Genomic DNA, 447,126 nt, shown 5'->3' with positions numbered 1-447,126 from the left:
GCCGGCCGCAGGGCCGGGGCGCCGACGCGGAAGCGCCGGTCGGTGAGGGAGAGGCCGCCGCCGAGCGCCATCACCACGGCGCCGAGCCAGATCAGCAGCACCAGGGGCTTGTAGTACAGGCGGATGCCGATGCGGCCGTCCGTCCCGGTCTCGCCGACGCTGGCATAGACCTGGCTCACCCCGAGGGTGAGCAGGCCCGCCTCGCTCACCGACATGTTGCGCGAGGCGTAGAAACGCTTGCCCGGCTCGATCACCCCGACCGGATCGCCGCCCTCCCGGATGGTCAGGTGGGCGACGGTCTCGGTGTAGTTGGGCCCGGTGCGGGGCAGGACACCTTCCAGCACCGCCACGTAGGGGCCGGCGCGCAGCTCGCCGCCGCGCTGGATGGTGGCGAGGGATTCGACGCTCCAGGCCTGGGCGGCGATGCCGATCACCGTGACGCCGACGCCGGCATGGGCCAGAGCCGTGCCCCAGGCCGAGCGCGGCAGGCCGGCGGCGCGGCGCAGCGACAGACCGAACGTCTTGCCCCGGGCCCGGGTGACGATCTCGAGGGCGGCCCCCAGGATCAGGTAGGCGCCGAGCCCGATGCCGAGCGGCGCCCCCACCGGCCCGCCCCAGGTGACGGCGATGGCCAGAAGCGCGATGGCGAGCGCGAGCGCGAAGCCGACGAACAGCCGCTGGCTCGCCGCCGCGAGGTCGCCGCGCTTCCAGGCCAGCGTCTGGCCGAACGGCACCACGAGGAGCAGCGGCACGGCGAGCGGCAGGAAGGTCAGGTTGAAGAAGGGCGGCCCGACCGAGATCTTCTCCCCCGTCAGCGACTCGAGCACGAGCGGATAGAGCGTGCCGACCAGCACCGTGGCGCAGGCCGCCGACAGGAACAGGTTGTTCATCACCAGCGCGCCCTCGCGGGAGATCGGCGCGAACAGGCCGCCCTGGCGCAAGGTGGGCGCGCGCCAGGCGTAGAGCGCCAGCGAGCCGCCGATGAACAGCACCAGGATGCCGAGGATGAAGGTGCCGCGGGTCGGGTCGGTGGCGAAGGTGTGGACCGAGGTCAGCACGCCCGAGCGCACCAGGAAGGTGCCGAGCAGCGACAGCGAGAAGGTCAGGATGGCGAGCAGCACCGTCCAGACCTTGAGGGCGTCGCGCTTCTCCATCACGACGGTGGAGTGGACGAGCGCCGTGCCGGCGAGCCAGGGCATCAGCGAGGCGTTCTCGACCGGGTCCCAGAACCACCAGCCGCCCCAGCCGAGCTCGTAATACGCCCAGTACGACCCCATGGCGATGCCGACGGTGAGGAAGCACCAGGCCGCCAGCGTCCAGGGCCGCACGGCGCGAGCCCAGGCGGCGTCGATCCGGCCCTCGATCAAGGCCGCGATGGCGAAGGCGAAGGTGATCGAGAAGCCGACATAGCCGAGATAGAGCAGCGGCGGATGGATCGCGAGGCCCGGATCCTGGAGCAGCGGGTTGAGGTCGCGCCCCTCGACCGGGGCCGGGTTGAGCCGGGCGAAGGGGTTCGAGGTGACGAGGATGAAGAGCAGGAACACCGCGGTGATCGCGGCCTGCACGCCCAGCGTGTTGGCGCGGAGGGTGGGCGGCACGGCGTTGCGGGCGAGCGCCACCACGGCGCCGAACAGCGCCAGGATCAGCACCCAGAGCAGCATCGAGCCCTCGTGGTTCCCCCAGACGCCGGAGATCTTGTAGATCAGCGGCTTCATCGAGTGCGAGTTCTCGACGACGTTCTGGACCGAGAAGTCCGAGGTCACGTGGGCGTAGGTCAGCGCCCCGAACGCGAAGGCGATGCACGCGAAGGTGGCGAGCGCCGCCGGCACCGTGACGCTGCGCAGGACCGGGTCGCCGGCGCGGCTCGCCCAGACCGGCATCACCATCTGCGTCAGCGACAGGGCGAGCGCCAGGGCGAGGGCGTAGTGACCAACCTCGATCAGCACCAGGGCGACCTTTCGGTAAGCGTTTTGTCCATCGGGACGGGCGATCGGTCGACGGTTCTCCCGACCCGGCGTCCTGCCGCGGCGGATCGCGGGCGTCATCTTAGTCCGGTTCGTCTTCAGCGCCGCCAAGACCTTCCGCCGCACGGGGCGGGACTATTGGACGGCGGTGCGGGAGACGGGCTCGGCGGAGCCTTGCGCGGACGAGTTTTTTCCGGACGTGTCTTGTCCCGGCTTGCCGGCGCCTTCCTGCCAGCGCCCCTGCGCCTTGAGGGCGTCGGCGACCTCGCGGGGCATGTAGGTCTCGTCGTGCTTGGCCAGCACCGTGTCGGCGCGAAAAATCCCGTCGGGCTCCAGCACGCCCTCGGTCACCACGCCCTGGCCCTCGCGGAAGAGGTCGGGCAGCAGGCCACGGTAGCGCACCTGCACGGTCGAGCCGGTGTCGGTGACGGCGAACGCCACCTTTCCGTCGGCCTCGCGCTTGAGCGAGCCGGCCTCGACCAGCCCGCCGAGGCGGAAGCGGGTGCCGGGCGCGACCTTCTGGCCCGCCACCTCGGTCGGCGAGCGGAAGAACACGATGGTGTCGCGCATCGCCGTGAGGACGAGCCCGAGGGCCGCCGCCAGCACGGCGCCGCAGACGAGGATGAGGACGGAACGGCGGCGCCGGCGCGTCATGGTGCGGGTCTCAAGGCCAGCAGCGGGGGAGGGGGGTGAGCGTCATGAGGGGCGTCTCCCGGAGGCGGCCGGCGCGGGGCCGGCTCTGTTGGTTGTCACTGTATAGCAGAGCTTGTGCGGCGAAGCCGAGACCGGCGCGCCCCTCCCCCCTCCCCCGCAGAGGGGGGAGGGGTTCGGCCGTCGCGATCCTCACGGCACCGCCTTCGCGGTGCCCAATCCCATCTCCCGCGCCGCCTCCTCCACCGGAGCGAGCTTGGCCGTATCGTTCCCGAGCGCGGTCCGCGCCTGCGCCAGGGTCTCCTCCGCCCTCGGTCGCTCGCCGAGCACCCCATAGGAGCGCACCAGCCGGGCCCACTCCTCCGGCGTGCCACCCTTCTCGGCGAGGCGCTGGGCTAGCCCCTCGACCATGCCGCGGACCATGCCGCGCTGCTCCTCGCCCATCGCGGGCTTGGCGGCGGCAGGCGGCGCGGTGCCGTCGAGGCGGGCGAGGCTGTCGCGCACCATCGGCAGCCAGGGCGCGTCGGGCGGCGCGGCGGCGGCGAGGGCGGCGTAGCGGGCGCGGGCCTTGTCGCGGTCGCCGTCCTGCTCGGCGGCGCGGGCGAGGTAGAATTGCGGCTTGACCGCCTTCGCATCCTGGCGGAGCGCCCGCTCGAAGGCGTCGCGGGCCTTCGACGAGACGACCCCGTCGCTCGCCGCCACCAGGGCCTCGCCGTAATCGGCGAGCCGCCCGGCCTCCTCGCCGAGGATCCGCAGGGCGTTCTCGTAGGCCTTGATCGCATCCTCGACGCGGCCGAGGCGCAGATAGACCGGCGCCAGCACCGCCCAGCCGCGGCCGTCCTCCGGCGCCTGGGCGAGATGGGCCTCGATCTGCGCCACCGCCGCCGCGAGGTCGTTGCCGGCCGTCCGCGCGTGGGCCAGGCGCTCGGCCTGGGGCTGGGCCGGCAGGTCCGGCGAGCCGTAGATGCCGTAGACGAGGAGCGCGACGAGCGGCACCGTCGAGAGGGCGAAGGCGGAGGCCGCCCGGCGCCGGCGCAGGGCCGGCTCGCCCATCGCCCCGGCGACCCGGCCGGGATCCCGGCTCGCCCGCAGGAGGCGGCGCGCGGCTTCCGCCCGGGCGGCCTCGGCCTCCGGCGCGGCCAGGAGCCCGCGGGCCGCGTCGCGGTCGATCTCGCGCAGCTGGTCGCGGTAGAACCCGGTCTCGGTGGCGATCCGCGCCTCGCCTTCCGGGACGGCCGCGAAGCCAGGGCGGCGCGACATCGGCCAGAGCAGGGCGAGCACCGCCAAGCCGGTCATGAGCGCGAAGATGAACCAGATCGCCGTCATGCCGCTTCTGTATCCCCCGGGCCCGGGAGACACGATTATCGCCCGTGGCGACACGGTGTCACGTACGGACAATCCCTTAAGAGATCCGCCTCTTTGGGGGGTGACCCCGCCTCAGCGCGGCGCGACCGGCCAGAACAGGCTGATCAGCAGCGTGCCGACCACGATCACCATGAGCGAGAGCGGCAGGCCGAGGCGGGCATAGTCGCCGAAGCGGTAGCCGCCCGGACCCATCACCAGGGTGTTGCACTGGTGGCCGATCGGGGTGAGGAAGTCGCAGGCCGCCCCCACCGACACCGCCATCAGGAACGGGTCCGGGTTGAGCCCGAGCTTCTGGGCCAGGCTGGCGCCGATCGGCCCCATCACCAGCACCGTGGCGGCGTTGTTGAGGAACGGCGTCACCGCCATGGCGGCGACGAGCAGGAGGCCGATCGCCAGCATCGACGGCACCGTCTGCATCAGCCCCGACAGGTGGCTGGCGATGAGGTCGGTGCCGCCGGTGGTGCGCACCGCGTCGCTCACCGGGATCAGGGCGCCGAGGAGCACGATGACCGGCCACTCGATCGTCTCGTAGGCCTCGTGCATCGTCATCACCCGCAGCACCAGGAGCAGCACCGCGGCGCCGAAGAACGCCATCGCGACCGGGACGAGGTGAAGGGCGATGAGCGCCATCGCGACGGCCAGCACCGCGATCGGGATGTAGCTGCGGCGGCTGTGGCCGAGCGCCAGCTTGCGCTCGGCGAGCGGCAGCAGGCCGAACTCGGAGAGCACCTCGGCCAGCCGCTCGGGGGCTGAGCGCAGCACCACCACGTCGCCGGCGCGCAGGCGCACGCTGCCGATGCGCCGGGTGATCGCCGCGCCGCTGCGGCTCACCGCGAGCAGGGCCGTGCCGTGGCGCCCGGCGAGATCGGCCCCCGCGGCGGTGGTGCCGGCCAGCGCCGAGCCGTCCGGGATCACCGCCTCGATCACCGTGACCTCGCCGCCGGCCGCCTGCGTGCCGACGAGGGTGAGCCTGGCGCGGGCGACCAGGCGCTCCAGGTCCTCCGGCTCGCCGTCGAGCAGCAGGATGTCGTCGGCGGCGAGCCGCCAGTCCGGGCCCGGGACGTAGCGGCGGAAGCGCTCGCGGATGACGGTCGCCACCGTGACGTCGCCGTCGCCGAGCGCCTCGAGCTCGCCCACCGTGGCGCCGACGAGGGGCGAGTCCGCCGGCAGGCAGGCCTCGGTGGTGTAGGCCTCGATCCGGAACGACGCGGCGAGCGAGCCGGCCGGGCGCCGGTCCCGCGGCAGCAGCCGGTAGCCGACGCTCAGGAAGGCGAGGCCCGCCACCGCGAGGCCGAGGCCGACCGGCGTGAAGTCGAACATCCCGAACGGCTCGCCGGTGACGTCGGCCCGCACCTTGGCGACGATGATGTTGGTCGAGGTGCCGACCAGCGTGACGAGGCCGCCGATCAGCGAGGCGAAGGACATCGGCATCAGCAGCAGCGAGGCCGACGTGCCGGTCTTACGGCCGAGCTGGAGCGCCACCGGCATGAAGATCGCGAGCGCCCCGATATTCTTGGTGACGACCGAGAGGCCCATCACCGCGCCGGCGAGCGCCGGCACCTGCTGGCGGGGTTTTCGCAGGTAGGGCAGGAACGGGCGCATCGCGCTCTCGACCACGCCGGAGCGCGACACCGCCGCGGAGATCACCAGGGCGCTCGCCACGATGATCACCACGTCGTCGGCGAAGCCGTCGAAGGCCTTCGCGGCCGGCACCAGCCCGAGCGCCACCCCGGCGACGAGGGAGAGGAGCGCCACGAGGTCGTAGGGCAGCCGCCCCCAGACGAAGAGCAGGACGGTGACCCCGATGAGGCCGAAGGCGAGGCCCTGGTCGAGGGTCATGCGCGGGGCTTGCGGGCGAGGGGGCGGGCGAGGGGGCGAGTATGCGTCATGCGGGGGCGGTGATCCTGCTGCCGGGTATCGAGCCTCCCTAGATTGGGTGGTCCGCGGCGGTGCCCAGGGCGGAGTCGCTGAAGAGTTGCGTTGGGGCGGCGCCTTTCCGCCAACCGCCGCGCCGATCAGGCTCTGCACCGACGCGACCGCCCGGGAAAAAAGAAGAGTCGCGGGATCCCCTCTCCCGTGTGGGACAGGAGAGATCCTGTGCATCGTTCATCCCCGAACAGCTCGATGCCGCCCCGGGAGAGTCCCGTCATGGAAGACCGCGTCCACCAGCCCGGCCGGCTCACCGTCGCCGAGTTCGACCGCTTCGTCGACGACCAGCGCGGGACGAGACGGACTGGGAGCTCGTCGACGGCGACGTCGTCATGATGACGAACCCGACGGAGAACCACGAGCAGATCGCCGGCAAGATCGGCGCCCCGCTGACGCTCGCGATGGATGCCCTCGGCTGCCGCGGCGATCAGGGCGGGATGCGCGTGCAGCGCGACGAGAACGGGCACGGCCGGGACAAGCCCGAACCCGACATCGTCGTGCGCTGCGGGCCGCGGCAGAATCGGCACCTTCGTCAGCGACCCGCTGGTGATCGTCGAGGTGCTGTCGCCGAGCACCATGGATCGCGACCACGGGCCCAAGCTCTCCCTCTACAAGCTCTCCTTCTACAAGTCCCTGCCGACGCTCCGGCACATCGTCCTTGTCTACCAGGATCAGATGCGGGTGGAGCTTGACCGGCGTGAGGCGGAGGGGTGGATGCGCGACGTGCTCACCGCACCGGACCACGGCCTGCGGTTCGAGGCCGTGGAGTTCGAGATCGCCCTCGAGCAAATCTATTTTGACGTGCCGGTCCTGCGCCCGATCGCCGGGGGGTGATCCGGCGGCGGAGCCCGCCGGGCGATCGCACGTTGGTGCGGGACCGTCCAACCTGGGACCCTGCATGAGCTTCGCCTTCCTCACCCGCGCCTTCGGGCGCGACGCGCCGGACGAGGCCGGGGAGCCGGAGGCCACCCCGGCCCGGGCCTCGCGGCGCGACCGGCGGGCGGGCCGCGCGGATGCGGTGGTGACCGAGGCGCTGGCCCAGAAGGTGATGCACGCCTTCCTGCAGAACCGCCACCAGACCCTGGTGCCCCTGACCCTGAACCTCCGGGTGCTGGAGCCGGCCCAGCGCGACCTGGTGATCCAGGCGATGGCGGCGGCGTTCCTGGCCCAGGGGCGCCGGCAGGATCCGGCCCCGGTGCGCGACGCGCTCGCCCGGATCAGTGCGGCGGAGGCCGAGCGCCAGCGCCTCGACAAGGCGCTCGCGGCGCCGCTCGCGCTCGGCGACCTCCTCGACGCGATCCTCGACGCCGATCTCGGCGCCTACGCCTATGTCGCCTCCCTGCTCGCCGTCGACCAGCGCCGCAGGGTCAACCAGCTCTATCTCGCCTATCTCGCCGAGCGGCTGGGGCTCGCCGAGGACGTGGTGTCGAGTCTGCACCGGCGCTACCGGGTCTGAGACTGCGTCTTTTGCGGCGCGGCCCGGGGCTTCCCTTCGGCCTGGGGCTTCTCCTGCCGCCGGCCCACCGCTACCCTGGAGGGATCGTCGCGCTACCGGTCACACCTGTACCCTCGAGTTCCATGCCCCGCAGCCGCCCCGGCGCCCAGTCCCGCGACGAGCCGCACCCGTCGGACGGGCTCCCGCCCATCGCGCCGCGCGCCCGCCCGGCGCCGCCCTCCGCCGATGCGCGCCTGCTCGCGATCGCCGCCGACCACCTGCGCCGGCTCGGCCACCGGCAGGTCACCGTCGTCGGGGTCGCCGCCGAGGCAGGCATGACCCATGCCAACGTCTACCGCTACTTCCCGTCGAAGACCGCGCTCGTCGACGCGGTCGCGGGGCGCTGGCTGCGCGAGGTCGAGGCCGAGCTCGGCGCCATCGCGGATGCGCCGGACCCCGCCGACGATAAGCTCGAACGCCTGCTCCTGGCGCTGGCCTCGATGCAGCGCGAGGTGCTGGCGCGGGACCCGCACCTGTTCGCGGTCCACCGCGACGCCACGGTCGAGTCGCGGCCGATCGCCCGGCGCCACCGCGGCCGCCTGCGCCAGCTGGTCGAGCGGGTGATCGAGGAGGGGATGAATGCCGGCACCTTCTCGCTGCGCGACCGCGAGCGCGGCATCGCCTTCATCTTCGACACCAGCCACCGCTTCCTGCACCCGGTCTCGATCCAGCTCGACGCCGAGGTCCCCCGCGACCTGATCGAGGCCCGCCTCGGCGCCGTCATCCGGGCGATGCTGCGGATCCTGCGCATCGGGACCCTGTAGGGCCGCTGACAAACTTTCGAAAATGTAACGTTCGGCCGAGCTCCTCGGCAACACCCTGAAATATCTTGCAAAACCCGATCGCGTGACGCGCCGTGAGCGCGCGACTCAGCGGTGCTGCCGGCCTCCCGCGGAGCCATCGGGTTGTCGGGCCGGGCTTTTTTCGCCAAAGAGGCACCCGCCGGCGCGGGCTCCTCGCGAGCGGACCCCGGCCCCCGACGGTTCCACCACACCGCGAAGGATCGGTTCACACATGGCACGCAAGAAGATCGCGCTCATCGGCGCTGGACAGATCGGCGGCACGCTCGCGCACCTCGCCGGCCTCAAGGAGCTGGGCGACGTCGTGCTGTTCGACATCGCCGACGGCGTGCCGCAGGGCAAGGGCCTCGACATCGCCGAGTCGGCTCCGGTCGACGGCTTCGACGCCAAGTACAGCGGCGCCAGCGACTACGCGGCGATCGCCGGGGCCGACGTGGTGATCGTGACCGCCGGCGTGCCGCGCAAGCCCGGCATGAGCCGCGACGACCTGATCGGCATCAACCTGAAGGTGATGGAAGCGGTCGGCACCGGGATCAAGACCCACGCCCCGAACGCCTTCGTGATCTGCATCACCAACCCGCTCGACGCGATGGTGTGGGCGCTGCAGAAGTTCTCCGGCCTCGACCCGAAGAAGATCGTCGGCATGGCCGGCGTGCTCGACTCGGCCCGCTTCCGCCACTTCCTGGCCGAGGAGTTCCAAGTCTCGGTCGAGGACGTCACCGCCTTCGTGCTCGGCGGCCACGGCGACGACATGGTGCCGCTGGTGCGCTACTCGACGGTGGCCGGCGTGCCGCTGCCCGACCTCGTCAAGATGGGCTGGACCACCCAGGAGAAGCTCGACGCCATGGTCGAGCGGACCCGTAAAGGCGGCGGCGAGATCGTCAACCTGCTCAAGACCGGCTCGGCCTTCTACGCGCCGGCCGCCTCCGCCATCGCGATGGCCGAGAGCTACCTCAAGGACAAGAAGCGGGTCCTGCCCTGCGCGGCCCACCTCACCGGCCAGTACGGCGTCGACGGCCTGTTCATCGGCGTGCCGATCGTGATCGGCGAGAACGGCGTCGAGCGCATCGTCGAGGTCGAGTTCTCCGGTGAGGAGAAGGCGATGTTCGAGAAGTCGGTCAACTCCGTGAAGGGCCTGGTCGAGGCCTGCAAGGGCATCAACGGCGCGCTGGCGTAAGGCCTGACCGGCGGCGCGGGCCCCGCGCCGCCTCTCCGCCTGCCCCGCCCGACTATAAAGAAAGCTTTTCGCCCCATGAACATCCACGAGTATCAAGCCAAGGCCGTCCTCAAGGAGTTCGGCCTGCCGGTCTCGAACGGCCGCGCCATCTTCAAGGCCTCCGAGGCCGAGGCCGCCGCCAAGGAGCTCGGCGGTCCGCTCTGGGTCGTGAAGTCCCAGATCCATGCCGGCGGGCGCGGCAAGGGCAAGTTCAAGGAGGCCGAGGCCGGCGAGAAGGGCGGCGTGCGCCTCGCCAAGTCGGTCGAGGAGGTCAAGGCCTTCTCCGAGCAGATGCTCGGCCGCACCCTCGTGACGGTGCAGACCGGCGAGGCCGGCAAGCAGGTCAACCGCCTCTACATCGAGGACGGCTCGGACATCGAGACCGAGTTCTACCTGTCGATGCTCGTCGACCGCGAGACCGGCCGGGTCGCCTTCGTGGTCTCGACCGAGGGCGGCATGGACATCGAGCAGGTCGCCCACGACACCCCTGAGAAGATCATCACCTTCTCGGTCGACCCGGCCACCGGCGCGATGCCCCATCACGGCCGCGCGGTCGCCAAGGCGCTCGGCCTCACCGGCCCGCTCGCCAAGGAGGCGGAGGATCTGACCACCAAGCTCTACCGGGCGTTCACCGCCAAGGACATGAGCATGCTGGAGATCAACCCGCTCATCGTCACCAAGGACGGGCACCTGAAGTGCCTGGACGCCAAGATCTCGTTCGACTCGAACAGCCTCTACCGCCACCCGGAGATCGTGCAGCTGCGCGACATCACCGAGGAGGACGAGAAGGAGATCGAGGCCTCGAAGTACGACCTGGCCTACATCGCGCTGGACGGCACCATCGGCTGCATGGTGAACGGCGCCGGCCTCGCCATGGCGACGCTCGACATCATCAAGCTCTACGGCGAGGAGCCGGCGAACTTCCTCGACGTCGGCGGCGGCGCCTCGGAGGAGAAGGTCACCGCGGCCTTCAAGATCATCACCGCCGACCCGAACGTGAAGGGCATCCTGGTCAACATCTTCGGCGGCATCATGAAGTGCGACGTGATCGCCAACGGGGTGATCGCGGCCGTGAAGGCGGTGGGCCTCCAGGTCCCGCTGGTGGTGCGCCTCGAGGGCACCAACGTCGAGAAGGGCAAGGAGATCATCCGCTCCTCGGGCCTCAACGTGATCCCGGCCGACGACCTCGACGACGCCGCCCAGAAGATCGTCGCGGCGGTGCGCAAGGGCTGAGGAGGGCGGGGCGTCCCTGAGAGGGCGCCCTTCTCGCGCGTGTGCCCAGTATCGGGCTCCGCCTCGCCGCAGGTTTCTCAGGTGCGGTGCACCCCCAGAGGCTCGGTTCGCCTGAGCCGCACCGCCCATCCCCGAATGCAGATCTCCGGAGATCGCACGTGTCCATCCTCATCGACAAGAACACCAAGGTCATCTGCCAGGGCTTCACCGGCAAGAACGGGACCTTCCACTCCGAGCAGGCGATCGCCTACGGCACCAAGATGGTCGGCGGCACCTCGCCGGGGAAGGGCGGCGCGACCCATCTCGGCCTGCCGGTGTTCGACACCGTGAAGGAGGCGAAGCACGCCACCGGCGCCGACGCCTCGGTGGTCTACGTGCCGCCGCCGGGCGCCGCCGACGCGATCTGCGAGGCGATCGACGCCGAGATCCCGCTGATCGTCTGCATCACGGAAGGCATCCCGGTCCTCGACATGGTGCGGGTGAAGCGCTCGCTCGAAGGCTCGAAGTCGCGCCTCATCGGCCCGAACTGCCCCGGCATCGTCACCGCCGGCGAGTCGAAGATCGGCATCATGCCGGCCAACATCTTCCGTCCGGGCTCGGTCGGCATCGTGTCGCGCTCCGGCACCCTGACCTACGAGGCGGTGTTCCAGACCACCAACGAGGGCCTCGGCCAGACCACCGCGGTCGGCATCGGCGGCGACCCGGTCAAGGGCACCGAGTTCATCGACATGCTGGAGATGTTCCTCGCGGACGACAAGACCGAGTCGATCGTGATGATCGGCGAGATCGGCGGCTCGGCCGAGGAAGAGGCGGCGCAGTTCATCAAGGACGAGGCCAAGCGCGGCCGCAAGAAGCCGATGGTCGGCTTCATCGCCGGCCGCACGGCGCCTCCCGGCCGCCGCATGGGCCATGCCGGCGCGATCATCTCGGGCGGCAAGGGCGGCGCCGAGGACAAGATCGCCGCGATGGAGGAGGCGGGCATCCGCGTCTCGCCGTCGCCGGCGCGCCTCGGCAAGACCCTGGTCGAGGTCCTGAAGGGCTGATCCGTCCGCCAGGACGCACATGCCCTTCGCCTCGCGCATGGCAGGCGTGGCGTGCGGGATTCGCGTCCCGCACCCACATCGCAAGCAAACGTCAACTCTCTTGAGTTCGTAAGACATCCTGGCGCCCGGCCTCCCGGGCGCCCCCACCGTCGACGGACCGCCATCCTCCCGCCCCACGAGAGGGCGAGAAGCCGGCCCCCCGATCGACCAGCGCGGATAGACAGATCGCCATGGCACGCCAGGACGCGAACGACGCCCTCCTCGGAACCTCGTTCCTCTACGGAGGCAACGCCGACTACATCGAGGAGCTCTACGCGACCTACACCCGGGATCCCAACGCGGTGGATCCCGAGTGGCGCAGCTTCTTCTCCAGCCTGAAGGAGGAGAGCGCGATCGTGGTCAAGAACGCCGAGGGCGCGTCCTGGACAAAGCCGAACTGGCCGGTCGCCGCCAACGGCGAGATCGTCTCGGCGCTCGACGGCAACTGGGCGCAGATCGAGAAGGCGGTCGGCGAGAAGATCAAGGCCAAGCAGGAGGCCAAGGGCCAGACGGCCACCCCGGCCGACGTGCTGCAGGCCACCAAGGATTCCGTGCGCGCGATCATGCTGATCCGCGCCTACCGCATGCGCGGCCACCTGCACGCCAAGCTCGATCCCCTCGGCCTGCAGCCGCGCGGCGACCACGAGGAGCTGCACCCGCAGCATTACGGCTTCGCCGAGGCCGACTGGGATCGCCCGATCTTCCTCGACAACGTGCTCGGGCTGGAATTCGGCACCATCCGGGAGATCGTCGCGATCCTGGAGCGGACCTACTGCCAGACCCTCGGCGTGGAGTTCATGCACATCTCCGATCCGGAGGAGAAGGCCTGGATCCAGGAGCGCATCGAGGGCAAGGACAAGGAGATCTCGTTCACCGAGCAGGGAAGGCGGGCGATCCTCAACAAGCTGATCGAGGCGGAGGGCTTCGAGAAGTTCCTTGACCTGAAGTATACCGGCACCAAGCGCTTCGGCCTCGACGGCTCGGAGGCGATGGTCCCGGCGCTCGAGCAGATCATCAAGCGCGGCGGCGCGCTCGGCGTCACCGACATCGTGCTGGGCATGGCCCACCGCGGCCGCCTCAACGTGCTCGCCAACGTGATGTCGAAGCCGTTCCGGGCGATCTTCCACGAGTTCAAGGGCGGCTCGTCGTCGCCGGCCGAGGTCGAGGGCTCGGGTGACGTGAAGTACCATCTCGGCGCCTCGAGCGACCGGGCCTTCGACGGCAACACCGTCCACCTGTCGCTGACCGCCAACCCGTCGCACCTCGAGATCGTTGATCCGGTGGTGCTCGGCAAGGTGCGCGCCAAGCAGGACCAGACCGGCGACGAGCAGCGCACCACCGTGCTGCCGCTCCTGATCCACGGCGACGCCGCCTTCGCGGGACAGGGCGTGGTGGCGGAGTGCTTCGGCCTGTCGGGCCTGAAGGGCCACCGCACCGGCGGCTCGATCCACTTCATCATCAACAACCAGATCGGCTTCACCACCGATCCGCGCTTCTCGCGCTCCTCGCCCTACCCGTCCGACGTGGCGAAGATGGTCGAGGCGCCGATCTTCCACTGCAACGGCGACGACCCCGAGGCCGTCACCTTCGCGGCCAAGATCGCCACCGAGTACCGGCAGAAGTTCCACAAGCCGGTGGTGATCGACATGCTCTGCTACCGCCGCTTCGGCCACAACGAGGGCGACGAGCCCGCGTTCACCCAGCCGAAGATGTACCAGATCATCCGCAAGCACCCCTCGACCCTCGAGAGCTACGGCAAGCGCCTGATCGAGGGCGGCGTGGTGAGCGAGAAGGAACTCGACGAGCGCAAGGCCGAGTTCCGCGCCACCCTCGACAGCGAGTTCGACATCGCCACCGCCTACAAGGCCAACAAGGCCGACTGGCTCGACGGCCGCTGGTCGGGCCTGAAGGCGGTGCGCGAGGACGAGGACGATCCGCGCCGCGGCCGCACCGGCGTGCCGGCCGACACCCTGCGGGAGATCGGGAAGGCCATCACCACGGTGCCGCAGGACTTCCACCTGCACCGCACCATCCGGCGCTTCCTCGACAACCGCGCCAAGGCGATCGAGACCGGCGAGGGCCTCGACTGGGCGACCGCCGAGGCGCTGGCCTTCGGCTCGCTCCTCACGGAGGGCCACCGGGTCCGCCTGTCGGGCCAGGACGTCGAGCGCGGCACCTTCTCGCAGCGCCACTCGGTGGTGATCGACCAGGAGAACGAGGAGCGCTACACGCCCCTCAACCACATCAAGGACGGCCAGAGCCGCTACGAGGTCATCAACTCGATGCTCTCGGAGGAGGCGGTGCTCGGCTTCGAGTACGGCTACTCGCTGGCCGAGCCGAACTCCCTGGTGCTGTGGGAGGCGCAGTTCGGCGACTTCGCCAACGGCGCGCAGGTCGTGGTCGACCAGTTCATCTCGTCCGGTGAGCGCAAGTGGCTGCGCATGTCGGGCCTGGTGATGCTGCTGCCGCACGGCTACGAGGGCCAGGGGCCGGAGCACTCCTCGGCCCGTCTCGAGCGCTACCTGCAGATGTGCGCCGAGGACAACATGCAGGTCGCCAACTGCACGACGCCCTCGAACTACTTCCACATCCTGCGCCGCCAGCTGAAGCGGGACTTCCGCAAGCCGCTGGTGCTGATGACCCCGAAGTCGCTCCTGCGCCACAAGCGGGCGGTCTCGGCGCTGGCCGACATCGCCGAGGGCTCGACCTTCCACCGGGTGCTGTGGGACGACGCCGAGAAGGCGCAGGACGGCGTGAAGCTGCCTAAGGACGACAAGGTCCGGCGCGTCGTGCTCTGCTCGGGCAAGGTCTATTACGACCTCTTCGAGGAGCGCGAGAAGCGCGGCATCTCCGACGTGTACCTGATGCGCGTCGAGCAGCTCTACCCGTTCCCGCTGAAGTCGCTCGCCACCGAGATCTCGCGCTTCCGCAACGCCGAGGTGGTGTGGTGCCAGGAGGAGCCCAAGAACATGGGCTCGTGGGCCTTCGTCGAGCCCTACCTGGAGTGGGTCCTCAACCAGGCCGGCTCCGCCTCCAAGCGTCCGCGCTACATCGGCCGCCCGGCCTCGGCCTCGACCGCCGTCGGCCTGATGTCGAAGCACCTCGACCAGCTCCAGGCCTTCCTCAACGAGGCCCTGGCGGTCTGATCCCGCGTCACCGGCGCCCCGCGAGGGGCGCCGCCTGATCCTTTTTTTCGGGCGATGCGCATCGCCCCAACCCCGACGGAAGACATGGCCACCGAAATCCGCGTCCCGACGCTCGGCGAGTCCGTGAGCGAGGCCACGATCGGCCGCTGGTTCAAGAAGCCCGGCGACACCGTGAAGGCCGACGAGCCGCTGGTCGAGCTCGAGACCGACAAGGTCACCCTGGAGGTCAATGCCCCGGCCTCGGGCCAGCTCGGCGACATCGTCGCCAAGGACGGCGAGACGGTGGAGCCCGGCGCGCTCCTCGGCTCGATCGTCGAGGGCGGCGCCGGCGCCGGCAACGGCGCGGCCGCCCCGAAGGCCGAGGCTCCCAAGGCCGAGGCCCCGAAGGCCGCCGAGGCGCCCGCCAAGTCCTCCTCCGCCTCCTACGGCAGCCATGGCGACGCCGCCCCGAAGGGTCACGCCTCGGGCGACAACGGCCCGGCCGTCGCGCGCCTGGCCCAGGAATCCGGCGTCGACCCGTCGTCCGTGAAGGGCAGCGGCAAGGACGGCCGCGTCACCAAGGGCGACATGCTCTCGGCGATCTCCTCCGGCGCCTCGTCCCCCGCTCCGGCTCCGGCCCCGCAGGTCGCCCGCGCCCCGTCGGCGCCGGACGATGCCTCCCGCGAGGAGCGGGTGCGGATGACCAAGCTGCGCCAGACCATCGCCCGGCGCCTGAAGGACGCGCAGAACACCGCCGCCATGCTGACGACGTTCAACGACGTCGACATGAGCGCGGTGATGAGCCTGCGCCAGCAGTACAAGGACGTGTTCGAGAAGAAGCACGGCGCCAAGCTCGGCTTCATGGGCTTCTTCACCAAGGCGGTGATCGGCGCCCTGAAGGACGTGCCGGCGGTGAACGCCGAGATCGACGGCCAGGACATCGTCTACAAGAACTACTACCACGTCGGCATCGCGGTCGGCACTGACAAGGGCCTGGTCGTGCCGGTGGTGCGCGACGCCGACCAGATGTCGATCGCCGGGATCGAGAAGGCCATCACCGGCTTCGGCCGCAAGGCCCGCGACGGCAAGCTGTCGATCGAGGACATGCAGGGCGGCACGTTCACGATCACCAACGGCGGCATCTACGGCTCGCTGATGTCGACCCCGATCCTCAACGCGCCGCAATCGGGCATCCTCGGCATGCACCGCATCGAGGAGCGGCCGGTCGTGCGCAACGGCAAGATCGAGGCGCGGCCGATGATGTACCTCGCCCTGTCCTACGATCACCGCATCGTCGACGGGAAGGAGGCCGTGACCTTCCTGGTGCGGGTCAAGGAGGCCCTGGAGGACCCGGCGCGCCTCGTGCTCGACCTCTGAGGCCAACAAACCAGCCCCTTCCCCGCCCGGGGGAGGGGCCTCTCACATCGGGGAGCGGCTGAGATGGACAAGGTCCTGGTGGTCACCGGCGGCAGCCGCGGCATCGGCCGGGCGGTCTGCCTTCGTGCGGCGCGGGCCGGCTGGCGGATCTGCTTCTCCTACGTCGCGGCCAAGGACGCCGCCGACGCCCTGGTGCGGGAGATCGAGGATCTCGGCGGCAAGGCGCTCGCGGTCAGGAGCGACGTCGCGGTCGAGGCCGACATCGCGGCCCTCTTCCAGGCAGCCGACGGCCTCGGGCCGCTCGGCGGGCTCGTCAACAATGCGGGCGTCGTCGACTACGCGGCGCGGGTCGACGAGATGACCTTCGACCGCCTCAACCGGATGATGACCACCAACGTCATCGGCTCGTTCCTGTGCGCCGGCGAGGCGGTGCGGCGGATGTCGACCCGGCACGGCGGGCAAGGCGGCGTCATCGTCAACCTCTCGTCGGTCGCGGCCCGCCTCGGCGCGCCGAACCAGTACGTCGACTACGCCGCCTCGAAGGGGGCCATCGACTCCTTCACCACCGGGCTCGCCGGCGAGGTCGCCGCCGAGGGCATCCGGGTCAACGGCGTCGCCCCCGGCCTGATCGAGACCGAGATCCATGCCAGCGGCGGCCAGCCCGACCGGCTGGCGCGGCTCAGCCCCCTGGTGCCGATGAAGCGCGCCGGCACCGCCGACGAGGTCGCGGCCGCGGTGATGTGGCTCCTCTCGGACGAGGCCTCCTACGCCACCGGCGCGACCCTGACGATCTCGGGCGGCCGCTAGCCGCCCCCCATCCACTCACCCATCGCAGCGGCAGCGCCTCGCGGGCCCGCCGCTCCCAACCTCGCGAGTCCTGAATGTCCTCCTACGATCTCGTCGTCATCGGCACCGGCCCCGGCGGTTACGTCTGCGCGCTCCGCGCCGCCCAGCTCGGCCTGAAGACTGCCGTGGTCGAGAAGCGCCCGACCCATGGCGGCACCTGCCTCAATGTCGGCTGCATCCCCTCGAAGGCCCTGCTGCACGCCTCCGAGGCGTTCGAGGAGGCGACCAAGCACTTCCCGGTGCTGGGCATCACCGTCGGCGAGCCGAAGCTCGATCTGGCGAAGATGATGTCGTTCAAGCAGGAGGGCGTCGACGGCAACACCAAGGGCGTCGCCTTCCTGCTGAAGAAGAACGGCATCGATACCTTCCAGGGCACCGGGCGGCTGGCCGGCGCCGGCCGGGTCGAGGTCACGTCTGAGGATGGCGGCAACCAGATCCTGGAGGCCAAGAACGTCGTGATCGCGACGGGCTCGGACGTCGCCAACCTGCCGGGCGTCACCATCGACGAGGAGGTGGTGGTCTCCTCCACCGGCGCCCTCGACCTGACCAAGGTCCCGGGCAAGCTCGTGGTCATCGGCGCCGGCGTCATCGGCCTCGAGCTCGGGTCGGTCTGGCGGCGGCTGGGCGCCGAGGTGATTGTGGTCGAGTATCTCGACCGGATCCTGCCTGGCATGGACGGCGAGGTCGGCAAGCAGTTCCAGCGCATCCTCTCGAAGCAGGGCATCCAGTTCCGCCTGTCGCAGAAGGTCACGGGCGTCGAGCGCACCGGCAGCGGCGCCAAGGTCACGGTCGAGCCGGCCGCCGGCGGCGCGGCGGAGGTGCTGGAGGCCGACGTGGTGCTCGTGGCGATCGGCCGCGTGCCCTACACCGCGGGCCTCGGCCTGGAGACGGTCGGCATCCAGCTCGACAACAAGGGCCGGATCCTCACCGACGACCGCTACGCCACCAACGTCACCGGCATCTACGCCATCGGCGACGTGATCGCCGGCCCGATGCTCGCCCACAAGGCCGAGGACGAGGGCGTCGCGGTGGCGGAGATCCTGGCCGGCAAGGCCGGTCACGTGAATTACGGCGTGATCCCGAACGTGGTCTACACCACGCCGGAGGTCGCCTCGGTCGGCAAGTCCGAGGAGGAGCTGAAGAAGGACGGGATCGCCTACAACACCGGCAAGTTCCCCTTCACCGCGAACGGACGCGCCAAGGTGAACCACACCACCGACGGCTTCGTGAAGGTGCTGGCCGATGCCGCCACCGACCGGGTGCTCGGCGTCCACATCGTCGGGCCCGATGCCGGCAACCTCATCATGGAGGTCGCGGTGGCGATGGAGTTCGGCGCCTCCTCCGAGGACATCGCCCGCACCTGCCACGCCCACCCGACCCTGACCGAGGCGGTGAAGGAAGCCGCGCTCGCGGTGGAGAAGCGCGCGCTGCATATGTGAGAACGACGCCCGAACCCTCCCCCCACGGAACTCGGGCTTGCCCGAGTTCCGCATCCCTGTGCCCAGGTCGGGCAGGCCCGACTTGGGACGGGGGGAGGGTGCCCCATGGAGCGGGGCGGGAGAGGGGACCACGGTTCCGGAGAGGTCGCGCGCTCGATGAGGGGCGTTACCTGGATCGGCGTCGCGCTGCCCCTCTTGCGGGACTTCGTCCCGGCCCGACCCCTGCTGATGCAGGGACCCCCTCCCCGCAGAGGGGGGGAGGGTTGCGCGCTCGGCGCAGTATGCTCTGATCTGAAATGTACGAGGACGGCAGTCCGCCCGAGACAGGAAAAGCCTGCGCGCGATCGGAGCGGGTCAGTCGAAACGCGGGAGGAATCACGGCGATGGACGGTGCGTCAGCGAACGGCAACCCGACTCCCCCCGCGGTCGTCGTGGTGATGGGCGTCTCGGGCTCCGGCAAGACCACGGTGGCGAGCCTGCTCGCCGGCCGGCTCGGCTGGGAGTTCGAGGACGGCGACGATTTTCACCCCGCCGCCAATGTCGAGAAGATGCAGGCCGGCACGCCGCTGACCGACGAGGACCGCTGGCCCTGGCTCGCCGCCATCGCCGCCTGGATCGACACGGTCCGCGCCGAGGGGCGCCACGGGGTCGTGACCTGCTCGGGCCTCAAGCGCGCCTATCGCGACGTGCTGGTCGGGGACCGGCCCGACGTGCGCCTCGTCTACCTGAAGGGCGACCGCGAGCTGATCGGCCGGCGCATGGCCGCCCGCCACGGCCACTTCATGCCGACGAGCCTGCTCGACAGCCAGTTCCGCACCTTGCAGGAGCCCTCGCCCGAGGAGAATCCGCTCGTGGTCTCGGTCGGCGCCACGCCGCAGCAGATCGTCGCCGAGATCGGCGAGGCCCTGACCGGGCGGCCCGCGCAAGGCGCCTGAACCGCGTCGGCGGCCCGCACGGATTTCACATTTCTTAAGCCTGGTTTTTGACAGTCCACGGCGCCCGTGCCATCGCCGGGGCATGCTGGACAATACTCATGGCCGGTAATCTGCCCACCCCGCACGAGGCCCTCTTCCCCGGAGGCGGCGAGATGGGCGTGCGCCTGCGCGCCCATGACTGGGCGGCCACGACCCTCGGGCCGGTCGAGGTCTGGCCGCAATCGCTCACCACGGCGGTGCGGATCATGCTCGGCTCCCGCTTCGCCATGTGGATGGCATGGGGGCCCGAGCTCACCTTCTTCTGCAACGACGCCTACAAGCCGACGCTCGGCGTCAAGGAGGCCTGGGCCCTCGGCTCGCGCTCGGACCGGGTCTGGGCCGAGATCTGGCCCGATATCGGCCCGCGCATCGCCCAGGTGCTGCGCACCGGCCAGGCGACCTGGGACGAGGCGCTGCTGCTGTTCCTGGAGCGGCGCGGCTTCACCGAGGAGAGCTATCACACCTTCTCGTACAGCCCGCTGGCGGATGATGCCGGCGCCGTCACCGGCATGCTCTGCGTGGTCTCGGAGGAGACCGAGCGGGTCATCGGCGAGCGGCGCCTGCGGTTCCTGCGCGACCTCGGCGCCGGGATGGCGGCGGCGCGCACGACGGCGGAGGTCGGCGTGGTCGTCGCCGGCTGCCTCGGGGCGGGCACCCACGACCTGCCGGTGGCGCTCGCCTACCTGACCGGCGACGGGCCGGCGCTGCTGGCCCGGGCCGGCCTCGGGCCGGAGCACCCGGCCGTGGCGCGGGCCGGGGAGGCGGCGTCCCGGGCGCTCGACCTCGTCGAGGCCGGCCAGCCGGTGCCGGTCGAGGCGCTCGGGCCGCTCTTCGACGGCCTGACCCCCGGCCCGTGGAACCGCGCCCCCACCCACGCCCTGGTGCTGCCGATCGCCCGGCAGGGCCAGGACCGTCCGGCCGGGGTGTTCGTCGCCGGGCTCAACCCCTACCGGCCCCTCGACGAGGCGTATCGCGGCTTCGTCGACCTGTTCGTCGGCCAGATCGCCACGGGTCTCGCCACCGCCGGCGCCTACGAGGCCGAGCGGCGCCGGGCCGAGGCCCTGGCGGAGATCGACCGGCAGAAGACCGTGTTCTTCTCCAATGTCAGCCACGAGTTCCGCACGCCGCTGACCCTGATGCTCGGGCCGCTGACCGAGGTGCTGGAATCCGCGCCGGCGACGCTCGATCCGGAGACCCGCCGCCTGGTGGAGCTCGCCCATCGCAACGGCTTGCGGCTGCTCAAGCTCGTCAACGCCCTGCTCGACTTCTCGCGCATCGAGGCCGGCCGGGCCCAGGCCGCCTTCGAGCCCCTGGACCTCGCCTGCTTCACCGCGGAGCTCGCCTCGAGCTTCCGATCGGCCACCGACAAGGCCGGCCTCGTCCTCACCGTCGATTGCCCGCCCCTGCCGGGGCCGCCCGCGGCCGAGCCGGCCCTCGTCGACCCGGAGATGTGGGAGAAGATCGTCCTCAACCTCGTCTCCAACGCCTTCAAGTTCACGCTTCAAGGCGGGATCGCGGTGCGGCTGCGGGCGGAAGGGCCTCGCGCGGTGCTCACGGTCGCGGATACCGGCCTCGGCATTCCGGAGGCCGAGCTGCCGCGGCTGTTCGAGCGCTTCCACCGGGTCGAGGGCGCTCAGGGGCGCAGCTTCGAAGGCTCCGGCATCGGGCTCGCCCTGGTCCAGGAGCTGGTCCGGCTCCACGGCGGCACGGTCGCGGTCGCGAGCCGCCTCGGCGAGGGCAGCACCTTCACGGTGAGCCTGCCGCTCGGCCGGGCCCATCTGCCGCCGGAGCGCATCCGCGCCGCGCGGCCCGCCCACTCCACCGCCACCCGCTCGCACGTCTTCGTCGAGGAGGCGACGCGCTGGCTCGGCGACGAGGTCTCGGGCCCGCCCGACCTCGTCGAGGCGCCGGGCCCCGCCGGCCTCACCGGCCGGGTGCTGCTCGCCGACGACAACGCCGACATGCGCGCCTATGTGCGTCGCCTGCTCGGCGATGCCGGCCATGGCGTCGAGGCGGTCGGCGATGGCGACGCGGCCCTCGCAGCCGCCCGCCGCCGCGCCCCCGACCTCGTCCTCTCCGACGTGATGATGCCGGGCCTCGACGGGTTCGGGCTGCTCGCCGCCCTGCGGGCCGATCCGGCGCTCCGGGGCATCCCGGTGATCCTGCTCTCGGCCCGGGCCGGCGAGGAGGCCCGCATCGAGGGTCTGGCGGCCGGCGCCGACGACTACCTCATCAAGCCGTTCTCGGCCCGCGAGCTGCTCGCCCGGGTCGAGACCAACCTGCGCCTCGCCCGGGTCCGGCGCGAGGCGGCCGATGCCCTGCGGCGGGTCAACGAGACCCTGGAGGCCCAGGTCGCCGAGCGCACCCGCGAGCGCGACCGGATGTGGCGCCTGTCGCGGGACGTGATGCTCGTCGCGCGCTTCGACGGCACGATCGCCGCCCTGAACCCGGCCTGGCGCGCGGTGCTGGGCTGGGAGGCCGAGGACCTGATCGGCCGTCCATTCCTCGACCTCGTCCATCCGGACGACCAGGCGCGCACGCGCACGGAGACGCAGCGCCTCGCCGACGGCCATGCGACGCTGCTGTTCGAGAACCGCTACCGCCACGCCGACGGTTCCTACCGCACCCTGTCCTGGACCGCGGTGCCGGGGGAGGGCCATCTGCACGCGGTCGGGCGCGACGTCACCGAGCAGCGCGATCTGGAGGAAGCCTTCCGCCAGTCGCAGAAGATGGAGGCGGTGGGCCAGCTCACCGGCGGCATCGCCCACGATTTCAACAACCTGCTCACCGGCATCGTCGGCTCCCTCGACCTGCTCTCGACCCGGCTCACGCAAGGGCGCCTCGACGTCGCCCCGCGCTACATCGATGCGGCGCTCACCTCGGCCCACCGGGCCGCGGCGCTCACCCATCGCCTGCTGGCCTTCGCCCGGCGCCAGCCCCTCGACCCGCGGCCCGTCGACGCCAACGCGCTGGTGGCCTCCCTTGAGGATCTGGTGCGCCGGACGCTCGGCGAGACCGTCACCCTGGAGACGCGCTTCGCCGACGGCCTGTGGCCGACGCTCTGCGACGCCAACCAGCTCGAGAGCGCGATCCTCAACCTCGCGATCAACGCCCGCGATGCGATGCCGGACGGCGGGCACCTCGTCATCGAAACCCGCAACGTCGAGCTCGACGCGGTCTTCGCCGCCGCCCACGGCGACGTGGCGCCGGGCGCCTATCTCCGCCTCGCCGTGACCGATACCGGCACCGGCATGGCGCCGGAGGTGGTGCGCCGCGCCTTCGACCCGTTCTTCACCACGAAGCCGCTCGGCCAGGGCACGGGCCTCGGCCTCTCGATGATCTACGGCTTCGCCCGCCAGTCCGAGGGCCACGCGGTCATCACCTCGGAGCTCGGCCGCGGCACCACCGTGGCGCTCTACCTGCCGCGCCATGACCTGTCCCACCATGACGGCCCGCCCGCCGAGGAGGCATCGGCTCCGGCGCCGGCCGCGACGCCGACCGCCGGCAGCGGCGAGACGGTGCTGGTGGTCGAGGACGAGCCGGCGGTGCGCAGCCTCATCGTCGACATCCTGCGCGACCTCGGCTACCGGGCGCTGGAGGCCGAGGACGGCCCCTCCGGCCTCGCCGCCCTGCGCGTGCCCGGCCGCATCGACCTCCTCGTCACCGATGTCGGCCTGCCGGGCCTCAACGGCCGCCAGCTCGCCGACGCCGCCCGCGAGCACCGCCCCGACCTCAAGGTCTTGTTCATCACCGGCTATGCCGAGAACGCCGCCATGGCGGGATTTCTGGCGCCCGGCATGCAGATGATCACCAAGCCGTTCCCGGTGGAGCTGCTGGCGCGGCGTATCCGGGCGATGATCGAGGGGTGAGGCCTCAGGATACGACACTCCCCGTTCCCGGATCTCCTTCCGCTGACGCTGCTGTCGTCCGGGAAAGGCGGGAGATTGCAAGAGGGTTGTTCGACCGCTCAGCATCGGCTCGGGACTATCGGCATGCGCCGTGCCCGGCATGTCCTCCTGCCCATGCACCGGACGCCTCCTCAGCCATGCGCCCGCCCGCGGAACCCGGCCCCGGGGTGGACCTCCGGCGCGAACCCCTGTAACAGCACCCTCCTCCACGAAAAGACCGTAGGGATTCCCCGCGCGCCGCGAGCGCCCGCCGCCGATGCGGCCGGCCCTCTGACGAGGCCCATCGCCTCCGGAGCCGTTTCGATCCCCGCGCGTCGCCTCACCCCGGGATCGAATCCACGTGCCTTTTCCTGCTCTGCCCGCCCCGCTCGCCCAGGCCCTCGCCGGCCGCGGCTACGAAGACCCGACGCCGGTCCAGGCCGCCGTCCTCGAACCCGAGACCGAGGGACGCGACCTCGTCGTGTCGGCCCAGACCGGCTCCGGCAAGACCGTCGCCTACGGCCTCGCGCTCGCCCGCACGCTCCTCGGCGACGCCGAGACGCTCGCAGCCCCCGGCGCCCCGCTGGCGCTGGTGATCGCGCCGACCCGTGAGCTGGCGCTCCAGGTCCACCGCGAGCTGTCCTGGCTCTACGGCCCGGCCGGCGCCCGCGTCGTGTCCTGCGTCGGCGGCATGGACCCGCGGCGCGAGAGCCGCTGGCTCGCCGACGGCGCCCACATCGTGGTCGGCACGCCGGGCCGCCTGCGCGACCACCTCGAGCGGCGCAACCTCGACCCGACGGCCTTGCGCGCCGCGGTGCTCGACGAGGCCGACGAGATGCTCGATCTCGGCTTCCGCGAGGACCTCGAATTCATCCTCGGCACCACCCCGGCCGAGCGGCGCACGCTGCTGTTCTCCGCCACCCTGCCGAAGGGCATCGTGGCGCTGGCGGAAGCCTATCAGCGCGACGCCCTGCGCATCGCGGTCGCCGGCGAGACCAAGGGCCACGCCGACATCGAGTACCGCGCCTTCCGCATCCTGCCGCGGGAGACCGAGCTCGTGGTGGTCAACACCCTGCGCCAGGTCGAGGCCCGCACCTCGATCGTGTTCTGCAACACCCGCAACTCCGTCCGCCACCTCCAGGCGGTGCTGATGGAGCGTGGATTCCAGGCGGTGGCCCTGTCGGGCGAGCTCGGCCAGGGCGAGCGCAACGCGGCCCTCCAGGCCCTGCGCGACGGCCGCGCGCGGGTCTGCGTGGCCACCGACGTCGCCGCCCGCGGTATCGACCTGCCGGGCTTGGGCCTCGTCATCCACGCCGAGCTGCCCCACGATTCCGAGGTGATGCAGCACCGCTCCGGCCGCACCGGCCGGGCCGGGCGCAAGGGCATCAGCGTGCTGCTGGTGCCGCCGTCCCGCCGCCGCCGGGCCGAGGAGCTGATGGTGCGGGCGAACGTGGTGCCGGTCTGGTCCGGCCCGCCGCCGGCCGACGAGATCCGCGCCCTCGACCAGGAGCGCCTGCTCCAGGATCCCCTGGTGACCGACGAGGTGAGCGAGGAGGACCGGGCGATGGCCCAGTCCCTGCTCGCCCAGCGCTCGGCCGAGGACCTCGCGGCTGCCCTGGTGCGGGCCTACCGCTCGCGCCTGCCCTCGCCCGAGGAGGTCACCGATCCGGGCTTCGCCACCGGCCGTGGCGTGACGCCCCGGCGCGAGACCACGGCGCGGGACACCCCGCGCGCCCCGTTCGGGTCGAGCGTGTGGTTCCGCCTCAATGTCGGCCGGCGCGACAACGCTGACCCGCGCCGGCTGCTGCCGATGCTGTGCCGCCGCGGCGACGTGACCCGCGAGGAGATCGGCGCGATCCGCATCTTCGACCGCGAGACCAAGTTCGAGGTCCGCGGCGGCGCCGCCGAGCGCTTCGCCCACACCTTCCCGCGCACCGGCCCGGCCGACCTCCAGGTCGAGGCCCTGGCCGGAGGGGAGAGCGAGGTGCCGCCGCGTCCGCGCCAGCCCCGGCGCAACAACGCCCGGCGGGGATGAGGACCATTCCCGGATCGGCCTTCAGCCGGTAACAGGGGCCTCGTACCAGACGAGGCCCCGATGAGCGACACCGTCGAGATCCGCCACCGCGACACCAAAGCCCGCCTCGCCCTCACCGGGGCCGAGCCGGTCTCCTGGCGCGTCGGCGGCACCGAGTACCTGTGGTCGGGCGATCCGGCGCATTGGAATCGGCACGCGCCCTGGCTGTTTCCGGTCGTCGGCGCCTCGGCGGGCGGCGCCGTCACGGTGGCGGGCCGCGCCTACCCGATGGCGCAGCACGGCTTTGCCCGCGACAGCCGCTTCACGGTGGTGGCGCAGGCCGAGGACAGCGTCACGCTGCGCCTCACCGACACCGCTGACACCCGGACGCATTATCCCTTCGCCTTCCGCCTCGACATCACCGCGACGGTGCGAGACGGGGTGCTGGCCTTCGCCTGCGAGGTCCACAACCCGGGGCCAGAGCCGCTGCCCTACGGCCTCGGCTTCCACCCGGCCTTCCCCTGGCCCTTCGCCGGGGGCGAGCGGGCGGCCGGGGGCGGCTACGCGGTGCGCTTCGAACACCCTGAGCGGCCGGCGGTGCCGGAGGTCGGGCCCGGCGGCCTCCTGGTGCGCAGCGAGCGGCCGCTGCCCTTCGACGGCGATACCCTGCCCCTCGATCCGGAGATGTTCACCGAGGCGCTGGTGTTCCTCGACGCCCGCAGCCGGGCGATGCGCTTCACCGCCCCCTCCGGCGCCGCCATCGCCCTCGAGGCGGAGGATTTTCCCCACCTCGCGGTCTGGACCCGGCCGACGGCGCCGTTCCTGTCGCTCGAATGCTGGACCGGCCACGCCGACTGGGCAGGCTTCATGGGCGAACTGGCCGAGCGCGATTCGCAGCGCCTGCTCGCCCCCGGCGCGAGGGCCCGCCACGGCGTGACCCTACGCTTCACCCCGGCCTGACCGGGGCGCGTCAACCCGCCGTCAACCGGGTCCGGGGCCTACTCGTCTCCCCCCGACCGGAGCCCGGCCCCCCATGCGCGATTCGACCTCGGACGCCGAACCTGCCGACCTGCTGCTGCCCGGCGCGCCCGACGTGCGGGCGGCGGCGATGACCTGGCTCGCGGGGCTGGCCTCGGAGCGGCGGCTGTCGCCCAACACCGTCGAGGCCTACCAGCGCGACCTGCGCCAGTTCCTCGCCCACCTGGCCCGGCAGGGGACGAATCCCGACATTCCGGCCCTGATCCGGCTCAAGCCCCGCGACCTGCGCGGCTTCATGGCGGCGCGGCGCCAGGAGGGCGTCGGCGGGCGCAGCCTGATGCGGGGGCTGGCGGGCCTGCGCTCCTTCGCCCGCCATCTCGACCGGGAGGGGCATGGCAGCGTCGCGGCCCTCGCCGCCGTGCGCTCGCCCAAGGTCGAGCGGCGCCTGCCCCGCCCGCTCCCCGTCGCCGCCGCGATCGCGATGGCGAGCCCCGACATCCGGGCCGGCGAGGAGCGCCCGCCATGGGTGCTGGCCCGGGACGCCGCCGTGCTGGCGCTGCTCTACGGCTCGGGCCTGCGCATCTCGGAGGCGCTCGGCCTCAAGCGGCGCGACGCGCCCGTCGACGGGGTCGATGCCGTGACGGTGGTCGGCAAGGGCCAGAAGACCCGCAGCGTGCCGGTGATCGGCCCGGTCCAGGCCGCAGTGGCCGAGTATCTGAAGCTCTGCCCGTATGGGCTGCCGGCGGACGGTCCGCTCTTCGTCGGCGCCAAGGGCGGGCCGCTCTCGCCGCGCATCGTGCAGCTCGCCGTCGCCTCGATGCGGGGGGCGCTGGGCCTGCCCGACACCGCGACGCCGCACGCCCTGCGCCACTCCTTCGCCAGCCATCTCCTCGGCCGCCAGGGCGACCTGCGGGCGATCCAGGAACTCCTGGGCCACGCCTCCCTGGCGACGACGCAGGTCTACACCAAGGTCGATGCCGCCCGCCTGCTCGACGCGTTCGATTCCGCGCATCCGCGGGCCCGCGCCTCCTGACGTGGTCTTATGCCAGTGCGCTGATGCATCCCCATGTCGATGCATCAGCGTTCGGCGCATCGGCGCCCGCGCCCATTCGGGCTTGCCAGCGCCTTCGGACGCGGACGTCCGAAGGCGCTGGGATTTTATTCTGCCGGCACCTCGCGGGCGCGCCCGAGGGGGATGTGCGGCACCAGGAGCGCGGTGGCGAAGGCCGCCGCGGAGAACAGCAGCACCGCCCAGAAGGTCTGGTGCAGGGCATGCTGCAAGACCTGGCGCACGGTCTCGGCCTCGCCCGGCAGGCCGCCCGCCGCCAGCGCCTGCTGCAGGCTGTCCGCCGTGACGGTGCTGCCCGCCGCCGCGAGCCCGTGATTGAGCACCGCGCCGAACACCGTGGCGCCGAGCGTGCTGCCGAGGTTGCGCGAGAAGATGTTCGAGGCGGTGGCGCTGCCGCGCTGGGTCCAGGGCACGATCTCCTGGATCAGCATCAGGGCGGCGTTGCTGAGGAGCCCCATGCCGAAGCCCATGATCAGCGAGCCGGCCCCGGCCTGGGCCGGCGGGCTGCCGGGCTGGAGCGTCACGAAGGCCAGCGCCCCGAGCGGCAGCAGCAGGCCGCCGGTGACCAGGATGCGGCGCAGGCCGAAGCGGTGCAGGTTGCGCGCCGCCAGCGTCGCGCCCATCGGCCAGCCGAGCACCATGACGGTGAGCGCCATGCCGGCGACGATCGGCGTCTGCCCGAGCACGCCCTGCACGTACATCGGCAGGAAGGTGGTGAGCCCGATGAGCGCCATGCCGGCGAGGAGCGAGGTGGCGTTGGCGGCGGCGATTGGCCGGCGGCGCCACAGCGAGGCGTCGATCACCGGCTCCCGCGCCCGGCGCTCCTGGACGGCGAGCAGCACGGCCGCGACGAGGCCGAGCCCGGCGGCGATGCCGACGACCGACCAGCGCCCCTCGCCGGCCTCGGTCAGCGCCACCATCAGGGAAGCGACCGTGAGGGTGAACAGGGCGGCGCCGGCCGCGTCGACCGGCCGGCGCTCGCGCCGCTCGCCCTCGTGCAGGAAGGCGATGAACAGCGCGCTCGCGACGACGCCGACCGGCAGGTTGATCCAGAAGATCCACGACCACGAGGCATGCGCGATGATGAAACCGCCCGCCACCGGCCCGACCACTGCCGAGACCGCCCAGACGCTGGCAAGGAAGCCCTGGATCCGCCCGCGCTCCTGCGCCGTATAGAGGTCGCCCACGATGGTGAGCGCGACGGGCTGGATGGCGCCCGCGCCGATCCCCTGGATCAGCCGGAAGGCGATCATCACCGGCATCGACCAGGCGAAGCCGCAGAGCACCGAGGCGGTCAGGAACACCGCGATGCCGGTGAGCAGCACGGGCTTGCGCCCATGGATGTCGGCCAGCTTGCCGAACACGATCGTGGCGGCGGTCTGGGTGAGGAGGAAGCCGGAGAAGACCCAGGCGTAGAGCGACAGCCCGCCGAGCTCGCCGACGATGCCCGGCATCGCCGTGGAGATGATCGTCGCCTCGATCGCCACCATCGCCATGGCGGCCATGACGGCGGCGATCACGAGGGGACGGCGCGTCGTCCGGGAGGTCGTCATGGTGGCTCTTCTCGGCGAGATGTCTTGGGGATGTCTTGGCGTGGCGAGGCCTTGCGGCGCAGCTAAACCCATCGGTCCGGAAAGCAACCGGCGCCCGGCGCAGATCAGACCCGCGCAATCGCGTCGAGCGTTTCTCTCGGATCTGCTCAGCCACGACAAGCATCTCTTCCCACCCACGACCTCATCCCGAGGTGTCAGTCGATCGGAGATCGACTGACCTCGAAGGAGGGCTCCAGAAATCTGTGCGACCACTGGAGCCCTCCTTTGAGGCCGCGGCAAGCGGCAGCCCCTCAGGATGAGGCCAGATCTGGATGGATGATGGAAACATCGAGAATTTAAAATGATTTCATCGTAATATTATTCGGCGTAAGTCACGGGCAGTGCCGTCGTGTACTTGATTCGCTCCATCGCGAAGGCGGAACTGACGTCGTAGAGGTCGACCGACTGGATCAGCCGCTTGTAGACCCGGTCGTAGGCGGCGATGTCGGGCACGACGATGCGCAGGAGGTAATCGGTCTCGCCGCTCATGCGGTAGAACTCGACCACTTCGGGGATCGTGACCACGGCGGCGCAGAAGCGCTCGGCCCAATCGGCGGTGTGGCGATTGGTGCGCACCGAGACGAACACCGTGACGCCGACCCGCATCCGGTCGGGATCGAGCAGCGCCACCCGGCGCTGGATCACGCCCTGCGCCTCCAGCTTCTGGATCCGCCGCCAGCACGGCGAGGCCGACAGGCCGACCTGGGCGGCGATCGCCTCGAGCGATTCGGCGGCATTCTCCTGGAGGCACAACAGGATCTTTCGATCGAACTCGTCCACGCGAAATTCTTCCAGTCTCTCGCGACATTGCGCAATGGGCTTGCGCGATCCTAGGAAGAGAGAAGAAAATTCGCAATCCGGCTTCGCGGGGGCCGTGCGATCCTCAGGGTGCCTTTCGAGACACCCCGACTTCCTTCGAGGATCCCATGTCGAAGCTCTCCTTCTCCGAGCACCCGGCCTCCGTCGGCGAGACCTATGTCGAGCATATGGGCGTCGCCACCGGCTTCGGCCTCAGCATGATCGCCGGCGGCCTCGCCTGCCTGGTGCACGGCATCCTGCCCTTCGCCTTCACCAGCACCGGCTCGCGCACGATTATTCGCCTGCACGACCGCATGGTGGCGAACCGCGCCCGGGCCGCCCGGCACCGGACCGAATCCAGCTCCGCCGTCTCGGCCTGAGCACCCCCCTTCCTTCGTCGCGGCTTGACGTTTCCGGGGCATTTCCGGACCCTGGCTCCTGACACGGTTCCGGCGGGCGCTCGACCTGAGCGTCCGGACAGGAGCTGAGAACCAGGGAGCATCCGCCCATGCCGTTCCTCAGGCGCGCCGTCGGCGCGCTGGCCGTCGTGCTCGGCCTCGCCGCCGCCCCCGCGCAAGCCGAGACCAGCGAAGTCCGCTTCACCCGCCAGCCCGGCCTGATCTACATGCCGATGGTGCTGGCCGAGCAGCAGCGCCTGGTCGAGAAGCACGTCGCGGCGGCCGGCCTCGGCGACGTGAAGGTGAGCTGGGTCACTCTGACCAGCGGCGGCGCCTCGGTCGATGCGCTGATCTCCGGCAACGTCGATTTCGTCACCAGCGGCGCCACCAACCTGCTGCTCGCCTGGGACCGCACCCGCGGCGAGGTGAAGGGGCTGGCGGCCTCGGCCGGCGCGCCGATGATGCTCGTCACCCGCAACCCGGCGGTGAAGACGCTCGCCGACTTCTCGGCCACGGACCGGATCGCGGTGCCGACCGTGAAGGTCTCGGCCCAGGCCGTGATGCTCCAGATCGCCGCCGAGCGCCAGTTCGGCGAGGCCGGCCGCAACAAGCTCGACGCGATCACCGTGCAGCTCGGCCATCCCGACGCGGTCGGCGCCCTCCTCGGCGGCACCAGCGAGGTCAACAGCCACTTCTCGCTGCCGCCCTACCAGCAGATCGAGCTGAAGGACCCCAAGATCCATGTCGTGGTCAATTCCTACGACGTGGTCGGGGGGCCGTTGAGCAACGCCATCGTGTTCGGCCGCGGCAAGTTCATGGAGCAGAACCCGAAGACCACCGCCGCGGTGCTCGCCGCCATCGACGAGGCCAACGCGCTGATCCGCGACGACCCGAAGCGGGCGGCCGAGCTTTACCTCGGTGCCACCAAGGAGAAGTTCGAGCCCGACGAACTCGTCGCGATGATGAAGCAGCCCGGCGTCGTGTTCTCAACCACGCCCTACGGCACGATGCTGCAGGCCGACCATCTGGCGAAGGCCGGCGTGCTGAAGACCCGGCCGAAGGAGTGGAAGGACTTCTTCTACAAGGCGGTGCACGGCCAGCCAGGCACCTGAGCCGGGTTTTCAGCCCGGCATCCGGGCCTTTTCGCGCGGCATCCGCGCTTCTAGCGCGGCAGGATGTCGAGCCCGGCGCGGCCGAGGGTCAGCTCGCCGATGTCGCACTCGGCCGCGCTATGGACTGGGAACGCAACGGCACCGGAGGCGGAGGCGCCGCCGGTGCCGTAGCCGTAGGCGGTGCGGCCCCAGCCGCTCGCCGCCCGCACCGGACGGGCTCCCGGGCGCGGGGCGGGACCGACGACGTCGTGATCGAACGGGGTCCACATTCGGCAATCGTAGCCGGGCAGGCCGGATACGACTGGACCGACGGGGGCGGGTTCGCGGATTCGCGGGGCGGCGAGCGCCAGCGTCGGCATCAGGGCCGCGGCGATGATGACGCTTCGGATCATCCTGCTGTCTCCCGCCTGCCCCGGCCGCCGGTCCGTACGATCCGACATAGCGGGATCCGCGCGGCGCGCCAGCGTGTGATGGCGCCTTCGGGTGAAGCGGATGTGTCGGGCAGTGCGGCCTGCGATGTCGTACAAGCCGAGTCCGACCGATCCTAGCGTCTGTCCCACCCACGGCCTCAGGATGAGGTCATGGGTGGGATGAGGCAGACATTGTTTCTGCGATGGTGGAGCTTCGAGCCCTTCCCATCAATCCCGGCAGGTGATCCGGATCGGGCGGTCGGAGGTCTTCACGGCCGGGGCCGCCTCGATCGCGCCGGTATACTCGTCCTGGGCGGCGATGCCGTAGGAGGCCGACTTGGCGTAGCCCTGCGACTCGCACCAGGCATCCGCCACCACCTGGCCGCACTCGCCGCCGGTGGCCAGGCACTCGGCGACGCCGTAGCCGTCGCTGGAGGGGATCAGGAAGGTCTTCTCCACGCCGGGCGTCTGCGATGCGGCCAGCGCCGGGACGGCCACGGAGACCAGGACACCGAGGGCGCTGAGGACGGCGAGGGTGCGACGCATGGGGCAAACCTTCTGATCGGAGCCGCCGGCATCCGGCTCCGGCCCGACACTGGGCGTGGGTGGTAAACAATCTCTCTACGCATCGTGCGAGCGCCCCGATTACGCAGGGTCCGGCCGGGGCTTGCACCCCACGGCCGCTGCCGTCTCGAATTGCTCGCGGAATTGGGCTAACCCGGATCGGCCCTCCGCGGCGTCTCACCCGTGCAACAGGCGGCCGCCCGGTCGCCCGCGCCGGCGGCGCCCGGGGACCGGCACGGCCGGGTCCGATCCTCGACCCGGCAACGACTTAGAACCTCGGCCGGAACGCCAGACGGCACCCCGGCCCGACCCCGTCCCGCAGGTGTTTCATGGCCTCGCTGTTGCGCCTCTACAACACGCTCTCCCGGGCCAAGGAGCCGCTCCGGCCGATCGATTCGGGCCGGGTGCGGATGTATGCCTGCGGCCCGACCGTCTACGACGCGGCCCATATCGGCAACGCCCGGCCGCTGATCGTCTTCGACCTGCTGTTTCGGCTGCTGCGCCACGTCTACGGCGCCGACGCGGTCACCTATGCCCGCAACGTCACGGACGTGGACGACAAGATCAACGCGCGGGCGGCCGAGCGCGGCATCACCATCCGCGAGCTCACCGACGGAACGCTGGCGCAGTTCCACGACGACATCCGCCGCCTCGGCATCCTGATGCCCGAGACCGTGAACGTGCCGGGCAAAGCCCCGGCGATGATCGAGCCGCGGGCGACCGACCACATCGTCGAGATGACGGCGCTGATCGACCGGCTGGTGACGGCCGGCCACGCCTATGTCGCCGAGGATCACGTGCTGTTCGACGTGCCCTCGATGCCCGATTACGGCGCGCTGTCGCGCCGCCCCCTCGACGAGATGGAAGCCGGCGCCCGGGTCGACGTGGCGCCCTACAAACGCTCGCCCCTCGATTTCGTGCTCTGGAAGCCCTCGAAGCTTGCTGAGCCGTCCTGGCCTTCGCCGGCCGGGATCGCGGTCCCGGGGCGGCCGGGCTGGCACATCGAGTGCTCGGCGATGGCCTGGAAGCATCTCGGCGAGACCTTCGACATCCATGCCGGCGGCATCGACCTGGTGTTTCCCCACCACGAGAACGAGGTGGCGCAGTCGCGCTGCTGCTTCGGCACGCCGGTGATGGCCAACATCTGGCTCCACAACGGCTTCCTGCAGGTCGAGGGGGAGAAGATGTCGAAGTCGCTCGGCAACTTCGTCACCTTACGCGAGGTGCTGGCGGACTGGCCCGGCGAGGTCGTGCGCCTCGCCATGCTGCGCACCCATTACCGCCAGCCGATCGACTGGACCCTGCGCGGCCTGGAGGAGGCGAGCCGCACCCTCGACCGCTGGTACGACGCCGCCGGCGATGCTGCGCCCGGCCCGGCGCCCGACAGCGTGCTCGAGCCGCTCCTCGACGACCTCAACACCCCGGCGGCCCTCGGCGAGGTGCACCGCCTCGACGACCCGGCGGCTCTCAAGGCCGGCGCCGGCCTGCTCGGCCTGCTGAGGCAAACCAAGACCGAGCGCGACCGGGCGGCCGTGGCAGCGTCCGGGGTCGACGCCGCGGCGGTGGAACGGCTCATCGCCGAGCGCAAGGAGGCCCGGGCCCGCAAAGACTGGGCCGAGTCCGACCGGATCCGCGGCGCGCTCACGGCGCTCGGGGTGACGGTGAAGGACAACAAGGACGGGACGACGACCTGGACGGTGGGCCAGTAGGCCAGGGCAGCATGAGGAATGCGGCATGAGGACGATCGAGGAGGTGCTGCGGCCGCCGACGAGGCGGAGACCGCCGCCGCCCTGGCGCAGTTTACCTCGGATGCGCGCCGGCATTACGGCGCGCGCCTCCTCGATCTCTATCTGTTCGGCAGCCGCGCGCGGGGCGATGCCCGGCCTGACAGCGATGCCGACGTGGCGGTGATCCTGGCCGATGGCGCGTGGCGGATCATCGACGAGGCGCGCGTCCTCGCCGACCTCTCCTACGACCGGCTGATCGAGGACGGACTCGACATCCAGGCCCACCCCGTCTCGCAGAGCGCCTGGAACGATCCGGCGCTCCACCCCAACCCCGCCCTCGTCCGGGCGATGCGGCGCGATGCCCGGCTGATCGAGGGCGCCCGACGACGGAACTTTGGCTCAGGGCCGAGGAGGCCCTGGCCGAGGCCAGGATCCTGCTCGCGGCAGGCCGCCCGAACGGCGCGATCAGCCGCGCCTACTCCGCCGCCTTCACGGCCGTGCGGGTGATCGTGACGCAACGGACGGGTGCCCGGTCGGAGGAACTGCGCCGGCAGGCCGCGGTCCTCAAGATGTTCTCGGAGCACTTCATCACCCCGGGCCTGATCGATCGGGAATTCGGCCGCGGGTTGCGTCATCTCTTCAGCGATCGGGCGAGCGTGGACTATGATGGGCCTCGCTTGACCGCTGAGGACGCCGGCAAAGCCGTCGACTTTGCCGAGCGCCTTCTCCAGGCGACAAAACCCTTCGTTGCGGGACCGTCAGGTACGACGCAATCGGCCGACGACCCGCCAAGCTGACGGCGTGCCCTGGGCCGCCCTCACTCCTTGACGACGGACGGCCAGACGATCGCCTGCGCCACGATCACGTCCGTGCCGTTGAAGGTGCAGGAGGGCGAGCCGTAGAGCTTGTAGCCCAGCGCCAGCGCTTCCGAGATCCGGCGGCAGAAATGGGCGTCGTCCTTCCCGGTGATCAGGCGGTAGGGCAGCCCGTCGTTCGGGGGCTTCGGGTCCGTCGTCGTGGTCACTATCGGCTCCTCGTGGAGTTGCATGTTCGATCCCACGCGCGACCGCAGGGCCTGATTGATCGGTTGCATCGATCGATCTGTCATACAGGTCGACATCTCCCGACGTCATCCCGGGGCTCGCCGAAAGGCGAGAACCCGGGATCCATAAACGCCGGTCGGAGAACGAGACGAATTGCGTTCCGCCCTGTCCTGAGCCGTTGGCGTTTATGGATCCCCGGTTCCGCTGCGCGGCCCCGGGATGACGGGGAGGGCCGCACTTCAATCCGCCCACTCGGTCGGGCGCGGGACGAGGGCGCGGGGAGGAGCGGTTCGCGAGCTTGCCGCCGCCGCAGGCTCAGAACTTCTCGTCGATCAGCGCCTCGGCCTCCGGCCGCCGGGCCGTCCTGCGGATTGCCTCGCGCAGCATCGGCACCACCTGGTCCGGTTCCTCGGCCACGAGGTAGCTGAGGTCCAGGCCCTCGCGGATGAAGCCGGTGCGGCGCATGTGGTCGAGGAGGGCGAGGAACGGTGCCCAGAAATCGGCCACCGAGAGCAGCAGGATCGGCTTGGCGTGCTGGCCGAGCTGCGACCAGGTCATCTGCTCGACCAGCTCCTCCAGGGTGCCGATGCCGCCCGGCAGGGCCACGAAGGCGTCGGAGCGGTCGAACATCAGCTTCTTGCGGGTGTGCATGTCGGAGACCACGATGGTCTCCTGCACGTCGTCGAGCATGCGCTCGCGCGACTTCAGGAAGTCCGGGATGATGCCTGTGACGTGGCCGCCATGGTCGAGCACCGCCCTCGCCACCGTGCCCATCAGCCCGACATTGCCGCCGCCATAGACCAGGGCGATGCCGGCTTCCGCCAGGTGGCGCCCCAGCGCCCGCGCCGTCGCCTCGAAGATCGGATCGGTGCCGAATCCCGAGCCGCAATACACGCAAACCGTCCGCATCGAGTCTCCGCACCGTTCGCAGCCGAAATCGGCTGTTCCCACGCAAGTTTCCGGCCGAGCCGCGCGATTCGCGCCGCGTGGTCTCGCCCCGCCACTCCTGTTAATATGACGGCGATGGCGTGGGCGTGTCGACCGGAGGCGAAAGGTCGCGCGGTAACCCTTGAGACCATCGGCCGGGAGGACCCGTGAGCGGGAGTGTTGCGCCATGACGACCGTGTTGCGGACGACCGAGTTGCGGAGGGGCATCGGCCTCGCGGCCGTCGGCCTCGTCGCCGGCTTCGTGCTCATCGGCGTCGCGGCGAGCGGCACGCGGCTGTTCTCGCTCGTCTCGCCGGAGACGGAGCCAGGCCCGACGACCTCGCCGCAGGCAGCGCTCTCGCCGCCGGCGCCCACCGCCCCGATGCCGCCTGCCGCCCTGCCGGCCAAGTCCGGGGCGATGGTCCCCGAGGCGATGGCCGCCGCGAAGGACGTGCCGTCCTTCGACATCATCCGGGTCGAGCCCGACGGGGCGAGCGTTCTCGCCGGGCGCAGCCGGCCCGGCGCCGAGGTCGAGGTGCTGCGCGACGGCCAGCCCTTCGCCCGTACCAAGGCCGACGAGGCCGGCAACTTCGCCCTGGTGCCGCCGGTCCTGCCGCCGGGCAGCCACGAGATCACCCTGCGCAGCACCGCGCCGGACGGCGCCACGGCCTCCGGCCGGTCCAGCGCCGTGGTGGTGGTGGCCCAGGACCGCCGCACCAAGCCCCTCGTCGCCGTGACGGCCCCCGGCCAGCCGACCGCGGTGCTGTCGCTGCCGGAACAGGTGGCCAAAGCCGAGGCCAAGGCGGAGACGAAGACCGAGACCAGATCCCCGGCCGGCTCCCAGCCGGTCAAGGTCGTCGGCGTCGATGCCGAGCCGGGCGGACGGCTCTACGTCACGGCGCAAGGAGCGCCCAAGGCGGATCTGCGCCTCTACCTCAACGACACGCTGGTGGCGCCCGGCCAGGCCGGGCCGGATGGCCGCGTCGCCTTCACGATCGGGCGCGGGGTCAGGCCCGGCGACTACCGGGTGCGGGTCGATCAGGTCGATCCCGCCACCGGGGCGGTCAAGACCCGCGCCGAGACCGCCTTCGCGGTGCCGCCGAATCTCGGGACGGCCGTCGCCGGTGCAGCCGAGACCCCGGCGCGTCAGTCCCTGCGGCGCGGCGCTCCGGCGGGTGGCGCCGTGGTTGCGGCGGCTCCCTCCGCGACGGTTCCGCCCGCGGGTGCGACGGCCACGGCCCTTGCCCCCGCCTTGGCCCCCACCTTGGCCCCCTCGCAGGCGCCGCGGGCAGAGATGGCGTCCGGGTTCGCCGATCCCGGCGCGGTGTTCGTGCCCGGCATCAGCACCGCGAAGGTCATCCGCGGCGACAACCTGTGGAGCATCAGCCGCCGGGCCTACGGCAAGGGTCTGCGCTACACCGTGATCTTCGACGCCAACCAGGGCCAGATCCGCGACCCGAACCGGATCTATCCCGGACAGGTCTTCGTGCTGCCGGGCGAGGCGCCGCAGGCGCGGGAGCCGGAGAGCCGCGGCTGACGGCCCCAGGCGGCTGAGGGGTGTCAGGCGGCGCGCCCGGCAGGTCTCGCCCGATTGCCGCCCGGTCCTCCCGGGCCTTGCCGCCGCGGGGACGGGCCCACCGCAGGTCCGGGCCGCGTCGGACGCGCTGTCCCCCTGTTCGGTCCTGGCCTATATGCGGCGCCAATCCCGTCCGGAACCGGCCCCTTGTCAACCGACTCGAATCCTCCGGCCGAGCCCGAGCGGCCCGGCCTCGTCGCCACCTACCGCCGCCTGTGGCCGTATCTCTGGCCCCACGGCCGGCCCGACCTGCAGCGCCGCGTCTTCATCGCCTTCGGCCTGCTGCTCGTCGCCAAGGTGGTCACCCTGGCGATGCCGTTCACCTTCAAATGGGCGACCGACGCCCTGGTGGCGGTGGTGGGCGGCCAGGGCGGCGCAGGCAAGGACGGCGCCGTCCCGACCGGGATCTGGGCCGCGCCGGCCCTGATGATCCTGCTCTACGGCGCCGCCCGGATCACCATGGCGCTCCTGACTCAGGTCCGCGACGGGCTGTTCGCCAAGGTGGCGATGCACGCGGTGCGGCGCCTGGCGCTCCAGACCTTCCGGCACATGCACCAATTGTCCTTGCGCTTCCACCTCGAGCGCAAGACCGGCGGCCTGACCCGGGTGCTGGAGCGCGGCCGCAACGGCATCGAGGAATTGTCGCGCCTGATGGTGCTCACGCTGGTGCCGACCATCGTCGAATTCCTGCTGGTGCTCGGCACGCTCGCCTACGAGTTCAGCCTCTCCTACTCGGCGGTCGTGCTGGTGATGGTGGCGGCCTATCTCGGCTACACCTACAAGGCCACGGAGTGGCGCATCGCCATCCGCCGGCGGATGAACGATTCCGACACCGACGCCAACACCAAAGCGGTCGATTCGCTGCTCAACTACGAGACCGTGAAGTATTTCGGCGCGGAGACGCGCGAGACGGCCCGCTACGATCAGTCGATGGCCCGCTACGAGAAGGCCTCGACGCAGACCTACGTCTCGCTCGCGGTGCTCAACGCCGGCCAGGCGGTGATCTTCACGATCGGCATGAGCGTGGTGATGTGGCTCGCCGCCCGCGACATCATGGCCGGGCGGGCGACGATCGGCGGCTTCGTGCTGGTCAACACCATGCTGGTGCAGCTCTCGATGCCGCTCAACTTCATGGGCATGATCTACCGCGAGATCAAGCAGGCCCTGATCGACATCGACGACATGTTCAAGATCCTGCACCGCAACCCGGAGATCGCCGACCGGCCGGGCGCAGCCCCGCTGGCGATCGGCGAGGCGGTGGTGCGGTTCGAGGACGTGCACTTCGCCTACGTGCCGGAGCGGCCGATCCTGCGCGGCATCAGCTTCACGGTGCCGGCGGGCCGCACGGTGGCGATCGTCGGACCGTCGGGCGCGGGCAAGTCCACCCTGTCGCGCCTGCTGTTCCGGTTCTACGAGCTGCAGGCGGGCCGCATCACCATCGACGGGCAGGACATCGCGGCGGTGCAGCAGGATTCCCTGCGCGCCGCCATCGGCATGGTGCCGCAGGACACGGTGCTGTTCAACGACACGATCGGCTACAACGTCCGCTACGGCCGCTGGGAGGCCTCCGAGGAGGAGGTGCGCGAGGCCGCAACCCTCGCCCAGATCGACCGCTTCATCGCCGCCCTGCCGGAGGGCTACGACACGCCGGTCGGCGAGCGCGGCCTGAAGCTCTCGGGCGGCGAGAAGCAGCGCGTCGCCATCGCCCGCACCATCCTGAAGGGGCCGCCGATCCTCGTCCTCGACGAGGCGACCTCGGCGCTCGATTCCTTCACCGAGCGCGAGATCCAGGACGCCCTCGACCGGGTCAGCCGCGGCCGCACCACCCTCGTCATCGCCCACCGCCTCTCGACGGTGGTCGGCGCCGACGAGATCATCGTCCTCGACCAGGGCCGCATCGCCGAGCGCGGCACCCACCTGGCGCTGTTGGGCCAGGGCGGCGTCTATGCGGCGATGTGGAACCGCCAGCGCGAGGCGGACGCGGCCCGCGAGGCGCTCAAGCGTGCCGAGGCCGAGGAAGGCGTGAGCCTGCGCACGCATCTGGAGCCGGGCGAGATCCCGGCCGCGGTCGCCAAGGCGCCGGAGCCCGCCTCGGTCTCGTGAGGTCCCTCGCGGCCGTCGCATGCGACGGAGACAAAGCGAGCCCGCGCCCTTCTGACGATTGACGCGGGGCCACGCGCCTGCCATCCGCGGGCGCTGGACCGGGCGCGTTCGCGACCGGCGAGACGGCCCGAGGACGCATCCGAGGACTTATGACCGACCTGTTCGAGACGATCCGCCGCGTGCTGGTGCCGATCCACAAGGAGGGTTACCCCTTCATCGCGATCGGCATCGTGCTGACGGTGCTCGCCGGCACCTTCGTGCAGTTCCTCGGCTGGATCTTCCTGCTCCTCACGCTGTGGGTCTGCTACTTCTTCCGCGACCCCGAGCGGATCGTGCCGGTCGGCGACGGCCTGGTGATCTCGCCGGCGGACGGGCGGGTGAACCTGATCAGCACCGTGCTGCCCCCTGCCGAGCTCGACCTGCCCTCCGTGCCGATGCTGCGGATCTCGGTGTTCATGAACGTGTTCGATTGCCACGTGAACCGGGTCCCGGTCACCGGCCGCATCGACCAGATCCACTACACCCCGGGCCTCTTCCTCAATGCCGAGCTCGACAAGGCGAGCGAGGACAACGAGCGCAACGGCCTCGTGATCGAGACCCGCCAGAACGGCGAGCCGGTGCGGATCGGCGTGGTGCAGATCGCCGGCCTCGTGGCGCGCCGCATCGTCGACTGGGTCAAGCCGGGCGACGACCTCACCGTCGGCGACCGGTTCGGCCTGATCCGGTTCGGCTCGCGGGTCGACGTCTACCTGCCGGCGGGCACGCGGGTGCTGGTCGGCCTCGGCCAGAAGGCGGTGGCGGGCGAGACCGTGCTCGCCGACCTGCGCGGGACCGGCCCGGTGCGGCAGTTCCGCCGCACCTGACAGGGAAGGGACTCGCCATGGACGACCTCTTCCCGCCCTTCGCGCCGGAACCGGACGAGCCCAAGTCGGTCGAGCCTAAGTCGCGCCGGTTCAAGCCGGTGCCGGTGCGGCTGATCATCCCCAACATGATCACCCTGATGGCGGTCTGCCTCGGGCTCACCGCCGTGCGGTTCGGCTTCGAGGGCAAGTTCGAGCCGGCGGTGATCGCGATCGTGGCCGCCGCGGTGCTCGACGGCGTCGACGGGCGGGTGGCGCGGCTGCTCAAGGGCACCTCGCGCTTCGGCGCCGAGCTCGATTCGCTCGCCGACTTCGTCAATTTCGGCTGCGCCCCGGCGCTGATCCTCTACAGCTTCGTGCTGCACAACCTGAAGCAGCTCGGCTGGATCGTCGCCCTGATCTTCGCCATCGCGATGGCCCTGCGGCTCGCCCGCTTCAACGTGATGCTGGACGATCCCAACCGGCCGGAATGGAAGAAGGACTTCTTCGTCGGCATGCCGGCCCCGGCCGGCGCGCTGACCGTGATGCTGCCGCTCTACCTGCACTTCCTCGGCTTCGAGATGTCGCCCGGCCTGGCGCCGGTCGCGCTGATCTACATGCTGGTGATCGCGCTCCTCGTGATCTCCACGGTGCCGACCTTCTCGGGCAAGACCGTCGGCAAGCGGGTGCCGCGGGAATACGTGCTGCCGATCTTCGTCGTGACGGTGGCGGCGTTCGGGCTCCTGATCAGCTTCCCGTTCGAGATCCTGGCGCTGATGAGCCTCGGCTACCTCTGCGCGATCCCGATCGGCGCCAACCAGTACCGGCGCAAGCTCAAGGCGGAGGCGGCGCTGAACCCCTCGCTCCCGAGCGACGAGGCGCCGGCGGCGTGAGGCGCGGGGCCGGTGCGGCGGGTCAGACCCGCCGCGCCACCATGAAGAGCCGCGGGAAGGGCAAGAGCACCCGTCCGTCCGCTTGCGCCGGATACGCTTGCGCCAAGGCCGCCTCGTAGCGGGCGAGGTAGTCGGCCTGCTGCTCCGGGCTCAGGGGAGCCAGGAACGGCCGCAGGCCGGTCGCGCGCACCCACTCGACGATGCCGCGATGGCCGGCAAGCGGGTGGACGTAAGTCGTGCGCCACAGATCGACGGTGCAGCCCGCCCGCGACAGCCACGCATCGTAATCCTGGACCGTGCCGAGCGTGGTGCGGGCGCCGGCCGCGCCGGAGAGCGCCGCGCGGAACGGCGCCTCTTGCGCCACCTCGCGCATCAGCCGGTGCGACGGCTCGTCGAGATTGTCCGGCATCTGCACGGCGAGGCAGCCGCCCGGCGCCAGGAAGCCGGCGAGGCGCGGCAGCAGGGCCGCGTGGTCCGGCAGCCATTGCAGCACCGCGTTGGCGAAGATCAGGTCGGGGCTGCCGTCCGGCTCCCAGGCGGCGAGGTCGGCTTCGACGAAGGTGAGGCCCGGCAGCGTCCGGCGCGCCTCCTCCAGCATCGCGGTCGAGGAATCGAGGCCGGTGATCGCCGCCGCCGGGAAGCGCGCCGCGAGCAGCGCCGTGCTGTTGCCGGGCCCGCAGCCGAGATCGACCACCCGGGCGGGCGCGGCGAGCGGCACCCGGGCCAGCAGGTCCGCGGCCGGCCGCGTGCGCTCGTCGGCGAATTTCAGGTACTGGCCCGCATCCCAATCCGCCATCCGACGACTCCCCTTCGCGCGGCTGCGCCCCAGCTTGACGGTGTCACGCGGCGTCACGCAGGCGCGCCGACCCGGCGCCGCGAGGAGATCCGACATGCTCGAAGAATTCAAGAAGTTCGCCCTGCGGGGCAACGTCGTCGACCTCGCGGTCGGCGTGGTGATCGGCGCGGCCTTCGGCGCCATCGTCACCTCGCTGGTGCAGGACGTCATCATGCCGATGGTCGGGGCGGTCACCGGCGGGCTCGATTTCTCGAACTACTACCTGCCGCTCTCCTCGAAGGTGCAGACCGGCCTCGCCTATGCGGAGGCCAAGAAGCAGGGCGCGGTGGTCGGCTACGGCCAGTTCGTCACCGTGGCGCTCAACTTCCTGATCGTGGCCTTCGTGCTGTTCGTGGTGATCCGGGCGATGAACCAGATGCAGCGGCGCGAGGACGTGACGAAGGAGGATCCGGCCGACGTGAAGCTCTTGACGGAGATCCGGGATTTGCTGGCCGCACGGCGGTGAGCGTGTGAAAGGCGGTGATCAGCTTATCCCACCCACGACCTCATCCTGAGGCCGTGGGTGGGATGGATGGGTTGCTGCAGGGCGCACGACAAGGAGGCGCCGGACATCAGCGCTTCGCCGGCAACTCGCTCAGGATGTCCTTGAGCGCGTCCTCCACCGCCTCGCGGCCGGTGTCGTGGGCCTTCAGCCGGCCTTCGAGGCGGCGCAGCTGGGGCGTGAATTCCGGCGGCAGGCTCGGATCGCCGAGATAATCCGGCTTCTCGGCCTCGGCGTTGTAGGCCGAGCGGAGCTGCTGCCCGAGGTGATCGCGCACCGGCGGCGGCAGCGCGGCGTCGTGGTTCTCGTACGGGTCGGAGGGCATGGGGATCCGTATTGTCCAGGTTTCGTGGCGCGGCGATCAATTCATCCGCATCATCACCGAAGCAGAACGGCGACGGAGCCGGTTTCGTTGCAGGGATTCGTTGCAGGAACGGACGCAACGCCGTGCAGGAATTCGTGCGTCCCGACAAACGAAAAGCCCCGGCGCGGGGCCAGGGCTTTCCAGCGTGCGGGTCGCGCCGCCCGAGGGCGGCGCACTCGCCAACCTTAGTCGATGACCTGCACGATGCGGCGGGTGCCCGGATCGACCAGCACGACGCGGTCGTTGACCACGGTGTAGCGACGGCCGCGGATGCCGTAATCGGACGGAACCTCGTAGTAGCTCACGCCCGAGGAGGGCAGCACGGTGCCGACGCGGACGTCGCCGTCCCAGTCGTAGGAGCGGTGCTGGCGCACGGCGTAGGAGCGGAAGCGCGGACGGTCGTCGACGCCGAGCAGGCCGCCGACCGCACCGGTCGCGGCACCCACGGCGCCGCCGACGATCGCGCCGACCGGGCCGGCCGCATCCGCACCGTCCTCGGCGCCGCGCTGGGCGCCGCCGATCAGGCCCTGCGCATGGGCAGCCATCGGCAGGGACAGGGCGAGGGCAGCAGTGGCCAGGAAGGTCTTGGTCTTCATCGGATCGATCTCCGTTTCGTCCAGTCCACCCCGTCGAGCGGGGCAGCTCTTCGGGGGGTGTAACGTCGCCGTAGGCGAAACGGTTCAATCGTTCCGGACGAAAAAAGTCCCTTTGAACCCCGCAGGAGTACCCGTTGCGACTCACGCGTCCTTCGGCATCGCCGACTGGATCAGCCGGTCGGTGCCGAGATCTTCCTCGTCGTAGCCGAGGAGTTCCGCGAGCCGGCCGCGGGCGCGGCTGACGCGGCTCTTCACCGTGCCGACCTTGCAGCCCATGATCGCCGCCGCCTCCTCGTAGGAGACGCCCTCGGCCCCGACGAGCACCAGCGCCTCGCGCTGGTCCGGCGGCAGCTTGGCGAGGGCGCTCTGCAGGTCCTCGACGTCGAGCCGGTCGCCCTGATGCGGCGCGGTGGCGAGCCGGGCGGCGTAGGAACCGTCCTGGTCCTCGACCTCGCGCACCCGCTTGCGGTGGTCCGAGTAGAAGATGTTGCGCAGGATGGTGAACAGCCAGGCATTCAGGTTGGTGCCGGCCTGGAAGCGGGCCCGGTGCTGCCAGCCCTTCAGCAACGTGTCCTGCACCAGGTCGTCGGCTCGGGCCGGGTTGCTGGTGAGCGACAGCGCGAAGGCGCGCAAGGACGGCACCGCCTGCAGCAGCCCGTCGCGGAATTCCGGCAGGACGATCTCGCCCTGCGCCTTGAGCGCCGCCTCCAGGCGCGCGATCAGCTCGGCGAACCGGTTGTCCGGGTCGGCGTCGCCCAGGGCCTCGTAGGTGGCCCGGAGCTGCGTACCGAGATGCGACCGGATGCTGGCCGAGAGGCCGGGGCGGTCCTCCGCCGACGGATTCGGGGCCGACGGATTCGGGGCCGACCGATTCGGGGCAATGTCTCGCGTCATGGCTCTCGCGTCTGCCTGCCTTCAGGAAGATGGGCCCGGGGGCCGCGACCGGAAAGGGCAACCTTAGCGAGAAACAGGCCGGGACCGATAGGGCGCCGTGCCACGGCGCCCCGTCAGCCCCCGGCGCCGGCGCCGGTTTCGTCCCCGTCCGGCACGCCGAGGCGGAAGGCCAGCACCTCGCCGGGGGCGAGGTCGGTCCAGCTCTCGTCCCGGGTGAGCGGGCGCGTCGCCACCACGGTCACGATGTCGTCGGGCGTGGTTTCCTTCGCGAAATCCACCCGCCAATCCTCGTCGATCAGCGTCGCGGTGCCGAACGGCGCCCGGCGGGTCAGGGTGCAGAGGCGCTTGCCGCAATGGGCGTAGAGGGTGCGGCTGTCGGAGAGCAGCATGTTGAACACCCCGAGCCCGTGCAGCTCGGCGCAAAGCTCCCGCACCGCCCCGTCGAGGCGCGTGGGCTTCGGCAGCGTGCCCCAGCGCTCCTCCAGCTTCCCCAGCATCCAGCAGAAGGCATGCTCGCTGTCGGTGGTGCCGACGGGCTTGAAGCGGCCGAGCGTGAGGCGCTTCACTCCCTTGAGCTGGCCGTTATGCGCGAAGGTGAAGGTGCGGCCCCACAACTCGCGGCTGAACGGATGGGTGTTCTCCAGGGTCACCCGGCCGCGATTGGCCCGGCGCACATGGGCGATCACGATCCGGCTCTTGATCGGGTATTGCCGCAACAGGCGGGCGATCTCCGAGCGCGCGCTCGGCTCCGGATCGTGGAAGCTGCGGCAGCCGCGGCCTTCGTAGAACGAGATGCCCCAGCCGTCCTGATGCGGGCCGGTCTCGCCCCCACGGCGGGCAAGCCCCGCGAAGCTGAAGCGGATGTCGGTCGGGACGTTGGCGCTCATGCCGAGCAATTCGCACATGGCGACCGTTATAGCGCCTCGACCGTGAGCGGGGAGTGAACGGCTCAACCCCGCGACAGGTAATCCACCAACGTCATCGCGAACAGGATTCCGACCCAGAAGAAGCCGATGCCGGCGAACAGCTTCACCAGCGGCGGCTCGTGGCGGACCTCCATCGAGAACAGCAGGATGGTCACCACCATGAGGCTGGCGACCAGAAGCTCGACGATCCAGACATGCGGGAAGGGGAGGGTGGCGCCCAACGCCACGTTGATCCCGAGCATCGCCAGCAGCGCGCCGGCCGTCAGGACCGGCTCGCGCATGTGCTGCCAGAGGATGCGGCGCTCGTCGCGGGTGCCGAACAAAGGGGCGCTCCTACCGGTTGAGCACGTAGAGGGTCGGGAAGGCGAGGATCCAGATCAGGTCGATGAAGTGCCAGTAGAGCCCGAAGATCTCGATCCGGTTCTGGTGCCGCTTCAGGAAACCCGGCCGGCTCGCCTGCCGGGACATCACCAGGAGGATGCTGATGCCGGTGAGGAGGTGGAGGCCGTGGAGGCTGGTCGCGACGTAGTAGAGGTTCACGAACAGCCGCGAGGGCGGTGAGTCCTTCAGCTCGTAGGGCCGGTCGGACAGGAACGGCATCATGTGTTCCTGGTAGTCGGCGTAGTACTCGTAGCCCTTGAGCACGAGGAACAGGGTGCCGAGCGCCGCGGTGGCGAGCATGAACCGCACCATCCCGCGCTGCCAGCCGAGGCGCGAGAGCTGGATCGCCCCCGACATGGTCAGGCTGGAGCCGATCAGCACCACCGTGTTGACCGCGCCGATCCAGAACTTGAGGTGGCGCGCCGCCTCCTGGACCGCCTCCGGGTGGAGCAGGCGCAGGATGAGCGCGGTGAGGAAGAGGCCGGCGAAGAGCAGGAGCTCGGTGAGCAGCCAGGCCCACATCCCGAGCACCGCCGCGCGCTTCTGCTGCTCCACCGTGGCGAAGTGCGAGACGAGCTTGACGCCGACGGGGGCGTCGGTGGCTCCCGCGCTCACGAGTGCTGCCTCCCGGTCTCGCGGGCCTGGATCGGGTAGTCGTAGGGAATTTTCGGCGCCTGCGGCTCGGTGAGGAAGTTGTGCGCCGGCGGCGGCGAGGCCACGGTCCATTCGAGGCCCCTTGCGTCCCAGGGGTTCGCCGGCGCCCGCTTCCCGAACCAGATCGAGTAGACGAGGTAGACCATCGGGAAGATGTAGCCGACCGCCAGGATCGTCGAGCCCGCCGAGGACAGGATGTTGAGGAACTGGAACTCCGGCGGATAGACGTGGTAGCGCCGCGGCATCCCGAGATAGCCGAGGATGAATTGCGGGAAGAACGTGACGTTGAAGCCGATGAAGATCAGGAAGGCGGAGATCCGGCCCCAGGCCTCGCTATACATCCGCCCGGTGATCTTGGGCCACCAGAAATGCAGGCCGCCGAGGAAGGCCAGCACCGTGCCGCCGACCATGATGTAGTGGAAATGCGCCACGACGAAGTAGGTGGCGTGGACGTGCTGGTTGATGGCGAGCGTCGCGAGGTAGAGCCCGGTGAGGCCGCCGAGCACGAACAGCCCGATATAGCCCATGGCGTAGAGCATCGGCGTGTCGAGCTTGAGCGAGCCCTTGTGGATCGTCGCGGTCCAGTTGTAGACCTTGACCGCCGACGGCACCGCCACCGCGAAGCTCAGCACCGAGAACGCCACGCTGGCGAGATCGCTCTGCCCGTTGACGAACATGTGGTGGCCCCAGACGAAGAAGGTCACCGAGGCGAGCCCGATCGCCGCGTAGGCGACGAACTTGTAGCCGAACAGCTTCTTCTGCGCGAAGGCCGGGACGATCTCGGAGATCACCCCCATGCCCGGCAGGACCATGATGTAGACGGCCGGGTGCGAGTAGAACCAGAACAGGTGCTGGAACAGCACCGGGTCGCCGCCATAGGCCGGATCGAACACCCCGATATGGAAGGCGCGCTCGGCGATGAGCAGGATCAGCGCCACGGTGATGACGGGGGTGGCGAGCAGGAAGATCAGGCTGGTGGCGTAGTGGGTCCAGACGAAGATCGGCAGGCGGAACCAGGTCATGCCCGGCGCCCGCATGGTATGGATCGTCACCACGAAGTTGAGGCCGGTCAGGATCGACGAGAAGCCCACGATGGTGACGCCGATGAGCGCCGGCACCACCCAGGTGTTGGAGAAGGCGGTGGAGAGCGGCGTGTAGAAGGTCCAGCCGGTATCGACCCCGCCCAGCACCACGCTGACCAGCGTGAAGATCGCGCCGGTCATGAACACGTACCAGGAGGCGAGGTTGAGCTTCGGGAAGGCGAGGTCCCGCGCCCCGATCATCAGCGGGATCAGGAAGTTGCCGAAGGTGGCGGGGATGCTCGGGATCAGGAAGAACCATACCATCACGACCCCGTGGATCGTGAACAGCTTGTTGTAGGTGTCGTTGGTGAAGACCTGACCGTCCGGCACGACGAGGGCCAGGCGCACCAGCCCCGCCGTCACCGCGCCGATGACGAAGAAGGCGGTGATGCTGGCCAGATACAGGAGCGCGATGCGCTTGTGGTCGGTGGTGAAGAACCACGAGCGCAGGGTGTGCTCGGCATGCAGGTAGTCGGCCCCGTGGCCGAGGCGGGAATCCGGGGTGTGGGGGTCGCGCAGGGCCGGCCCGTCGGTGATGGTGCCGCTGGTCATCGAGCCGGAGTTCATGGCGTGGCTTCCTGCTGCGCCGTCGCGCCCGAGCTCTTGAGGTAGGCAACGAGACGGTCGAGGTCGTCGTTCGGGATCACGTTGCGGAAGGCCGGCATCACCTGCTTGTAATCCGCCGCCAGCTTCTGCCGGTTCGGGTTCAGGATCTTGTCCCGCAGGTAGGTCTCGTCGGCCGTCACGATGCGGCCGTCGGCGAGCTTGACCTCGCGGCCGTAGAGGCCGGCGAGCGAGGGCGCCCGCACCTTGGCGCCCGGATCGTGGCACGTGCCGCACGCATAGGACTCGTAGACCGCGCGGCCGGCCCCGGCCTGGCCGCCCTGCCGGGCGCCGGCATTCTGCAGCCAGGCGGCATAGTCGGCCTGAGTCATCAGGGTCAGGGTGCCGTCCATCTTCGAATGGTCGGTGCCGCAATATTCGGAGCAGTACAGCCGGTAGCTGCCGGTGCGGTCGGCCTTGAACCATAGCTCGGTGTAGCGGTCGGGCAGGGTCGCCATCTGCATCCGCAGGGCTGGAAGATAGAGGTTGTGGATCACGTCCTGGCTGATCATCCGGATCTTGATCGGCTGGCCGATCGGCAGGTGCAGGTCGTTGATCTCGGATTGCCCGGTCGGGTGCTGGAACTTCCACATCCATTGCCGGCCGATCGCCTCGACCACCATGGCGTCGCCCGGCACCTGCTTCGAGATGAAGAACAGCCGGGCGCCCCAGACGAAGAAGATGAGGGTGAGCAGGAACGGGATCAGCATCCAGCTGATCTCGATGAGCACGCTGCGGACGTTGCCGTGGCTCCGGTCGGCCTCCTCGCCCTGGCGGTAGCGGATCGCGAACCAGGTGATGGCGACGAAGACCGGCACCGTCAGCAGCAGGGTCAGGACCGTGAAGGCGAGGATCAGCCAGTCGGTCTCGACCGCGGTGGCGGAGGCCGCCGCCGGCCAGAGCTGGAGCGCGAGGTCGGTGGGGTTCATCGAACGGGGGCTCCGCCGGCGGGCGCCATGGAATCCGGGGCAGACGGAGAGGGAATTGGGGGATCGAGAGATCGGCCGGCGATCAGCCGCATCGCGCGCTCGACCGGGATGCGGGCGCGCCCGTCGGGAAGGGGCGCGTAGGTGGTCGTCTGCGCCGCGTCCCGCGCCTCCTGGCGGGCGAGATCCTCGTAGGGCGCCCCCTGGAGGTTGGGCGGCGGCGGCTGCACACGCGCCGTCTGCTGCGGCGTCAGCGGCGGGGTGCCGCCGACATGCCAGGCGCCGAACAGGTGCATCATCAGCCCCACCGCCGCGATCGCGACCGCGACCGAGGCCGCGAGCCCGACCACCACGAAGGCGGTGCGGCGCACGTCGACGTCCTCCACCTCGAACCCTTCCGGGTTGCGCGGGCCGTGATCGGGCTCGGGCGGCGCGGCGGGCTTGAAGCCGGAGAGTCGCAGGAGGCCCGCCGCCGCGACGGCCGAGAGCAGGGCGAGGGGGCCGGGCCTGGTGATCGAGTCGCTCACGAGACGCGCCCTCGCAGGCGGCGATCGACCGGGCCGTAGAGGCCGCCGGCGACCCCCACCACCCCGATCAGCGCGAGGGCGTCCGCCCAGGTGAAGCGGAAGGTGCCGCGGAAGCCCGGCGTGACGAGCCAGAAGATCTCGGCCCCGTGGAGCAGCAGGATCAACAGGGCGATTCCGGCCAGCAAAGCCGGCCGGCCGGCCGTGCGGCGCGGCACAAGGACGAGGACCGCCAGCACCATCACGCCGATCGCGGCCCAGAGGCCGAGGCGGCCGAGCGCCCCGTCGCGGGCGAGGTACCAGCGCGCCTCCTCGGGGAGGTTGGCCGACCACACGGTGAGGTACTGCGCCGCGTGCACGAAGCCCCAGATCGCCAGCAGCACCAGGATCGGGTCGGCGAAGGCGGCGGCGGTGCGCTGGTCGCGCCCCGGCCGGCCGGAGGAGTCGCGCGCCGCGATCAGCGCCGCCGCCGACAGCGCGAGGCCGGCCTGGATCGTCATCACCAGGAGGCCGAAGGCCGTCGAGGCGAGGCCGGGATCGGCCGATTGCACCCAGTCCTCCGCCGCCAGCGTGCTGGTGACCGTGGTCAGGATCAGCCCGAGGACGGCCCGGCTCCGGCGCCGAGCCGCCGCCGGGCTGCCGGGCTCGGCGGCCGGGCGCCGGAAGGTGTCGGCGAGCCAGAGCCAGATGGCGAGATAGGCCAGGCTGCGCAGGATGAAGAAGACCGGGGTGAACCACAGGGCCGCGAACGGCGTGCGCGGGGGAATCCCGCGGTCCCAGGGGTAGAGGCCGCCCAGGCTGAGCAGCACCGGCAGCAGCAGCAGGCCGGCGATCGGCAGGAGGCCGAGCAGGCGGCGCAGCGAGGCCGCCATGGGCCCTGCGGAGAAGCCCGCGAGTTCGAGCCCCATCAGCAGCGGCAGGGCGCCGACCGGCAGAGCCACCAGCACCAGCCAGGCGGCGAGGTAGGACGGCATGACCGGGCTGCCGGAGGCGCCGGCGAGCGCGCAGACCGCGAGCGCCGCCACGCCGAGGACGAGGGAGATCGGGCGGCGGCTCATCGTGTGTCCCCCGGGGTGGTGCGGCGGGCCGCAGCCGCGACCGCGTCCTGATCCTCCGCCGGCAGGCTCGCCAGCGTCGCGCCCTGGCTCAACTGGAGCGCGCGGATATACGCGACGATGGCCCAGCGGTCCGCCGGCGGCACCTGCGCGGCGTAAGGCAGCATGGTGCCCTTGCCGTTGCTGATCACGTCGTAGAGGTGTCGCGCGGGCGCCGCCCGAAGGCGGGCCTCGTCGAAGGCGGGCGGGCGCGGGTAGCCGCGCTGCACGATCAGCCCGTCCCCGCGGCCGGCGCCGCCGTGGCAGGGGGTGCAGAAGACATCGTAGCGCTCCCGGCCCCGCGCCAGCAGCTCCGGGGTCGCGGCGGCGGGCTGCGGCACCGGCTGGTCGGGGCTCTTGCGCGGCACGGTGCCGGGGGGCGGCAGCCGCATCGTCTGACCCTTCGGGAAGAACGGGTTGCTGTCCCAGGTCTTGGATTTGGGCTGGCTCACCATGTTGGCCTGGTCGCAGGCCGCAAGTGCTAGCATCATCGGCAGGCAGAGGATGACGCGCTTCACAGCGGCACCCTCCGGACCATCAGGGGCCGTCCCTCGGGCAGCCGCGCCAGGGCCTGCTCGATCCGGGCCGGGTCGAAGCGGGGGCCCGCCGCCTCCAGGGCGAGGAAGAAGCGGTCCTCGCTCGCTTTCGTGAAGCCGGGAATCGCGAAGGCCGGGTGGTTGAGCCGCGGCAGGCGGTTCTGGAACAGCAGCGCCACCGCCGCCGTCAGCCCGCCGCAGAGCGTGCCGAAGGACACGCTCGGCACCAGGAAGGCCTGCCAGGAGAAGCGGGGCCGCCCGCCGACGTCGAACACGTAGTCGACGCCGGAGGCGTAGAGGCACATCGCCATGAAGGCGGCCCCGCCGGCGAGCGCCGCCCCGAAGGCGAGGAGGGGCAGGATCCCGGCCGGGCGGCCCAGCGCGTCGGCGGCGCCGCGCATCGGCACCGGGCCGTAGGTCTCGATCCGGGCGCCGAGGTCGCGCGCTTTCAAGGCTCTCACTGCCGCCGCGAGCCTGTCGGCATCGTCGAACTCGGCGCTGACGCCCCAGAGCGGCGCCTCCGCGGTCTCGGCGAGCGTCGGCGCCCGCTCGCCGCTCGGCCGCCCGTCCGGGTGGCTCTCGGCGAAGCGCCTTGTCTCGGTGATCGAGACCATCGGCAGGGTGCGCAGGCCCAGGAGCAGCAGGGCGAGGAAGAGCCCGACCGAGCCGGCGAGCGTCGCGAGGCCCCAGGCGCCCATGCTGTAGGGATGGGCCGAGGAGGGCAGGAAATCGTGGCTCAGGGTCACGATCAGCAGCATGAAATGGTCGCCGAAGCTGCCGATGGCCGCCGCCACGCCGACCAATGCCACGACGAGGCCGGAGCGGCGGAAGGAGGAAAACCAGAACAGCTGCACCGGCAACAGCGCGAAGACCACGATGATCCAGAATGCCCAGGCATGCGCGCCGGCGAGGCGGCGCACCAGCACCGCCCGGTCGAAGGCGTCGCCGTGCAGGAGGCTGGAAAAAATCTCGGTGGCGTAGCAATAGGCCGAGGCGAGCCCGAGTCCCAGCATCAGGCGGGCCATCAGGGCGAGGTGCCGCTCGGTGATCAGCGCCTCGAGGCGGAGCGCCCGGCGCACCAGCACGGCGAGCGCCGCGGTGACGCCGACGCCCGAGAGCAGCGAGGCGGCGAGGAAGGTCACCGGCAGGAGCGTGTCGTGCCAGCCCGGCAGGACGGTGCCGGCGAGCATCACCGAGGCCCCGGTCTGGAGCGCGACGACGAGGACGAGGGCGAGGCCTGAGAGGGTGCGGGTGGCGGTGAGCCAGCGCTCCCAATGGGTCGAGGCCCCGCGCCAGCCGAGCGCCAGGATGCCGTAGGCCTGCGCCTTCAGGAGCGTCAGGCGCCGGCTCCGGCCGTGTTCCTCCGCTTGCGCCAAGGCCGCCTCGAAGGCTCGGTCGCGCAAGGAGGCGAGGTCGGGCAGCAGCCCGACATACCAGAGGCCGAGGCAGACGCCGAGGAAGCTGATGATGTCGACCGCGTCCCAGACCAGCGGCGAGCGGAATTGCGGCCACAAAGCCAGGGTGTTGGGATAGGGCAGGGTCCAGTAGAACACCCACGGGCGCCCGAGATGGATGATCGGGTAGAGGGCGGCGGCCGCCGCGGCCAGGATCGCGGTGGTCTCGGCGATGCGGTCGATGCCGGAGCGCCAGGCAGCGCCGGTGAGGCGCAGCGTGGCGGAGGTGAGGAGCGCCCCGCAGGCGATGCCGATCCACCAATCGTAGGCGACGATGTCGAGCGCCCAGACGACCGGGTTGTTGTTGTGCCAGATGCCGACGCCGTTGAGGAGCAGCCAGGCGAGCGTCGCGGCGAAGAGGCCGAGGAGCCCGCAGGCCCCCGCGAAGGCGATCCACCAGGCCCGCGAGCGGGTGCGGGCCGGCGCCTCGGTCACCGCGCGGCCGATCGAGGCGAAGTCCTCCTTCCTGCCGAGCAGGCCGGCGCGGGGAATCAGGGTGCCGCTCACAGGGAGCCTCCGGGTCTTGCGGAGGGGTCCCTGGACGAGTCCTTCACCGAGGCCTGCTCGACCAGCCGGGCGAGGTAGGTGGTGCGCGGCCGGGTGTTGAGCTCGGAGAGCAGCCCGTAATTGCGCGGATCGGCGGCGGCCGCCGCGACCCGGCTGCCGGAATCGCGCAAATCGCCGAAGGTGATGGCCCGGGTCGGGCAGGCGCCCTGGCAGGCGGTCTCGACCGCGCCGTCGGGGATCGGGGCATGGTCGCCCTTCGTCGAGTCGATCCGCCCTGCGGCGATGCGCTGGACGCAGTAGGTGCATTTCTCCATCACGCCGCGGGCCCGGACCGTGACCTCCGGGTTGCGCTGCTGCTGCTGCACCGGTGCCGTGTCGCCGGAATAGTCGAGGTAGTTGAAGCGCCGGACCTTGTAGGGGCAGTAGCTGGAGCAGGCGCGCGTGCCGACGCAGCGGTTGTAGACCATGAGGTTCAGCCCCTCGCGGTCGTGGACGGTCGCCTCCACCGGGCAGCCGACCTCGCAGGGCGCCTGCTCGCAATGCATGCAGGGCACCGGCATGAAGTGGGTCTTGGGGTCGTCGAGGCCGCCCTCGTAGTAACGGTCGATCCGGAGCCAGTGCAGCCAGCGGCCTAAGCGCACCTCCTCCTGGCCGACGACCGGGATGTTGTTCTCGGACTGGCAGGCGGTGACGCAGGCGTTGCAGCCGATGCAGGCATCGAGGTCGATCACCATGCCCCAGGCGCGCTCGTGTCCGTAGCGCCCGCCGGGCGAGGTCGGGGCCGGCGGATAGAGCGAGGGCGGGGCCTCGCGGGAGGCGACCGGCGCGGCGCTGCCGACCGCCTGCACGCGCACGAAGTCGTGCCCCTCCATCGTGCCGTGGTTCTGGGTCGTCACCGGCGGCGCCTTGCGGCCGGTGGCGGCGAGCGTCGCTTCCGTGAGGCGCCAGGGCGTGGCGCTGCGCCGCAAGCGATAGGCGTCGTAGCCGAGGCCGTCGGCGAGCTGCTCGGGGATTTTTCGGCCGTAGCCGAGGGAGACCGTGACGGTGTCCTCAGCCTGGCCCGGCTGGATCCAGACCGGGCCCTCGATCCGGCGCCCCTCGGCCTCCAGCGTGACGACGTCGCCCTGGCGCAGCTCCTCGCGCTCGGCCAGGACCGGGCTCACCGCGATCACGTTGCCCCAGACCACCTTGGTCAGGGGCTTGGGGAGTTCCTGGAGCCAGGCGAGGTTGGCGAGGCTCCCGTCCCAAACGCCCGCATCGGGCCGGAACAGCACCTCGACCCGCCGGGCGGGGCCCGCCGGCGAGGGCGCGGGGCGAGACGGAGCGACGGTGGCCGGGACGGGCACGCCGACGGTCTCGGGGGGCAAGGCGGTGTCCGCGAGGAAGCCCGCCTGAAGGAAGGCCTCGCGCCGGGTCGTCCAGGCGGCCTCCCCCTCGCCCGGCCGGCGCCAATGGGCATCGAGGAGGGCGGCGCCGTCCTTCGCCTCCGCGTCGGTCAGGATCGACAGGATCTCCGGCACCGAGCGGCCGTCATAGAGCGGGCGGATCGTCGGCTGGATCAGCGTGACGGTCCCGTCGAGGGAGCGGGCATCGCCCCAGGCTTCGAGCGGGTGGGCGAGCGGCAGGTTCCAGTCGCAGTGGAAGGCGGTCTCGTCCTGGTAGAGCCCGGCATGGATCTTGAGCGGCACGCGGGCCAGCGCCTCGAGGAAGCCGAGATCGCCCGGGGCGTCGTAGACCGGGTTGACGTCGAGCATCACCAGGACCTGCACCTCGCCCCGGCGCATCGCCTCGGCGAGGGCGGCGAGGGGCTCAGGCTCGAGGACCGGGACCGGAGCGGTGTGGAATACGGTGCGGCCGGTATTGCCGAGCGCCGCATTGAGGCGGTGGACCTGCGCCAGCAGCTCCGGCCCGGCCTGGGCCCCGGCCAGCACGAGGCCGCTGCCGCGCGCCGCGTTCAGCGCCGCAAAGGCCTTTTGGCGCCACGCCGCCGCCGGGCCGCGGCGCTCCTCCGCCGTGCCGCCCCCGGCCTCGGCGAGGAGGTCGCGTACCAGCCGGTCGAGGCCGTCCGAACTGAGCGCGAGGGGGGAATCGGCCTTGGCCGAGGTCAGGTTCGGGCTCGGGCCGGCATGGTGGAGGGCGAGCAGCCGCCCCTCGGCGGCGGCCTTGCGGCGCGCCTCGACCCAGTCTCGCGCCTGCCCGACCTGGCCCGGCCCGGGATCGAGCATGTCGCCGTCGAGCGAGACGAGAACCTGCGCCCGATCGAAGCGCCAGCGGGTCTCGAGCGGGCGGCCATGGGCGAGGCGGGCGCCCTCGTAGAGCGCCTCGCGCCCCGTCGGGGCCGAGACGTGCCAGCGCATTTCCGGGAAATCCCGGCGCATCGCGGCGATTTGCGCGGCCAGCGACGGCGAGGTCACCGGGCCGGTGAGGAGGTGGAGGCCGCGCCCGCCGTCGCCGGCCTTCAGGGCCGCGAAGCGGCCGGTCATCGCGGCGCGGAAGGCCTGCCAGGAACTCGGACGGCCGAGAGCTTGCGGCGTCTGGAGCCGGAACGGGTCGTAGAGCCCGAGCACCGAGGCCTGGCCGAACACGTCGGTGCCGCCGCGGCTCCACGGGTGCTCGGCATTGCCCTCGATCTTGAGCGGGCGCCCGTTGCGGGTGGTGACCGTGATGCCGTTGGCGAAGCCGTCGATCAGGGCCGCCGAGGCGTAGGCGAGCGGCGCCCCCGGCACGATCCGCTCGGGCTGGCGGACATAGGGGATCTCCTGCGTGCGTCCGTCCGGCTGGCCGCAGGCGGCAAGGCCGCTCATCGCGAAGGAGGCAGCCATCAGCTTGAGGAAGCCGCGCCGGTCGGGCGCGGCGGCGAGGCGGGCGGCCGCCGGATACTCGGTGTCGAGGAAGGCCCGGAACTCGGGCGAATCCGCCACCGCGTCGAGGCTGCGCCAGAAGGCCGGGCCGTCGCCGGCGGCGAGGCGGGCGCGGAGCGCGCCGATATGGTCGCTCATTGATGAGGGATCCCGCATGCGCTCATCGGTGGCAGATCCCGCATTCGGTCAGCCGCTCGCCGCCGCGGATATGGTACTGGCGCACCAGCTCCGGCCCGAGCGTGGCCTGGTTCGCCGGCGGGCTCCAGGCCATGTCGAGGATCCGGTCCTTCGGCCGCACGTATTTCTCGGGGTTGCGGTGGCAATCGAGGCAGAAGCTCATCTCGAAGGCGTTGGCCCGGTAGGTGAGCTGCATGTCGGTGACGCTGCCGTGGCAGGTCGAGCAGCCGATGCCGTTGGTCACGTGGACGGCGTGGTTATAGTAGACGTAGCCCGGCAGCTTGTTCAGGCGGGTCCAGACCAGGGGCTGGTCCTTGGCGTAGCTCGCCCGCACCGGCTCCAGCATCTCCGAGCCGGACCAGATCTGGCTGTGGCAGGTCATGCAGGTCTGGGTCGGCGGGATGCCGGCGGTGGCCTGGGTCTCGACCGTGGTGTGGCAGTAGCGGCAGTCGATCTTCAGCTCGCCCGAATGGTGCTTGTGGCTGAACGGCACCGGCTGGGCCGGCGCCACCCCGACGCCGGTGACGTAGGAGGAGCGCATCAGTCCCGCCCCCACCACCGGCAAGGCCGCCAGGCAGGCCGCGCCCGTGAGGAGCGCGAGGCGCAGGAGGGCGTCGGCGCCCGGCGCGAAGAGCTGGCGCACGGGGCTCAGGCCTCGCCCCGGAGGCGCGCCGGGCACCCGGGAATCAAGGCGGGGATCACGCTCTGCACGCCGTCCTCGTCATACCGCGGCCCAGTTCGGAACGATGCCAAGCTAGGTGGCGCAGCGTCCGGCTCCGGCCAGGGGCCGCGCGCGCGGGAACGGCCGAATGTCACAGCCGGAGGGTCGCGGTCTTATGCCGGGGGCGGCCAAGTCCCGCGTCACGCGTCCCGCTTCATCAGGGTCGCGCCGGCGCCGTAGCCGGGAGGCGGCGCCTCGGGAATCGGCCGGAAGCCGTGGCGGCGCCAGAAGCCGGCGGCGTCGCCGACCGCGACCAGCACCATCGCGGGCAGGCCGCGCCGCCGTGCCTCGTCCCGCATCAGCCCGACGAGCGCGGCCGCCGCGCCGCGGCCCCGCGCCTCGGGGAGCAGGGCGACGTCGTGGATGCACCAGGCGCCCGCCGGCCCGGGCAGGGACCCCAGCTCCGGCAGGGATCCTATCAGGGTGTCGAGATCCGGCACCGACCGGGCGTGCCAGGGATGGCCGACGGCGTAGCCGAGCAGATCCCCGTCGGCCGTCAGCGCGAAGCAGCCCTCCGGGCACAGGCGCAGGCGCTCCTCCATCACCGCGTCGTCCTCCGGGTAATCCGGGTGGATGCGGGCGGCGATGGACGAGGCGGCGGCGAGGTCCGACATCCGCAGCGGACGCCAGCGGAGGTTCGACGGGGTCAGGGGGCGGCCTCGTACTTGAAGGCCGGCGCGGCCTGGAGCTGCGCCTTGGTCAGCCGCACCTCGGCCTCCACCACCGTGCCGTCGGGGCCGGTCGCCAGCACCGTGGCGCGGCCCCTCGGCTCGGGGGCCCCGACCGAGCCGGTGGCCTCGTCGACGGTGCCGCTGCGCTTGGCCGGCACGGCGGCGAGCGCCTGGTCGGTCACCTTGGCGCCCGGCATCGTCTCCGGCCCGGCGGTGCTGGCGGCGTCGCCCGGCGCGCGATCGGGCGTCGTGAAGGAGGGCGGAGCCTCGGCGGCGGCGGCGCGGCCGGTGTTGAAGGCCAGCTTGTCGAACGGCACCGCCACGGATTTCTGACCGATGCCGAGGAAGCCGCCGACGCCGATCACCGCCGCCCGCACCCGCCCGTCCTCGGTGAGGAGCACGTCCTCGATCTCGCCGACCCGGACGTGATCCATGCCGATCACCTTCACGCCGACGAGCTTCGAGGCGCGCAGGAAGCCGGGCTCCGGCCGGGTCAGGAAACCCGCTGCCGGATCGGGGGCGGGCGGCTGCTGGGCGAGGGCGGGCGTGGCCATGACCCCGATGGCGAGGGGCAGGGCGCCCAGGAGGGCGCGCGAGAAGGTCGTCATGTCGGGTCTCCGGGCGGAGCGGGAGTTCAGGGCCTCAACGGGGCCGGCGCGCCTCGGTTCACCAGCGCAGACGGTCCATGAGCCCGCCGACGACCGCCCGCGCCGAGCCCGCCGCGCCGAGCGCCCAGTCCCGCGCCCGGGCGACGCCGCCGCTTGTGGCGCGGGCGCGCGCCTCGGCCTCCTGCGCCGCCAGCATCGCGTGGACGTAGGCGTCCTCCTGCGGCTTGCAGGCGGCGAGCGCCGCCCGCTGCGCCGCCCGCCGCTCCATCCCGAGGGGCTGGCCGGTGAAGGCTTGCCGCACGCATGTGTGCCAGCGGGTCTCGAGGGACGCGAGGTCGGTCTCCTCGGCCAGGGCCGGTCCGCAAGCGAGGGCGACGAGGAGCAGCGACGATGGATGTGCGCCGGCGGGCCGCCGGCGCCTGATGCAGCGCGCAGCCGTGCTCACCCCCGCCGCAGGAGGAACACCCCCTGCGTGCCGACGAGGTTCCACACCCACCACGGCAGGGCGAAGCGCATCGGGTGGCCCGAGGCGTCGAGAGCCGAGGCGCGCTCGATCCGGGCGCCGACGAGGCGGCACAGTCCGACGAAGTCCCGGATGGTGCAGTGGTGGATGTTCGGGGTCGCGTACCAGGGATCGGGCAGGGTGTCGGTCACCGGCATCCGGCCGCGCAGCAGCAATTCGCTGCGCACCCGCCAATGGCCGAAATTCGGGAACGACACGATCGCCCGCTGGCCGATCCGCAGGAGGTGCTCCAGCACCTCCTTGGGCTGGCGCGTCGCCTGGATCGTCTGCGACAGGATCACGTAGTCGAAGGCGTCGTCCGGATAGGCCGCCAGATCGGTGTCGGCGTCGCCCTGGATCACCGGCAGGCCGTGCGCCAGGCAGGCATTGACGCCCTCGCGCGAGAGTTCGATGCCGCGGCCGTCGACGCCGCGCCGGTCGCGCAGGAGCGCGAGCAGCGAGCCGTCGCCGCAGCCGACGTCGAGGACCCGCGAGCCGGGCTCGACGAGGTTGAGCATCACCAGGTGGTCGATGCGGGCGGAGCCGGTGGCGTCCTGCGGCAGTCCCGCGGGGGCGAGGGAAGCGGTGACGCTCACAGGCCGCGCTCCCGGGCCGCGGCCGCGATGAAGCCCTTGGCCGCCGAGATCATCGCCGGCTCGTCGAGCAGGAAGGCGTCGTGGCCCTTGTCGCTCTCGACCTCGACGAAGGCGACCGGGGCCGCCGCGGCGTTGAGCGCGTGGACGATCGCCCGCGAATCGGCGGTCGGAAACAGCCAGTCGGAGGTGAAGGACATGATGCAGAACCGCGTCCGCGTGCCCCGGAAGGCGTTGGCGAGCACGCCGCCATGGTCGGCCGCGAGGTCGAAATAATCCATCGCCCGGGTCAGGTAGAGGTAGGCGTTGGCGTCGAAGCGCTCGACGAAGGTGATGCCCTGGTGGCGCAGGTAGCTTTCGATCTGGAAGTCGGCGTCGAACGAGAAGGTCGGGGCGTCCCGGTCCTGGAGCCGGCGGCCGAACTTGCGGTGGAGGGCGGGCTCCGACAGGTAGGTGATGTGCGCGCCCATCCGGGCGACGCCGAGGCCCTTGGCCGGCCGCGTCCCGACGTCGAGGTAGCGCCCGCCATGCCAGTTCGGATCGGCCAGGATCGCCTGCCGGCCGACCTCGTGGAAGGCGATGTTCTGGGCCGAGTGGCGCGCGCCCGTCGCGATCGGCATCGCGGCGAAGACCCGCTCGGGGTAGCTCGCCGCCCATTGCAGCACCTGCATCCCGCCCATCGAGCCGCCGATGCACAGGAAGAGGTCCTTGATGCCGAGCCGGTCGAGCAGCATCGCCTGGCCCCGCACCATGTCGCGGATCGTCACCAGCGGGAAATCGAGGCCGTAGGCCCGGCCGGTCGCCGGGTTGAGGGAGGCCGGGCCGGTCGTGCCCATGCAGGAGCCGACGACGTTGGCGCAGATCACGAAGTAGCGGTCGGTGTCGACGGGCTTGCCGGGCCCGACCAGGCGGTCCCACCAGCCGGGTTTGCCGGTCACCGGGTGGGTGTTGACAACGTGCTGGTCGCCGGTGAGCGCGTGGCAGACCAGCACCGCGTTGCTGCGCGCCTCGTTGAGCGTGCCGGCGGTCTGGTAGGCGATCTGCCAGGGCGCCAGGTCCACCCCCGCATCCATCGCCAGCGCTTCGTCGGCTCCGAAATGGGCGACGGGGCTCGTCGGTTCGACCGCCTGGGAGGCGGAGTCCGGGCCGGGCTTCAGGAGTGGTGTGGCCATGCTTCTCACGGGGCTGTCGCCGGGCGGCGGGCTTGACGAGGCTTTGGCTTGCGAAAACCGGAGGCGGTTCGTTCTCCAAACCGGACCGGTCGTTAAAGCGTCCAAAAATTCCGCTTCAACGGACGAAAAGAGGTAAGCCTTCGCTGTCCCGCCGTCAATCGACGGAAGGACGATCTCCATGGGCGCCGGCCCTGGCCCGCGAGCGGTAGGGGTCGTAAGACGGGTCTTCCCGTCGCTTGTCCCCGTACCTGCCATGACGTCGACCCCGCCCGCCGACCTCGCCGCCCTCCGGGCCGACATCGACCGCATCGATTCGGCGATGCACGACCTCCTGATGGAGCGCGGCCGGATCATCGACCGGCTGATCGCCGTCAAGAAGACCTCGGCCTCCGGATCCGCCTTCCGGCCCGGCCGCGAGGCCTCGATGATGCGGATGATCGCCGAGCGCCACAAAGGCCTCCTGCCGCTCGACACGGTGGAGGGGATCTGGCGGGTCATCATCGCCACCTTCACCTACGTGCAGGCGCCGTTCGCGGTCCATGCCGACGTCTCGGGCGGCGACGCGCCGATGCGCGATTCGGCCCGGTTCCATTTCGGCTTCACGGTGCCGTACCGGCCGCATCCGAGCGCGGCGGCGGTGATCGCCGCGGTGGCGGCCTCGCGGGGCGACCTCGGGGTCTTCCGCCTCGACCAGGGCGTGACGGCGGGCGCGTGGTGGCGTCTGCTCGCGGGCCCCGGCCGCCCGAAGGTCATCGCCCGGCTGCCCTTCATCGAGCGGCCCGGCCACCCGGCCGGCACCCCGGTCTTCTGCATCGCCAAGCCCCTCGACGACCCGAGCGCGGCCCAGCGTGACTGGGTGCTCTACGCCGCCCGGTTCGAGCGATGGCGCGACGAGGCGGCGGAGGCGGTGGTGGACTTGGGCGGCGAGGTGGTGGCGAGCGCCGGTCTCGGCGGGGGCCTGAGCCAGCTCCTGGCGTTTCCCGGCAGCGTCAGCCCGCAGGAGGCGCGGGCGGCCTTGTCAGAGGCTGGGGCGACGCCGGGCGCCCTGGAGGAGATCGGCAGCCACGCGGCCCGGTTCCGGGTGGGGGCCTCTTAGATAAGGATGAGGGTTGAGACTGACGTGTCACGATGAGGCGCGATTCCCCTCTCCCGTGCGGGAGAGGGGTTCCCGCGACTTAATAGTTTGCCGTGCGCTGGAGCAGCGCCCGATCACGTTGCAATCGGGTGCTGCTCTGGGTCTTTGATTTGGCCGCATTTCCTTCGACGAGCCGGCATCCACGTCGCCGGAAAAAGCGCTAGGCCGACACGCCGAGCCGCCGGTTGAGCCCCAGCGCGCCGAGGGTGCAGACCGCGCCCGACAGCAAGTACACGCCGACCCACGGCAGCCCCAGATGGCTCGACGCGTAGAGCGCGACGAGCGGCGCGAAGCCGGCGCCGACGAGCCAGGCGAGGTCGGAGGTCAGCGCCGAGCCGGTATAGCGGTACTTGGTGCCGAAGTTCTCCGCGATGGCGCCCGAGCTCTGGCCGTAGGCGAGGCCGAGCAGCGCGAAGCCGACCACCACGAAGATCGTCTGCCCGGCCATGCTGTCGCCGAAGAGCAGCGGGGCGACGATGCTGCCCAGCGCGAACAGGCCGATCAAGGCGGCGGCGAGCGCGATGGTGGAGCGCCGGCCGATCTGGTCGGCGATCAGGCCCGACATGACGATCGTCATCGTGGCGACGGTGGCGCCGGCGAACTGCACCATCAGGAACTCGCCGACCGAGCGGCCGGTGAACAGGTTGATCCAGCTGACCGGGAACACCGTGACGAGGTGGAACAGCGCGTAGCAGGCCAGCGGCACGAAGGCGCCGACCAGGATGTTGCGGCCGCTCGCCCGCACCGTCTCGACGACCGGCTCCGGCTCGAGCTCGTCGGCCTCGAGCAGGCGGCGGAACTCCTCCGTCGCGACGAGGCGCAGGCGCGCGAACAGGGCCACGACGTTGATGGTGAAGGCGACGAAGAACGGGTAGCGCCAGCCGAAGCCCATGAAGTCGTCGTCCGACAGCTGGAGCTGGAAGAACGCGAACAGGCCGCTCGCCAGCATGAAGCCGACCGGCGCGCCGAGCTGCGGCAGCATCGCGTACCAGCCGCGGCGGTTCTCCGGGGCGTTGAGGGCGAGCAGCGAGGCGAGCCCGTCCCACGCGCCGCCGAGCGCCAGGCCCTGGCCGATCCGGCACAGGCCGAGCAGCACCGCCGACCAGTGGCCGATGGTCTCGTAGCCCGGCAGGAAGGCGATGAGGCAGGTCGAGAGGCCGAGCAGGAACAGCGCGATGGTGAGCTTGGTCGCCCGGCCGTAGCGCCGGTCGATCGCCATGAACAGCACCGAGCCGATCGGCCGCGCCACGAAGGCGAGGGCGAAGAGCCCGAAGGCGTACAGCGTGCCGGTCACCGGCTCGGCCCACGGGAAGACGAGGCGCGGGAAGACCAGAACGCAGGCGAGGCCGAACACGAAGAAGTCGAAGAACTCGGAGGTGCGGCCGATGATGACCCCGAGGGCGATCTCGCCGGGCGCGACGTGGCCGGGCTCCGACGAGACCAGGCGGGCGTCCCGTTCCGGCTTGGAGGAGGAGGCGGAGGCGGGCTCCGCCGTGATCGTGGCCATATCGGAATCCTGCTTCGTCACTCTACGAAGACCCCTTCCTTAGAGGAGAACCCGCCCATTGGGGGCCTGGACAAAACGTCCAATCCCGCGGGGGCCCCGCCGGGCGTACAGGACAGGTGCCGAAAGCTGATCGTCCGGGCTGCCCGTGAAACACTTGCGCCTCCTCCTCGTCCTTCCGTTCATCCTCCTCACCGGAGGATGCAATATGGTGCTCCTGTCGCCCGCGGGCGACGTGGCGCTGCAACAGCGTAACCTGCTGATCGCCTCCACGGTGCTGATGCTCCTCATCATCGTGCCGGTGATGGCGCTGACGGTCGCCTTCGCCTGGCACTATCGCGAGGGCAACAAGAAGGCGGTCTACGACCCCGATTTCCATCACTCGATTGGTCTCGAGGTGGTGATCTGGTCGGCCCCGCTGCTGATCATCGTGGCGCTCGGCGCGCTCACCTGGCTCGGCACCCACCTGCTCGATCCCTACCGGTCGGTCAGCCGCATCAGCGCCTCGAAGCCGATCGTGTCGAGTGTCGGCGACCCGATGGTCTCGGGCAAGCCCCTGGTGGTCCAGGTCGTCGCCCTCGACTGGAAGTGGCTGTTCCTCTACCCCGAGCAGGGCATCGCCTCGCTCAACGAGGTCGCCGCGCCCGTCGACCGGCCGATCGAGTTCCGCATCACCTCCTCCTCGGTGATGAACTCGCTGTTCATCCCGGCGCTCGCCGGCCAGATCTACGCCATGCCGGGCATGCAGACGCGGCTCAACGCCGTGATCAACAAGGCCGGCGACTACGAGGGCTTCTCGGCCAATTACAGCGGCGCCGGGTTCTCGCACATGCGCTTCACCTTCAAGGGCGTCGACGAGGGCGCGTTCAGCGCCTGGGTCGACAAGGTCAAGCAGGATGGCGGCTCGCTCACCCGGGCGGACTACCTGAAGCTCGAGCGCCCGAGCGAGAAGGAGCCGGTGCGCCACTACAAGGCCGTGGACGCCGACCTCTACGACGCGATCCTCAACATGTGCGTCGACCGCGCCAAGATGTGCATGCACGACATGGCGGCGATCGACGCCCGCGGCGGCGGCGGCCGCGAGGGTCTGCACAGCGTCATGAGCCTCACCTACGACAAGGCCGTCCGCCGCGGCACCGGCGCGACCCAGCAGGCGACCTTCGTCACCGCCCTCTGCACCCCCGCCGACGCCTACGGGCTCGGTGGCTCCTCGGCCGCCAAGGCCGCAGCCGCGACCCCGCGCCTGAACTGAACGAGCCCGGACCCCGACAGACATCCGCATTCCAGGCTGAGCCATGAATTCCGAGCACAATCCGATCGAAGCCTATCCGCACTGGTGGCGGCTGCTGTTCGGCCGCTTCACCATCGAGTCCCTGCCGCTCCACGAGCCGATCGTGGTGGTCACCTTCCTCGTCGTCGCGCTGGGCGGCCTCGCCGTCCTCGGCGTGCTGACCCGCTACAAGCTCTGGGGCCCGCTCTGGCGCGACTGGCTGACCAGCGTCGACCACAAGAAGATCGGGATCATGTACATGGTCCTCGGCCTCGTCATGCTGCTGCGCGGCTTCGCCGACGCGGTGCTGATGCGCTCGCAGCAGGCGATCGCCCATGGCGGCGCCGAGGGCTTCCTGCCGCCGCACCACTACGACCAGATCTTCACCGCCCACGGCGTGATCATGATCTTCTTCGTGGCGATGCCGCTGGTCACCGGGCTGATGAACTTCGTGGTGCCGCTGCAGATCGGCGCCCGCGACGTCGCCTTCCCGTTCCTCAACAACTTCAGCTTCTGGATGACCGCCGGCGGCGTCATCCTGACGATGATGTCGCTGTTCGTCGGCGAGTTCGCGGCCACCGGCTGGCTCGCCTATCCGCCCTTGTCGAACATCGCCTACTCGCCGAGCACCGGGGTCGACTACTACATCTGGGCGCTGCAGATCGCGGGCGTCGGCACGACCTTGTCCGGCGTCAACCTGATCGCCACCATCGTCAAGATGCGGGCGCCCGGCATGTCGATGATGAAGATGCCGGTCTTCACCTGGACCTCGCTCTGCACCAACATCCTGATCGTCGCCTCCTTCCCGGTGCTCGGCGCGGTGCTGGCGCTGCTCACCCTCGACCGCTACGTCGGCACCAACTTCTTCACGAACGATCTCGGCGGCAACCCGATGATGTACGTGAACCTGATCTGGATCTGGGGTCACCCCGAGGTCTACATCCTGGTGCTGCCGGCCTTCGGCATCTTCTCCGAGGTGACCTCGACCTTCTCCGGCAAGCGCCTGTTCGGCTACGCCTCGATGGTCTACGCCACGGTGGTCATCACCATCCTGTCCTACCTGGTCTGGCTGCACCACTTCTTCACCATGGGGTCGGGGGCGAGCGTCAACTCGTTCTTCGGCATCACCACGATGATCATCTCGATCCCGACCGGAGCGAAGATCTTCAACTGGCTGTTCACCATGTATCGCGGCCGGATCCGCTTCGACCTGCCGATGATGTGGACGGTCGCCTTCATGCTGACCTTCGTGATCGGCGGCATGACCGGCGTGCTGCTGGCGGTGCCCCCGGCCGACTTCGTGCTGCACAACTCGCTGTTCCTGGTCGCGCACTTCCACAACGTGATCATCGGCGGCGTGCTGTTCGGCCTCTTCGCCGGCATCTACTACTGGTGGCCGAAGGCCTTCGGCTTCCGCCTCGACCCGTTCTGGGGCAAGGTCTCGTTCTGGTGCTGGGTCGTCGGCTTCTGGGTGGCGTTCACGCCGCTCTACATCCTCGGCCTGATGGGCGTGACCCGGCGGATGAGCTCGTTTGCCGGCACCGAGTACCAGCCGCTCTTCGTGATCGCGGCCTTCGGCGCCCTCCTCGTCGCCTGCGGCATCGGCGCGATGATCGTCCAGTTCGCCGTCAGCGTCCTGCGGCGCGAGCAGCTCGCCGACCTGACCGGCGATCCCTGGGGCGGCCGCACCCTCGAATGGGCGACCTCCTCGCCGCCGCCGGCCTACAATTTCGCCTTCACCCCGATGGTGCATGACGGCGATGCCTGGTGGGACATGAAGAGCCGCGGCTACAAGCGTCCGCTGGAGGGCTACAAGGCCATCCACATGCCCAGGAACACCGGCGCGGGCGTGATCATCGCCGCCATCGCCACCGTCTTCGGCGTCGCCATGGTGTGGTACGTCTGGTGGCTGGCGGCGATCTCCTTCGTCGGCGTGATCGCGGCGACCATCATCCACACCTTCAACTACGACCGCGACTTCTACATCCCCGCCGACGAGGTCGCGCGGACCGAGGCCGAGCGCACCCGCACGCTCGCTCTCGTGAAGGCCTGAGGACTCCGCCATGGCACAGTCACACCCGGCCGCGGCAGACGACGCCGAGCTGCACTTCTACGTCTCGGACGACGAGCACGGTCACGCCGAGGGCGGGACCATGCTCGGGTTCTGGCTCTACCTGATGAGCGACTGCCTGATCTTCGCGATCCTGTTCGCGACGTACGGCGTCCTCGGGCGGAACTATGCGGCGGGTCCGTCCGGCGCGGACCTGTTCGATCTCAAGCTCGTGGCGGTGAACAGCGCCATGCTGCTGTTCTCCTCCATCACCTACGGCTTCGCGATGCTGGAGATGGAGAAGGGCGACCAGCGCATGACGCAGCGCTGGCTGGCGATCACCGGGGTCTTCGGCCTCTGCTTCATCGGCCTCGAGCTGTTCGAGTTCGCCCACCTGATCCACGAGGGCGCCACGCCCCAGCGCAGCGCCTTCCTGTCGTCGTTCTTCACCCTGGTCGGGACGCACGGCCTGCACGTCACCTTCGGGTTGATCTGGCTCGTGACCCTGATGGTGCAGGTGCACCAGCGCGGCCTGATCCCGGCCAACCGCCGCCGGCTGATGTGCCTGAGCATGTTCTGGCACTTCCTCGACGTGATCTGGATCGGCGTCTTCACCTTCGTCTACCTGATGGGATCCCTCACATGAGCGCCCGCGCTCCCGCTTCCGACGGCGTCCATTCCGGCTCCGTGCATGTCGAGGTCGTCCACGATCATCACGAGGCCGGCCACGGCTCGCGCCGGGGCTACATCACCGGCTTCGTCCTGGCGGCGATCCTGACGGCGATCCCGTTCTGGCTGGTGATGGCGGAGGTCTTCACCGATCCCCGCGTCACCTCGCTGGTCATCATGGCCTTCGCGGTCGTGCAGATCGTGGTCCACATGGTCTACTTCCTGCACATGAACGCGCGCTCGGAAGGCGGCTGGACCATGATGGCGCTGATCTTCACCATCGTGCTGGTGGTGATCGCGCTCTCGGGCTCGCTCTGGGTGATGTACCACCTCAACACCAACATGATGCCGATGTCGCCGAGCGACATGCGCGCCATGCCGTGACGACGGGCGACGATCGATCGCTCACGGCCGGGGCGGCTCCGCCCCGGCGCAAGCGCCTCCTGCTGGTGGCGCTCTCGCTCCTGGCAACCGCCCTGTTCGTGGGGCTCGGGATCTGGCAGGTCGAGCGCCGGGCCTGGAAGCTCGACCTCATCGCCCGGGTCGAGGCGCGGCTCGCGAGCCCGCCCGTCCCGGCGCCCGGCCGGGCCGAATGGCCGGCCCTCTCCCGCGACGCCGACGAGTACCGCCGCGTCACGGCGCAGGGCCGCTTTCTTCCCGACCGCGCCGTCCGCATCCTGGCGGTGACCGAGAAGGGCGCCGGCTCCTGGCTCCTCGTCCCCCTCGTCACGGAGGCCGGCGACACGATCCTGATCAATCGCGGCTTCGTGCCCCCGGACTGGCAGGCCCCGCCGGGCGGGGAGGAGGTCGTGACGGTGACGGGCCTGCTGCGCCTGCCGGAGCCCGGCGGCGGCTTCCTGCGCAGCAACGATCCGGCCCGGGACCGCTGGTACTCCCGCGATGTCGCGGCGATTGCGCAGGCCAGGGGCCTCGGCCCGGTGGCGCCCTACTTCATCGACGCGGATGCCTCCGGCAACCGGCCGGGTGCTCCGGTCGGCGGGCTGACCGTCGTGGCGTTCCGCAACCACCACCTGATCTACGCGCTGACCTGGTTCGGGCTGGCGGCGTTGTCGGGCTATGCGGCCTATCGGGCCTTGCGCGAGCGGTGAAGCGGATTCGGAGTCGGATGGATTCCAGACAAGGCGCACGGGCGAGAACCTTCCCCCCTCTGCGGGGGAGGGCTCGGGGGCTCACGAGGCGGTCGGCACAGCCATGACCGGCCGGCCTGACCTTCGCCGCACCGCCCGCGCCACCCTCGTCGCCGCCGCGCGGCATCTCGGCATCGGCTCCCTGGCGGGGCTCGGCGAATCCGGCGGCCCCGAGGACCATGACGGCGGCCGCCAGAACCTGCTGCTCCTGGTGCAGCTGCGCTGGATCGCGGTGGCGGGCCAGGTCGTCACCATCGCGGTGGCGCAAGCAGGGCTCGGCATCGCGCTGCCGCTCGGGCCCATGGCGGTGGTGCTCGCCGGGCTCGTCCTCCTCAACCTCGTCAGCCTGGGCTGGATCGCCCGCGGCGGCGGCGTCACCGAGGGCGTGCTGTTCGTCGCCCTCCTCCTCGACGTGGTGGCGCTCACGCTGCAGCTCTCCTTGAGCGGCGGCGCCACCAACCCGTTCACCTCGCTGTTCCTGCTCCAGCTGACCCTGGCGGCGGTGCTGCTGAGCAGCCGGGCGACGATCGGCCTCGTCGCCATCACCACCGCGGCGCTCGGCGTGCTGATGCTGGCCTACCGGCCGCTGGTGCTGCCGCCGGGCGACAGCAACGAATTGTTGCGGCTCTACCTCGTCGGCATGCTGGTGGCCTTCGTGATCGACGCCGCGCTCATCGCGGTGTTCGTCACCCGCATCTCGCGCAACCTGCGCCGGCAGGATGCGCGGCTGGCCGACCTGCGCCAGCGCGCGGCGGAGGAGGACCACATCGTCCGGATGGGGCTTCTCGCCTCCGGCGCCGCGCACGAGCTCGGCACGCCGCTCTCCTCGCTCTCGGTGATCCTCGGCGACTGGCGCCGGATGCCGGAACTGACCGCCTCCCCCGACATCGCCCGCGAGATCGAGGAGATGCAGGAGGCGGTGGGGCGCTGCAAGGCGATCGTCACCGGCATCCTGCTCGCCGCCGGCGCCGCCCGCGGGGAGGCGCCGCACCTTACCACCGTGCGCGGCTTCGTCGACGAGCTCGTCGGCGACTGGCGGCGGATGCGCTCCTGCTTCTGCCTGCAGGTCCGCGACGAGTTCGGCGAGGACGTGGAGATCGTCTCCGACACCGCTCTCAAGCAGGTGCTGTTCAACGTCCTCGACAACGCCCTCGACCTGTCGCCGAACTTCGTCGAGCTGGCGGCCTGGCGCGACGGCGACACCCTGCGGCTCTCCGTCACCGATCGCGGCCCGGGTTTCGCGCCCGAGATGCTGGCGCGGCTCGGCCAGCCCTATACATCGAGCAAGGGCCGCCTCGGCGGCGGGCTCGGGCTGTTCCTCGTCGTCAACGTCGTGCGCAAGCTCGGCGGCACGGTGGAGGCCCGCAACCGCAGCTATGGAGGCGCCGTCGTGACCATCAGCCTGCCGCTCTCGAGCCTGACGGTGTGAGATGCCCGACGAGGACCGCCTGCTCGTCATCGTCGAGGATGACGAGCGCTTCGCCGCCACCCTGACCCGCTCGTTCGAGCGGCGCGGCTACACGGTGGTGAGCCTGGCCGGCTTAGCCGCCCTCGAGGCCCTGCTCGCCGAGCGCGCCCCGACCTACGCCGTGGTCGACCTGAAGCTCAACGGCGAATCGGGCCTGGCCTGCGTCAAGGCGCTGCACGACCACGATCCCGGCATCCTCACCGTGGTGCTGACGGGCTATGCCAGCATCGCCACGGCGGTCGAGGCGATCAAGCTCGGCGCCTGCCACTACCTCGCCAAGCCCGCCAACACCGACGACATCGAGGCGGCGTTCTCCAAGGCGGAAGGCGACGTCGACGTCTCCCTCGACGGCCGGCCGACCTCGATCAAGACGCTCGAGTGGGAACGCATCCACCAGACCCTGGTCGAGACCGACTTCAACATCTCGGAGACCGCGCGCCGGCTCGGGATGCACCGGCGCACGCTGGCCCGCAAGCTCGACAAGCAGCAGGTGAAGTAGTCCGCTCGGTAGCCCCTGTCTGCCCGCATGGCTGACGCGTGCGGAATGCGGTTTCGCATCCTGGCGAAGCCGGCGCACCCGAGGTAACGTCCCGCCCGAAATGCAAGGAGGAGACGAGATGAACGCCCCGTCCGCCGCGGTCGCGACCCAGACCAATCTCAGCCCGGTGAAGCCCCATGAGGGGACCCGCGGCGCGTTCCGGTGGGACGACCCGTTCCTGCTCGACGACCAGCTCACCGACGACGAGCGCCTGATCCGCGACTCCGCCCGCAGCTTCGCGCAGGAGCGCCTGCTGCCCGGGATCGTCGAGGCCTATGCCGAGGAGAAGACCGACCGCTCGCTGTTCAACGCGATGGGCGAGCTGGGCCTGCTCGGCGTCACCCTGCCGGAGGAGTATGGCTGCGCCGGAGCAAGCTACGTCGCCTACGGCCTCGTCGCCCGCGAGGTCGAGCGGGTCGATTCCGGCTACCGCTCGATGATGAGCGTGCAGTCCTCGCTGGTGATGTACCCGATCTACGCCTATGGCGACGAGACCCAGCGCAAGACATACCTGCCCAAGCTCGCCTCGGGCGAATTCGTCGGCTGCTTCGGCCTGACCGAGCCGGATGCCGGCTCGGATCCGGCCGGCATGAAGACCCGGGCCGACAAGATTGACGGCGGCTACCGGCTGTCGGGCGCCAAGACCTGGATCTCGAACGCCCCGATCGCCGACGTGTTCGTGGTCTGGGCCAAGTCGCCGGCCCATGACAACCAGATCCGCGGCTTCATCCTGGAGAAGGGGATGAAGGGGCTGTCGGCGCCGAAGATCAAGGGCAAGCTGTCCTTGCGCGCCTCGGTCACCGGCGAGATCGTGATGGACGGGGTCGAGGTGCCGGAATCGGCGCTGCTGCCCAACGTCTCGGGACTGAAGGGGCCGTTCGGCTGCCTCAACCGGGCGCGCTACGGCATCTCCTGGGGGGCGCTGGGCGCCGCGGAGGATTGCTGGCACCGGGCGCGGCAATATACGCTCGACCGCAAGCAGTTCAACCGGCCGCTCGCCCAGACCCAGCTGGTGCAGAAGAAGCTCGCCGACATGCAGACCGAGATCGCGCTGGGCCTCCAGGGCTCGTTGCGGGTCGGGCGGCTGTTCGACGAGGGCCGGATGGCGCCGGAGATGATCTCGCTGGTCAAGCGCAACAATTGCGGCAAGGCGCTCGCCATCGCCCGCGAGGCGCGCGACATGCACGGCGGCAACGGCATCATGGGCGAGTACCACGTGATGCGCCACGCCCAGAACCTCGAGACGGTGAACACCTACGAGGGCACCCACGACGTCCACGCCCTGATCCTGGGCCGGGCGCAGACCGGGCTGCAGGCGTTCTTCTAGGCAGACTTCGCAAAAGCGGTTGCCGGTCTTGCGATAAAAATCGGCGACAAAACAAGAACCGAAGCAGGCTTGCGTTGGCCTCAAACGCAAGCCTGCTTAGGCCTCGACCGCCTTCCGCCGTATTCGAGGCTTCCCGGGTTCACCGGGGAGCCTGCCCTGTCGTTGAGGCGGAGAACGGCGGCGTGGAAGGCCTTGGCCTCCTCCAGCCCGGCGAGGTCGCGCAGGGCGGTGAGAATGCGGGTGATCCGCAGATGGTTGTGGTCGAGGGCCGTGAGCCAGCCATCGGTCCCGGCATAGAAGCGCAGCATCCGGTCGCGCGCGGCCAGGAATCCGGCCCGCGCCGCCGGATCGGCCCGGATCGCGGCCGCTTCCGCCGCTCCGAGCACCGGCGCTCCCGGTACCGCCCGGCTCGGCTCGGCGAGCGGGAACAGCCACTGGATGACGTCGTGAACGCCCTCGATGCCGGCATCGTCGAAGGCCAGCACCTCGGCGAGGCTGCGCCCGCGTCCGTCGCGGCCGCGGCCGGTGAGGAAGGCGTGGACCGGTCCCGCACTCGCCTCGGTCATGGGTGCCTCCTCGTGTCCCGCCCTCCGGATCTATGGCGACGCGCAGCGGCGGACAGGCGGCGCGGTCGCGCAATCGAGGCTGCATTGCTGATGCGCGCCGCAGAACCACGACAGGCTGCCGCTCTTGAGGCAGGCGCCGCCGCATTGGCGGTAGGCGCCGTAGATCGGACGGACGTAGACCGGCTCGGTCAGCCCCCGCGTCCGGCTCCCCTCCGCCGCGAAGGCCTGCACGGCGACGAGCGGGAGAAGGAGCGCCGTCGTGCAGGAGCAGAGGAGAGTCATGACCGGGCCGCCGTTTCAACGGGCCCGATGATCGGATCAACGGTGGAGCAGGTCGATTAAATTGCGGTTCATCTGGGCGGTGGTCCGCCTCGTCACGCCGCCGCCTTCCGCTCGGCCCGCGCCGCCTCCAGCGCCCTCACCCGCGGGATCACCTGCTCGCCGAAATACGCCACCTCCTCCTGGAAGTGCAGGAAGCCGAGAAGCGCCAGGTCGGCGCCCGCATCCTTGAGCGCCAGGATGCGCTCGGCGATCTGGTCCGGCGTGCCGATCAGGTTCGAGCGGAAGCCGTCATTGTACTGGACCAGGTCCTCGAAGCTCGACTTGGCCCAGTTGCCCTCGCGCTCCGGCGAGGCGGCACCGGCATTCTTCACCTCGTGGCCGAAGGCGCGCACCGCCTCGGGGTCGGCCTGGTCGATGATCTCTCGCAACACCGCCCGGGCCTCCTCCTCGGTGTCGCGGGCAATCACGAAGGCGTTGACGCCGATCTTCACGCTCCGTCCCTCCGCCGCCGCCTTGTGGCGGATGTCGTCGACCTGGGCGCGGATGTTCTCCGGGGTATTGCCGTTGGTGAAGTACCAGTCGGAGACCCGGGCCGCCATGTCGCGCGCCGCCCGCGACGAGCCGCCCTGGAAGATCTCGGGCAGGGGCTCGGCCGGCTTCGGCTTCAGGGTGTAGTCGGTGTAGCGGTAGAAATCGCCCCGGAAGGAGAAAGAATCCTGGGTCCAGATCCCGCGCAGGGACCGGATGAACTCCTCCGAGCGTCGGTAGCGCTCGTCGTGGTCGAGCCAGGGCTCGCCGATCGCCCGGAACTCGCCCGAGAACCAGCCGCTGACGATGTTGACGGCGATGCGCCCGCCGGTGAGCTGCGAGATCGTGGCGACCTGCTTCGCCGCCAGCGTCGGGTTCCAGGGTCCGGGCAGGATCGCGGCGATGACCTTCAGGCGCTCGGTCGCGGCGAGCAGCGCGTGGCTGAAGGCGACCGATTCGTGCTGGTACTCGGCGCCGTAGCCGGCGGTGAAGCGAACTTGGGTCAGGGCGTAGTCGAAGCCCGCCCGCTCGGCGAGGCGCGCCAGCTCCCGGTTGTAGTCGGCGTCCCAGGACGTGCGCTGCGGGACCTTGCTGATGACGAGGCCGCCGGAGACGTTCGGCACCCAATAGGCGAAGCGGATCGGCTCGGGCGTCTGCTGCGTGGTCTGCTGCGTCATGGCGGGTCCTTGCTCGTCTTGTTGCAAGAAGAGCCGGCATCGCCCGGGCGGGCGGCGCGGTTGACCCCGAGTATCCGGGGCCTTTTCCGCGCCGTCAAAAGCATCGTCTTGCTTAAATGTCGTCCGCGCGACAAGCCCGTTCTCCGACCGGGCCGTCCGCGCGGGCGATCGTCCTTCCGTGCCGTCAGGCCTTCGGCCGCTCGCGGTTGCCGTACTGCGCCAGTTCCAGCCGGGCGATCGAGCGGTTATGGACCTCGTCCGGTCCGTCGGCGAGGCGCAGGGTGCGGATGCGCGCGTAGGAATAGGCGAGGCCGGCATCGCTGCTGACGCCGGCGCCGCCATGGGCCTGGATCGCGTCGTCGATGATCTTCAGCGCCATACGCGGGGCCGCGACCTTGATCATCGCGATCTCGAGCTTGGCCCCCTTGTTGCCGACCTTGTCCATCATGTCCGCCGCCTTGAGGCAGAGGAGCCGCGTCATCTCGATGTCGGTGCGGGCCTCGCCGATGCGCTGCTCCCAGACCGAGTGGTCGGCGATGCGCTTGCCGAAGGCGACGCGGCCGAGCAGGCGCTTGGCCATCTTCTCCAGCGCCTCCTCGGCGACCCCGATCGTGCGCATGCAATGGTGGATGCGCCCCGGCCCGAGCCTCCCTTGCGCGATCTCGAAGCCGCGGCCCTCGCCGAGCAGCAGGTTCTCGGCCGGCACCCGCACGTCGTTGAGGATCACCTCGGCGTGGCCGTGCGGCGCGTCGTCGTAACCGAAGACCGGCAGCATCCGCACCACCTCGATCCCCGGCGCGTCGAGGGGAACCAGGATCTGCGATTGCTGCTGGTGCAGGGGCGCGCTGGTGTCGGTCTTGCCCATCACGATGGCGACCGCGCAGCGCGGGTCGCCGACGCCGGACGACCACCACTTGCGGCCGCTGATGACGTAATGGTCGCCGTCGCGGCGGATCCGGGTCTCGATGTTGGTGGCGTCCGAGGAGGCGACGTCCGGCTCGGTCATCAGGAAGGCCGAGCGGATCTCGCCCGCCATCAGGGGCGTGAGCCAGCGCTCCTTCTGCGCCTTGGTGCCGTAGCGGTGCAGCACCTCCATGTTGCCGGTATCCGGCGCCGAGCAGTTGAACACCTCGGAGGCCCACTGGATCCGGCCCATCTCCTCGGCGCAGAGCGCGTAGTCGAGGTTGGTCAGCCCCGCGCCGCGGAACTCGCCGTCATCGTGCTGAGGCGAGGGGGGCAGGAAGAGGTTCCACAGGCCGGCCTCGCGGGCCTTCGGCTTCAGGCGCTCGATCACCGGCACCGGCTGCCAGCGGTCGGTGCCGAAGGCCTCCATCTCGGCCTTGTAGGTCGGCACCGCCGGGCGGACATGCTCGTCCATGAAGGCCCGGACCCGGTCGCGCCAGTGGCGCTGCCGCTCGGAGAGGGTGAAGTCCATGCGCGGTTCCTCCCGTCGCCGGGGTCTCGCGCCCCGGCCTTGTCGGGCCGGAGCCTAGCGCCAACCGCGCGCGAGCAAAACCGTCTTTTCGAAAGGTGCGGGACGCATGGGCCGCGGCGGAGCCGTACCGGATTTTCGAACGATCACCCCCGATACACCCGCTCGTAGCGCCGGCCGAGATTGGTCAGGATCTCGTAGCCGATCGTGCCGGCATGGCGCCCCACCATGTCGAGGTCGAGCCCATCGCCGATCAGGGTCGCGGGCGCGCCGCGGCGCAGGGCGTCGTGCGGCGCCTCGGTGACGTCGAGGATGATGAGGTCCATCGAGACGTTGCCGACGAAGGGGCAGCGCACGCCGCCGACCACGGCCTCGCCGCGGCCAGTGGAGGCGCGGGGAAAGCCGTCGGCGTAGCCGAGCGACAGGGTGGCGAGACGACGGGGGCCCCGCGCGGTCCAGCGGGCGTTGTAGCCGGCGGTCGCGCCGGCCGCGACTTCGCGGACCTGGAGGATGCCGGCCTCGAGCCGCACCACCGGGCGCATCGGGTTGTCACGGCCCGGCTGCGGGTTGCCGCCGTAGAGGGCGTAGCCCGGCCGCGCCAGGTCGGCGCGGCAGGAGGGCAGGAAATCGCCCGAGGAATTGGCGAGCGAGGCCCGGATCCCCGGATAGGCCTCGCGCACCCGCGCGAACTCCGCCGCCTGGTGGTCGGTGAGGGGATCGTGCTCGACCTCGGCGCTGACCAGATGGCTCATCAGCAGGTCGAAGCCGGCCTCGGCCACGACCGGGTCGCCGGCGAGCGCCAGCCCCTCCGGCACCGACAGGCCGAGGCGGTTCATGCCGGTATCGACATGCAAAGCCGCCGGACGCCTCACGCCCTCGGCGCGGTTCGCCGCCGCCCACTCGGCGATCTCGTCGCGTGAGCCGAGCACGGGCCGCAGATCCGCGGCCCGGTAGGCCGGCGCACTGCCCGGCGGGAAGCCGTTGAGCACGTAGATCGCCGCCTCCGGCACCGCCTCCCGGGCGCTCACGCCCTCCGACAGGTGGGCGACGAAGAAGGTGCGGCAGCCTTCCTGCCACAGGGCCGGTGCGGCGCGGGCGATGCCGCAACCATAGGCGTCGGCCTTGATGACGGCCGCGGTCTCCGGGCATTCCGCCGCTTGAGCGAGGCGGCGCCAGTTCGCCCGCAGGGCCGCGAGGTCGATGGTGAGGCGGCCGCCATGGCCGATGGGGCTCGATTCGCTCATGCGCCCGGTCTACCGCCCGCGGAGGCTTCCGCCAAGGGAGCGGCCTGACCGACCGTCAGGCCGTGTTCTGCCTCACATCGTGTCGGGCAGCCGGTCGCCCTGCGCGAGGTTCGAGAACTTGGTGATCTCGGCGTCGAACTGGAGCTCGACCGTGCCGGTCGGGCCGTGGCGCTGCTTGCCCAGGATCACCTCGGCCTTGCCGTAGACGCGGTTCATCTCGGCCTCCCAGGTGAAGAACTCCTCGGTGCCCTCGCGCGGCTTCTTGTTCTTGACGTAGTATTCCTCGCGGAAGACGAACATCACCACGTCGGCGTCCTGCTCGATCGAGCCCGATTCGCGCAGGTCCGAGAGCTGCGGCCGCTTGTCGTCGCGGGCCTCGACCTGGCGCGAGAGCTGCGACAGGGCGATGATCGGCACCGCCAGCTCCTTGGCCAGCGCCTTCATGCCGGTGGTGATCTCGGTCATCTCCTGCACCCGGTTGTCGCCCTTCTTGGAGCTGCCCGAGAGGAGCTGGAGGTAGTCGACCACCAGGAGGTCGAGGCCGCGCTGGCGCTTGAGCCGGCGCGCCCGCGCCGCGAGCTGGGCGATCGAGATGCCGCCGGTCTGGTCGATGTAGAACGGGATCGTCTGCATGTCCCGGGCGGCATCGGTGATCTTGTAGAACTCCTCCGGCCGGATGTCGCCGCGGCGGATCTTGTAGGAGGCGACGCCCGATTGCTCGGCGATGATGCGGGTGGCGAGCTGCTCGGCCGACATCTCGAGCGAGAAGAAGCCGACGATGCCGCCGTTCTTGGTCGCGATGGTGCCGTCGGGCTGCTTCTCGCCGACATAGGCCTTCGCGATGTTGAACGCGATGTTGGTGGCGAGCGAGGTCTTGCCCATGCCGGGGCGGCCGGCCAGGATGATCAGGTCCGAGGCCTGAAGGCCGCCCATCTTGGCGTCGAGGTCGGACAGGCCGGTGGCGATGCCCGACAGCCGCCCCTCGCGCTGATAGGCCTTGGCCGCCATGTCGACCGCCGCCGTCAGGGCGTCGGAGAACTTCTGGAAGCCGCCGTCGTACTTGCCGGTCTCGGCGAGCTCGTAGAGCCGGCGCTCGGTCGCCTCGATCTGGTCGCGCGGCGAGGTCTCGACCGGGGCCTCGTAGGCGCCGTTGACCAGGTCCTCGCCGATGGTGATGAGCCGACGGCGCAGGGCGAGGTCGTAGATCGTGCGGCCGTAATGCTCGGCGTTGATGACCGTCGTCGCCTCGGCGGCGAGCCGCGCGAGGTACTGGCCGACCGTGAGGCCGCCGAGATCCGCGTCGCCCAGATAGGTCTTCAGCGTGATCGGGCTCGCGAGCTTGCCGGCCTTGATCAGGCTGATCGACACCTCGTAGATCCGCCGGTGCACCTCCTCCATGAAGTGCTCGGGGATCAGGAAGTCCGACACCCGGTAGAAGGCGTCGTTGTTGACCAGGATCGCGCCGAGCAGCGCCTGCTCCGCGTCGATGTTGTGCGGCGCGACGCGGTATTCCTGCTGCACGGGCTCGAGATTCGCCGTCAGGGTGCTGGGAATGGCCATCCGGCGGGACTCCGGCTTTCTCAAAGGGGTCGGCACGGGTCGGGACGACCGCGTGTCAGATCATAAACGCTCCGGCGACCATCGCACTGTCGTCCTTGACCAAACCTTGACCGAACGGCCGCGGGCGGTCGCTCAAAACGAAGGCGGGGCCCGCGACTCGCGCCGCGGACCCCGCCATGCTGGAACAAAATGGGAACAAGTCAAGCCCGGTCGGCGGGCTTGTCCCCGCTGTCCCGGCAATCCCATCCCGAAGAACGGGACAGCCGTGGAGCGATCAGCGGTCGTCCGCGTCCGGGCCGGCCTCGGCCAGGGCGGCCCCGACCTCGAGGCCGAGATCGTCGAGGTTGAACTCCTCGCGGGTGGTGGTCGACTCGCCGCGGGCCTGGCGCTCGGCCTCCTCGGGGCTGCGGGCGATGTTGACGGTCACGGTGACCTCGACCTCGGGGTGCAGCACCACCGGGACGGTGTGCAGGCCGAGGGTCTTGATCGGCTGCGCGATGCTGAACTGGTCGCGGTTCACGGTGAAGCCCTCCTGGGTCACCACCTCGGCGAGGTCGCGCGGGGAGACCGAGCCGTAGAGCACGCCGGTCTCGCCGGCCTGGCGGATCAGCACGAAGCTCTTGCCGTTCAGCGTCTCGCCGACCTTCTCGGCCTCCGAGCGGCGCTCGAGGTTGCGGGCCTCGAGCTGGGCGCGCTGGTCCTCGAAGCGCTTCTTGTTCGCCTCGGTGGCGCGCAGGGCCTTGCCGCGGGCGAGCAGGAAGTTGCGGGCGAAGCCCGGCCGCACCTTCACGGTCTCGCCCATCTGGCCGAGCTTGGCCACGCGCTCGAGCAGGATCACGTCCATCGTCGTCGTCCTTTGCTGTGAGGCCTCGTCGGCCCCGGGTGGTGATGGCGGAGCGTTCCGCCGTCGGGGAACCGGATCGCCTCGGGCGGTCCGGGGATTCGCGGGTTCAGGCCACCGGTGGGGTCATGCCACCGGAGGAGCCTGGGCCGGCCGGCGGCGCCCGGTGAGGGCATCGACGAGGCCGAAGAGGGAGAGGGCAGCCAGCGCCAGGCCTTGGGTCAGGAAGACCAGCACGTAGAGGCCGATCAAGAGCGGCGTGCGGCCGGGCTTGCCCCGGCTGCGGTCGTGGAGCGCCGCCAGGCCCTGGAGCGCCAGGGCGGCGGCGAGTGCGCCGAGCAGCGCGACCCCGAAGGCGCCGGCATAGCCCGGCGCCACCGCGAGCACGGCGCCGACGACCAATCCCCACAGGGCCCGGCGCGGCAGCGTGGTGGCGGGGAGATCCGGCCAGGGTCGGGCTAAGCGGCCGGAGATCTGCACCACCCGGGCGCCGGCCCAGAGATAGAAGGTCAAGAGCAGGGTGAAGGTCGTCGCCATGATGGCGGGGGCGAGGCCGGCGACCCGATCGGCGATGCGGGCGAGGTCGTCCTCCTCGAGCCCGGCGCCGCGGGACGGGGTCTCCTGCATCTGCAATTGCAGCATCGCCCGGGCGAGGCGGCGGACCCGCTCCTGATAGGCGGCGTGGTCGCCGGAGGACAGCATCACCACGGCGATGAGGGCGACGGCCGCGGTGACGGCGACCCAGGCCAGCAGCCGGCCGGTCGGGTACCATTCCATCCCGCCCGAGGCTCTCGGACGGCCGAGCAGCGCGAGGTAGCCGAGCCACCAGGCGGGCAGGGCGGTCGAGACCAGGAAGGCCAGGCCGCGTAGAGGTGAGGAGACGACGGCGAGGGCGAGCGTGCCGGAGGCGGCGGCGACGAGGCCGGTCCGGTGGCTCCAGCCCATCGCCACGATCAGGATCGGCAGCGGGGCGAGCAGGTAGAGCGCGAGCGCGAGCGGCGTCGCCTGGACGACGACCCCGATCAGGAGCGCCGAGGCGAGGCCGGCGACGACGCCGATGCCGGTGTGACGAACCATGACAAGCCTGTCCGCTGTCCCGCTGCCGTTTCGGGCAGGGTTAGAGGCGGCGAAAGCCGCCCCAGCGACCCGGCGGCACGGTGCCGCCGGGTTGTTGATCAGAGGATTTAGCGGATCACGTAGGGCAGGAAGCCCAGGAAGCGGGCGCGCTTGATCGCCTGGGCGAGCTCGCGCTGCTTCTTGGCCGACACCGCGGTGATGCGCGAGGGGACGATCTTGCCGCGCTCGGAGACGTAGCGCGAGAGCAGCTTCACGTCCTTGTAGTCGATCTTCGGGGCGTTGGGGCCCGAGAACGGGCAGGTCTTGCGCCGACGGAAGAACGGACGACGGCCACCGCCGCCACCAGCACCGAAAGCCATGGCTTACTGCTCCTCGTTCGTGTTGCGCTCAGCGCGCTCCGGGCGCTCGGCCCGCTCCGGACGGTCGCCGCGCTCGGGGCGGTCACCGCCGCCGAAGCCGCCGCCGAAGCCGTCGTCGTCGCGGCGACGGCCGCGCTCGCGGTCCTTGCGCTCGTCGCGGTCGCGCTTCTGCATCATCGCGGACGGCTCGGACTCGAGCTCCTCGACGCGCACGGTCATGAAGCGCAGCACGTCCTCGGAAATGCGCATCTGGCGCTCCATCTCGGCGAGGGCCGCCGGGGGAGCGTCGATGTTGAGGAGGGTGAAATGCGCCTTGCGGTTCTTGCGGATGCGGTAGGCGAGAGACTTCACGCCCCACATCTCGGTCTTCTCGACCTTGCCGCCATTCTGCTCGATGACGGACTTGTAGGTCTCGACCATCGTTTCGACCTGCTGCGAGGTCACGTCCTGGCGAGCCAGGAACACATGCTCATAGAGAGCCATGATGGGCCTTTCTCAGGGAGACTAAGGCCCGCTGCTCGACAACGCGGGAAGCGGTTTCGGGCGTCGGGCCGGTTCGTCCTCGCGTCGCACGGCGCCAAGCCCTTCGAGCCTGCAAAGGCCCGAGCGGTTGTTCGAAGGCGGAGACACGGGACGACGGGGCGGACCCCTATGCCGGGCAACAAGCTCGGCACCGTCCGTTCAGCCCCCGGCCGGAGCGAACGCGAGGCGCGGCCTATAGCAGGTTCTGGGGAAACGGCAAGAGCGAGGGTGAGGGAAACGGCGTGAGCGAGCGCCCGTCACGGCCTGCGCCTCAGATCCGGACAGGGATCCGGGCCTGGCTGTTGCCGTAAGGTTACAACCGATCGGCGTCTCAAAGATGACGCAAGTATGAAGATGCGCATATCATGACTTTAGGTCAGCCATCCGCTGCGGAAGCGAGGCTTCGTTTCCCCGGGGGATGGATCATGCAGTTACGACACGGTGTTTCGCTCGCCGCGCTCATCGCCGGCACCCTGAGCAGCCCATCGGTCTCGGCGCAGACCGCCAACGTCACGCCCGCGGCCGCCAACGTCATCAGCTTGCTGGGCCCGTATCTGAGCCTGAACGCCACCGCGACCGGCCGGCAGACGCTGCAAGGCAACCTCGACCAGGCCGTGGCGCTCAACACGCAGTCGACGGCAGCCCGCAAGGCGCTGGCGATGAGCGACAAGAACCTCTTGATCGCGGTCGGCGCGGCCTATTCGCCCGCCGGCCTCACCGGATACGGCGCCGGCGCCAACCTGGCGGGCGGCCTGCCGGCGCAAGCCGCCGTCAACGGTCTCGTGCCGCAGCAACCGGTCGGCGGTTTGGGCTCCGTGCTGGGGCCGATCTACGTCAAGGGCGCGGCCGGCGGCGGCACCGGCCCGCTCGGTGCGGTGCAGACCCTGCTGTCCTCGGCCTTCGCGGTGACCGGCACCGATTCCGCGGTGGCGAAGAACTACTTCGCCAACGGCGCCGTCAACAACCCGAGCACCTTGCCGGCGAACTACGTGCCGGTCCCGGCGGTGGCGCCCGCCGGATACTCGCTGCCGACCTTCCACGGCCTGCCCAATCCCCGCGACAGCGTCTACGACCTCGCCTACGGTGTCACCAACACGCAGGCCGGCCAGAATCCGTATGGCAGCTCGCGCCCCTTGCAGGTGGCGCCGGGGCGGATCTCGGCCTTCGATCCGACGGCGCTCGCGGGCATCGACACCAACGCCTCCTTCCCGAGCGGTCATACCACCTACGGTTTCGTCTATGGCACGCTGATCGGGATGGCGGTGCCGCAAGCCTATCAGAGCATGGTCCTGCGCTCGGCCGAGTATGGTGAGAGCCGCATCGTGCTCGGCGTGCATTACCCGCTCGATGTCATCGGCGGCCGCGCGCAATCGTACTACGATCTGGCGCAGACCTTCACCAACCCGCTCTACATCAACAACGCCGCCGTCACCGGCACGGCCATCGACCTGCCGAGCCTCTACGTGCAGGCGTCGAGGCAGTTGCAGGACTACCTCTCGGCGCAGTGCGGCGCTTCCGTCGCGGCTTGCGCCACGAGCGCGGCCAACACCGCCAGCAACCCCTACCTTCCGTCGGCGGCCAACCAGGCCCTGCACCAGCAGCGCCAGACCTTCGGCCTGCCGACGCTCACCTTCGCGCAAGCCCCGCGCGAGGCCGCGCCGGCCGGCGGGCCCGACGCCTCGATCCTGCTCGCTCCGCTCTACGGCGGCAGCTCGAACGCGGCGCAGCGGATCGCCCCGACCGGCGGCCTCTACGGCAGCCTCGCCACCGGCACGATCAACCAGATCGTCGTCAACACGGAGTCGAATGCGCTCGCCGCCTTCTCCGGCACGCCGCTGAGCTACTGGAGCCGCGTCGACCTCTACGCGGCGGCCGGCTATTTCGGCAACGTCACCGGCACCCTGCAGATGGCGGCCAACGACCGGCTGACCACCGACGTCACGGTCGGCCAGACCGGCGCGCTTTACGCCAACGGCACCATCACCGGCCAAGTCACGGTCGGCGCCGGCGGCCTGCTCGGCGGCACCGGCACGGTCGGCGGCGTCGTGGCGCAATCGGGCTCGACGGTCGCCCCCGGCAACTCGATCGGCACTCTCACGGTGGCCGGCAACGCCAGCTTCGCCCAGGGCTCCACCTTCCGGGTCGAGGCCAATGCGAGCGGCCAGGCCGACCGCCTCGCCGCCACCGGATCCGCCACGATCCAGGGCGGCACCGTCCAGGTGCTGGCATCGAGCGGAAACTACAGCCCCCGCACCGGCTACACGATCCTCTCGGCCAATGCCGGCGTCACCGGCACCTTCGCGGGCGTCGCCTCCAACCTCGCCTTCCTCACCCCGACGCTCCGCTACCAGCCCGGCGAGGTCGACCTGACGCTCACCCGCAACGACGTCGCCTTCGCCACCATCGCCCAGACCCGCAACCAGGCGGCGGTCGCCAATGCCGTCCAGGGGGCCGGCGCGGGCGCAGGCATCCATGCCCGCACGGTGGGGCTCACCACGCCGGAGGCCGTCACCGCCTTCCAGGCCCTCACCGGCGACAGCCACGCCAGCGCGGTGTCGGCCTCGTACGAGACCGCGTTCTTCGTGCGCGAAGCGATCCTCGACCGCCTGCGCTGGTCGGGCGACGGCAGCCGCGACTATGGCAGCCTGCCCGCCACCTACACCGCCGACCTGCCGGGACGGGCCGCGCCCGTCGCCCCGGTGCCGGTGCGGGTGCTGGATCCGCGGGTGTTCGGGCTGTGGGGCCAGGGCTTCGGCAGCGTCGGCCAGGCGCGCAGCGACGGCAACGCGGTGACGCTCGACCGCGACACCGCCGGCTTCGTGCTCGGCGCGGATGTGCGGCTGGAGGACGGGATCAAGCTCGGCGTGGCGGGCGGCTACACCGGCGCCAGCCTGGACACGCCCGGCCGGACGGCGAGCGGCACGATCGAGAGCGGGTTCGGCGGCGTCTATGGCGGCTATGAGGCCGGCCCGTTCGCCCTGCGGCTCGGCGCGGTCTACGCCGACACCAGCCTGCGGCTGCGCCGCAGCGTGGTGTTCCCCGGGGTCTCGGAGACGGAAGCCTCGCGCTACGGCGGCTCGGTGGTGCAGGGCTTCGGCGAGATCGGCTACCGGATCGCGCTCGGGGCGGGGGCGCTCGGCAAGGACCTGCTGGGCAAGAATCTGCTGGGCAAGAATGCGCCGGTGTCGGTGTCCTACATCGAGCCGTTCGTGGGCGGGGCCTATGTGGGCATCAACCGCGACCAGTTCGCCGAGACCGGCGGCGTCGCGGCGCTGAGCGGCGCCTCGCGCTCCTCGGAGATCCCGACCCTGACGGCGGGCCTGCGCGGTCGGACCGAGGTGGATCTGGGCTTCGGCGCTCCGGTGTCGCTGCACGGTCTGGTGGGCTACCGGCGGGCGTTCGGGGACGTGATCCCGACGGCGCTGCTGGCCTTCGGGACGGGCCCGCGCTTCGTGACGGCGGGGATCCCGATCACCCGGGACGCGCTGGTCGCCTCGGCGGGGATCGACCTGCGCGTGTCGTCCGCGGCGGCGCTCGGCATATCGTATACGGGCCAGGTCGGGTCGCGGGCGGAGGACCACGCGGTGAAGGGCAGCTTCACCTACCGGTTCTGAGCCGGCTCGACCCGACGAGAGGGGGCGCGGCGCGAGCCGCGCCCGAACCCTCCTCTGCGGGAGAGGGGTCGGGCGGATCACGCCGCCTGGAGAAGCGGAATCGGGCAGCGGGTCGGGGGCCGGTCCCCCCGCAACGATCAGCGCCGGCGCCCGCATGCTCACGGCGCAGTGCGCGGCGGACCTCGATCCGTCCCGGAGCGCGGAGCTGCTCTCGACTCCCTAACGGTTAGAATGCTTCACCCCGGTTTTTATGGGACAGGGATACGATCTTCGTTAACCAGAGCGCGACGAGTCTCCGAGGCCTAACACGCGGCTTCGGATCGTCTATCCCATGAACATCCTCGGTAAGATCGGGATTCTGCTCAAGGCGGCTTTGCCTCTGATGATCCTCGCGGCGGTCGCAGGCGGCCTCGTCGTTTACGCCCGCAGCAATCTCGGCGATCTGGCGAAGCAGACAGGGCGTCTCGCCGACGTGCAGATGGTTCGTCTCGAGAGCATCCTGAGCATTCGGCTCAACGTCAACGAGGCCGCCGTCCAGAGCCGCAACATGGCCATGGAGACGCGCCAGCAGGAGATGGCGGGCTACAAGGACCGGTACGACGCCGCCGAGAAGGCGGCGCTCGCCAGCGCCGACACCCTGATCGCGCTGTCCGACTCGCCGGGGCGGAAGGCCGCGAACGAGGACCTGCGCCGGATCCTGGTCGAGTTCTTCGCGATCTCCGAGCGTGCCAACGTCCTGGGACTGGCCAACCAGAACGATGCCGCCGCCAAGCTTCTCCTCGTCGAGGCGGCGCCGATCCGGGCCAAGGTTCGCGACGCGGTGCAGCCGCGGATCGAGATCCTGAAGGCGGAGCTCAAGCAGGCGAGGACCGAGGCCGATCAGGCCTCCGCCGAAGCCGGCGCGACGCTCGTCGGCGCGGCGACCGCCGGGCTGCTCGCTGCCATGGCCCTGGCCCTTCTCATCGTCGTCGCGGGCATCACCCGTCCCCTCGGCAACCTCGTCGGCGTGCTCCACCGCATGGCCCAGGGCGAGATCGATGCCGAGATCAGGGAGGCGGCGCGCGGCGACGAGATCGGTGCCGTCGGCCGCGCGGTCGAGGGGATCAGGGCGATGGTGGCGCAGAAGGCTGCCGAGCAGGCCGAGATCAAGCGCCTGGCCGATGCGGCGGCGGCGGCCGAGCGCAGGCGGACGATGGCGGAGCTGGCCGACGGGTTCGAGCGCGCCGTCGGCGGGATCGTCGGCAGGGTCTCCGCGTCGGCCACCGAGCTGCAGGCCACCGCCGGCACGATGACCGCCACCGCCACCGAGACGGCGTCGCAATCGACCACCGTCGCGGCCGCGGCCGAGGAGGCCGCCGCCAATGTCGGCACGGTGGCGGCCGCCGCCGAGGAGCTGGGCGCGTCGGTCCAGGAGATCGGCCGGCAGGTGCAGGGCTCGGCCAGCCTCGCCCAGGCGGCGGTCGGCGAGGCCGACAAGACCGGCCAGCTCGTCCAGGCCCTGCGTCAGACCTCCGCCCGGATCGGCGACATGGTGGGCCTGATCTCCTCGATCGCCAGCCAGACCAACCTGCTCGCGCTCAACGCGACGATCGAGGCGGCCCGGGCCGGCGAGGCGGGACGCGGCTTCGCGGTGGTGGCGTCCGAGGTGAAGGTGCTCGCCTCCCAGACCGCCCGGGCGACCGAGGAGATCGCCGGCCAGATCGGCGAGATCCAGGGCGTGACCGATCAGGCGGTGGCGGCGATCGATGCGATCACGGGCCGGATCCGCGAGATCAGCACCGTGACGGTCTCGATCGCCTCGGCGGTCGAGGAGCAGGGCGCGGCCACCCAGGAGATCGTCCGGAACGTCTCCCAGGCCGCGACCGGCACGGGCGAGGTGACCGGCAACATCGCGGGCGTCGCGCGGGCCTCCGAGGAGACGGGGGCTGCGGCGAGCCAGGTGCTCGCGGCGGCCTCCGCGCTGTCGCGCCAGTCCGAGCACCTCTCCGCCGAGGTCGACCGCTTCCTCGCCACCGTCCGGGCGGCCTGACCTGAAGCGAGCGGGATCCGGGACGCGGAGGGACCGCCGGCAGCGGTCCTTCCGCCGTCAGGCCGTCACGGCGTCTTGGCCGCCGTGCCGAGGTGCTTGTCGAGGAACCCGGCGATCTCGGTGAAGACCTCGCGGGTCTCCGGCGCATCCGGATCGAACAGGTACTGGGCGTGGCTCATTCCCTCGAACACCTGGAGCGAGGCCTCGACCCCGGCCTGGCGCAGCTTGCGGTGGGTGCGCACGGTGTTGGAGAGGAACAGGTCGCGGGTGCCGGTGGTCAGGATGGTGGGCGGCAGGCCGCGCAGGTCGCCGTAGATCGGCGAGAGCTGGGGGTCGCGCAGGTCGTGGCCGGCGGCGTAGAGCTTCGCCGCCCGGGTCAGGACGCCGTCATAGGAGACCAGGACGTTGTCCAGCCACTCGTTGGCCTTGTAGCTGTCGCCGGTCTCGGTCAGGTCGGACCAGGGCGTGCCGGGGGCGATGGCGGCCGGGAGCGCGACCCCCTCACGCTTGGCCCGCAGCATCAGCGCCAGCGTCATGCCGCCGCCGGTCGAGGTGCCGAACACCGCCATGTTCCCGGCCGGCTGCAGGGCGAGCGCCGCCTTCCACACCGCCATGGCGTCGTCCATCGCCGCCGGGTAGGGCGCGTCCGGCGGCATGCGGTAATCGAACGAGATCACCGTGAAGCCGCCGAAGGCCGCCATCAGCACCGCCTCGAGGGTGCCGGCCTCGCCCGGGTTGTAGACGTAGCCGCCGCCGTGGATGTGGATCAGCAGCCGGTGCCGGTTGCGCTCGGGCACCACCTTCGGGGCGATGATCCAGGCCTTGACGCCGCCGATCACCTCCGGGGTCGAGACCACGCCGAGGCGCTCGCGCAGGGCCGGGAGCGGCGCCGCGGTCTGGGCCGCGAGCTTGGCGACCAGCGCTTTCCACTCCGCCGCGTTGTCCGGATCGGCGTTCCAGGCCGGCGTCTTGTAGGGCGCCGCGATCACCGCCTGGAATTCGGGGCTCACCGTGCCCGGCACCGGGATGCGCCGGCCCGGCACGGTGCGCGGGCCGGGCGCGGCATTGGCGGCGTTCTGGGCCGCCTCGAGGCGGGCGAAATCCGACGCGTCGGCGCTCGGAGGGCCCGCCGGCTGCTGCGCGCGGACGGCCGTCGGCAGCGCGACGGCCAGCGGCAGAGCGACGGCCAGGAGCAGGGCGGCGGGGCGGCGCGGGCCGGGCAATGGGCGCGATCCTGTCGGCATGGCGCCGCACGATTGGCACGCCCATTTCCATCCGGCAAGATGCGCCCATCCGGCAAGATGGTGCCGCCCCGCTCCGTCACGGCAGCCCGCGCCGCAGGGGCGAGGCGTCGTAGCCGTCGAGCAGGTCCTGCGGGTCGCGGTAGATGGCGGTGCAGCCGGCCTCGCTCAACTGCGCCTCCGGGAAGCCGCCGCACAGGACCCCGATCACCGGCAGCCCGGCCTTCACCGCGGCTTGCGCGTCGTAGGGCGAATCGCCGATCACGATCGCCTGGCCCCGGGACGGCCGGCCGAGCTTGTCGAGCGCCGCCTCGAAGATGTCCGGATGCGGCTTCGAACGCTCGGCCTCGTCGGAATTGGTCGCCACGTCGACGAGGTCGCGGATGCCGGCGATCTCCTGGTAGCGCTCCACCTCCTCGGCCTTGCCGGAGGAGGCGAGCGCCAGGACGTGGCCTTCCGCCTTCAACCGCTCGAACAGGGCCCGCACGCCCGGAAACGGCTTCACCTTCGGCAGGTATTTCTCCGTGAACAGCCCGGAGCGGAATTTTTCGATTTGCTTGCCCTCGCGCTCCAGGCGCTCCTTCGGCACGAAGACCGGCATCAGCTGGTCGCCGCCCTTGCCGATCTGGCTACGGACCTCGTCCGCCGGGACCGTGATCCCGAAGGCCGCGAAGGCCTCCGCCCAGGCCTTGGCGTGCAGGTCGACGCTGTCGAGCAGGGTCCCGTCGATGTCGAAGATCAGGTGGCGGATCATGGCGGGACTCTCCTGTTGCAGCCGAGCACGAAAGCCATGCAAAGCGCCGGGGTTCCGCGCGGCCTGAGCGGCGCGGCTGGCCTTCGGGCGGCGCGACCGTTAGAGGTTCGTCAACGCCGTTCCCCGCCGGCCGGCGGGACGGTCCCTGAGGAACCCGGGAAGTGTCGATGTCCGTCCTGTCCAGAGCCTGCCTCGTCGCGGCCGTGGCCGCGCTCGCGGGCGGCTGCATCAGCAATCCTCTCGGCCAGGTCGGCGGCGTGCTCCCGGCGGGCGATGTCGGGCCGCCGCCTTCCTTGCGCGGCGACGTGAAGCTGCCGGCCCGCAGCAGCGGCGACCTCGCCCAGGCGGCGACCGAGCCGACCCGCCGCCTCAACGTCCCGACGAACTCCCGCGCGAGCGGCGACACCCTGAGCGCCCCGTCCCGGCGCATCCGCCGCGAGGAGATCGAGGGCGAGGGCGGCGCCGGCGGTAGCGGCGGCAGCAGCCTCTCGCCCACCATCGGCTCGGGCGGCTCGGTCGGACTCGGCGGGAAGTTCTAGCAGGGCCCCGGCCTAACGGGCTTCGGGCTCCGCAGCGGCCTGCTTCGCGCGCGCCTTCGCGGCCCGGGTCTCCTGCGCCCGCGCGGCTTCGCGCAGGCGCCGCAGGCGCTCCTCCAGGCCGGCGCGGGTCGCCGGCCACCAGCCGCGGCCGGCTGCGTCGGGCGCCGCCGCCGGCACCGTCTCGGCGAGCTCGCCGAAGGTCGGCATCCGCCACCAGCCCCAGACCAGCGGCCCCGGCGCGGTGATCGTCGGATAATGGGCCAGCGCCTCGGTCTCGGCGAGGGGGGCGTCGTCCAGGGCCTCGAACACCACCACCCCCGCCTCCGCCGCCTCGACGGCGGCGCCGAGCGGCGGGGGATCGCCCCGCGGCACCGGATGGCGCCGGCGCCGGCGCTCCGCTTCCGCCGCGGGGTCGCGGGCGGCCTCGCGCCGGGCGCGCCGCGCCGCCGGCTCGCTCGCGGTCGCCGCCGCCGCGATCACCGGCCAGGCGTCCTTCAGCGCCTCGTAGGAGCGCCAGGGCACCCGCCAGGCCCGGATCTCCGGTGCCCAGGCGGCGAACGGGATGGTGCGCAGCGTGTCGACGACGATGCGCGAATAGGGCGTGCGGACCAGAAGCGCCTCGGCCTCGGCCGCGAGATAGGGGCTCTCGAGCGGCTCGAAGGCATAGGCGTCGCGGCCCTTGTCGTCGCCGTAGGCGTCGAGGCCTGAGATCTCCCGGGCGATCCAGGCATCGGCCCGCTGCTCGGCGGTGGTGCCGGGCACGAACCAGCGCCGGAGCTTGCGCCGCCAGCGGGCAGTCGGAAAATTCTCCTTGAAGCGGGCCAGCAGGGCGCGGTCGAACGGCATCGCCACCAGCACGCCGGGGCGCTTGGCGGTGCCGGGCGCCACCGCGAATCCCGCCCCGCGGGCGACCTCGCCTTCGGGCGCTGCCGGCGCGGTCGGCGCCTGCCGCCTTCCCTCCTGCCTGTCCTGTCCCGCCTCGGTCACGGCCGCCTCAGATCGTCGGGGCGCGGCCGCCGTAATAATCGTCGAGGCGCCCGCCATAGGAGGGGTCCGTGAACGGATCCTCGTCCGGGCCGTGGCGCGGTGCGCCGGCCAGGGTGTCGGCGTCGAGGTCGACGACGTAGCCGCCGAGCCGCACGTCGTAGGTCAGGGCCTTCCAGGGCACCGGATGGTAGCTCTCGCCGAAGCCGAGGAAGCCGCCGAAGGACAGGACCGCGTAGGCGACCTGGCCGGTGACCTTGTCGACCATGAAGTTGTAGACGCTGCCGAGATGCTCGCCCTTGCGGTCGTAGACGGCGGTGCCCTCGACCTTGTTCGAGGCGATCAGCCGGCGGGTCTCGTCGAGGGCGATGCCGTCGCCGGACGGGTCGAGCTCCATCGTGCCGGGCTCGCGCAGGGCCCGTTCCTTCGAAGCGCGATCTTGAGGCGAGGCGCGATCTTGCGGGAGTTCGGTCGGCATGGCGGGCTCCGGGGTTGGAGGTTCCTCGGGGGAACAGGGCTCGTCCGCGACGGTTCCGCGCCTTTCAGCGCGCCGCGCTCCCCGTCGTGCGCTCCTGGGACTCCTCTTGCTGCTGCTCGTCCACCTCGGTGCGCACCGTGCGGCTCGCCAGCATCATCTCGATCGCGAAGGCGGTGAGCGAGGCGAGCGTGCAGACGATCGCGGTGCCGAACAGGAAGAACAGCACGCTCGCCACCGCGGCGTCCCGCAGGGTGCCGAGGAACAGGGTCAGCACCGCGCCGCAGATCGCCACGCCGCCCAGTGCCGCGATCACCACCGCCACGTCGAGGGCGAGGCTGCGCCGGCGCAGGTCCCGGAGCCGGGCCTGGTCGCCGGGCCGCTCGGCGACGCGGTCGGAGAGCGTCTCGACCTGGTCGGCGATGCGGGCATGGCGGGTCGAGAAGACGTTGAGCAGCGTCGCGATGCCGGAGAGCAGGAAGACCGGCGTCAGGGCCACCTGGATGATGTGGGCGGTCGAATCGACCTGGGACGGATCGGCGGAGGGGATCATGCGGGATCGGGAGAAGGGGGGCGGGTCGCCTTAGAAGGCGGAGGCGCGGCCGTCCGCGCGCGGCGGGGCACCGGACCGGGTCCCGCGCCGAGCCCCGATATAGGGCACGATGGCGGGACGGCACCACGCCGCCGGGCGCGGCGGAGGAAGCGATGTCGTATCCGCACCCGCGCACGGACACCTCTGAAAGAACACCACCAGAGTATTTTGAAACCGAGGACGGAAGCAGGATCCCGAGACGCGGTCGCGTCCCGTTCTCGTCGTGCGCAAGCTGACCGGCTGTCCACGACGATCGGTGCCGCGCTCGCCTCCGGCGAGGTTTCATTAACGTGAAGGTGACGACGCGTGGCGCCAATCTTGACGCCCGTCTGGTATAAATTTACCTCCTGCTCGCAGGAGTTGCAGCTTTCCCGCCGGGCAACCCGCCGGGACGCGGTCGGCGGAGGGGCGCGTGCGGGGACGAGGCGGGAGACCGGCGGAACCGCCCCTAGGAGGGCTGGCGGCGGCCTGCGCGGCGCAGGACGCGGTGGCGACCTGGCAATGGGATATCGAGCGCGACCTCCTGCGCGGCGACGACCGTCTGGCGGCCCTCTACGGGCTCGATCCCGCCTGCCTGCGCACCGGCACGCCGGTCCCGCTCCTCCTCGACCGCATCCATCCGGATGACCGTGGCGGCGTTCGGGCCCGCATCCGGCAGGCGGCGGCGGAAGGCGGGTCCTATGTCCTTCCCTATCGCCTGCTGTCGCGGGACGGCACCATCCGCTGGGTCCTGTCCTGCGGCCGCTGCACCCTCGACGCCTCGGGCCGGCCGATCAAGGGACGGGGCGTCGTCATCGATCTGACCGGCGGCCAGGCCCATCCCCTGGAACGCGCCGCCGAGCACGGCATCGCAGTCCGCCGCGCGGTCGACGACTGGCACGACCCCTTCCTGCACCGCCTCGCCGACATGCTGCTCCTGGAGATCGGCCGCAGCCTCGCGGCGGATCAGGCGCCGTCGGCGTGGAAGAATTGAGGTCGTCGCCGGTTCGTCTCTTCGGATCGCCACATTCATGACGAATGCGCGCCTCCCCCTCCCACACGGGAGGGGGAGGCGCGCGGCATCCTGAAGCGTCCTCGACCGTATCATACCCTCGCGCCTTGGCATCGACACGTCGATGCCAAGGCGTCCGGCGCATCAGCGCCGGCGCCCGCTCGGGCCTAGCCCGCGCCTTCGAACGGGTCCGTTCGAAGGCGCGGCGGTATCAGGCACTCCTCGACGGCCGGCTCACCCCGCCACGATCGCGAGCCGCGCCCCGTGGGTGAGCCGCAGGTCGAGGTCGCCCGCGCCCGTGGCGGCCCGGAACACCGCCGCGACCGGCCCCTCGCCCCGCGTCGCCAGCGCCTCGGCCAGCACGCCGTCCGCGCCCGCCGGACTCGCCAGGGTGACGGTGGTGCCCAAGCCGAGCGGCAGGGTCACGGCGCGGGCCGGGCTGCCGAGGATCTCGGCCTCGACGATCGGCGCGTCGGCCCCGGTGCCGAGCAGGGCGGCGTAGCGGGCGCGGGAGGCCGCGACATCGCGCACCGCCACCGTGACGGAGGCGACCCCGGTGACGCCGTTGTCGTGGCGGCGTACGTCGCCCTCCTGCACGCGAAGCCCGCGGGGCGTGACGTCGCCGCACAGGAACGGCACGTCGGAGCCCGGCGCCCGGGCGGTCTTCCAGTCGAGGCGGGCGCCGTCCGGCCGGAAGCGGCCGCCGGGCACCGGATCGGCCATGTCGAGCCCGCGGCTTTGAGCCGCCTTCACGTCGGCCTCGATGGCGGAGGGCAGCAGAGCGTGGTCGAGGAAGCCCTCGCCGGCACGGTGATAGACCTCGGACCAGCGGTTGCCGGGCTCCGGCTTCTTGAAGGCGATCAACTCCAGGTAGGCGCCATCCTCCAGCACCACCAGCACATTGTGGGTGATGCCGTTCTGGTGCTCGCCGCCGCGGATCACCGTGAAGCCGAGGCTGGAATAATCCGCGAAGGCCGCGTCGAGATCGGCGACCGCGATGACGAGGTGGTCGAGGGTCAGGGGCATGGCGTGTCCTCTTCAGGCGGCCGGCATCTGCGGACGGCCGGGGATCCAGGAGCGGCCGGGCACGGCCTCCAGGAGGGCGCGGGTATAGGCGGCCTGCGGGGCACCGAAGACCTCCGCGGTCGGGCCGGCCTCGACGACGGCGCCGTCCTTCATGACCGCGATGCGGTCGCAGATCTGGCCGGCGACCCGCAGGTCATGGGTGATGAACAGCATCGACAGCCCGAGCCGGTCGCGCAGGGAATCGAGCAGCGCCAGCACCTGGGCCTGGACCGAGACGTCGAGGGCCGAGACCGGCTCGTCGGCGACCAGCACCTCGGGTTCCAGCGCCAGGGCCCGGGCGAGCCCGATGCGCTGGCGCTGGCCGCCGGAGAATTCATGGGGCAGGCGGTCCATCGCGGCCGGATCGAGCCCGACGAGGGTAAACAGCTCGCGCGCCTTGGCCAGGGCGTCGGCCCGGGAGACGCCGTGCAGCATCGGCCCCTGCGCCACCAGCTCGCCGGCGCGGCGGCGCGGGTTGAGCGAGGCGAAGGGGTCCTGAAAGACCATCTGCACCCGGCGGGCTTCGGCCCGCATCGCCCGGCGCGACAGGGCCGCCAGATCGGTGTCGCCGAGGCGGATCGTGCCGGCGTCGGGATCGAGCAGGCGCACGATGCAGCGGGCCAGCGTCGACTTGCCGGAGCCCGATTCGCCGACGATGCCCAGCGTCGTGCCCCGCGGCAGCGACAGGCTCACGTCCCTGACCGCGCGGGTGACCCGGGCCCGGCCCGGGATGAGGCCGCCGCTCTTGCGGTAGGTCTTCGAGACGTGATCGAGCGACAGGATCGCGGGCCCGTCCGCCGGGCGGGGCGGGCGCGGCAGCAGCGGCGGCACCGCGCCGATCAGCGCCTTCGTGTAGGGTGCCTGCGGGCGGTTGAGCACGGCATCGGCCGGCCCCTCCTCGACGAGGCGCCCGGCCTGCATCACCGCCACCCGGTCGGCGATCTCCGCCACCACCCCGAAATCGTGGGTGATGAACAGCACCCCCATGCCGCGCCGCCGCTGGATGTCGCGGATCAGCGCCAGGATGCGGCCCTGCGTCGTCACGTCGAGCGCGGTGGTCGGCTCGTCGGCGATGAGGAGGGCGGGCTCCAGCGCCAGCGCCATGGCGATCATCACCCGCTGGCGCTGCCCGCCGGAGAGTTCGTGCGGGTAGGCCCGGAGCGCCGCCGCCGGGTCCGGCATCCGCACCTCCGCCAGCAGCGCCAGGGTCTTCTCGCGGATCGCGCGGGCGCTTAGGCCGGTATGGATGCGGAAGGTCTCGGCGATCTGGTCGCCGGCCCGGCGCAGGGGGTTCAGGGCCGTCATCGGCTCCTGGAAGATCATGCCGATCTCCCGCCCGCGTAGGCGCCGCATCTCAGGCTCCGGGACGGAGACGAGGTCGCGCCCCCGAAAGAGCACCTGTCCGGCATCGGGCCGCACGCCGACGGGCAGCAGCCGCATCACCGTGTTGGCGAGGACCGACTTGCCCGAGCCGGACTCGCCGACGACGCACAGGATCTCGTTGCCCGCGAGCGACAGGGAGACGTCGGAGAGCGCGTGGCTGCGGTCGGCCCCCGGCGGCAGGCGGACCGAGAGGCTCTTGACCGTGAGGAGTTCGCTCATGACGCGGCCTTCACCGGGGCGGGGCCGCGCAGGCGCGGGTTGAGGGCGTCGTTGAGGCCCTGGCCGACCAGCGACACGGCGAGCACCGTCACCAGGATCGCCACGCCGGGAATCGCCGAGACGTACCATTGCGTGCGCAGCACGCCGCGCCCTGCCCCGATCAGGTTGCCCCAGGAGGCGACGTTCGGGTCGGAGAGGTTGAGGAAGGCGAGCGCGCTCTCGAGCAGGATCGCGACCGCCATCACCACGCTGGCATAGACGATCACCGGCGGCAGGGCGTTGGGCAGGATCTCCCGGGCGATGATGCGCGCGTCGCCCATGCCGAGCACCCGGCAGGCCTGGACGAATTCGCGGTTGCGCAAGGTCAGGAACTCGGCCCGCGTCAGCCGGGCCGGGGCCGGCCAGGAGACGAGGCCGATCGCCACCGTGACGGTGGTGATGTCCGAGCCGAACACCGCCACCAGCACGAGGAGCAGCAGGAAGTTCGGCAGGGTCTGGAAGGCCTCCGTCACCCGCATCAGGAGGTCGTCGATGAGGCCGCCGTAGAAGCCCGCCACCGCCCCGACCGCGATGCCGATCGCGATGGCGATCGCCGTCGCGACGAGGCCGATCAGCAGCGAGACCCGGGCACCGTGGAAGATCTGGGCGGCGATGTCGCGCCCGCTCGCGTCGGTGCCGAGCCAGACCTTCGGGTTGACGAAGGGCCATTGCAGCGGCCGGCCGGCGAGGCCGAGCGGGTCCTTGGGGAACAGCACGGGGGCGGCGAGCGCCACCGCGACGACGAGGAGGAGCAGCACGGCGCCGAGCAGGGCCGCCGGGTTGCGCAGGTAGCGCGTCAGGGCCGCCATCGCGTCAGCGCCCCGCCGCGATGCGCGGATCGAGCCGGCCATAGATCAGATCGACCAAAAAGTTCACCGTGATGACGAGGAGCGCCGACACGAACACGATGCCGAGCAGGGTGTTGAGGTCGCGCTGCACCACCGATTCGTAGGCGAGCCGCCCGAGGCCGGGAAGCGCGAACACGCTCTCCACCACCACCGAGCCGCCGAGCATCGTGCCGGCCTGGAGGCCGACCAGGGTCACCATGGGCAGGAGCGCATTGCGAAGCGCGTGGCGCACGATCACGCCGGTCTCCCCCAAGCCCTTCGCCCGGGCGGTGCGGACGTAGTCGAGGCTCATCACCTCCAGCATCGAGGCGCGCATGATCCGCAGGTACGTGGCGAGGAAGACCAGCGCGAGGGTCAGGGTCGGCAGGACCAGGTGGCGGGCGATGTCGAGGACCCGCGTCAGGCCGGTATAGCCGGCGCCGACCTCCTCGAAGCCGCCGGCCGGGAGCCAGCCGAGATGGATCGCGAACAGCACGATCCCCATCAGCCCGAACCAGAACGAGGGCGTGGCGTAGAACATCAGCCCGAGCGTCGAGATCAGGGTGTCGGGCCATTGCCCGATCCGCCGGGCTGCGACCACGCCGAGGACCATCCCGCCCGCGAAGGCGAGGGTGAGCGAGGCGCCCATCAGCAGCAGGGTCACGGGCAGCCGCTCGGCGATCACCGTCGCGACCGGCTTGCCGTAGATCGCCGACTGGCCGAGATCGAGCTGCACCAGCCGCCACAGGTAGCGGGCGAGCTGGGCGGCGGCCGGCAGGTCGAGCCCGTAATAGCGGCGCAGTTCCTCGGCGGTCGCCGGATCGCCGCCGCCCATCTGGGCCATCAGCGCGTCGACGGTGTCGCCGGGGGCGAGCTGGAGCAGCAGGAAGAGCCCCGCCAGGATGACGAGGAGCGTCGGCAGGCTGGCGGCGAGGCGGCGCAGGGCGAGGAGGAGGATGGTCATGGGCGGACCTCGGGCGCGACGCCCCGACTCTTCCCCCAACGGAACTCGGGCTTGCCCGAGTTCCGCATTCCTGTGCCCAAGTCGGGCAAGCCCGACTTGGGATGGGGGAGGGTGGCCTGCGGAGCAGGCCGGGAGAGGGGAACCACGCTTCCGGAAAGGTCGCGACCTCGATGAAGGGCGAACCCTGGATCAGCGTCGGGCTGCCCCTCTCCCGGTTCACTTCGTTCGCCACCCTCCCCCGCAGAGGGGGGAGGGTTGAGCGCGGCGCACGTCATCAACGAGTGTCTCACGCCTCGATCCACGCATCGTGCCAGTCGCCCGAGCCCCAGCGTGGGGTGTTGTGGTCGCCGTGCACGCGCTTGCTCGTCGCCGACAGGAAGGTGCGCTCGGTCATCATCCAGACCGGGATCTCGTCGTTCACCGCCTTCACCCACTGGGCGTAGAGGGCCTTGCGCTTCTCCGGGTCGAGCTCGCTCGCCGCCTCGTCGGTGAGGCGGTCGACGAGGTCGGATTGCCAGCCGTACTGGTTGGTCCAGGGCGCGCCCTTCGGCGAGCCGGAGCGGTACCACACCGTGGTCGAGACGGCGGGATCGCCGCGATACTGGTGCCAACCGGTGGCGAGGTCGAAGTTCCAGTCGCGGTAGACCGTGGAGAGGGCGCCCGCCGTGTCGAGGTTGACGATGTCGACCTTGATCCCGACCGCCTGGAGCGATTGCTGGATGAAGGTCGCGAGCAGGGGCACGTCCTCGCCGTTCATGATCGGCACGAGCTTGAGCGAGAATCGGGTGCCGCCCGCGCCGCGCTTGAACCCGGCCTCGTCGAGGAGGGCCGCCGCCTTCTTCGGGTCGAAGGCGTAGGGCGGCGGGTTGTCCGGGTAGAAGGCGGTCGAGGAGGACGGGATCGGCCCGGTCGCGGGCTTGCCGAGGCCGTAGATGAAGTTCTCGATGAAGAACGGCACGTCGATGGCGTGGGCGATCGCCCGGCGCACCCGCACGTCGGCCAGCTCCTTGCGGCGGGTGTTGAATTCGAGCGTGTTGTTGAAGGCGTTGGCCTCCAGGCCCTTGCTCGACACGGTGAAGCGCGGATCCGACTTCAGCCGGTCGAGATCGGCGAGCGCCAGCGCGTTGTAGGTCGAGAGCTGGACCTGGCCGGTCTCGAGCGCCGCCGAGGCCGCCGCCTTGTCGATGATGAAGCGCCAGACGATCCGGTCGAGATAGGGGAAACCCTCGCGCCAATAGTTCGGGTTGCGCTCCGCGATGACGTGCTGGCCGCGCTCGTAAGACACGAACTTGAACGGCCCGGTGCCGATCGGCGCCGTGTTGGCCGGGTTCTCCAGCACGTTCGTGCCTTCGAAGACGTGCCGGGGCGCGACGTAGCCGAGATCGCAGAGCGCCCGCAGCAGCAGGTTGAGCGGCATCGGCCGGGAGTAGCGGAAGACCGCCGTGTGGGGATCGGGCGTGTCGACGGCGTCGAGATAGAGCTGAAGCTGGGTGCCGTAATTCAGGTACTTCTTCCACAGCTCCATCGCGGTGTACTGCACGTCCGCGGAGGTGAAGGGCTTGCCGTCGTGCCAGGTCACGCCCTGGCGTAAGCGGAAGGTCACGGTCTTGCCGTCGGGCGCCGCCTCCCACGAGGTCGCGAGCACGCCGGCCGGCTTGCCGTCCTGGTCGAGATCGACCAGCGGCTCGACGATCTTCGAGGTGATGACGTAGACGCCGGTCGAGGCGCGGATCGCCGGGTTGAGCACCCGCTGCTCGCCGTTGAGCTGCACCGTCAGCACGCCGCCGCGCCGGGGCGCCTGGGTCGCAGCCCCTTGGGCGAGCGCCCGCGTGAGGGCCGCCGGGCTCCAGGCCGCGGTGCCGAGCGCGAGGAGGCCGGCCCGCTTGAGGGCGTCGCGGCGGTCGATGATCATCGGGCATCCCTGTCGTCGTTCGGGCGCCATCCTTGCTGCAACGCAGCGCTGGCGCAATGGAGGAAGCGCGGCAATTTCCGCCCTATCCGGAGGCACTTCGTCTCCCGTGGGGCGCGTTCGGGGAAGATTTGTCTTCGCCTGGCCGCCGGAGGGGCATCGGGTCGCGGGCGACGGCCGATCGGGGGAGGAAACATCGGGCGCGACCTGGCGTTCTGGCCTCGACCTCGTCACCCTCTCCGAGAGGAATCCCCGATGCCGTTCCCCGCCCGCGCCGCCGCGGCCGCCGCCTTCCTCGCCGTTGCCCTGTCGGGCGGAGCCCGCGCCGCCAACGACCTGCCGCCGCCCAAGACCGACGCGATGCCGCCGGTCGAGGTGACGATCACCGCCGAGAACGGCGTGCCGCGTTGCGCCCCCGCCGAGCTGCGCCTGCCGGCCCAGACCAATGTCGACCTGCACGTGACCAACCAGTCGAACACGCAGGTCTCGATCACGGCGCCGCAGATCTTCCAGAACAAGAACGTGCTGCACCATGACGGCGACGTGGTCCACGTGGCGAGCAACGACGCCTACCTGATCAAGGCCAACGGCAAGGGGGAGATCCGCCTGCGCACCATCGCGCCGGGCGAGTACACCTATGGCTGCACGGCGACCTCGAAGCAGGACCAGCCGTTCACGGGGAAGCTGACGCTGGTCGACCCGGCGAAGTAACCACCACGGGGGCAGAGGTATCGCTTCTCCCTCGTCCCCTCATCCTCGGCGTCGTGCCCGCGTTCCGCTGCGCGGCCCCGGGATGACGCCGTGGGTGGGGGACACCGCCGTGAGTCAGGCCGGCGCGGATGCCATCCTACCGGAACGTCTTCCTCGGATCGAACGCGTCCCGCACCGCCTCCCCGGCGAAGATCAGGAGGCTCAACGTCACCGCGATCACCGCGAAGCCCGTCAGCCCCAGCCACGGCGCCTGCAGGTTGGCCTTGCCCTGCGCCAGCATCTCGCCCAGCGACGGCGAGCCCGGGGGCAGGCCGAAGCCGAGGAAGTCGAGGGAGGTGAGCGTGGTGATCGAGCCGTTCAGCACGAAGGGCAGGAAGGTCAGCGTCGCCACCATGGCGTTGGGCAGCAGGTGGCGGAACATGATGCGGGCGTTGGAGAGCCCGAGCGCGCGGGCCGCCCGCACGTATTCGAAGTTGCGCGCGCGCAGGAACTCCGCCCGCACCACGCCGACCAGCGACACCCACGAGAACAGCAGCAGGATGCCGAGCAGCACGAAGAAGCTCGGCGTGATGATCGACGAGATGATGATCAGCAGATAGAGCGACGGGATCGCGGTCCAGATCTCGATCACCCGCTGGAACACGAGGTCGACCCAGCCGCCGAAATAGCCCTGCACGGCGCCGGCCAGCACCCCGATCACCGAGGAGACAAGCGCCAGGGTGAGACCGAACAGTACCGACAGGCGGAAGCCGTAGAGGAGCCGCGCGACCACGTCGCGGCCCTGGTCGTCGGTGCCGAGCCAGTTCCACTCGATGTCGCGGCAGGTCGTGCCGCCGGCCTTCTCCGCCATGGTCCTGCACTGGGCATCCGAGAGGAGCCAGGTCGGCGGGGCGGGGGCAGGCACCGGAAGGTCGAGGTTGTGGGTGTTGTAGGAGAAGCGGATCGGCGGCCAGACGGCCCAGCCGTTCTGCGCGATCTCCTTGGCGATCACCGGGTCGCGGTAATCGGTGCGGGCGAGGAAGCCGCCGAATTTTTCCTCCGGATAGTCGACGACGATCGGGAACAGGATCTCGCCCTTGTAGGAGACGACGATCGGCCGGTCGTTGGCGATGAACTCGGCGAAGAGGCTCGTGACGAACAACAGGCAGAACAGCACGAACGACCAGTAGCCGCGCCGGTTCGCCTTGAAGTTCGCCAGCCGCCGACGGTTCAACGGCGACAGCCGCCCGGTGCCGGCAGGGCCCGGCAGCGGCAGGCTCACCGGGCCGGCCGCCGGCGAGGTGACCGGGACGGCGTCGGGCTCGGGGGCCGGAGGGCGCTGGTTCATGCGGCGTCCCCCAGCCGTGCGTCAGGGATCAGTCGATGCGGGTCGCCGTGACGTCGATCACGCTGGGCTTCAGCGCGCCGCTGCGCTCCAGGTGCCGGCGCAGCAACTGCACGTTGCGGCGGTTGGCCTTGAAGGCGGCGTCGAACAGGTCGCCGATCAGCGGCACCGCGCCGACCACGCCGTCGATCGCCACGTTCGCCGCCATGCGGGCGATCAGCCAGCGCGGCGCGCCGAGGCGGCGGGCCTCCCAGACGATGTAGGACGAGATCGCCGTGGTGATCGCGTCGCCGATCACCGGGATCAGGCCGACGATCGCATCGAGGCCGATGCGCCGGTTGCCCGGCAGCAGGATCGCGGTGTCGAGGAGGTGGGCGAGAAGGTCGAGCCGCGCCATCACCTGCTCGGGCGTCGAGCCTTCCAGGGCCTTGGGGCCCTTGGCGCGCAAGCCGAAGGGATCGTCCTGCGGGAAGCGGCCGTCCTTGAAGCCGCCGCCCGCGGAGCTGCCGCCCTGGAACTCGGCTCCGTTGCCGAAGGACCCTGTGCCGAAGGAACCTGCCCCGAAGGAACCTGCCCCGAAGGGCGGGATGCGGCCGGCCGTCTGCGAAGAGGTCATCCCGGGGCTCCGGAGCGTGTGCGTGGTGCTCATGCTCCAAGATGTGGCCCCGGCCTCCCGGCTCGACAAGGAGGCCCCGCATCAGGCCGCGCGCCCCGGCGCGAGGCCGCGCAGGCGCTCGAGGGCCCGGTCGAGGGTGTCGTCGCGCTTGGCGAAGCAGAACCGCACGATGGTGCGCACCGGCTGGTGGGCGTAGAAGGCGCTGACGGGGATTGCCGCGACGCCATGGTGCCGCACCAGCCGCTCGCAGAAGGCGACGTCGTCGCTCTCGCCGAGCGGCGCGATGTCGATGTTGAGGAAGTAGGTGCCGGCCGACGGCAGGACGCTGAAGCCGAGACTGCCGAGGCCGCCGGCGAACCGGTCGCGGGCCCGGGCGAAGTCGGCCCGCATGCCCTCGTAATAGGAATCGTCCTTCGCGAGGCCGTAGGCCACCGCCGCCTGGAGGTTCGGCGGCGTGGTGAAGGTGAGGAACTGGTGCGCCTTGGCGAGGCCCCGCATCAGGTGGGGCGGCGCCATCACGAAGCCGACCTTCCAGCCGGTGAGGGAAAAGATCTTGCCGGCCGAGCCGATCTTCACCGTGCGCTCGCGCATGCCCGGAAACGCCATCAGCGGCCGGTGGCGGCGGCCGTCGAACACCACGTGCTCCCAGACCTCGTCGCAGAGCGCCACGGCGTCGTGCTGCCGGCAGAAGCGTGCCAGCAGCTCCAGGTCCTCGTCCGGGAAGAGCGTGGCGGACGGGTTGAGCGGGTTGTTGAGCAGCACGACCTTCGTGCGCGGCGAGAAGGCGGCGGCGAGGGCGCTTTCGGTCATCCGGAAGTGCGGCGGCGTCAGGGTGACGAAGCGCGGCACGCCGCCGGCCCGGCGCACCAGCGGCAGGTAGGCGTCGTACATCGGCTCGAACAGCACCACCTCGTCGCCGGGCTCGATCAGGGCCATGAGGGCGCCGGCGAGCGCCTCGGTGGCGCCGGACGTCACCATCACCTCGGAGTCGGGATCGAGGTCGAGGCCCTGCCAATGGGCGTAGTGCGCGGCGATCGCCCGGCGCAGCTCCGGCAGCCCCATCATCGGCGGGTACTGGTTCCAGCCCTCCACCACCGCCTCGGCGGCCTTGGCGCGCAGGTCGGCCGGGCCCGGATCGTCCGGGAAGCCCTGGCCGAGATTCACGGCGCCGGTCTCCCGGGCGAGCGCCGACATCACCTCGAACACGGTGGTCGGCAGGTCGGCGAAGATGGGGTTCATGCGGGAGCGGGCAGGTTCGAGGACGAGGATCGGCCTCGCTACCACGCCGGCGGAGCGGACGGAACCGAGCCGGCTGACGCGGCTGCGTCGCGCCCCGCCGCGTCGGCCGGCCCGGGTCACGCCGTGCGGCGCTCCTCCGGCCGGCACAGGGCCGCGAACGCCTCCGCGGGCATCGGCCGGCCGAACAGGTAGCCCTGCGCCTCCTCGCAGCCCTTCGCCAGGAGCCGTCCGGCCGCCGCCTCGGTCTCGACGCCCTCGGCGATCACCGAGAGGCCGAAGCTGCGGCCGAGGGTCAGCACCGACCGGACGATCGCCCGGTCCTGGCTCGTCCGGTCCTGGCTCGCCCGGTCCTGGCTCGTCCGGTCCTGAACCGGGCTCTCCATGCCCTGCACGAAGGAGCGGTCGATCTTCAGCCGCGTGAGCGGGAAGCGCTTGAGCAGGCTCAAGGAGGCGTAGCCGGTGCCGTAATCGTCGAAGGCCAGCCCGATGCCGAGGTCGCGCAGGGCCCGCAGCGGGGCGATCAGCGCCTCGTCGTGCTGCAGGATGATGGTCTCGGTGATCTCCAGCTCGAGGGCGGAGGCCGGCAGGCCGGAATCGGCGAGCGCCGCCCGGACCTCGTCGACGAGGCTCACCGAGTGGAACTGCGCCCCGAACAGGTTGACGCTGACGCGCAGGTCCGCGGCCCCGGCCCGGCGCCAGGCTGCGGCCTGCGCGCAGGCCTCGCGCAGCACCCAGCGGCCCACCGGCCCGGCGAGGCGGCTCGCCTCGAGAGGGGCCAGGAACGCGCCCGGGGCGAGCAGGCCGAGCCGGGGATGGCGCCAGCGGATCAGGGCCTCGGCGCCGACGATCCGGCGGTCGCGCAGGCGCACCTGCGGCTGGTAGAACAGCGTGAACTCGCCTTCCGCGAGGGCGCGCGGGAATTCCTGCTGGCGCGCGGTCCAGGACAGGATGGCTTCGCGCAGGGCCGGCGTGAACACGCGGTGGCAATGCCGCCCAGCCCGCTTGGCCTCGTAGAGCGCCATGTCGGCGCTGGCGAGCAGCGCGTCGGCCAGGGGACCGTGAAGGGGGCTGAGCGCGATGCCGATGCTCGCCCCGAGATGGAGGGTCTGGCCGTCGATCGGGAACGGCTCGGAGAGGCCGTGCAGGATCGTCCCGGCGACCGTCACCGCGGCGGCCTCGTCGCAGCCGGGCAGCAGGACCGCGAACTCGTCGCCGCCCATCCGGGCGACGAGGCCGGCCTGCCCGATGCAGGCGCAGAGGCGCGCCCCGGCCTGCCGGATCAGGTCGTCGCCCGCCTCGTGCCCCAGGGTGTCGTTGACCTTCTTGAAGCCGTCGAGATCGATCATCAGGGCGGCGGCCGGCCCCACGGGAGCGGCGCGCGCCATCGCCAGGGCGAGGCCCCGGCGATTGCTCAGGCCGGTCAGGCCGTCGGTCTCGGCCTGCCGGCGCAGGGTCTCCATCAGGCGCGCGCGCTCGCGCATCCGCTCCTCCAGCACCGCGAGCGCGTCGAACAGCCGCCGGATCTCGACGATGCGAAGGGCCGCCGCCGGGCGGGGGGCGGGCGCGCCGCCCTCGGCCAGCGCCATCGCGGTCTCCCGCGCGATCAGCAGCGGGCGCAGCACCGAGGTGCGCAAGGAGTGCAGCAGGGCGACCAGCAGGAGGAGGACCGCGACGGTGCCGCAGGCGACCAGGAGGAGCCGCGTGCGCACCGCGTCGCGCTCGGCGGCGAAGCCCGCGACCATCCCGGCGAGGTAGCGTTCGCGCAGGGCCTCGACCGGCTTCAGGGTCGGCACGTAGCGGCGGGTCAGCTCGTCGGCGGTGAGGCTGTAGCGACCGGAGGCGCGGCCCTCCGCGATCGTCGTCTCGATGAGGCCGAGCCCCTGCCCGGCGAAGGTCGCCTCGACCTCGCGAAAAAGCCCCTCCAGGGGCTGCCCGGGCCCGAACGCCACCTGGCCGCGCAGCACCCGCAGCAGCTCCAGGATGCGGCCCCGGATCTGCGTGGCGTCGGTGAACTGGCGGGTGTCGAGGGGACGGTGCACGGCAACGGCCGGGATGATGGCGGAGCCGATCCGGCCGCCATATTCCCGCAGGTCGCTCACCGCGTGGCCGATCAGGGCCGATCCGGCGAGGGCGGGGTCGGCCCGGCCGATCTCGCGGATCTCCCAGGCGACCACGTCCTGGAACGTGTCCACCGCGGCGACCATCCGGCCGATCGCGCCGGTGATGTCCTCCAGGCGCCTCTCCGCCGCCGGGAGCGCGGCCACCCGGTCCACGTCCCGCCGCGCCTCGTCGAGCCGGGCGGCCGTCGCCGAGAGGAAGCGGTAGGGAAGGGTGTGGCCGGGCTCGTCCGCCGCCGCCGCTCCGCTCAGGGCCGCCAGGGCGCTGTCGCTGCCGGCCCGGAACGCGGCCAGCCGCGCCTGCGCCGCCGGGTCGCTGCCGGGCGCGATCGACATCATGACATTCGCGGGCCCGCGCTCCGCCGAGAGGCGGTTGGCGGCCTCAAGCACCTGCCGCAGCCGGCTGATGCGCCCGAGGTTGCTCTGGCTGTCGCGATAGGCGGTGATCGAGGGCGCGATGACGATCGCCGTGAGGGTGAGCAGACCCGCCGCCAGCAGGAGGGCGGTGCCCCAGAGCCGGCGTCCGAGCCTGACGTCCCGCCACCCGGCTGTCGCGCGGCCGGCCTGCCCGAGGGGCGCGACCGGCGCCGGAGATGGTTGCTGCACGGGTACCCCCGGGGAGGAGCCGGAACGATGCACCGGCCTGCTGCCGCTGCTGACGGGCTAGGCGGGAATCCTTGCCGAATGCTTAGACGTGCCCTCGGTCGCATTGAATTCGAGCGGTGTTCCGGCGTTTCGACGTTGCCCGATGCTCCGCGAAGTATCCAAGACCCGTTCGAGACGAGGCGGCGGGCGGGCATGGCGGTCGGTCAGCTGCTGGCGGATCTGACGGTCGCGAGCGCCGCGGCGAGGCGGCGGATGCCCGCCCGGATCGCCTCGGGCTCGTTGCCGGCAAATCCCAACAGCAGCCCGGCCCGGTCCGGCCGCGCCGCCGCGTCGAAATAGAGCGGGCCGACCGGGTAGACGCCGATCCCCGCCGCCCGTGCCGCCGCCGCCATCCCTGCCTCAGCACCGGCCGGAACGCCGTCGAACCAGGCGACGAGGTGCAGGCCGGCCGCCGCGCCCTCGACGCGCACCTCTGCGCCGAACGTCTCCGCCAGGGCGGCCAGCAGGGCGGCACGCCGATCGGCATTGCGCCGCCGCGCCTGGCGCAGGTGGCGCTCGTAGCCGCCATCGCCGAGGAGCCGGGCGAGGGCGGCCTGCTCCAGCCCCGGCGCCTGCCGGTCGGCGAGGCGCTTGGCCTCGGCAAACGCGTGCTCCAAGGCCGGCGGCACCACGAGGTAGCCGAGGCGCAGTTGCGGCGAGAGGGTCTTGGAGACCGTGCCGGCATAGATGACGCGGCCCGTCCGGTCGAGGCTCCGCAGCGCCTCCACGGGCCGCGCGTCGAAGCGGTACTCGCCGTCGTAATCGTCCTCGACGATCGTCGCGCCGCACGCCTCCGCCCAGGCCAGCAGCGCCTGCCGGCGGGCGGCGGGCAGGACGCCGCCGAGGGGGAACTGGTGCGAGGGCGTGACGTAGGCGAGCCGCGCCGGGCCGATCCCGGCGAGACGCCCGGTCTGCAGGCCCTCGGCATCGACCGGGACCGGCACGATCGCGGCGCCGGCGGCGGCAAAGACCCTTCGCGCCGCGCCGTAGCCCGGATCCTCCATCACCACCCGGTCGCCGGGATCGACGAGGAGCCGGGCGCAGAGGTCGATCCCCTGCTGCGAGCCGTTGACCACGACGATCTGGTCGAGGCCGCAGCGGAGGCCCCGGGCGCGCCAGAGATAGGCCTGGAGCGCCGCGCGCAGGCCCGGCAGCCCGCGCGGATCGCCGTAGCCGAGCCGGGCCGGCCGGCGCAGCAGGACCGCGTTGAGCGCCCGCCGCCAGGCCAGGACCGGGAAGTCGTCGCCCGAGAGGTCGCCGTAGCGGAAATCGATCGCGGGCGCCGGCGCCGCCGGAGGCGCCGGCTCCGCGAGCAGGCGCTGCCCGAAGGCGGAGAGGCGATGCGCCGGCGCGGGAGCGGCCGCGACCGGCGACGCGGCCTCCCGCAGGCCGGCGGCGACCCGCGCCCGGGCCCCCGGCCGCGTCTCGATATAGCCCTCGGCGGTGAGCTGGTCGTAGGCCGCCGTCACGGTGGTGCGCGAGACCCCGAGCTCGACCGCCAGCGCCCGGGTCGAGGGCAGGGCCGCGCCCGGCGGATAGACCCCTTGCGCGATCTGGGCCTTCAGGTCGGCCCCGATCTGCGCGCTGACGAGGAGGGGACGGGGAGCGCTTGCGTCCAAACTGGCCTGGTCCTTTCGGTTCGAACTGGCTGTTCAGCATGGGCCAGTGTCCAGCGTAGGACCAGCACCGGCCATGTCGAGGCCGCCTTCCGGAGCCTCCCGATGTACATTCCGCCCGCCTTCCGCGAGACCGATGAGGCCGCGATGCATGCGGCGATGCACGCCGCCCCGCTGGCGAGCCTCGTCACCGCGACGACGGCCGGGCTGGTGTGCACGCCGCTGCCGCTCCTGCTGGAGCCGGGGGAAGGCGAGCGGGGCGTGCTCTACGGCCACCTCGCCCGGGCCAACCCGCAATGGCGCGAGCCGGCCCTGGCCGAGACCCTGGCGATCTTCTCCGGGCCCGATGCCTATGTGACGCCGTCCTGGTACGCGACGAAGCGCGAGACCGGGACGGTGGTCCCGACCTGGAACTACGTCGCGGTGCACGCCTACGGGCCGGCGGAGTTCTTCGACGACCCGGATCGCCTGCTCGCCGTCGTCACCCGGCTCACCGAGCGGCAGGAAGGCACGCGGCCGGCCCCCTGGGCGGTGGCGGATGCGCCGGCGGAGTTCATCGCCGCGCAGCTGCGCGGCATCGTCGGCCTGCGGCTGCCGATCACCCGCCTCGAAGGCAAGCGCAAGATGAGCCAGAATCGCAGTGCGGCGGACCGCGCCGGCGTCGCCGCGGGGCTGGCGGCGGGCGATTCCACCATGCGCCGCGTCGCCGCGCTGATCCCCCGCGACTGATCCGGCCCGGCCCACCGCCGGCATTGCGCGTGGTCCGAACCTTGCTCCATGGTGTCCCGCAGGCGATCCGGGACGGTGCATGGCGGAACTGAGAAGCCTCGAGATCTTCTACTGGACCGCCTCGCTGTGCAGCTTCCGCAAGGCGGCGGAGCGGATGCACACCTCGCAGCCTGCGGTGTCGCAGCGCATCGCGGCGCTCGAGGAGGAGTTCGGGGTGCGGCTGTTCGAGCGGCGCGCCCGCTCGGTGGTGCTGACGGCGAAGGGCCGCGACCTCCTGACTTACGCCGAGCGCTTCCTGCGCCTGCGCACCGAGATGATGCAGGCGGTGGCCGGGCCCGGCGTGATGCGCGGCGTGCTGCGCCTCGGCGTCGCGGAGACCATCGTCCATACTTGGCTGATGCGCTTCATCGCCCGGATGAACGAGGCCTATCCGGGGGTCACCGTCGACATTGCGGTCGACATCTCGCCCACCATGCGCGACGCGCTCCTGAACCGGGACCTCGACCTCGCCTTCCTGGTCGGGCCGATCACCATGCCGAGCCTGGTCAACCTGCCCCTGTGCAGCGTGTCCCTGGCCTGGATCGCCGCGCCGCAGCTCGATCTCGGCCCCGGCGAGGCGAGCCTGGCGAGCCTGCTGAAGCACCCGCTCATCACCTACCCGAAGAACACCAACCCCTACGTCTCCCTCCGGGAGATGCTGGCGCAATCGAACCTGCCGCCGCCGCGCCTGCACAGCAACGCCTCCCTCTCCACCATCGTCCGGATGGCGCGGGAGGGCATCGGCATCGGGGTGATCCCGCCCGAGGTGGTGCGCCGGGACCTCGACGAGGGCTCGCTCCGGGTCATCGCCCCGGCGCCGGCCCTGCCGGACATCCATTTCACCGCCACCTACGCCAACGCGCCCGATGGCGGGCTCGCCGCGACGGCCGCGCGGCTCGCCTGCGAGGTCGCGGCCTCGCCGGACTGGCGCCGGTGATCCTCGGGCTCGCCCCTATCGATAAGTCCCGCTTATCGAAACCGATGCGAAATAACGATTGGCGCTTACCTGCCTACGATGTGAACATGACGTATCCTTGAGCAGAGGAGCGGTGATGACCTTTCCCTTCGATCGGGCGCGGATGAGCGGCGAGGCGGCCCGGCTCGCCTGCCGCAGTGGCGCCATCACCGGTTGCACCGCGGGCATCGCCGACGGCTACGTGCAGGGCAACCTCGCAATCCTGCCCGCCGACCTCGCCGACGAGTTCCTGCTCTTCGCCCAGCGCAACCCGAAGCCGTGCCCGATCATCGGGGTCTCGGCGAAGGGCGAGCGCCGCATCCCGGAACTCGGCCTCGACCTCGACATCGCCACGGATATCCCCGGCTACCGGGTCTGGCGCGACGGCGTGGTGGTGGAGGAGCGCGCTTCCGTCGCGGATCTGTGGCGCGACGACCTCGTGGCCTTCGTGATCGGCTGCTCCTACTCGTTCGAGGCGGCGATGGCCGAGGACGGCCTGCCGCTGCGCCACGTCGAGATGGGGGTGCGGGTGCCGATGTACCGCACCAGCATCCCTTGCGCCCCGGCCGGCCGCTTCGCCGGGCCGATGGTGGTGTCGATGCGCCCCCTCACACCCGCCCAGGCGATCCGCGCGGTGCAGATCACCACGCGCTTCCCCTCCGTCCACGGCGCGCCGGTGCATCTCGGCCGGCCGGACCTGATCGGCATCCGCGACATCCAGGCGCCCGATTACGGCGACCCGGTCGAGATCCGCGACGACGAGATCCCGGTCTTCTGGGCCTGCGGCGTGACCCCGCAATCGGTGATCGCCGCCGTGCGGCCGGCCTTCGCCATCACCCACGCCCCCGGCTGCATGCTGATCACCGACCGGCGCAACAGCGAGTTCGCCGTTCTCTGAAGATGTGCCCGGTCCATTCGTCTCGATAGTATCTTGAGTCCGTCTTCGGGTCTTGTTCGTGCATCGTGTCCACAGCCGGTTCGATATCTGTGTCGTGCCGGCTGTTCAAGGGACGCGGAATGAGGCTTAGAGGATATCGAAGCCCCCTGGAGACCAGCGCATGATTCGTCGTCGAGAACTCTTGGTGGGCGCCGGCGCCCTCTCGCTCGCGTCCTTGAGGGGCGCCCCGGCCCGCGCGGCGGCGCCGGAAGTGGTGGTTGGCGTGCTCTACGCCATGTCGGGGGCGAGCGCGCAGGTCGGCGTGGACGCCCGCCACGCCATCGAGACGGCGCTCGACCTCATCAACAACGACCACGACCTCGACCTGCCGGGCGCCAAGGGCGTCGGCCTCGCCGGCATGGGCGGCGCGAAGATCCGCCTGGTCTTCGCCGACCATCAGGCCGATCCCCAGAAGGGCCGCGCCGAGGCCGAGCGCCTCATCACCCAGGACAAGGTCGCGGCCCTCGTCGGCTGCTACCAGTCGGCGGTCTCCGCCACGGTGAGCGCCACCGCCGAGCGCTACGGCGTGCCCTTCGTCTGCGCCGATTCCTCCTCGCCGAGCCTGCACCGCAAGGGCCTGAAGTACTTCTTCCGCCCGGCCGCGCACGACGAGATGTTCTCGACCGCGATGTTCGACTTCCTCGACGCCCAGCGCAAGCAGGGCCAGAAAATCGACTCGGTCGCGCTGTTCTTCGAGGACACGATCTACGGCGTCGATTCCTCGACCGTGCAGCGCAAGCTGGCGGCCGAGCGCGGCTACAAGCTCGTCGCCGACGTGAAGTACAAGAGCAACTCGCCCTCGCTGACCGCCGAGGTGCAGCAGCTCAAGACGGCCAACGCCGACGTATTGCTGCCGACGAGCTACACCACCGACGCGATCCTGCTCACCAAGACCATGGCCGAGCTCGGCTACAAGCCGAAGAGCATCATCGCGCAGGCCGCCGGCTTCTCCGAGAAGGTCACCTACGACGCGGTCGGCGACAAGCTCCAGGGGCTGATCTCCCGCGGCAGCTTCTCCCTCGACCTCGCCGCCAAGCGCCCGATGGTCGCGACCGTCAACAGCATGTACAAGGCCCGGGCCGGCCGCGACCTCAACGACAATTCCTCGCGCCAGTTCATGGCGCTGATCGTGCTCGCCGACGCCCTCGACCGCGCCGGCTCGACCGACGGACAGAAGATCCGCGCCGCGCTCGCCGCCACCGACATCCCGGGCACCCGCACGGTGATGCCCTGGACCAAGGTGGCCTTCGGCCCCGACGGCCAGAACACCCACGCCGACCCGGTGCTGCTGCAATGGATCGGCGACAAGTTCGTCACCGTCTTCCCGGAATCCGCCGCGGTGGCGCCCGCCAAGTGGCCGATGAACATGTAGGCTCAACCGCTCTTCGCTGCTGAACGACAAGAGGTGAAGCATACCTCCCCTCTCCCGTGTGGGAGAGGGGATCCCGCGCTGGACTTGGCGACGATCGGACAGTGTCGCGCCCCACCGGAGCCTGGACCACCCATGACGACGCAAGCCCTGGTACAGGTGCTGGCGAGCGGCCTCCTGATGGGCTTGATCTACGCCCTGATCGCGGTCGGCCTCTCGCTGATCTTCGGCCTGATGGACGTGGTGAACTTCGCCCATGGCGAGTTCCTGATGCTCGCCATGTACGCGACCTTCGGGCTGGTGCTGGTCACCCGGCTCGATCCGGTGGTGCTGATGCCGCTCGTCGCGGCCCTGCTCTTCGTGCTCGGGGCCGCCGCCTATCTGGGCGTGGTGCGCTTCGCCATGCGGGCCAAGGCCAACCAGGGCATGGTGCAGATCTTCGCGACCTTCGGGCTCGCGATCCTGCTCCAGGGCGCCGCCCAGTACCTGTTCACGCCGGATTACCGCAACGTCCAGAACACCTGGCTCGGCGGGCGCACCCTTGAGCTCGGCGGCGTGTTCCTGCCCTGGCCGCAGATCTTCGGCGCTTTCGTCTCGCTCGCCGCCTTCGGCGGCCTGCATCTCCTGATGAGCCGCACCGATTTCGGCCGGGCGCTGGAAGCCACCCGCGAGGACCAGGGCGCCGTGGCCCTCGTCGGCATCGACCGCAACCGGGTCTTCGCCCTCGGCTGGGGTCTCGGGGCGGCGCTCGTCGGCCTCGCCGGCGCGGTACTGGCGATCTTCTACTACATCCATCCCCAGGTCGGCGCGAGCTTCGCCCTCATCGCCTACGTCACGGTGGCGCTCGGCGGCTTCGGCAGCGTCGGCGGCGCGCTCGTCGCCGGGATCATCGTCGGCCTCGTCGAGGCCTTCACGGCGGTGATCCTGCCGCCGGCGCTCAAATCCGTCGGCGTCTACGCCCTCTACCTCGCGGTGGTGTTCTGGCGGCCGCAAGGCCTGTTCGGGAGGCTTTAGATGACCACGCTGACCACCGCCCTCGCGCCGGGCTCCGCCCCCGCCCGGGCCGAGGCGAGCTATGCGGCCAAGCGCCGGCGCAAGCTGATCGTCGCCGCCCTGGTCTTCGCCGCCCTCGCCGCGCTCCCCTACGGCATCCGCGACGTCTACCTGCAGAACGTCCTGATCCTCACCCTGATGTACGCCGCGCTCTCGCAGAGCTGGAACATCTTAGGGGGCTATTGCGGCCAGGTCTCGCTCGGTCACGCCCTCTATTTCGGGATCGGCGCCTACGCCACCTCGGTCCTGTTCGTCAATTACGGCGTGCTGCCGTGGTTCGGCATGCTGGCGGGCGGGATGCTGTCGGCGCTCGTGGCGCTCGTCCTCGGCTATCCGTGCTTTCGCCTCGCCGGCCACTACTTCTCGATCGCCACCATCGTGATCGCGGAGATCGGCCTCCTTCTGGTTCACAACTGGGACTTCGTCGGCGGCGCGATGGGCATCCAGTGGCCGTTCAACCCCGACTCGTGGTGGACGCTCCAGTTCGCCCGCGACAAGATCCCCTACGTCCACTTCGCCATCGGCTTCCTGGCGGTCGTCTGGTTCGTCACCTGGCTGATCGAGGGCTCGCGCTGGGGCTATTGGTGGCGCGCGGTCAAGGACGACGCCCAGGCCGCCGAGAGCCTCGGCGTCGAGGTCTTCCGCTCCAAGATGGCGGCGGCGGCGGTCTCGGCCTCCTTCACCGCCATCGGCGGCGGCTTCTACGCGGCTTACGTCTCCTACATCGATCCCGAGAGCGTGATGAGCTTCCGCTTCTCGCTGCTCTTCGCGCTGCCGGCGGTGCTCGGCGGCATCGGCACCCTGTGGGGGCCCCTCGTCGGCGCCGCGATCCTGATCCCGCTCACCGAGATCAGCCGCTCCTATCTCGGCGGCAGCGGCAACGGCCTCGACCTGATGCTCTACGGCGTGCTCGTCATGGTGGTGGCGCTGGCCCGGCCCGAAGGCGTGCTCAGCCTGTTCCGCCGCACCCGCAAGGCCCGCAACGAGGAGGCGACACCGTGAGCACTTCGCCCGTGAGCACCTTGCCCGTGAGCACGCCCGCGGCTTCCCCCCTGCTGCGCATCGACCACGTGACGCTCCGCTTCGGCGGCCTCGTCGCCAATGCGGATGTCAGCCTCGACGTGCCGGAGGGGCAGATCCTCGGCCTGCTCGGGCCGAACGGCGCCGGCAAGTCGACCCTGTTCAACCTGATCTCCGGCACCTACCAGCCGAGCGAGGGAAAAATCGTCTTCCAGGGCGAGGACATCACCCTGCTCTCGGCCCCCGAGCGCTGCCGGCGCGGCATCGCCCGCACCTTCCAGGTGCCGCGCTCCTTCGACTCGATGAACGTGGTCGAGAACGTGATCGTCGGCGGCTTCGCCCGCCACGCCAGCGCCGCCGCGGCCCGCCGCGTCGCCCTCGAAACGCTCGACTTCGCCGGGCTCGCCCACCGGGCCGAGGCGGTGGCGGGGGAACTGACACCACCCGAGAAGCGCCGCCTGGACGTGGCGCGCGCGCTCGCCACCGGGCCGAAGCTCCTCCTCCTCGACGAGGTGCTGACGGGCCTGACCCCGAGCGAGGCCAAGGCCGGCGTCGAGCTGATCCGCAAGGTCGCAGGCCGCGGCGTCACCGTCATCATGGTGGAGCACGTGATGGAGGTGGTGATGCCGCTCGTCGACCGCGCCGTGGTGCTGCATCTCGGCCGCGTGCTGGCCGAGGGCCACCCGACCGAGGTGGTGCGCCACGAGGGCGTCATCACCGCCTATCTGGGGGAGCGCCACCGTGCTGCTTGAGGTCCGCGGGCTCTCCACCGCCTATCAGGGCCTCTTGGCCATCCAGGGCGTCTCGATCGAGGTCGAGAGCGGCGAGATCGTCGTCGTGGCGGGTGCCAACGGCGCCGGCAAGTCGACGCTCCTGAAATCCATCGCCGGGATGGAGCGCCCGAAATCCGGTGAGGTGGTGTTCGACGGCGCCCGCCTCGACGGCCTGCCCGGCCACGCCATCACCGCCAAGGGCATCGCCTACGTGCCGGAGAACAAGCGGCTGTTTCCGCGCCTGTCCGTCTCCGACAACCTGCGGCTCGGCAGCTATCTCCACCGCAAGGCCGCCGACCGCGAGGCACCGCTGGAGCGGGTCTTCGCCCTGTTTCCCCGCCTCAAGGAGCGCCTGCCGCAGCGCGCCGGCACCCTCTCGGGCGGCGAGCAGCAGATGCTCGCCATCGGCCGCGCCCTGATGACGCGGCCGCGCCTGCTGATGCTCGACGAGCCCTCGCAGGGCATCATGCCCAAGCTCGTCGACGAGATCTTCTCCGCCATCGAGGCGATCCGCGCCTCGGGCACCACGATCCTCCTGGTGGAGCAGCGCCTGGCCGAGTCGCTCGGCATCGCCGACCGCGCCTACGTGCTCCAGACCGGCCGCCTGATGCTGAGCGGGCCCGCCGCGACGCTGCGGGACGATCCGGAGGTGCGGCGGGTGTATCTGGGGATTTGACCCTCAGGGATCCGATCCGGGCCCGAGACTCCCGCCGCCCGCATCGATGTTCTACAGAGGGGCCTCACGGAGAGCCCCTTGATGACCAGCCGCACCACCGAGATCACGCTTGAGCGCATCGCCCTGATCCGGCGGCTGGTCGTGGCCTGGGATCCGGCAGGGCAGGGCGCCCCGGTGATCCACCCGGACGCCCCCTATGGCAGCCTCGACCGCGACGGCGACATCGCCAACGTCACCGGCGACGACGAGGGGGCGGCGGAGGAGCACCGGGCGGTGGGCGAGGCGCTGGTCGCCTTCCTGCGCCATGCCGAGTTGAAGCCCGGCCGCTACAGCTACCACAACCCGCTGACCAAGCTCGACCTGTCGCACGTCTCCGACGTCTTTCGCGATGAGAGCACGGGGACGGCGCCCGAGCAGATCGTGTTCGAGGTCGGCCCCGAGCACATCGCCCTGGTCCGTCGCCTCGCGATAGGGTGGGACGAGGGACGCGGGGTGCCGGCGGTGGACGGGGCGGCGCCCTACGGCCCCGGCAGCCTGGAGGAGGCGATGACCCGCGCGCTCGGCGGCCCGCGCGAGGACCTGGCCCACCTGCACCGGTCGATGCAGCCGGCGTTGCAGATCGTCCTGCGCAGCGCCGACATCGCCCCGGGGGATTACGCCGTCACCTGATCGGGGCGTCGCGCGCGAGGTCTGGGGCCTCACCGCACCAGCGGCTCGGCCACCATCTTCACCGGGTGGCCGCGGCTGACCAGCACCGCCGCGCTCGAATGCTCGGGGTCGGTCTCGAACCGGGTGCGGACCCAGGCGACCAGGAACTTCGCGTATTCCGAGGCGAGCAGCCGCGCCGAGGCCGGGTGGCGCCACCACTGGTCCGGGTCGACCCCCTCGGGGACGACCGGGTGCGGCACCACCTGGTGGCCCTCCGCCAGCGCGTGGTCGAGCTCCACCAGCGTGCGCGGCATGTGGTAGTTCGAGGTCACCACCGCGACGCTCCGGAACCCGTTCTCGCGCATCCAGCGCCGGATCTCGATCGCGTTGCCGATGGTGTTGCGGGCCCGGTAGTCGAGATCGACGCAGCAGGCGATCAGGTGCTGCTGGCCGGGGTTGAGCCGGGCGATCTCGTCGCGGCTGGTGCGCTCGTTGACCCCGGTGATGAGCAGGCGTCGGCCGTAGCCGCCGGCGAGCAGGTCCATCGCATCCTCGATGCGCTGGGCCCCGCCCGTGAGGGCCACGATCCCGTCGGAGGGGCCGAGCGGCAGCCGCTCGGAGCGGGCGAGGCCGGCCACGAAGGCGAGGAAGCCGAGGCCGAAGGCGAGGCCGGCGGCAAGGCCGAGACCGGTGAGAGCGAGGGCGAGGCGGCGGCGCAGGCTCCACCGGGACGGGGGCGGTCCCTCGGATCCGCCGCCCGACCAGGACCAGCCCACCACGTCGCCGGTTCGCGTTGTCATTCCACGCTGCATCCGCGAGGTCATCTCACCCGTGCCGAGCATAGTGCCGATTGCGGCGGCCGAGAGGCAACCGTCACCGGGGCCGATTCGTTCACTCGGGCCATCCCCTTGTGAAGAGCGGGCAAGGATCGAGGCTAGCCACTCTATCTGGCGTCGGGCTGATCTCCCGGCGCGCCGCAGCGGCTCCCTCGACGGTACCGCCTCCGCGGTTGCGCCGGTGGCCGCGTTCGGCGAAGGAGGGGCTCCGCACATCGAGGTGGCCTTCGCCTCGGCCTGTCCGGGTCGAGGAGGGAGGAGGCCGGGCCGGCATCGGAAACCGCAGCGGCAGCCGGCAGGGCGAATCGCCTGTGCGTGTCCCGCCGGCCCGGAACGGACGGCCTCGCCTACCGTTCCGGCCCTCGACAGGACGACACGAGTGACGAGCACCCCATGACCATGGACCCTGCGCGCGACGCGACCGAGACCCTGTTCGAGCCCGGCCGCACCTGCTGCTGCGTGGCGCGGGCCGAACGGGTCGCGGTGATGATCGACTCCGCCGAGTACTTCGGCCGGCTGGAGGATGCTTTGCGCCAGGCGCAATCCTCGATCCTGATCGTCGGCTGGGACTTCGACGGGCGCATCCGCCTGCGCCACGACGCGAGCCCGGAGGAGTCGCCGCCCCTCGGGCCGCTCCTGCGCGACCTCGCGGCCCGGCGGCCCGGGCTCGAGGTGCGGGTGCTGGTCTGGAGCGTCGCGACGGTGCACGGGCCGGGCGCGACGCTGCCGCTCCTGTTCGGGGCCGAGTGGGAGGCGCATCCGCGGATCACCGTGCGCCTCGACACGCATCACCCCCTCTACGCGGCGCATCACCAGAAGCTCGTCTGCATCGACGACCGCCTCGCCTTCTGCGGCGGCATCGACCTCACGGTCGGGCGCTGGGACACCACCGCCCACACGGCCGGCGACCGCCTGCGCACCAATCCCGACGGCGAGCTCTACCCGCCGGTGCACGACCTGCAGATGGCGGTGGACGGCGAGGCGGCCGCGCGCCTCGGCGATCTCGCCCGCGAGCGCTGGCGCGCCGCCACCGGCGAGGTGCTGGCCCCGGTGGCGAGTGCCGGCCCGGTCTGGCCGCAGGGCTTGGGCGCGCTCTTCACCGACATCCCGGTCGCCATCGCCCGCACCATGCCGCTCCAGGGGGACGAGCCCTCGGTCGAGGAGGCGGCGGCGCTCACCGCCGCGTCCCTCGCCGCCGCCAGGGAGACGATCTACCTCGAGGCGCAGTACCTCACGGCCAATTTCGTCGCCGACGCCCTCGCCGCCCATCTGGCGGCGGAGGCGGGGCCGGAGATCGTGGTAGTGCTCACGCGCCGCTCGCACAACTTCACCGAGCGCGTCGCCATGGGCACGCCGCGGGACCGGGTGCTGCGCCGCTTGCGCGCCGTCGACCGCTTCGGGCGCCTGTTCGTCGCCTATCCGGTGGTGCCGGGACCCGAGGGAGATTGCGAGATCGAGATCCACGCCAAGCTCGTCATCATCGACGACCGGTTCCTGCGCATCGGCTCCTCGAACCTCAACAACCGCTCGGTCGCTCTCGACACCGAGTGCGACCTCGCGGTCGAGGCCCGCAATCCGGAGGAGTGCGCCGCGATCCGCGGGTTGCGCGACCGCCTGGTGGCTGAGCATCTGGGCGTCGAGCCGGACGTGATGGCCGAGGCGATCGGGCAGGAGGGGCTCCTGGCGGCGATCCGCCGTCACATGGGCGGGCCGCGCAGCTTGCGGGTCTGCGAGGTGCCGGAGGAGGAGGGCCTGCTCGATCCGCTGGTCAGCTCCGAGCTGCTGGACCCGGAGCGGCCGTTCGGGACGGCGTAGCGGCCGCCCCGCCCGCATCGCGCCACCGGAACACCGCCTCGGTGACCGCGAAGGCGAGGAGGCCGAGCGCCAGGGGACCGAGGAAGTACAGGCACCGGAAGGCGATCAGCGGGCCGATGACGTCGGTCTTCGGCAGGAGGTGGACGACCACGCTCTCGATCACCCCGACGCCGCCGGGCACGTGCGTGATGAGCACCGCCGCATTGGCGATGACGAAGACGGAGGCGACGGCGAGGTAGCCGACGTCGGAGACCGCCGCCAGCACCTGGTGCAGGCAGGCCGAGACCAGGGCGAAGTTGACCGCGCCCAGGCCCACCTGCGCCGCCGCGAGCGGCAGCGGCGGCATCTCGATCGACCAGCGCCGCACGGTCAGCGGCTTTCGCCACCAGGCGGCCAGCCCGAGATAGGCCGCGACGCCGCCCGCGCAGGCGAGGCCCGCCGCCAGGACGGCGCCTTCCCGTAACCCCGTCACCTCCCGGGCGAGGCCGGGATGGACCAGCACCGCGACGGCGCCGAGCGCCATCAGGCCGACCGCGACGGTGACGCCGCAGAACAGGACCGCCTTGGCGACGTCCGCGGTCTTGAGGCCCCAGCGGGTGTAGAAGCGGTAGCGGATCGCCCCGCTGCTGAGGCCCGCGAAGCCGATGCTGTGGCCGAGCGACAGGCTGATGAAGGCGGCGAGCGCCACCCGCCGGTAGGGCAGCGGCGTGCCGGCGGCGCGCAGAGCCAGCCAGTCGATCCCGGTGAGGCAGAGATAGCTCGCGGCGGCGAAGCCCCCGGCGGCGGCGAGCCGGCTGGCGGGAAGCGCCCGCACGGATTCGACGAGCTGCGCGAGGCTGTAGCCGGCGAGCGTGCGGTAGAGCAGGTAGCCGCCGAGGGCCACGCTGAGAACGGTGAGGAGGATGGTCCAGACCCGGCGGCGGGCGGACATCCGTTCCTTGCTGTCCTTGGTCGGCTCGCCGTCCTTGGCTTGTCCTGGGGACTGCGTCACGCGGGTTCCTCTCGGGGCACGGAGATGCGGGGGCCGAGGGCCGGCGCGAGGTCGAGATCGGCGACGAGCGGCAGGTGGTCGGAGGCGACCCGGGCGAGCCTGCCGCCGAGCGGGCGCACGTCCCGCACCGCGATGCCGCGGCTGACGAAGACGTGGTCGATGCGCAGGAGCGGCAACCGGGCCGGGAAGGTCGGCCGCAACCAGGCCTGATGCCCTTGCGCGTCCGGCAGCCGGGCGGCGAGGCGGCGATGGACGCTGGATCCCGGCAGGGCGTTGAAGTCGCCGAGCAGCACCACCGGGTCGCGGCAGGCCGGATCGCCGAGGAAGGCGGGCCCGAGCAGCGCCTCGGCCTGCGCCCGCCGCTCGTGCCGGTGGAGACCGAGATGCGTCGTGACGACCTGCACCTCGGCGCCGCCGGCGGCGACGGCGGCCCAGAGCGCGCCGCGGGGCTCGCAGCCGGCCCGGCCCGGCAGGGCTGCCGCCCGCACCAGCCGTGAGGGGAGGGCGGTCAGGATCGCGTCGCCGTAGAGCTCCTCCATTACCCGCATCGCCGGGTGGAAGTGGGAGCGCATGCCGAGATGGGCGGCGATCGCCTCGGCCTGGTCGATCCCGCCGCTGCGGGCACGCCCGACATCGAGTTCCTGGAGCGCCACCACGTCCGCCCGGCAGGCGGCGATCACCGCGGCGATGCGCTCCGGGTCGAGACGGCCGTCGGCGCCGAGGCAGCGGCGCACGTTGTAGGTGAGGACGCGGAGCAACCGGGCGGGGCCTTCCTGAGCGACATATCTCCCTCAACGGCCGAGCCTGGCGGTGGTTCGGGCTCTCCCGCCGCGCTTCGCGCGAAAGCGACACGTGAGATCCTGGACGGACCGGCGGGCATCCGCTCCCGGTGCCGTGGGGTCAGGCGACGGTCGGCACGATCCCGCCCTCGACCCGCAGGCTCGCCCCGTTGGTCGCCGCGGCGAGCGGGCTCGCCAGATAGGCGACGAGGCCGGCGATCTCCTCGGGCTCGATCATGCGGGCGAGGAGCGAGAGCGGGCGGTGGACCCGGAAGAATTCCGCCTCCAGCTCGTCCGCAGGGGCATTCGGGTCCGAGGCGACGCTCTTGAGAAAGTCCACGATGCCCTCCGAGCGGGTCGGGCCGGGCATCACGGAATTGACCGTCACGCCGGTGCCGCGGGTGCGCTGGGCGAGGCCCCGGGCGATGGTGAGCTGGGCGGTCTTCGTCACCGCGTAGTGCAGCATGTCGGGCGGCGGCACGAGGCCGGACTCGCTCGACACGAACACGATCCGCCCGGACGTCCGCGCCAGCATGCCGGGGAAATAGGCCTGGGCCAGCCGGGCGCCCGAGACCACGTTGACCTCGAACAGGCGGTGCCAGTCGGAATCGCTGATCTCCTCGAACGCCTTCGATTCGTAGATGCCGAGGTTGTTGACCAGGATGTCGACCTCGGGCACCGCCGCGACCAGCGCCGCCGCGCCCTCGGCCGTCGCCGGATCGGCCAGCACCGTGCGGGGCGCCCGCGCACCGGGCTCGGCCGCGATCGCCTGCGCCGCCGCGTCGAGCTTGGCCTGGTTGCGCCCGGGCAGCAGCACCTCGGCGCCTTCCGCCGCGAGGCGGCGGGCGATGGCGAGGCCGATGCCGGCGGTGGCGCCGGTGACGAGGGCGGTCTTGCCGCCGAGCTTGAGGTCCATGGCCGGTCTTTCGTCTGTGGAGGCCCCGAGATGACGATGCCGGCGATTGATGACCAGCGCGCCGGCCGGCACGATGATCGTGCATCGGACGCAACAATGGACCGCTCATGGACAATCGCCTCGGCGAGATGGAGGCCTTCGTGCAGGTGGCGCGCCGCGGCAGCTTCGCGTCCGCCGCCAAGGCCCTGCGCTGCACGCCCTCGGCGGTGAGCCGGGCGGTGGCGCGGCTGGAGGCGCGCCTCGGCGTCGGGCTGATCCGGCGCACCACGCGGGCGATGACCCTGACGCCGGAAGGCGAAGTGTATCTCGCCCGGGCGGGCGAGCTGATCGCCGAGTTCGACGCGATCGAGGACAGTTTCGGCCGCGACGCCGACCAGCCGAGCGGCTTGTTGCGGGTCAACGCCTCGGTGCCGTTCGGCACGAAGGTGATCCTGCCGGTGCTGCCGCGCTTTCTCAGCCAGCAGCCGCGGATGCGGGTCGATCTCGCGCTCACCGACGACGTGGTCGACCTCGTCGAGGCGAGGGCCGACGTGGCGATCCGCATCGGCCGCCTGCGCGATACCCGCCTGCGGGCGAAGCGCCTGGGCCGCAGCCGCCTCGCGGTGGTGGCGGCGCCCGCCTATCTCGACGATCGCGGCACGCCGGACCATCCGGACGCGCTCCTCGACCACAATTGCCTCAACTTCAGCTTTCGCCGCTCGCTCGACACCTGGCCGTTCCTGATCGACGGGGCGGTGTCGCAACGGCCGGTGCACGGCAACTTCTTCGGCAACTCCGGCGAGGTGGTGCGGCTGATGGCGCTCGGCGGCGCCGGGCTCGCCCGGCTCGCCCGCTTCCACGTCGACGAGGACATCGCGGCCGGGCGCCTCGTGCCGGTGCTCGAAGACTTCAGCCCCGGCGACGCGGAGGACATCCACGCCCTCTATGCCGGGCACGAGCGGCTGTCCTCGCGCATCCGCTGCTTCGTCGATTTCCTTGCCGCCCATGCGATGGTGCGGGGATGAGCCGCCTCAGCCGTTCCACTCCGCCGCCTGCGCCAGGATCCATTCCCGGAAGCGGGCCACCTTCGGGGCGTCGGTCTCGGTCGGGGTGACGAGGAAGAAGCTGTAGGGGCTCGCCACCTCGTCGGGAAAGGGCCGCACCAGACCGAACCCGGCCTGGCCCGAGTGGAGTCGGCCGATGCCCGCGACGAGGTCGCCCCCCAGCACCCGGGTCGCAAGCCCGACCCCGCCGCCGGCGGTGGCGACCTGCAAGATCATGAAGGTGTGAGTGAAGCGCGGCCCGCGCGAGGCATCGACGTTGGAAACGCCCGCCGCCGCGAGCCATTGCGGCCAGTCCACCGCCTCGATGTCGATCGGATCGTCGTCGTGGAGGAGCGTGTGGCGGGCGAGGTCTTGGGGACTGCGCAGGGGAGGCTCGCCGTCGCGAAGGCCAGGGCTGCAGACTGGGAAGACGACGTCGTGCATCAGGAGGTCCGAGCGCAGGCCCGGATAGCGCCCGCGCCCGTGCCGGATCGCCACGTCCGTGTCGTCGCGGGAAAAGTCCACCAGGCGGTTATTGGCCACCACCCGCACGTCGAGATCGGGATGCTGCGCCCGGAAGCTGCCGATGCGCGGGATCAGCCACAGGCTGGCGAAGGAATGGGTGGTGCTGACCGTCAGCACGTGGTCCTGGCCCTGGCGGCGCAGCCGGGCGGTCGCCTCGGCGAGATGGTCCAGCACCTCGCCGGCGGCGGCGGCGAAGCGCTCGCCCGCCGGGGTCAGGGCGACGCCCCGGCTCGGCAGGCGGCGGAACAGGGCTAAGCCAAACCAGCCCTCCAGGATCTTCACCTGCTGCGCCACCGCGCCGGCGCTGACCCCGAGCTCGTCACCCGCCTCGTGGAAGGTGGCGTGGCGCGAGGCGGCCTCGAAGGCCCGCACCGCATTGAGCGGCGGCAGGCGGCGGCGGGGGTTCCGGTGGAGGGCCATGATGCAGTCCAGATTGGGAGTGACCCAGATTTCCTGCGGTGACGGACGAGTCGATCTGGTTTGATCGGAGAGCGCCCGAAAGGCAATCTCCCTTCATCGATCCACCGATTGTCCCATCCGGAGACAGCCATGACGAGCCTCGTCGCTGGCCGAGGAAACCTGCGCCTCGTTCCTGCCATCCGCATTGCGCCGCCGCGCCGCCGCACCGCCATCTCGCTCATCGAGCGGCTCGAATTGTGGGCCGACCGCCGGCACGAGCGCCGCGCCCTGATGGCCTGCCCCGACGGGCTGCTCAAGGATGTCGGCCTGTCGCGGGCCGATGCCCTGCGCGAGGCGGAAAAGCCGTTCTGGCGGGACTGATCCGCAGGCTATCGACCGCCGAGATTTTCATCGCCGAGATTTTCATCGCCGAGACCTTCATCGCAAGGAACGGGATGCCGCCGGGGCGCCCTTGCGTCAGGGTGCGGCATCCGCCCCGGAGAGCCCGATGCCGATGAAGCCCGTCGCCAACCGCCCCATGACCCCACCGGAATGGGGCCTGCTCCTCGGCCTCTCGGTCCTGTGGGGCGGATCGTTCTTCTTCGTCGGCGTGGCCTTGCGCGCCCTGCCGCCATTCACCCTGGTGGTGCTACGGGTCGGCCTCGCCGCCGCCATCCTCGCCCTGGTGCTGCGGGTACGGGGAATTCCCGTGCCGCGGGGCGCCAAGGTCTGGCTCGCCTTCCTGGGCGCGGCCGTCCTCAACAATGCGGTGCCGTTCTGCCTCATCGCCTGGGGGCAGACCCACATCGCGTCGGGCCTCGCCGCGATCCTCAACGCCACCACGCCGCTCTTCGGCGTGCTGGTGGCCCACCTCCTCACCGACGACGAGCGCCTGACCGGCAATCGCCTCGCCGGGGTGCTGGCCGGCCTCGCGGGCGTCGCCGTGATGGTCGGACCGTCGGTCCTCGCCGGGCTCGGCGGTGAGGCGCTGGCGCAGGGCGCGGTCCTGCTCGCCGCGCTCTCCTACGCCTTCGCCGGCATCTACGGCCGCCGGTTCAAGCGCATGGGCATCCCGCCGCTCTCGGCCGCCGCGGGCCAGGTCACCGCCGCGACCGTGCTGCTGCTGCCCGTCGCCCTCGCGGTCGATCGGCCCTGGACCCTGGCGCCACCGCCCTTGACGGCCGTCGCGGCGGTCATCGGCCTCGCGGCGCTCTCGACGGCGCTCGCCTACGTGATCTTCTTCCGCCTGCTGGCGAGCGCCGGGGCGACCAACCTGATGCTCGTCACCTTCCTGATCCCGGTCTCGGCGCTGCTCCTCGGCGCCCTGGTGCTGGGCGAGCCGGTCGTGCCGCGCCAGCTCCTCGGCATGGCGCTGATCGGGGCCGGGCTGGTGGCGATCGACGGGCGGTTGCTGCGGTGGCGGAGGAAAGCCGCCACGCCGGCAAAGCCGGTCTCGCTCTGAACCGTCGCCCGCGGCTCGACCGCCGGAGAGGCTGTCCGCGGGCGGGACGCGGTTACTCCGACGCCCGCGACGTCGCCCGCACGGTGAACTTGTACGCCCCCACGAGGGCGAGAACCGTCGCGAGGACGTCGATGCGCCGGGGGATCTCCGGCACGAAGACCATCGCCGCATCGGCCAGAACGAGCACCGCGAAGGCCGCCGCCCAGGCGAGGGTGACGGCGCGGTTGACCCGCGTGAAGTGCGGGCTGGCCCAGATCTCCGGCAGCGTGGTCTCCCGCGCATACTGGAGCGTGAAGGGCCGCCCGACTGCCAGCGAAGCCAGCACGATGACGAGCAACCCCGCATCGACGACGAGACGCACCGCCGGGATCGTCCAGGTCTGCCCCATGACGCGCGTGGTGAGCGCGAGACCGGCGAACAGCACCAGCGTGCCGGCCTCCAGGATCTTGATGGACCGACCGAGGACGACGCGATCACGCAGCATCAGCCCGGCGGCCACGGCCGCGCCCACCCACAGGGCCGCCCCCACGAACCCGAGATGGATGAGGATCGCGAAGGCGACGAAGGGTGTGAAGCTCGCGAGCAGGTTCATGCCGGCCGCTCTCCATCGCGGCCTGCCGCCGCCAAGCAGATTTCGCAAAAGCGGGTTCCGGTTTTGCGACGAAAATCTGCGATAAAACAAGACTCGAAGCGGACGAAGCGTTGGTCTGCCAACGCAAGTCTGCCGAGTGCCGCATTGCCGAGCTATACCGGTTCCTGCTTCACCGCGAAGCTGTGCCCTTGGGAGACCGTGGCAGGCCGAAAGGTGCCACTACATCGTCACGATGATGGAGTTCGGCTCCCTGGTCACGCCACGACGGGCACATGCACGTCGATGACGGTGCCCGGCCGGTCGGGGGCGAAGCGGCCGTCATGGAGTTCGAAATCGGGAGTATCGGCGACCGTGAGGCCGGAGGCCGGGACGAGCTCGCCCCAGATGGTCGCCATGGCGCCCTTCACCTGCGGGTGCAGGGCCGTCCCGTCCAGGGTGATCCGGAACACCGCGTAGGTCGCCGCGGGGATCGTCTTGCGCACGAAGCCGGCGGGCAGGCCGCCCTCCGGCCGCACGCCCACGCCGGCCATGTAGTCGAAGCTGCCCTCGTCCCTGTCGGCGCTCCAGACGACGCCGTAGGTGGCCCAGCTCGGCACCTGTCCGTCGAAGGGCAGGGCCCGGATCATCGTGGACCAGAGGTCCGGGATGGTGGATGAGGTCGCCCGGTCGAAGCGCCGCGTCGGGCCGGCGACGGTAAACGCGTCGCGGGTCACGAGGCCGGGCAGCCGGGCGACGGCGCGGGAGGTCTCGGCGGGTGTCGGCATGAACACGTCTCCGTCCGGGGGAAGGATCGCGAGGCCGCGGCGGAAGCGGCCGGGTGTGACGCCGAAGCGGCGCCCGAAGGCGCGGGTGAAGGCTTCCTGGGATTCGAACCCGGCCTCGAAGGCGAGATCGACGAGCCTCGCCTCGGGCTCCGCGGCGAGGCGCCGTGCCGCCCGCACGAGCCGGCGCCCGCGCACATGCGCCATGGGCGACAGGCCCATCCGGGCGGTGAACAGGCGCGAGAAATGGTAGGGCGACAGGCCCGCGCGCTCGGCGATGCGGGCGAGCGTCAGGCGCTCGTCGAGCCGCTTCTCGATCCAGGCGAGCGTGTCGGCGACGAGGTCGGGGCCGGGGGCGCGAGGGGAGGGGGCTCGATCCATGCCGTCATCATGACGGAGGAGAGGGGCGCGCGTCCTGACCGGTCTTGCTGTGGGGGATGGGGGCTGCGGTCAAGCCGGAAGGGAAGGACCGCCAGGGCAATCGGGTGAATGCGGGAGGTGACAAGGACCGGAAGCTCTGAATCGGTCGTCCGCCACGACGTGGTTTAGGAGGCGGGCGATGGACGAGGCGAGCGAGCCGGTAGCGGCGGTGTTCGAGGCGACGGTGTTTCTCGATCATTTCGCGGACCTGCCCGATCCGCGCCAGCCCGGCAAAGTCGCCTATCGCCTGGACGAGGTTCTGCTGCTGGCGTTGCTGGCCATCCTGGCGGGGGCTGAAGGCTTCACCGATATCGCCCGGTTCGGTCACACGAAACTCGACCTTCTGCGCCGATTTCTGCCGTTCCGGAACGGCACGCCGAGCCACGATCATCTCGGTGACATCTTCGCGGCGCTCGATCCCGTCGCATTTCGACGCTGCTTTGCGGCCTGGGCCGCGACGCTGACGCAAACGCCGCTCGACGTGATCGCGATCGACGGCAAGACCTCGCGGCGCTCGGGCCGGGCCGGTGCGCGAGATGCCCTTCACGTCGTCTCCGCCTTCGCCGCACGCCAGCGGTTGGTGCTGGCCCAGACCAAGGTGAGCGGAAAGTCCAACGAGATCGCGGTAATCCCGGCCCTGCTCGACCTCCTGTCGATCGAGGGGGCGATCGTCACCATCGATGCGATGGGCTGCCAGCGTGCCATCGCCCACAAGATCCTCGACAAGAAGGCCGACTATGTCCTGGCGCTCAAGGGCAACCAGGGCACGCTGCACGAGGACGTCACGCTCTTCGTCGAGGAACAGAAAGCTCGGGACTTTGCCGATTGCACCGTCAGCACGCACGAGACCGTCGAGGGCGATCACGGGCGGATCGAGACCCGGCGCGTGACTGTCATCCATCAGGTCGCCTGGCTCCAGGCGCGCCACGCCTGGCCGGGGTTGAAGAGCCTCATCGTCGTCGACAGCACCCGTGACTTGAGCACCCGTGACCCGGTAAACAGGATCGAGCGTGAGACGCGCTGCTATCTGACCTCGTCACCGCTCGGCGCCGACCGCCTCGGGCCTGCCGTCCGGCAGCATTGGGCGATCGAGAACGGCCTGCATTGGATCCTCGACGTCACCTTCCACGACGATCAGTCTCGCATCCGTACTGCTCATGCCCCCGAGAACATGCTGACGGTCCGCCACATCGCGGTGAACGTCGCAGCCCGCAAAAAGGGCAAGGATTCCATGCGCCTCGCCCTCAAAACCGCAGGCTGGGACGACGACTACCTCGTCAGGCTCGTCGCACCATGACCCTTCACCCGATTGCCCTGGAAGGACCGCCTGCCTGCCCGGGTTCGTCTCACCCGCGATCCTCGCCCGAGCGAAAGGCCGGTCGGCGCTCAGGCCGGAGGGATGAACGGGACGAGGGTCGTCGCGGCGCCGGGACGGGCGCGCCTCAGCGCCCCGTCCCCACCGTCACCTCGCCGGCGCGGCAATTCTGGCGGGCCACCTCCGGGCAGGGGGTGAAGCCGCGCAGATCCTTGGAGAGGCAGATCCGCACCTCCTCGAGCCGGCCCGCCTTGCAGGTCACCGACATCATGTCCGGGCGCAGGCCGGGATTGGCGGCGACGAACTGGCGGGCGATGTCGATGGGGGCGGCGCGCAGGTCGTCCGCCGGCTTCGCCAGGGCGGCGGGGATCGTCACCGCCTCGCGGGCACGGCGGGTGGCACGGAAATAGGCCGCCGGGTCGAGCCCCGAGCAGGTGCCGTGCTGGCGCCATTCGTGGCGGGCCAGCCCCTCGCTCGGGAAGACCCCCTCGGCCTCGGCCATGGCCGGGCGGCTCGGGCTGCGAGGATATGCGCCGCACTCGCTCGGGAAGCCGCGCTCGTATTGCGGCCACAGGCCGTGGACGACGAAGCCCGGGTTGCGGCCGGCCTCGCATTGCTGGTCGTTCCGGCGCTCGCCGGTCAGCGCGCAATAGGTCGGCGACCAGGACAGGGCCAGGACGTAGAAGTCGAACACGCCGGGCTCGCCGCCCCCGCGCCCCTGCGCGGCAGCCGGGCCGGCGGCGGCCGTCGCCGCGAGAGCCGTCGCGAGGACGGCGCCGACCAGGGCGCGCATTACGGCCGGGCCTCGCGGCAGGACGAGGCCGAGGCGTAGGCGTAGGCGAGGTTGCGGTCGAGGCCGTGGACGCAGAACTCGACGCCGTAGGTCGCCCCGATGATGCCGAGGCTCTCACGCACCGAGTAGTCGACCCGCCGGCGCACCCCGTCCGAGGTGGTGGCGACCGCGGTGCAGAAGCGGCGGGGATAGAAGTCGAGGCCCCAGGGTCGCCAGGCGGTGCGCTCGATGCTGTCGTAGGAGGCGATCGTCAGCGTCGAGTTCCAGAACTTCGCCTCCTTCTCGGCGAACTGGTAGGTGATCTTCTCCAGCACGCCGGCATCCTGGCAGCCCGGGATCTGGGCGTCGAACGGGAACTCGCGCTCCTCGGCCGGGGCGATCTCCTGGCGAGCCGAGCGGGCCTGCGCGGCGGACAAGCCGGCGGCGGTGGCGAGCCCCGCGATCAGGGCGGCGAGGAGGGGTGTCTTGCGCATGGGCCGGTCCTTGGGCCCGGGGGCGGGCGCAGGCCCGCGACGGGCCCGCGAGGCTCAGCCTTCCGGGTGAATGACGGTTGCTCTCTCGCCTGACACCAAGCCTCCGCCCGCGCCAAGTCAAGCTTCGGGACCGGTCGCATGGCGCTTTCGCGGCCTCTGGTGTGCGGGGGGCACACCCGTTCCCGGGGGAGCGCGCCCGCGCCGCGGTTTGCCTCGTCCCGGCGACGCACTAAGACGGGTCTCACAGGCCCCCGGAACAGATGTCAGCCCGCATGAGCACCGAGACCGCCCCCGAGACGAAGCCCGTCGGCCCCGGCGATCAGGTGCTCCTGGTCGACGGCTCGTCCTTCATCTTCCGGGCCTATTTCCAGTCGATCAATCAGCCCGAGCGCTACAACTTCCGGCCCTCCGACGGGCTGCCGACCGGGGCGGTGCGGCTGTTCTGCGCCAAGCTCGCGCAGTTCGTGCAGGAGGGCGCCGCCGGCGTGGTGCCGACCCACCTCGCCATCGTGTTCGACAAGTCCGAGGGCTCGTTCCGGAAAGAGATCTTTCCGGACTACAAGGGCCACCGGCCCGACGCCCCCGACGACCTCAAGCGGCAGATGCCGCTGATGCGCGACGCGGTGCGGGCCTTCGGCCTGCACCCGATCGAGTTGCAGCGCTACGAGGCCGACGACCTGATCGCCACCTACGCCCGCCAGGCGGAGGCCAGGGGGGCGGGCGTCATCATCGTGTCCTCCGACAAGGACCTGATGCAGCTCGTCGGCGACCTCGTGCGCTTCTACGACTTCGAATCGGGCCAGAAGGGCAAGCCGGGCTACCGGCCCGAGCGCAACCTCGACCGTGCCGCCATCCTGGAGCGCTGGGAGGGCCTGGGGCCGGAGCAGATCGGCGACGCGCTGGCGCTGATCGGCGACACCTCCGACAACGTGCCGGGCGTGCCGGGCATCGGGCTGAAGACCGCCGCGGCGCTGATCAAGGAGTTCGGTAGCCTGGAGGCGCTCTTGGAGAAGGCCGCCACGATCAAGCAGCCCAAGCGCCGCGAGACGCTGCTGGCCAATATCGACCAGGCGCGGCTGTCGCGCCGGCTCGTCGCCCTCGACGAGGCGGTGCCGGTGCCGGTGCCCCTCGACGACCTCGGCCTGCCGAAGCCCGATCCCGAGCGCCTGGTCGGCTTCCTCAAGGCGATGGAGTTCAACACCCTGACGCGCCGCATCGCCCAGATGCTGCACGTCGATCCCGAGGCGGTGCGGCCCGACCCGTCCCTGCTGCCGGAGGGCGCCGATGCGGGCTTCTCGAATCCGGCGGGCGGCAGCGATGGGGCGCCGTTCTTCGGCGACGCGCCGGAAGCAGGCCCGGAGGCGAAGACCGAGGTCGATCCCTTCGCCGACCTCGACCTGCCGGATGCGCCGCCGAAGCCCAAGGCCCCGGCCGAGGCGACGCCCACCACGCTGGTGGCGGCGCGCGCCGCCGAAGCGGTCAAGCCCTTCGACACGGCCTCCTACGAGACCATCACCACGGTCGAGACCCTGGAGACCTGGATCGCCGAGGCGGTCGAGGCCGGGGTCGTCGCGGTCGATACCGAGACGACGGCGCTCGATGCCAACAAGGCCGACCTCGTCGGCGTGTCGCTCGCCACCGCGCCGGGTCGGGCCGCCTACATCCCCCTGAGCCATCGCGGCGGCGAGGACCTGTTCGGCGGCGGCCTGCTGCCGGGGCAGCTCCCCTGGGAGGCCGTGAAGGAGCGCCTGAAGCCGCTGCTCGAGAACCCGGCGGTGCTGAAGGTCGGCCAGAACATCAAGTACGACTGGCTGATGCTCGCCCGCCACGGCATCGAGGTCCGGCCCTTCGACGACACGATGCTGATCTCCTACGTGCTCGATGCCGGCAAGGGCTCGCACGGCATGGACGAATTGGCCCGCCGCCATCTCGGCCACCAGCCGATCACCTTCGCGGACGTCGCCGGGACCGGGCGCCAGAAGGTCACCTTCGACCGCGTCGCCCTCGACAAGGCGACGGCCTACGCGGCCGAGGACGCCGACGTGACCTTGCGGCTGTGGCGGCTGATGAAGCCGCGGCTCGCCGCCGAGCGCCGCGCCACCGTCTACGAGACCCTGGAGCGGCCCCTGGTGCCGGTGCTGGCGCGGATGGAGCGCGAGGGCATCAAGGTCGATCGCGGCATGCTGAGCCGGCTCTCGGGCGATTTCGCCCAGTCCCTGGCGCGGCTCGAGGACGAGATCCAGGAGATGGCGGGGGAAAAATTCTCCGTCTCGTCGCCCAAGCAGATCGGCGACATCCTGTTCGGCAAGATGGGCCTGCCCGGCGCCAAGAAGACCCCGTCCGGCCAATGGGCGACGCCCGCGACCCTCCTGGAGGAGCTGGCCGGCCAGGGCCACGAGCTTCCGCGCAAGATCCTCGACTGGCGCCAGCTCTCGAAGCTGAAATCGACCTATACCGACAGCCTCCAGGAGCATGCCGACCGCGGCACCGACCGGGTCCACACCTCCTTCGCGCTCGCCGCCACCACGACCGGGCGGCTCTCCTCGTCGGACCCGAACCTCCAGAACATCCCGGTCCGCACGGAGGAGGGCCGGCGCATCCGCCAGGCCTTCGTGGCCGATGCCGGGCACAAGCTGATCTCGGCCGATTACAGCCAGATCGAGCTGCGCCTGCTCGCTCACATCGCCGACATCCCGCAACTGCGCCAGGCCTTCGAGGACGGCATCGACATCCATGCCGCCACCGCCTCGGCGATGTTCGGCGTGCCGCTCGACCAGATGAACCCGGACCTGCGGCGCCGGGCCAAGACCATCAATTTCGGCATCATCTACGGCATCTCGGCCTTCGGCCTCGCCGACCGGCTCGGCATCCCGCAATCCGAGGCCGCGGCCTTCATCAAGCAGTATTTCGAGCGCTTCCCCGGCATCCGCGCCTATATCGACGACACCAAGAAGATCTGCCGCGACAAGGGCTACGTCACCACCCTGTTCGGCCGGGTCTGCCACTACCCGCAGATCCGCTCCAACAACCCGCAGGAGCGCGCCTCGGTCGAGCGCCAGGCGATCAACGCGCCGATCCAGGGCACGGCCGCCGACATCATCCGCCGGGCCATGGCCCGGATGGAGGGTGCGCTCGCCGATGCCGGCCTCTCGACCCGGATGCTGCTCCAGGTCCACGACGAACTGGTGTTCGAGTCGCCCGACGACGAGGTCGAGCGGGCGCTGCCGATCATCGCCCGGGTGATGGAGGAGGCGCCCAACCCGGCGGTCTCTCTGCGGGTGCCGCTCGCCGTCGAGGCCAAGGCGGCGGCGAACTGGCAGGAGGCGCACTGAGCCCGACGCCTCGGCACGCGCGCCGAGGCGTCGGTCTTTTCACGCCGCCCGCACGGTGTCGAGGAAGCGGTGCACTTCGGTGCCGAGATGCGTCGCTTGCTGCTGCAACGCCGAGGCCGAGGCGAGGACGCGATCCGCGGCCGCCCCGGTCTGCTCGGCGGCCCCGGCCACGCCGGCGATGTTCGTCGTCACCTCGCCTGTGCCGCTGGCGGCCTGGTTCACGTTGCGGACGATCTCCTGGGTCGCCGCGCCCTGCTCCTCCACGGCGGCGGCCAGGGCGACCGCCACGGCGTCGATCTCCTCGATCCGCCCGGCGATCGCCGCGATGGCCGACACCGCCTGATCGGTGGAGCCCTGGATCCGGCCGATCTGCTGGGTGATCTCCTGCGTGGCCCGGGCGGTCTGGCTGGCCAGCTCCTTGACCTCTGCGGCGACCACCGAGAAGCCGCGGCCGGCCTCGCCGGCCCGGGCCGCCTCGATCGTGGCGTTGAGGGCCAAGAGGTTGGTCTGGTCGGCGATGCCGGCGATCATCGCCACCACGTCGCCGATGCGCGCGGTGGTGGCGTTCAGGTCGTGGACCAGGGCGGTGGTCCGCTCCGCCTCGCCCACCGCCGCACGGGCGAGGCCCGCCGCGCCCTGGACCTGCCGGCCGATCTCAACCACCGAGGCGCCGAGCTCCTCGGCCGCCGCCGCCACGGTCCCGACATTGGCCGCCGCCTGATCGGCCGCGGTCGCGACGGTGAACGACTGGCTCGCCGTCGCGCTGGCCGCGCCGGACATGGTCTGGGCCGTCGCCTGCAGCTCCGTCGCCGCATGTGCCACCAGGCCGACGATGCCGCCCACGGCGGTCTCGAAATCCTCGGCCACCCGGTGCATCGTCGCCCGCCGCTGCGTCTCCGCGTCGGCGCGGGCCTCGGCGGTCTCCGCCTCGAGGGCGCGGCTGCGGATGAGGTTCTGGCGAAACACCTCGACGCCCCGGGCGACGGCGCCGATCTCGTCGTGGCGGTCGAGATCCGGAACCGTCACCGTGGCGTCGCCCCCCGCCAGGCGGTTGATCGCGGCGGTCATCCGGTCGAGGGGCCGGGTGACGCCCCGCAGGATCACGACCGCGCCCAGCCCGGTCAGCAGGATGATCCCCGCCATCAGGGCCGCGTTGAAGGCCAGGGCCTCCTTCGCCTCCGCCTCCGCCGCCTCGGCACGGGCGGCGAGCTGCGTCACTGCCCGCGCGGGGATGGCCAGCAGCGTGTCGAGGGCCGGCACGACCGCACGCGTGAAGTCCTCGTTGGTCAGATTCGTCTCGTAGCGGCCGGTCACCGCCGCCGTCAGAGGGCCGACCATCTCGCCGTACGTGCCGCCGAAATACGTCGCCTTGGCCGCCGTCACGGCGGCGGCGAGGTCCGCGCCGTCGGGCAGCTGGCGCACCGCATGCTCCACCTGCTGGAACACCGTCTCCGTCTGGCCGCGCCGGACGAGGATGGTGGTCGCTTCCTGCTGCGTCAGCGGGCGCTGGTAGGCCAGGGCCCGGGTGAGGGCGCTGGCGGCGTCCCCGGCCATCCCGCGGGCAACCCAGCCCTTGTGCCGGATCTCGATCAGGTCGGCCAGCCGGCGGTCACCGGTGCGGATCGGCCGTTCGACGGCGTCCGCCAGGGTATCCATCGTCGCCAGCATCGCCGGGACATGGGCGGAGAGATCCGTCAGCAGCTTGGGATCGCGCTCGGCCCGGGGGCGGGTCACCTGGCGGTCCACCTCGCCGCGGAGCGCGCGGAGCCTGGCATGGTCCGAAGCCGTCGCCTCGCCGAGGGCGGCCGTCTCGGGGCCGAGCCGGCCGAGGCGGTCGAGCGCCGCGGCGATTCCGCGGTCGACCTCGCCGCGCCGGGTCGCGAGCCGGGCCGCCGCCGCGGCCGCGGCCTCGCCCTCGAGCTTCAGCACCCCGATCTCGTAGCTCAGCTCGTAGCGCAGCGACCCCATGGCATTGAGCAGCAACTCGTCGATCTTCGCCAGACGCGCGACCTGCTCCGACGTCATCCAGGCTTGACGCGATCGCAGCAGATCGCGCCCGAACATGCCGAGCGCGATGCACGACAGCACCACGATGATGGTGATCAACTTGGATTTGAGGGACAAGGATCGGGTCCTCATTCGGGTGGTGGGCGGCTTCGGGGGCGGGGCGACTAGGAATTTATACAGAACAAGGGCAATGGCCGCGGAATGGCTTGAGGGCAATCGAGCTGCCAATGCTCCATTTGACAGGGTGACTTTAGGGTATGGAGGTGTAAGATGTTCGATGGAGATTAATAAAATGAGCAGGGACCGGTGATCCGGCGGCCGTTCCGGCTGTGGGGCGTTCGTCCGCAGCGGGGAAGACCGGCAGCCCCGATCATTCGTCCCCCGGATCGACCCGGAGCAGGTCGCGGCGGCACGCTTGCCTCTTCCTCCGGCGCCACCTCAGGAAGCGGCGGGGCTTCCCTGCGGATGAGGAGCGCGCAGATACTGTCATCTGCTGGTCTGTATCAATAAAAACAGGATATTATACGATAAGATCCGAGCGTGGTTTCGATGCGCCGTCTCGGCGACCGGCTCACCCCGACATTCCAGCCCGCTCCGTCAAGCACCGCCGATAGAGCGTGCTGCGGCTGATGCCCAGGCTGCGGGCCGCGCGGCTGACATTGCCGCCGTGCTCCGCCAGGGCCGCCCGCATCGCCTCATGCGCCAGGGTGTCGAGCCGGCCGGTGGCGGAGGCCGGCCGGGGCGTGGGATCCGGGCGGGGGGCGATCCGGCGCCCGGCCACGCCCTCGGGCAGGTCCTCCGGGCCCAGGCTCTCCCCGGTCTCGGCGAGCGCGGCCAGGGCCTTCAGGCAGGCGGCGAGCTGGCGCAGGTTGCCGGGCCATTCCGCCTCGGCGAGCGCCGCCTCGCAAGGAGGCGACAGGTGCACCCGGCGGGACGGGCCGTCGGTCCGGGCCCACAGCGCCCGCACCAGGGCGAGGCGGTCCGGCCGCTCGCGCAAGGCCGGCAGCCGCACCCGGTAGGGAGCGATGCGGTAATAGAGGTCGGCCCGGAAGGCGCCCTCCTCGACCATGCGGGACAGGTCGCGGTGGGTGGCGCAGACCAGCGCGAAATCGACCGGGACCGGGCGGGTGCCGCCGACGGGCAGCACCTCCCGCTCCTGCAGGGCCCGCAGCAGGCGCGATTGCAGGGACAGCGGCATGTCGCCGATCTCGTCGAGGAAGAGCAGCCCGCCCTCGGCCTGGCGCAGCAGGCCCTTGGCGCCGTGGCGCGCGGCCCCCGTGAAGGCGCCGGGCTCGTAGCCGAACAATTCCGCCTCGATCAGCGTCTCGGGGAGGGCCGCGCAGTTCACCGCCACGAAGGGCTTTTGCGACCGCCCGCAGGCCGCGTGGGCGGCGCGGGCGAACACCTCCTTGCCGGTGCCGGTCTCGCCCTCGACCACCACCGGGATGTCGGCGTCGATCAGGCGCACGGCGCGGGCGAGCAGCGTCTCGGTGGCGCGATCGAGGATCGGTCCCTCGGCGCTCTGGCGCGCCGGCTCGGCCGGGAGCCGGCGCCTGACCGGGGCCGGCGCGCCCTGGAGACGGCCGTAGAGCGGCGTCCCGGCCTCGTCCCGCAGGGCCAGGAGGCCGGGCGCGGCGCCGCCGCCATGGATGCCGGCATGCTCGGTCCCGAGATCGCCCCAACTGAGGCCGAGCAGCGCCAGCCCGTGCCGGTTGGCGCCGACGAGGCGGCGCCCCTCGAACACCAGGACTCCCTCCCGGGGGGTGCCGAGCAGGCCGGGGTCGCGGTGCAGCCGCAGCACCTCGCAGCCCGGCGGCACCGCGTCGAGCAGGCGGTGCTCGATGGCGGCGACGGCGAGCCCGACCAGCCCGAGGGCATGGCCCTGGTGGATCGCCGCCGGGCCGGTGAGGTCGAGGACGCCCAGGACCGTGCCGTCCGGGCCGAGGATCGGCATGGCGGCGCAGCTCAGGATGCGGTGCGGCTCGAAATAATGTTCCGCCCCCCGCACCTCGACCGGGCGGCGCTCGACGAGGGCGGTGCCGATGGCGTTGGTGCCGGTCAGGCTCTCGCTCCACGGCACCCCGGGGCGCAGGGCCACCTGCGCGGCGCGGCCGGCGAAGGAATCGCTGCCGAGGCTGTCGAGGATCAGCCCGTCGGCATCGGTGAGGATCACCAGGCTGCCGGTCGCCTGCGCGTCGGCGTGCAGGGCCTCGATCTCGGGCCGGCAGGTCTGGCGCAGGGCCTCGCTGCGGTCGAAGGCCTCGCGCATCTCGGCGGCACTCAGCGGCTCGACCCGGGGGCGCTGCCCGAAATCGAGCCCGAGGGCGGCGCAGCGCTCCCAGGAGCGCAGGATCGGCGGCGGCGGCTCCGTCACCCCCGGCCCGAAGGCCTGCCGCCGGGCGGCCAGCAGGGTGCGGGGCGTGGTCACGCGGCTGTGCATGCGCGGCTCGCCTCCCGTGTCGCCGCCGCGTCGGCGGACTGTCGCTGTTTGCGACAGGTGTCGCAGGTGTCGCGCGCCCGGTCCAGCGCCACGGCGGCCGGACGGGTCCGGATTTTGGTCGAAGGACGCGCCAGGCGATCGGAAAAGAGAATTCCGATCAAGGGCTTGCCGAACGCTGGAGGCCCTGGGCCCGGCGTCCGGCACCCGGCTGGCACGCGCGCTGCCGGGTGATCTTCCGCCACGCGCCGTCACGGGGCGACTGGGAGGAACAGATGAACAAGCCGGAAGTCTTCGCGGAATCCAGGACCGCCTCGCCGTTCTCGGCCCGCTACGACAACTTCATCGGCGGCGAGTGGGTCGCCCCGGTCGCGGGCCGCTACTTCGAGAACACCTCGCCGATCACCGGCGGCGTGATCTGCGAGGTGGCCCGCTCGGACGCGCAGGACATCGAGCGGGCGCTCGACGCCGCCCACGCCGCCAAGGACGCCTGGGGCCGCACCGCGCCGGCCGAGCGCGCCCGCATCCTCCTCAGAATCGCCGACCGGATGGAGGACAACCTCGACCTGATCGCCCGGGCCGAGACCTGGGACAACGGCAAGCCGATCCGCGAGACCACCCACGCCGACATCCCGCTCGCCATCGACCATTTCCGCTACTTCGCCGGCTGCGTCCGGGCGCAGGAGGGCTCGCTCTCCGAGATCGACCACGACACCGTGGCGTATCACTTCCACGAGCCGCTGGGCGTCGTCGGCCAGATCATCCCGTGGAACTTCCCGATCCTGATGGCGGTCTGGAAGCTCGCGCCCGCCCTCGCCGCCGGCAATTGCGTGGTGCTCAAGCCCGCCGAGCAGACCCCGGCCTCGGTGCTGCTGCTCGCCGAGCTGATCGGCGACCTCCTGCCGCCGGGCGTGCTCAACATCGTCAACGGCTTCGGCCTGGAGGCCGGCAAGCCGCTCGCCTCCTCGCCCCGCATCGCCAAGATCGCCTTCACCGGCGAGACGACGACCGGCCGGCTCATCATGCAATACGCGGCGCAGAACCTGATCCCGGTGACGCTGGAGCTCGGCGGCAAGTCGCCGAACATCTTCTTCGCGGACGTCGCCGCCGAGGACGACGACTTCCTCGACAAGGCGCTCGAGGGATTCACGATGTTCGCCCTCAACCAGGGCGAGGTCTGCACCTGCCCGAGCCGGGCGCTGGTCCACGAATCGATCTACGACCGGTTCATGGAGCGGGCGATCCGGCGCGTCGAGGCGATCACGCAAGGCTCGCCCCTCGACCCCGCGACCATGATCGGCGCCCAGGCCTCCTCCGAGCAGCTCGAGAAGATCCTGAGCTACGTCGATATCGGCCGTCAGGAGGGCGCCGAATGCCTCACGGGCGGCGCGCGCGCCGTGAAGGAGGGCGAGTTCGCCGGCGGCTACTACATGCAGCCGACGGTGTTCCGCGGCCATAACCGGATGCGCATCTTCCAGGAGGAGATCTTTGGGCCCGTCCTGTCGGTCACGACCTTCAAGGACGACGACGAGGCGCTCGGAATCGCCAACGACACCCTCTACGGCCTCGGCGCCGGCGTGTGGACCCGCGACGGCACCCGCGCCTACCGCTTCGGCCGGGCGATCCAGGCCGGCCGTGTCTGGACCAACTGCTACCACGCCTACCCGGCCCACGCCGCCTTCGGCGGCTACAAGCAATCCGGCATCGGGCGCGAGACGCACAAGATGATGCTCGACCACTACCAGCAGACCAAGAACCTTCTGGTCAGCTACTCGCCGAAGAAGCTCGGCTTCTTCTGATCGCATGGCAGGAGGCGGGACGCGCGTCCCGCCTCCTCGGCAAGGACGCCCGCATGACCGCTCCCCCGCCCCGCGTCACCGCCACCCCGGCGGCCCTCGAGCTGATCGCGCGCTTGCGCCGGGAGCACGGCGCGATCCTGTTCCACCAATCCGGCGGCTGCTGCGACGGCTCGGCGCCGATGTGCTTTCCGGTCGGCGATTTCGTGACCGGGGATGCCGACGTGCATCTGGGCGCGATCGGCGGGGCCGACTTCTACATCAGCGGCCCGCAATACGCGGTCTGGAAGCACACCCAGCTCATCATCGACGTGGTGCCCGGCCGCGGCGGCATGTTCTCGCTGGAGAATGGGTCCGGGCGACGCTTCCTCCTGCGCTCCCGGGTGTTCGACGAGGCCGAGATCGCGGCCTTGAACCGCTGACTGCCGGGGCCGCGAGCGGCGAGCGGCGAGGCCAGGTGGTGTGCCGGGCAGGACCCGTGCTAGAGCATCTTCCGACGAAGTAGATACCGATCGCCGCAGAAAATGCGGCAAAATCAAGGACCTAGAGCATCATCCGATTGCAACGCGATCGGATGATGCCCTAGACGCCGGGCGGCCAAGGAGAGCCTGGACCATGTCGACGAGACGATGCGTCGCCGTGACGGCGCTCACGGGCGCGGTGATGTGGGCGGCCTCCGCCGCCTGGGCGCGGGAGCCCGCGGGCGCCGGCGAGGTCGAGGGCGCGCGCCGAGGCGCACCGGGCGAAACCGATCGCGCGGGCTGCACGGCCGTGGACCGCCTCGGCGCCGTTCCGGACGGCGTGACCGACACGCTGCCGATCCTCGACGCCGCGGTCGCGGCGCAGACGGCGCGGGGGGGCGAGGCCGCGAGCCTCTGCCTCCAGTTCGGGACCGGGACCTACTTCTTCTCGCAGCCGTGGTCCTACGTCTACCCGGAGCATCGGCGCCACGGCCTGACCATCCGCGGGGCCGGATCGAGCGCGACCCTGCTGAAGTTCGCTTCCTCGTCCGGCCTGTCGCTGACCCTCAACGGCGCCAAGCAGGCCGTCCATCTGCAGGGACTGACGATGACGACGACCCAGGCCGGCGGTGGCTCGGGGATCAAGGTGGTGCAGACGCAATGCCTCGGGTCGTTCGTGCAGAGCACCTTCGACGACGTGGCGTTCGAGGGTGACAGCGGCAAGGCCTACTGGGGCACGGGCGCCGAGATCGTCGGTCTCTCGGGCACGAGCTGGCGGGCCGTGACCGTCTACGGCGACGACACGTGGCGGCACGGCCGCGGTCTCAGCTTTAGGGGCAATCCGTCCGCCTGCACGGTGAAAGCGGGATACAGCATCTACCACAACATCGCGCACGGCATCTTCAACCAGCTCGATGTCGGCCTGCTGTACGATGATTACGTGCAGGGCGTGACGGTGACGCAGTCGAATTTCCAGAACGGAAACTACGGCATCCTGCAGCCGCCTGGGATGAAGGCGGACGCGAACGTCCAGCTCATGGTGTCGAACTCCCAGTTCCAGGTCGCCCTCGCGGGCATCCGGCTCGACAGCGGGATCAAGCTGACGCAGGTCACCGGGAGCCTGTTCCTCATCGGTCCCGACAAGGATGCGCTCGGCATCCAGATGAAGAACAGCGACCTGTCGACGATCACAGGCAACATCTTCAACACGATCGGCGCCGGCGGCGTCGGCATTCGGTACCAGGCCTCGGCGAGTGCCTTCTTCGGTAACGCGTTCTCGGGGTTGCAGACCGGAATCGACGTCCTGCCCGGCTCGGTCAACAATACGTTTGGCGCCAACAATTTCAATGTCGTACGGCAGCCCACGGCCGGAACTCCGCCGGGGAAGAATTAATATGTATTTATATTCCGCACATGCTGATTAACATTTGCGTAAAGTGATTTGGTTTATTTATGATAATTATAATCAAAATACATCAAATTTTTAAGAAAATTTTGTTATATAAATGATATGTATTCCGTTAAATTTGCAATTTTATTTGTAGAGATAATAAGATACATAACAAATCCATAAAATATGTGATCAATTTGAAGTGCTGCAATCGAAATACATCCCGAGACAATGACCCGTCGCAAGTGGTTATGGGCGGCGTTTCGGTTGTTGTATACATGATCATCTGCGGGCAGGTTGACACACCGGTAGTCTTTCGGGTTCTATCGACGAATATTTTCATGCAGAAAATCTACGATCGAGAAAATTATGTTATTTAGAATGATTTCTGCACAAATTTAATCGAATAAAAGGATTCAATCAGAACTATTGGGTGGATGATCGACCTCGTAATCTCACAAAAATCACCGATTTATAATCCATTTTACTGCAAAAAGAGCCAATCGACAGTAATTATTATTATTTTTAGATGATTTTTTCAGCAATAGAATTGGCGGAGAACCGGCGGAGGTATTCGGCACAAGTAAATTTACATCTGTAAGTGCGGTTTTAAATAAATCCTGATAATTTTTCTTAAATAAATTGAAATTTTAGATTGCCGTACTATCTGAGAAATCTCGACCTGTATAACGGCGCTCCGCAAGTAGTGAGTTTTTTTCCAAACTACCAACGACGACACGCCTATAGTGATATCTGGCGATGACGTTAACAATACTCTGTTCGGCGAACCTTCGAACGACAGCTTGTTCGGCCGGGCCGGTAATGACACCCTGGTCGGTGGCGCTGGTGACGACGGCCTGGCTGGCGAGGACGGCGACGACCGCATGAATGGCGGCGCCGACGCCGATATCCTGATCGGCGGCGCCAGCAACGACGAGCTGGGCGGCGGATCGGGCGCCGACGTGCTGGTCGGCAACGCGGACAACGACACCCTGTTCGGCGAGGACGGCAACGACCGCCTCAGTGACGGCGACGGTGCCGACACCCTGGTCGGCAATCTCGGCAACGACGAACTCGGCGACGACGTGCTGATCGGTAACGAGGGGGCCGACACGCTGTTCGGTGGGGCCGGCAGCGACCGGCTGAACGGCGGCAGCGAGGCCGACATGCTGCTGGGTAACGACGGGGCCGACGAGCTCGGCGGCGGAGCCGGCAACGACATCCTGTCGGGCGGAGACGGCATCGACGTTCTGTTTGGCGAGGAGGGCGCCGACACGCTGGACCGGGGCATCGGTAACGACATCCTGATCGGCGGGTCCGGGGCGGACCAGTACAGTTTCGGGGCGAATTCGGGCTACGCCATCATTAACGGCTTCAACGCCGCGGAAGGCGACCGTGTTGCCCTGTACGGGCAGAGCTACGTGCTGGGTCAGGACCAGTACGGCAACGCGCTGCTGTCCCTGTCGGGCGGCGGCTCGGTGGCCTTGTCGAACATCGTCCCGGGGCAGGTGAACGCCAGCTTCTTGGCGGAGCACCCGGAAGGCACGGTCCGGTGCGCCGGACGTGGCGGGGCCGGCGGCCGGCGTGCTAAGCGCGGGGACGTTCTCCCGGAGCCAGGCCATGCCGACCCTGACCCATCTCGACGCCGCCGGCGCCGCCAACATGGTCGACGTCACCGACAAGGCCGCGACCGACCGCGCCGCCCGCGCCGAGGGCCTGGTGGTGATGAATCCCGAGACCCTGCGGCTGATCCGCGAGGGCGACGCCAAGAAGGGCGACGTGCTCGGTACGGCGCGGCTCGCCGGCATCATGGCGGCCAAGCGCACCCACGAGCTGATCCCGCTCTGCCACCCGCTGCTGCTGACCAAGGTCCGGGTGGAATGCGAGCCCGACGAGAGCCTGCCGGGCATCCGCGTCACCGCGGAGGTCCGGGTGCAGGGCCCGACCGGCGTCGAGATGGAGGCGCTGACCGCCGTCTCGGTGGCGTGCCTGACGGTCTACGACATGGTCAAGGCCGCCGACCGGGGCATGCGGGTCGAGGGCGTCAGGCTCCTGCACAAGAGCGGGGGCCGCTCGGGCATCTGGGAGGCCTCACCCGGCCCGGAGGCCTCGTCTGGCCCGGAGGCTTCCCGCGGCCGGGAGGTGCAGGCGTGAGCCCGCTCCTTCCCGTCGCCGAGGCGCTGGCGCGCATTCTCGCCGATGTCCGTCCGGTCGAGGCCGAATCCGTCGCGATCACGGCCGCGGCCGGCCGCACCCTGGCCGAGGACGTGCGGGCGCTGCGCACCCAGCCACCCTTCTCGACATCGGCCATGGACGGCTACGCCGTGCGCGCCGCCGACGTCGCCGGGGCCTCGCCGGAGGCGCCGGTGCGCCTGCGCCTCACCGCCACCAGCGCCGCCGGCCACGGCGCCCGCGGGCCGGTGGGCTCAGGGGAGGCGATCCGCATCTTCACCGGTGCGCCGCTGCCGGAGGGGGCCGACACGGTGGTGATCCAGGAGGATACCGAGACCGAGGGCGACACGGTGCTCGCCCGCGCCGGCAATCCGGCGGGGCGCCACATCCGCGGCAGCGGGCTCGACTTCCGCGAGGGCGACCGGCTGCTCGCTGCCGGCGAGCGCCTCGACGGCTGGCGCGTGGCGCTCGCCGCCGCGGGCGGGCACCCGGCCTTGAGCGTCCGGCGCCGCCCCCGCGTGGCGGTGCTCGCCACCGGCGACGAGCTGGTGCGCCCGGGCGAGCCGGCGGCATGGGACCAGATCGTCGCCTCGAACGGGCTGGCGCTGGCCGCGATGGCGGAGTCCGCCGGGGCCGAGGCGATCGACCTCGGCATCGCCGGCGATACCTTCGCCGACCTGGAAGGAGCGATCGCCCGCGCCCGCGACGCCGAGGCCGACCTCCTCGTCACGTTGGGCGGCGCCTCGGTCGGCGACCACGACCTCGTCCAGTCGGCGCTCACCCGCCAGGGGCTCGATCTCGGCTTCTGGCGCGTGGCGCTCCGGCCCGGCAAGCCGCTGATGCATGGCCGCCTCGGATCGATGGCTGTGCTGGGGCTGCCCGGCAACCCGGTCTCGTCGGTGGTGTGCGGGCTGCTCTTCGTCCACCCGCTGATCCGGGCGCTCTTGGGCGACCCCGAGGCCGGGGCCGACCGCAGCGAGCCGGCGCTCCTCGGACGCGACCTGCCGGCCAATGACGGGCGCCAGGACTACATGCGGGCCGCCCTCGACACCGCGCCGGACCGGCTGCCGGTGGTCCACCCGGCCGAGCGACAGGATTCCTCGATGCTCTCGGTGCTCGCCCGCTCCGAGGCGCTGCTGATCCGGGCGCCGCACGCGCCCGCCGCCCGGGCCGGCGATCCCTGCCGCATCCTGCGGCTCGACCGGGGGTTGTAGGGGCGGGGGACCTCGCGTCCCCCGTCGCGCTGGCGGCCCGTCGGAGCCTCCTATTGCTCGTCGGCGCTCCTGGCCCCGCCGGTCTTGCGGTCATAGGCGGTGATCGCCGCCCGGCACTGGGCCGAGAGCCGGGCGCGGTTGCGCGCGAAGCAGCGCTCCACCTCCGGGCTGTCCGGATCGGCCCCGGCGCAGAGCTTGAAGTAGTCGCCGGCACAATTCATCTGCAGGCCCTGATCGTCCCGTTGGGCGAGGGCCGGGGTCACCCCCAGGGGAGTCAGGACCAAGAGCGTCAGGAAGGCCGCGGTGGCGGCGGGCGCACGAAGCGACGTCGGGTTCAAGGTGTCATCCCCGCTGAGAATCCGGACCCCCTAGGGTAGGTGCCCCGGGCCGCCGGACAAGCGCGACCAGGTCACACTTGCGCGGGGATGCGCGTCGCGGCCTGCGGCAACCTGTTCGCGCCTGTCCCCGACCGGAGAGAGGTCCGGGAGGCGGGTCGGCCGCGGACGGCCTTCCGCTAAGGCTCGTGCATGCGCCGGGGCAGCCCCTCCGGTTGCAGATCCCGGCCGTATCGCCGCCATCATCCGAGGCCGAATATTTTGTGATCTTACAGACAAGCTAGCGGTTTACCGCCACGCTTGGATTAAGGTTTGCTGAATATCGTTTTCAGATCGCATTAAAATCCACGGCTTTATTGCGGCGCCGAACGAAGCATGAGGCGGCTCTCGATCGGCGCGCCGCGGTTCTCGGCAGGCATCCCGCCTCGCTTGGCACCCGGCCCCGGCAGCCGCGAGGCTTGAGCGGCGATGCGCGACGACGAGACCGATACCGATGCTCCAGCCGGACCGGAGCTGCGATCCCGGGGACGGCCGGGTCAGGGACCAGGACAGGCGCACGGGAAGGGTGAGCTCGACGCCCTCACGCGGCGCCGGCTCGGCCGGGCTTTGCGCGCCCATTACGCCGACCTGCTCAGCGCCCCGGTGCCGGACCGGTTCGCGGCGCTCATTGCCGGGCTCGATGCCGACACTTTGGCCGGCATCCCGGCCGGCACCCCGCCGGCGGCCGTTTCGCCGGCCGAGCCTCCCGCCGACGATCCCGGGCAGGAGGACGCGCGATGAGCTCCGCCACAGCATCCACGATGACGCCCGTCGATCCCGAGATGCGGACGCTGCTGCTCGCGGCGATCCCGGCCTTGCGCGCCTTCGCCTTCTCCTTGACCCGCGACCTCGACCGCAGCGACGACCTCGTGCAGGAGACCCTGGTGCGGGCCTGGACCAAGGCCGACAGCTTCACCCCCGGCACCAACCTCTATGCCTGGCTGTTCACCATCCTGCGCAACCTGTTCTACTCCGAGCAGCGCAAGCGCCGGCGCGAGGTCGAGGATGCCGACGGGGTGATGGCGGGGCGCCTGACGGCCCTGCCGGACCAGGAGGCGCGGGTCGAGCTCTCGGCCTTCCAGGCGGCTCTGAGCACCCTGCCGGCGAACCAGCGCGAGGCGCTGGTGCTGGTGGGCGCCCAGAACTTCACCTACGAGGAGGCGGCCGAGATCTGCGGCGTCGCCGTCGGCACGATCAAGAGCCGGGTCAGCCGGGCGCGCGGCCGGTTGATCGCGCTGCTCGGCATGACGGGCCCCGACGACATCGGCAGCGACGGCACGACCCTGGCGGCCATGAGCCATTCGTGACCTTCGCGGCCCGCGCCTGACGGCGCGGGTCGCCGCACCCCTGGAACGGTTTCCCGGTCAGAGCGGTTTCGATGACCCGACGGCAGACCTGCCGTGTGATCCGCCCCTGCCTGCGGTGCTGCTCGATTCGTGGAGTTGCCGATGCCTCGCCCCTACGAAGCCGTCGCGGACGCGGTCCGCATCGCCCGCGCCATCGTGATGCAGGAGGGCTCGGCGGTCGCCGCGGCCGCCCGGGCCGGAAACGATGCCGCCCTCGACGCGGCGAGCTGCGACCTCGTCAGCCGGATCGCCCAGGCGATCCTCGACGCGGAGCATGACGCCATGGCCCGCGCCCTCGTGGCCGCGGATTCCCATCCGATGAGGCGGCTGAGCGCCTGAAGCAGGGCTTCCGGCGCTCATGATGAGCCTCAGGCGCCCTCCCGCGCGGCCGCCTCGATCGCCGCTTCGTAGCCCGCGAGGCTCGGCGCCGCCGCGGGCAGGCGCGGGATCGCGACCTCGGCCAGCTGGCCGCGGGCGGCCACCAGCGCGTCGAGCAGGAGCGCGGTGTCGCGGCTGAACGGGAGCAGGAGCCCGCCGCCCTCGGCCCGGATCCGCTCCGCCGGGGCGCCGATGTCGAAGGTGACGACCGGGTAGCCTGCCGCCCACACCTCCGACAAAACGTAGGAATAGGTCTCGGGCCAGACGCTCGACAGGAACACGTAGTCCGGATCGGCCTCGGCCAGGAGGCGCGGCAGGTCCTTCGGGTCGTAGGCGCCCGTCACCGTGAGGTTGGGGACGGCCTCCACCCGGCTCCGGTCGGAGACGCTGCCGATCACCGTGAAGGCGATCGGCCGCCGCTCCCGCGCCGCGCGCTCGGCGAGCGCCACCACCAGCTCGAACCCCTTATGCGGGCCAATGCCGCCGACGAGGGCGACCCGCACCGCGCCGGAGCGCGCCCGATGCGGCTGCGCGGGAACCGGAGAGGCCGCCTCGGGATGCGGCACCACCGCGATGCCGGTCAGGCCGAGGCGGCGTGCATAGCGCTCGGCGGTGTCGCGGGAGGGCGCCACCAGGCGCCTCGCCCCGCGCAGGATGCGCTCGTTCGTCGCCAGCCAGCCGTCGAGGCCGCCCCCCATCAGGGCGTTCTGGTCGGCGTAGTCGTAGGCAACGCCCCGCACCGTGCAGTGGCGGCAGATCTCGGCCGGCGGCTCCTCGCAGTAGAAGTTGCGCCCGTCGACGAGATGTACCTTCGGGCAGTACCACTGGAAGTCGTGCAGCGTGACCGCGTAGGGCCAGCGGCCCGAGAACAGCCGGTCGAGGACGCCCGACTCGTAGCCGAACCGGGCGTTGAGGTGGAGGTCGACGGCGACGCCCGCCTGCTCCAGCGCCTCGATCAGGGTGAACAGGTCGTCCGGCCGTAACGTGACCTCCGCGCGGGCGGCGTCGAGGGCGAGGGCGAGGCGCTTGCCGGCCGGCGCCAGGTATCCGATCTCGTGGTCCTCCGCCCGGGCGAGGCCGCGGATCTGGTCGACGTAGCGCGTCGCGCCGCCGCCGAACCCGTGGCCGACATGCAGGGTCAGACGCCGGATGCTGCCGGCGAGCAGGGTCCCGAGCACGCTGAGCCGGAGGGGCCGGAGCGGGTCGGCGGCGAGGAAGGCGTCGACCTCGTCCTGGTACTCCGGATAAAGGGCGACGAGGCGGGCGTGGTTCTGCTCCAAGATCGCCAGCCGCTCGGCCCGACCGAACGACACCGAGCCCTCGTGCTCGACATAGGTGTCGGTGGCGGCGACGTGGATCCAGCCGAGGTCGCGGGCCGTGAGGCACCAATCGACCTCCTCGCAATAGCCCCGGCCCCATTCGGGCGAGAAGCCCCCGACCTCGTCGAGGGCCTGCCGGTTCATGTAGAGGCAGAAGCCGATCCCTGTCGGGATCGTCACCGGCGGCGCTCCGGCCGCCTCCAGCGCGGCGTCGATCGCCGCCGGCCCGAGGCCGAGGAGGGGCCCTTGCGCCTCCGGCATGTCCGGGAAGCCCAGGATCGTGGCGTTGTTCGAGAGCGGGGTGGCGCTGGCGATGCCGGGGCCGCGATGGCAGGCCAAGCCGAGCTTCTCCAGCGCCCGTGGCGCCAGCACCGTGTCGGCATTGACGAGGATGCAATCCTCACCCGGTTCCAGCAGGGCGAGGCCGCCATTCACGGTGCCGATGAAGCCGAGATTCTCCCGGTTGCGCAGGACCGTCAGGCCCGGATGCTGCGCGGCCGCGAGGTCGTCGAGATAGCGGGTGACATCCTGGTCGGGCGAGGCGTCGTCGATCACCAGCGCCCGCATCCGCCCGGGGACGAGCTGCGGCAGCAGCGAGGCGAGGCAGGCCTCGAGGTCGGCGAGCCCCTTGTAGACCGGTACGATCGCGCAGGCCGGGGGCGGCGTGCGGCCGCTCTCCGGCAGGATCTCGGGGGCGGCCGGCTCGGCGAGGACGAGGCGCGCCCCGCCGCCGGGCCGCACCGCCGCCACGAGGCGGTCGCGTAAGCGCCGGCGCTCCGTGAGGGTCGTCGACGGCGCGTTGGGCAGGAGCAGCGCCCGCGCCTCGGCCCGGGCAAGCTCGATCGTGCCGCGCAGGTGACCGATCACCTCGCCCGCGCCGACAGGACCGACCGCGAGGTCGGTGCCCGGCTTGAGCGCGCCGGGCGGGAAGGCGAAGGCGGCCGAGTGCCGCCCGAACCGCTCCAGGAGGTCGGGCCGCGGATGGGTCTCGACCTGCGCCACGTCCTCGCCGAAGCGCACCGCCCGCACGAGGCCCGGCCGGTCCGGCCCGGCGTCGTCGAACACCCAGCCGGTCACGCGGCTCGGTGCCTCGACATGGAGGCTCGCGCGCAGCCGCGGCGCGTAGGACCCCAGGCTCACCTCAGTGTCGCCGGCCCGCACGGCGATCGTGTGGGGCTGACCGTCGAGGGCCCACGGAGGCAGGGTGAACGAAAAGCCGTTCCAGCCGCCCTCGCGGCCGCCGAAGCGCAGCTCGGGCCGGTAGATGTCGGGGCGGACCGGCTCGCCCTCCAGCCCGTCGATCACGAGGCGGACGGCCGGGAGCGGCTCGACGGAGAGCGACGAGACCCAGCCGTCGAGCACGCCGCCGACGATGCCGTCGAGGTGGAGCGTGTGGCGCCCCGGCCCGACCGCGATCCGCTGCTGGTCGGCCCGGCCCGGCTCGGTCACCGTCAGCCGCAGGCTCCCCGGTGCGGCGAGCAGGGCCGGGTCGAGGGCGGCGTGCAGGTAGGTGGTGCCGTTCTCGGTGAGGCGGCGCTCGATCGGCAGGTCGTGCTCGCGCTCGCCGTCCCGCGCCAGGGTGAGCCCGACGCGATCGGCCTCCGCCTCCGGGTTGAGGGCGACGAGGACGCCGCAATTGTAGAGCCGGCCCCAGGCGACGGGGCCCGGGGGCGGCACGAACCACTGGCGTCCCGTTTCGGCGAGGCGCCGCGCGCGTTTCAGGATTGTCACGTCGCAAGAGTCCGCACACAGGAGGAGCATCCGGCCTGTAAGGCCGGCGGGGATTGGTCCCCCTCCTAGCCGAGACCGGAGCCGACCGCGACTTGCCGCCGCGTCACAGGCCGGTCAAGCCCTCCTCAGCCGCCGGTGACGGCGGCGAGCACCCGGTCGGGAGCGATCTGGTGCAGCATGTGGCCGGCGCCCTCCACCGCGACGAGGCGGCTGCCGGGGATCAGCTGATGGAGCGCCACCGCCTGGCCGGCATGGGAGAGCAGGCGGTCGCCGGTGCCGGACAGGATCGTCACCGGCATGCGCAGATCGGTGTAATGCGGCCGGAGCGCGAAGGCGTCCGGCACCATCAGCACCGATTCGGCCGCGGCGCTGCGCAGCTGCGACGGCCGCAGCACCATCTCGACCGGGAAGTCGCGGGAAAAGCGCGCCGGCACGGGGCTCGGCCCGAACAGGCGGCTCACGATGCGCGGCCAGAGCAGGCGGCTCGCCACCGGGGCGATGGTGTGGCTGATGAGGTCGCCGAGGCCCGGCAGGCCCTGCGGGGCGAAGAGCAGACTGTCGATCCGGGGCGAAGGGAAATAGTAGCCGGATTCAAGCATCAGGGCCCGCACCCGGCCCGGATCCTGGAGCGCGAGGGCGATCGCCACCTGGGCTCCCCAGGAATGGCCGAGCACCGTCGCCTCGTCCACGCCGAGGCTGTGCAGGGCGCCGCGGATCAGCCCGGCCTGCATCATCGGGGTCCAGATCCGGCTGCGCGGCCGCTCGCTGTAGCCGAAGCCGGGCCGGTCGATCGCGATCACCCGGCGCGTCTCGGCCGCCGCCTCGAAAAGGCCGCTGACGAGCCAGTCCTGGATCAGGCTGCCATTGCCGTGCAGCAGGACGAGGGCCGGCCCGCGCCCGCGCTCCAGCACGTGCAGCCGTGTTCCGCCGACCTCGACGAAGCGCCCGACCGGCGGCGTCGCCCGCTCCGCCGCGCGGGCACGGCGCCCGTTCTCGACTGCGCAGGCTCCCAGCAGGGCGGCCCCTGCCAGGCCGAGGCCGGCGGCGGAAGAAAGAGGGCGGGTCGGGGTGAAGGCGCGTGCTGTCATCCCGTCTCAACCGCCGGACGGGGATTCGGGTTCGACAGGAACTCGGGCTCGGCGGGGACTGGGGCTCAGCGGGGACTCGGATCCGGTGGGGGATGGGTTCGGACAAACCTGGCTCCGATCCACCCGGCCATGCAGGCGAGCCACCGTCCCATGGGAACGGCGGCTCGCCCTCGCGTCACCGGATGGGCGTCACGGGCACGGCCGGCGGGTGCCGTCGTTGCTCAGGTAGGTGCCGCTCGCCGGGTCGTAGGAGCGGAAGCGGCGGGCGCAGGCGGCCACCGTCTCCGGATCGGGACCACCCTGGACCACCACCGGGGCCGCCTGGGACTGCGAGTTGGCGATGGCGCCGCCGATGATCGCACCGGCCGCAAGGCCCGCGACGCCGGCTCCGACCGCCGCTCCGACGCCGGGGCCGCGGCGGTAGCCGTAGCCGCGACGGACGCCGTAGCCGCGACGATAGCCGTAAGGCCGGCCGAAGCGGCGGTATTGCGAAAACTCCGTCGGCAGGTCGCCGCGGAGAAGGGCCGCGCCGGCCGTGGTCCCGGCCGGCGCGGCCGAGGCGGGGCTGCCGGCGACCATGGCCGCGACGGTCGCGGCGATGACGAGGGAAAGCTTCATGACCCTGTCGTGTCCTCTGGGTGTTCGCCAGCGCGTCCCGTCGATCGGCTGAGGCCCGATCAGTACGTCCGGCCGTGCCGGGGGGCGGTGCTGCGGCGGTTGAAACGCGCGATCAGCTTCGGCAGGACGAACAGCATGAAGATCTTGCGCAGCATCGCGGTATTTCCTTCTGGCAGAGAGATTGATGATCTATCCGAACGTTTTCCGGCGGGAAAAGATCCGGAAATAAATCAGTCCTGTGCTGATCGGATCGCGACGGTTGATCTCATCGCCGCGTGTTCGCCGAAACGGTCACCGCTTCGGCGAACGGGGTTCCGGTCCGGGCGCGGCCGGCGCCGGCTTTCAGCGCTTGCGGCGGATGAGCCAGCCCGCCGCGAAGGCGAGGGCGGCGATGCCCAGAACGGTGTTGGTGCGGTGCCCATCGGCATAGGCCAGGGCCTGCCGGCGATAGGCCTCGCCGCGGCGGCGCGCCTCGCGGGCGACATGGCGCCCGTCCTTGATCGCCCTGTCGGCCCGCTCGCGGGCCGTATTACGCAATTCCTCGGCCCGCTCGCGGGCCGTATGACCCCAATCCTCGGCGCGCTCGCGGGCCGTGTGGGCGACATCCTCGGCGCGCTCGCGGGCCGTGTGGGCGACATCCTCGGCCCGCTCGCGGGCGGTGTCGGCGAAGTCCTCGGCGCGCTCGCGGGCACGGCCATAGGCGTATTGCGCCCCGCCGGCCACTTGGTTGGCGGCGCCGCGGACCTGCTGGGCCGGATCGCCCCGAAGGCCGCCGAGGGCGGTCTGGACGCGGCCCTTCAGGTGACGGGACGCGCCACGCAGCTCATCGCGGTTCATGCTGTCCTCCTGAGTTTCGGGTAAGCCGGCGGCGGGACGGTCCCGCCGCCGTCGAGGGGAACGGTAGAAAAAGCGGGACTTACTTGCGGCCGAGCAGGTTGTCGGCGGCGTTCTTCACGCCGTCCTTGACTTCGCCGACCGTGCGCTGGGCCTCGCCCTTGAGCTCCTGGGCCTTGCCCTCGGCGACGAGCTGGTCGTTGCCGGTGACCTTGCCGACGCCCTGCTTGAGGTTGCCGGCGGCCTCGTTGGCCAGGCCCTTGAGCTTGTCGGTGGTGCTGCTCATCGGAATGTCTCCTTGGGTTGCGACGGGTTGGGTTGCGAAGGGGGAGGGTCCGGCTCCCGCCGCGCGGCGGGAGCCGGACCGGTCTCAGACGCGGCGGGTGGTGTCGTAGGCGCCGACCAGCTTCGGGGCGCCGAGACGGCCGCCGAAGAAGGCGGCGGCGGCGCCGAGCAGCAGCGCGATGGCGGCGTAGAAGGCGCCCTGCGTCGCGGCCGACTTGGCGGCCACGGTCGCGGCCTCGGCCTTCTGCTTGGCGGTGGCGACCGCCTGCTCGTACTGCTTCTGATAGTCGTCGATCTGCGTCTTGGCCTGGTCGGGCGAGATGCCCTGGGCCTTGGCCAGCGCGTCGGCGGCGCGGGTCTTGGCCTGCTCCTTCTGGGCCGCGTCACCGGTCAGCACGGCGCGCACGGCGGCCACGGCGGCGTCGCGGGCGGCCTGCGGGTCCTGCCCGGCGGCCTGCTGGCGAACCTTGTCCTCGATGCCCTCGAGCGGGTTCTGGATCTTCGACAGAGACGGGGCCGCGGCCTGGGCGGCCGTCTGCACCGTGCCGCCGACGAGGTTGCCGGCGCCGCCGAGCGCGCTCGACACCGTGCTCAGCGTGCCGCCGACGAGGCCGCTCGCCGCCGAGGTGATGAGGTAGATTACCACCAGGGTCGTCACCGCCCAGGAGACCAGCCCGTGCAGGGCGGCCGCGCCGGGCAGCGGCTTGCCGGAGAGCCGGCCCGCGATGGCGCCGCCGGCGAGCGAGGCGACGATGCCCGAGATCACGAACCACAGGCCCGCGCCCATCGAGACGGTCGAGGCGGCGGGGTTGTCGCCGGCGTTCACGCCGACCGAGGACAGGCCGACGCCGACGCCGACGAGGTTGAGGATCACCTGCGTCACCAGGGCGGTGACGGCCCCGGCGAAGATGGCGCCCCAGGAGACCTGGTTGAGCAGGACCGCGCGGGTATCGGCCTGCGCCGCGGTCGCGAGAGGGGAAACGGGGGTCTGGATGGTCACGTCGTCACTCCGGGTCGTTCGGGCCGAGTCCTTCGGCATCTTTGGGGGGAGCCCCGGGGGCAGTCTTGCCGCGTCGGGGTCCCGGTCGCGATGCGGTCGGGGGTTGAGGTCAGTCGCGGTTGGCGTTGACGAGGAGGCCGAGGCCGAAGCCGACGAGGCCCGCGATCACCAGCGAGGCGAGCGGATACTCGGCGACCTGGTGGCTGACCTGCCGGGCGCCTTGGCGCAGGGAGCGGCTGCCGCGCTCGTAGGCGTCCTCGGCGTAATCCTGCGCCTCGTCGGCGAAGTCCTGAGCCCGGTCGACGGCACGGCCGGCATAGTCCTGGGCCCGGTCGGCGGTGTGGCGGACGGTGTCCTTGGCCTGGCCGTAGGCGTTCTCCGCCGCGCCCTGGGCCTCGCGGTAGCGGCCTTCCGCCGAGTCGCGGTGCGAGCCGGTCAGGTCGCCGACGGCGCCCTGGATCTTGCCGCCGAGTTCCTTGGCAGCGCCGGCGATGCGATCGGTATCAACCATGGGATTCTCCTCATGTGTCGGTTGGGGAACGGGCGGCGCCCCGCGCGGGGCGCCGGATGACGTGCGTCGTCAGTCCTTGCGGGGTCCGGCCCCCTGCGGGCGCGCGCTGGCGCCCTGCGGGGATCCGGCCCCGTCCTTCTGACGCCGGCCCTCGGCCTCGACCCGGACGTCGCCGGTGAGCTTGCCGATGGCCTCCTTCACCGAGCCCTTGACCTGCTCGGTGGAAGTTGTTGGCGCGCGTTCGGTCATGAGCACCTCGTCGGAGACTTAAGAAAACTCAGACCGACCTGGAGATGTGGATGCCTCGCGCGTCTTCAATAGTAGGAAAATACCAGTATGCTGAAACTCAACTACCAGATGCCTGAAGCGGAAAGCCGTGCTCGCGGCCCCACAGGATCACCTCCGTGCGGCGGTGCACGCCGAGCTTGCGGTAGAGCGCGGCACCGTGGTTGCGCACGGTATTGCGCGACAGGCCGAGCTTGCGGGCGATGCCGTCGTCGTCGAGCCCGGAGCAGATCAGGTTCAGGATCTGCCGCTCGCGGAGCGTCAGGTCGGGCACCGCGCCGCCCGGCGCCTCGCGGCCCGGCCGGCGCAGGTTGGCGAGCTTCTCGATCAGCCCGCGGCTGAACCAGGAGGTGTCCGCCATCACCGTCTCGATCGCGTCGAACAGCTCGCGCTCGGTGTGCTTGCGCTCGGTGATGTCCTGCAGGACCATCAGCACGAACTCGGCATCACCGATGGTCACGCGCTCGGCCGAGACCAGGCAGTCGAGGTCGGCGCCGTTCTCGTGGCGCAGGCAGACCTCGAGCCCCAGCGCGTAGCCGGTGCGCGCCAGCCTCTCCTCGAAGCGCCGGCGCTGCTCGTCCGAGACCCACAGGCCGAACTCCGTCGGCGTGCGGCCGACCACCCGGTCCTCGCCGAAGCCGAAGACCCGGCCGAAGGCCTCGTTGATGCTGGTGACCTGACAATCCTCTGCGCGGGCAAGGAGCGTCGGGACAGGCGTCAGGCGGAACGCCTTGGCGAAGCGCTCCTCGCTCTGGCGGAGCGCCGTCTCGGCCTTCCGGCGCAGCTCCAGGTCGGCGAAGGTGAACAGCATGCAGGGCTCGTCGCCCATCTCCATCGGCTGGCCGGCCACGATGACGAAGCGGCCGGCGCCGTCGGGCAGCTCCAGGCGCGCCTCCATCTGGGGGATCGTGCCGCCCTCGTTGAGCCGCGCCACCGCAAGCTCGCGGTTGCGGGCATTGGCCAGCACGTCGACCTCGTAGACGCTGCGGCCGATCACGGCGTCGCGGGTGTAGCCGGTCATCTCCAGGAAGCCGGCATTGACCTTGACGTGACGCAGGTCGGAGAGCCGCGTGATGACGGCGGGCGCCGGGTTGGCGTTGAAGGTGCGCTCGAAGCGCTCCTCGGCCTCGAACTGGTCCGACACGTCCTTGAGGATCAGCGCCAGGCAGCTCGGCTTGCCCTCCCGGTCGGTGGCGACGAGGCTGCGCAGGGAATGGACGAAGCCGACCTCCGGATTGTCGGTGCGCGTCACCTCGACCACGACGTCGTGGAAGTGCTCGCCGGCGACGACGCGCTCGATCGGGTAGCTCTCCGGGGCGCGGTTGTTGCGGTAGCGCAGGGCGAAGCGGGCCCGGTAGGCGTCGACCGTCGGGCCGATCTCGTCCAGGCTCTCGGCGCCGTGCATCGCGAGGGCGGCCTCGTTGGCGTAGGCGATGGTCTGGTCGGGCTCGACCAGGATCACCCCCTCGCTGAGGCCGGCGATGATCTGCCGTAGTTCATGCCTGTCGACGCCTGCGGTCACGGTCGGGGCGATCCCTTCGTCCTGTGTCGCTGCCTCTCGGGCAGCGGAGCACAAACGGATCGCGCGCTAACGGGTTCCCGCCGGAGAACGAGATTCACCGGTAGATTCGTATCATTGACGTAATTGGCAGCGACCAGAAATAAGTCGGACCACGGCCGGCGCAGCAGGCTGCCCCACGGGATGGTCCCGTACCGGCCGACTGGTCTAGTCCGATAGGTGTAGCGTTTACGGGCCCTTTCCGTGAGAACAGACGACGTGCCGCCAGAATCGGTCGCCGCGACGGGGGCCGCCATCACCCTGATCCCCTCGCATCTCGGCGGGCTCCTGCGGGAGTACTATCCCGAGGCCGACGCGCTCGATGCCGGCTCGGCCCTCGGCCAGGTCCTGGCGCGCCTGACCCAGGCCCTCGATGCGGTGGAGGCAGGGGCCGAGCACGAGGTGCCGGCGGCGTTCAGGACCGGGCTCCTCGGCGCGGTGCCGCGCCTGCGCCGCTACGCCCTGTCCCTGACCCATCACGGGGCCGATGCCGACGATCTGGTGCAGCACACCCTGCTCAAGGCCTGGGAGCACCGGCGCCAGTTCGTCCCCGGCTCCAGCCTGTCGGCCTGGCTGTTCGCGATCCTGCGCAACGGCTTCTTCAACGGCCGCCGCAAGCACCGCCTCGAAGTGGCGGATCCCGACGGGGCCCACGCGGCCACCCTGGCGAGCGCCGCCGAGCAGGAGCACCGGGCCACCTTGCGCGACCTTCAGGGCGCCCTCGACCGGCTCGAGCCGGCGCAGCGCGAGGCGCTCTTGCTGATCGCCGTCGAGGGCCTGTCCTACGAGGCCGCCGCCGACCTCATCGGCTGTCCGGCCGGCACCGTGAAGAGCCGCGTCAGCCGGGCCCGCGACCGGCTCGGTCAGGACCTGGACCGGGACCCGCCGAACCGGGACTCGCCGAACCGGGACTCGCCGAACCGGGACTTGCCGAACCGGGCCGTCCTGAACCCGCTCGGCGCCGCCTGAGGGCGTCGAGGCCGGCGCATCCTGTTCGCCCGTGAGGGCGTCCCCCATCGTCCCGGCGCTTTCCCCCGAGGCGTCCGGGACGGTCGCGAGCCGGGCACGGCAGTTTCCCCCGTCCGTGCCCGGCTCCGTCGCCGAATCACCCCCCCGCCGATGTCCCGCGCGCCGGCCCAGTGGAGGGCTGAGCGTCCGGATCGGAGGAGACTCCATCAGAGGAGACCATGATATCGTCCCGCCGCCCGGTCCTCGCGCCGGTCCTGTTCTTCGCCCTCGCCGCGCCGGCCTTCGCCACCGCCGTCCGGGCGGCTCCCGCGGCGAACCGCTTCGACGGCGCCTGGTCGGTCGTCGCCACCGCCGAGAGCGGGAGCTGCGCCGGCCCGTACCGCTACCCGATCGTGATCCGGGACGGCATCGTGGACGATGCCGGCAGCCACGGCGTCGACGCGTCCGGGCGCGCCACGGCCGATGGTCGCCTCACCGGCACGATCCGCAGCGGGCTCGCCAGTGTCGCGGTCACCGGCACCTTGCGCGGCTCCGCCGGGCGCGGGCGCTGGAGCCTCGCCGGGATCAGCCCCTGCACGGGGCGCTGGACCGCCCGGCGCACGGGCTGATGCGCCCGCCTCCGTCGGCGCGCCTCCGTCGCGCGCCGGCCCCCGTGGGAGCAGCGCCGATGCGCCGCATCCTTTCCGCTCCTGGATATAACAGGTTCCCGCTCGACAAAGTCAGCGGCCCACGCCTTGCTGGCGGGCAATGGAACGGGACGCGATCGAGGAGCGACGGGACGGATGCCGGCATACCGATTGCGCGGGGCGATCCGCGCCACGGACGGAGAGATCGGCCCCCCGCTGATCGACGAGATCATCACGGCCGGCGACCGGCAGGAGGCCGTGCGTCTCGCCAACACCCGGGAGACGACCCCCGCCGACGAGCAGGTGAACGCCCTGTGGCTGGTCGATGAGGGCGGGACCCTGGTCTGGTCGCTGCGCCTGGCCGACCGCGAGGTCTAGCGCCGCCTCGACGTCGTTGGGGACCCCTGAGGGCGATCCATGACGGCCTCTGCCACGGTGCGCGGCCGGTCGAGACGGAGGCTGACCCAAAGGCGCCGTTGCCCGACCAGCATGGCTTCCGCATGCTGCGCTCCGGAGCAGACGACGCGAGACGACATTAATCCCACGTCAACCCCGACGCTGCTCCCGCAGCGTTTCTTTCGCCCGAGCGGCACCGTGACCCGTTCGCCCCTCGACGACATGCGGATCCTCGCCAAAGCCGCGATCCCCGTCTGCTGCTGATCATCCTGGCCGGCCTGTGCGGCTTCGACCTGTCGCGGATGAGCCTCGTCGCGCAGGCCTGCCAGGGTGCTCGGCCGCGAGTCGCCACCGGCAGGGTGGCCTCCGAGGTCCAGCTTGATCGGACCCGACACGGGGCGGTGGTGAACCGCATCGTCTCCGACAGCTCGATGACCGTGATCGACGCCTTCGAGACGGAAACCAAGGCGATCGCCGCAGGCCTGCCGGGCCGGCGAGACCGCCGCGGCTTCCGGCGACCGGGCCCGGGTCACCACCGTCGTCGTCGCCTCGATCGCCGGCGCGGTGGCGCTCGTCCTCGCCTGCCTGATCCTGCAGCGTGGCGTCGCCGGGCCGGACTGCGTGGACAGGGCAGCCTTCGCACCCTCCTTCTTCTTTCGCGCCTCCGACGCTCCCGTGCACCCGTGGGAGGAGGCGTCCCGTTGCACAATGACGAAGCGACAGAGCGCTCGTCCTGAGATGCGCACAAGACGATCGCCGGCGTCGGATCCATGCGCCTGAGCTGGCAATCCGCGTACTGGTCGGCCGTCAAGATCATTCTTGGAATTAATGTAAAGTGTAGCGGCATCTGATCTTGTGTTTATGGCCAAGCTTGCCTGCGACATCGTTTCGTGCAGACTGGCCCCCACGCCAGACACGTTGCACGGACAGACAGCCGGCCGCCGCATGAGCCTGACGACTGCACAGATCCTCGACCTCGCCCCCGATGCCGCGAGCCGCAAGGCCGGGCAGGACCAGGCCAAGCCCCAGAAATGGAGCGGACTCGGCCGGGCCGGAACGGTGATCTGGGGCGAGATCAAGGGCAGCGGTGCCAGCCCCTACCGCACCGTCGCCGACCTCGCCGGTCCGGCCTCGAAATGCACCTGCCCGAGCCGGAAATTCCCGTGCAAGCACGGCCTCGGTCTGATGCTGGTCGATGCCGCCGCAAGCCTGCCCGAGGCGGAGCCGCCGGACTGGGTCGCGGCCTGGTCCAAGGGCCGCGAGAGCCGCGCCGCCGCGGCCGAGACGAAGGCCGCCGCACCGGCCAAGCCCGTCGACGAGAAGGCGCAGGCCAAGCGCCGGCAGGCCCGCGAGGAGAAGGTCGCGGCCGCCCTCGACGAGCTGGATCTCTGGCTGCGGGACCTGATGCGCCGCGGCCTCGCCGCTGCCCGCGCCGAGCCTTACGCCTTCTGGGACCGCATGGCGGGGCGCCTCGTCGACGGCCAGGCCCCGGGCCTCGCCCGCCGGGTGCGCGCCCTGCCGGGGCTGATCGCGGCGGCGCCGCAAGCAGGCAGCGCCCGGCCGGAGGCGGCTTTGGGCCTCGCCCTCGGGCGCATCGCCCTGCTGGCGCGTGCCGCGCGCCGTCTCGACGCCCTGGCGCCCGGGCAGGCGGCGGGCGCGCGCGCGGCGCTGGGCTATCCGGTGACCGCCGAGGAAATGGCGGCGCGGCCGGACCACGCCGACGACTGGGCGGTGCTGGCCCACGCGATCGAGGAGGAGGACAGGCTGACCGCCCGCTCGGTCTGGCTCGTCGGCCGCCGCACCGGTGCCCTGGCGCAGGTGCTCGATTACGGCACCGCCGGCTCGCCCCTGCCGCCGGCTCCCGCCGCCGGCCAGGATTTTTGCGGGGCGCTCGCCTTCCAGCCCGGCGACCCGCCCCTGCGGGCGGTCTTTCGTGACGGGCGCGCCGGCCCGGCGGCGGAGCCCGGCCTGCCCGGCGGCGGCAGCGTCGCGGCGGCGCGGGACGCCTTCGCGGCGGCGCTCGCCCGCTCGCCCTGGACGGAGCGCTGGCCGGTCTGCCTCGCCGGCGTGCGGCTCGGCCGGCTGCCTCCTGTGGGCGCCGGCGCGGTCGCCTTCGCGGCCGGCGACGCGACCGGCTGCCTGCCGCTGCGGAGCGATCCGCGCCTGCCGAGCCTGCTCGCGGTCGCGGGCGGGCGCCCGGTCGGCCTGTTCGGCCTGCATGACGGCCACGGCCTCAGCCCCCTGGCCCTCGCGATCGGGGGCCGCCTCTACGCGATGCCCGCCGAGGCCTCGCAAGCCGTCCTGCTGCAAGTGGCCTGACGGGACATGGCGTGACGGGACATGACGTGACGAGACAAGGCGCGAGGCGGGTGATCTCAACATGATGGACTCGACCGACCTCGCCGCGGATGGCTGGGAGCCGATCCTGGCCGCCGCGCTCCTCGGCGCCGAGCGCGCGCCGCCTGGGGGCCCCGGGCCCCTCGGGGATCTCGTGACGGAGGCCGATCCCGGCAGCGCCCTGCTGGCGCGCCTCGCCCTGCACGGCATCCACCACCTCGCCGGGCTCGATCTCGCGGCCGACGCCATGGAGCCGGTGGCCGTCCGGGAGCCGGCCGGGCCCGAATGCCCGCCCGCCGCCGCCAACCGGCTCTACGCCCTCCTCACCGGCGGCTACGCGACGCGCGAGCGCCTGCGCGAGTGGTTCGACCTCGCGGCCGCCGCGGGGATGCGCCCGCCGGCCTGGCTGCACCAGGCCCTGTTGCGCCACACGCAACACCTGCCGGAGACGGTCGGCGCCGTCGCCGGCGCCGAACTCGACTGGCTGGCGCGCGCCTGCGGCGAGGACCCGGCCGCGGCGCCGGCCGCTTCCGACTGGACCGAGGGCACCCTGGCCGGGCGCCGCGCCGCCTTCGCGGATCTTCGGGCCCGCGACCCGGAGGGCGCGCGGATGGCGCTGGAGGCGGTCTTCCGCAAGGAGAAGGCCGATATCCGTGAGGCCCTGGTCGGCACCCTGTGGACCGGGCTGTCCGAGGCCGACGCGCCCTTCCTCGAAGCCTGCCTCGACGACCGGGCCGGGGGCGTGCGCGAGGCCGCCCAACGCCTGCTGCCGCGCCTCCCCCGCTCGCTCTACGCCTCGCGCATGGCGGTGCGGGCGACCACCGCGCTCGTCATCGAGAGCAAGAGCCGCCTCTTGCGGAGCGCGACGCACGAGCTGGTCGTGACCCTGCCGGAGGAATCCCCCGCGCTCGCCCGCGACGGCGTCGAGCCCCATGCCTGGGAGCAGCGCGGCGGCGGCGTCCGGGCCGGGCTGTTGCGGGACATCCTGGCGCGCGCGCCGCTCCACGCCTTCGCGGGGCATCCGCCGCGGCTCTGGATCGAGCTGGCCTTGCGCAGCGAATGGGCGGAGCCGATCGTCCAGGGCCTGTTCTCGGCCGTCGCGCGCGAGGGCGATCCGGCCTGGGCGAGGGACATCGCCGATCTTCTGGCCGAGGCCTACGAGGGCAAGGTGTCGGGTCTCCGGCGCACCAACGAGCTGCTCGGTCGGTGGGTGCAGGCCCTCGACCTCCTGCCCGAGCCCGAGTGGGAGGCGCGGGTGACGGAGCTGATCCGCGCCCGCAAGATCGAGGCGGTCCTGGCCATACTGGCGAAGGGGCCGGACTCGTTCTCCGAGCGGTTCAGCGCCGCGCTGATCGACTGGCTCGCCTTCGTCATCCGCGGCTCCGACGACCTGCGGCGCGACCTCGCCAAACCGTACGTGATCGGCCGCCTCGGCGAGCGGCTGTGGCCGGGCGAGGACATCGCCGCGACCGCGGCGGCGCTCGCCGCGCGGCTGCCGGAGGAGGAGGGGGGCGACCGCCTGCGCCAGCAGGTCATGAGCCTCGCCGAGACGCTGGAGCTGCGCGTCGCGATCCGGCGCGAGTTCCAACCCTGATCTCGACGGCCTGACGCATCAGCCCGTCGGCCCGACACGCACCGAGGAGACAGCCCGAGGATGACGTCGACCAAAGCCGCACAACTCCGCCAGTCCGCCGAGGACGCCTTCGCCGAGGAGATCGCCGCCCTGCGCCAAGCCGACGACCGGCCGCGCCCGCCGAACTGGCAGATGTCGCCGCAAGCGGTCGTCACCTACCTGATGGGCGGCACGCTGGCCTCGGGCCAGACGATCACCCCGAAATACATCGGCGACCGGCGCCTGATGGAGGTCGCGGTGGCGACGCTCGCCACCGACCGGGCGCTCCTGCTGCTCGGCGTGCCCGGCACCGCCAAGAGCTGGGTCAGCGAGCATCTGGCGGCGGCGATCTGCGGCACGTCGCGGCTGATCGTCCAGGGCACCGCCGGCACCAGCGAGGAGGCGATCCGCTACGGCTGGAACTACGCGCTGCTGCTCGCCAAGGGGCCGAGCCGCGAGGCGGTGGTCGCCTCGCCGGTGATGCGGGCAATGTCGGAAGGCCGCATCGCCCGGGTCGAGGAGCTGACCCGCATCCCGTCCGAGACGCAGGACAGCTTCATCACCGTCCTGTCGGAAAAAACCCTGCCGATCCCCGAGCTGAACGAGGAGGTGCCCGCGCAGAAGGGCTTCAACCTCATCGCGACGGCCAACAACCGGGATCGGGGCGTCAACGAGCTGTCGAGCGCCCTCAAGCGCCGCTTCAACACCGTGGTGCTGCCCCCTCCCGCGACGATCGAGGCGGAGATCGCCATCGTCGAGACCCGGGTCGCGTCGCTCGGCCGCGCCTTCGAGATCCCGGCCGAGCCGCCGGGCGCCGACCAGATCCGCCGCGTCGTCACGATCTTCCGCGAGTTGCGCGAGGGCGTGACGGTGGACGGCAAGAGCAAGGTCAAGCAGCCCTCGGGCACGCTCTCGACCGCCGAGGCCATCAGCGTCGTCGGCAGCGGGCTCGCCCTCGCCGCGCATTTCGGCGACGGCCGCCTCTCGGCCGGCGACCTCGTCTCGGGCATCTCCGGCGCTGTGGTGAAGGACCCGGTGCAGGACGCGATCGTCTGGCGCGAATATCTCGAGACCGTGGTCAAGGAGCGCGACGGCTGGAAGGACTTCTACAAGGCCGCCCGCGCGAGCGCGTGACCTCAAGCGATGCCCACTATCCGCCTCTTCGGCATCCGCCATCACGGCCCCGGCTCGGCCCGCTCGCTCCGTGCGGCGCTCGCCGAGTTCGCGCCCGATTGCCTCCTGATCGAGGGACCGCCGGATGCCGACGCGCTGATCCCCCTCGTCGCCCACGAGGCGATGGCGCCGCCCGTGGCGCTCCTCGTCTACCGGCCCGACCGGCCGCGCGACTGCGCGTTCTTCCCCTTCGCGGCCTTCTCGCCCGAATGGGTGGCGATGCGCCATGGCCTCTCGGCGGGAGCGGCGATCCGCTTCATCGACCTGCCGCATGCCCACCAGCTCGCCGACGGCTTCGGCGCGCGACCTGAGCCGCCGGAGGGCGCACCGGTCGACGGGGAGCCGGTCGCCGAAGCCGCGGCGGAGCCGGGCGACCCATCGACGGTTCCGGCCCCGGCCGCGATCCGCCGCGATCCCCTCGGCGAGCTGGCCGCCGCCGCCGGCTATCCGGACGGCGAGCGCTGGTGGGACGCCCTGGTGGAAAGCCGGGCCGGCGCCGACGGTGACGTGTTCGCGGCGATCGCCGAGGCGATGGGCGCCCTGCGCGACGGCGCCGAGCCCGACCCGGAGGACGGGATCCGCGAGGAGGCCCGCGAGGCCCATATGCGGGCGGCGATCCGCAAGGCCGCCAAGGAGGAGTTTTCGCGGATCGCCGTGATCTGCGGCGCCTGGCACGTGCCGGCGCTGGCGCGCCACGACGCCAAGGGCCAGGCCTCTGCCGACGCTGCGACGCTCAAGGGTCTGCCCAAGACCAAGGTGGCGGCCGCCTGGGCGCCCTGGTCCTACGAGCGGCTGGCTACCGCCTCCGGCTACCGCGCCGGGGTACTGTCGCCGGAATGGTACGACACGCTGTGGCACCACGAGGGGCGCGTCGCCGCCCGCTGGCTCGCCCGGGCCGCCGCGCTCCTGCGGGAGGAAGACCTCGACGCCTCGCCCGCTTCGGTGATCGAGGCGGCGCGCCTCGCCGAGGCCCTGGCGGCGTTCCGCGGCCGGTCGCGCCCCTCCCTCGACGACCTCGACGAGGCGACGCAGGCGACGCTCTGCTTCGCCGACCCGGCGCCGATGGGGCTGATCCGGCGCAAGCTCGTCATCGGCGAGCGCCTCGGCGCCACCCCGCCCGACAGCCCCGGCACGCCGGTCGAGGCCGATTTCGAGGCGCAAGCCAAGCGCCTGCGCCTGAAGCCCGGCGCGGCGGCGGGCGACCTCGTCCTCGACCTGCGCAAGGAGACGGACCTTGCCCGCAGCCACTTCCTCAACCGGCTGGCGCTGATCGGCGTGCCCTGGGGCACGCGGCGCGAGGCGCGCGGGCGCGGCACCTTCAAGGAGGCGTGGTTCCTCGCCTGGCAGCCGGACTGGGTGGTGGAGCTGGTGGCGGCCTCGGCCGAGGGCGGCACGGTGGCGGAGGCCGCCGCCGCGCGGGTGAAGTCCCGTGCCCGGGGCGCGCAGCGCGTCGCCGAATTGTCGGGCCTGATCGGCACCCTGCTCGACGCCGACCTGCCCGAGGCGACCGCCCAGGTGGTCCGGGCCCTCGACGACCGCGCCGCGGTCTCGGCCGACGTGTTCGACCTGATGGACGCCCTGCCGGCGCTGGCGGAGCTTGCCCGCTACGGCTCGGTGCGCTCCTCCGACACCGAACCGGTGCTGGCCCTGGTGCGCGGCCTGGTGCCCCGGGCCGCTGCCGGCCTCGTCGCCGCCTGCCAGAGCCTCGACGACGAGGCCGCCAGGGCGGCGAAGGCCCGCATCGTCGCCGTCTCGGGCGCGGTCGCGCTCCTGGAGGATCCGGCGCTGAAGGCGGCCTGGCAGGAGGCGTTGCGGGCGCTCGCCGACCAGGACCATGTCCATGGCCGCGTCGTCGGTCGCGCCGTGCGCCTGCTGTTCGACGAGCGCGCCATCGACGCCGGGGAGGCCGGCACCCGCTTGCGCCTCGCCCTGTCGCGCGCGGCGGGCGCGGTGCCGGCCGCCGCCTGGATCGAGGGTTTCCTGGAGGAGAGCGGCACCGTCCTGATCCACGGCCAGGGCCTGCTCGGCGTCGTCGACGAGTGGCTGTCCGGCCTCGACGACGCCCTGTTCACCGAATTGCTGCCGCTGGTCCGCCGCACCTTCGCGACCCTCGCCCCGGCCGAGCGCCGGGCGATCGGCGAGGCGCTGGCCCGCCCGGGCGGGCCAGCGCCGGGGGAGGAGGGGCCGGAGGGCTTCGATTCCCGCCGCGCCGCTTGCGTGCTGCCGATCCTGCGCCTGCTGCTCGGCCCTGAGCCCGCCAAGAACGAGCCTGCGAAGAACGAGCCCGCCGAGACCGGAGACGCCGCATGAGCGAGACGGACCGCCTGCGCCGCTGGCGCCTCGTCCTCGGCGGAGGGGCCGCGGAGGGCACCGGCTGTTCTTTAGGCGAACGCGACCAGCGCCTCGACCGGGCGCTCGGCGCCCTCTACGATTCCGACCGCAAGGGGGGCCTGGGCGCCTCTGCCCCCTCCGTGCCGCGCTGGCTCGGCGACATCCGCGACTACTTCCCGGCCTCGGTCGTGCAGGTGATGCAGCGCGACGCCTTCGAGCGGCTCGACCTCAAGCGGATGCTGACCGAGCCGGAGATGCTGGAAGCGCTCCAGCCCGACGTGAACCTCGTCTCGACCCTGATCTCGATGCGCGGCCTGCTGGGCGGGCGCACCAGGGAGACCGCGCGCCTCGTGGTGCGCAAGGTCGTGGACGAGCTGATGAAGCGGCTGGAGGAGCCCCTGCGCCAGGCGGTCAACGGGGCGATCGACCGCGCCAGCCTCAACCGCCGGCCGCGCCACGCCGAGATCGACTGGCACCGCACCATCCGGGCGAACCTGCGCCACTACCAGGCCGAGTACCGCACCATCATCCCGGAGACCCGCCTCGGCCACGGTCGCAAGAGCCGCGGCTCGCTGAAGGACGTGATCCTGTGCATCGACCAGTCCGGCTCGATGGCGAATTCCGTGGTCTATTCGAGCATCTTCGGAGCGGTGATGGCCTCTCTGCCCGCAATTTCGACGCGGCTCGTGGTGTTCGACACCGAGATCGTCGACCTTACCGACGAGATGGACGATCCGGTCGAGGTGCTGTTCTCGGTCCAGCTCGGCGGCGGCACCGACATCAACCGGGCGATTGGCTATTGCGCCTCCCGCATCACGCGGCCCGAGGACACGGTGCTGGTGCTGATCTCCGACCTCTACGAGGGCGGGGTCGAGGCGGGGCTGCTCGCCCAGGCCCAGCGCCTGGTCACGGCTGGGGTGCAGGTGGTGGCCTTGCTGGCCCTCTCCGACGAGGGCGCGCCCTCCTACGACCGGGCGCTCGCCGCCCGCCTCGCCGGCCTCGGCGTCCCCGCCTTCGCCTGCACGCCCGATCTCTTCCCCGACATGATGGCGGCGGCGATCCGCAAGCAGGATCTCGGGGCCTGGGCCGCGGGGGCCGGCATCGCGGCGGTGCCGGCGGCGGGGGGGTAGGCCCGTTCTTCTCGGTTGTCGCAGCGCGCGATCTCGGGTCGGACTTCCACCAGCTTGCGATCGCGCAACGCTGCCGGAGCCATGCGCGACCACGCTGCAATACGGCACACGACAGAGCAGTTTGGTCGCGCTGGTGGCTCAGATGCCGGCCATGACCTCTCGGAAATCCCAGCCGTTGCCGATCGGCTTGGCCTGGATCGGCCAGTTCGCGGACCCGTCACTTGTGCCCGCATGCGTGTAGAACAGCATGTCGCCATTCTGACGGATCACGTAGATCGGTGTTGCAGAGGTCGCGGCCATGGCAGGATTGACCCGGTCTATGAGAGCCGCGGCGCCAGCCGCCGACATCGCCGTCAAAAGGACCTTGCGCCGGCTGAGGCCGGTCGAAGCTTGTCCGGTCTCGCTCTGTCCGAAAGGCGGTTCCGTCCTCATGGCGCTCTTCCTCCACTCCGTGACGGACTGGCGCAGTTTTTCTGCATTCTAACCAGGCATTGGAAGAATTGAACGCCGGCATGATGAGGGCTTCATCAATTCGAAAATTCTGAATAGAGACCCGACGATCGAACAAAATGACATATTTGTCGTGGGTTTTGCATCCTCCAAACGGAGGATTCTGGGCTATCTGTTGGCGTAACCGGCACCCGTTGCGCTGTCGGTCTCGGCATCCCGTCCCCCGTGCAGCGGACGCCCGGCCACGTTTGGGTGACGGCCGCTCCCTGCGCGTCCGCCCGGCCGACCGCCCGGCTCCCAATCGGCAGGCCTGCGACGGCGGAGCTTCGCTCCGCACGCCTGAGAGGGGCGCCGTACGGACTCGTTCGGCGTGGCCGGTTGGATGGCTGCTTCCCACTCTCAGCCGTCCTCCGCACCCTCCGTCGATCTGCTGAGAATCGTGCCCGTGCTCGCGGCCTGGCGAGAACAGACATGCTGGACGACGACGGCAGACAAAAATCGTATCGCGCTCCCGCCCTCGAGGGAAAAACACTCTCAATTGTCGCGGGAATACAAGAATATTAATCTCGTTGACGCTTGCGATATCCAAGATAAGGTTTCAGGCGGCGACGAAATTACTGCAACTTCAAGCCAAAATTTCGGAGCCGCACGCGTGGCCCGCTCAGGAAGGTTCGCGACCATGATCCCATGCCGCTCGCTCCGGCGGAGTCGTTCCCGGGCTCCCCAAGCATGACGGCTCCGTCGCGCCGGCTCAGCCCCGCGAACCGGGATCCGGTCGCGGTCGCGCGGGCGCTCGCCCCCATCCTCGCCCCGCTCGCCGCCGCCGACGACCGCGAGGGGCGCTTCGCGGGCCAGAGCCTCGCGGCGATCCGAGAGGCGGGGCTTGCCGCCCTGACGGTGCCGGAGGCCCGGGGCGGCCTCGGCGCCGGGCTCGCGGTCGCCAGCGCCGTCATCGGGACGCTGGCCGAGGCCGACCCGGCGGCGAGCCTCGTCCTGGCGATGCAGGCCGTCCACCATGCGAGCCTAGCCCGGGCGACCTGGCCGGAGGGCGTCGCGGCACGGTTGCAGCAGTCGGCCGTCCGCGAGGGCGCCTTCGTCAACGCGCTGCGGGTCGAGCCCGCCCTCGGCTCGCCGGCCCGCGGCGGCCTGCCGGAGACCGTGGCGCGGCGGGTGCCGGAGGGCTGGCGGATCACGGGCCGCAAGATCTACTCGACGGGAGCGCCGATCCTCGCCTCCGGGCTGGTCTGGGCCCGCACCGACGAGGCCGAGCCCCGGGTCGGGCTCGTGGTCGTGCCCATGGCGGCGCCGGGGGTGCGGATCGAGGAGACCTGGGATCATCTCGGCCTGCGGGCGAGCGGCAGCCACGACGTCGTGCTCGATCGCGTGCTGGTGCCGGAGGACCACGCCGTCGATTGGCGCCCGCCCGCCGCCTGGGCCACGCCCGACCCGGTCACGCTCGCCTGGAACACCACGCTGCTGGCCAGCCTCTACGACGGCGTCGCCCGGGCGGCGCAGGGCTGGCTCCGCGCCCACCTGACCGAGCGCGCGCCCGCCAATCTCGGCGCGCCGCTGGCGAGCCTGCCAAGGGTCCAGGAGGCCGTCGGCGAGAGCGAGCGCCTGCTCGCGGTCAACCGGCGGCTCCTGCGCGGCGCCGCCGCCGAGACCGATGCGGGCTCGCCGCCGCCGGTCGCGGAGAGCGGGCTCATCAAGCTCACCGTCACCGAGAACGCGATCCAGGTCGTGCAGGGCGCGGTCGCGCTCGTGGGCAATCCCGGCCTGTCGCGAAACAACCCGCTCGAACGCCACCTGCGCGACGTGCTCTGCGCGCGCATCCACACGCCCCAGGGCGACGCGGTCCGGCTGGCGGCCGGGCGCGCGGCGCTCGGCGCCTGACAGGAGGATTTTCCATGCAGGACGTGCACTTCATCGGCTTCGTCGCGGCCCAGTACGGGTCGGAGATCCACGCCCCCGCCGGGCCCGTCGTCGACCGGGCCTATCTCCGGGCCGCGGCGCAGGCGCACGAATACGGCGGGTTCGACCGGGTGCTGATCGCCTTCCACTCGACCGCGCCCGACAGTTTCGCGCTGGCGCAGTACGTCGCCTCGGTGACCGAGCGGATCGGCCTGATGATCGCCCACCGACCGGGCTTCCAGGCGCCGACCGTCGCGGCGCGCCAGCTCGCCACCCTCGACCAGCTCACCGACGGGCGGGCCGGCGTCCACATCATCACCGGCGGCAACGACGCCGAGCTGGCGCAGGACGGCGACGCCCTGACCAAGGACGAGCGCTACGCCCGCACCAGCGAATACCTCGACATCGTCAAGGCGTCCTGGACCAGCGCGGGCCCGTTCGACTACGACGGGCGCTACTACCGCGTCGCCAAGGGGTTCTCGGCGGTCAAGCCGGTGCAGCAGCCGCACCTGCCGGTCTATTTCGGCGGCTCCTCGGACGCCGCGATCGCGGTGGCGGGCCGGCACGCCGATGTCTACGCGCTCTGGGGCGAGACCCAGGCGCAGGTGCGCGAGACGATCGCCCGGGTGCGCGCCGCCGCCCACGCCCACGGGCGTGAGGAGACAATCCGCTTCAGCCTGTCGGTCCGGCCGATCCTGGCCGCGACCGAGGACGACGCCTGGGCCCGGGCGGAGGAGATCCTGCGGCGAACGAAAGCCTTGCGCGCCGCCCGCGGCCTCGGCCCCGCGGCGGTGCCGCCGAACGAGGGCTCGCGCCGCCTGCTCGCGGCGGCCGCGAAAGGAGACCGGCTCGATCGGCGGCTCTACACTGCCATCGCCGCCGAGACCGGGGCGCAGGGCAATTCCACGGCCCTCGTCGGCACGCCCGAGCAGGTCGCCGAGGCGCTGCACGAATACCACGCCCTCGGGGTGACGACCTTCCTGATCCGCGGCTTCGATCCGCTGGAGGACGCGGTGCAGTACGGGCGCGAGCTGATCCCGGCCTTCCGGCACCTCGCCGCCGCGTCGGCCCGCCGCCCGGCCGCCGCGTGAGGGCGAAGCAGACGACGCGCTGCCAGCCTAACGCTTCGTCTGCTTGGATTTATTGTCTTGTCGCGGACTTTTTGCCGCAAAACCGGCTCCCACCTTTGCGAAATCTGCTCAGCATGCGCCCGATCCTCGCTCTCCTCGCCCTCCTCTTCGCCGCCCTGCCGCTCCACGCCGAGACGATCCTGCGGGTCGGCGACCAGAAGGGCGGCTCGCGCGCCCTGATGGAGGCGGCGGGCGTCCTCGACGGCCTGCCCTACCGGCTCGAATGGCGCGAGTTCCCGGCCGCCGCGCCGCTCCTCGAAGCGCTCAATGCCGGGGCGATCGATACCGGCATCGCCGGCGACGCGCCGTTCACCTTCGCGGCCGCCGCCGGTGCGCCGATCAAGGCGATCTTCGCCATCCGCCAGAACCAGGCCGGCCTCGCCGTGCTGGTGCCGCCGGATTCGCCGGTGAGGACCTTCGCCGATCTCAAGGGCAAGCGCGTCGCCACCGGGCGCGGCTCGATCGGCCACCAGCTCGTCCTCGCCCAAGCCGAGGCCGCCGGCTGGAACGCCGGCGACGTCGCGCCGACGTTCCTCCTGCCCGCCGACGCCCAGATGGCGCTGACCTCCGGCTCCGTCGACGCCTGGTCGACCTGGGAGCCCTACACCTCGCAGCTCGAGATCTCGGGCCGGGCCCGCATCGTCGCCGACGGGCGCGGGCTGACCCCGGGCCTGAGCTTCCAGGTCGCCCGCGACGACGCCATCGCGGAGAAGCGCGCGGCCCTGGAGGATTTCGTGCGGCGGCTCGCCCGGGCGCGGGTCTGGGGCACGGCGAAGCCCGAGGCCTTCGCCAAGCGCTGGTCGGCCCTGATCGGCCTGCCCGAGGCGGTGCCGCTGGCCTGGTTCCGCCGGGCCGACATCCGCCCGGTGCCGATCGACGACGCGGTGGTCGCCGACGAGCAGCGCGTCGCCGACCTCTATCACCGGGCCGGGCTGATCCCGCGGCGGCTCGCGGCGGAGAGCGTGTTCGACGCCTCGTTCAACGACGCCGCCCGGGCCGGAGCCGCGGCGGCGACGCAATAGGCCAGGCGACGTAGGCCGTCAGCCGTAGCGCCGCGCCGCCTCCACCGTCAGGCCGAGGCCGACCGAGCCGAAGGTGTCGCCCTCGACCACCCGGGCCTCCGGCGCCGCCGCCAGGATGGCGGCGCGCACCGGCGCGAGGCGGGTCGAGCCGCCGGTGAGGAACAGGGCGTCGATGGCGGACGGCGCCACCGCGGCGTCGCGCAGGCAGCGACCGATGCAGGCGCCGATGCGCCGGGCGAGATCGGCCGAGTGCCGGGCGAGGTCCGGGCGGTCGATCTCGGCCGTCAGGCCGGGCTCGACCCAGCCGAGGGGCAGGGCGATCCGCTCCACCTCCGACAGGGCGATCTTGGCGTCCTCGACCTCCATCGCCAGGGTGTGGCCGCGCTCGGCCTCGATCACCGCGGCGAGGCGGTCGATCAACTCGGGACGGGCCACCTCGCGGCGGAGCGAGCGCAGCTCGCGCAGGGTCTTGCCGTCGTAGAGCCGGTTGATCTGCGACCAGGTGGCGAGGTCGTGGTAATAGGCCGAGGGCACGTCGAGGCCGGGACGGCGCATCGGGCTGCCGAGGCCGAGGAGCGGCATCACCTCGCCGACGCTGAGCGTCCGGTCGAAATCGGTGCCGCCGATCCGCACGCCGTCATTGGCCAGGATGTCGCCGGCGCGCTCCACCGCCCGGTGACGCTCCGGGCTCAGGCGCACCACCGAGAAGTCCGAGGTGCCGCCGCCGATATCGGCGATGAGCGCCACCTCCTCGCGGGCAAGGCCGCGCTCGTAGTCGAGCGCCGCGGCGATCGGCTCGTACTGGAACGACACCTCGGAGAAGCCGATCTCCCGGGCGATGCCGGCGAGCGCGTCCTCGGCCCGGCGGTCGCCCTCGGGGTCGCCGTCGACGAAGTGGACCGGGCGGCCATGCACCACCTGGCTCAGGGACTCGCCGGCCTGGTCCTCCGCCCGCGCCTTCACGGCCGCGAGGTAGCGGGCGATCACCGCCCGGAACGACAGCCGCCGGCGCCCGACCGGGGTGGTCTCGTCGAGGAGCGAGGAGCCGAGCACCGATTTCAGGCTGCGCATCAGCCGTCCGGGCTGGCCCTCGACGTAGGCGTTCATGGCAGCCCGGCCGATCGCCTCGTCGCCGACCGGCGGGAAGAAGATCGCGCTCGGGATCGTGACCGCCTCGCCCTCCAGCCGTGCCAGCGCGAGCCCGCCGGCCCCGATCAGGCCGAGGGTGGTGTTCGAGGTGCCGAAATCGAGGCCGCAGGCCGCCATGCCGAATCTCTGCCGGTGCCGAAGGGGAGGGCGCGCGACCTAGCGGGTTCCTCCGCTGCGGTCCAGCCCGGAACCGGATTCGGCCTCTGTCGCAGCGGAACAATGCGCCGTTTCGGCGGTTCGTCAGACCTGAGCAGTCGCTGAACTGCAGGAGACGAGGAGCTTCCCATGAGCAGCACCACCGACAAGATCAAGGGCCTCGCCAACGAGGCGGTCGGCAACATCAAGCAGGGCGTCGGCAGCGCGACCGGCAACGAGAAGCTGCAGGCCGAGGGCAAGGCCCAGGAGCTGAAGGGCGAGGCCCAGAAGACCGCCGGCGACGTCAAGGACGGCATCAAGAACGCCGCCGACACGGTGAAGAGCAAGATCTGATCGCGACGCGGGCCGGCCTGCGCCGGCCCGGCACCGCAGACGCTCGGGCCGGTTTCTCGCAGGATGTGCGGGAAATCGGCCTTTTGTTTGCGTGGATGCTTGTTGTGTGACTCGAATCAGGAGATCGCGATGAACAGGGACCAGTTCGAGGGCGGGCTGCGCCACCTCAAGGGCCGCGGCCAGACCGCGCTCGGCGCCGTCGCCGGCCGGGCCCGGCCGCAGGCGGAGGGCGCGCTGAACCAGGTCATCGGCGGCGCCCAATACGCCTATGGCCGCGGCCGGCAGGTCGCCGAGACCCTGTCGCATGACGGTGCGGCCCTCGCCGGCGAGATCGAGACCCGGGGCCGCCACGCCTATGCGCGCGGCCGCGAGGTCTACGGCGAGGCGCGCCATCGCGGCCGCAAGGCCCTGCGCCGCGCCGAAACCCACCCGACCGAGACGCTGCTGGCCGTCGCCGGCCTCGCCTTCGTGGCCGGCTGGCTGCTGAAGGGCCGCCGCTGAGACGCGGATCCGGAGCGCCGCGGCCAAGCCGCGGCCGCTTCGTTGCACCGCATCGAAGGAAGGCCGGCTTCGGTCTCGCCTCCGGGTTGCTTATGGTCTAGCTTGGCCCTAACCCCGCGCCAGCCGAACGACCTGATGACCCAGAGCCAGCCCCCCGGCCTTCCGAAGACCGCCCCGGCCCTGCCCCCATCGGTGCAGGAGCACCTGGGAGAGCGGCTTCGCGCCCATTACGCAGCGGTCGCTGACGAGGCGGCGCCCTCCGCCTTCGCGGATCTGCTCGGCCGGCTGGAACTGGCCCTCGCCGCCCTCGGCGCCCCCAAGGCGGACCGGTTCCGGGAGGATCTGCTTGCGGCAGCACCCGCTTTGCGCCGCTTCGCCCTGACCCTGACCGCCAATCCGGCCCGGGCCGACGACCTGGTCCAGGACACGATGCTGAAGGCCTGGCAGAACCGCGACCGGTTCGAGGCCGGCACCAATCTCAGCGCTTGGCTGTTCACGATCATGCGCAACGCCTTCTACTCGGAGCATCGCAAGCGCTCCCGCGAGGTCGAGGATGGCGAGGGCGTGTATTCGGCCCGCCTGACCTCCGCCCCCAACCAGGGCGACCGGCTCGACGTGCAGGATCTCCAGGCGGCGCTCAACAAGCTGGTGGCCGAGCAGCGCGAGGCCCTGATGCTGGTCGCGGTCGGCGACCTGTCCTACGAGGACGCCGCCGCGCTGATGCAGTGCAAGGTCGGCACGGTGAAGAGCCGGGTCTGCCGCGCCCGCGACAAGCTGGCGGAGCTCCTCGGCTATTCCGGCGGCGAGCTGGGGGCCGACCGGCTCACCCGCTCGGTGATGGGGCATGCCGGTGCCGTGGCGCTCGACGGCTGACGCGTCCTTTTCGGACGACGAGGGCCGCAGCGACCATCACGCACGCATGTCGACCGGTTCCAGGGACGCGTCCGGACGAGCAACGCATCGCGCCGTGCTCGCTCGAAGCGCCGGCCGGGCACCCGTTTGATACCATCGCGCTTTCGCATCGACGTGTCGATGCGAAAGCGTCCGGCGCATCAGCGCCGGCGCCCATTCGGGCTTAGCCAGCGCCTTCGAACGGACTCGTTCGAAGGCGCTGCGGTATAAGCGCCCCTGTCCGTGACGTGCGAGGCGCCACATGCCTGAGCGCATCCGGTTGCCGCATCGCGCCATGATCGCCTGACGCGATCGATCGGGCGTCCTATGACGGGCCGGTCATCCGGCGGAACTGCCGCCGCGCGACCAGCCCTGCCAAGACGGGTTTCCGTGCCGACCGGCGTTCCGGATCGGAAATGTCGGATCATGCCGGCTGTCCGTAGAAAAATACCTTGCGTGCCGGCCGTGCCGAGGGCGTGTGGGAAAAAATCCGACCTTTCGCCCTCGATCTCGGAACAACATGCCGGGGCACTTGGTTCGACTCCATTATGGTTCGGCGAACATATCGTATCGACGTTGTCCTGTGCCGTCTGTTTATGTCACCTAAGGTAATATAGGAATAATTTCCTGTATGACGCAAGGATTCCTCCATGAAGACGTTTGCGGAGTTCCGCCAATGACGAATCCATGATCTTGGGGAGCGGCTAACATTGGAGAAGACCAATGCTGAAGAGCGTTTCCTGCGTGTAAATCGCGGCGTCAGGGCAGTTGACCCTGGTGCTGCAGTTTAAACCTCAAGTTGCATAAATATTGTCGAAGACGCATTCTCGGTTGGGGATGAACAGAGTTTAATTGACGGAATGAAGTTGATGAAATATCCTGGCGTTAGACCAAATTTTGGACCATGGCGACATCGTCGAGTCTCGCCAGCTCGACCTCGAATATAGTATGGCACAGTATGTTTCGTGGTGCGAAATCGCGCACTCGGCTGACCGGAATAGGCCGAAATCATTACCGTTATGTCCGAAATAGGACAGACGCGTATCCTGCGCGCCGTTAGACTCAAGGCGGGCCGCTCCGGTAGCAGGGGCGCGCGTCGCGCGGCCACCCGCAGCTTCCCCCATTCGGGCTTCACCGCCCTCGGCCCGGATTGCAAGGCGGGCCCCTGATTTTCCGGAGACGACGACATTGAATGCGCCGGACGAGTCGCGGTATTCCGAAATCGGCCTTTTCGAAGGCAACCTCCTGCTCGAGGCCCTCGATACGGGTGATCGCGCTCTGCTGGCACCGTATCTTGAGCGTGGGCAGCGGACCCGCGGCACGGTGCTGTTTCGCGCCGGCGAGGACGTGTCGCACGTGACCTTTCCGCTGAACCAGACGACCGTGACCCTGGTCTCGCGCATGCGCGACGGGCGGATGGTCGAGACCGCGACGGTGGGGCACGAGGGCGCGGTCGGCGGCATCGTCAGCCACGGCTACCTGCCGGCCTTCAGCGAGGCGGTGGTGCAGGTCACGGGCGACGTGCTGCGCCTCGACGCGGAGCGGCTGACCCGGGCCAGGGCGGCCTCCCCGTCCTTGCGTGACCTGTTCGTGCGCTACGCCGATTGCCTGCTCGCCCAGGTGCTGCAATCCGTGGCCTGCAACGCCGTGCACCCGATCGAGGAGCGCTGCCTGCGCTGGCTCCTGACCTTCCAGGACAGGCTCGGCACGCCGGTCCTGCCGGTGACCCAGGAGATGCTGGCCGAGATGCTCGGCGTGCGCCGCACCTATCTCACCGGCGTGCTCGGGGCGCTGCAGCGCCGCGGCCTGATCGCGGTGCGCCGCGGCCAGATCACCATCCTGGACCGGGACAGGGCCGAGCAGACGGCCTGCGAGTGCTACGGCAAGGTCCGAGGCCATTTCCGCACCGTGCTCGGGGCGGTCTATGCCGAGAGCGGCGCCATCGTGGCGGTCGACCCGACGCAGCGGCACGAGTGACGCGGCTTCAGGCCACGCGTCGGGACACGGGTCAGGCCACGAGCTTGAGCCCCAGCATCCCGGGCACGATCAGGCCGATGCAGGCGAGCCGCGCCGCCGTGGCGGGCTCGCCGAACACCGTGACACCGAGGAGCGCCGTGCCGACGGTGCCGATGCCGGTCCAGACCGCATAGGCGGTGCCGACCGGCGGCGTGCGCAGGGCCGGTCCCAGGAGGCCGACGCTCGCCACCATGCTCAGCCCGGTGAGGCGCGAGGGCAGCGGGCGGGTGAAGCCGTTGGTCTATTTGAGGCCGATCGCCCAGCCGATCTCGAACAGGCCGTCGACCACGAGAAGAATCCAGGCCGAGGAGAGCCCCGATCACGGGCAGGGCCGTCCCTGCGGGTGGTCGTCCTCCCATCGGTGGAGAATCGCTCGGGTCGTCCCGGCCGCCGGGAGATGGGGCTCGCCTGGAAACGGCCACCGGCGCGGCAGGACGGGCCGCTGGCGGCTGCAAGGCTGCCATGCAACGCCCGAGGTTTGACAGACCGCCGCACCTCCTCGACCATCCACATCACGGACAGAACGTCCACCATATGGACATCAGGAGGATGCCATGAATGCTGCCCCTTCGGCGGGCGATCCCGCCGCCGGGCTCGACGCCGACACCCTGCGGCGCATGCCTTACCAGAAGCCGCAGCCTGCCGAGATCCGCCCGGACCTCGTGGTGGCTCCGGCGATCCCCGAGGACGACCGGATCTGGGTGCCCCAGGCCGACAGCGTGTGGTTCCGGCCGCTCTGCCTGAACGTCTCGGCCGGCTACTGGATGAACCTGCTCAAGGTCCGCAAGGCCGGCATCCTCAGCCGCCACCGCCATCCCGGCCCGGTCCACGCCTTCGTGCTCAAGGGCAGCTGGCGCTACCTCGAGCACGACTGGGTCGCGAGCGAGGGCGCCTACGCCTTCGAGCCGCCCGGCGAGACCCACACCCTCGTGGTCGACGAGGGCGTCGAGGAGATGATCACCTACTTCCAGGTCAACGGCTGCATGTACTACGTCGACCCCTGGGGCCGGCATACCGGCTACGAGGACGTGTTCACCAAGATCGACATGTGCCGGGCGCATTACGAGGCGGTGGGACTGGGGGCGGATTACGTCGATCAATTCATCCGCTGACCAGATCGATCAAATTGACGCCAAGCAACAATCGGGAGGACCGGAACGCGATGTCGTCCGGCACAGTATCGCTTGCGAAATCACCGCGCCTGCGCCGCATCCAGTGGGTCGCTGTCGCCTTCCTGACCGCGGCGGGAATCATCAACTACGTCGACCGCTCGGCGCTCTCGATCGCCAACACGGCGATCCGCGACGAGATGGTCCTCACTCCCGCCCAGATGGGCTGGCTGCTCTCGGCCTTCTCCCTCGCCTATGCGTTCTCGCAATTGCCGGTCGGCGCGCTGCTCGACCGGCTCGGCTCGCGGATCATGCTCGGCGCGGGTATGTTCTTCTGGTCGCTCGCCCAGCTCGTCTCGGGCTTCGTCGCCAATTTCCAGCAATTCGTGCTCGCCCGCGCCGTGCTGGGCTTGGGCGAGGCGCCGCAATTTCCCGCCGGCGCCAAGACGGTGAGCGAGTGGTTCTCGTTGCGCGAGCGCGGCACGCCGACCGGGATCTTCGTCGCCTCGTCCTGCATCGGGCCCTGCATCGCCCCGCCGCTCCTGACCGCGATGATGCTGGGGCTCGGCTGGCGCTGGATGTTCGTCGTCACCGGCCTCGTCGGCATCGTGGTCGCGGTCGGCTGGTACCTCGTCTACCGCAACCGCGCCGAGGTGACGCTGACGACGGATGAGGTCGCCCATCTGGACGAGGGCGCGAACCCTGAGCCGCCAGCCCGGCGGATGACCTTTTCGGAATGGCGCGGGCTGTTCGCCCACGCCACGACCTGGGGCATGATCCTCGGCTTCATGGGCGTCATCTACATGGTCTGGCTCTACCTGACCTGGCTCCCCTCCTACCTCGAGCACGAGCGGGGCCTGAGCGTCGCCCGCACCGGCTGGGTGGTGGCGATTCCCTACGTGTTCGGCACGATCGGCATGCTCTGCGCCGGCCAGGCCGCCGACCGGCTGCTCGCCCGGGGCGCCGGCATCGTCGCCAGCCGCAAATGGCCGGTCTGCATCGGGCTTCTCGGCGGCGGCGCCTTCACGGTGCCGGCGGCCTATACGCCGAGCGTGACGCTGGCGGTGGTCTATATCTGCCTGGCGATGTTCTTCATCAACATGGCGAGCGCCGCCGCCTGGATGATGGTGAGCGTCGCGGTGCCCAAGCGCCAGGTCGCCTCGCTCGGCAGCATCCAGAACTTCGGCGGCTACTTCGCCGGGTCCTTCGCGCCGGTGATCACCGGCTACATCGTCCAGGGCACCGGCTCCTACGTCAACGCGCTGCTCGCCGCTGCCGCCGTCGCGGTGCTGGCGGCCATCGCCTACATCGTCCTGGTGCGCAAGCCGCTCGAAGGCAGCGAGACCCTGATCCTGACGGAGCGCACGGCATGACCCTCACCCAGACGACCTTCGCGCCCGATCTCCTCGCCGGGCGCACGGCCCTCGTGACGGGGGCCACCTCCGGCATCGGCGCGGGGATCGCGCAGGCGCTGGCCCGCCTCGGCGCCCGGGTCCACGCGGCCGGCATCGATGCCGCCGCCTGCGAGGTCCCCGCCGGCCTCGCGCTCACCGCGCACGAGCTCGACGTCACCGACGGTGACGCGGTAGCCCAGATCGTCGGCGCCTGCGACCGGCTCGACATCGTGGTCAATTGCGCCGGCATCATCCGGCGCACCGACGAGCACCGGCCGGAGGTGTTCGAGGAGGTGCTGGCGGTGAATCTCACCGGCACGATGCGGGTCTGCGCCGCGTCGCGGCCGAGGCTCGCGGAGACCGGCGGCGCGATCGTCAACACCGCCTCGATGCTGTCGTTCTTCGGCGGCGGCCTGGTGCCGGCCTACAGCGCCAGCAAGGGCGGCGTCGCGCAGCTGACGAAGTCGCTGGCCATCGCCTACGCGCCGGACGGCATCCGGGTGAACGCGGTGGCGCCGGGCTGGATCGCCACGCCGCTGACGCAGGCGCTCCAGGACGACCCCGCCCGGGCAGGGCCGATCCTGTCGCGCACGCCCCTCGGCCGCTGGGGCACGCCGTCGGACGTCGCGGCGGCGGTGACCTTCCTGGTCAGCCCGGCCGCCGCCTTCGTGACCGGGGTGGTGCTGCCGGTCGATGGCGGCTACCTCATCGCGTAAGGTCACTCGGAGAGGATCCGGCCCCGCATGGATTCCGACGACGCCCGCGCTGCCTTGCGCCCCGACGTCCCGGGCACCGCCGCCTTCGGCAAGTTCATGCGGGTGCTGCAGGCGGTGGCGGACGCGCCCGAGGCGGCGACCGTCGCCCGGCTCGCGCAAGGATTGAAGCTGCCGCGGCCGACGGTGCACCGCATCGCCGCCGCCCTGGTGGCGGAGGGCCTCGTGACCGACGAGGACGGGGTCTTGCGCCTCGGCCCGCGCCTCGTCAGCCTGGCCTTCCGGTCCTTCGACGGCTCGCTCCTGCGCCAGGCGGCGCGGGAGCCCCTCGCGCGCCTGCGCGACGACCTCGACGAGACGGTGCATCTCGCCGTCCCGGATTTCGGCGAAATGGTCTATATCGACAAGCTCGAGAGCCACCGCACCGTGCGCATGGCCTCGCGCATCGGCACCCGGGTGCCGCTGCACACCAGCGCCGTCGGCAAGGCCTGGCTCGCGACCCTGCCCGAGACCGAGCTGGCATCGCTCCTCGCGCGGCTTCCGCTGCCGGCGCGCACGCCCCACAGCCTCACCGACCCCGACGCCCTGCGCCGCGCCATCGCGGAGACGCGGGAGCGCGGCCATTCCCTCGACCTGCAGGAGAACGAGCTCGACATCTGCTGCTACGGCATGGCCCTGCGCGGCGCCGGGGGCCGGGTCCTCGGCTGCATCAGCGTCAGCCTGCCGCGCTACCGCTTCGAGGCCGTGGCGGCCGAGACGGTGCTGCGGGCGATGCGGGCCTGCACCGACGGCGTGGCGCGGGTCGCGGGTGCGGGCTGATCTCCCGCGACGGATCGCGCGCGGTTCCGTCGCAAAGAGGATTGTGCACCAGTCTGTCGCGCTGTGCTACAGCCCGGCCCCGGTGGTCGGTGACCGCCGGAGGTCGCGGAAGTGAGGGCGACGGATTAGTGACTGATCGCCGCGAGACCGACCGCATCGATGCCGAGATCGGCCGTTCGACCCCGAGCCACGATCCGTTCGCCGCCGCCGTGCGCGCGACGCGGATGCCGATGCTGATCACCGATCCCCATCGGCCCGACAACCCGATCATCTTCGCCAATGCCGCCTTCACCAAGCTGACCGGCTACACCCGCGACGAGATCCTGGGGCAGAATTGCCGCTTCCTCCAGGGGCCGGAGACCGACCGCGCCGACGTGGCGAAGATCCGCGACGCGGTCGAGCGCCGGGTGGCGATCGAGATCGACCTCCTCAACCACAAGAAGAACGGCGAGCGGTTCTGGAACCGGCTGCTGATCTCGCCGGTCTTCGGCGAGGACGGCGGGCTGACCTACTTCTTCGCTTCGCAATTCGACGTCACGCTGGAGCGCGAGCGGCTGCGCGACCTCGGCGAGGCTTTGCGCCGGCGCGAGCAGATGCTGGACGCCCTGGTGCGCTCGTCGTCGGAGGTGCGCTACCGGATCAGTGCCGACTGGAGCCGGCTGTACCAATTGTCCGGCGGCGACTTCCTGGCCGACACGACCTCGGCCAGAGCCGACTGGATCGAGAGCTACATCCCGCCGGAGGACCGCCCGGCCTTGCGGGCCGAGATCGAGCGGGCCATCCGCACCAAGACCTCCTACAGCCTCGAGCACCGGGTCTACCTCGCCGACGGCTCGGTCGGCTGGGCCTCGTCCCGGGCGGTGCCGGTGCTCGACGAGCACGGCCGGATCACCGAGTGGTACGGCGCCGCCACCGACATCAGCGAGCGCAAGGCCGCCGAGGCCGCCACGCGCGACCTCACCGTCTCGCTCGGCCGGCAGGTCGCCGACCGCACCGCGGAGTTGCGCCTCTACGGCGACATCGTCCAGTCGAGCGCTGCCCCGATCTGCGCCTTCGACACCGAGTACCGGCTGATCGCCTTCAACCAGGCCCACATCGACGCGTTCCACCGGATCTTCGGCCGCCGGGTGCAGATCGGCGAGGTGTTTCCCGACCTCTTCCCGCCGGACCAGTCCTCGGTGATGCGCGGCTTCATGGCCCGGGCGCTCACCGGCGAGTGCTACACGGTGACCGAGCCCTTCGGCGATCCCGACCTGGAAAAGCCGACTTGGGAGGTCTCCTATTCCCCCTTGCGCGACGGCGAGGGCCGGGTGATCGGCGCCTTCCACTTCGCCAAGGACATCTCCGACCGGCTGCGGGCCGAGGCCGAGCTCGCCTCGACCCAGGAGGCCCTGCGCCAGTCGCAGAAGATGGAGGCGGTGGGCCAGCTCACCGGGGGCCTGGCCCACGACTTCAACAACCTGCTCGCCGGCATCTCGGGCTCGCTGGAGCTGATGCAGACCCGCCTCGGCCAGGGCCGTTTCGCCGACGTCGAGCGCTACATGGCGGCGGCGCAAGGTGCCGCGAAGCGCGCCGCCGCGCTCACCCACCGGCTGCTCGCCTTCTCCCGCCGCCAGACGCTCGATCCGCGGCCCACCGATGTCGGCCAGCTGGCGCATGGCATGCACGAGCTGATCCAGCGCACGGTGGGGCCCGGCATCACCCTCGACGTGGTCGAATCCCCCGACGCCTGGCCGGCCCTGGTCGACCCGTCCCAGCTCGAGAACGCGCTCCTCAACCTCTGCCTCAACGCCCGCGACGCGATGCCGGAGGGCGGGCGGATCACGGTCGCGGTCGCCAACCGGACCTTGGATGCCCGGACCGCCCGCCGGCACGACATGCCCGAAGGGGAATACGTGCGCCTGCGCGTGACCGATACCGGCACCGGCATGAGCCCCGACGTGATCGCCCGGGTGTTCGAGCCGTTCTTCACCACGAAGCCGATCGGCGAGGGCACGGGCCTCGGCCTGTCGATGATCTACGGCTTCGCCCAGCAATCCGGCGGGCAGGTGCGCATCGCCTCGACGCTCGGCGAGGGCACGACCGTCAGCCTCTACCTGCCGCGCCACGTCGGCGCGGTGCCGGGCGAGGACGAGACCGGGACGACGGCGGCGCTGCCGCGCTCGGCGCAAGGCGAGACCGTGCTCGTGGTCGACGACGAGCCGACCGTGCGGATGCTCGTCACCGACATCCTGGAAGATCTCGGCTACACCGCGATCGAGGCCGGCGACAGCGCGGCGGGCCTGAAGGTGCTGCGCTCCGACGTGCGGATCGATCTCCTCGTCACCGATGTCGGCCTGCCCGGTGGCATGAACGGCCGCCAGATGGCCGAGGCGGCCCGCGAGACCCGGCCGGACCTCAAGGTGCTGCTGATCACCGGCTACGCCGAGACCACCATCCTCGGCGACGGCACGCTCGGCCCCGGCATGGCGGTGCTGACCAAGCCCTTCTCGATCGAGACGATGGCGGCGCGCATCCGGTCGATCATCGAGGCCGGGCGGGAGCGGGCGCGGCGCTCCTGAGGAACAGCCCGGGCGCGGCGGTGACGGAAAAGGCCCGCCGGAGCGTGGTCCGGCGACATGGAGACCGGTTCGTCGGGGACGAGGCGCCGGAATCCGAGGGCTCGTGCTTGCGATCGACGGCGCTGCCGCGGGGGCCGGCGCGGGTGGGGGAACGGGGGACCGCCATCCCGGCTTCGCTGGGCCGTCCATGGTCCGCAGGTCGCCGCGTCATCCTCTGCGGCCCGAACTTCTTGTGAACGTGGCATTTTTGCAGCAGGCAGATCGGCCGGCATCGTCTCTAAGCAGGGATACTGGAGCACTGCATCTCTGAGGCCGTCGCGCGATCATGACCGGAAGTACCAGGCCGACCCGACGCCTGTCGGCCGCGGCAGGCATGCTGCTCGCCCTTTCCGTTCTGGCGCCCGCTCAGGCCGCGCCGAGCGGCAAGGCCGATCAGGGCGACGCGGGCAAAGGCGAGGCGGATAAATCCAGCAAGGAGAACGACAAGAAGGAGGTCGATACCGAGCATCTGTTCGGCTTCACGGAAGGCGCCGATGCCGGGGAGAAGGGAGAGCAGGAAGCGGTGATCGACACCGTCACCCGCATCGGCAAGCGCAGAGACGGTCCCGGCCCATCGACGTACCGCGTGCTCGACACGCGCTTCGCTTACCAGTTCAATCCCATCGACAAGCTGAGCATCGAGCTCAGCGCCTTCGGCACGCTGCGCCGGCAGCGCAACATCGTGGATCTGGACGACAAGTCCTACGGCACCTTCGACGGCGTCTCCATGGAGGTGAAGTACCAGTTCCTGAAAGGGTCGAAGGAGCAGCCGCTGGGGCTCGCCCTGGAGGTGCGCCCGCGCTTCACGCGCGTTCTGCCGGTCGAAGGGAACGGCGCCGACATCTTCGACATCGAGAGCCTGCTCCAGCTCGACGTGCAGGTGGTGCCGGACAAGCTCTGGTACGGCAGCAACATCAGCTTCGAGCCTGCCGCCGGTCGCCAGCGGGGTGGCGGTCCCGGCTATCGCTCCTCCACGTTCCTGTGGTCGAACGCGCTCGTGGGACGGGTCGGGGAGAACACCTATCTGGGTCCGGAAATCCGCTACCTGCGCGGCTACGAAGGAACCTTCCTGAACCGGCTGGAGAGCGAAGCGCTCACCGTGGGACCGGCCCTGCATCACAGGTTCACCGAGAAGATCTGGCTGACGGTGGCGTATGCGGGGCAGGTGTGGGGCCGCGACACCGATTCGAGTCTGGCCGGCCGCGCCCTCGGGCTGAACCAGTTCGAGCGGCACAACCTCCGGGTCAAGTTCGGCATGGAGTTCTGACCGAGGACAGCACGGGCCGTGCGTCTCGAACCGGATGCGCCCGGCCGGGGCGACGATCAGGAGCATGCCGGCGGACATGGGCGCGACGCCGCGGCCGATCGGACCGTGGAGGAGGCGGTCCTGTCAGGCCGCCCCCTCTCGTCAGGACCGGATCAAGTCCGCGATCACCGCCGGCGCCGCCGTCTCGGTGGTGACCCTGAACATGATCGGTGAGCGAGCAGGTCCAGCCCCGCCACCGGACGCTCGATGCGGTCCGGCGGGTGCTGGAAGGGGAGGGCATCCGCTTCATCGGCGATGCCGAGGAGGGCTACGGGGTCGTCCTGCGGCCTGCCGGCGCCAATCCCTGACGCGTTCCGAAGGCCTTCCTTTGGCGGTCCGCGGGGCGCCGCGCGGCGAGACGCGGCGGAGGAACCGCGCGAAGCGGCGCCATCTTGCCCGCCGCCGCCTTGTCCTGGACAATCCGGCCCATCGCCGGCCATGTGCCGGCCAACCGCCGGCCGACGGCGGATCTGGAGAGGAACGCCATGCCGGGACAGAGCCGCTACCGGGACACCTACGCCGCCTGGCAGCGCGACCCGGACGCCTTCTGGGCGCAGGCCGCCGAGGCGATCGACTGGGTCGTGCCCGCCGCCCGGGTCTTCGCCCCCGAGGAGGGCGCCTATGGCCGCTGGTTCGTCGGCGCCGAGGTGAATGCCTGCCACAACGCCGTCGACCGCCACGTCGCGGCCGGGCGGGGCGACCAGGCGGCGATCCTGTACGATTCTCCCGTCACCGGCACGAAGCGCCGGATCACCTATGCCGAGCTTCAAGGCGAGGTCGCGGCCCTCGCCGCCGTGCTGCAGGATCTCGGCGTCGGGCGCGGCGACCGGGTGGTGCTCTACATGCCGATGGTGCCGGAGGCCCTGTTCGGCATGCTGGCCTGCGCCCGCATCGGGGCCGTGCACTCGGTGGTGTTCGGGGGCTTCGCCGCCCGGGAACTCGCCGCCCGCATCGAGGACGCCGCCCCGAAGGTGGTGCTCGCCGCCTCCTGCGGCATCGAGCCGGCGCGGGTCGTCGCCTACAAGCCGCTCCTCGACGAGGCCTGCCGCCTCTCCGCCCACAAGCCCGATTCCTGCCTGATCCTCCAGCGGCCGCAGAGCGCCGCCGGGATGGTGGGGGGGCGCGACCGCGACTGGGCGGAGGCCGTGGCGGCCGCGAAGGCGGCAGGCCGCGCCGCGCCTTGCGTCCCGGTCGCCGCCACCGATCCGCTCTACGTGCTCTATACGTCGGGCACCACCGGCAAGCCGAAGGGCGTGGTCCGCGACACCGGCGGCTACCTCGTGGCCCTCGCCTGGTCGATGCCGAACCTCTACGGCGTCGCCCCCGGCGAGACCTATTGGTGCGCCTCCGATGTCGGCTGGGTGGTGGGCCATTCCTACATCGTCTACGGGCCGCTCCTGCACGGCTGCACTACGGTGCTCTACGAGGGCAAGCCGGTCGGCACGCCGGATGCCGGCGCGTTCTGGCGCGTGATCGCCGAGACCGGGGCGGTCGCCCTGTTCACGGCCCCGACGGCGCTCAGGGCGGTGAAGAAGGAGGATCCGGAGGCCAAGCTCATGCAGGGCCACGACCTCTCGCATTTCCGCACCCTGTTCCTCGCCGGCGAGCGGGCCGATCCCGACACCGTCGCCTGGGCCGAGCGGATCTTGGGCGTGCCGGTGATCGACCATTGGTGGCAGACCGAGACCGGCTGGCCGATCGCCGCCAACCCGGTCGGGCTCGGGGCGCTGCCGGTCAAGCACGGCAGCCCGACGGTGCCGATGCCGGGCTGGGACGTGCAGGTGCTCGACGAGGCCGGCAAGCCGGTGCCCCCCGACACGATGGGGACGATCGCCATCCGGCTGCCGCTGCCCCCCGGCGCCCTGCCGACCCTCTGGCAGCAGGACGAGCGTTTTCGCGAGAGCTACCTCACGGCCTTTCCGGGCTACTACAACACCTCGGATGCCGGCTTCCTCGACCCCGACGGCTACGTCTCCGTCATGGGCCGCACCGACGACATCATCAACGTCGCCGGGCACCGGCTCTCGACCGGCGGCATGGAGGAGGTGCTGGCCTCCCACCCCGCCGTGGCGGAATGCGCGGTGATCGGCATCCGCGACGCGCTCAAGGGCGAGGCGCCCTGCGGCTTCGTGGTGCTGAAGGCGGGCGTCGCGCAGGCCCCGGACGTGATCGAGCGCGAATTGGTGGCCCTGGTGCGCGAGCGGATCGGCCCGGTCGCGGCCTTTCGTCTCGCGCTCACGGTCGGGCGCCTGCCGAAGACCCGCTCCGGCAAGATCCTGCGCGGCACGATGAAGAAGATCGCCGACGGCGAGGCTTGGGCGATGCCGCCGACCATCGAGGATCCGGCGGTGCTCGACGAGATCGGCGGGGCGCTGCGGGAGCGCGGGCTGGGATAGGGACGGTCCCCCGGGCCGGGGATCGCCACCCCCTTTCCCCCCGCCTCATGCCCCCGTGCCCTGCATCTCCAGGGCGGACAGGGGCAGCGCCGCCGCCGCGGCGAGGGGCATCGGCCGGCCGGTCAGGAAGCCCTGCACCCGCGTCACGCCGATGCCCTTGAGCACCGCGTACTCGGCCTCGGTCTCCACGCCCTCGGCGACGATCTCGCAGCCGATGTGCCGGCCGTATCCCGTCAGCGCCTCGGTCAGCGCCCGGCGGCCGGAATGCGCGTCGATGTTGCGGATCAGGCTCATGTCCAGCTTGATGAATTCGGGACTGAGATCGAGGACGTGCCGGAGCGTCGCGTGGCCGGCCCCGACATCGTCGATGGCCAGGCCCAGGCCCTGGCGCCGATACGGCCCCAGCACCTCGCGCAGAGCCTCGTAGGAGGCGACCGCCGCGTGCTCGGTCAGCTCGATCACCACCCGGTCGAGGGCGATGCCCGCCAGCGCCTCGGCGAGACGCGGCGAGGCGAGGGAGGCCGGCGACAGGTTGAGCGACAGCCTGATCCCGGGGGCGAGCGCCGGGAGGGCGCGCAGGGCCTTGCGCACGGCGAGGAATTCGAGCTCCTCGCCCAGGCCCACCTCGGCCGCGTCCGCGAACCAGACGTCCGGACCGATGCCGGCAGGACCTTTGCCGGCAGGACTTTTGACTGGCACCGGCGCGAAGCGTGCCAGGGACTCGAAGGCGGCCAGGCTTCCATCGGCCGTGCGATAGATCGGCTGGAACACCATCTCGACGGCTTCGGCCGCGATCGTCCCGGCGATGCGCCGTCGCTTCGCCTCCCGCTCGCGCGCCGCGTCGTGGTCCTTCCACAGGATGGATTCCACGACATCCGCGCAGAGGCGCAAGATGCCGAGATCGCGGGTCGTGAGGCTCCGGTCCGGCGTGAAGCTGAAGCAGCACAAGGTTCCGTAGGTCTCGCCATCCGCACGGCGCAAAGGGACGCTCAGATGCGCCCCGACCGGCAGGTCGTGGGTGACCGGCAACTGCGCCGCCAGGGTATCCTCGGCCGCATCCTGCATCAGGCCGGGCATCAGGCCCTTGGCGACGTAGTAGCAGAAGCTCTGCTCGAGCGGCTCATGGCTCCCGACGGCGATCGGGTTGTGCGTCGTCCCCGCATCCGTGAAGCGGAACACCCGGTCGCCCGCCACGAATTCCGAGATGAAGCCGACATCCATCGCCAGGTGGCGGCGGACGGCGCGAAGCACCGACAGGATCTGTTCGCTGGCGCTGCCGGAATGGTGACCGAAGACTGATCTCAGGGGCATCGTGCGAATTGGCCGAATGAGGGAGACCGTACGACGTATTCAACCAAAAATTGCATACGGAACATGTTCTGGAAGCATGGCGACTTCATGATGGAGAAATACATAATTGGAATTTAGTCTTAACAATGATCTTTCCAAATAATTTATTTCTGCTGCTGCGTCCCGCGTGATGTCTTGCAGATGAGATCAAGAAATGAACCGGGGTGACGATGTTCCTCCGATAGGGCGTACCCTGCGGGTTGATACAACCACATGTTTCGTCGCCACGCTTCGCCGGTTTGGTACTCAGGGTCAGAGCAGGCATCTCAATAGGCTCGGATTTCCACGGCGACACATGCGGTTGCAAAAATTTCATAGAATTGGCATGATGACAAGGCCATGAAGTCACAGTCGATCTGAATAGAGAAGTCGCCATGCCCGGTTCGGATACCCACGGCATTCAGCGCCCCCCAGATCTCGGTGCGGTCGCGGTCCCGGACAGGGTACCGTTGCCGCTCCGGACGCTGCTCGAGCGGATCGAGCACGGCATCGTCGACTTGGCGGCAGGTTTGAGGGACGGCGCGGACGTGCGCGAAACCATGCACGCCTTGCGCAGTGCCCTGTCCGACATCTGCGCATTGACCGAGACCAACCCGAAGATCCTGCGCATCGTGGAGCGCCTGCTGCGCGCGGGCGAGCGATTGGCCATGGCCGAGGCGCGGCCGCGCCGGTCGCTGGCGGCGGCGCGTGGCGCGGCGACGCGGGCTTTCACGGCCTTGGCGGCGGCCCTGGTCGATACGCGCCCGAGCCGGATCGCCGTGAGCCTCGGCCGCGGCTGGTAGCCGCGGCGTTTCGATCCCGGCTCGCGATCCGCGGTGCGCCGGCGCACGCCGCGCCTCTCACGCGGCGCGCAGGCGCCCTGCATCGCCGGCGCTGGCCGGATCCGCGGCCCCACGCCACAGTGCAGGTACCCTGCAGGCCATCCTGCACCGGAGTCCCCTAGATGAGCAGCCCTCTCCTGTTCCAGCCCCTGCGCCTCGACGGCCTCGCGCTGGAGAACCGCATCATCGTCGCGCCGATGTGCCAGTATTCGGCCCGCGACGGTGAGGCGACCGACTGGCACATGATGCATCTCGGCCAGCTCGCGATGTCGGGCGCCGGGCTCCTGACGCTGGAGGCCACCGCCGTGTCGCCGGAGGCGCGGATCACCTCCGGTGACCTCGGCCTGTGGGACGACGGGACCGAGCGGGCCCTGGCGAAGGTCCTGGACGCGGTGCGGGACTACGCGCCGGTGCCGGTCTGCATCCAGATCGCCCATGCCGGCCGCAAGGCCTCGAGCGAGCCGCCGTGGCGCGGCGGCCATCAGGTCGCGCCGGATTCACCTCGCGGCTGGCTCACCGAGGCGCCGTCGGCCCTCGCCCATGCCGAGGGCGAGGTGGCGCCCCGCGCCCTCGACCGCGAGGACATGACGCGGATCCGCCAGAATTTCGTCGACACCGCCCGGCGGGCCGTCCGGCTCGGCATCGAGGCGGCGGAGATCCACGCGGCGCATGGCTACCTCCTGCACCAGTTCCTGTCGCCGCTGTCGAACCGGCGGACCGACGCCTATGGCGGCAGCCTCGAGAACCGCATGCGCTTCCCCCTCGAAGTCTTCGAGGCGGTGCGCGAGGTGTTCCCCGCCGGCCAGCCGGTCTGGGCCCGGGTCTCGGCGACGGACTGGGTCGAGGAGGGCTGGGAGGTCGAGCAGACCATCGCCTTCGCGGAGGCCCTGAAGGCGCGGGGGGCCGCCGCCATCCACGTCTCCACCGGCGGCGTCTCGCCCCGGCAGAAGATCGCGATCGGGCCGGGCTACCAGGTGCCCTTCGCCGAGCGGGTGCGGGCGGCGACCGACCTCGTCACCATCGCGGTCGGCCTCATCACCGAGCCGCGCCAGGCCGAGACGATCCTGGCCGAGGGCAAGGCGGATGCGGTCTCGCTCGCCCGTGCCATGCTCTACGACCCCCGCTGGCCCTGGCACGCCGCGGCGGAACTGGGGGCCCGGGTCCGGGCACCCAAGCAGTACTGGCGCTCGCAGCCGCACCACCTCAAGGACCTGTTCAAGGAGGCCAGCTTCGGCCAGCGCTGAGGCTCGTGCCTGAGGGCGGGACGGCCGTTCAGTCGTCCTGCCCGTCCTCCAACAGGATCTCGCGCTTGCCGGCGTGGTTGGCGGAGCCGACGATGCCCTCGCGCTCCATCCGCTCCATCAGCGAGGCCGCCCGGTTGTAGCCGATCTGAAGACGCCGCTGGATGTAGCTGGTGGACGCCTTCTTGTCCCGCAGCACCACCGCCACCGCCTGGTCGTACAGGTCGGCCGACGGATCGCCGAAGCTTCCCTGGTCCATGACCGGGGCATCGGCCTCCTCCTCGCCTTCCTCGGCGGTGACCGCCTCGAGATAGGAGGGGCGGCCCTGGCGCTTGAGGTGGGCGACCACCTGCTCGACCTCGTCGTCCGAGCAGAACGGCCCGTGCACCCGGGTCGTCCGGCCGCCGCCCGCCATGAACAGCATGTCGCCCTGGCCCAGGAGCTGCTCGGCGCCCATCTCGCCCAGGATCGTCCGCGAGTCGATCTTCGACGTCACCTGGAACGAGATCCGGGTCGGGAAGTTCGCCTTGATCGTGCCGGTGATCACGTCCACCGACGGGCGCTGCGTCGCCATGATCAGGTGCAGGCCCGCCGCCCGCGCCATCTGGGCCAGACGCTGGATCGCCCCCTCGATGTCCTTGCCCGCCACCATCATCAGGTCGGCCATCTCGTCGACCACGATCACGATGTAGGGCAGGGGCGCGAGGTCCATGACCTCGTCCTCGTAGACCGCCTCGCCGGTCTCGCGGTCGAAGCCGGTCTGCACCGTGCGGGTGATCACCTCGCCCCGCGCCCGCGCCTCCGCCACCCGGGCGTTGAACCCGTCGATGTTGCGCACGCCGAGCTTCGACATCTTCTTGTAGCGCTCCTCCATCTCGCGCACCGCCCATTTGAGGGCGATGACCGCCTTCTTCGGGTCGGTGACGACGGGCGAGAGCAGGTGCGGGATGCCGTCATAGACCGACAGTTCCAGCATCTTCGGGTCGACCATGATCAGGCGGCACTCCTCCGGCGTCATGCGGTAGAGGAGCGACAGGATCATGGTGTTGATGGCGACCGACTTGCCCGAGCCGGTCGTGCCGGCGACGAGCAGGTGGGGCATGCGGGCCAGATCCGCGATGATCGCCTCGCCGCCGATGTTCTTGCCGAGGCAGAGCGCGAGCTTCTGCTTGGTCTCGGCGAAGGCCGGCGAGGCCAGGAGTTCGCGCAGGTACACCGTCTCGCGCTTGGCGTTCGGCAGCTCGATGCCGATGGCGTTGCGGCCCTGGACGACGGCGACGCGGGCGGAGATGGCGGACATCGAGCGGGCGATGTCGTCGGCGAGCGAGATGACGCGGCTCGACTTGGTGCCGGGGGCCGGCTCCAGCTCGTAGAGCGTCACCACCGGCCCCGGGCGCACGGCCAGGATCTCGCCGCGCACGCCGAAATCCTCCAGCGTCGATTCGAGCAGGGTGGCGTTCTGCTCCAGCGCGTCGGTCGAGACCGCGGCGCTGGGCGCCGGGTGGCGCGGCTCGGCGAGCAGCGTCAGCGCCGGCATCTCGTAGGAATCCGGCGAGGCCGGTGCGGGGGCCGGCGCGCGGCGGGTCTGGATCGGCGGGGGAGGGGGCGCGACGCGGCCGCGCGGGGCCTCCGCCTCGTCGTCCTCGTCCCTCAGGTCGTCGTCCATCGTCGGCTCGGCGCGGCGCGGCGCCGCCTCGACCCGGCGCGGCGGCCCTTCCGCGAAGACCGGCTCGCGGCGGCCGGTCCTGGCCGGACGCTCCGTCTGGGGCTCGGCCTCGTCCCAGGCCTCGGCCTCGCCGGGCTCGGCGAAGGCGCGGCGGGCCGCGAGCGCCGGCGAGTTGCCGGCATACGGATCGGCGGCCCCATGGCGCCAGGATCCGTCGCGGATCGCGTCGATCTTCTGCGCCAGAGCGCTCCGGGCGCTGATCGCCAGATGGGCGAGCGCCCCGAGGGAGGCGAGCCCGAGCCCGGGCGAGTCGTCGTCATGGGCCGGGACTGCGCCGCGGCGGGGCTGGCGATCGTCGTAGCGGCTCACCACGGGAGCGAAGGACTCGGCCTCGTCCTCCCCCTCCTCGTCCTCGATCAGCCCGAAGCCGCAGGCGCCGGTCAGGCTGACCACCGCGACCGCCGCGTAGAGGAAGCCCGCGAAGGCCCCGGCCGGGCCGGCGATCGCCTTGGCGGCTCCGAGCAGGGCATCGCCCGCGACGCCGCCGAGGCCGGTCGGCAGCGGCCAGCGCGCCGTCGGCGGGAGCGCGCTCGCCATGCCGCTCGCCGCGCCGAAGCCGATGATCCAGAGCACCAGCCGCAATTGCAGCCGCGCCAGCCGGTGGGTGCGCAACAGCCGCATGCCCCACACCGCCGGCGGCAGCGCGAAGGCCAGCGCCCCGAGGCCGAGGAGCTGCATGCCGAGATCCGACACCACCGCGCCGCCGAAGCCGAGGAGGTTGCGGGCCGAGCGCGACGTGGCGTGGTTGAGGCTCGGGTCGTCGATCGACCAGGTCGCCAGGGCGACCGTGAAGCACGCCGCCCCGACGAGCAGGGCGAGGCCGGTCACCTCCGTGGCCCGCCGCGTCAGGAACGCGCGGAACGTGTCGATGAGGCCATCGTAGGGCGAGGCCGAGCGACGAAGCGAACGCATGCGGGACTAGACCGGGTACGCGGAACTGGAGGGTGAGGATGGGCTGACGCGGTTAATGGCAGCTTAAGGCTAACTGCCTCTTGCCGCGGAGCTGAAAAACCGTAATTTCACTTAGTTATGGGTTTTTATAAGTATAGGCTTATATATATTACGTGGATATTGATGAACAAAAATAAATACAATATATAGAAAATATAGATCGCCATGATGCAGGCTGCGGCGCAAACGGCTTGCTATATCAAAATCAAGACTTCTCTTGTGTCAGTAATTTGTAGATCGTTAATATTTTCTATATAATCCGCACTGCGCGCTTGACGCAGAGAGTTTTTACGACCGCAAATATCTTATCTGTGTGGTCGTAATATTAGGTTAAGGGTGAAGTCATGAAAAGATCAGTTGTGTGGCGATGGCTGTTAATAATAAAAAATATCTACAGTGATTTAAAATTTATATTTGGAAAACTCCCTAAAATTACGCGATTCTTTATAATATTGACATTTAAGTCGACAGTTGTTTCTTTTTTGCTGAGCGTGCTCGCGGTTCCAGCCACGGCGACATACGCGATGAGGTTCGGATTTCGCGTTCCGGTCGAAGGAACGGCTTACATACAGTTCGCTATCGGATGCTGGTCCTTTATAAGCTTCGTTGCTTCGATCGCTGTGATGGTGCTGGTCGTCGCTGCGTTCGGCTACTTCAAACTAGGTTACGTAGAAATACAGAATTACGTTAACAATCGCCAGGAGGACATTGATGTAAACCCAAATATCGCACTTACTGCGATCGATATGTTGATATTTGTGTTTAATAGGCCTCTGGCAAGATTCGTTGAAACTATAGGATTTTTCATAAAAGTAACCTTTCATTATATAGCTACAACACTATTTGTTTTTTCTATAGTAGTATATATAATATTATCAAATGGAATATTAGGATTACACTTCAGCGATAACAATATGTACTACTGGAGTATTGGATGCATGTTTTTGGCATCAATATTCTCTTTCGGAGTTTGGTACGCTGCGGCAGAGCGACCATTATGGATGCTCCAGGGCTACCTAACGGCTCCTTTGGCAATTTTGATGGCGGTTGCTCTTTTCTCATATGATACATACGGTTCGCTGCTGAGAGTAATGCGATACGGAGGCGGCATAGAAACAAACATTACGACCGACGGCAAAATTTACAAAAATTCTGAAGAATTAATTGGCAATATGCTTTTACGGTCGAACAGTAGTACGTTCATGCTACTTGACGAAAATATTATCATGGAGATATCAAATTCGAAAATTGCCTCTTATTCTGCAAAATACAACGCAAAATGGCACATGCCTAAATACGGACTCGTAAGTCAGAAAAATTATATTGCAATAGAATGAATTTTTAGACTGAGAAGTGGAGGAGCCCCGACGCATCCGCGTCGGGGCTCCTCCACTTCTCAAGGTGGGCCGGGGCGACGAACGCCCCGGCCCACACGACCTCAGTAGTTGTAAGCCCGCTCGCCGTGATCGGCGAGATCCAGGCCCTCGCGCTCCTCGTCCTGGGTCACGCGCAGGCCGACCACCACGTCGACGATCTTGTAGAGGATCGCCGAGCCGATGCCCGACCACAGGATGGTGAAGCCGACAGCCTTGGCCTGGGACAGGAAGGCCGGGCCGAACTCGTAGGCCGCGGCCACCAGCTCGCCGGGCTTCGTCGCGTAGTCGGGGGCGCCGACGCCGCCCAGCGCCGGGTTGACCAGGATGCCGGTGGCGAGCGCGCCCAGGATGCCGCCGACGCAGTGCACGCCGAAGACGTCGAGGGAGTCGTCGTAGCCGAGCGCGTTCTTGACGGTCGAGCACATCACGAAGCAGACGGCGCCGGCGACGAGGCCGAGCACGATCGAGCCCATCGGGCCGGCGAAGCCGCAGGCCGGGGTGACCGCGACGAGGCCCGCGACCGCGCCCGAGAGCATGCCCAGCAGCGAGGGCTTGCCCTTGGCGGCCCACTCGACGAGGAGCCAGGACAGGCCGGCCGCCGCGGTGGCCACGAAGGTGTTGATCATCGCGAGCGCCGCCGAGCCGTTGGCCTCGAGGTTGGAGCCGGCGTTGAAGCCGAACCAGCCGACCCAGAGCAGCGAGGCGCCGATCATCGTCATGGTGAGCGAGTGCGGGGCGAGCAGGTCGCGGCCGTAGCCGATGCGCTTGCCGATCATCAGGCAGCCGACGATGCCGGCGATGCCCGCGTTGATGTGCACCACGGTGCCGCCGGCGAAGTCGAGGGCGCCCCACTTGAACAGCAGGCCGGCATCGGCGTTGACGGCGTCGAGGGCGTCCTGGGCCGCCTTCTTGGAGGCCTCGTCGGTGGCCGCGGCCAGCGCCTTGGCGGCGTTGCCGACCGCGTCGGGGCCGCCCCAGTACCAGACCATGTGCGCCATCGGGAAGTAGATGAAGATCAGCCACAGCAGGCAGAACAGCAGCAGGGCCGAGAACTTCATGCGCTCCGCGAAGGCGCCGACGATCAGCGCCGGGGTGATCATCGCGAACGTCATCTGGAAGCAGATATATACGTATTCGGGGATGACGACGCCGTTCGAGAAGGTCGCCGCGACCGAGTTGGCGTCGACGCCGCGCAGGAACGCCTTCGAGAAGCCGCCGACGAAATCGTTGAGGCCGCCGCCATTGGTGAAGGCGAGGCTGTAGCCGAAGAACACCCAGACGATGCAGGCGAGGCTGACGATGGCGAAGACCTGGGTCAGCAGCGACAGCATGTTCTTGGTGCGGACGAGGCCGCCGTAGAACAGCGCCAGGCCCGGTACCGACATCATCAGCACCAGCGCGGACGAGATCAGCATCCAGGCGGTGTCGCCCTTGTTGGGCACCGGCGCCGCCGCCGCGGCGGCCGGTGCCGCCTCGACGGTCGGCGTCTGCGCTAGGGACGGCTCCACCAGGACCAGCGCCAGCGCGGCGCCTCCCAGGCCGAGAGCCAGGACGTTGCGAAGCTTCATGGAAGAGGAACTCCCGATGGAATCGAAGGCAATCATGGGAAGGGGCGGCGGGGCACTGCCACGGCCCCGCGCGGGCAGCGCCTCAGAGGGCGTCGACGTCGGTCTCGCCGGTGCGGATGCGCACGGCCTTCTCGAGCGGCATCACGAAGATCTTGCCGTCGCCGATCTGGCCGGTGCGGGCGGCGGCCGCGATGGTGTCGACGACGTTCGAGACGAGGTCGACCGCCACCGCCACCTCGATCTTGAGCTTGGGCAGGAAGCTGACGGCGTACTCGGCCCCGCGATAGATCTCGGTATGCCCCTTCTGCCGGCCGTAGCCCTTCACTTCGGTCACGGTCAGGCCGTGCACGCCGATGCTGGTGAGGGCGTCGCGGACCTCCTCCAGCTTGAACGGCTTGATGATGGCCATGACGATCTTCATGGGACGAGCCCCCTTTCGATTATGGCGTTCTCACGCCCGGACGCGCCGGGGCGAGGCGTGATCCGGCGCCGAGGCGAACCCGTTGGCCCCCGACGCCGGTCTCGACTGCCATCAATCAAGGAACGTGCCACGACGCGTGACCGGACCTACGGACAAGCTGCCCGGTTCCTGGGCCGATTGCGGATATTGAAGCCGATCGGGGCGGCAGTGACGATGAAAAAGACGGCAATTGCCCAATGAGTATGCAGCAGCGGCTCAGGCCTCGTGTTCGGGAGCGACCCGCTTCTCGCGGATCATGCCCTCCTGCGCGACCGAGGCCACGAGGGTGCCGTCGCGGGTGAAGATCAGCCCGCGGGAGAAGCCGCAGCCGCCCGACGCGCTCGGGCTGTCCTGGGCGTAGAGCAGCCATTCGTCGGCCCGGAACGGCCGGTGGAACCACAGGGCGTGGTCGAGGCTCGCCGGCTGGATCTCGCTCTCGAACACCGTGCGGCCGTGCGGGATGAGCGAGGTGTCGAGCAGCGTCATGTCGGAGGCGTAGGCGAGCACCGCCTGGTGAATGGCCGGATCGTCCGGCAGGGGCGAGGTCGCCCGGATCCAGACGTGGAACCGTGGCGGGCCGGGCTGCCGCCCGGCATAGCGCTCGATCTCGACCGGGCGCAGCTCGATCGGCCGCTCGCGCTCGAAATAGGCCCGGACCGGATCGGGCATGCGCGGCATCACCGAGGCCTTGAGCGCGCCTTCGCCGGGCAGGTCCTCCGGCATCGGCACCGCCGGCATCTCGGCCCGGTGGTCGAAGCCCGGCTCCTCGACGTGGTAGGAGGCCGACATCGAGAAGATCGGCCGCCCGTGCTGGATCGCCACCACCCGGCGGGTGGTGAAGCTGCGGCCGTCGCGGATGCGGTCGACCTCGTAGACGATCGGCACCTTCGGGTCGCCGCCGAGCAGGAAATAGGCGTGGAGCGAGTGCGGCCGGCGCTCGGGCGGCACGGTCCGGGTCGCGGCGACGAGGGCCTGGCCGATCACCTGGCCGCCGAAGACCCGCTGCCAGCGATCCTTCGGCGAGCGACCGCGGAAGAGGTTCTGCTCCAGCGTTTCCAGGTCGAGGATGTCGAGGAGGTCGGCGACCGCGCGCAAGGGAAGGATCCGGGCTGAGGGAGGGGCGCGTAGCTGACGCAGGCCGATGCGCGCCGTCAAGCGACGCGGGACGCGCCGCTTGTGCTATGAGCCTCGCCGACCAGACGAGCAGCGGGCGATCGCGAGATGGCGCAGGGTGACGGCGTGAGCGGACGACGGGGGGCGGCGCGGGAGATCGTCATCGCGGGCGGCGGCCTGCCGGGGCTGGCGCTGGCGCTGGCCCTGCGGCAGGCCTTGGGGGAGGGGGTGCGGGTCACGGTCTGCGACCCGGCCTTCGGCCGCGCGGATGCCCCGCGGGACCTGCGCGCCTACGCGGTCGCGGCCGCCGCCCGGCGGATGCTGGAGCGCCTCGGCGTGTGGGATGCGGTGAGCCCCGGCGCCCAGCCGATCCGCGAGATGGTCATCACCGACAGCCGCCTCGCCGACCCGGTGCGGCCGACCTTCCTGACCTTCGAGGGCGAGGTGGCGGAGGGCGAGCCCTTCGCCCACATGATCGAGGGCGGCGGCCTGCTGAGCGCGCTTCGCGACGCCGCCGCCGCGGCCGGGGTGGTGCTGGAGGCGAGCCCCGTCCTCGCGGCCGTACCGGAGGCCGACAGGATCACCGCGCGCCTGCCGGACGGGCGGCGGATCCGGGCCGACCTCGTCGTGGCGGCGGACGGCGCCCGCTCGCGCCTGCGCGAGGCCGCCGGCATCGGCTGGGTCGGCTGGTCCTATCCGCAATCGGGCATCGTCGCCACGGTGGCGCATGAGCGCGACCACGAGGGCCGGGCGATCGAGCATTTTTTGCCCTCCGGTCCCTTCGCGGTGCTGCCGCTGTCCCCCGGCGGGTCTCTCGGCCACCGCTCCTCGATCGTCTGGACCGAGCGCCAGGCCGAGGTGCCGGCGCTAATCGGCGGCGGTCCCGAGGAGGCCTTGATGGAGGTCGAGCGGCGCTTCGGCCTGACGCTCGGCCGCATCGCCCTCGAATCGCCGCTCAGGGCCTATCCGCTCTCCTTCGGCATCGCCCGGCGCTTCGGCGCCCGGCGGCTGATGCTCTTGGGCGATGCCGCCCACGTCATCCACCCGATCGCCGGCCAGGGCCTGAATCTGGGCCTGCGCAGCGCCGCCGCCCTGGCGGAGGCGCTCGCCGACACGATGCGCCTCGGCCTCGATCCGGGCGGGCCGGAGGCGCTGGAAACCTACGAGCGCAGCCGGCGCTTCGACACGCTCGCGATGGGGGCGGCCACCGACGGCCTCAACCGCCTCTTCTCCAACGACGCCCTGCCGGTCCGCCTCGCCCGCGACCTCGGCCTCGGCCTCGTCGACCGGTTGCCCGGCCTGAAGCGGCTGTTCATCCGCGAGGCGGCGGGGTTGCGGGGGCGCCAGCCGCGGTTGATGCGGGGGGAGGCGTTGTAGGAGGCATCGTTCCGATTAGCTCCAAGCGTAGGGCTTGCCGTTCTTGAGCGCTGCCGTGTGCAAGAAAAACTGGAAATCCGTGGGGGCTTCCGAGACGGACGCGAAAGAGGAGCGCTCCTCGACCTCATCGGCGTCGAATGCCAGGACGGCCCGATGCCTGACCCGATCCGCATCGAGGCCCACGAGCGTGTTCGGCAGGTGAATGGCGAGGATCACGAAGACCGATGGCCGAAGAGCGTCGGGGATCGCGTCCCTGACGGGCCTCGAGACGACCAGGGTGGAGGCTGCAACGCCAAGCGCCGCGAGCATCCGCCAACGTTCCAGGCCGAGCCGACCGGGCCACAGCGTTGCCAGGGCGATCGGCTGCAATGAACCACCGAACAATGCCGTTGTCAGCACGCTGTCGGTGAGTGCCGTCAGGGCGCGAGCTTCACGATCAGTATTGTGGGCCGGTTGCTTGCTTGTCCCAGGCTCCGGCATTGCGTCCCGCAGGAGGCGCCGTCGCGGCCCTTGCCTTGACTCCGCACGGGACCGACCGTTGCTCCTCGCGCGAGGAAGACGAGAGTCCGGAGATCGAGACCGTCACCGCAGATCGGCCACGTGCCGCACGGCGAAATGCGTCAGCTCGGTCAGCGTCGCCAGCCCGAGGCGCTGGCGCAGGGCCGCGCAGGAATTGGTCACCGTCTTGTAGCTGACCGACAGATCCGCGGCGATCGCCGTGTAGCCCCAGCCCTCCGCCAGCAGCGCCAGGATGCGGCGCTCGCGCGGGCTCAAGGTGCCGAGCAGGGAGCGGCGCGGATCGGCCTGGAGCAGGGCGACCTCGGTGGCGAGCCGCCCGTCGAGATAGGGCCGGCCGGTCCGGACCTGCTCGTAGGCCCGCACCAGGTCGCCGGCGGGGGCGTCCTTGAGCACGTAGCCGACGGCGCCGGCCGCCAGCGCCCGGGCGACGATCGCCGGGTCGGCGTGCATGCTGAACACCAGGACGCGGGTGGCGGGCGCGCGCTTGCGCACCCGGCCGATCAGCGCGAGGCCGGCCAGCTCCCGGTCCGGCACGTCGCGGCCCGGAAAGGCGAGGTCGATCACCGCCACGTCGGGCCGGTGGCGCAGGATGGCGCGGTAGGCTTCCGGGAGGCAGGCCGCGCCGCGCACCTCGGCGCCCGCATCCTCGAGCAGGCGCCGGGCGCCCTGGAGCACGATCGGGTGATCGTCGACGACGACGACGCGGGTCACGGGGCCTCCTCCTCGGGCGTCCCGGACGGGAGCGCGATCCGCAACGACGTGCCGGGCTCGCGCGGCACCAGCGCGAGCCGGCCGCCCAGGCCCTCGACCCGCTCGCGCATCCCGGCCAATCCTCGTCCCCCGCCCCGTCCCTCGCCCCGGTCTTCGCTCCGCTCCCCGGTCAGGCCGCTCCCGTCGTCGTCGACGGTGAGGCGCAGGCTGCCCTCCTCCTCGGCGACCTCCACCGCCACCCGCGACGCTCCGGCATGGCGGAGCGCGTTGGTCAGGCCCTCCTGCACGCAGCGATAGAGGGTGAGGTCGACGAGGTCGCCGTAGCCGGGCCGGAGCGGCGCGAACCGGCCCTCGACCGCGATCTCGGGATGGTGCCGCGCCGCATCGCGCACCAGGAGTTCGAGGCAGCGGCTCAGGGGCACCTGGCCGAGGCCGGCCGGGCGCAGGCGGTTGAGCAGGGCCCGGTTGATGGTCTGCACCCGCGTGACGATCGCCGCGATGTCGTCGGTGCGCTGGATCAGCCGGCCGCGGGCCGGCTCGTCGAGGGTCGCGGCGATGCGGGCGATCGACGAGGAGTTGGCTTCCAGCGCGAACAGGCACGGGCCGAACTCGTCGTGGAGCTCGAGGGCGGTGCGCCGGCGCTCGTCCTCCTCGGCGGTGAGGAGGCGCCGGGTGAGCCGCAGGTTGGCGGCCCGCGCCGCGCCCAGGGCCTCGGCGAGGCGGTTGAACCGGGTCGCGATCACCGCGAGCTCGCGGGTGTCGGGCCGGTCCACCCGCGCGTCGTAATCCTGCTGCTCCAGCCGGGTCAGCCCGGCGGCGAGCTGGGCGAGCGGGCTCAGGATCCGGCCGAAGGCGAGGGACAGGATCGCCAGCATGGCGAGGCTCAGGGACAGGCCGGTGAGGCCGAGCGCCAGGGCGTAGCCCCAGACCTCGTCGATCTCGTCCGAGGGCTCGGCGGTGACGAGGGCGGTGCCGATGCGGGCGCCGCGCAGCACCAAGGGCACCTCGTGGCGTTGCGCCGGCGGGGCGATCAGGCGGGCGAACCAGCGGGGCGCCCGCCGCGTGCCCTCCCGCGGCGTCCCGGCCTCGCTCGGCCGGTTGGCGGCGTCGAGCAGCGTCACCCGGACGTGGCGCAGGCCCTGGAAGCGCAAGGCGAGGGTGCGGAACAGGCCGGAGAGCGGCGCGTCCTGCAGCGCCTGGAGGGTCTCGGCCACCAGCGGCTCGACCACCGCGAGCGAGGCCGCGGTCTCGACCTCGGTGGCGGTGCGCGCCTTGTGGATGATGACCGCGCCCGAGATCGCCGCCGCCACCAGGTTGATGAGGACGACGACCACCATCAGCCGCGCCCGCATCGGGCGGCCGGACCACAGGGCGGGGAGGCCGGAGCGGAACGGCCCGGAGGCTGGGTCGGCCGCCCGCGCCGGGACGGGAGGGTCGAAGGGCGAGGACACGAATTCCGGGGGACGCAAGGGGACGATCGCGGGAATGGACACGCAGATCCGCGGTAACCGCCGCTGCAGACCGCTCCCCGTCCCCGAGACGAGCCAGGATCCGGCCCGCCTGTCAATGCGACGCCGGTCTGCGGCGCCGCTTTCCCCCGCGTCCCGCAGCGGCGGTCATCCCTGGCGGGTACGGCATCCGGACGGATGCCGTCTCGCGGACCGCCCCATGCGGTGTCCGGAGGGACCGTTCGAAACCCGTCTCACCCGTCGGAGAGGTAGTGCTGGATGCTGCCGGCCTCCGCCGCGAGCGTCGCGACATAGGCCGCGACGACCGCCGGAACGGTGCTGCCTGCGCCGCCCGTCAGCGCCTGCATCATCTGCATCATGTTGCCCTGCGCGGTGCTGGTGAAGGTGATGAGGTTCTGCGTGGCGTTCTCCAGGATATCGAGCTGCCCGGCGAAGCCCTGCACGGCGTTCATCCCCCCGGCCGTCGCCGCAGCCTGCCCCTGGAGCTCGGCCTGCTGCTGTTGCAGCTGGGACAGTTCCTGTTCCAGCGTGTGGCCGGATTTGATCAGGTTGGCGATCTCGGCGACGATCCAGGGGAGGGGGATCGGGATCATCCGCAGGATGTCGAGGCGCTTGCGCTGGGTCTCGGCCTCGTCCCGGGCATGGTCGAGCTGGGCGAGCAGGGCCGCGATGCGGGCGGCGAGGTCCCGGCTGATCTGCGCCACCAGGCGCTGGTCGACCAGGACCTGATCCCGGTACCGCGCCAGGGTGGCGAAGGCGGCCTGGTTCGAGGCCATGGCGCCCGACAGGCGTTCGACGAGATGCGAGATGCCGCTCACGATCGCTTCGCGCGCCTGTCCCTGTCCTGCGCTCCAGGCGTCGATCTGCGGTTTGAGAGCCTGGGTCGTCTCGGTGGCCGTCCGGGCGAAGGCGCCGACCGCCTCCGCCATCGCGGCGAGTTGCGGTGCGACCGTCGCCGGGAAGTCGGCGGCGTGGGCGCGCAGGCCCTCCGCGTCCGGCGGCAGGTGCTGCGTGTCGGCGACCGCCTTCGCCGCGAGCGCCGGGTTGTCGATGAGAGTCTGGAACATCGGGGCTCCTGAACCGGGGATGCTGCTGGGTCTCGCAGAGGCCGGCGCCCTCCCGGGCGCCGGCCGGAGGCCGCCGTCAGGCGGCGCGCAGCTTCTGCAGAGCGCTGAGATCGAGCGTGCCCATGCCGGCCTGGTTGCCCTCCACCTTGACGGACTTCACGCCCGACATCTGCTTCTGGATGGTGGTGACGTTGCCCAGCACCGTCGTCCACTGCGACGCGGAGGTGTTGAGGTAGGCCTGCACCACGATCGGCAGGTCGGAGAAGGTGCTCGCGTTCTGGATCGAGCCCACGACGTTGCCGAGGTTGCCGCCCAGGATGTCCCAGGCGTTCTTCATGTTGGTGAGTTCCTGTGCGGCGGTGGTAGCCGAGGACCCGAGGGTTCCCATCGTGCTCTTGAAATCCGTCAGGAACGTCACGGTGCCTTCGAGCTGCGACTTCTGGGTGAGCAGGCCGGACTTGGCCTCGATCAGCTTGGCGAGGACGACCGACGAGGCGGTCAAGCCGGCGCCACCGAGGGCCACCACCCCGACGCCGGCGAGGACGAGGGGCGTGCTGGCACCGGCGGTGAGGAACGACGCGATGGCCCCCGCGGCGATCATCAGGCCACCCCCGATCATCACCAGGCCACTGATCGCGATGCCGGCCGCGGCGCCGCCGATCTTGCTGTTGAGGCTGTCGATCTGGTCGTTGAGCTCGGCGATCGCGCCGGTGCTGCCCTGGATGACCAGCGAGGCCTGCTGGGCGGCGGTGTTGAAGTTCGAGATATCGGTGTTGAGCTTGGTCCGGAAATCGTCCAGCGACGTCCGTACCCCGTTGACGTTGGTCACCTTCTTGTCGAGGTCCGATTGCAGCTGCTGCAGCAGCGCCAGCGCGTCGGCCTTGGCCTGGCTCGATCCGCCCTTCCAGTCGTCGATCTTGCCGGTGATCATCGTGTTGAACGCAGCGAATTCCTGTGCGTAGCCGCCGACATCGGTCACCACCGAGATGATCTTGGGTTGGACGACCTTCAGGTAGTTGCTGGCATTGCCTTGAGCGGTTTCAAGCTGCTTGCCGACCGGCGGCAGCCTCGAGGCGACCGAAGCCGGGATCACGATGGCCGGCTGCTGCGCCACCTGCGTGCAGTAGGTCTGCACCAGCAGCCCGGAGGAGGCGGACCTCGTGACGGTGTCGCCGAGATTGCCGATGGACTTGCTGTCCATGCTGGCGAGGGTCCGGATGTTGCTGATCGTGGACATGGAGCGGTTCCTGTCTGCTGTCGTGACGAGATCGCGGAAAATCAGGCGGCCGTGCTCATCGTGCCGACGTGGTCCACCGACCGGGGCGCCAGCTCGACGATGCGCGAGAGCAGACCCTGCGCCTGCTTGCTGATCGTGGCCCAGTCGCGCTGGGCGAGGTGGAGCGCCGCGGTGAGATGCGCCGCGTCGCTGGCGTCCGAGGCCTGTGCGACGTCCCGCCGGAAGCTGGCGATGCCCGCCTGGATCGAGCCCCATTCGGTGGTCAGCGACGCGAGAGCCGCCTTTGTCTCGTCCGCCGCCGTCGCGACCGCCTCGACCTGCGCCTCGATGGAGCCGACGAGGGTCAGGGTCAGGCTGAGTGCCGCCGACCGCTGGTAGAGGTCGGCGAGGGATCCGTTGTCGCTCGCCAGGGAGGCCGATGCAGCGGCGAGCCCCGCGATGCCGCCTGCCGCGACGCCGATCCCGGCCAGGACGACCCCCTCGCTGGTGAAGCCGGAGGGCAGGGTGGCCAGGGCGCCGACCCCGATCGCGACGAAGCCGGCCGTCGTCACGAGGGCCGAGATCACGACGCCGGCGATCTCGCCACTGATCTTGCGTCGCAGATCGGCGATCTCCCGCTGCACCTCGGCCTGCGCCTCGCCGTCGGCGCCGATCACGCGTTGCGCCTCGGCGTGATCGTCGGCCAGGTTCTTGGCATCGGTGCGGACCTGATCGAGCGCGGTCACGAGCTTGGCGGTCAGGGCCCGCGACTTCGCGGCCCGGGTGCCGGCATCGTGATCGAGCTGGGCGAGGAGCGCCTGGACCTGCTCGCGGGCAGTCGGCTTCTCGGGCACCGAATGGATCAGCGGCAGCATCGCATCACCGAACGACTGCACCATGCTGCAATACGCGATCACGTCGGTCAGCCCCACGATGAGCTCCGGCGCGAGCGTCCGCAGCAGCAGGTCGGCGTTCCGCTTCGCGGATTTCTGGTGCTGGATGAGCTTCGGCATCAGCCCTGCGCCGGCCTCGCCGATCGCTCTCGGATCAAGGTCGGCCTGCTGCGCCGTCTGCGTGGCGTAGGTCTGCAACATCACCAGGGCGCCGGCGACACCGTTCAGCTCGGTCTGGATATCGTCCGGCCGAAGCGGATTGTTCATTGCGCTGGCAAGATCAATGATCTGAGCGACTGTCTTGGCCATGGTAAATCTCTGCAAAGCGCGATGATCGCGCCGGCATCATCTAAGATGATTCGCCGATGAGAACGAGAGATAAGTTATTAGATATTTGGAATTGATTTTTCCGCGCTGAAAAATACGGACATATTGACTCTCGGGCGCGGATCGGAACTGAGCCGACAAATCACGTCATGCCGGCCGGACCGGCCGGGGGCGTCGGTCCGCGCGGCCGCGGGGCCCCCGCACGACCGCTCCGGGACGCAGGATGGCAGGGCCCGAAAAACGAACGGAGCCCGATCGCATCGCGATCGGGCTCCGTTCAGGGTCGGTGCCGGGCCGTGCCTGACCTGCGCCGGCCTCGGCGGGTGCGCGTGGCCCGCCTACCAGGTCATCCGCACGCCGCCATAGACCGAGAGCGGCTGCACCAGGGTGGTGGTGCGGGGGTCGTTCAGCACGTAGCGCCCGGCGAAGGCGGTATCGCGCTCCAGGAAGGTGCCGAAATTGGCGTACCGGTTGTTGAACAGGTTGGTCACCAGGCCGAAGATCTGCACGGTCGGCGTCAGCTGGAAGCTGGTGTTGAGGTTGGCGGTGAAGTAGGCCGGCAACTTGCGGTTGAGGTTCGACTCGTCGCCGCGGAAATAGGACGACGAGAAGGCCTGCATGTTCATGCCGAAGCGCCATTGCGGCGTGATGGCGTAGTCGAAGCCGGCCTTGATCTGGTGATCGGGCACCAGCGGCACCTTGTTGCCCGGGCGCACGGTGATGAGCCCGTCATCGGCGAGCGGGTTGTTGGGCGACGACAGGTCGCCGCGGAACTGGAAGGTGGCGTCGATCAGCGCGTAGTTGGCGTAGAGGCTCAGGCGCCCGGTGGTGTACTCGGCCGCGGCCTCGATGCCCTGGCGCCGGGTGGCCGGCACGTTGACGAAGTAGCCGCGCGCCGCATTGCCGGGCACCGCGACCTGGAGGATGTCGTTGGTGAGGTCGGTGCGGAAGGCGCCGAGCTTGTAGGTGAGCAGGCCGTCCTCGTAGAAGTTCGGCACCGAGCCGCGGATGCCGACCTCGTAGGTGCGGGCCTCCACCTGCTTGAGCGGCGGATCGGCGACGAGGGAGTTCGGCAGCAGGCAGGGCCGGTTCGGATTGGCGCAGGCCAGTTCGAGCGGCGTCGGCGCCCGGTTCGACTCGGAATAGCCGCCATAGAGGCTCAGCCCGTCGGTGAACCGGTAGGTCAGGCCGGCGACCGGGTTGATCCGGCTGAAGTAATGCGTGCCGGTGACGTCGGGCGAGAAGCCGGTGAGGTCCTGGGTGGTGATGCGGGCGAAGTTCAGCCGCGCGCCGGCGGTGAGCGAGAGCCGGTCGGTGACGTCGAACGTGTCGAGGGCATAGAGGCCCATATAGAGGTTCGAGCCGGTGACCTGGCTCGGCGCGATGCCGAGCGCCGCCGCCGTGCGGATCGGGCCGGTGCCGAGGCCCGGAATATTGCCGTAGGTCGGGTTGAGCGGATCCGTCGTGACGCTGAGATCCGGATTGATGACGCCGAGCGTGCTCGACGACTTGAAGCTGTAATTCGCGACGTCGATGCTGCCGCCGACGATGAAGGTGTTCGGGCGGTCGAAGATCCGGTCGCGGTTGGTGGCCTGGAGCGTGCCGCCATAGCCGGTCGCCTCGGTCCGGACGGTGTCGATCGTGCCGTAGGGCACGCCGGCCCGGAACGGGATCCGCTGGTTCTGCGGCCCGAGGATCAGGAACTGGTTGCGGAACTGCGCCTGGGTCTGGCCGGGTGCGGCCGAGAACCCGTCATCCTCGAAGCACAGGAAGCCGCGGAAGTTCGAGCGCGAGCTGCAATTCTCGAAATTGCCGTCGTTGCCGTCGATCACGAATTGGCTGAGGCGGCGCACATAGGCGTTGCCCGAGAGTTCCCAGGTCGGCGACACGGCGACCTTGCCGGTGACCTGGATCTGGCCGACCTCGGTGTCGATCGATTGCGGGTAGGTGAAGATCGCCCGCTGGTTGTCGCGGGTGAAGTCGACGGGCGAGGCCGCGGCGGCGCCGAAATAGGTCTTGGCGCCCGAGGCGATGATGTGAAACTCGGAATCGAGGCTGCGGTGGCCGATATCGGCGTAGACCCGGCCGATCTCCGAGGGCGACTGGTAGCGCCAGCCGGCATCGCGCAGGCCCTCGCCGGCAAAGTAGAAGCTCCAGGGGCCGATCACCTCGCCGTACTGGAGCGTGCCCAGGATGCGGCCGTCCGAGCCGCCCATCACCGAGACTTCCTTGCCCTGCCAGGTGAAGCCGTTCTTCATCTCGATATTGACCGCGCCGCCGAGCGCGTTGAGGCCGAAGATCGGGTTGCCGGTGACGATGTCGATGCGGTTGATCGCGACCTGGGGAATCAGGTCCCAGTTCACCACGTCGCCGAAGGCCTCGTTGATGCGGGTGCCGTTCTGGTAGACGGCGAGCCCCTGCGGCGCGCCGAGCAGCGGCGAGGCGTCGAAGCCGCGATAGGTCAGGGTCTGGCGGAAGCTGTTGCCTTGGCCGTCGGAGAGGCTCACGCCCGGGGTGGTGCGGGCCAGCGTGAAGGTGGGGTCGAGGGTGGCGCGGTCCTGCTCGAGCATCCTGGCCGTCACGGTCTCGACGGTGAACGGCACCTTGGCGAGCGGCAGGGCGCCGCCGCCGCCGATCCGCTCGCCCGTGGCCGAGCGCCCGGTACCGCCCGCACCGGCCACCGGCGTCACCGGTACCACGTCGATCGTCTCCAGGGCGATGGTCTCTTGCGCCGCCGCCGGCGCGATCAGCCCGGCCGAGACGAGAGCGGTCGTGACCAGAAGCCCCCAGCGCGACGCCGTCATGCCCGACATGTTCCCCCACCCAACTCGCTGTTGTGGCGCTGCCCGGCGCCAACCTGGGTAGGAGAGATAGCGAGCTTCACCGTTCCGCCGCAATCCCGCCTGACAGGGCATTGCCCGATCGGGCAGTTCTGAGGCAGAGTTGGCGCCCGAACCTCGCTGGTCGTGACCTCATGGCAACAATCGGAGAAGCCGGGGAGACTTTGCGCGGGAAGATCCGGCAATCGGAACTGCTTGATATTCCCGGGTCTTCGACTTGCCGAGGGTGGCCCGATGCGGTCAGGTCAGGCCGAGGGCCGCGACCGCCTCGGACCCGGTGAGCGGCGCGCTGTCCCACTGCGCCGGCCGGTCGATCGCGGCGCGCAGCATCGCCTTGTAGACGTGGCGCGGCACCTCCTCGGCCCCGAACTGGGCGAGGTGGCTGGTGACGAACTGGGCGTCGAGCAGGGTGTAGCCGCCGCGCTTCAGCCGGGCGGCGAGGTGCACCAGTGCCACCTTCGAGGCGTCCCGGGCGACGTGGAACATGCTCTCGCCGAAGAACGCCGCGCCGAGGGAGACCCCGTAGAGCCCGCCGACCAGGATGCGGGGCTCGCCGGCATAGACCTCGACGGTGTGGCAATGGCCGAGATCGAACAATTCGCCGTAGAGGGCGCGGATGCGCGCATTGATCCAGGTGCGGTCGCTGTCCCGCCGCGGCGCGGCGCAGCCCTCGATCACCGCATCGAAGTCGCGGTCGGTCACCACCTCGAAGCCGCCGTTGCGCACCGTGCGGGCGAGGCGATGGCCGAGATGGAAGCGGTCGAGGGGCAGGATGCCCCGCTCCTTCGGCTCGACCCAGTACAGGGTCGGGTCATCCGCATCCTCCGCCATCGGGAAGATACCGGCCGCGTAGGCCTTGAGCAGGATCTCGGCGGTGATCTCGACGTTCAGGCTGCCGTGCATCGACAGAGGTTCCGGGCGGGACAGGGCGGGGAAGCGTTTCTCCCCCATGGCCGAGCCTTGGCAAAGATCGAGCCTTGGCCAAGATAGGGCACGCGGCCTGCCGCGACGAGAAACGGCCCGCGGCTCTGGGCCGCGGACCGTTTCGATCGCAGGGCGTCGCCTCGGCTCAGTTCGCCGGTCCGCCCGCGGTGTTGCCGAGGTTCGGGTTCAGGCGGCTCGGCATCGCGGCGTTGCCGCCCTTGGCCGAATCGACCTGGGTCTCGTAGGTCGACTGACCGACGCCGCCGACCGGGCCCGGACCGGCCGGGACGGGGGCGACCACGGTGCCGGTGGTGAGCGGGTCGACGACCGGGGCGACCGGGCCCCGAGAGGCCGGAGCATCATAGCCAGGGGTCTGGGCGAGGGCGGGAGTGGCCAGGAGGGCGGCCACGGCGGCGAGCTTGAGCACGCGCATCGTCAGATCTCTCTCGGTTGTGGTTGGAATTGTCGCGGCCTCGATCGGTCCCGTCAGCTGCCTGACGCAATGCCTGACCGACCTGTCCTTGCCGCTGTTGCCGAGAGAACCCTTGGGAAGCCGCGCTGTTCCGCGCCGCTTCCAAAAATATCGCGCCCGATCGATTGCTGCGGTGCCGCACCCGGACAAGCGCGTCCGGACATGCAAAGGGGCGCCACGCGGCGCCCCTTGCGACGGTCCAGCCGCCTGCGCGGGCGTCAGCCGATCTCGAGCCCGCCGGTCTTGAGGAATTCCTCGAGCCAGTGGATGTCGTAGAGGCCGTTCTGGATGTCGGCGTTGCGCACCAGGGTGCGGAACAGCGGCAGGGTCGTGTCGACGCCCGCGACCACGAACTCGTCGAGCGCCCGGCGCAGCCGCATCAGGCACTCGTTGCGGGTGCGGCCGTGGACGATGAGCTTGCCCATCAGCGAGTCGTAGTGCGGCGGGATGCGGTAGCCCTGGAAGGCCGCCGAATCGACCCGCACGCCGAGGCCCCCGGGCGGGTGGAAGTAGGTGATGGTGCCGGGCGAGGGCCGGAAGGTGGAGGGGTGCTCGGCGTTGATGCGGCACTCGATGGCGTGGCCCTCGACCCGCACGTCCTCCTGGCGCACCGACAGGGGCGCGCCCGCCGCCACCCGGATCTGCTCGTTGACGAGGTCGATCCCGGTGATCATCTCGGTAACAGGGTGCTCCACCTGAATTCGAGTGTTCATCTCGATGAAGTAGAACTGCCCGTCCTCGTAGAGGAACTCGATCGTGCCGGCGCCGCTATAGCCCAGCTCCTGCATCGCCCGGGCGACGGTGCCGCCGATCTGCTCGCGCATCTCGGCGTTGAGGGCCGGGGAGGGGCCTTCCTCCCAGACCTTCTGGTGCCGGCGCTGGAGCGAGCAGTCGCGCTCGGCGAGGTGGATGGCGTTGCCGCGGCCGTCGCCGAGCACCTGCACCTCGATGTGGCGCGGCTTCTCGAGATATTTTTCGATGTAGACCGCGTCGTCGCCGAAGGCCGCCTTGGCCTCGGTGCGGGCGGTCATCAGGGCGGATTCGAGGTCGGCCTCGCTGCGGGCGACCTTCATGCCGCGGCCGCCGCCGCCGGAGGCGGCCTTGATCAGCACCGGGTAGCCGATATCGGCCGCGACCCGCTTGGCCTCGTCGATCTCGGTGACGCCGCCCTCGGAACCCGGCACGCACGGGATGCCGAGGCGCTTGGCCGTGCGCTTGGCCTCGATCTTGTCGCCCATCACCCGGATGTGCTCGGCCTTGGGGCCGATGAAGCCGATGCCGTGATGGCCCAGCACCTCGGCGAAGCGGGCATTCTCCGACAGGAAGCCGTAGCCCGGGTGCACCGCGTCGGCGCCGGTGATCTCGCAGGCGGCGATGATCGACGGGATGTTGAGGTAGCTGTCGCGGGCCGGCGGCGGGCCGATGCAGACGCTCTCGTCGGCGAGCCGCACATGCATGGCGTCGGCGTCGGCGGTGGAGTGCACCGCCACCGTCGCGATGCCGAGCTCCTTGGCGGCCCGCAGGATCCGGAGCGCGATCTCGCCCCGGTTCGCGATCAGGATCTTGTCGAACATGGGGCCCCTAAGGTCACTCGATCAGCAGGAGGGGCTCGCCGAACTCGACCGGCTGACCGTCCTCGATGAAGATCGCCGTGACGGTGCCGGCGCGCGGCGCCACGATGTCGTTGAAGGTCTTCATCGCCTCGACGAGCAGCACCCGGGCGCCGCTCTCGACCCGCGAGCCGACCTCGACGAAGGTCTTGGCGTCCGGCGAGGGCTTGCGGTAGGCGGTGCCGACCATCGGCGAGAGCACCGCGCCCGGATGGGCGGCGAGCGCCTTCGGGTCGGCGTCGGCGGCGGGCACCGGCGCGGCGGCGGGAATCGCGGCGGCGGGCAGGGGCGGGGCGACGGCGGCCGCCACCGGGACCTGCACCTGCTGCACGGCGCGCTCGCGGGCGACGCGGATGCGCAGGTCGCCCTTCTCGACCTCGATCTCGCTGAGATCGGTCTCGGCGATCAGGGTCGCCAGCTCGCGCACGAGCTCGGGGTCGAAGGGATCAGGCTTGTTGTTGGAGGGCACGGCGGGTCTTCGGCAATCGTGTTGAGGGCGGGGGTTGACCCGCCGGGACCCGTGTCCCGGACGACGCGGGGGCGTCATGCGATCCGGCGGGCGATCGGCGGGCCTCATAGACCATGCGGCCGGCCCGCGATAGGGGCGCCGGTCGCGACGGGCGAAGGCGTCGAGGCTCAGCAGGTGGCGTGGCCGCACTGGCGCACGCCGGCCACCGTCTTGCGGATCGGGTCGACACCGACGGCGCCCGGGATGATCTCGTCGCCGATGATGAAGGCCGGGGTGCCCGACAGGCCGAGCTTGTCGCCCAAGCCCACATTCTCCTGCAGCGCCGCCTGGATGTCGGGGGCCTGCATGTCCTTCTGGAGCTTGGCGATGTCGAGGCCCATCTCCTTGGCCACCGCGATCGCCCGCTCGCCGTTCACCCGGCCGCGGCTCTCGAGCAGGCGGGTGTGGTAGTCGAACAGCTTGTCGCCCTTGAGCTGCTGCTTGGCGGCGAGCGCCACCTTGCTGGCCTCGAGCGAGTCGGGCCCGAGCACGGGGAAGTCGCGCAGGACGACCTTCAGCTTAGGATCACCCTTGATCAGGGTCTGCAGGTCGGTGAGCGCCCGCTTGCAGTAGCCGCAATTGTAATCGAAGAACTCGACCAGGGTGACGTCGCCGTTCGGGTTGCCGGCGACGAAGCCGTGCGGCGAGTTGTGCAGGGTGTCGCGGGTTTCCTTGAGGGCACTGGCCTGGGCGACCTTCTGGGCCTCCTGCTGGCGCTTCTCCAGCTCGGCCATCGCCTCCTGCAGCACCTCCGGGTTCTTCAGCAGGTAGTCGCGCACCACGCTCTCGATCGCCTGGCGCTGGGCGTCGGTCATCGCGCCCGAGGTCGCGGGACTTTGCGCCGCCGTGCCCGGAGCCGCCGGCGTGGTCGTCGGCGCCTGCGCCCGGGTCGGCGCGGCCGTGGCGACGAGGCCCGCGAGCGCAAGGGCGGGCAGAAGGCGGGGCAGGAGCAGCATCGTCGTCCTCATCGGGGTCGTTCACGGTCGGTGGCGCACAATCCTGGCGCGCTCCTTGAGCCGCCGGTTAGGCGGTTTCGCGGCAGGCTTGTCAAATCACGCTTGCGCCGGTGGCGGGGCGCAATTGCCGGCAAATCCCGCTATGTGCGGGGGCGCACCCGCGCCCGTGACCTGAAAGAACGCTCCAAGGCCCATCATGTCCGATTCTCCTTCCCTCGTCTCCCGCCGCGCCGCCCGCGTCGCGCCCTTCCTGGCGATGGACGTGCTCGCCGCCGCGGCGCGGCGGGAGCGGCAGGGCGGCAGCGTGGTGCATATGGAGGTGGGCCAGCCCTCGGCGCCCGCCCCCCGTCCGGCCATCGCGGCGGCGCAAGACGCGCTGGCCTCGGGCCGCATCCCCTATACCGAGGCGCTCGGCATCGCCCCCTTGCGCGAGCGCATCGCCCGCCACTACGCCGAGGCCTACGGCGTGGCGGTGGCGCCGGAGCGGGTCGTGGTCACCACCGGCTCCTCGGCGGGCTTCGTGCTCGCCTTCCTGAGCCTGTTCGATGCCGGCGGGCGCGTCGCCATCGCGGCGCCGGGCTACCCGGCCTACCGCTCGGTGCTCCAGGCCGTCGACCTCGAGCCGGTGGGGCTGACCTTGCGCGCCGAGGACGGCTTCGTCCCGACCGCCGCGAGCCTTCGGGCTGCGCACGCGAGCGCGCCGCTCTCCGGCCTCCTGGTGATGAGCCCCGCCAACCCGTCGGGCACGATGATCGACGAGGCGGCCTTGCGCGCCCTGGCGCAGGCCTGCCGGTCGCTGAACCTGCGCTTCATCTCGGACGAGATCTATCACGGCCTCACCTACGGCGTGCCGGCCGCGACCGCCTTGGCGGTCGATCCCGATGCGGTCGTGATCAACTCGTTCTCGAAATACTACTGCATGACCGGCTGGCGCATCGGCTGGATGGTGGTGCCGGAAGGCCTGGTGCGGCCGATCGAGCGCCTGGCGCAGAACCTCTACATCTCGGCGCCCTACCTATCGCAGGTGGCGGCCCTCGCCGCCTTCGACGCCACCGAGGAGCTGGAGGCGGTGAAGGCCGATTATGCCCGGGCCCGCGCGCTCCTCCTCGGCGAGCTGCCGAGCCTCGGCCTCGGCGACGTGCACCCGGCCGACGGCGCCTTCTACCTCTATGCCGACGTGGCCCGGCTCACCAACGACTCGATCGGCTTCTGCCGCCGGATGCTCGACGAGGCCGGCGTCGCGGCGACGCCCGGCCTCGACTTCGATCCCGAGGCCGGCGCCCACCACCTGCGCCTGTCCTTCGCCGGCGGCGAGGCCGAGGCGCGGGAGGCGGTGCGGCGGCTGAAGGGTTGGCTTCGTTGATCGAGGAACGGCCATCATGACCGATCTGCACCCCGCCGCGGCCAGCGGCTTCGCGGCCGGGGCCGAGACCTACGCTAAGGGCCGGCCCGACTACCCGGCGGCCCTGACGGCCTGGCTGCGCGACGGCTTGCGCCTCGGGCCGGGCCGGAGCGTCGCCGATCTCGGCGCCGGCACCGGCAAGTTCACCGGCCTGCTGGCCGCCACCGGCGCCGAGGTGACGGCGATCGAGCCGGTCGGCGCGATGCGGGCGCGGCTCGCTGCGTCACTCCCCGGCGTGACGGCTTTGGCCGGCTCCGCCGAGGCGATGCCTCTGGCGGAGGCAAGCCTCGACGCGCTCGTCTGCGCCCAGGCCTTCCACTGGTTCTCGACCCCGGCGGCCCTGGCCGAGATCCGCCGGGTGCTGACGGTGGGGGGCCGCCTCGACCTCGTCTGGAACGTCCGCGACGAGAGCACGCCCTGGGTGGCGGAGCTCACGACGATCATGAACGCCCATGAGGGCGACGCCCCGCGCTACCACACCGGCGCGTGGCGGAGGCTGTTTCCAGCCGAGGGGTTCGGGCCCCTGCACGAGGCGACCTTCCCGTACGGCCATCGAGGAACCCCGGAGCAGGTGATCCTCGACCGCACCCTGTCGGTGAGCTTCATCGCGGCGCTTCCGGACGCCGAGCGGGCGCGGGTGGCGCGAGCCGTGCGCGACCTGATCGACCGCACGCCGGAGCTGGCCGGCCGGGACGAGGTGACGTTTCCGTACCGGACGCAGGTATATTGGTGCGAGCGGGTTTCCTGAGATCTGCTCTGACAGGACGCGCCGTCCAGGCGCCGAGCCCTACTTTCCCGCCGGCGTCCCCGCCCCGAAGTGGTCCGCCAGCTGGGCCCCCGTATAGGTCTCCGAGAAGCTGTCCCCCCGCTCCGGCAGCATGGTGGCGTTCCAGGCGGTCCAGGCCGCCTGGAGCCTCGAAAAATCCTCCGGGCGCCGGGCCTTGAGGTTCGCCCGCTCCAGCGGGTCGGCGACGACGTCGAACAGGAAGGTCTGGTCGCGGATCTTGAGGTACTTGAGGTCGCCGTCGCGCATCGCCGCCTGCGCGTTGGCGCGGTAGCGCCAGTGGAAGGTCCGCGGGCGCTCCGGGGCCTGCCCCGTCAGGATCGGCAGGAGGTCGATGCCGTCGGACGGGTAGGCGGGATCCGGCGCCGTGCCGGCAGCGGCGAGCAGCGTCGGCAGCCAGTCCATGGTGATCATCGGCTGGGCCGAGACCGCACCCGCCTTCAGCCGCCGCGGCCACGACACGATCGCCGGGATTCGCAGGCCCCCTTCCAGAAGTTCGGTCTTGCGGCCGGTGAAGGGCCAGGTGTCGGAGAAGCGCTCGCCGCCATTGTCGCTCGTGAACACCACGATCGTGTCCTCGGCGACGCCGTTCGCCTCCAGGGCGTGGAGGACGCGGCCGATCTGGGTGTCCATCTCGGCGACGATGCGCCGGTAGGTGTCTTGGGTGCCGCCGTCGAAGTGGCGCAGGTTGCCGCCCGCGATGCGGCGCGACTCGGCCTCGTCGTCGGGCGTCTCCCACGGCCAGTGCGGCGCGTTGAAGTGCAGGCTGAGGAAGAACGGCCGCCCGGCCTTCGCCGAGGCCGCGATCGTCTCCACCGCCCGTTTCCCGAGCAGGTGGGTGGCGTAGCCGACCTCCTCGATGCGCAGGTCGCCGTCCCACAGGTCCGGCTTGTCGTCGGTGCCGCGGTGGCTGAAGTAATCGATGGTGCCGCCGCGAAAGCCCCAGAACGCGTCGTAGCCGCGCTGCAAGGGCCCGTATTCCTGCACGCTGCCGAGGTGCCACTTGCCGACGAGCGCCGTGCGGTAGCCGGCTTGCCGCAACAGCCCCGGCAGGGTCGGGTGGTCGGCCGGCAGCCCGCCGGCGAAGCGGGTGGTGACCGGCTCCTCGAGCCCGACGGCCAGGCGGTACTGGTAGCGCCCGGTGATCAGCGCCGTGCGGGTGGCCGAGCAGACCGCCGAGTTGGCGTAAGCTTGCGTGAAGCGCACGCCCGTCGCGGCGATCCGGTCGATCTGCGGAGTGGCGAGGTTGGGCCGGCCGTAGCAGGCGACGTCGGCGTAGCCGAGGTCGTCGGCCATGATGAAGACGATGTTGGGCGGTTGCGCCGCCCAAGCCGCCCGCGGCCCGGCGAGAGAAGCCGCCCCGACGGCCGCGCTGCCCAGCACGCGCCTGCGCGTCATCCCCGCCATTCCCGTCCTCCTCGGCTGTTCGGGCGATGCTATGGGGCGGGGGACCGGCGGGCAACCGGGTGCGGATCAGCCCGCGGCCGCCCGCTCCAGCGCCGCGGCGTCGAGCCGGACCATGCCCTGCATCGCCGAGAAGACCCGGGCGGCCACGGCCGGGTCCGGATCGGCGAGCAGGCGCGGCAGGATCTCGGGAAAGATCTGCCAGGGCACGCCCCAGCGGTCGCGCAGCCAGCCGCACTGGATCTCCTTGCCGCCCCCGGCGAGCAGCGCGTCCCAGAGCCGGTCGATTTCCGCCTGGTCCGGGCAGGCGACGGCGATCGAGGCGGCGGTGCCGTACTCGGCCGGCATGCCGCCGTTCAGCGCCTGGAAGCTCTGCCCGCCGAGGGTGAAGCTCACCAGGATCGCGTCGCCGGGCGCGCCGCCGGGCCAGGGGCCGGGGGCGCGCAGGATCGGCCCGAGCTGCGAGCCCGGGACGAGGGCGACGTAAGCACGCACCGCCTCCTCGGCGTCGCGCGCGAACCACAGGCAGGTGCTCACATGGGCCATGGCGGGTCTCCCTGAGGCTTAGAGCCGGGCGGCGAGGTCGGCGAGCTGGTCGGCGCAGCGGCCCCAGCCATCGTGAAAGCCCATCGCCTCGTGCGCGGCGCGGTCCTCCGCGGTCCAGTGCCGGGCCAGGGCGGTGTAGCGGGTGGCCGCGCCCTCGGCCGCGAAGGTGATGATGCCGGTGAAGAACGGCTTGGCGGCCGGCTCCCAGGCGCTTGTATAGGCGTCGGTGAACACGATGCGGGCGTTCTCGATCAGTTCGAGATAGACGCCGCTGCTGGAAAACTCGGTCCCGTCCGGGCCGCGCATGACGATGCGGGTCGTACCGCCGGGGCGGAGCTCCGTCTCGGCGTCCGCCACCGTGAAAGGCTTCGGGGCGAACCACTGCTTGATCAGCGCCGGCTCGGTCCAGGCCCGATAGAGCGCGGCCGGCGGCGCCGGGATGAGGCGGGTGAGGACGAGGTCGCGTTCGCTCGGGTCGGTCATCGGTCGGGGCTCCGCGCGAGGGGAGGGAAGGGGGGGACCGGTCGTGCCCGGTCCCGGCTCGATGGTCAGCGCTTCTGCTGGTTCATCGCCCAGACCACCCCGAACGGGTCGCGCAGCTGGCCGTAACGGTCGCCCCAGAACATCTCGGCCGGCGGCATCACGGCGATGGCGCCCGCCTCGACGGCGTGGGCGTAGCGGGCGTCGATATCCTCGACCATCAGCGTCAGGGTGAAGCCCTGCGGCGCCTGGAGCGCGCAGCCATGCTCCGGGAAGGCGTCGCTCAGCATCAGCGACGAGCCGTTGACGTGGAGGTGCACGTGCGGGGTCCGGCCCTGCGGATCGGCCGGCATCGCCGCGACGATCTCCGCCCCGAAGGCGCGGACGTAGAACTCCGCCGCCTTCAGGGCGCCGTCCAGCATCAGGTAAGTGACGAGGCCGCCCTTCACCGGGGCGATTGTCGGGGTTTCGTCGCTCATGGTCCTCTCCTCGGTCGGGCCGGCTCTTGTCGCGGCCTCGCTTCAAGGACGGGCGGTCTGCCTGCGTCCCGACAGCCCCGCTTCAGATTTTTTCGCGATCCGCGGGCGCGTCCCCGGCCAGCCGGTCGAGCTGGCGGCGGATATGCGCGGCCTCGGCCGGGGTACCGGCGAGCCCGATCGCCCGGCCCATCGCCTCCCGCGCCTCGCCGGTCCGGCCGAGCTGCATCAGCAGGGCGCCGCGCAGGCCGTGGAAGTGGAAATAGCCGCCGAGCGGCCCGGCCAGGGGCTCGACGAGGGCGAGCCCGGCCGCCGCACCCCCGACCTTGGCGGTCGCGACGGCCCGGTTGAGCGTCACCACCGGCGAGGGCTGCATCCGCTCCAGCGCCGCATAGAGTGCGTCGATCCCCGCCCAGTCGGTGTCCTGCGGCCGGGCGGCGCGGCCATGCAGGGCGGCGATCGCCGCCTGGACCTGGTAGGCGCCGGGGGTGCGGTGGCGCATCGCCTTGTCGACGAGAGCCAGCCCTTCGGCGATCATCGGGCGGCGCCAGAGCCCGCGATCCTGATCCTCCAGCAGGATGATCTCGCCGTCGGCGTCGAAGCGTGCCGGCGCGCGGGCGTGCTGGAGCAGCATCAGGGCGAGGAGCCCCATCACCTCCGGATCGGTGGGAAACAGCCGCAGGAGCAGGCGGCCGAGGCGGATCGCCTCGTCGCAGAGCGCCGCCCGCTCCGAGCCGGTCGCCGCCGAGTAGCCGGCATTGAAGACGAGGTAGAGCATCGCCGCGACGGCGGAGAGCCGCTCCGCCCGCTCGGCCGGTCCCGGCGCCCCGTAGGGCACGGGGCTGCGGGCGATGCGGGCCTTGGCGCGGGTGAGGCGCTGCTCCATCGCCGCCTCCGAGACCAGGAAGGCGCGGGCGATGCGCGGGAGGGGAAGCCCCGAGACGATGCGCAGGGCCAGCGCGATCTGCTGCGTGACGGGCAGCTCCGGATGGCAGCAGATGAACAGGAGCCGCAGGATGTCGTCCCGGTAGGCCCCGGCGTCGATCGCCTCGGCGAGCGGCGTCTCGGCGTCGTCCAAATCCGAGACGGCACGCTCCGACAGCCCGTCGTCCTCGGGCAACGGGGTCTGGCGGGCGAGGCGGCGCCGTCCGTCGAGGGCGGCGTTGCGGCCGACCAGGATCAGCCAGGCCGCGACGTCCCGCGGCGGGCCGGTGCGGGGCCAGGTGCGCAGGGCCCGCAGGCTCGCCTCCTGGAAGGCCTCCTCGGCGGTGTCGAGGTCGCGAAACACCCGCAGCAGGGCGGAGAGCACCCGCGGCCGGGCCGCGGCGAGGGCGCAGGCCAGCCAGGCGGCGTCGGGCGAGGCCTCACTCATTCAAGCCCGCCGCGCGTCGGACGGGGATCGGGCGGGGGTCGGGATTGTAGAGCAGGACCGGGCGCAGCTCGTAGGCGCCGCCCGGATTGGCGCTCGCGAGGTCGCGGGCGATGCCCAGGGCCTCGTCGAGATCGGCGACGTCGACGACGTAGAAGCCGAGAAGCTGCTCCTTGGTCTCGGCGAAGGGGCCGTCGATCACGAGCGGCGGCTCGCTCGCCTTGCGCAGGGTCGTGGCGGCGGTGGTCGGCAGGAGCCGCAGCGACGGGCCGAGCTTGCCCTGGCGCTCCAGCCGCGCGTGCACCTGGCCGAGCCGCTCCATCACGGCCTCGTCCTCCGCCACGCTCCAGGCGGCGACGACGTCCTCGTCCTTGTAGCACAGGATGGCGTAGAGCATGGTCGATCCTCCCTCATCGCAGGACGCGCGACGCGGCCCGGATCCGACCAGGATCGCCGAAAAACCTTTGGGCGCGAAGAAACTCGTCGTGCGCGAACCGGCCCGGCCCGCGCATCCGGGGTCAGTGCCGCACCGCGCCCTCGGCGGCGGCCACCATCTCCTTGGCGGCGGCCTCGAAGGCCTGGAAGGCCGGGATCGCCCGGTCCCAGGCGCCCACCCCCAGCGCGTCGGCCATGGCGGCGGCCTGGCGGTGCGCCTCGGCGCCGGCCGCGACGAGCCGGGCGGCGGCGGGATCGGCGGCGTCGATCCCGAGATCCGACGCGGCGTCCCGGAAGGGCGGCACCGCCGCGCCGACCGGGCCGAGCCCGACCAGGGCCGCGGCGAGGCGGCGCTTCCACATCCCCATATCGGCCGAGAGGCGGATCAGCGGGTAGGCCGGCAGGCCCCTTTCCGCGCCGGCCTTGAGCGCCTCCTGCGCCGTCGTCTCGGCCCGCACGAGGATCGCCATCAGCCCGTCGATCTCGGTGTGGGTCTTCTGCGCCTTGCCGGCGACCTGCTGCACGCCGGCGGAGATCTCGGCGGTCGCCGCCTCCTGCTGGCCCAGGACCTCGGCGAGCGCCCGGATTCCTTCCGCCGAGCGGGCCACGGCCTGCCCCTCCTGCGCCACCCGGGCCTCGACCCGGGCGACCGCCGCGGTGCCGCTCGCCACGGCGTGCCGGCTCTCGGCCACGGCGGCCTGGATGGCCGCCAGCTCCTGCAGCAGCACCGCGAGGCGGCCGCGGATCTGCTCGGTGGCGCGCGCGGTCTGGCCGGAGAGCTGCTTGACCTCGGCGGCGACGACCGCGAAGCCGCGCCCCGCCTCGCCGGCCCGCGCCGCCTCGATCGTGGCGTTCAATGCCAGCAGGTTGGTCTGGCTCGAGATCGCCTCGATCGTGCTGGCCATCTCCTGGATCTGCAGCGCCGCACCCTCGAAGCCGGTCAGGCGCTGCTCGATCTGCCCGGCATGGGTCTCGATCGCCGTCATGGTGCGGCTCGCCTCGCGCATGTCGGCCGCGCAGGCCGCGATCCCGCCGCTCGCCTGCTCGGCGACGTCGGCGCTGGATTGCGAGCGGCCGGCGAGCTCCCGGGTCGAGGCCGCGATCTCCTCGACCGCCGCCGCCATGGCGCGGGTCTGCCCGGCGATCTCGCTGGCGTCGTGGGTCATCCAGCCGAGGACCGTGGCGGCCTCCGAGGCCTCCGCGGCGACGCGGGCGGTGCTGCCGAGATCCGTGGCGGCGGCCCCCCGCATCTGGCCGACGAGGCGCGCGAGCGCGCTCGCCAGCCGGCCGTTCCCCAGTTCGGACCCGGACGCGCCGGCCCGGTCCACCAGGCCGGTGAGCCGTTCCTCGACCATCTCGGGCGTCTCGGCGGGCACGGGCGCGGGGGCGGAGCGGAAGCGGAACATGGTGGCGACTCACGAAGGACTGGCATGATTTCCCGCGAGTCCCGTATCGGTTCCGTTAACGGCACGCCGACACTTTGCATTTAGCGTGCTATGTGACCTTAGGTCATTGAATAGGGCCTGACGCAACAGCTCGCTCCGCTGTTCGCAGAGCATTCTTACTATGCTGGATCGTCCTGTGTGCCGATTGAGCGTGCCGCAGGTGAGCCGGCGAACGAAAAAGACGGGCCGCGCCCCTCCCGGAGCGCGGCCCGCCGCGACGCGTCTTGCTGTGTGCGGGACGGGCTGACGCCCGTCCCGGGATCGGTCACTCGCCGCCGATCGCCGCCTTGGTGCGGGACCACCAGCCGGCCCGCTTCGGACGGTCCGGATCGGGCGGGGTCAGCACGACCGCCACCGGCTCCGGCTCGGGCTCCGGAGCGGGGGCAGGGGCCACCGCCTCGGCGGCGGGCTCGGCGTCGCCGACGGGCGCCGGGGCCTCGATCGCCTTGACGGTCAGGGCCTCGCGCTCCACGGCGGGACGATCGGGGGCCGGGAGGGGCGGCGCCGCGACCGGACTGCCGACCGCCTCCGGTGCCGGCCCGGCGATCTCGTCGAGGGCGACGATCTCCTCGGCGAGGGCATCCTGCACCAGGCTGCCGCCGGTCTCGCCCGGCTCGGCCCCGACCACGACCTCGTCGCCGATCGTGCCAACCGTCTCCTCGAAGCGGTCGCGCCCGCGGCCGCCGCGGCGTCCGCGCCGGCGGCGCCGGCTCAGGGCCTCCTCGCGGCTCTCGCGCTCGGGCGCCACGCCGTCCTCGGTGATCGGGATCGACACCGCCTCGGGACCGCGCTCGCCCGAGGCCTGGACCGCCTCGCCGGCCGCCTCGTCCGCCAGGTGTCCCTCGGCCGCGTGTCCCTCGGCCGCGTGTCCCTCTGCCTCGTGGCCCTCGGCCTCGTCGGCGCCGCCACGCTCGCCCCGGCCCCGCCGGCGGCGGCGGCGACGGCGGCGCTTGCCCCCGCCCTCGTCCTCGCCGGGCGCACCCTCGGCGGTCTCCTCGTCGGTCTCGCCCTCGGCCTCCGCGTCGGCCTCGCCCTCGATCTCGGCCTCGGCGTCCTCGACGATGTCCTCGTCCTCGTCATCCTCCTCCAGCGGCGGCGGCAGCACCGCCTCGGCCCGGATGCTGGTGACGGGGCGCGGCTCGACCCGCTGGGCGAGGTCGCCGCGCTCGAGGTGGAAGGCCGAGGTCGCGGCCAGCCGCTCGTCGGCCGCGATGATGATCGCGACGCCGAACCGGGCCTCGAGCTCGTGCAGGTGCGCGCGCTTCTGGTTGAGGATGTAGAGCGCCACCTCGGTCCGGGTGCGCAGCACCAGGTTGTGGCTGTTCGACTTGATCAGCGCTTCCTCGATCGCCCGCAGGATCAGCAGGGCCACCGAGGCGGTCGCCCGCACGAAGCCCGAGCCGCCGCAATGCGGGCAGGGCACCGAGGACGACTCGAGCACGCCGGTGCGGATGCGCTGGCGCGACATCTCGAGCAGGCCGAAGGGCGAGATCCGGCCGACCTGGATGCGGGCGCGGTCGTTCTTCAGGCACTCGTTCAGCTTCTTCTCGACGGCGCGGTTGTTCCGCTTCTCCTCCATGTCGATGAAGTCGATGACGATGAGCCCGGCGAGGTCGCGCAGGCGCAGCTGGCGCGCCACCTCCTCGGCGGCCTCCAGGTTCGTCTTGTACGCGGTGTCCTCGATGTCGTGCTCGCGGGTGGCCCGCCCCGAGTTCACGTCGATCGAGACCAGGGCCTCGGTCGGGTTGATGACGAGGTAGCCGCCCGAGCGCAGGGAGACGTGGTTGGAGAACATCGCGTCGAGCTGCTGCTCGACCCCGAAGCGGGCGAAGATCGGCGTCGGGTCGCGGTAGGGCTTCACCACCTTCGACTGCGTCGGCATCAGCATCCGCATGAAGTCCTTGGCCTCGCGGTAGGCGTCCTCGCCCGCGACCAGAACCTCGTCGATGTCCTTGTTGTAGAGGTCGCGGATGGCGCGCTTGATCAGCGAGCCCTCCTCGTAGACCAGGGCCGGCGCGGCGGAGGACAGGGTGAGCTCGCGCACGCTCTCCCACAGCCGCATCAGGTACTCGAAGTCGCGCTTGATCTCCGGCTTGGTGCGCGAGGCGCCCGCCGTGCGCAGGATGACGCCCATCCCCTCGGGCACCTCGAGGTCGGTGGCGATCTCCTTCAGGCGCTTGCGGTCGGCCGCGCTGGTGATCTTGCGCGAGATGCCGCCGCCCCGGCCGGTATTGGGCATCAGGACCGAGTAGCGGCCGGCGAGCGACAGGTAGGTGGTGAGCGCCGCGCCCTTGGTGCCGCGCTCCTCCTTGACGACCTGGACCAGGATGACCTGCCGGCGCTTGATCACCTCCTGGATCTTGTAGTGCCGGCGCGGGGTGCGGGGCCGCTCGGGGATCTCGGCCAGCGCGTCGCCGCGGCCGCCGACCTGCTCGACGACCGGCTCCTCGTGATCCTCGTCGTCGTCCTCGTCGTCCCCGTCGTCGTCCCCGTCTTCGTCCTCGTCGTCGTCCTCGTCCGAGTCGTCGGACTCCCCGTCCGCCTCGGCGACGGTCTCGTCCTCGTCGTCCTCGTCCTCGTCCTCGGCGGCATCGACCGGCTGCGAGGCGGCGACGGGCTGGGGCAAGGCGGCCTCGGCCTCGACGGGCGCGGTCGCCTCGGATGCCGGGCCGGCGGTCCGGGCCTCGGGCGACGCTTCGTCGGCCGCCGCCTCGACATGGGCAGGCTCCGCCGACACGGCGGCGGCGATTGCCGCCGGGGTCTCGGCGCCGGCCTCACCCTGCACCGGGGCCACCTCGGCGGCGGGTGTCTCGGCCGAATGGTGCTCGGCGGCGAGCGCGTCCGCGGCAGGCGCTTCCTGGGACGGGCTCTCTTGAGCCTGGCCGTCCTGCGCGACGGCGTCGCCGGCCTGGACCCCGACCTGAGCCTCGACGGAACCCTGCGCCTCGACCGGCTGCGCTTCGCCGGCCGGGGCCGTCTCCTGCGCCGGATGCTCTACGCCCTCCGGCCGCGGGGCCTCCTGCGCGAACGTCTCCTGCTCGAGCATCGCCTGGGGGTGCGTGTCCTGCCAGCCGGTCGCCTCGGTGGCGGTCTCCTGGCGGGTCTCCTGTGCCTGGGAGGCCTGCGCGCCGGTCTCCTGCGTCTCCCCGGCGGGGACGCTCACCACCGCATCGGCCGGGCGCGACGAGGCCTCGGCCCGGCGGCCGCGGCGGCGCCGGCGGCGGGGCTGGTCGCTGCGCTCCGGACGCTCGCTGCGCTCCTGGCGCTCGGGGCGCTCCTCGTGCTCGCGCTCGGCCCGCGCCTCCTCCTCGAGGAGCGCCATCCGGTCGGCGATCGGGATCTGGTAGTAGTCGGGGTGGATCTCGCTGAAGGCGAGGAAGCCGTGGCGGTTGCCCCCGTACTCGACGAAGGCGGCCTGCAGCGACGGTTCGACCCGCGTGACCTTGGCGAGATAGATGTTGCCCCGCAGCTGGCGGCGGCTAGCGGATTCGAAGTCGAATTCCTCGACCTTCGAACCCTTGACCGTCACCACCCGGGTCTCTTCCGGGTGGGAGGCATCGATGAGCATCTTGTTGGCCATGACGAACTTTCGGCATGGCGATCAACGGCAGCGCCGCTGGACGGGAGCATCCGGGAACGGACCTCGAGGAGGAAAACCTCGGAGATCCTGGCCGTGCGCGGGAGGACGAGCCTCCGTAGTCCGGTGCCGCCCCAGGCGCGGAAACCTGCGCCGGGAGGGCCGTCCCGTGCCGTGCCCGGTCGGGCGCGGCGGATGATGTCGTGCGGGGTGTGCCGTCAATCGCCGCTGCGCGCATCCACGCGCGCGAGGGGTTGACGATGGCCGGGGGCAGGGGGCGCGGACGGGCGCGACGCCGGACGCGTGCGCCGGGGACGGCAGCTTCGAGATCCGAGGCTGTGCGTCCACGCATTCTCCCACCGACCTTTCGAATCGAGGCGCCGGGACGCGAGGGTCCGGCCGCCGGTAAAAACGGGCGACGACGTTCAAGAACGCCGCCGCGGATCAGAGACACCTGCCCGGCTCGCGAGATCGTCGAACGATCCGCCGGCGGCCGGCCAGCGCCGAAGCCGCTGCGGGAGCGCCCGGGCGGGCCCGTGGTCCGCGGCGAAAAGCCGGCGGCAACGGGCAGGGGTCATCATCATTACAGAGTGTCCGGCGGAATTTGCAAGCATCATCACCGCACTTGGCGGCCGGCGGCCCAGCCATCCCCCCTGTACCCGCGCGGCCACAGCTTCGCGCCGGCGATCCGAAGGCCTTCGCGATGCGTTAACCATGGCGCGGTTATCGCGTAACCGGGATGCCGTCTGAGGTCGCCGCGAGACCATGCCGACACGCGCACGTCCGATCCGCCTTCTCGTCCGCGCCGCCCTCGTGGTTGCGGCCTTTCTCCTGCCGGCCGTCGCCGGCGCCACCCCGTCGGGGCCGGAGCGTGCCGCCGGGGAGCGGCCGGCCGCGGATCGTCCGGCGGCGGAGCGGCCCGCCGTGGCGATCGCCGCCGAGACGGGGGCGATTCCGGAGGGCGGCACCCGCCTGACCGTGGTGCTGTCGCGGCCGGTCGAGGCGCGGGCCTTCGTGATGGAGCGGCCCGACCGGGCGATCGTCGACCTGCCCGAAGTGAACTTCCAGCTGCCCCCCGAGGCCGGGCGCAAGCGCGACGGCCTCGTCGCCTCCTACCGCTACGGCCTGTTCGCGCCCGGGCGCTCGCGCATCGTCATCGACCTCGCGCAGGCGGCCACGGTGGCGCGGGTCGCGACCTCGACCCGCCCGCGGGACGGGGCGGTCCTGCTCACCATCGATCTCGCCCGCAGCGACCGCGAGGCCTTCCGCCGCGCCGCGCAAGCCCCGGAGCCCGCCCGCGCGGCGGAGGCGCCCGCCCGCGAGGGGGGCGATCCGCGCCCCCTCGTCATCGTCGATGCGGGCCATGGCGGCATCGATCCGGGCGCCATCGCGGGCAACGGCGTCTACGAGAAGGATATCGTGTTCGGGGTCGCCCAGGGGCTGGTGCAGCGCCTGGAGGCCGGCGGCAGGATCCGGGTGCAGATGACCCGCGACCGCGACGTGTTCGTGCCGCTCAACGAGCGGGTGCGCATCGCCCGCGACGCCCGCGCCGACCTGTTCGTGTCGATCCACGCCGATTCGATCTCGGCCGCGCCGCAGGTGCGCGGCGCCACGATCTATACCGGCTCGGAGAAGGCCACCGACGCCGAATCGGCCCGCCTCGCCGACCGCGAGAACAAGGCCGACGCGGCGGCCGGAGCCGACCAGGGCGACGGCCCGGGTGACGTCGCCGACATCCTCCAGGAACTCACCTTGCGCGAGACCCGCGGCTTCTCGGCCCGCTTCGCCAAGGGCCTGCTGACGCGCCTCTCCGGCGCGATGGAGATGAGCGTGAAGCCCCACCGCGAGGCGGGGTTCCGGGTGCTGCGCTCGCCCGACGTGCCCTCGGTGCTGGTCGAGCTCGGCTACCTGTCGAGCAAGCGCGACCTGGATCTGCTGCTCTCCGACGAGTGGCGGGCCAACGTCACGGGCCAGATGGCCGGGGCGATCGAGGCCTTCTTCGCCGGCCGCCTGCCGGCCACCGTCACCGCCCGCGGGGCGGACGCACCCCGGATCGGGCGCGCCGCCCAGATCGGACCCGCCCCAGTTTCACCATAGATCCCGTGTCGATAGGGCCTCGTCGGCCCCTCGCTGTCCTGGCTTTCGCGTGCCTCTTCCGCTAAGCGCGGGAGCGGCGTCCCGCGTCGCCATGGCTGTCGCGTTCCCGTGAGGAGCCGTGCCCGGGCGTTGCCTCGGGCTTGAGTTTCGGGCCCTCTCGGGCCGCGCGGCATCATCGACGGATCGGGTTTCGATGCGCTTCATCCTCCGCTTCTTCGGCTTCCTGTTCAGCATCGCGGCGATGGCGGTCGTCGTCGGTGCCGCGGCGGGCGGCTACTTCTTCTGGAAGTACTCGCGCGACCTGCCCGACCATGCGGCGCTCGCCAATTACGAGCCGCCGGTGATGACCCGCGTCCACGCCGCCGACGGCAGCCTGCTCGCCGAGTATGCCCGCGAGCGCCGGCTCTACCTGCCGATCCAGGCGATGCCGAAGATCGTCATCGCGGCCTTCCTGTCGGCCGAGGACAAGAACTTCTACAAGCACGGCGGCATCGATCCCGAGGGCATCGTCCGGGCGGTTCTGACCAACGCCTCGAGCGGCAAGAAGCAGGGCGCCTCGACCATCACCCAGCAGGTCGCCAAGAACTTCCTGCTCTCCTCCGAGCAGACCCTCGACCGCAAGGTCCGCGAGGCGTTGATCGCGCTGCGCATCGAATCGACCTACTCGAAGGACAAGATCCTCGAGCTCTACCTCAACGAGATCTTCCTCGGCACGATCGTGCCGGGCCGCAACCTGCACGGCATCGCGGCCGCCGCGCTCGACTATTTCGGCAAGTCGGTGCACGAGCTGACGATCCACGAGGCGGCCTATCTGGCGGCGCTGCCGAAGGGGCCGAACAACTACCATCCCTATCGCCGCACCCAGCAGGCGCTGGCGCGCCGCAACGAGATCATCGGCCTGATGGCCCAGAACGGGTACATCACCAAGGAGGAGGCCGAATCGGAGCGCAAGCTGCCGCTCGGCGTCAACCCGCGCAGCGTCTCGCCCAACACCGCCAACGCGAACTACTTCGCCGAGGAGGTCCGCCGCGAGATCTCCGAGCGCTACGGCGAGAAGAAGCTCTACGAGGGCGGCCTGTCGGTGCGCACCACCCTCGACCCGAAGATGCAGGTGATGGCCCGCAAGGCCCTCGTCGACGGCCTGGTGCGCTACGACCAGGCCCGCGGCTGGCGCGGGCCGAAGAGCCGGGTCGAGCTGGCCGGCCGCGACTGGGGCATGGCGGTGGCCGAGGTGCCGGCGCTCGGCGACGTGCAGCCCTGGCGCTTGGCGGTGGTGCTCGATACGTCAGGTGGCCGCGCCACCATCGGCCTGCAGCCCAAGCGCGAGAGTTCGGGCCAGGTCTCGAAGGACCGCGAGACCGGGATCATCACGGCGGAGGGCGTGCGCTGGACCGGCCGCAGCGTCGCGGCGGCGCTGAACCCCGGCGACGTGGTCTATGTCGAGCGGATGGAGGGGGCCGGCAACGCCTACCGCCTGCGGCAGATCCCGGAGGTCTCCGGCGCCATCGTGGCGATGGATCCCTATACCGGCCGCGTCCACGCCATGGTCGGCGGCTTCTCCTACGACGAGAGCGAGTTCAACCGCGCCACCCAGGCGATGCGCCAGCCCGGCTCGTCGTTCAAGCCGATCGTCTACTCGGCGGCGCTCGACAACGGCTACACCCCGTCCTCGATCGTGCTCGACACGCCGATCACCATCGAGGCGGGTCCGGGCCAGGAGGCGTGGTCGCCCTCGAACTACGACGGCAAGTCCGGCGGCCCGCACACCCTGCGCTACGGCATCGAGCACTCGAAGAACCTGATGACGGTGCGGCTCGCCAAGGATGTCGGCATGCCGCTGATCGCCGAGTATGCCCGCCGCTTCGGCGTCTACGACGACATGCTGCCGGTGCTGCCGATGTCGCTCGGCGCCGGCGAGACCACCGTGATGCGGATGGTCACCGCCTACTCGATGCTCGACAATGGCGGCCGGCGCATCCGCCCGACCCTAATCGACCGGATCCAGGACCGCAACGGCGAGACGATCTACCGCCACGACACCCGCAAGTGCATCGGCTGCGACGCCGAGAAGTGGTCGGGCCAGGACGAGCCGAAGCTGGTCGACGAGTCCGAGCAGGTCCTCGACCCGCTCACCGCCTACCAGATCGTCTCGATCATGGAGGGCGTGGTCCAGCGCGGCACCGCCACCATCCTGAAGGAGATCGGCAAGCCGCTCGCCGGCAAGACCGGCACCACCAACGACGCCAAGGACGCCTGGTTCGTCGGCTTCTCGCCGGACCTCGCGGTGGGCATCTATATGGGCTACGACAAGCCCCGCTCGCTCGGCGACCGCGCCACCGGCGGCGGCCTCGCCGCCCCGATCGCCCGCGACTTCCTGAAGGCCGCGCTGAAGGACAAGCCGCCGACGCCCTTCCGCGTGCCCCCGGGCATCAAGCTGATCCGCGTCAACGCCGCCTCCGGCACCCGCGCCGGCGGCTCGGAGGGCGGCCTCCTCGAGGCGTTCAAGCCCGGCACCGCCCCGCCCGACAGCTACTCGGCCCCGCCGAGCGCCCAGCCGGCGGCGCCGGGCGCGGTGCCGCCGGATGCGGACCGGGCGGCGCAGGCCGGCGGCCTGTACTGAGGACGACATTCAGGGGCGAGGCATCGGCGGGTGCCTCGCCCTTCGCACATGTGACCCTTCGCACATGTGACGCTCGCCCGGACGTCGAGAGCGGCCTTCCGGTCCGTTTACACCCGCGCCCCCCGGCGCTATCACCCTGCACCCCACCCTCACGCGAGTGAACCCACACCAGATGCGCGCCGAGATCGAGCAACTCTCGGATGCCGCCAAGCAGTCGATCGGACTGCTGAGGAGGCATCTTTGACTGGGATACCGTTGACAAGCGCCTCGCGGAGCTGAACGCCCGCTCGGAGGACCCCTCGCTCTGGAACGATCCGGAGGAGGCCCAGAAGGTCATGCGCGAGCGCACGCAGCTCGACGACGCCGTCACGGCGATCCGGCGCCTGGAACAGGGGCTGGAGGACGGCGCGACGCTGATCGAGCTGGGCGAGATGGAGGAGGATGCCGCCAGCATCCGCGAGGGTGAGGAGCAGATCCGCGCCGTGCAGGTGGAAGCTGCCCGCCGCCAGATCGAGACCCTGCTCTCGGGCGAGGCCGACGCCAACGACACCTATCTGGAGGTCCATGCGGGTGCCGGCGGCACCGAGAGCCAGGACTGGGCCAACATGCTCCAGCGCATGTATGCCCGCTGGGCCGAGCGCCGGAAGTACAAGGTCGAGATCGTCGAGTGGGCCGACGGCGAGGAGGCCGGGATCAAGGGCGCCACGCTCCTGATCAAGGGCCACAACGCCTATGGCTGGCTGAAGACCGAATCGGGCGTGCACCGCCTGGTGCGGATCTCGCCCTACGATTCCAACGCCCGGCGGCACACCAGCTTCGCCAGCGTCTGGGTCTACCCGGTCATCGACGACCGGATCACGATCGACATCAAGGAATCGGACTGCCGGATCGACACCTATCGCTCCTCCGGCGCCGGCGGCCAGCACGTCAACACCACCGATTCGGCGGTGCGCATCACCCACAACCCGACCGGGATCGTGGTCGCGTGCCAGCAGGAGCGCTCGCAGCACAAGAACCGGGCCACCGCCTGGAACATGCTGCGCGCCCGCCTCTACGAGCTCGAGCTAAAGAAGCGCGAGGAGAAGGCCAATGCCGAGGCGGCCTCGAAGACCGATATCGGCTGGGGCCACCAGATCCGCTCCTACGTGCTCCAGCCCTATCAGCTGGTGAAGGACCTGCGCACCGGCGCCCAATCGACCAGCCCCGACGACGTCCTCGACGGCGACATCGACGACCTGATCGAGGCGTCGCTCGCCCAACGGGTCTATGGCGGGGCCGAGGCGGTCGAGGATATCGACTGAGCCTCAGGGCCCCGGATGACGACACGGGCGCGGTGCCTCCTCCAAATCGGGGGAGGGGTCGCGCCCGCTCCGTTTCGGCCTGGACGCGCCGGCCGCTCTCGCCAGGTGAAGGCACCTGCCGTGTGGGTTCCGGGTCCGCGTTGGCGGAGCCCGGACCCTGAGGGTGCCGATACTGTCGAGGGGTCGACGAGACCCGACGCTACCGGCAGGGCGGCGCGCCCGGATGCCCGCAGCCGTGGCCCGGCGGCGGGGCGTGGGGCGCCGGGCGGGGCGCGGCCTGCGGCGCCGGATGCGGCGGCATCGGCTGGGGCCGCGGCGCCATCATCTGCGGCTGGCGCAGGGCCTGGGCCTGCTGGCGCCGCATCGCATCCTGCATCTGCTGCTGCTGGCGCTGCATCATCTGCTGCGCCTCGACGCGCTGACGGGCCTGGGCCTGCTGCGCCTGCATCGCTTGCTGACGCTGCATCGCCTGCTGGCGCACCGCCTGTTCCATCCGCATCCGCTGCAAGGCATCATCCGGACGCGGCGCCCTGGCAGGCGCGGCCATGCGGGGCGGCTGCGCCGCCGAAGGCTGCGCCGCCGAGGGCGGCACGGCCGGTCGCGGGACCTGTGCGGGGGCGACCATCCGCGGCGGCTGGACCGGGCGCGAGGGCGTGATCGGGGGCCGCACGCCCTGGGGTTGCAGTCCCTGGGGTTGCAGTCCCTGGGGCGGCGGGACGGCGGGTCCCTGCGGGGGGCGGGCGGCGAGGGCAGGCTGTCCCGGCCTGATCGCGGCCGGGGGCGGCCCCGCCGATGGCGCCGCGGCCGGCGGAACCTGACCCTGCATCTGGCTCGGAAGCTGGCCCGGGATCTGGCCGAGCCCCACGGGCCGGCCGCCCGGAAGCGGGCCGGCGGGCCGGCCAGCGACGGCCGGCAGCGGCGTGCCGCCCGCGCCGGGCAGCGGCTGCCTGGCGTTCTGTGCCGGATTCGGCCGCGGTCCGGCCGGGGCCGGGGGCGGGATCTGGCCGGGCAGGCTCGGCCGCAGGGCGGTCGCGCCGGGAGGCGGTCCGCCCACCGGCCCGCTGGCGCGCGGGATCTGGCCCGGCGCGCTCCGGGGATCCGGCCGGAGCGCCGCCTTCTCGGCGATGGCCGGCGGCAGGGCGACCCGGGCCGCCGCCGCGCCGAGTGCCGCTCCCGCGACCGCACCGGCGACCGGGGCGAGGCGGGAGGCGCCGGGCGGTACCGGCTCGGGGGCGTGCTCGTGCACGATCGTGGTGGTCTGGACGTGCAGGTTCTGGAACAGCACCGGGTTTGGCGGCGCCACCACGGCGGGGGGCGCGACCACGTAGGTGGGCACCGGGACGTAAGCGGGCACCGGCAGGATGTAGGCCTCCACCGGCGGCGGGGGCGGCGCCAGCTCCACCAGCACGGTCGGCCGCGGCGGCAGGAAGGCGACGGGCGGCGGCGGCAGGGCGTAGACCGGATCGTCGAGATACAGCGCCGGCCGCTCGACATAGACCACCTCGTCGGGCGGCGGCGGCGGCACGTCGTAGGCGAGCACGCGGTAATCCGGCGGCGGCGCGAACGCGGCGGCCAGCGCCGAGAGGCGCCGGCGGGCGTCCCAGGCGTGCGGCCCGCGGGGATAGCGGCCGAGATACGACCAATAGGCCTCCGGCGTGTTGGCGAGCGCGCTGCGCCGCCAGGTCAGGGCCTCGCGCCGGGCCGCGATGATCGCCCGCACCCGCTTGGCCAGCGGGTCGTGGGGATAGGCGGCGACGAACTCCTCGTAGCCCGCCAGGGTGTCGCGGCCGAGGCAGGCGGCGTAGGCCTCGCGCGCGCCGATCTCGCCGAGCGGCTTTGCCGGCGGCTCGAACCCGGCCAGCGACGGCGCCCCGGCCTCCCGCTCCAGGAACACGAACGGCGCGTCGATGCGGGACGCGCTCCACGGCACCTCGGCGCCGCGGGTCGCCTCCGCCACCCGCAGCCGCACCCGCTCGAACAGCGCGGCGGGCGCGAGCCCGCCCTCGCGGATCATCTCGACGAGGGCGAGGGCGTAAGCTCCGTAGGGGCCGGTCTCGGCCGGGCCGACGGTGCCGGGGGCGGCATTGGTGGCGATCAGGCTGCCGGGCTCGGCCTCGACGAGCGGCAGGCCGCCGGCGAGCGGATCGCCCCGCAGGCGGAACGGCGCCGTCCGGGCGGCGTCGAGCACCACGAAGCGGGCCTTGAGCGGCAAGGCGGCGAGGCGCTTGACGTAGTCCGAGACCCGCAAGGCCTGGAGCGGCACGTCGGAGGCGGTCTCGATCCGGGCGTCGACGGGGGCGAAATAGGCCTCGTTCTCGAGCTGCAGGCCGTAGCCGGACAGATACACGAACGCCACCGCGTCCGGCCCGGCCGCCGCGGCCTTGTCGGTGAAGTCGCGCAAGGTCCGGCGCAGGGAGTCCTCGTCGAGGTCGCGGGCGCCGACGACGTCGAAGCCCGCCGCCTGCAGGGTCTGGGCGACGAGGCCGGCATCGTTGGCGGCGGTCGGGATCGCGCCGGCCGCGTAGGCGCCGTTGCCGACCACGAGGGCGATCCGCCGCTCGGCCGGGGCCGCCGCCGAGGGGAGGGCGGTGACGAGGAGGCCCGCCAGAGCCGCGAGGGCGAGGAGCAGGTGTCGGAGCGGCGGCATGGCGTTGCCCTCCCGGGACGGTGACGATCGGGGCGGTCCCCGGGGTTTCGCGTTGGATCGCCTCATTTCCAGGCAGGACCATGGCGTGCCCCATCTCGAACCGCCGCGCTTGAACGGGCACTGAACGATACGGCATCAGCCTTGCTGGATCGCGCCCGTTGGATCGTGCCCGAGAGAAACCTGCCGGAGAGGGGCCTGAATGCCGGAGAGACTGATCCATGCTGGCGCCAGCATCGCGCTCCTGATCGCCGTCGCCATCCTGTTCTCCACGAACCGGCGGGCGATCCGGCCGCGGGTGGTGCTGTCGGCGCTGGCGGTCCAGGTCGGGCTCGGGGCCCTGGTGCTGTTCTGGCCCGCCGGCCAGTCCGCCCTCGGCACCGTCGCCGACGCGGTGCAGGCGGTCCTGTCCTACGGCGACCGTGGCGTGGCGTTCCTGTTCGGCGGCCTCGTCGAGCCCAGGATGTTCGAGCTGTTCGGCGGCAGCGGCTTCGTGCTGGCGCTGCGGGTGCTGCCGCAGATCATCTACGTCTCGGCCCTGATCGCGGTGCTCTACCATGTCGGGGTGATGCAGGCCCTTGCCCGCGCGCTGGGCGCGGCGTTGCAGCGGGTGCTCGGCACCTCGCGGATCGAGACCTTCGCGGCGGTCATCACCATCTTCATCGGGCAGAGCGAGATCGCCGTGGCGCTCAGGCCCTTTCTGGCCCTGCTCACCGGAGCGGAGCTCTTCGCCGTGATGACGAGCGGGGCGGCCTCCACCGCCGGCTCGATCCTCGCCGGCTATGCCGCGCTCGGCGTGCCGATGCCCTACCTGCTCGCCGCCTCGTTCATGGCGATCCCCGGCGGGCTCCTCTACGCCAAGATCCTGGTGCCCTCGACCGAGCCGAGCCGGGTCAAGACGATGCGGGTCACGTTCGGCGAGACCCGGGCGGTCAACGTCATCGAGGCCGCCGCCGACGGCACCCAGAAGGGCCTCGCGGTGGCGGTCGCGGTCGGCGCGATGCTGATCGCCTTCGTGGGGCTGATCGCGCTCGCCAACGGCCTCGTGGCCTCTGCGGGCGGCCTCGCCGGCCTGCCCGGCGCCTCGATCGAGGGGGGGCTCGGGTGGGCGCTGGCGCCGCTCGCCTGGCTCTTGGGCGTGCCGTGGGACCAGGCGACGCTCGTCGGCGGCGCCATCGGCCAGAAGCTCGCCTTCAACGAGTTCCTGGCCTACGCCAACGTCTCGCCGGTGCTGAAGAGCGGCGAACTCGGGCCCCGCACCACCGCGATCCTGTGCTTTGCCCTGTGCGGCTTCGCCAACCTGGCGTCGATCGCGATCCAGCTCGCGAGCTTCGGCAGCCTGGTGCCGGAGCGCCGGGCGGAGGTGGCCGGCTACGGGCTCCGGGCGATCCTCGCCGGGACGTTGTCGAACCTGACCAGCGCGGCGATCGCCGGAGTGTTCATCGGGGCGTGAGGCAGGGTTCGTGGGCGGGGCCGGTCAAATCCGACCCGCGACCTCATCCTGCGGTGTCAGGACAGGCTCCGGTACACCGCCGTCTCGAACTCCAAAAAGTTCTCCACCGAGGCCGGATCGGCGAAGGGGAAGAGCTGCGTGCCCCAGAACCCGCCGACCCCGGCCGTCCGGTCGATCCAGAAATACAGGTTGGCGAGCCCCGCCCAGGCCAGCGAGCCGGCCGAGCGCCCGGTCGGCGCCGCCTCGTCGTTGATCATGAAGCTCAAGCCCCAGGATTTCGGCATCCCGGGGAAGAACTCGGCATCGTGCGAGAGGTGGCGCTTCACCCCCGGCAGGGCGCGGATCCTGAGCGTCGGCCCGAGGCCGTTCGTCGCCGCCATCGCGACGGTCTCCGGCCGCAGCACCGGCCCGTGCGGGGAGGCGCCGTCGTTGAGCCACATCCGGATGAAGCGCAGGTAATCCTCGGCGGTCGAGTAGAGCCCGTGGCCGCCCATCTCGACCTCGGGCTCCTGCGGCAGCTCGAAGCCGGCGATGACCGCGAGGGCGCCGTCCTCGCCCCGCTGATGCATCCGGGCGAGGCGGCTGCGCATCGCGGGCGTCAGCGCGAAGCCGGTCGAGTCCATGCCCAGCGGCGAGAGGATCCGCTCCCGCATCACGGCCCCGAGGCGCTGGCCCGTCACCGCCTCGACCACCTGGCCGGCCCAGTCGATGTTGCTGCCATACTCCCAGGACTCGCCGGGATCGAACAGCAGCGGCGTCATCAGCGAGGCGCGGGTGCCGCTGGTCACGCCCGGTCGTTTGCTCTCGCGCAGCAGCCGGGCATAAGCGTCGTTGAAGATGTCGTAGCCGAAGCCGGCCGTATGCAGCAGCAGCATCCGGGTGGTGATGGCGCGCGCCGGCGGGCGCAGGCGCGGGGAGCCGTCGTCGGCGAAGCCCTCGAGCACCTGGATCTCGTCGAGGGCGGGCACGTAGGCGGAGGCCGGCGCGTCGAGGTCGAGCCGGCCCTCCTCGGCGAGCTGGAGCACCGCGGTGGCGGTGACCGCCTTGGTGGTGGAGAAGATCGCCAGGACCGTGTCGGTGGTCATCGGCGCGTCCCCGTCCCGCTGCCCGGCGGCGCCCGCATAGAGCGTGCGCGCCCGGTCAGTCGCCATGGCGACGATCCCCGACAGGGGCGGGGCCTGATCCACCCCGCGCCGCAGGATCGCGTCGGCCCTGTCCTTGAGATCGTCCGTCATGCGCGCCCTCCCGGCTCTCGTCTTGGCTGCCGTCTTGGCTGCCATCTTGGCTGCCATCTTGGCTGCCGTCCTGGCGGCGGGCAGCCTACCCCGCCGGGTGTCGTCGTGTCAGGCCCGGACGATGCCCGGCCGCCGATCGGCCCGTCACGCGTGCGCAATCCTTTCGATCTCGAGAGAGAGGGACGATGAGGCGTGGTTCCGGGCCTCGTGCCGGTGCCGCGCATGTGACGCCACCGTCTCATCAGAATGAGGGACGACGGCGCCCCCGTCTGTCTCTACGCCAGTCAGGAATAAAGAAGCAGGTATGGCCGCACGTTGCCGAGTCTTTGTTTCGATGGAGCGGCAATCACTGATCTTCGGCGCGCCGGACCAAGTATCCGATCGTGCGCAACCGGAGCGAACCTTGAGGAGACGCGGCCTTCGTAGGTCCGCGACGCCGTGAGCGGGCGGGCCGATGCCGCAGCCTGCTCGAAGAACGCCGAAGACCAGCGCGGCCCGGACGAGCGGGCCGCAGGAGGCCGACATGCGTGTTCTGACCGCCCTCTGCGCCCTCGCCCTCGCCACCGGGCTGTTCTGGGGCACGATGCTGACCCACCCGCCGACCAGCGAGGCCCGGCCCGGGCCCGGCATCGACACCCGCGAGATCACCTTGCGCGCGCATCTTCAGGATGCCGATCCGTGCGACGCCAATTGAGGCGGCGTCGCCGGGCTCGAGGCGTCGGGCTCAATGCTCCTTGGCGGCGGCGGTGGCGGTGACGACCGGCTCCGGCATCGCCGAGGAATGGTGGTGCGCGATCACCCATTCGCCGTCCCGCAGCACGTAGACGAAGCTGTAGCGCGCCGGCACCACCACGTGCTCGCCCGGGTTCTTCCCGTCGACCAGGAAGGTGTAGGTGCCGACATCGGTCGCGATGTTGCAGCCGATCTTGATCGTGTGCGTATTGATGATGCCCTGCGGGTGCTTCTCCAGGAAGTGCACGAAGTAGTCCTGGATCATCGCCCGGTCGGTGCGCGGCGTGTTGGACACCGTCGGCAGTAGCACGGCGTCGGGCGCATAATTCGCCGTGACCTTCGCCGGGTCGAGCGTCGCCAGCGACGTGTTCCAGCGGTCGAACAGGCCCTCGATCTGGCGCTCGGTCACCGCGGCGCATTGCGTCGCCTCGGCCCGCGCCGGCACGGGGCCAAGCATCATGGTCCCGGCGGCCAGAGCCGCGAGCATCGTCGTCTTCATGATTCGGTCGTCTCCCCGCCGCGATCGGCGGCGGGACAATACGGCGGCGCGGCTGCGCAATCGATAATAATGCGCCCGGTTCCGGGAGGGCGGTGAATTCTTGCGATCTAGATCGAAATATATAGAACTAACAATTCGATCATTTAACGGGCAGATTACAGTGGCATCAAAAACAGGCTGGTGTTGATGTCTTGATTGTGGGCGTCTTCCTTCTCTCGCCGCGGCGAGGCGAGAGAAGGGCAGCCGCTCACACGGCGGGGAGTTGCGACGGACCTTGCGCGAAGGACGCGACCGGCCGCGTCGCCGCGATCAGCCAGTCGCGGGTCTGCGGATCGACGAGGTCCGACAGCGCCCCGCGCACCCGGGCGTGGTAGGCGTCGAGCCAGGCGGTCTCGTCCGGGCTGAGCAGCTCCGGCACCACCAGCGCCAGGTCGATCGGCGCGAGCGTCAGGGTCTCGAAGCCCAGCATCGGGCGCTCGGCGCCGGTGATGTGCCGCTCCTCGACCAGGACCAGGTTCTCGATCCGGATGCCGAAGGCGTGAGTCTTGTAGTAGCCCGGCTCGTTCGAGACGATCATCCCGGGCTGGAGCGCCACCGTTCCGGTCTTGGCGATGCGCTGCGGGCCCTCGTGCACCGACAGGAAGGCGCCGACGCCGTGGCCGGTGCCGTGGTCGAAGTCGAGGCCGGCCTCCCAGAGCGGGCGGCGGGCGAAGGCGTCGATCTGCGCCCCCGTGGTGCCGCGGGGAAAGACCGCGGTGGCGATGGCGATATGGCCCTTCAGCACGCGGGTGAAGCGGTCGCGCATCTCCGGGCTCGGGGGGCCGACCGCCACCGTGCGGGTGATGTCGGTGGTGCCGTCGCCGTATTGCGCACCGGAATCGATCAGGAACAGCTCGCTCAGGCGCACCCGCCGGTCGGTGCCGCGCGTGACGCGGTAATGCACGATGGCGCCGTTCGGCCCGGATCCCGAGATGGTCGGGAAGGAGATCTCGCGCAAGGAATTGGACTCGGCCCGGAACGCCTCGAGCCGCACCACCGCGTCGATCTCCGACACCGCCCCGCCCGGGGCCTCCCGGGCGAGCCAGGCGAGGAAGCGGGTCACCGCGGCGCCGTCGCGGAGATGCGCGGCGCGGGCGCCGGCGATCTCGGCCGCGTTCTTCACCGCCTTCATGGCGGTGATCGGGTCGGGCCCGACATCGAGCGTGCCGCCGGCCGCGGTGATCCGCCGGCCGAGCGCCACGGCGCCGGTGGCGGCATCGACCCGCACCCGGGCCTTGGCGGCGCCCAAGCCATCGAGTGCGGCGGGCAGGGCGCCCGGCTCGTCCCGCTCGGCGAGGCCGTCGAGGGCCTGGGCGGCCTCGTCCGTCACCTTCCCGGCGTCGAGGAAGAGGCGCGGGGCGCCCTGCCGCGGAATCACCGCGTAGCCGAGGGGCAGGGGGGTGTGGGCCACGTCGCCGCCGCGCAGGTTGAACGCCCAGGCGAGGTTGTGCGGGTCCGAGACGACCAGCGCGTCGAGCCGCGCCTTCGCCAGGGCCTCGCGCACCCGCCCGAGCTTCATGGACGCCGCCTCGCCTGCCAGGCTCTCCGGATGCGGCACCACCGGCGCGCGCGGGGCGGCCGGGCGGTCGATCCAGACGAGGTCGACGAGGTTGAGGGCGGTCGGCTCGACGCGCCCGCCCGCCGCCGTGGCGGCGCGTTCCAGCCGGGCGAGCCCGTCCGGGGTGTGCAGCCAGGGATCGTAGGCCAGCACCCCGCCCGCCGGCAGATTGGCCTCGATCCAGGCCTCGACGCTGGTCTCGGCCAAGGGCACGGGGGTGACGAGTCCGGTATCGACCTGCTCGGCGGCCTGGAGGGTGTAGCGCCCGTCCACCACCAGGGCGGCCTTGTCGGCGAGCACGACCGCCGTCCCGGCCGAGCCGGTGAAGCCGGTGAGCCAGGCCAGCCGCTCGGCGTTGGCGGGCACGTATTCCGACTGGTGCTCGTCGGCCCGCGGCACCACGAAGCCGGCGAAGCCCCTCCGCGCCATCGCCGCCCGGAGCGCGGCGATCCGCGCCGCGCCCTCCCGGTGGCTGGGGTCCTCGAAGCTCTGGAAGCGGGCGGTCTGGCTCATGCCCCCTGGGGTACGACGCCGCGGGCGGGGCGGCAACCGCCACGGAGGATATCTCCCGCAGCGCCTCCACGGAGTTTGAAGGCGCTGGCCAAGCCCGAAGGGGCGCCGGCGCCGATGCGCCGGGTGCCTGAGCAAAAACTCTCAATACAACGGCTGCAACCGGACGTTCGGCACCGCGAAGGGCCCGACGACCACGCGCCCGCCGGTGAGCCGCACGGTCGGCAGGACCTTCAGGGGCGGCTCGCCCGGCCGGCCTTGGGGATCTGGCGCGCCCTGGCCCGGCGCCGGCTCCTTGCGCCGCCCGCCGAGGAACTGCCCGACGATGTTGCCGATCAGCGCCGCGCCGTCGCCGCCGAGCCGCGCCCCGATCTGCTCGCTGATCAGCGGCGCGATCACCTGCTCCAGGCCGGCGGTGCGCACGTCGAGCTGGCCCGTCGGCCGGTGCTCGTCGTCGAGGGCGAGGACGCCTTGCGCCCGCAGGCGCCGGCTGCCCTTCTCGGCGGCGAGGCTGGCGATCTCCACCGCGCCGCCGGCCTCGCGCCAGCGTTCCAGCTCCTGCGCCAGGGTGCGGGTGCGCAACCCCGCGGCCCGGGTCACGGTGGCGTCGAGGGCGATGTCGGCGGGCTCGGGTCCGCCGAGCACCGGATCGAGGAGCGGCAGGCCCGCCTGCAGCACCCGGGCGCTCAGGTCGACGGCGCCGTCGGTGGCGAAACGCCCCGGGGTCGGCCGCGCGTGCAACTCGAGATGACCGACCGTGAAGTCGATCGGCGAGGGATCGGCGCCGGTGACGGCGCCCTTGAGCCCGTTCGCCACCAGGGAGGCGCGCTGGAAGCCGTCGCCGGTGACGTGCAGGCTCGCCTCCAGCTGACTCCAGGTCACATCGGCGTCGAGGCCGCCCTGCTGCACGCGGAACGGCCCGGTCGCCTCCAGGATCACGTGGCGCGGCTGGTAGACCTGCGCCACCGCCACCAGCGGGCCGGTGGTGAAGCGCACGTCGGAGCGGGCGAAGCCGAGCTGCGTGCAGCGCAGCTCGAACCGGAACGGGAAGCCGGTCAGCGAGCGGTCGGCGCAGGTCCATTGCCGGCCGGCCTGCGCCTCGCGGGTAAACCACGCATCGATCTCGCCCTCGGCCCTGCCCCGCAGCCAGAACCAGCCCGCGCTCCAGACCAGCGCCAGCAGCAGGAGCAGCGCGAACGGCGCGAACAGGCCGAGGCGCAGGCCGGGCCCGCGGCCCGGGCCTCGGCCCGCGCTCTGGCTCGGCGGCGTGTCGTCGGTCGGCCCAACGGTGGTCGGCCTGTTCATCGGCATGATCCCGGCTCTGCGGCGGCCCGGCACGGGCCGCCCGGATTGAACCGCGTCCCCGTAGCTGCTACCGGCCGCGCCCGGCAAGGGAGACGGCTGGGCAAGACGCTCACGAGGTCGTGCCGGACCGGGCTTGCCGGCAGGGAGCTGCCGGCAGGAACCTGCCAAGGAACCTGCCAAGGAACCTGCCAAGGAGGAAACGAGACGATGCGGGCGGGCGAGCCGTCGGATCTCTGGGTGTTCGGCTACGGCTCGCTGATGTGGCGGCCGGGCTTCCCCTTCGTGGAGCGCGGGCCGGGTCGCCTGCGCGGCTATCACCGCTCGCTGTGCGTGCTGTCGCACGTCCATCGCGGCACGCCGGAGCGGCCGGGCCTGGTGCTCGGGCTCGATCGGGGCGGCTCCTGCCGCGGCATGGCGTTCCGGGTCGCGGCCGCGGAGGTCGCAAGCACGCTCGCCTACCTGCGCGAGCGCGAGCAGGTCACGGCGGTCTATGTCGAGCGGGTGCTCGGCGTCACCCTCGACGACGGGCGCCGGATCGAGGCGGTGACCTACCTCGTCGACCGCCGCCACCCGCAATATGCCGGCCGCCTGCCGGAGACCGAGCTGGTGCGGCTGGTGCGCCAGGGCCTCGGCCGCTCGGGCGCGAACCCGGACTATGTCCGCCACACCCACGACCAGCTCGTCGCCATGGGCATCCCCGACCCGATGCTCGCCCGCCTCGCCTTGGCCTGCGCGGTGCCGAGCCCTTGAGGGGGCACAGAGTGATACAAAGTCCGCTTGTTCTATCGCGAACAGGTAGAGCGCGGGATCCCCTCTCCCGTGTGGGAGAGGGGATCCCGCGCTCTATGCTGAAACCGGATCGATCAAGCGGACACTGTATGAGAAGCGCTGCATTGAGCGCGCATCTCTCCGAAGCGTCACCGCGGCGACGCGATCATTCCCCGTTCAGGCGCGTTGGTCCGTCTGGGCCCGCAAGAGACCCGAACAAAAGACCCGAACGAGCCGGAGCGCCTCCGCGTTGATGAATCCCACGACCCACCTCGCCCTGATCAACGTCTCCGTCGGCGACATCCAGGGCGGGCTCGGCCCCTTCCTCGGCACCTGGCTGGCGCAGTCCGCGCAATGGGGCCCGAGCCAGGTCGGCCTCGTCACCACCATCGTGGGCTTCGCGACGCTGGCCCTGAGCGGGCCACTCGGCGCGCTCGTCGACCGGCTCGGCCGGCCCCGGATGCTGATCGCGGCGGCCTGCGCGGCGATCCTCGTCGGCACCCTGCTGCTGCTGCCGGCCCGCTCGTTCATGACGGTGCTGGCCGCCCAGTTCGTCGCCGCGGCGGGCGGCACCCTGGTGGTGCCGGCGGTGACGGCGCTCACCCTCGGCATGGTCGGCAAGCAGGCCTTCCCGAAGCAGCAGGGCCGCAACCAGGCCTGGAACCATGTCGGCATCCTCGGCGCCGCCCTGGCGATCAGCTTCGGCACGCCGCTCATGGGCCCGAGCATCGCCTTCTGGGTGCTGGGCGGGCTCTCCGCCTGCGCCGTCGTGGCCGCTCTGACGACGCCGAAGAAGGCCTATAACGGCCGGCGCGCCGTCGGCTGGAAGGAGGACGATCCGGACGACACGCCGGAGCGCTCGGCCATCCTGAAGGTCCTGTCCGACCGGCGCCTGCTCATCCTCTCGGCGGCGCTGGCCCTGTTCAATCTCGCCAACGGCTCGATGCTGAGCCTGCTCGGCCAGAAGCTGGTGGCGGCGGGCCAGGACGGCACCGGCTGGACCGCCCGCTACGTCATCGTCGCGCAGGCGGTGATGATCCCGGTGGCGCTCTTCGCAGGCTCGCTCGCCGACCGGCGCGGCCGGCGCCAGCTCCTCCTCGTCGCCTGCGCGGTGCTGCCGGCCCGCGCCCTCCTGTCGGCCTTCCTGTCCGATCCGTACTGGCTCGTGCTCGCCGAGGTGCTGGACGGCGTCGCCTCGGGCGTCATCGGCGTCGCGGTGCCGGTGGTGGTGGCCGACCTCACCTGGGGCTCGGGCCGCACCCAGACGGCGCTCGGCACCGTCGCGGCGGTGCAGGGAGTGGGCGGCGCCCTCTCGGGCTGGGTCGGGGGCCTGCTGGCGCTCCATCTCGGCTGGACCTGGGCCTTCCTGGCGCTGGCGGCGCCCGCCGGCCTCGCCCTGGTGCTGGCCCTGTGGCTGGAGGAGACCTGCGCCCCCGGCGGCCGGGACGGCGCGGGTGCGGCGTGCAGCGAGGGTGAGCCGCCGGAGCCGCGGCGCAGAGCGGTCGAGGCCTCGGCCGGGCCTTGAGCCCGGGCCGGGGATTGCCGCAGGGGCCTACTGGACAGGCTGGACGCCGCCGTGATGCAATCGCGCTCGTCGTCCCCGAGGCTCCTGAGGTGAGTGCGCCGCCATGAAGACGCTCCTCGTTCCGGTCGCCCGCCACACCCTGCTCGATTCCGTCCTCGACACCGCCATCCTCACCGCCCGCCGCTTCGGCGCCGGCATCGAGGGGTTCGGCCTGCGCCCGGCGCTGGCCGAATACGTCCCCGTCGACATGGTCGGCGGCATGACCTGGGTGCGCGACGAGGAGACCGACCTCGTCGAGGCCCGCGATTGCGGCGGGCTGTTCACCGCCGCGATGGAGCGGCACGGCATCGCCCGCGAGAGCGCCGACATCGGAAAGAACGGTCCGCGCTGGCGCTGGCGGCCGGACGCGCCTCCCGGCGACGGGTTCCTGGCGCAGCACGCGCGGCTGTTCAACGCCACCGTCGTCGGCCGTCCCGGCAGCGGGGAGGGGGCGCCGCGCATGACGACCCTCGAGGCGGTGCTGTTCGAGAGCGGGCGCCCCCTGATCATCGCCCCGCCCCTGCCGCCGGCGAGCATCGGCGAGACCGTGGTGATCGCCTGGAACGGCTCGACCGAGACCGCCCGCGCGGTCGCCTTCGCGTCGCCGTTCCTGCGTGCCGCCTCCCGGATCGAGGTGCTGGGGGTCGATGCCGGGATGGTGCCGGGCCCGAGCGCCGAGGAGATGGCCGCCGCCCTCAACCGCGAGGGCCTGTCGGCGCAGGGGCGCACGCTCGCCGCCGGCCGCCGCACCGTGGGCGAGATCTTCCTGACCGAGGCCGAGGCGATCGGCTGCGACCTCCTGATCAAGGGCGCCTATACCCAGAGCCGGCTGCGCCAGATGATCTTCGGCGGCGCCACCAGCCACATCCTCGCCCACGCCACCATGCCGGTGCTGATGGCGCATTGACGGACGCGCATGACCGACGACATCCCGACCGACGACTTTCCCCTGGATCCCCGGCTCGCCGCCGACACCATTCTGCTGGGCGACCTCGCCCTGTCGCGGGTGCTGCTCCTCGACGACAAGCGCTTCCCCTGGCTCGTCCTGGTGCCCCGCCGCGCCGGCGTCTCGGAGCTCACCGACCTGTCGCCCGAGGATGCCGCCCGGCTGATGGACGAGACCCGCTTGGGCGTCGGTGTGATGCAGGCGCTGGCCAAGCCCGACAAGGTGAATGTCGGGGCGCTCGGCAACGTGGTGGCGCAGCTCCACGTCCACGTCGTCGGGCGGTTCCGCTCCGATCCGGCCTGGCCAGGGCCGGTCTGGGGGCACGGCACCCGCGAGCCCTATCCGGCCCATGCGGCGGCGCAGCTCGTCGAGCGGGCGCGGGGGCTGTTCGCAGCGGCTTGACGGGGTCGGATCGGGGGCCTCTGGCGCCCGGGTGCCCGCCGGGAGGACGCCTCGTCCCGCCCCGGCGGACAGGGCGACATCCAAAAATCGCGGGGTCCCGGAGGCGCGCGCGCCCCGGGACCCCGCGCTGTCGCCGCGCATGGGCAGCGAAAGAGGCTCGCCATCCGGGGATGGCGGGCCTGCCTCGTTCGGAGCCGCGAGGAGCCCGAGTTGAAGATCCGGTCGGCCGCGCCGTTGCAGATCCAGCCGACCGCGCCGTTGCCGACCGCGCCGTTGCCGCCATACACGCCGAGGCAGAGGTTGTTGTAGGCCGAGTCGAGGGCGCTGCGCGACCCTTGCGGCTTCGCCGTCCAGGCCTGGTTGGTGCCGTTGTTGCAGGTGAACTGGTAGACCTGCGCGCCCGGAGCGACCGGCTGGTTGTCGAGGGTGAGGTCCAGGCACATGCCGGAGGCGGCGTTGACGTAGGCCGTGCCACCCTTGCCGGAGGTCGTCCGCCACAGCTGCCCGGCGGCGCCCGTGCAGGTCTGCTGCGTCACCGGAGCCCGGTCGTTCCTGTTGCCGGCCGGCACCGCGAAGCCGAGGCCGGAATGCGACGCCTTCAGGACGTCGGCCCCGCTGCTGCCCGCGCCGCCGAGGCCGCCTGTCCCGCCGGAGCCGCCGCTGCCCCTGGAGCCGCCGTTGCCGCCGCCCCCTTGCGTCGAGGCGACGTAGGTCGTCGCCTGCGTCGGGGCGGCGACGTTGCCGACCGCCACGATCGCGCCCGGCGAGGGTACGCCCCTCTGGTCGACGGCGACGAGCTGCTGGTAGTCCGGCGGGACGACGTTGACCGAGGCCGGGGTCTGTTGAGTTTTCTGGTGTTGTCCGCGGCGGACAGGCCCTCGCTCCGCCGCGGGGTATCCGGTCAGGGCCGGTCGAGACCCTCGGTGAAGGAATCGAGGGCGACGAGGTCCCGCTGCAGGCGCGGGGCATCGAGGGGATCGCCGCCATAGACCATGGCGGTCCGGCCGCGGCGGTCGAACAGGAGGACCGAGGGCGGCGGGTCGGGCAAGGCGGCCGCCGGGTAGCGCAGGATCTCGGCCACCGCCTTCACCTCGCCGGCATCGGACGGGAGGACCCGGATCTGCGGCGCCGGACCGAGCAGCTGCCGCACGAGGCTGCGCAGGCGCCCGGCATCGTCGCCGGCGGGGTCCATCCCGATGGCCAGGAAGACGACGCGGCCGCGCAAGGAGGCCGGCAGGCCGCGGGCGAGCGCGTCGAGATCCATCGTCCGGGTGACGCAGAGGATCGTGCAGTCGGCGCTCACGAAGGAGACCACCGCCAGCCGGTCCCGCAGGGTCTCGGGCAGCAGGGGCCTGCCGTCGATATCGGCCCGGGGGGCCGCCTTGGAGGTTGCCAGCAGGGTGTCCAGGTCGCTCCCCGCCGCCCTCGCGAGGCTTGCCGTACCGGCCCATGCCGCCAGAAGGCAAAGTCCGGCGATGAATGCGTTCGCTCTCATTTTGGCAATCCAGTCCCACAACCTGTCGTTGGTGCGTCACCGAACATGGGGAGTTGTAGCGGCTGAATATTAATGGACGCTATTCAGCGGAAGGTGATTTCCCTGCGAGCGAACAGGCTTCTCTGCGTCGCTCTGCTAGCCTTAACAGTACGGAAATCCATCTTTCAGGATCGATATGGGTTTCGGTTGATTGCATCGAAGCGCGTGGAATCCTGCTTCGCGCGGCCGCCGCACCGGCTTGCGCCGCGATATCCGGAGATCGTCTTCGGATGATTGTGCCCGGCATCGGAATGAGCCTGGCGGCCGGGCTTGCCCGGCACGGGCGCGCGGGCGCCGATCCGATGAGGACGGGCCTGCGAACCCGGCTGCACCGGGAGCATGGCGCCTGCTCCGCCCGGCGCCTTGCTTTTGCATCATTTTGCCTGCCCATGCTGCCTGCGACGCGAGGGGCCGCGCCGGGCTCCGCACGATGATGCATGAGGTCTCACGCCTTGACCGCCTCCTTGCCCGCCTCCTTGCCCGTTTCCCGGGATCGCCTCGGCTACGCCCAGAGCCTGCTCGAGCGCCACTCGGCCGAGCGCAGCGGCCCGACCCCGACGCTCGCGGACACGCCCGACGCGAGCCTGCTCCTGTTCTGCGGCGACGTGCCGGTGCTGCGGGTGACGGAGGGCGGCGCCACCTGCCTGCTGACGCGCGAGGACGCCGCCCGGGCCGGCCCGCCTTCGCCCGAGCTCTTTCTCGGCCGGGTCGGCGGCCGGCCGGCCTTCGCCGGCGCGCTGCCGGCGGATGCGGCGGCTCTCTTCACCGGCGATCCGGCCTACCGGGTGCTCGATGCCCGCGCCGTCGCGGTCGAGGGCGCGGTGCCGGCCCCTGAGATGGGGGTCCTCGCCACCGCCAAGTCGCTCCTCGGCTGGCACGCCCGGCACGGCTTCTGCGCCAATTGCGGCAATCCCACCGCGCTCTCCTGCGGCGGCTTTCGGCGCGACTGCGGATCCTGCGGCACCGAGCATTTCCCGCGCACCGATCCGGTGGTGATCATGCTGGTCACCGAAGGCGACCGCTGCCTCCTCGGCCGCCAGGCCCGCTTCGCGCCTGGCGTCTATTCGTGCCTCGCCGGCTTCCTCGAACCCGGCGAGACCATCGAGGACGCGGTGCGGCGCGAGACCTTCGAGGAGGCCGGCGTGCGGGTCGGCGCGGTGCGCTACCATCTCTCGCAGCCCTGGCCGTTCCCGTCCTCGCTGATGATCGGCTGCGAGGGCGAGGCCCTGGGCGACGCCCTGGTGCTCGACCGGACCGAGCTGGAGGATGCGCGCTGGTTCACCCGCGCCGAGGTGCGCCAGATGCTGGAGCGCCGCCATCCCGACGGCCTGATGACCCCGCCGCCGATGGCGATCGCCAACGCCCTGGTGCGGACCTTCGCGGACCGGTGACGATGGCGCGCTTCGAGGGCATCATCCCCTACCTCGTCACCCCGCTCGATGCCGAGGGGCGGGTCGAGGCCGGGGTGTTGGCGTCGCTCTGCGACGACCTGATCGCGGCCGGCGTGCACGGCCTGACGCCGCTCGGCAGCACCGGCGAGTTCGCCTATCTCGACGAGGCGCAGAAGCGCGAGACCGTGGCGGCGGTGGTGGCCGCCGCCGCCGGCCGGGTGCCGGTGCTGCCGGGCGTCGCCTCGACCGCGACCCGCGGCGCGGTCGCGCAGGCGAAGTCTTGCCGGGCGGCGGGGGCGGACGGGATCGTGCTGATCCTCGACGCCTATTTCCCGCTGACGGAAGCCGAGATCGAGCGCTACTTCCTGACCGTGGCGGATGCCACCGACCTGCCGATCATCCTCTATACCAACCCGAACTTCCAGCGCGCCGACCTCTCTGTCGCCTCGATCGCGCGGCTCGCCCGGCATCCCAACATCGTCGGCATCAAGGACGCCTCGACCAATACCGGCCGCCTGCTGTCGATCCTGAACCGCGTCGGCGGCGACCTCGACGTCTTCGCCGCCTCCTCGCACATCGCCGCCAGCGTGATGATGCTCGGCGGCAAGGGCTGGTTCGCCGGCCCCGCCTGCGTCATCCCGCGGGAATGCCTGGCGCTCTACCGGCTGTGCCGCGAGGAGCGATGGGGCGAGGCGGTGGCGTTGCAGAAGCGGATCTGGGCCTTCAACGAGGTCTTTGCCCGCTACAACCTCGCGGCCTGCGTGAAGGCGGCCTTGCAGAGGCAGGGCTACGCCGTCGGCGACCCGGTGCCGCCCCAGAGCCCGGCCTCGCCCGAGGCCCGCGCGGCCATCGCGGCGGCGCTCGCCGAGGTGACGGGCTCAGCGTCGCACATCTGAGACGAGCGGCCGTGTAGGACGGCCGCACAGCATTCCGAGAGGACCGACCGACATGACCACCGAGACCGCCGGGGCCGCGCGCGCGCGCCGCGACCTCGCCCTCGCGATCGCCCGCGCCGCCGGCGAGACGGCTTTCGGCTTCTTCAACGCCCGCGACGCGCTGGTGATCGAGCAGAAGAGCGGCGCCCAGGACCTCGTCTCGCAGGCCGACCGCGAGGTCGAGCTGCTGATCCGCGCCCGCATCGCGGAGGCCTATCCCGAGGACGGCGTGATCGGCGAGGAGCACGATCCCGTCCCGAGCCGGTCCGGCTATACCTGGGTGGTCGATCCGATCGACGGCACCAGCCCGTTCCTCAACGGCCAGCCGAACTGGTGCGTGTCGATCGGCCTGCGCGGCCCCGAGGGCCTGGTGGCCGGGGTGATCGAGGCGCCGGTCCTGCGCGAGACCTATGCGGGGCTCCTCGGCGACGGCGCGACCCTGAACGGCCGGCCCCTGCGCATCGACCCCGCGACGGTGCTCACCTCGGCCAATATCGGCTTCGGCGCCACCCAGAAGACGCCCGCGGCAGAGGCCGCCGCCTTCGTGCACGGCCTCTACCGCGAGGGCGGGGTGCTGTTTCGCAACGGCTCGGGCGCCCTGATGCTCGCCTACGTCGCCGCCGGGCGGCTCGCCGGCTACTACGATCCCGGCCTCAACGCCTGGGACTGCTATGCCGGCCTGCTCCTGGTGCGCGAGGCCGGCGGCGTCGCCGAATATCTCGGCTCCGACGACATGCTCACCGGCGGGCTGCTCCATGCCGGCACCCCGGCCGTGGTGGCGGACCTGCGCCGGCTGGGCGAGGCGTCGCGGCGGGCGTGACGCCCGCCCTCAGGCCGGCGAGCCGAGCGCGGCCGCGAGCGTGATCGCCGCCGCGAGCGGGGCCATCCAGAGGAGCGCCCGCGGCCGGTACGACCGGACGACGATCAGCAGGAGGCCCGCCCCGGTCAGGGAGCCGAGCCAGTCGACCGGGCCGAAATTCCAGCCATCCTGCCGGATGGCGGCGGCCAGCGACAGGCCGATCAGCCCCCAGCCGGCGGCGCGCAGGGCGAGCCGGCGCAACCGGTCCGGCGGGCCCGACCACACCGCCTGATGGTGCCGGGCCATGGAGAGGCACAGGGCGGCGAGGCCGAGGAAGCTCAGGCCCGCGGTGACGAGGAGCGTCATGCCTGGCCCATCTGCGCCGCGGCCGTTGCCGCGGGTTCGGCCGCGGGCTCGGCCGTGACTTTGCCCGCCCGGCGCGGGCCGGCGAAGCGGGCGACCTTGTGCGAGACGAGGGCGAAGCCGGCCGCCAGCCCGAGGAGCGCGGCGTCGAAGCCCAGGAACCAGGCCGGGTCGTCCCAGGTCTCGCGGGTGGTCGCGACGTCTACGAGCACCACCGCGACGAACAGGCACGCCACGAGGGCGAGCGCCCCGCGCCAGGCCCGCCGCGGCGCCGGCCATGCCCCCACCACGGCCACCGCGAGCCAGGCGCCGAAGAACACCCAGATCTCGCGCTCCGCCCGGTCCCCCAGGTCGACGGGCAGGAGCCGGTTGGCGAGGAAGTAGGCGGCGATGCCTGCCGGCAGGCCCGCGATCGTGCCGAGGTTGAGGGTGTGGACGAGGCGCCAGCCCCATCCCGTCGCGGCCCCGGATTTCGGCAGCCGCGCCACGGTCCAGAGCACCAGCCCGCTCCCCACCATGGCGCAGCCCAGGAGACCGCACAGGAAGAACAGCACCCGCAGGGCCGTCCCGGCGAAATGCGCCTCGTGCAGGCCGACCATCGTGGTGAAGGTCTTGGCCGCCGGCCGCAAGGCCCCCGACAGCACCTCGACCACGGCGCCGCTGGTGCCCGCGAAGGCGACCTGCGGGTGCTGGTGCGAGAGGCCGTGCGGCTCCTCGAACACCGCCACGACCGTGGACTTCGCGTCGCGCGGGTTGGCGATGGTGAGCCGCTCCAGCGGCTCGGGGATGGTGGCCAGCGCCTCCCGCACCATCGGCCCGACCGGGGCGAGGGTGCCGGGCTCGCCCGCGGGCGGGCGCGCCGTCGTGATCTGGCCGGTCTCGGCGAAATAGGCGAACTGGTCGCCCTTGTAGGCGGCGGTGACGCCCCAGGGCATGTACATCAGCGCGAGCGTCACGACGCCCGTATAGGTGATCATCAGGTGGAACGGCAGCGCCAGCACGCCGCTGACGTTGTGGGCATCGAGCCAGCCGCGCTGCGCCGCCTTGTCCCGCCGCAGGGTGAAGAAATCCGAAAAGATGCGCCGGTGGGTGACGATCCCGCTCACCAGGGCCACCAGCATCACCATCGCGCAGATCCCGACGATCCAGCGGCCCCAGAGCGGGGCGAGGTTCAGCTCGAAGTGGAAGCGGTAGAAGAAGTTGCCGCCGCGGGTGGCGCGCAGCGCGGCGGGCGCGCCGGTCTGCGGATCGAGGAGGACGTGGCCCGGCGGCGTGCCGGGCTTGTTGCGCCAGAACAGCTCGACGAGGGGCCGCTCCGGGGTCGGCAGGCCGACGAACCAGGTGCGCGCGTGGCCCGCATGGGCCTCGAGATGGGCGACCGCGCGCTCGGCGGCGGTGGCCAGGAGATCGGGGGTGACCGTGATCTCGCGCCGCAGCTCCGGCTGCATCCAGCGCGAGATCTCGGCCCGGTAATAGGTCGCGGTGCCGGTGACGAACACCGCGAACAGCACCCAGCCGACGACGAGGCCGGACCAGGTGTGCAGCCAGGCCATGGACTGGCGAAAGCCCTGCTTCATGGCGACGATCCGATGGGAAGAGATCCGGCAACGCACCAGAGCGCGAGGCCGAGCACGATGGCGAGCCCTCCGACGATCGCGGCGGCGCGCCGAAGCGAGCGGGCCGCGAAGACCGCGACCACGAGGCCCACCATGATGACGAAGCTCAGGAGCGTCGCCGTCGTCACGGCTTCCGACCGGGGCATCGGCAGGATCAGCGACAGGAGCGCGGTCGCGAGGCCGGCGACCGCGTAGCCGCCCCCCGTGGCGAGGACGACGCGTCCTGCCACCGCGGCCCGGGAGGGAAGCGTGGATGAGCGGGTCATGACACCTCCTTACCAACGGTAACGCAGGGTCGCGTAGACCGTGCGCGGCAGGCCGTAGAAGCAGGTGGCGTAGGAGAAGCAGCCGGTCACGGTACGGTCGTCGAGGAGGTTCTGGGCATTGACCTGCAGATTGAAGCCCGTGAGCTTCGGGTCGAGATGCTTGAGGTCATAGGCCGCCACCGCGTCGACCAGCACGGCCTCGGGCACCCGGAAGGTGTTGGCCGGATCGCCCCAGGAGCCGCCGAGGTAGCGGACGCCTCCGCCGAGGCTCAAGCCGAGGAGCGGGCCGGACTGGAAGCGATAATCGAGGAACAGCGAGGCGGTGCGGTCCGGCACCTGGACCGGACGCAGGCCCACGATCGGCACCTGCCGGCCCGTGACCTGGTTGAAGGTCGTGGCGGTGTCGCGGGTGTTGCGGATGTCGAGGAACGACACGCCGCCGATCAGGTTCAGCCCCTCGGCCAGCGTCGCGCGGGCCTCGAACTCGACGCCCTGCACGCCGATCTCGCCGGTCTGGAGGCTGAAGGTCGGGCCGTTCACCGGGTCGGCCGTCAGGGTGTTCGAGCGCTTGATGTCGAAGGCCGCCGCGGTGAGCAGGATGTCGGTGCCCGGCGGCTGGTATTTGATGCCGGCTTCGTATTGCCGGCTGGAGATCGGGTCCGGGATGCGCCCGGCGGTGCCGAAGGCCGGATCGTAGATGCGTCCACTGATGATCGGCTCGAAGGCCTCGCTGTAGGAGACGTAGGGCGCGACGCCGCTGTCGAAGCGGTAGAGCAGGCTCGCCCGGTAGGTCAGCGCGTCGGAGGGTACGTCCTGGAACGCCACGGCGCCGGTGGCGAGCGTCCGGGTCGGCCCGGTCTGCCGGGCGGTGTCGTAGCGTCCGCCCAGCGTCAGGACCAGGCGGTCGACCTTGATCTGGTCCTGGAGGTAGACGCCGGTCTGCTGCGCGGTGATGCGGGCATTGCTGGTGAAGCCCGGCACCGCGATGGTCATGTCGTAGTTCGGCGCCAGCGCGTTGAGGTCGGGCGCGGCGGGGAACGGGGTCGAGAGCGTCCGGGTCTCGATCGTCTGGTGGTCGACGCCGAACAGGGCGGTATGGGCAAGGGGCCCGGTGTCGAACGTCGCCTCGAAATAGTTGTCCATCGTGTAGGCGTCGATCGCCACGTCGGTGGCGATGCGCGAGCGGTTGATCAGCGGCCCGGTCGTCAGCGCCGAGGGCGTGGAGATCGGCGTGGTGGCGCTGAAGGCGCCGTAGACGCTGCGATACTGCCCTTCCGTGCGCAGGAAGCGGCCCGACGAGTGGAACCGGAACGCGTCGTCGAACCGGTGGTCGAGGATGTAGGTCACCGCGGCTTGCGTGCGGTCGGACTGCTCGAAATTGCGGTCGCCGTCGTAGAAGTCGACCGGCAGGCGCCCGACGATGCCGTTGCCGAAATTGCGCGGGAAGAGCGTGCCGAAGGCCGGGAAGCCGCCGTAGAACCCGGAGAACGGATCGCGCTGGTAGAGGCCGAGCACGGTGAGCGAGGTGTCGGCCGAAGGCCGCCAGGTCAGGCTCGGCTGGATGAAGGCGCGCTCGACCCGCGTCGTCACCGCCGGCCCGTCGCCGTTCCAGCCGAGGCCCGTCACCCGGTAGGCGAATTGCTCGGTGCCCGGCACGGTGGTCTCGGAGGCGATCGGCCCGCCGACATCGAAGCCGCCCCGGACCTCGCTGAAGCCGCCGCCCTGGACGAAGACCTCGCCGTGGCGGACGAATTGCGGCATCTTCGACGTGAGGTTGACGATGCCGCCGGGGCCGGACTGGCCGTAGAGCACCGAGGCCGGGCCCTTGATGATGTCGATGCGCTCGAGCCGGTAGGGATCGACCGACGGGAAGGCATCCCGGGAGGTCGGCAGGCGCATCCCGTCGAGGAAGAGCGGCGCGGTGAAGCCGCGGATCGAGAACTGCTCCAGCCGCGTCGAACCGGCACCGCCGCGCTGCTCGGTCGTCACGCTCGGGCTGTAGCGCAGGGCCTGGTTGATGGTGAGCGCGTTCTGGTCCTCGATCTGCTCGCGGCCGATCACGGTGATCGATTGCGCGGTCTCGAGGATCGGCGTGTCGGTCTTGGTCGCCACGACGCTGCGCGAGGCGACGTAGCCCGGCACCGGCCCGCGGGCGCCGCCCGGTTGCGTGCCGGCGGCGGTCGCGGCGACCGGGCGGGGGGCGCCCTCGATGCTGATCGTGTCGAGGGCGATCTCGCTCCCGTCCTGGCCGCGCGCGCCCGCCGCCATGCCGGCCGACAGCACCACGCCCGACAGGAGCGACCGGGTCAGCCGACGCCCCGCGAGCGAGAGGGGGAAGGCGCGACGCGACGACGGGACGGGCATGACGAGAATCCAGGGCGAGCGGGAACGCTGGGCGCGGCCAGCAACATCAGGGCGGAGCCCGGGCGGCCGCGGCTGGAAACCGAATGGCAAAATCGATAAACGCTCACAAGAACTATGTTTTTTAGCTATTATAATGAGAGTGACGGCTGATTTATCCCTTTGATAGACAGAACGACTTTTGTGGATCGGCGTCCAGTGCGGTCAAGTCAAGAAGAAGAGCTTGTGAACCCGCGGATAGGCCGGGGCGCCGGTCGAATGGCATGGCTGGACCGCCAACGCAGGGTCAAGCATGCTTCTCCCGTATGGATTAGTCCGGAAGACATATAAATTGCGGCGCGCGGGGTGCGGCCCGCCCTGCCTGCGGGCGACTGGTCTCATGCGACGAAAGCTTCGCCGTCCGTGATCCACGCGTCGGGGTCGGCTCGCGGGTCAGGGATCTTGTCCACCGGGCCGGCGCCCGACCGGCACGCATGCGGGAGGCCGGGCGGGTCTCGGCGTCCGTGCCGCGGGTAGGCTATGACGCAACACCCATTTTTCCCTCGACAACGATAGGGTACCCCCCTATCTATCCAGACCAGGAAGTCCGGTCCCATGGCCCACACGATCAAGGACAAGACCAAGCTGCTGGCGCGGGTGCGCCGGATCAAGGGACAGGCGGAAGCCGTCGAGCGGGCCCTGGAGGCCGAGCTCGGCTGCGCCGATGTGCTGATGCTGGTCGCCTCGATGCGCGGGGCCATCAACGGCCTGACCGCCGAGCTGATGGAAGACCATATCCGCCACCACGTCGTGAACCCGGACAGCGAGCCGGATGCCGACCGCGCCAGGGGCGCGGCCGAGCTGATCGAGGTGGTGCGGACCTACCTCAAGTAGCAAAGAGCGCCCTCATGACGTCGCTGCCCGACCTGCTGCAGCAGGGAGCCGCCCATGCCTGGCTGTTCGTACCGAGCGCGATCCTGCTGGGCGCCCTGCACGGCCTCGAACCCGGCCACTCCAAGACGATGATGGCGGCCTTCATCGTCGCGGTGCGCGGGACGGTCACGCAGGCGGTGCTCCTCGGGCTGGCGGCCACGCTCTCGCACACCGCCGTCGTCTGGGTGATCGCGCTGGCCGGGCAATCGTTCGGGCAGCATTGGGGAGAGTCGTCCGAGCCGTATTTCCAGCTCGCCTCCTCCGTCCTGATCGTCGGCGTCGCGCTCTGGATGGCGTGGCGCACCTGGCGCGAGCACCACGGCCACCCGCATCGCCATGACCGCCACCATCACAACGACGAGCCCCACCCCGTCGCGACCCGCGGCGGGCTGCTGACGCTCGCGGTGTTCGAGGACGGCGTGCCGCCGCGCTGGCACGTGCGGAGCAAGCGCGGCCCGCTGCCCGACGAAGCGGTGCTGACCGTCACGACGCTGCGTCCCGACGGGGCGCGGCAGACATTCGGCTTCATCCGCAAGGGCGACCGGCTCGAGAGCCGCGAGGAGATCCCGGAGCCGCACGCCTTCACGGCACGGCTGCGCCTCGACGGGCCGGCCGGCGCGGAGGAGCACGAGGTCGCGTTCGAGGAGCACGACCACCTGGACCTGGGAGACGAGGACGACGCCCATGCCCGGGCCCATGCCGAGGACATCCGGCGGCGCTTCGCGGGCCGCCACGTCACGACGGGGCAGATCGTCCTGTTCGGCCTGACCGGCGGGCTGATCCCGTGCCCGGCGGCGATCACGGTGCTGCTCCTGTGCATCCAGCTCAAGCAGTTCAGCCTCGGCTTCGCCCTCGTGGTCTGCTTCAGCATCGGGCTCGCGCTCACGATGGTGTCCGCGGGCGTCCTGGCCGCCCTCAGCGTCCGGCACGTCGCGTCGCGCTGGTCCGGCTTCGGCACGCTCGCCCGGCGGGCTCCCTACGCCTCCGCCGCGCTGATCGTGCTGATCGGCCTCTATACCGGGTGGCTCGGCTGGCAAGGCATCCAGCACGGACCGGCCTGGCACGCCGCCCGGGCGGGGAGTGCCGCGCGGCATCCTGACCGGCGCGAGGTGGCCGTCCCTCGGCGGCGTCGCCGCCGAGGGACGGTGCAGACCCGGTCACCCGATCGGCTGGCTCACCGGATCAGGTTGGATTTGGCCAGGTCGACGATCTCGTCGCCGCGGCCGTTCATCACCGCCCGCATCACGTAGAGGCTGAAGCCCTTCACCTGCTCGGCCTGGATCCGGGGTGGCATGGCAAGTTCCTGGCGGTTCGTCACCACGTCGAGGAGGGCGGGGCCGTCATGGGCCAGCATCTCGGCCAGCGCCCCCTCCAGCTCGCCCGGATCCTCGACCCGGCGCCCGTGCAGGCCGGCGGCCCGGGCGATGGCGGAAAAGTCCGGGTTCTGGAGCGCGACGCCGGTCTCGAGGTAGCCGGCGGCCTTCATCTCCAACTCGACGAAGCCCAGCGTGCCGTTGTTGAACACCACCACCTTCACCGGCAGCCTCTCCTGCACCAGGGTGAGGAGGTCGCCCATCAGCATGGTGAAGCCGCCGTCGCCGGCGAGCGCGATCACCTGCCGATCCGGCAGTGCGGCCTGCAGCCCGATCGCGTGCGCCATGGCGTTGGCCATCGAGCCGTGCGCCCAGGAGCCGATCAGCCGCCGGCCCTGTGACATCTTGAGATAGCGCGCCGCCCAGATCGTCGGGGTGCCGACATCGGCCGTGAACACCGCGTCGGGGCTCGCCGCCTCGCTGACCAGCCGGGTCAGGTATTGCGGGTGGATCGGCTTGCGGCCGGGCTTGCCGGTGGCGAGCTCGTCGAGCCCCTCGCGGGCCTTGGCGTAGTGCCTGAGGCAGCGTTCCAGGTGACCGGACTCCTTGCGCGCTGTCAGCCGCGGCAGCAGGCCGGCGATCGTGACGGCGACGTCGCCGACGAGGCCGAGGTCGAGGCGGCAGCGGCGGCCGAGATTCTCGGGCCGGATGTCGACCTGGGCGATCCTGGCCTTCTCGGGGTAGAATTGGCGGTAGGGAAAGTCGGTGCCGAGCAAGAGCAGGGCGTCGCAGGCCTCCATCGCGGCGTAGCCGGAGGAGAAGCCGATCAGCCCGGTCATGCCGACGTCGTAGGGATTGTCGCTCTCGACATGCTCCTTGCCGCCGAGCGCGTGCACCACCGGCGCCCGAAGGGCCTCGGCGAGGCGGATCACCTGGTCCCGCGCCCCGGCGCAGCCGCGCCCGCAGAACAGAGTCACCTTTTCCGACCCGTTGAGGAGGTCGGCCAGCGCGTCGAGCTCGTCCGCTGGCGGCAGGACGATCGGCGGCTTCGGGGCGAGCGTCGCGGGCGCGGCGAGCGCCCGCTCGGGCGCCTCCTTCAGGGCGACGTCGCCCGGGAGGACCACCACCGACACGCCGCCTTTGCCGATCGCCGTGCGGATCGCGATCTCGAGGACGAACGGAAGCTGGCCTGGGTCGGAGACCAGCTCGCAATAGTGGCTGCACTCCCGAAACAGCTCCTCCGGGTGGGTGGCCTGGAAGTAGGTGGTGCCGATCTCGGGCGAGGGGATGTGGGCGGCGATCGCCAGCACCGGGGTGCGCGTGCGGTGGGCGTCGTAGAGGCCGTTGATGAGGTGGAGATGGCCCGGCCCGCAGGAGCCGGCGCAGACCGCGAGCCCGCCCGTTCCTTGCGAATCGGCCGAGGCCGCGAAGGCCGCCACCTCCTCGTGGCGCACATGCACCCAGCGGATCTTGCCTCTGGCCCGGATCGCCTCGGTGAGGCCGTTCAGGCTGTCGCCGACGACGCCGTAGACGCGGTCGACGCCGGCCCGTTCCAGGGTCTCGATGCACAGATCGGCAACGGTGCGGCCCGTCATGGCAAGCTCCTCATGGCAAGCTCCTTCTGGCAGCTCCTGCGCCCGGGCCCGGCGGCTCGGCCGCTGCGGGCGAGGACAACGAACGGTCTCGGGGCGCCCCATCCCGAAACCGGATCTAGGGCGCGTTCGCCGAAAGAGGACGCGGGGCGGCGAGAGCGCCGATTCGTGCCGGGGGCTGCCGGAGGCCCGGCCGATCGCGATGGCCCAGAGCCATGTCGTCGCCGCGGGCGTGCCGAATCTGGTCAGGGTGCACCAGGAGACGACAGAAAATGAGGCTGAAAAGAAAAAAGGCCACTCTTGCGAGCGGCCCGAAGTCTAGGGAGGAAACGCCCAAGAGGGCTGGCAAGTCCGCGACGCCATCGCGTCCTTGCGTGAGCCATGTATCCCATGAACTTTCGCACTGCACAATCCGGACCTTGGTGCGGGGTGCCATGCGCCCGGCGCATGGAGTGGAGCCCCGGGCGGTCAGGCCGGCCCGATCTCGAATTCCATCCCGCGTCCGGGGCCCTGGTCGGCGTAATCGACGAGCGTGTAGCCGCGCTCCGACAGCGCCGCTTCCAGCTCGTCGCGGTGCCGGCGGAACATCTGCCCGATCGCCAGCGGCGTCAGGCGCGGGCTCGCGCGCCGCAAGGTCTCGACGCCGACCTGGACCGGCGCGCCCTCCCGGTCGGCGATCCGGATCAGGATCGCGGCCAGTTCTGCTGCCTTGGTCTCGGCCGCGGATTTCGCCTTGAAGGCCATGATTCACTCCTTGTCCGGAGCATCCTGCGATGGCTCCGCATTGGCTGGCCTGTGCCCGGGCCATGCTCCATGTCGTCGATCGTGCCGCAGCGTCCGCGACGAGCAGCGTCGAGCAATCCTCTACCCGCCGCTGATCTGCTCGGCGAAGTCGTCCGGGACCTCGCCGAAGGTGCCGAGGATCGTCACGCTGTCGAGTTCGCCGGTCTCGTCATCCGCGACGATGCGCAGGGCGGCGGCCCCCGGCATCCGGCCGGCAATCGCCTCGGCGCGCTTGAGCGCCCCGCTCTCCGTCGGCGCCACGTCGCGCGCGCCCGGCCGCAACCGCTTCCGGTGCACCTCGAATGTCTGCACCATGAAGGTCGTCCGCATCGCCATCCTGTATCTCCCGCCACCAATCCCTGACGCCCGAAGCGCGGCCGTCAATCGCCGGCCCGCCTGTTCTTTTTTCGTTCTAGAGCATCATCCGATCGCGCTGCAATCGGACGAGACTCTAGGTCCTTGATTTTGCCGCATTTTCTGCGGCGAACCGCTATCTGCTTCGTCGAAAAATGCTCTAGCGTATCGTTCCGCGCGGCTCCACCGCGCCGTCGTCGCGGCCGGTGCGTGGACGGGAGCACCCGCGCGTGCAGCATGACTTTCATGACGGAGCAGTTGCTCGGATGCGTTGAGGCGACGCTCTGGAACAGGATGGCGCCGGCCAACATTGGCCCGGCCAAGATCGGCCCGACGGGGTACGATCTGCAATCCGGTGCCGCCTCGCCTGACCGGCCCCTCGCGGTGCCCCCGTCCGGTCGCATGGCGCAGCCCGGGGCGTCGCGGATGAAGCCGGCAAATGAAACGGGCAGATGAAACAGGCAAGGTGCGCCTTGACCGTTGCGGCGCGCAGCTCCAGGCCTGCCGAAACGCGGATCTCTGCACGCCATGGGGCGTCTCACGCGAGCACATCATGACGCAAAGGTATCCTTAATCAAATTTCAAGGCTGCTGCCTTAACGATGGTCGTCGAGTGTCGCCCCATCGAGAGGAAACCTCGTCTCTGCGTAAGAGAGACGATTCGGCTCTACAAGACGGTCGCCTTCGCCGACCGGACCGGCGCGGCCCGCACGCTCGCGGGCGTCGGCGCCGGCCGGGTCGCCGCGGGCAGCCAGGAGGGCGTCAATGGCGGTCAGCTCCACGGCGTGACCGCCTCGCTCGCCACGGCCCTCGGGGGAGGCGCAGGGATCGCCGCCGACGGGACGCTGACGGCACCGCGCTTCACCGTGCAGGGCAGCACCTACGGCTCGGTGGGCGGTGCCCTCGGGGGGCTCGACGCCGCGGTGACCAATCTCAACACCAGTGGCAGCCGCTACGTGGCCGTCAACAGCACCGGCGCGGCCGCGCAGGCGAAGGGCGCCGACACGCTGGCGGCCGGCCCCGGCGCGGTGGCGAACGCCGACCGCGGCGTGGCGCTCGGCGCCGGATCGGTCGCGGCCCGCGGCGGCCTGAACGGCGGCGCCGAGGCGTTCTCCGGCGTCGCGGTCGCCTCGAACCAGGGCGCGGTCTCGGTCGGCGACGCCGGTGCCGAGCGGCAGGTCATCAACGTGGCCGGCGGCACCAAGGCCACCGACGCGGCCAACCTGCGCCAGCTGCGCGCGGTCGGCGGCAACCTCGCCGGAGCGCTCGGCGGTGGCGCGGGCTTCTCCGGCGACGGCACCTTCACGGCCCCGTCCTACACGGTCGCCGGGCAGCCATACGCCAGCGTCGGCGCGGCCCTCGGCGCCGTCGAGGCCTTCGGCATCCGCTACGACGTCGACCCGGCAACCGGCGGGCGCGGCCAGTCGATGACCCTGGCGGGCGGCGACCCGAACCAGCCGGTGCTGGTCCGCAACGTCGCCGGGGGCGTCCTGCCGACCGACGCGGCGAATGTCGGCCAGGTGACCCAGGCCGCCGCCCAGGCGCGGGCCGACGCCAACGCCTATACCGACCGCAGCGTCGCCGCCGCCTCGGCCGCGGCAAACGCCTATACCGACACCGCGGTGGCGCCGCTGCAGCGTCGGATGACCGCCTTCGGCAGCCAGCTCGCGGACCTGAACCGCCAGGTCGGCGAGGTGCGCGGCGAGGCCCGGCGCGCCGCGGCGATCGGGCTCGCCGCCGCGGCCCTGCGCTTCGACGACCGGCCCGGCAAGCTCAGCGTCGCGGCAGGCGGCGGCGCCTGGCGCGGCGAGACCGCGGCCTCCTTCGGCCTCGGCTACACCCTGCCGGACGGCTGGGCGCGGGTGAACGCCACCGGCGTCGCCGCCGGCCGCGACTTCGGCGTCGGCGCCGGCGCGAGCTTCACGCTGAACTGAGGAGGAGGCTTGCCGTCCACCTGTCCCCGAACCGCCAGTATGCCGGGCCGCCGCGGCAGGTCGGCCGCCCTCGTCGCGGCCCTCCTCCTGCTCATCCCTGGCTCGGCCGCGGCGCAGCTGCGCGGCAGCCTCGGGGAGGCGGGACCGGAGATGGCGCCGGTGGCGACTGGGTCCGTGGCGCCGGCTGGCCGAGAGCTCGGGCAGCCTCCCGGCTTCGCGATCAAGCCGGTCGCCGGAGCGCCGGCCAAGCCCGGCCTGCGGCGGGTGATCGAGACCTTCGGCGGCTGGACGCTGATCTGCGACGAGGAAAGAGGCCGCCGGATCTGCAACGCGTCGCAATCGATCGTGGCCGCTGGCGGACACCTGGCCTTCAGCTGGTCCCTCGCCGCGACCCGTGGCGGCGAGCCGGTCTTCATCCTGCGAGCCCCAGTCACCGAATTCCCCGCTCATACGGTGACGCTGGGATTCGGGCAGAGCGAGACGGTGATCCGCCTGCCGACCTGCGACGCCGCGCTCTGCGTCGGCTTCCTGCCCCTCGACGCCGCGATCGTGCGTCAGATCAAGAGCCGCGCCGGCGTGACCATCCGTTACCGCGTGCGGGAGGGGGCCGCCCCGGTCACGATCGCCGCCTCGCTCGACGGGCTCGGGGCGGCCATCGGCAGCATCCGCTGACGGGTCAGCCCGGTCCCGGCGCGGCCCCGCCCCGTCGGAGGCGCAGACCTCCCGCCCTTGCGCCTCCGCCCGTGCTGCACCAAAGCGGGTCCCGCCGGCGCTCCGCCCGGTTCCGGCGCTCCCCGATGCAGGCCGTCCTCAACGCCGCCCTTCCGATCTTCGCGCTGATCCTGGCGGGCTTCCTGTCCGGACGCACCGCCCTGTTCGGGCCGGCCGCCGCCGACAGCCTGAACAGGTTCGCGATCTACCTCGCCCTGCCGGCACTGATGTTCGGCGCGATGGCGAAGATCACGCCGGACCAGGTCGCCCAGGTCGGGTTCGCGGCGGCCTTCGCGGGCGGCATCGCGGCGGCCTTCGCGGCGGCGTTCCTGCTCGGGCTCGGACGGGGCCTGCGCGGGGCCCAGGCCTGCATCGAGGGGCTGGATGCCGGCTACAGCAATGTCGGCTTCATGGGCATCCCGCTCTGCCTCCTGGTCTTCGGGCCCGCGAGCCTGCCGGCCGCGGTGATCGCGACCCTGTTCACCGCCTGCGTGCTGTTCCTGTTCGCGATCGTCCTGATCGAGCTCGACCTTCAGAAGGGCGCGGGGTCCGGCACCGCCCGCAAGGTGGTGCTGGCCCTGGTGCGCAACCCGCTCCTGATCGCGCCCCTCGCCGGCCTGTCGGTCGGGCTCGCCGGCTTGCCGGTGCCGGGCCCGATCGAGCGCTTCGCCGCGCTCCTCGGCGGCGCGGCCTCGCCCTGCGCCCTCGTCTGCATCGGGCTGTTCCTGGCGCAGGAGCGCGTGGGGCTCTCGGACAGCCGGCCGATGGCGGCGCTCGTCGTCCTCAAGCTGGTGCTGCAGCCGGCGGTGACCGCTCTCCTCGTCTACAAGGTCTTCGCGGTGCCGGACCTGTGGGCGCGGGCGGCGGTGCTGCTCAGCGCCCTGCCGATCGGCTCGGGACCGTTCACCCTGGCCAAGCTCTACGGGCTCGAGGCCGGCGTGACCTCGGGCGCGATCCTCCTCTCGCACGTCGCCTCGGTGGTCACCGTCTCGCTGCTGGTCGCCTGGCTCGCCTGACGCATGTGACCTTTCGGCCGCGTGCGGCGGGCGAATGGCGGCCCGGCCGCCGACCGGCCCCGCCGCCTCCGCACCGCCATGTTTTCAGGGCGATCAGGGGTCTTGCGCGTTCCGCTCCACCCCGCACGGCCCGCTCCTCCGGAGCGCCGGCCGAGGCTTTGCCCGTGCCCGCCACCCGTCAGTTCCACCTGCTCACCCTCCACTGCACGGCGGCGCAGGCCGCCACATCCCTCGCCGGCGGCTTCGTCGGCGCCTACCTGATGAAGATCGGGCTCGGGCTGCCGGCGGCGCTCTGCGTCTACGCCGCGATCCTGGCGGCCCGGTTCGGCTTACGCCTCGCCGTGCTGCCGCTGGTGCGGCGCATCGGCCTGCGGCGCGCCCTGCTCGTCGGCATCGCCGTCAACGCGCTGCAATTCTGGCCCCTGGGCCAGGCCGGGGACCTGCGCTGGCTGATCGCCTGGATCGGCATCGTCGCCCTGTCGGAAGCGCTCTACTGGCCGATCCTGCACGCGGCCTCCGCCGTCACCGCCGCCGGCGAGACCCGCGGCCGGCAGATTGCCGCCCGCCAGGCCGCGACCGGGCTGATCGCCGTGGTGGCGCCGCTCCTCGGCGGCTTCATCCTGACCCGCTTCGGGCCGGCGGCGGATTTCGGCCTCGCCGGCGCGATTCTGCTCCTGTCGGCCCTGCCGGTCATGCGGATGCGGGCGATCGAGGCCGGGCCGGTCCCGACCCTCAGGGCCTCGTTCCGCGATGCCGACCGGCGCGGAATGGCGACCTTCGCGGCCGATGGCTGGATGGCCGCGGGCCTGAGCCTCGCCTGGCCGATGGTGCTCTTCACCACGCTCGGCTCGCGTTACGAGGCCTTCGCCTGGTCGGGCTCGCTGGCGGCGCTTGCCGGCATCGTCGCCGGCCTCGCCTGCGGCGCGGCGATCGACCGGGGCCGGCGCGGTGCCTCCCTTGTTGCAGTGGCGGCGGCGCTCGCCGCGGCGTTCGCCTTGCGCACCGGCCTGTCCTGGCTGCCGGGGGCGGCCCATCTCGCCAATGCGGCGGGCGCGGCGGCCAACGGCCTCTACATCCCGGTCATCATGAGCGCGATCTACGAGCGCTCGAAGCGCTCCGGCGCCGCCTACCGGTTCCATCTCGGGGCCGAGACGGGCTGGGATCTCGGCGCCATCGGCGGCTGCCTGGCGGGCGCCGCCACGGCCTCCCTCGCCGCCGCCCCGTCCCTGGCGATGCTGCCGGCCTCCCTCGGCCTCGTGGCGATGGTCGCCTGCGTGCGCGACCGGCAGGAGCAGGGGATGATGCCGGAAGAGGCGGTGCCGGCCTGAGCCGCGCGGGAGGCCGGGCGAGGGTGGAGGCTCACCCTTCGCCCGGCGCCGGCTCCACCGCGTAGCGCAGCCACACCATCCCACCTTCCAGGGTCTCGGTGTGGGTGTGCCGCAGGGCCTGGCCCGCGCCCGGCCGCTCGTCCGGCGCGCCCGCATAGTCGACGATGCTCTGCACGCCGGCCAGCCCGTCGACCGCCGGCTGGATCAGCACGCTGAACTCGTCGATCAGCCCCTGCTTCAGGAAGGCGCCGTTGATGCCCGCGCCCCCTTCGAGCAGCATCGTCCTCGCCTGGAACAGCGTGCCCAGGGTCTCCATGGCAAGGCCGAGATCGCGCCCGTCCGGCCCGGCGAAGAGATAGGACACCCCGGCCTCCCGCAGGGTGGCGAGGTCGGAATCGGACACGGACTCCGCCAGCACCGCGACGGCGTGGTCGCCGTGGATGTCGTCGGTCGGGTAGTTCACCCGGCCGTGCGGATCGAGGGCGACGGCGAGGGGGCGGCCCCGGCGGTCGCCGAGGAACGGCTCGCGCCCCGCGATGCCGGGGCCCGAGGCTGAGCGCGGCTCGGCCCGCACGATCTCCTGCATGGTCCGGCGTCCGACCATCCAGCCATCGGCCCCAAAGCCCTCCGTCACCTCCTCGTAGTGCCGCCTCAGCCGCGCCGCGTCGATGCCGGCGGCCGGGACCGTGAAGCGGCTGGGATGCAGCCGCCCATCGATGGAGGTGACCATGTGGCAGATGATCTTGGGACGGTTGGGAGTGCGCATCGGTTCGGATCGTCCTCTTGAGGAGTCGTCTTGTCTCTCCGGGGGACTTCCCCGGTCGGCTCGCGCGGGCAATGCCGCGACGGCGCCTCCGGATCCCGCGCAGCGACAGGGCGCGACGCCGTGGCCTGGCCCGGGCGCTGACGTGGCTGTCCGCCCACCCTGCACCGTCGATCGAACCGAGATGGTGGAATGCGCTTGAGTCGCCGCCGCGTTCGCGGGAATGAAGCGGGGCCGGTTGGCGACGTTCGTTTCGGCAGCGGTCAGGTCGAAGGCGGGTTCTCCCGGCTCGTCGGCCCCGCCCGTACCGCACTGAAGTCTCTCTCCCGCGTGAACGATGATTTAGGAATTTATAGCTGCGGCCCCGCGCTGTCGTCGCTTAATCGAATCTTGAATGTTGAACCCGAGTCTAACAAAATCAACCTGGGTCGGCAGCGCGGAGAGAGACATGGGAACGGGAGGCTGCCTTCTTCGGAGCACGGCCGTTCCATCCCCATCCGGCGTGAAGGCGCGATTTGTCAGGAGCCGCACGTAGGACATGGCGATCGTTCCCTTCTTCCGCGGGCTCTTCGCCGCCGGGCCGCCGGCCCGGGACAGGGCGCTCGCCGGCCGTCTGATGCGGGTGATCTTCGGCTGCTACATCGTGGTGGCGGTCGGCCTGACGGCTCTGCAGATGCTCGTCGCCTACCGGGCGGCGAGCCAGCGCCTGCAGGACGACGTGGCGGCGCTCCAGCGCACCTTCAGCCCCGGCATCGAGGATGCCATGTGGCGCTACAACGGCGAGGTGCTGCGCGGCATCCTGACGGGCATGCACGAGATCCCGGCCGTCGTCGGGGTCGAGGTGCTGGACGAGGCCGGCCGGCGCATCCAGGCGATCGGAACCGTCACCGACGCGTCCGGACGGATCTGGCATATCGGCAGCCGGGAAGGGGAGGCGCCGCCGACGCGCAGCTTCGGCACCCCGTTCAGCCGCACCTTCCCGGTCGTCCACACCGACGGGAATGGTCGCTCCTACCCGATCGGGTCCTGGACCGTCCATTCCGACGACAGCATCGCGATCGAGCAGGTCAAGAACACGCTCTACGTGATCCTGATCAACTCGGCGATCAAGTCGGTGATGCTGTGGTTCATCTTCTACCTGGTGATCCGCACCATGGTGGGTCGGCCGCTGGGTCAGATCCGCGACTACCTCGCCCGGATCGACGCCGACACACTCGCGGCGCCGCCGCTTACGATCGAGGCCGGCGGGCGCAACGAGCTGCACGCGCTGGCGGGCGCGCTCAACACCATGCGCGACCGGCTGCGGTGCTCCTTCGAGGAGAACGCCGCCCTGATGCGCGACCTGCGCGAGATGAACGCGACGCTGCAGGACCGGATCGCCGAGCGCACCCGCGACCTCGAGGCCCTGGCCCATACCGACCTGCTCACCGGCCTGTTCAACCGGCGCAAGCTCGATGAGGCCCTGGCCGAGGCGGCGGAGCGGGCGGCGGTGAGCGGCGCCCCGCTGGCGCTGATCCTCGGCGACGTCGACAACTTCAAGTCGGTCAACGACCGGTACGGCCACACGATCGGCGACCAGGTCCTGGTCGCCTTCGCGGCCCTTTTGCGCGACGCTGTGCGGCCGACCGACATCCTCGGCCGCTGGGGCGGCGAGGAGTTCATGCTGCTCTGCCCGGCCACCGATCTCGCGGCGGCCACCGCCATCGCCGAGCGCCTGCGCCTGCGCGCCGAGGCCACGTCCCTGCCGGAGGTCGGCCCCCGCACCTGCTCCTTCGGCGTCGCCGTCCTGGCGCGGGGTGAGAGCACCGACAGCTTGGTCGCCCGCGCCGACGCCGCGCTCTATCGCTGCAAGCGCACCGGACGCAATCGCGTCGAGGCGAGCCCCGGGCTCCGGCCGGATGCCGGAGTGCAGGCGCGGGGGGCGGCGTGACGCCCCCGCGCGTCGGTTCCGCCTACCGCTGCCCGTCCCACTTCGCGATCGCGTCCTTGGTCAGCCCGCCGACCCGGGCATGCGGCCGCCCGCCGGTGGTCATCGCCAGCGCGAACAGGATCTCGTCGGCACGGGGGCCGTCCGCCACCGCCACCGTGACGCCGTCGAAATGGGAGCGGACATAGGCCGCGTCCTTGTGGTGGATCGGCACGTCGAGAGAGGCGCCCATCGGCCCGACCTTGGTCATCGACGGCACGATGGCGAGCGCCTGTCCGAGCAATTCGCGCATGGCGTAGCCGCCGGGCACGTGCCACAGCGCCCCGTGCTCCAATTCGCCCGCCGCTCCCACCAGTGAGCCCTTGCCGTAGGCCTCGATCCGGCCGGGATCGCCGCCGAGCGCGTCGAGGAGCTTGCGGGCGCACTCGACCCCGAGCGGCTTCATCGCCTCCATCATCGGGGTGATCTCGGGCTCGTAGCGCCCGGCGAAGGGGTTCTTCACCAGGCAGGCCACAGCGCCCTTGAGGATGGGCTGGTCGAGCACCGGACCGCCATCGTGGCGGACCTCCTCGACGGTGACGACGATCTTGCGGACCTCGATCATGGGCGGATCTCCCGTGTGGTGCCGAGACGGCTTGTGTCTTCGAGAACGATGGACCGGCCCTGGAGCATCAGGGCGGCGGAGCGGATCAGGCCGGCGGCGCGGAATCCGGCCGCCCGATGCCGCCCGGCCTCGAGGGCGGCGTCGATCTCAGGATTGGAGAGCGCCGGCACCGCGACGGTGACGAGGCGGGCGCCGAGGTCGGAATCGGGGTCGAGGGCGGTGGCGGGCACGCGCTCCACGCCCGGATGCCCGGGCAGGTCGACCGCGTTGGCGATCAGCGTCGCGGCGGCATCGGCCGTGGCGGCGTCGCGGGCGAGCACGGTCACCGAATCGGCGAGGCCGAGGGAGAAGGAGCGACCCTGCCGCCCCGACGTGGCGACGCCGCCGATGCCGTCTTCGTGGCGCAGGATCACCCGGCCGTTCAGAGCCGGCACCGGTCCGCGGGAGAAATCCGCGGCGACGCCGATCGCCAGGGTCTCGCCCTCGGTCAGATGCAGGGCGATGTCGCCGCCGTCGTTGACGAAGGCCTTGTCGAGGGGAGCGGCCTCGCACATCGCGTCGAGGATCTCGTCGGCCACGGCGCCCGCCACCGCGGCCATCGGGGTGATGAAGTCCTTGTGCGGTCGGCACGCCGCCACCATCCGGCGGGCGACCGCGCCGTCGACCTGCGGCCGGGCGCTCATGGGCTTGCGCAGCTCGGGCAGCTCGGCGACGAGTTCGCCCAGGATCGTGGCGAAGCGCGCGATCGCAGCCCGGTGCGCCTCGTCCACCGCGGCCTCGGCCCCGTAGGCGCGCAGGACCAGGTCGATCGGCCCGTGCTGCAGGTGCAGCCGGCCATCCGCCAGGACCTGATGCGCCGGGCCGTCCATCGCCTCAGCCGAGCCGGGCGATGAGGCGGACGAGCGTGGCCGCCTCCTCGGGGGAGAGAGGATCGAGGGTGCGGGCCGTCACCTCGGCGCCGCGGCTCTTCATCGCCTCGGTCACCCGGGTTCCCTCCGCGGTGAGCGCCAGCAGCACCAGGCGGGCATCGGACTCGTCCGCTGTCGGCCGCACCAGGCCGCGGGCGGTCAGCCGGCGGGCCACGCCGAACATCGTCGCCGGATCGACCCCGACGAGTCGTCCGACCTGGTTCTGCGAGGTCGGCCCGAGGTCGTGCAGCTTCGTCATCACGGCGAACTGCACCGGCGTCACGGAAAAATCCCGCATCACCGTCTCGAAGATCGCGGAGGCGCGCTGGTGCGCCCGCCGGATCAGGTAGCCGATCTGCTCCTCGACCCGGTAGGCGCTGACCGCCTCGGCGTCGATCTCGAGGGACGGTGCCTCGTGCCGGTGCGGGGCGTTCATGCCGGCCCTCCCGCCACCTCTCCCGCCGGCCAGGGTTGGCCGGGATTCCACGGATCGATCCGGGCGGCGGGCCCGACCTCGCGCAGGACATCCGTCATCGCGACGACGTCGCCGTCATGGCCGCCGAGGCGCGCATAGAGGTCCCGCGGCAGGGTGAACTCGATCGGCGCCACGATCGCGGGAGTCGGCACCGAGCCGAAGGCGTTCTTCGGCAGGCGCGTCACGTCGGCCATCACCGTGATGCCGCCGCCGGGCCAGACCGTGACCGGGGCGCCGCCCATCGTCACCTTCGTCTCGCCGGCGGCGACCGAGCGGGTGAGCAGCACCGGGTTCTCGGTGACCCCGGCCCGCAAGGAACCGCCGGCGCCGGCCATGAACAGGACCGTGCAGAGCGAGGGCTCGCAATTCTCGCCGATCCGGTCGACCACCCCGCGCACCGGCGCCGGCATCTCGGCCGGCACGGGCGTCAGAGTCTCGTCGAGAACGACCCAGAGGGCGTGCTCCCCGGTGGTCGAGGTCATGAGGAGGCGCAGGCCCGGCCAGGCGGTGGCGGGGTCGATCCCCTGGATGATCGAGAGCGGGTCGGCGATGTCGGTGCCGCCCCAGCCGACCCCCGGATTGGCGACCTGGAAGTAGCGCCCCGGCGTCGAGCGCCGCCCCTTCACCCGGATCCCGGCCGGGCGCATCCCGAGGACGCGGCCGGCCTGGTGCTCGGTGAGAACCCCTGTGATGTGGTCGTCGACGACGATCACCTCGTCGGCGTGGCCGAGCCATTGCCGGGCGAAGATGCCGACCGTCGCCGAGCCGCAGCCGACGCGCATCCGCTGCTCAGGCGTGCCGTCGACGATCGGAGCGTGGCCGGCCTGGACCACGACCTCGTGGCCGCCGTCGATCGTCATCGTGACGGCGTCGCCCGAGCAGAGGCGCAGCAGCGCGTCGCAGGTGACGGTGCCCTCCTTCTTCGAGCCGCCGGTGAGGTGGCGCACGCCGCCGACCGAGAGCATCTGCGAGCCGTACTCGGCGGTGGTGACGTGACCGACCTCCTCACCGTTGACCCGCACGGCGGCGCGCTCGGGGCCGAGATGGCGGTCGGTGTCGATCTTCACCTTCACGCCGCAATAGCTGAAGATGCCCTCGGTCACGACCGTGACGGTCTCGACGCCCTGGTGCTCGCTCGCCACGATGAAGGGGGCGGGCTTGTAGTCCGGATAGGTGGTGCCGGCGCCGATGCCGGTGACGAAGGTGCGCGAGGGATCGAGCACCCGCCCGTCCCATTCCGCCGCCCCGAACGGGACCAGCGCCTGGCCTGCCTCCGCCGCGTCGTGCAGCAGCACCACCGGATCGGTGCGGACCAGGTGCCCGTTGTCGTTGGCGTAGCGCGAGCAGGCGCCGGAACGGCCGGGCCGGATCCGGCACAGGACCGGGCAGGCATCGCAGCGCACGATGCCGTCGGCCTCCGCCGCCCCGAATTTTTTGGATCTGGCTTCCGTGGAGAGGCTGTCGGCGCTCATGACGGGCTCCCCCACGCGGTATCGGCCTCGTCGGCCCGGTAATAGCCCCGGCGCAGGTCGCGTTCGACCAGGGCGGGGTCGCGCGCGGACGGCGCGCCGTAGCCGCCGCCGCCCGGGGTCATCACCTCGACCCGGTCGCCGGCCTGGATGGCGATGTTCTGGTCCTTCGAGAGATGGAGCGGCGTGATCGTCTCGCCCCCGCGATGGATCCGCACCACGTTCGGCGCCCCGTCGCCGCCGCCCAGAACCCCCGGCGGCCCGAACCGGCCGTGATCCATCACGAAGGAGGCCCGGGCCTCGCCGCGCAGCAACTCGACCTCGTAATGGACGCCGAAACCCCCGCGATGGGCGCCGGCGCCGCCCGAGCCCTCGCGGAGCGCGAAGCGGCGGAACAGGACGGGGTAGTATTGCTCCATCACCTCGACCGGCGCGGTCTTCGAGATGCCGATGGTCGAGCAGCCGTTGGAGAGCCCGTCATGGGCGGCGTTGCCGCCATAGCCGCCGCCGGTGATCTGGTACATGACGTAAGGCGCGTTCTTCGCCGGATCGAAGCCGCCGAGCGCGAAGTTACCCGAGGTGCCGGCGGGTGCGGCCGTCACCTTCTCGGGGATCGCCTGGACGAGGGCCAGGAACACGGCCTCGGCGATGCGCTGGCTCACCTCCGCGGCGCAGCCCGAGACCGGCCGCGGATACCGCGCATCCAGGAAGGTGCCCTCGGGCCGGTGGATCGTCAGCGGCTCGAAGGTGCCGGCATTGATCGGCACGTCCGGGAAGACGTGCTTCACCGCGAGGTAGACCGACGAATAGGTCGTCGCCACCACCGAGTTCATCGGGCCGCGGCAGGGCGGGGACGAGCCCGAGAAGTCGAAGGTCAGGCCGTCCCCGGCCTTGGTCATCGTCAGGGCGATGCGCAACGGCTCGTTCACCACGCCATCGGAATCGACGAAGGCCTCGGAGGTATAGGTGCCGTCCGGGATCTGGCGGATCTCGGCCCGCATCCGCTCGGCCGAGCGGGCACGGATCTCCTTGATCGCGCCGTCCAGGGTGTCGCGGCCATACTTTCCGAGAAGGTCGGTCAGCCGGCTCTCGCCGACCATCAGGGCGGCGGCTTGCGCCTTGATGTCGCCGATGCGCTGGTCGGCGACGCGGATGTTCGAGGCGATGATGGAAAAGATTTCTTGGTCCATCGTGCCGCGCTTGAACAGCTTGACCGGCGGCAGGCGCAGTCCCTCCTGCTCGACTTCCGTCGCATGGGCCGAGAAGCCGCCCGGCACCATGCCGCCGATATCGGGCCAGTGGCCGGTATTCTGCAGCCAGCAGAAGAGCTGATCCTCGACGAAGACGGGCTTCACGAATCGCACGTCCATCAGGTGCGTGCCGCCGAGATACGGATCGTTGACGATGTAGATGTCGCCGGGCTCAGGTGCCCCGACCCGGCCCTCGCGGATCAGGCGGATCAGCTCGCCCGTCGAGTACTGCATCGTGCCGACGAAGACCGGCAGGCCGTACTCGCCTTGCGAGATCAGCGCGCCGGTGTCGCGGTCGTAGATCCCGTCTGAGCGATCGTCGGCCTCGGCGATGACCGGCGAGAAGGCCGAGCGCGAGAAGGCGATGTCCATCTCGTTGCAGACCTGCTGCAAGCCGGCCTGGATCACCGCCAGGGTGAGGGCGTCGAGCTGGCTCATGCACGGATCCTCAGGTTGCCGATGGCGTCGACCCGCGCCACGGCGCCGGGCTCGATCACCGTGGTGGCGTCGATCTGCTGGATGACGGCCGGACCGACAATCTCGGCGCCGAGCGGCAGCGCCTCGCGGGCGTAGATCGCGGCCTCGTGCCAGGCGCCGCCGGCATAGACTGGGCGCGTCCCGAGGCGGGCGCCCGCGAGGTCGCTGCGGCCCGCCTCGTCGATCAGCGCCGCGAGGGGGAAGGGCTTTCGCCGCCCGATCACCGAGGTGACGAGGTTGACTAGAACCGCCCGGATCTCCGGCAACCGGACCTGGAAGCGGCGGAAATACGCCGCCTCGAACAGATCCTGCAGCGTCGCGCGGTCGATGTCGGGGGAGGGCAGGGCGACGCGGATCAGGTGGGTCTGGCCGCGGAACTGCATGTCGGCCCCGTAGGTGACCGTGGTCTCCTCGATCTCGGCCTGCTCCTCCGCCACCATCGCCAGCGCCTCCGCCGCCTGCTCCTCCAGGACGGCGCGGAGATCCGCCATGTCGAGCCCGTCGAGGGGGCGGTTGAGGGTGCGCACCCGGTCCTGACGCAGATCGGCGACGAGGCAGCCGAGCGCGTTGGTGAGGCCCGGTCTGGCGGGGACCAGCACCTCCGGGATGCCGAGCTCACGGGCGAGCGCCACGGCGTGGAGCGGGCCGGCGCCGCCGAAGGCGAAGAGCACGAAGTCGCGCGGATCGTAGCCGCGCGACAGCGACACCATGCGGATGGCGCCGGTCATGTGGATGGTGCCGAGGCGGATCACCGCCTCGGCGGCCTCCTCGACGCTCATGCCGAGCGGCCCAGCGAGGTCGCGGGCGAAGGCCTCCCGGATCGCGTCGAGGGAGACGCCCGCCCGCACGGCGGTGAGCCGGGCCGGATCGAGGCGGCCGAGCACCAGGTTGGCGTCGGTGATGGTCGGGCGCGTGCCGCCGCGGCCGTAGCCGATCGGGCCCGGCTCGGAGCCGGCGCTCTCGGGCCCGACCTGGAGCATCCCGGCGCGGTTCACGTGAGCGATCGAGCCGCCGCCGGCACCGACCGTGTGGACGTCGACCATCGGCAGGTGGATCGGCAGACCGTAATCGATGGTCAGCTCCGCCGAGACCTCCGGCACGCCGCCGGCGATCAGCGCCACGTCGGTCGAGGTGCCGCCCATGTCGTAGGTGATGGCGTTCTTGAGCCCCGCCTGGGCGAGGGTGGCGGCCGCCGCCATCACCCCGGAGGCCGGACCCGACATCACGGTCTTCGCCGCCGCCTCGACGACGAGCCCGGCTGGCACGGTGCCGCCATTGCCGTTCATCACCAACAGGTCGCGGGAGAAGCCTTTGGCGCGCAGATCGTCCTGAAGGCGGCGGACATAGCGGTCGAGGATCGGCTGCACGGCTGCGTTGACCGAGGCGGTGGTGCCGCGCTCGTACTCGCGGAACTCGGACAGAAGGGCGTGGCCGAGGGTGACGTAAGGATTGGGCCAGATCTCTCGGGCGATGGCGCCGGCGCGCAGCTCGTGCTCCGGGTTGGCGTAGGCGTGGAGGAAGTGGATCACCAGGGCCTCACAGCCCTCCTCCAGCAGGGCGCGCACCGCCTCGGCCACCGCCGCTTCGTCGAGGGGCGTGCGCACCGCGCCGTCGGCCATGACGCGCTCCGGCACCTCGCGGCGCCATTCGCGCGGGATCAGCGGCTCGAAGGTGCCGAACAGGCCGTAGGGCTTCGGTCTCGTGCGGCGCCCGAGTTCGAGGATGTCGCGAAACCCTTGCGTGGTGATGAGGCCGACCTTGGCGGTCTTGCGCTCCAGCACCGCGTTGGTGGTGGCGGTGGTGCCGTGGATGACGAGATCGAGGTCGGCCGGCGCCACCTCGGCGGCGGCAATCGCCGCCAGCACGCCCTCGGCCTGGTTGCGGATCGTGGTCGGCACCTTGGCGAGGCGCACGCGCACGCCTGACGAATCCGCCTCCGTCAGGAGAAGGTCGGTGAAGGTGCCGCCGACATCGATGCCTGCCACGCGTCTCACGTCACACCTCGATCATTCGCCTACGAACAGTTGGATGGGGCCAGGGTCCCATGGTCGGCTTGTCTTGGCTCCCCCCTTTCCCGGATCTCCTTCCGCTCTCGCTTCAGTCGTCCGGGAAAGGGGTGAGTGGGATGAAGGCTTGCGCCCTCACACCGTCAGGTATGCCTCCCGCACCGCCTCGTCCGCCTCGAGCGCCACCATCGTGCCCTCGAAGTGGATCGCGCCCTTCTCGATCACGTAGGCCCGGTCCGAGACCGCGCCGGCGAAGCTCAAGTTCTGCTCGGAGAGCAGAACCGCGATGCCCTCGCGCTTCATCCTGAGCACCGCGTCGGCCATCTGCTCGACGATGACCGGGGCCAGCCCCTCGGAGGGCTCGTCGAGCAGCACCGCGTGGGGATTGCCCATCAGGGTGCGGGCGATGGTGAGCATCTGCTGCTCGCCGCCCGACATCGCGGCGGCGCGGCGGCCGCGCATCTCGGCGAGGTTCGGGAAGATCGAGAAGAGTTTTTCCGGCGTCCAGGCGGCGCGCCCGTCGGCCGGCACCTTCCGGCCGACCTCCAGGTTCTCCATGACCGTGAGGTCGGTGAAGATGCGCCGCTCCTCCGGCACGTAGCCGAGGCCGCGGCGGGCCACGCGAAAGGGCTCCCAGCCGGTGACCGCCTGGCCCTCGAACCACACCGTGCCGCCGGTCGGCGGCAGAACGCCCATGATGGCCTTCAGCGTCGTCGACTTGCCGGCGCCGTTGCGGCCCATCAGGGCCACGACCTCGCCCGGCCGCAACCGGAGGGTGACGCCGAACAGAACCTGCGCCCGGCCGTAGGAAGCCGTCAGTCCGGAGACGTCGAGAAGAGCGTTCATGCCACCGCCTTCCGGCGCGCGCGCATCGCCGCCTCGGTGCCGGCCTCGCCGAGATAGACCTGCTTCACCCGCGGATTGGCCCGGATCTCCTCCGGCGTGCCGGCGGCGATGATCTCGCCGCGCACCAGCACCAGCACCCGGTCGGCATGGGCGAAGACCGCCTCCATGTCGTGCTCGGTGTAGAGGACCCCGATGCGACGAGTCCGCGCCACCTCGGCGGTCAGCGCCATCAGCCCGGAGCGTTCCCGCGGGGCCATGCCGGCGGTGGGCTCGTCCATCAGGAGGAGCTTCGGGCGCGAGGCGAGGGCCACGGCCAGCTCGACCCGCTTCACGTCGCCATAGGCGAGCTCAGAGACCGGCCGGTCGGCATCCGCCCGCATTCCGACCCCGGCCAGGAGCGACAAAGCCTCGTCGCGGTAGAGGGCGCGGGCCTCCCGGAACAGGCCGCGCGAGCGGCCGTGATGCGAGAGCAGCGCCATCTGGATGTTCTCGGCGACCGTCATCGACACGAAGGTCTGGGCGACCTGGAAGGTGCGCCCGACCCCCGCCTTCCAGATCGACCTGGCCGGCAGGCCGGCGATCGAGCGGCCGTCGAGCATGATGGTGCCGGCATCGGGGCGGAGCTGCCCGCCCACCATGTTGAAGGTGGTGGACTTGCCGGCTCCGTTCGGCCCGATGATCGCCAGCATCTCGCCGGCGCCGAGCGTGAAGGACACGCCCTTGGCGGCGGCGACGCCGCCGAAGCGCTTGGTCAGGCTCTCGACGACGAGCAGGGTCATGCCGAGGCCTCCACCGGCGTCTGAGCGGCCTTGCGGCCGCGCAGGGCTTCGGCGGCGCCGGCGAGCCCCCGCGGGAAGGCCAGCACCGTGGCGATGATGGCGAGGCCGAGCAGCAGGCGCCAGAACTCGGTCAGCGGCATCACCGCGTCCTTCAGCGCATGGAAGAAGGCGGCGCCGACGATCGGGCCCATCACGGTCTGGATGCCGCCGACCAGCACCATCACCAGGAAGTCGATCGAGAGCGGGATGCCGGTCAGCGTCGGGTCGATCGATCCCTTCATGAAGGCGTAGAGCCCGCCGGCGAGCCCGGCCGCGGCGCCGGCCAGGATGAAGCCGAGCCAGCGATGGGTGCGGACATCGAGGCCGATCGCCTCGGCGCGGGTGGCCGAGTCGCGCGCCGCCCGCAACGAGTAGCCGAAGGGCGCGTAGATCACCCGGCGCAACAGCACGATGGCCGAGAGCGACAGGACGGCGACAAGGTAGAAGTAGGTGTTCCGCCCCGAGGCCCAGGACGAGGGCCAGACCCCGACGACACCGTTGTCGCCCCCCGTCACCTCGACCCACTGGAAGCAGATCGCGTAGACGATCTGGCCGAAGGCGAGCGTCAGCATGGCAAGGTAGATGCCCGACAGCCGCACGATGAAATAGCCGAACAGGGCGGCACCCGCGGCCGCGGCAAGTGGCGCGGCGACGAGCGCCAGCTCCATCGGCGCCTTGAACGGGCCGGTGACGAGGAGCCCGGCCGCGTAGGCGCCGAGGCCGAAATACGCCGCGTGCCCGAACGAGACGAGCCCGCCGACCCCGACCAGGAATTGCAGCGAGAAGGCGGCGAGCGCGAAGATCAGGATCTCGGTCGCGACCTTGACCTTGTAGGCGTCGCCGACGAGCGGCACCGCCAGCAGGGCGACGATTGCGAGGCCGGCCAGCGCGGTCTCCGCCGGGCGGAAGCGGCGCAGGGACGGGATGCCCTCCGGCGGCATCACCCGGCCCGACGCCGCCTCGGGCCGCCCGAACAGGCCCCAGGGCTTGATCACCAGCACCAAAGCCATCAGGGCGAAGACCAGGACCAGGGTCACCTTCGGGACAATCAGGATGCCGAAGGCCTGGAGCTGGCCGATCAGGAGCGCCGCCACAAAGGCCCCCGGCACCGAGCCCATGCCGCCGATCACCGTGACCACGAAGGCGTCGGTGATGACCGAGAGGTCCATATGGGCGTTGGCGGGGATGCGCGGGATCTGGAGGGCGCCGCCCAACCCCGCGAGGCTGGCGCCGAGGAACAGCGTCAGGGTGAAGAGCCGGGCCTGGTTGACGCCGAGCGCGCCCACCATCTCGCGGTCCTGGGTGGCGGCCCGGATCAGCACGCCGAAGCGGGTGCGGTGCATGAGGAGCCAGAGCAGGCCCAGCACCAGGGGACCGACCGCGATCAGCACCAGCTCGTAGGCCGGGAAGCGCTGCCCTAGGATCTCGACGCCGTGGCGCAGGGACGGCGCGCGGGGGCCGGCGATGTCGACCGGGCCCCAGATCTTGAGCACCAGGTCCTCGACGATCAGCACCACGCCGAAGGTGGCGAGCAGCTGGAACAGCTCCGGCACCCGGTAAATGCGGCGCAGGAGCAGTACCTCGACCGCGACGCCGATCAGCCCGACGAGGAGAGCGGAGAGCAGCACGCCGAGGAAGAAGGTGGCGGGCGAGTAGGACAGGTCGAGGAGCCGCGGCACGATCGTGACCGCGAGATAGGCCCCCAGCATGTAGAACGAGCCGTGGGCGAAGTTCACGATCCGGGTGACGCCGAACACGATCGTCAGCCCGGAGGCGATCACGAACAGCGACGAGGCGCTGGCCAATCCCGACAAGGCCTGGAGGACGAGGAAGGATGGGTCCATGCTCCGCTCCGGATCTGCGAGGGGTCAGGCCTTGCGGGCCGCCTTCACCTCGGCCTCGGGGAACATGTAGTTGGCCCCGTCGGCGTAGCGGACTTGTCTCATCGTGCCCTGGCGACCGTTGAGCGCCGTCTCGCCGATCCAGGCGCCGAGCGTCGACTGGTGGTCCAGCGCCCGCATCGTCACCGGGCCGGCGATGGTCTGGGAGGTCAGGCCTTCGAGGGCGGAGATCATCGCCTCGGTCTCGGTCGAGCCCGCCTTCTCCAGCATGTCGCGGATCATGCCGACGACGACGTATCCCAGGAGAGAGCCGAGGCGCGGCGTGTCGTTGAACCGGGCCCGGTAGGCGGCCACGAACTCCTTGTGGCCGTTGGTGTCGATCGTCTCCCACGGATAGCCGGTGGTGACCCAGCCCTCCGGCGTCTCGTCGCCCAGCGGGATCATGTATTCGGGCTCGCCGGTGAGCAGGCTCGCCACTTTGCGCTTCTCGAACAGCCCGCGGGTATTGCCCTCGCGCACGAAGGCGGTGAGGTCGGCGCCGAACAGCACGTTGAACAGGCCGTCGGCCTTCATCTGCGACAGGGCGCCGACCGTGGCGCCGGCATCGACCTTGCCCAAGGCCGGGAACTGCTCGCCCACCACCTCGAAGCCCGGTACCGCGGCGGCCATGAGGCGCTTGAAGTTGGCGGCGGCCGACTGGCCGTACTCGTAGTTCGGCGCCACGATCGCCCAGCGCTTGATGCCGCTTTCCTTCACGGCGTCGACCAGCATGCGGGTCTGCATGTAGGTGTTGGGCCGCACCCGGAAGGTGTAGCGGTTGCCGCTGCCCATCGTCAGCGCGTCGGTGAGCGGCTCGGTGGCGAGGAACAGGGCCTTGCGCTGGTTGGCGAAATCCGCCACCGCGAGGCCGACGTTGGACAGGAAGGTGCCGCACAGGAAGGCGACGTTCTCGCGCGTCAGCAGCTCCTCGGCGACCCGGGTCGCGTCGCCCGGCGTCGAGCCGTCGTCGCGAAACACCATCTCGATCGGGCGGCCGCCGAGGGCCTTGATGCCGCCGGCCTTGTTGACGGCATCCTGCGCGAGCTGCATCGCATTCCGGTAGGGCACCGCGAAGGCGGCCATGCGGCCGTAGGAGTTCAGCTCGCCGATCCGGATCGGTCCGGATCCTTGCTGCGCGACCGCCCGGGAGGCGGCGAGGCCGAGAGGTGCCGCGGCGAGCCCGCCCAGGACGGTACGGCGGGACAGGGGACGAAACGTCTCGTCGCGGGTCGACATGGCGCGAACCTCCGGCCGATCCCGGCGCGACTTGGCGTCACCAGGATGCAAACTCGTTCGTAGACGAACGATACTGGGCCTGGGCCGGGACGCAAGGGCTAAGTCTGCGGAAATTCAGAGCGCCACTTGTCGCGCAAACGCGCAGGATGCCCGTCAGAAACCCGCCCGGATCTCCGCCTCCCGGGCGAGCCAGGCATCGAGGGCGCGCTCGCGCTCCGCCTCGATCATCGCGGCGATCCAGGCCGCCTGCTCGATGCGCGCGGTCTCGCCCGGATCCTCGTCGCGCTCCGGTGCCTGCTGCATCGCGATCCTCCTGTTCTCGCGCCTCTCGACGAGAACAAAATAGGAACGTACGCCGGCGGCGGCAAGCCTGGGACCTTGTGGACAATCGGGAGATTGCGCGGCGGGATCTGACATCGGTGGGAGCTTGGCCGGACCACCGTGCGTTGGCGCCTCACGACACCTCGGAGAAGGATGACCCCATGCGCACGACCCTGCTCGCCCTCGCTGCCACGCTCGCCCTCACGGGCGCCGCCGCGGCGCAGACCGGGATGCCCGGCTCGGCCGAGAACAACATGAACAATCCGGGCAGCGTGAAGAGCAACGCCGAGAAGGGCATGCCGGAGCGGGATCTCACCACCGGCACCGTGGCGCCGACGGCGCCGGGCGCCGCCACCCGCACCGACGACCTGCCGAGCCACAGCGGCGGCAACGCCGCGGCGACGAGCCCCGCCAACCGGGCCCGCTGACGACGACGGGCGGGCGGAGGCAGGCTCCGCCCGTCCTTGGACGAGAGTTCCGTGAAGCGGGGCTGCGCGGTGTCGCCCGCGCGGCCCGTACGACGGTGTGACCGTCAGGACTTCGATACCGCGAGCGTGCCGTCGTCGAGGGTGATGAACCGGATCCCGCCCGCCCGCAGGGCCGCGATGGCTTTGTGCAGGGAGCGGGCACCCTGGGCCTCGGCATTGACCTCGAGGCGCCGCACCGTCGAGAGCGACAGGCCGCTCGCCTCGGCGAGCCGCATCATCGACCAGTCGAGCAGCCCGCGCGCCGCCCGCAGGTGGTGCCCCCGCACCGCCTGCTCCAGGGCGTGCCGGAGCCGGGAATCCCCTCTTGTGCCCGTGGCGTGGACCGGCGCGCCGGATTCGTGGATCGGGTACTTCACCCCGGCCCGGCCGAGATAGCGTCCGGCCTCGTCCCAGAGCGGGACGCCGACGATGCGGAAATGCCAGACTTCGCCGTTGGCGAGGCGTTCATGCGCCGTCCCCTGGAAGTGCAGCCGGCGGTCGTGCAGGTCCCAGGCCCGGTCGCGGAACGCCTCGCGCTCGCCGGGCACGATCATGACGAAGGGATCGAGGTTGATCTCCTGCAGGGACGGCCCGTGCACCCGCGCCACCTCGACGGGGAACTGGTGCAGGAGGTCGACCCCCATGGAATAGGTCGTCGCGTAGGAGGAGAGATAGAGCGCCTGGCGCCGGCGCTGCTCGGCGGCCTGCATCTGCCTCAGCCGCTCGCGGTCGGTGACGTCGAGCGCGACCCCGCTGAGCGCGAGCGGCCGTCCCTCCGGCGAGACCCGGAGCTCGGACAGGACCGACAGGATGCGCAATTCGCCGTTCGGCCGGATCAGCCGCAGGAGCGCAGTCGGGATGACGTGGCCCTGCACGACATCGCCCGGGGTGGCGAGCCGCGACCGGTCCTCCGGATGGACGAGGTCGAGGAGAAGGTCGTAGCTCGCGGCGTTGCGGACGGGATCGAGCCCGAGCAGCCGGAAGAAGCCCGGCGACCAGCGTTGCTCGCCCGTGGCGAAGACCCAGTGCCAGCCTCCCGCGAATCCGGATTCCTCGATGATGCGCAGGAAGACGTCGGACGAGGACCTGAGATCGGCGGCATCCATGCGTGGGGCGGTCGCGACGGGGACCGCAGCAATAGAAGATCCGGCGCCGGACTTGAAGCTGGTCTGTCGTAGCATCACGGTTAAGAGGACCGGCCGCGGCCGGTCCCCCGCGGGGCGGCTCAGCCCTCCGGGCCGGCCGAGCGCCGGGCCCGGGCGACGACCTCGTGCGGTGCCGGCGGGTTGGCGGGGTGGTGGCTGAGGCAGAGCGGCGTGCGCAGCTTGGCCGGCCGGCCCGAACCCTCGGTGGAAAAGTAGAACTCGCCCGCCCCGAGCCGGCCGATATCGGGTGCCGCCCCGCCGCTCGCCGCCATGATCTCCTGGGCGGCCGCGATGGTGGCCGGCGCGCTCTGGCGGCCGAAGAACTGCGTCGTGCAGTTCGACACGACCTGGTTGTGGATGCCCCTGGGCACCTGCGTCGCCACGATCATCCCGAGGCCGTATTTGCGCCCCTGCGCCACCAGCTTGATGCCGCTGCCGAGGCTCGGCGGCGTGCGCCCCGAGGGCAGGAAGGTCTGCGCCTCGTCGACCACGTAGAGCAGGCCCCGCGGCGACGGGTTCTTCTTGATCCAGCCGAACAGGGCCATCTGCAGCCGGTTGACGAAATCCTCCCGCGCCGCCTCCGAGGCGAGGCCCGACAGGTTGACGACCGAGATCCGGGTGCGGGTCCGGTCCGGGCCGAAGAACAGCCGGGCCGGATCGAGCACCGGGCCCTCGACCTGAAGCAGCGGGTTGGTGGCGACGGCGGCCAGCAGCTGGTCCGCCATGGCGGCGGCGAGCTTCGCGGCGTTGCCGATCTGGCTGGTGCCGTCCGGCAAATCGGCGAGCAGGTCGGTGAAGGCGGCGAGATTGCCGCCGCCGCGGGCGGCGAAGGCCCGGAGCGCATCGGCGAGGACGCCGCGCTGGAGGGTCCTGGTCGCGCCGGCCAGCGGCCCCAGGGTCTCGGCCGCCATCTCGATCGCCTGGCCGCGCTCGTCGCGGTCGTCGCTCGCGGCGAGGTCCGGCATCACCGAGAGGAAGAGCGGGTTGCCGGCGTGCACGCCCGGCGTCCACACCACCACCTCGACCCGCTCGGCGTACCATGCCGCCTTGCGCTCGTCCTCGGGAGTGAACTGTTCCGGCCGCTCCGGCCAGGGGTCGCCGAGGCGCGACAGGTCGTTGTTGGGATCGACCACGATCGCCGGGATGCCGGTCAACGCCGCCTCCTCGACCAGGCGCCGCAGCAGCACGGTCTTGCCCGAGCCCGACCCCGCGATGATCGCGGTGTGGCGCGGCAGCAGCCGCAGCGGCAGGGACACGGGCGGCGCGTCGAGGGTCAGGCGGCGGCCGACCGGGATGGCGTCGGGCACGGAGTCGGGCGCGGCCCGGCTCGCGGGGGGAGGCGGAGCGGTGCGGGGCGATGCGTCTCCTGCGGGCGATGCGGTTCGCGGGCCGGCCTTCGCCTCGGGCTCGGCCGTGGCGAAGGCCGGCCCGGCTGCGGCGTTTCCGCTTCCGGCAGGCTGCCTCGTCTCCGGCTCGCGGGCCGGCTCCGCCCGGCTTGCGGGGTCGGATCCGGGCGAGAGCCGCGCCGTCGGGGAAGGGGCGGACGGGATGGCGGGCGGCGCCGGATCGCCCGCCGGGAGCGGGCGCGGCAGCTGCACCGTCTTGCGCTCCGGCCGGGGCTGGATCTCGGCCGGGGGACGCCGCCCCCGCGCCGGCTGCGCCGCCGTGCCGTCCCCCGGCAGGCCGGCCTTGCGGAAGAACCCCGTCCCGCGCACCGGCCGCGTCGCGCGCATCCAGCTCTCGAACCTGTCGAATCGCCCGTCGCGCAGAGCCGCATCGCGCATGGTGCGCAGGGCCACGAAGGTGCGCAGGTCGTCGTCGGACGGGTCGATCAGCTTGCCGCCCGCGGCCATGAACCGGTCGACGAGGGTGCTGGTCTTGGCGCCGGCCGGCACCGGGCCGCGGCGCACCAGCAGCAATTCGCGGCCGGGGATCTTCGCCGAGATGCCCGAGGCGGTGAGCGCGGCGCGCAACCGCGCCTGGAAGGCGATCGGGTGCTGCTGGAGCAGGGCGCGGTAGCAGACGTGGCGCTCGCGGTCGTTCTCGTCGCGGTGGAGGAAGGTGAGGCGGCCGTGCAGCGGCGGCAGGCGCTGCTCCGGCTCGCCCTTGCTCACCACGTCGATCGCGTCGTGCGGGTCGTCCTCCAGGGCGTAGAGGTCGAAGGCCGTGCGCAGCACCTCGCCGAGCCCGGCATCCTCGTCGTCGAGGATGCCGGAGAGGTCGGCGTCGCGGCGGGCGGCGTCGAGGTCGATGATCGTAGGACTAGGTCCCAATTCCGGCTTCGGATCGCTACCGGTCAGGCTGTCGCATACTGTGACAACGCCGTCCGCTAAGCAGGCACGCCGAAAGGCATCGCAATTCATCAGAAGTGTGCGAGGCCGCATCGCATTACGAGCTGCCGCCGCGATGGCCGCCTCGCTGAACGGCCATGTCGGGAAGGGCGGCGTGAAGCCCGCCTCGGCGTAGGCCGGCTCCAGGCGGCTCCGGATGAGGGCTGTGGCGGCGGCCTGGTCCTTCATGCCGGATAGGGCGACTGGCGTGCCGAACCGCTGCCGGAACGGGGCTAAACCTCGTTCCTCCATGCGCAACCAAGAATCGGCCAAGCAAGTCACGATGGTCATGCCACGACCGCATACGTCGTGCAGTTCAAGCAAGCCCGCTGCCAGCACTTCGGCCAAACCAGCGCTGTCGTCGAAATCATCTGTCGACGCGACGCGGCTTGCATCCACGACTCCGTCGATCTGGTCCAAGGCGACGAGAGTCGGACCGCTGAGCCCCATGATCCAGGCCATGCCCCGAACGAGATCAACCGGCGAGGGCGGCGGCGTGCGGAAGCCGAGGGCAGCGCGTTCGGTTGGATCGGCGTCGTAACCTTGCAGCCAAGCATGGGCGAGACCAACGGCGGCGAGATCCTTGGAGCGAAGCAGACAGAGCGCGCGGAACACGTCCTGGTGCTTGAGAGCATGCGCCATGTCGACCTTCATGAGCGCCATGACGAGGAGGTCGACGATCCGGCGGGCATCGATGTTCGGCGTGTTGAACGCCTCTTCGACCTGCTCCTCGACACGGAAGCGGCGTGCTACTCCAGCCAGCACCGCATCGGATTGGCGCCGTCCGTCTGGCATCGTCTGCAGCATGGCTGTCAGAAAACTCAGGGCGGCGCTACGCCAGAAATCTGTGAGCCCGAGCACGTCGAGAAGCACGAACCAGCCGCCGGAGCGCCAAACTTCGCGGCGGATCTGGCCGACGAGGTGGGTCTTTCCGATACCGGACTGACCGACGAGCACTCGGCCTCGTGGGCGGGTGCCTTGGACCTGCTCGTGCAAGGCAGCGATGATTTTCGGAAGCAGAGCTTCGTTCGGGGCTCCAGTCAGATCTGCGTCGACCCAGACGCTGTCGAGAGTACGCACCCAGTCAAAGTTGACACGGCGCAGGGCGTCGAGGGCATCGCTCATGCCTGGATCCAGATCAGGTGGAAAGGCTCGCCGGCTGGGCTGAATGCGGCCGCACGCTCGGCGGCATCGAGCGCCTTGGGATCGCTGAGTTGGCTCAGCTCGATCGTTGCATCTTTCTCAAGAATAGCAGCCAGCCCGGCATCGACTGTGGCGCGATCGAGGTCGGCGAGTTCCGCCCGCAGGGCGCTGAGGCGTACAGCCATCGCTTTTCGGCCGCCGGTGCAGGCGAGATAGGCCTCTTCGATGCGGGTGCGGAGCCGGCGCGGATCGGGAGGGGTGACTGGCGCTTCCGGCGGCAGGGCGGCCTTGACACTCCGTGCAGGTTTGGCTTTCGAAGCGACCTCGGACTTCGAGGAGGTCTTGGCCTTCCGGGCTCTCGGCTCCGGCGGCGCGCGCTCCGGGGCGGGCCCGACGAAGTCGGCCAGCGTCGCGCCCGTCGCGTCGAGGTGGTGGTGGAGGCGCGTGAGCCAGTCCTGGAGCACCCGCATGGTCGGCGGCAGAGGATCGCGCAGGTGTTGCCCGGCCCAGTTCCAGCCCCTGTCGGTCACGGTCAACCGCGAGGAACGGCCCTCCTTTTCCACCACGAGCAGCCCGGCCTTCACCAGCGCGTCGCGCTCGGCCTTCTTCGGCGTGATCGCGCTGTTCAGGGCGGTGCCCTGCCGGCCGAGCAGGCGCCAGAGGATCAGCGCCTGAGCCGGCGTCGGCGTCTCGCTCATCGGGTCGTGTCTCCGGCAGGGGGAGGGGAGGGACGGCGCAGCCGGACCACGGCGCGGATCTTCTCGACCGCGCGCTGCAGGTCGTCCGAGACCTCGTCGTTGGTGAGGCGCAGCACGAGGTAGCCGGCGACCAGCAGCTCGAAGTCGCGGTGGCGGTCGTGCCGGAATTTCGGGTTGGCCTGGTGCTCCGGCCCGTCGATCTCGACGACGATGCGGTGCTCGCGGCAGACCAGGTCGACCCGCGGCTGCTGGCCGGGTCCTGCCACCCGCACGATCTCGTTGCCGGCAAACAGCCCGGCGAGATCCGGATCCTTCGCCAGGGCCGCCTCGACCCGTCGCTCGGTCTCGCTGGCCGGGTGGGCCCGCGAGCGCGAGGGGATGAAGCGCTCCGCTGCCGGCGCCGAGGCGCGGCCGATGGCGCAGGCGCCGTAGAGGATGCGGTCGTAGGGCGGGGCGTCGGGCGGCTCGGCCGGCAGGGCGAAGATGCAGGCCGCGCCGTGGCCGGCACACCATTCGAGCGCCTCGATCGCCGGGGCGGCGCGGGCCGGCGAGGCCGGATCGACCTCCGCCACCAGGATCACGCTGCCGGGATCGACCGCTTGCAGCAGCTGCCCGAATTCGAGCGCCGGCGCCGCCCGCCGGAACCGCGGCGGCCGCCCGGAGGCCGCGAAGGTGGCCGCGGCCTTGAGCCAGGGCCCCGAGACCTCCGGCGCCGATCCGTCCCGCCCCGGCCAGTCCGGCCAGCGGGCGAGGGCCAGGTCGGCGAGGTCGTCGAGCAGGCGGTCGATCACCGCGCGCGCGGTCCGAAGATCCTCGACGGCGACCAGCAGCACCCCGCGGCCGATCTCGCGCGCCGCCAGCAGCGCGCCGACGCCGTCGCGCGTCAGGCCGACGATTGCGAGCCGCTCACCCTTGCCGAGGCCGGCGACGCGCTCCGCGAGCCGATCGGGCGTCAGGCGCGGCCGGACCGTGGCTGTGCTCTCTCCGGACCTGCGCACGACGAGACTGCGTCCCCGGATTGGCCGACGACGCGTCTGCGCGTTCCGCGGCTGCTACGCTGGGATATCCAGCACAGGTTGCCGGTCATTTCCAGGGGGTTGTAGCGCCGCGGGCGGTGGAAGGGTGTTTTCCCTTTACGTTGGGTTGCGCGGGCCTGGAACGACCTCTCCCCCGCAGAAGGGGAGAGGGCTTGCTCCGGGCGCTCACCTGACCGGCCCGGCCCCCGTCGATCCCGTCGCCGCCGGTCCCGTCCGGATCGCCCACAGCTCCGTCGGCAGGCTGATCGGGGCGCCGGGCTTGTAGTCGGCCGAGTCCTGGATGTGCGAGGTGGTGACGTAGATCGTGCCGTCCGGCCCCTCGCTGAAGGTGTCGGGCCAGCGCAGCTGCTTGTCCTGGACCAGGGTGGTCAGCCCGGCGCCGCTATGGGCGAGGTCGCGCACCTTCACCGCGTCGTCCTGCGGCGAGGTCACGTACATCCGGCCGTCCTTGCGGGAGATCAGCAGGCCGTCCGCCGGCCCGTTCTCGCCGACCGTGACGATCTTAGGCGCCAGCGTCCGGTCGGTGAGCATCTCGGGCACGACGGAGGCGGTGGCCCAGCCGGTGAGCGCATCGGTCGGCAGGCTGTAGAGCGTCTTGCCCTTGATGGCTTGCCAGTACAGCGTCTTGCCGTCCGGCGAGAGCGCGATGCCGTCGGCCGAGAAATTGACGCCGCGCCCGTCCGGCCGGCGCAGGGGCTGGCCGTCATAGGTCACGGTCACGCTTCTGTCGGGCATGGTCGAAGCGTGGCCGGAGAGCACGCGCTTGGCCGCCCCGCTGTCGAGGTCGACGACGATCAGGGCGCCCTCGGCGCCGGAATCGGTGAGATAGGCGGTCCTGCCGTTGGGCGAGATCCGCACGTCGTTGATGTAGGAGGCCTGCAGCACCGTCGTGGCGTCGAACGGGATCGTCTTGATCACCTGGTTGGTCTTGAGGTCGATGCCCACGAGCTTCGGCCCGTCCTTGACCACCGCGCCCATCGCGGGGGCGGCGGCATCGACCACCCAGAGGCGGTCCTGGGCATCCGCCACCACGCTCTGCACGCAGACGAAGTGGGTCTTGGGGTCGACCTCGTCCTGGCGGGCGTTGCGCCAGGAATTCCAGCCGGCATCCGGGTAGGGCACCGGCTTGCCGTCCTTCACCTCGGCCACCGAGACCGGGGCGTCCTCGCTCCAGCGCGGGAAGTTGACGAAGATCCGGCCGTCCCGCGCCACCGTGACGCCGGTGACCTGGTGGGCGAAGCTCGCGACCTTGTCGAGGCGGGCGGCGGCTGAAGGAGCCGTGCCTTGCCCGGGGGCTCCTTGAGCCCGGGCCGCGACCGGCGCGATGCCGGCCGTCAGGAGCAGGGCGAGCCCGAGGCGGGCGCCGGCATGTCTCGTCATCGAAAAAACTCTCCGTCCGGGCAATCGCCCGGACGGCCAACGCAGCGGAACCCGGCCAAGGTCCCGGCGAGACCGTTATCCCGCGATCCTCCGCCCCGGCCCGTAGCCGGCCGGCGGGCGCGAGCCCAGATGGGAGCGCAGGGTGCGGCCCTCGTACTCGGTGCGGAACAGGCCGCGGCGGCGCAACTCGGGCAGGACCAGTTCGATGAAGTCGTCGAGACCGCCCGGCAGGGTCGGCGGCATGATGTTGAAGCCGTCGGCGCCGCCGGCCCGGAACCGCGCCTCCATCTCGTCGACGATCTGCGCCGGCGTGCCGACGATCTGCGAGTGGCCCCGCGCCCCGGCGATGCGCAGGTAGAGCTGGCGCAGGCTCAGGCCCTCGCGGCGGGCGAGGTCGAGCATCAGCTGCTGGCGCGACTTGCCCCCTTCCGTCTCGGGCAGCTCCGGCACCGGGCCGTCGGGGTCGTGGGCAGAGAGGTCGTGGCCGACCATCCGGCTGAGCAGCGCCAGGCCCACCACCGGGTCGATCAGCGCCTGCAACTCCTCGAATTTCTCCCGTGCTTCCGCTTCGGTGCGGCCGACCACCGGAAACAGCCCCGGCATGATCTTGAGGTCGTCGGGCGCGCGGCCGAACCGGGCCATGCGCTCTTTCAGGTCGCGATAGAAATCCACCGCCTCGTCGAGGGTCTGGTTGGCCGTGAACACGATCTCGGCGGTACGCGCCGCCAGGTCCCTGCCGGGGCCGGACGAGCCGGCCTGGACCAGCACCGGCTGGCCCTGCGGCGTGCGCGCGATGTTGAGGGGCCCTCGGACCTCGAAATGCTTGCCCTTGTGGTCGAGGGTTCGGAAGCCGTCGGGCTTCGAGAACTGGCCCGAGGCCTTGTCGATCACGACGGCGTCGTCGTCCCAGGTGTTCCACAGCCCCAGCACGACGTCGACGAACTCCTCCGCCCGCTCGTAGCGGTCGGCGTGGCGCGCGATCGTGTCGTTGCCGAAATTCGCCGCTTCCAGGTCGGTGGCGGAGGTGACGAGGTTCCAGCCGGCCCTGCCCCCGCTGAGGTGGTCGAGGGAGGCGAAGCGGCGGGCGACGTTGTAGGGCTCGTTGAAGCTCGTCGAGGTGGTGGCGACGAGGCCGATCCGGCTCGTGACCGCCGCGAGGGCCGACAGCAGGGTGACGGGCTCGAAATGGGCCGAGCGGGCGGTGCGCTCGCTCGAGCGCAGATCGGCATCGCGGATGCCGGTGCCGTCCTCGAGGAAGATCAGGTCGAACTTCGCGGCTTCCGCCCGCTTGGCCCAGCCGACGTAGCGGTCGAGGACGAGCCCGCCATCGGCCTCGCTCGACGGGTGGCGCCAGCCGGCGACGTGGTGGCCGGTGGCGTAGAAGAAGGCGCCGAGGCGCATCGTACCGTGAGTCATCGCTCCCTCGGGATAGCGGGACGGATGGCGTGAATCTAGCGCGCTCGGCGCGCGCGGCGCGTCATCCGCGGTCGACCGCGTCGAGCGCCCGGGCGAGATCGCCCAGGAGATCCGCTTCCGCCTCCAGCCCGACCGAGAGCCGCACCAGCCCGTCGCCGACTCCGGCCCGCTCCCGCGCCTCCGGATCCATCGCCGCATGGGTCATGGTCACCGGGTGGGCGATCAGGCTCTCGACCCCGCCGAGGGATTCGGCCAGGCTGAAGATCCGGAGAGCCCCGACGAGCCGGCGCACAGCCTCGCGCCCGCCGGCCAGCTCGGCGCTCAGCATCGCCCCGAAGCCGCTCTGCTGGCTCCTGGCGACGGCGTGGCCGGGATGGTTCTCGAGGCCCGGATAATAGACGCGGGCCACCGCCGGATGCGCGTCGAGGAAGGCCGCGACGGCCGCGGCGTTGCGGCTCTGGCGCTCGATGCGGGGAAACAGCGTGCGCACGCCGCGCAGGGTCAGGTAGGCGTCGAAGGGCGAGCCGGTGACCCCGACGGTGTTGGCCCAGGCGGCAAGCTCGTCGCCGAGCGCCGCATCGGCGGCGATCACGGCGCCCCCGATCACGTCCGAATGGCCGTTGATGAACTTGGTGGTCGAGTGGACGACGAGGTCGGCCCCGAGCGCCAGCGGCTGCTGCAGGGCCGGGGACAGGAAGGTGTTGTCGACGACGAACAGGGCCCCCGCCGCCTTCGCCAGCGCCGCCACGCGGCGCAGGTCGGTGATGCGCATCAGCGGGTTGCTGGGCGTCTCGGTGAGGACGATCCGGGCACCCTCGGCGAGAGCGGCCGTCAGCGCGGCCTCGTCGGTCTGGTCGACGAAGGCGACGCGGTAATGGCCGCGCGCCGCGCGCATCGAGAGCAGCCGGTGGGTGCCGCCGTAACAATCGTGCGGCGCCACCAGCAGGTCGCCGGGCCGCAAGGGCGACAGGGCGAGGTCGAGGGCCGCCATGCCGCTCGACACCACGACGGCGCGGGCCCCGCCCTCCAGCTTGCCCAAGGTGTCGGCGAGCTGGTCGCGGGTCGGGTTGCCGAGGCGGGCGTAGTCGTAGGCCCGCGCTTTCTCGAACTCGGCGAAGGTGTAGGTCGTCGAGAGGTAGAGCGGCGGGGTCACCGCGCCGAAGGCCGTGTCCGTTCCGATCCCGTTCGCGGCGGCGATCGTCTCCGCCCGCCTGTGCTCGTCCGCCAAGTTCTGATCTGGCAAGCCGCCCTCCTGCTCTCGCGCTGCGTCCCGTTTCGTTCTTTATGAAGAACGAAACGGGCGATCAACGGAAAACTGTCCGGATGAGTGGACGAAGCGTTACTTCAGCCCGAAGCCCCGGCGTTCCAGGATCCCGCGCAAGCGGTCACGGCCGCTCAGCGAGCCCGGCCCGCGCACCCGCTCCAGGGCGGCCTCGCTCCAGCCGACCTCGGGCATCCGCTGCCCGGCCTGGAAGTCCACCATCGCGGCGTCGTAGGCCGCGATCGCCCCGGTCGCCAGGGCGGTGTCGTAGCGCCCGCGATGCAGCACCACCTCTTGCGGCAGGCGCGGCTTCACGGCAGCGGGCCGCTCGGGATCGGGCCGGCCGACGCAGTGGCCGAACACCGCCAGCACGTTCGGCGGCAGGCCGAGGAGGTCCGCCACCGCCTCCGGATCGTTGCGCAACGCCCCGATATAGACCGAGCCGAGGCCGAGGGATTCGAGCGCCACCGTGGCGTTCTGGGCCGCCAGCGCGGCATCGACCACGCCGACCATCAGCATCTCCAGGTAGTCGAGCCCGTCCGTCGGCCTGTCCCGGTCGCGCCCGATCGCGCCGAGGCGCGACAGGTCGGCGAGCCAGACCAGCACCAGGGGCGCCTCGGCGACGTGGCGCTGCCCGCGCGCCACCTCGGACAGGCGCCGCTTGGTGGCTGCATCCTCGACCGCGACGACGCTCCAGGTCTGGAGGTTCGACGAGCTGGGGGCCGATTGCGCCGCGGCGACGAGCGTTTCCAGGGCTCCCTCGGGGAGCGGATCGGGCCGGAACGCCCGCACCGTGCGGTGGGCGAGGAGGCCCGCGATCACGTCGTTCCAGGCGATGTCGAGCATCGTCTCCGCGCCGTAGCGCGCCCTCAGGGCGTTCCCTCGTCCCGTCTCGCTCATTCGATCCTCGTCTCGCGCCGGTTCCGGCCACGGAAGTAGTACACGAAATTCATTGACTAACCAGGGCGGCGATCCCAGATCGGGGCGGCACGGCCGCACGGGCCGGCCCGGGGAACCCGACATGGCGCGACACCGCAGGCTTCATCTCGGCGCCTTCATGCGCCCGGTCGGCATCCACACCGCCTGGTGGCGCTATCCGGGCGGGCTGCCGGACGCCAACTTCAACTTTCGCCATCTCGCCCGCTTCGCGAGAGAGCTCGAGGCGGCGAAGTTCGACGCCTTCTTCATGGCCGACCACCTCGCGGTGCTGAACATGCCGGTCGAGGCGCTCAAGCGCTCGGCCACCGTGACCTCGTTCGATCCCGCGACGCTGCTGCCGGCGCTCGCCGTGGTGACCGAGCGGATCGGGCTCATCGCCACCGCCTCCACCACCTACGACCAGCCGTTCCACGTCGCCCGGCGCTTCGCCTCCCTCGACCACCTGAGCGGGGGCCGCGCCGGCTGGAACGTGGTGACGACCTCGAACCCGGATGCGGCGAAGAACTTCGGCCTGGAGCACCATCCCGAGCATGGCGACCGCTACGACCGGGCGCACGAATTCGTCGAGGTGGTGAAGGGCCTGTGGGATTCCTTTTCCGACGACGCCTTCCTGCGCGACGTCGAGAGCGGGATCTTCTTCGACCCCGAGCGGATGCACGTGCTCGATCATCAGGGCCCCCATCTCTCGGTGCGGGGTCCCCTCAACGTCGCCCGGCCGGTCCAGGGCTGGCCGGTGATCGTGCAGGCGGGCGCCTCCGAGGCCGGGCGCCAGCTCGCCGCCGAGACCGCCGAGGTGATCTTCGGGGCGGCCGGCAGCATCGAGGACGGCCGGCGTTTCGCCGAGGACGTGCGCGGCCGCATGGTCGCGGTGGGGCGCGATCCCGACCACCTCAAGATCCTGCCGGCCTGCTTCGTGGTGGTGGGCGACACGGTGGAGGAGGCGCGCGAGAAGCGCGCGCACCTGGACAGCCTGGTGCACGAGGCGAGCGCCGTCGCGGCCCTGTCGATCGCGCTCGGCGTCGACGCCTCGGCCTTCGACCCCGACGGGACGCTGCCGGAGATCCCGGAGACCAACCAGTCGAAGACCGGGCGCGAGCGGGCGATCGCGCTGGCCCGGCGCGAGGGGCTGACCGTCCGGCAGCTGGCCCAGCGCCTCGGCGGCTATGCCGGCCTCGGGATGGTCGGCACGCCCGCTACCATCGCCGACGAGATGCAGGCCTGGCTCGAGGCCGGGGCCAGCGACGGCTTCAACATCATGGTCTCGGACGTGCCGCAGGGGCTGGAGGACTTCACCAGGAAGGTGGTGCCGGAGCTGCAACGCCGTGGCCTGTTCCGCACCGCATACGAGGGCACCACCCTGCGCGACCATCTCGGCCTGCCAAGGCCGGAGAACCGGTTCTTTCCCGGGGCAGGCCGGTGAGGCGAGACCTAAGCGAGATGAGACCTGCCTGAGATGGGGCCTGCCTGAGATGGGGCCTACTTGGAGCTGAACACCTGCACCATGGCGGGGGTCAGGATCACCACGAACAGCACCGGCAGGAAGAACAGGATCATCGGCACGGTGAGCTTCGGCGGCAGGGCGGCGGCCTTCTTCTCGGCCTCGTTCATGCGCTGGTCGCGGCTCTCCTGGGCCAGCACCCGCAGGGCTTGGCCGACCGGGGTGCCGTAGCGCTCGGCCTGGATCAGCGCCGTGGTGACGTTCTTCACCGATTCGAGCCCGGTGCGGTTGGCGAGGTTCTCGTAGGCGACGCGCCGGTCGGTGAGATACGACAGTTCGGCGGTGGTCAGCGCCATCTCCTCGGCCAGCGTCATGCACTGGTCGGCGATCTCGACGCCGACGCGCCGGAACGCCGCCTCGACGGCCATGCCGGACTCGACGCAGATCAGCAGCAGGTCGAGCGTGTCGGGCCAGTTGCGCTGGATCACCGCCCGGCGCTTGGCGGTCTGGTTGCGCAGGAAGAGTTCCGGCGCCTTGATCCCGAGATAGGCCGCCACCACCACCAGGCCGAAGCGGATCAGCGCTGGCTGGTCCAGCACCTCCAGCACGAAGAGGTAGAACACCGACAGGACGAACAGGGCGATCGGCATCACCAGGCGGAAGAACAGGAAGGCGATCTCGGCCTGAGGGCCGCGATAGCCCGCCATCATCAGGTTGTTCTTGGCGTTCTCGGTGCCGAGCCAGTCGTCGAGATGCAGGCGCTCGACCACCCGCTTCATGTAGGCCTTGGGCTCCTGGCGCAAGGACGCCTTCTGGTTCAGGCGCTCGCGCTCGCGCAGGCGGATGCGGTCGCGCTCCTTGCCCACTCCCTTCAGGCGGTGGCGGAGCCGGTCGGGCTCCAGGAACGGCTGTGCCAGGGTGAAGACCGTGGCCGCCGCGGCCACCGCGGCGAGCGCCGCGCCGAGGAAATAGGGGTCGGTCAGCTGATACAGGATCTGCACGCGCCGCCTCCTGGAGCGTCGGGAATGCCTTGGCGTTAAAGGTGCCTTGGCGTCGGGAATGCCTGGGGCTTCGGGGGCCGGTCCGGCGGCGGGCGCGGGAGTGGCGCCGCCCGCTCAGATGTCGAAGCGGATCATCCGGTTCATCACGAACACGCCGACGAGCATCCACACCCCGGAGCCGGCGAGCGCGATGTGGCCGATCGTGGTCGTCCAGAGCAGCGAGATGTAGTCGGGGCTGGTGATGTAGGCGAGGGTGGCCACCACGAAGGGCAGGGAGGCGATGATCGCCGCCGAGGCCTTGGCCTCCATGCTGACGGCCTTCACCTTGTCGGCCATCTTGCGCCGGTCGCGCAGCACCCGCGAGAGGTTGCCCAACGCCTCCGAGAGGTTGCCGCCGGATTTCTGCTGGATGCCGATCACGATGGCGAAGAAGTTCGCCTCCGGCACCGGCATCCGCTCGTAGAGGCGGCCGACCGCATCCCCGAGGGAGATGCCGAGGGCCTGGGCCTCGATCATCGCCCGGAACTCGCTCTTGACCGGCTCCCGGGCCTCGCGGGCGATGATGCGCAGGCAATCGCCGACCGGCAGGCCCGAACGGATGCCGCGCACGATCACGTCCATGGCGTTGGGCAGTTCCAGGATGAAGCGGTTCATCCGGCGCTGGCGCAGGTAGGAGAGCAGCCAGCGCGGCACGCCGAGCCCCGCCGCGAAGGCGAGGCCGAGCGCCAGGAGCGTATCGCCGCTCATCACGAACCCGAAGGCCCCGACGAGGAAGCCGCCCACCGCGCTGAACAGGCAGAACTGGCCCTTGGAGATCGTGAGGCCCGCCTGGGTCAGCCGCAATTCGAGGCTGACGCGGCTCTTCTTCTTCTCCTTGTCCTCGATCTCCTTCAGGCTCTTGGCGACCTGGTCGCGGCGGCTCACCGCCTGCACGCGCTCGACGGCCTGGCGCTGGCCGATCAGGGCCTGCTGGCGCTTGGTGGCCCGCGCCTCGCTTGGCAGCAGCGGCACCACCACCGCGGAGGCGAGCGACACCGCGCTCGCCGCGAGCAGGCCCGCCGCGATCACCGTCTCGATGTCCATCACCCGTGCCCCCCCGGGCTCGCCGCCGCGCCGCGTGTCGCCGCGCCGCGCTTCACCGATCCGAGGCTCATCATGCCGCCTCCTCCGGCCGGGCTTCGGCGGCGTCGAGGGCGGCGGCGAGCGCCCGGTCCTCGCCGTAGTAGCGCGCCCGCTCCCAGAAGCGCGGCCGGCCGATCCCGGTCGAGCGGTGGCGGCCGATCAGCTTGCCGTTCTGGTCCTCGCCGACGACGTCGTAGACGAACAGGTCCTGGGTGATGATGACGTCGCCCTCCATCCCCATCACCTCGGTGATGTGGGTGATGCGCCGCGAGCCGTCGCGCAGGCGGGCGGCCTGGACGACGACGTCGATCGAGCCGGCGATCATCTCGCGCAGGGTCTTGGAGGGCAGGTTGTAGCCCCCCATCGAGATCATCGATTCGATGCGGCTCAGGCACTCGCGCGGCGAGTTGGCGTGCAGCGTGCCCATCGAGCCGTCATGGCCGGTATTCATCGCCTGGAGGAGGTCGAAGGCCTCCGGGCCGCGCACCTCGCCGACGATGATCCGCTCGGGCCGCATGCGCAGGCAGTTCTTGATCAGGTCGCGCATCGTGACCTGGCCCTGGCCTTCGAGGTTCGGCGGCCGGGTCTCGAGGCGCACCACGTGCGGCTGCTGCAATTGCAGCTCGGCCGCGTCCTCGCAGGTGATGATGCGCTCGTCGTCGTCGATGTAGCGGGTGAGGCAGTTGAGCAGGGTGGTCTTGCCCGAGCCGGTACCGCCCGAGACCACCACGTTGCAGCGCACCCGCCCGATGATCTGCAGGATCTTGGCCCCCTCGGGCGAGATCGAGCCGAAGCGCACGAGCTGGTCGAGGGTGAGCTTGTCCTTCTTGAACTTGCGGATGGTGAGCGCCGGGCCGTCGATGGCCAGCGGCGGCGCGATCACGTTGACGCGCGAGCCGTCCGGCAGGCGCGCGTCGCAGATCGGGGAGGCCTCGTCGACCCGGCGACCGACCTGGCTGACGATCCGCTGGCAGATGTTCATCAGCTGCTGGTTGTCGCGGAAGCGCACTCCCGTCAGCTGGATCTTGCCGCCGACCTCGATGTAGGTCCGGTTGGCGCCGTTCACCATCACGTCGGCGATGTCGTCGCGGGCGAGCAGGGGCTCGAGGGGGCCGTAGCCGAGCACGTCGTTGCAGATGTCGTCGAGCAGCTCCTCCTGCTCGGCGATCGACATCACGACGTTCTTGAGGCCGATGATCTCGATGACGATGTCACGGATCTCTTCCCGCGCCGCGTCCGGCTCGAGGCGCGCGAGCTGGGTGAGGTCGATCGCCTCGATGAGCGCGCCGAAGATCATGCTCTTCGTGCGGTAATACTCGTCCGAGCGGCCATTCTCCGCCGGTGCCGGGGCCTCGCGGGCTGCCGGCGGGGGGGCGGCCTCGGCCCGCTTGCCGTCCTGGAGGACCGGCGCCGCCGCCGGGAGCGCCGGGGCGGGGCCGGCGGGGCGCGCGGCCGGCGCCTTCTGCGCCGCCGCTCCGGGTCTCCTGCCGAACATGGATCAGCGACCTTCTCGAGAAGCGGGCCGACGGGATGGAACGGGACGGGGGTGGCTCACGACGCCTTGCGGCGGGCGAGCCGGGCCAGCAGCGGCTCCAAGAGGGGCTCAAGGATGTTGCCCCGGCCGCGGCGCGTCTCGCCGCGGCCGGTGAGGGATCCGGCGAGCTCGCTCAGGACCTCCGTGACCTTGGCGCCGGGCTGCACCTCCGCCAGCATCTGGCCGTTATTGGCCGCGGTGCCGAACAGGGCGGGCTCGAACGGCACCGTGGCGGCGACCGGCGCGTCGAGGGCCTTGGAGAATTCCGACACGGCGATCTCCGGGCGCTTGGGCATCCCGACCCCGTTGAGGACCAGGCGCGGCATGCGGTCGTGGGGCCTCGCCTGACGCAGAACCTCGAACAGGTTGCGGGCATTGCGCAGCGAGGTGAGGTCGGGCGCGGCCACCACGACGATCTCGTCGGCGCCGATCAGCATCCGCCGGCACCAGGCCGACCAGCCATGCGGCACGTCGAGCACTATGCAGGGCACGCTCGCCCGCAGCACGTCGATCACCCCGTCGAAGGCGCCCTCGACGAAATCGGTCGGGCGGTCGAGGGTTGCGGGCGCCGCGAGCAGGCTCAGGTTGTCGGTGCATTTCGACAGGAGGCGGTCGACGAAGTTCGCGTCGACCCGGTCCGGCGCGAACACCGCCTCGGCCACGCCCTGCGGCGGGTCCTGGTTGAAGTTGAGGCCGGCGGTCCCGAAGGCGATGTCGAGATCGGCGATCACCGTCGCGGTGCCGTAGTCGCGGGACACCGACCAGGCGATGTTGTGGGCGAGCGTCGAGGCGCCGACGCCGCCCCGGGCGCCGACCACCGCGATCGTCCGCCCCAAGGGCTCGGCCGCCGGATCGCTGAACAGCTCGGAGATCGCCGCGATGACCGCGACCGCATCGATCGGCGCGATCAGGTACTCGCTCACGCCGCGGCGGATGAACTCGCGGTAGAGCACGACGTCGTTGACGTGGCCGATCACCACCACCTTGGTGCCGGAATCGCAGACCTCGGCCAGGCTGTCGAGGGCGGCGAGCGGGTTGCCCTTGGCCGTGCCGATCTCCACCACGATAACGTTCGGGGTGGGCGCGCTGCGATAGGCCTCGGTGGCGGCCGCCGCGCCGCCCATCTGGACCCGGGTATGCGCCTTCTGCATCCGCCGGTCGCCGGCGGCGGCCTCGATCACGGCCGCGACCTCGCCGCTCTCGCAGAAGGCCTGCACGGTGATGCGGGGAACCGGGGCGATGACCCGGCCGGTGGGTTCGCCCGGCTCAGACATGACGCGACCTCCCCCGGGAGGGGATCGACCGCGAGGGACGGCATCCCTCGTCCGACCGGCCCCGACCGGCCCCGGTGCGCCTCGTCGCGGCAGCGACCCTCGTCCGGCGCGTCCTCATCACTGCCCCACCTGGTTCTTCACGCTCGCGCGGCCATCCTGCTTCCAAGTGGTTGATGGATCCTTTCCGGTGCGCAGGTCGGTCAGGTCCTGGGTCCTGGTCACCGTGTCGATCCGGCCCTCCTGGCGGCCGCGCACCAGGTCGACCGGGTCGGCGATCTGGCTGGCGAGGTTCGACTGGGTGGCACAGCCGAAGTTCCAGTAGCTCTCGTTGCGGGCGTTGAAGCCCGCATTCGTGACGCCGAGATCCTGTGGCCAGAGCCCGCAGGCCCCCGCCACCTTGGCCTGCATGCGCTGGAAGCTGAGGCGCACGGGCGCGCTCACCGCAACGTTGGCGACCGGGTAGGGCGCGACGACGATCTCTCGCGCGCCGACCCCCCAGGCGACCGCCCGGGCGCGCACCCGCGCGAGGGTGCGCTCCACCGCGCCGCCGGGCACCTGCGAGCCGCGGGGCACCTCCAGGACCAGCACGCCGCGGCCGTAGCGGCGGTACTCGGTGAGGAAGGCGTCGACGTCGTCGGCCTGGCGCGGGTCGATATGCCCGGTCCCCGTCACGAACACGTCGAGGTTGCGGGGCGAGTCCGACAGGACGATCGGGTGCCGCTCGGGGACCGTCATCGGGTAGGTCGAGCCCGTGGTCAGCCGGCGGTCCGCGGCGCAGGCCGCGAGGCTGGCCGAGGCGGCGAGGATCGTCAGGCGGAGAGCGGTGCGGGTCATCGCTGGCATGGTCTCGGCGGAATCTCGGCGGAGTCTATCGGGCGGCCCGGGCGGGTCCGTGCGTTCAGTCGGTGATGAAGCCGACCCGGCCGCGATAGCCGGAGCCGAGGGGCGCGGCGCCGACCACGCCGTAGAGGCGGTTCAGGCGGCCGAGCACGATCGCCTGGCTGTCGGTCGACTCGGTGAAGCCGTCGTCGGGCTTGCGGACCTGGGCCGGATCCATCGGCTTGGCGATGTAGGGCGTGACCATGATCATCAGCTCCGTTTCCTGGCGCTGGTAGTCGCGGGAGCGGAACAGGGCGCCGAGGACCGGCAGGTTGAGCATCCCCGGCAGGCCGCTGATCGCCTGGCGGTTGCGCTGCTGGATCAGGCCCGCGATCATCATCGTCCCGCCCGACGGCAGCTCGATGGTCGTTTCGGACTTGCGCACCGTGAGGCCCGGCACCGAGATGGTGTTGTTGCCGTTGGAGACCGGCACCGCGCTCTGCGGATCAAGTTCCGTGACGTTGGTGCCGACCCGGATCGAGATCCGGTTCTCCGATTGGACGACCGGAGTGAAGTTCAGCGCGACGCCGTAGGGCTTGTACTCGATGCCGACCGAGCAGTTCGAGGAGTTCGAGGCGATCACCGCCGAGCAGCTCTGGCTGGTCGGAACCGGGATCTCGCCGCCGGCGGTGAAGGTCGCCGCCTCGCCGGAGATCGCCGTCAGGGTCGGCTCGGCCAGGATCCGCGACACGCCGGCCTGCTCGAAGGCGCGCAGGTTCGCCTGGAGCGAGAAGCCGCCGGAGGAGAGCTTGCCCGTGAGCTCGTTGCCGGCCGGGTAGGAGCCGCCGGTGAGCGGGAAGGGCACGCCGTTGACGAAGTTCATCGTGCTCCAGCTGGCATTCAGGTTGATGCCGAACTGCTTGAGCACCTGGCGCGAGACCTCGACCACGGTGACGCGCAGCATCACCTGGTCCTTGCCGCGGATCGTCAGGTTGTTGATCACCGCGCCGCGGGCGGTCGTCCCGGCCCCGCCGGTGCCCACGAAGGCGTTGGCGATGTCGACGGCCTGCTGCGCCTCCGCGGCGGAGCCGACCGAGCCGGTGAGCAGCACCGAATCGCCCGCCGGGCGCACGTCGAAGCGGCCGCCCGGGATGCTGCCGGTGAGCGTCTGGCGCAGCACGTTGAGGTCGCGCCCCACCGTGACGTCGAGGGCGGCGATCTGGCGTCCCTCGCCGTCCATCACGAAGATCGAGGTGGCGCCGTTCTCGATGCCGATGACGAACACCTTGCGGGTCGAGCGCACCACGGCGTTCGCCACCTTGGGATTGGCGACGAACACCTCCTTGGCGTCCCGGGGCAGGTCGATCACCAGCGACCGGCCCATGGTGAGGTCGATGCGGCGCGACACGTCGGCCTCGTTGGGGCCGACATTCACCACCGGCGCCGGCACGATGCCGCCGCGCGGGCCCGTCCCGCGCAGGCTCGCCCCGTCCTGGGCGGCGGCGGGTCCGGATGCGAGGACGGCCAGGGTGCCCGCCAAGGTTGCCGCCAGGATTCTCGTCGAGGCCGAGCGGAAGGCGCCGCGGAGGGAGGCGGCGGCGCGAAGGAACGCCGGGGAAGGCTCGGACATCGTCATGGAACGGGGACTCGCGGGGCGGGGACCGGTCGCGCGGGTGAGGCTGGACGGGCGCGCGCTCATCGGCGGGGCATCTGCTTGGAGACGCCGTAGCGCACGATGGTGAGGCCGGCCTCGGCCTGCGGCTCCGGTGAGGTCGGGGCGACCTGGCCGGCATCGGCGAGGCTGCGCAGGGTGAGGGAGAGCTGGCCGACCTTCTGGGCCAGGGTCACGGCCTCGGCCTGGGCCGGTGTGAGCTCGAGCGTCGCGGTGTCGCCGGTGATCACCCGCTCGCCGTTGCGCTCCTGCACGGTCTGGCCGACCGCCAGGACCCGGATGTTGGTCAGGATGGTCTCGGCGGTCTGGGTGTCGCCGACGCCGGCGCGGGCCGCCTCCTCGTCGCGGGAGATGCGCAGCACGTCGACCCGGTCGTTCGGCAGGATGAAGCCGCCGGCGGTGTTCGAGCCGCGGGCATCGATCGAGATCGCGACGGCGCGCATCCCGGCGGGCAGGATCGCCGACAGGAAGCCGCTGCCATTGGCCTTGATCAGCTTCTCGCGCCGGATCGGCTCGCCGGAGAGGAACGGGCTGCGCACGATCGAGCCCGCCGTGTCCTCGAGCGCCGTCGGCGCGCTGGTGCGCTGCAACGCGCTGTCGCTCGCCGCGCTCTTCGGCCAAGGCTGCCAGCGCAGATCCGCCGGCTTGAGCGTCTGTCCCATCGGCAGCTCGGCCGCGGCCACCAGTACCTCCACCATCTCGATGGCCGGGGCCGCCGCGGCGACCGGCTCGGCCGGCGGCGGGGGCGGCGGCTCGCGGCCGCTCATCACGACGAAGGCTCCCGCGCCGGTCACGGCGGCGACGCTGATGAGAAGCAAGCGCGAAGACTTCATGAGGCGCCAACGAGAGGGAACGGCAGGGGCGGCGCGATGCCGTCCCTTGCCGGACTTCATCAGGGATTCCTCAAATTAAGGTTAACCGTCCTTAGGGTTAACGCGCCGGACCAGGGTGCCGCCGGGAGCCGGAAACCTGGAGTTGTCGGCTCGTGGGAAAGGGCTGGATCGGGGAACCTGGCGTTGAGCCGCCGGAGCCGGGGCGCGGACATGCATGCGCGGCGGGAAAGGCGGCTTTGCGCCTTCCCCGCCGCGATCGTCCGGCCGTCGGATGAGGAGCGTCAGCCTGCCAGCACCAGGTGCCATAATGGCGCGGCGGGGCAGGTGACGAGGGCGGAGGCCGACAGGGCGACGCCGTAGGGGATGCCGACGCGCTGGTCGTGGAGGCGCAGCGCGAAGGGCCAGGTCGCCGCGAAGCCGGGGAGGGGATGGCTGCGCATGAGCAGCAGGCCCAACGCCATCATGCCGCCGAACACGGCGGCGTTGACGAGGTAATCGGGCAGCGCGCCGAAGCCGAGCCACAGAGCCGTCGCCGCCGCCAGCTTGACGTCGCCGGCGCCCATCGTGCCCGTGAGATAGAGGACGAAGCCGACGGTGAGCACCAGCGCACCCGCGCCGACATGGCTCGCGACCTCGAACCAGCCGAGCCCCGTGGCGACGGCCAGGACCGCGAAGCCGCCGGCGAGGGCCATGCTGACGCGGTTGGGAATCAGCATCGTGAGGACGTCGCTGACGGCCGCGTAGGCCATCAGGAAAGGGAACACGACGAGAAGGCAGAGGCTGACCATGCGGGCTCGCGGCGGGCAAAGAGGAGCGCGGTGCCTGTCGCCGGCTCCCCCGGGAGCCGGTACCCCGAGGCCGCCCCGACATCGCGCGGCCGGCCGGGCGGCGAGGGAATGCGACCCGCGCGGGAGCGCGCGGACCGAGCCGCCGGACAAGGGCCGGCTCGGCGCCTCGCGCCGCTGGGAGGGGCGCGCCGACCCGCCCGACGCGGGTCGGCTTCGCGGTCCTTACTTCAGGTTGCCGGCGATCGAGTTGAACTGCGCCCCGAGGTTGTTCCCGACGGAGCGGGCCGCGGCGATCACCGCGATGGCGATCAGGGTGGCGATCAGGCCGTACTCGATCGCGGTGGCGCCCGACTCGTCGCTGACGAAACGCTTCAGCTTGGACATCATAACTGTGTTCCCGCCTGAGTGGTATCGGTTAGTCCGTCGACAATCGACTGGCGCCGATCGGGACTAACGGCAACTTAGGCTGCGCCTTGTTGAGGTTGGGTTAAAGCGATCGCGGATCCCGGCCGGCGGGCCGGAAATCCCGATCTTGGTTAACGGCCGATCGATTGCGGTCCATGGCGCCTGTCCCCAGAGGAAGCGGGGCAAGCGGGCACGGCGGGCTTAGCGGTTTGTCAACCCATCCGGCGCTTGACTGCCCGCAGACCGCGAACGTCCCCGCAACATCCCCCCGCCGAAGATCCCCCCGCCAATGAGCGCAAGACGGATGAGCCCGAGCCGATGAGCCAGCCCCACCGCCCGAGCCTCACGCGAGCCGCGTGCCTTCTGGCGTTGGCGGTGCTGGCCCCCGCCGCCGTGCAGGCGAGCGACGGCGCCACCGTCACCGTGTCGGTCGACAACGCCAAGGTGATCCGCCTTCCGGAGCGCACCGCGACGGTGATCGTGGGCAACCCGATCATCGCCGACGTGTCGCTGCAGCGGAACGGCATCGTCGTCCTGACCGGCAAGAGCTTCGGCAGCACCAACCTCATCGCGCTGGATTCGGCGGGCACGATGCTGGCGGAATCGGCGATCAGCGTGCGGGCCGGCAGCCCGTCGGTGATCACGGTGCAGCGCGGCCTGGAGCGCGAATCCTATTCCTGCACGCCCGCCTGCCAGCCGGCGGTGCAGCTCGGCGACGCGCAGCGCTACTTCTCCGAGGTGAGCGGCCAGGCCGGCCAGCGCAACTCCCTGGCGACGGCCGGGGGAGCGGTCGGGACGCGCTGAGGCCGGCATTGCGCCTCACCGATCCGAGCCCCCGCGCCCGTCATCGTCGCGTCCCGGCACCCCTCTTCCGCAACTCTCGTCCGGATCCGAACCGCGCCATGCTCCGTCGTCGCCTGCCCGATGCTAAAGGACCGCCGGCCGGGCGGGCCTCGACGGCGCGCGGCTCCTCGTTCGGGTCGCGGATCGCCGCGATCCGGTTGCGGATCATCGCGATCCGGTTACGGATCGCCGGCTTCCCGTCCGCCCGCGAGGGGGCGACCGCGGTGGAATTCGCACTGATCGGGCTGCCGTTCCTCTGCCTCGTCGCGGCGATCACCGAGACCGCGCTGGCGTTCTTCGCCGCCCAAGTCCTCGACAACGCCGTCTCGGGTGCCTCGCGCCAGCTCTATACCGGCCAGTTCCAGGCCGCTCGCGCGACGGATCCGCCTCCGCCTGCCGACACCACCACGCAGCAGGCCGCGCTGAAGAAGTTCAAGGACGCAATCTGCAAGAGCCAGGTCGCGATCTTCTCGTGCAGCAGCGTCAAGGTCGACGTGCTGACGCTGTCCGACGGCGACAGCTTCACGCCGACGAGCCCGATCAATGCCGGCTCGCGGTCCTGGCGGACCGATTTCGGCACCCAGTACCAGGATCCGGGGCCGGGTCAGATCGTGATCGTGCAGGCGGCGGTGGAGTTTCCGGTCTTCTTCGGCTTCCTCAATCCCAACACCCTGTCGAACGGCAAGAGGGTGCTGCAGAGCACCGTGGCCTTCCGCACGGAGCCGTTCCAGTGAGCGCGCGACGGGAATCGGGGCCCATCCGTCATGCGCTCGCGCGCCGTCGTGACATGCCTGACGCGCTCGCGCGCTTTCGGGGCGGGCGGGACGGCGTCGCCGCAGTCGAGTTCGCGCTGGTGCTGCCGCTTCTGCTGCTGCTCTATTTCGGCACGACCGATCTCGCCGGCTATATCGGCAACGTCCGCAAGGTGACCCTGGCGGCCCGCACCGTGGCCGATCTGGTGGCGCGGGAGGGAGGTGACATCTCGGCGAACCAGTTCGCCTTGATCGTGAAGGCGGGACGCGCGGTCCTCGCCCCCTATGACGGCGCCACGGCGCGGATCGCCGCCAAGGCGGTCGGTGTCTACGATGCGAACGGCAAGGCCAAGGTCTGCTCCTACGCCGTGGATGCCGGCAACGCCTCCGCGCCGGCGCCGACCGGCCCGACCGACGTGCCGCCGGTGCCGGACGCCTTCAAGAGCGCGGGCGCCCGCTACGTCGTCGTCGAGCTGACGATGGCCTACAAGCCGATCTTCGCCGCCAGCTTCGCCAAACGGTTCAACCTCGGCACCGTGACCGAGTCCGTGGTCTGGCCGGTGCGCAACGGCAAGGTCTACAACGTCTCGGTCACCTCGGTCCCGGAGGTCGTGCTGCCGACCGTCGTCTCCAACAGCAACGGCGGGGCCTGCCCGAGCACCTGATGCCAGGGCAGCGTCCGATCACGCTGTGATCGGACGCTGCTCGAGGTTTTTGAGTGTGCCGCATTGTCGCCGACGAACCGGCGTCCACGTCGTCGGACAATGCCCAGAGGCTCATCCCCGCAGGATCATCCGGCCCGCCGCGACCTCGAAGCCGCGCAGGCGGCGCAGGAACGACATGCCGAGCAGGCTGGTCTCGAGGCGCCCGCTCGGCAGAACCAGGGCCTCGACGTCACGCACCGCGATCCCGCCGAGGCGCATCTCGCGCACCCGGACCCGCGCCGCCGGCACCGTGCCGTTGGCGGTGGCGACCTGGGCGGTGAAGTCGCGCGGGCCGACCCGGACCCCGATCCGCTGCGCATCCTCGCTGGTGAAGACGCAGAGCGTGGCGCCGGTATCGACCAGCATGCGCAGCACCTGCCCCTCGACCTGCGGGTAGGCCTGGAAATGGCCCGACAGATCCTGGGCCAGCGTCACGCTGGAGGCGGATCCGGGCGCCACCTGCGCCGCCTCGGCTGCCGGAGCCGGGGCGCCGTGGCCTGCCCGGGCGAAACGCTCGGTCATCGAGCCGCCGGTGAGGGCGGCGCCGGCGAGCACGCCGAGGGCCCAGAGGATCGGCCGCGTCACGGGACAACCTTTCGAGAGGGGGAGCGATGCCTCCCTAAGGTCGCGGCCGTCCGGTTAAGGATCCGTCCGGCCGATGCGCGAAAGGCCGGGTCGTCCGCGGGATCTCCCCGTCCTTGCCATCGGGGCCCGTCTCTGCTAGCAGCACCCCCGCCCGCCGGACACCCTTGGAGGCCGGATTCCCCTCATCGGGAACGGGCGTGGCGACGTCGGTTCACAGGGCCGTCCTCGAGGGGGCGGCCTTCGGCGTTTGAGCCATCCGCAACACCAGTTTTAAGGATCACGCCATGAGCGCCGTGAAGCCGCTTGAGGCCGTGGCACGCGACCGGGTCGGCAAGGGGGCCGCCCGGGCCGTTCGTCGCCAGGGCCAGGTGCCTGCCGTCGTCTACGGGGGCAATCAGCCGCCGCAGGCCATCGCCATCGACCTCATCCGCACCCGCACCCTGATCTACGCCGGTGGCTTCCTGACCACCGTGTTCGAGATCAGCGCCGGCGGCCGCAAGGTCCGGGCGATCCCGCGCGACTACCAGCTCGACCCGGTCTCCGGCGTGCCGCTGCACGTCGACTTCCTGCGCGTCGTCGCCGGTCAGTCGGTCGAGGTCGAGGTGCCGGTGCACTTCACCAACGAGGACGCGGCTCCCGGCATCAAGCAGAATGGCGGCACGCTCAACATCGTGCACCACACCGTCGCGGTCGAGGTCGCGCCCGAGTCGATCCCCGACGCGATCACCGTCGACCTGACCGGCAAGAACATCGGCGACACCATCCACGTCTCCGACCTGCCCGTGCCGGCCGGCGCCACCCTCGCCCTCGGCGGGGACGAGGTCGTCGCCACGCTCGTGCCGCCGACGGTGCTCGGCGCCGAGGTCGAGGCCGAGGAGGCCGCGGTGGCCGAGGCCGCCCGCGCCGAGTCGGCTGCCGAGGCCGCCGAAGAGGCTGCCGAGGGCGAGGCCGCCAAGGAGGACTGAGCCGGCTTTTTTCGGCTCTGGCCTCACCTGTCAATCGGGACGCCCCGGTCGCGAGACCCGGGGCGTTTCCGCTTTCTCGGGGAGCTTCCTGTCGCCATGCGGCTGTTCGTCGGCCTCGGCAATCCCGGCACCCGCTACGCGGGCAACCGGCACAATATCGGCTTCATGGCGCTCGACGCGATCGCGCGCCGGCACCGCGCCGCGCCGTGGCGGCGCAAGTTCCAGGGCGAGAGCACCGAGGCGGTGATCGGCACGGAGCGCGTGCTGCTCCTCAAGCCCCTGACCTTCATGAACGAATCCGGCCGGGCGGTGGCGGAAGCGCAGCGCTTCTACAAGATCCCGCTCGAGGACGTGGTGGTGTTCCACGACGAGCTCGATCTCGCGCCCGCCAAGCTCCGGGTGAAGAAGGGCGGCGGCAATGCGGGCCATAACGGCCTGCGCTCGATCACCGCGCAATGCGGCAACGAGTACTGGCGCGCCCGCCTCGGCATCGGGCATCCGGGCGACAAGGCCCTCGTCCACGCCTACGTGCTCAACGATTTCGCCAAGGCCGAGATGCCGTGGGTCGAGGACCTGTGCGACGCGATGGCCGACGCCGCCGAGCTGCTGGCCTCCGGCGAGGATGCCCGCTTCCAGAACAAGGTCCACCTCGCCATGGCCGGACGGGGCTGGGACGAGGTGAAGCGCGTCGGCGAGAAGCCGGCTTGACCCCGACATCTTCACACCGCAATGGCGACGCGATCTGGCCGCGGGCCGGCGGTCTCTAGCGAATCGAACGGAACGATCTGATGGGCTTCAAATGCGGCATCGTCGGCCTGCCGAACGTCGGCAAGTCGACGCTCTTCAACGCGCTGACGCAGACCGCGGCGGCGCAGGCGGCGAACTACCCGTTCTGCACCATCGAGCCGAATGTCGGCGAGGTGGCGGTGCCGGATCCCCGGCTCGACGACCTCGCGCGCATCGCCGGCTCGAAGGAGATCATCCCGACCCGCCTGACCTTCGTCGACATCGCCGGCCTGGTGCGCGGCGCCTCGAAAGGGGAGGGCCTGGGCAACCAGTTCCTCGCCAATATCCGCGAGGTCGACGCCATCGCGCATGTCGTGCGCTGCTTCGAGGACGGCGACGTCACCCACGTCGAGGGCAAGGTCGACCCGATCGCCGACATCGAGACGATCGAGACCGAGCTGATGCTGGCCGATCTCGACAGCCTCGAGAAGCGCGTCACGGCGCTCGAGAAGAAGGCCAAGGGCGCCGACAAGGAGGCCAAGGAGGTCCTCGACCTGGTGCAGCGGGCGCTGCCGCTCCTGCGCGACGGCAAGCCGGCGCGGCTCGTCCAGCGAAAAGCCGAGGAGGAGCGCCTGTTCTCGCAGCTCGGCCTGATGACGGCCAAGCCCGTGCTCTACGTCTGCAACGTCGAGGAAGGCGCGGCCGATTCCGGCAACGCCCACTCGGCCGCCGTCTTCGCCCGCGCGAAGGAGGAGGGCGCCAAGGCCGTCGTCGTCTCGGCCAAGATCGAGAGCGAGATTGCGGTCCTGCCTCCGGCGGAGCAGGTCGAGTACCTGGAGGCGGTGGGGCTGACCGAGCCCGGCCTGAACCGGGTGATCCGCGCCGGCTACGAACTGCTCGGCCTCATCACCTACTTCACCGTCGGGCCGAAGGAGGCCCGGGCCTGGACCATCACCAAGGGCACCCGCGCGCCGGCCGCCGCCGGGGTGATCCACACCGACTTCGAGAAGGGCTTCATCCGCGCCGAGACCATCGCCTTCGCCGATTACACGGCGCTGAAGGGCGAGGCGGGTGCCCGCGAGGCCGGCAAGCTCCGGCTCGAGGGCAAGGAATACCTGGTGCAGGACGGCGACGTGCTGCATTTCCGCTTCAACACCTGATGGATCTCGTCCGGCGCCACGGCTGGGACCTGACGCCGGCGGAGGCGGTGGTGCTCCAGCGCCAGCTCGCCGCCGAGGTCGTGGCCGACCGGCCCCTCGCCCTCGACGCCGTGCGGCTCGTCGCCGGCGTCGATGTCAGCGTGAAGAACGACCGCTCGCACGCGGCGATCGTGGTCGCGACCTACCCGGATTTCCGGGTGGTCGAGACCGTGACGGCGTTGATGCCGACGCCGTTTCCCTACGTGCCGGGCCTGCTCAGCTTCCGCGAGGGTCCGGTGCTGGAGGAGGCCTTCGGACGGCTCCAGGCCGAGCCCGACGTATTCCTGTTCGACGGCATGGGCACGGCGCATCCGCGCCGCATCGGCATCGCCAGCCATATGGGCCTGTGGCTCCAGCGCCCGACGATCGGCGTCGGCAAGACCCGGCTCTGCGGCCGCAACGCGCCGCTCGACGAGGAGAAGGGCGCGCACCAGCCGCTGATCGACAGGGCTGAGACCATCGGCGCGGTCGTCCGCACGCGCAAGGCTAAGCATCCCCTGTTCATCTCGCCGGGCCACCTCGCCGACATCCCGACGAGCGTCGCCCTGGTGCTCGCCTGCGCGCCGAAATTCCGGCTCCCCGAGCCGATCCGCCTCGCCCACAAGGCTGCCGGCGCATTTTCTTGAGGCGTCCGGGCGCATGTCGAAGGGCCGCAGGCGCTTCCGCGTCGGACCTTCGCCGTGCTAGCCCGGCGGCTCCTGAACGCCGCCGGACGCCCCCCATGCCCCGTTACTGCTTCGAGGATCTCACGCCCGGTCTCCGGCTCGATTTCGGGCCGCTGGCGGTGAGCCGCGACGACATCGTGGGCTTCGCCCGCGAGTTCGATCCGCAGGGCTTCCACATCGACGAGGCGGCGGCGAAGGACAGCTTCGTCGGCGGGCTGATCGCCTCGGGCTGGCACACCTGCGCGCTCGGCATGCGTCTCGTCGCCGACGGCTTCATCCTGCAATCGAGCTCGATGGGCTCTCCCGGCATCGAGGCGGTGCGCTGGCTGCGCCCGGTCCGTCCCGGCGATTCCCTGTCGATGCGGATGAACGTCACCGAGAGCCGGCCCTCCGGCAGCAAGCCCGACCGCGGCTTCGTGCGCTTCCTGCTCGAGATCGCGAACGGCGCCGGCCAGCCGGTGATGACCCAGGATTTCTGGGCGATGTTCGGTAAGGCCGGCACGCCGCCCCTGCCGCCGCGGCCGCGCCCTCCGGAGGATCCTGCGCCCGCCGACCTGACCGAGGGCGAGGCGCTTCCGTCGGTCCATCTCGAGGACATGCCGCTGAACCGGTGCTTCGACCTCGGCGCGCACCACTTCACCCGCGAGGACATCCTGCGCTTCGCCCGCGCCTTCGACCCGCAGCCCTTCCACGTCGACGAGGCGGCGGCGGAAACAACGCATTTCGGTGGCCTGTGCGCCTCGGGCTGGCACACGGCGGCGGCCTGGATGAAGCGCATGGTCGCGGCCCGCGACCGCGGCCGGGCGCTCGCCGTCGAAAACGGCGACCCGATCGTCGAGGGCGGGCCCTCGCCGGGCTTTCGCGATCTGCAATGGCTGAAGCCGGTCTATGCCGGCGACACGATCCGCTACGACGTCACCCTGACCGAGGCGCGGGCGTCGCGCACCCGGCCGGGCTGGGGCGTCGTCAGCCATACCGCCACCGGCACCAACCAGCGCGGCGAGCCGGTGTTTCGCTTCGCGGGGGCGTGGCTGGCGCCGAGCCGGGCGGAGTAACACGCCGCGGGGGGAGACCGTTTCGTCATGTCCGACCCGCGCCCTCGGGATGAAGGCGCGGGTGGGGGGAGTTCCGGCCCGATGGGCGCTCAGGCCGCCTGCTTGGCCGCCTCGCCGTAGAAGGTGCCGCCCGTCTCGGCCATCGCCACCAGCGTCTCCGGCGGGGAGAAGCGGGCGCCGTGCTTGGCCTCCAGATTGCGGCACAGCGCGACGAACCGGGCCGCCCCCATGAAGTCGATGTAGGACAGGGCGCCGCCGGTGAACGGCGCGAAGCCGAAACCGAGGATCGAGCCGACATCGGCCTCGCGCGGATCGGTGACCACGCCCTCGCCGAATGTCCGGGCCGCCTCCAGAGCCTGGGTGACGAGGAGGCGCTGCTTCAGCTCCGAAAAGTCCACGGCGTCGGGATCGAGCCTGGTCTCCTGAAGGTCGCGCAGACCCGGCCAGAGCTTCTTGGAACCCTGCTCGGGATAGTCGTAGAAGCCCTTGCGGTTCTTGCGCCCGAGCCGGCCCTCGCCCTCGACGAGGGCGGTGAGCAGGCGCTCCTGGACCGGGTTGACGGCGGCCTCGCCGACCTGCGCCTTCGTCGCCTTGACGATCTTGAGGGCGAGGTCGACGCCGACCTCGTCGTTGAGCGAGAGCGGGCCGACCGGCATGCCGGCCTGGCGCCCGGCATTCTCGATCATCGCCGCCGGCACGCCCTCGCCCAGCATCAGGTGGCCTTCGAGGATGTAGGCGCCGACGCAGCGGTTGGCGAAGAAGCCGCGGGCGTCGTTGACGACGATCGGGGTCTTCTTGATCGCCCGGACGTAGTCGAGGGCGACGGCGAGCGCCCGCTCACCCGTCGTCTTGCCCATGATGATCTCGACCAGCATCATCTTCTCGACCGGCGAGAAGAAGTGGATGCCGATGAACTGCTCCGGCCGGCTCGACGCCTTGGCCAGGCCGCTGATCGGCAGGGTCGAGGTGTTGGAGGCGAAGATCGCGTCGGGCCCGATCACCGCCTCGACCTTGGCGATCACCTCGGCCTTGACCTTCGGATCCTCGAACACCGCCTCGACGACGAGGTCGCAGGCAGCGAGAGCGCCGTAATCGCCGGTCGCGGTGATGCGCCCGAGGAGCGCGTCGCGGTCGGCGGTCTTGGCGCGGCCCTTCATGATCTGGTCGGAGACCAGCTTGTGGGCGTAGGACTTGCCCTTCTCGGCGGCTTCCGTGGATTGATCGACGAGCACCACCTCGAGCCCGGCATTCGCGGAGACGTAGGCGATGCCGGCGCCCATGAAGCCGGCGCCGACGACGCCCACCGTCTTCAGCGGCACCGCCCCGACGCCCTTCGGCCGGCGGGCGCCCTTGTTGAGCTCGCCCATCGACAGGAACAGGGTGCGGATCATCGCCGCCGCTTCCGGCGAGCGCAGGATCTTGGCGAAGTACCGGCTCTCGACCTTGAGCGCGAGGTCCATCGGCAGCTGCAGGCCCTCGTAGACGGCGTGCAGGATCGCCTTGGCGGCCGGGTAGTTGTCGTGGGTCTCACGGCGGTAGATGGCGTTGGCCGGCGGCCAGGTCATCATGCCGGCCGGCGAGTAGACCTTGCCGGACGGCGCCTTGAACTTCGGCTGGTCCCAGGGCGCGACGGCGGAGCCGCCGGCCTTGATCCACTCCTTCGCCCTCTCGACGATCTCAGGCTTCGGCGCCACCGCGTGGACGAGCCCCATGTTGCGGGCCATCAGCGGGCGGATCTGCTCGCCCTTGAACAGCATCTGGAGGGCATCGCCGGTCTGCATCAGGCGGGCGACGCGCTGGGTGCCGCCGGCGCCCGGAAACAGCCCGACCTTGATCTCCGGCAGGCCGACCCGGGTCTTGTCGTCGTCCGACAGGATCCGGTGGTGGCAGGCCAGCGCCAGCTCGAAGGCGCCGCCGAGGCAGGTGCCGTGCACCGCCGCCGCGAACGGCTTCCCGCAGGTTTCGAGCTTGCGGTACAGCAGGGTGAGCCGGCGCGATTCCTCGAAGAAGAAGGTCATCGCCTCCTCCTCGCCGCGCTCGCGGGCAAGGCGCGCGTACTCGGCGCCGAGGCCCTGCAGCATCGTCAGGTCGGCGCCGCCCGAGAAGGTGTCCTTGCCGGAGGTGACGACGCAGCCCTTGACGGCGGAATCGGCCACCACCGCGTCGATGATCTGGTTCAGCTCGTCCATCACCTCCGGGGTGACGACGTTCATCGAGCGGCCCGGCATGTCCCAGGTGGCGAGCGCCACGCCGTCGGCATCGGTCTCGAAGCGGAAATTCGTGAGGTTCATGGCGAAGGCCTCGTGAGAGCGATTACGGCTTGGCCGGTGCGGGCACCGGTGCCGGTGCAGGCACCGGGGCCGGTGCGGGCGCAGGAGCCTGTGTCGGAGCCGGCATGCCCTGCGGGGCCGGGTTCTGGCCGTTGCCCTGCTGCGACAGGGCCGCCAGCGAGAGCAGGTTCATCATCTTGGTCACCGCATCCTTGGTGATCGTGGTGACCATCGAGGTCGGGTCGGCGTTGAGCGCCTGGAACTTCTGGTAGACCGGGTTGTCGTAGATCGTCGCCAGCCGCTTCAGTTCGGCCGCGTCGAATTTTTGGGCGTATTCCTTCGACAGCCCGTCGACGAGGGTGTCGCGCTCCTGCGCGAAGGTCTTTTCCAGCTCGGGGCGCAGTTGGCCGGCCTGCTCGGCGCTCATCGAGGCGAGGGTCTTCTCCTCGGCCTGCTTGAACGCCTGCGTCAGGTTGCGGGCCACGGTCTTGGTGACGATGTCGCGGGCGAGCGCGATCCGGTCGTCGTCGGCCCGGGCCGGACCGGCGAGGACCAGCGCGACGGCGAGGCAGGCGGCGAGAGGGGCGAGGGCGCGCATCGGCATCACACCCGCTCGATGATCGTGGCGGTGCCCATGCCGGCGCCGATGCACAAGGTCACGAGGGCGGTCTGCTTGCCCGTGCGCTCCAACTCGTCGAGGACGGTGCCGAGGATCATCGCGCCGGTGGCGCCGAGGGGGTGGCCCAGCGCGATCGTGCCGCCATTGACGTTGACCTTGGCGGGATCGACCGCGAAGGCCTGGAGGAAGCGCAGCACCACCGCCGCGAAGGCCTCGTTGACCTCGAACAGGTCGATGTCACTGACGCTCATCCCGGCGCGCTTGAGCACCTTGCGGGTCACGTCGACCGGGCCGGTGAGCATCAGGGCCGGGTCCGAGCCGATATTGGCGAATGCCCGGATGCGGGCGCGGGGCTTCAGGCCCGCCGAGGCCCCGGCCTCCTTCGAGCCGATCAGCACCGCGGCGGCGCCGTCGACGATGCCGGACGAATTGCCGGCGTGATGGACGTGCTCCACCGCCTCGACGTCCGGATGCGCGTCGACCGCGACCGCGTCGAAGCCGCCCATCTGGCCCATCTGGACGAAGGAGGGCTTGAGGGCCGCCAGCGACTGCATGTCGGTGCTCGGCCGCATGTGCTCGTCATGGGCGAGCAGCGTCAGGCCGTTGACGTCGCGCACCGGCACCACCGACGGCTTGAACCGGCCGTCCTGCCAGGAGCGGGCGGCGCGCTTCTGCGACTCGACCGCGTAGGCGTCGCATTCGTCGCGGGAGAAGCCGTACTTGGTGGCGATCAGGTCGGCCGAGACGCCCTGCGGCATGAAGTACGACTTGATGGCGATGGCCGGGTCGACCGGCCAGGCGCCGCCGGAGGCGCCGAGGCCGACGCGGCTCATCGATTCGACGCCGCCGCCGACCGCCATGTCGTGCTGGCCGCTCATCACCTGGGCCGCGGCGAAGTTCACCGCGTCGAGGCCCGAGGCGCAGAACCGGTTGATCTGCACGCCCGGCACGTGGTCGCCGTAATCGGCCACGAGGGCCGCGGCGCGCGCGATGTCGCCGCCGGCCTCGCCGACCGGGTCGACGCAGCCGAGCACGATGTCGTCGACGAGCCTGGTGTCGAGGGAGTTGCGGTCCTTGAGGGCGCGGAGCGCCGTCTCGGCGAGGCGGAGCGCCGTCACCTCGTGCAGCGAGCCGTCGGGCTTGCCGCGGCCGCGGGGCGTGCGGACGTGGTCGTAGATGTAGGCGTCGGGCATGGGCGTCTTCCCGGAAGTGTCTCGCGGGCGGCCCGTTCGCGGGCCGCAGGCACGTCGGGCCGTCCCGGTCGGGGACCGGGACGGCGTTCAGGCATCGGGTAAGGCTAGAACAGCTCCGCCGGCACCGCCATGACGGCGTCGGACCCGGCCGAGATCCGGGCCAGCCGGGTGCCGGTCTCCGGCAGGACGCGCTCGACGTAGAACCGGCCGGTGGCGAGCCGGGCGTCGAGGCGCTCGGCGATGCCGTCGCCGGACCGCTTCTTCTCGGCCGTGGCCTTGGCGATCCGGCCCCACATATAGCCCAGGGCGACGAGGCCCATCAGGTGCATGTAGTCGGTCGCCGCCGCGCCCGCATTGTCGGGCTTGGCCATGGCGTTCTGCATCAGCCACATCGTCGCCTGCTGCAGGTGGCCGAGGCTCTTCATCAGGGGAGCGCAGAAGACCTTGAGGCTCTCGTCCTCGGCGTTCTCCTTGCAGAAGCCCTCGACCTCGGCGAGGAAGCGCATCATCGCCCGGCCGCCGTCACGCGGCAATTTCCGGCCGACCAAGTCCATCGCCTGGATGCCGTTGGCGCCCTCGTAGATCTGGGCGATGCGGGCGTCGCGCACGAATTGCGACATCCCCCATTCCTCGATGTAGCCGTGGCCGCCGAACATCTGCTGGGCATCGACCGCGTTGGCGAAGCCCCGGTCGGTCAGCACGCCCTTCACCACCGGGGTGAGCAGGCCCATGTGGTCCTCCGCCGCCTGGCGGGCAGCCGGGTCCTCGGAGCGGTGGGCGATGTCGGCCTGGAGCGCGGTCCAGATCACGAGCGCCCGGGCGGCCTCGTTGAAGGCGCGGATGGTGAGCAGCGTCCGCCGCACGTCCGGATGGACGATGATCGGGTCTGCGGGCTTCTCGGGCGCCTTGGCGCCGGTGAGCGCCCGGCCCTGGAGCCGGTCGCGGGCATAGGCGACGGCGTTCTGGTAGGCCACCTCGGACTGGCCGAGGCCCTGGATGCCGACGGCGAGGCGGGCCTCGTTCATCATCACGAACATCGCGTTGAGGCCGCGATTGGCCTCGCCGACGAGCCAGCCGGTGGCTCCGTCGTAGTTCATCACGCAGGTGGCGTTGCCGTGGATGCCCATCTTGTGCTCGATGGCGCCGCAGGACACGCCGTTGCGGGCCCCCACCGTCCCGTCCGGCCCGACCAGGAACTTCGGCACCACGAAGAGCGAGATGCCCTTGGTGCCCGCCGGCGCGCCCTCGATCCGGGCGAGCACCAGGTGGATGATGTTCTCCGACAGGTCGTGCTCGCCGGCCGAGATGAAGATCTTGGTGCCGGTGAGCGCATAGGAGCCGTCGCCGTTCGGGACCGCCTTGGTCTTGAGCAGGCCGAGATCCGTGCCGCAATGCGGCTCGGTCAGGTTCATCGTGCCGGTCCAGATGCCCTCGATCATCTTGGGCAGGTAGGTCCGCTTCTGCTCCTCGGAGCCGTGGACCAGCAGGGCCGCCATCGCGCCCTGGGTCAGGCCCGGATACATCCCGAGCGCGGTGTTGGCGCCGGAGACGAATTCCTGCATCACGCTGTTGAGGGTGTGGGGCAGGCCCTGGCCGCCATACTCGGCCGGCATCGACAGGCCCATCCAGCCGCCGCCCGCATAGGCGTCGTAGCCGGCCTTGAAGCCCTTGGGCGTCGTCACGCTGCCGTCCGGATGGCGGGTGCAGCCCTCGAGGTCGCCGACGCGGTTGAGCGGCGCCAGCACCTCCTCGCAAAGCTTCGCGCCCTCGGCGATCACCGCCTCGACCACGTCGGGCGTCGCCTCGGCGAAGCCGGGCAGGTTGCTGTAGCGCGCGATCCCGAACACGTCGTTGAGGAGGAACAGCACGTCCTCCACCGGCGCCTTGTAGCTCGGCATGTTTCCCCCGCTCCCACGATCCGTTCCAGATCCGTCCGCGGCGTCTCCCGCGGCGAGATAGTTCATATGTAAACTATCTGGGCATGGAACGGCAAGGGGGATGCCGGGCGCCACCGGGCCCTGACCGTAATAAGGTTGACCGTCTCAATCCGGGCGGCGCCCGCCCCCGCAGGGCGCCGCCAGAACAATTATCGCTCTTCGCCGCGGGTTTTAAAAAGCCTCAGGCGCTCGCGACGGGCTTGCCGTAGCCCCGCAGCGCCTCGAGCGCCCGCTCGATCTCCGCCTTCTGGTTCTCCAGATGGGTGATCTGCTCGGCGACCTGGGCCGGGGACAGGGCGAGGGTCGCGCCGGTGCCGGCCTCGGCGAGCTCGTCGCCGTCGACCATCGCGGCGATCTCCCGCAGGGTGAAGCCGAGCTCCTTGCCGCGCAGGATGGTGGCGAGGCGCGAGCGGTCGTCCTCGGTGTAGAGCCGGGTCGTGCCGCGGCGCTGGGGATGCAGGAGACCCTTCGCCTCATAGAAGCGCAGCGCCCGCAATGTTACGCCGAACTCCTCGGCGAGGTCGCCGATGGTGAGCGTCGCCGGTGCCGTCGAGCGGCCGGACGGCCGGCCGGGGCGAGACGCCGACCCGCTGGAGCGGGCGGGCGCTCCTCTGCTGCTCTCGGTCTGCCGATCATAAGCCATGCCGATTCCCCCGTTGAGACACGCGCACTGTCCATGCCAGCGGCGCCCCGTGGACGCCCTGTGACACAAAGAAGGTCAAATGACCTACCTAAGGGAAAGGTAACGTCAACTTGAGCGTGTGTTACTTACGGTAAAAAACGTTCCACTTCAAGCCCTTATGCGGGAAATCACATTACCGTTACAGGCGTAAGGCGTGGCACTTGAGGCGTCAAATGCCCGCACGGCTTGCGTAAGCTCGCCCAGAGGTTGTGAACACAAATCGTCCATCATTCAGTTGCGCATGCATCCATCGCCGCCACCCTGCCAAGCTCAAACGGACGTAGGGTCGGCGCTTAACGGCTTGTTTACCGTGCCGCTCGAAAGTGCGGGCGGAAACCTCATCAGGCTGCTGCCGCTGACCGGATCTTCAGGATCGAGCGGGGGCTCGAGGTTTCTGCCGGTGATGAACCGGTGCCTACCCGCGAGATCCTCCGACCCCTTGCGCAGAGCCCGCTATGAGACGGACCGCTCCCACACTCGATGCATTCGATCCGGAGCTACGCGAGGCCGCCCGCGAGGCTGCCCGCCGCGCCGGATTGTCGGTCGACGAGTGGCTGGCCGAGGCGATCAGCGAGGGCTCGGCCCGAGCGGGTGTGCGCCAGCAGACGCGCCGCGCCGCCGGTCCCCGTCGCACACGGCATGATGGTTTCCAGGCACAGGGCTTCCCGGATCCCGGGAGCGAGGGCCGGCGGCCGGACCGGAACCGGCCGCACGAGGCGCCCCGGGCGCAGCGGGCGCGCCACGCAGGGGTGCCGGCATCCGAGCCCCCCCTTCTCCAATCCTCGCCGGTCCAAGCCTCCTCGGTCCAAGCCTCCTCGGTCCAAACCTCCTCGGTCCAGGCCTCGCCGGCCCTGGCCGCGCCGGTCTCGGCTGCCGCGAGCCCGTCAGCCCCGCCGCCGACCGTCGATGCCCAGCTGATCGAGGCTGTCGCCGCGATCGGCCGTCGCCTCGACGCGATCGACCGTCGCATCAGCGAGAGCCGCGAGGCTGCCGCCGAAGCCCTCGCCAAGACCGTGCAGGATCCGAAGGCGACCCCCGGCAAGGTGGCGCAGGGTGACGAGGCCCGCGCCGCCGAGCACGAGCCCATCCCGCATGAGGGTGCGGCGCGGCCGGCCGGCCGCCGCGCCCGCCCGGCGCCCAACAGCCTCGCCGCCGCCGTGGCGGAGATCCGCCAGCGCCAGCAGCAGCTCGACGGCGGCCAACCCGAGGCGGATCAGGAGATCCTGGTCGACGGCCTGCGGCGGGACCTGGCCCGGGTGATGGAGACGGCCGAGGCCGCCGCCGACAAGCTCTCTCCGGCGATCGCCGGGCTGCAGGCCGAGACCTCGCGCCTGCGCGAATCGATCGGCACGCTCGCCACGAGCGGCGACCTCATGACCCTGGAGCAGGCGGTCCGCACGCTGTCCGACGAGGTGCAGCGGGCCCGCGACCCGGCCGATCTCGTCGCCGTCGCCGGACCGATCGACCTGATGCGGGTCCAGGTCGGCCGCCTCGCGGAGGACGTGGCCGCCAACGTGCACGCCCGGGTGGCGCAGGATGTGGAGCGCCTGGCGCAGCAGGTGGGCGGAGCCCTCGACGGGACGGCGGGGGCCGACCGGGCCGGGCTCGCCGACCGTGACGCGATCGCCAAGCTGTTCGGCGAGCTCGAGGAGATCCGCGGCCGGCTCGCGGCCCTCGCCGAGCCGGCCCGGGTGCAGAACCTCGCCCGGTCGGTCGACGAACTCACCGAGACCGTGACCCGGCTCGGCAACGGCATGCTCGACAGCCCGGCCCTGATGAACGAGCTGCGGCCTCTCCTGGAGGAGATCCGCGAGGGCGTTCGCGCCCCGGGCGCCGACGCCCCCGCCCTGGCTCAGGGCATCGCCGATCTCGACCGCAAGCTCGACGACCTGCGCGCCGAACGGCGCGAGCGGCCGGACGCCGCCGGCGACATCCTCGGCCGCATCGATGCCCTGTCGGCCAAGGTCGACCAGGTCGCGGCGGTCAGCACCGTCGGCGACGTGATGGACCGGCTGGAGCAGATCGGCGAGGCCCTGCGCCAGCCGGCGCTGCCGAGCAGCGACCTCGCGTCGATCCACGGCATGCTGCGCAGCCTCGCCGACAAGCTCGACCGGGTCGGGCAGGGGGCGGGTGGCGAGACCCTGGACGGCCTCGAGCGCCAAGTCCTGGCGCTGGCGAGCCGCATCGACACCCGCGGCAGCGATCCGGCCCTGGCGGGTCTGGAGCGTACCATGGGCGACCTCCTGGCCCAGGTCGCGCTCCTGCGCGACGAGGCGCCGATCCAGGCCGCGGCGGAGCGCGCCGCCCGCAGCGTCGCCGATTCGATCGGGGCCGAGCGCAAGGGCGCGGAATCCGAGGGCCTGGGCGGGCTGCAGGCCGTCCTGGCCGACATGCGGGCGCAGCAGGCGGCCTCCGACAAGCGCCTCCAGGCGACCATGGAGGGCGTGCATTCCGCCCTCGAGCAGCTGGTCGCCCGGCTGACCCATCTCGACGGCGACCGCCGGAGCGAGGCGGCTCCGGCCGCTGCGGCGCCCCGCACCGCCCGGACCCTGCGCGATTCCTTGCGCGAGACCACCGCCCCGGTGCCGGAGCCGCGTCCGGCCCGGCGGCCCGAGGCGCCCCGGGCCGGGCCGCCGAGCCCGGCCGACGAGATGATCGAGCCCGGCGCGCTCCGTCCGCGCCAGGCGCGTGCCGAGGTCGCCCCCGCGCCGGAGCCGCCGGCCGGCGACATCAAGGCGAGCTTCATCGCGGCGGCCCGCCGCGCCGCCCAGGCCGCAGCGGCCGAGGCCGCCGGCACCGGCCAGGCCGCCCCCACCGCCGAGCGCGACGTCGAGGCCCGGGGCAGCCTGGTCGAGCGGCTGCGGGCCGCGATCGAGCGCCGCCGCCGGCCGCTGCTCCTCGGCATCGCGGCGATCGTGCTGGCGCTCGGCACGCTGCAGGCGCTTCAGAGCGCGCGGACCAGCGCCCCGACCGTCTCCCGCGAGGCCACGGCGCCGGTCGATCCGGCGACGACCCAGGCCACCGGCGCGTCAGCTCTTCCCAAGGGCACGCCCCCGGTCGTGGCGCCCGCGGCGACGGCGTCGGCCGACGCGAAGCCGGCCGAGGCCAAGGGCCCCGAGACCAAGGGCCCCGAGACCAAGATGTCCGATATCAAGGCCGCGGAGGCGAAGCCGTCCCCTGCCAAGCCCGAATCGTCTCTCCAGAAGGGTGTGGAGACCGGTCCCTCGGAGACTGCCAAGCCCGCCCTCGCGGCCCGGCCGGCGACGCCGCGGGTGACCGACATGGCGTCCCTGAGCCACGATCTCGCCGGCATTCCGGCGGGCGCCGCGTCCTTGCGGCAGGCGGCCCTGGAGGGCGACGGCGCCGCGATCTACGAGCTCGCCAGCCGGGCCGTCGACGGCCGCGGCCTGCCGCGGGATACCGCGCTCGCCGCCAAGCTGTTCGACCGCCTGGCCGGGGCCGGCTACGCCCCGGCGCAGTACCGCCTCGGCAGCCAGTACGAGAAGGGCCTCGGCCTGGTCCGCGACCAGGACAAGGCGCGGCTCTGGTACGGCCGCGCGGCGATCCAGGGCCATGTCCGGGCGATGCACAACCTCGCGGTGATGCTGGCCGAGTCCGGCGCCGCCGGCGGCAAGCCCGACTACACGTCCGCGGCGACCTGGTTCCGCAAAGCCGCCGAATACGGGGTGCGCGACAGCCAGTACAACCTCGCGGTCCTGCTCGCCCGGGGCCTCGGCGTCACCCAGGATCTGTCGCAGGCCTATGGCTGGTTCGCGGCGGCCGCCGCGCAGGGCGACGACGATGCCGGCCGCAAGCGCGACGAGGTGGCGGCCAAGCTGGCGCCGAAGGATCTGGCCGCGGCCCGCAGCGCGGCCGAGGCCTGGAAGGCGAAGGTCCCCGACCCGGCGGTGAACGATCCGCCGGCCGCCCGCGTCGAGACCGCGGCGGCCCCGGGTGCCATGTCGCTGATCGGGGCGCCGCCGCCCCTGAGCGTCGGCAAGGGGATGGGCACCGGCAAGGTGTAGGCGCGGGCTCGACGGATGGCGGGCGCGGACCGGGCACGGTCCGCGCCCGTTTCGCCTTTGGCGCCCGCGGTTTCCCCTCCGGCGCAACATGCTCTAGAGCGGGGATCCCCGCTCCCCGGACTCTTCCGTCGTTGCAGATCTACCTTCCGATCGCCGAGATGCCGGTCAGCGTCCTGCTCCTCATCGGGCTCGGCGCGGCGGTCGGCTTCGTCTCGGGGCTGTTCGGTATCGGCGGCGGCTTCCTGATGACGCCGATCCTGATCGTGATGGGAATCCCGCCGGCCATCGCCGTCGCGACCCAGACCGCCCCGATCGCCGCCTCCTCGGCCACCAGCGTCCTGGCGGCGCTCCGGCGCAACGCCCTCGACCTGCGCCTCGGCCTCGTCCTGGTGCTGGGCGGCTTCGCCGGCACCAGCCTCGGCGTCTGGTTCTTCGCCGCCATGCGGCGGGCCGGGCAGCTCGATCTCGTCATCACGGTCGCCTACGTCACCTTGTTCACGGTCGTGGGCGGGCTGATGCTGTCGGATTCCGTGCGCAGCGCCTGGGCGCGCCACCGCGGCCGGCCCCGCCCCGCGCGGCTCGGCGGCGACCACGCCGCCTACATGGCCTGGCCGCTGCGGATGCGGTTTCCCCGCTCGCGCCTCTATGCCAGCGTGATCCCGATCCTCGGCCTCGCTTCGTTCGTGGGCTTCGCGGGCGCCGTCCTCGGCATCGGCGGCGGCTTCATCCTGGTCCCGGCGCTCCTCTACCTGATGCGGGTGCCGACCGGGGTGGTGGTCGGCACCTCGCAGTTCCAGATCGTCTGCACCAGCGTCGTCGCGCTGGTGCTGCACGCGGTGCAGAACCAGGCGGTCGACATCGTGCTGGCGGTGATCCTGATCGTCGGCGGGGTGTTCGGGGCGCAGTTCGGGGCGCGGGCCGGGCGCAACCTGCGCTCGGAGTACTTTCGATTTCTCCTCGCCATCCTGGTCCTGGCCGTGGGCCTGCGCTTCGCGGTCGAGCTGGGCTTGCGGCCCGAGGAGCCGTTCTCGATCGTGGTCCAGGAGGCGCGCTGATGCGCGCCGTCCCTGCCCAAGCCGGCGCGCTGATGCGCGCCGTCCCTGCCCAAGCCGGCGCGCCGATGCGCGCCGTCGCTGCCCATGCCGGCGCGCCGACGCGCGCCCTGCTCGCTTTTCTCCTCTTCTGTACGGCTGTCGAACCGGGACAGGCGGAATCCCTGGTGGTCAGCCTGTCCTTCAGCCGGCTCGCCGTCACCTCGACCTATGCGGGGACCTCGGTCGCGGTGTTCGGCGCCATCGAGCGCGACGGGCAGGCGGGGGCGCGCTCCGGCGGCTACGACGTGGCGGTGACGATCCGGGGTCCGCGCCAGGCCCTCACCGTGCGCGAGAAGGAGGCGCTCGGGCCGGTCTGGGTCAATCGCGGGCAGCAGAAATTCGCCGAGGTGCCGAGCTTCCTGGCGGTCCTGTCCTCCCGCCCCCTGGCGCAGATCGCCGACGAGGCGACGCGGCGGCGCCTGCGGCTCGGACTCGGCGCCATCGTGGCCGCTCCCGACCTGACCCTGGCGGCCCCGGCGCCCAACGATCCCTTCCGCGAGGCCCTGCTGCGCCTGCGCCGGCGCGAGCGCCTGTTCACCGAGGCCGAGGCGGGGGTGCGGTTCCTGTCGCCCACGGTCTTCCGCGCGACCGCGCCGCTGCCCGCGACCGCGCCGGTCGGTCCTTACGACGTCGAGGTGGTGCTGCTCGCCGGCGGCGTGCCGCTCGCGCGGCACGAGGCGCGGTTCGACCTCGTCAAGTCGGGCATCGAGCAGGGCATCGCGACGTTGGCCCGCGACTGGTCGCTGGCCTACGGGCTTGCCGCCGGCGCGCTGGCACTCATCTCCGGCTGGCTCGCCAGCGTGATCTTCCGGAGAGACTGAATGCCCCGCACCCCATCCCTTGCCGCCCTGGTCCTCGGCGGCGCGGGATTGATCCCGTTCCTGGGCCTCGGCGCCCTGGTGATCCTCGGCCAGTCGCTCTTCGGCTTGGCGCCGCGCCCGCTCCTTGCGGCCTATGGCGCCGTCATCGCGTCGTTCCTCGGCGGCCTGCGCTGGGGCGCGGCCGCCGCCTCGCCGGAGGGGAAGGCCGTCGACTACGCCGTCTCGGTCGTGCCGTCGCTCATCGCCTGGGCGGCCCTGTTCGCCCCCGCGCCCTGGGATCTGCGGGCGCTCGGCGCCCTGGTCCTGGCCTGGGGCCTCGTCGACCAGGACCTGCCGCGGCGCGGGCTGGTACCGGCGTGGCTCGGCCGGTTGCGGATGGTCTTGTCGGGGGTGGCCGGCTTGGCGTTGTTGGCGGCGGGGTTTTTGGGACCTGTTTCGTAGTGATCCGGCAACCGGCTCCTCGACATCAGTCGCGGGATTCCCTCTCCCACTGGGGAGAGGGGACGCGCTTGACTTGGAGACGAGGCGGAATTTGTAGGACGGCGGCCCTCACTCCCGCGTCAGCATCGTGCGGGCGATCGCAAAAACCCGCCCATCCCCGATCAGATGCGCGGTGAAGCCGCCTGGAAACAGCTCGTCGAAGGTCTTGTCCCGCACGTTGAGCCCGCCGGTCAGCGAACCGAAGGCCGGCATCACCAGACGGGTGCCGTCGAGGACGAAGCAGCGCCGGCGCACGGCGCGGCCGCGCATCGCCACCTTGCCGACCGGGTGGAAGTGGCCGGCGACCTCGCCGGTCTCAGGGCTCGCGGCGGGCTCGTGCCGGAGCGTCAGTCCGCCGACCGTCAGCGTGTCGGCGAAGCGGCCGCCGATGCCGTCCTGCACCGCCCGGTCGTGGTTGCCGGAGATCCAGACCCAGTCGCGGCCCTCCTGCAGGGCGGCGATCAAGGCGCGGTCGGCCACGTCGAGGCGGCCGGGCCCCTGCGCGTCGTGGAAGGAATCGCCGAGGCACACGACACATGTCGGATCGAGGCGGGCCACCGCCTCGTGCAAGGACGCCAGCGTCTCCCGGGTGTCGTAGGGCGGCAGGAACTGGCCCGAGCGGGCAGCGTACGCCGAGCCCTTCTCCAGGTGCAGGTCGGAGACCACCAGCATGCGGTGCTCCGGTAGCCACAATCCGCCGCTGAGATCGAGGGCGAGGGTCTCTCCGGCGAGCGTCACGCCGGGGGTCTTGTGGGTCTTCTCGAGCTTCAGCGGCAGCGCCACGGTGTCGTCGTCCTTCTGAGGAAGCGGGGCGCCCTCCGGTCCGTCATGAATCACGCCAGCGCCTCGCCGAGCAGAGCCGCCTCGGCCTCGGCCAGGATCTCGTCCGCGCCCTCGCCGTAGACCCGCTCGCGCCCGATCTCGAGCATCACGTTCACGGCGAGCGGCGACACCCGGTCGAGGGACTTGTGAATGATTCGCCCCTGAATGCGCGCAAGCATCACGCCGAGGCGGGCCACGTCGAGGAGTCCGGTTGCCGCATCCTGGCGCGCCGCCCGCAGCAACAGGTGGCCGGGCTGGTGCTTGCGCAGGACGTCGTAGATCAGGTCGGTCGAGATCGTGACCTGGCGCCCGGTCTTGCGCTGGCCCGGATGGCGCCGCTCGATCAGCCCGGCGATCACCGCGCATTGCCGGAAGGTGCGCTTCATCATCGCGGATTCGTCGAGCCATTCCTCCAGGTCGTCGCCGAGCATGTCCTGCGCGAACAGCCCGTCGAGGAAGCCGGGCTCGCGGGCGATGCGCTCCGAGAGGTCGCGGATGCAGAAGACCGCGAGGCCGTAATCGTTGGCCGCGAAGCCCAAGGGCCGCATCCCGGCCCGCTCCAGCCGCCGTGTCAGCAGCATGCCGAGCGTCTGGTGGGCGAGCCGCCCCTCGAACGGGAAGCAGGCGAGGTAATGGCGGTTCGCCCGCGGAAACGTCTCGACCAGGAGGTCGCGGGGGCCCGGCAGCACGGAGCGGCGGCGCTGCTGCACCAGGTAGTCGGCCACCTGCGCCGGCAGCCGGTCCCACTCGAACGGGTCGGCGATCAGCGCCCGCACCCGGGCGGCGAGGAAGGTCGAGAGCGGGAATTTCGAGCCGGCATAGCTCGGGATCGCCGGGTCGGTGCCGGGGGGGCCGCGGGTCACCAGGGCCTCGTCCTCGTGCAGGCCCTCGAAGCGCAGGATCTCGCCGGCGAACAGGAAGGTGTCGCCGACCGTCAGGGTCTCGGCGAAATCCTCCTCGATCTCGCCGAGCACCTTTCCGCCCGCCGGCAGCACGCTGCCGGGCTTGGTGCGGTTGCGCCGGGCGAGCCGCACCTTGACCTTGGTCGATTCGATGATCGTGCCGACATTCATCCGGTATTGCTGCGCGGTGCGGGCGTCGCGCACCCGCCACAGCCCGTCCGGCCCGCGCAGGATCTTGGCGAAGCGCTCATAGGCCCGCAGCGCGTAGCCGCCGGTGGCGACGTAGTCGAGGACGAGGAGGAAGTCGTCCCTGGTCAGGTCCGCGTAGGGAGACGCCGCCCGCACCTCGTCGTAGAGGTCGTCCTCGCCGAAGGGACCGGCGCAGGCCATGCCGAGCACGTGCTGGGCCAGCACGTCGAGGGCGCCGATGCGCGGATCGGGCGTGTCCTGCGCCGCCTCCTCGACGGCGTCGAGGGCGGCGCGGCATTCCAGCATCTCGAAGCGGTTGGCCGGCACCAGATAGGCCTTCGAGGGCTCGTCCATGCGATGGTTGGCCCGGCCGATCCGCTGCATGATCCGGCTCGCCCCCTTGGGCGCCCCGATATTGATCACGAGGTCGACGTCGCCCCAGTCGATGCCGAGATCGAGGGTCGCGGTGCAGACCACGGCGCGAAGCACGCCGGCCGCCATCGCGGCCTCGACCTTCCGGCGCTGGGTGGCGTCGAGGGAGCCGTGATGGAGCGCGATCGGAAGGCCGTCGTCATTGAGGTTCCAGAGTTCCTGGAACGTGTACTCGGCCTGAAGCCGTGTGTTGACGAAGACCAGGACCAGCTTGTGCTGCCGGATCAGGTCGTAGACCGCCGGCATCGATTGCCACGCCGTGTGCCCGGCGAGCGGCAGGGTGCGGCCGGTCTCGAGCATCCGCAGGTCGGCCCGGGCGCCGCCCTGGACGGTGATGAGGTCGGCCATCGCGGGGTCCGGAACCTGCGGCACCAGGTAGCGCCTGAGCGCATCGGGCTCGCGCACCGTCGCCGAGAGGCCGGTCATGGCGAGGCCGGGCGCCAGCCGGTGCAGGCGGGCGAGGCCGAGGCTGAGGAGGTCGCCGCGCTTCGAGGTGACGAGCGCGTGCAACTCGTCGAGGACCACGCGCTTGAGGCCGCGGAAGAGCTCCGCCGCCTCGCGGTGGGCGATCAGCAGGGCCAGCTGCTCGGGGGTGGTGAGCAGGATGTGCGGCGGGCGGGCGACCTGACGGCTGCGCTTGTGCGACGGGGTGTCGCCTGTGCGGGTCTCGATCCGGATCGTCTGTTCGAGCCCGAGGCCTACGACCGGCGCGTCGAGGTTGCGGGCGATGTCGACGGCCAGCGCCTTGAGCGGCGAGATGTAGAGGGTGTGCAGGCCCCCCTTGCGGCTTCCTTGGCCGCTGCCCTCGGCCAGCTCGACCAGGGTGGGGAGGAAGCCCGCCAGCGTCTTGCCGGCCCCGGTCGGCGCCACCAGCAGGGCCGAGCGCCCGGCTTGCGCCGCCGCCAGCAGGGCGAGCTGGTGCGGCCGCGGCGCCCAGCCGCGCTCCGCGAACCAGGCGGCGAAGGCGGCCGGCAGGGCGGGGAGCGGCGCGGGACCGGCCTCCTCGGGCGAGGGCTGCTTGCGGGACGATGGCTTGGAGAATGTCTTGGGCACCGGTGAGATGTAGCGCGCGCGCCGGTTTCGTGGGATGGCGGCGGCGTCGAACGAACGTCTCGCACATGGTTCTCGGGAGCGCCGGTCGTGGGTCTCGAATGCACGCCCTGGATCACCCTCGACGAATCCGAGCTGGAGGAGAGCTTCGTGCGCGCCTCCGGCCCGGGGGGCCAGAACGTCAACAAGGTCTCGTCGGCGGTGCAGCTGCGCTTCGACGTGCGGCGCTCGCCCTCCCTGCCGAACGCCGTGGCGATCCGGCTGATGAAGCTCGCCGGGCGGCGGCTCACGGCGGACGGCGTGCTGGTCATCACCGCCCAGACCCACCGCACCCAGGAGCGCAACCGCGCCGAGGCGCGGGAGCGACTGGCCGACCTCGTCCGCGAGGCCGCCGTGCCCCCGACCCCGCGCCGCCCGACCCGCCCGACCCTGGCCTCGAAGAAGCGGCGGCTGGAAGAGAAGGGCCGGCGTGGCGACGTGAAGAAGCTGAGGGGCGGCAAGCCGGGGATGGATTGACCGGGTGCGAGGCGGCCCTGCATCGTCATCCTCGCCTCCTCATCCTCACGGCCCTGCCGGCCGCATCACCCCGTCCGCGTCCCGCCGCAGGGGCGCGGGCTGCAGCGGCAGCGGCGCGCCCGGCACCGCGTCGACGCTGACGCCGTGCGGCCAGCTCGCCGGCGCGATGGCGACGTAGCGGGCATAGCCGCCGGTGCCGCCGAGCGGCTTGGCGAACCCGATCGCGACCAGGGCGCCGGCTTCCGGCACCTGGTCGAGGTTGGTCACGCCCTCGGCTTGCGCGAAGTTGTTGTGCATCAGCCAGGCCTCGCCCTCGAGGTTCGGCGTTGTGTCGGTGTCGAGGGGCTCGTGGCCGTGGAACAGGATCTTGCGCTCCAGGTGCAGGAACTGTAGGGCCGCGAGGCTCACCCCCGGAAACGGCTTCTGCCGGAAGCGCTCGGCCTCGGCCCAGCGCTTCGACCAGTCGGAGCGCACCATCACCACGGCGCCGGCCGGGATGCGGCCGTGCCTCTCCTCCCAGGCCGTCACGTCGGCGACCTGGAGGTGATAGCCCTCGTCGCGGGCGGTCCTTTGCGAGATGTCGATCACCGCGAGCGGGCGCAGGGTGTAGGTCGCCGGCAGGTCGCTGATCGTCGCGCCGCGCGGGTTCCAGTGCGCCGGCGGGTCGAGCTGGGTGCCGTACTGGTCGGTCGGCAGGTCGTAGGCGGTGGCGACGAAGCCGTGGGTCTCGTAGGTGAAGACGTCGCCTTCCTTGGCGAAGCCCTCCAGGGTGCGGCCGGCCCGGGCCGGCTTGAACGTGGCTCCGGCAAAGCCCGGCCAGACCGGCTGCACCGGCGCGAAGGCGTGGGTGAGGTCGATGTACTTCGCCGCGCGGAGCGTCTGGTCGTAGACCGACCAGAGGGAGAGGTCGTCCGCCCTCGCCGGCTGAGCGAGGCACCCCGCCGCCAGCGCCAGTCCCAAGAGCCGATTCATGTGCCGGTTCATGTGCCGCTTCATCACGCATCCCCGCCGACCGAGAGGCTCCCAGAGTGCCGACCTGCGGACGGGGCCGCAACCGATCGGATCGCACCGCGCGTGGGCGTTTCGCAGCTGTCCGAGCCGATGCGGACATCGCGCCGGATCGTCGCGGCGCTCACCCGCCCCGGAGAGCCGCGACGAGCGCTATGACACGGGCAGGACGACGGCGCGCGCGCCGACCGGGACGCGGCGGTAGAGGTCGATGATGTCCTGGTTCAGCAGCCGGACGCAGCCCGACGACACCATCGTGCCGATCGTCCCCGGCTCCGTCGTGCCATGAAGCCGGTACAGCGTGTCCTGCCCGTTCCGGTACAGGTAGAGCGCCCGCGGACCGAGGGGATTGCCCGGGCCGCCCGGCAGGCCGCCGGCGACCGGGCCGTAGCGCTCCGGCTCGCGCCGGATCATCGCGGGAGTCGGCGTCCAGCGCGGCCATTCGGCCTTGCGCGCGATGACCGCGTCGCCGCGAAAGTTGAAGGCCTCCACCTTGCCGACCCCCACCCCGTAGCGGATGGCGCGCCCGCCCTCGCGCACGAGGTAGGTGAAGCGGGCGGCCGGATCGACCACGATGGTCCCGGGCGGCTCCGGCGTCGCGTAGGCGACCTCCCGGCGCAGGAAGCGCGCGTCGATCTCCGAGAGGTCGACGGCCGGTACGGGGAACGGTTCGTCGTCGAGCGCCGCGTACATCGCAAGGGTGCCGGGATCGACGGGCGGGCGCCCGACGGAGACCGGGGGAAGCGCCCGATGCGCGAGGCAACCGGTGAGGAACAGGGGCGTGCTCGCGAGGAGGCTGCGGCGGGTCAGGGTCATGGCGGATGTGTCGGTTGATCCGGGAGGCCCGCAGGAAACCGCCATGCTTCCGCCCCGTCGATCGGTCATGCGGTGATCCGACCCATAACCGGATGGCATCGATGGACCTGGCTCTCGCCCTGCGCGCCTTCCAACGCACGGTCGACCGCGGCTCGATGACCGCCGCGGCGCGCGATCTCGCCGTGTCGCAACCCGCGATCAGCAAGCATCTGCGCAATCTCGAGGCCCATGTCGGCGCGCGCCTCCTGGAGCGCTCCGCGCGCCTCGTGCGGCCGACCCCGCAGGGCCAGCGGCTCTACGCGGCGTGCCAGCCGGCGATCGCGGCGATCGATGCGGCCCTGGAGGACGTGCGCGCCGAAGGGGCCCAGGTCGAGGGCCGGCTGCGCCTGCACGCGCCGTCCTGCATCGGCGTCAGGCACCTGCATCCGATCGTGGCCGACTTCCAGGCGCAGCATCCCCGGGTCACGGTCGACCTCGTGCTGGAAGAACGGGTGGTGGACCTCGTCCACGAGGATTACGACCTCGCGCTGCGCTACGGACGACCGGAGGGACAGGACCTCGTCATCCGTCGGCTCGGCTGGTCGCGCCGCATCCTGGTCGCGGCGCCGGCCTACCTGGCGCGGGCGGGCGCGATCGACACGCCCGAGCGGCTCGCCGCGAGCGACGTCGTCATGATCGCCTCGGCGGCCGTGTCGCGCACCGCATTGGCGCTTCAGCACGGCGGTCGGACGATCGATGTCCCGGTCCGTCCGGTCCTGCGCACGAACAGCGCCGAGGTGCTGGTCTCCGCCTTGCGGGACGGGCGCGGCGTCGGACCGGCGCAGCGTCTGCTGGTCGCCGAGGATCTGGCCGCGGGCCGGCTCGCACGCGTGCTGCCCGACTACGCGCTCCGCTCGACGGAAGCCTTCCTGGTCTTTCCCTCGGCCCGCCACATGCGGCCGGCCGTGCGCGCCTTCACCGACTTCGCCGTGCCCCGCATCCGTGCCGTGGACGGGATCAGCCCGACCGCCTGAGCCCGGCGCCCGGCGACCACGTCCTGCGGAGCGGACCGCCGATCGCTCCAAGTTCAGGGACGCCCATTCCATTGCGTTCGGGCGGGAGAGGCGTTGGGCGGCCCTATCCTGCCCCGTCGATGTCCCGTATTTTCCCCACGCGAAGCGTCAGGCTCATCACCGCCGGCCAGCCTCAGGCGGTGACGCGGGGAGCGGGGGATAGAACCGGTCTCTCTCCGGCATGGCGCGCAGGCACTTCACCCGCGTCGGGACGCTTCACCATGTCGCTCGATCTGCCGACGCTGTTCATCACCTCGGCCATCATCGACCTGGTGACGAGCCTGTACTTCCTGCTCGCCTGGCTGTCCCAGCGCAGCCGCCGGATCTATCTCTGGCTCGCGGCCTCGACGGGATGCGCGACGTTCGGCTGCCTCCTGTTCATGTCCCGCCAAGCCGCGCCGGACTGGGTCGCGGTGTGGCTGGCGCTGGTCTGCTTCATCCAGACCTTCGCCTTCTTCCTCGGCGCCGTGCGCACCGCCGCCCGCAAGCCGGGGCGGCCCTGGACCCTGTGGATCGGCTCCGCCCTGTGGACCGCGGCCTGCCTGGTCCCGGGCCTCTACGCCGCCGAGCAGGCCCGCAATGCCGTGGCCTCGGCCATCATCGCCGGCTACTCCTTCGCCATGTGCCTGGAATTCCTCCGGGCGGGTCGGCTCGGGCTGCGCTTCGGCCGCCTGATGGCCGGTGCGGTCCTGCTCGTCCACGCCTCGCTGTCGGTCTGGACGATCGTCTACTCGTTGATCAACCCGGCGGTGCCCGCGCCCTTGTTCGAGCCGGACCTCTGGAGCGCGATCATGCTCCTCCTCAACATGATCACCTACCTGATCATGCTGCTGGCGGTGACGACGCTGGAGCTCGACACCGAGGCGCTGCTGCAGCACCGGGCAGCCCGGACCGACTCCCTGACCGGCCTCCTGAACCGGCGCGCCTTCCTGGAGGCGGCCTCGGACCGGATCCTCCGCGGCCGGCAACCGGTCGCGCTGCTGATGCTCGACATCGACCACTTCAAGGCGATCAACGACGGCCACGGGCACGCCGCCGGGGATGCGGCCCTGCGCGCCTTCGCCGACGAGATCACCCGCCAGTTGCAGGGCAGCGGGCCGGTGCGGCGGACCGATGCCGTGGCGGCCGGGCGGCTCGGCGGCGAGGAATTCGCCTGCCTGCTGCCGTACGGCTCGCGCGACCGGGCCGCCGCCTTCGCGGAAGCGCTCCGGATCGGGGTGGCGCGGATGAGGGTGGAGGTCGAGGGCGCGACCCTGTCGTTCACGGTCAGCGCCGGCCTCGCCGTCACGGAAGCCGGCACCGAGGTCGATGCGCTGCTGCGCCAGGCCGACAAGGCCCTGTACGCGGCCAAGCATGGCGGGCGCAACCGCGTCGTCGTGGCCGGCGAGACGCCGCCGGTCCGGGCGCCTGAACCCGCCCGTCAGTTCGCCGTCGGCCGGTAGCAGCGGATCTCCGCCTCGGCCTGGGCCCGGCGCAGCTCCGACACCTTGTCGTCGAACATCTTGGTCGAGCGGAACTCGTTGGCGCGCTGGCCGATGCCCTGGCGCATGCCGAGGATGGTCGAGGCCTGGACGTACTTGTCGTAGGGCAGGATCGCCGCGATGGCGTCGATCGAGCAGGCGCATTTCGTCAGCGCCTCGCGGGTCTGGCCGTTCGCCGCCATGCAGCCGAACACGTAATCGGCCCGCGCCTCGGTCGGGTAATCGTTGTCGTCGGCGCGCGCGGGCCCGATTCCGGCTGCGACCATCGCGCCGCCCGCGATCAGCGCCTTAACCAGCATTCGGTTCATAGGTCAGCGTTTCCTGCAGCAGAATCCCGCCCTCCGGGCTCGTCGCCCGGGCGTCGATCGAGACGATCTGGCCGGGCACGGCACCGGAGACCACGAAGGTGTAGGTCAGGCTGTCGAAGCCGCGCAGGCGCTCGCGCACCGGATCGTCGACGAAGGGCCGCGCCACCACGCGCCAGCCCGGCTTCCTGCCGCCCTCCGCCTCGACCTCGGCCGGGGTCACGCTCGCGCTCTCGCGCAATGAGCGCCGGATGGCGTTCTTGATGTAGCGCGGGTTGCCCTTGAGCACCTTGGCGAGGTCGTCGAGATGGTGCTCGAGGAAGCGCACCAGCACGGGGTTGCCCGGCACGTCCTCGTAGGTCGCGGTCGGCATCCGGCGCTCGCCGGAGAACATCTCGACCCTGAGGTTGCGGTTCTCCGGGCTCGCGCCCGGCGCCACCTCCTCGCGGATGCGATCCTCGACCGGCGGACCGAAGGGCGCGCCGTCGATGCCGCTGAAGCGGGTGTAGCGGTAGCTCAGGGTCCGGCCCGGCGGGGCATTGGCGAGCTGGTTGGTCTCGAACAGGAGCGCGGCGGCGGTCGGCGGCGCGTCTGGCTGTGGCGTCGCTTGCTGTGACGTCCCCTGCGACAGGGCCGGGCCGCCGAGGAGGGCGGAGAGGACGGCAACCAGGACGAGGCGTCTCACACGGGCGCTCCCTCGGGGATGGCGGCACGGGGTGCGCCGCCGATGGTGCGATACTGGTAGTCGGGCGCGGTCTCCAGCGCCGATTCGGCGATCGCCAGCGCCTGCACCTTGCCGTGAAGGGGCGAGAGCGAGCAGGCCGGATCGGTGGCGGCGGCATCGCCGGCGAGCGCCAGGGCCTGGCAGCGGCAGCCGCCCCAATCCTTCTCGCGCCGGTCGCAGGAGCGGCAGGGCTCCTGCATCCACTCGGTGCCGCGATAGGCCCGGAAGGCCGGCGACCCGGCCCAGATCTCCGCCAGGGAATGATCCTGGACGTGCCAGAACTCCAGGCCGGGAATCGTCTCCGCGGCGTGGCAGGGCAGCACCTTGCCGGTCGGCGTGACGTTCATCAGCCGCCGGCCCCAGCCGCCGGCGCAGGCCTTGGGGTACTTGGCGTAGTAGTCCGGCACCACGAGGTCGATGACGAGCTGGCCTTTCAGCCGCTCGCGCGCCTCCTCGACGGCGCGGATCGAGCGGTCGACATCGGCCTTCGCCGGCATCAGGGCGGCGCGGTTGACGTAGGCCCAGCCGTAATACTGGGTGTGGGCGACCTCCAGGCGCTTGGCGCCGAGGCGGACGGCGAGATCGATCAGCGCCGGTACCTCGGCGATGTTGCCGCGGTGGATCACGGCATTCAGCGTCAGCGGAAGGCCGAGCGCCGTCACCCGCTCGGCGAAGGCGAATTTTTGCGGTTGCGCGTTCTTCAGGCCGCCGATGCGCTCGGCATTGGCCGCCTCGACCGCCTGGACCGAGAGCTGCACGTGATCGAGCCCGACGTCGTAGAGGGCGTCGAGCTTGTCGAGTGCGCCGGCCACCCCGGAGGTGATCAGGTTCGAGTACAGGCCGAGTTCGGCGCAGGCCCGGGTGATGGCGACGATGTCCTGCCGCGCCGTCGGCTCGCCGCCCGAGAGGTGGACGTGGAGGACGCCGAGCGCCGCCGCCTCGGCGAGCACCCGCTGCCAGGTCGCGGTGTCGAGCTCGGCCGAGCGCCGGTCGAGCTCGAGGGGGTTCGAGCAATAGGGGCAGCGCAGGGGGCAGCGATGGGTCAGCTCGGCGAGGAGCCCGATCGGGGCCGGCAGGGCAGGGGGGCTGGCAGAAGGACCAGCAGGCGTGACGGCGTTCATGACTGTCCCTCCCGGGGGCCTTACGCCGCCGGCACGGTCTCGAGCACGCGCTTGAGCAGCAGGCCGTCCAGCATGGCGATGACGTCGGGCTCGATGATGCCGCGGTCGGTCTCGTATTGCTGCGCCAGCGCCTCGGCGATGGACCGGATGCTGCGCGACCCGTCGACCAGCCCCAGCACCGCGACGGCGTTCTGGTCGAGGTCGAAGGTGCGCTCGGGGGCCAGCAGCACGTGGGCGTTGCGCACCGCGTCGAAGCGCATCCGCACCCCGCGGGGCAGGCGCGGCACGCTGTCGGGGGTCAGGCTCATGCGCCGTTCTCCACCCGCAGACCCACGCCCGGGCGCCAGGCATCCGGCGGGATCATCCCAGGGGACACGTAGGCGAAGTAGAGCGCGTCGAGCTGGGTCCACAGCACGCTGCACTTGAAGCGCAGGGCGTCGAGGGCCTGGGCCTGCTGCTCCGGCGTGACGGCGTGGCGCGTCACGTAGTCGAGGGCGAAATCGGCGTCCCGTGGCGCCTGGGTCAGGCGCTTGTCGAAATAGGCCAGGGTCTCGCGGGTGATGAAGTCGTAGTTCTTCAGCATCCCGGCGACGCGCTCCGAGATGATGGTCGGCGAGAACATCTCGGTCAGCGAGGAGGCGATGGCCTCGAGCAGCGAGCGCTCGGCGACGAAATGCACGTAGGCCTCGACCGAGAAGCGGGTCGCGGCGAGGATACCCTTTGTAGAGAGCACGTAGTCGCGCTCGAAGCCGACGCCCTCGGCGAGCTTCAGCCAGCGCTCGATGCCGCCGTCGCCCTCGTGGTCGCCGTCATGGTCGACGATGCGCTGGCGCCAGACCCGGCGAAGGCTCGCGTCCGGCAGCCGGGCCAGCAGGGTGGCGTCCTTCACAGGGATCATCGCCTGGTAATAGTAGCGGTTGAGCGCCCAGGCCCGCACCTGATCCTTGTCGAGCTTGCCGTCGTGCAGCAGGCGGTGGAACGGATGCAGGTTGTGGTAGCGCCGCGCCCCGATGTCGCGGAGCGCCGCTTCGAGCTCGGCCGGGGAGAGCAGGCGGTCCGTGGGCTCGGTCGGGCTCAGGGACAGGGCGAGGGAGGCGGTCATGGCGTCGGGCGTCCTGGCGTGTTCGGCTTCTTCGTTATCAGCGGTCCCGTGGGCGGGAGATTGACCTGCCGCAAGGCGCGGTCAAGGGCGACCAAAGTGCCTGGGGAGGCAGACCCTCGACGGGTCCGGGCCGATGAGCCGACGCCGCGACGAGAACGGGCGGGCGCCTCTCACAGCCGCAGCGCCAACCCGTCATGCGCCACGACCCACCCCGCCGCCTCGATGCCGCGGCGCTCCTCCGAGCCTTCGATCAGCACCGGATTGGTGTTGTTGATGTGCACGAAGACGCGCCGGCCGATCGGCACCTCGGCCAAGGCCGCCACCGAGCCGCCCTCGCCGGTCATCGGCAGGTGGCCCATGCGCCAGCCGGTCTTGGTGCCGACCCCGGCCCGGATCATGTCGTCGTCGGCAAGCACCGTGCCGTCGAACAGGAGCGCGTCGACCCCGGAAATTCGTTCCTTCAGGCCCTCGGTGACGCGGGCGCAGCCCGGCACGTAGGCGAGGCGCTTGCCCCCGGCCTCGATCATCGCGCCCACGGTGCTCTCGGTCTCGGCGCCGATCTCCGGCGTGCCGTCCTCCAGCCAGAGCGGCACCTTGCCGGGCACCGGGAACAGGGTCACGGAGAGCCCCGGCACCGGCGAGAAGGGCTCGTTCAGCGCGATCTCGACGCGCTCCACCAAGCCCTGCGCCATCACGTCGAAGACCCGGTTGTCGCCGATCGAGTCGAGGATGCCGCGCGTCGCGTGGAGGCGGAAGGGCTGGCCCTCGCGCAAGGTCAGGAGGCCCGCGACGTGGTCGACGTCGCCGTTGGTGAGCAGCACCGCCCGGATCGGCGAGTGGCGCAGGCCCTCCCGCGGATGCAGGGCCGGCGTGTCGAAAAGCTGCTGGCGGATGTCCGGCGAGGCGTTCACCAGGAGCCAGTGGTCGCCGTCGGCGGAGACGGCCAGGCTCGACTGGGTGCGCGGCAGAACCCGGCGGTCGCCCGCCCGGGCCATGGCGCAGATCGGGCAGCGGCAGTTCCACTGCGGCACGCCCCCGCCCGCTCCGGATCCCAGAACGATGGCGTGCATGATCCGCGGCCGATCCCGTGTCAGTGGAAGGGGTCGATCTCGGCGGATTCGTAAGAGGTGACTTCCATGCCGACGCAGATCTCGGCGACGATGGGCAGCGACCAGGTCATGCGTTCCTCCTTCGACTTCGGCGGACGGTCCGGCTCGAACGGCCGGGCTTCTTGAAAAATGTCCGTGTCGAGCGCCATCCGGCAGGAGACCGCCGGAGGCGCAAACCGTGCGAGCCCTTAGTTGAAGGGATCGATCTCGGCCGACTCGTAGCTGGTGACTTCCATGCCGACACAGACCTCGGCGACGACGGGCATCGACCACTTCATGGCGTTTCTCCTGAGGACCGGAAACCTCTAAGAGGTTCCTAAGACTTTGAGATGACAGTGTTTTCCGTCACCTCGGGATATATCGGCAATCCGCGCCCGGAGCGCAAGCGCTATTTTGCCGAATCCACGGGGCGGGCGGGAGCTGGTATTCTCAGACCGGTCTTATTGTGCATGACGGCCAAGGCTTTAGCCAATATCAATTGTGTCCAAAATAATTTCGTCACTGGCGAAACCCGGCCTCGTGCAGGTCGAGCATGAAGCCGCGGCCGCGCACGGTGACGAGGCTCGGGCCGCCGGCCCGGACGATGTCGGCGAGCTTGGTGCGCAGGTAGCCCACATAGACGTCGACTACGTTGAGGGAGAGGCCGCCCTGGCTCGCCCAGAGCCGGTCGAAGATGTCGCCCCGGGTGACCGGGCGGCTCGCCTGCTCCATCAGGATCGCCAGCAGCTCGGCCTCGCGCTGGGTCAGGCGGGCCGTGACCTCGCCGAAGCGGACCTGCCGCGTGGCGAGGTCGAGCGAGAGGCGCCCGGCGCTGACCAGGGTGCGGGATTCGCCTGTCACGCGCCGCCGCTGCAGGTGGGTGCGCAGGCGCGCGAGCAACTCGTCGAACACGAACGGCTTGACGATGTAGTCGTCGGCCCCGACCGCCAGGCCGTCGACCCGGTCGCCGACCTCGTCCTTGGCGCTCAGGAACAGGATTGCCCCCGGATAGCCGCCCTCGCGGAGCGAGCGGCAGACGTCGTGGCCCGACCCGTCCGGCAGCATGTTGTCGAGGAGCACCGCCTCGGGCACCCGCTCGCGGGCGGCGGCCAGCGCCTCGTCGACCCCGCCGGCGAGATCGACCGCGAAACCCTCGGCGGAGAGGCCCCTCGCCAGCATGGCGCGGATGTCGCCGTCATCCTCGACGATGAGCACGCTCGTCATGCGCCCCGTCCCGGTCGCCCGGTCATGCCGCATCCTCCCTCGTTTCCTCGCCGGGCAGCTCCAGGGTGACCCTGGCGCCGAAGTCCCGCCTTTCCGGATCCCCCGATTCCAGGCGGATCGCCCCATCATGGCGCTCAACGACCCAGCGCGCCAGAGCGAGCCCGATGCCGAAGCCGGCCGGAGCGGGGCCGGGACCGTCCCCGCGGCGGAAGCGCTCGAACAGGGCGTCGGCCTCTTCCGGGAAGCCCGGGCCGTCATCCGTCACCGTGACGGAGGCGCCCTTGCCGCTCGCGGCGAAGCCGACGCTTACCCGGGTCGCGCCGGCGGCGTGGCGGAGCGCGTTGTCGATCAGCCCCTCGACGATCTGGCGCAGCCACTCGGCATCGGCCGGCACCTCGACATCGGCGGCGCTCGGCTCCAGGGCCAGCGCGATGCGGCGGCGCTTGGCCTCGGGCGCACAGCTCTCCACCGCCTCGGTCAAGGTGGCGGCGAGGCTCACCGGGCGACGCTCCAGCGCGATCTGGCCGGATTCCGAGCGGGCGACCCGCAGCATGTCGCCGACCCGGCGGTGCAGCCGCAGCGCCCGCTTGCGGATGGTGGCGATCACCGGCCGGAACTGGTCCGGCGTGTCGGGCGAGCGCGCGGCGAGGTCGCATTCGCCGAGGATCACGGTCAGCGGCGTGCGCAGCTCGTGGCTGACATCGGCGAAGAAGCGCCGGCGCGAGCGGTCGATCTCCTCCAGCCGCGCATTCGCGCCGCGCAGGTCGGCGGTCGCGCGGGCGACGATCTCCTCCAGCGCCGCCCGGTCGGCGGCGACGCGGGACTCCCGCCGCTTCAGCCGCGCCGCCATCCGGTTGAAGCTCGCGACGAGCAGGCCGAGCTCGTCGCGGCTCGCGACAGTCAAGCGGGTGTCGAGCTCGCCCCGGCCGATCGCCGCGGCCCCGGCCCGGATCGCCTCGATCCGGCGCAGGATCGGCCGGGTCAGGCTCTGGTGCAGGAGGATGAGGAGCAGCACGATCAGCCCGGCCGCCGCCACCGCGACGCCGCGCATCCGGGCCGCCAGCGTCCGGACCTCCGCCGCGGAGGCCTCGACCGCCCGGCGCTCGGCCTCGACCAGGAAGGTGAGGGGCTGGCCCGTCACCGCCCCGAAGGCGTTGAGGGCGCCGCGGATCGCGTCGGCGCGCCGGCCGGGATCCGGCTCGCGCTGGATCTGCGCCACCTGCCGGTCGAGCATGGCGCGGGCGGCGCGCAGGCGGGCCAGCGGTCGGGCCCGGGCGGTGTATTGCGTGCGGTCGAGGACGCCGCCGGCCCCGGCGACCGCCCGGCTCAGGCCCTCGTCGACGGCGTTCAGCGCCCGGTCGACCTCGTTGCGGGCATTGGTCAGCCGCTCGGGCCGGCCCGGATTGTCGCTCACCGCCTCGACCGAGGCGAGGCCGAACTCGGTCAGGCGCCCGGACAGTTCGGCGATCAGCTCGAGGCGCACCTGCGCGTCGAGCGTCGCGTCGAGGGTGCGCTCGGCGGCGTGCATCGCCCCGTAGAGACTGAGCGCCGCCAGCACCACGAGGGCGGCCGCGCTCCCGACCAGCAGCCCGAACCGTACCCTGAGCGATCCCATTCCTGACCATATCCTGACGCCCTGCCGTCATCCTGCACGGGATCATGGGGGAGGGCGAGGCACCGATCGGTACGGTTGCACCCATCTCGGCCCTCCTCTCGGTCGCAACGAACCCGTGCCCCGATCATGCCGACGGGACCGGGTCTCCCTTCATCTCAAACCCTGCTCCGGCAGGCACCCCAGCCCCACGAGCGTCTCGCGCACCGCTTCGTCCAGGGGCGTGTGCGGCTCGCACCCCAGGAACGCCACCAGCCCCGCATTGCTCATCCGCAACGGCTCCCGCCACAGGTAGCGCATCTCGCGGATTTCCCGCGCCAGCGGCCAGAACGGCGCGGCGAGCGGCAGGAGCGCCCAGGGGAAGCGCCGCACCCGCACCCGGCCGCCTACCGCCCGCACGATCGCCGCGATCATCCGCCGTCCGTCCGGGTCCCAGTGCCCGTCCATGTTGAAGGTCGCGAAGTGCGGAAGCTCCGTCTCCCGCCCAGCGAGCCGCACCATGGTCTCGGCGACGTCGGGCAGGTAGGCCCATTGGTGGCCGATTCCCGGCGCGCCGGGATCGAGCACCCTGCGCACCGGACGGCCTGGCCGCACCAGGGCGGAGGAGAACCAGGAATTGGCAGTGGTGCCGGGCCCGAAGAAGTCGCCGGCCCGCACGATCAGGCTGCGCACGCCCGAATCCCGCAGGCGTTCCTCCATAGCGATGCGGATGCGGCCCTTGGCGGTCCGGGGCGTCTGGGGAGCGTCGGCGCCCGGGTTCGAGCCGGCATCGCGGCCATAGACGTAGACGTTGCCGGGCAGGATCAGGCGGGCTCCCGCGGCTTCGGCCGCCGCGATTGAGGAATCGAGCATCGGCAGCACCAGCCGGCCCCAGTCGCGGTAGCCCGGCGGGTTGACGGCGTGGACGATCAGCGACGCGCCGGCCGCCGCCGCGACCACGTCCCCGGGCACCATCGCGTCGCCCCGCATCCAGGCGAACCCATCATTCCTGCAGGCGGCGCGGCCGGGATCGCGGTGCAGGGCCCGCACCATCCAGCCCTCGGCGGCGAGACGCCGCGCCACCGCGCCGCCCACCCCGCCCGTCGCGCCCAGAACCAGGGCCGTCCTCGTCGTCATCGCGTGCTCCTCGTTCGGTGACGACGATGGTGTGCCAGGACGTCGGTACGACGACAATTTCCCAAGCGCGGCGATCGGCTATACGGTTTCGCATGACCGAGCCGAGCTGGGACCATTACCGCGCCGCGCTCGCCGTGCTGGAGGAAGGCTCCCTCTCTGGCGCCGCGCGGGCGCTCGGCCTGACGCAGCCGACTCTCGGCCGGCAGATCGCGGCCCTGGAGCAGGCGCTCGGCGTCGCCCTGTTCACCCGCTCGCCCGCCGGCCTGGCGCCGACCGAGGCCGCCCTGATCCTGGCGCCCTACGCGCGATCCCTGAAGGCGACCGCGGAGGCCCTGTGCCGGGCGGTGACGGCGGAGGCCGAGGGCCTGTCCGGCCGGGTGCGGATCACCGCCTCCGAGGTGGTCGGCGCCGAGGTGCTGCCGCAGATCCTGGCCGCTTTGCACGCGCGCCATCCCGGCCTCGCCCTCGACGTGGTGCTCTCCGACCGGATGCAGGACCTGCTGCGGCGCGACGCCGACATCGCCCTGCGCATGGCGCCGCCGACGCAAGAGGCGCTGGTGGCGCGCCGGGTCGGCACGGTCCGCCTCGGCCTCTACGGGCATCGCCGCTACCTCGACCGGCGCGGCGTGCCGGCGACCGCGGCGGATCTCGCCCGCCACAGCGTGATCGGGTTCGACGCCGAGACGCCGTTCCTGCGGGCGATGATGCGGGCGGCGCCCGCCCTCGGCGAGACCTCCTTCGCATGGCGCAGCGACAGCACCCTGGCGCAGCTCGCGGCGCTCCGGGCCGGCTTCGGCCTCGGCGCCTGCCACACGGTGCTGGCTGCCCGCGACCCCGACCTGATCCGGGTGCTGCCGGAGATTGTTTGGGAGCTGCCGACCTTCGTGGCGATGCACGAGGACCTGCGCTCCCTACGCCGCTGTCGGGTGACGTTCGACGCGCTGGCGGAAGGGATGGCGGCCTATTGCGCCGAGTGAGGGGCCGGGCGGGGCCCCCCGCTCACCCCTTGTCCAGCCCGGCGATCGCCCGGGCGAAGTCCCGCGCCGCGAAGGGCTCCAGGTCGTCGACCCCCTCGCCGACGCCGATATAGTGCACCGGCAGGCCGAACTTGGCGGCGAGCGCCACCAGGATGCCGCCGCGGGCGGTGCCGTCGAGCTTGGTCATGACGAGGCCGGTGACCCCGGCCGCCCTCTGGAAGATCTCGACCTGGTTCAGCGCGTTCTGGCCCACGGTCGCGTCGAGGACCAGGAGCACGGCGTGGGGCGTCTCCGCGTCGAGCTTGCGGATGACCCGGATCACCTTCTCCAGCTCCGCCATCAGCCCGGCCTTGTTCTGGAGCCGGCCGGCGGTGTCGATCAGCAGGATGTCGGTGCCGGCGTCGCGGGCGGCCTGGAGGGCGTCGTAGGCGAGGCCGGCGGCGTCCGAGCCCTGCGGGCGGGCCACCACCGGCGCGCCGGTGCGCTCGCCCCAGACCCGCAGCTGCTCGATCGCCGCGGCCCGGAAGGTGTCGCCGGCGGCCAGCATCACGCTGTGCCCCTGTGCCCGGAATTTTTGGGTGAGCTTGCCGATCGTCGTGGTCTTGCCGGCGCCGTTGACGCCGATCATCAGGATCACGAACGGCTTCTTCGTCGTGTCGATGACGAGCGGCTGCGCCACCGGATCGAGGGCGCGCTCGACCTCCGTCGCCAGGATCGCCCGCACCTCGTCGGGGGCGATGCCCTTCTCGTAGCGGCCCTTCCCGACCGCCTCGGCGATCCGCGTCGCGGTCTCGAGACCGAAATCGGCCTGGATCAGCGCGTCCTCCAGCTCCTCCAGGGTGTCGGCGTCGAGCTTGCGCTTGGTGAACAGCCCGGTCACCCGGTCGGACAGGGCCGAGGAGGTGCGCTTGAGGCCGCCGGTCAGCCGACCCCACCAGCTGCGCTTCTCCGCCGGGGCCTCGGGCTCCGCCGGGGGCTGGTAGATCACCAGCGAGGCGGGCTCGGATTCCTGAACCTCGGGCTCCTGGACCTCGGGCTCCTGAACCTCGGGCTCCTGGACCTCGGACGCCTCGACCGCGGAGTCCCGGATCTCGGCCTCGGGCGCCTCGGCCGCCTCGGGTTCGGGGGCCGCCGGCACCTGGCCTTCGGGCTGCATCCCCTCGACGGGCTCCAGGTCGGCGCCGGCCAGCTCCTCCGGCAGGTCGTGCGCCGGCTCGGTCTCGGGCGAGGCTTCGGTCACGGTCGGCGGCGCCGGCAGCACGTCGTCGGCGCCGGTGGCGAAGTCGGGCACGCCCTCCGACAGGGTGCCGGTGGGCTCCGTCGGCATCGTCCCGGCAGGGTCGGGTCCGGGCTCGGCGGATCCGGCGGGAGCCTCGGCGGGCGTTTCGGCAGGGGTCTCCGTCGGCGTCTCGGCCTTCCGGCCGAACAGTCGTCCGAACCAGCCCGGCTGTTTCGTCTCACTCATCCGCACTTGCTCCCGACCCTGCGGACGATCTAGGGCGGCCTGCCCCGAACTTCGCCCGCATCCGCCGCCACTGCGACAGGCTCATGATCGTTGACGACATACTCTCGCGGCTCCTCTACCGCGATGCCCTGGTGCTCGTCATCGACAAGCCGGCGGGATTGCCGGTGCATCCGGGGCCGAAGGGTGGCGAGACGCTCACCCAGCACCTCGACGCCCTGCGCTTCGGCCTGCCGCGCCGGCCGGAAGCCGCCCATCGCCTCGACCGCGACACCTCCGGCTGCCTGGCGCTCGGCCGCCACGCCAAGGCGCTGGCCCGGCTGAACGCCCTGTTCGCGCAAGGTCGGGCCGAGAAGACCTATTGGGCGCTGGTCGAGGGCGGTCCGGCGGAGGAAGCCGGCGAGATCGACCTGCCGCTGATGCGCCGTTCCGACGACCCGCGCAGCTGGTGGATGAAGACCGATCCCGCCGGGGATCCCTCGCTCACCCGCTGGCGGGTCATGGGGCGCGACGCGGCCGCCGGGCGGACCTGGCTGGCGCTCTCCCCGGTGACCGGGCGCACCCATCAGCTCCGGGTGCATTGCGCCGCGATGGGCTGGCCGATCCTCGGCGACACGGTCTACGGCAGCGCCCCGCGCCAGGGCGGGCCGGGGCTGCAGCTCCACGCCCGGGCGCTGGCCCTGCCGCTCTACCCGAAGAAGCCGGCGATCGCGGTCGAGGCGCCGGCGCCGGGGCATATGCGGGAGGGTTTGCGGGCGTGCGGGATGGGGGAGGGGTGAGGATTCGAGGTGCGTCCGGACAGGCACCACCTCGTCGGCCCCAACGCCCCTCCACACCCTCTACGTCATCCCGGGGCCGCGCAGCGGAATCCGGGATGACGATGGAGGACCGCACGACTGACGGAGGGAAATCTGTCAGGCCGCCCACAGCATCTGCCCGTCATGCCCGGCGATGCGCAGGTCGACGAGCGCCCCCGCCGTCACCCCCTCCGGCAGCCGCACCGGCAAAAACCCTTCCGTCCGCCCGGTGCCGCCGCGCTCGGCGAGGACCCGGCGGGTCTCGCCCACCTCGCGGTCGAGGCGGCGGGCGAAGGCTGCGGCACCCGCCTCGCGCAGGCGCGCCGCCCGGTCGCGGATCTCGGCCGGCGCGACTTGCGGCATTCGGGCGGCCGGCGTGCCGGGGCGGGGCGAGTAGGGGAAGACGTGGAGCTGGGCCAGCCCGCATTCCTCGACGAGGTCGAGGGAGCGGGCGAACTGCGCCTCGGTCTCGGTCGGGAAGCCGGCGATCAGGTCGGCGCCGAAGACCGCGTCGGGGCGCAGGCGCCGGATCTCCGTGCAGAACCGGATCGCGTCGTCCCGGCCGTGGCGGCGCTTCATGCGCTTCAGGATCAGGTCGTCGCCGGACTGGAGCGAGAGGTGGAGATGCGGCATCAGCCGCGCCTCCTCGGCGAAGGCCGCCACCAGCTCCGGATCGGCCTCGACGGAATCGATCGAGGACAGGCGCAGGCGGTCGAGGTCGGGCACCCCGCGCAGGATCGCCCGCACCAGGCCGCCGAGCGTGGGGCCGCCGAGGTCGCGGCCATAGGCCGTGAGGTCGACGCCGGTCAGCACCACCTCGCGGGTGCCAAGCTCCACCAGGGCGCGGACCTGCGCCACGGTGCTCGCCGCCGGCACCGATCGCGAGTTGCCGCGGCCGAACGGGATGACGCAGAAGGTGCAGCGATGGTCGCAGCCATTCTGCACCGGCAGGAAGGCGCGGGTGCGCGCCCGCATCGGCGCCGGCTCCGGCAGCGGATCGGCGTCTGAGGCCATCACGTCGTCGATCCGCACGCGCTCTGGCGACGCGTCGGTCCAGACCGTCGGATCGAGCTTGCGGCGGTTGCCGAGGATCTCGGCCACCTCCGGCATGGCGGCGTAGGCCTCGGTCTCGACCTGCGCGCCGCAGCCGGTCACCACCACCCGCGCCGCCGGGTTCGCGCGCGCGGCGGCCCGGATCGCCTTGCGGGCCTGACGCCCGGCCTCCGCCGTCACCGCGCAGGTATTGACGACGACGAGGTCGGTGCGGCCCGCTTGTTCCGCCTGACGGCGCATCGCCTCCGATTCGGCGGCGTTGAGGCGGCAGCCGAAGCTCAGGACCTCGACGCTCACGACGACGCCTCGAACAGTGAGGCTGCGAAGGTGCCCTCGTGTTCCAACTCGGTCGGGCCGGTCATGCGGACGTGGTCGTCCTCGCCCCAGGCGATGCGCAGGTCGCCGCCCGGCAGCGTCACGGTGGCCTCGCGGCCGGTCAGGCGCAGGCGCGCGGCCGCCACGAGGGCGGCGCAGGCGGCGGTGCCGCAGGCCCGCGTCAGCCCGGCGCCGCGCTCCCAGACCCGCAGGCGGAGATGCGTGCGGTCGATGACCTGCGCGAGGGAGATGTTGGCCCGGTCCGGGAAGATCGGGTGCGATTCGAGCAGCGGGCCGATCCGCCCGAGGTCGTATGTGTCTGGATCGCGCTCGACGAAGAACACCGCGTGCGGGTTGCCCATGCTGACCGCGCCCGGCGAGTGCAGCACCGGATCGTCGATCGGCCCGACCTGCAACTCGATGCGGCGGGTATCGGGAAACGGCTCGGCGAGCGGGATCTCGTCCCAGCGCAGCCGCGGCGCCCCCATGTCGACGGTGAAATCCACGGGCGACACCCGCACGACCTCGAGGAGCCCGGGCCTCGTCTCGAGCATCAGGTTCTCGCCCAGTGTCGGGCGCGCCATGGCCGGATCGTCCAGCATCGCCCAGGCGACGCAGCGCGTGCCGTTGCCGCAGGCACCGGCCTCCGAGCCGTCGGTGTTGTAGATCCGCACGAAGGCGTCGGTGCCCGGGGTGACGGGATCGTGCAGCACCATCATCTGGTCGAAGCGCGAGGCCGGATCGGCCGCGATGGCGCGGGCTTCCTCCGGCTGCACCCGGATGTCGCTGCCGCGCAGGTCCAGCACCACGATCTCGTTGCCGAGCCCGTTCATCTTCAGGAAGCGGCGATGGGCGAGGGGGGACACGGGCAGGATTCTCCGACGGGCAAGGCGCAGATGGGGGCCGCGCGGTGTATGGACCAGAACCGGCGCGCAGGCGAGCCGACCGGGCGTCGGGACGAGGCCCCGCCCTCACGCTCTCGCGATGAGCCCGCAACGGCTTTGCGCTTGACGCGTTCGATCCGGCCGGCGATGCCGGCCCACGCCAATGCCGGCCGGCACTGCCAGCCCGCGCCAGAGCCCGGAGCGCTCCGCCCGTGATGAAGACCCGCTTCCCGACGATCGCGATCGGCCTCGCCGCGGCCCTGGCCTGCGGGGCCTCGGTCTTTGCCCAGCCGGTCCTTGCGCAGCAGCCTGCCCCGGCTCCCGCGCCGTCGCCGGCCGCGCCCCCGGCCGGCACCCCGTCGCCGGCGCAATCGGCGCCGCTGCCGACCACCACGGCGCCCGGCCCGGGCCAGGGGACCAACCAGGCGCCGGCCCCGCCCGCGCCCGACAAGGCGCTGCCGCCCGCGACGCCGGTGCCCCCGACCGCCGGGCGCGCGCCCCTCGTCGCCAATCCGGGCGACCCGTCCGACGTCGACGAGGTGACGCTGCCGGCCAAGCCCGCCGCGATCCTGTCCGGCACCGCGAAGTGGGATCAGGCGCTGCCGAGCCTGAAGGACGCGATCGCCAAGGTCGAGGCGGCGCTTGCAGGGGCCGGCATCAAGGCCAACGGCCAGCCGATCTCGGTCTTCACCCGCACCGACGATGACGGCTTCCAGTTCGAGGTGATGGTGCCGGTCGAGGCCGCCCCGAACCCGCGTCCCGCCGGCCTCCCGGACGACCTGCGCTTCGGCTCGACGCCGAGCGGCAAGGCCCTGCGCTTCACCCACAAGGGCGCCTACGAGGGCATCGACCAGACCTACGAGACGGTGACGGCCTATCTCGATGCCAAGGGCATCCTCGTCCAGGATGCCTTCGTGGAAGAATACCTGACCCCGCTCGCGAGCCCGTCCGACGACGCGCTGGAGGTCAACATCTACGCGCTGCCGAAATAGGGAGCGAGGCGATAGCCTCGCCCCTATCCCGGACGACTGACGCGTTCGCCGAAGGAGATCCGCGACAGGGGCACGAGGGCCCCCTACTGCATCGCCCGCACCCGCGCCAGGAAGGCGTCGTAATTCTCCGGCGTCAGGATGCCGACGAGTTTTTCGCGAATTCGCCCGTCCGGTCCGATCACGAAGGTCTCCGGCACGCCGTAGACCCCGAGATCGATGCCGACGCGGCCGGCCTCGTCGGCCCCCACCGCGCGGAACGGATTGCCGTGACGGCCGAGGAAGCGGCGGCCGTTCTCGGGCTGGTCCTTGTAGTCGATGCCGACGAGGTTGACCCCGTCGCGGGAGAGCCGCACCAGCATCGGATGCTCGACCTGGCAGGGTGCGCACCACGAGGCCCAGACGTTCAGCACCGTCACCTTGCCCTTGAAATCGGCGGCCGTCAGGCCCGGCACCGCGGCGCCGTCGGCCGTCAGGCCGGGGACCGGCGGCAGGGTGAAGTCCGGCACCTGGCGGCCGATCAGGGCCGAGGGGATGGCGGAGGGATCGTATCCGGTGGTGAGCAGCTTGCCGAGGAAGATGCCGGCCAGGCCTGCGAAGGCGAGGAGCGGCAGCAGGAAGAGGAGCCGGCTGCGGCGCGGCGGCTCCTCGGTCTCCTCGACCGGATGCAAGGGGACGTCGCTCACCGGCGGCCCCGCGGAGGCGGTTCCTGCGCGAGCCGGGCGAGCGCCCGCTCCTGCGCCCGCCGGTCGAGGAACGCGTGGGCGACGAGGCCGAGGATCACCAAGCCGGTGAAGCCGTAGGCGCCCAGGATGAAGGGGGCGTGAGGGCCGAGATCCATGCCGGTCAGGCCGCCTGCGGGGCGAGGAGCGCGGCATCGAGCCGCTCGGCCTCCAGGATCGTCAGGGTGCGCACGCGCCGGCGCAGGATCTCGGTGCGCATCGCCTGGAGATGCAGGGCGACGCCGAGCACCGAGGCGGCGGCGATCATCACCAGCAGGGGATAGAGCATGGTCGGATGGATGGTCGGCCCGCCCATCCGCAGGATCGAGGCCGGCTGGTGCAGGGTCGACCACCAGTTCACCGAGAACTTGATGATCGGCAGGTTGACGGCGCCGACGAGGGTCAGGATCGCGACCGCCCGGGCGGCCCTGTTCGGATCCTCGATGGTCCGCCACAGGGCGAGCAGCCCGCAATAGATCAGGAACAGCACCAGCATCGAGGTCAGGCGCGCGTCCCAGACCCAGTAGGTGCCCCACATCGGCTTGCCCCAGAGCGAGCCGGTGACGAGGCAGATCAGGGTGAAGGCGGCGCCGATGGGGGCGGCGGCGCGCTGCGCCACGTCGGCCAGTGGATGACGCCAGATCAGGGTGCCGAGCGCCGAGACCGTCATGGCGCCGTAGAAGAACACCGCCATCCAGGCCGCCGGCACGTGGATGTACATGATCCGCACCGTCTCGCCCTGCTGGTAGTCGGGCGGGGCCACGAACCAGGTCAGGTACTGGCCGACCGCCAGCAGCACGAGGGCGAGGCCCGCCACCCAGGGCAGCAGAACCCCGGACCAGCGCATGAAATGGCCGGGCTGCGCCAGCCGCGTGAGACGACCCATCGCCTTGGGACCTATCGCCTTGGCATCCATCGACATCGGCGTGGGTGTAGCGCGTGGGCGCCTCCCTGAGCAATGCGGACGAACGGCGCAGACGGATGGCGCAGCGAGTGGTGGAGGATCCGGAACGAAGCGTGGCTATGCCGGTTATCGCTGCGACTTTTCCGAACGCACCGGAGTGCTCCCGCCATGTTGAAATGGGCGATCATCTTCTTCGTGATCTCGCTGGTGGCCGGTGCGCTGGGCTTCACCAACGTGGCGTCGGGCGCCCGCGGCATTGCGCGTCTGCTGTTCATGCTGTTCCTGGTGATCGCGGTGGTGATCGCGATCGCGGCGGTTCTGCTGGGCCAGGCGGTCCTCTAGGCCGGCCGCGGCACTCCCCCGCGGCGCGGCGTCGGGGGAGGATGAGCGATGGCGTGCCACATCCGTCTGGCGACGGTGGACGACGCGGCGGAAATCAGCCGCGTCGTCCTGTCTGCGTTGCACGAGAGCAATGCGCGGGATTACGCGCCTGAGACCATCGCGCGGGTCGCCCGGAGCTTCACCTCGGACAGAGTGGCCGCTTCCATCGCGGAGCGGCAGGTCTTCGTCGCCTTGGAGAGTGGCCGCCCCGTCGGCACGGCGAGCCGCGACGGCGCGGTCGTGCGCGCCGTCTTCGTCGCTCCCGACGCGCAACGGGGCGGCACCGGGCGGGCGTTGATGGCGGCGGTCGAGCGGGCGGCCGAGGAAGCGGGCGTCGCCGCGCTGACCCTGCAATCGTCGTTGACGGCCGTGGGTTTCTACGACCGGCTCGGCTACCGGGCCGTGCGGGAGACCCTGCACGGCGAGGAGCGCACGATCGTCATGGCGAAGCGGCTGGTGCCCGGCGAGGCCGATCGCCGGTCCTGACCAGGCCTGGGCGCGAAAACCCGCCCTCTCACGCCGCCTCCGGCGCCGCCCCCACCAGTTGCCGCGCCTGGAGGATCGACATCGGCTCGCCGAAGGCGAAGCCCTGCGCGTAGTCGCAGCCGATCTCGGCCAGCGCCAGGGCGTCGGCTTCCGATTCGGCGCCCTCGGCGATGATCTCGAGCCCGAGCTCCTGCGCCATCCGGACGATCGAGCGCAGGATGCCTGAGCGCCCGTTCGCCATCTGGCGCACGAAGGAATGGTCGATCTTGATCGTGTCGAAGGGGAAGCGCTGCATGTAGGTCAGCGCCGAGTAGCCGGTGCCGAAATCGTCGAGGCAGAGGCCCGCGCCGAGCTCGTGGATGCGGGCGAGCATCTGGGCGGCGTATTCCGGGTTCTCCATCACCAGGGCCTCGGTCAGCTCCAGTTTGAGCGAGCCCGGGACGACGCCGGTGCGGGCGAGCACGGTCTTCACGTCGTGCAGGAGGTCGTGCCGCAGGAGCTGGCGCGAGGACAGGTTGACCGAGGCGAAGATCGGCGGCTCGACCACCAGCGCCTGCTGCCAGGCAGCGAGTTCGGCGGCGGTGCGCTCGAGGGCGAAGACGCCCAGGTTGACGATGAGCCCGGATTCCTCCGCGATCGGCAGGAAGACCTGCGGGGCGACGCGGCCGAGGCGCGGGTGGTCCCAGCGCAGAACCGTCTCGAAGCCCGCCACCGTGCGGTCTTCGAGGCGCACGATCGGCTGGAACAGCACCTTGATCTCGTTGCGCTCCAGCGCCCGGCGCAGGTCGCTCTCCAGCATCATCCGCTCGCCGCGGTCGGACCGCATGGTCGGGCGGTAGACCTCGATCCGGTCGCCGCCCTGGCGCTTGCCGTTGATCATGGCGAGCTCGGCGTTCTTCACCACGTCGTCGCGCTTCACGACCGCCCCCGCCTCGTGCAGGGCGACGCCGATCGAGGGCGTCAGGAAGATTTCGCGGTCGGCATAGGTGATCGGCGTGGTGATCGCCCGGCGGATGCTGTCGGCGAAGGCGATGATCCGGTCGGGGTCGCGCTCGGAGAGCAGGATGATGGCGAATTCGTCGCCGGCGACCCGCGCCAGGGTGTCCTGCGGCCGTAGGAGCCGGTTGAGGCGGCGCGACAGCGTCAGCAGGATCGAATCGCCGGCCGAGAGCCCGATCGCGTCGTTGACCTGCTTGAAGCGGTCGATGTCGATCACGAACAGGGTCGGCTTGAGGCGCGGGTCCTGGCTCGCGAGGGCGAGGGCCGCATCGAGCCGGTCGCTGAACAATTCGCGGTTCGGCAACCCGGTGAGGTTGTCGTGGACGGCATCGTGCAGCAGCCGCTCCTCGGCGATCTTCGCCTCGGTCACGTCCGCGATGGTGCCGACGATGCGCACCACCTCGCCGTCGGTGCCGATCACCGGCCGGGCCTTGAGGCGGAACCAGTAATAGGGCCCGGCCGCCGAGCGCAGGCGGAAATCCTGGGAGATGCGGCCGCGCCGCTCCTCGATCACCGTGTCGAGGGCCGCCGAGTAGCGCTCGACGTCGAAGGGGTGGAGGAGGGAGAGCCAGTTCGCCTGCGGCCCCTCGAGCGCCCCGCGCTTGAGGCCCAGCTGTCCCTCGATCTCGGGCCCGGCGAAGACCCGGTCCCCCGGCACGTCCCAGTCGAACACCACGTCGCCGGCGCCGGTGAGCGCCAGCGCCCGCCGCTCGGTGTCGGAGACGAGGCTGTTGCCGAGGCCCCCTCCCGCGAAGGCGTGCTGGAGCACCGTGAAGCCGATCAGCATCACGATCAGCACCAGGCCGCCGATGAGGGCCGGCTGGACGAGGTCGTTGTGGAGCTGGCCGGTGATGGCGAAGCCCGCCGCCACCACCCAGGCGAGCAGCAGGAGCCAGGTCGGGATCAGCAGGATCGCCCGGTCGTAGCCGTTGTGGATGGCGAGGTAGACCACCAGCAGCAGGCCGACGCCCGCCACCGTCGCGACCGAGATCCGCGCCACGCCCGCCGCCACCGGCGGGTCGATGACGGCGAGGCCGACGAGGCCGGCGAGGAACAGGAGCCAGATCAGCGCGACGTGGCTGTAGCGCACGTGCCAGCGGGCGAGGTTGAGATAGGCGAACAGGAAAACCAGCAGCGTCGCGCCGAGCACGGCTTCCGCGGAGGCGCGATAGATCCGCTCGGCGGCCTCCGTGACCGGGAAGATGCGCTGGAAGAACCCGAAATCGATGCACGCATAGGCCAGCACCGCCCAGGCGAGGGCGGCGGCGGCCGGGAAGATGATTGCACCCTTGACCACGAACACGATCGTCAGGAACAGCGCCAGCAGCCCGGCGATGCCGATGATGATGCCCTTGTAGAGGGTGAGGCCGGTGGCCTTCTTGCGGTAGGCGTCCTGGTCCCAGAGGTAGACCTGCGGCACGTTGGGGGTGCGGAGTTCCGCCACGAAGGTGACGGTGGTGCCGGGATCGAGGGTGATGACGAACTGGTCGGCATCCGGGCTTTCGTCGCGCTCGGGCCGGATGCCCTGGCTCGCCGTGATGGCGGCGATGCGCGAGCCGCCGAGATCGGGCCAGACCACGCCGGAGCCGACGAGGCGGAAATGCGGGGCCACCAGGAGGCGGTCGATCTGCTCGTCGGTGTCGTTGGTGAGCGCGAACACCATCCAGTCCGGCCGCGCCCCGGTCTCGCGCGCCTTCACGGCGATGCGGCGCACGATGCCGTCCTTGCCCGGGGCTGTGGAGATCTGGATCAGGTCGCCGTCGGAGCGGTAGCGCTCGATCGCCGGGGTGAGATCGATGGCCTGCGAATCGAGGGTGACGCGCACGGCCTCGACCGCGCGGGCCTCCGGCGCGGCGAGGAGCAGCCCGGCGAGGGCCGCGAGGCAGGCGAGGACGAGTGAGAACGTGCGCAAGCTTCGGCGTCTTCCGACCGGACAGGGACGGCCACGGGGCGGCTCGGGGAGGTGCCGGACCGTACTGACGCCCAAGCTTCCGAGCAAGGCGGAGGCCCCGGATCTCCCCTGCCGCCCGCGAGCGCGGCCGTCGTCAGGCTTCGATCGCTCCCCTTTGCGGCCAAATCAAGTTGTGCCGATCGCTCCGCGATCGGTGCCGATCGCTCCGCCACAGGTGCCGATCGCTCCGCGATCCGTGACGGTCCCGCGGCCGAACGGGGCGGCGTCCGCCAGCGAGACCACCTCCCAGCACTCCGGATGGCGCATCAGCTCGGTCAGGAACGCGAAGGTCAGCGCATGGGTCGGGCAATTCGCCACGATGCGCCCGAGGATCGGCCGGCCGGCGAGGCCCAAGTCGCCGACGAGGTCGAGGATCTTGTGCCGCACCGGCTCGTCGGGGAAGCGCGCCCCACCCAGCACCCGGCCGCCCAGCAGGATCGCGACCCGCCCGGGACGAGCGCCCCGCAGCAGCGGCTCGCGGTCGCACGGGTGCATCCGTCCTTCCGTCTCCGGACAGATCGCGTGCCGGCATTCCGGCCGCGCCGGTGCGGGCGCGAGGCCGCCGTCACGCACGGTCTGCGAGTCGAAGGAGCGGGCCCAGAGCCGGTCCCGGGCCGGGCCCGGCAGGAGCGTCCGGGCGAGGCGGGTCTTGAGCAGCGTGCGCCAGATCAGCGAGGCGTTGCCGAAGCTGCGGCTCGGGGCGATCTCGGCCCGGAACGTGCGCGCGTCGATCGGGCCCGACCAGCGCAGCACGCCGAAGCCCGGCAGCCGGTCGGTGCTGACATCGACCTGGAACGTCTCGGCCGGCTCGGCGCGCAGGAAGCCGTGCAGGCCGTCGACCTGGAAGGGCGCGCGGATGCGCAGGGCCTGGCGCGGCCGGTCCTGCGGCACCCGGCCGGCGGACTCGATGAGGGCGCACCAGCGCGCGGCCGAGCCGTCGAGGATCGGGATCTCGGTTCCCTCGACGGTGATCGCGGCATTGTCGATGCCGGAGGCGGCAAGGCCCGCCATCAGGTGCTCGATCGTGCGCAGCTTGCGCCCCCGGCCGAGATCGAGGGCGGTGCTCATCCGGCTCGCGATCCAGCCGGCCGTGCCGGCCGGCACCTCGGTGCAGGTTCCGGAGGTCGGGCAGCGCACTGCGAAGCGGATGCCGTGCCCGGCAGGCGCCGGCGCCAGGGTCACACGGGCGACCCGGCCGGTATGCAGCCCCGGCCCGCGCACCGACACGCTCCGGCCCAGCGTGGCTTCGCGCCACGCGCCGCCCGCCGCGTGCGCGACGCCATCGAACTCCATGTTTCCGCCCGACCGTTCCGCCAGCCGAAACCGGCCGTCGTCTGCTGTTCCCCAGGGGCCGGCGCGGTTGTTCCGTGGGCGGGCGGGCTCGAGCCGCCAATTTCCTCGACCCTGGAACTTGGGCCGCGCAGGACCCGCCCTCGGGCGCTCGCGCGCTCGATTGCAGGGTCGTTCTACGGAGACTGGCGGGAGGCCGACACTCGACCGGTCGGCCTAGTTCAGGCGGAATGGACGACAGACGATTCGTGTTGCTGCGCGCGGGGAATCGTCGGTTCGATTGTCGACGGTGAGCACAGCGCTACGGCATGCCCCGCCAGGGGCGCCACCGTAACCCTCCCCCGCAGACGGGGGAGGGTTCAATCGGCGCGGGCAGGATCACCCCGCCCTGAGCGCCTTGCCCACCGCCTCGAGGCTCTGCAGCTTCTTGATCGGGCCGATCGCCGCGACCGTCGGCGCTCCGGCGATGAGCGCCCGGCCTGCCGCCCGCACGTCGTCGGGGGTGACGGCGTCGACCTTGGCGATGACCTCGGCGGCCGGGATCACCCGGCCCCAGGCCAGGAGCTGGCGCGCCGTGCGCTCGATGCGGCCGCCGGGGGTTTCCAGCGCCGAGAGCAAAGCCACCTTGAGCTGGGCCTTCGCCCGGGCGAGCTCGGCGGAATCCACCGTCTCGGCCGCCTCGCGCAGGCAGGCGAGCGTCACCTCGACGAGGCCCGGCAGGTCGGCGCCCGCGGTGCCGGCGCCGATGCCGAACAGGCCGCAATCGCTGAACGGCCAGTGGAAGGCGTGGATCTCGTAGGCGAGGCCGCGGGTCTCGCGCACCTCGTGCCAGAGCCGCGAGGTCAGCCCGCCGCCGAGCACCTGGGCGAAGAGGTGCGTGGCGTAATAGGAATCGTCGCGGAACGACAGGCCGGGCAGGCCGAGCACCAGGTTGGCCTGTTCGAGCTTGCGCGGCATCCGGCGCTCCCCGCCGCGATATTGCCCGGGCACCTCCTCCGGCGCCGGACCCGCCGGCATCGCCCCAAAGTGCTTCTCGGCCGCGGCCACGATCGCCTCGTGCTCGACCGCCCCGGCGGCGGCCAGCACCATCCGGCCGGGGGTGTATTCCCGGGCGAGGTAGGCCTCGATCGCCGCACGATCGAAGCTCTTGATCGTCTCCGGGCGCCCGAGGATCGGCCGGCCGATCGGCTGGTCGGGGAAGGCGGCCTCCGTGAAGGCGTCGTAGACGACGTCGTCGGGCGTGTCCTCGACGGCGGCATATTCCTGCAGGATCACGCCCTTCTCGCGGGCGAGCTCGCCGGCCTCGAAGGCCGAGCGGGTCAGGATGTCGCCGAGCACGTCGAGGGCGACCTCGGCATCCTCGCCGAGGACCCGCGCGGTGTAGCTCGTCTGCTCGACGCTGGTGGCGGCGTTGATCTCGCCGCCGACATTCTCGATGTCCTCGGCGATCTGGCGGGCCGAGCGCGTCGCCGTGCCCTTGAACGCCATGTGCTCGATGAGGTGGCTGAGCCCGTGCTCCTCCGGCCGCTCGTTGCGCGAGCCGGCGCCGACCCAGACACCGAGGGTCGCGGTGGCGACCCCCGGCATCGCCTCGGTGGCGACGGTGAGGCCGTTGGAAAGACGCGTGATCTTGAGGTCCGGCGAGGCGCCGAGCGTCGCGAAGTGCTGGTTCATGCGACACTCCTCAGGATGCGTGCGCGCTCGCGGATCGCCCGCTCGACCGCTCCTTCGTCGTTCGGCAGTACGGTGAAGCGCTCGCGCCGCTCCAGAAGGTCGGCGAGGTGGGGCGGCAGGGCCGGGCGGATGCCGGTCGCGGCCTCGACCGCGTCCGGGAACTTCGCCGCATGCGCGGTGGCGAGGGCCACCACGGGCGTCGCCGGGTCGTGGCTGAGGAGCTTGCGGGCGGCGCGCACGCCGATGGCGCTGTGCGGATCGATGATCTGGCCGGTACCCCGATACACGTCGCGGATCTCGGCCACGACCTCGTCCTCGGGCACGGCCGCCGCGTCGAACTCGGCCCGGATCCGGGCGAGCGTGGCGGGGTCGAGAGTGAAGGCGCCGGACTGCTTCAGGCCGGCCATCAGCCGGTTGACGGCGGCGGGATCGCGGTCGAGCACCTCGAACAGCAGGCGCTCGAAATTCGACGAGACCTGGATGTCCATCGACGGCGAGGTGGTGGGCGCCACGCCCCGGACCTCGTAGGAGCCGGTGGCGAGCGTCCGGGCCAGGATGTCGTTGGCGTTGGTGGCGATCATCAGCCGGCCGACCGGCAGGCCCATGCGCTTGGCGGCCCAGCCGGCGAGGATGTCGCCGAAATTGCCGGTCGGCACCGAGAACGAGACCGGGCGGTGCGGGCTGCCCAGTACCACCGCGCTGGTGAAGTAGTAGACCGCCTGCGCCGCGACGCGGGCCCAGTTGATCGAGTTGACCCCCGAGAGCCGCACGTCGTCCGCGAAGCGCGGGTGCTGGAACAGCGCCTTCACGATCGCCTGGCAATCGTCGAAGGTGCCCTCGACCGCGAGCGCGTGGATGTTCTCGGCGTCGACCGTGGTCATCTGCCGGCGCTGCACCTCGGACACCCGGTTATGCGGGTAGAGGATGAACACGTCGACATTGTCGAGGCCGCGGAACGCCTCGACGGCGGCGCTGCCGGTATCGCCCGAGGTGGCGCCGACGATCGTCGCCCGGCTGCCCTTGGCCTTGAGCGCGTGGTCCATCAGCCGGCCGAGCAGCTGCATCGCCACGTCTTTGAAGGCGAGCGTCGGGCCGTGATGCAGTTCGAGGAGGAAGAGGTTGTCGCCGAGCTGGGTCAGCGGGCAGACGGCCGGGTGCCGGAAGGTGGCGTAGGCCTCGTCGATCATCCGGTCGACATCGGCCTGCGCGATCTCGCCGTCGACCAGGGGCGACAGCACGGTCTTGGCAGCCTCGGCGTAGGGCCGCCCGGCGAGGCCCGCGATGGTCTCGGGTGCGATCTGCGGCCAGGCTTTCGGGATGTACAGGCCGCCGTCGCGGGCGAGGCCGGCCAGCAGCGCGTCGGTGAAGGTCAGCGGCGCGGCGCTGCCGCGGGTCGAAACATGAAGCACGGTGATCTGTCCTGAGGCTGCCGCTGGCCCTACACGAATCCGCAGGCTCCGTCAGCCCAAGGCCTCGTGCGCGGCTCAGGCGCCAAGTCGGGCATTTTCGGTCGGGCATTCTCGGTCAGGCATTCTCTCCCGGCGCCTTGCGCAGGCGGCAGCCGGTGATCCGCCATGCGCCGTCCGCGTCGCGCTCCAGGGTGTAGAGCGCCTCCCAGTCGGTGCCGCACTGGTCCTGGATGCGCACGCCCTGGGCGAGGCTGCCGTCGGGCAGCGCCTCGTCGGTGCCGAACTCGAAGCGGCGGTTGCGGTAGACCGCCGCGTAACCCTGCCGGACCATGCCGATGAATGTCTCGGGGCTGCCGAAGATCGACCGGATGGCCGGGGCGGCCTCGGCGAAGGCTGAGGCCGCGTCGTCGTGCCGGAAGGCCTCCTGCTGACGGAGGATGACCGCGCGGGCCGCGTCCCTGTCGCCGCTGCCGGCGGCGAGCGCTCCCTGGCCGGCGGCCAGCAGGGTCATCAGGGCGATGAGGGTGCGCATGGGCATAGGCCCTCCCGGGACGGCAATCTCGTCCGGATGCCGCAGCGTAGCAGGCTGATTCCGCGCGCACAACTTGAAGCGGTCCGAACCTTTTGGGGATGACGGAAAGTCGCGGCGAGCGCGGTGACGGGAGCATTGCCCGGTTCAGCGATGGAGGATTTCGGTCGCTGCACCCGTAAGGTTTTCCCGCCCACGACCTCATCCTGAGGGGCAGGCGATCGGAGGACGATAGGCCTCGACGGAAGCCTCAAGGTATCGCGGAGACTTCTTGAAGTCTCCTTCGAGGCTCCCTTCGATCGACTGCGCTCTCCGATCACCGGTATCTCAGGATGAGGTTGCGGGTGGGATCGACTCATCCTCAGGATGACGTCGAGTGCATGAACTCTGTCGCGTAGCGACGAGCGGCTACACTCCGCTCACCTTGCGCCCCAGCTCCACCACCCGCAGGTTGTTGGTGGTGCCGGCCCGGCCGAACGGGATGCCGGCCACCGCCACCACCAGGTCGGGGGCCTGCGCGAAGCCTTCCTGGGCCGCGACCTCGGCGGCGCGGTCGACCATCGCCTCGTAGGAGTCGATCTCCGGGCCGAGCACGGAATGCGCCCCCCAGTACAGGCTGAGGCGGCGCGACACCGCGGCGTCCGAGGTCGCGGCGAGGATCGGCACGTTCGGGCGCTTGCGGGCGATGCGGGCGGCGGTGGTGCCGCTCGACGTGAAGGCGACGATCGCCGCCGCCTCGATCGCGTCGGCGAGGCTCGCGGCCGCCGCCGCCACGGCATGGGGCGGGCTGTCCTCGACCTCCGGCTCGCTCGCCTGCACCAGGGAGCGGTAGAGCCGGTGCTGCTCGGTGCGGCGGATGATGCGGTCCATCATCGAGACGGCCTCGATCGGGTACCGCCCCGCCGCCGATTCGGCCGAGAGCATCACCGCGTCGGCGCCGTCATAGACCGCCGTCGCGACGTCGGAGGCTTCCGCCCGGGTGGGGGAGGGCGCCGAGACCATCGATTCGAGCATCTGCGTCGCCACGATCACCGGCTTCACTGCCCGGCGGCAGGCGCGCACCAGCTCCTTCTGGCGGCCCGGCACGTCCTCGGGCGGCAATTCGACGCCGAGATCGCCGCGGGCCACCATCACGCCGTCGGCGATGCGGATGATGTCCTCGATATGCTCCAGCGCCGAGGGCTTTTCGATTTTCGCGATCAGCCCGGCCCGGCCGGCGATCAGCCCCCGCGCCTCCATCACGTCGGAGGGGGTCTGGACGAAGGAGAGCGCCACCCAGTCGACGCCGAGCTCGAGCCCGAAATCCAGGTCGCGCCGGTCCTTCTCGGTCAGCGGCGAGAGGGCCAGCACCGTGCCGGGCAGGTTGACGCCCTTGCGGTCGGAGATCGGCCCGCCCACCACCACGTCGGCATCGATCGCCGCGTCGTCGACGCCGACGACCCGCACCCGGACCCGGCCGTCGTCGATCAGGAGTTCCTGGCCCGGCGCCACCGCGGCGAAGATCTCCGGATGGGGCAGGGGGATCGCCTCGGGGCTGCCCTCCCGGCCCTCGCGCACGAAGCGGATTCGGTCCCCGGTGGCGAGGTCGGCCTTGCCGCCCCGCAGGGTGCCGATGCGGATCTTCGGGCCCTGCAGGTCCTGGAGGATGCCGATCGGCCGGCCGGTCTCCCGCTCCAGGGCGCGGATCGCGGCGTGGACCTTGGCGTGGTCGTCGTGGCTGCCGTGGGAGAAGTTGAGCCGGAACGTGTCGACCCCGGCGAGAAAGAGGGCCTTCAAACGCTCCGGCGTGTTGCTGGCCGGTCCGACGGTGGCGACGATCTTGGCGTGGCGGTGGCGGCGCATGGCAATCGCTCCTTGCTGGTCCCGATCAGGGCCCCGGATCAGGGCTTGGTGCGGCGGTAGACGTTCGTGAAGCTCACGTTCATGCCGCCGCAGGCGTTGTTGTCCTCGGCGAGCAGGAAGGGCGGCAGCAGGCGCAGGCGCAGGCGGCAATCGCCCGCATCGCCGGCCGCGAAGGGCAGGGTGCCCTTGTCCCCCATGGTGAAGGCGAGGTCCGGCCCGTTCGGCGCCGTCTCGCCCTCGACCTGGCCGACATTCACGGCGCCGCGCCGGACCCGGTCCGGGTCGAGGGCACCGTAGGTCGCGTCGCCCTGGACCGCCAGGGTGCCGGCGGCCTTGCCCGGGCGGATGACGAGGGTCTGCTCCGGCGCCGTCCAGGTGCCGGTCCAGTCCTTCGGGGCCGGCGCCGACGGGGCGGGTGCCTGGGCGACCGTCGCCTCCGGCAGCCAGCCGGAGCGGACCGCGCCAGTCTGCCCGACATAGGTGGCGCAGACGAAGCCCGGCACGCGGCCGCCGAGGATCACGGTGTTGCCCGGCACCAGGAAGGCCTTCTCGCGGCAGGCCGGATCGGATCCGGGGCAGCCCTTGCGCCCGGACGCCCCTTTGACGAACGGCACCCTGGGCTCGCCGGCCTTGACCGTGCCGAGGCTCGGTCCACCGAGACTTGTGCCCGAGCCGACGCCGAGCGCGCCGTAATCGACGCAATCGCCCTCGGCGGCCAGACCCGCTCCCGCCCCTGAGAGCCAGGCCAGCACGATCAGCCCTACGCTGCGCCGCTTCCCGCCCTGCCGTACCTGGCCCTGCATCCTCGAATCCCTCGCCTGTCGCGTCTCCGCGGCGGACGCTAGAGCATCTTGGACCAAAGGAGCACCCGCCCGCGCCCGATTAGCATCGTCTGCCGCACCGCCGCGCTCTTGACGCCGATTATGCTGCAACGCACCCTGTCGATCGGAAGCCATGTGGCGACGAGACAAGGGGGGTTATCGACGGTCATGCTGTTCCAGCCGCCCGTTTTCGAGACGATCTTCCTCACCCCCGTCGAGCATCGTCTGGTGATCCGGGGCTCGCGCAGCCGCGGCGCCCCACTGGACGGCGTGTGCTGGTACCACGACGAGTTCGACGTCACCGGCGCCCTGGTCGCCCGCTACGAGACCTACGACGAGACCGACGAGGCCGGGCAGGAGCGCTGCGGCTGGCGCCGCTACGATGCCGGCGGCCGCCTCGTGGCGCGTCACGAGGTGGCGATGCGCTGGTCGGCCCTCGTCGCCCTGAAGCAGTCGCGCCGCGGCGCCGAGATCGCGCTGCAACGGCTCGGCGCGCACAATACCTCCGCGCCTCTCGCCCGCCGGGTCCTGCCCGCCGGTACTTGGCGGCCCGACATCGTTCCCGCCGCTTGACCGAAGTTCCGGCCGCGGTCCCCCTCTCGACCCATGACCTTCCTGCGTCGCGCCGCGCTGCAACGCCGAATGACCCGTCCGGTCTGATCCGTCGGGCCGGGTTTCGGCTGTCCGCATCCCGCGAAGCACATCGCGCCGTTCGGCGTCCCTGAAGGTCACCGATCATGCCCGTCACCGACGCGGTGCTGCATCCCCAGTGCGGCTAGATCTCGGCTGGAAAATCGACGCTCGCCGTTGCCCTGGCCGCGCGGCCCGGCACGATCCTGGTCCGGGAGGACCCGTGGCTCGCCGGCCTCTATCCGGGCGAGCAGACGACGCTTGCCGACTGCGTCCGCAACAGCCGCCGCCTGCGCGGCGTGATGGGGCCGCACCTCGTCGCGCTGCTCCGAGCCGGCCTGTCCGTGGTGCTCGACTTCCCCGCCAATACGCCGGAGAGCCGGGCCTGGATGCGGACGATCGTCCAAGAGGCGGAGGCGGCGCACCAGCTCCATGAGCTTGAGGCCGACGATGCTCTGTGCAAGGCACGCCTGCGCCGCCGGAACGCCGCCGGCGCGCATGAATTCACCGTGAGCGACGACGAGTTCGACCTGTTCACGCGCTTTTTCGTGCCTCCCGCGGCGGAGGAGGGATTCACGGTCGCGCATCATCCGCAGGACGATTGACCGTCAGCCACACCAGGTGCCCGTCCGGGTCGCGCAGCAGTGCCTCCGCGCCGCCGCCGGATCGCGGGACGGTCCGGCCCGATACGAGCCGACCGGCATGGGCGGCGCAGGCCGTCGCCACGGCGTCGGCATCTCGCATCGCGATCGCCAGCCGGGTCGCCGCAACGTCGTTCACCGCGAGGTCGGAGGCCGGCCGCGGAAGGTCACCGCGGTAGCACAGCAGCTCGACATGGGGCGGCCGCCCGTCCGGAAAGCCGAGGCCGGTCACCTCGACCGTCGGATCGGGAACGGCGTCGAGGCGAGCCTGCTCCGGCCCGGTATTGAGCGAGCGCGACGCCACGCGAAGCCCGAGGGATTCGTAGAACGCGACGCTGCGGGCGGTCTCGGCGACCGAGATCGCCGAGTGGTCGAGGCCGAGGAACGGGCCGCCCGGCGCCGTCCGCCGCCAGGCCGCGGGCGTCGCGTCCGGCGGGAAGGCCAGGAGTTCGAGGGGATGGCCCTCGGGATCGCGGAACTTGAACGCGGTCACGCCGCCCGAGGTCTCGGGCAGCCGCACCGGGCCGCCGGTGGAGATCGGGCGCCAGCCCGGATGCGCCGACAGCCGGGCATGGGCCGCCGCCATGTCGGAGACGATGATGGCGCAGTGCTGGAAGAGCGGGCTGAAGCCCGGGACGTCGCCCGGATAGGGCCGGCCCGGCGGCGACGCTGCCACGAGGTCGAGGCGCTGGTCGCCGAGCCGCAGGGGCACGACCTGCGCCCACGCCCCCGGAAGGTCGGAGGCCGGCGGCGCTTCGGCCGCGGTGAAGCCCAAAGCCTCGCGGTAGAAGCTCGCGAGGCAGTCCGGATCGGCCGCGACGAGGACGATCCGGGCGAGGCGCAAGGCCGCCGGGGGACGGCCCGTCACGGGGTCTGCGCCCCGCGCCGGTCGAGGAAGATGGAATAGAGCGTGTGCGAGCCGCCGATGAACAGCCGGTTCTTGGCCGGCCCGCCGAAGGTGAGGTTCGAGACCCGATGCGGCACCAGGATCTTGCCCATCAGCTTGCCCTCCGGGCTGAGGCAATGCACCCCGTCCGCGGCGCTCGACCAGACATTGCCGTCCTCATCCACCCGCATCCCGTCGCAATAGCCCGGCGAGATCGTGTGGAAGACGTCGCCGCCCGAGAGCGCGCCGTCGGGCGCGACGTCGAAGACCCGGATGTACTGGCGCGGATCCGGCTTCGACTGGTCGCCGGTCTCGGCGACATAGAGGCGGCTTTCGTCGGGCGAGAAGGCGAGGCCGTTCGGCCCGTCGAAGTCGCCCGCCATCACGGTGATCTCGTTCGTCGCCGGGTCGAAGCGGTAGAGCGCCGGCGGCTGCTCCGAGGCTTGCCGCCCGCCCTCGTAGTCGTTCGAGATGCCGTAGACGGGATCGCTGAACCAGATCGTGCCGTCGGATTTCACCACCACGTCGTTCGGCGCATTCAGGCGCTTGCCGGCATGGCGCTCGACGAGGGTCGTGACCGTGCCGTCATACTCCGTGCGATACAGGCAGCGGCCGCGATGCGAGCAGGCGATCAGGCGCCCTTGCCGGTCGCGGGTCTGGCCGTTGGCGTAGTTCGAGGGGGCGCGGTAGACCGAGAAGCCGGCGCCCTCGATCCACCGCATCGTGCGGTTGCGCGGCAGGTCCTGGAACAGCAGGCAATCGGCATCGGCCATCCAGACCGGGCCCTCGATCCAGCGGAAGCCGGAGCCCAGTTCCTCGAGCGGCGCGTTGCCCAGGATGTAATGCTTGAAGCGCTCGTCGTGGATCTCGAACCCGTCCATGACGTCACCGGAACCGGCAGGCCGCCCCGGTGGTCGGGGGGGCATCGTACTGGACGATCATCAGCACCGCGGGCTCGTCCCCGATCGTGCCGGAGCGGTGGCCCTTCTTGCCGTCGACCTCGCGGACGTTCTGGTCCTCGCCGAACGAGATCTCGCCCGGGCCCATCTCGACCCGCGTGCCGTCCATCGATTCGACGAACCAGCGGCCCGACAGCGGGATGATCCATTGCGGCTTCGGGTTCGGGTGCCAGTCGCCGGTCCAGCCGACCGGCTGCACGGTCACGAACACCGTGGCGCCGTCATGGGTCTTCTGCCCCTGCCATTGCGGCGGGGCCGGCGGCGACATCGACTTCTCCTCGAACTCGGTGAAGGCGCATCGCGTCTGGTGGCTGATCCCGTCCGCGTCGGCCCAGAGGTGCCAATAGGGGATCTTGGGCGTGTCGCTGCTCATCGGGCGGTCTCGCTGACGCTGTAGGGCCTCGACGAGGCGAAGGGATGGGAGAAGAAGGTCTCCACCGTCGCCGCCCCGGTGCCGAAGGTGACGAGCAGAAACCCGCCGGCGAGCGCGAGGTTCTTCCAGAAATCCCAGAAAAGCTCGCGCCCCTTGCCGCCGGACCAGAAATCGCCCGGCTTCCAGAACTGCTTCCAGAGGAGCGCCGTGACGCCGCAATAGCCGGCGAGCACGAAGGCGGCGAAGCGGTCGGCGATGCCCGTGAGAATGCCGAGCGACATCACGATCTCGACGAAGAGGCCGATGAGGATCAGCAGGGTGGCGGAGCCGGTGGAATGCACGGCCTGCTTGGCTTGGCCCACCGCACCGCGGAAGTTCAGGATCTTGTCCAGCGCGCTGAACGGCAGGAAGAGCAGCACCAGGAGGAGCCGGACCCCGAAGGCGACCGCGATGCTGAAGGTGGCCATCCGTCGACGATCTCCGCTGCCGGTTGTGCGCCTGCGAAAAGCTAACTGGGGCGGGTCGACGTTCGCGCCAGCCCCGCCATATGCGCCTCCGGCACGAGCGAACGGCCCGGATCATCCCGCGCCTGCCGCCGGAAAGGGATCGCCCAGGGGACCACCAATGAGCGAGAACCGGCACTACGACGTCGTCATCATCGGCTCGGGGCCGGGCGGCGGCACCATGGCGTGGCGGCTCGCCCAGACCGGCAAGCGCATCCTGCTCCTGGAGCGCGGCGACTATCTGCCGCGGGAGCGCGAGAACTGGGACAGCCAGGCGGTCTTCGTCGATGCCCGCTACCAGGCACCGGAGACCTGGTACGGCGCCGACGGCTCCAGCTTCCATCCCGGCCTGCATTATTGCGTCGGCGGCAACAGCAAGGTCTACGGCTCGGTCCTGCTCCGCCTCCGCGAGAAGGACTTTTTCGAGATCCGTCACCCGGACGGCATCTCGCCGGAATGGCCGCTGAAATACGACGTGTTCGAGCCCTACTACCAGGCGGCGGAAGAACTCTACTACGTCCACGGCCTGCGCGGCGAGGACCCGACCGAGCCGCCCGCCTCGAAACCCTATGCCTACCCGCCGATCACCCACGAGCCCCGGATCCAGGAGCTGTTCGACGGCCTGAAGCGTGAGGGGCATCACCCGTTCCACCTGCCGGTCGGGGTACGGCTGGAGGAGCGCGACGGCAAGCCGCTGCCGCACTCGGCCTGCATCCGCTGCGACGCCTTCGACGGCTATCCCTGCATCACCAACGGCAAGGCCGATGCGCAGATCGCCTGCGTCGACCCGGCGCTCGCGGCGCATCCGAACCTGACCCTCAAGACCCATTCCTACGTCGACCGTCTGTTCACCGACCCGGCCGGGCGGACCGTCACGGGCGTCGAGGTCAAGCGCGGCAGCGCCACCGAGACCTTCACCGGCGATATCGTGGTGGTGGCCTGCGGCGCCCTGTCCTCGGCACTCCTCCTGCTGCGCTCCGCCAGCGACGCCCACCCGCAGGGGCTCGCCAACCGCTCGGGCCAGGTCGGCCGCAACTACATGCGGCACAACAACTCGACGGTGCTCGCCATCTCGCGCACCCCGAACCCGACCAGGTTCCAGAAGACGCTGGGCCTCAACGACTTCTACTTCGGGTCCGACGACTGGGAGTTCCCCCTCGGCCACATCCAGATGGTCGGCAAGTCGGACGGGGTGCAGATCCGCGGCGAGGGCCTCCCGGGCTTCCTGCAATGGTTTCCGGAAAAGCCGTTCGACTGGCTCGCCCAGCACTCGCTGGATTTCTGGCTCACCACCGAGGACCTGCCGATCCCGGAGAACCGGATTTTCTACGACGGGGCCACGGTGCGGCTGGACTTGAAGCAGACCAACGAGGAGGCCCTGCACCGGCTGAAGGCGAAGCTGCGCGACCTCTGCGCGAAGCTCGACATCCACCCGCACCTGTTCGACCGCTCGCTCTATCTCGGCAAGGACGTGCCGATCGGCGGCACCGCCCACCAGGCCGGCACGCTGCGCTTCGGCCCCGATCCGGCGACCTCGGTCCTCGACCTCCACTGCAAGGCGCACGAGCTCGACAACCTCTACGTGACGGATGCGAGCTTCTTCCCGTCGATCGGCGCCGTGAACCCGACGCTGACGATCATCGCCAACGCGCTGCGGGTGGCGGACCATATCATCGGGCGGCTGGGGACATGATCTCTCCCGCTTTCCGGGCCCGGAACGGGCCTGCACGAAGAGAGTGTCGGCGGAAGGAGATGCGGGACGGGGCGGGGAGGCCGGACACCGCGGCGTGCGAGCCAGCGCCCAGCGCATAGGTGCCGCAGGCGCTCCGGGCTATGACGGGAGCGCCCTTAGAGGAGCCCCCGATGCCCCTGGATCCCGCCCTCCGCGACCGCATCATCACGGCCGTCGCCGACGGCTTTTCCGACCAGATCGCCCACACGCAGGCGCTGATCCGCTTCCCCTCGACCCGCGGCGAGGAGCAGGCGATCCAGGATTTCGTGTTCCGCGAGTATCGCGACCGCGGCTACGCCATGGACCGCTTCGCGATGGACCGCGAGCAGATCGAGGCGCATCCGGGCGGCGCCAGGTTCAGCCCGGAGCATTCCGAGGCGCCGATCGTCGTCGGCATCCACCGGCCGCGGGAGGAGCGGGGGCGCTCGCTGATCCTCCAGGCCCATGTCGACGTGGTGCCGGCAGGACCCGCCGACCTCTGGACCCACCCGCCCTTCGAGCCGGTGGTCGAGGGCGACTGGCTCTATGGCCGCGGCGGCGCCGACATGAAGGCCGGCCACGCCGCCAACCTGTTCGCCCTCGACGCGCTCCGGCGGATCGGGCTCCAGCCCGCCGCCACCGTGACGCTGCAATCGGTGGTCGAGGAGGAATCGACCGGCAACGGCGCCCTGATGACCCACTTGCGCGGCTACCGCGCCGACGCGGTGCTGATCCCCGAGCCGGAGGAGGAGATGCTGGTGCGCGCCAATACCGGCGTGCTGTGGTTCCGGGTCGAGGTCCGGGGCCGGCCGGTCCATGTGCGCGAGATGGGGACGGGGGCCAATGCCATCGACGCCGCCTACCGGGTGATCGGGGCGCTGCGGCAGCTCGAGGCGCGCTGGAACGAGGACAAGGCCGGCCGGCCGCATTTCGAGGGCGAGGCACACCCGATCAACCTCAATATCGGGCGGATCGAGGGCGGCGACTGGGCCTCCTCGGTGCCGGCCTGGTGCCGGATCGACTGCCGCATCGCGATCTATCCGGGCACCAGCGCCGCGGAGGCGGCCCGCGAGATCGAGGCGGCGGTGGCGGCCTTTGCCCGCGACGACGCCTTCCTGTCGAACAGCCCGCCGAGCGTCACCTTCCACGGCTTCTTCGCGGAAGGCTACGTGCTCGACGAAGGCTCGGAGGCCGAGGCCGTCCTCGGCCGGGCGCATGAGGCGGCGACGGGCAAGGCGCTCAAGAGCTTCATGACCGCCGGCTACCTCGATACGAGGGTCCATGCCCTCTACGACCGGGTGCCGGCGCTCTGCTACGGGCCGAAGAGCGAGAACATCCACGGCTTCGACGAGCGGGTCAGCCTCGCCTCGCTCCAGCGCATCACCACCGCCATGGCGTTGTTCGTCGCCGAGTGGTGCGGTACCGAACCCGCCTGAAGGGGCGGGCCCTCGCGGGCCCGCGGCCTCGTCAATCGAAGCTGCGCTTCGAGCCGGACCCGCCGAGGCTGATCTTGCGGGTCTGGGGCGCCGCCGGGGCCGCCTGGACGGGCTTGGGCGGCGGCAGGTGGGCCTGGCCGTGGACCACGGCGCCGATCTCGCCGAGCGCCTTCACCAGGTCGTCCTTGTCGCAGGTCCGGGCGACGGTGAGGCCGAGCTTGTGGGTGTGGCTCTTGGCGTAGAGATAGCCCGCGAGCTTGGCGCGGGTCTGCACCGGCAGGGCGTTCAGAAGGTCCGGCAGGTCCTCCGGCTCGGCCCGGTAGATCTCCCCGAGGGTCGCGAGGGGAACCGGGCAGTCGCGGTCGGCTTCGGCGCCGCTGGTGGGATGGCCCTGGATCATGATGCGTCCTCCGGCTGATGGCGTGCCGCCGACACTAGGGCCGTCCGCGGGAGGAAGAAACCGCGGGGCTTTCGAATCGGGGCGCTCGCACTCCGGCGCCTCGATGCCCTATGCTCGCGCGGGAGACCAGGGGGGAGCGCGGCGCATCATGACCACGGACGCGACGACCGGGGAAGCGGCACGGCCGCAGGGCGATCTCACGGTGCGCACCATCGCCATGCCGGCCGACACCAACGCCAACGGCGACATCTTCGGCGGCTGGGTGATGTCGCAGATGGATCAGGCCGGCGGCATCGCCGGGGTCGAGCGGGCGCAAGGCCGCGTCGTCACCGTGGCGGTCGACGGCATGACCTTCCTGCGGCCGGTCCGGGTCGGCGACGTGCTCTGCGTCTACACCCAGGTGGTCGGCACCGGCCGCACCTCGATGCGAATCCAGATCGAGGCCTGGGCCCGGCGCTTCCGCACCCAGACCCGCGAGAAGGTGACGGTCGGGATCTTCACCTTCGTGGCGATCGACGACGACGGCCGCCCGCGCCCGATCCCGCCGGCGGCGCCGGGCCTGAGCCCGTGACGCCAAGTCCTCCCGACTCGGAGATCCCTGCCGACCCGGAGAAACCCGCCGACCCGGCGAATGTCTCCTGCCAAAGTTTCTCCTGCCAAAGTTTCTCCTGCCAGGAATGCGGGGCCTGCTGCGCGTACTCGGCCGAGTGGCCGCGCTTTAGCATTGAGGACGATGCCGACATCGCCCGGATCCCGGCGGTCTACGTCGACGACCCGGCCGGGCGGATGCGCTGCGAGGGCGATCGCTGCTCCGCCCTCGAGGGCCGCGTCGGGGAACGCGTGGCGTGCAAGGTCTACGCCGTGCGTCCCGAGGTCTGCCGCACCTGCGAGCCCGGCGACCCGGAATGCCTGATCGCCCGGCGGCATCACGGGCTACCGGTATAGGGCCGCAGCCCCTTGCGTCGCGGCCTCAAGGTCGGCACATCCGCCGGATGATCGATCATCCGACCCGGGACGTCGGCTTCGGGGTCTACCTGCATTGGCCCTTCTGCGCCGCGAAGTGCCCCTATTGCGACTTCAACAGCCATGTCCGCCACGGTCGCCTCGACCAGGCGCGGTGGCGGGCCGCCTTCGCGCGGGAGATCGCCCACGCGGCGACCCTGGCGCCGGGGCGGACCGTCACCAGCATCTTCCTCGGCGGCGGCACGCCTTCGCTGATGGAGCCCGCGACGGTGGGGGCGCTCCTCGACGCGGTGGCGGGGGCCTGGAGCGTGTCGCCGGACGTCGAGGTGACGCTGGAGGCCAACCCGACCAGCGTCGAGGCCGGCCGGTTCCGCGGCTACCGGGCGGCGGGGGTCAACCGCGTCTCGCTGGGCGTCCAGGCCCTCGACGACGCCTCGCTGAAGAAGCTCGGCCGGCTGCACAGCACCGCGGAGGCGATGCGGGCGGTGGAGACCGCAGCCGCCCATTTCGAGCGCACGTCCTTCGACCTGATCTACGCGCGCCCCGACCAGACGCCCGAGGCCTGGGCGGCGGAGCTGCGCGAGGCGATCGCCCGGGCGGCCGAGCACCTCTCGCTCTACCAGCTCACCATCGAGGAGGGGACGCCGTTCTACGGGCTGGCCGCCGCCGGCAAGCTGACCGTGCCGGACGACGACACCGCCCGCACCCTCTACGACGTGACCCAGGAGGTCTGCGCGGCCGCCGGCCTGCCGGCCTACGAGATCTCGAACCACGCCCGGCCCGGCGCCGAGTCGCGCCACAACCTGCTCTACTGGCGCTACGGCGAGTATGCGGGCATCGGCCCCGGCGCCCATGGCCGCCTCGTCCTGCCCGCGGGGCGCACCGGCACCGCGACCGAGCGCAACCCGGAGGCCTGGCTCGCCCGGGCCGAGGGCGAGGGCCATGGCATCGTCGACACGGAAGCCCTGAGCCCGGGCGACCAGGCCGACGAGTTCCTGATGATGGGCCTGCGCCTGCGCGAGGGCATCGACCCCGCCCGCTACGCGGCGCTCGCAGGCCGGCCCCTCGATCCGGACCGCATTGCCGGCCTGATCGCGGCCGGGCTCGTCGCGCGCACGTCCGATGACCGCCTCGCCGCGACGCCGAAGGGCGCACCGGTGCTCAACGCCGTGGTGGCCGAGCTCGCGGCGTGACTACGTTCCCGACGGCCCCAGCGCTCGGGGCGCCGGGCTGACGATCGTCGCAGCACCCCCGCGAATCTCGAACACCGCGAGCGTCCGGTCGCTGGTGCCCTCCGGGCGGAACCGGAAGGTGCCGTCGATTCCGGCGAAGCCCGAGGGGTTGGTGAGGGTCGTGTCGGCGAAGCGCTGCGACCCGTATTGCCGGTTGAGTGCCGCGGCGAGGGACACGGCGTCGTAGGACAAGGTCGCGACCCGCACCGGATCCGTCCCGAACCGGGCCCGGTAGCGCTGGCTGAAGCCGGTGAAGCCCGCCGGGTCCGCGGCGGCGAACCAGCCGCCCTGGAAGGCCGGCAGGGCGAAGACCCGCGGGTCGTTCCACACCGCGGTGCCGACCGGCTTGACCCGGGCCGGGTTGAAGCCGGCGCGGGTCAGCGCCGCGCCGGCGGCGCTCAGGCCCTCCGGTGTGTCGGGCACGAACAGCGCGTCGGCCTGCGGCGCCGGGCCGGCGATCAGCGGGGCGAGGCGCCCGACCGAAGCGGCCGGGTTGCCGGCCGGATAGCGCTCGATCGCCACCACGCGGCCGCCGCGTCGAGCCACCGCCTCGCGGAACTGCGCCTCGACGGCGTGGCCGTAGATCGAATCCGGGATCAGGGCCGCGAAGGAGCGCCGCCCTGCCGCCGTGGTCTCGTCGATGATCCGGTCGACCTCGGTCTGGGGCAGGAAGCTCAGCAGGTAGACGCCGCGGGCCGCCACGCTGACATCGGTCGAGAAGGCGATCACCGGCTTGCCGGTCGGCCGTACCGTGGCGGCGGCCGACTGCACCGTGGCCGAGAAGAGCGGGCCGATCACCAGCTCCGCCCCCTCGGCGAGCGCGGCGGCCGCGGCCTCCCGGGCGCCGTCCGGCGTGCTCCGGTCGTCCTTCACCAGGATCTTCAGGTCGGGGCTCTGCGATTCCTGCAGCGCCAGGTCGGCCGCGTTGCGCAAGGCTGCCCCGACGGCCGCACCCGGGCCCGAGAGCGGCAGGATCAGCGCGATCGTGACGCTGCCGGTGCCGAGCGTCGCCCCGCCGCCGGACGGGCCGGCCGGCGCTTCGACCGGCGTGGAGCGGGTGGCGACGACAGGGCTGTCGACCCCGCCGCAGGCGGCAAGCCCGAGCAGGGCCGCGAGCACGACGGCGCTCTGCCCGAAACGCCTCAGAGTGTCGAGGCCGATGCCCCCCATCGCCCGCTCCCTCCGGTCCGGCTCCCGCGCGCCGCGAATCGGCGCCGGCAACCTCGCAGCAACATCCGTGCCCGGTGAATAAAGTCTGCCGCCGAAAAGTAAACGACCGCTCCCCTCCGCCGCGCCATGGCGCGGCGCCGGCCGGGCATGGCACTATGGCGGCGATGACCCAGCGCAACGACGATTCCCGCCGGCGGTCCTCGGACCGCGCCGCGACCGGCCGAGGGCCGGCCGTCTACACCGCCTTCGGCCTCGCCGCGGAGGCCGAGCCCCTGTCCCCCGGCTTGCACGTGGTGGCGACGCCGATCGGCAACCTGAAGGACGTGACCTTCCGGGCGCTCTCGACGCTCGCCGCCGCCGATGCGGTGCTGGCGGAGGATACCCGCGTCACCCGCACGCTGCTCGCCCATTACGGCATCACCACTCCGCTCGTCGCCTACCACGAGCATTCGGGGGAGGGGGTGCGCGAGCGGATGATCGCCCGCATGAAGGACGGCGAGGCCCTGGCGCTGGTCTCGGATGCCGGCACGCCCCTGGTCTCCGATCCGGGCTTCAAGCTGGTCCAGGCTGCGATCGAGGCCGGCCTCGCCGTGACCCCGATCCCCGGCCCCTCGGCGGCGATCACGGCGCTCGTCGCGGCGGGCCTGCCGACCGACCGGTTCTTCTTCGAGGGCTTCCTGCCGCAGAAGAGCGGGGCGCGGCGCAACCGCCTGGCGGTGCTCGCCGGCGTGCCCGGCACCCTGGTGCTGTTCGAGGCGCCCCACCGCCTGCCCGAGATGCTGGCCGACGCCGCCGAGGTCTTAGGGAGCACGCGGCCCGCCGCGGTGGCGCGCGAATTGACCAAGCTGTTCGAGACCGTGCGCCGGGGCGACCTCGCGGGCCTGGCCGCCGAGTACGCCGCCTCCGGCCCGCCGAAGGGCGAGGTGGTGGTGGTGATCGGCACCGCGCCCGAGGACGCGCCGGGACCGGAAGCCGACGCCGATCTCGATGCGCGCCTCGAGGCGGCGCTCGCCCGCCACTCGATCAAGGACGCCGCCAGCCTCGTCGCCGACGAGACCGGCCTGAAGCGGCGCGAGGTCTATGCCCGCGCCCTGGTCCTCGCCCGCCGCGCCGACGATGCCGGCGACGCGTGAGGCGGCGCGCCGCCGGCTCCATCTGGCCCGCGGCCGCCGGGCCGAGCTGCTGGCGGTCCTGGCCCTCCTCCTCAAGGGCTATCGGCCGCTGGCCTGGCGCGTCGCGATCGGCGGCGGCGAGATCGACCTGATCGTGCGCCGCGGCAGCACCGTCGCCTTCGTGGAGGTCAAGGCCCGGCCGACCCTGGAGGAGGCCCATGGGGCGATAGACGCCCGCAAGCGCCGCCTGGTTTCCCGGGCCGCCCGGGCCTGGATCGCCCGCGCGCCCTGGAGCGCCGGCCTGACGCTCAGGGCCGATGCGGTGTTCGTGGCGCCGGGCCGCTGGCCCCGCCACGTCGTCTCGGCCTTCGAGCTGGAGATGGGCCGTTAATCCGGACTCTCCGATTCCGTTCATCTCGCGTGCAGCGCAGCATGCTTAAGCTCGCAACCGCAATGAGGTCGGGAGCGAGGGAGGCACGAGATGCGCAGCGGTTTCGGATGCGAGTCCTGCGGCTCACCGGGGGTCCGGCTTCCGGCCGACCTGACCGACGACGCCATGATCCAGTGCGACCGCTGCGGCTGCACGCTGATGGCCTGGGGCGCGTTCAAGCGCCGCGTCGAGGCGCAGGAGGCGGCCGACACGCGCGAGCCGGCGGAGCGGCGAGCCGTCGGTGCGGCGCCGCAGGCCGCACGCTGACGCAAATTCGCATGTCGGGCGTGCCGGAGAGGGCGGGGCGGGCGCCGCCCCCGCCACGCCCGCCGGTCCTTGCCTGAGAGATCGAGGCCCCCGTATCGGCCGCCGCAAGCGGGCTGACGGCCCGCGCCCTCTCTCGTCTCAGCGCAGGCCCAGACGGGCCCGACCGTCAGGGATGGAGCGAGGCGCCCTTGGTGGCCTTGTCGATGTCCTTCTTCGGGCCGTGGAGGGCGAGGCCGACCAGGTCCGGCGCGTCGGCGGGCTCGCGGGCGAACACCTCGCGGTTGGCCGCGTCGTGCCCGGTCTCGAACATCGCCCGCACATAGGCGCTGCGGATGAGGTCGCGCTGGATCGCCTGCTGCCAGGCCCGCTGCAGCACGTCGCCGGTGGCGGCGAAGATCAGCATCGGCTGGCCGAGGAGCCGGGCGTGGCGGCGGCCCGCGGCATCGCGATAGGGCTCGCCCATCGCCTCCGGCACGGCGCCAGCGATGCCGGTCGCCAGGAACGCGGTGACGTTCAATTTCTGCCACACGGCCAGGTCGTCGCGGACCAGGATGGCCACCTTGGTGTCGAACATCGGGGTCTCCCTGCGGGTGATGGTCCGCAGGGCTAGCCGAGCACGGCGGCGGCGTCTGGAACGTTCGTGCGCCCGCTCCGGTAGACAGCCGGGGTGAGGCCGTAGGCCCGCCGGAACCGGCGGCCGAGATGGCTCTGGTCGGAGAAGCCGGCGGCCGAAGCCGCCTCTGCCGGCGGCATTCCGGCCCGCAGCAGCGCCCGGGCCTGCGCCAGGCGGATCTCGATCAGGCAGGCATGCGGCGAGGTGCCGAAGCGTCGGCGAAAGGCGCGGGCGAGCTGGAACCGGTCCGCGGCGCCCGCCGCCCGGGCGAGCGCGTCGAGGCCGAAGGCCGTCGCCGCGTGCGCCCGGATGAAGTCCATCGCCCGCTCGGCGACCGCCGGATCGCCGTCGGGCGGCGGCTTCGGCTCCGCGGCGCCGAGATGCCGGCGCAGAGGACCGGCGAGCGCGTCAAGGGCCGCGTCGGTCACCAGCGGCGAGGCGGCGCCGAACACGGCGCGGCAGGCCCGATGGATCGCCCCGCCGAACCCGCGGTCCTCGGCGAGGGTGCGGCGGAAGCCGATCCGCGCGTCGCTGCCGCCCATCCGGTCGCGCAGCCAGGCTTGCGGCAGGTACAGCATGCTGTAGCGGAAGCCCGGCTCCCGGACCGCCTGCCCGTCATGGCGCTCGCCGGGCTCGATCAGGATCACCCGGCCCGCCGTACTCTGCCGCCGGGCGCCGCGGCAGTAGAAGTCCTGGATGCCCTCATGCGTCACGCCGACCAGCCACTCGTCGTGGTGATGCATGTCGTAGGCGTGGCCGAGGAACCGCGCCGTCACCGCCTCGATGCCGCTCGCCGGGTCGCGACGGAGGTGGACGAAGTCGCGGGACGGCGTTGCGGTGAAAGCCTGTCTCACGGGGCGGGCGTGGCGCACGCCGCCCGTCAGCGCCGGCGCACGAAGCCGACGATGTCCTTCACCGCGGCGATGTTGGGGGCGGCGATCGCCTCCGCCCGTGCGGCGCCGTCGGCCAGGACCGCGTCGATATGGCCCGGATCGGCGACGAGGCGCTTCATCTCGGCGCCGATCGGCCCGAGCTTGGCCACTGCCAGATCGACCAGCGCGCCCTTGAAGGCGGAGAATTGGGCGCCGCCATACTCGCGCAGCACGTCCTCGCGGCTCGCCTCGTTGAGCGCCGCGAAGATGCCCACGAGGTTGTCGGCCTCCGGCCGCTTCTCGAGGCCGGCGATCTCGGAGGGGAGGGGCTCGGCGTCGGTCTTGGCCTTGCGCACCTTCTGGGCGATGGCGTCCGAATCGTCGGTGAGGTTGATGCGCGAATAGTCGGACGGGTCCGACTTCGACATCTTCTTGGTGCCGTCGCGCAAGCTCATCACCCGGGCGGCGGGCCCGCCGATCAGCGGCTCGGTGATGGGGAAGAACGCCTCGCCGTGGCCCTGCTGCTGGATCGCGCCGGCGAAGTCGTTGTTGAACTTCTGGGCGATGTCGCGGGTCAGCTCGAGGTGCTGCTTCTGGTCCTCGCCCACCGGCACGTGGGTGGCGCGGTAGGCCAGGATGTCGGCCGCCATCAGCACCGGGTAATCGTAGAGCCCGACGCTCGCGTTCTCGCGGTCCTTGCCGGCCTTCTCCTTGAACTGCGTCATGCGGTTGAGCCAGCCGAGGCGGGCGACGCAGTTGAAGATCCAGGCGAGTTCGGCGTGCTGCGGCACCTGGCTCTGGTTGAACACCACCGAGCGGGCCGGATCGATGCCCGCCGCCAGGAAGGCCGCGGTGACCTCACGGATCTGCCGCGTCAGCTCTTCCGGGTCCTGCCAGACCGTGATCGCGTGCAGGTCGACGACGCAGTACAGGCACTCGAACTGCGCCTGCATGGCGACGAAGCGCTTGATCGCGCCCAGATAATTGCCGAGATGCAGGTTTCCGGTCGGTTGGACGCCGGAGAAGACCAGTTCCTTGAACGCGGGCATCGTGATCGGTCCCTTGGCCGAGGGCTGTCACAATCCCGCGGGCGCGGCGTTCTGGACCGTTCCGGGAGGGGAATCAAGCGCGCCGCATCAGGGGTGCAGCGCCACCGTGTCCCGTGCGGCGCGGGCCCCCGTCCGGGCCTGGCCGGTGGGGCAGAGATCGAGCACGGCGCATCGTCCGCAGCCCGGGTTGCGGTGGAAGCAGCAGCGCTGGCCGTGCAGCATCAGCACCTCGTGGTTGTCGTAGAGGTGCTGCGCGTCCCACTCCGCCGGCAGCTGCGCCCGCAAGATGGCGTGGGAGGGCCCGACATCGACCTTCGGGCCGATGAGCCCGGTACGCTGGGCCACGCGGTGGTGATGGCTGTCGACCGGCAAGGCCGGCATCCGCAAGGCGCTGAACGACAGCACCGCCGCGCTGGTCTTCGGTCCGATGCCGGGGATCGCCTCGAGCCAGGCGCGGGCCTCCGGCACCGGCCTCTCCCGCAGGAAACCGAGATCGAGCCCGCCGGCACGCTCCCGCACCGCGCGCAAGACCGCCTGGATCCGCGGCGCCTTCAGCTCCGGCCAGGTCACCCCGGCGATCGTCTCCTGCACCTCGGCGGTGGGCGCCGCGATGAGCGCGTCCCAATCCGGGTAGCGCACCCGCAGGGCCTTGAACGCCCGGCCCGACTCCGCGTTGCGGGTGCGGTGGGAGAGGAGCGAGGAGACGAGCTCGCTCACTGGGTCCAGATCGTGGAAGTACGGGATCGGGCAGCCATAGACCCCGCACAGGCGGCGATGGATGGCCAAGGCCTTCTCGGTCAGGGCCTTCTCGGTCAGGGCCTTGTCGGCGAGGTCTTGTCTGGGTGGGTTTGGGGGCGCGGGGCTCATGACGGGATGAATCGTCGATACCCGGCGCCCGTTCCGGCTGCGGCACCGCGTCCCGCTCAAGCCTGACCCGATTGGCCCCCGTCCTTCTTGCGCTCGTCCTTCTTGCGCTCGTGGCGCAGGAGCAGCGGGGTCTGGGCGAGGGCGAAGGCGAGGGTGAGCGGCATGATGCCGAACACCTTGAAGCTGACCCAGAAATCCGTGGTCTGGGTGCGCCATACCACCTCGTTCAGCGCCGCCAGCACGAAGAAGAACAGGCCCCAGCGGAAGGTCAGCTTGCGCCAGCCCTCCTGGGTGAGATCGAACACGCTGTCGAGCACCAGGGCCAGCAGCGGCCGCCCGAAGGCGAGGCCGCCGAGCAGCACCGCCCCGAACAGGCTGTTCACGATGGTGGGCTTGAGCTTGATGAACAGCTCGTCGCGCAGGAGCAGGGTCAGGCCGCCGAACACCACCACCACCACGCCGGAGACGAGCGGCATGATCGGCAGGCGTCGCACCCAGACGTAGTGGACCGCGAGCGCCACCAGGGTCGCGGCGATGAACAGCCCGGTCGCCACGAACAGGCGCTGGTCGGCCGCAAAGCCGAACCGGTCGGCATAGGCGTTGCCGAGGAAGAACACCCCGAGGGGGCCGAGCTCCAGGGCGAGCTTGGCGAGGGGCGGCAGATGGGTCTGCGGCGGAACGGCTTCGATCTGCATGGGGCGGGGGGACGCTCCTCTCTCAATGCGCAGGCGGGGCCGCGTCTAACCCAGGTGGGACCACGCCGACGCACGCGCAACGGGAGGCGAGGCCATAAACCGGCGCGGCCGGTCCATCCATCCCCCGAAGCCTGCTCGCTCCGTCAGCGGGCCTCCGCCTCCGGGCGGAGCGCGGCGGTGCGGCGGCGCTCGCAGGCGACCTTGAGGTAGGTCTCTTGTCCGCGCACGAAGCCGCTCTGCGCCGCCAGGGTCTCGCCCTGCATCAGGCAGGTGATCGGCGTCGGTGCCGGGGCGACCGCCACGTCGAGCGCCGTCTCGCGGGAGCAATCCGGCGCCGCCAGGGTGCTGGCGCAGACCAGGGCGACGGTGAGAAAATCCGCCATGCTACCTCCATCGGCCGCTTGGGAAGCGGATCGGGCGGAGATCCAGGCCGGACGGACGCTCGCGCCGCCTCGGGCGGAGCGATTCGCGTGCCAGGATTGGACCAAGGTCGAAGGCTGCGACGTGATGTTGCAGTGCAGCGACGGCGGGGTGGCATGCTCCGGAGCGATGCCCTGCACCATTCGGCGCGGTTTTTCGATGCGGAAGGGATCGGCTCCCGCTTCGCCCCGGCGCGGGTGGCGTCGCCTCGCTCGTCCAGGCTCCGCAGCGACAGGCACAGAATCAGGCACGCCACGCATCTGCGAGCTTCCGGCGGCGGTATCCACTGGACTGCGGCCAGGGTCGGAGGCGCCGAGTTTTGTGCCTTGACGGGACGTGCACAAACGCTGTTTATGTCGCCCCTGGCGCCTGTGATTTGCCAGTGACGGCAAACGTTTGAGGCACTTAGCCGGTGTAGCACAGCGGTAGTGCAGCGGTTTTGTAAACCGAAGGTCGGGGGTTCGATCCCCTCCGCCGGCACCAGCTAAACCACTGGAAAATCTTAGGATTAGGCGGCGCCAGAAGCGACTCTGGACTCATTTGACGCCATCGTCCGACGACACAAATCTCGGCACAGTTCGTTCCGCAGTCGTTCTCACGCCCCTTCGGGGGCCCCGAACGGCCGGACGCCGCCTCAAAACGGCGTCCGCACAAAAGTCGGCACAGTCCGGCACACGGAGAACGACCCATGCCAGACCGCAAGCTCGTCCTGCCGCCGCTCGTCCGTACCGCCAGAGACGCGGAGGCATTCGCTCGCCACGCCCACCTCGGGCAGTTCGACAAAGTCGGGGACACCTACATCTGCCACCTTGAGCGTGTCGCCCACCGGGTGCGAGTGTTCGCCGCCGGCATCAGCGACCTTGATGAGGCGGTTCAGGTCGCTTGCCCGATATGAGCGGCCGGCAGATCAACCGTCTGCACGGGGACAAGCGCCGACAGGTTGAGGATCTGGCCGCCGAGATCGCGGCGGACAACGCCACCATGCTCTCCGTTCTGAAGGCGGCAGACGCCTCGATGACGCTGGCCTGGACAGATCCCAGCCATGCCGATGCTAGGCGGGAACTAGGCACGGAGATGTGCGAGATCTGGATCCAGATCCGCGCCGCTATCTCTCAGGCTGATGGACAGTAAGGGAGGGGAGGATGGACAATTTGGACGATCGGGTAACGGTCTACGGCACTCAAGGCGATGAAGATATCTTGGCGATTGCGGTGGACGGGCGGTGCTTGGTCACCATGACGAACAGCGAGGACGAAATCAGCCAATCCACTCGACTTGAATGGGGCCAAGCCCTTGCATTCGGCGAGTGGCTGATTGCCCAGGCTGTTCGGCGGGGCGTGACCACACCGTCCCGCTCCTGATGCGGGGGAGGAGAGAGACATGTCAAAGCTGGTGAAGTTGACCGGCCCGCGCCGTGCGCTGCTCAAGGACTTGGCGGAACAGAGGCGCCCGGTCCATGCCACCTACCCGCCCCTCGTTTGGCTGGTGGCACAAGGCTATGTGGATGGACGAAAGGTGGGCCTCGGCACCACCTATCAGATCACCGAAGCCGGCCGGTCTGCTCTCCGTGCTGAGGGAGATGGGGAATGAGTGAGGATGAACGAGAGGCAGTCGAGGAAATCGCGGTCCGACTGTTCGACAGCATGCCGGGCACCGGCCGAGTGGACGTTGGCTGGCGCGATACCGACGCAAGCGCCAGAGAGCGATCCATGCCTGGAAACTGGTTTTTTTGGATCGCCTCTTCCTCCTGGCGCTCGGAGTGGTCCTTCTTCCGGATCCGCAGGATGGAGCGAACCGCTTTCACGTCGAAGCCGCGCTCCCCTGGTGCAGGCGTTCGCGCAGCAGGTAGCCCTCCAGCTCCCAGATCCGTTCGCGGGCGTTCCGCCGGGCGATCTCACGCCCGATCGCCTCATCGAAGTTCTCCGGGCTGGCTGCCGCGCTGGTGCCGGTGACGATGAAGCCGTTGCGCAGGGTGAGGGCGCAGACGGTCAGGGTGGTGCCGGGGAAGACGTGGAAGGCCTCGCCGGTGATCGTTGCGTCGATCAGCGCTGGCGTCAGACGCGGGGCATTCAGTCCCTTGTCCTGGAGCTTCTGCTCCATCGTGGTCTCGTCACTGGACATGCTCTCTCCTCTGCTGCTCGGCCGTCAGCGCGGCGCGGTGGTCTGGAAGGTCATTCGTCATTCGAGGTTGATGGACGAGGGGCGGGCTTGAAGCCCGCTTCGTCGTTTGGGGTTGATAGCCGCCCAGGCAACAGACAGGTAACCGCGTGAGGCGGCTCAGCTGGTAGCTCGTCAGGCGGGATGAACGCTTTCAGCCTGTTGAGGTCGGCCACCAAGTCATTCCAATCATCGCGGCTAACGGTGAGCGGAAGCCAATCGTGATAAGCCGTGTTGTCGACGAGCGCCCAAGCGGAGCGAACGACCGCGAGAACAGCGCTATAGCCCTCTAAGTTGTGTTTCATTTAACGCGCGCCTCTATACGGCCTACCCGCTCCACTTCAGCGATGAGCAACGCTGCTGCGCGGATCAAATCTCCTCTGCGACTACGACTACATCGAATGTCCGCCTCCAGACTCGGACAGCCCGCGCTGTGTGAGCCACGCGCGCATCTGATCAATCTCTGCCTTCTGGGCGGCCTTGATGCTAAGCGCCAACTGCTTCGCCCAAGGGTTCGATCCGTAGACGATCTCCGTGCTCGCCATTCGAATTGCCATCTCGTGGTGCGGGATCATGCCACGGATGAACCGGACATCGTTATCGTTGTAGTCCTTCACGCGAAGCCTCCTTAGTGGATATCCCCTATCCACCATAGCAGATATCTGTTACGCGTCAATAACAGATATTCGTTAAGCGTGGTGGCAGATATGCCTTTGACTCCTGAGCAGATATCCCCGACAAAGCGGCGGATGGCCCGCCCGAAGCGCTACGATAAGCCCTATTTGCTCCGGCTCACCGAGGAGACTTGGGAGCGGATCGAGGCTGTTCGCGGTGAGCAAGATCGGGCCGACGTAATCCGCGAGGCCATTGAGCGCGATCTGAAGCGTCGCGAGCGGCAGAAGCCGAGCAAAGAGGCTGCCGAGGATGGCGCATGACAGACCTGCTGCGCCTCAAGCATCTGGCGTTCGTGGATAGTTACGAGGAAGACGGAACGCTCATCGTTCAGGCGAAGAGCAAAGACCCGTACCCGATCCACGAGTGCTGTACCCTCTACAGCAAGAGCCTCAGTGGCCCCCACCACCTACCTCGTCCTCACCTCCGCCCTGGTCCTATCTTGCGTCTTGGGTGCTGTGGTGGGGGTGAGGCGGGCGGCGCGGCGGCTGGATGAGAGGATGCTTGTGTTAAGCGAACCGGCCTCTCATGCGAGACAACGGGCCTAGCGTTCAGTCCATGAGACACAAGCCGTGACCCACCCGCCTGCCGAGCCCGAGCCGATCGACATCATCGCTCGCGAGCTTCATGAACTCACCCGTCACCGCATCCAGCAGTGCCCCGCCTGGGAGGACCTGGACCCGAGCGACCCGCTTGAAGCCGGCCTGATCCGATGGGCCTACGAGCGGGCTCGGGACTTCGTGGGGATGTATGGCGGTGCTGAGGAGTGAGTGACGGCCCGATCATCTGGCGCCACACCTGGCCCGAGCGCGGCCCGGACTTCGTCGCGATCCTCGCCGGCGGTCAGCTCGGCCGGATCTACAAGACCCATCCCGACGGCCTTGGGCGGCGCGAGTGGGTCTGGTCGCTGACCTACCCGGCGGCGACGAGGCTGACCAAGGCGGGGCGCGCCGCGAGCAAGGCGGAGGCGGTCGAGGCCGTTCGCGCGGGCCTCGACGAGGCGCTGCGCTGGCACGCCGAGCGCGACCAGCCGCTGCTTCTGTGGCGGGACGAGAAGGGGCCGGATCCGATGACCGACTGGCTGCGCGGGCCGCTGCGCCTCGTCATCGGCCAGGACGTGCCGTGGCCGGAGGGGTGGGGCCAGACACAGAAATGCCCGCAGCAGGGTGACCCTGGCGGGCTGAAGTAAGATCGATGCTTCAGTTTGCGCCTCTCGACGCAGCTAGAATGTGCGCTTCCAGCAATTCGACGTCCATCCATCTGATGGATGAAGGCGGATCACACGAAAGAACCCCGCTCGGCGGCTGCCGGCGGGGCTGAAGGTGAAGACTTCAAGGGGCCATGAAGTGCGGCCGGTTAACGGTCTGGGGGTGGGGTAGTTCCAAATCAACGATGAGACCGGGACGGCCGATGTGGCGGGGGATCACGCTCGTCCAGCCGCTCGAGGACTGGCAGCAGGCGGCCCAGCACCGCCGTGACTTGATCGGCGTGCTGCGCTTGGTCGGCCGCGGTATCGGCGACGATGGCTGCCGTAAGTCCCTTGATCGCGGTCGTGAGATCGCCAATCGCCATGCTGTCGAAGACGGCACCGCCCGTCGTGGTCGCAATCTCCCGGGCCGTCTCGGGCTTCATGGCTTCCGCCTTCATAGCCTCCAGGCGGTAATCCAGCATCGTCTTGACGAAGGCGTTGATGGGAACGAGGGCTCCGGCCACGGCCGCCGTGATGCCGATGGCGATGGCGGGCCAGCTATCGAGCGTTGCGACCGGATCCGCCAAGGGTGCGCCTCCTCTCCTCGGCATCCTTCTCGGCCGCGGCACGCCACCTCTTCCGCAGCCCGAACGTGTCTTCAGCCGCCATGTCGGAGGCGGCCCGGCCGGAGGAGTGGAGCTCTGCGATGGCAAACACGCTGAAGAGCGCGATGCCGATGTTGGCTGGCGGGTAGGCCAGAGCAAACCCGACGAACAGCGCCAGCCAGAAGGCGAACCCGCCTACGCACCCGATCGTGCGGATGAAGCTCGTCTCCCGCCCGCGCCGGCCGTTGATGATGAGCGCAGCGAGCCGCGCCGAGCCGACCACGATGGAGATGCTGCCGGCCTGCGCCTCTGTGACGAAGGAGGCGATGACCCGCCACTGCGGGCCGACGAACGTTGCCGCCGGCGAGAGGATCACGGCACCGACCGTGACCATGATGGCGCTCAGCCAGACCTCGGCCCATCGGGTCTGGCCGTAGCGGACAGCACGCCGGATGCGCTCGTTGAGGACGGGATCGGGATCGTAGTGGAGCATCGTGCCGTCGTGCCAGGGGGCGAGGTAGGCCAGCCAGCAGCGGCCGCGGTCGAAGCGCATGGCGCGTCCTCCTGGTGCTGCCGGCTGGCGGCGGGGGCTACTTGGTTGCGCGCGGCAGCTGCGCCACCACCGGCGCCAGGGTGTTGTGCTCGTTGGCATCGTCCTCGAGGTTGAGCTTCCGGAAGACGATTTCGGCGAGCCCGGCTTCGCCGCCGGCTGCCTCCAGGGCCTTCGCCGGCGCCGCGTCCACCGCCCGCTGCACCGCCTCAAGGCGCGTGCTCGCCTGGCTGTCGCGCCGGCGCATCTCCCACCAGAGGCCGAGGATTGCAGCGATCGCCAGGACCAGGAGCGCGCCGGTGACCCCGCCGTCGGTGGCGAGGCGCTTGGCGGCCTCCTCGACCCCGGGCGGCAGGCCCGGGACCGGGGTGTCGGCCATCGCGACGGCGATCAGGTCCATCTGCTACCGCTTGCCCCAGCCGCATACGGCGATGCCGCGGGCGTTGTGCGCCCGGACCTGCCGGCGGGTCTCGGGTGTGTCCCGGGCGCTGTAGGTGATGGGCGCCGCGGTCTGGCAGAACCGCGCCGCATCGACCTGGATCTCGGGGCTGGTGCAGGCGAAGACGAAGAACCCCGCTGCCGCGCAGGTGAAGGTCATGTGCCGTCCTTTCGCAGGAAGGGGTCGTTCGGGTCCTCGGGGGCCCTGGTGGCGGCGTCGGCCGCGGTCCGGGCTACGGCCTCCTGGCGCTCGGCCTTGGCGCGGGAAGAGGCGGCCTGTCGCGCCGCCCCCACCTCGCGCTGCGCCTCGGCAGCCCGGAGGCTATCGATCTCCTGGACAATGACGTTCGAGAACGTCCGCGCCAGGAGGCTGAGGAGGGCGCTCAGAAGCGCCGAGGCGCTGAACATCAGACCGGCGCCACGGGCGTCGGCTGCGACGCCACCGCGGTTGAGGTGGCCGGCGCGAGCGAGGCGTCCTGATCCATCGGCAGCAGGGCGATAATGTGATCTCGGATCGCCTGCTCACCGCCGGCCCACTTCAGGAACCAGCCCGGGGCGTGCTCGACGGCATAGTTGAGGGCGTTCGCCAGCACCGCGTTGCCGACCGGGACCGACAGCGTCTTACCGGCGGCTGCGCCAGCGACCGTGCTCATGCCGAACGCGATGGCGCGCTCGACGAGCTGCTGGGTCAGGAGCCCGCGGACGACGGCGCCGATGGCGGCCGGCAGGCGTCGGCAGGCGAACGCGATCACCGCCATGATGACCGAGACGACGATCTCCTGGATGCCGGCGGCGGCCGAGGTGAGCCATGAGCCGTAGGGGATCGTGACCACCGCAGTGTCGGTCGCCGGCTGGGCGACGGTGGCCGCGGCCTGGGCGAGCGCCGGGCCGGCGGAGAGCGCCAGAGGCGTGGAGAGGCAGAGCGCGCAGGCGAGCGCCAGTGCCGCGAGCGGGAGCTTGCGGATCATTGGAGGTTCCTTGTCTTGGATGGTGCGGCGCTACCTTGGATGGCGCTGGCCGCTATCTTGGATGCTCGGCTGGCCCGGCCGGCGCGGGTCGAATTGCCCGGGGATCCCGGGAGGAGGTCAGGCCGCGGCCTTCACGCCGTCGATCGCCGCCCAGGTGCCAGGCCCGGCGATTCCGTCCGCCACGAGCCCATGCGCTCGCTGGTAGGCGCGCAGGCTTGCCTCGGTCATGGCCCCGAAGGCGCCATCTGCCGCCACGCCGATCGCGGTCTGGAGCGCCTTCACGTCATCGCCCTTGGCGCCCCGCCGCAGCGTCGGCCGACCGGTCGCATCCTTCGCCGGTACGAGAGGCCGCACCGGCGCGCCGTTCATGATCCCCGCGACACGGGCCCGGAACGCCGTCATGTCGATCCCGGCCGGGTCGATCTTCCGGCCTTTCGGCAGCGCCCATTCCCGGTGCGCCACCGCCATGATCGGCTGCGCACCGATGTGGGCGAGTACCGCGGCGCAGAGCCGGGCGTAGGCGTCCAGCTGTACCTCGGGCCAGGGCTCGCCGACGCCGGTGTTCTCGGCCTCGACACCGATGCTCGAGGAGTTGCCGGCGGTGATGCCCTGCCAGGTGCCCGGGCCGGCGTGGTAGGCGAGCCCGGCCGCCACGACGTAGCAGGTGCCATCACGCCCGAGCGCCACGTTGCAGAGCGGGCCGGCGAGATCCGGCCGGCCCTTGGTGACTGTGGCCAGCGACGGCATGTTGCCCGTCTTCGGCCCGGCCGTGTGATGGAGCATCACCATCCGGACGGTGCCGAGGGCGGCGTGACCGCGGGTCTTCCACCCGTCGACCTCGGCCACCTTGAGGCCGGCGGCGCGGAGCACGTCGGCGAGCCAGAGAGCATTCGGCATCAGGCCTCTCCCGCGCTGGTGCGGGTGGCGCGCGGCCGACGCTTACGCCGCTCCTCCACGCCGCCGTCGGCCGCCGGCAGGTCGTGGTCCAGCGTCGACTCGTGCTGGGCATGGTCGTGGCCGCAGAGGCAGCCGTCGGCGCGGTCGTGATCGTCGGGCGCGCGGGAGCGCTCCGCGGGGTGATGCGCGGCCATGGTGTCTCCGGATTGTCAGGAGTGGTGTGGGGCCGGGTCAGGGCGCGTCATTGCGCGACGGGCGTGTCATCGGAGTACCGCCGCCAGGCGCCATTGGAGAAGTACGCCGGCACACCCGTACCCGCACCAGCCGCCTCACTCACCTTGCGACCATTGCTCACGTAGATAGTCGCCCCCGCCACTCCGGTCGGCAGTGTCGAGACCGTAAAGGTGCCGGGGCGGATCGCTTTGGCGGCATCGACAGATGTGTTGAAGTCGGGGTTGGTGACGCCAAAACCAACGGGACCATAGTCCAGCATGGTCATGATGGGCACGGCGCCGTTATTGGTGGCTTGCGCGAAGTTCAGCTCCCAGCCAGTGCCGTCGCCGAACCGCAGGGACGCCGCCTGTGCGTTCCCGAGATTTCCAAGAACGGTCAGGTAGTTCTTATCATTGGCGTTGGTCGAGGATGCGCCGCCAAATGCATTGAACGAAACGGGGCCGCCAAAGTCTGTTCTGCCGGTCCCGTCCATATAGTCGAGGCGCAGCGTCCGGCCGCCGTTGACGTCGAGCGTCGCGACCCGATTGGGCCCGCTCAGCCAGTCCATTTTGTAGGTGTTGACGCCAATTCGGGTCGCGTGGAACAGGGCCGTGCCCGGGTCAACGACGTTGAGCGGCGCCGATGCATAGAGACGGTCGCGCCAAGCAGATTTGCCGGCGTAAGTGCGTCCATTCACGCGATCCAGGCTCAGGAATGGCGCCCTGGTCGCATCGCCGGTGTCCGCGAGATCGATATAGTTCTTGCCGGCAGACCACGTGTAGAAATTCAGATTGTAGTCATACGGAAACTGCCCGTTGCCGATACCCCAAACGTTGTATTGACCAAACTGCGGAGTGTAGAAGTTAGTGTACTCCGCAGCACTGACGGTCGAGGGGGCCGACATAGTCAGCGTAGTCGAGCCTCCGCCGGAGGTGATCGTGGCGCCAGGCGGGATGCCACGGCCGGCGACATGCACGCCGTTGGCGATCGAGTTCGCGGGGCAGGTCAGCGTGGCGGAGCCGTTCGTCTTCGTGCAGAGCAGGCTCGTACCGCCGGTGGGGTCCACCCCACCCGTCATCTGCATGGCGGCGATCGGCGGCGGATAGTTGGCATCGGCAGTCGTGGTGAAGCGGCTGCTCTCCCAGTAATTCAGGCCGCAGACGCCCCCCGCGCAGATGTTGGGGGCGAAGCCGATCGCAAAATGCTCATAGGGTTGGCTATTAGCGGCGGAAGGATAAGGAAATGCCAGGTCTTTCTGACGCCCAAAAAAGGCGCTGTATCCGTTGGTGTCGTTGTTGACGACGCCGAGCGTATTAACGCCCGGCCGGCTGTTGGTGACCAGGAACTCGCCGTTTTGGTCACCGGCCATCTTTAGCGTATTTACGGGGCCGGCGACCGTCAGATCGGAGAGTTGAGTGCTCGGAGCGGCGTTGACGACATTGAGCGAGACATTGCCAACTGCCGTATAGCCGGCCACGTTGCCGGTGACTTCATTGGCAATGCGGGTGGTCGCGTCCGCCTTCCACGAATTCGCGACCGCTCTGACACTTGCGCCCGCATCGAGCTGCACGATGTTGGCGACGTTGTCGGTGCCGCCGTAAGAGCCGTAGTTGACGCTGGACGAGGTGATGGAGTTTCGCGCGCCACGGAAGCGATACGCGACGCTGAAAGGACCGTCGAGCTGACTGCCAACAATGTGGTTGTCACCGGCGAGATCAAAACCAGCATCCAACGGCCCCGCACTGTCGAAGTTCCAGACGTGGACGTTGGTGAATTTGCTGTCATACGTGCTTGGTGCATTAACGCCGATTTTGCAGCCGTTGAGCACCGAGTTCAGGCCATGGCTATCCCCCGTGTTCTCGTAGAGGACGCAAGAGCTTCCGGCCGGGGCGGCGCCGCGCGGCGCGGTGCGAACAGTCGTGATATTCTCGAAGAAGCCCTCATAGCTCGACTGCGGCGCGGTCGACGAGCCGAACTTGACGCCAGCCACTTGCGTGTCGACGGTGCGGACATTGCGGATGGTGGCGTGGTTGACGAAGGGCGCCCGCACGGCGATGCCGGCCAGCCCTGCCGCATCGAACGTGCCGCCCTCGAACAGGCCGCCTCGGATGATGCCGCTGTAGTCGCTCGCGTCCGACCCGAAATCGAACATCGAGGTCATCGCCGCGGTCGCGGTGATCTTGGCCGACTTGTCGAGGGTGATGCTCGGAGCTGGCCGGACCAGGCTTGATCCCGCGGGCGGCAGGAACACGACCGTCGCGGCGATCCGGCACTGCATGTCGCCCGGGACGTAGACCCGCCGGCCGAGCGTCCGGTAGAGCGCCGCGAGCGTCTGGAGCGTCGCCGTGTCATCGCCGCTGCCGGAGCACGCGGTGGGCGAGATCATCCGCGGGGTGAGTGGCAGGTCGCTGGCAAGCGTGCGCAGACTGAGCGGCGACGAGAGCCCGAAGCCCCGCACGTCGAGCGTTGAGGCTTCACCTGTCGAGCCGGCCCCGCGGATCTGTAGGTTGTCGGGCGTGATCGTGAACGTGGTGCCCTGCCGCTTGCCGAGCGTCACGGGGCCCAGCATCAGGTTGCCACTGCCGTCGATCTGCCCGGGCGGCAGCACCTGCGCCTGTTGGGCATAGGCCGGTGCCGAAGCGTCGAAGAGCGCCGCCAGCGCAAGCGGGATGAGAGCGAGGCTGCGCATCATGCGTAGGTCCACAGGTTCGAGCCGTTCGAGTGGAACGTGAGTTTCTGATAGGGCGAGCCCATCGTGACTGCCGGCTGCCCCGCGATGGTGTCCGAGCCCGCAGCGGCAATCGTGATCGTCCGTCCGGCGTCGGCCGAGCACAGTCCCGTTTCATCGGCGATGTAGAGGGGCTGGCCTGGCTCGAAATTGGCCGCCGGCGGGAGGGTCAGCGTGACCGGGGCGGAAAGACTGGTGACCGCGACGTAGGCATCGGCCGCAGCCAGGGACGCATTTTGACCAGCAACGACCCTGCGTCCACAGCGGGCCAGAGGGGCGCCGCCTGGGATGTCTCCCGACATCGCGTGTAGCCGGCCCGTGTCCGTATTATAGACCAGCTCGCCAGAGAAGCCGGTATAGGCCCGCACCTGCGCATTGGAGCCGCGGACGGCACGAAATGGTTTACGCGCCATGCTCGCGGGCTCCAAATTTTACAGTTAGATTTGAGCTGTATCGGCGCATCAATAATTGATCGGTGCCGCGCGGCCGACTTCAACCCAACCGATTTCGAGAGACGGAATGTACGTCTCAGTCTGGGCCGGCTTAAGTGGACGCGATGCCCCGCCAACCTCAAAATATTCAGATCCGTTTGAATAGATAAGGATCGGAGCATTCGTGGCGTTGGTCACGGTAATTGTACGCGCGCCCCACGCGGCGATGGCCGGGAGACGAACGCCGCCGGAGCCTGCCACAACCCGGTTTGATCGCGCCGGTAAGCTGGTAGCCGACGCCTGATCGGTGCCGGCCGCGGTGATGCTCGCGAGATCTCCGGCAACGACAATGCCGGACAGGCTCATGCCGGGGTTACGCCCGACCTCAGCCACCACTGCGCCGCCCGCACTAGCGATACGCCCCGTGAGGTCAAGGTTCTTGTTGTCGTCGATGATGGCTTTTGAAACATTTCGCAGGGTGATGTCGTTGCGACGGATATTACCGGGATCCGAGTTTAGAGGAACGCGCGAAATGTCGTAGAAGGTGTTGTCGCTAGCGGTAACGTTATGGGCCTCACATATTGCCACTCCGCCGCCGTCCGTATGGCGGATACGGTTGCGAATAATTTCTACGCCGCCGATATCCTGGACGGGCGCGTAACCACCACCAGATCCATCGAGAGAGGTTGCGTACACGGCGATTGAGACCGGCAGATAGTCGGCACTCTCTAAGCCACGATTGCGCTGACAATTGTCAAAATCGCAATCGTCTACGATGACATCAGAGGGGGCCGCCCCCTGCTGAAATTCGTTGGCCGCTGCCGCCACGACGCCAGCAAACAGCGTCCGGTCAAATTGTACGCGCCGGACCATCAGGTTCGTGCAGTCGAGACGCAGGCCGTTACCCCAGTTGCGACCAATCACCCCGTCGAAGACCTGCGTCTTGCGCGGCAGGAGCGACAGGTTGAGGATCCGGTCACCCGGCGCAGTGCCGGCCGGCAGGGTATCGAGCGTGACGCTCCACTGCCCGCCGCCCGACGTCGTGCTCGTGATCCGGCCCTCGCCGCGCGAGGCGCCGTTCGGCGCGATGACCCGCACGCGGCTGTAGGTCGTGTCCCACCAGGCCGGGAGATCGCCGCCACCCGAGGTGATCGTCGTCCCGCTGACCGCGGTCACCGTGTACTGCGCGTTGAAGACGTGCATGGCGTCGTCGCACATCCCCTCCAGGAGAGGGTCGTCGAGGATCAGGTCCGCGCCGCGCAGGCCGACGTGCTGCTGACCGTCGGCGTTGGCCGAGATCAGGCGCCCGAATTTTCGCGCGATGCGAACGCCGGACCAATTCTGCGTGCCGGCGCCGTAATTGTTGAAGACGCCCGTCGAGGCTGCCGCAAGGATCAGGTAGCTTCCCAGCCAGCGAATATCGCGGTTGGAATAGCAGACGATCAGGGGCTCGGCGGCAGCTTGCGGGGTGCTGTATTTCTTGTGCTGAATGGCGACGCGCTTGCCAACGACGTAGAGCGCGCCATTCACCGAGTTCATCTGAGCAATACGCAGGGTGCGATTGCCGAGCGGCGTGATGCTCGCGACGTTGGAGTTCGAGCCGCTGTCGAGGATGCCATCGCCATCGACGCCGAAGTGCCCCTCGGACGTCGCGAAGTCGATCCGGAACCCGTCGTCGACCTTGACGTCGAACGTCGACGTCCCGTTGACCGCCGTGATCGTGCCCTGCGTGAAAGGCAAGTTGTCGTAGTCGATCGTTGCCGAGCCGAGGAAGTCCACACCCGCGCAGTTGGCAATAAAGAGAAAGCCGTTCCAGCTATAGTTCTGGTCGAGCACGCCTGATGCCGGAATGGGCGCCCGCACGATGTAATCGGTGCCCTGTGCGACCCATTCCAGGTCGTTGACGTACTGGAGAACAATGACACGCGGGAAGTAGAGCGGACCAGGCGCGGTATAGATCCGCTTCCGCCCGGGCAGCCCGATGAACAAGTTGATCGCCGCCTGGGCCGCGGAGCCGTCGCCGGACAGAAGTTCTTGCGTGAGCACCAACTCGTAGGGGCTCTTGTCGCGCTTGTTGGCAAGCGCGACGATCAGCGCCTCGACCTCGCTCTTCAGGGCGGCCGGGACGCCGCCCGGTAGACCGTTGCCGGCATGTAGGCGGCCGGTGTCCGTGTTGACGAACGGCTCGCCCGGCGCAGCGGGATAGCTGGCGACCTTAGCGGTGTTGCCGCGCGCGATCTGGAGCGTCTGTCGAGTCATCACAGGACCCCGAAGTCGAGAGGCGCGGACCCGTCGGCGGGCTGGTCCAGGGTGCCCATGTCGTAGGAGACCGCGAGCGCGGCGGCGGCGACGTAGGCAGCGACGTCGGCCTGCGTCGGCCGGTCGGACAGCGCCTGCGGGATGGTCTGCTGGCCGTCGCCGACCGGGAGGAGCAGACGGCCGACGAGCTGCGAGGCCGCCTCAATTGAGCGGGTGCCGTCCGGTGCGATAGTGGAGATCTGGGTGTCGGCCATCGCGGCGCCCTCCTACCAGGACGACAGGGCGGGGGCCCGGGCCGAACCCCGGGCGCGCGCGAAGGTGATCCTCGTCCCGGCGATCGGGACGAGGGCGAGGAGAATGCGGGGCATCGGGACCTCTAGAGCGACAGCGCCAGGGCGTGGTCGTTGGTGCGGTACAGGGCGCTCGACGAGACCGGCGGCAGCGTAGGCAGGGCAGGCATCGTGTCGGCGAGCCAGGGAAGAAGGGCGGCGCGGACGGCGATCAGGAGCGCGGAGCCCGAGGTCGGCAGCGGCGTCGTGGGATAGGCGGTACCGTCGTTGTTCGCCGTGAGAGCGAGCCGCCCGCCGTTGCGCCAGAGCGCTCCCGCCGCGCCCGGCGCTACGGTCGGCAGCGCCCGCAGCGCCCGTGGCACCGCGACGCCAAGGGTCGCGGTCACCGGGTCGAGCGCGCCGCCCAGCCCGACACCGTAGGGCGCGATGTAGGGCGTACCGTCCGAGTTCGGCGAGAGGCATGTGAAGGTCTGGGAGCGCCACAGCGAGCCCGCCGCGAGCGGCATCGTCAGCGGCAACGACCGGACCACATCGGTGAGGGCCTGGGCGATAACCGCGGAGACGGCGCCGAGCGTGACCACAGAGGCGATGATCTCGGCCGGGCCAATCGCCAGGTCGAAAGTGTCGGGCCCGGTCGCCGCGCCGACCTGCTGGCTCCAGCCCGAGGTACGCGGCAGATTGGTCGGGCCGCCGTAGTCGGCGACGTAGATGGGGTCGCCGGCCGCCCATACGGCACCGGCCACCCGGACCATCCCGCTCTTCCGCAACACCACCGCCGCGCCGGCTGCGGCCGGGCTGTCGATGTACCCGATCGCCACCCCTGTAGCGGAGGACGTGTCCGTCGGAGTGGCCAGGCTCACCTGCCCCGACCCGTAGGCCGCACCGAATGCCCCGCCTGGCAAATCCGTCGTCGCGATGAGCGTCAGGGTCGCATCAGCTGAACCGGCATTTGCGAGCATGGCGGCGAAATCGGCCTCGCTGCCAGCATAGCCGCCGGTCTCGACGGCGATCTGGTAGGCGGAGCGCCCATCCTCGCCCTGGTCACCGATCAGGCCGGGCTGGCCTGCGAGCGAGATGACGATCGGCTCACCGACCGTCGAGGTCGTCTTGAACGGCATGTGCGCGCCTCAAGGCAGATAGGCCACGCCGTCCACGTGCTCGAGGTTGCCGAAATAGACGCTCTTGCGGCGGCCATCGGCGAGGGCGAGCAGCTCGTAGACGTAGGGACCGGGCGGAAACCGCGTTGGCGCCATCATGGGGGCGAGGACCAGCAGCGTCGGCACGCCGCTGCCGGCGCCCGGAATCAGGGTCTGCAGCGTGCCGCCGGGCGGCCGGGAGGTGGCTTCGAGCGTGACGACCGGGGAGGTCTGGCTTTGTCGGACCTGCAGGACGTAGTCGATCCCGGTATCGTCGATCAGCTGCGGGGTCGGCTGCACACCCCAGGCATCGCCGACCTGGAATGGCGTGCTGCCGGGCGTCAGGCTGAGCGTGAGGCCTGCGACGGTGACGGTGGCGCCAGCCATCCCACGACCGACGAGCGTGCCTCCGGGATCGGTGACGCCGAACAGGAACACCCCGCCGGCGGCGCTCGTCACCGTGACCACGTGGGGGCCGAGCTCGGTGTAGGGCGCGACGGCTGTCACGGCGAGCGGGCCGTCACCACGATTGCCGATGCCGGCGACGACGGCGGCCGGCCCCGCCTGAACGAGCGGGAAAGCGTCGGTCCAGTCCGCGCTCGCCGAGGTCTGAAGATCCTGCCGACGCGGCTGGATCAAAAGGATGTTCGTCGGCACGAATCAGGCCTGGATCTGCGAGGCTGCGGCGAACAGGTCGTCGATGGCCGCTGCGTCGAGGCCGAGGGCCGTGCCGATCTGGGCGACGTAGGCGTTGGACCGTTGCCAGGTGCGTGCGTCGGTGTACCAGATCTCCACCTCGCCGCCGGCCTGCTTCACGGCGTCCTTGACGGCCGAGAGGTGGCCGGCGCGGCTGAGCGCGATCTTGGCCTGGGCGCTCGAGACCTCGGCCACGACGGCCGGGGTCCGCGCGGGCGCGGGCGGGGCTTGAACTGCGCTCCCGTCGACGAGCCAACCCTCCGCCACGTCGGGGTAGGCGGCGACGTCAAGAAGTGTCCAGCCCTTCGGCAACGGATCAGGCAGGTTCGGGCGCATCTCGAAGAGCTCGTGGACGCGAGCGTCCACGATCAGCGCATAGGCGTAGGGCACGGAATGCTCCAATCAGTAGCGGGCGATGACGAGGCCGGAGGCGCCGGCACCGCCGATGGAACCGTTGCCGGTCACGTTGTTGCCGGCAGATCCGGAGCCGCCACCTGCGGGAAATGAACCGCCGTTGCCGGCAAAGCCAAAATTAGGTGGCGTAGTAGAAGAGTTGTATGATGACCCGCCGGATCCGCCGATAAACACGTTGTTGCTGACGGTGTACGGAAGCCCACCAAAATAGCCGGGGCGCGAAACTGCCCCACCGGATCCGGTGCCACCGGCGCCACCTCCTAACGATCCACCGTTGCTGGATCCGCCGCCGCCGCTACCCCCGCCGGCCGCGATCGTTACGCTCGTGCCGTCGGGTTTCGTGTAGGTCACCGAGGACAGTGAGCCGTTGCCGCCGTTGCTGCCGCTCGGGGTCCCCGACGCGCCGCCGCCGCCCACGACGATCGTGAGTGCAGACCCGGCGCGACACGCGTAGGAGCCCGCCTCATAGTCTCCTCCACCACCGCCGGCGCCCGCAGCGGTCGTGCCGTTTCCCGTCGCCCCGCCGCCGCCGCCGCCGCCGCCCCAGACCTCGATCCCGAACGTCGTGACGTCGGTCGGCAGCTGCAGGGTGTAAGTGCCGGGGGAGTTGTAGACCGTAGTGCGACCACCAACGACCAGGCGACTGCCGAAAATATTGGTGATGACCGTCGAGGAGACCTCGGACGACGATTGGCCCAGACGGCGCAGAACGCCGTTCAGAAACACGGCAAGGAACGGTCGGCCAGCCGGCCCGTCACCCGCCGTCGGGTCGCCGCCGTCGTTTCGCTTGAGGGAGATCGCTCCGAAACTCTGGATGCTGACGGTGGTCGGGCCGGCGATGTCGAGCGCCGGGACGATCTCGAACACCTGATAGTTGCTGAGCGCGGTGATGGCCGGCACCAGCGTCGGGATCGTGATGGCGCCCGGCGTGGTGCTGGTGTCGGTACCGGCATGGATCAGCGACGTCTGCGGCACCGAGGCGCCGGTCAGGACGGGCTGCCAGTTCTGCGCAGTGCCGCCGTCGGGGTTGGTCGTGTTGTTGTCGATCGTGTTCAGCCAGACGAGGCCGGCCGTGGTCGAGGAGAGCAGCGCGCCGCGCGGGTAGCCGCCGATCTTGGTGGCGAATGTGCCGTCCCAGAGGTTCAGGCCGCCGGCCGCCTGCCAGCGTGCCCACAGGGTGAGCAGCTTGAACAACCCGTTCAAATCCTGGCCGAACGGCGGAACGCCCCCGCTGCCGACCGGCAGGAAGTTGAGCGGAGGAAAACCGTCCTGCAGGCTGGCCGCGCCGTTGGCGATGCCGATCTGGGAGCCTTCGGGGATGTCGCGGATGTAGCTTGGGGCGGCCCCGTTGGCGAACGGGATCGGGAACTTGGCGGGGGCTTGCGACTGCTGCATCTCGCTACCTCGGGAGGATGACGACGGAGGCCGCCACGCCGGTCGGCGTCGGCAGGACGCCGGATTGCTGGACGATCGCGAGCTCGACGGGGGTCAGGTCGAACTCGAACGCGTAGGTGATGGCCGCGTAGGGGTTCGGCTGGCCGGCGTAGAATGGGGCGACCTGCGCGCTGCCCGAAGCCGGCGAGGTGCCGACGCCGCCCGCATAGAGGGGCGCGGTGTTCAGCGCCTCGTCGCCGGGCCGGGCTTCTGCGAAACCCAGGTACGGGCCCGGGTAGTCGACGAGGGTGTTGAGTCCGCGGATGTAGTTCGGCCGGACCGACGCGGCCTCGGCGAACCCGAAGTAGCTGTCCGGCACCCGCTCCTTGACGTAGGCGTTGCCGCGACCTGGGAAGATCCGCCGCAGGATGGCGTTGATGGCTGGGATCGACCCGCCGCAGATGTTCGCCGCGGCCTTGGCGTAGATCAGCCGGCGATAGGCCTCCGTGCCGAGCCGGAAATTCTGGGTGGTGACCGACCCGTCGTAGAATGGGCCGTACTGCGCCGACGTCTCATCCGTGGCCTGCTGGATCGGGCTCGCCGGCAAGAACGTGCCGTAGCCGTAGGGCTCCGACCCGGGCTGCGCCTCGGCGAACCCGAGACAGGCGCCGTAGGTCAGCAGGGCGTCGTTGAAACCCGTGATCGTGCCGTCGCCCTGCACCGCAGCCTCGGCAAAGCCGAGGAACCGGCTCGTGACGACCTGCAGCACCCGGTTGACGCCGACGATGCGCCCCCAGATGTCGAGCCCGTAATCCTCGGCGGTGTCGAGGTCGCGGACGCGGCGGAAGAAGTCGTCGAGGTTGGGCCGCTGATCGAGCGCGGCCGCCTCGCTCTCCAGGATCCCGATCAGGATCGGGCTGTTCGCGAACTGGCTGAGGATCGTCGTCCAGACGTCGAGCTGTTCGGTCTCCGGCAGCTGGCCGCCCGGCGCGGTGCTCCGGTTGTGCTGCGGGGGGTAGACGGGCCCGGTCATACCAGCGTGACGATGATGTTCGCGGCCGAGAGCGAGGGCACCTGGTCGATCCCGACCGGCACGCGGAACTGGTCGGGCTGCGCGGCGTAGAGGCGGCGCGACGTGATGGCGGGGTTGGGGGTGGACAGCGCGTAGGTGCCCGCGCCGCCCGTGCCGGTGGCGTAGGACGCGACCCTGGTGCCAGGCAGCAGCACGCCGTTGTCGTCGAGGATCGTCTGGCCGACCTCGAGCGCGCCCGAGCCCGAGCCCAGGGCCGTGACCTGCAACGCCGTCCCGTCGATCGCTCCCATGAATGTCGCGTCGGGCACGGTCGAGGCGCCGATGCGCAAGGACACGATCCGCGCCCACGGCCCCAGCGCCTGCACCGGGTCATAGTAGCGGCTCGCCAGGATTTCAGCGCCGATCCGCGCGCGCGGGCCGCCATCCTCACCCGCGAAGGCCGCGATCAGGGCGTTCTGGATCTGCTGCGTCGCGTCGGCCGGCACCAGCGCCGAGTTCTTGATCTGGACCTCGAACAGGACAGGCAGCGGCCGGGCGTAGTCGAAGTGCACCTCGTAGGCGGGATACGGCGGGCTGTAGCCGGAGGCCGTGTCGAGCACCGTGACGGTGGTCGAGCCGTTGGTGTTCGCGACGCCCTTCCGGGTCCAGATCGCCCGAGCGATGTCGTCGGCCGCGCCGCCGGCGACCGACACGTAGACGCTGTTCGCCGAGAGCGTGTAGCCGCCGATCGTTTTCGGCAGGTTGGTGTCGTTCTGCACCACGAAGGCGTCGAGGACGCCATCCACGCTCAGCACCGCGCCACGCACCGCCGGCAGGTGGCCGGCGGCGTTGTGCGCCACCGACTGCCGCCGCCGGATCTCGAAATCCGCCCGGCCCTCGACCACCGCGCCGAGCACGCCGTCCTGCGGGTTCGTGATCGTATCCCACCCGGGGATCGCCTGGTAGATCGTCGAGAGCGCGCCGGCGGGGCAGGCGATGGGCCCGGGCGCGGTGCAGGCGAACGGCAAGGTCATCGTGCCGGAGGGGCCGAACGTGCCGGTCTGCTGGCAGACGTAGAGGTTGTCGTCGGCGGCGCGCGCCTGGGCGCCGGCGGGAATCGTCACGCCCTCGAGCCCGATGCAGACCGCCTGCACGACGGTCGGCTGCGCGGGGCGGCGCTCCAGGAAGTAGATGCGCCCGATCGCGTCCTGCATCCGGCCCTGCGCGTAAGCCGGATCGGTCTGGGACACGATGCGCAGGAACATGTCGTTGACGTTGCCGACCAGCGCAGCGATCGATGTCGCCATCTGCCCCTGCGGGGTCTTCGGGCCGGGGTTGAGCCCGCCGCCGAACGCCCGTTGCAGGTCGGCCATGGCGCCCGCGTACAGGGCGCTCTCGGCCGGCGCGACATAGCCTGTCGGCCCGAGGGTCGGGCGCGGGATCGCGGTGCTCGACATGGATGCTCGTGTCAGAAGCTGGCGGCGGAGACCGCGCCGGCGCGGTCGGTGATCTGGACCTGCCCGGAGAGGTGGCGGCCCTCGAACCGCGTGAAGAAGGCACGCGCCTGGACCACGCCCGGGACGGTCAGGGCCTCGGTTTCGAGGTAGGACCGCACCAGGGAGAGCGGGACCTGCTGGCCGAGGATCTGGTCGCGGTAGGGGATGCCGGCGCGGGTGTCGTAGTAGACGTCGCCCTGCCAGGTCCGGATCGCGGTCGCGGCGTCCTGCGCCATGGCGTAGGGGTTGCTCGCGACGGCGATGTTGCCGGCGGTGTCCTGGCAGAGGTCCCAGGCGACCGTGTCGAGGAGCAGGCTGCGCATCAGGTCCCCGGGATCGGCTTGTCGGTCGAGGGGTGCTTGTGCTGGGAGACGGTGACCGAGGCGCCCTTGGCCTTCGCGGTGACCTCGCCCGGGGCCTTGATGGCGCCGTCGCGGTCGATGACGACGCCGTTCAGGTTCCAGCCGTCCTGGCCGCCCACCAGGGTGTTGCCGTTGCGGTCCTGGATCTCGACGCCCTTGTCCGTGAAGTGAATCCACTGCTTGGGCTTGTCGGCCTTGCGCGGCAGCGGGCCGTGGTAGACCGCATCCGACATCGACCCGCGGCGCTTCGAGCCCGGGTTCGCCTCGCTCCAGTCGTTGGCCTGGGCCGAGGAATGGTCGCGGTCGAGGACGGAGAATGACCCGACGTCGCCCACCTTCGGATCATTGATGATGACGCTGTCGCCGCCGATGCTGCGGGTGGCGGGGATGCCGTAGATCGTGCCGTGCGACCGGCTCTTGCCGGCCCCGTTCATCTGCTTGACGATCGGTTGGATGTCGACGGTGGGCGGGCTGTCGCGGCCGCCACCATGCACCGCCACGATCTTGCCGACGAAGTGGGTGCGATGCTGCGCCTGCGCCTGGTCGGTGAGGTACCGGTGCTGATTGAGAGGCGAGTTGCCGTCGGTCAGCCCGAGTTGGGACGCGACATCCTTGTCGTCGCCGACACCGCCGCTCATGACGAGGCTCCGATGATCCGGTTCAGCGTCAGGGTCGTGAACCACTTACCTTTCGGCACTTCGGCCTCAAGGGCGTAATCCAGGTTGATGATCGACCAGGACCCGCACGCCGGTTTCAGGTCCGACTGCACCTCAACCTGCCGGCCGTACTGAATTGCCGGATTGAACAGCGTCGTCACGTCGATCCCGGCCTGAGTGTAGGCAGGGTATCCGACCATGCCCGTCTGTGGCGAAATCAGGACAGACTGTCCCTTCCGGGTCTTGCCGGCGGGCCAGATCGCCAGCGTCCCATTGTCGATGATCCAGCTGATGCCCGCAGCCCTGGCGAGTTCGTGGGCCTGCTGGCGCGCCGAGCCGGGCAGGTAGGGGTTCACGATCTTGGTGTCGACGCCGTTGTTCTCGAACTTCAGCTCCGCCTTTTTGGCGATCTGCTCCATCGTCTGCGCGACGTCGGTCGAGCCCTTCTGGCTGGTGACATCGACCGGCTTCACCGCAGCAAACAGGCCGGCGAGCGCCGAAACCCGCAAGCAGGTTTCAGGCATTGCCCGCATGTCCGCAAAGGCCACGTTGATGTTGCCCTCAAAGACCATCGCAGGCTGCTGGCCCTCTTCGTAGGCCTTCAGGGTGATGACGTTCTTCGAGAACAGGTTGAACTGCGTTCCGAGCGTGGTCAGCTGATTCATGACGCTCAGCGGAAGGCCGAAGATCGCACATTCGAGCTGCGCCATGTCGGCGCCGCCGGGCTTGCGGATCAGAGCGACGACGCGGTGCCCCTTGATGTCCGCCTTGTTGCCGCCTCCGCTGTAGGAGCCGGAGGCCAGGGAGATCGACACATCGATCATCTTGCGGCTGAAGGTCATCGCGTCTCGTGCTCGACCAGGCGGAGGCGGGTCGTCGCCTCCGCCTCCTCTGATTGCCGACGCGCCTGCGTTAGACGAGCCGCAGTACGCCCTGACCGCGCCGCTCGGCGACCTTCTGCTCGATCTCGGCCCTACCGCCCTCCATCAGCCACTCGCGGCTGACCATCGGATCGAACACGTAAGCCTGCCGGCTGCCGAGGCTGGCGAGCCGCACGACGACGCCCTTGGTGGCGTGGAACCGATAGAGCCGGCTCGACACCCACCGCGGGAGCCCGCGCAGACCTTTTCGCGCCGTGACGCCCGCCATCTCGATCACCTGTCCGGCGCTGACGCCCTGGATGACTGCGTTGTGACCGGTGGCGACCTGCTCACGGACGAGGGCCGGGACGACCTCCGACAGCTGCTTCGCGACGATGCGCTTCACCATGCCGCCGAGCGCGTTCATGTCGATCGCCGCGGCCTCGTGTGCCCGCTTCTCGACCTCGATGAAGTACCGTCGAGCGCGTCGTCCGCGCTCGTTGTTTTCGACCATGGCGAGCTCCTTCGCCATGTCGAGGGTCAGGTGGTACTCCACCGACCGGCGATCGCCGCCGCGGCCGGATCGATCCCCCCGATTGGGGGAATCGATCACGACGTAGTCGACGTGCTCCGCGAAGCCGTACTGCGCGATGCGCTTCTTGACCCAAGTGGTGAAGTCCCGCCCAACGCCTAGGCACGCGTGCAACTCGCGCGCGTCGGTCGTCTGGACGAGGCCGGCGCCGATGACGCCTTCTCGCACCACGGGGAACGGGGTATTCGTGCTGTCGCTCATCGATGCTCTCTCATCGATCGGGAAGTTGCCCCGGCTGGTAACCGGAGCGGCGAACGGGCGGCGGGGCTTGCTTTTCCAGGGCTGGGCCCCGCCGCCGACCTCCTTGCGGAGGATCCGAGAACCGCAACCTAACACCCCAGGGTCTCGGTTGCCTGAAGGGCTGCGGAAAGATGGCGGCGCGTGGCATTTTTAGCGCACGCCAGTTCTATCTACCGGCAAATCATTAAAATCCGTCAAGCAATGGCGAAGGATGCGAGACCCGCCGTCAGCGGATCGTGAGTTCGCCGGCCTCGATGTAGGCGAGCCCGAACCGAGTCCCCAGCCCCTCGTAGGTGGGATCGGCGGTGCCCTGCGTGTCGACGAAGCACAAGTCGCCGACGAAGCCGATGTAGTCGCTGCGCACGATCAGGTTCCGGTCCTGGCAGACCGCACCGGCGAGCAGCAGCGCGTCGTTCACCCGCAGGTCGAGGTGCAGCCCGTAGGCCTTCTGGTAGATGTCGATCTGCGCCAGCTGGCCGGCGAGCGTCACCATCACTGTCTGCGACGGCACGGGACGCAGGGGGATGATCTGCATCTACTGGCCTGCTGGCACGTCGATCGGCTCAAGGGCGATCTCGCCTGAGGCGACGTTGCCGCCGCCGCCCGGACCGTCCGGGATGGCCGTGTCCGGGATCGGCGTGTTGATGAACGAGCCCGCCGGCACCCCGGTGGTGCTGCCCGGGTTGTTGGGGTCGAAGCTGCCGCCCGGCGAGAAGCCGGGATTGCTGAAGCTCTGGTCGCTGACGGTGCCGCCAGCGCCGCCGGTCTCGTCCACGCTCGAAGGCTGCACGGTGCCGCCATTCTCTTGCCCGGCCCCGCTCGGGGCCGCGGTCGAGGATCCCGAGCCGCCGGTGCTGGGCGAGGTCTGGCGGATCTCCTGGCACCACACCGCCACGATCAGCAGGCCGGCTCCGGCCTGGGCGGTGCGGCGGTAGTCGAGGTGGACGATGTTGACGTCACGGTAGACCGTCTCGGGCGTGACGGCGTCGTAGAGGTTCAGGTCTCCGGCGATGGCGCGTAGGGAGTTGAGCAGCGTCGCGCGCCTGGCCTCTGTGCCGCCGGCCGTGAAGATCAGGCGGACATCGAAGGGGATCGCGACCTTGTTGAAGGACTCGAAGCTACCCTTCTCAAGGGGGTGATCGCTGACGGCCCAGTCCGCCTTGTGGTCGAACGCCACGACGCTCTCAGCCGTCACGGCCGGGCGTCCCTGGCGATAGAGCCCCCATTGCGGGGCGCCGCCGACGCCTACGCCGAAGAGCGGGCCAATCCCCGCCGCGTCGGCCGCCGCCAAGATGATGTCGCCGCCGGACTGAGGGGCGAACGTCACCGGGGGGACGCCGTCGACATCTGGAACGTTGACGGGGAAGGGCATACACTACCGCTGCTTGTGTCCGACCACGACTCCGCCCTCGACGATCACGCGGTTCATGTATCGATTTCTTCCAGTTCGCCCGTATTTCCACGTTTCGGTGGTGCGGGTCTTGTAGACATCTGATCCAATGTCATCGGGCTCCCCCCAGGAATCCCGGAGCATTTCAGCAGTCATTCCCTGCCACATCTTGGCCGCCACGATACGATCTACGATGGCTTCGTCGCCATACTTCGTCAGCAAGTCGTCTCGACGGCGCTTTCTGGCTCTGACCTTAGATAGATGGTGCAGGAAGAAGCCGAAGGCCGCGAAGGCGAGGAGCGCCAACCATTCGTGGGCATCGGACGTTGCAGTCTTAGGCACGGTCGAAGCTGGGGGCGACGCTCCGTCGGTGCGACCCGTCGTGCCAGGCGGCATGACATAGTTGGGCGGCCTAAACGAAGGCTGGCCGGGCAGGGGCAGAGGGCGGTTGGGTGCCGGCTCTCGACCCCCTATGGGCCGCTGACTGTTTGCGTCGGCGCCACCACTGGCTTTGCTTCCAGACTCGCGCTCAATCAGGGCGAATTTGTCCTGCGCCGCCTGAGGCTCATGGGCGGCTGAGGCATTCGCGGCCCGTTTCGCCAAGTCGGAGGCTATCCGCTGTCCTACCGCCCGCGGAAGGTCGTCAACGTATTGCCCTTGGAAAAAATCCTCTCCAGCGCCGGGGTAGTAAACTCTGTCGTGTATTGCGACCATTGCATCAAGCTCATTGGCGCAGCGTCGCATTGGAATTTCCAATTTCGACCTGAGCCGCTTTTGCTGAATGGCCGCTTCAATGTCATTTTCTTTTAGTGCTTCACGAGCAATGCAATCAGTGGCAGACCTAATGAACGGCAGCACGACACTTCTCTGTCGCGCGACTTCCTGGCCGCTGCGCGGCTGCGCCTTTGCCCCGTGGACAAATATAAATACAAATATTATGCAAATAAGCCTCATTTTGCATTTCTATTACAAAAAACTAGCGAAAGTGTAAGCCTCCCTTTGTCAAAATACTTAGAACGCATGTCAACAACTAGGTTGCCGGTTGGTGTTGGAGATATTTGCACACTACCTATATATTTTACGCCTCCAAAATCGCACTTCATATTGGCAGATCTGCCAATCGCATCAACTTTGATGTCTATCAATTTGCAAGACGTTTCATATTGCTCAATGACATTCTTGCCAAGGAATGTATTGTAAGTGTCTCCGGGCCCGCGGTTGCACTCCGACTTGGTTTCGGCCCAAAGCCCCGTGAACTCATAGGGAATTTCGTCAGCGGCGGCGGCTGAGGAAGAGACGATTAGGAGGGCAAGTAGGAGGCTGCGCATGGGCGCAAAATGGCACACTCTACTCGCTTGGCAAGGTGCCTATGCCTGCCCCGTCGTAGCGGCGGCCACGAACGATCGCCGCTTCAACGACTCTTCCATGTCTCGTGCAATGCCGCTTGCGTCGGTCGCTGCAGTCTGAACTGTGACGCTGCCGATGTGGGTGCTGTTCGTCGTAGTCGAGTTCGACCGGTTGTCGTTCATCTGGCGCCCGATCTGTGCTGCCTGCGCCTCGCGAGCCTGTGAGACAGAGGCCATTGCTCCCGGCGCCCCGCGCCACCAAGCTTGCGGGGCAGCCTTAGGTGTGGACTGCGGAGCCGCGTCTTTCGGATTGCGCCCAGTCCACTCGAAGTGCATCGCATCCTTGGTGCGCTTCCAGTCGCCGCCCCATGAGAGGCCGTGCTTGGCAGCCAGGTCCGAGATGTTGGGGGGAAGATCGGTGATGAGCTTCCCATTCGTCATGGGGTTTTTTAGTGGGTTGATGTCGATTGCGTTGCCGTATGCGTGCTGGCTGAGCCCTGTACCGTTGCGCTTGGTGCGATAGTTGTACCCGCCGAGACTGTCGATCTTGTACCCGGTGCCTTCAAGTTCATCGATGAAGTTCTTGAAGGACTCCGCGGCGGCTGCGTGCACGGTGACCTTCTTGCCGGAAGCCGTGGTGATGGTCGTCAGGTTGGTGCCAGCCGCGCCGTACTGCCCCTGCATGTGGTTCGCCGATCCGCGCCCGGGGGCGCTTCCCGACCGGCCACCGATGCCGGCCCAGTTCCCGATGCCGTTGTTCCCGGCGCCGTGGAACGCGCCCCAGCCATTCTTTGCCGCGTGCTCGAGCGCAAAGTCGATCTGCTGCTTGTAGGTGCTCTTGTCGCTTGCGTGCAGGCCGGTGCGCTTTGTGAACTCGTTCCCGAGCCCGCCGCCATAGAACATCTGGTAGGGGCCGAACGACATCCCATTGTCGCCACCGCCGTCCTTCTTGCCATCCAGCTTGTAGCCGCGCAGCCCCTCGGTGTTCGCCACCGCCACGGCAGTGTCGGGGTCGATCCCGAGCGCGGCGGCACGCTGTCGGATGTAGGCGACCACTTCTGGGCTCGCCCCTTTTGAGTCGAGCAGGCCGGACTGGGCGCCGATCCCAGGCGCGCCACCGCCAGCTGCCTCACCACCCCCGAGCCCGAGCATCCGCCGGATGCCGCCCGTGACCCGCCCCATCAGCGTCGGGCCGCCCCCGCCCCCGCCCCCGCCAGTCGAGCCGTAGATCCGGTTCGCCAATCCAGGATCCAGCGCGCGCACCACGCTCTCGTGCCAGGACTGGCTGCGCTCCGGCGGCGCCAGGATGCCCTGCGAGTTGGCCGCAGCCGCTGCGGCGCCGAGCCCGAGCCCGCCCATGATGCCGCCGAGCAGCCCGCCGCTCGCCGCCGCCGTTGCCGCGCCCGCCACCCGCCCGCCCGTCAGCAGCAGCCGCATCGTGCCGAGCACCCGCAGGAACGCGATGGCCTTCGACCCCAGCCACAGCGCGAACAGCGCCTCGGTGATCCTGACCAGGGTCTTCGTCTCCGACCCGGCGATCCCCATCGAGTCGGCGAACTCTTTCAGGAAGGGCACGACGTTCGACTGCACCCACTCCTTGACCGCCCGAACGATCGCCTGGATGTCCTTGAGCAGCTGCACCAGGACCGGCGACACCGCGGTCAGGATCGTGCGGCCGAAGCTCTCGACCTCCTGGGTGAGCGTGCGATAGGCGGTCTGGAGCTCCTGCGCGGCCGCGGTGTCCCTGCCCGTCGCGATGCCGAGCTTTTCGGACTCGGCCACCGCCCGGCGCAGTGCGGCACCGCCCTTAACCAGAAGGGCGATCGTGCCCTCGTCGAACCCGATCTGCTTGCCGAACCATGTCGCGCTCGCGATACCTTGCTGATCTGCGACGGCTTTCAGGTTGTCGGCAAGTGCAACAAGGCCGTCGATGCTCTTGTTGTTCATGTCGATGACCTGGCCGCCCGCTTGTCGAAGGCGGGCCAGGAACGGCAGGATCGACGAGTCGCCGGTCGTGCGGATCTGCTCGACCTGCTCGGACCAGGACTGGAACGAACGGGCCGCCGCTTGCGCGTCACCGCCCGAGCGCTCCACCGCCTTCGACATGGCGGAGATGAGCTCGGGGGCCCGGCCGATGCTGGTGGCGAGCCGCCCCAGCGCCGCGTCGGCGCTCGTGACGTCCGAGACGAAGGCCGACAGGCTGCGGCCGGTCGTGATGATCGCGAACAGCTTGGCGAAGTTGCGGACCAGCCGGTCGACGCTGGCCGCTGCCTTCTCAGCCGCCGTCTCGATGCCCTGGCCATCCTTGACCACGGCCTCGCGGGTCTTGCGGAACGAGTTGACCGCGTCGCGTTGCCCTTTCACGAATTGGGATGCGTCGATCCCCAGTTCCATCGCGAAACGGTCAAGCACAAGCGCCACGGGTCATTGCTCCTTCTGTGCCGCGCGCTCGTTGTGCGCGTCGATCTGAATCACTTCGAGCAAGTCGAAGGCGTCCTTGATGCCGTAGACGGTCTGCAACTCGTGCAGCGTCGCCCGACCAGACGACACGATGACCGCTATCGTGCGGGGGAGGTTCGGGTAATTCTTGAAACGCCGCCCGCCGCCCCCGGCATCCCCGATGTCGACTTCGACGGGGCGCCGGGCAGCGAAAAACCCACGTGCAGCTGCAGGATCTCCTTGCGCAGGAGAAGGCGTGTCTGGACCTCCTCGATATCGTCCTCGACCAGCGGCCGGACGACGTTCGGGTTCCCGCGGTCCGGGCAGGCCTGCACGCAGGTGAACATTTCGTCCATCAGCGGCTTCACGTCGGCGTGCTTGAGTCCGGTTAGGGCCTGCACGCCCATAACGGCGAGCCCAGCCATGCCGGCACCCTCGAGGTCGTCGGGGATCTCGGCGCCGGCCGCGGTCAGCGCCAACAGGGCGCGCATCGCCCAGTCCTCGGCCTGCGTCGCCGGCATCTCCTTCAGGAAATAGGTCTTGCCACCATCCCGGTTCTCCGGGTCATCGGAGGGGATGGTAACCCGCTTCTCACGCCGCGCCATCGTCGCACCCTCAGACCGGGGCCGGGAGCACGCGCTCCCAGCGGAGATTGAACTTGCGTGGCTGAAGCACCTTCTTGGCGTCGGGCAGGACCGGCGCCGAGATCAGGAAGCCTTTCGTCATGGCGTACTTCTTGCCGGTGCCCTGGAGATAGATCGTCCCGAAGGCGGTGTACTTGTCCCGGATCACGCGCTCGGCGTTCGCCCAGGCGTCGAAGAACGCAGCGGACGGCGAATCGGCCATGAGCGAGATGCCCTGCGCGACCGGGTTGAAGACGAAGCCGCCGGACAGGAAGCCGTCCACGCCCATCATCGTCTCACCGATCTCGTTGGACTCGGTGTCGTAGATGTCGTCGGCCGCGAACCCCTGGATCAGCTGCGGCGTCGGAAACAGGTTGGTGACGCCGAGCATCAGAACGGCGTTGGCGGACGTGATCGACATGTGCCGTGCTCCTTACGATCTGGCGATCACTGGATGTTGATGCTGGCGAGGGTCAGCGCTTGGATGCTCTGCCCATCGGCGTAGAAAAGCCGGCACGGCGGGCTGGCGCGGCCCTGGCGGACCTGCGGCGCGGCGTCGATGATCTGGGCGTACCAGCCACGCTGGTAGAGCGTATCGGCGATGTCGAGGCCGGCCTGGCTCTTCAGTTCTGCCTTCTGGAGGTTCGACAGCGGGATGCCGGCGCGGATCGATCCGAAGTTGATCGCCTCTTGGATCGGGTCGAGCCATGCGGCCTCAACCAGCGCGTGGCCCTCAACGTTATAGGGGATCGAGTTCGTCTGGATCAGCAGATTCACCATCGCCAGCTGCAGCTGGTTGTTCAGCCGGATCTGGTTGATGTAGCTGTCGATCCACTGGAACTTGCCGGAGATCGTGCCCCGGTTGAAGAACACGAAACCTTGGTTCGCCGTCGCGTAAGCGCCGTAGAAATTGTAGCCGTTGCCGTAGGAGCCGGCCACCTGCGGGTCACCGGCGAGGTTCGAGGCGATGCGGGCGTTGCTCACCCCGGCGACGAGGCCGGACTGCTGCCGGAACGCCAGGGTGGTGCGGCCGTTGCGGGCTCCGAAGTCGATGCTGGCGATCGCGCCGCACACGAACGCAGCATGCCCGAGGTCGCTGGGCTCGTAGATCGGGATCGTGCCTGACAGGCCGGACTGCTGCAGCAGGTAGCCGAGGCTGGTCGTCGCCGGCTGCGTCACGGTCGGGCTCGCGTCGCGGTCCCAGCAGACGTAGGCGTAGCGGTTGTTCTTCGAGTTGGTCCAGGTCGCGAACAGCATCCGCTGCGTGGTCGCGCCGGAGCCGCCGTCGGGGTCGAACAGGGTGGTGAAGCTCACCCAGTTCTGGGTGAGGTCGACGATCCCCTCCATGAAGGCGCCGGGCGTGGTCGCGTCGGCGCCGAGCGACACCACCGCGCCGGCGCCCTGGGTCAGCATCAGGGGCACGGCAAGCGAGCCGGTGGCGTAGCCGATCGACGAGGCCGCGCCGGTGATGCCGGACGCGATCTGGAGCCCGCCCGAGATCGCGTCGTAGGTCACCGTGATCGGCGTGGCCGCGGCGGTCAGCGTGCCGCTCGAAACCGTCTGCGACGGCGAGACGAAGTAGGTGCCGGCGAGGCCGGTGCCGGTGCCGAGCCCGGTGATGCGGGTGCCGGCCGAGACGCCGCCCCCGGTGAGGGTCTGGCCGACCGCCAGGGTGCCCGACGAGACCGCCGAGACGGTGAGGACGCCGTAGGCCGCCGACAGGGTGCCGTTGGGCACGACCTGGGCGGCGCTGACGGCGTAGGTGCCGGTACCGCCCGGCAAGCCGGAGAGCTGCGAGGTGACCGTAGTGCCGGCGGTGACGCCCGAGCCCGAGACGACCGCGCCGGGCACCAGGGTGCCGGAGACGACCGCGTTGACCGTCATCACGTTGCCGGCGATCGACGCGGACACGGAGGCGGTGGCGGGCGCGATGGCGCCGGTGACGGAGGCAGCGACGGGCTGCGAGGCGTTCAGGCCCTGCGCGATCAGCGCGGCCGCGGCCGAGTAGCTGGTGGCGGCCGACAGGTTCAGGCCCGAGGCGGTGTGCGGGTAGCCGTCGACCACCACCGTCAGGTCGCCCTGCATTGCCTGGATCTGGGCGAGGGTCAGGGTGTTGATCGGGCCGCCGATCAGGTAGGCCGCCGCCGCTGCTGCCGTGTAGCGCGCGATGAGCAGGCTGTCGGGCTTGATGGTCGACGTGTCGTGGCCGAGGAAGTAGACGTCCGCCCAGGTCGATTCCTGCGAGGCCGGCCCGAAATAGGCGTCGACCGAACTTCCGTCGTTCGGGAAGTCGAGCACGGTCCCGACCGGCACGCGCGGGTTCAGGGTCAGGAACAGGCCGTTGAACGCGAGAGGATTGCCGCCGGCGTTGAGGACCTGCGGCAGGACGCGGGCGACCTGAGATGCGGGAATGGAGCTCATCGTTCGTCCTCAGGCGGCGTAGACAATGTCGGCGGGGATCCGATCCACCTTGAGGCGATCGGCGTATTGCTGCGGCAGGAGCAGGGTCTGGTCGGCTTGCAGGTGAGCCTCGACCACGTAGCGGGACTCGTACTGGCCCTCGGCGTTGACGAAGGGCACTTGCTTCGGGTCGTCGGCGTGAAGCGGCGTGATCGGGTGTCCGCTCGCGCGCAGCATCTCGACCCCGGAGAGGTCACGCAGCACCGTCGCGATGGCCTGCGCGGTGTCCGAGGCTCGGGAGAGGTCGTCGCTGTGGACGTCGAGTTGCATCACGACCCGGGTGGCCTGGCGCATGGCCCGGACGCCGGCGGCGAGGGGGCGGGAGGCGAAGACGGCGGGGGACGAGAGGGTGGCCGTGCCGTCGCCGTTGATGGCGACGATGATGGGGTCCGGGCTGATCCCGGTGCCGTAGAGCGGCCGGCCCGCCTCCAGGGTGCCGAGCGTGACGCGCTCGACGGTGAGGACCGTGCCGGCGGCCGAGCCGACGAGGGTGCAATCCTGCCAGGCGACCACGTTGGTGGCGATGCGCTCGCGCCGTAGGATCGTCATCACGACGTAGTCCGCGGCCTGGGGCGCGGTGACGTTGTTGTCCTGACCCTGCACCACCTCGGCGCCGTCGGGGGTGAGCGTGAGCAGCACCGCCCGGAGCGCCGTGAAGATGTCGTCCTGCGACGGGGTGACGGCGACGGGGATCATGGCGTGTACGAGTTCTGCAGGGTGATGGCGCACTTGCGCCATTCGTGGCCCCAGACCTCCAGCACCGCCGAGATGATCCAGCGCGTGCCCTGGTCGTCCTCGGGCATCACGCCGGCCTCGAACACGATCTGGTCGCCGCCCTTCTTGTCGACCCGGATCATCGCCTCGACCTCGGCCGAGATGTAGATGACCCGGTGGACGCCCTGGATGTTCAGGGCTTCGAGCTTCTGAATGTCGCCGGTCGAGGCGGGCTGGACCTGGACCCGAATGGGCAGATCCTCATAGGTCGGGGTGCGCTTCCCGCTGGCTGAAGTCGTCGGGGCCAGAGAACGCTTGATCACCGCCGAGACGTTCGGGTTGACCCGCTGCGTGGCTTGGTTCGCGATGGCGCGGAGGTTCATCGTCACTCGACCACGTAATCGACGCTGTTCAGCATCACGGACGTGTCCACCAACGGCTTGTCGAAGCCCTTCCGCGCGATCGTCTTCGGGCTCAGCGGCGGCGAGTTCAGGTCCAGGATGCTCTGCTGGAGCTGACCCTTGATGCCCTCGCCCATCAGGCCGAGCGCCGCCTTGGGATCGTAGTTCGTGGCCTTGAGGGTCGCGGCGAGCGAGGTGGACCAGCCCGGCGATTTGTCGGCGACCATCAAGCGAAAAAACGGGCGCGGGGGGATGTTGCGCGCCGGGGCGCCGAATTCCTGCGTGGCCGCGACCATCGGCACCGATGTGCCATCCGGATAGGTCGATCCCTCCAGGAAGCCGACGGAGAGGGTCGGGCCGTCGCCGAGCTTCGCGGCGAGCTCGCCCAGGCGCCGCTCGAGCGCCATGCCACCCTTGACGGTGACCATGGCTACCAGCCCCGGCCGTAATGCGTGCAGCCGCGCCGCGGGCCCGGGATGTAGCGGGCCATGCGCAGCGGCGCGGTCGCGGCCCAGTACGCCAAACCGTAGGGCGTCATCTGGAACCATGCCGCCAGGCTGCCCTCGTTCGGCATCTCGGCCGCGGTGACGCTCACCGATCCCTCAGTGGCCGACGCGATCCGCCCGACGATGCCGCCGGACGCCGAGCCGTCGGCGTTCGCGCCGTTCAGAGAGGCGATGTGCGCGGCCAGCATGTTGAGCAGCATCAGCTGCTGCGCCGGATCGCGCACCGGTCCGGCACCGTCGTTGCGCAGGTACAAGGTGGCCTCGGTGAAGTAGTCCTCGGCCTGCGGCTGCGAGACGGTCGAGAGCTCCGGGTAGCGCCGGCACCACGCGTCATAGTCGAAGGTGGCGGCGGCGCCCATGGTCAGCCCTTGGCCTTCAGCTTCTCAGCCTCGACGAGGAGCTTTTTGCGGCCCCAGCGACCATCGACGATCACGCCGCGGTCACGGACGTAGGCGCGCAGTTCGTCGTCGGTGAGCTTGTCGAGCTCGGCGTCAGGGGCCGGCTCCTCCTCGGATCCGTCACCCCCGCCCGGAAGGCCGCCCTGGTCCGCGTGATCGGCTGCGGCCCTCGCCGCGCGATCGGCCTCCGCCTTCGCCTCCTCAGCCTCTCGGGCCTTGGCGTCGGCCGCCAGCTGCGCCTGCTCCTTGGCGAGCCGCCGGGCCTCGGCGTTCTCCCGCTCGCGCTCCTCCTCGGCGGTGAGCTGCGGCGCCTCGGGCGCGTCGTCGCCCTCCTGGGCCTCGAACAGGGTGCCGGAGGCGTAGAGGTCGGAATGCCCGTTCAGGGCCTTCCACTTCTCCCAGTGCTCCGCCGGGATCTTGGTGTAGCCGGGCAGCGTGCCGTTTCCCGGCACGCCCTGATGCTGGCCGCTGCCGGCGAGGTCGTAGACCGCAATCTCGCGCAGCTGCGGCTCGTCGAGGCCCGGGGTCTTGAACCACTCGGACACCCGCAGGCGCAGGCCCGAGGGGTGTCGGCAGCCGATGGTGATCAGGTTCGTGTCGTCCATCTCAGCCTCCTACTTGGGCTTGTCGCCGCGCTGGATGCCCCGGACGCGGGCGCCCGGATTGTCGGGATCGATGCCCTCGAGTCCGGTGCGGGCGGTCTCGTGCTCGCGGGCGAAGGCCTCGACGTCGCGCTGCTGCGGCGAGGCGTAGATGAGGCCGTTGCGCACCATGTCGCTGTTGCGGTTGGCGGCGAGCCACCCATCCCAAAGCGCCTTGGGCACGTTGGGGGTGAGGCGGTACCCGCGGACCAGGATCGGCGGCGGCAGGCCGATGCGGGCGCCGGTGCCAAGGATCGTGATCTGCTGGCCGGTCGGCTGGTGCACGGCCACCTGGCGCGGCGGGCCGCCCTGCACGACCTCGGTTTCCTGCGCTTCCACGAACTCGCGCATGATGAGGCCGCCCGGCAGCTTGCAGCCGACGGTGACGACGTCGCGGGCGGCGGTCACGGTATTACCCGTGGCCGCGCGCTGGCTCTTGAGACGCGCCGCGCCCATGATCAGATCCCGACCATGGTGGCGACGGCGTAGGGAAGGCGGATCACCGCGCCCCAGGCGCCGCCGGACCACTTCTTCTTGTAGGACGACATCTCGGTGACGAGGTTGTGCGACCGCATCTTCTCCGAGTAGGCGCAGTAGCCGGTCGGCTGCCCGTCGACCGTCTTGGCGATCAGCTGCATCATGTTGCCGGCGGCGATGCCCTGCGGGTTCGTGGCCGTCTGGCGGCCGTACTGGACCGCGTCGATCACCTCGAGGTTCGGGAATTCGGCGGCGAGCGCGTCCCGGACCTTGAGGTTGAACTGGTTGATGTAGCCGAGCGAGACCTTGGACCCGGGCGACATCGTGAGGACCAGCTGGTCCTCGGCGTTGACCATGCCGCCGGTCTGCGCGACGAGCAGGGCGAACAGCGCCATGGCGTCGTTGTAGACCTCGTTGGCCGTCGCGTTCGGCGAGCCGCCCGGGGTCTGCCAGGTGGTACCGCCCGCCGCCTTCGTGGCCGGGGTGGTCGCCGGCGGCAGCGCCGGGTCGTTCAGGATGCCGTAGTTCTGAAGGCCAGCGACACCCACGAAGTAGATGGTGTTCTCGAACCGCCCCATCACGGTGGCGGCAGCCTCGTCCTTCTCGGCGACGAGGTTGATACCGGCAAGGCCGGCCCGACCCATCTCGCGCTCGCCGTACTCGGAGATCGTCTGGTACAAGAACTGCTGCCGCTGCGGCCAGTTCATGTTGACGCCGACCGTGCCGTTGTTGGCGTAATCGCCATAGGCCGACGTCTCGCCGGTGTGCTCGACCACCGGGAACATCGCGGTGTCCTGGAGCCAGTCGCCCTGCTTCTGCTCGCCGAAGATCTGGGCGGCCTTGGTCGGGGTGAACCGGACCCGGATCACGTTCGGGTCGATGGTGGTGGTGAGCATCGCCGGGATGGCGCTGGTCGGCGCGGTCTGGAGCGCCGGCAGGGCGTCCATCGCGATCGTGTAGTCGCGGCGGATCCCGGTGGTGGCATAGGCCTCGACGTGGTCGAGGTGCATGCCGAACTCGGCCAGATCCGCCCTCTCGGACTGGAACAGGTTGCGCGCCTCGGCGGGCGGCATCGCCCGGATCTGTTCGATCGTGTGCATCTTCGTTTCTCCGCTGCCGATCCGCATCAGCCGTTCGGCGTGGCGGAGATCTTCACAAGCTCGCCCGCTGCCCCGACGGACATGGCGAACCACTTGGTCTCGGTGGAGCCGGCCACCGTGGCGCCGGCCGCTGCGAACGACACCGAGCCGTCCGTATTGCTGGCGAACACCTTGTTGCCGTAGGCCGACGCCGAAGAGCCGGCGTTCCGGGCCCAGAACCCGCCCGTCTTGAAGAGGGTGACCGGCATGCCCGGGAGCATGGTCATCCCGGACTCGGCCAGGAACGTCGTGATCAGGCCCTGCTGCTCACGGTGCAGGAACCCGGTCGGGGCGCCGGTGCCCGAGTTGGTCACGGTCGCCGGGGCGCCGTCGCCGTCGTTCGGCGCGGTGGCCCAGCAGAAGCGGCCGATGACGGCGCCGGCCGGGCCGACCACGAGGCCGCCCGGACCCGCGTTGACGGTCGACCGGGGATTGCTGTCGCAGAAATCGCCCTCGACGCCGCGCGCCGGTGCGTAGCTGACGGTGGTGGGGAACATCGTCTCGTCTCCTGTGCGGTCAGCCGATCAGGCGGCGCGGCCGATGCGGGCGATGCCGAAGCGCTCGGCGAAGGACTGGGCGCCGGCGGCGTCCATGGCGGGGCGGGGCTTGGTGCGCGGGGCGTCGCCCGGCTTCGGGCAGGCCTCGATGATGTCGCGCAGCGAGTCGGGGTGCTTGCCGGCGTGGGCCTTGCCCAGCACGGTCAGGGCCTGGCGCTCGACCGCCTCGGCGCTGTCGAAGGCCATCGGGAGCTCGCCGACCCACGGACGGACGAAGCGGCGGGCGTCGTCGATCGCAGCGAGGCGGGTGGCGGTCTCGGTGCGCACCCGCTCGGTCGCCTCGGCGATCGCCGCGTCCATGGCGGGCTTGGATACGGTGCCCTTCAGCGCGGCGGCGACCGCGGTGCGGATCGCGGCGTCCATCGCCTTCTTGTCCTTGTCGTCGTCCTTCTCGTCGATCACCGGCGCGCCGCTCATGCCGCAGATCCGGTCGATCTCCTCGTCGGACAGGCCCTTGGCCTTCAGCATGGCGCGCAGCTCGGCGTCGCCCGCATCCTTGGCCTCCGGATCGTCGACCGGGTCGGCCGCCGCGACCGGCTCCTCCAGCGCCTCGATGATCGGCGCCAGCGCCTCGATGACCTCGGCGACGTCCTCGAGCTCGGCGTCCTGGGCGAGCTTGCCGCGCAGCGCCTTCATGGAGCCGAGGATGACGGCCGGCATCGTCGCCTTGAAGTTCTTCGGCGTGACGCCCGACACCGCTGGGCCGAGATCGACGCCGCCATCCATGGCGAGCTTGCTGCCGTAGTGTGCCATGAGCGCGCCCTGCACCAGAGCGGCCACCGGCGACAGAATGCGCTTGGGCATGACAAATCCTCTGTAGGAGTCGCAGACAACCACGTCGGGCCCTGCGCGGCCCTTCGGAACAAGACTTACGTGGTTGCAGCGGATGTTCCGCATGACACCATCGTAAGCAACGCCGCGGAACACACCCGGCGTCATATCGGCATCGTAGTGGTACGAGGCCGAAATCTGCTTCTGGCTGTCGTCTTCGATCGCCCGGATTGCGGGTCCCGACCAGCACGACAGTGCGGAATACATGAAGGGGTCTTGGAACTCGGCGTTCCAGACGCTGCCCACGGTGCGCGCATGATCGTGCGCATCGGCGTGGATCGGGTTGTGATCGAAGAGGAGTGGTTTGCCGTGGAAGGTGGCCGCCGCCTTCGCCAGCTCCTCCGGGCACCGGAGCATCGCGTAGCGACGGTTCGGCTCGAGGCCGAGGCGGCGCCACTGCGGGATCTCGCTGCCGAGGTAGTCGCAGACGTTGGCCTTGCTGATCGGCGTCCGCTCGACCCGCAGGTGCCCATCCTGGTCGAACGTGCGCAGGGTGGCGCGGTCGAGCGCCAGCAGATCCTGGCGCATAGTCTGGAGGGACATGCTGGTAGTTCTACTTATTGGCTTCGGGCTGTTTATCAAAGAGCCATAAAACTTCACCGCACAGATCTTCGATTTTCGTCGCTACCGGCTTATTTTCGGCTCCCAACCGCAGAACGTTGCCCACTTGAGCATTCAGCGAACGAAGGGCCTGATGGACGACCCAGGCCTGCTCAGGCGTAAGTACCTGCCCGTCGATCACGACCTGCTTATCGCTGTGCATCTGCTGTCTCACGCGCTACGCAAATCCCGGGACCACAGCCCGACCGATGCACCGACAGTTGATCGCTTCGCCCGGCAGGACGTTCTCGCCCTTGTCGCCAACGGGCAGGCCGACGCGGATGTCGTAGCGCTGGCCGTTCGCCTTGACGTGCTTCGGGCGCGGGTGCTTCCCGCCGCCGCTGTGGCGCCAGACCGCCTCGGTCAGGCCCATCTCGACCTGGCGGGCCCGGGCGAGCGCCGCCGTGACCTTGTTGTTCTGGTCGCGGGCGATCAGCGCCGCCCGCTTCTTCGTCACCCCCAGCTGCTGCTGGAGATCATCCGCCAGCTGCCCGAGATCTCGCCCGGTCTGCACCGAGCGCATCACCATGCCCTCGACCTGGGCGAGGTGCTGCTGCGGGATGGATCGGATGAGGCTGACGTTCTCGTGCACCGCGGCGTTGAGCACGTCGCGCTGCGCCCGGGTCATCTTGAACTCGACGGTGAAGCCGCCCTTCTTCAGGGCCGCCTTCAGGCTCGCGTCGCTGCGCTCGCCGGCCGACTGCGTGAAGTATCTCGCCAGGTCGTCGGCGAGGTCGTTGAAATTGGCCTGCCAGCGCCGGGCGAGGCGCCGCATGGCCCGGCGCATGGTCTCGGCCGGCAGCTCATCCTCGGCGATCTCCGGGCTGTTGCCGCGGTAGGCCGCGCTCAGCCAGTAGGTCAGCGAGCGGCCCATCTCGTCGATCAGGGCCGTCAGCTTCCGGCGGTACTCCGCCTCGAGGCCCGCGTTCGGGTGGACCGGCCGCAGGATCGTCTCGGCTGGGCGCGGTCGGGTCCGGGACAGGCTCGCCACCGAATAGCTCGTTCCAGGGCAGGTCGATCATGGGCGCCTCGCGAGTCGGGGCGCCAGTGTGCCAGATCCAGGCGGGTCGTCACCGGTTCACGGCATAGACCGCGACCGGGATGGAGTAGGACGCGCCGATCGCGATGCCGGGCTGCGAGATCGTCGCCCGGAACGTGTTCGCAGCGGTCGGGATCGCGTGGTGGACCGCGTAGCCGCTCGGGAGGGTCGTCGGGTAGATCTCGAGGATGTCGGTTGCGAGCACGCCGGCGCAGGTGACACCGGCCCGCTCGCGGATGCCCGACGAGACCGCCGCCAGCATCGTCTCGGCGACGGTGGTGGTGCAGACGAAGGTGGAGGCCTTCGGCCCGGTCGCGCCCGTGGGTCCGGCCGGACCTGTGGCGCCCTGCGGCCCGGCGGCCCCGGCTGGACCGGTCAGGCCTTGCGCGCCGGTCGCACCCGCGGCGCCGGTGTCGCCTTTGGCGCCCGGGATGCCTTGGGCGCCCTGGGCTCCTGCGGGTCCAGCAGCGCCTGCAGGTCCAGGGCTGCCCTGTGGGCCTGCGGAGCCGGTGGGTCCAGCCGGGCCAGTTGCACCAGCAGGGCCTGCATCGCCCTTCGGACCTTGAGCGCCGGTCGGGCCTGGAGATCCTTGGTCACCCTTCGCCCCCGCTACTCCCTGCGGACCGGCAGTGCCCGCTGCACCTGCGGGCCCGGTATCGCCACGCGGACCAGCGACCCCGGCAGGTCCTGCGGCACCAGTGGCGCCCCCAGGCCCGGTAGCGCCTTGGGCTCCGGCAGGTCCAGCAGACCCCGATACGCCGGCCGGGCCCGTCGCTCCTGTTGGACCTGTCGGACCATCGCTTCCACGAACTCCCTGAGGACCGGGTGGTCCTTGGGATCCGGCCGGACCTGCTGCACCCTGATCCCCCTTCGGTCCTACGCCGCCCTGGGCTCCTGGCGGTCCCGGATCACCCTGCGGCCCCGGGGACCCGACGCCCGGCGCACCGATCCCGCGAGCCTGCGCGGCAAGCGGTACCGCCGCGAGCGCCAAGGCGAGCGCGACGTGCGCCCTCACTGCCCCGACCCGTAGGTGAACTCGACCGTGCAGCCCGCGGCGCCCGGATCCGCCATCGTCATGATCGACACGATGCGCGGGTTGCTGAGAGACGGGCTCGATGCCAGCACTTCGACGGTGCGGGCAAGGATGCGAGTGCCGGTGCTCGCGGTGACCTGCGACGAGGTGGTGGCGACCGTCTTCAACCGGATGTCGACCTGACAGGGGTTGACGATCCGGTACGAGGTGGCGCCGACCGGCTGCGGAATCGGGTACTGCGCTGGCGCCGTCGTGGAGGGCAGCAGGTACGGATCCGACTGCATCCGGTAGAACGGCGTCATGTCGGCCGCTGCGGCAGAACCGCAGAGCGCCAGCAAGGCGAGCAGGGCACGCATCACAGGAACCCCAGGAAGCCCGAGACGTCCCCAGCGATGCCGGGTGTCGCGTCACCGTCGCCGTTGGCCGCTGTCACCGACAGGGCGATGCCGGCCGAGAAGCCGAGCCCGACCGCGGTGGTGAACTGCTGGCATCCGCCTGCGGCCAGCGTGATCGGTCCGGCGTAGACCGGGGTGGTGCCGGTGGTGGCCGCGGCGGCGTTGTAGAACCGCACGTAGCGGCTGGTGCTGGCGTTGTTGCACAGGTTGAAGGCGTAGAGCCGACCCGGCGCCGGCTTGATCGTCATCGCCGCAGCGCTGGCGGTGGTCATGATCCGGGAGACGGCGAGCCCGTTGTCGGGGCTGGCGCTCGGAGCGCTCGCCACCTGCAACGGGTTGCCGGGGGTACCACAGGGCGCCGCCTGGCGCGCCGAACCGGTCGGGCAGGTGATGACGAAACCCGGCAGCTGCTCGCCCGCTTGGCCGACCCAGGTCTGGTAGGTCTGGGCGGCCGCAGCGGAGGCCGCCGCCAGCGCGAAGGCGCCGAGCCCGTATCCGTAGATGCGCCGCATGGGCAGCTACTCCGCGGCCACCCGCGCCCGGGCGGCATCGAACAGGCGGGCCACAGCCGGCGCGGTACCGTCGTCGCCTTCGCCCGGGTTGTCTTCGTCGTCTTCCTCGCCTTCCGGCAGGTCGTCCGGGTCGAGGCCGTGATAGGGGCTGTCCGCGTCGTCGGCGAGGCGCTTGCGGGATTCGGTCGGGGCGATCACGCCGCTGTCGATCCGTAGCTGGTCTGTCTCGGCCTCGGTCTTCTCGACCTCCGCCCGCTCCTTGTCCGAAAGCGACCACAGCGGCTCGAACTCGAATCCGATCTCGGGATCGACCACACCATCGAGGTTGAGCTGCACGAGCCCGAGGATGGTGGTCAGGTTCGGCCGGAACAGCGCCTCCTGGTAGGCGTGGATCCAGTCGTAGAAGACGCGGATCTCGCCCTCGCTCGAGGCGTTCAGGCCGGCCGGCTGGATCCCGAGGAGCTTGATGAGCGGGATGCCGCTCACCGAGGCCATGTGCTCTTGGCTCTGGGCCTGCAGAACGTCCAGCGTGCTCAGCTGCGCGCTGACGTTCTTCATGTCCTCAGTGTCTTTGTCGACCACCCAGACGCCACGGTTGTCCCGCGTCAGGTTGAACAGCTCGACCCGGTTGAAGAAATCCTCGCCTACGGCGCCCTGCGCGTTCCCCATCCGGGTCGCCAGCACCATAACCGAGAAGGCGCTGACGAGGTCGCTGACGCTCTGCCGGGTCCGCAGCCAGTTGTCGACGTAGGGCCGGGCCATCTGGGTGAGCGAGAGGCCGCCGAAGCTGTAGGCCGGCTTCAGCAGGTCCGGCACCTCCCGCCCGATGAACGTGAGCAGGCGGCTGACGTGGATGTTGCGGCCCTGCACGAACCAGGCCGTCGGCCGGTACCAGTTCGGGGCGAGGGGGTCGCTGGCGTTATAGCCGGTTGGCACGACCCACAGCGGCTCGATGGTGCGGAGGCCCCGCAGGCTGCCCCGCACCACCTTGGCGCGGCTCGCATCATCGGTTCCGGACCCGATCGGCGTGGCAAGCTCCTCGCGGCTCACCTCGCCGAGATCGACGTAGACGTGGCCGCGGCCGAAGAACCCGTCCTGCTCGGCCGCCTTGCGCATCAGGTCCATGACCCGGAACCGCCGGAACTCGGCCTCGATCGCCTTCACGCGCTTGGCCTTGTCCGGGCCGCTGGCCGTGATCCGGATCCCCTTCCGTGTCGCCTCCGTCGCGATCACCTCCGTGATCCGCCGGTACTCCGGCCGCTGCGCCAGGAGCGAGAGCGGGCCGAAGCCGAGGAAGTGCTGGCAGTCGCTGCCGGCGAAGTCGCTCGAGACCTGCGTGGCCCACGACCCGACATCGGTCAGGGCGTCGTCCATCGCCAGCCCGCCATCGGGCATGAACGCGGCCGGGTGCTCGGCCGGCTTGAACGGGTTGACCGGGGCCACCTGCTGGCGCTTGGCACGCTCCCGGGCGACGATCTCGTAGCCGACCTTCAGCATGGCCTCGGACACCGAGACCTGTGGCGCGGCCTGGCGGCGATCGCGGGCACGCTGGCGGCGGGCGGAACGCCTCACCGGCCTCTCCCGAAGCGGAGAGGGGTGCGCGAGCGGGCTGCGGCCAGCGCCGCTGGGCTGATGCGCAGCGGGCGCAGCGTCTCGACGGGCCAGTAGACCATGACGACCGAGTCGGCGAGGTTGGGCGAGCGGGTTCCAGGCGGGGCTTTGTCGATCACGAGCCTCATCCGTCCATCGCGCCGCGTGGTGGGCTGGCTGAGTTCCTTTTCCAGCTGCCGGAGCAGGGGCAGCGTGGAGGGCAGCGAGATCAGGTCCTCGGGCGCCCACGTGAAGCCGGGATCGTTGATCGCGCGCCACGTCCGCTCGAACCGGCGCCGCAGCTGCCACCAAGCCTGAGCTTTCAGGTTGGCGTAGAAATCCTTGTTGAGCGGGGTCTGCCGGTCGTTCGGCTCGACGTGCTGATCGGGCCAGAGCACGGCTGCACCGGCGCTCCACGGGGTCAGGAAGAGGCCGGGCGGCAGCAGGTTCTCGTCGGCGAGCCGGTTCGCTTCCGCCTTCACACCGGCACCTACCCCGACGCTGTCGTACTGCAGGTCGATCTCACCAAGCCCGGCGCACCCGTCGACTGCGCGACGCGTCGTCTCGCCCGTATCGCGCTCGCCCCACTCCTCGAGGCTCTTCAAGATCACGCCCTTGCGCTTCGAGAGAGCGTTGCGGTCACCGCCCTCGTCGGCAACATCGAGCGCCGCCATCCACATGCCGGTGTCGTCGAAGCCCAGCTTCACATGGGCGTCGATCGCCGCCTTCACCCACTCGGCCGGGATGATGACGTTGTCGACCGCTGCGGCGTAGTTCCGATCCACCTCCTGGGCGAATACGTGCATCAGGCCATCGGCCTGCGCCTTGCCGCGCCGGGCATCGTACCAGGCCTGATCCTTGCCCGGGTGGTCGCGCCAGTCGAACACGAAAACGTTCGTCTTGCCCTTCGTGACCGGGCCGCCCTGCCAGTCAGAGCCCGCCTCACGGCGCCGATGGAACACGTTGCCGAGACCGTTGACCGAGCTGATGTCGATCTGGACCCGGGTGTTGTCCGCGAGCGCCGCTTCGATCTTCTCCGGGCGCTCGTAGTGGGCGCTCTCGTCTTTGAAGTAGATCAGCTTGCGGCCGCCGCGACCGATGTTGTCGCCTGCCTCGCCCGTGATCGAAGCATCGTTCTCGGGGTTGATGAGCCGCATGTAAGTCATGTGGTCGACAGGGCTGAACCCGGCCGGCCAGAACTGCCGCGGGAGGCCTCTAACAATGATCCTCATCTTCTCGAAGATGCTGTCGGCGTCGCCGATGCGGTCGACCAACTGTTCCTTCCGGGAGCCCCATCCAACCGCTGCGCCCGGCCAGAACAGCCACAGCCAGACCGAGAAGGCGCAGCAGACCCACGTGGCGCCGGCATCGCGGCACTTCTCGACGAGGCCGTTTTCCTCGCCGTGCAGGCAGGCCAGCAGGAAGGTGACAAGGTCGGCCTGCCGACGGAACAGGATGAAGGGCAGCTTCGCCGGCAGCTCGCCGCTGGCAAGCCGCGGATCGTAGGTGATTGCCCAGTGGTTGATGAACTCGACCGGGCGGCTGCGGTAGAACTCCTTGGCTCCGTAGAGCGTCGCCGGATTGGCCTTGAGCTTCAAGGCCTGCTTCTGCCGCCAGGCGAACGCCTCGACGTAGTCCGGCGGCCAGGTCTCAGTCGTCGCCGTTGATGGTGCCGGCATAAGCGTCGGCCGCTTCCTTGGGCGACATGGTTTTCGTGATGGTCTGGATCGGGCCGCCGCCGGGGCCGGAGTGCTCGACCTTGTCCTTGAACATCCCGAGGTGCCGACCGAGCTTATCCAGGGCGGCGAGCTTGTCGTGCATCTTGAAGGCCATGCCCTCTCGGGTCTGCTTGACCTCGGCGACAGCGCCCGCCGTGTCGTCGTCGATCTGATCCGACGGGATCAAGGCCATCGGCGTGTGGGCGCGGACAGCAATGACGCCCTCCGCGCCAACCCGCCGTCGCTTCAGCGCTCCGCCACGAGGCTGAGGCTCCAACTCCTCCTCGACCTCGGCCTCGAAGTCCTCCTCGATCCCTTTTCCGTCAGCCCGGATGAAGTGGTCCGCGACCTCGGGCGAGCACGGCACCATGACCGTCTCACCCCACTTCATCGCCTTGCGGATGTCGCTGAAGGCGATCTTGGCGAGCTCGCGGACAACGCGCTCGACGGTCACGCCCGCACGCTCGGCGCCCTCGGCCAGGATCTCATCAATCCGGGCTCGAACCTTCTCATTGCCTCTCAGACGCGCAGCGTTGCCATCATGCGCCGAGTAGCCGGCGCGGACGAACGCCTCACTCGCTGAGCGGCCCTGAGCGACTTCCTGAGCGAACAGCTCATGCTTTGAGTTGGAAAGGATCGGCATTGAGCGGATCGTGAGAGCGCTGGCCTACTTCCGCATCCCCTCCAGGGCCTTCAGCACCTCGGGCGAGGGATCATGCATCGTGATGATGCGGCCTGAGGAGGCCCAGCCGACGACGAGGATGGGGGGCGCCTTGGTGGCCTTGCGGGTGGTTGGCATGGGTGGGATCGGCAGTGCAAGGGCATAGGTAAACCGGCCGCCTCGCCAGGTGCTGCACCCGCGTGGGCCGGGTCCAAGCTGCGGATCGGTGATCCGGCGGGCCCCAACCGGGGCGCGTCTTTCGCGAAGGGAAGGCCCCTTGCGCTGGAGCTGGATTGCCTGAAGCGCAACCTATAGCGCGGTGGGCAATCCGGCAAGCATTACGCTGCCTCGAGGTGCCGCTCTTCACAGGCTACTTGCGTGACACGCCCGAAGATGCTGACGCCGACCGTGTAGAGATCGGTCTTGCGGTCATGCGATTCAACGACACCGGGGAACGACGCGAACGGGCCTGAAGTGACCCGCACGCGATCGCCCACGCCGTAGAGCAGCTCCAGCAACTCATCGCCGCTGACGACGTGCGAGGTGTCGGTGTCGGGATCGTAGCGCATGTATTTGCACACGTGGTCCGCAAAATGCTGCATCGGGCCGGCGGCGATGAAGGGCACCGCCCGGTCGCCGCAGATGTCGGCATCAAGAAGCGCTTGCCGGAACTGCTCACGATGGATCCAGCCGAGGCCGTCGCCGATGACGCCGAACACCTGCCAGACGTGCCGGCATTCCTCGATCAGCCGCATGTCGGACCAACCCCGCAGGCCGACGAAGATTACCCGACGCATCACCGGCACCATGGCGACCCGCGGTGGTCCGCCGTCGCGTTGCTCGCGAACCTTCTCCCGAGCCTCGAATACCGGGAGGCCTGCGGCGGTGAGCGCTTTGGCGCAGCGATTACCGCTGAGCGGGTAGGCCTCGACGGCGAGCCATTCCCGGCCGGCGGGGAGGATCACCCGCTCACGGGCCCGCAGGCGGCGCTTGATGGCCTTCTCGCGATCGTGGCGAGCCGCGGTCTGGGCGTGCTTCACCGATTGCTGGCGGCGGGCCTTGCGGCGGTTGCGCTGCTTCTTCGTCACGGTACGCCTCCACGCTGCAGGATGAGGCCGGCGCCGAAGCGCCGGCCCGGGTCTCAGGGTCTCGTTACGCCCAGCCGCTCACACAGGCGGCGAACGGCCTCGTCAGTCGACATCCGCTCAATGCGGTGCCCACGCCGGATTCCGTCAGCACAGAACCGGGCAAGGTCGCGATCCCACGCCCGTCGCTGCTTCGCGGTCATGGGCTGGTCCGGCTCCGCCATGGTGATGGCGTAGACCCCGCGATCATCGATCAGGGCATAGTCGGACCGCTCGGCCATCACGCCACCGCCGCCAGATGCCGCTTCCGGCTCTGCCCCAGCCCACTCGACTTCGCGAGCTCGCTCCGCTGCGCCGCGTAGTTCGCCGCCACCATGGGGTAGTCGACCGGCAAGCCCCACTTCGCCCGGTACTGCTCCGGGGTCAGCCCGCGCCCGGCCAGGTGCCGCTTCAGGGTCTTGTAGGGCCGGCCGTCCTCGAGGCTGACGATGTGGTCCGGCGTCACCGTCTTGCGGATCGGTACCGGCGGCTCGAGCTTGACCGGCTCCGGCGCGGCCGGGGCGCCGAGCTTCGCCAGGGCCGCGTGGGTCGAGACGATCAGCCCGGGCAGGTCGCTCACCGGGACCGAGTTGTGGGCGACGTAGGCCGAGACGAGGGCGGCGGTGCGGGTGACGTGGTCGTGATCGGACATAGGGTGCTCCTGGTGGGTGGATCCCCCGTGGTGGGGGAGGGTGGCCCGCGGTGGCGGGATTCGGGGAAGGTCAGGCGGCCTCGCTGGGCACACCGGCCTTGGCGAGGATGCGACGGTCCAGCTTGAGCCCGCCCATGCCGCCTTCGGTGACCCGGGCGAGCTCGGCTTCGGCCAGCTGCGGAACTGGGCTGCGCAGCGAGGCGGCGAGATCTCGCACGAGCTGTGCGACCTTCTCGCGGTCCTCCGGCGAGGGCTCTGGGATCACCTCGGCATCGAGAATGGCCGCGATCCGGCGAAGCTCCTCGTCGATGGGCGCTGTCAGCACGCGCGCTTCGGCGATTACCTGGGGCTCAGTCGGGCAGCGCCCGCGATCGTAAGGGGTGGTCGCACGGCTCTCGCGGAACCGCTGCACTGCCTCAGCGACGGCCCAGACCGGGAGTGGCGAGAGGATCTTCACCCAATCATCGATCGCATCGGCCGTCGAGATGTCATCGGCGCCGAAGGCTGGGAACGCGCCGAGCAACCGCGCGACTGCCGGCTGATGTGCCTTGCCACCTTGGCGTAGGGCGCGGGCAAGCTCGTCGCGCCTCTCCTCCAGTGCCGCCCGTTCAGCGATGCCGGGAACTCGCGACGCGGAGATGGCCATTCGGCGGAACTCGCCGGGGATCTCCTCCAGCGCCCCCGAGTAGGTCCGGATCAGATCGTCCATCTTCCTCGTGGTCGATGACGGGGCTGCCATCGTCGTACCGCGGGGTCGGGTTGTCGTCGGGAGCATCGTGGTCTCGCTTAATTTGGCGGAGAAGAAGTGCACGACGTGAAGAGGCATTCAGTGGGCGGTCAGGCGAACCGCGATCTGGCGGCTTCTCTAGTTTGGTATCCCAAGCGGCAACATCAGACCGCAGCTTGCCGACGATGAAAGACACGGCGTCGGCCGGTTTATGCTGAACGGCCGCATCGATAGCGAGGACGATAGTCAAAGCGTCGTCATCGCAGAACCGCAGCCACTTGCCGAGCAGAGCGCGAACGACCGGATCCGGCCGACCGGTCATCCGCTGCAGCGTGTCCTTGCCCCGATTGAACAGATCGAGACGAGGATCGTAGGCGCCGGCCTCTGCCGGCAGGTCGCCATCGCCGCCTTCGCCACCCCCGGCCTGCCCGCTCGCGCCGCTCGGCGGCGCCGACCCGTCAGGGTCGGAACCGGAGTGGGCGGGGGGTTTAAGGGGGGTGGGGTGGGGTGTCGGGGAGGGGCGGGGGACATCGAGGGGGGTGGGCGAACCATGTCCCCCACCGTCCCCGCTTGTCCCCTTCTGTCCCGGCATGTCCCCGTCTGTCCCCGGGACATCGGGGGACATGTTGCCCTTACCGGTTGCCCGCTGCCGACGCTTCTTCGCGGCCGCCTTGGCTCGACGAGCGACTTTCTCCGCCTCTTCCTGCGCGATGGCAGCCTTCATCAGGGTCGCCATCTGCTCGCGGGTCAGCCCGGCCGCCACCATCGCGTCGATCATCTCGGGCGTGATGCTCATGCAGCCGCCCCGGATGGTTGTTCCACCGCTGCGTCGACCCGCACGCGGCAATCGGGGTCATCACACGCCGTCCAGACAGGCTTGAGCCATTGCCGGAATCCGGCCTGGCGACGGCTGTAGGGCGACCAGGTCGCGACACCGCAGAAGCTGCAGAAGGACGGATCGGGACCGGGCGCCACCTCGCGGGCCGGCGGCCCGTCCTGAAACAGGTCGGCGGAAGGCGCCCGCAAGGCCGTGAGTTTCGGGCGCGCCATGACGGCTACTCCGCCGCTGTGGCGAAGAGATCGGCCCGCGCACCCTGGCGCTCAGCTTCGCCGAGATACTTCACGGCCTGGGCGTAGTAGCTGGCCTTCAGCTCGGTGCCGAGGAAGCGGCGGCCCTGGAGTAGAGCCTGGTAGCCCTCCGAGCCGATGCCCATGAACGGCGAGTAGACCGTCTCGTCGGGGTTCGTATACTGGCGCACCAGGCGCTCGGTGAGATCAAGCGGCATCGGGCACAGGTGCTTCTCGGCCTCGGCGTCCCGGGCGACGCGAACGTTGAGCACGTCCGTCTCATCGGTGTCGTACCAGATGCCCGAGGACATCCAGACCGGCTGGGCGAGGTCCTGCCAGGACTCCAGCGGGTGCGTCTCCGGGTCGTGCAGGACCGGCGGCACGGCATCCATGCCGTCAGCCCACTTCCGGAACACGACGATGTACTCGGGCAAGCCCCCGCCCGTGCGCGCCGCGTCGGTGCGGAAGTTCTTGTAGAGGAGCCGGTCGCTCTTCGTCTTCTGCATCTCGCGGACCGGGCAGCGGTCGATCGTGATGCGGCGGTGATAGGTCCAGCCCTCGGCGGTGTGGGTCCGGATGCAGTCGCCGACAAAGTCGCGGATGCCGCGGTCACCCTTCTCGGAGGCGTTCGAGTAGAAGACGAGATCCTTGACGTGGATCGCCGTCAGCCGGCCGGGCTTGGTGACCCGGAACAGCTCGCGCACGAGGTGCCGGTAGTGGGCCTGGAATTCCTCGTCTGAGCCGACATTGCCCATGTCGCGCTCGCTCTCTGAATAAATATATAGCGAGGAAAATGGAGGCGAGTAGACCGAAAAGTCGATGCTGTCGTCGGGCATCTCAGCCGTGAATTCTACCGTGTCCGCATTGTAAACAGCGAAGCGCTGGCTGATTTTCGAGTCGAAGACGTTCATGGCACCATCCACGCGGGCAACCGCGCTCCCTGTTGCGGGTCATAGGTCTCGAGGACACGGTGAGACTGGGCGGCGCGCGCCATGGCGGCCGACATCGCGAGCTTCATCGCCGAGTGGTCGCCGGCCTTGCGGTTCACGACGTCCCAGATCGACGCCTCGGTGTCGGCGCAGACGACGTGGGCGATGACCTCGCGCAGCTGGCGGAAGCGCCAGCACCGGCGGACGGCCTGGTAGAAGGCCTCGTAGGAGAACGAGAGGCCCATGAACGCCATGCGGGCGCAGTGCTGCCAGTTGAGGCCGAAGCCGGCGATGCTGGGCTTGGTAATGAGGATGCGGACCGCGCCGGAAGAAAAGGCGGCCAGCCGCTCCTCCTTCTGGTCGATCGACATCGACCCCCGCACTTCGGTCGCCTCGGGCAACAGGGCCTTGAGGGCGTCGGCGTCGTAGTCGGTCTCGACCCAGCAGATCCACGCCTCATCCGGCTCGGCGCGAACCAGCTCGGCGACCCGGGCGGCGCGCTCGTCCTTGGTGAGTCGCTTCTCCTGGTGGATCGAGGTCGCCGACGCGCTCGGGATCCGGAACAGCCTGCCCTGGCCGCCCTTCTCCTCGCCCGCATCAACCGAGCGGTCGGCCTGAACGATGTGCCGGCGCACGACGAGTTCGGGCATCACGAAGCCGTCGTCGCTGAAGCCGAGATCCGACGGCCGCGACACGCACCGGGCCCAGGAGGCGACCCAGTCCCAGAACGAGCGCACGGCCGGCTTCTTCAGGCGGTACCGGCCGGCGTTCGCCTGGTCGGCGATGAACCACCGCGACAGCATCTCCGGCGGGCGCATCACGCCCAGGAACTCGCTGTGCTGACCCAGCTCGGTGTGATCGTTCGGCGCCGGCGTCGCCGTGCAGCAGAGCCGGTACGGCGTGCGGGCGAAGGTCTCGACCAGCTTGCGCTTGGTGGAGCCGGTGAAGCTCTTCAAGATCGAGCTCTCGTCGAGGATCACCCCCGCGAAGTCGTCCGGGTTGAAGCGCTCCAGCCGCTCGTAGTTGGTGATGGCGATGCAGGCCTGCTCCGGCGCGGCCCCGAAGCGCGATAGCCGGGCCTCGACGCCGATGCGCTGGGCCTCGGCGTGGTGCTGCGCCGCGACGGCGAGGGGTGCCAGCATCAGCACCGGGCGATTCGTCCGGCGCGCGACAGCATCACCCCAAGCGAGTGCCAGCGCCGTCTTGCCGAGCCCGGTATCCAGGAACTCGGCGGCGCGGCCGGCGCGCAGCGCGAACTCCAGGCAGTGCTCCTGATGGGGGAACAAGCCCGGCAGGATGTCCCGGCTGCCGACGTCGGCGAAGCCCTGCGGCTCGGCGGCGACGCGCTTGCGAGAGATGAGATCGCGGTAGGAGGTGATGTCGCTCAGCGACGCGGCGCGAACGATGCGCGCCACTGCCGGAGCGGAGAACGCGGCCGGCGCGGGCGCGCTCACGGTCTCGGCAGGCGCCGGCTGCCCCTGCACGAGGCTGCGATAGACCGGGTAGAGGTGCTTGTTCTTCCGCGGGTCGGCCGAGTGCCGGGTGTCGCCGGTGCGCTCGATGACGCCCTCGCGGATCGCCTGCATCCACACGGAGCCCCAAGCATTGTGGTGGCGCGGGCGGGCCGGGCAAGCGGCGAGGACGTCGTCGATGTGGACCGTAGCTTGCTCCCGGGCAAGGCGCAGGATCGTCGCGTAGGCTAGGGCGCTGAAGCCTGGTTGCTCGGCGGCCTCCGCATCCGCGGCGACCTGCATGCCGGCGTCGCGCCGGGCTTCAGCGACGGCGAGCGCGGTCACGGGCGATCTCCATGGGCATCGAGCACGGCGCTCAGGAAGGCGTGGGGAGTGGTGCCGGCGCGGTCGGCCAGGTTGCGGATGCGCGCCTGGATCGAGGCAGGCAGCTCGAGCGCCGCCGGCGTCGCGGCCAGCACGATCGCGCGGGACCGACGCGAGAGACGGTGAAGATGACCGCGCTCGACCAGGGCATTCAGCAGTCGGCCGATGCCGGACTTGCTTTGCAGCCCGACCCCCGTGCGCATCTCGTCGTAGCTCGGCGGCACGCCGTCGCTGGCGGCGATGTACCGCTCGATGAAAGTCAGCAGCTCGCGCTGCTTCAGCGTGAGGCCGATGCGCTGTGTCATGCGGCGTCCTCCGCCCCGGCCTCGGCCGCGGTCTCGACCTCGCCCGCCGCGAGCAGGATCCGCTCGGCGAGGTGGCGCGCGTCGACCGGGTCGAGCAGCAGGTCGGCCGCGCCACCAGGCTGAGCGACGGCGAGCATCACGCGCCCGAGCCCGACCGCGACGGTGGCGGTCGAGATGCCGGCATCAGTGACGAGGGTCAGGCCGGCGCCGCCGTGGCGGACCTCGAACAGGGCGTCAGCCACGGTCGCGGCCCTCTTGACGATGTCCGGGGCGGTCGCGCGCCCAGAACCGACGCAGCCACTCCGGCGGCGCCTTGGCGGCGGCGCGCCATGCCCGATCCTCGCACCAGCGCGACCAGCGCAGGAGCGGATGGACGGGGAGCATCAGCCCTTCCGCAATGCCACGCAGGACCGAGGCAGCGATGCCGTAGACGTTCGGGCTCATCGGGCACCTCGCAGGCTCGCGAGCTGCTGTTCGATCGCCTCGGCCCGGGCCTCGAGCGCGGCTTGGCGCTCGGCGCGAGCGACCCGATGCCACCACCCAGCCTCGTCGGGCCGGATCGCGCACAAAAACGCCGCGCCGTAGGTCGCGATCATCGCGTCATAGGCCGGGCCCGAGGGGCAATGGCCCTGGTCGAGCCACTTGCGTGCGGTGCCGACCGCAACACCGATGTCGGCCGCAACGTACATCGCCGTCTTGGCCGGATAGCGCTCACGCAAGAAATGACATGCCCGTTCCGCTAACGTTCGGGCGTCGATCTGCGAAAACTTTCGCAGATCCGAACCGGACTTTCTCATCGCGCTCCCCGATGCTGTGGACATCGGGGATTGTTCGGAAAGGGAGCCGGAAGAGATGGTGGAGGCGAACGACATGTCAGCGCCTCGCCAGGTTGAGGTGGATAGACGCACGAACGCAGGCGTGATCGGCGGCCGCCAAGCACAGACGATCACGCGAAAGGGAGCGGCCCGGCCGGGAGGTCTTGCGATGACACCGGCCGGGCGCCTCAAGCCGCGCTCCTGCGAGACGCCGCGGCGAGAGGAAAAAGGGTGCGCCTACGCCCTGGGTGGGGGCGACCGGAAGGACGTAGGCGCGCACATCGGGGGCCCCGACGTGATCGTGAAGGGACGCAAGCATGGCTCAGCGCCCCGCGTGGGCGGCGATAGCGCGCACCGCCTCAACCGGCGGCACGGCGAACACCTCGTGAATGTCGTCGAGGGTCAGGCCGGCGGCGTGCGCGGCGGCGATGGTTGGGCTGTCCACGCAGAGCGGGCCGACGATGCGGCAGCGCGCGCGCAGAATGTGAATGGCTGTCGAGGTGCCGATCGCGAACCGCGGGGATGGATCGACGCGACGTGCACGCACCTCGTCGAGCATCGCATGGGCTTGGTCGGCCGCGCGCGCCATACACCGCGCGTTGTCGTCTCGGCGCATCCGCAGAGAGAAGCCGCGGCGCTTCGAAAAAGCGCGCCTGACGCGCTCGCGGCAGACGTGATGGCGCTGCGCGACCGCGTCCAGGGTCAGGCCTTCCTCGTAGCTCGCCGCGAAGGCGTCGCTGAGCGGGTCGGGCTGGTTAGGCTTGAGGCGGGCGGGCCGGCTCATCGCGCCACCTCCGACAGCACACGCACCGACCCGTTGAGCGGGTTGGGCTGCGAGGCGCGCTTCGACAGGCAGCCGGCCATGGCGACCGCCCACAGGCCGAGGATGCCGAGCACGAGCGCGACGAACGCGACCGCCTCGGAGGTCAGGACGGTGCGGTTGCCGTGGCGACGGGAGATGCGGGGAGCGTTCGGCATCTCACGCCTCCCGCGAATTCTGACGGACCGAAATACGGTCGCCGTCGGCGGTCAGGCGCTCGCCGGCGGCGAGCGGGCGGTCGAGCTTGGCCCCGGGGCTTTCACCCGGTCCGGCATGGTTCACGCGTCCTGCCCGGTTGCCCGGCGCCTCCAGGGCGTTTTCCGCTGCCACCGTCTCGGGCGCGTTCACACCGGCCCGATCCGCGTCGCGGTCCATCTCGTGACAGCCTCGCGTGAGGCCGATGTAAGTGCCGCGGTCAGCGGCGGGATGGGGGCGGGTCATGCCGCGGCCCCCGCCTCATCGGACAACGTCGTCGGCGGGACGAGCATCCCCCACAGCGTCGCCGGCGCCGATCTTTCCGCGTTCGCAAGCGCCGCCTGCATCACGAGGAACGTGCTGGGCGGGAAGCTCTGCTTCTCGCGCCAGTTCGAGACAGCAGCGAGTTTGCGCCCGGTGAGGCGCGCAACTCGCGTCGTGCCGCCTAGGGCATCGATCACTTCGCTGGTGGTCGCAAGCTCGTTCATAGAGCCTGTATATTCATGCAGCGTGTAGATTGCAAGCGCCGCGAGATGTGGATGGATCGCGGGTCGGCCACCCCGGCAAAATGGGGCATGGCCGACACGACGCAGAACCCCACAAGCAAGGAAGCGATCGGAGCGAGGCTGAAGCTCGTTCGCGAAGCGTTAGAACTCAGCCAAGCGGAAATCTGCCGCCGGGCTGGCATCGCCACGAACACGTGGAACAATTATGAAAAGGGCAAAAACCGGATAAGCCTGGACGAGGCTCTTAAAGTAGCGAACGCGACAGGTATTCCTCTAGATTATATATACCGCGGGATTGATGCTTTCCTGCCGGTTCATGTTGGAGATGGCATTCGTCGCTTACGATCGACGCAGGAAACCAAGCGCGAAACCGCTTAGCGAATTAGTTGCACGACATTCTCAGGCCGACTCTCAGTTTTAGGAGCGTCGGCAAGAAACGTTTTCACCAATGTCTCAGCATACCGCAGGACGGCTAAGGCCTCGTCCATATCATCCGGCAGCTGCATGACGACCTGCAGAGCTTGGCGCTTAAGCCAAACCTCTTCGGATGCCCCGTCTTTGGCCTGACCCATCGCGCGCCTCGTCGCCCGAGCCGGGCCGATGCCCGGTGTTAGCATATGAGAACAAATTGAGAACGAATTTGCAAGCCTAGTTGTTCCGGCGACACGGTGCACGGCATGCGCGAACCCGCCGCCGAGCGTCAAGTTCACGCTCCATGTATTTTTCGCTTGCGATCTACATGGCGCATGAATATCGTAAGCCATCGCCACCCCGCGATGGACCCCGCCGATGCACACCGCCTTCAACATCCTCGACGCCGAGCAGGCCCGCTACCGCGCGCTGCACGCCGCCTTGGTGACCGCGCCCCTCCCGCAGCTCGAGGCGCACGACGGCAGCGCACGCCGCTACCCCATTCCTCACATCGACGCTGAGGCGGTCCGGCAGGCCATCCTGATCGACCGGGCCGACCGGCTCGCCGTGACGGCGTCGCGGGTCGCTGGTGTCGCCGCTCTCTTCGTCGGCCTCGCCGCCTCCGTCCAGGTCGTCGCTCTCTACGTCGGGAGCGTGCTGTGATGCGCCCCGAGCTCCTGACCAACGGCCACAGCCGTCACATCACTGACCGCGTCCGCACGCTCCCGGCGGCCGGCCGCCTCCCGCCGCTGCGGGTGGACGAGGTGCTGACCGCGCAGGCGGCGAACGACGACCGAACCAGTCTCGTCAGAGGGTTCTTCATCCTCGGGCTGGTGATCGCCACGTTCATCGCGCTCGGCGTCGCCGCCTTCCTGATCGGGCGGGGGTGGTGATGGCCGACATCCTCCGCCCCGGCGCCAGCGCCGCCCCCAAGGTCGCTGCCGCGCAGATGGCCGCTCGCCACCGGGCTCAGGCTGCCGAGCGCCGCGCCGCCATCATGATCGCCCGGATCGCCGCCGGCCACACCCGCCTCGACGCGGACCGGCCCACACTCGTCCAGGTCCATGAAACGCTGCAGGAGCTGTGGGCCGCCCGCCGCGCCGTCGACGAGATCCACTTCGCCGCCCTCGGCGCCGCCGACATCTGGGAAGCTGAGCGGCGCACCGGCGGCCCAACGCCCCTCGACGAGGACGACCTCGCCGACGCCATCATCAAGCGCCTGGAGCTCAACTGCGCCGCCGCCATCGAGGCATCCGAGCCGATCGGGCAGCCGACCTTCCACGACGACGTCCGCGCGACCTACCGCGCCGCAGCCGGCTACTAGGGAGTATTCCATGTCCGCCCTGTTCCGTGCGGCCGACGAGGCTGCCCGTCTGCCCTCCAGCATCCGGGCGATGATCGCGTCGATCTCACCCCACCATCGCGCCATTCAGGAAATCATCGAGGACCTGGAGCGCGCCCGTCGGGCCGGGGCCGACATGGCTCAGTTCGACGATCGGCTCGGCGCCGCCTGCGAATTCGCTGCGCACCTCTCCCGGCAGCTCACCGCGTTGCGCACCGGCGACATGGATGCCGTGAAGCTCGCTGACCTCGATTTCCTGAAGCGCTTCGCGCCCGCCGGGCCGGCGCGGCTGGCGGCGGAGTGACGGCGATGATCGCTCGCGACAGGAACGTGCTGCGCGTCGGCAACCTCATCATCCGGGCTGAGCGCTGGCCCTGGCAGGGCTATGGCTGGCGCTCTACGGGCGGGTTCAAGGCGCCGCTGAACCAAGGTGGAGCTCGTTTCGGCGCCGGCTGGCGCTGGAAACTCGGCATCTGCGTCGGTAGCACCACGGTGCTCGTAGAGCTGCTGTTCGGGATGCTGGTGTTCCGATGGGAGTCGGCAGCCGACCGCGCCGCTATCGCAGCTCGCAAGGCGCGGATCGACGAAATCCTGCGCACTCGGGTGGCCGAATGAGCGCCGTGCTCGCCGCTCCCGCCATGGGCCACAACGGCGGGCCCGCCCTCACGCCGTTCGAGGTCTCGCGCGACGAGATCGACGCTCTCTGCGCTGAGGCACGGCACTGGCTCGAAGCCGATGGCGTGAAGAGTCAAGCCGATGCCGACGGCGTATCGAAGCTGCTCGACCTGCTCCGCAAGGCCATCAAGCGGGCAGATGAGCGCCGTGTCGCCGAGGCCAAGCCGCATGACGAAGCGAAGGCCGAGATCCAGGCGCGCTACGGCGCGCTGATTCAGGACAACAAGTCGGGGAAGGGCCGCGCGGTGCTGGCCGTCGAGGTCTGCAAGGCAGCCCTGACGCCTTGGCTCGAGCGGCAGGAGGCCGAGAAGCGGGCGGCGGCCGAGGCAGCGCGGCGCGAGGCTGATGAGCAGGCCCGGCAGGCAGCACTGGCGCTGCAGCTGAGCAAGCCATCCGACATTGAGGAGCGCGAGCACGCCGAGGACCTGGCGCAGGACGCGCGCCGCGCCGCGGCGGCTGCCGGCCGGGCGGAGGCCGACCGCGCCAGCGCTCGTGGCGGTACGCGCGCGGTCACCCTCCGCACAACCTACCGCGCCGAGGTCACCGACGAGACCGCGTTCGCCCGCTGGGTCTGGGTGAACTGCCGCGCCGACCTCTCGGCGGCCCTTGCGGCCATCGCCAGCCGGCAGGTCGCCGCCGGTGTCCGCGCCATTCCTGGCGTCGCCATACACGAAGAACGGAAGGCCGTCTGATGAGCGCCGAGTCCGACAAGCAAATCGCCGAGATCCTGGCAAACTACGGCGAGCCCTTGGCCGGCAATATCTGGCGCGTGCAGGGCACCGCGGTGATCTACCACAAAGCCTTGGAGCGGATCGCCGCTCAGGCACAGATCGCCTTCGGGCCGCCCCAGATCCTGCGCGCCGAGCGGGACGAGGCCGTGATCCTTGTCACTGGTGAAGTGCAGCTGGCGAACGACGGCGGCGTGCGTCGTGAGTGGTCGATCGGCGAGGCTCTGATCGGCGTGAACTACCGCGTCTCGGGCAAGCAGGCGGCCTACGTCTTCGCCATGGCGGAGAAGCGGGCCAAGGACCGGGTTATCCTCAAGCTGATCGGCCTGCACGGGCTGCTCTATTCCGAGGACGAGGCCGACGAGTTCAAGCCGACACCCGATACTAGGCAGCAGACGCGCCAGGACGCCGGGAAGCCAGCGCCAGAGGCCGGCAAGCCCCGCGAGCACGATCCGGCGAACGATGATAGCCCGCAGGCTGTCGAGGCCCGCCTGCGCGAGCGGATCGATGCCGCCGACAGCATAAACGCCGTCACCGACCTGATGCTCGCTCCTGAGACGCAGGCGGATCTCGCCTACCTCGCCCCAGGACTGCGCGACGAGGTGCGCGAGCACGCCAAGGCCCGGCTCGTGGCCCTCGGCTGGCCGGCGCGGACCCCGAAGAGCAGGGGCGGCCGGTCATGAGCGCCCTGCTGCCGGTCGAGTTCACGTGGACGGGCGATACGATGCAGCCGGCGGGCCGGTTCACCGGCCTCTGCGACCGGCAGTTCGTGATCGGCGAACGCTACATCCTCGTCGAGCACGAGGAGCGCAGCAGCAAGTCGCATGCCCACTTCTTCGCCTGCGTCCGGGACGGCTGGTCCAGCCTGCCCGAGCACCTGGCGGACCGCTTCCCGACCCCCGACCATCTCCGCAAGTGGGCGCTGATCAAGGCCGGCTTCCGGGATGAAGTGACCTTCGTCGCCTCCTCGAAGGCCGAGGCGGCGCGGATCGCGGCATTCCTCCGGCCGGTGGACGACACCTCGGTGGTCCGGGTGAAGGACGGGGTCGTGGTTCGCTGGACCGCGAAGAGCCAGTCCATGCGCGCCATGGGCAAGGAGGATTTCCAGCGCTCGAAAGATGCAGTGCTGGCCGTCATCGACGAGCTGATCGGCACCGCTCGCGGCACGCTGTCCCGTGAAGCGGGGAGGGCCGCCTGAGATGGCCCGCACGAACTTCACAAAGAAGGTGCAGCGCCAGGCGATCGAGCGCGCCGCCGGCCAGTGCGAAGGCCTGTTGCCCTCCGGCGAACGCTGCCCCTGTGAGCTACAGCCGGGCCGCTTTCAGGTCGACCACATCCTCATGGATGCCCTCGGCGGCCCGGCGATCCTCGCCAACGCCCAGGTGCTCTGCACCGACTGCCACAAGCTGAAGACTGACAAGGACAAGGCGCGGCTCGCGAAGGCCAAACGGCAGTCGGACGCTCACAACGGCGTCGTCGATCCTCGATCACGCCCGATGGCGAGCGGCAGGCCCCTGGATGGCGGGAGACCGCTTCCAGGCGCGGCGCCGGCCCATCGCGCCACGGCGCCCCTGACCAAAGCTCTCCCACCCCGCCGAGCCCTCTACACGCCGGAGCCGCGCTGATGATCCAATCTCCTACCGCCGACGCCGCAGGCCCTGCACTGACGCCGGCACAGCGCCGCGTTCTCCAGGTCCTGGCACGGGCCAACGGAGTTCACACCTACGTGTCCGTCGGCACGGAGATCGACCGGTCCCCCAAGTCGGTCGAGAAGGCCATCCGGTCGCTACAGCTCGCGCTGGTCGGGACGGCCATCACGATCAACCGCCGGCGCAATCCGGGCGAGCCGGCCCTGCGCATTTCGGTGGCAGGCGAGCCCGATCAGATCAGACGGATGCTCGGCGAGCCTCCCGCCGTCGTTCAGGCCGCTTCCCAACTCGTGGACATCGTCAGCCTGCCCAGCATAGGCGGACTTTCCTACGGCTATACCCGGGAAGGCCGCCTCGTCGTCGATGGAATCGTTCAGCCGGCGAGGATCGCATGAGCACAGACGATCCTCTCTGCTGCGGCCGGTCAGCCCGCCTCACCACCGGCGCCGAGATCTATCCGCGCCAGCCCCATCTACACGGCCGTCATTTCTACATCTGCGACGCCTGCAAGGGCTACTGCGGCACACACCGCGGCTCGACGCGCAGCCTCGGCACGCCGGCCGGCCCCGCGCTTCGGTTCGAGCGTCAGCATCTCCACGCGCATGTCATCGACCCGCTCTGGATGGAGGCGGAGCTGTGCGGGGCCTACGAGGACAAGCCGCCGAGGGTGGTGCACCAGATCCGGAAGCGTGCCCGGCAGCGGGTCTACGAGTTCCTGGCCGATCGCCTCGGCATCTCCGAGCAGGATTGCCACGTCGGCATGTTCGACATGACCCGGTGCGCCGCAGCCGCCGAAGCGCTGGCCGGCGTCGACTACCCGCAGATCCGTGAATGGGCCCGGCGCCGCGATGCGGTCGAGCGCCGGCCCTCTGCCCCGACACCGCGTGACAGCATCGCCGCAATCTGAGGAGCCGCCATGAGCAGCACCGTGCGCAACCGCATGATCGGAGCCAGGATCAGGCTGGCCCGCAAGAAGCGTGGCATCACGATCCGCGAGCTGGCAGACGTCCTCGGCGTCGCCGCGATCACCATCTCGCAATACGAGCTCGGCGAGCAAGCCGTGTCGAGGCCTCGCCTTGAGCAGATCGCCAAGGCGGTCGCCGTGCCAGTCCGCGATCTCACCGCCCGACTGCCGCTCACCGACATGTCCGACGACGAGGTTGAGATGGTGCAGGCCGTGCGCGCCATGCCGCCGGAGGGCCGGGCCTACATGCACCGGCTGATGGTCGACGCAGCTGCCGGGAGGGTCGCACGATGACCCTCGCCCACGCCCTGCGCGACCACGACCTCGGCGCCCTCGGGCGCGACCTCACCACCGCGGCGCTGCACCAGGATCGGTGCCGGCGTCATGCCGAGCGGATGGCGATCCCGAGCGACTGCCCGGAGACATCGCGGGCGGCGGCGAACATCGACACAACCGTCCAGGCCTTGAGCGCCGCCGAGCGCCTAGTCGCGGATGTCGGGCGATTCCTCGCTGACGAGCGGTCTGGCCCGCCCGTCAGCGCACCGCCCCGGTTCTCCGAGTCGGGTGTGGTCGGCGATGACGGCGCGCAGGGCCCGGGCGGCGTTCGCCGCGGCGGCGCGCTCCTGCATGGTCGGGGGTGGGAGAGGTTTCGGGGCGCGGTCAGCCACGGCGCGAGCCCTCCGCATCGACCTGCCCCGACTCCCTCGCCTGGGCGAGGCTCATCCCGCCCGTGCCGTGGGCGCTCGCCGGCCGCTCAATCACAGCCACCTCCCGACGACCCACCATCGCTGGACGAGGACGAGCCGCTATCCGACGAGCAGGACCCGCCGTCATGGCCGTGGCTCACCGACGTGTCGGGCGCCGCGTGACCGCCGTAGAGCGGCGACAGCGAGTGCAGCGGGCTGAGGGTGTCGAGGGAATCGCCGGGGAGCGATGCGCTCTGCGGCCCGTATGCCCGCCGCTGGTACTCGCGGCGGCGGTCCTCCATCGCCTTCCGGCGCGCCCGCTCCTCGCGGCGGCGCTTGAGCCATCCGAACATCACGCCCTCCTCATGGTCGCCACCGGCCCCAACCCCGCCCGCAACCCGCTCGTCAGCGCCCGGGCTAGGCTCTGCCTCGGCCGCACCTCCGGCACCCCGCGCGGCCGCGCCGGCGGCTCGACAGCCACCACCGCCTGAACGAGGTCCGGGCGCTGCTCCAGGAGGTCGGCGACGCGGTGCAGGTCGATGCGCCGGCCGCCGACCTCGATGAGCGCACCGTGGTGCACATCGACATGAGCCGCCCGCGGCGCGGCGTGTGGATCGAGCGGTGGTCCGGCGTCCCGGGCTTCTGCCGGGTCAACGGCCAGTACCAGCATGACCTCCTGCCGGGCTGGTCCTACGCCCGGGCGGAGATCAAGGCGGAGCTGATCCCGGATCTGGAACTGCTGGCCGAGCGCGGCGAGCGGCCGACCGAAGCGACGAGCGGGGGCGGACGCTGATGGCTGACCGCCCCATCATCTTCAGCGGTCCCATGGTCCGCGCCCTGCTCGCCGGCACCAAGACGCAGACGCGGCGGCTGATCACGCCCGGCACGTGCACCGTGCTCGGCAACCGCGTCACCGCCAAGAGCCCGGCGTGGGTCGGCCTGAAGTTCGACCGCGCCGAGGTGCGCACGACGTCGCCGACTGGCGTGCCCCGCCCGCATCTGGCCGTGCCGTTCGTCCATCCGGCCGACGAGGCGCGGGGTATGGCGGCGGACGCGGTCTATCGCGTCGACCCGGTCATCGAAGCCGGCGATCGGCTCTGGGTCCGCGAGACCTGGGCCGTCGGCAACATCTACGACGGCGTACCGCCGAGCCGGATCAACCCGACCGGCAAGCCCGGCTGGTGCGGGATCCGCTACGCCGCGACGGACGAGCGGCTGGGCATCCGCGATCGCCCCTCGATCCACATGCCCCGCTGGGCCTCCCGCCTCACCCTCACGGTGACCGAGGTCCGCGTTCAGCGGCTTCAGGACATCAGCGATGACGACTGTTTCGCTGAGGGATTAGAAAAGCTCGACGTAACGCTTGGGCGCAACGGCGAGGTCGTTCCACTAAAGCAGCCGATGGCGGCAAACGAGTGGCCGCAGGGCCGGGACGGTGAGCGCGGGTACGCCCAGGACGGCTGGGACATGCCGCAGTGCGTCTACGCCGATCTCTGGGAAAGCCTGCATGGGCGCGGCTCGTGGAAGGTGAACCCTTGGGTCGCCGCCATCAGCTTCCGCGTCATCCTCGCCAACATCGACAGCCTGCCGGAGCAGCAGGCGGGAGGGCTGGCATGACCGATGTCGGCACCACCGCCCGCAAGCCGCTCACCCCGACACAGCGCCTCAAGCTGTTCGAGCGGTTCTCCGGCGTATGCCAGCTTTGTTCTCGGAAGATCGAGGCCGGAGAGCCTTGGGTAGACGAACACCTCCGGGCCTTGAGTTTGGGCGGCGGCAACGAGGAAGCCAATAGGGCTCCTGTCCACAAGGCTTGCGCCGACGCCAAGACCTACGGACCTGAAGGCGACCTAGCGAAGGCTGCCAAGGCCAAGAGACAGAAGATGGCCCACCTGGGCATCAGGAGCGCCAGCAAGCCCATCCAGGGCGGCCAGAGCCTCCCAGGCGCCAATCCAGCACGCAGGGCCACCAAGCCCCTCGAAAAAGCCCTCCCGCCCCGTAGGGGCCTCTTCCGATCGGAGAACGCCTGATGGCCGCCCTCACGCCTGCACTGCAGAACGTGCTCAGGATCCTCGTGCAGGCCAAGGAGCCGCACAACTACCCGAGCCTTGCCGCTCTGCTCGGCCGACCAGAGCGCAGCCTGCACGGCACGGTCACGGAAATCCGCCAAGCGCTTGAGGGAACTGGCGTAGCGATCCAGGTAGCGAAGCGCGGGCGGGAGGCGAAGGCCCGCATCACCGTTATCGGCGACCCGAAGACGATTGCCACGCTGATCGAAGAGGTCCCGGGCGCAGGACAGCCGCACAGCCGATACGTCAAGGCCGTCACGCTGCCGAGCATCCTCGGCAAGCCCTACACCTACACTCCTGAGGGACGGCTGACTGTCGGGGGAGAGCTGCAGCCGGTGAGGGCTGCGTGATGGTCATCTGCCGTCATTGCAAATGGCCTGAGACACGGGTCATCGATAGCCGATCGACCGACGAGACGGTCAAGCGCCGCCGTCGCTGCACGGACTGCGGGTACGCCTGGAACACCTACGAGGTGGCTGAGGGCGATTACGACGCGCTGGTCGCCGTGCATGAGCTGCTTTCTTCCCCTGCCCGACACCATGAGGCCCAATCATGAGCGAGAACAATCAGGGCGCAACGCTGCCCGCGTGCTGGAATGCGGCTGTGTTTCCGCAAGGCGAAAGCTGGGCGTGGGTCGCTTGGCAGGACGGGAACAAGTTCAGCCGAATGCAAGGAGGCGCCACCACTGAGGCATTGGCTTGGGATGGCGCTCGTAAAATGATCGATGAACAGCAGAAGCCCCCAGCCCCTCCCGCCTGGATGGTCGAGGTAGCGCGGGAGGCTGTCGCTCTACACTACGAAGATCGCGGGTCTCTGTCGCTGGCGGCGTCGACTCGCGCCGGCGGCGAGGACGAAGCCGGGCCTATCATCAACTGCGTCCGAACCCTCCGCCTCGCCCTTGAGCGCGGGCATGTGGTGGTGCCGCGGGAGTGGACGGAAGAGGAGCTTCTGAAGGCGGCGCGGGAGGATGTGCGCAAGCTCAACGCGATCCAATGTCCCAATTTTGCGCAAAAGGTCGCGGACGGTAGAGCGGACTACCACGAGGATGTCCAGTGCGCCCCCCAGGCCCGCCGCAACATGCTGAAGGAGGGGGCTGTAGCAGCCCCGGCGGCGCCTTCAATCCGTGTTGAGAATGCTCTTTCCGAAGCATTCATGAACGGCTTCAGGCTATCTGTGTCAGCCCTAAACCTGCTGACTTGCGGCAGTTCGATTGATGAAGGCTGGGTCAAGGACGCAGCAAAGACCAACGTTCGCGCCATCCTCTCCACCCTGCCGACCCGGGAGGCCTGAGCCATGGGCGAGATCAAGAACAATCATGGCGCGTCTTCTGCCGAAGACCGGGCTCTTGCCGAAGGTGAAGCCGCTGGCGCGTCTTCATCCCTGCGGGACTGCGATCCCTCGCGCGGGGAGGTGGACTTCGACAGCCTCAACGCCCTGTTCGAGCGGATCCCGTCCGGCCCGTGGGACGCGCGCCGGGACACGGACGGGCACGAAATCCGGCAGATCGATACCGACCCGACAAACAAACATCACTGGCCGTTCCGGCTCTGTCGAAGCATCCCGGGCCAGCGGGCGGGCTGCGACGATGCCGTGTTCGATTTTCTGGCCGGCGTCCTGAATGCGTGGCCGCAGATCGTGGCAGCACACTCGGAAGAGGCCGAAATCGAACGCATCCTCGCCATGCCGGGGGACGAGCTGGACGCGCGGCTTCGCCTTGAAGGCAGGGACCCCGAGGACGTGGTCACCATCGCCAATCAGGCGCTTCGCATCGCGACCATGCAGGCGGCCTTAGAGACGATCAGCAGCCAGTACGTCACGAACCGGGGCGACATGACCGCAGAGGAGGCGCTGGCGGCAATCAAGAACATTGCTGACCGTGCCAGAAATCATGACGCGCCTCGTGATGATCAATGCCAATGTGGAGCGTGCACATCTGACGTTGCTCACGCCTCGGATTGCGCTGTTCATGCTGGGCCGGCATCGCCCTCCGGGTCGTGCACGTGCAACGCGCCAGGGATGGAAGCCGAAGGCCGAGACGCGTCAGCGGCTCGGGACGAAGTCCGACAGCCCGCCGACGAAGTCGGGGCGCCCCAAGACGTGCCCCAAGCTGACCCCTCCTCTGAGATAGAGGGGCTGATCAAGGCGCGGGACGTAGCCGAGCATCAGCGGAACTGCCTGTTTGAATTCCTGCACGGCGCCAGTGTGCGCCTTGGCGTGATCAACCCGGATGTCGCCTGCACTGCGCCGCAACTCATGACGGCCATGGAGGCGTACTTCGATCACCTCCAGTCCACCCCCTCTCCTCAGGGGGGTACAGTAGGGCGCGACCCGCAGCAGGTCCATGATACGAACAGCAATGGCGAGGCGACCGGCAGGGATGCCGCCCACCTCGAATGGGCCGTTTCTCGCTGGAATGCCGAGGTCGCCAACAGGCCCGTCCGGAATGTCCACCGGCGCGCTCTGGATGACACGTGGCGACAGGCAATCCGCCGGTTCGGCGGCGACCCCGACGCGCTTGTCGGCCCCTCGCATGATGCTCTTATCGCTGAGGGACTTTCCGCTTCTCCCCGTCCCTCCCATGAGGGGATGAGCGAGGTCCAGTCATGACCGCGATCATCTCCACCTGCGGTCTCTACCGCTACCGGCTCGACCGAGACATGGGCTTCCTCAATGGCGAGCCGATCATCGGGTGGATGCTCCACAACCCGAGCACGGCCGATGCCAGCCTCGACGATCCCACAAGCCGGCGAGGCATCGCCTTCACCCGCCGCGAGGGCGGCCGGCGAATGGTGTTCCTGAACACCGTCACGGCGGCCGACATCCGCCGTGCTTGGCCGCACATGCGGGAGGTGTGCGGGCTGATCTCCACCAGCGCCTGCCGTGACGAATTGATCCGGCAGGCCGTTCGGTTCGGCAAGGCTCGGCGTGACGGCTGGATCCCGCCCGGCCCTGATCGGCCGAACCGCGCAGCCCTATTCGCGGCGGAGGCTTCCCATTCCCCCGCCCCGACCCAGCAGACAGGGGAGGGGCAACCCTCCAGCGCCCGCGCCGCCGGTATCCCTGTCAACGAAATATCGGAGAACTGATCCATGCGTCTCTGGGAAGCTAATCACTCTTATTACTGCTCTGAGAGCAACTTTTACAGCCGAGATCCGCATACGAAATGGGATATGTGGTCCAGTTTTGTTGAAGAATTTGGTAACAGTGATTTAGATTATAACTTAGTATTTAGGTGGGACTGGTACGAAGGCGACGATTGGGGAGCTGGCGAATATAATGGCGATGACTATTACCGAAATGGGCGGCTGCTGATGTTTTTTATCATGCAGCGCAAGGGCATATTTGCATGTCATGAAATCTCAGTCTGCCGCGCTGACGAGCCATCGGTAATCACCTTTCTGAAGCCGAGGCTTGCTTACTTGAGGGACCTTTGGGCTCCGCTCGACAGCGCCGCCGGTATCCCGGTCCACACGGTGGGAGGCGATGATGTCGGGTGAGAACCAACGCACCCCGCTGGTAGCTGCGAAACTGGCAAGCGCTGTGGCGGCGGCGCTACAGCCTCCCGTCAACGCAACCGAGCAAGAGCTTCGCGTTGCCAAAGCGGTATGCGAGGCGGACAGCCATGCATGGCCTGATGACAGCTACAACGGGCGGGCCCAGATCCGCGCCTTCCTCAAGCTGGCACGCGCCGCGCTGAGCGCCGCCCGCGTCGCCGAGCTTGAGGCTGAGAACGCCCGCCTCCGCATCGCCCTCCACGACGCGATCCGCCGGCCGCTTGGCGTCACACCGGACAGTGCTGTCGAGTTCTACAGCCCGCGGATGGCGGACGAGGCCGAGGCGCGGCGGCCCAGACTGTCCGATCGTCCCCGCCCCACCGCCCCGGTCTCCACAGCAGGAGAGGAGGCGTGAGTATGGCTGATGACATCGACGACAACTTTGACCACATCGCTAAGTACGAGAACCCGCCGGGCTATGGCGATACGATCGGAGGCGTCGTCCTCTATGATCCACTGCCGAGCACCATCGAAGCCGCCTGCGCAGCGTTCTGGGCAGACTGGCCCCGCATTGCCGCGAACGCACCAGCGATGGCTGACGAGCACCGCTCTCGGATGCGAGCGGCCATCGAAGCTGCTGTCCGCGCCAGCGCCTAACCCCACCCCACAGTTGCCATCTGGCAACGGTCAAGCCGAGAGAGGAGAGATCGCGTGGAGCGGACGCAAATCCCTGGCGCCTGTCAGATCCTTGGCGTGTCCGCGCGGACCATTCAGCGGCTCGCCATGGCCGGGCAGTTGCCGAGCGCCGTCAAAGTTGGTCGTGTCTGGACGTTCGACATCCAGGCGCTCCGGTCCTGGCTCGTTGATCAGGAGGTGAAACCATGCCAGCGGATCGAAAGAAGGAAGCCCCAGATGGCTGCTACTGGCGGGGCGAGGTCTTATGGGCCCGCTTCACCGTCGGAGGCAAGGAATACCGTTTCAGCCTCAAGACAGGCGATACGACAGTTGCGCGAAATCGCGCGGCAGCAGAACACGCCAAGATAGTGGCGGCCCATAGCTTCGGGGAGAACCGCAAGCTATGGGCCGACGCCGTGACCGCTTGGGGGCAGGTCATGGTCAAGGAGGTCGGCGCCCGGACGTTCGATCGGTATACCAACTCTCTCGACATCATAGACGATTATCTGACCGGGCTCCACGTCGATGAGGTGTCCGACGAAACGGTTGCGGAGATCATCCGCGCCCGGCGGGCGGCGGGCGTATCCACGGCCACGATCCGGCGCGACCTGACCGCGCTCTCAAGCGTGCTTGGCTACGCGGTTGATGAGAAGTGGCGGAGAGGCAACCCCGCGTTGGAGGCCATGCGCAGCCGCCGGATGAAGGAGCGCCGGGACCCGATCGTCCTGCCGGAGGACAGCGACATTGAGCGGGTGATTGACCGGGCCCCCGGCAATTTCAAGCTCCTGATCCGGGCCGCGCTTCTGACCGGCTGCCGGCAAGACGAACTCGTCACTCTTGAGCGACGGCGCGTCGACCTTACCCGCAAGGCCATCAGGGTTCGAGGCAAGGGCAACAAGGACCGGGAGGTGAGCCTGACGGACGAGGCCGTTGCCTTGTTCGCGTCGATCCCCGCCAACCTGAAAACCCGGGCCGTGTTCTGGCACGACGGCGCGAAGGGGCGGTCTGGCGAGAGAGCGCGCGAAGAGCCCGAGCCGGGCCCCTTCATCAACCCGGCCACCCGCTTCTCTTTATATACGCGCAGCGTCGCCGCCGCCGAGGCGGAGGAGATCGCCAAAGCGGCTAGGCGCGGGAAGAAGCTGGAGCCGACGTTCCGGCGCTTCCGCTTCCACGACCTGCGCCATCGGTTCGCGGTCGACTACCTCCGGTCCGGGCGGGGCGGGCTCTACGATCTCCAGCAGGAGATGGGGCACACCAGCATCAAGGTGACCGAGCTTTACCTCTCGTTTTTGACCGCCGACGAGAAGGCGAGGGCCAAGGGTGCCCCCGCACGAAATACGGCACAGGTGCATCGGTTTCCAGGCTTGACCGAAGTCTAAGGTATTGCTACGACTGAGGAATAGATAAGAGCCGGTTTTGTGATCCATTGGTTTTGTAAACCGAAGGTCGGGGGTTCGATCCCCTCCGCCGGCACCAGTCATCCCGGACCGGCCCCCGGACGGACCGGCCTTCGCCGAGGTCCGATGGCATCCCTGCCCCGCTCCGCCCTTCCGCTCGTCCTCGCCCTGCTCGCCGGCCGGGCCGAGGCCGCCGACGAGGCCGGCCCGCATCGCCGGCCGGTGGCCGTCGTGGCCGACCGGAGCCTGACGGTGGCGCCCGGCGCGAACCTTCGGCTCCTCGCCTCCGCCGACCTGGACGCGTCCCACCCGGAGGTGACCCGGGCGGTGATCGTGCTGCACGGCCGCCTGCGCGACGCCGACGTCTACTACGCTTCGGCGCTTGCCGCCCGCGAGGCGGCGGGTGCGGCGGGGGCCGGGGCGCTCCTGGTGGTGCCGCAGTTCCTCGCCGAGGTTGATTGGGCCGGCCACGCCCTGCCGGCCGACGTGCTGCACTGGACGCTCGAGGGCTGGCAGGGCGGGGACGACGCGCTCGGGCCCCAGCCCTTGAGCTCCTTCGACGCGCTCGACGCGATCCTGGCCCGGCTCGGCGACCGGGCGCGCTTCCCGAACCTGTCGCGGGTCGTCGTCGCCGGGCATTCCGGCGGCGGGCAGGTGGCGCAGCGCTACGCCGTCCTGTCCCGCGCCGGCGACGCCCTGGCGAAGCGGGGCGTGACCGTGAGCTATGTCGTCGCCAATCCGAGCAGCTACGCCTATCTCACGCCCGAGCGGCCCGGCCCGACCGCCGGTTGCCCCGGCTATGATCGCTGGAAATACGGGATGCGCGACCTGCCGCGCTACGCGGCAAGCGCCGCGCCGGCGGCCCTGGAGGCGGCCTACGTCGCGCGGCCGGTCACTTACCTGCTCGGCGCCCGGGACACCGACCCGGATCACCGCGCCCTGGACAAGACCTGCATGGCCGAGGCGCAGGGGCCCTTCCGCCTCGCCCGCGGCGAGGCCTACTGGGCGGCCCTGAAGGCCCGGCATCCCGACCTTCGCCAGCCCCTGCACGTGGTGCCGGGCGTCGGCCACGATGGCGGCCGGATGCTCGGTTCGGCCTGCGGCCTCGCCGCCCTGTTCGACGCGCCGGGCTGCGGCGACGCTGGCCCGGTTTCTGCGAGCAAGGGCGCGAGCACGAGGTAATCCAGCAGCATGACCGCACTCCCCAAGGTCGCCTTCATCGGCACCGGCGGCACCCTCTCGTCGGTGGGCCGCGACCGTCTCGACATCCTCGACTACACCGCCACCGGCGAGCGCCTGGAGGCGGAGGAGATCCTGGCGCGGGTGCCGGAGGCCGCCACCGTCGCCGAGGTGGTGCCAGTGCGCTACCGGGCGGTGACGAGCCCGGGCATCGGCTTCTCCGACTGGAAGGCCCTGGTCCTGCTCTGCGAGCGCCTGGCGGCGGAGCATCCGGACCTCGCCGGCATCGTGATCGGGCACGGCACCGCCACCCTGGAGGAGACCGCCTACGCGCTCGGCCTCACGCTCACCGTCGACGTGCCGGTGGTGCTGGTGGGCTCGCAGCGGCCGATCAGCGCCCTGTCGAGCGATGCCGACCTCAACCTCGTCGCCGCCCTGCGGACGGCGGCGGCGCCGGCCTCGCGGGGACGCGGCGTGCTGGTGGTGCTCAACGACGAGATCCAGGCCGCCCGCGAGGTGACCAAGACCTCGGTGGCCCGGCTCCAGACCTTCCGGACGCCGGATTTCGGCGTGCTCGGCCAGGTCGACGGGCCGCATCTGCGCTATTACCGCCGGAGCGAGCGGCGCCACGCCCCCGGCACGCCGTTCGACATCCGCGGTCTCGACGCCCTGCCGCGGGTCGACATCTCCTATTCCTACGCCGATGCCGACGGCACGGCGGTGCGGGCCTTCGCGGCGGCGGGCGCGCAGGGCATCGTCTCGGCCGGGCTCGCCCCCGGCATGACCCCGCCGGCGGAGGCCGAGGCCCTCGGCGCCGCCGTGGCCTCCGGCATCGCCGTGGTGCAATCGACCCGGGCCGGCAGCGGCGTGGTGCCGGAGACGAAGCGGCTCGCCGATCTCGGCATCCTCAGCGCCGACAACCTGACCCCGCAGAAGGCCCGCATCCTGCTGGCGCTGGCCCTCACGGTGACCCGCGACCCGGCGGCCCTGCGGGAGATCTTCGCGACCTATTGAGGCACTGGCGCGCCGATCCAACGGCTTGATCGGCCGGGAGATTGCCAGGCGCGCGGGCGCTGCTCTAGGGTCTTGCCGCTAGGCCCGACGACTGCCCCCGCGGGTCGGGCCGGCGGCAGGTCGGGCCGGCGCAGTCTGAACATCTCCGTCAGCGCCCGACCTGCACGAGGGAGAGCCCGCTCCCCGGGGAGACGACGCCCGATGGTGCGCCTGAACGAGATCCGGCCCGGCGAGGTCGCGGTGGCGCCGCCCGCGCCCGACGATGCCGGCCTCGTCTTCATCGGCCGCATCCGCCCCCCCTGGACCGACCGCCTCTTCTGCCCGCGCCAGGGCCGGCCCGACGGGCCGGCCTGCCGGATCGAGGTGTTTCCTCCCTGGCGCGAGGCCCTCGACGGCGTCGCGCTCTACGCGCGCCTGGAGGTGCTCTACTGGCTCGACCGCTCGCGCCGCGACCTGGTGCGCCAGAGCCCGGCCAATGACGGCACCACGCGAGGCACGTTCTCGCTGCGCTCGCCGGTGCGGCCGAACCCGATCGGCACCAGCATCGTCCATCTGATCGGGGTCGAGGATGGCGTCGTGCACGTGCGGGGCCTCGATTGCCTCGACGGCACGCCGCTCCTCGACATCAAGCCCGACCGCACCCTGTTCACGCCCCTGGCACCGCCGCAGGCCGGGGATGCGGAGACCGGCGGAACGTGAGAGCCGCCGCCGCTCTCCTCCTCGTCCTCGCGCTCCTCGGGACGCCGGCCCGGGCCGAGGACGATCGGGCTGCCCCGCCCTTGCCCGTGCAGGAGGTCGCGCCCGGAATCTTCGTCTACGCTGCGCCCTACGCGCTGGCCGGACGGGACAATGACGGCGCCATCGCCAATGTCGGCTTCGTGATCGGGCGCGAGGCGGTGGCGGTGATCGATACCGGCGGCAGCCTGAGGGCGGGGCAGCGCCTGCGCGCGGCGCTCCGGCAGCGCACCGCCCTGCCGGTGCGCTACGTGATCAACACCCACGTCCATCCTGACCACGTGCTCGGCAACGCCGCCTTCGCGGAGGCGGGCACGACCTTCGTCGGCCACCACGCCCTGCCGGAGGCTCTGGCCGCGCGGGCGGAAGGCTACCTGCGGGCCAATGCCGACCTCGTCGGCCCCGGCTTTGCCGGCACCCGGATCGTGCCGCCGACCCTGCTGGTCTCGACGCGGCTCGACCTCGACCTCGGCGGCCGGGTTCTGCACCTCGAAGCCTGGCCGACCGCCCACACCAACAGCGACCTGACCGTGCGGGACGCGGCCACCGACACCTGGTTCCTCGGCGACCTGCTCTTCGTCGGCCACGTGCCGGCCCTCGACGGGCGGCTCGCCGGCTGGATCGCGACCCTGCGCGCCCTGCGGGCGCGGCCCGCCGCCCGGGTGGTGCCGGGCCACGGCCCCGCCGCCGTCCCCTGGCCGGCCGCAGCGGGACCGATCGACCGCTATCTCGCGGGCCTCGAGGCGCAGGTGCGGGCGATGGTGCGGGACGGCACGCCGATCGGCGAGGCGGGCCGGGCCGCGCAGGGCGAGGCGGGGGAGTGGGCCCTGTTCGACGACTTCAACGCCCGCAACGCCACCACCGCCTACCAGGAATTGGAATGGGAATAGTCGACGACTTACGGTTAGGTCGCCCGGCAAGGCTATCTCGTTCGTCGACCAACAAGATCGATCACAACCGATTGATATTGCAGGGCACAATACCGATGCTGCAGAGCAGCATTCAAGGCGGTGTATACCTTAGTTATGGATTTGGGGGCGGGCCAGGGGCGCCCTGCCGCAGGCAGGTATGTTGACGGCGTCCCAATTTCTCTTAGAGTTCCTTCAAGCTTCGGTTTCAACGGTGCCGCCAGGGGAAGGCGGTGTTCGGTTCGCAGACACGGCAAGGCCTGCCCGGGCCCCACGCGCGCCAGCCCTGCTGGCGGCCGGTTGTGACACGCTGCCGAGGCCAACGACATCCCCAAAACGCAAACAACAGGAACGGCTTGATGCGTCCCGTCTTGGGGCGCGCAGCGGAATGCACCTGTCGGAGGAATCCATGAGAGCGGTCCATCTCCTTGCGGTGAGCGCGGGCATCCTCGGTGCCGTCCCGGCGCTGGCCAACGAAGACGTGCTGAAGCGCACGGCCAACCCGGCCGAGCAGGTCCTGCAGACGCTCGACTACGCCAACACGCGCTATTCCAAGCTCGACCAGATCAACACCGGCAACGTCAACAAGCTGCAGGTAGCCTGGACGTTCTCGACCGGCGTGCTGCGCGGCCACGAGGGCTCGCCGCTGGTCGTCGGCGACGTGATGTACGTCCACACGCCGTTCCCGAACATCGTCTACGCGCTCGACCTCAACCAGGAGGGCAAGATCCTCTGGAAGTACGAGCCGAAGCAGGATCCCAACGTCATCCCGGTGATGTGCTGCGACACGGTGAACCGTGGCCTGGCCTATGCCGACGGCGCGGTCTTCCTGCACCAGGCCGACACCACCATCGTCTCGCTCGATGCGAAGACCGGCAAGGTGAACTGGTCGGTCCAGAACGGCGATCCGAAGATCGGCGAGACCAACACCGCCACCGTGATGCCGGTGAAGGACAAGCTGATCGTCGGCATCTCGGGCGCCGAGTACGGCATCCGCGGCCACATCACCGCCTACGACCTCAAGACCGGCAAGCAGGCCTGGCGCGCCTACAATGTCGGCCCTGACGCCGAGATGAAGATCGATCCCGAGAAGACCACCGAGCTCGGCAAGCCGGTCGGCAAGGATTCGTCGATCAAGACCTGGGAAGGCGACCAGTGGAAGACCGGCGGCGCCTCGACCTGGGGCTGGTACTCCTACGATCCGAAGCTGAACCTGGTCTATTACGGCACCGGCAACCCCTCGACCTGGAACCCGAAGCAGCGCCCGGGCGACAACAAGTGGTCGATGACGATCTTCGCCCGTGATGCCGATACCGGCATGGCGAAGTGGGTCTACCAGATGACCCCCCACGACGAGTGGGACTATGACGGTATCAACGAGATGATCCTCACGGATCAGAAGGTCGGCGACAAGGAGCGTCCGCTCCTGACCCACTTCGACCGCAACGGCTTCGGCTACACCCTCGACCGCGCCACCGGCGAGCTGCTCGTCGCCGAGAAGTACGATCCGGCGGTGAACTGGGCCACCAAGGTCGACCAGGACAAGTCCTCGAAGACCTACGGCCGTCCGCTCGTCGTCGCCAAGTACTCGACCGACCAGAACGGCGAGGACACCAACTCGAAGGGCATCTGCCCGGCGGCGCTCGGCTCCAAGGACCAGCAGCCGGCGGCCTACTCGCCCAAGACCAACCTGTTCTACGTGCCGACCAACCACGTCTGCATGGACTATGAGCCGTTCCGGGTGAGCTACACCCCGGGCCAGCCCTATGTCGGTGCGACCCTGTCGATGTACCCGGCGCCCAACAGCCACGGCGGCATGGGCAACTTCATCGCCTGGGACAACGTGGCCGGCAAGATCAAGTGGTCGGTGCCGGAGCAGTTCTCGGTGTGGTCGGGCGCTCTCGCCACCGCCGGCGACGTGGTGTTCTACGGCACGCTGGAGGGCTACCTGAAGGCCGTCGACGCCAAGTCGGGCAAGGAACTGTACAAGTTCAAGACCCCGTCGGGCATCATCGGCAACGTGATGACCTTCCAGCACAAGGGCAAGCAGCAGGTCGCCGTCCTGTCGGGCGTCGGCGGCTGGGCGGGCATCGGCCTCGCGGCCGGTCTCACCGACCCGAATGCCGGCCTCGGCGCGGTCGGCGGCTACGCCGCCCTGTCGAGCTACACCAACCTCGGCGGCCAGCTGACCGTCTTCACCCTGCCGAACTGACCGGCCGACGGCCGGTGGGGAAGCGGGCTGAGACCAAAGCATCTCAGACCTAAGTCCGGGCCGGCGCGGGTTTCCGCGCCGGCTCTCTCATGATTAGATGACGTTGACGACGGTGGCGCCGCGGTACCTGCGGCAGCCACCCAAAGTTGTCAGGGAGAAACGTCCGTTGCGTGACCTCAGCAAAGCTGTCCTGCGGCCGTTCGTGGCCGGCCTCGCCCTAGCAGCCATCGGGATGGTTGCCGTACATGCTGAGGATGCCAAGAAAGCCGATCCGGCCCTCGCCAATCAGCTCAACTCCAACGACAAGACCGCCGAGCCCGACGAGAAGCTGCTCGCCAAGGACGCCGCCGTGAAGGTGGAGGACGGCAAGTACTTCGACGCCGCCGGCGCCCCGACCTTCCACATCACCGAGAACGGCAAGAAGGTCGATTGGTACAGCTATTCCGGTTACCGCCGCTATCACGCCGAGTGCCACGTCTGCCACGGCCCGGACGGCATGGGCTCGACCTACGCCCCGGCGCTCAAGGACTCGCTGAAGTATCTCTCCTACGAGGAATTCGTCGGCATCGTCGTCGGCGGCAAGCAGGACGTGAACGCTTCGACCCAGAAGGTCATGCCGGCCTTCGGCGAGAACAAGAACGTCACCTGCTACATGGACGACCTCTACGTCTACCTGAAGGCGCGGGCCGCAGGCGCCATGGGCCGGGTGCGGCCGGGCGACAAGGAGGACAAGCCGGAGGCAGCGCGCAAGCAGGAGAAGGAGTGCCTCGGCGGCTGATGGCTCGGATCCGTCTTCTCCGGGCTTACCTCCCGGCGGCCGGCCTCGCGCTGGCCCTCGCGGGTCCGGCGCGGGCGCAGAACCTGCCGGACCTCGTCACGCCCGACGTGCTGCGGGTCTGCGCCGATCCCGGCAACATGCCCGCCTCCGAGCGCCAGGGCGACGGGTTCGAGAACCGCATCGCGGCGATCCTCGCCGACGAGCTGAAGGTGCCCCTGCGGTATTACTGGCTCACGCAGGGGCCCGGCTTCGTGCGCAACACCCTGGGCACCGGCCTGTGCGACGTCATCATCGGCTCGGCCTTCGGCAGCGAGCTGGTGCAGCACACCAACCCCTATTACCGCTCGGCCTACGTCCTGGTGTCGCGACGCGGCACCTTCGACGGCCTGTCGGGCCTCGACGATCCGCGCCTCAAGGGCAAGGCGATCGGGGTGATCGTCGGCACGCCCCCGGTCGAGCGCATGGGCGCCGTCGGTCTCGTGCCGACGATGAAGCCCTATCCGCCCTACCAGTTCGATCCCGCGCGCAAGCACCAGACCGTCTCGGCCGAGATCGTCGCCGACGTGGCCTCGGGCAAGCTCGACGCGGCCGTGCTGTGGGGGCCCGCCGCCGGCTGGCTCGCCAAGGAGTCCGGCAAGGAGTCCGGCAAGCAGGCGGGCAATCAGGCGGGAAAGGAGGCGGGCAATCAGGCCGGCGGCCTCGACGTGGTGCCGCTCCTGCGCGAGCCCGACCGGCCTCCGCTCGCCTACCGCATCGCCATGGGGGTGCGGCACGGCGAGAACGAGTGGAAGCGGGTCCTCAACACGGCCCTGCGCAAGCGCCGGGCCGAGATCGAGGCGGTGTTGCGCGACTACGCGGTACCGCTCCTCGACGAGGAGGAGAACCGGCTCCTGCCGACGGACCCGAAGCCGTGAGGCGGGGGCTCGCGGTCGCGATCCTGGTTGTGGCCGCGACCGCCGCCCTGGGCGCGCCGCCCGAGCCCGACGGCTACCGCCAGGAGGAGTATCGCAGCCCCACGCCCGCCACCCTGCGGGGTGCCGTGACGGTCACCACGCCGGAGGCCGA

Annotated in this window: 445 protein-coding genes, 1 tRNA gene and 5 pseudogenes (2 of these 451 running past the window's edge); 187 read left to right on the top strand and 264 right to left on the bottom strand. The window is 70.7% G+C overall.

Annotated features, from left to right (window positions below; translation table 11 throughout):
• The 4 genes from DA075_RS12095 to DA075_RS12080 all read right to left on the bottom strand — a co-directional run.
• On the bottom strand, window positions 1–1,946 hold the 5' portion of the coding sequence (locus tag DA075_RS12095) for a heme lyase CcmF/NrfE family subunit (RefSeq protein WP_099953439.1). Its footprint begins 52 nt before the window's first position; the window shows 1,946 of its 1,998 coding nt (coding positions 1–1,946); its start codon is at window positions 1,944–1,946; its stop codon lies beyond the left edge, outside the window.
• A 153-nt stretch (window positions 1,947–2,099) separates the two neighbouring features.
• Window positions 2,100–2,618: a cytochrome c maturation protein CcmE gene (gene ccmE, locus DA075_RS12090; RefSeq protein ID WP_099953438.1), complete on the bottom strand. Its 519-nt coding sequence runs from the start codon at window positions 2,616–2,618 to the stop codon at window positions 2,100–2,102.
• A 189-nt stretch (window positions 2,619–2,807) separates the two neighbouring features.
• Window positions 2,808–3,941, bottom strand: coding sequence for a c-type cytochrome biogenesis protein CcmI (ccmI, locus tag DA075_RS12085; protein ID WP_099953437.1), 1,134 nt, complete (start codon window positions 3,939–3,941; stop codon window positions 2,808–2,810).
• A 111-nt stretch (window positions 3,942–4,052) separates the two neighbouring features.
• The gene (locus DA075_RS12080) at window positions 4,053–5,819 is read right to left on the bottom strand and encodes an SLC13 family permease (protein ID WP_099953436.1); all 1,767 of its coding nucleotides are present in this window, start codon (window positions 5,817–5,819) and stop codon (window positions 4,053–4,055) included.
• A gap of 422 nt (window positions 5,820–6,241) precedes the next feature.
• On the opposite strand from DA075_RS12080, the gene DA075_RS12075 reads away from it, so the two are divergent.
• From DA075_RS12075 to DA075_RS12005, 16 genes are all read left to right on the top strand, one after another.
• Window positions 6,242–6,601: a hypothetical protein gene (locus DA075_RS12075; RefSeq protein WP_338068012.1), complete on the top strand. Its 360-nt coding sequence runs from the start codon at window positions 6,242–6,244 to the stop codon at window positions 6,599–6,601.
• The gene (locus DA075_RS38380) at window positions 6,486–6,743 is read left to right on the top strand and encodes a hypothetical protein (protein ID WP_338068022.1); all 258 of its coding nucleotides are present in this window, start codon (window positions 6,486–6,488) and stop codon (window positions 6,741–6,743) included. The genes DA075_RS12075 and DA075_RS38380 overlap by 116 nt, the downstream gene beginning before the upstream one ends.
• A gap of 64 nt (window positions 6,744–6,807) precedes the next feature.
• Window positions 6,808–7,365, top strand: a complete 558-nt coding sequence (locus tag DA075_RS12070) for a DUF533 domain-containing protein (RefSeq protein WP_099953435.1) — start codon at window positions 6,808–6,810, stop codon at window positions 7,363–7,365.
• A gap of 122 nt (window positions 7,366–7,487) precedes the next feature.
• Window positions 7,488–8,168, top strand: coding sequence for a TetR/AcrR family transcriptional regulator (locus DA075_RS12065; protein WP_099953434.1), 681 nt, complete (start codon window positions 7,488–7,490; stop codon window positions 8,166–8,168).
• 250 nt (window positions 8,169–8,418) lie between these two features.
• Complete coding sequence (gene mdh / locus DA075_RS12060; RefSeq protein ID WP_099908617.1) at window positions 8,419–9,381, top strand: malate dehydrogenase; 963 nt, start codon at window positions 8,419–8,421, stop codon at window positions 9,379–9,381.
• Window positions 9,382–9,456: 75 nt separating this feature from the next.
• A complete protein-coding gene (gene sucC, locus DA075_RS12055) occupies window positions 9,457–10,653 on the top strand; it encodes an ADP-forming succinate--CoA ligase subunit beta (RefSeq protein WP_099953433.1) in 1,197 nt (398 codons plus the stop codon).
• A gap of 158 nt (window positions 10,654–10,811) precedes the next feature.
• Window positions 10,812–11,696 carry a succinate--CoA ligase subunit alpha gene (gene sucD / locus DA075_RS12050; RefSeq protein ID WP_099953432.1) on the top strand — a complete coding sequence of 295 codons (885 nt, stop codon included), beginning with the start codon at window positions 10,812–10,814 and terminating at the stop codon, window positions 11,694–11,696.
• Window positions 11,697–11,926: 230 nt separating this feature from the next.
• Complete coding sequence (locus DA075_RS12045) at window positions 11,927–14,881, top strand: 2-oxoglutarate dehydrogenase E1 component (protein WP_099953431.1); 2,955 nt, start codon at window positions 11,927–11,929, stop codon at window positions 14,879–14,881.
• A gap of 84 nt (window positions 14,882–14,965) precedes the next feature.
• A complete protein-coding gene (gene odhB / locus DA075_RS12040) occupies window positions 14,966–16,237 on the top strand; it encodes a 2-oxoglutarate dehydrogenase complex dihydrolipoyllysine-residue succinyltransferase (protein ID WP_099953430.1) in 1,272 nt (423 codons plus the stop codon).
• A 63-nt stretch (window positions 16,238–16,300) separates the two neighbouring features.
• Window positions 16,301–17,044, top strand: coding sequence for an SDR family oxidoreductase (locus DA075_RS12035; protein WP_099953429.1), 744 nt, complete (start codon window positions 16,301–16,303; stop codon window positions 17,042–17,044).
• Between the two features lie 74 nt (window positions 17,045–17,118).
• Window positions 17,119–18,522, top strand: a complete 1,404-nt coding sequence (gene lpdA / locus DA075_RS12030; protein WP_099953428.1) for a dihydrolipoyl dehydrogenase — start codon at window positions 17,119–17,121, stop codon at window positions 18,520–18,522.
• A gap of 383 nt (window positions 18,523–18,905) precedes the next feature.
• Entirely contained in the window at window positions 18,906–19,457 is a 552-nt protein-coding gene (locus DA075_RS12025) for a gluconokinase (RefSeq protein ID WP_099953427.1), read from the top strand.
• Between the two features lie 98 nt (window positions 19,458–19,555).
• Window positions 19,556–23,365, top strand: coding sequence for an ATP-binding protein (locus DA075_RS12020; protein ID WP_099953426.1), 3,810 nt, complete (start codon window positions 19,556–19,558; stop codon window positions 23,363–23,365).
• 379 nt (window positions 23,366–23,744) lie between these two features.
• A complete protein-coding gene (locus DA075_RS12015) occupies window positions 23,745–25,418 on the top strand; it encodes a DEAD/DEAH box helicase (RefSeq protein ID WP_099953425.1) in 1,674 nt (557 codons plus the stop codon).
• A gap of 60 nt (window positions 25,419–25,478) precedes the next feature.
• Window positions 25,479–26,357, top strand: a complete 879-nt coding sequence (locus DA075_RS12010) for an aldose 1-epimerase family protein (protein ID WP_099953424.1) — start codon at window positions 25,479–25,481, stop codon at window positions 26,355–26,357.
• A gap of 73 nt (window positions 26,358–26,430) precedes the next feature.
• Window positions 26,431–27,408, top strand: a complete 978-nt coding sequence (locus DA075_RS12005) for a tyrosine recombinase XerC (RefSeq protein ID WP_099953423.1) — start codon at window positions 26,431–26,433, stop codon at window positions 27,406–27,408.
• 125 nt (window positions 27,409–27,533) lie between these two features.
• On the opposite strand, the gene DA075_RS12000 is transcribed toward DA075_RS12005, so the two are convergent.
• Together DA075_RS12000 and DA075_RS11995 are read right to left on the bottom strand one after the other, a co-directional pair.
• The gene (locus DA075_RS12000) at window positions 27,534–28,997 is read right to left on the bottom strand and encodes an MDR family MFS transporter (protein ID WP_099953422.1); all 1,464 of its coding nucleotides are present in this window, start codon (window positions 28,995–28,997) and stop codon (window positions 27,534–27,536) included.
• 357 nt (window positions 28,998–29,354) lie between these two features.
• Window positions 29,355–29,816 carry an Lrp/AsnC family transcriptional regulator gene (locus tag DA075_RS11995; protein ID WP_099953421.1) on the bottom strand — a complete coding sequence of 154 codons (462 nt, stop codon included), beginning with the start codon at window positions 29,814–29,816 and terminating at the stop codon, window positions 29,355–29,357.
• A 146-nt stretch (window positions 29,817–29,962) separates the two neighbouring features.
• On the opposite strand from DA075_RS11995, the gene DA075_RS11990 reads away from it, so the two are divergent.
• Both DA075_RS11990 and DA075_RS11985 read left to right on the top strand, forming a co-directional pair.
• Window positions 29,963–30,214: a DUF6356 family protein gene (locus DA075_RS11990; RefSeq protein WP_099953420.1), complete on the top strand. Its 252-nt coding sequence runs from the start codon at window positions 29,963–29,965 to the stop codon at window positions 30,212–30,214.
• A 128-nt stretch (window positions 30,215–30,342) separates the two neighbouring features.
• A complete protein-coding gene (locus tag DA075_RS11985) occupies window positions 30,343–31,344 on the top strand; it encodes an ABC transporter substrate-binding protein (RefSeq protein WP_099953419.1) in 1,002 nt (333 codons plus the stop codon).
• A gap of 50 nt (window positions 31,345–31,394) precedes the next feature.
• Here DA075_RS11985 and DA075_RS11980 read toward each other — a convergent pair whose 3' ends face one another.
• Together DA075_RS11980 and DA075_RS11975 are read right to left on the bottom strand one after the other, a co-directional pair.
• The gene (locus tag DA075_RS11980) at window positions 31,395–31,736 is read right to left on the bottom strand and encodes a hypothetical protein (RefSeq protein WP_099953418.1); all 342 of its coding nucleotides are present in this window, start codon (window positions 31,734–31,736) and stop codon (window positions 31,395–31,397) included.
• Window positions 31,737–31,982: 246 nt separating this feature from the next.
• The gene (locus tag DA075_RS11975; RefSeq protein WP_099953417.1) at window positions 31,983–32,300 is read right to left on the bottom strand and encodes a hypothetical protein; all 318 of its coding nucleotides are present in this window, start codon (window positions 32,298–32,300) and stop codon (window positions 31,983–31,985) included.
• A gap of 347 nt (window positions 32,301–32,647) precedes the next feature.
• On the opposite strand from DA075_RS11975, the gene cysS reads away from it, so the two are divergent.
• The 3 genes from cysS to DA075_RS36965 are packed head-to-tail and all read left to right on the top strand — an operon-like array spanning window position 32,648 to window position 34,842.
• Entirely contained in the window at window positions 32,648–34,027 is a 1,380-nt protein-coding gene (gene cysS / locus DA075_RS11970) for a cysteine--tRNA ligase (protein WP_099953416.1), read from the top strand.
• A gap of 18 nt (window positions 34,028–34,045) precedes the next feature.
• Entirely contained in the window at window positions 34,046–34,552 is a 507-nt protein-coding gene (locus tag DA075_RS36550; RefSeq protein ID WP_164712306.1) for a nucleotidyltransferase family protein, read from the top strand.
• On the top strand, window positions 34,462–34,842 hold the full coding sequence (locus DA075_RS36965) for a HEPN domain-containing protein (protein ID WP_244936608.1): 381 nt from the start codon (window positions 34,462–34,464) through the stop codon (window positions 34,840–34,842). Before DA075_RS36550 ends, DA075_RS36965 begins: the two co-directional genes overlap by 91 nt.
• A 20-nt stretch (window positions 34,843–34,862) precedes the next feature.
• Here the strand turns inward: DA075_RS36965 and DA075_RS11955 are convergent, their stop codons facing one another.
• Both DA075_RS11955 and DA075_RS11950 read right to left on the bottom strand, forming a co-directional pair.
• A complete protein-coding gene (locus DA075_RS11955; RefSeq protein WP_232388498.1) occupies window positions 34,863–35,069 on the bottom strand; it encodes a DUF1737 domain-containing protein in 207 nt (68 codons plus the stop codon).
• Between the two features lie 334 nt (window positions 35,070–35,403).
• Window positions 35,404–35,997: an LOG family protein gene (locus DA075_RS11950; RefSeq protein WP_099953415.1), complete on the bottom strand. Its 594-nt coding sequence runs from the start codon at window positions 35,995–35,997 to the stop codon at window positions 35,404–35,406.
• A 205-nt stretch (window positions 35,998–36,202) separates the two neighbouring features.
• Here DA075_RS11950 and DA075_RS11945 point away from each other — a divergent pair, with 205 nt between their 5' ends.
• The 4 genes from DA075_RS11945 to pssA all read left to right on the top strand — a co-directional run bounded on the left by DA075_RS11945 (window position 36,203) and on the right by pssA (window position 41,426).
• The gene (locus tag DA075_RS11945) at window positions 36,203–37,552 is read left to right on the top strand and encodes a LysM peptidoglycan-binding domain-containing protein (protein ID WP_099953414.1); all 1,350 of its coding nucleotides are present in this window, start codon (window positions 36,203–36,205) and stop codon (window positions 37,550–37,552) included.
• Window positions 37,553–37,738: 186 nt separating this feature from the next.
• A complete protein-coding gene (locus DA075_RS11940) occupies window positions 37,739–39,694 on the top strand; it encodes an ABCB family ABC transporter ATP-binding protein/permease (protein WP_099953413.1) in 1,956 nt (651 codons plus the stop codon).
• 149 nt (window positions 39,695–39,843) lie between these two features.
• Entirely contained in the window at window positions 39,844–40,557 is a 714-nt protein-coding gene (locus tag DA075_RS11935; protein ID WP_099953412.1) for a phosphatidylserine decarboxylase, read from the top strand.
• A gap of 17 nt (window positions 40,558–40,574) precedes the next feature.
• Entirely contained in the window at window positions 40,575–41,426 is an 852-nt protein-coding gene (gene pssA, locus DA075_RS11930; protein WP_099953411.1) for a CDP-diacylglycerol--serine O-phosphatidyltransferase, read from the top strand.
• A gap of 22 nt (window positions 41,427–41,448) precedes the next feature.
• Here pssA and tam read toward each other — a convergent pair whose 3' ends face one another.
• Window positions 41,449–42,222: a trans-aconitate 2-methyltransferase gene (gene tam / locus DA075_RS11925; protein ID WP_099953410.1), complete on the bottom strand. Its 774-nt coding sequence runs from the start codon at window positions 42,220–42,222 to the stop codon at window positions 41,449–41,451.
• Between the two features lie 94 nt (window positions 42,223–42,316).
• Here tam and mscL point away from each other — a divergent pair, with 94 nt between their 5' ends.
• Window positions 42,317–42,727 carry a large conductance mechanosensitive channel protein MscL gene (mscL, locus tag DA075_RS11920; protein WP_099953409.1) on the top strand — a complete coding sequence of 137 codons (411 nt, stop codon included), beginning with the start codon at window positions 42,317–42,319 and terminating at the stop codon, window positions 42,725–42,727.
• Window positions 42,728–42,833: 106 nt separating this feature from the next.
• Here mscL and DA075_RS11915 read toward each other — a convergent pair whose 3' ends face one another.
• From DA075_RS11915 to metX, 19 genes are all read right to left on the bottom strand, one after another.
• Window positions 42,834–43,088 carry a hypothetical protein gene (locus DA075_RS11915; RefSeq protein WP_099953408.1) on the bottom strand — a complete coding sequence of 85 codons (255 nt, stop codon included), beginning with the start codon at window positions 43,086–43,088 and terminating at the stop codon, window positions 42,834–42,836.
• Between the two features lie 224 nt (window positions 43,089–43,312).
• A complete protein-coding gene (locus DA075_RS11910) occupies window positions 43,313–43,723 on the bottom strand; it encodes a DUF1236 domain-containing protein (RefSeq protein WP_099953407.1) in 411 nt (136 codons plus the stop codon).
• A 141-nt stretch (window positions 43,724–43,864) separates the two neighbouring features.
• Entirely contained in the window at window positions 43,865–44,617 is a 753-nt protein-coding gene (locus DA075_RS11905) for a sigma-70 family RNA polymerase sigma factor (RefSeq protein WP_099953406.1), read from the bottom strand.
• Between the two features lie 113 nt (window positions 44,618–44,730).
• A complete protein-coding gene (locus tag DA075_RS11900; protein WP_099953405.1) occupies window positions 44,731–45,522 on the bottom strand; it encodes a class II glutamine amidotransferase in 792 nt (263 codons plus the stop codon).
• A 44-nt stretch (window positions 45,523–45,566) separates the two neighbouring features.
• Window positions 45,567–45,866, bottom strand: coding sequence for a cytochrome C oxidase subunit IV family protein (locus DA075_RS11895; RefSeq protein ID WP_232388504.1), 300 nt, complete (start codon window positions 45,864–45,866; stop codon window positions 45,567–45,569).
• 10 nt (window positions 45,867–45,876) lie between these two features.
• Complete coding sequence (locus DA075_RS11890) at window positions 45,877–46,539, bottom strand: cytochrome c oxidase subunit 3 (RefSeq protein ID WP_232388505.1); 663 nt, start codon at window positions 46,537–46,539, stop codon at window positions 45,877–45,879.
• Complete coding sequence (locus DA075_RS11885; RefSeq protein WP_244936566.1) at window positions 46,536–48,227, bottom strand: cytochrome c oxidase subunit I; 1,692 nt, start codon at window positions 48,225–48,227, stop codon at window positions 46,536–46,538. The genes DA075_RS11890 and DA075_RS11885 overlap by 4 nt, the downstream gene beginning before the upstream one ends.
• Window positions 48,224–49,192 (bottom strand): cytochrome c oxidase subunit II, encoded by a 969-nt coding sequence (gene coxB / locus DA075_RS11880; protein WP_099953403.1) that lies wholly within the window; start codon window positions 49,190–49,192, stop codon window positions 48,224–48,226. The genes DA075_RS11885 and coxB overlap by 4 nt, the downstream gene beginning before the upstream one ends.
• Window positions 49,189–49,716: a hypothetical protein gene (locus tag DA075_RS11875; protein WP_232388507.1), complete on the bottom strand. Its 528-nt coding sequence runs from the start codon at window positions 49,714–49,716 to the stop codon at window positions 49,189–49,191. The genes coxB and DA075_RS11875 overlap by 4 nt, the downstream gene beginning before the upstream one ends.
• On the bottom strand, window positions 49,713–50,771 hold the full coding sequence (locus tag DA075_RS11870) for a hypothetical protein (RefSeq protein WP_099953402.1): 1,059 nt from the start codon (window positions 50,769–50,771) through the stop codon (window positions 49,713–49,715). Before DA075_RS11870 ends, DA075_RS11875 begins: the two co-directional genes overlap by 4 nt.
• Window positions 50,768–51,325 carry a c-type cytochrome gene (locus DA075_RS11865; RefSeq protein WP_099953401.1) on the bottom strand — a complete coding sequence of 186 codons (558 nt, stop codon included), beginning with the start codon at window positions 51,323–51,325 and terminating at the stop codon, window positions 50,768–50,770. The genes DA075_RS11870 and DA075_RS11865 overlap by 4 nt, the downstream gene beginning before the upstream one ends.
• A complete protein-coding gene (locus DA075_RS11860) occupies window positions 51,322–53,304 on the bottom strand; it encodes a quinol:electron acceptor oxidoreductase subunit ActD (protein ID WP_099953400.1) in 1,983 nt (660 codons plus the stop codon). The genes DA075_RS11865 and DA075_RS11860 overlap by 4 nt, the downstream gene beginning before the upstream one ends.
• Window positions 53,301–56,303 carry a TAT-variant-translocated molybdopterin oxidoreductase gene (locus tag DA075_RS11855; RefSeq protein WP_099953399.1) on the bottom strand — a complete coding sequence of 1,001 codons (3,003 nt, stop codon included), beginning with the start codon at window positions 56,301–56,303 and terminating at the stop codon, window positions 53,301–53,303. Before DA075_RS11855 ends, DA075_RS11860 begins: the two co-directional genes overlap by 4 nt.
• Before the next feature lie 22 nt (window positions 56,304–56,325).
• The gene (locus DA075_RS11850; protein WP_099953398.1) at window positions 56,326–56,985 is read right to left on the bottom strand and encodes a cytochrome c3 family protein; all 660 of its coding nucleotides are present in this window, start codon (window positions 56,983–56,985) and stop codon (window positions 56,326–56,328) included.
• Window positions 56,986–57,203: 218 nt separating this feature from the next.
• Complete coding sequence (locus DA075_RS11845; protein ID WP_099953397.1) at window positions 57,204–57,677, bottom strand: GNAT family N-acetyltransferase; 474 nt, start codon at window positions 57,675–57,677, stop codon at window positions 57,204–57,206.
• Between the two features lie 32 nt (window positions 57,678–57,709).
• Entirely contained in the window at window positions 57,710–58,342 is a 633-nt protein-coding gene (locus DA075_RS11840; RefSeq protein ID WP_099953396.1) for a PRC-barrel domain-containing protein, read from the bottom strand.
• Between the two features lie 58 nt (window positions 58,343–58,400).
• Window positions 58,401–58,787, bottom strand: coding sequence for a hypothetical protein (locus tag DA075_RS11835; RefSeq protein ID WP_099953395.1), 387 nt, complete (start codon window positions 58,785–58,787; stop codon window positions 58,401–58,403).
• Window positions 58,784–59,440, bottom strand: a complete 657-nt coding sequence (gene metW, locus DA075_RS11830) for a methionine biosynthesis protein MetW (protein WP_099953394.1) — start codon at window positions 59,438–59,440, stop codon at window positions 58,784–58,786. The genes DA075_RS11835 and metW overlap by 4 nt, the downstream gene beginning before the upstream one ends.
• On the bottom strand, window positions 59,437–60,609 hold the full coding sequence (gene metX / locus DA075_RS11825) for a homoserine O-acetyltransferase MetX (RefSeq protein ID WP_099953393.1): 1,173 nt from the start codon (window positions 60,607–60,609) through the stop codon (window positions 59,437–59,439). The genes metW and metX overlap by 4 nt, the downstream gene beginning before the upstream one ends.
• A 253-nt stretch (window positions 60,610–60,862) precedes the next feature.
• Between metX and DA075_RS11820 the strand changes: the two genes are divergently transcribed.
• Window positions 60,863–61,705 (top strand): chorismate mutase, encoded by an 843-nt coding sequence (locus DA075_RS11820; protein WP_099953392.1) that lies wholly within the window; start codon window positions 60,863–60,865, stop codon window positions 61,703–61,705.
• Window positions 61,706–61,904: 199 nt separating this feature from the next.
• Here the strand turns inward: DA075_RS11820 and DA075_RS11815 are convergent, their stop codons facing one another.
• A complete protein-coding gene (locus tag DA075_RS11815) occupies window positions 61,905–63,251 on the bottom strand; it encodes an MFS transporter (RefSeq protein WP_099953391.1) in 1,347 nt (448 codons plus the stop codon).
• A gap of 145 nt (window positions 63,252–63,396) precedes the next feature.
• Here DA075_RS11815 and cyoA point away from each other — a divergent pair, with 145 nt between their 5' ends.
• The 8 genes from cyoA (at window position 63,397) to DA075_RS11775 (ending at window position 71,718) form a co-directional block, all read left to right on the top strand.
• Window positions 63,397–64,500 carry a ubiquinol oxidase subunit II gene (gene cyoA / locus DA075_RS11810; RefSeq protein WP_099953390.1) on the top strand — a complete coding sequence of 368 codons (1,104 nt, stop codon included), beginning with the start codon at window positions 63,397–63,399 and terminating at the stop codon, window positions 64,498–64,500.
• A gap of 43 nt (window positions 64,501–64,543) precedes the next feature.
• Complete coding sequence (cyoB, locus tag DA075_RS11805; protein ID WP_099953389.1) at window positions 64,544–66,571, top strand: cytochrome o ubiquinol oxidase subunit I; 2,028 nt, start codon at window positions 64,544–64,546, stop codon at window positions 66,569–66,571.
• Window positions 66,572–66,581: 10 nt separating this feature from the next.
• Window positions 66,582–67,214, top strand: coding sequence for a cytochrome o ubiquinol oxidase subunit III (gene cyoC / locus DA075_RS11800; protein ID WP_099953388.1), 633 nt, complete (start codon window positions 66,582–66,584; stop codon window positions 67,212–67,214).
• Entirely contained in the window at window positions 67,211–67,621 is a 411-nt protein-coding gene (cyoD, locus tag DA075_RS11795; protein WP_099953387.1) for a cytochrome o ubiquinol oxidase subunit IV, read from the top strand. Before cyoC ends, cyoD begins: the two co-directional genes overlap by 4 nt.
• Window positions 67,618–68,346 (top strand): SURF1 family protein, encoded by a 729-nt coding sequence (locus DA075_RS11790; protein ID WP_420813135.1) that lies wholly within the window; start codon window positions 67,618–67,620, stop codon window positions 68,344–68,346. The genes cyoD and DA075_RS11790 overlap by 4 nt, the downstream gene beginning before the upstream one ends.
• A 103-nt stretch (window positions 68,347–68,449) precedes the next feature.
• Entirely contained in the window at window positions 68,450–69,814 is a 1,365-nt protein-coding gene (locus tag DA075_RS11785) for an ATP-binding protein (protein WP_099953386.1), read from the top strand.
• Between the two features lies 1 nt (window position 69,815).
• On the top strand, window positions 69,816–70,352 hold the full coding sequence (locus DA075_RS11780; RefSeq protein ID WP_099953385.1) for a response regulator transcription factor: 537 nt from the start codon (window positions 69,816–69,818) through the stop codon (window positions 70,350–70,352).
• Window positions 70,353–70,470: 118 nt separating this feature from the next.
• Window positions 70,471–71,718 (top strand): acyl-CoA dehydrogenase, encoded by a 1,248-nt coding sequence (locus DA075_RS11775; protein ID WP_232385662.1) that lies wholly within the window; start codon window positions 70,471–70,473, stop codon window positions 71,716–71,718.
• An 80-nt stretch (window positions 71,719–71,798) separates the two neighbouring features.
• Here DA075_RS11775 and DA075_RS11770 read toward each other — a convergent pair whose 3' ends face one another.
• The 10 genes from DA075_RS11770 to rpsF form a co-directional block, all read right to left on the bottom strand.
• On the bottom strand, window positions 71,799–72,284 hold the full coding sequence (locus tag DA075_RS11770; RefSeq protein WP_099953384.1) for an opioid growth factor receptor-related protein: 486 nt from the start codon (window positions 72,282–72,284) through the stop codon (window positions 71,799–71,801).
• Window positions 72,285–72,314: 30 nt separating this feature from the next.
• On the bottom strand, window positions 72,315–72,566 hold the full coding sequence (locus tag DA075_RS11765) for a hypothetical protein (RefSeq protein WP_099953383.1): 252 nt from the start codon (window positions 72,564–72,566) through the stop codon (window positions 72,315–72,317).
• A gap of 92 nt (window positions 72,567–72,658) precedes the next feature.
• Entirely contained in the window at window positions 72,659–73,771 is a 1,113-nt protein-coding gene (gene sfnG / locus DA075_RS11760) for a dimethylsulfone monooxygenase SfnG (protein WP_099953382.1), read from the bottom strand.
• 184 nt (window positions 73,772–73,955) lie between these two features.
• Window positions 73,956–75,206, bottom strand: a complete 1,251-nt coding sequence (locus DA075_RS11755) for an acyl-CoA dehydrogenase family protein (protein ID WP_099953381.1) — start codon at window positions 75,204–75,206, stop codon at window positions 73,956–73,958.
• A 143-nt stretch (window positions 75,207–75,349) separates the two neighbouring features.
• Window positions 75,350–76,447, bottom strand: a complete 1,098-nt coding sequence (alr, locus tag DA075_RS11750; RefSeq protein WP_099953380.1) for an alanine racemase — start codon at window positions 76,445–76,447, stop codon at window positions 75,350–75,352.
• Window positions 76,448–76,519: 72 nt separating this feature from the next.
• The gene (locus DA075_RS11745) at window positions 76,520–78,007 is read right to left on the bottom strand and encodes a replicative DNA helicase (protein ID WP_099953379.1); all 1,488 of its coding nucleotides are present in this window, start codon (window positions 78,005–78,007) and stop codon (window positions 76,520–76,522) included.
• Window positions 78,008–78,281: 274 nt separating this feature from the next.
• Entirely contained in the window at window positions 78,282–78,851 is a 570-nt protein-coding gene (gene rplI, locus DA075_RS11740) for a 50S ribosomal protein L9 (RefSeq protein WP_099953378.1), read from the bottom strand.
• A gap of 123 nt (window positions 78,852–78,974) precedes the next feature.
• Window positions 78,975–79,925 (bottom strand): DUF2232 domain-containing protein, encoded by a 951-nt coding sequence (locus DA075_RS11735; protein WP_099953377.1) that lies wholly within the window; start codon window positions 79,923–79,925, stop codon window positions 78,975–78,977.
• A 107-nt stretch (window positions 79,926–80,032) separates the two neighbouring features.
• The gene (gene rpsR, locus DA075_RS11730) at window positions 80,033–80,284 is read right to left on the bottom strand and encodes a 30S ribosomal protein S18 (RefSeq protein ID WP_012332436.1); all 252 of its coding nucleotides are present in this window, start codon (window positions 80,282–80,284) and stop codon (window positions 80,033–80,035) included.
• Window positions 80,285–80,287: 3 nt separating this feature from the next.
• Entirely contained in the window at window positions 80,288–80,767 is a 480-nt protein-coding gene (rpsF, locus tag DA075_RS11725) for a 30S ribosomal protein S6 (protein WP_099953376.1), read from the bottom strand.
• A 464-nt stretch (window positions 80,768–81,231) separates the two neighbouring features.
• Between rpsF and DA075_RS11720 the strand changes: the two genes are divergently transcribed.
• Entirely contained in the window at window positions 81,232–84,420 is a 3,189-nt protein-coding gene (locus DA075_RS11720; RefSeq protein WP_099953375.1) for an autotransporter family protein, read from the top strand.
• Window positions 84,421–84,751: 331 nt separating this feature from the next.
• Window positions 84,752–86,449: a methyl-accepting chemotaxis protein gene (locus DA075_RS11715; RefSeq protein WP_099953374.1), complete on the top strand. Its 1,698-nt coding sequence runs from the start codon at window positions 84,752–84,754 to the stop codon at window positions 86,447–86,449.
• 65 nt (window positions 86,450–86,514) lie between these two features.
• On the opposite strand, the gene DA075_RS11710 is transcribed toward DA075_RS11715, so the two are convergent.
• Together DA075_RS11710 and DA075_RS11705 are read right to left on the bottom strand one after the other, a co-directional pair.
• On the bottom strand, window positions 86,515–87,672 hold the full coding sequence (locus tag DA075_RS11710; RefSeq protein ID WP_414468046.1) for an alpha/beta hydrolase: 1,158 nt from the start codon (window positions 87,670–87,672) through the stop codon (window positions 86,515–86,517).
• 97 nt (window positions 87,673–87,769) lie between these two features.
• Window positions 87,770–88,444, bottom strand: a complete 675-nt coding sequence (locus DA075_RS11705) for an HAD family hydrolase (protein ID WP_174800085.1) — start codon at window positions 88,442–88,444, stop codon at window positions 87,770–87,772.
• Window positions 88,445–88,611: 167 nt separating this feature from the next.
• Here DA075_RS11705 and DA075_RS11700 point away from each other — a divergent pair, with 167 nt between their 5' ends.
• Window positions 88,612–88,983, top strand: coding sequence for a hypothetical protein (locus tag DA075_RS11700; RefSeq protein WP_099953373.1), 372 nt, complete (start codon window positions 88,612–88,614; stop codon window positions 88,981–88,983).
• A 12-nt stretch (window positions 88,984–88,995) separates the two neighbouring features.
• Here DA075_RS11700 and DA075_RS11695 read toward each other — a convergent pair whose 3' ends face one another.
• The 3 genes from DA075_RS11695 to DA075_RS11685 all read right to left on the bottom strand — a co-directional run bounded on the left by DA075_RS11695 (window position 88,996) and on the right by DA075_RS11685 (window position 90,995).
• Window positions 88,996–89,970, bottom strand: a complete 975-nt coding sequence (locus DA075_RS11695) for a hypothetical protein (RefSeq protein ID WP_099953372.1) — start codon at window positions 89,968–89,970, stop codon at window positions 88,996–88,998.
• A 7-nt stretch (window positions 89,971–89,977) separates the two neighbouring features.
• Window positions 89,978–90,445, bottom strand: a complete 468-nt coding sequence (locus DA075_RS11690) for a PRC-barrel domain-containing protein (protein WP_099953371.1) — start codon at window positions 90,443–90,445, stop codon at window positions 89,978–89,980.
• A gap of 64 nt (window positions 90,446–90,509) precedes the next feature.
• Complete coding sequence (locus DA075_RS11685) at window positions 90,510–90,995, bottom strand: DUF2721 domain-containing protein (protein WP_099953370.1); 486 nt, start codon at window positions 90,993–90,995, stop codon at window positions 90,510–90,512.
• 451 nt (window positions 90,996–91,446) lie between these two features.
• Between DA075_RS11685 and DA075_RS11680 the strand changes: the two genes are divergently transcribed.
• The gene (locus DA075_RS11680) at window positions 91,447–92,007 is read left to right on the top strand and encodes a PAS domain-containing protein (RefSeq protein WP_099953369.1); all 561 of its coding nucleotides are present in this window, start codon (window positions 91,447–91,449) and stop codon (window positions 92,005–92,007) included.
• 252 nt (window positions 92,008–92,259) lie between these two features.
• On the opposite strand, the gene DA075_RS11675 is transcribed toward DA075_RS11680, so the two are convergent.
• From DA075_RS11675 to DA075_RS11655, 5 genes are all read right to left on the bottom strand, one after another.
• Window positions 92,260–93,051, bottom strand: a complete 792-nt coding sequence (locus DA075_RS11675; protein ID WP_099953368.1) for a VOC family protein — start codon at window positions 93,049–93,051, stop codon at window positions 92,260–92,262.
• A 12-nt stretch (window positions 93,052–93,063) separates the two neighbouring features.
• The gene (locus tag DA075_RS11670) at window positions 93,064–94,692 is read right to left on the bottom strand and encodes an ABC transporter ATP-binding protein (RefSeq protein WP_099953367.1); all 1,629 of its coding nucleotides are present in this window, start codon (window positions 94,690–94,692) and stop codon (window positions 93,064–93,066) included.
• Window positions 94,689–95,540, bottom strand: coding sequence for an ABC transporter permease (locus DA075_RS11665; protein ID WP_099956546.1), 852 nt, complete (start codon window positions 95,538–95,540; stop codon window positions 94,689–94,691). The genes DA075_RS11670 and DA075_RS11665 overlap by 4 nt, the downstream gene beginning before the upstream one ends.
• A gap of 4 nt (window positions 95,541–95,544) precedes the next feature.
• On the bottom strand, window positions 95,545–96,522 hold the full coding sequence (locus DA075_RS11660) for an ABC transporter permease (RefSeq protein WP_099953366.1): 978 nt from the start codon (window positions 96,520–96,522) through the stop codon (window positions 95,545–95,547).
• Window positions 96,523–96,808: 286 nt separating this feature from the next.
• Window positions 96,809–98,434 (bottom strand): ABC transporter substrate-binding protein, encoded by a 1,626-nt coding sequence (locus tag DA075_RS11655; protein WP_099953365.1) that lies wholly within the window; start codon window positions 98,432–98,434, stop codon window positions 96,809–96,811.
• A gap of 252 nt (window positions 98,435–98,686) precedes the next feature.
• Here DA075_RS11655 and DA075_RS11650 point away from each other — a divergent pair, with 252 nt between their 5' ends.
• Window positions 98,687–99,142 carry a cupredoxin domain-containing protein gene (locus DA075_RS11650; RefSeq protein ID WP_099953364.1) on the top strand — a complete coding sequence of 152 codons (456 nt, stop codon included), beginning with the start codon at window positions 98,687–98,689 and terminating at the stop codon, window positions 99,140–99,142.
• Window positions 99,143–99,278: 136 nt separating this feature from the next.
• Here the strand turns inward: DA075_RS11650 and DA075_RS11645 are convergent, their stop codons facing one another.
• The 5 genes from DA075_RS11645 to pdxR all read right to left on the bottom strand — a co-directional run bounded on the left by DA075_RS11645 (window position 99,279) and on the right by pdxR (window position 106,702).
• Window positions 99,279–100,469, bottom strand: a complete 1,191-nt coding sequence (locus tag DA075_RS11645) for an ABC transporter permease (RefSeq protein ID WP_099953363.1) — start codon at window positions 100,467–100,469, stop codon at window positions 99,279–99,281.
• Between the two features lie 28 nt (window positions 100,470–100,497).
• Window positions 100,498–101,082, bottom strand: a complete 585-nt coding sequence (locus tag DA075_RS38375; RefSeq protein WP_338068011.1) for a DUF4112 domain-containing protein — start codon at window positions 101,080–101,082, stop codon at window positions 100,498–100,500.
• A gap of 81 nt (window positions 101,083–101,163) precedes the next feature.
• Window positions 101,164–102,321, bottom strand: a complete 1,158-nt coding sequence (locus tag DA075_RS11635) for an aminotransferase (protein ID WP_099956544.1) — start codon at window positions 102,319–102,321, stop codon at window positions 101,164–101,166.
• 116 nt (window positions 102,322–102,437) lie between these two features.
• The gene (locus DA075_RS11630; protein WP_099953362.1) at window positions 102,438–105,044 is read right to left on the bottom strand and encodes a putative bifunctional diguanylate cyclase/phosphodiesterase; all 2,607 of its coding nucleotides are present in this window, start codon (window positions 105,042–105,044) and stop codon (window positions 102,438–102,440) included.
• 203 nt (window positions 105,045–105,247) lie between these two features.
• On the bottom strand, window positions 105,248–106,702 hold the full coding sequence (gene pdxR, locus DA075_RS11625; RefSeq protein ID WP_099953361.1) for a MocR-like pyridoxine biosynthesis transcription factor PdxR: 1,455 nt from the start codon (window positions 106,700–106,702) through the stop codon (window positions 105,248–105,250).
• A gap of 102 nt (window positions 106,703–106,804) precedes the next feature.
• Here pdxR and DA075_RS11620 point away from each other — a divergent pair, with 102 nt between their 5' ends.
• The 9 genes from DA075_RS11620 to DA075_RS11580 all read left to right on the top strand — a co-directional run bounded on the left by DA075_RS11620 (window position 106,805) and on the right by DA075_RS11580 (window position 114,919).
• Complete coding sequence (locus DA075_RS11620; protein ID WP_099953360.1) at window positions 106,805–107,428, top strand: FMN-binding negative transcriptional regulator; 624 nt, start codon at window positions 106,805–106,807, stop codon at window positions 107,426–107,428.
• 79 nt (window positions 107,429–107,507) lie between these two features.
• Window positions 107,508–108,404, top strand: coding sequence for a LysR family transcriptional regulator (locus DA075_RS11615; RefSeq protein WP_099953359.1), 897 nt, complete (start codon window positions 107,508–107,510; stop codon window positions 108,402–108,404).
• A 115-nt stretch (window positions 108,405–108,519) separates the two neighbouring features.
• Complete coding sequence (locus DA075_RS11610; RefSeq protein WP_099953358.1) at window positions 108,520–109,320, top strand: putative hydro-lyase; 801 nt, start codon at window positions 108,520–108,522, stop codon at window positions 109,318–109,320.
• A 160-nt stretch (window positions 109,321–109,480) separates the two neighbouring features.
• Window positions 109,481–110,731, top strand: coding sequence for an ABC transporter substrate-binding protein (locus DA075_RS11605; protein WP_099953357.1), 1,251 nt, complete (start codon window positions 109,481–109,483; stop codon window positions 110,729–110,731).
• A 132-nt stretch (window positions 110,732–110,863) separates the two neighbouring features.
• On the top strand, window positions 110,864–111,742 hold the full coding sequence (locus DA075_RS11600) for a branched-chain amino acid ABC transporter permease (protein ID WP_099953356.1): 879 nt from the start codon (window positions 110,864–110,866) through the stop codon (window positions 111,740–111,742).
• The gene (locus tag DA075_RS11595) at window positions 111,743–112,783 is read left to right on the top strand and encodes a branched-chain amino acid ABC transporter permease (RefSeq protein WP_099953355.1); all 1,041 of its coding nucleotides are present in this window, start codon (window positions 111,743–111,745) and stop codon (window positions 112,781–112,783) included.
• 53 nt (window positions 112,784–112,836) lie between these two features.
• Window positions 112,837–113,553 (top strand): ABC transporter ATP-binding protein, encoded by a 717-nt coding sequence (locus DA075_RS11590; RefSeq protein ID WP_210207053.1) that lies wholly within the window; start codon window positions 112,837–112,839, stop codon window positions 113,551–113,553.
• The gene (locus tag DA075_RS11585; RefSeq protein WP_164712542.1) at window positions 113,546–114,250 is read left to right on the top strand and encodes an ABC transporter ATP-binding protein; all 705 of its coding nucleotides are present in this window, start codon (window positions 113,546–113,548) and stop codon (window positions 114,248–114,250) included. The genes DA075_RS11590 and DA075_RS11585 overlap by 8 nt, the downstream gene beginning before the upstream one ends.
• A gap of 78 nt (window positions 114,251–114,328) precedes the next feature.
• The gene (locus DA075_RS11580; RefSeq protein ID WP_414468047.1) at window positions 114,329–114,919 is read left to right on the top strand and encodes a hypothetical protein; all 591 of its coding nucleotides are present in this window, start codon (window positions 114,329–114,331) and stop codon (window positions 114,917–114,919) included.
• A gap of 29 nt (window positions 114,920–114,948) precedes the next feature.
• On the opposite strand, the gene DA075_RS11575 is transcribed toward DA075_RS11580, so the two are convergent.
• Window positions 114,949–115,698, bottom strand: a complete 750-nt coding sequence (locus DA075_RS11575) for a YdcF family protein (protein ID WP_099953352.1) — start codon at window positions 115,696–115,698, stop codon at window positions 114,949–114,951.
• 429 nt (window positions 115,699–116,127) lie between these two features.
• Between DA075_RS11575 and DA075_RS11570 the strand changes: the two genes are divergently transcribed.
• The gene (locus tag DA075_RS11570; protein ID WP_099953351.1) at window positions 116,128–117,549 is read left to right on the top strand and encodes a phospholipase D-like domain-containing protein; all 1,422 of its coding nucleotides are present in this window, start codon (window positions 116,128–116,130) and stop codon (window positions 117,547–117,549) included.
• Here the strand turns inward: DA075_RS11570 and DA075_RS11565 are convergent.
• The 3 genes from DA075_RS11565 to DA075_RS11555 all read right to left on the bottom strand — a co-directional run bounded on the left by DA075_RS11565 (window position 117,503) and on the right by DA075_RS11555 (window position 120,235).
• Window positions 117,503–118,540, bottom strand: coding sequence for a lysylphosphatidylglycerol synthase transmembrane domain-containing protein (locus DA075_RS11565; protein WP_338068010.1), 1,038 nt, complete (start codon window positions 118,538–118,540; stop codon window positions 117,503–117,505). The two genes, DA075_RS11570 and DA075_RS11565, sit on opposite strands and share 47 nt — an antisense overlap.
• A complete protein-coding gene (locus DA075_RS11560; RefSeq protein WP_099953349.1) occupies window positions 118,537–119,298 on the bottom strand; it encodes an endonuclease/exonuclease/phosphatase family protein in 762 nt (253 codons plus the stop codon). Before DA075_RS11560 ends, DA075_RS11565 begins: the two co-directional genes overlap by 4 nt.
• A gap of 142 nt (window positions 119,299–119,440) precedes the next feature.
• Window positions 119,441–120,235 (bottom strand): SDR family NAD(P)-dependent oxidoreductase, encoded by a 795-nt coding sequence (locus tag DA075_RS11555; protein ID WP_099953348.1) that lies wholly within the window; start codon window positions 120,233–120,235, stop codon window positions 119,441–119,443.
• A 107-nt stretch (window positions 120,236–120,342) separates the two neighbouring features.
• On the opposite strand from DA075_RS11555, the gene DA075_RS11550 reads away from it, so the two are divergent.
• The gene (locus DA075_RS11550; RefSeq protein ID WP_099953347.1) at window positions 120,343–121,239 is read left to right on the top strand and encodes a LysR family transcriptional regulator; all 897 of its coding nucleotides are present in this window, start codon (window positions 120,343–120,345) and stop codon (window positions 121,237–121,239) included.
• A 6-nt stretch (window positions 121,240–121,245) separates the two neighbouring features.
• On the opposite strand, the gene gcvA is transcribed toward DA075_RS11550, so the two are convergent.
• Window positions 121,246–122,202, bottom strand: coding sequence for a transcriptional regulator GcvA (gcvA, locus tag DA075_RS11545; protein ID WP_099953346.1), 957 nt, complete (start codon window positions 122,200–122,202; stop codon window positions 121,246–121,248).
• Between the two features lie 129 nt (window positions 122,203–122,331).
• On the opposite strand from gcvA, the gene DA075_RS11540 reads away from it, so the two are divergent.
• Window positions 122,332–122,562, top strand: coding sequence for a DUF1127 domain-containing protein (locus DA075_RS11540; protein WP_099953345.1), 231 nt, complete (start codon window positions 122,332–122,334; stop codon window positions 122,560–122,562).
• A gap of 133 nt (window positions 122,563–122,695) precedes the next feature.
• Window positions 122,696–123,643 (top strand): DMT family transporter, encoded by a 948-nt coding sequence (locus tag DA075_RS11535; RefSeq protein ID WP_099956542.1) that lies wholly within the window; start codon window positions 122,696–122,698, stop codon window positions 123,641–123,643.
• 52 nt (window positions 123,644–123,695) lie between these two features.
• On the opposite strand, the gene DA075_RS11530 is transcribed toward DA075_RS11535, so the two are convergent.
• Window positions 123,696–124,235: a hypothetical protein gene (locus DA075_RS11530; RefSeq protein WP_099953344.1), complete on the bottom strand. Its 540-nt coding sequence runs from the start codon at window positions 124,233–124,235 to the stop codon at window positions 123,696–123,698.
• A gap of 254 nt (window positions 124,236–124,489) precedes the next feature.
• Window positions 124,490–125,377 (bottom strand): AraC family transcriptional regulator, encoded by an 888-nt coding sequence (locus DA075_RS11525; protein ID WP_099953343.1) that lies wholly within the window; start codon window positions 125,375–125,377, stop codon window positions 124,490–124,492.
• Between the two features lie 178 nt (window positions 125,378–125,555).
• On the opposite strand from DA075_RS11525, the gene DA075_RS11520 reads away from it, so the two are divergent.
• Window positions 125,556–126,713 carry an ISAs1 family transposase gene (locus DA075_RS11520; RefSeq protein ID WP_167456062.1) on the top strand — a complete coding sequence of 386 codons (1,158 nt, stop codon included), beginning with the start codon at window positions 125,556–125,558 and terminating at the stop codon, window positions 126,711–126,713.
• Window positions 126,714–126,858: 145 nt separating this feature from the next.
• Here DA075_RS11520 and DA075_RS11515 read toward each other — a convergent pair whose 3' ends face one another.
• Together DA075_RS11515 and DA075_RS11510 are read right to left on the bottom strand one after the other, a co-directional pair.
• Window positions 126,859–127,524, bottom strand: a complete 666-nt coding sequence (locus DA075_RS11515; RefSeq protein WP_099953342.1) for a ribonuclease T2 family protein — start codon at window positions 127,522–127,524, stop codon at window positions 126,859–126,861.
• Window positions 127,524–127,997 carry a hypothetical protein gene (locus DA075_RS11510; protein WP_099953341.1) on the bottom strand — a complete coding sequence of 158 codons (474 nt, stop codon included), beginning with the start codon at window positions 127,995–127,997 and terminating at the stop codon, window positions 127,524–127,526. Before DA075_RS11510 ends, DA075_RS11515 begins: the two co-directional genes overlap by 1 nt.
• Before the next feature lie 272 nt (window positions 127,998–128,269).
• On the opposite strand from DA075_RS11510, the gene polA reads away from it, so the two are divergent.
• A complete protein-coding gene (gene polA / locus DA075_RS11505; RefSeq protein WP_099953340.1) occupies window positions 128,270–131,329 on the top strand; it encodes a DNA polymerase I in 3,060 nt (1,019 codons plus the stop codon).
• Window positions 131,330–131,368: 39 nt separating this feature from the next.
• On the opposite strand, the gene DA075_RS11500 is transcribed toward polA, so the two are convergent.
• The gene (locus DA075_RS11500) at window positions 131,369–133,453 is read right to left on the bottom strand and encodes a methyl-accepting chemotaxis protein (protein ID WP_099953339.1); all 2,085 of its coding nucleotides are present in this window, start codon (window positions 133,451–133,453) and stop codon (window positions 131,369–131,371) included.
• Window positions 133,454–133,907: 454 nt separating this feature from the next.
• Entirely contained in the window at window positions 133,908–135,776 is a 1,869-nt protein-coding gene (locus tag DA075_RS11495; RefSeq protein ID WP_099953338.1) for a sigma-54-dependent Fis family transcriptional regulator, read from the bottom strand.
• A gap of 272 nt (window positions 135,777–136,048) precedes the next feature.
• Between DA075_RS11495 and adh the strand changes: the two genes are divergently transcribed.
• From adh to DA075_RS11455, 6 genes and pseudogenes are all read left to right on the top strand, one after another.
• Complete coding sequence (gene adh, locus DA075_RS11490) at window positions 136,049–137,572, top strand: aldehyde dehydrogenase (protein WP_099953337.1); 1,524 nt, start codon at window positions 136,049–136,051, stop codon at window positions 137,570–137,572.
• A 53-nt stretch (window positions 137,573–137,625) separates the two neighbouring features.
• The gene (locus tag DA075_RS11485; RefSeq protein ID WP_099953336.1) at window positions 137,626–137,991 is read left to right on the top strand and encodes a DUF779 domain-containing protein; all 366 of its coding nucleotides are present in this window, start codon (window positions 137,626–137,628) and stop codon (window positions 137,989–137,991) included.
• Window positions 137,992–138,208: 217 nt separating this feature from the next.
• Window positions 138,209–139,423, top strand: coding sequence for a NosD domain-containing protein (locus DA075_RS11480; protein ID WP_099953335.1), 1,215 nt, complete (start codon window positions 138,209–138,211; stop codon window positions 139,421–139,423).
• A gap of 743 nt (window positions 139,424–140,166) precedes the next feature.
• A pseudogene (locus tag DA075_RS38515) lies at window positions 140,167–140,703 on the top strand (calcium-binding protein); the annotation flags it as partial.
• A gap of 337 nt (window positions 140,704–141,040) precedes the next feature.
• On the top strand, window positions 141,041–141,574 hold the full coding sequence (gene moaC, locus DA075_RS11460) for a cyclic pyranopterin monophosphate synthase MoaC (protein WP_099953333.1): 534 nt from the start codon (window positions 141,041–141,043) through the stop codon (window positions 141,572–141,574).
• Entirely contained in the window at window positions 141,571–142,806 is a 1,236-nt protein-coding gene (locus DA075_RS11455) for a molybdopterin molybdotransferase MoeA (protein WP_099953332.1), read from the top strand. The genes moaC and DA075_RS11455 overlap by 4 nt, the downstream gene beginning before the upstream one ends.
• A gap of 50 nt (window positions 142,807–142,856) precedes the next feature.
• Here the strand turns inward: DA075_RS11455 and DA075_RS11450 are convergent, their stop codons facing one another.
• Complete coding sequence (locus tag DA075_RS11450) at window positions 142,857–143,144, bottom strand: hypothetical protein (protein WP_099953331.1); 288 nt, start codon at window positions 143,142–143,144, stop codon at window positions 142,857–142,859.
• A 465-nt stretch (window positions 143,145–143,609) separates the two neighbouring features.
• On the opposite strand from DA075_RS11450, the gene DA075_RS11445 reads away from it, so the two are divergent.
• The 3 genes from DA075_RS11445 to DA075_RS11435 all read left to right on the top strand — a co-directional run bounded on the left by DA075_RS11445 (window position 143,610) and on the right by DA075_RS11435 (window position 144,865).
• Window positions 143,610–143,921, top strand: a complete 312-nt coding sequence (locus DA075_RS11445) for a NepR family anti-sigma factor (protein ID WP_099953330.1) — start codon at window positions 143,610–143,612, stop codon at window positions 143,919–143,921.
• A 20-nt stretch (window positions 143,922–143,941) separates the two neighbouring features.
• Window positions 143,942–144,487, top strand: coding sequence for a sigma-70 family RNA polymerase sigma factor (locus tag DA075_RS11440; RefSeq protein ID WP_099953329.1), 546 nt, complete (start codon window positions 143,942–143,944; stop codon window positions 144,485–144,487).
• 141 nt (window positions 144,488–144,628) lie between these two features.
• Window positions 144,629–144,865: a hypothetical protein gene (locus DA075_RS11435; RefSeq protein WP_099953328.1), complete on the top strand. Its 237-nt coding sequence runs from the start codon at window positions 144,629–144,631 to the stop codon at window positions 144,863–144,865.
• Between the two features lie 29 nt (window positions 144,866–144,894).
• Here DA075_RS11435 and DA075_RS11430 read toward each other — a convergent pair whose 3' ends face one another.
• The 9 genes from DA075_RS11430 to DA075_RS11390 form a co-directional block, all read right to left on the bottom strand.
• Complete coding sequence (locus DA075_RS11430) at window positions 144,895–147,954, bottom strand: glycosyltransferase (protein ID WP_123834262.1); 3,060 nt, start codon at window positions 147,952–147,954, stop codon at window positions 144,895–144,897.
• 125 nt (window positions 147,955–148,079) lie between these two features.
• A complete protein-coding gene (locus DA075_RS11425; protein WP_099953326.1) occupies window positions 148,080–149,042 on the bottom strand; it encodes an alpha/beta fold hydrolase in 963 nt (320 codons plus the stop codon).
• 189 nt (window positions 149,043–149,231) lie between these two features.
• Window positions 149,232–149,660 (bottom strand): BA14K family protein, encoded by a 429-nt coding sequence (locus DA075_RS11420; protein WP_099953325.1) that lies wholly within the window; start codon window positions 149,658–149,660, stop codon window positions 149,232–149,234.
• A 342-nt stretch (window positions 149,661–150,002) separates the two neighbouring features.
• Entirely contained in the window at window positions 150,003–150,497 is a 495-nt protein-coding gene (locus DA075_RS11415; protein ID WP_099953324.1) for a CsbD family protein, read from the bottom strand.
• Between the two features lie 79 nt (window positions 150,498–150,576).
• A complete protein-coding gene (locus DA075_RS11410; protein ID WP_099953323.1) occupies window positions 150,577–150,780 on the bottom strand; it encodes a CsbD family protein in 204 nt (67 codons plus the stop codon).
• Window positions 150,781–150,864: 84 nt separating this feature from the next.
• Entirely contained in the window at window positions 150,865–151,818 is a 954-nt protein-coding gene (locus DA075_RS11405; protein ID WP_414468048.1) for a PhnA-like protein, read from the bottom strand.
• Between the two features lie 70 nt (window positions 151,819–151,888).
• Window positions 151,889–152,290 carry a CsbD family protein gene (locus tag DA075_RS11400; protein ID WP_099953321.1) on the bottom strand — a complete coding sequence of 134 codons (402 nt, stop codon included), beginning with the start codon at window positions 152,288–152,290 and terminating at the stop codon, window positions 151,889–151,891.
• A gap of 69 nt (window positions 152,291–152,359) precedes the next feature.
• A complete protein-coding gene (locus DA075_RS11395) occupies window positions 152,360–152,539 on the bottom strand; it encodes a CsbD family protein (RefSeq protein ID WP_099953320.1) in 180 nt (59 codons plus the stop codon).
• Between the two features lie 97 nt (window positions 152,540–152,636).
• Window positions 152,637–154,097, bottom strand: a complete 1,461-nt coding sequence (locus DA075_RS11390) for a helix-turn-helix transcriptional regulator (RefSeq protein WP_099953319.1) — start codon at window positions 154,095–154,097, stop codon at window positions 152,637–152,639.
• Between the two features lie 240 nt (window positions 154,098–154,337).
• Here DA075_RS11390 and DA075_RS38120 point away from each other — a divergent pair, with 240 nt between their 5' ends.
• The 8 genes from DA075_RS38120 to DA075_RS11345 all read left to right on the top strand — a co-directional run bounded on the left by DA075_RS38120 (window position 154,338) and on the right by DA075_RS11345 (window position 164,707).
• Window positions 154,338–155,102, top strand: coding sequence for a sigma-70 family RNA polymerase sigma factor (locus DA075_RS38120; protein ID WP_099953318.1), 765 nt, complete (start codon window positions 154,338–154,340; stop codon window positions 155,100–155,102).
• A 218-nt stretch (window positions 155,103–155,320) separates the two neighbouring features.
• Window positions 155,321–155,710, top strand: coding sequence for a hypothetical protein (locus DA075_RS11380; RefSeq protein WP_232385688.1), 390 nt, complete (start codon window positions 155,321–155,323; stop codon window positions 155,708–155,710).
• Window positions 155,711–155,884: 174 nt separating this feature from the next.
• On the top strand, window positions 155,885–156,106 hold the full coding sequence (locus DA075_RS11375; RefSeq protein ID WP_099953317.1) for a hypothetical protein: 222 nt from the start codon (window positions 155,885–155,887) through the stop codon (window positions 156,104–156,106).
• A 963-nt stretch (window positions 156,107–157,069) separates the two neighbouring features.
• Window positions 157,070–158,443: an SWIM zinc finger family protein gene (locus DA075_RS11365; RefSeq protein WP_099953315.1), complete on the top strand. Its 1,374-nt coding sequence runs from the start codon at window positions 157,070–157,072 to the stop codon at window positions 158,441–158,443.
• 61 nt (window positions 158,444–158,504) lie between these two features.
• Entirely contained in the window at window positions 158,505–160,055 is a 1,551-nt protein-coding gene (locus DA075_RS11360; RefSeq protein ID WP_244936565.1) for a DUF5691 domain-containing protein, read from the top strand.
• 60 nt (window positions 160,056–160,115) lie between these two features.
• The gene (locus DA075_RS11355; protein WP_099953314.1) at window positions 160,116–161,207 is read left to right on the top strand and encodes an ATP-binding protein; all 1,092 of its coding nucleotides are present in this window, start codon (window positions 160,116–160,118) and stop codon (window positions 161,205–161,207) included.
• Between the two features lie 9 nt (window positions 161,208–161,216).
• Entirely contained in the window at window positions 161,217–163,556 is a 2,340-nt protein-coding gene (locus DA075_RS11350; RefSeq protein WP_099953313.1) for a DUF5682 family protein, read from the top strand.
• Window positions 163,553–164,707, top strand: coding sequence for a VWA domain-containing protein (locus tag DA075_RS11345; protein ID WP_099953312.1), 1,155 nt, complete (start codon window positions 163,553–163,555; stop codon window positions 164,705–164,707). Before DA075_RS11350 ends, DA075_RS11345 begins: the two co-directional genes overlap by 4 nt.
• 138 nt (window positions 164,708–164,845) lie before the next feature.
• On the opposite strand, the gene DA075_RS11340 is transcribed toward DA075_RS11345, so the two are convergent.
• On the bottom strand, window positions 164,846–165,139 hold the full coding sequence (locus DA075_RS11340) for a hypothetical protein (RefSeq protein WP_099953311.1): 294 nt from the start codon (window positions 165,137–165,139) through the stop codon (window positions 164,846–164,848).
• A gap of 747 nt (window positions 165,140–165,886) precedes the next feature.
• On the opposite strand from DA075_RS11340, the gene DA075_RS11335 reads away from it, so the two are divergent.
• The 3 genes from DA075_RS11335 to DA075_RS11325 all read left to right on the top strand — a co-directional run bounded on the left by DA075_RS11335 (window position 165,887) and on the right by DA075_RS11325 (window position 169,220).
• Complete coding sequence (locus DA075_RS11335) at window positions 165,887–167,050, top strand: acyl-CoA dehydrogenase family protein (RefSeq protein WP_099953310.1); 1,164 nt, start codon at window positions 165,887–165,889, stop codon at window positions 167,048–167,050.
• A gap of 14 nt (window positions 167,051–167,064) precedes the next feature.
• Window positions 167,065–168,159: an LLM class flavin-dependent oxidoreductase gene (locus DA075_RS11330; protein WP_099953309.1), complete on the top strand. Its 1,095-nt coding sequence runs from the start codon at window positions 167,065–167,067 to the stop codon at window positions 168,157–168,159.
• 113 nt (window positions 168,160–168,272) lie between these two features.
• The gene (locus tag DA075_RS11325) at window positions 168,273–169,220 is read left to right on the top strand and encodes an ABC transporter substrate-binding protein (RefSeq protein WP_099953308.1); all 948 of its coding nucleotides are present in this window, start codon (window positions 168,273–168,275) and stop codon (window positions 169,218–169,220) included.
• A gap of 18 nt (window positions 169,221–169,238) precedes the next feature.
• Here the strand turns inward: DA075_RS11325 and DA075_RS11320 are convergent, their stop codons facing one another.
• The gene (locus DA075_RS11320; protein WP_099953307.1) at window positions 169,239–170,486 is read right to left on the bottom strand and encodes an Hsp70 family protein; all 1,248 of its coding nucleotides are present in this window, start codon (window positions 170,484–170,486) and stop codon (window positions 169,239–169,241) included.
• Between the two features lie 168 nt (window positions 170,487–170,654).
• Here DA075_RS11320 and DA075_RS11315 point away from each other — a divergent pair, with 168 nt between their 5' ends.
• The 4 genes from DA075_RS11315 to DA075_RS11300 all read left to right on the top strand — a co-directional run bounded on the left by DA075_RS11315 (window position 170,655) and on the right by DA075_RS11300 (window position 174,227).
• On the top strand, window positions 170,655–170,858 hold the full coding sequence (locus DA075_RS11315; RefSeq protein WP_099953306.1) for a CsbD family protein: 204 nt from the start codon (window positions 170,655–170,657) through the stop codon (window positions 170,856–170,858).
• 129 nt (window positions 170,859–170,987) lie between these two features.
• Window positions 170,988–171,359: a CsbD family protein gene (locus tag DA075_RS11310; RefSeq protein ID WP_099953305.1), complete on the top strand. Its 372-nt coding sequence runs from the start codon at window positions 170,988–170,990 to the stop codon at window positions 171,357–171,359.
• Window positions 171,360–171,494: 135 nt separating this feature from the next.
• Window positions 171,495–172,232 (top strand): NepR family anti-sigma factor, encoded by a 738-nt coding sequence (locus tag DA075_RS11305; RefSeq protein ID WP_099953304.1) that lies wholly within the window; start codon window positions 171,495–171,497, stop codon window positions 172,230–172,232.
• A 1,374-nt stretch (window positions 172,233–173,606) separates the two neighbouring features.
• Complete coding sequence (locus tag DA075_RS11300) at window positions 173,607–174,227, top strand: Crp/Fnr family transcriptional regulator (RefSeq protein ID WP_331254738.1); 621 nt, start codon at window positions 173,607–173,609, stop codon at window positions 174,225–174,227.
• A 31-nt stretch (window positions 174,228–174,258) separates the two neighbouring features.
• On the opposite strand, the pseudogene DA075_RS11295 reads toward DA075_RS11300, so the two are convergent.
• Window positions 174,259–174,564: pseudogene (locus tag DA075_RS11295) on the bottom strand (DMT family transporter).
• Between the two features lie 256 nt (window positions 174,565–174,820).
• Here DA075_RS11295 and DA075_RS11290 point away from each other — a divergent pair.
• From DA075_RS11290 to DA075_RS11255, 8 genes are all read left to right on the top strand, one after another.
• Window positions 174,821–175,378, top strand: a complete 558-nt coding sequence (locus tag DA075_RS11290; protein WP_099953303.1) for a 2,4'-dihydroxyacetophenone dioxygenase family protein — start codon at window positions 174,821–174,823, stop codon at window positions 175,376–175,378.
• A 50-nt stretch (window positions 175,379–175,428) separates the two neighbouring features.
• The gene (locus tag DA075_RS11285; protein ID WP_099953302.1) at window positions 175,429–176,748 is read left to right on the top strand and encodes an MFS transporter; all 1,320 of its coding nucleotides are present in this window, start codon (window positions 175,429–175,431) and stop codon (window positions 176,746–176,748) included.
• On the top strand, window positions 176,745–177,485 hold the full coding sequence (locus DA075_RS11280) for an SDR family NAD(P)-dependent oxidoreductase (protein ID WP_099953301.1): 741 nt from the start codon (window positions 176,745–176,747) through the stop codon (window positions 177,483–177,485). Before DA075_RS11285 ends, DA075_RS11280 begins: the two co-directional genes overlap by 4 nt.
• Window positions 177,486–177,512: 27 nt before the next feature.
• Window positions 177,513–178,301 carry an IclR family transcriptional regulator gene (locus DA075_RS11275; RefSeq protein ID WP_099953300.1) on the top strand — a complete coding sequence of 263 codons (789 nt, stop codon included), beginning with the start codon at window positions 177,513–177,515 and terminating at the stop codon, window positions 178,299–178,301.
• 128 nt (window positions 178,302–178,429) lie between these two features.
• Window positions 178,430–180,862 carry a PAS domain S-box protein gene (locus DA075_RS11270; protein WP_232385700.1) on the top strand — a complete coding sequence of 811 codons (2,433 nt, stop codon included), beginning with the start codon at window positions 178,430–178,432 and terminating at the stop codon, window positions 180,860–180,862.
• 325 nt (window positions 180,863–181,187) lie between these two features.
• A complete protein-coding gene (locus tag DA075_RS11265; protein ID WP_099953299.1) occupies window positions 181,188–182,168 on the top strand; it encodes a hypothetical protein in 981 nt (326 codons plus the stop codon).
• A gap of 209 nt (window positions 182,169–182,377) precedes the next feature.
• Window positions 182,378–182,515, top strand: a complete 138-nt coding sequence (locus tag DA075_RS11260) for a hypothetical protein (protein ID WP_244936563.1) — start codon at window positions 182,378–182,380, stop codon at window positions 182,513–182,515.
• 177 nt (window positions 182,516–182,692) lie between these two features.
• The gene (locus tag DA075_RS11255; RefSeq protein ID WP_099953298.1) at window positions 182,693–184,603 is read left to right on the top strand and encodes a propionyl-CoA synthetase; all 1,911 of its coding nucleotides are present in this window, start codon (window positions 182,693–182,695) and stop codon (window positions 184,601–184,603) included.
• A 45-nt stretch (window positions 184,604–184,648) separates the two neighbouring features.
• Here DA075_RS11255 and DA075_RS11250 read toward each other — a convergent pair whose 3' ends face one another.
• Window positions 184,649–185,914: a sensor domain-containing phosphodiesterase gene (locus DA075_RS11250; protein WP_099953297.1), complete on the bottom strand. Its 1,266-nt coding sequence runs from the start codon at window positions 185,912–185,914 to the stop codon at window positions 184,649–184,651.
• Window positions 185,915–186,402: 488 nt separating this feature from the next.
• On the opposite strand from DA075_RS11250, the gene DA075_RS11245 reads away from it, so the two are divergent.
• Complete coding sequence (locus DA075_RS11245; protein WP_099953296.1) at window positions 186,403–186,735, top strand: hypothetical protein; 333 nt, start codon at window positions 186,403–186,405, stop codon at window positions 186,733–186,735.
• Window positions 186,736–186,896: 161 nt separating this feature from the next.
• Window positions 186,897–188,018: an NADH:flavin oxidoreductase/NADH oxidase gene (locus tag DA075_RS11240; protein ID WP_099953295.1), complete on the top strand. Its 1,122-nt coding sequence runs from the start codon at window positions 186,897–186,899 to the stop codon at window positions 188,016–188,018.
• Window positions 188,019–188,046: 28 nt separating this feature from the next.
• On the opposite strand, the gene DA075_RS11235 is transcribed toward DA075_RS11240, so the two are convergent.
• A complete protein-coding gene (locus DA075_RS11235) occupies window positions 188,047–190,653 on the bottom strand; it encodes a DNA translocase FtsK (protein WP_099953294.1) in 2,607 nt (868 codons plus the stop codon).
• 662 nt (window positions 190,654–191,315) lie between these two features.
• On the opposite strand from DA075_RS11235, the gene DA075_RS35900 reads away from it, so the two are divergent.
• Window positions 191,316–192,029, top strand: a complete 714-nt coding sequence (locus DA075_RS35900; protein ID WP_123834260.1) for a hypothetical protein — start codon at window positions 191,316–191,318, stop codon at window positions 192,027–192,029.
• A gap of 101 nt (window positions 192,030–192,130) precedes the next feature.
• Here DA075_RS35900 and DA075_RS11230 read toward each other — a convergent pair whose 3' ends face one another.
• The 3 genes from DA075_RS11230 to tesB all read right to left on the bottom strand — a co-directional run bounded on the left by DA075_RS11230 (window position 192,131) and on the right by tesB (window position 195,191).
• Window positions 192,131–193,636, bottom strand: coding sequence for an ammonium transporter (locus tag DA075_RS11230; protein WP_099953293.1), 1,506 nt, complete (start codon window positions 193,634–193,636; stop codon window positions 192,131–192,133).
• 82 nt (window positions 193,637–193,718) lie between these two features.
• A complete protein-coding gene (locus tag DA075_RS11225) occupies window positions 193,719–194,057 on the bottom strand; it encodes a P-II family nitrogen regulator (protein WP_048450383.1) in 339 nt (112 codons plus the stop codon).
• A 255-nt stretch (window positions 194,058–194,312) separates the two neighbouring features.
• Complete coding sequence (gene tesB, locus DA075_RS11220; RefSeq protein ID WP_099953292.1) at window positions 194,313–195,191, bottom strand: acyl-CoA thioesterase II; 879 nt, start codon at window positions 195,189–195,191, stop codon at window positions 194,313–194,315.
• A 126-nt stretch (window positions 195,192–195,317) separates the two neighbouring features.
• Between tesB and DA075_RS11215 the strand changes: the two genes are divergently transcribed.
• The gene (locus DA075_RS11215) at window positions 195,318–196,586 is read left to right on the top strand and encodes a ubiquinone biosynthesis hydroxylase (RefSeq protein WP_099953291.1); all 1,269 of its coding nucleotides are present in this window, start codon (window positions 195,318–195,320) and stop codon (window positions 196,584–196,586) included.
• Between the two features lie 15 nt (window positions 196,587–196,601).
• On the opposite strand, the gene DA075_RS11210 is transcribed toward DA075_RS11215, so the two are convergent.
• From DA075_RS11210 to DA075_RS11155, 12 genes are all read right to left on the bottom strand, one after another.
• The gene (locus DA075_RS11210; RefSeq protein WP_123834258.1) at window positions 196,602–196,985 is read right to left on the bottom strand and encodes a hypothetical protein; all 384 of its coding nucleotides are present in this window, start codon (window positions 196,983–196,985) and stop codon (window positions 196,602–196,604) included.
• Window positions 196,986–197,168: 183 nt separating this feature from the next.
• Complete coding sequence (locus DA075_RS11205) at window positions 197,169–197,816, bottom strand: response regulator (protein ID WP_099953289.1); 648 nt, start codon at window positions 197,814–197,816, stop codon at window positions 197,169–197,171.
• Window positions 197,813–199,309 carry an ATP-binding protein gene (locus tag DA075_RS11200; RefSeq protein ID WP_244936562.1) on the bottom strand — a complete coding sequence of 499 codons (1,497 nt, stop codon included), beginning with the start codon at window positions 199,307–199,309 and terminating at the stop codon, window positions 197,813–197,815. Before DA075_RS11200 ends, DA075_RS11205 begins: the two co-directional genes overlap by 4 nt.
• Window positions 199,310–199,518: 209 nt before the next feature.
• Window positions 199,519–200,352 (bottom strand): hypothetical protein, encoded by an 834-nt coding sequence (locus DA075_RS11195; protein ID WP_099953288.1) that lies wholly within the window; start codon window positions 200,350–200,352, stop codon window positions 199,519–199,521.
• Between the two features lie 76 nt (window positions 200,353–200,428).
• Window positions 200,429–201,589: an HBL/NHE enterotoxin family protein gene (locus tag DA075_RS11190; protein WP_164712304.1), complete on the bottom strand. Its 1,161-nt coding sequence runs from the start codon at window positions 201,587–201,589 to the stop codon at window positions 200,429–200,431.
• 41 nt (window positions 201,590–201,630) lie between these two features.
• Window positions 201,631–202,728 carry an HBL/NHE enterotoxin family protein gene (locus DA075_RS11185; protein ID WP_164712302.1) on the bottom strand — a complete coding sequence of 366 codons (1,098 nt, stop codon included), beginning with the start codon at window positions 202,726–202,728 and terminating at the stop codon, window positions 201,631–201,633.
• Window positions 202,729–203,126: 398 nt separating this feature from the next.
• Window positions 203,127–205,592, bottom strand: a complete 2,466-nt coding sequence (locus DA075_RS11180) for a TonB-dependent receptor (RefSeq protein WP_099953285.1) — start codon at window positions 205,590–205,592, stop codon at window positions 203,127–203,129.
• A 276-nt stretch (window positions 205,593–205,868) separates the two neighbouring features.
• Complete coding sequence (gene aat / locus DA075_RS11175; RefSeq protein WP_099953284.1) at window positions 205,869–206,531, bottom strand: leucyl/phenylalanyl-tRNA--protein transferase; 663 nt, start codon at window positions 206,529–206,531, stop codon at window positions 205,869–205,871.
• Between the two features lie 166 nt (window positions 206,532–206,697).
• Window positions 206,698–206,985: a hypothetical protein gene (locus DA075_RS11170; protein ID WP_099953283.1), complete on the bottom strand. Its 288-nt coding sequence runs from the start codon at window positions 206,983–206,985 to the stop codon at window positions 206,698–206,700.
• 257 nt (window positions 206,986–207,242) lie between these two features.
• Window positions 207,243–208,598, bottom strand: coding sequence for an acetyl-CoA carboxylase biotin carboxylase subunit (gene accC, locus DA075_RS11165; protein WP_099953282.1), 1,356 nt, complete (start codon window positions 208,596–208,598; stop codon window positions 207,243–207,245).
• Window positions 208,599–208,611: 13 nt separating this feature from the next.
• The gene (accB, locus tag DA075_RS11160; protein WP_232385715.1) at window positions 208,612–209,103 is read right to left on the bottom strand and encodes an acetyl-CoA carboxylase biotin carboxyl carrier protein; all 492 of its coding nucleotides are present in this window, start codon (window positions 209,101–209,103) and stop codon (window positions 208,612–208,614) included.
• A gap of 167 nt (window positions 209,104–209,270) precedes the next feature.
• Complete coding sequence (locus DA075_RS11155) at window positions 209,271–210,098, bottom strand: DsbA family protein (protein ID WP_099953280.1); 828 nt, start codon at window positions 210,096–210,098, stop codon at window positions 209,271–209,273.
• 196 nt (window positions 210,099–210,294) lie between these two features.
• On the opposite strand from DA075_RS11155, the gene DA075_RS11150 reads away from it, so the two are divergent.
• Both DA075_RS11150 and DA075_RS11145 read left to right on the top strand, forming a co-directional pair.
• Window positions 210,295–211,461 carry a pyridoxal phosphate-dependent aminotransferase gene (locus DA075_RS11150; RefSeq protein WP_099953279.1) on the top strand — a complete coding sequence of 389 codons (1,167 nt, stop codon included), beginning with the start codon at window positions 210,295–210,297 and terminating at the stop codon, window positions 211,459–211,461.
• A gap of 16 nt (window positions 211,462–211,477) precedes the next feature.
• Complete coding sequence (locus tag DA075_RS11145) at window positions 211,478–212,248, top strand: class I SAM-dependent methyltransferase (RefSeq protein WP_099953278.1); 771 nt, start codon at window positions 211,478–211,480, stop codon at window positions 212,246–212,248.
• A gap of 39 nt (window positions 212,249–212,287) precedes the next feature.
• Here DA075_RS11145 and DA075_RS11140 read toward each other — a convergent pair whose 3' ends face one another.
• The 8 genes from DA075_RS11140 to DA075_RS11105 all read right to left on the bottom strand — a co-directional run bounded on the left by DA075_RS11140 (window position 212,288) and on the right by DA075_RS11105 (window position 222,019).
• The gene (locus tag DA075_RS11140; RefSeq protein WP_099956537.1) at window positions 212,288–213,682 is read right to left on the bottom strand and encodes a sulfatase family protein; all 1,395 of its coding nucleotides are present in this window, start codon (window positions 213,680–213,682) and stop codon (window positions 212,288–212,290) included.
• Window positions 213,683–213,757: 75 nt separating this feature from the next.
• On the bottom strand, window positions 213,758–214,234 hold the full coding sequence (locus DA075_RS11135; RefSeq protein ID WP_099953277.1) for a VOC family protein: 477 nt from the start codon (window positions 214,232–214,234) through the stop codon (window positions 213,758–213,760).
• Between the two features lie 18 nt (window positions 214,235–214,252).
• Entirely contained in the window at window positions 214,253–214,717 is a 465-nt protein-coding gene (locus DA075_RS11130; RefSeq protein ID WP_099953276.1) for an SRPBCC family protein, read from the bottom strand.
• A gap of 65 nt (window positions 214,718–214,782) precedes the next feature.
• Window positions 214,783–215,193 (bottom strand): VOC family protein, encoded by a 411-nt coding sequence (locus DA075_RS11125; protein ID WP_099953275.1) that lies wholly within the window; start codon window positions 215,191–215,193, stop codon window positions 214,783–214,785.
• A gap of 82 nt (window positions 215,194–215,275) precedes the next feature.
• Complete coding sequence (locus DA075_RS11120; protein ID WP_099953274.1) at window positions 215,276–216,562, bottom strand: RNA polymerase sigma factor; 1,287 nt, start codon at window positions 216,560–216,562, stop codon at window positions 215,276–215,278.
• Window positions 216,555–216,956, bottom strand: a complete 402-nt coding sequence (locus DA075_RS11115) for a YciI family protein (RefSeq protein WP_099953273.1) — start codon at window positions 216,954–216,956, stop codon at window positions 216,555–216,557. Before DA075_RS11115 ends, DA075_RS11120 begins: the two co-directional genes overlap by 8 nt.
• Window positions 216,957–217,077: 121 nt before the next feature.
• Window positions 217,078–218,400, bottom strand: coding sequence for a methyl-accepting chemotaxis protein (locus DA075_RS11110; protein WP_099953272.1), 1,323 nt, complete (start codon window positions 218,398–218,400; stop codon window positions 217,078–217,080).
• Window positions 218,401–218,704: 304 nt separating this feature from the next.
• Window positions 218,705–222,019, bottom strand: a complete 3,315-nt coding sequence (locus DA075_RS11105; RefSeq protein ID WP_099953271.1) for an Rne/Rng family ribonuclease — start codon at window positions 222,017–222,019, stop codon at window positions 218,705–218,707.
• A gap of 762 nt (window positions 222,020–222,781) precedes the next feature.
• Here DA075_RS11105 and DA075_RS11100 point away from each other — a divergent pair.
• The 3 genes from DA075_RS11100 (at window position 222,782) to prfB (ending at window position 228,034) form a co-directional block, all read left to right on the top strand.
• Window positions 222,782–224,113 carry an N-acetylmuramoyl-L-alanine amidase gene (locus tag DA075_RS11100; protein WP_099953270.1) on the top strand — a complete coding sequence of 444 codons (1,332 nt, stop codon included), beginning with the start codon at window positions 222,782–222,784 and terminating at the stop codon, window positions 224,111–224,113.
• A gap of 193 nt (window positions 224,114–224,306) precedes the next feature.
• Entirely contained in the window at window positions 224,307–226,733 is a 2,427-nt protein-coding gene (locus DA075_RS11095; protein ID WP_099953269.1) for a penicillin-binding protein 1A, read from the top strand.
• Between the two features lie 172 nt (window positions 226,734–226,905).
• Window positions 226,906–228,034 (top strand): peptide chain release factor 2 gene (gene prfB, locus DA075_RS11090; RefSeq protein WP_099953268.1). Its coding sequence is split into 2 segments (ribosomal slippage): window positions 226,906–226,974 and window positions 226,976–228,034, totalling 1,128 coding nucleotides; the frame shifts between segments, so codons are not numbered across the junction.
• Window positions 228,035–228,233: 199 nt separating this feature from the next.
• Here prfB and DA075_RS11085 read toward each other — a convergent pair.
• Complete coding sequence (locus DA075_RS11085) at window positions 228,234–230,681, bottom strand: caspase family protein (protein ID WP_099953267.1); 2,448 nt, start codon at window positions 230,679–230,681, stop codon at window positions 228,234–228,236.
• A gap of 199 nt (window positions 230,682–230,880) precedes the next feature.
• Here DA075_RS11085 and DA075_RS11080 point away from each other — a divergent pair, with 199 nt between their 5' ends.
• On the top strand, window positions 230,881–232,131 hold the full coding sequence (locus DA075_RS11080; RefSeq protein WP_099953266.1) for a NupC/NupG family nucleoside CNT transporter: 1,251 nt from the start codon (window positions 230,881–230,883) through the stop codon (window positions 232,129–232,131).
• Between the two features lie 56 nt (window positions 232,132–232,187).
• On the opposite strand, the gene acmB is transcribed toward DA075_RS11080, so the two are convergent.
• The gene (acmB, locus tag DA075_RS11075) at window positions 232,188–233,366 is read right to left on the bottom strand and encodes a methyl acetate hydrolase AcmB (protein ID WP_099953265.1); all 1,179 of its coding nucleotides are present in this window, start codon (window positions 233,364–233,366) and stop codon (window positions 232,188–232,190) included.
• A gap of 523 nt (window positions 233,367–233,889) precedes the next feature.
• Here acmB and DA075_RS36545 point away from each other — a divergent pair.
• Window positions 233,890–234,060: a hypothetical protein gene (locus tag DA075_RS36545; protein ID WP_164712300.1), complete on the top strand. Its 171-nt coding sequence runs from the start codon at window positions 233,890–233,892 to the stop codon at window positions 234,058–234,060.
• A 30-nt stretch (window positions 234,061–234,090) separates the two neighbouring features.
• Here the strand turns inward: DA075_RS36545 and DA075_RS11070 are convergent, their stop codons facing one another.
• The 3 genes from DA075_RS11070 to DA075_RS11060 all read right to left on the bottom strand — a co-directional run bounded on the left by DA075_RS11070 (window position 234,091) and on the right by DA075_RS11060 (window position 238,009).
• Window positions 234,091–234,597 (bottom strand): SgcJ/EcaC family oxidoreductase, encoded by a 507-nt coding sequence (locus DA075_RS11070; RefSeq protein WP_099953264.1) that lies wholly within the window; start codon window positions 234,595–234,597, stop codon window positions 234,091–234,093.
• 247 nt (window positions 234,598–234,844) lie between these two features.
• Window positions 234,845–236,707, bottom strand: coding sequence for an aminopeptidase P family protein (locus DA075_RS11065; protein ID WP_099953263.1), 1,863 nt, complete (start codon window positions 236,705–236,707; stop codon window positions 234,845–234,847).
• Window positions 236,708–236,848: 141 nt separating this feature from the next.
• The gene (locus DA075_RS11060) at window positions 236,849–238,009 is read right to left on the bottom strand and encodes a DUF2125 domain-containing protein (protein ID WP_099953262.1); all 1,161 of its coding nucleotides are present in this window, start codon (window positions 238,007–238,009) and stop codon (window positions 236,849–236,851) included.
• A 207-nt stretch (window positions 238,010–238,216) separates the two neighbouring features.
• Between DA075_RS11060 and DA075_RS11055 the strand changes: the two genes are divergently transcribed.
• From DA075_RS11055 to DA075_RS11040, 4 genes are all read left to right on the top strand, one after another.
• Window positions 238,217–238,759, top strand: a complete 543-nt coding sequence (locus tag DA075_RS11055) for a gamma-glutamylcyclotransferase (RefSeq protein WP_099953261.1) — start codon at window positions 238,217–238,219, stop codon at window positions 238,757–238,759.
• 271 nt (window positions 238,760–239,030) lie between these two features.
• A complete protein-coding gene (locus DA075_RS11050; RefSeq protein ID WP_099953260.1) occupies window positions 239,031–240,302 on the top strand; it encodes an MFS transporter in 1,272 nt (423 codons plus the stop codon).
• Between the two features lie 103 nt (window positions 240,303–240,405).
• Window positions 240,406–241,248, top strand: a complete 843-nt coding sequence (locus DA075_RS11045) for a universal stress protein (RefSeq protein WP_099953259.1) — start codon at window positions 240,406–240,408, stop codon at window positions 241,246–241,248.
• A gap of 9 nt (window positions 241,249–241,257) precedes the next feature.
• Entirely contained in the window at window positions 241,258–241,689 is a 432-nt protein-coding gene (locus DA075_RS11040) for an HIT domain-containing protein (protein WP_099953258.1), read from the top strand.
• On the opposite strand, the gene DA075_RS11035 is transcribed toward DA075_RS11040, so the two are convergent.
• From DA075_RS11035 to DA075_RS35895, 3 genes are all read right to left on the bottom strand, one after another.
• Window positions 241,626–242,441, bottom strand: coding sequence for an RICIN domain-containing protein (locus tag DA075_RS11035; protein WP_164712298.1), 816 nt, complete (start codon window positions 242,439–242,441; stop codon window positions 241,626–241,628). The genes DA075_RS11040 and DA075_RS11035 overlap by 64 nt on opposite strands.
• 149 nt (window positions 242,442–242,590) lie before the next feature.
• The gene (locus tag DA075_RS11030) at window positions 242,591–243,184 is read right to left on the bottom strand and encodes an SCO family protein (protein WP_099953257.1); all 594 of its coding nucleotides are present in this window, start codon (window positions 243,182–243,184) and stop codon (window positions 242,591–242,593) included.
• Window positions 243,185–243,348: 164 nt separating this feature from the next.
• The gene (locus DA075_RS35895) at window positions 243,349–243,564 is read right to left on the bottom strand and encodes a hypothetical protein (protein ID WP_123834256.1); all 216 of its coding nucleotides are present in this window, start codon (window positions 243,562–243,564) and stop codon (window positions 243,349–243,351) included.
• A gap of 135 nt (window positions 243,565–243,699) precedes the next feature.
• On the opposite strand from DA075_RS35895, the gene nudC reads away from it, so the two are divergent.
• From nudC to DA075_RS11015, 3 genes are read left to right on the top strand one after another with little or no spacing between them, the layout of a single operon-like run.
• Window positions 243,700–244,614, top strand: a complete 915-nt coding sequence (gene nudC / locus DA075_RS11025) for an NAD(+) diphosphatase (protein WP_414468168.1) — start codon at window positions 243,700–243,702, stop codon at window positions 244,612–244,614.
• 2 nt (window positions 244,615–244,616) lie between these two features.
• Window positions 244,617–245,510 (top strand): dihydrodipicolinate synthase family protein, encoded by an 894-nt coding sequence (locus tag DA075_RS11020; RefSeq protein ID WP_099953255.1) that lies wholly within the window; start codon window positions 244,617–244,619, stop codon window positions 245,508–245,510.
• A 52-nt stretch (window positions 245,511–245,562) separates the two neighbouring features.
• Window positions 245,563–246,369, top strand: coding sequence for an inositol monophosphatase family protein (locus tag DA075_RS11015; RefSeq protein WP_099953254.1), 807 nt, complete (start codon window positions 245,563–245,565; stop codon window positions 246,367–246,369).
• Window positions 246,370–246,378: 9 nt separating this feature from the next.
• On the opposite strand, the gene DA075_RS11010 is transcribed toward DA075_RS11015, so the two are convergent.
• From DA075_RS11010 to DA075_RS10995, 4 genes are read right to left on the bottom strand one after another with little or no spacing between them, the layout of a single operon-like run.
• Window positions 246,379–246,714: a DUF3325 domain-containing protein gene (locus tag DA075_RS11010; protein ID WP_099953253.1), complete on the bottom strand. Its 336-nt coding sequence runs from the start codon at window positions 246,712–246,714 to the stop codon at window positions 246,379–246,381.
• Window positions 246,711–248,288, bottom strand: a complete 1,578-nt coding sequence (locus tag DA075_RS11005) for a PepSY-associated TM helix domain-containing protein (protein WP_099953252.1) — start codon at window positions 248,286–248,288, stop codon at window positions 246,711–246,713. Before DA075_RS11005 ends, DA075_RS11010 begins: the two co-directional genes overlap by 4 nt.
• Window positions 248,285–248,593, bottom strand: coding sequence for an iron transporter (locus DA075_RS11000; protein WP_099953251.1), 309 nt, complete (start codon window positions 248,591–248,593; stop codon window positions 248,285–248,287). Before DA075_RS11000 ends, DA075_RS11005 begins: the two co-directional genes overlap by 4 nt.
• A gap of 9 nt (window positions 248,594–248,602) precedes the next feature.
• On the bottom strand, window positions 248,603–250,957 hold the full coding sequence (locus DA075_RS10995) for a TonB-dependent siderophore receptor (RefSeq protein ID WP_099953250.1): 2,355 nt from the start codon (window positions 250,955–250,957) through the stop codon (window positions 248,603–248,605).
• 591 nt (window positions 250,958–251,548) lie between these two features.
• On the opposite strand from DA075_RS10995, the gene DA075_RS10990 reads away from it, so the two are divergent.
• Together DA075_RS10990 and DA075_RS10985 are read left to right on the top strand one after the other, a co-directional pair.
• Window positions 251,549–251,827 carry a metal/formaldehyde-sensitive transcriptional repressor gene (locus DA075_RS10990; protein ID WP_099953249.1) on the top strand — a complete coding sequence of 93 codons (279 nt, stop codon included), beginning with the start codon at window positions 251,549–251,551 and terminating at the stop codon, window positions 251,825–251,827.
• Between the two features lie 14 nt (window positions 251,828–251,841).
• Window positions 251,842–253,116 (top strand): nickel/cobalt efflux transporter, encoded by a 1,275-nt coding sequence (locus tag DA075_RS10985; RefSeq protein WP_099953248.1) that lies wholly within the window; start codon window positions 251,842–251,844, stop codon window positions 253,114–253,116.
• Here the strand turns inward: DA075_RS10985 and poxB are convergent.
• The 3 genes from poxB to DA075_RS10970 form a co-directional block, all read right to left on the bottom strand.
• Window positions 253,041–254,774 carry a ubiquinone-dependent pyruvate dehydrogenase gene (gene poxB / locus DA075_RS10980; RefSeq protein WP_099953247.1) on the bottom strand — a complete coding sequence of 578 codons (1,734 nt, stop codon included), beginning with the start codon at window positions 254,772–254,774 and terminating at the stop codon, window positions 253,041–253,043. The two genes, DA075_RS10985 and poxB, sit on opposite strands and share 76 nt — an antisense overlap.
• Before the next feature lie 465 nt (window positions 254,775–255,239).
• On the bottom strand, window positions 255,240–255,515 hold the full coding sequence (locus tag DA075_RS10975) for an adenylosuccinate synthase (protein ID WP_099953246.1): 276 nt from the start codon (window positions 255,513–255,515) through the stop codon (window positions 255,240–255,242).
• A gap of 120 nt (window positions 255,516–255,635) precedes the next feature.
• The gene (locus DA075_RS10970; RefSeq protein WP_099953245.1) at window positions 255,636–255,890 is read right to left on the bottom strand and encodes a hypothetical protein; all 255 of its coding nucleotides are present in this window, start codon (window positions 255,888–255,890) and stop codon (window positions 255,636–255,638) included.
• 619 nt (window positions 255,891–256,509) lie between these two features.
• Between DA075_RS10970 and DA075_RS10960 the strand changes: the two genes are divergently transcribed.
• From DA075_RS10960 to DA075_RS10945, 4 genes are all read left to right on the top strand, one after another.
• The gene (locus tag DA075_RS10960) at window positions 256,510–257,841 is read left to right on the top strand and encodes a YadA-like family protein (RefSeq protein ID WP_099953243.1); all 1,332 of its coding nucleotides are present in this window, start codon (window positions 256,510–256,512) and stop codon (window positions 257,839–257,841) included.
• A gap of 39 nt (window positions 257,842–257,880) precedes the next feature.
• The gene (locus DA075_RS10955) at window positions 257,881–258,513 is read left to right on the top strand and encodes an invasion associated locus B family protein (RefSeq protein ID WP_099953242.1); all 633 of its coding nucleotides are present in this window, start codon (window positions 257,881–257,883) and stop codon (window positions 258,511–258,513) included.
• A gap of 125 nt (window positions 258,514–258,638) precedes the next feature.
• Window positions 258,639–259,568, top strand: a complete 930-nt coding sequence (locus tag DA075_RS10950; RefSeq protein ID WP_099956535.1) for an AEC family transporter — start codon at window positions 258,639–258,641, stop codon at window positions 259,566–259,568.
• 164 nt (window positions 259,569–259,732) lie between these two features.
• The gene (locus DA075_RS10945; protein WP_099953241.1) at window positions 259,733–260,896 is read left to right on the top strand and encodes an MFS transporter; all 1,164 of its coding nucleotides are present in this window, start codon (window positions 259,733–259,735) and stop codon (window positions 260,894–260,896) included.
• 31 nt (window positions 260,897–260,927) lie between these two features.
• Here the strand turns inward: DA075_RS10945 and DA075_RS10940 are convergent, their stop codons facing one another.
• Entirely contained in the window at window positions 260,928–261,662 is a 735-nt protein-coding gene (locus tag DA075_RS10940; protein WP_099953240.1) for a RibD family protein, read from the bottom strand.
• A gap of 535 nt (window positions 261,663–262,197) precedes the next feature.
• Between DA075_RS10940 and DA075_RS10935 the strand changes: the two genes are divergently transcribed.
• Window positions 262,198–263,589 (top strand): GGDEF domain-containing protein, encoded by a 1,392-nt coding sequence (locus DA075_RS10935; RefSeq protein ID WP_099953239.1) that lies wholly within the window; start codon window positions 262,198–262,200, stop codon window positions 263,587–263,589.
• Window positions 263,590–263,611: 22 nt separating this feature from the next.
• Here the strand turns inward: DA075_RS10935 and DA075_RS10930 are convergent, their stop codons facing one another.
• The 11 genes from DA075_RS10930 to DA075_RS36540 all read right to left on the bottom strand — a co-directional run bounded on the left by DA075_RS10930 (window position 263,612) and on the right by DA075_RS36540 (window position 275,858).
• The gene (locus DA075_RS10930; RefSeq protein ID WP_099953238.1) at window positions 263,612–264,190 is read right to left on the bottom strand and encodes an amino acid synthesis family protein; all 579 of its coding nucleotides are present in this window, start codon (window positions 264,188–264,190) and stop codon (window positions 263,612–263,614) included.
• Entirely contained in the window at window positions 264,187–265,059 is an 873-nt protein-coding gene (locus DA075_RS10925; RefSeq protein WP_099953237.1) for a UPF0280 family protein, read from the bottom strand. Before DA075_RS10925 ends, DA075_RS10930 begins: the two co-directional genes overlap by 4 nt.
• A 4-nt stretch (window positions 265,060–265,063) precedes the next feature.
• On the bottom strand, window positions 265,064–265,534 hold the full coding sequence (locus DA075_RS10920; RefSeq protein ID WP_099953236.1) for a MarR family winged helix-turn-helix transcriptional regulator: 471 nt from the start codon (window positions 265,532–265,534) through the stop codon (window positions 265,064–265,066).
• Window positions 265,531–267,045 (bottom strand): 6-hydroxynicotinate reductase, encoded by a 1,515-nt coding sequence (locus DA075_RS10915; protein ID WP_099953235.1) that lies wholly within the window; start codon window positions 267,043–267,045, stop codon window positions 265,531–265,533. The genes DA075_RS10920 and DA075_RS10915 overlap by 4 nt, the downstream gene beginning before the upstream one ends.
• Window positions 267,042–268,730: a hydantoinase B/oxoprolinase family protein gene (locus DA075_RS10910; RefSeq protein WP_099953234.1), complete on the bottom strand. Its 1,689-nt coding sequence runs from the start codon at window positions 268,728–268,730 to the stop codon at window positions 267,042–267,044. Before DA075_RS10910 ends, DA075_RS10915 begins: the two co-directional genes overlap by 4 nt.
• A complete protein-coding gene (locus DA075_RS10905; protein WP_099953233.1) occupies window positions 268,727–270,763 on the bottom strand; it encodes a hydantoinase/oxoprolinase family protein in 2,037 nt (678 codons plus the stop codon). The genes DA075_RS10910 and DA075_RS10905 overlap by 4 nt, the downstream gene beginning before the upstream one ends.
• Before the next feature lie 147 nt (window positions 270,764–270,910).
• Complete coding sequence (locus DA075_RS10900) at window positions 270,911–271,621, bottom strand: ABC transporter ATP-binding protein (protein ID WP_099953232.1); 711 nt, start codon at window positions 271,619–271,621, stop codon at window positions 270,911–270,913.
• Entirely contained in the window at window positions 271,618–272,400 is a 783-nt protein-coding gene (locus tag DA075_RS10895; RefSeq protein WP_099953231.1) for an ABC transporter ATP-binding protein, read from the bottom strand. The genes DA075_RS10900 and DA075_RS10895 overlap by 4 nt, the downstream gene beginning before the upstream one ends.
• Entirely contained in the window at window positions 272,397–274,283 is a 1,887-nt protein-coding gene (locus DA075_RS10890) for an ABC transporter permease (protein ID WP_099953230.1), read from the bottom strand. The genes DA075_RS10895 and DA075_RS10890 overlap by 4 nt, the downstream gene beginning before the upstream one ends.
• Window positions 274,284–274,307: 24 nt before the next feature.
• Window positions 274,308–275,555, bottom strand: a complete 1,248-nt coding sequence (locus tag DA075_RS10885; RefSeq protein WP_099953229.1) for an ABC transporter substrate-binding protein — start codon at window positions 275,553–275,555, stop codon at window positions 274,308–274,310.
• Between the two features lie 153 nt (window positions 275,556–275,708).
• Entirely contained in the window at window positions 275,709–275,858 is a 150-nt protein-coding gene (locus DA075_RS36540) for a hypothetical protein (protein WP_164712295.1), read from the bottom strand.
• Window positions 275,859–276,037: 179 nt separating this feature from the next.
• On the opposite strand from DA075_RS36540, the gene DA075_RS10880 reads away from it, so the two are divergent.
• On the top strand, window positions 276,038–276,304 hold the full coding sequence (locus DA075_RS10880; protein ID WP_099953228.1) for a hypothetical protein: 267 nt from the start codon (window positions 276,038–276,040) through the stop codon (window positions 276,302–276,304).
• Window positions 276,305–276,408: 104 nt separating this feature from the next.
• Here the strand turns inward: DA075_RS10880 and DA075_RS10875 are convergent, their stop codons facing one another.
• The 8 genes from DA075_RS10875 to DA075_RS10840 all read right to left on the bottom strand — a co-directional run bounded on the left by DA075_RS10875 (window position 276,409) and on the right by DA075_RS10840 (window position 287,653).
• Entirely contained in the window at window positions 276,409–277,449 is a 1,041-nt protein-coding gene (locus DA075_RS10875; RefSeq protein WP_099953227.1) for a PAS domain-containing protein, read from the bottom strand.
• Window positions 277,450–277,568: 119 nt separating this feature from the next.
• Window positions 277,569–280,775, bottom strand: coding sequence for an ATP-binding protein (locus DA075_RS10870; protein ID WP_244936561.1), 3,207 nt, complete (start codon window positions 280,773–280,775; stop codon window positions 277,569–277,571).
• A 164-nt stretch (window positions 280,776–280,939) separates the two neighbouring features.
• Window positions 280,940–281,659 (bottom strand): hypothetical protein, encoded by a 720-nt coding sequence (locus DA075_RS10865; protein WP_099953225.1) that lies wholly within the window; start codon window positions 281,657–281,659, stop codon window positions 280,940–280,942.
• On the bottom strand, window positions 281,656–282,657 hold the full coding sequence (locus tag DA075_RS10860) for an endonuclease domain-containing protein (RefSeq protein ID WP_099953224.1): 1,002 nt from the start codon (window positions 282,655–282,657) through the stop codon (window positions 281,656–281,658). Before DA075_RS10860 ends, DA075_RS10865 begins: the two co-directional genes overlap by 4 nt.
• 204 nt (window positions 282,658–282,861) lie before the next feature.
• Window positions 282,862–284,076, bottom strand: coding sequence for an L-dopachrome tautomerase-related protein (locus DA075_RS10855; RefSeq protein ID WP_099953223.1), 1,215 nt, complete (start codon window positions 284,074–284,076; stop codon window positions 282,862–282,864).
• A gap of 75 nt (window positions 284,077–284,151) precedes the next feature.
• Window positions 284,152–285,492, bottom strand: a complete 1,341-nt coding sequence (locus DA075_RS10850; protein WP_099953222.1) for an LLM class flavin-dependent oxidoreductase — start codon at window positions 285,490–285,492, stop codon at window positions 284,152–284,154.
• A 61-nt stretch (window positions 285,493–285,553) separates the two neighbouring features.
• Window positions 285,554–286,735: a cystathionine gamma-synthase gene (gene metB / locus DA075_RS10845; RefSeq protein WP_414468049.1), complete on the bottom strand. Its 1,182-nt coding sequence runs from the start codon at window positions 286,733–286,735 to the stop codon at window positions 285,554–285,556.
• A 96-nt stretch (window positions 286,736–286,831) separates the two neighbouring features.
• The gene (locus tag DA075_RS10840; RefSeq protein WP_099953220.1) at window positions 286,832–287,653 is read right to left on the bottom strand and encodes an NADPH-dependent oxidoreductase; all 822 of its coding nucleotides are present in this window, start codon (window positions 287,651–287,653) and stop codon (window positions 286,832–286,834) included.
• 121 nt (window positions 287,654–287,774) lie between these two features.
• On the opposite strand from DA075_RS10840, the gene DA075_RS10835 reads away from it, so the two are divergent.
• The gene (locus DA075_RS10835) at window positions 287,775–289,112 is read left to right on the top strand and encodes an LLM class flavin-dependent oxidoreductase (RefSeq protein WP_099953219.1); all 1,338 of its coding nucleotides are present in this window, start codon (window positions 287,775–287,777) and stop codon (window positions 289,110–289,112) included.
• A 56-nt stretch (window positions 289,113–289,168) separates the two neighbouring features.
• Here the strand turns inward: DA075_RS10835 and DA075_RS10830 are convergent, their stop codons facing one another.
• The 9 genes from DA075_RS10830 to DA075_RS10790 form a co-directional block, all read right to left on the bottom strand.
• Complete coding sequence (locus DA075_RS10830) at window positions 289,169–290,131, bottom strand: type II secretion system F family protein (protein WP_099953218.1); 963 nt, start codon at window positions 290,129–290,131, stop codon at window positions 289,169–289,171.
• 114 nt (window positions 290,132–290,245) lie between these two features.
• Window positions 290,246–291,214 carry a type II secretion system F family protein gene (locus tag DA075_RS10825; RefSeq protein ID WP_099953217.1) on the bottom strand — a complete coding sequence of 323 codons (969 nt, stop codon included), beginning with the start codon at window positions 291,212–291,214 and terminating at the stop codon, window positions 290,246–290,248.
• A 70-nt stretch (window positions 291,215–291,284) separates the two neighbouring features.
• Window positions 291,285–292,748 carry a TadA family conjugal transfer-associated ATPase gene (locus DA075_RS10820; RefSeq protein ID WP_099953216.1) on the bottom strand — a complete coding sequence of 488 codons (1,464 nt, stop codon included), beginning with the start codon at window positions 292,746–292,748 and terminating at the stop codon, window positions 291,285–291,287.
• Between the two features lie 56 nt (window positions 292,749–292,804).
• Window positions 292,805–294,061 carry a CpaE/TadZ family protein gene (locus DA075_RS10815; RefSeq protein WP_099953215.1) on the bottom strand — a complete coding sequence of 419 codons (1,257 nt, stop codon included), beginning with the start codon at window positions 294,059–294,061 and terminating at the stop codon, window positions 292,805–292,807.
• 117 nt (window positions 294,062–294,178) lie between these two features.
• Window positions 294,179–294,904, bottom strand: coding sequence for a CpaD family pilus assembly protein (locus tag DA075_RS10810; RefSeq protein ID WP_099953214.1), 726 nt, complete (start codon window positions 294,902–294,904; stop codon window positions 294,179–294,181).
• A 55-nt stretch (window positions 294,905–294,959) separates the two neighbouring features.
• Window positions 294,960–296,510 (bottom strand): type II and III secretion system protein family protein, encoded by a 1,551-nt coding sequence (locus DA075_RS10805; RefSeq protein ID WP_099956534.1) that lies wholly within the window; start codon window positions 296,508–296,510, stop codon window positions 294,960–294,962.
• Between the two features lie 65 nt (window positions 296,511–296,575).
• Window positions 296,576–297,385 (bottom strand): Flp pilus assembly protein CpaB, encoded by an 810-nt coding sequence (cpaB, locus tag DA075_RS10800; protein WP_099956533.1) that lies wholly within the window; start codon window positions 297,383–297,385, stop codon window positions 296,576–296,578.
• 281 nt (window positions 297,386–297,666) lie between these two features.
• Window positions 297,667–298,173, bottom strand: a complete 507-nt coding sequence (locus tag DA075_RS10795; protein WP_099953213.1) for an A24 family peptidase — start codon at window positions 298,171–298,173, stop codon at window positions 297,667–297,669.
• Window positions 298,174–298,395: 222 nt separating this feature from the next.
• Window positions 298,396–298,560 carry a Flp family type IVb pilin gene (locus tag DA075_RS10790; RefSeq protein ID WP_099953212.1) on the bottom strand — a complete coding sequence of 55 codons (165 nt, stop codon included), beginning with the start codon at window positions 298,558–298,560 and terminating at the stop codon, window positions 298,396–298,398.
• A gap of 336 nt (window positions 298,561–298,896) precedes the next feature.
• Between DA075_RS10790 and DA075_RS10785 the strand changes: the two genes are divergently transcribed.
• The 3 genes from DA075_RS10785 to DA075_RS10775 all read left to right on the top strand — a co-directional run bounded on the left by DA075_RS10785 (window position 298,897) and on the right by DA075_RS10775 (window position 300,838).
• Window positions 298,897–299,382 carry a pilus assembly protein N-terminal domain-containing protein gene (locus DA075_RS10785; RefSeq protein WP_099953211.1) on the top strand — a complete coding sequence of 162 codons (486 nt, stop codon included), beginning with the start codon at window positions 298,897–298,899 and terminating at the stop codon, window positions 299,380–299,382.
• 98 nt (window positions 299,383–299,480) lie between these two features.
• Entirely contained in the window at window positions 299,481–300,155 is a 675-nt protein-coding gene (locus DA075_RS10780; RefSeq protein WP_099953210.1) for a TadE/TadG family type IV pilus assembly protein, read from the top strand.
• Window positions 300,156–300,208: 53 nt separating this feature from the next.
• Entirely contained in the window at window positions 300,209–300,838 is a 630-nt protein-coding gene (locus DA075_RS10775; RefSeq protein ID WP_099953209.1) for a TadE/TadG family type IV pilus assembly protein, read from the top strand.
• Window positions 300,839–300,949: 111 nt separating this feature from the next.
• Here DA075_RS10775 and DA075_RS10770 read toward each other — a convergent pair whose 3' ends face one another.
• The gene (locus tag DA075_RS10770) at window positions 300,950–301,462 is read right to left on the bottom strand and encodes a retropepsin-like aspartic protease family protein (RefSeq protein ID WP_099953208.1); all 513 of its coding nucleotides are present in this window, start codon (window positions 301,460–301,462) and stop codon (window positions 300,950–300,952) included.
• Window positions 301,463–301,746: 284 nt separating this feature from the next.
• Here DA075_RS10770 and DA075_RS10765 point away from each other — a divergent pair, with 284 nt between their 5' ends.
• The 5 genes from DA075_RS10765 (at window position 301,747) to DA075_RS10745 (ending at window position 306,072) form a co-directional block, all read left to right on the top strand.
• Window positions 301,747–302,427: a 50S ribosomal protein L25/general stress protein Ctc gene (locus DA075_RS10765; protein ID WP_099953207.1), complete on the top strand. Its 681-nt coding sequence runs from the start codon at window positions 301,747–301,749 to the stop codon at window positions 302,425–302,427.
• A 96-nt stretch (window positions 302,428–302,523) separates the two neighbouring features.
• Complete coding sequence (pth, locus tag DA075_RS10760) at window positions 302,524–303,135, top strand: aminoacyl-tRNA hydrolase (protein WP_099953206.1); 612 nt, start codon at window positions 302,524–302,526, stop codon at window positions 303,133–303,135.
• Between the two features lie 80 nt (window positions 303,136–303,215).
• Window positions 303,216–304,313, top strand: a complete 1,098-nt coding sequence (ychF, locus tag DA075_RS10755; protein WP_099953205.1) for a redox-regulated ATPase YchF — start codon at window positions 303,216–303,218, stop codon at window positions 304,311–304,313.
• The gene (gene nfi, locus DA075_RS10750) at window positions 304,313–304,978 is read left to right on the top strand and encodes a deoxyribonuclease V (protein WP_099953204.1); all 666 of its coding nucleotides are present in this window, start codon (window positions 304,313–304,315) and stop codon (window positions 304,976–304,978) included. Before ychF ends, nfi begins: the two co-directional genes overlap by 1 nt.
• Window positions 304,979–305,073: 95 nt before the next feature.
• Window positions 305,074–306,072 (top strand): MaoC family dehydratase, encoded by a 999-nt coding sequence (locus tag DA075_RS10745; RefSeq protein WP_099953203.1) that lies wholly within the window; start codon window positions 305,074–305,076, stop codon window positions 306,070–306,072.
• Between the two features lie 89 nt (window positions 306,073–306,161).
• On the opposite strand, the gene DA075_RS10740 is transcribed toward DA075_RS10745, so the two are convergent.
• The 5 genes from DA075_RS10740 to DA075_RS10720 form a co-directional block, all read right to left on the bottom strand.
• On the bottom strand, window positions 306,162–308,363 hold the full coding sequence (locus DA075_RS10740) for a 3-hydroxyacyl-CoA dehydrogenase NAD-binding domain-containing protein (RefSeq protein ID WP_099953202.1): 2,202 nt from the start codon (window positions 308,361–308,363) through the stop codon (window positions 306,162–306,164).
• 22 nt (window positions 308,364–308,385) lie between these two features.
• Window positions 308,386–308,946: a hypothetical protein gene (locus DA075_RS36535; protein ID WP_164712294.1), complete on the bottom strand. Its 561-nt coding sequence runs from the start codon at window positions 308,944–308,946 to the stop codon at window positions 308,386–308,388.
• Window positions 308,946–310,154, bottom strand: coding sequence for an acetyl-CoA C-acetyltransferase (locus DA075_RS10730; RefSeq protein ID WP_099953200.1), 1,209 nt, complete (start codon window positions 310,152–310,154; stop codon window positions 308,946–308,948). The genes DA075_RS36535 and DA075_RS10730 overlap by 1 nt, the downstream gene beginning before the upstream one ends.
• Window positions 310,155–310,258: 104 nt before the next feature.
• Window positions 310,259–312,052: an acyl-CoA dehydrogenase C-terminal domain-containing protein gene (locus DA075_RS10725; protein ID WP_099953199.1), complete on the bottom strand. Its 1,794-nt coding sequence runs from the start codon at window positions 312,050–312,052 to the stop codon at window positions 310,259–310,261.
• A gap of 220 nt (window positions 312,053–312,272) precedes the next feature.
• Window positions 312,273–312,734, bottom strand: a complete 462-nt coding sequence (locus DA075_RS10720) for a MerR family transcriptional regulator (RefSeq protein WP_099953198.1) — start codon at window positions 312,732–312,734, stop codon at window positions 312,273–312,275.
• A 494-nt stretch (window positions 312,735–313,228) separates the two neighbouring features.
• Between DA075_RS10720 and DA075_RS10715 the strand changes: the two genes are divergently transcribed.
• From DA075_RS10715 to DA075_RS10700, 4 genes are all read left to right on the top strand, one after another.
• Window positions 313,229–316,798 carry a tetratricopeptide repeat protein gene (locus DA075_RS10715; protein WP_099953197.1) on the top strand — a complete coding sequence of 1,190 codons (3,570 nt, stop codon included), beginning with the start codon at window positions 313,229–313,231 and terminating at the stop codon, window positions 316,796–316,798.
• A gap of 131 nt (window positions 316,799–316,929) precedes the next feature.
• Complete coding sequence (locus DA075_RS10710; protein WP_099953196.1) at window positions 316,930–317,853, top strand: sulfite exporter TauE/SafE family protein; 924 nt, start codon at window positions 316,930–316,932, stop codon at window positions 317,851–317,853.
• A complete protein-coding gene (locus tag DA075_RS10705) occupies window positions 317,853–318,713 on the top strand; it encodes a TIGR02186 family protein (RefSeq protein WP_244936559.1) in 861 nt (286 codons plus the stop codon). The genes DA075_RS10710 and DA075_RS10705 overlap by 1 nt, the downstream gene beginning before the upstream one ends.
• Window positions 318,714–319,154 carry a DUF3429 domain-containing protein gene (locus tag DA075_RS10700; RefSeq protein ID WP_099953195.1) on the top strand — a complete coding sequence of 147 codons (441 nt, stop codon included), beginning with the start codon at window positions 318,714–318,716 and terminating at the stop codon, window positions 319,152–319,154.
• 108 nt (window positions 319,155–319,262) lie between these two features.
• Here the strand turns inward: DA075_RS10700 and pdeM are convergent, their stop codons facing one another.
• Window positions 319,263–319,976 carry a ligase-associated DNA damage response endonuclease PdeM gene (gene pdeM / locus DA075_RS10695; RefSeq protein WP_099956531.1) on the bottom strand — a complete coding sequence of 238 codons (714 nt, stop codon included), beginning with the start codon at window positions 319,974–319,976 and terminating at the stop codon, window positions 319,263–319,265.
• A gap of 50 nt (window positions 319,977–320,026) precedes the next feature.
• Complete coding sequence (locus DA075_RS10690) at window positions 320,027–322,513, bottom strand: ligase-associated DNA damage response DEXH box helicase (protein ID WP_099956530.1); 2,487 nt, start codon at window positions 322,511–322,513, stop codon at window positions 320,027–320,029.
• A gap of 165 nt (window positions 322,514–322,678) precedes the next feature.
• Here DA075_RS10690 and arfB point away from each other — a divergent pair, with 165 nt between their 5' ends.
• Window positions 322,679–323,104: an alternative ribosome rescue aminoacyl-tRNA hydrolase ArfB gene (arfB, locus tag DA075_RS10685; protein WP_048453789.1), complete on the top strand. Its 426-nt coding sequence runs from the start codon at window positions 322,679–322,681 to the stop codon at window positions 323,102–323,104.
• Between the two features lie 45 nt (window positions 323,105–323,149).
• On the opposite strand, the gene DA075_RS10680 is transcribed toward arfB, so the two are convergent.
• A complete protein-coding gene (locus tag DA075_RS10680; protein WP_099953194.1) occupies window positions 323,150–324,100 on the bottom strand; it encodes a cyclase family protein in 951 nt (316 codons plus the stop codon).
• Window positions 324,101–324,265: 165 nt separating this feature from the next.
• Window positions 324,266–324,928, bottom strand: coding sequence for a L,D-transpeptidase (locus DA075_RS10675; RefSeq protein ID WP_099953193.1), 663 nt, complete (start codon window positions 324,926–324,928; stop codon window positions 324,266–324,268).
• A 101-nt stretch (window positions 324,929–325,029) separates the two neighbouring features.
• On the opposite strand from DA075_RS10675, the gene DA075_RS10670 reads away from it, so the two are divergent.
• Both DA075_RS10670 and DA075_RS10665 read left to right on the top strand, forming a co-directional pair.
• Window positions 325,030–325,941 (top strand): LysR family transcriptional regulator, encoded by a 912-nt coding sequence (locus tag DA075_RS10670; RefSeq protein WP_099953192.1) that lies wholly within the window; start codon window positions 325,030–325,032, stop codon window positions 325,939–325,941.
• 260 nt (window positions 325,942–326,201) lie between these two features.
• Window positions 326,202–327,422 (top strand): GGDEF domain-containing protein, encoded by a 1,221-nt coding sequence (locus DA075_RS10665; RefSeq protein ID WP_164712292.1) that lies wholly within the window; start codon window positions 326,202–326,204, stop codon window positions 327,420–327,422.
• Here the strand turns inward: DA075_RS10665 and DA075_RS10660 are convergent.
• The 10 genes and pseudogenes from DA075_RS10660 to DA075_RS10610 form a co-directional block, all read right to left on the bottom strand.
• A complete protein-coding gene (locus DA075_RS10660) occupies window positions 327,401–327,769 on the bottom strand; it encodes a hypothetical protein (protein WP_099953190.1) in 369 nt (122 codons plus the stop codon). The genes DA075_RS10665 and DA075_RS10660 overlap by 22 nt on opposite strands.
• Window positions 327,750–328,451: a hypothetical protein gene (locus DA075_RS10655; RefSeq protein WP_099953189.1), complete on the bottom strand. Its 702-nt coding sequence runs from the start codon at window positions 328,449–328,451 to the stop codon at window positions 327,750–327,752. Before DA075_RS10655 ends, DA075_RS10660 begins: the two co-directional genes overlap by 20 nt.
• The gene (pqqE, locus tag DA075_RS10650; RefSeq protein ID WP_099953188.1) at window positions 328,448–329,611 is read right to left on the bottom strand and encodes a pyrroloquinoline quinone biosynthesis protein PqqE; all 1,164 of its coding nucleotides are present in this window, start codon (window positions 329,609–329,611) and stop codon (window positions 328,448–328,450) included. Before pqqE ends, DA075_RS10655 begins: the two co-directional genes overlap by 4 nt.
• A gap of 20 nt (window positions 329,612–329,631) precedes the next feature.
• Window positions 329,632–330,713: pseudogene (pqqC, locus tag DA075_RS10640) on the bottom strand (pyrroloquinoline-quinone synthase PqqC).
• 170 nt (window positions 330,714–330,883) lie between these two features.
• Window positions 330,884–331,783 carry a pyrroloquinoline quinone biosynthesis protein PqqB gene (gene pqqB / locus DA075_RS10635; RefSeq protein ID WP_099953185.1) on the bottom strand — a complete coding sequence of 300 codons (900 nt, stop codon included), beginning with the start codon at window positions 331,781–331,783 and terminating at the stop codon, window positions 330,884–330,886.
• 20 nt (window positions 331,784–331,803) lie between these two features.
• The gene (pqqA, locus tag DA075_RS38370) at window positions 331,804–331,893 is read right to left on the bottom strand and encodes a pyrroloquinoline quinone precursor peptide PqqA (protein WP_099953184.1); all 90 of its coding nucleotides are present in this window, start codon (window positions 331,891–331,893) and stop codon (window positions 331,804–331,806) included.
• A 117-nt stretch (window positions 331,894–332,010) separates the two neighbouring features.
• Window positions 332,011–332,100, bottom strand: coding sequence for a pyrroloquinoline quinone precursor peptide PqqA (gene pqqA, locus DA075_RS10625; RefSeq protein ID WP_048426854.1), 90 nt, complete (start codon window positions 332,098–332,100; stop codon window positions 332,011–332,013).
• 220 nt (window positions 332,101–332,320) lie between these two features.
• Window positions 332,321–333,025: a response regulator transcription factor gene (locus DA075_RS10620; RefSeq protein ID WP_099956529.1), complete on the bottom strand. Its 705-nt coding sequence runs from the start codon at window positions 333,023–333,025 to the stop codon at window positions 332,321–332,323.
• A 22-nt stretch (window positions 333,026–333,047) separates the two neighbouring features.
• Entirely contained in the window at window positions 333,048–334,640 is a 1,593-nt protein-coding gene (locus DA075_RS10615) for a sensor histidine kinase (protein ID WP_099953183.1), read from the bottom strand.
• Window positions 334,641–334,790: 150 nt separating this feature from the next.
• Window positions 334,791–335,753: an NAD(P)H-binding protein gene (locus DA075_RS10610; RefSeq protein WP_099953182.1), complete on the bottom strand. Its 963-nt coding sequence runs from the start codon at window positions 335,751–335,753 to the stop codon at window positions 334,791–334,793.
• Window positions 335,754–335,845: 92 nt separating this feature from the next.
• On the opposite strand from DA075_RS10610, the gene DA075_RS10605 reads away from it, so the two are divergent.
• Window positions 335,846–336,730: a LysR family transcriptional regulator gene (locus DA075_RS10605; RefSeq protein WP_099953181.1), complete on the top strand. Its 885-nt coding sequence runs from the start codon at window positions 335,846–335,848 to the stop codon at window positions 336,728–336,730.
• Window positions 336,731–336,752: 22 nt separating this feature from the next.
• On the opposite strand, the gene ftsY is transcribed toward DA075_RS10605, so the two are convergent.
• Window positions 336,753–338,195, bottom strand: a complete 1,443-nt coding sequence (gene ftsY / locus DA075_RS10600) for a signal recognition particle-docking protein FtsY (protein ID WP_099953180.1) — start codon at window positions 338,193–338,195, stop codon at window positions 336,753–336,755.
• Window positions 338,196–338,278: 83 nt separating this feature from the next.
• On the opposite strand from ftsY, the gene DA075_RS10595 reads away from it, so the two are divergent.
• Window positions 338,279–338,971: an RluA family pseudouridine synthase gene (locus DA075_RS10595; protein ID WP_099953179.1), complete on the top strand. Its 693-nt coding sequence runs from the start codon at window positions 338,279–338,281 to the stop codon at window positions 338,969–338,971.
• Window positions 338,972–339,106: 135 nt separating this feature from the next.
• On the opposite strand, the gene mtaB is transcribed toward DA075_RS10595, so the two are convergent.
• Both mtaB and dapF read right to left on the bottom strand, forming a co-directional pair.
• Window positions 339,107–340,339 carry a tRNA (N(6)-L-threonylcarbamoyladenosine(37)-C(2))-methylthiotransferase MtaB gene (gene mtaB, locus DA075_RS10590; protein ID WP_099953178.1) on the bottom strand — a complete coding sequence of 411 codons (1,233 nt, stop codon included), beginning with the start codon at window positions 340,337–340,339 and terminating at the stop codon, window positions 339,107–339,109.
• Entirely contained in the window at window positions 340,336–341,223 is an 888-nt protein-coding gene (dapF, locus tag DA075_RS10585; RefSeq protein ID WP_099953177.1) for a diaminopimelate epimerase, read from the bottom strand. Before dapF ends, mtaB begins: the two co-directional genes overlap by 4 nt.
• A gap of 233 nt (window positions 341,224–341,456) precedes the next feature.
• On the opposite strand from dapF, the gene DA075_RS10580 reads away from it, so the two are divergent.
• A complete protein-coding gene (locus DA075_RS10580; protein ID WP_099953176.1) occupies window positions 341,457–342,233 on the top strand; it encodes a GyrI-like domain-containing protein in 777 nt (258 codons plus the stop codon).
• An 83-nt stretch (window positions 342,234–342,316) separates the two neighbouring features.
• Here DA075_RS10580 and DA075_RS10575 read toward each other — a convergent pair whose 3' ends face one another.
• Genes DA075_RS10575 through DA075_RS10565 form a run of 3 tightly spaced genes read right to left on the bottom strand, consistent with a single transcriptional unit; the run spans window position 342,317 to window position 343,838 of the window.
• Window positions 342,317–342,916 (bottom strand): DsbE family thiol:disulfide interchange protein, encoded by a 600-nt coding sequence (locus DA075_RS10575; RefSeq protein ID WP_232385768.1) that lies wholly within the window; start codon window positions 342,914–342,916, stop codon window positions 342,317–342,319.
• Window positions 342,913–343,071 (bottom strand): heme exporter protein CcmD, encoded by a 159-nt coding sequence (ccmD, locus tag DA075_RS10570; protein WP_099953175.1) that lies wholly within the window; start codon window positions 343,069–343,071, stop codon window positions 342,913–342,915. The genes DA075_RS10575 and ccmD overlap by 4 nt, the downstream gene beginning before the upstream one ends.
• A 5-nt stretch (window positions 343,072–343,076) precedes the next feature.
• The gene (locus DA075_RS10565) at window positions 343,077–343,838 is read right to left on the bottom strand and encodes a heme ABC transporter permease (protein WP_099956527.1); all 762 of its coding nucleotides are present in this window, start codon (window positions 343,836–343,838) and stop codon (window positions 343,077–343,079) included.
• A 186-nt stretch (window positions 343,839–344,024) separates the two neighbouring features.
• On the opposite strand from DA075_RS10565, the gene DA075_RS10560 reads away from it, so the two are divergent.
• On the top strand, window positions 344,025–344,198 hold the full coding sequence (locus tag DA075_RS10560) for a DUF1328 domain-containing protein (RefSeq protein ID WP_099953174.1): 174 nt from the start codon (window positions 344,025–344,027) through the stop codon (window positions 344,196–344,198).
• Between the two features lie 48 nt (window positions 344,199–344,246).
• Complete coding sequence (locus tag DA075_RS10555; RefSeq protein ID WP_099953173.1) at window positions 344,247–344,723, top strand: GNAT family N-acetyltransferase; 477 nt, start codon at window positions 344,247–344,249, stop codon at window positions 344,721–344,723.
• Between the two features lie 28 nt (window positions 344,724–344,751).
• Here DA075_RS10555 and DA075_RS10550 read toward each other — a convergent pair whose 3' ends face one another.
• The 7 genes from DA075_RS10550 to DA075_RS10520 all read right to left on the bottom strand — a co-directional run bounded on the left by DA075_RS10550 (window position 344,752) and on the right by DA075_RS10520 (window position 355,220).
• Entirely contained in the window at window positions 344,752–347,634 is a 2,883-nt protein-coding gene (locus DA075_RS10550) for an EAL domain-containing protein (protein ID WP_099953172.1), read from the bottom strand.
• Window positions 347,635–347,799: 165 nt separating this feature from the next.
• Window positions 347,800–348,966, bottom strand: coding sequence for a UDP-3-O-acyl-N-acetylglucosamine deacetylase (locus tag DA075_RS10545; RefSeq protein WP_099953171.1), 1,167 nt, complete (start codon window positions 348,964–348,966; stop codon window positions 347,800–347,802).
• 375 nt (window positions 348,967–349,341) lie between these two features.
• Window positions 349,342–350,637, bottom strand: coding sequence for a M16 family metallopeptidase (locus DA075_RS10540; RefSeq protein ID WP_099953170.1), 1,296 nt, complete (start codon window positions 350,635–350,637; stop codon window positions 349,342–349,344).
• Window positions 350,634–352,046: a threonine synthase gene (gene thrC / locus DA075_RS10535; RefSeq protein ID WP_099953169.1), complete on the bottom strand. Its 1,413-nt coding sequence runs from the start codon at window positions 352,044–352,046 to the stop codon at window positions 350,634–350,636. The genes DA075_RS10540 and thrC overlap by 4 nt, the downstream gene beginning before the upstream one ends.
• Before the next feature lie 115 nt (window positions 352,047–352,161).
• A complete protein-coding gene (locus tag DA075_RS10530) occupies window positions 352,162–352,578 on the bottom strand; it encodes a DUF4864 domain-containing protein (protein WP_099953168.1) in 417 nt (138 codons plus the stop codon).
• A 405-nt stretch (window positions 352,579–352,983) separates the two neighbouring features.
• Window positions 352,984–354,417, bottom strand: coding sequence for a pyruvate kinase (gene pyk, locus DA075_RS10525; RefSeq protein ID WP_099953167.1), 1,434 nt, complete (start codon window positions 354,415–354,417; stop codon window positions 352,984–352,986).
• A 38-nt stretch (window positions 354,418–354,455) separates the two neighbouring features.
• Window positions 354,456–355,220 carry a hypothetical protein gene (locus DA075_RS10520; RefSeq protein WP_099953166.1) on the bottom strand — a complete coding sequence of 255 codons (765 nt, stop codon included), beginning with the start codon at window positions 355,218–355,220 and terminating at the stop codon, window positions 354,456–354,458.
• Window positions 355,221–355,406: 186 nt separating this feature from the next.
• On the opposite strand from DA075_RS10520, the gene DA075_RS10515 reads away from it, so the two are divergent.
• Entirely contained in the window at window positions 355,407–355,811 is a 405-nt protein-coding gene (locus tag DA075_RS10515; RefSeq protein ID WP_099953165.1) for a hypothetical protein, read from the top strand.
• Between the two features lie 206 nt (window positions 355,812–356,017).
• Complete coding sequence (locus tag DA075_RS10510; protein WP_164712540.1) at window positions 356,018–356,473, top strand: P-loop nucleotide/nucleoside kinase family protein; 456 nt, start codon at window positions 356,018–356,020, stop codon at window positions 356,471–356,473.
• Here DA075_RS10510 and DA075_RS10505 read toward each other — a convergent pair.
• Genes DA075_RS10505 through DA075_RS10490 form a run of 4 tightly spaced genes read right to left on the bottom strand, consistent with a single transcriptional unit; the run spans window position 356,442 to window position 359,194 of the window.
• Window positions 356,442–357,377: a VOC family protein gene (locus DA075_RS10505; RefSeq protein ID WP_099953164.1), complete on the bottom strand. Its 936-nt coding sequence runs from the start codon at window positions 357,375–357,377 to the stop codon at window positions 356,442–356,444. The two genes, DA075_RS10510 and DA075_RS10505, sit on opposite strands and share 32 nt — an antisense overlap.
• The gene (locus tag DA075_RS10500) at window positions 357,374–358,276 is read right to left on the bottom strand and encodes an SMP-30/gluconolactonase/LRE family protein (protein WP_099953163.1); all 903 of its coding nucleotides are present in this window, start codon (window positions 358,274–358,276) and stop codon (window positions 357,374–357,376) included. The genes DA075_RS10505 and DA075_RS10500 overlap by 4 nt, the downstream gene beginning before the upstream one ends.
• Window positions 358,277–358,280: 4 nt before the next feature.
• Window positions 358,281–358,727 (bottom strand): cupin domain-containing protein, encoded by a 447-nt coding sequence (locus DA075_RS10495; RefSeq protein ID WP_099953162.1) that lies wholly within the window; start codon window positions 358,725–358,727, stop codon window positions 358,281–358,283.
• Window positions 358,724–359,194 (bottom strand): DoxX family membrane protein, encoded by a 471-nt coding sequence (locus DA075_RS10490; protein WP_099953161.1) that lies wholly within the window; start codon window positions 359,192–359,194, stop codon window positions 358,724–358,726. The genes DA075_RS10495 and DA075_RS10490 overlap by 4 nt, the downstream gene beginning before the upstream one ends.
• Window positions 359,195–359,351: 157 nt before the next feature.
• Between DA075_RS10490 and DA075_RS10485 the strand changes: the two genes are divergently transcribed.
• Window positions 359,352–360,923: a GMC oxidoreductase gene (locus tag DA075_RS10485; RefSeq protein ID WP_099953160.1), complete on the top strand. Its 1,572-nt coding sequence runs from the start codon at window positions 359,352–359,354 to the stop codon at window positions 360,921–360,923.
• A 170-nt stretch (window positions 360,924–361,093) separates the two neighbouring features.
• Complete coding sequence (locus DA075_RS10480) at window positions 361,094–362,377, top strand: ArgE/DapE family deacylase (protein ID WP_099953159.1); 1,284 nt, start codon at window positions 361,094–361,096, stop codon at window positions 362,375–362,377.
• A gap of 31 nt (window positions 362,378–362,408) precedes the next feature.
• Here the strand turns inward: DA075_RS10480 and DA075_RS10475 are convergent, their stop codons facing one another.
• On the bottom strand, window positions 362,409–362,777 hold the full coding sequence (locus DA075_RS10475; RefSeq protein ID WP_099953158.1) for a hypothetical protein: 369 nt from the start codon (window positions 362,775–362,777) through the stop codon (window positions 362,409–362,411).
• Between the two features lie 148 nt (window positions 362,778–362,925).
• Between DA075_RS10475 and yciA the strand changes: the two genes are divergently transcribed.
• From yciA to hemW, 3 genes are read left to right on the top strand one after another with little or no spacing between them, the layout of a single operon-like run.
• Window positions 362,926–363,348, top strand: a complete 423-nt coding sequence (gene yciA, locus DA075_RS10470; protein ID WP_099953157.1) for an acyl-CoA thioester hydrolase YciA — start codon at window positions 362,926–362,928, stop codon at window positions 363,346–363,348.
• 23 nt (window positions 363,349–363,371) lie between these two features.
• Window positions 363,372–363,722 (top strand): YkgJ family cysteine cluster protein, encoded by a 351-nt coding sequence (locus tag DA075_RS10465; protein WP_099956526.1) that lies wholly within the window; start codon window positions 363,372–363,374, stop codon window positions 363,720–363,722.
• A gap of 47 nt (window positions 363,723–363,769) precedes the next feature.
• Window positions 363,770–364,933 carry a radical SAM family heme chaperone HemW gene (hemW, locus tag DA075_RS10460; protein ID WP_099953156.1) on the top strand — a complete coding sequence of 388 codons (1,164 nt, stop codon included), beginning with the start codon at window positions 363,770–363,772 and terminating at the stop codon, window positions 364,931–364,933.
• Here hemW and DA075_RS10455 read toward each other — a convergent pair whose 3' ends face one another.
• Window positions 364,934–366,142: a penicillin-binding protein activator gene (locus DA075_RS10455; protein ID WP_099953155.1), complete on the bottom strand. Its 1,209-nt coding sequence runs from the start codon at window positions 366,140–366,142 to the stop codon at window positions 364,934–364,936. It abuts the gene before it with no gap.
• 164 nt (window positions 366,143–366,306) lie between these two features.
• Here DA075_RS10455 and rsmI point away from each other — a divergent pair, with 164 nt between their 5' ends.
• The 3 genes from rsmI (at window position 366,307) to DA075_RS10440 (ending at window position 367,951) form a co-directional block, all read left to right on the top strand.
• Window positions 366,307–367,275, top strand: a complete 969-nt coding sequence (gene rsmI / locus DA075_RS10450; RefSeq protein ID WP_099956524.1) for a 16S rRNA (cytidine(1402)-2'-O)-methyltransferase — start codon at window positions 366,307–366,309, stop codon at window positions 367,273–367,275.
• Window positions 367,259–367,645 (top strand): YraN family protein, encoded by a 387-nt coding sequence (locus tag DA075_RS10445; protein WP_099956525.1) that lies wholly within the window; start codon window positions 367,259–367,261, stop codon window positions 367,643–367,645. Before rsmI ends, DA075_RS10445 begins: the two co-directional genes overlap by 17 nt.
• Window positions 367,646–367,735: 90 nt before the next feature.
• Window positions 367,736–367,951 (top strand): hypothetical protein, encoded by a 216-nt coding sequence (locus DA075_RS10440; protein ID WP_099953154.1) that lies wholly within the window; start codon window positions 367,736–367,738, stop codon window positions 367,949–367,951.
• Between the two features lie 166 nt (window positions 367,952–368,117).
• Here DA075_RS10440 and DA075_RS10435 read toward each other — a convergent pair whose 3' ends face one another.
• From DA075_RS10435 to DA075_RS10410, 6 genes are all read right to left on the bottom strand, one after another.
• The gene (locus tag DA075_RS10435; RefSeq protein WP_099953153.1) at window positions 368,118–368,525 is read right to left on the bottom strand and encodes a DUF2000 domain-containing protein; all 408 of its coding nucleotides are present in this window, start codon (window positions 368,523–368,525) and stop codon (window positions 368,118–368,120) included.
• Between the two features lie 32 nt (window positions 368,526–368,557).
• Window positions 368,558–369,418: an AraC family transcriptional regulator gene (locus DA075_RS10430; protein ID WP_244936556.1), complete on the bottom strand. Its 861-nt coding sequence runs from the start codon at window positions 369,416–369,418 to the stop codon at window positions 368,558–368,560.
• A 26-nt stretch (window positions 369,419–369,444) separates the two neighbouring features.
• Complete coding sequence (gene trpS / locus DA075_RS10425) at window positions 369,445–370,485, bottom strand: tryptophan--tRNA ligase (protein ID WP_099953151.1); 1,041 nt, start codon at window positions 370,483–370,485, stop codon at window positions 369,445–369,447.
• Between the two features lie 87 nt (window positions 370,486–370,572).
• Window positions 370,573–371,352 (bottom strand): endonuclease III domain-containing protein, encoded by a 780-nt coding sequence (locus DA075_RS10420; protein WP_099953150.1) that lies wholly within the window; start codon window positions 371,350–371,352, stop codon window positions 370,573–370,575.
• Window positions 371,353–371,408: 56 nt separating this feature from the next.
• Window positions 371,409–372,047, bottom strand: a complete 639-nt coding sequence (locus tag DA075_RS10415; protein WP_099953149.1) for a septation protein A — start codon at window positions 372,045–372,047, stop codon at window positions 371,409–371,411.
• Window positions 372,048–372,190: 143 nt separating this feature from the next.
• Window positions 372,191–372,430 (bottom strand): hypothetical protein, encoded by a 240-nt coding sequence (locus tag DA075_RS10410; RefSeq protein ID WP_099953148.1) that lies wholly within the window; start codon window positions 372,428–372,430, stop codon window positions 372,191–372,193.
• A 445-nt stretch (window positions 372,431–372,875) separates the two neighbouring features.
• On the opposite strand from DA075_RS10410, the gene DA075_RS10405 reads away from it, so the two are divergent.
• The 5 genes from DA075_RS10405 to DA075_RS35890 all read left to right on the top strand — a co-directional run bounded on the left by DA075_RS10405 (window position 372,876) and on the right by DA075_RS35890 (window position 374,057).
• Window positions 372,876–372,950, top strand: a tRNA-Thr gene (locus DA075_RS10405).
• A gap of 205 nt (window positions 372,951–373,155) precedes the next feature.
• Window positions 373,156–373,362 (top strand): hypothetical protein, encoded by a 207-nt coding sequence (locus DA075_RS10400; RefSeq protein WP_099953147.1) that lies wholly within the window; start codon window positions 373,156–373,158, stop codon window positions 373,360–373,362.
• Window positions 373,350–373,598: a hypothetical protein gene (locus tag DA075_RS10395; protein WP_123834254.1), complete on the top strand. Its 249-nt coding sequence runs from the start codon at window positions 373,350–373,352 to the stop codon at window positions 373,596–373,598. Before DA075_RS10400 ends, DA075_RS10395 begins: the two co-directional genes overlap by 13 nt.
• Before the next feature lie 11 nt (window positions 373,599–373,609).
• Entirely contained in the window at window positions 373,610–373,828 is a 219-nt protein-coding gene (locus tag DA075_RS10390) for a hypothetical protein (protein WP_099953145.1), read from the top strand.
• A 19-nt stretch (window positions 373,829–373,847) separates the two neighbouring features.
• Window positions 373,848–374,057, top strand: a complete 210-nt coding sequence (locus DA075_RS35890; RefSeq protein WP_123834252.1) for a helix-turn-helix domain-containing protein — start codon at window positions 373,848–373,850, stop codon at window positions 374,055–374,057.
• A 142-nt stretch (window positions 374,058–374,199) separates the two neighbouring features.
• Here the strand turns inward: DA075_RS35890 and DA075_RS37425 are convergent.
• From DA075_RS37425 to DA075_RS10375, 3 genes and pseudogenes are all read right to left on the bottom strand, one after another.
• A pseudogene (locus DA075_RS37425) lies at window positions 374,200–374,280 on the bottom strand (GapR family DNA-binding domain-containing protein); the annotation flags it as partial.
• Complete coding sequence (locus DA075_RS10380) at window positions 374,268–374,588, bottom strand: Gp49 family protein (protein WP_099953144.1); 321 nt, start codon at window positions 374,586–374,588, stop codon at window positions 374,268–374,270. The gene DA075_RS10380 and the pseudogene DA075_RS37425, both read right to left, overlap by 13 nt.
• A gap of 428 nt (window positions 374,589–375,016) precedes the next feature.
• Window positions 375,017–375,241 (bottom strand): DUF305 domain-containing protein, encoded by a 225-nt coding sequence (locus DA075_RS10375; protein ID WP_164712290.1) that lies wholly within the window; start codon window positions 375,239–375,241, stop codon window positions 375,017–375,019.
• 132 nt (window positions 375,242–375,373) lie between these two features.
• Between DA075_RS10375 and DA075_RS10370 the strand changes: the two genes are divergently transcribed.
• From DA075_RS10370 to DA075_RS10360, 3 genes are all read left to right on the top strand, one after another.
• Window positions 375,374–375,559: a hypothetical protein gene (locus DA075_RS10370; RefSeq protein ID WP_099953142.1), complete on the top strand. Its 186-nt coding sequence runs from the start codon at window positions 375,374–375,376 to the stop codon at window positions 375,557–375,559.
• Between the two features lie 309 nt (window positions 375,560–375,868).
• The gene (locus DA075_RS10365) at window positions 375,869–376,066 is read left to right on the top strand and encodes a hypothetical protein (protein ID WP_099953141.1); all 198 of its coding nucleotides are present in this window, start codon (window positions 375,869–375,871) and stop codon (window positions 376,064–376,066) included.
• Complete coding sequence (locus tag DA075_RS10360) at window positions 376,063–376,485, top strand: hypothetical protein (RefSeq protein WP_099953140.1); 423 nt, start codon at window positions 376,063–376,065, stop codon at window positions 376,483–376,485. The genes DA075_RS10365 and DA075_RS10360 overlap by 4 nt, the downstream gene beginning before the upstream one ends.
• Window positions 376,486–376,682: 197 nt before the next feature.
• On the opposite strand, the gene DA075_RS10355 is transcribed toward DA075_RS10360, so the two are convergent.
• The 65 genes from DA075_RS10355 to DA075_RS10055 all read right to left on the bottom strand — a co-directional run bounded on the left by DA075_RS10355 (window position 376,683) and on the right by DA075_RS10055 (window position 425,130).
• Window positions 376,683–377,072, bottom strand: a complete 390-nt coding sequence (locus DA075_RS10355) for a hypothetical protein (protein WP_174800083.1) — start codon at window positions 377,070–377,072, stop codon at window positions 376,683–376,685.
• The gene (locus tag DA075_RS37030) at window positions 377,044–377,643 is read right to left on the bottom strand and encodes a hypothetical protein (RefSeq protein ID WP_244936555.1); all 600 of its coding nucleotides are present in this window, start codon (window positions 377,641–377,643) and stop codon (window positions 377,044–377,046) included. The genes DA075_RS10355 and DA075_RS37030 overlap by 29 nt, the downstream gene beginning before the upstream one ends.
• Before the next feature lie 37 nt (window positions 377,644–377,680).
• The gene (locus DA075_RS10345; RefSeq protein WP_099953138.1) at window positions 377,681–378,040 is read right to left on the bottom strand and encodes a hypothetical protein; all 360 of its coding nucleotides are present in this window, start codon (window positions 378,038–378,040) and stop codon (window positions 377,681–377,683) included.
• A gap of 3 nt (window positions 378,041–378,043) precedes the next feature.
• The gene (locus DA075_RS10340; RefSeq protein WP_099953137.1) at window positions 378,044–378,238 is read right to left on the bottom strand and encodes a hypothetical protein; all 195 of its coding nucleotides are present in this window, start codon (window positions 378,236–378,238) and stop codon (window positions 378,044–378,046) included.
• Complete coding sequence (locus DA075_RS10335; RefSeq protein WP_099953136.1) at window positions 378,235–378,486, bottom strand: peptidoglycan-binding protein; 252 nt, start codon at window positions 378,484–378,486, stop codon at window positions 378,235–378,237. The genes DA075_RS10340 and DA075_RS10335 overlap by 4 nt, the downstream gene beginning before the upstream one ends.
• Window positions 378,486–379,046, bottom strand: coding sequence for a hypothetical protein (locus DA075_RS10330; protein ID WP_099953135.1), 561 nt, complete (start codon window positions 379,044–379,046; stop codon window positions 378,486–378,488). Before DA075_RS10330 ends, DA075_RS10335 begins: the two co-directional genes overlap by 1 nt.
• A 117-nt stretch (window positions 379,047–379,163) precedes the next feature.
• Window positions 379,164–379,943, bottom strand: a complete 780-nt coding sequence (locus tag DA075_RS10325; protein WP_099953134.1) for a peptidoglycan recognition protein family protein — start codon at window positions 379,941–379,943, stop codon at window positions 379,164–379,166.
• Window positions 379,943–380,137, bottom strand: coding sequence for a hypothetical protein (locus DA075_RS10320; RefSeq protein WP_099953133.1), 195 nt, complete (start codon window positions 380,135–380,137; stop codon window positions 379,943–379,945). Before DA075_RS10320 ends, DA075_RS10325 begins: the two co-directional genes overlap by 1 nt.
• Window positions 380,138–380,184: 47 nt before the next feature.
• Window positions 380,185–382,848, bottom strand: a complete 2,664-nt coding sequence (locus DA075_RS10315; RefSeq protein ID WP_099953132.1) for a hypothetical protein — start codon at window positions 382,846–382,848, stop codon at window positions 380,185–380,187.
• Window positions 382,845–383,297, bottom strand: coding sequence for a hypothetical protein (locus tag DA075_RS10310; protein ID WP_123834250.1), 453 nt, complete (start codon window positions 383,295–383,297; stop codon window positions 382,845–382,847). The genes DA075_RS10315 and DA075_RS10310 overlap by 4 nt, the downstream gene beginning before the upstream one ends.
• A gap of 48 nt (window positions 383,298–383,345) precedes the next feature.
• On the bottom strand, window positions 383,346–385,574 hold the full coding sequence (locus DA075_RS10305; protein WP_099953130.1) for a hyaluronate lyase N-terminal domain-containing protein: 2,229 nt from the start codon (window positions 385,572–385,574) through the stop codon (window positions 383,346–383,348).
• Window positions 385,574–385,828 (bottom strand): hypothetical protein, encoded by a 255-nt coding sequence (locus DA075_RS10300; RefSeq protein WP_099953129.1) that lies wholly within the window; start codon window positions 385,826–385,828, stop codon window positions 385,574–385,576. The genes DA075_RS10305 and DA075_RS10300 overlap by 1 nt, the downstream gene beginning before the upstream one ends.
• Window positions 385,829–385,950: 122 nt before the next feature.
• Complete coding sequence (locus tag DA075_RS10295; protein ID WP_099953128.1) at window positions 385,951–386,982, bottom strand: hypothetical protein; 1,032 nt, start codon at window positions 386,980–386,982, stop codon at window positions 385,951–385,953.
• Between the two features lie 9 nt (window positions 386,983–386,991).
• Window positions 386,992–387,657 carry a hypothetical protein gene (locus tag DA075_RS10290; RefSeq protein ID WP_123834248.1) on the bottom strand — a complete coding sequence of 222 codons (666 nt, stop codon included), beginning with the start codon at window positions 387,655–387,657 and terminating at the stop codon, window positions 386,992–386,994.
• 3 nt (window positions 387,658–387,660) lie between these two features.
• Complete coding sequence (locus DA075_RS10285; protein ID WP_099953126.1) at window positions 387,661–388,086, bottom strand: hypothetical protein; 426 nt, start codon at window positions 388,084–388,086, stop codon at window positions 387,661–387,663.
• A 12-nt stretch (window positions 388,087–388,098) separates the two neighbouring features.
• On the bottom strand, window positions 388,099–389,505 hold the full coding sequence (locus DA075_RS10280; RefSeq protein WP_099953125.1) for a glycine-rich domain-containing protein: 1,407 nt from the start codon (window positions 389,503–389,505) through the stop codon (window positions 388,099–388,101).
• 4 nt (window positions 389,506–389,509) lie between these two features.
• On the bottom strand, window positions 389,510–390,517 hold the full coding sequence (locus DA075_RS37110) for a baseplate wedge 1 family protein (RefSeq protein ID WP_210207030.1): 1,008 nt from the start codon (window positions 390,515–390,517) through the stop codon (window positions 389,510–389,512).
• Entirely contained in the window at window positions 390,514–391,953 is a 1,440-nt protein-coding gene (locus tag DA075_RS10265) for a baseplate J/gp47 family protein (RefSeq protein WP_099953124.1), read from the bottom strand. Before DA075_RS10265 ends, DA075_RS37110 begins: the two co-directional genes overlap by 4 nt.
• Before the next feature lie 11 nt (window positions 391,954–391,964).
• Window positions 391,965–392,315, bottom strand: coding sequence for a contractile injection system sheath initiator (locus DA075_RS10260; RefSeq protein ID WP_099953123.1), 351 nt, complete (start codon window positions 392,313–392,315; stop codon window positions 391,965–391,967).
• Complete coding sequence (locus DA075_RS10255; RefSeq protein WP_099953122.1) at window positions 392,315–392,992, bottom strand: hypothetical protein; 678 nt, start codon at window positions 392,990–392,992, stop codon at window positions 392,315–392,317. Before DA075_RS10255 ends, DA075_RS10260 begins: the two co-directional genes overlap by 1 nt.
• Window positions 392,989–393,852 (bottom strand): baseplate hub protein, encoded by an 864-nt coding sequence (locus DA075_RS10250; RefSeq protein WP_099953121.1) that lies wholly within the window; start codon window positions 393,850–393,852, stop codon window positions 392,989–392,991. The genes DA075_RS10255 and DA075_RS10250 overlap by 4 nt, the downstream gene beginning before the upstream one ends.
• A 70-nt stretch (window positions 393,853–393,922) precedes the next feature.
• Window positions 393,923–394,663 (bottom strand): antA/AntB antirepressor family protein, encoded by a 741-nt coding sequence (locus DA075_RS10245; protein WP_099953120.1) that lies wholly within the window; start codon window positions 394,661–394,663, stop codon window positions 393,923–393,925.
• A 265-nt stretch (window positions 394,664–394,928) separates the two neighbouring features.
• A complete protein-coding gene (locus tag DA075_RS10240) occupies window positions 394,929–395,237 on the bottom strand; it encodes a phage baseplate plug family protein (RefSeq protein WP_099953119.1) in 309 nt (102 codons plus the stop codon).
• Entirely contained in the window at window positions 395,238–396,029 is a 792-nt protein-coding gene (locus DA075_RS10235) for a hypothetical protein (protein ID WP_123834246.1), read from the bottom strand.
• A 48-nt stretch (window positions 396,030–396,077) separates the two neighbouring features.
• The gene (locus DA075_RS37105) at window positions 396,078–396,950 is read right to left on the bottom strand and encodes a hypothetical protein (protein WP_210207029.1); all 873 of its coding nucleotides are present in this window, start codon (window positions 396,948–396,950) and stop codon (window positions 396,078–396,080) included.
• 509 nt (window positions 396,951–397,459) lie between these two features.
• Window positions 397,460–399,859, bottom strand: a complete 2,400-nt coding sequence (locus DA075_RS37100; RefSeq protein ID WP_244936554.1) for a M15 family metallopeptidase — start codon at window positions 399,857–399,859, stop codon at window positions 397,460–397,462.
• Window positions 399,860–399,862: 3 nt separating this feature from the next.
• Entirely contained in the window at window positions 399,863–399,988 is a 126-nt protein-coding gene (locus tag DA075_RS38115; protein ID WP_276330929.1) for a hypothetical protein, read from the bottom strand.
• Between the two features lie 8 nt (window positions 399,989–399,996).
• Window positions 399,997–400,482 (bottom strand): phage tail assembly chaperone, encoded by a 486-nt coding sequence (locus DA075_RS10210; RefSeq protein ID WP_099953116.1) that lies wholly within the window; start codon window positions 400,480–400,482, stop codon window positions 399,997–399,999.
• A gap of 10 nt (window positions 400,483–400,492) precedes the next feature.
• Entirely contained in the window at window positions 400,493–400,921 is a 429-nt protein-coding gene (locus DA075_RS10205; protein ID WP_099953115.1) for a phage tail fiber protein, read from the bottom strand.
• A gap of 26 nt (window positions 400,922–400,947) precedes the next feature.
• Window positions 400,948–402,921: a DUF3383 family protein gene (locus DA075_RS10200; protein ID WP_099953114.1), complete on the bottom strand. Its 1,974-nt coding sequence runs from the start codon at window positions 402,919–402,921 to the stop codon at window positions 400,948–400,950.
• Between the two features lie 9 nt (window positions 402,922–402,930).
• Complete coding sequence (locus DA075_RS10195; protein WP_099953113.1) at window positions 402,931–403,656, bottom strand: phage neck terminator protein; 726 nt, start codon at window positions 403,654–403,656, stop codon at window positions 402,931–402,933.
• Entirely contained in the window at window positions 403,653–404,057 is a 405-nt protein-coding gene (locus DA075_RS10190) for a hypothetical protein (RefSeq protein ID WP_099953112.1), read from the bottom strand. The genes DA075_RS10195 and DA075_RS10190 overlap by 4 nt, the downstream gene beginning before the upstream one ends.
• A 2-nt stretch (window positions 404,058–404,059) precedes the next feature.
• A complete protein-coding gene (locus DA075_RS10185) occupies window positions 404,060–404,503 on the bottom strand; it encodes a hypothetical protein (RefSeq protein WP_099953111.1) in 444 nt (147 codons plus the stop codon).
• 2 nt (window positions 404,504–404,505) lie between these two features.
• Window positions 404,506–404,940 (bottom strand): DUF4054 domain-containing protein, encoded by a 435-nt coding sequence (locus DA075_RS10180; protein ID WP_099953110.1) that lies wholly within the window; start codon window positions 404,938–404,940, stop codon window positions 404,506–404,508.
• 2 nt (window positions 404,941–404,942) lie between these two features.
• Window positions 404,943–405,584: a hypothetical protein gene (locus tag DA075_RS10175; RefSeq protein WP_099953109.1), complete on the bottom strand. Its 642-nt coding sequence runs from the start codon at window positions 405,582–405,584 to the stop codon at window positions 404,943–404,945.
• Window positions 405,585–405,593: 9 nt separating this feature from the next.
• Window positions 405,594–406,076, bottom strand: coding sequence for a hypothetical protein (locus tag DA075_RS10170; RefSeq protein WP_099953108.1), 483 nt, complete (start codon window positions 406,074–406,076; stop codon window positions 405,594–405,596).
• A 2-nt stretch (window positions 406,077–406,078) separates the two neighbouring features.
• Window positions 406,079–407,197: a major capsid family protein gene (locus tag DA075_RS10165; RefSeq protein ID WP_210207028.1), complete on the bottom strand. Its 1,119-nt coding sequence runs from the start codon at window positions 407,195–407,197 to the stop codon at window positions 406,079–406,081.
• Window positions 407,198–407,223: 26 nt separating this feature from the next.
• A complete protein-coding gene (locus tag DA075_RS10160; protein WP_099953107.1) occupies window positions 407,224–407,733 on the bottom strand; it encodes a structural cement protein Gp24 in 510 nt (169 codons plus the stop codon).
• A gap of 27 nt (window positions 407,734–407,760) precedes the next feature.
• Entirely contained in the window at window positions 407,761–409,224 is a 1,464-nt protein-coding gene (locus DA075_RS10155) for a DUF2213 domain-containing protein (RefSeq protein WP_123834244.1), read from the bottom strand.
• A complete protein-coding gene (locus DA075_RS35880) occupies window positions 409,178–409,387 on the bottom strand; it encodes a hypothetical protein (protein WP_123834242.1) in 210 nt (69 codons plus the stop codon). The genes DA075_RS10155 and DA075_RS35880 overlap by 47 nt, the downstream gene beginning before the upstream one ends.
• 15 nt (window positions 409,388–409,402) lie before the next feature.
• Window positions 409,403–410,215, bottom strand: a complete 813-nt coding sequence (locus DA075_RS10150) for a phage head morphogenesis protein (protein ID WP_244936553.1) — start codon at window positions 410,213–410,215, stop codon at window positions 409,403–409,405.
• 79 nt (window positions 410,216–410,294) lie between these two features.
• Window positions 410,295–410,525 (bottom strand): hypothetical protein, encoded by a 231-nt coding sequence (locus DA075_RS37420; RefSeq protein ID WP_244936552.1) that lies wholly within the window; start codon window positions 410,523–410,525, stop codon window positions 410,295–410,297.
• Window positions 410,526–410,638: 113 nt separating this feature from the next.
• The gene (locus DA075_RS37415) at window positions 410,639–410,860 is read right to left on the bottom strand and encodes a hypothetical protein (RefSeq protein ID WP_244936551.1); all 222 of its coding nucleotides are present in this window, start codon (window positions 410,858–410,860) and stop codon (window positions 410,639–410,641) included.
• 414 nt (window positions 410,861–411,274) lie between these two features.
• Window positions 411,275–411,652, bottom strand: coding sequence for a hypothetical protein (locus DA075_RS37095; protein WP_164712288.1), 378 nt, complete (start codon window positions 411,650–411,652; stop codon window positions 411,275–411,277).
• Window positions 411,652–412,203 (bottom strand): hypothetical protein, encoded by a 552-nt coding sequence (locus DA075_RS10140; protein WP_099953105.1) that lies wholly within the window; start codon window positions 412,201–412,203, stop codon window positions 411,652–411,654. The genes DA075_RS37095 and DA075_RS10140 overlap by 1 nt, the downstream gene beginning before the upstream one ends.
• A gap of 6 nt (window positions 412,204–412,209) precedes the next feature.
• Window positions 412,210–413,775, bottom strand: coding sequence for a DUF1073 domain-containing protein (locus tag DA075_RS10135; RefSeq protein ID WP_210207026.1), 1,566 nt, complete (start codon window positions 413,773–413,775; stop codon window positions 412,210–412,212).
• The gene (locus DA075_RS10130; protein WP_123834240.1) at window positions 413,772–415,391 is read right to left on the bottom strand and encodes a TerL protein; all 1,620 of its coding nucleotides are present in this window, start codon (window positions 415,389–415,391) and stop codon (window positions 413,772–413,774) included. Before DA075_RS10130 ends, DA075_RS10135 begins: the two co-directional genes overlap by 4 nt.
• Window positions 415,392–415,443: 52 nt before the next feature.
• Entirely contained in the window at window positions 415,444–416,154 is a 711-nt protein-coding gene (locus DA075_RS10125) for a terminase small subunit (RefSeq protein WP_099953103.1), read from the bottom strand.
• Between the two features lie 24 nt (window positions 416,155–416,178).
• Complete coding sequence (locus DA075_RS38110) at window positions 416,179–416,310, bottom strand: hypothetical protein (RefSeq protein WP_276330928.1); 132 nt, start codon at window positions 416,308–416,310, stop codon at window positions 416,179–416,181.
• 200 nt (window positions 416,311–416,510) lie between these two features.
• Window positions 416,511–417,260: a KOW motif-containing protein gene (locus tag DA075_RS10120; RefSeq protein WP_099953102.1), complete on the bottom strand. Its 750-nt coding sequence runs from the start codon at window positions 417,258–417,260 to the stop codon at window positions 416,511–416,513.
• Between the two features lie 53 nt (window positions 417,261–417,313).
• Window positions 417,314–417,538, bottom strand: a complete 225-nt coding sequence (locus DA075_RS10115) for a hypothetical protein (RefSeq protein ID WP_099953101.1) — start codon at window positions 417,536–417,538, stop codon at window positions 417,314–417,316.
• The gene (locus tag DA075_RS10110) at window positions 417,538–417,948 is read right to left on the bottom strand and encodes a Ros/MucR family transcriptional regulator (RefSeq protein ID WP_099953100.1); all 411 of its coding nucleotides are present in this window, start codon (window positions 417,946–417,948) and stop codon (window positions 417,538–417,540) included. The genes DA075_RS10115 and DA075_RS10110 overlap by 1 nt, the downstream gene beginning before the upstream one ends.
• A 70-nt stretch (window positions 417,949–418,018) precedes the next feature.
• Entirely contained in the window at window positions 418,019–418,594 is a 576-nt protein-coding gene (locus DA075_RS10105; protein WP_123834238.1) for a hypothetical protein, read from the bottom strand.
• Window positions 418,557–419,471 (bottom strand): hypothetical protein, encoded by a 915-nt coding sequence (locus tag DA075_RS35875; protein ID WP_123834236.1) that lies wholly within the window; start codon window positions 419,469–419,471, stop codon window positions 418,557–418,559. The genes DA075_RS10105 and DA075_RS35875 overlap by 38 nt, the downstream gene beginning before the upstream one ends.
• Entirely contained in the window at window positions 419,468–419,725 is a 258-nt protein-coding gene (locus tag DA075_RS35870) for a hypothetical protein (protein WP_123834234.1), read from the bottom strand. The genes DA075_RS35875 and DA075_RS35870 overlap by 4 nt, the downstream gene beginning before the upstream one ends.
• 5 nt (window positions 419,726–419,730) lie before the next feature.
• Window positions 419,731–420,654 carry a DNA-methyltransferase gene (locus DA075_RS10100; RefSeq protein WP_164712286.1) on the bottom strand — a complete coding sequence of 308 codons (924 nt, stop codon included), beginning with the start codon at window positions 420,652–420,654 and terminating at the stop codon, window positions 419,731–419,733.
• Complete coding sequence (locus tag DA075_RS10095; RefSeq protein WP_244936550.1) at window positions 420,651–422,468, bottom strand: helicase-related protein; 1,818 nt, start codon at window positions 422,466–422,468, stop codon at window positions 420,651–420,653. The genes DA075_RS10100 and DA075_RS10095 overlap by 4 nt, the downstream gene beginning before the upstream one ends.
• On the bottom strand, window positions 422,465–422,812 hold the full coding sequence (locus DA075_RS10090; protein WP_099953098.1) for a LexA family protein: 348 nt from the start codon (window positions 422,810–422,812) through the stop codon (window positions 422,465–422,467). The genes DA075_RS10095 and DA075_RS10090 overlap by 4 nt, the downstream gene beginning before the upstream one ends.
• Entirely contained in the window at window positions 422,809–423,054 is a 246-nt protein-coding gene (locus tag DA075_RS10085; protein WP_099953097.1) for a hypothetical protein, read from the bottom strand. Before DA075_RS10085 ends, DA075_RS10090 begins: the two co-directional genes overlap by 4 nt.
• Window positions 423,047–423,256 carry a hypothetical protein gene (locus DA075_RS10080; protein ID WP_099953096.1) on the bottom strand — a complete coding sequence of 70 codons (210 nt, stop codon included), beginning with the start codon at window positions 423,254–423,256 and terminating at the stop codon, window positions 423,047–423,049. Before DA075_RS10080 ends, DA075_RS10085 begins: the two co-directional genes overlap by 8 nt.
• Window positions 423,253–423,684, bottom strand: coding sequence for a hypothetical protein (locus DA075_RS35865; RefSeq protein WP_123834232.1), 432 nt, complete (start codon window positions 423,682–423,684; stop codon window positions 423,253–423,255). The genes DA075_RS10080 and DA075_RS35865 overlap by 4 nt, the downstream gene beginning before the upstream one ends.
• A 265-nt stretch (window positions 423,685–423,949) precedes the next feature.
• The gene (locus DA075_RS10070; RefSeq protein WP_099953094.1) at window positions 423,950–424,411 is read right to left on the bottom strand and encodes a hypothetical protein; all 462 of its coding nucleotides are present in this window, start codon (window positions 424,409–424,411) and stop codon (window positions 423,950–423,952) included.
• Window positions 424,408–424,605: a hypothetical protein gene (locus DA075_RS10065; protein ID WP_099953093.1), complete on the bottom strand. Its 198-nt coding sequence runs from the start codon at window positions 424,603–424,605 to the stop codon at window positions 424,408–424,410. Before DA075_RS10065 ends, DA075_RS10070 begins: the two co-directional genes overlap by 4 nt.
• A 1-nt stretch (window position 424,606) precedes the next feature.
• Window positions 424,607–424,822, bottom strand: coding sequence for a hypothetical protein (locus DA075_RS10060; RefSeq protein WP_099953092.1), 216 nt, complete (start codon window positions 424,820–424,822; stop codon window positions 424,607–424,609).
• A gap of 62 nt (window positions 424,823–424,884) precedes the next feature.
• Window positions 424,885–425,130, bottom strand: coding sequence for a helix-turn-helix domain-containing protein (locus tag DA075_RS10055; RefSeq protein WP_099953091.1), 246 nt, complete (start codon window positions 425,128–425,130; stop codon window positions 424,885–424,887).
• Between the two features lie 15 nt (window positions 425,131–425,145).
• Here DA075_RS10055 and DA075_RS10050 point away from each other — a divergent pair, with 15 nt between their 5' ends.
• The 13 genes from DA075_RS10050 to DA075_RS09985 all read left to right on the top strand — a co-directional run bounded on the left by DA075_RS10050 (window position 425,146) and on the right by DA075_RS09985 (window position 431,211).
• A complete protein-coding gene (locus tag DA075_RS10050) occupies window positions 425,146–425,526 on the top strand; it encodes a helix-turn-helix domain-containing protein (protein WP_099953090.1) in 381 nt (126 codons plus the stop codon).
• Window positions 425,527–425,937: 411 nt separating this feature from the next.
• Window positions 425,938–426,222: a hypothetical protein gene (locus DA075_RS10040; protein ID WP_099953088.1), complete on the top strand. Its 285-nt coding sequence runs from the start codon at window positions 425,938–425,940 to the stop codon at window positions 426,220–426,222.
• Window positions 426,222–426,452 carry a hypothetical protein gene (locus tag DA075_RS10035; RefSeq protein ID WP_099953087.1) on the top strand — a complete coding sequence of 77 codons (231 nt, stop codon included), beginning with the start codon at window positions 426,222–426,224 and terminating at the stop codon, window positions 426,450–426,452. Before DA075_RS10040 ends, DA075_RS10035 begins: the two co-directional genes overlap by 1 nt.
• Window positions 426,452–426,883: a hypothetical protein gene (locus DA075_RS10030; protein ID WP_123834230.1), complete on the top strand. Its 432-nt coding sequence runs from the start codon at window positions 426,452–426,454 to the stop codon at window positions 426,881–426,883. Before DA075_RS10035 ends, DA075_RS10030 begins: the two co-directional genes overlap by 1 nt.
• A gap of 10 nt (window positions 426,884–426,893) precedes the next feature.
• Window positions 426,894–427,205 (top strand): hypothetical protein, encoded by a 312-nt coding sequence (locus DA075_RS10025; RefSeq protein ID WP_099953085.1) that lies wholly within the window; start codon window positions 426,894–426,896, stop codon window positions 427,203–427,205.
• A 5-nt stretch (window positions 427,206–427,210) separates the two neighbouring features.
• Window positions 427,211–427,516 (top strand): hypothetical protein, encoded by a 306-nt coding sequence (locus tag DA075_RS10020; protein ID WP_099953084.1) that lies wholly within the window; start codon window positions 427,211–427,213, stop codon window positions 427,514–427,516.
• Entirely contained in the window at window positions 427,513–428,268 is a 756-nt protein-coding gene (locus tag DA075_RS10015; protein ID WP_099953083.1) for a hypothetical protein, read from the top strand. Before DA075_RS10020 ends, DA075_RS10015 begins: the two co-directional genes overlap by 4 nt.
• Window positions 428,268–428,987, top strand: a complete 720-nt coding sequence (locus tag DA075_RS10010; RefSeq protein WP_099953082.1) for a trna delta -isopentenylpyrophosphate transferase — start codon at window positions 428,268–428,270, stop codon at window positions 428,985–428,987. Before DA075_RS10015 ends, DA075_RS10010 begins: the two co-directional genes overlap by 1 nt.
• A complete protein-coding gene (locus tag DA075_RS10005) occupies window positions 428,984–429,502 on the top strand; it encodes a hypothetical protein (protein WP_099953081.1) in 519 nt (172 codons plus the stop codon). The genes DA075_RS10010 and DA075_RS10005 overlap by 4 nt, the downstream gene beginning before the upstream one ends.
• A 1-nt stretch (window position 429,503) precedes the next feature.
• Window positions 429,504–429,929, top strand: coding sequence for an HNH endonuclease signature motif containing protein (locus DA075_RS10000; protein ID WP_099953080.1), 426 nt, complete (start codon window positions 429,504–429,506; stop codon window positions 429,927–429,929).
• Complete coding sequence (locus DA075_RS09995) at window positions 429,929–430,348, top strand: hypothetical protein (RefSeq protein WP_123834228.1); 420 nt, start codon at window positions 429,929–429,931, stop codon at window positions 430,346–430,348. The genes DA075_RS10000 and DA075_RS09995 overlap by 1 nt, the downstream gene beginning before the upstream one ends.
• The gene (locus DA075_RS09990; RefSeq protein WP_099953078.1) at window positions 430,345–430,860 is read left to right on the top strand and encodes a zinc-finger-containing protein; all 516 of its coding nucleotides are present in this window, start codon (window positions 430,345–430,347) and stop codon (window positions 430,858–430,860) included. Before DA075_RS09995 ends, DA075_RS09990 begins: the two co-directional genes overlap by 4 nt.
• Window positions 430,861–430,869: 9 nt before the next feature.
• Entirely contained in the window at window positions 430,870–431,211 is a 342-nt protein-coding gene (locus DA075_RS09985) for a helix-turn-helix domain-containing protein (RefSeq protein WP_099953077.1), read from the top strand.
• Between the two features lie 188 nt (window positions 431,212–431,399).
• Here DA075_RS09985 and DA075_RS35860 read toward each other — a convergent pair whose 3' ends face one another.
• Both DA075_RS35860 and DA075_RS09980 read right to left on the bottom strand, forming a co-directional pair.
• Entirely contained in the window at window positions 431,400–431,585 is a 186-nt protein-coding gene (locus DA075_RS35860; protein WP_123834226.1) for a hypothetical protein, read from the bottom strand.
• 86 nt (window positions 431,586–431,671) lie between these two features.
• Window positions 431,672–431,956 (bottom strand): hypothetical protein, encoded by a 285-nt coding sequence (locus tag DA075_RS09980; protein ID WP_099953076.1) that lies wholly within the window; start codon window positions 431,954–431,956, stop codon window positions 431,672–431,674.
• 12 nt (window positions 431,957–431,968) lie between these two features.
• Between DA075_RS09980 and DA075_RS38105 the strand changes: the two genes are divergently transcribed.
• From DA075_RS38105 to DA075_RS09870, 22 genes and pseudogenes are all read left to right on the top strand, one after another.
• Window positions 431,969–432,094, top strand: coding sequence for a hypothetical protein (locus tag DA075_RS38105; protein WP_276330927.1), 126 nt, complete (start codon window positions 431,969–431,971; stop codon window positions 432,092–432,094).
• A 38-nt stretch (window positions 432,095–432,132) separates the two neighbouring features.
• Window positions 432,133–432,396 carry a hypothetical protein gene (locus tag DA075_RS09970; RefSeq protein WP_123834224.1) on the top strand — a complete coding sequence of 88 codons (264 nt, stop codon included), beginning with the start codon at window positions 432,133–432,135 and terminating at the stop codon, window positions 432,394–432,396.
• Window positions 432,396–433,220: a hypothetical protein gene (locus tag DA075_RS37025; protein WP_174800043.1), complete on the top strand. Its 825-nt coding sequence runs from the start codon at window positions 432,396–432,398 to the stop codon at window positions 433,218–433,220. Before DA075_RS09970 ends, DA075_RS37025 begins: the two co-directional genes overlap by 1 nt.
• The gene (locus DA075_RS09960) at window positions 433,217–433,630 is read left to right on the top strand and encodes an HNH endonuclease (protein WP_099953073.1); all 414 of its coding nucleotides are present in this window, start codon (window positions 433,217–433,219) and stop codon (window positions 433,628–433,630) included. The genes DA075_RS37025 and DA075_RS09960 overlap by 4 nt, the downstream gene beginning before the upstream one ends.
• Window positions 433,630–434,019: a hypothetical protein gene (locus DA075_RS09955; protein WP_099953072.1), complete on the top strand. Its 390-nt coding sequence runs from the start codon at window positions 433,630–433,632 to the stop codon at window positions 434,017–434,019. The genes DA075_RS09960 and DA075_RS09955 overlap by 1 nt, the downstream gene beginning before the upstream one ends.
• Window positions 434,019–434,225 carry an NrdR family transcriptional regulator gene (locus DA075_RS38510; protein WP_420813153.1) on the top strand — a complete coding sequence of 69 codons (207 nt, stop codon included), beginning with the start codon at window positions 434,019–434,021 and terminating at the stop codon, window positions 434,223–434,225. Before DA075_RS09955 ends, DA075_RS38510 begins: the two co-directional genes overlap by 1 nt.
• Window positions 434,222–434,959, top strand: a complete 738-nt coding sequence (locus tag DA075_RS09950; protein ID WP_123834222.1) for a hypothetical protein — start codon at window positions 434,222–434,224, stop codon at window positions 434,957–434,959. Before DA075_RS38510 ends, DA075_RS09950 begins: the two co-directional genes overlap by 4 nt.
• A 3-nt stretch (window positions 434,960–434,962) precedes the next feature.
• Window positions 434,963–436,276: a hypothetical protein gene (locus tag DA075_RS09945; protein WP_123834220.1), complete on the top strand. Its 1,314-nt coding sequence runs from the start codon at window positions 434,963–434,965 to the stop codon at window positions 436,274–436,276.
• The gene (locus DA075_RS09940; RefSeq protein ID WP_099953069.1) at window positions 436,273–436,755 is read left to right on the top strand and encodes a DUF1643 domain-containing protein; all 483 of its coding nucleotides are present in this window, start codon (window positions 436,273–436,275) and stop codon (window positions 436,753–436,755) included. Before DA075_RS09945 ends, DA075_RS09940 begins: the two co-directional genes overlap by 4 nt.
• Window positions 436,756–436,758: 3 nt before the next feature.
• Complete coding sequence (locus DA075_RS09935; protein WP_099953068.1) at window positions 436,759–437,166, top strand: hypothetical protein; 408 nt, start codon at window positions 436,759–436,761, stop codon at window positions 437,164–437,166.
• Window positions 437,156–437,578 (top strand): hypothetical protein, encoded by a 423-nt coding sequence (locus DA075_RS09930; protein ID WP_099953067.1) that lies wholly within the window; start codon window positions 437,156–437,158, stop codon window positions 437,576–437,578. The genes DA075_RS09935 and DA075_RS09930 overlap by 11 nt, the downstream gene beginning before the upstream one ends.
• Window positions 437,579–437,580: 2 nt before the next feature.
• Window positions 437,581–437,820 carry a hypothetical protein gene (locus DA075_RS09925; protein WP_099953066.1) on the top strand — a complete coding sequence of 80 codons (240 nt, stop codon included), beginning with the start codon at window positions 437,581–437,583 and terminating at the stop codon, window positions 437,818–437,820.
• Window positions 437,821–437,874: 54 nt separating this feature from the next.
• Window positions 437,875–438,012, top strand: a pseudogene (locus DA075_RS38505) (helix-turn-helix domain-containing protein); the annotation flags it as partial.
• 32 nt (window positions 438,013–438,044) lie between these two features.
• The gene (locus DA075_RS09915) at window positions 438,045–439,217 is read left to right on the top strand and encodes a tyrosine-type recombinase/integrase (RefSeq protein ID WP_099953064.1); all 1,173 of its coding nucleotides are present in this window, start codon (window positions 438,045–438,047) and stop codon (window positions 439,215–439,217) included.
• A 144-nt stretch (window positions 439,218–439,361) separates the two neighbouring features.
• On the top strand, window positions 439,362–440,417 hold the full coding sequence (locus DA075_RS09905) for a hypothetical protein (protein WP_099953063.1): 1,056 nt from the start codon (window positions 439,362–439,364) through the stop codon (window positions 440,415–440,417).
• Window positions 440,418–440,426: 9 nt separating this feature from the next.
• Window positions 440,427–441,428: an asparaginase gene (locus DA075_RS09900; RefSeq protein ID WP_099953062.1), complete on the top strand. Its 1,002-nt coding sequence runs from the start codon at window positions 440,427–440,429 to the stop codon at window positions 441,426–441,428.
• A 201-nt stretch (window positions 441,429–441,629) separates the two neighbouring features.
• Window positions 441,630–442,127, top strand: a complete 498-nt coding sequence (gene tsaA, locus DA075_RS09895) for a tRNA (N6-threonylcarbamoyladenosine(37)-N6)-methyltransferase TrmO (protein ID WP_099953061.1) — start codon at window positions 441,630–441,632, stop codon at window positions 442,125–442,127.
• Window positions 442,124–443,053: a quinoprotein relay system zinc metallohydrolase 2 gene (locus tag DA075_RS09890; RefSeq protein ID WP_099953060.1), complete on the top strand. Its 930-nt coding sequence runs from the start codon at window positions 442,124–442,126 to the stop codon at window positions 443,051–443,053. Before tsaA ends, DA075_RS09890 begins: the two co-directional genes overlap by 4 nt.
• Before the next feature lie 427 nt (window positions 443,054–443,480).
• Entirely contained in the window at window positions 443,481–445,283 is a 1,803-nt protein-coding gene (gene xoxF5, locus DA075_RS09885) for a lanthanide-dependent methanol dehydrogenase XoxF5 (RefSeq protein WP_099956515.1), read from the top strand.
• A 166-nt stretch (window positions 445,284–445,449) separates the two neighbouring features.
• Window positions 445,450–446,061 (top strand): c-type cytochrome, methanol metabolism-related, encoded by a 612-nt coding sequence (locus DA075_RS09880; RefSeq protein ID WP_099953059.1) that lies wholly within the window; start codon window positions 445,450–445,452, stop codon window positions 446,059–446,061.
• The gene (locus tag DA075_RS09875; protein ID WP_099953058.1) at window positions 446,061–446,975 is read left to right on the top strand and encodes a substrate-binding domain-containing protein; all 915 of its coding nucleotides are present in this window, start codon (window positions 446,061–446,063) and stop codon (window positions 446,973–446,975) included. The genes DA075_RS09880 and DA075_RS09875 overlap by 1 nt, the downstream gene beginning before the upstream one ends.
• On the top strand, window positions 446,972–447,126 hold the beginning of the coding sequence (locus tag DA075_RS09870; protein ID WP_099953057.1) for a PQQ-dependent catabolism-associated CXXCW motif protein. 379 nt of this gene lie beyond the right edge of the window; only the first 155 of its 534 coding nucleotides appear in the window; it begins with the start codon at window positions 446,972–446,974; the stop codon falls past the right edge of the window. The genes DA075_RS09875 and DA075_RS09870 overlap by 4 nt, the downstream gene beginning before the upstream one ends.

Origin of the sequence: Methylobacterium currus (assembly GCF_003058325.1) — a bacterium.
GTDB classification, from domain to species: Bacteria; Pseudomonadota; Alphaproteobacteria; order Rhizobiales; family Beijerinckiaceae; genus Methylobacterium; species Methylobacterium currus.
The sequence above is the reverse complement of the archived record's forward strand: the minus strand, read 5'-3'. Positions and strand labels throughout refer to the sequence as shown.

Coding starts and splice junctions, on each gene's coding strand:
- DA075_RS10330 (WP_099953135.1), bottom strand. CDS start 379,046: ATGATCCGCAAGCTCCCGCTCGCGGCACTGGCGCTCGCCTGCGCGCTC.
- DA075_RS10595 (WP_099953179.1), top strand. CDS start 338,279: ATGATCGTTGACGACATACTCTCGCGGCTCCTCTACCGCGATGCCCTG.
- DA075_RS11425 (WP_099953326.1), bottom strand. CDS start 149,042: ATGACAGCACGCGCCTTCACCCCGACCCGCCCTCTTTCTTCCGCCGCC.
- DA075_RS10115 (WP_099953101.1), bottom strand. CDS start 417,538: ATGGCCGAGCGGTCCGACTATGCCCTGATCGATGATCGCGGGGTCTAC.
- DA075_RS11515 (WP_099953342.1), bottom strand. CDS start 127,524: ATGCGCGCCCTGGTCGGCGCCGTCCTCGCGACGGCTCTCGCGGCGACG.
- DA075_RS11780 (WP_099953385.1), top strand. CDS start 69,816: ATGCCCGACGAGGACCGCCTGCTCGTCATCGTCGAGGATGACGAGCGC.
- DA075_RS11045 (WP_099953259.1), top strand. CDS start 240,406: ATGAAGACGCTCCTCGTTCCGGTCGCCCGCCACACCCTGCTCGATTCC.
- DA075_RS10340 (WP_099953137.1), bottom strand. CDS start 378,238: ATGACCTTCACCTGCGCGGCAGCGGGGTTCTTCGTCTTCGCCTGCACC.
- DA075_RS11715 (WP_099953374.1), top strand. CDS start 84,752: ATGAACATCCTCGGTAAGATCGGGATTCTGCTCAAGGCGGCTTTGCCT.
- DA075_RS11705 (WP_174800085.1), bottom strand. CDS start 88,444: ATGATCCGCCACCTGATCTTCGACATCGACGGGACCCTGCTCGACAGC.
- gcvA (WP_099953346.1), bottom strand. CDS start 122,202: ATGGCCCTCCACCGGAACCCCCGCCGCCGCCTGCCGCCGCTCAATGCG.
- DA075_RS35895 (WP_123834256.1), bottom strand. CDS start 243,564: ATGCTCCCGGTGCAGCCGGGTTCGCAGGCCCGTCCTCATCGGATCGGC.
- DA075_RS11660 (WP_099953366.1), bottom strand. CDS start 96,522: ATGACCATCCTCCTCCTCGCCCTGCGCCGCCTCGCCGCCAGCCTGCCG.
- DA075_RS10925 (WP_099953237.1), bottom strand. CDS start 265,059: ATGGACGGCCCGGCGCATCAGGTCCTGGCGGATGGCCGGCTGCACCTG.
- rpsF (WP_099953376.1), bottom strand. CDS start 80,767: ATGGCTCTCTATGAGCATGTGTTCCTGGCTCGCCAGGACGTGACCTCG.
- DA075_RS11005 (WP_099953252.1), bottom strand. CDS start 248,288: ATGAAGCAGGGCTTTCGCCAGTCCATGGCCTGGCTGCACACCTGGTCC.
- DA075_RS11445 (WP_099953330.1), top strand. CDS start 143,610: ATGCGCGACGACGAGACCGATACCGATGCTCCAGCCGGACCGGAGCTG.
- DA075_RS10015 (WP_099953083.1), top strand. CDS start 427,513: ATGAGCGCCGTGCTCGCCGCTCCCGCCATGGGCCACAACGGCGGGCCC.
- DA075_RS11040 (WP_099953258.1), top strand. CDS start 241,258: ATGACCGACGACATCCCGACCGACGACTTTCCCCTGGATCCCCGGCTC.
- DA075_RS11650 (WP_099953364.1), top strand. CDS start 98,687: ATGCCGTTCCCCGCCCGCGCCGCCGCGGCCGCCGCCTTCCTCGCCGTT.
- DA075_RS10440 (WP_099953154.1), top strand. CDS start 367,736: ATGCGCAGCGGTTTCGGATGCGAGTCCTGCGGCTCACCGGGGGTCCGG.
- DA075_RS10500 (WP_099953163.1), bottom strand. CDS start 358,276: ATGGACGGGTTCGAGATCCACGACGAGCGCTTCAAGCATTACATCCTG.
- trpS (WP_099953151.1), bottom strand. CDS start 370,485: ATGCCCGCGTTCAAGGAACTGGTCTTCTCCGGCGTCCAACCGACCGGA.
- DA075_RS10435 (WP_099953153.1), bottom strand. CDS start 368,525: ATGTTCGACACCAAGGTGGCCATCCTGGTCCGCGACGACCTGGCCGTG.
- DA075_RS10790 (WP_099953212.1), bottom strand. CDS start 298,560: ATGATGTCCAAGCTGAAGCGTTTCGTCAGCGACGAGTCGGGCGCCACC.
- DA075_RS11575 (WP_099953352.1), bottom strand. CDS start 115,698: ATGACAACGCGAACCGGCGACGTGGTGGGCTGGTCCTGGTCGGGCGGC.
- DA075_RS10915 (WP_099953235.1), bottom strand. CDS start 267,045: ATGAGCGCCGACAGCCTCTCCACGGAAGCCAGATCCAAAAAATTCGGG.
- DA075_RS11145 (WP_099953278.1), top strand. CDS start 211,478: ATGACCGATCTGCACCCCGCCGCGGCCAGCGGCTTCGCGGCCGGGGCC.
- DA075_RS11055 (WP_099953261.1), top strand. CDS start 238,217: ATGCGGGCGGGCGAGCCGTCGGATCTCTGGGTGTTCGGCTACGGCTCG.
- DA075_RS10320 (WP_099953133.1), bottom strand. CDS start 380,137: ATGGCCGCGCATCACCCCGCGGAGCGCTCCCGCGCGCCCGACGATCAC.
- DA075_RS10400 (WP_099953147.1), top strand. CDS start 373,156: ATGCCAGACCGCAAGCTCGTCCTGCCGCCGCTCGTCCGTACCGCCAGA.
- moaC (WP_099953333.1), top strand. CDS start 141,041: ATGCCGACCCTGACCCATCTCGACGCCGCCGGCGCCGCCAACATGGTC.
- DA075_RS37030 (WP_244936555.1), bottom strand. CDS start 377,643: ATGCGCTTCGACCGCGGCCGCTGCTGGCTGGCCTACCTCGCCCCCTGG.
- DA075_RS12070 (WP_099953435.1), top strand. CDS start 6,808: ATGAGCTTCGCCTTCCTCACCCGCGCCTTCGGGCGCGACGCGCCGGAC.
- DA075_RS11840 (WP_099953396.1), bottom strand. CDS start 58,342: ATGACGACCTTCTCGCGCGCCCTCCTGGGCGCCCTGCCCCTCGCCATC.
- DA075_RS10665 (WP_164712292.1), top strand. CDS start 326,202: ATGTCGCTCGATCTGCCGACGCTGTTCATCACCTCGGCCATCATCGAC.
- DA075_RS11770 (WP_099953384.1), bottom strand. CDS start 72,284: ATGACCGAGGCGAGTGCGGGACCGGTCCACGCCTTCCTCACCGGCCGC.
- DA075_RS11170 (WP_099953283.1), bottom strand. CDS start 206,985: ATGCGCGTGCTCAAGCTCGCCGCCGTGGCCGCCCTCCTGGCCACTCCC.
- DA075_RS10795 (WP_099953213.1), bottom strand. CDS start 298,173: ATGGTCAGCCTCTGCCTTCTCGTCGTGTTCCCTTTCCTGATGGCCTAC.
- DA075_RS10970 (WP_099953245.1), bottom strand. CDS start 255,890: ATGGCGATGCGGACGACCTTCATGGTGCAGACATTCGAGGTGCACCGG.
- DA075_RS09915 (WP_099953064.1), top strand. CDS start 438,045: ATGCCAGCGGATCGAAAGAAGGAAGCCCCAGATGGCTGCTACTGGCGG.
- DA075_RS10415 (WP_099953149.1), bottom strand. CDS start 372,047: ATGCAGATCGAAGCCGTTCCGCCGCAGACCCATCTGCCGCCCCTCGCC.
- DA075_RS11990 (WP_099953420.1), top strand. CDS start 29,963: ATGTCGAAGCTCTCCTTCTCCGAGCACCCGGCCTCCGTCGGCGAGACC.
- DA075_RS12020 (WP_099953426.1), top strand. CDS start 19,556: ATGGCCGGTAATCTGCCCACCCCGCACGAGGCCCTCTTCCCCGGAGGC.
- DA075_RS10080 (WP_099953096.1), bottom strand. CDS start 423,256: ATGAGCCCGAACGTCTACGGCATCGCTGCCTCGGTCCTGCGTGGCATT.
- DA075_RS11535 (WP_099956542.1), top strand. CDS start 122,696: ATGAAGCCCGTCGCCAACCGCCCCATGACCCCACCGGAATGGGGCCTG.
- ccmD (WP_099953175.1), bottom strand. CDS start 343,071: ATGGATCTCGGCCCTCACGCCCCCTTCATCCTGGGCGCCTACGGCTTC.
- DA075_RS09945 (WP_123834220.1), top strand. CDS start 434,963: ATGGGCGAGATCAAGAACAATCATGGCGCGTCTTCTGCCGAAGACCGG.
- DA075_RS11015 (WP_099953254.1), top strand. CDS start 245,563: ATGACCACCGAGACCGCCGGGGCCGCGCGCGCGCGCCGCGACCTCGCC.
- DA075_RS10335 (WP_099953136.1), bottom strand. CDS start 378,486: ATGTTCAGCGCCTCGGCGCTTCTGAGCGCCCTCCTCAGCCTCCTGGCG.
- DA075_RS38375 (WP_338068011.1), bottom strand. CDS start 101,082: ATGACCTCTTCGCAGACGGCCGGCCGCATCCCGCCCTTCGGGGCAGGT.
- DA075_RS10300 (WP_099953129.1), bottom strand. CDS start 385,828: ATGGCCGACACCCAGATCTCCACTATCGCACCGGACGGCACCCGCTCA.
- DA075_RS11485 (WP_099953336.1), top strand. CDS start 137,626: ATGACCGCTCCCCCGCCCCGCGTCACCGCCACCCCGGCGGCCCTCGAG.
- DA075_RS10175 (WP_099953109.1), bottom strand. CDS start 405,584: ATGGACGACACGAACCTGATCACCATCGGCTGCCGACACCCCTCGGGC.
- DA075_RS38110 (WP_276330928.1), bottom strand. CDS start 416,310: ATGCCAACCACCCGCAAGGCCACCAAGGCGCCCCCCATCCTCGTCGTC.
- DA075_RS10035 (WP_099953087.1), top strand. CDS start 426,222: ATGCGCCCCGAGCTCCTGACCAACGGCCACAGCCGTCACATCACTGAC.
- DA075_RS12000 (WP_099953422.1), bottom strand. CDS start 28,997: ATGACGACCTCCCGGACGACGCGCCGTCCCCTCGTGATCGCCGCCGTC.
- DA075_RS10810 (WP_099953214.1), bottom strand. CDS start 294,904: ATGCCAGCGATGACCCGCACCGCTCTCCGCCTGACGATCCTCGCCGCC.
- DA075_RS10370 (WP_099953142.1), top strand. CDS start 375,374: ATGGCCCGCCCGAAGCGCTACGATAAGCCCTATTTGCTCCGGCTCACC.
- DA075_RS11105 (WP_099953271.1), bottom strand. CDS start 222,019: ATGGCCAACAAGATGCTCATCGATGCCTCCCACCCGGAAGAGACCCGG.
- DA075_RS11050 (WP_099953260.1), top strand. CDS start 239,031: ATGAATCCCACGACCCACCTCGCCCTGATCAACGTCTCCGTCGGCGAC.
- DA075_RS11190 (WP_164712304.1), bottom strand. CDS start 201,589: ATGTCCACGATCAGCAACATCCGGACCCTCGCCAGCATGGACAGCAAG.
- cyoB (WP_099953389.1), top strand. CDS start 64,544: ATGAATTCCGAGCACAATCCGATCGAAGCCTATCCGCACTGGTGGCGG.
- DA075_RS10955 (WP_099953242.1), top strand. CDS start 257,881: ATGCCGGGCCGCCGCGGCAGGTCGGCCGCCCTCGTCGCGGCCCTCCTC.
- DA075_RS10820 (WP_099953216.1), bottom strand. CDS start 292,748: ATGTTCGGCAGGAGACCCGGAGCGGCGGCGCAGAAGGCGCCGGCCGCG.
- DA075_RS10455 (WP_099953155.1), bottom strand. CDS start 366,142: ATGGGGGGCATCGGCCTCGACACTCTGAGGCGTTTCGGGCAGAGCGCC.
- DA075_RS11225 (WP_048450383.1), bottom strand. CDS start 194,057: ATGAAGATCGTCATGGCCATCATCAAGCCGTTCAAGCTGGAGGAGGTC.
- aat (WP_099953284.1), bottom strand. CDS start 206,531: ATGCACGGCAGCCTGAACGTCGAGATCACCGCCGAGATCCTGCTCAAG.
- DA075_RS10060 (WP_099953092.1), bottom strand. CDS start 424,822: ATGGACCGCGACGCGGATCGGGCCGGTGTGAACGCGCCCGAGACGGTG.
- DA075_RS10780 (WP_099953210.1), top strand. CDS start 299,481: ATGCTCCGTCGTCGCCTGCCCGATGCTAAAGGACCGCCGGCCGGGCGG.
- DA075_RS10895 (WP_099953231.1), bottom strand. CDS start 272,400: ATGACCCTGCTCGTCGTCGAGAGCCTGACCAAGCGCTTCGGCGGCGTC.
- DA075_RS11120 (WP_099953274.1), bottom strand. CDS start 216,562: ATGAGTGAGGCCTCGCCCGACGCCGCCTGGCTGGCCTGCGCCCTCGCC.
- DA075_RS10000 (WP_099953080.1), top strand. CDS start 429,504: ATGGCCCGCACGAACTTCACAAAGAAGGTGCAGCGCCAGGCGATCGAG.
- DA075_RS11240 (WP_099953295.1), top strand. CDS start 186,897: ATGAGCAGCCCTCTCCTGTTCCAGCCCCTGCGCCTCGACGGCCTCGCG.
- pqqA (WP_099953184.1), bottom strand. CDS start 331,893: ATGACCTGGTCGCTGCCCATCGTCGCCGAGATCTGCGTCGGCATGGAA.
- DA075_RS11125 (WP_099953275.1), bottom strand. CDS start 215,193: ATGAGCGACGAAACCCCGACAATCGCCCCGGTGAAGGGCGGCCTCGTC.
- DA075_RS11815 (WP_099953391.1), bottom strand. CDS start 63,251: ATGGCCACGATCACGGCGGAGCCCGCCTCCGCCTCCTCCTCCAAGCCG.
- DA075_RS11440 (WP_099953329.1), top strand. CDS start 143,942: ATGACGCCCGTCGATCCCGAGATGCGGACGCTGCTGCTCGCGGCGATC.
- yciA (WP_099953157.1), top strand. CDS start 362,926: ATGACCACGGACGCGACGACCGGGGAAGCGGCACGGCCGCAGGGCGAT.
- DA075_RS11720 (WP_099953375.1), top strand. CDS start 81,232: ATGCAGTTACGACACGGTGTTTCGCTCGCCGCGCTCATCGCCGGCACC.
- DA075_RS09950 (WP_123834222.1), top strand. CDS start 434,222: ATGAGCGAGAACAATCAGGGCGCAACGCTGCCCGCGTGCTGGAATGCG.
- DA075_RS11230 (WP_099953293.1), bottom strand. CDS start 193,636: ATGAAGCTTCGCAACGTCCTGGCTCTCGGCCTGGGAGGCGCCGCGCTG.
- ccmE (WP_099953438.1), bottom strand. CDS start 2,618: ATGACGCGCCGGCGCCGCCGTTCCGTCCTCATCCTCGTCTGCGGCGCC.
- DA075_RS11605 (WP_099953357.1), top strand. CDS start 109,481: ATGATTCGTCGTCGAGAACTCTTGGTGGGCGCCGGCGCCCTCTCGCTC.
- DA075_RS11030 (WP_099953257.1), bottom strand. CDS start 243,184: ATGAGAGCGAACGCATTCATCGCCGGACTTTGCCTTCTGGCGGCATGG.
- DA075_RS36540 (WP_164712295.1), bottom strand. CDS start 275,858: ATGCAGCAGGCACCGGAGCGCGACGAGGATCCGGGCGAGACCGCGCGC.
- DA075_RS10515 (WP_099953165.1), top strand. CDS start 355,407: ATGCTGTTCCAGCCGCCCGTTTTCGAGACGATCTTCCTCACCCCCGTC.
- polA (WP_099953340.1), top strand. CDS start 128,270: ATGAGCACCGAGACCGCCCCCGAGACGAAGCCCGTCGGCCCCGGCGAT.
- DA075_RS11110 (WP_099953272.1), bottom strand. CDS start 218,400: ATGTTCCGCTTCCGCTCCGCCCCCGCGCCCGTGCCCGCCGAGACGCCC.
- DA075_RS11945 (WP_099953414.1), top strand. CDS start 36,203: ATGACGACCGTGTTGCGGACGACCGAGTTGCGGAGGGGCATCGGCCTC.
- pth (WP_099953206.1), top strand. CDS start 302,524: ATGCGGCTGTTCGTCGGCCTCGGCAATCCCGGCACCCGCTACGCGGGC.
- sucC (WP_099953433.1), top strand. CDS start 9,457: ATGAACATCCACGAGTATCAAGCCAAGGCCGTCCTCAAGGAGTTCGGC.
- DA075_RS10200 (WP_099953114.1), bottom strand. CDS start 402,921: ATGAGCTCCATTCCCGCATCTCAGGTCGCCCGCGTCCTGCCGCAGGTC.
- DA075_RS09995 (WP_123834228.1), top strand. CDS start 429,929: ATGATCCAATCTCCTACCGCCGACGCCGCAGGCCCTGCACTGACGCCG.
- pqqE (WP_099953188.1), bottom strand. CDS start 329,611: ATGAACGCCGTCACGCCTGCTGGTCCTTCTGCCAGCCCCCCTGCCCTG.
- DA075_RS12035 (WP_099953429.1), top strand. CDS start 16,301: ATGGACAAGGTCCTGGTGGTCACCGGCGGCAGCCGCGGCATCGGCCGG.
- DA075_RS10620 (WP_099956529.1), bottom strand. CDS start 333,025: ATGACGAGCGTGCTCATCGTCGAGGATGACGGCGACATCCGCGCCATG.
- DA075_RS10295 (WP_099953128.1), bottom strand. CDS start 386,982: ATGCCGTTCAAGACGACCTCGACGGTCGGTGAGCCGATCGTCATCTCG.
- acmB (WP_099953265.1), bottom strand. CDS start 233,366: ATGACGGACGATCTCAAGGACAGGGCCGACGCGATCCTGCGGCGCGGG.
- rsmI (WP_099956524.1), top strand. CDS start 366,307: ATGACCCAGCGCAACGACGATTCCCGCCGGCGGTCCTCGGACCGCGCC.
- DA075_RS10010 (WP_099953082.1), top strand. CDS start 428,268: ATGAGCGCCGAGTCCGACAAGCAAATCGCCGAGATCCTGGCAAACTAC.
- DA075_RS12005 (WP_099953423.1), top strand. CDS start 26,431: ATGCGCGATTCGACCTCGGACGCCGAACCTGCCGACCTGCTGCTGCCC.
- DA075_RS10910 (WP_099953234.1), bottom strand. CDS start 268,730: ATGAGCCAGCTCGACGCCCTCACCCTGGCGGTGATCCAGGCCGGCTTG.
- DA075_RS09960 (WP_099953073.1), top strand. CDS start 433,217: ATGACCGATGTCGGCACCACCGCCCGCAAGCCGCTCACCCCGACACAG.
- DA075_RS09935 (WP_099953068.1), top strand. CDS start 436,759: ATGCGTCTCTGGGAAGCTAATCACTCTTATTACTGCTCTGAGAGCAAC.
- DA075_RS10305 (WP_099953130.1), bottom strand. CDS start 385,574: ATGACTCGACAGACGCTCCAGATCGCGCGCGGCAACACCGCTAAGGTC.
- DA075_RS10725 (WP_099953199.1), bottom strand. CDS start 312,052: ATGCCGAGCTACAAGGCGCCGGTGGAGGACGTGCTGTTCCTCCTCAAC.
- DA075_RS11280 (WP_099953301.1), top strand. CDS start 176,745: ATGACCCTCACCCAGACGACCTTCGCGCCCGATCTCCTCGCCGGGCGC.
- DA075_RS11915 (WP_099953408.1), bottom strand. CDS start 43,088: ATGCCCTCCGACCCGTACGAGAACCACGACGCCGCGCTGCCGCCGCCG.
- DA075_RS10310 (WP_123834250.1), bottom strand. CDS start 383,297: ATGGCGCGTAAACCATTTCGTGCCGTCCGCGGCTCCAATGCGCAGGTG.
- metX (WP_099953393.1), bottom strand. CDS start 60,609: ATGGCCACACCACTCCTGAAGCCCGGCCCGGACTCCGCCTCCCAGGCG.
- DA075_RS11415 (WP_099953324.1), bottom strand. CDS start 150,497: ATGAACCGCGATGAGCTGCGTGGCGCGTCCCGTCACCTGAAGGGCCGC.
- DA075_RS37025 (WP_174800043.1), top strand. CDS start 432,396: ATGGCTGACCGCCCCATCATCTTCAGCGGTCCCATGGTCCGCGCCCTG.
- DA075_RS11525 (WP_099953343.1), bottom strand. CDS start 125,377: ATGGATCGAGCCCCCTCCCCTCGCGCCCCCGGCCCCGACCTCGTCGCC.
- DA075_RS11000 (WP_099953251.1), bottom strand. CDS start 248,593: ATGACCCGCTCATCCACGCTTCCCTCCCGGGCCGCGGTGGCAGGACGC.
- DA075_RS11905 (WP_099953406.1), bottom strand. CDS start 44,617: ATGACGCGAGACATTGCCCCGAATCGGTCGGCCCCGAATCCGTCGGCC.
- DA075_RS11095 (WP_099953269.1), top strand. CDS start 224,307: ATGCGCTTCATCCTCCGCTTCTTCGGCTTCCTGTTCAGCATCGCGGCG.
- DA075_RS10740 (WP_099953202.1), bottom strand. CDS start 308,363: ATGAACCTCACGAATTTCCGCTTCGAGACCGATGCCGACGGCGTGGCG.
- DA075_RS11330 (WP_099953309.1), top strand. CDS start 167,065: ATGCAGGACGTGCACTTCATCGGCTTCGTCGCGGCCCAGTACGGGTCG.
- DA075_RS10730 (WP_099953200.1), bottom strand. CDS start 310,154: ATGCCCGACGCCTACATCTACGACCACGTCCGCACGCCCCGCGGCCGC.
- DA075_RS12080 (WP_099953436.1), bottom strand. CDS start 5,819: ATGACCCTCGACCAGGGCCTCGCCTTCGGCCTCATCGGGGTCACCGTC.
- DA075_RS11980 (WP_099953418.1), bottom strand. CDS start 31,736: ATGATCCGAAGCGTCATCATCGCCGCGGCCCTGATGCCGACGCTGGCG.
- DA075_RS11010 (WP_099953253.1), bottom strand. CDS start 246,714: ATGACGCTCCTCGTCACCGCGGGCCTGAGCTTCCTCGGCCTCGCCGCC.
- DA075_RS10240 (WP_099953119.1), bottom strand. CDS start 395,237: ATGCAGATCATCCCCCTGCGTCCCGTGCCGTCGCAGACAGTGATGGTG.
- DA075_RS10020 (WP_099953084.1), top strand. CDS start 427,211: ATGATCGCTCGCGACAGGAACGTGCTGCGCGTCGGCAACCTCATCATC.
- DA075_RS10865 (WP_099953225.1), bottom strand. CDS start 281,659: ATGAGCGAGACGCCGACGCCGGCTCAGGCGCTGATCCTCTGGCGCCTG.
- DA075_RS10105 (WP_123834238.1), bottom strand. CDS start 418,594: ATGGCCATCTCCGCGTCGCGAGTTCCCGGCATCGCTGAACGGGCGGCA.
- DA075_RS10125 (WP_099953103.1), bottom strand. CDS start 416,154: ATGCCGATCCTTTCCAACTCAAAGCATGAGCTGTTCGCTCAGGAAGTC.
- DA075_RS10765 (WP_099953207.1), top strand. CDS start 301,747: ATGAGCGCCGTGAAGCCGCTTGAGGCCGTGGCACGCGACCGGGTCGGC.
- DA075_RS10100 (WP_164712286.1), bottom strand. CDS start 420,654: ATGAACGTCTTCGACTCGAAAATCAGCCAGCGCTTCGCTGTTTACAAT.
- DA075_RS10495 (WP_099953162.1), bottom strand. CDS start 358,727: ATGAGCAGCGACACGCCCAAGATCCCCTATTGGCACCTCTGGGCCGAC.
- DA075_RS10520 (WP_099953166.1), bottom strand. CDS start 355,220: ATGCAGGGCCAGGTACGGCAGGGCGGGAAGCGGCGCAGCGTAGGGCTG.
- DA075_RS35865 (WP_123834232.1), bottom strand. CDS start 423,684: ATGTCGTTCGCCTCCACCATCTCTTCCGGCTCCCTTTCCGAACAATCC.
- DA075_RS11155 (WP_099953280.1), bottom strand. CDS start 210,098: ATGCTGCTCCTGCCCCGCCTTCTGCCCGCCCTTGCGCTCGCGGGCCTC.
- pqqB (WP_099953185.1), bottom strand. CDS start 331,783: ATGCACGCCATCGTTCTGGGATCCGGAGCGGGCGGGGGCGTGCCGCAG.
- DA075_RS10390 (WP_099953145.1), top strand. CDS start 373,610: ATGGACAATTTGGACGATCGGGTAACGGTCTACGGCACTCAAGGCGAT.
- DA075_RS10985 (WP_099953248.1), top strand. CDS start 251,842: ATGACGTCGCTGCCCGACCTGCTGCAGCAGGGAGCCGCCCATGCCTGG.
- DA075_RS11550 (WP_099953347.1), top strand. CDS start 120,343: ATGGACAATCGCCTCGGCGAGATGGAGGCCTTCGTGCAGGTGGCGCGC.
- DA075_RS10030 (WP_123834230.1), top strand. CDS start 426,452: ATGGCCGACATCCTCCGCCCCGGCGCCAGCGCCGCCCCCAAGGTCGCT.
- DA075_RS10410 (WP_099953148.1), bottom strand. CDS start 372,430: ATGGCGGATTTTCTCACCGTCGCCCTGGTCTGCGCCAGCACCCTGGCG.
- DA075_RS36545 (WP_164712300.1), top strand. CDS start 233,890: ATGCGTGTTCTGACCGCCCTCTGCGCCCTCGCCCTCGCCACCGGGCTG.
- DA075_RS10245 (WP_099953120.1), bottom strand. CDS start 394,663: ATGAGCGACAGCACGAATACCCCGTTCCCCGTGGTGCGAGAAGGCGTC.
- DA075_RS10605 (WP_099953181.1), top strand. CDS start 335,846: ATGACCGAGCCGAGCTGGGACCATTACCGCGCCGCGCTCGCCGTGCTG.
- DA075_RS10960 (WP_099953243.1), top strand. CDS start 256,510: ATGGTCGTCGAGTGTCGCCCCATCGAGAGGAAACCTCGTCTCTGCGTA.
- DA075_RS10700 (WP_099953195.1), top strand. CDS start 318,714: ATGCCCCGCACCCCATCCCTTGCCGCCCTGGTCCTCGGCGGCGCGGGA.
- DA075_RS10260 (WP_099953123.1), bottom strand. CDS start 392,315: ATGCGCAGCCTGCTCCTCGACACGGTCGCCTGGGACCTCTGCCAGGAC.
- DA075_RS12065 (WP_099953434.1), top strand. CDS start 7,488: ATGCCCCGCAGCCGCCCCGGCGCCCAGTCCCGCGACGAGCCGCACCCG.
- DA075_RS10875 (WP_099953227.1), bottom strand. CDS start 277,449: ATGGATGCCGCCGATCTCAGGTCCTCGTCCGACGTCTTCCTGCGCATC.
- DA075_RS10025 (WP_099953085.1), top strand. CDS start 426,894: ATGTCCGCCCTGTTCCGTGCGGCCGACGAGGCTGCCCGTCTGCCCTCC.
- DA075_RS10580 (WP_099953176.1), top strand. CDS start 341,457: ATGAAGACCCGCTTCCCGACGATCGCGATCGGCCTCGCCGCGGCCCTG.
- accC (WP_099953282.1), bottom strand. CDS start 208,598: ATGTTCGACAAGATCCTGATCGCGAACCGGGGCGAGATCGCGCTCCGG.
- DA075_RS10920 (WP_099953236.1), bottom strand. CDS start 265,534: ATGAACGCCCCGCACCGGCACGAGGCACCGTCCCTCGAGATCGACGCC.
- DA075_RS10775 (WP_099953209.1), top strand. CDS start 300,209: ATGCCTGACGCGCTCGCGCGCTTTCGGGGCGGGCGGGACGGCGTCGCC.
- DA075_RS10975 (WP_099953246.1), bottom strand. CDS start 255,515: ATGGCCTTCAAGGCGAAATCCGCGGCCGAGACCAAGGCAGCAGAACTG.
- DA075_RS10935 (WP_099953239.1), top strand. CDS start 262,198: ATGGCGATCGTTCCCTTCTTCCGCGGGCTCTTCGCCGCCGGGCCGCCG.
- DA075_RS12075 (WP_338068012.1), top strand. CDS start 6,242: ATGATGACGAACCCGACGGAGAACCACGAGCAGATCGCCGGCAAGATC.
- DA075_RS11115 (WP_099953273.1), bottom strand. CDS start 216,956: ATGCTCTACGCCATCCTGTGCTACAAGGACGAGGACGTCGTCGCCGCC.
- DA075_RS11675 (WP_099953368.1), bottom strand. CDS start 93,051: ATGCCCCTGACCCTCGACCACCTCGTCATCGCGGTCGCCGATCTCGAC.
- pqqA (WP_048426854.1), bottom strand. CDS start 332,100: ATGAAGTGGTCGATGCCCGTCGTCGCCGAGGTCTGTGTCGGCATGGAA.
- DA075_RS11745 (WP_099953379.1), bottom strand. CDS start 78,007: ATGGCCATTCCCAGCACCCTGACGGCGAATCTCGAGCCCGTGCAGCAG.
- DA075_RS11755 (WP_099953381.1), bottom strand. CDS start 75,206: ATGGACTTCACCCTCTCCGAGCGGCAGCGCCACTGGCGCGACCGGGTC.
- DA075_RS11235 (WP_099953294.1), bottom strand. CDS start 190,653: ATGCGTTCGCTTCGTCGCTCGGCCTCGCCCTACGATGGCCTCATCGAC.
- DA075_RS11180 (WP_099953285.1), bottom strand. CDS start 205,592: ATGACGGCGTCGCGCTGGGGGCTTCTGGTCACGACCGCTCTCGTCTCG.
- DA075_RS11185 (WP_164712302.1), bottom strand. CDS start 202,728: ATGAACAATCCGCTTCGGCCGGACGATATCCAGACCGAGCTGAACGGT.
- DA075_RS11020 (WP_099953255.1), top strand. CDS start 244,617: ATGGCGCGCTTCGAGGGCATCATCCCCTACCTCGTCACCCCGCTCGAT.
- DA075_RS10815 (WP_099953215.1), bottom strand. CDS start 294,061: ATGTCTGAGCCGGGCGAACCCACCGGCCGGGTCATCGCCCCGGTTCCC.
- DA075_RS11910 (WP_099953407.1), bottom strand. CDS start 43,723: ATGAAGACCAAGACCTTCCTGGCCACTGCTGCCCTCGCCCTGTCCCTG.
- DA075_RS11130 (WP_099953276.1), bottom strand. CDS start 214,717: ATGACCGACCCGAGCGAACGCGACCTCGTCCTCACCCGCCTCATCCCG.
- nfi (WP_099953204.1), top strand. CDS start 304,313: ATGGATCTCGTCCGGCGCCACGGCTGGGACCTGACGCCGGCGGAGGCG.
- DA075_RS11700 (WP_099953373.1), top strand. CDS start 88,612: ATGTCCGTCCTGTCCAGAGCCTGCCTCGTCGCGGCCGTGGCCGCGCTC.
- DA075_RS10950 (WP_099956535.1), top strand. CDS start 258,639: ATGCAGGCCGTCCTCAACGCCGCCCTTCCGATCTTCGCGCTGATCCTG.
- DA075_RS10825 (WP_099953217.1), bottom strand. CDS start 291,214: ATGGACATCGAGACGGTGATCGCGGCGGGCCTGCTCGCGGCGAGCGCG.
- DA075_RS10065 (WP_099953093.1), bottom strand. CDS start 424,605: ATGCCGAACGCTCCCCGCATCTCCCGTCGCCACGGCAACCGCACCGTC.
- DA075_RS10615 (WP_099953183.1), bottom strand. CDS start 334,640: ATGGGATCGCTCAGGGTACGGTTCGGGCTGCTGGTCGGGAGCGCGGCC.
- DA075_RS11365 (WP_099953315.1), top strand. CDS start 157,070: ATGAGCCTGACGACTGCACAGATCCTCGACCTCGCCCCCGATGCCGCG.
- DA075_RS11320 (WP_099953307.1), bottom strand. CDS start 170,486: ATGGCGGCCTGCGGCCTCGATTTCGGCACCTCGAACACCACCCTCGGC.
- DA075_RS12010 (WP_099953424.1), top strand. CDS start 25,479: ATGAGCGACACCGTCGAGATCCGCCACCGCGACACCAAAGCCCGCCTC.
- DA075_RS11085 (WP_099953267.1), bottom strand. CDS start 230,681: ATGCCGCCGCTCCGACACCTGCTCCTCGCCCTCGCGGCTCTGGCGGGC.
- adh (WP_099953337.1), top strand. CDS start 136,049: ATGAACAAGCCGGAAGTCTTCGCGGAATCCAGGACCGCCTCGCCGTTC.
- DA075_RS35875 (WP_123834236.1), bottom strand. CDS start 419,471: ATGAGCATCACGCCCGAGATGATCGACGCGATGGTGGCGGCCGGGCTG.
- DA075_RS10560 (WP_099953174.1), top strand. CDS start 344,025: ATGTTGAAATGGGCGATCATCTTCTTCGTGATCTCGCTGGTGGCCGGT.
- DA075_RS11420 (WP_099953325.1), bottom strand. CDS start 149,660: ATGAAGCTTTCCCTCGTCATCGCCGCGACCGTCGCGGCCATGGTCGCC.
- DA075_RS11785 (WP_099953386.1), top strand. CDS start 68,450: ATGACCGGCCGGCCTGACCTTCGCCGCACCGCCCGCGCCACCCTCGTC.
- DA075_RS10250 (WP_099953121.1), bottom strand. CDS start 393,852: ATGACCTTCAGCCGCAAGATGATCGATGTGTCGATCTCCCTGGCCTCC.
- DA075_RS11140 (WP_099956537.1), bottom strand. CDS start 213,682: ATGACGCGCAGGCGCGTGCTGGGCAGCGCGGCCGTCGGGGCGGCTTCT.
- pssA (WP_099953411.1), top strand. CDS start 40,575: ATGGACGACCTCTTCCCGCCCTTCGCGCCGGAACCGGACGAGCCCAAG.
- DA075_RS09900 (WP_099953062.1), top strand. CDS start 440,427: ATGACCGCACTCCCCAAGGTCGCCTTCATCGGCACCGGCGGCACCCTC.
- DA075_RS10050 (WP_099953090.1), top strand. CDS start 425,146: ATGCAGCGTGTAGATTGCAAGCGCCGCGAGATGTGGATGGATCGCGGG.
- DA075_RS10165 (WP_210207028.1), bottom strand. CDS start 407,197: ATGCACACGATCGAACAGATCCGGGCGATGCCGCCCGCCGAGGCGCGC.
- DA075_RS11325 (WP_099953308.1), top strand. CDS start 168,273: ATGCGCCCGATCCTCGCTCTCCTCGCCCTCCTCTTCGCCGCCCTGCCG.
- DA075_RS10715 (WP_099953197.1), top strand. CDS start 313,229: ATGAGACGGACCGCTCCCACACTCGATGCATTCGATCCGGAGCTACGC.
- DA075_RS10140 (WP_099953105.1), bottom strand. CDS start 412,203: ATGCGGCGCATCTACGGATACGGGCTCGGCGCCTTCGCGCTGGCGGCG.
- DA075_RS10680 (WP_099953194.1), bottom strand. CDS start 324,100: ATGAAGCGGCACATGAACCGGCACATGAATCGGCTCTTGGGACTGGCG.
- poxB (WP_099953247.1), bottom strand. CDS start 254,774: ATGACGGGCCGCACCGTTGCCGATCTGTGCATCGAGACCCTGGAACGG.
- DA075_RS11975 (WP_099953417.1), bottom strand. CDS start 32,300: ATGCGTCGCACCCTCGCCGTCCTCAGCGCCCTCGGTGTCCTGGTCTCC.
- DA075_RS10720 (WP_099953198.1), bottom strand. CDS start 312,734: ATGGCTTATGATCGGCAGACCGAGAGCAGCAGAGGAGCGCCCGCCCGC.
- DA075_RS09925 (WP_099953066.1), top strand. CDS start 437,581: ATGGCTGATGACATCGACGACAACTTTGACCACATCGCTAAGTACGAG.
- DA075_RS11150 (WP_099953279.1), top strand. CDS start 210,295: ATGTCCGATTCTCCTTCCCTCGTCTCCCGCCGCGCCGCCCGCGTCGCG.
- odhB (WP_099953430.1), top strand. CDS start 14,966: ATGGCCACCGAAATCCGCGTCCCGACGCTCGGCGAGTCCGTGAGCGAG.
- cysS (WP_099953416.1), top strand. CDS start 32,648: ATGGCCTCGCTGTTGCGCCTCTACAACACGCTCTCCCGGGCCAAGGAG.
- DA075_RS10540 (WP_099953170.1), bottom strand. CDS start 350,637: ATGAACCAGCACTTCGCGACGCTCGGCGCCTCGCCGGACCTCAAGATC.
- DA075_RS11060 (WP_099953262.1), bottom strand. CDS start 238,009: ATGAACAGGCCGACCACCGTTGGGCCGACCGACGACACGCCGCCGAGC.
- DA075_RS10805 (WP_099956534.1), bottom strand. CDS start 296,510: ATGTCCGAGCCTTCCCCGGCGTTCCTTCGCGCCGCCGCCTCCCTCCGC.
- DA075_RS12045 (WP_099953431.1), top strand. CDS start 11,927: ATGGCACGCCAGGACGCGAACGACGCCCTCCTCGGAACCTCGTTCCTC.
- DA075_RS10485 (WP_099953160.1), top strand. CDS start 359,352: ATGAGCGAGAACCGGCACTACGACGTCGTCATCATCGGCTCGGGGCCG.
- DA075_RS11340 (WP_099953311.1), bottom strand. CDS start 165,139: ATGAGGACGGAACCGCCTTTCGGACAGAGCGAGACCGGACAAGCTTCG.
- coxB (WP_099953403.1), bottom strand. CDS start 49,192: ATGAACCCCACCGACCTCGCGCTCCAGCTCTGGCCGGCGGCGGCCTCC.
- DA075_RS10420 (WP_099953150.1), bottom strand. CDS start 371,352: ATGAGCCCCGCGCCCCCAAACCCACCCAGACAAGACCTCGCCGACAAG.
- DA075_RS10255 (WP_099953122.1), bottom strand. CDS start 392,992: ATGAGCGGCGGTGTCGGCGACGACAAGGATGTCGCGTCCCAACTCGGG.
- DA075_RS11275 (WP_099953300.1), top strand. CDS start 177,513: ATGGATTCCGACGACGCCCGCGCTGCCTTGCGCCCCGACGTCCCGGGC.
- DA075_RS11435 (WP_099953328.1), top strand. CDS start 144,629: ATGCCTCGCCCCTACGAAGCCGTCGCGGACGCGGTCCGCATCGCCCGC.
- cpaB (WP_099956533.1), bottom strand. CDS start 297,385: ATGAAGTCTTCGCGCTTGCTTCTCATCAGCGTCGCCGCCGTGACCGGC.
- DA075_RS11520 (WP_167456062.1), top strand. CDS start 125,556: ATGGACGAGGCGAGCGAGCCGGTAGCGGCGGTGTTCGAGGCGACGGTG.
- mdh (WP_099908617.1), top strand. CDS start 8,419: ATGGCACGCAAGAAGATCGCGCTCATCGGCGCTGGACAGATCGGCGGC.
- DA075_RS10930 (WP_099953238.1), bottom strand. CDS start 264,190: ATGATCGAGGTCCGCAAGATCGTCGTCACCGTCGAGGAGGTCCGCCAC.
- DA075_RS11985 (WP_099953419.1), top strand. CDS start 30,343: ATGCCGTTCCTCAGGCGCGCCGTCGGCGCGCTGGCCGTCGTGCTCGGC.
- DA075_RS10110 (WP_099953100.1), bottom strand. CDS start 417,948: ATGTCCGATCACGACCACGTCACCCGCACCGCCGCCCTCGTCTCGGCC.
- DA075_RS11765 (WP_099953383.1), bottom strand. CDS start 72,566: ATGACTCTCCTCTGCTCCTGCACGACGGCGCTCCTTCTCCCGCTCGTC.
- DA075_RS11555 (WP_099953348.1), bottom strand. CDS start 120,235: ATGGACCTCAAGCTCGGCGGCAAGACCGCCCTCGTCACCGGCGCCACC.
- DA075_RS10380 (WP_099953144.1), bottom strand. CDS start 374,588: ATGTCCAGTGACGAGACCACGATGGAGCAGAAGCTCCAGGACAAGGGA.
- rplI (WP_099953378.1), bottom strand. CDS start 78,851: ATGGACGTGATCCTGCTCGAGCGCGTGGCCAAGCTCGGCCAGATGGGC.
- DA075_RS10325 (WP_099953134.1), bottom strand. CDS start 379,943: ATGCCGAATGCTCTCTGGCTCGCCGACGTGCTCCGCGCCGCCGGCCTC.
- DA075_RS11610 (WP_099953358.1), top strand. CDS start 108,520: ATGACCTTTCCCTTCGATCGGGCGCGGATGAGCGGCGAGGCGGCCCGG.
- DA075_RS37420 (WP_244936552.1), bottom strand. CDS start 410,525: ATGCTGGCGGCGGTCTCGTCGGGCATCCGCGAGCGGGCCGGTGTCACC.
- DA075_RS11195 (WP_099953288.1), bottom strand. CDS start 200,352: ATGTTCCAGACTCTCATCGACAACCCGGCGCTCGCGGCGAAGGCGGTC.
- DA075_RS11615 (WP_099953359.1), top strand. CDS start 107,508: ATGGCGGAACTGAGAAGCCTCGAGATCTTCTACTGGACCGCCTCGCTG.
- DA075_RS11950 (WP_099953415.1), bottom strand. CDS start 35,997: ATGCGGACGGTTTGCGTGTATTGCGGCTCGGGATTCGGCACCGATCCG.
- DA075_RS10610 (WP_099953182.1), bottom strand. CDS start 335,753: ATGACGACGAGGACGGCCCTGGTTCTGGGCGCGACGGGCGGGGTGGGC.
- DA075_RS38105 (WP_276330927.1), top strand. CDS start 431,969: ATGGTCGCCACCGGCCCCAACCCCGCCCGCAACCCGCTCGTCAGCGCC.
- DA075_RS35880 (WP_123834242.1), bottom strand. CDS start 409,387: ATGCACAGCGATAAGCAGGTCGTGATCGACGGGCAGGTACTTACGCCT.
- DA075_RS10280 (WP_099953125.1), bottom strand. CDS start 389,505: ATGCAGCAGTCGCAAGCCCCCGCCAAGTTCCCGATCCCGTTCGCCAAC.
- DA075_RS11080 (WP_099953266.1), top strand. CDS start 230,881: ATGCCGGAGAGACTGATCCATGCTGGCGCCAGCATCGCGCTCCTGATC.
- DA075_RS11305 (WP_099953304.1), top strand. CDS start 171,495: ATGACCCAGAGCCAGCCCCCCGGCCTTCCGAAGACCGCCCCGGCCCTG.
- DA075_RS11855 (WP_099953399.1), bottom strand. CDS start 56,303: ATGAGCGACCATATCGGCGCGCTCCGCGCCCGCCTCGCCGCCGGCGAC.
- DA075_RS10005 (WP_099953081.1), top strand. CDS start 428,984: ATGAGCGCCCTGCTGCCGGTCGAGTTCACGTGGACGGGCGATACGATG.
- DA075_RS11570 (WP_099953351.1), top strand. CDS start 116,128: ATGACCATGGACCCTGCGCGCGACGCGACCGAGACCCTGTTCGAGCCC.
- DA075_RS11360 (WP_244936565.1), top strand. CDS start 158,505: ATGATGGACTCGACCGACCTCGCCGCGGATGGCTGGGAGCCGATCCTG.
- DA075_RS10490 (WP_099953161.1), bottom strand. CDS start 359,194: ATGGCCACCTTCAGCATCGCGGTCGCCTTCGGGGTCCGGCTCCTCCTG.
- DA075_RS10315 (WP_099953132.1), bottom strand. CDS start 382,848: ATGATGCGCAGCCTCGCTCTCATCCCGCTTGCGCTGGCGGCGCTCTTC.
- DA075_RS10480 (WP_099953159.1), top strand. CDS start 361,094: ATGCCCCTGGATCCCGCCCTCCGCGACCGCATCATCACGGCCGTCGCC.
- DA075_RS10180 (WP_099953110.1), bottom strand. CDS start 404,940: ATGGGCGCCGCCGCCACCTTCGACTATGACGCGTGGTGCCGGCGCTAC.
- DA075_RS10090 (WP_099953098.1), bottom strand. CDS start 422,812: ATGACACAGCGCATCGGCCTCACGCTGAAGCAGCGCGAGCTGCTGACT.
- ccmI (WP_099953437.1), bottom strand. CDS start 3,941: ATGACGGCGATCTGGTTCATCTTCGCGCTCATGACCGGCTTGGCGGTG.
- DA075_RS11315 (WP_099953306.1), top strand. CDS start 170,655: ATGAGCAGCACCACCGACAAGATCAAGGGCCTCGCCAACGAGGCGGTC.
- DA075_RS09990 (WP_099953078.1), top strand. CDS start 430,345: ATGAGCACAGACGATCCTCTCTGCTGCGGCCGGTCAGCCCGCCTCACC.
- DA075_RS11335 (WP_099953310.1), top strand. CDS start 165,887: ATGACGGCTCCGTCGCGCCGGCTCAGCCCCGCGAACCGGGATCCGGTC.
- DA075_RS11635 (WP_099956544.1), bottom strand. CDS start 102,321: ATGAACCCCATCTTCGCCGACCTGCCGACCACCGTGTTCGAGGTGATG.
- DA075_RS10850 (WP_099953222.1), bottom strand. CDS start 285,492: ATGACTCACGGTACGATGCGCCTCGGCGCCTTCTTCTACGCCACCGGC.
- DA075_RS09905 (WP_099953063.1), top strand. CDS start 439,362: ATGGCATCCCTGCCCCGCTCCGCCCTTCCGCTCGTCCTCGCCCTGCTC.
- DA075_RS11530 (WP_099953344.1), bottom strand. CDS start 124,235: ATGAACCTGCTCGCGAGCTTCACACCCTTCGTCGCCTTCGCGATCCTC.
- cyoD (WP_099953387.1), top strand. CDS start 67,211: ATGAGCGCCCGCGCTCCCGCTTCCGACGGCGTCCATTCCGGCTCCGTG.
- DA075_RS36535 (WP_164712294.1), bottom strand. CDS start 308,946: ATGCCGATGCGCGCCCTCGCCCCTCTCGCCGCCTGCCTCGCCGTCGCG.
- DA075_RS10070 (WP_099953094.1), bottom strand. CDS start 424,411: ATGAGCCGGCCCGCCCGCCTCAAGCCTAACCAGCCCGACCCGCTCAGC.
- mscL (WP_099953409.1), top strand. CDS start 42,317: ATGCTCGAAGAATTCAAGAAGTTCGCCCTGCGGGGCAACGTCGTCGAC.
- tam (WP_099953410.1), bottom strand. CDS start 42,222: ATGGCGGATTGGGATGCGGGCCAGTACCTGAAATTCGCCGACGAGCGC.
- DA075_RS09955 (WP_099953072.1), top strand. CDS start 433,630: ATGGCCGCCCTCACGCCTGCACTGCAGAACGTGCTCAGGATCCTCGTG.
- DA075_RS11290 (WP_099953303.1), top strand. CDS start 174,821: ATGAATGCTGCCCCTTCGGCGGGCGATCCCGCCGCCGGGCTCGACGCC.
- DA075_RS11285 (WP_099953302.1), top strand. CDS start 175,429: ATGTCGTCCGGCACAGTATCGCTTGCGAAATCACCGCGCCTGCGCCGC.
- DA075_RS38510 (WP_420813153.1), top strand. CDS start 434,019: ATGGTCATCTGCCGTCATTGCAAATGGCCTGAGACACGGGTCATCGAT.
- DA075_RS11885 (WP_244936566.1), bottom strand. CDS start 48,227: ATGAACTCCGGCTCGATGACCAGCGGCACCATCACCGACGGGCCGGCC.
- DA075_RS11375 (WP_099953317.1), top strand. CDS start 155,885: ATGCCGGCATACCGATTGCGCGGGGCGATCCGCGCCACGGACGGAGAG.
- DA075_RS11345 (WP_099953312.1), top strand. CDS start 163,553: ATGAGCGAGACGGACCGCCTGCGCCGCTGGCGCCTCGTCCTCGGCGGA.
- DA075_RS10880 (WP_099953228.1), top strand. CDS start 276,038: ATGCGCACGACCCTGCTCGCCCTCGCTGCCACGCTCGCCCTCACGGGC.
- DA075_RS11410 (WP_099953323.1), bottom strand. CDS start 150,780: ATGAGCAGCACCACCGACAAGCTCAAGGGCCTGGCCAACGAGGCCGCC.
- DA075_RS10705 (WP_244936559.1), top strand. CDS start 317,853: ATGCGCGCCGTCCCTGCCCAAGCCGGCGCGCTGATGCGCGCCGTCCCT.
- DA075_RS10855 (WP_099953223.1), bottom strand. CDS start 284,076: ATGACGAGACATGCCGGCGCCCGCCTCGGGCTCGCCCTGCTCCTGACG.
- DA075_RS10565 (WP_099956527.1), bottom strand. CDS start 343,838: ATGGGTCGTCTCACGCGGCTGGCGCAGCCCGGCCATTTCATGCGCTGG.
- DA075_RS37095 (WP_164712288.1), bottom strand. CDS start 411,652: ATGCGTGCCCTGCTCGCCTTGCTGGCGCTCTGCGGTTCTGCCGCAGCG.
- DA075_RS10940 (WP_099953240.1), bottom strand. CDS start 261,662: ATGCGCACTCCCAACCGTCCCAAGATCATCTGCCACATGGTCACCTCC.
- DA075_RS11070 (WP_099953264.1), bottom strand. CDS start 234,597: ATGAAGACGACGATGCTCGCGGCTCTGGCCGCCGGGACCATGATGCTT.
- DA075_RS11540 (WP_099953345.1), top strand. CDS start 122,332: ATGACGAGCCTCGTCGCTGGCCGAGGAAACCTGCGCCTCGTTCCTGCC.
- DA075_RS11845 (WP_099953397.1), bottom strand. CDS start 57,677: ATGTCGGACCTCGCCGCCGCCTCGTCCATCGCCGCCCGCATCCACCCG.
- DA075_RS10190 (WP_099953112.1), bottom strand. CDS start 404,057: ATGAACCTCCGCGCCATCGCGAACCAAGCCACGCAGCGGGTCAACCCG.
- xoxF5 (WP_099956515.1), top strand. CDS start 443,481: ATGAGAGCGGTCCATCTCCTTGCGGTGAGCGCGGGCATCCTCGGTGCC.
- DA075_RS11250 (WP_099953297.1), bottom strand. CDS start 185,914: ATGCCCCTGAGATCAGTCTTCGGTCACCATTCCGGCAGCGCCAGCGAA.
- DA075_RS10265 (WP_099953124.1), bottom strand. CDS start 391,953: ATGTCGAGCACCGCGATCCCGCGCCCGACCCTCGGGCCGACAGGCTAT.
- DA075_RS11655 (WP_099953365.1), bottom strand. CDS start 98,434: ATGATCATCGACCGCCGCGACGCCCTCAAGCGGGCCGGCCTCCTCGCG.
- DA075_RS10885 (WP_099953229.1), bottom strand. CDS start 275,555: ATGTCGACCCGCGACGAGACGTTTCGTCCCCTGTCCCGCCGTACCGTC.
- DA075_RS35890 (WP_123834252.1), top strand. CDS start 373,848: ATGTCAAAGCTGGTGAAGTTGACCGGCCCGCGCCGTGCGCTGCTCAAG.
- DA075_RS10345 (WP_099953138.1), bottom strand. CDS start 378,040: ATGGACCTGATCGCCGTCGCGATGGCCGACACCCCGGTCCCGGGCCTG.
- DA075_RS11100 (WP_099953270.1), top strand. CDS start 222,782: ATGCCGACACGCGCACGTCCGATCCGCCTTCTCGTCCGCGCCGCCCTC.
- DA075_RS10670 (WP_099953192.1), top strand. CDS start 325,030: ATGGACCTGGCTCTCGCCCTGCGCGCCTTCCAACGCACGGTCGACCGC.
- alr (WP_099953380.1), bottom strand. CDS start 76,447: ATGAGCGAATCGAGCCCCATCGGCCATGGCGGCCGCCTCACCATCGAC.
- DA075_RS10185 (WP_099953111.1), bottom strand. CDS start 404,503: ATGGTCACCGTCAAGGGTGGCATGGCGCTCGAGCGGCGCCTGGGCGAG.
- DA075_RS11735 (WP_099953377.1), bottom strand. CDS start 79,925: ATGGTTCGTCACACCGGCATCGGCGTCGTCGCCGGCCTCGCCTCGGCG.
- DA075_RS11135 (WP_099953277.1), bottom strand. CDS start 214,234: ATGGCCCATGTGAGCACCTGCCTGTGGTTCGCGCGCGACGCCGAGGAG.
- DA075_RS10785 (WP_099953211.1), top strand. CDS start 298,897: ATGAGCCAGCCCCACCGCCCGAGCCTCACGCGAGCCGCGTGCCTTCTG.
- DA075_RS11870 (WP_099953402.1), bottom strand. CDS start 50,771: ATGAGCCGCCGCCCGATCTCCCTCGTCCTCGGCGTGGCGGCGCTCGCG.
- tsaA (WP_099953061.1), top strand. CDS start 441,630: ATGGTGCGCCTGAACGAGATCCGGCCCGGCGAGGTCGCGGTGGCGCCG.
- ftsY (WP_099953180.1), bottom strand. CDS start 338,195: ATGAGTGAGACGAAACAGCCGGGCTGGTTCGGACGACTGTTCGGCCGG.
- DA075_RS10170 (WP_099953108.1), bottom strand. CDS start 406,076: ATGGGCGCGGCGCGTCTCAAGAGCCAGCGCGCGGCCACGGGTAATACC.
- DA075_RS11690 (WP_099953371.1), bottom strand. CDS start 90,445: ATGCCGACCGAACTCCCGCAAGATCGCGCCTCGCCTCAAGATCGCGCT.
- DA075_RS11665 (WP_099956546.1), bottom strand. CDS start 95,540: ATGGCGGCCCTGACGCGCTACCTGCGCAACCCGGCGGCCCTGCTCGGC.
- lpdA (WP_099953428.1), top strand. CDS start 17,119: ATGTCCTCCTACGATCTCGTCGTCATCGGCACCGGCCCCGGCGGTTAC.
- DA075_RS11395 (WP_099953320.1), bottom strand. CDS start 152,539: ATGACCGAACGCGCGCCAACAACTTCCACCGAGCAGGTCAAGGGCTCG.
- DA075_RS11670 (WP_099953367.1), bottom strand. CDS start 94,692: ATGAGCGAACTCCTCACGGTCAAGAGCCTCTCGGTCCGCCTGCCGCCG.
- DA075_RS11355 (WP_099953314.1), top strand. CDS start 160,116: ATGACGTCGACCAAAGCCGCACAACTCCGCCAGTCCGCCGAGGACGCC.
- DA075_RS11510 (WP_099953341.1), bottom strand. CDS start 127,997: ATGCGCAAGACACCCCTCCTCGCCGCCCTGATCGCGGGGCTCGCCACC.
- DA075_RS10890 (WP_099953230.1), bottom strand. CDS start 274,283: ATGGACCCATCCTTCCTCGTCCTCCAGGCCTTGTCGGGATTGGCCAGC.
- DA075_RS10745 (WP_099953203.1), top strand. CDS start 305,074: ATGCCCCGTTACTGCTTCGAGGATCTCACGCCCGGTCTCCGGCTCGAT.
- rpsR (WP_012332436.1), bottom strand. CDS start 80,284: ATGGCTTTCGGTGCTGGTGGCGGCGGTGGCCGTCGTCCGTTCTTCCGT.
- DA075_RS11900 (WP_099953405.1), bottom strand. CDS start 45,522: ATGTGCGAATTGCTCGGCATGAGCGCCAACGTCCCGACCGACATCCGC.
- DA075_RS10040 (WP_099953088.1), top strand. CDS start 425,938: ATGCACACCGCCTTCAACATCCTCGACGCCGAGCAGGCCCGCTACCGC.
- DA075_RS11265 (WP_099953299.1), top strand. CDS start 181,188: ATGACCGGAAGTACCAGGCCGACCCGACGCCTGTCGGCCGCGGCAGGC.
- DA075_RS11935 (WP_099953412.1), top strand. CDS start 39,844: ATGACCGACCTGTTCGAGACGATCCGCCGCGTGCTGGTGCCGATCCAC.
- DA075_RS12025 (WP_099953427.1), top strand. CDS start 18,906: ATGGACGGTGCGTCAGCGAACGGCAACCCGACTCCCCCCGCGGTCGTC.
- DA075_RS10555 (WP_099953173.1), top strand. CDS start 344,247: ATGGCGTGCCACATCCGTCTGGCGACGGTGGACGACGCGGCGGAAATC.
- DA075_RS10055 (WP_099953091.1), bottom strand. CDS start 425,130: ATGAACGAGCTTGCGACCACCAGCGAAGTGATCGATGCCCTAGGCGGC.
- DA075_RS11350 (WP_099953313.1), top strand. CDS start 161,217: ATGCCCACTATCCGCCTCTTCGGCATCCGCCATCACGGCCCCGGCTCG.
- DA075_RS11215 (WP_099953291.1), top strand. CDS start 195,318: ATGGCGCAGGGTGACGGCGTGAGCGGACGACGGGGGGCGGCGCGGGAG.
- DA075_RS11255 (WP_099953298.1), top strand. CDS start 182,693: ATGCCGGGACAGAGCCGCTACCGGGACACCTACGCCGCCTGGCAGCGC.
- pyk (WP_099953167.1), bottom strand. CDS start 354,417: ATGCGCCGCCACCGCCACGCCAAGATCGTCGCCACCGTCGGACCGGCC.
- DA075_RS11495 (WP_099953338.1), bottom strand. CDS start 135,776: ATGCACAGCCGCGTGACCACGCCCCGCACCCTGCTGGCCGCCCGGCGG.
- DA075_RS10840 (WP_099953220.1), bottom strand. CDS start 287,653: ATGAGCGAGACGGGACGAGGGAACGCCCTGAGGGCGCGCTACGGCGCG.
- DA075_RS11600 (WP_099953356.1), top strand. CDS start 110,864: ATGACGACGCAAGCCCTGGTACAGGTGCTGGCGAGCGGCCTCCTGATG.
- DA075_RS09985 (WP_099953077.1), top strand. CDS start 430,870: ATGAGCAGCACCGTGCGCAACCGCATGATCGGAGCCAGGATCAGGCTG.
- DA075_RS10995 (WP_099953250.1), bottom strand. CDS start 250,957: ATGCCCGTCCCGTCGTCGCGTCGCGCCTTCCCCCTCTCGCTCGCGGGG.
- DA075_RS37110 (WP_210207030.1), bottom strand. CDS start 390,517: ATGACCGGGCCCGTCTACCCCCCGCAGCACAACCGGAGCACCGCGCCG.
- DA075_RS35900 (WP_123834260.1), top strand. CDS start 191,316: ATGGTGCTGGTCGTCGCTGCGTTCGGCTACTTCAAACTAGGTTACGTA.
- DA075_RS11380 (WP_232385688.1), top strand. CDS start 155,321: ATGATATCGTCCCGCCGCCCGGTCCTCGCGCCGGTCCTGTTCTTCGCC.
- DA075_RS11620 (WP_099953360.1), top strand. CDS start 106,805: ATGTACATTCCGCCCGCCTTCCGCGAGACCGATGAGGCCGCGATGCAT.
- DA075_RS11310 (WP_099953305.1), top strand. CDS start 170,988: ATGAACAGGGACCAGTTCGAGGGCGGGCTGCGCCACCTCAAGGGCCGC.
- DA075_RS10545 (WP_099953171.1), bottom strand. CDS start 348,966: ATGGAGTTCGATGGCGTCGCGCACGCGGCGGGCGGCGCGTGGCGCGAA.
- DA075_RS11820 (WP_099953392.1), top strand. CDS start 60,863: ATGACGTCGACCCCGCCCGCCGACCTCGCCGCCCTCCGGGCCGACATC.
- hemW (WP_099953156.1), top strand. CDS start 363,770: ATGATCGATCATCCGACCCGGGACGTCGGCTTCGGGGTCTACCTGCAT.
- DA075_RS10990 (WP_099953249.1), top strand. CDS start 251,549: ATGGCCCACACGATCAAGGACAAGACCAAGCTGCTGGCGCGGGTGCGC.
- DA075_RS10210 (WP_099953116.1), bottom strand. CDS start 400,482: ATGGCGCGGCGTGAGAAGCGGGTTACCATCCCCTCCGATGACCCGGAG.
- ychF (WP_099953205.1), top strand. CDS start 303,216: ATGGGCTTCAAATGCGGCATCGTCGGCCTGCCGAACGTCGGCAAGTCG.
- DA075_RS09980 (WP_099953076.1), bottom strand. CDS start 431,956: ATGTTCGGATGGCTCAAGCGCCGCCGCGAGGAGCGGGCGCGCCGGAAG.
- DA075_RS10445 (WP_099956525.1), top strand. CDS start 367,259: ATGCCGGCGACGCGTGAGGCGGCGCGCCGCCGGCTCCATCTGGCCCGC.
- DA075_RS11595 (WP_099953355.1), top strand. CDS start 111,743: ATGACCACGCTGACCACCGCCCTCGCGCCGGGCTCCGCCCCCGCCCGG.
- DA075_RS09930 (WP_099953067.1), top strand. CDS start 437,156: ATGTCGGGTGAGAACCAACGCACCCCGCTGGTAGCTGCGAAACTGGCA.
- DA075_RS38380 (WP_338068022.1), top strand. CDS start 6,486: ATGGATCGCGACCACGGGCCCAAGCTCTCCCTCTACAAGCTCTCCTTC.
- DA075_RS10160 (WP_099953107.1), bottom strand. CDS start 407,733: ATGTTCCCCACCACCGTCAGCTACGCACCGGCGCGCGGCGTCGAGGGC.
- DA075_RS10675 (WP_099953193.1), bottom strand. CDS start 324,928: ATGACCCTGACCCGCCGCAGCCTCCTCGCGAGCACGCCCCTGTTCCTC.
- sfnG (WP_099953382.1), bottom strand. CDS start 73,771: ATGACGCAGCAGACCACGCAGCAGACGCCCGAGCCGATCCGCTTCGCC.
- DA075_RS11685 (WP_099953370.1), bottom strand. CDS start 90,995: ATGATCCCCTCCGCCGATCCGTCCCAGGTCGATTCGACCGCCCACATC.
- DA075_RS11400 (WP_099953321.1), bottom strand. CDS start 152,290: ATGGTTGATACCGATCGCATCGCCGGCGCTGCCAAGGAACTCGGCGGC.
- DA075_RS11065 (WP_099953263.1), bottom strand. CDS start 236,707: ATGAGCCAGACCGCCCGCTTCCAGAGCTTCGAGGACCCCAGCCACCGG.
- DA075_RS10900 (WP_099953232.1), bottom strand. CDS start 271,621: ATGAACGCTCTTCTCGACGTCTCCGGACTGACGGCTTCCTACGGCCGG.
- DA075_RS35870 (WP_123834234.1), bottom strand. CDS start 419,725: ATGGCGCGCCCGAAACTCACGGCCTTGCGGGCGCCTTCCGCCGACCTG.
- DA075_RS11405 (WP_414468048.1), bottom strand. CDS start 151,818: ATGCCGAAGGACTCGGCCCGAACGACCCGGAGTGACGACGTGACCATC.
- DA075_RS10835 (WP_099953219.1), top strand. CDS start 287,775: ATGGCGCGACACCGCAGGCTTCATCTCGGCGCCTTCATGCGCCCGGTC.
- DA075_RS09875 (WP_099953058.1), top strand. CDS start 446,061: ATGGCTCGGATCCGTCTTCTCCGGGCTTACCTCCCGGCGGCCGGCCTC.
- DA075_RS10530 (WP_099953168.1), bottom strand. CDS start 352,578: ATGCGCACCCTCATCGCCCTGATGACCCTGCTGGCCGCCGGCCAGGGA.
- DA075_RS11775 (WP_232385662.1), top strand. CDS start 70,471: ATGAACGCCCCGTCCGCCGCGGTCGCGACCCAGACCAATCTCAGCCCG.
- DA075_RS10205 (WP_099953115.1), bottom strand. CDS start 400,921: ATGTCGATCACGTCCGCCAACGCCGTTCTGATGCTCGGCGTCACCAAC.
- DA075_RS11645 (WP_099953363.1), bottom strand. CDS start 100,469: ATGAACCAGCGCCCTCCGGCCCCCGAGCCCGACGCCGTCCCGGTCACC.
- DA075_RS10660 (WP_099953190.1), bottom strand. CDS start 327,769: ATGAACCGAATGCTGGTTAAGGCGCTGATCGCGGGCGGCGCGATGGTC.
- DA075_RS10195 (WP_099953113.1), bottom strand. CDS start 403,656: ATGATCCCCGTCGCCGTCACCCCGTCGCAGGACGACATCTTCACGGCG.
- DA075_RS36550 (WP_164712306.1), top strand. CDS start 34,046: ATGCGGCATGAGGACGATCGAGGAGGTGCTGCGGCCGCCGACGAGGCG.
- DA075_RS09940 (WP_099953069.1), top strand. CDS start 436,273: ATGACCGCGATCATCTCCACCTGCGGTCTCTACCGCTACCGGCTCGAC.
- cyoC (WP_099953388.1), top strand. CDS start 66,582: ATGGCACAGTCACACCCGGCCGCGGCAGACGACGCCGAGCTGCACTTC.
- DA075_RS10475 (WP_099953158.1), bottom strand. CDS start 362,777: ATGATCCAGGGCCATCCCACCAGCGGCGCCGAAGCCGACCGCGACTGC.